This is a genomic window from Pseudomonas sp. 1928-m (assembly GCF_029269135.1).
Taxonomy (GTDB): Bacteria; Pseudomonadota; Gammaproteobacteria; order Pseudomonadales; family Pseudomonadaceae; genus Aquipseudomonas.
The window spans coordinates 113032-567978 of sequence record NZ_JARIXO010000001.1; the positions used below are offsets into that span (position 1 = coordinate 113032).

404 protein-coding genes, 1 tRNA gene, 1 pseudogene and 3 riboswitches (2 of these 409 cut by a window edge) are annotated in these 454947 nt (G+C 61.9%); of the genes and pseudogenes, 210 read left to right on the forward strand and 196 right to left on the reverse strand.

Translation table 11 applies throughout. The annotated features are described in order from the left end of the window. Positions 1 to 1147 carry the 5' portion of a cytochrome c oxidase subunit I gene (gene ctaD / locus P3C18_RS00520; protein WP_275959937.1) on the reverse strand. The gene continues 494 nt to the left of window position 1, outside the view, so the window shows 1147 of its 1641 coding nt (coding positions 1-1147); the start codon lies at positions 1145 to 1147; the stop codon falls past the left edge of the window. Between the two features lie 4 nt (positions 1148 to 1151). After that, complete coding sequence (gene coxB, locus P3C18_RS00525; RefSeq protein ID WP_275959938.1) at positions 1152 to 2276, reverse strand: cytochrome c oxidase subunit II; 1125 nt, start codon at positions 2274 to 2276, stop codon at positions 1152 to 1154. Positions 2277 to 2637: 361 nt separating this feature from the next. On the opposite strand from coxB, the gene P3C18_RS00530 reads away from it, so the two are divergent. Then, the gene (locus P3C18_RS00530; protein ID WP_275959939.1) at positions 2638 to 3294 is read left to right on the forward strand and encodes a hypothetical protein; all 657 of its coding nucleotides are present in this window, start codon (positions 2638 to 2640) and stop codon (positions 3292 to 3294) included. Positions 3295 to 3330: 36 nt separating this feature from the next. Here the strand turns inward: P3C18_RS00530 and P3C18_RS00535 are convergent, their stop codons facing one another. The 3 genes from P3C18_RS00535 to P3C18_RS00545 form a co-directional block, all read right to left on the reverse strand. After that, on the reverse strand, positions 3331 to 4059 hold the full coding sequence (locus tag P3C18_RS00535) for a carbonic anhydrase (RefSeq protein WP_275959940.1): 729 nt from the start codon (positions 4057 to 4059) through the stop codon (positions 3331 to 3333). A 121-nt stretch (positions 4060 to 4180) separates the two neighbouring features. Continuing rightward, entirely contained in the window at positions 4181 to 5239 is a 1059-nt protein-coding gene (locus tag P3C18_RS00540) for a PA0069 family radical SAM protein (protein WP_275959941.1), read from the reverse strand. A gap of 94 nt (positions 5240 to 5333) precedes the next feature. After that, on the reverse strand, positions 5334 to 6272 hold the full coding sequence (locus P3C18_RS00545) for an AEC family transporter (protein ID WP_275961553.1): 939 nt from the start codon (positions 6270 to 6272) through the stop codon (positions 5334 to 5336). A 224-nt stretch (positions 6273 to 6496) separates the two neighbouring features. Here P3C18_RS00545 and P3C18_RS00550 point away from each other — a divergent pair, with 224 nt between their 5' ends. Next, positions 6497 to 6901 (forward strand): GFA family protein, encoded by a 405-nt coding sequence (locus P3C18_RS00550; protein WP_275959943.1) that lies wholly within the window; start codon positions 6497 to 6499, stop codon positions 6899 to 6901. An 89-nt stretch (positions 6902 to 6990) separates the two neighbouring features. Here the strand turns inward: P3C18_RS00550 and P3C18_RS00555 are convergent, their stop codons facing one another. From P3C18_RS00555 to P3C18_RS00595, 9 genes are all read right to left on the reverse strand, one after another. Further along, complete coding sequence (locus P3C18_RS00555) at positions 6991 to 8943, reverse strand: DUF4105 domain-containing protein (protein WP_275959944.1); 1953 nt, start codon at positions 8941 to 8943, stop codon at positions 6991 to 6993. Continuing rightward, positions 8940 to 9260 (reverse strand): DUF2388 domain-containing protein, encoded by a 321-nt coding sequence (locus P3C18_RS00560; protein ID WP_275959945.1) that lies wholly within the window; start codon positions 9258 to 9260, stop codon positions 8940 to 8942. Before P3C18_RS00560 ends, P3C18_RS00555 begins: the two co-directional genes overlap by 4 nt. Positions 9261 to 9375: 115 nt before the next feature. Beyond that, a complete protein-coding gene (locus P3C18_RS00565) occupies positions 9376 to 9693 on the reverse strand; it encodes a DUF2388 domain-containing protein (protein WP_275959946.1) in 318 nt (105 codons plus the stop codon). Positions 9694 to 9772: 79 nt separating this feature from the next. After that, on the reverse strand, positions 9773 to 9979 hold the full coding sequence (locus tag P3C18_RS00570; protein WP_275959947.1) for a DUF1127 domain-containing protein: 207 nt from the start codon (positions 9977 to 9979) through the stop codon (positions 9773 to 9775). A gap of 265 nt (positions 9980 to 10244) precedes the next feature. Next, positions 10245 to 10460 carry a DUF1127 domain-containing protein gene (locus P3C18_RS00575; protein ID WP_275959948.1) on the reverse strand — a complete coding sequence of 72 codons (216 nt, stop codon included), beginning with the start codon at positions 10458 to 10460 and terminating at the stop codon, positions 10245 to 10247. Between the two features lie 381 nt (positions 10461 to 10841). Beyond that, on the reverse strand, positions 10842 to 12278 hold the full coding sequence (locus P3C18_RS00580; RefSeq protein WP_275959949.1) for an NAD(P)(+) transhydrogenase (Re/Si-specific) subunit beta: 1437 nt from the start codon (positions 12276 to 12278) through the stop codon (positions 10842 to 10844). Then, positions 12278 to 12592 carry an NAD(P) transhydrogenase subunit alpha gene (locus P3C18_RS00585; RefSeq protein WP_090254355.1) on the reverse strand — a complete coding sequence of 105 codons (315 nt, stop codon included), beginning with the start codon at positions 12590 to 12592 and terminating at the stop codon, positions 12278 to 12280. The genes P3C18_RS00580 and P3C18_RS00585 overlap by 1 nt, the downstream gene beginning before the upstream one ends. Before the next feature lie 14 nt (positions 12593 to 12606). Beyond that, entirely contained in the window at positions 12607 to 13728 is a 1122-nt protein-coding gene (locus tag P3C18_RS00590; RefSeq protein WP_090254353.1) for a Re/Si-specific NAD(P)(+) transhydrogenase subunit alpha, read from the reverse strand. A gap of 554 nt (positions 13729 to 14282) precedes the next feature. Next, the gene (locus tag P3C18_RS00595) at positions 14283 to 15191 is read right to left on the reverse strand and encodes a LysR family transcriptional regulator (RefSeq protein ID WP_275959950.1); all 909 of its coding nucleotides are present in this window, start codon (positions 15189 to 15191) and stop codon (positions 14283 to 14285) included. 196 nt (positions 15192 to 15387) lie between these two features. Here P3C18_RS00595 and P3C18_RS00600 point away from each other — a divergent pair, with 196 nt between their 5' ends. From P3C18_RS00600 to P3C18_RS00625, 6 genes are all read left to right on the forward strand, one after another. Further along, entirely contained in the window at positions 15388 to 16566 is a 1179-nt protein-coding gene (locus P3C18_RS00600; protein WP_275961554.1) for an acyl-CoA dehydrogenase, read from the forward strand. A 166-nt stretch (positions 16567 to 16732) separates the two neighbouring features. Next, the gene (locus P3C18_RS00605; RefSeq protein WP_275959951.1) at positions 16733 to 17956 is read left to right on the forward strand and encodes a CaiB/BaiF CoA-transferase family protein; all 1224 of its coding nucleotides are present in this window, start codon (positions 16733 to 16735) and stop codon (positions 17954 to 17956) included. 84 nt (positions 17957 to 18040) lie between these two features. Continuing rightward, the gene (locus P3C18_RS00610; RefSeq protein ID WP_275959952.1) at positions 18041 to 19930 is read left to right on the forward strand and encodes a sensor histidine kinase; all 1890 of its coding nucleotides are present in this window, start codon (positions 18041 to 18043) and stop codon (positions 19928 to 19930) included. Further along, entirely contained in the window at positions 19927 to 20607 is a 681-nt protein-coding gene (locus P3C18_RS00615; protein WP_275959953.1) for a response regulator transcription factor, read from the forward strand. Before P3C18_RS00610 ends, P3C18_RS00615 begins: the two co-directional genes overlap by 4 nt. Positions 20608 to 20717: 110 nt before the next feature. Next, entirely contained in the window at positions 20718 to 26243 is a 5526-nt protein-coding gene (locus P3C18_RS00620; RefSeq protein WP_275959954.1) for a filamentous hemagglutinin N-terminal domain-containing protein, read from the forward strand. A 53-nt stretch (positions 26244 to 26296) separates the two neighbouring features. Next, positions 26297 to 27949: a ShlB/FhaC/HecB family hemolysin secretion/activation protein gene (locus P3C18_RS00625; protein ID WP_275959955.1), complete on the forward strand. Its 1653-nt coding sequence runs from the start codon at positions 26297 to 26299 to the stop codon at positions 27947 to 27949. Between the two features lie 9 nt (positions 27950 to 27958). Here P3C18_RS00625 and P3C18_RS00630 read toward each other — a convergent pair whose 3' ends face one another. From P3C18_RS00630 to hmpA, 3 genes are read right to left on the reverse strand one after another with little or no spacing between them, the layout of a single operon-like run. Next, positions 27959 to 29149: an NnrS family protein gene (locus P3C18_RS00630; protein ID WP_275959956.1), complete on the reverse strand. Its 1191-nt coding sequence runs from the start codon at positions 29147 to 29149 to the stop codon at positions 27959 to 27961. Then, entirely contained in the window at positions 29136 to 29390 is a 255-nt protein-coding gene (locus tag P3C18_RS00635; protein WP_275959957.1) for a transmembrane sensor/regulator PpyR, read from the reverse strand. Before P3C18_RS00635 ends, P3C18_RS00630 begins: the two co-directional genes overlap by 14 nt. Before the next feature lie 30 nt (positions 29391 to 29420). Next, positions 29421 to 30602 (reverse strand): NO-inducible flavohemoprotein, encoded by a 1182-nt coding sequence (gene hmpA / locus P3C18_RS00640; RefSeq protein WP_275959958.1) that lies wholly within the window; start codon positions 30600 to 30602, stop codon positions 29421 to 29423. Between the two features lie 174 nt (positions 30603 to 30776). Here hmpA and norR point away from each other — a divergent pair, with 174 nt between their 5' ends. Both norR and P3C18_RS00650 read left to right on the forward strand, forming a co-directional pair. Further along, positions 30777 to 32330: a nitric oxide reductase transcriptional regulator NorR gene (norR, locus tag P3C18_RS00645; RefSeq protein ID WP_275959959.1), complete on the forward strand. Its 1554-nt coding sequence runs from the start codon at positions 30777 to 30779 to the stop codon at positions 32328 to 32330. Positions 32331 to 32510: 180 nt separating this feature from the next. Further along, positions 32511 to 33746: an HD-GYP domain-containing protein gene (locus P3C18_RS00650; protein WP_275959960.1), complete on the forward strand. Its 1236-nt coding sequence runs from the start codon at positions 32511 to 32513 to the stop codon at positions 33744 to 33746. A gap of 8 nt (positions 33747 to 33754) precedes the next feature. Here the strand turns inward: P3C18_RS00650 and P3C18_RS00655 are convergent, their stop codons facing one another. The 3 genes from P3C18_RS00655 to P3C18_RS00665 form a co-directional block, all read right to left on the reverse strand. Then, entirely contained in the window at positions 33755 to 34228 is a 474-nt protein-coding gene (locus P3C18_RS00655; RefSeq protein ID WP_275959961.1) for a hypothetical protein, read from the reverse strand. A 38-nt stretch (positions 34229 to 34266) separates the two neighbouring features. Next, the gene (locus P3C18_RS00660) at positions 34267 to 37074 is read right to left on the reverse strand and encodes a M66 family metalloprotease (protein ID WP_275959962.1); all 2808 of its coding nucleotides are present in this window, start codon (positions 37072 to 37074) and stop codon (positions 34267 to 34269) included. A 556-nt stretch (positions 37075 to 37630) separates the two neighbouring features. Continuing rightward, a tRNA-Arg gene (locus P3C18_RS00665) sits at positions 37631 to 37707 on the reverse strand. A gap of 348 nt (positions 37708 to 38055) precedes the next feature. Here P3C18_RS00665 and gabD point away from each other — a divergent pair. The 3 genes from gabD to P3C18_RS00680 all read left to right on the forward strand — a co-directional run bounded on the left by gabD (position 38056) and on the right by P3C18_RS00680 (position 42501). Continuing rightward, positions 38056 to 39504 carry an NADP-dependent succinate-semialdehyde dehydrogenase gene (gene gabD, locus P3C18_RS00670; protein ID WP_275959963.1) on the forward strand — a complete coding sequence of 483 codons (1449 nt, stop codon included), beginning with the start codon at positions 38056 to 38058 and terminating at the stop codon, positions 39502 to 39504. 176 nt (positions 39505 to 39680) lie between these two features. Further along, on the forward strand, positions 39681 to 40961 hold the full coding sequence (gene gabT / locus P3C18_RS00675) for a 4-aminobutyrate--2-oxoglutarate transaminase (protein ID WP_275959964.1): 1281 nt from the start codon (positions 39681 to 39683) through the stop codon (positions 40959 to 40961). A gap of 328 nt (positions 40962 to 41289) precedes the next feature. Further along, entirely contained in the window at positions 41290 to 42501 is a 1212-nt protein-coding gene (locus P3C18_RS00680) for an HDOD domain-containing protein (protein WP_275959965.1), read from the forward strand. 22 nt (positions 42502 to 42523) lie between these two features. On the opposite strand, the gene P3C18_RS00685 is transcribed toward P3C18_RS00680, so the two are convergent. Then, entirely contained in the window at positions 42524 to 43408 is an 885-nt protein-coding gene (locus P3C18_RS00685; protein WP_275959966.1) for a LysR family transcriptional regulator, read from the reverse strand. A 100-nt stretch (positions 43409 to 43508) separates the two neighbouring features. On the opposite strand from P3C18_RS00685, the gene P3C18_RS00690 reads away from it, so the two are divergent. The 3 genes from P3C18_RS00690 to P3C18_RS00700 all read left to right on the forward strand — a co-directional run bounded on the left by P3C18_RS00690 (position 43509) and on the right by P3C18_RS00700 (position 45286). Continuing rightward, positions 43509 to 44222 (forward strand): class I SAM-dependent methyltransferase, encoded by a 714-nt coding sequence (locus P3C18_RS00690; protein WP_275959967.1) that lies wholly within the window; start codon positions 43509 to 43511, stop codon positions 44220 to 44222. 97 nt (positions 44223 to 44319) lie between these two features. After that, positions 44320 to 44697, forward strand: coding sequence for a hypothetical protein (locus tag P3C18_RS00695; RefSeq protein WP_275959968.1), 378 nt, complete (start codon positions 44320 to 44322; stop codon positions 44695 to 44697). Positions 44698 to 44794: 97 nt separating this feature from the next. Beyond that, on the forward strand, positions 44795 to 45286 hold the full coding sequence (locus P3C18_RS00700; RefSeq protein ID WP_275959969.1) for a DUF4189 domain-containing protein: 492 nt from the start codon (positions 44795 to 44797) through the stop codon (positions 45284 to 45286). Positions 45287 to 45349: 63 nt separating this feature from the next. Here the strand turns inward: P3C18_RS00700 and P3C18_RS00705 are convergent, their stop codons facing one another. The 3 genes from P3C18_RS00705 to P3C18_RS00715 form a co-directional block, all read right to left on the reverse strand. Further along, positions 45350 to 46432 carry a methyl-accepting chemotaxis protein gene (locus tag P3C18_RS00705; RefSeq protein WP_275959970.1) on the reverse strand — a complete coding sequence of 361 codons (1083 nt, stop codon included), beginning with the start codon at positions 46430 to 46432 and terminating at the stop codon, positions 45350 to 45352. A 95-nt stretch (positions 46433 to 46527) separates the two neighbouring features. Beyond that, a complete protein-coding gene (locus P3C18_RS00710) occupies positions 46528 to 49419 on the reverse strand; it encodes an EAL domain-containing protein (RefSeq protein WP_275959971.1) in 2892 nt (963 codons plus the stop codon). A gap of 84 nt (positions 49420 to 49503) precedes the next feature. Continuing rightward, a complete protein-coding gene (locus P3C18_RS00715; RefSeq protein ID WP_275959972.1) occupies positions 49504 to 49938 on the reverse strand; it encodes a BLUF domain-containing protein in 435 nt (144 codons plus the stop codon). Positions 49939 to 50137: 199 nt separating this feature from the next. Here P3C18_RS00715 and arsS point away from each other — a divergent pair, with 199 nt between their 5' ends. From arsS to P3C18_RS00740, 5 genes are read left to right on the forward strand one after another with little or no spacing between them, the layout of a single operon-like run. After that, positions 50138 to 51103, forward strand: coding sequence for an arsenosugar biosynthesis radical SAM (seleno)protein ArsS (gene arsS, locus P3C18_RS00720; protein WP_275961555.1), 966 nt, complete (start codon positions 50138 to 50140; stop codon positions 51101 to 51103). A 10-nt stretch (positions 51104 to 51113) separates the two neighbouring features. Then, entirely contained in the window at positions 51114 to 52505 is a 1392-nt protein-coding gene (locus tag P3C18_RS00725; protein ID WP_275959973.1) for a sodium:solute symporter, read from the forward strand. Beyond that, complete coding sequence (locus tag P3C18_RS00730; protein WP_275959974.1) at positions 52505 to 53473, forward strand: hypothetical protein; 969 nt, start codon at positions 52505 to 52507, stop codon at positions 53471 to 53473. Before P3C18_RS00725 ends, P3C18_RS00730 begins: the two co-directional genes overlap by 1 nt. Next, positions 53466 to 55607, forward strand: a complete 2142-nt coding sequence (locus tag P3C18_RS00735) for a bifunctional TVP38/TMEM64 family protein/FAD-dependent oxidoreductase (RefSeq protein ID WP_275959975.1) — start codon at positions 53466 to 53468, stop codon at positions 55605 to 55607. The genes P3C18_RS00730 and P3C18_RS00735 overlap by 8 nt, the downstream gene beginning before the upstream one ends. After that, positions 55607 to 56320: a DUF3047 domain-containing protein gene (locus P3C18_RS00740; protein WP_275959976.1), complete on the forward strand. Its 714-nt coding sequence runs from the start codon at positions 55607 to 55609 to the stop codon at positions 56318 to 56320. Before P3C18_RS00735 ends, P3C18_RS00740 begins: the two co-directional genes overlap by 1 nt. A gap of 7 nt (positions 56321 to 56327) precedes the next feature. Here P3C18_RS00740 and P3C18_RS00745 read toward each other — a convergent pair whose 3' ends face one another. Then, the gene (locus tag P3C18_RS00745) at positions 56328 to 57221 is read right to left on the reverse strand and encodes a LysR family transcriptional regulator (RefSeq protein WP_275959977.1); all 894 of its coding nucleotides are present in this window, start codon (positions 57219 to 57221) and stop codon (positions 56328 to 56330) included. 314 nt (positions 57222 to 57535) lie between these two features. Between P3C18_RS00745 and speB the strand changes: the two genes are divergently transcribed. The 8 genes from speB to P3C18_RS00785 all read left to right on the forward strand — a co-directional run bounded on the left by speB (position 57536) and on the right by P3C18_RS00785 (position 68489). Continuing rightward, complete coding sequence (speB, locus tag P3C18_RS00750) at positions 57536 to 58495, forward strand: agmatinase (protein ID WP_275959978.1); 960 nt, start codon at positions 57536 to 57538, stop codon at positions 58493 to 58495. A 148-nt stretch (positions 58496 to 58643) separates the two neighbouring features. After that, positions 58644 to 60038: a YjiH family protein gene (locus tag P3C18_RS00755; protein WP_275959979.1), complete on the forward strand. Its 1395-nt coding sequence runs from the start codon at positions 58644 to 58646 to the stop codon at positions 60036 to 60038. A gap of 111 nt (positions 60039 to 60149) precedes the next feature. Further along, positions 60150 to 61751, forward strand: coding sequence for a 5-guanidino-2-oxopentanoate decarboxylase (locus P3C18_RS00760; protein ID WP_275959980.1), 1602 nt, complete (start codon positions 60150 to 60152; stop codon positions 61749 to 61751). Between the two features lie 141 nt (positions 61752 to 61892). Continuing rightward, entirely contained in the window at positions 61893 to 63233 is a 1341-nt protein-coding gene (locus P3C18_RS00765) for a cytosine permease (RefSeq protein WP_275959981.1), read from the forward strand. Positions 63234 to 63281: 48 nt separating this feature from the next. Then, a complete protein-coding gene (locus P3C18_RS00770; RefSeq protein WP_275959982.1) occupies positions 63282 to 64019 on the forward strand; it encodes an MBL fold metallo-hydrolase in 738 nt (245 codons plus the stop codon). 41 nt (positions 64020 to 64060) lie between these two features. Beyond that, entirely contained in the window at positions 64061 to 65515 is a 1455-nt protein-coding gene (locus tag P3C18_RS00775; protein ID WP_275959983.1) for an aldehyde dehydrogenase family protein, read from the forward strand. Between the two features lie 70 nt (positions 65516 to 65585). Further along, on the forward strand, positions 65586 to 66659 hold the full coding sequence (locus P3C18_RS00780; RefSeq protein ID WP_275959984.1) for an FAD-dependent oxidoreductase: 1074 nt from the start codon (positions 65586 to 65588) through the stop codon (positions 66657 to 66659). Between the two features lie 258 nt (positions 66660 to 66917). Next, positions 66918 to 68489, forward strand: a complete 1572-nt coding sequence (locus P3C18_RS00785; RefSeq protein ID WP_275959985.1) for a methyl-accepting chemotaxis protein — start codon at positions 66918 to 66920, stop codon at positions 68487 to 68489. A 12-nt stretch (positions 68490 to 68501) separates the two neighbouring features. Here the strand turns inward: P3C18_RS00785 and P3C18_RS00790 are convergent, their stop codons facing one another. Further along, entirely contained in the window at positions 68502 to 69728 is a 1227-nt protein-coding gene (locus P3C18_RS00790; RefSeq protein WP_275959986.1) for an NADH:flavin oxidoreductase/NADH oxidase family protein, read from the reverse strand. A 77-nt stretch (positions 69729 to 69805) separates the two neighbouring features. On the opposite strand from P3C18_RS00790, the gene P3C18_RS00795 reads away from it, so the two are divergent. The 4 genes from P3C18_RS00795 (at position 69806) to P3C18_RS00810 (ending at position 72983) form a co-directional block, all read left to right on the forward strand. Continuing rightward, complete coding sequence (locus tag P3C18_RS00795; RefSeq protein ID WP_275959987.1) at positions 69806 to 70222, forward strand: MerR family transcriptional regulator; 417 nt, start codon at positions 69806 to 69808, stop codon at positions 70220 to 70222. 124 nt (positions 70223 to 70346) lie between these two features. Next, positions 70347 to 71318, forward strand: a complete 972-nt coding sequence (locus P3C18_RS00800; RefSeq protein WP_275959988.1) for a hypothetical protein — start codon at positions 70347 to 70349, stop codon at positions 71316 to 71318. A 95-nt stretch (positions 71319 to 71413) separates the two neighbouring features. Next, entirely contained in the window at positions 71414 to 71587 is a 174-nt protein-coding gene (locus P3C18_RS00805; protein WP_275959989.1) for a hypothetical protein, read from the forward strand. 82 nt (positions 71588 to 71669) lie between these two features. Further along, positions 71670 to 72983, forward strand: a complete 1314-nt coding sequence (locus P3C18_RS00810) for an FAD-binding oxidoreductase (protein WP_275959990.1) — start codon at positions 71670 to 71672, stop codon at positions 72981 to 72983. A gap of 188 nt (positions 72984 to 73171) precedes the next feature. Here P3C18_RS00810 and P3C18_RS00815 read toward each other — a convergent pair whose 3' ends face one another. Next, positions 73172 to 75163 carry an alkaline phosphatase D family protein gene (locus tag P3C18_RS00815; protein WP_275959991.1) on the reverse strand — a complete coding sequence of 664 codons (1992 nt, stop codon included), beginning with the start codon at positions 75161 to 75163 and terminating at the stop codon, positions 73172 to 73174. A 93-nt stretch (positions 75164 to 75256) separates the two neighbouring features. Next, positions 75257 to 75940, reverse strand: a complete 684-nt coding sequence (locus P3C18_RS00820) for a Crp/Fnr family transcriptional regulator (protein WP_275959992.1) — start codon at positions 75938 to 75940, stop codon at positions 75257 to 75259. A 92-nt stretch (positions 75941 to 76032) separates the two neighbouring features. Here P3C18_RS00820 and P3C18_RS00825 point away from each other — a divergent pair, with 92 nt between their 5' ends. Then, positions 76033 to 76557 (forward strand): Mpo1-like protein, encoded by a 525-nt coding sequence (locus P3C18_RS00825; protein WP_275959993.1) that lies wholly within the window; start codon positions 76033 to 76035, stop codon positions 76555 to 76557. A gap of 148 nt (positions 76558 to 76705) precedes the next feature. Here the strand turns inward: P3C18_RS00825 and P3C18_RS00830 are convergent, their stop codons facing one another. Together P3C18_RS00830 and P3C18_RS00835 are read right to left on the reverse strand one after the other, a co-directional pair. Continuing rightward, positions 76706 to 77449, reverse strand: a complete 744-nt coding sequence (locus P3C18_RS00830; protein WP_275959994.1) for a hypothetical protein — start codon at positions 77447 to 77449, stop codon at positions 76706 to 76708. A 102-nt stretch (positions 77450 to 77551) separates the two neighbouring features. Then, positions 77552 to 78364 carry a helix-turn-helix transcriptional regulator gene (locus P3C18_RS00835; RefSeq protein WP_275959995.1) on the reverse strand — a complete coding sequence of 271 codons (813 nt, stop codon included), beginning with the start codon at positions 78362 to 78364 and terminating at the stop codon, positions 77552 to 77554. Positions 78365 to 78489: 125 nt separating this feature from the next. Here P3C18_RS00835 and P3C18_RS00840 point away from each other — a divergent pair, with 125 nt between their 5' ends. Further along, entirely contained in the window at positions 78490 to 78921 is a 432-nt protein-coding gene (locus tag P3C18_RS00840) for a hypothetical protein (RefSeq protein ID WP_275959996.1), read from the forward strand. On the opposite strand, the gene modC is transcribed toward P3C18_RS00840, so the two are convergent. From modC to nirB, 5 genes are all read right to left on the reverse strand, one after another. Further along, a complete protein-coding gene (gene modC, locus P3C18_RS00845; protein WP_275959997.1) occupies positions 78904 to 80046 on the reverse strand; it encodes a molybdenum ABC transporter ATP-binding protein in 1143 nt (380 codons plus the stop codon). The genes P3C18_RS00840 and modC overlap by 18 nt on opposite strands. Further along, a complete protein-coding gene (gene modB / locus P3C18_RS00850; RefSeq protein WP_275959998.1) occupies positions 80043 to 80735 on the reverse strand; it encodes a molybdate ABC transporter permease subunit in 693 nt (230 codons plus the stop codon). Before modB ends, modC begins: the two co-directional genes overlap by 4 nt. Positions 80736 to 80747: 12 nt before the next feature. Continuing rightward, the gene (gene modA, locus P3C18_RS00855; protein WP_275959999.1) at positions 80748 to 81494 is read right to left on the reverse strand and encodes a molybdate ABC transporter substrate-binding protein; all 747 of its coding nucleotides are present in this window, start codon (positions 81492 to 81494) and stop codon (positions 80748 to 80750) included. A 260-nt stretch (positions 81495 to 81754) separates the two neighbouring features. Beyond that, entirely contained in the window at positions 81755 to 82132 is a 378-nt protein-coding gene (gene nirD, locus P3C18_RS00860; protein WP_275960000.1) for a nitrite reductase small subunit NirD, read from the reverse strand. Next, on the reverse strand, positions 82132 to 84705 hold the full coding sequence (gene nirB, locus P3C18_RS00865; protein ID WP_275960001.1) for a nitrite reductase large subunit NirB: 2574 nt from the start codon (positions 84703 to 84705) through the stop codon (positions 82132 to 82134). Before nirB ends, nirD begins: the two co-directional genes overlap by 1 nt. A 544-nt stretch (positions 84706 to 85249) precedes the next feature. Here nirB and P3C18_RS00870 point away from each other — a divergent pair. Continuing rightward, entirely contained in the window at positions 85250 to 89320 is a 4071-nt protein-coding gene (locus P3C18_RS00870; protein ID WP_275960002.1) for a bifunctional nitrate reductase/sulfite reductase flavoprotein subunit alpha, read from the forward strand. Between the two features lie 190 nt (positions 89321 to 89510). Here P3C18_RS00870 and P3C18_RS00875 read toward each other — a convergent pair whose 3' ends face one another. The 3 genes from P3C18_RS00875 to hemF are packed head-to-tail and all read right to left on the reverse strand — an operon-like array spanning position 89511 to position 91888. Then, positions 89511 to 90137, reverse strand: coding sequence for a class I SAM-dependent methyltransferase (locus tag P3C18_RS00875; protein WP_275960003.1), 627 nt, complete (start codon positions 90135 to 90137; stop codon positions 89511 to 89513). A 6-nt stretch (positions 90138 to 90143) separates the two neighbouring features. Then, the gene (gene aroE, locus P3C18_RS00880) at positions 90144 to 90968 is read right to left on the reverse strand and encodes a shikimate dehydrogenase (protein WP_275960004.1); all 825 of its coding nucleotides are present in this window, start codon (positions 90966 to 90968) and stop codon (positions 90144 to 90146) included. Continuing rightward, entirely contained in the window at positions 90968 to 91888 is a 921-nt protein-coding gene (gene hemF / locus P3C18_RS00885; protein ID WP_275960006.1) for an oxygen-dependent coproporphyrinogen oxidase, read from the reverse strand. Before hemF ends, aroE begins: the two co-directional genes overlap by 1 nt. Before the next feature lie 182 nt (positions 91889 to 92070). Between hemF and P3C18_RS00890 the strand changes: the two genes are divergently transcribed. After that, positions 92071 to 93048, forward strand: coding sequence for an NADPH:quinone reductase (locus tag P3C18_RS00890; protein ID WP_275960007.1), 978 nt, complete (start codon positions 92071 to 92073; stop codon positions 93046 to 93048). A gap of 16 nt (positions 93049 to 93064) precedes the next feature. On the opposite strand, the gene P3C18_RS00895 is transcribed toward P3C18_RS00890, so the two are convergent. The 3 genes from P3C18_RS00895 to P3C18_RS00905 all read right to left on the reverse strand — a co-directional run bounded on the left by P3C18_RS00895 (position 93065) and on the right by P3C18_RS00905 (position 95916). Next, positions 93065 to 93622: an L-threonylcarbamoyladenylate synthase gene (locus P3C18_RS00895; protein ID WP_275960008.1), complete on the reverse strand. Its 558-nt coding sequence runs from the start codon at positions 93620 to 93622 to the stop codon at positions 93065 to 93067. 54 nt (positions 93623 to 93676) lie between these two features. Then, positions 93677 to 94792, reverse strand: a complete 1116-nt coding sequence (gene dprA, locus P3C18_RS00900; protein ID WP_275960009.1) for a DNA-processing protein DprA — start codon at positions 94790 to 94792, stop codon at positions 93677 to 93679. 98 nt (positions 94793 to 94890) lie between these two features. Next, positions 94891 to 95916 carry a LysM peptidoglycan-binding domain-containing protein gene (locus P3C18_RS00905; RefSeq protein WP_275960010.1) on the reverse strand — a complete coding sequence of 342 codons (1026 nt, stop codon included), beginning with the start codon at positions 95914 to 95916 and terminating at the stop codon, positions 94891 to 94893. A gap of 152 nt (positions 95917 to 96068) precedes the next feature. Here P3C18_RS00905 and def point away from each other — a divergent pair, with 152 nt between their 5' ends. Genes def through P3C18_RS00930 form a run of 5 tightly spaced genes read left to right on the forward strand, consistent with a single transcriptional unit; the run spans position 96069 to position 100596 of the window. Then, complete coding sequence (gene def / locus P3C18_RS00910; protein ID WP_090254233.1) at positions 96069 to 96575, forward strand: peptide deformylase; 507 nt, start codon at positions 96069 to 96071, stop codon at positions 96573 to 96575. 53 nt (positions 96576 to 96628) lie between these two features. Beyond that, complete coding sequence (gene fmt, locus P3C18_RS00915; RefSeq protein ID WP_275960011.1) at positions 96629 to 97573, forward strand: methionyl-tRNA formyltransferase; 945 nt, start codon at positions 96629 to 96631, stop codon at positions 97571 to 97573. Beyond that, complete coding sequence (gene rsmB / locus P3C18_RS00920) at positions 97570 to 98883, forward strand: 16S rRNA (cytosine(967)-C(5))-methyltransferase RsmB (RefSeq protein ID WP_275960012.1); 1314 nt, start codon at positions 97570 to 97572, stop codon at positions 98881 to 98883. The genes fmt and rsmB overlap by 4 nt, the downstream gene beginning before the upstream one ends. 12 nt (positions 98884 to 98895) lie before the next feature. Continuing rightward, positions 98896 to 100269 carry a Trk system potassium transporter TrkA gene (trkA, locus tag P3C18_RS00925; protein WP_090254226.1) on the forward strand — a complete coding sequence of 458 codons (1374 nt, stop codon included), beginning with the start codon at positions 98896 to 98898 and terminating at the stop codon, positions 100267 to 100269. 9 nt (positions 100270 to 100278) lie between these two features. Continuing rightward, on the forward strand, positions 100279 to 100596 hold the full coding sequence (locus tag P3C18_RS00930; RefSeq protein WP_275960013.1) for a hypothetical protein: 318 nt from the start codon (positions 100279 to 100281) through the stop codon (positions 100594 to 100596). An 18-nt stretch (positions 100597 to 100614) separates the two neighbouring features. On the opposite strand, the gene P3C18_RS00935 is transcribed toward P3C18_RS00930, so the two are convergent. From P3C18_RS00935 to P3C18_RS00945, 3 genes are all read right to left on the reverse strand, one after another. Next, a complete protein-coding gene (locus P3C18_RS00935) occupies positions 100615 to 100887 on the reverse strand; it encodes a PilZ domain-containing protein (protein WP_275960014.1) in 273 nt (90 codons plus the stop codon). A 68-nt stretch (positions 100888 to 100955) separates the two neighbouring features. Continuing rightward, positions 100956 to 101843 carry a lysophospholipid acyltransferase gene (locus P3C18_RS00940; protein ID WP_275960015.1) on the reverse strand — a complete coding sequence of 296 codons (888 nt, stop codon included), beginning with the start codon at positions 101841 to 101843 and terminating at the stop codon, positions 100956 to 100958. A gap of 45 nt (positions 101844 to 101888) precedes the next feature. After that, positions 101889 to 102446: a DNA-3-methyladenine glycosylase I gene (locus P3C18_RS00945; RefSeq protein WP_275960016.1), complete on the reverse strand. Its 558-nt coding sequence runs from the start codon at positions 102444 to 102446 to the stop codon at positions 101889 to 101891. Positions 102447 to 102779: 333 nt separating this feature from the next. Between P3C18_RS00945 and glyQ the strand changes: the two genes are divergently transcribed. The 4 genes from glyQ (at position 102780) to P3C18_RS00965 (ending at position 107208) form a co-directional block, all read left to right on the forward strand. Continuing rightward, the gene (glyQ, locus tag P3C18_RS00950) at positions 102780 to 103727 is read left to right on the forward strand and encodes a glycine--tRNA ligase subunit alpha (protein WP_275960017.1); all 948 of its coding nucleotides are present in this window, start codon (positions 102780 to 102782) and stop codon (positions 103725 to 103727) included. Continuing rightward, positions 103724 to 105778, forward strand: a complete 2055-nt coding sequence (glyS, locus tag P3C18_RS00955) for a glycine--tRNA ligase subunit beta (protein ID WP_275960018.1) — start codon at positions 103724 to 103726, stop codon at positions 105776 to 105778. Before glyQ ends, glyS begins: the two co-directional genes overlap by 4 nt. A gap of 90 nt (positions 105779 to 105868) precedes the next feature. Beyond that, entirely contained in the window at positions 105869 to 106402 is a 534-nt protein-coding gene (gene gmhB, locus P3C18_RS00960; RefSeq protein ID WP_275960019.1) for a D-glycero-beta-D-manno-heptose 1,7-bisphosphate 7-phosphatase, read from the forward strand. Positions 106403 to 106434: 32 nt separating this feature from the next. After that, complete coding sequence (locus P3C18_RS00965; protein WP_275960020.1) at positions 106435 to 107208, forward strand: lysophospholipid acyltransferase family protein; 774 nt, start codon at positions 106435 to 106437, stop codon at positions 107206 to 107208. A gap of 290 nt (positions 107209 to 107498) precedes the next feature. On the opposite strand, the gene gyrB is transcribed toward P3C18_RS00965, so the two are convergent. Genes gyrB through dnaA form a run of 4 tightly spaced genes read right to left on the reverse strand, consistent with a single transcriptional unit; the run spans position 107499 to position 113635 of the window. Then, on the reverse strand, positions 107499 to 109916 hold the full coding sequence (gyrB, locus tag P3C18_RS00970) for a DNA topoisomerase (ATP-hydrolyzing) subunit B (RefSeq protein ID WP_275960021.1): 2418 nt from the start codon (positions 109914 to 109916) through the stop codon (positions 107499 to 107501). Positions 109917 to 109920: 4 nt separating this feature from the next. Continuing rightward, positions 109921 to 111024, reverse strand: a complete 1104-nt coding sequence (gene recF, locus P3C18_RS00975; RefSeq protein WP_275960022.1) for a DNA replication/repair protein RecF — start codon at positions 111022 to 111024, stop codon at positions 109921 to 109923. Between the two features lie 7 nt (positions 111025 to 111031). Further along, positions 111032 to 112135 carry a DNA polymerase III subunit beta gene (dnaN, locus tag P3C18_RS00980; RefSeq protein ID WP_275960023.1) on the reverse strand — a complete coding sequence of 368 codons (1104 nt, stop codon included), beginning with the start codon at positions 112133 to 112135 and terminating at the stop codon, positions 111032 to 111034. A gap of 30 nt (positions 112136 to 112165) precedes the next feature. After that, positions 112166 to 113635 (reverse strand): chromosomal replication initiator protein DnaA, encoded by a 1470-nt coding sequence (dnaA, locus tag P3C18_RS00985; protein ID WP_275960024.1) that lies wholly within the window; start codon positions 113633 to 113635, stop codon positions 112166 to 112168. A 523-nt stretch (positions 113636 to 114158) separates the two neighbouring features. Here dnaA and rpmH point away from each other — a divergent pair. The 22 genes from rpmH (at position 114159) to P3C18_RS01095 (ending at position 134829) form a co-directional block, all read left to right on the forward strand. Then, entirely contained in the window at positions 114159 to 114293 is a 135-nt protein-coding gene (rpmH, locus tag P3C18_RS00990; RefSeq protein ID WP_002551315.1) for a 50S ribosomal protein L34, read from the forward strand. A gap of 14 nt (positions 114294 to 114307) precedes the next feature. Further along, entirely contained in the window at positions 114308 to 114709 is a 402-nt protein-coding gene (rnpA, locus tag P3C18_RS00995) for a ribonuclease P protein component (RefSeq protein WP_275960025.1), read from the forward strand. Continuing rightward, the gene (gene yidD, locus P3C18_RS01000; RefSeq protein ID WP_275960026.1) at positions 114702 to 114947 is read left to right on the forward strand and encodes a membrane protein insertion efficiency factor YidD; all 246 of its coding nucleotides are present in this window, start codon (positions 114702 to 114704) and stop codon (positions 114945 to 114947) included. The genes rnpA and yidD overlap by 8 nt, the downstream gene beginning before the upstream one ends. Before the next feature lie 2 nt (positions 114948 to 114949). Beyond that, positions 114950 to 116701, forward strand: coding sequence for a membrane protein insertase YidC (yidC, locus tag P3C18_RS01005; protein WP_275960027.1), 1752 nt, complete (start codon positions 114950 to 114952; stop codon positions 116699 to 116701). Positions 116702 to 116776: 75 nt separating this feature from the next. After that, positions 116777 to 118144 carry a tRNA uridine-5-carboxymethylaminomethyl(34) synthesis GTPase MnmE gene (gene mnmE / locus P3C18_RS01010; RefSeq protein WP_275960028.1) on the forward strand — a complete coding sequence of 456 codons (1368 nt, stop codon included), beginning with the start codon at positions 116777 to 116779 and terminating at the stop codon, positions 118142 to 118144. Between the two features lie 659 nt (positions 118145 to 118803). Further along, positions 118804 to 120696, forward strand: a complete 1893-nt coding sequence (gene mnmG, locus P3C18_RS01015; RefSeq protein ID WP_275960029.1) for a tRNA uridine-5-carboxymethylaminomethyl(34) synthesis enzyme MnmG — start codon at positions 118804 to 118806, stop codon at positions 120694 to 120696. After that, positions 120696 to 121343 carry a 16S rRNA (guanine(527)-N(7))-methyltransferase RsmG gene (gene rsmG / locus P3C18_RS01020; RefSeq protein ID WP_275960030.1) on the forward strand — a complete coding sequence of 216 codons (648 nt, stop codon included), beginning with the start codon at positions 120696 to 120698 and terminating at the stop codon, positions 121341 to 121343. The genes mnmG and rsmG overlap by 1 nt, the downstream gene beginning before the upstream one ends. A 12-nt stretch (positions 121344 to 121355) precedes the next feature. Then, positions 121356 to 122144 carry a ParA family protein gene (locus tag P3C18_RS01025; RefSeq protein ID WP_090254191.1) on the forward strand — a complete coding sequence of 263 codons (789 nt, stop codon included), beginning with the start codon at positions 121356 to 121358 and terminating at the stop codon, positions 122142 to 122144. Between the two features lie 10 nt (positions 122145 to 122154). Continuing rightward, the gene (locus P3C18_RS01030) at positions 122155 to 123027 is read left to right on the forward strand and encodes a ParB/RepB/Spo0J family partition protein (RefSeq protein WP_090378678.1); all 873 of its coding nucleotides are present in this window, start codon (positions 122155 to 122157) and stop codon (positions 123025 to 123027) included. A gap of 157 nt (positions 123028 to 123184) precedes the next feature. Beyond that, a complete protein-coding gene (locus P3C18_RS01035; RefSeq protein WP_275960031.1) occupies positions 123185 to 123592 on the forward strand; it encodes a F0F1 ATP synthase subunit I in 408 nt (135 codons plus the stop codon). 14 nt (positions 123593 to 123606) lie between these two features. Next, positions 123607 to 124476: a F0F1 ATP synthase subunit A gene (gene atpB / locus P3C18_RS01040; RefSeq protein ID WP_275960032.1), complete on the forward strand. Its 870-nt coding sequence runs from the start codon at positions 123607 to 123609 to the stop codon at positions 124474 to 124476. 116 nt (positions 124477 to 124592) lie between these two features. Beyond that, on the forward strand, positions 124593 to 124850 hold the full coding sequence (gene atpE / locus P3C18_RS01045; protein ID WP_003097235.1) for a F0F1 ATP synthase subunit C: 258 nt from the start codon (positions 124593 to 124595) through the stop codon (positions 124848 to 124850). A 57-nt stretch (positions 124851 to 124907) separates the two neighbouring features. Then, positions 124908 to 125378 carry a F0F1 ATP synthase subunit B gene (locus P3C18_RS01050; RefSeq protein WP_275960033.1) on the forward strand — a complete coding sequence of 157 codons (471 nt, stop codon included), beginning with the start codon at positions 124908 to 124910 and terminating at the stop codon, positions 125376 to 125378. 15 nt (positions 125379 to 125393) lie between these two features. Next, a complete protein-coding gene (locus P3C18_RS01055) occupies positions 125394 to 125930 on the forward strand; it encodes a F0F1 ATP synthase subunit delta (RefSeq protein ID WP_090378664.1) in 537 nt (178 codons plus the stop codon). 21 nt (positions 125931 to 125951) lie between these two features. Further along, on the forward strand, positions 125952 to 127496 hold the full coding sequence (atpA, locus tag P3C18_RS01060) for a F0F1 ATP synthase subunit alpha (protein WP_275960034.1): 1545 nt from the start codon (positions 125952 to 125954) through the stop codon (positions 127494 to 127496). A gap of 50 nt (positions 127497 to 127546) precedes the next feature. Then, a complete protein-coding gene (gene atpG / locus P3C18_RS01065) occupies positions 127547 to 128407 on the forward strand; it encodes a F0F1 ATP synthase subunit gamma (protein WP_090378658.1) in 861 nt (286 codons plus the stop codon). Between the two features lie 30 nt (positions 128408 to 128437). Next, positions 128438 to 129814 carry a F0F1 ATP synthase subunit beta gene (gene atpD / locus P3C18_RS01070; RefSeq protein WP_090378655.1) on the forward strand — a complete coding sequence of 459 codons (1377 nt, stop codon included), beginning with the start codon at positions 128438 to 128440 and terminating at the stop codon, positions 129812 to 129814. An 80-nt stretch (positions 129815 to 129894) separates the two neighbouring features. After that, complete coding sequence (locus tag P3C18_RS01075) at positions 129895 to 130320, forward strand: F0F1 ATP synthase subunit epsilon (protein ID WP_090254171.1); 426 nt, start codon at positions 129895 to 129897, stop codon at positions 130318 to 130320. Positions 130321 to 130461: 141 nt separating this feature from the next. After that, positions 130462 to 131826 carry a bifunctional UDP-N-acetylglucosamine diphosphorylase/glucosamine-1-phosphate N-acetyltransferase GlmU gene (glmU, locus tag P3C18_RS01080; RefSeq protein ID WP_275960036.1) on the forward strand — a complete coding sequence of 455 codons (1365 nt, stop codon included), beginning with the start codon at positions 130462 to 130464 and terminating at the stop codon, positions 131824 to 131826. Positions 131827 to 131955: 129 nt separating this feature from the next. Further along, positions 131956 to 132723: a DeoR family transcriptional regulator gene (locus P3C18_RS01085; protein ID WP_275960037.1), complete on the forward strand. Its 768-nt coding sequence runs from the start codon at positions 131956 to 131958 to the stop codon at positions 132721 to 132723. Between the two features lie 10 nt (positions 132724 to 132733). Next, the gene (gene glmS, locus P3C18_RS01090; protein WP_275960038.1) at positions 132734 to 134584 is read left to right on the forward strand and encodes a glutamine--fructose-6-phosphate transaminase (isomerizing); all 1851 of its coding nucleotides are present in this window, start codon (positions 132734 to 132736) and stop codon (positions 134582 to 134584) included. Positions 134585 to 134598: 14 nt separating this feature from the next. After that, positions 134599 to 134829 carry a hypothetical protein gene (locus tag P3C18_RS01095; protein ID WP_275960039.1) on the forward strand — a complete coding sequence of 77 codons (231 nt, stop codon included), beginning with the start codon at positions 134599 to 134601 and terminating at the stop codon, positions 134827 to 134829. A 1-nt stretch (position 134830) separates the two neighbouring features. On the opposite strand, the gene cobM is transcribed toward P3C18_RS01095, so the two are convergent. Further along, positions 134831 to 135586 (reverse strand): precorrin-4 C(11)-methyltransferase, encoded by a 756-nt coding sequence (gene cobM / locus P3C18_RS01100; RefSeq protein WP_275960041.1) that lies wholly within the window; start codon positions 135584 to 135586, stop codon positions 134831 to 134833. Continuing rightward, positions 135583 to 136026: a cobalamin biosynthesis protein gene (locus tag P3C18_RS01105; protein WP_275960042.1), complete on the reverse strand. Its 444-nt coding sequence runs from the start codon at positions 136024 to 136026 to the stop codon at positions 135583 to 135585. Before P3C18_RS01105 ends, cobM begins: the two co-directional genes overlap by 4 nt. Before the next feature lie 87 nt (positions 136027 to 136113). Then, positions 136114 to 136350, forward strand: a riboswitch (cobalamin riboswitch). A 99-nt stretch (positions 136351 to 136449) separates the two neighbouring features. Here P3C18_RS01105 and cobW point away from each other — a divergent pair. The 6 genes from cobW (at position 136450) to cobF (ending at position 144245) form a co-directional block, all read left to right on the forward strand. After that, on the forward strand, positions 136450 to 137502 hold the full coding sequence (cobW, locus tag P3C18_RS01110; protein ID WP_275960044.1) for a cobalamin biosynthesis protein CobW: 1053 nt from the start codon (positions 136450 to 136452) through the stop codon (positions 137500 to 137502). A gap of 91 nt (positions 137503 to 137593) precedes the next feature. Beyond that, a complete protein-coding gene (gene cobN, locus P3C18_RS01115; RefSeq protein WP_275960045.1) occupies positions 137594 to 141331 on the forward strand; it encodes a cobaltochelatase subunit CobN in 3738 nt (1245 codons plus the stop codon). Beyond that, the gene (locus P3C18_RS01120) at positions 141328 to 141597 is read left to right on the forward strand and encodes a hypothetical protein (protein ID WP_275960046.1); all 270 of its coding nucleotides are present in this window, start codon (positions 141328 to 141330) and stop codon (positions 141595 to 141597) included. Before cobN ends, P3C18_RS01120 begins: the two co-directional genes overlap by 4 nt. A gap of 172 nt (positions 141598 to 141769) precedes the next feature. Then, the gene (locus tag P3C18_RS01125; RefSeq protein WP_275960047.1) at positions 141770 to 142783 is read left to right on the forward strand and encodes an AAA family ATPase; all 1014 of its coding nucleotides are present in this window, start codon (positions 141770 to 141772) and stop codon (positions 142781 to 142783) included. 2 nt (positions 142784 to 142785) lie between these two features. Continuing rightward, a complete protein-coding gene (locus P3C18_RS01130; protein WP_275961556.1) occupies positions 142786 to 143472 on the forward strand; it encodes a VWA domain-containing protein in 687 nt (228 codons plus the stop codon). After that, a complete protein-coding gene (gene cobF, locus P3C18_RS01135; protein WP_275960048.1) occupies positions 143469 to 144245 on the forward strand; it encodes a precorrin-6A synthase (deacetylating) in 777 nt (258 codons plus the stop codon). The genes P3C18_RS01130 and cobF overlap by 4 nt, the downstream gene beginning before the upstream one ends. On the opposite strand, the gene P3C18_RS01140 is transcribed toward cobF, so the two are convergent. After that, positions 144235 to 145131: a nucleotidyl transferase AbiEii/AbiGii toxin family protein gene (locus P3C18_RS01140; protein ID WP_275960049.1), complete on the reverse strand. Its 897-nt coding sequence runs from the start codon at positions 145129 to 145131 to the stop codon at positions 144235 to 144237. The genes cobF and P3C18_RS01140 overlap by 11 nt on opposite strands. Then, positions 145118 to 145687: a type IV toxin-antitoxin system AbiEi family antitoxin domain-containing protein gene (locus P3C18_RS01145; protein ID WP_275960050.1), complete on the reverse strand. Its 570-nt coding sequence runs from the start codon at positions 145685 to 145687 to the stop codon at positions 145118 to 145120. Before P3C18_RS01145 ends, P3C18_RS01140 begins: the two co-directional genes overlap by 14 nt. A 207-nt stretch (positions 145688 to 145894) precedes the next feature. Between P3C18_RS01145 and P3C18_RS01150 the strand changes: the two genes are divergently transcribed. Beyond that, positions 145895 to 147058, forward strand: a complete 1164-nt coding sequence (locus P3C18_RS01150; RefSeq protein ID WP_275960051.1) for an ATP-binding protein — start codon at positions 145895 to 145897, stop codon at positions 147056 to 147058. An 82-nt stretch (positions 147059 to 147140) separates the two neighbouring features. On the opposite strand, the gene cobJ is transcribed toward P3C18_RS01150, so the two are convergent. The 4 genes from cobJ to cobG all read right to left on the reverse strand — a co-directional run bounded on the left by cobJ (position 147141) and on the right by cobG (position 151676). Then, positions 147141 to 148802 carry a precorrin-3B C(17)-methyltransferase gene (gene cobJ / locus P3C18_RS01155; RefSeq protein ID WP_275960052.1) on the reverse strand — a complete coding sequence of 554 codons (1662 nt, stop codon included), beginning with the start codon at positions 148800 to 148802 and terminating at the stop codon, positions 147141 to 147143. A 150-nt stretch (positions 148803 to 148952) separates the two neighbouring features. Next, the gene (locus tag P3C18_RS01160) at positions 148953 to 149705 is read right to left on the reverse strand and encodes a precorrin-2 C(20)-methyltransferase (RefSeq protein ID WP_275960053.1); all 753 of its coding nucleotides are present in this window, start codon (positions 149703 to 149705) and stop codon (positions 148953 to 148955) included. Beyond that, entirely contained in the window at positions 149702 to 150328 is a 627-nt protein-coding gene (locus P3C18_RS01165; RefSeq protein ID WP_275960054.1) for a precorrin-8X methylmutase, read from the reverse strand. The genes P3C18_RS01160 and P3C18_RS01165 overlap by 4 nt, the downstream gene beginning before the upstream one ends. Further along, positions 150321 to 151676, reverse strand: coding sequence for a precorrin-3B synthase (gene cobG / locus P3C18_RS01170; protein WP_275960055.1), 1356 nt, complete (start codon positions 151674 to 151676; stop codon positions 150321 to 150323). Before cobG ends, P3C18_RS01165 begins: the two co-directional genes overlap by 8 nt. 94 nt (positions 151677 to 151770) lie before the next feature. Further along, a riboswitch (cobalamin riboswitch) is annotated at positions 151771 to 151972 on the reverse strand. Positions 151973 to 152041: 69 nt separating this feature from the next. Here cobG and cbiE point away from each other — a divergent pair. From cbiE to P3C18_RS01255, 17 genes are all read left to right on the forward strand, one after another. Next, complete coding sequence (gene cbiE / locus P3C18_RS01175) at positions 152042 to 153244, forward strand: precorrin-6y C5,15-methyltransferase (decarboxylating) subunit CbiE (RefSeq protein WP_275960056.1); 1203 nt, start codon at positions 152042 to 152044, stop codon at positions 153242 to 153244. Beyond that, positions 153241 to 153969 carry a cobalt-precorrin-6A reductase gene (locus tag P3C18_RS01180; protein WP_275960057.1) on the forward strand — a complete coding sequence of 243 codons (729 nt, stop codon included), beginning with the start codon at positions 153241 to 153243 and terminating at the stop codon, positions 153967 to 153969. Before cbiE ends, P3C18_RS01180 begins: the two co-directional genes overlap by 4 nt. 313 nt (positions 153970 to 154282) lie before the next feature. Next, positions 154283 to 154999, forward strand: a complete 717-nt coding sequence (locus P3C18_RS01185; RefSeq protein WP_275960059.1) for a (2Fe-2S) ferredoxin domain-containing protein — start codon at positions 154283 to 154285, stop codon at positions 154997 to 154999. Positions 155000 to 155131: 132 nt separating this feature from the next. After that, positions 155132 to 155337, forward strand: a riboswitch (cobalamin riboswitch). Between the two features lie 154 nt (positions 155338 to 155491). After that, the gene (locus P3C18_RS01190) at positions 155492 to 157603 is read left to right on the forward strand and encodes a TonB-dependent receptor (RefSeq protein WP_275960060.1); all 2112 of its coding nucleotides are present in this window, start codon (positions 155492 to 155494) and stop codon (positions 157601 to 157603) included. Beyond that, complete coding sequence (locus P3C18_RS01195) at positions 157603 to 158373, forward strand: ABC transporter ATP-binding protein (protein ID WP_275960061.1); 771 nt, start codon at positions 157603 to 157605, stop codon at positions 158371 to 158373. Before P3C18_RS01190 ends, P3C18_RS01195 begins: the two co-directional genes overlap by 1 nt. After that, positions 158370 to 159323, forward strand: a complete 954-nt coding sequence (locus tag P3C18_RS01200; RefSeq protein ID WP_275960062.1) for an ABC transporter substrate-binding protein — start codon at positions 158370 to 158372, stop codon at positions 159321 to 159323. The genes P3C18_RS01195 and P3C18_RS01200 overlap by 4 nt, the downstream gene beginning before the upstream one ends. Then, positions 159320 to 160339, forward strand: coding sequence for an iron ABC transporter permease (locus P3C18_RS01205; protein WP_275960063.1), 1020 nt, complete (start codon positions 159320 to 159322; stop codon positions 160337 to 160339). The genes P3C18_RS01200 and P3C18_RS01205 overlap by 4 nt, the downstream gene beginning before the upstream one ends. Positions 160340 to 160456: 117 nt before the next feature. Continuing rightward, the gene (locus tag P3C18_RS01210; RefSeq protein ID WP_160013906.1) at positions 160457 to 160714 is read left to right on the forward strand and encodes a hypothetical protein; all 258 of its coding nucleotides are present in this window, start codon (positions 160457 to 160459) and stop codon (positions 160712 to 160714) included. Between the two features lie 56 nt (positions 160715 to 160770). Further along, complete coding sequence (locus P3C18_RS01215) at positions 160771 to 161616, forward strand: DUF692 domain-containing protein (protein ID WP_275960065.1); 846 nt, start codon at positions 160771 to 160773, stop codon at positions 161614 to 161616. Further along, positions 161607 to 162395 carry a DNA-binding domain-containing protein gene (locus P3C18_RS01220; RefSeq protein WP_275960066.1) on the forward strand — a complete coding sequence of 263 codons (789 nt, stop codon included), beginning with the start codon at positions 161607 to 161609 and terminating at the stop codon, positions 162393 to 162395. The genes P3C18_RS01215 and P3C18_RS01220 overlap by 10 nt, the downstream gene beginning before the upstream one ends. 54 nt (positions 162396 to 162449) lie before the next feature. Further along, positions 162450 to 164204: an ATP-binding protein gene (locus P3C18_RS01225; protein ID WP_275960067.1), complete on the forward strand. Its 1755-nt coding sequence runs from the start codon at positions 162450 to 162452 to the stop codon at positions 164202 to 164204. 60 nt (positions 164205 to 164264) lie between these two features. Then, on the forward strand, positions 164265 to 165617 hold the full coding sequence (locus P3C18_RS01230; RefSeq protein ID WP_275960068.1) for a sigma-54 dependent transcriptional regulator: 1353 nt from the start codon (positions 164265 to 164267) through the stop codon (positions 165615 to 165617). Positions 165618 to 166263: 646 nt separating this feature from the next. Continuing rightward, positions 166264 to 167217: a TAXI family TRAP transporter solute-binding subunit gene (locus P3C18_RS01235; protein ID WP_275960069.1), complete on the forward strand. Its 954-nt coding sequence runs from the start codon at positions 166264 to 166266 to the stop codon at positions 167215 to 167217. 256 nt (positions 167218 to 167473) lie between these two features. Next, positions 167474 to 169501 (forward strand): TRAP transporter permease, encoded by a 2028-nt coding sequence (locus P3C18_RS01240; protein ID WP_275960070.1) that lies wholly within the window; start codon positions 167474 to 167476, stop codon positions 169499 to 169501. Beyond that, positions 169498 to 169920: a DUF1850 domain-containing protein gene (locus P3C18_RS01245; RefSeq protein ID WP_275960071.1), complete on the forward strand. Its 423-nt coding sequence runs from the start codon at positions 169498 to 169500 to the stop codon at positions 169918 to 169920. The genes P3C18_RS01240 and P3C18_RS01245 overlap by 4 nt, the downstream gene beginning before the upstream one ends. Positions 169921 to 170195: 275 nt before the next feature. Next, a complete protein-coding gene (locus P3C18_RS01250) occupies positions 170196 to 170699 on the forward strand; it encodes a GNAT family N-acetyltransferase (protein ID WP_275960072.1) in 504 nt (167 codons plus the stop codon). Between the two features lie 293 nt (positions 170700 to 170992). Next, on the forward strand, positions 170993 to 171508 hold the full coding sequence (locus P3C18_RS01255) for a DUF3617 domain-containing protein (protein ID WP_275960073.1): 516 nt from the start codon (positions 170993 to 170995) through the stop codon (positions 171506 to 171508). A gap of 10 nt (positions 171509 to 171518) precedes the next feature. On the opposite strand, the gene P3C18_RS01260 is transcribed toward P3C18_RS01255, so the two are convergent. After that, positions 171519 to 172265 carry a transporter substrate-binding domain-containing protein gene (locus P3C18_RS01260; protein ID WP_275960074.1) on the reverse strand — a complete coding sequence of 249 codons (747 nt, stop codon included), beginning with the start codon at positions 172263 to 172265 and terminating at the stop codon, positions 171519 to 171521. Between the two features lie 277 nt (positions 172266 to 172542). Here P3C18_RS01260 and P3C18_RS01265 point away from each other — a divergent pair, with 277 nt between their 5' ends. Beyond that, a complete protein-coding gene (locus tag P3C18_RS01265; RefSeq protein WP_275960075.1) occupies positions 172543 to 174210 on the forward strand; it encodes a BCCT family transporter in 1668 nt (555 codons plus the stop codon). Positions 174211 to 174768: 558 nt separating this feature from the next. On the opposite strand, the gene P3C18_RS01270 is transcribed toward P3C18_RS01265, so the two are convergent. The 6 genes from P3C18_RS01270 to P3C18_RS01295 all read right to left on the reverse strand — a co-directional run bounded on the left by P3C18_RS01270 (position 174769) and on the right by P3C18_RS01295 (position 181023). After that, the gene (locus P3C18_RS01270) at positions 174769 to 175017 is read right to left on the reverse strand and encodes a pentapeptide repeat-containing protein (protein WP_275960076.1); all 249 of its coding nucleotides are present in this window, start codon (positions 175015 to 175017) and stop codon (positions 174769 to 174771) included. A 79-nt stretch (positions 175018 to 175096) separates the two neighbouring features. Next, entirely contained in the window at positions 175097 to 175585 is a 489-nt protein-coding gene (locus P3C18_RS01275) for a hypothetical protein (protein WP_275960077.1), read from the reverse strand. A gap of 114 nt (positions 175586 to 175699) precedes the next feature. Continuing rightward, positions 175700 to 176800 carry a DUF2971 domain-containing protein gene (locus tag P3C18_RS01280; protein WP_275960079.1) on the reverse strand — a complete coding sequence of 367 codons (1101 nt, stop codon included), beginning with the start codon at positions 176798 to 176800 and terminating at the stop codon, positions 175700 to 175702. Positions 176801 to 176895: 95 nt separating this feature from the next. Continuing rightward, on the reverse strand, positions 176896 to 177711 hold the full coding sequence (locus P3C18_RS01285) for an HNH endonuclease (protein WP_275960080.1): 816 nt from the start codon (positions 177709 to 177711) through the stop codon (positions 176896 to 176898). A gap of 730 nt (positions 177712 to 178441) precedes the next feature. Next, positions 178442 to 179152: a 3'-5' exonuclease gene (locus P3C18_RS01290; RefSeq protein ID WP_275960081.1), complete on the reverse strand. Its 711-nt coding sequence runs from the start codon at positions 179150 to 179152 to the stop codon at positions 178442 to 178444. Next, a complete protein-coding gene (locus tag P3C18_RS01295; RefSeq protein WP_275960082.1) occupies positions 179149 to 181023 on the reverse strand; it encodes a DUF294 nucleotidyltransferase-like domain-containing protein in 1875 nt (624 codons plus the stop codon). The genes P3C18_RS01290 and P3C18_RS01295 overlap by 4 nt, the downstream gene beginning before the upstream one ends. A 165-nt stretch (positions 181024 to 181188) precedes the next feature. On the opposite strand from P3C18_RS01295, the gene P3C18_RS01300 reads away from it, so the two are divergent. Next, complete coding sequence (locus tag P3C18_RS01300; protein ID WP_275960083.1) at positions 181189 to 181755, forward strand: LemA family protein; 567 nt, start codon at positions 181189 to 181191, stop codon at positions 181753 to 181755. 1 nt (position 181756) lies between these two features. Next, positions 181757 to 183685, forward strand: coding sequence for a DUF2207 domain-containing protein (locus tag P3C18_RS01305; protein ID WP_275960085.1), 1929 nt, complete (start codon positions 181757 to 181759; stop codon positions 183683 to 183685). A 186-nt stretch (positions 183686 to 183871) separates the two neighbouring features. Here P3C18_RS01305 and P3C18_RS01310 read toward each other — a convergent pair whose 3' ends face one another. The 3 genes from P3C18_RS01310 to folE2 all read right to left on the reverse strand — a co-directional run bounded on the left by P3C18_RS01310 (position 183872) and on the right by folE2 (position 185552). After that, the gene (locus P3C18_RS01310) at positions 183872 to 184108 is read right to left on the reverse strand and encodes a hypothetical protein (protein ID WP_275960086.1); all 237 of its coding nucleotides are present in this window, start codon (positions 184106 to 184108) and stop codon (positions 183872 to 183874) included. Next, a complete protein-coding gene (locus tag P3C18_RS01315; RefSeq protein WP_275960088.1) occupies positions 184105 to 184599 on the reverse strand; it encodes a GNAT family N-acetyltransferase in 495 nt (164 codons plus the stop codon). The genes P3C18_RS01310 and P3C18_RS01315 overlap by 4 nt, the downstream gene beginning before the upstream one ends. 62 nt (positions 184600 to 184661) lie before the next feature. Further along, a complete protein-coding gene (folE2, locus tag P3C18_RS01320) occupies positions 184662 to 185552 on the reverse strand; it encodes a GTP cyclohydrolase FolE2 (RefSeq protein WP_275960089.1) in 891 nt (296 codons plus the stop codon). Between the two features lie 75 nt (positions 185553 to 185627). Here folE2 and dksA point away from each other — a divergent pair, with 75 nt between their 5' ends. From dksA to P3C18_RS01335, 3 genes are read left to right on the forward strand one after another with little or no spacing between them, the layout of a single operon-like run. Beyond that, positions 185628 to 186053 (forward strand): RNA polymerase-binding protein DksA, encoded by a 426-nt coding sequence (dksA, locus tag P3C18_RS01325; protein WP_167144160.1) that lies wholly within the window; start codon positions 185628 to 185630, stop codon positions 186051 to 186053. A 14-nt stretch (positions 186054 to 186067) separates the two neighbouring features. Further along, the gene (gene zigA / locus P3C18_RS01330; RefSeq protein WP_275960090.1) at positions 186068 to 187273 is read left to right on the forward strand and encodes a zinc metallochaperone GTPase ZigA; all 1206 of its coding nucleotides are present in this window, start codon (positions 186068 to 186070) and stop codon (positions 187271 to 187273) included. After that, positions 187273 to 187917 carry a DUF1826 domain-containing protein gene (locus P3C18_RS01335; RefSeq protein ID WP_275960091.1) on the forward strand — a complete coding sequence of 215 codons (645 nt, stop codon included), beginning with the start codon at positions 187273 to 187275 and terminating at the stop codon, positions 187915 to 187917. The genes zigA and P3C18_RS01335 overlap by 1 nt, the downstream gene beginning before the upstream one ends. A gap of 133 nt (positions 187918 to 188050) precedes the next feature. Here P3C18_RS01335 and P3C18_RS01340 read toward each other — a convergent pair whose 3' ends face one another. Continuing rightward, on the reverse strand, positions 188051 to 188404 hold the full coding sequence (locus P3C18_RS01340; RefSeq protein WP_090250956.1) for an NADH:ubiquinone oxidoreductase: 354 nt from the start codon (positions 188402 to 188404) through the stop codon (positions 188051 to 188053). Between the two features lie 108 nt (positions 188405 to 188512). On the opposite strand from P3C18_RS01340, the gene P3C18_RS01345 reads away from it, so the two are divergent. Then, complete coding sequence (locus tag P3C18_RS01345) at positions 188513 to 189550, forward strand: CobW-like GTP-binding protein (protein WP_275960092.1); 1038 nt, start codon at positions 188513 to 188515, stop codon at positions 189548 to 189550. Here the strand turns inward: P3C18_RS01345 and P3C18_RS01350 are convergent. After that, positions 189470 to 189829, reverse strand: coding sequence for a hypothetical protein (locus tag P3C18_RS01350; protein ID WP_275960093.1), 360 nt, complete (start codon positions 189827 to 189829; stop codon positions 189470 to 189472). The genes P3C18_RS01345 and P3C18_RS01350 overlap by 81 nt on opposite strands. A 114-nt stretch (positions 189830 to 189943) precedes the next feature. On the opposite strand from P3C18_RS01350, the gene P3C18_RS01355 reads away from it, so the two are divergent. Together P3C18_RS01355 and P3C18_RS01360 are read left to right on the forward strand one after the other, a co-directional pair. Beyond that, entirely contained in the window at positions 189944 to 190822 is an 879-nt protein-coding gene (locus P3C18_RS01355; RefSeq protein WP_275960094.1) for an alpha/beta hydrolase, read from the forward strand. Positions 190823 to 190857: 35 nt separating this feature from the next. After that, complete coding sequence (locus tag P3C18_RS01360; RefSeq protein ID WP_275960096.1) at positions 190858 to 191199, forward strand: hypothetical protein; 342 nt, start codon at positions 190858 to 190860, stop codon at positions 191197 to 191199. A 40-nt stretch (positions 191200 to 191239) separates the two neighbouring features. On the opposite strand, the gene P3C18_RS01365 is transcribed toward P3C18_RS01360, so the two are convergent. After that, the gene (locus P3C18_RS01365) at positions 191240 to 191644 is read right to left on the reverse strand and encodes a DUF3301 domain-containing protein (protein ID WP_275960097.1); all 405 of its coding nucleotides are present in this window, start codon (positions 191642 to 191644) and stop codon (positions 191240 to 191242) included. Positions 191645 to 191765: 121 nt separating this feature from the next. Here P3C18_RS01365 and P3C18_RS01370 point away from each other — a divergent pair, with 121 nt between their 5' ends. Next, entirely contained in the window at positions 191766 to 192299 is a 534-nt protein-coding gene (locus P3C18_RS01370) for a zf-TFIIB domain-containing protein (protein ID WP_275960098.1), read from the forward strand. A gap of 33 nt (positions 192300 to 192332) precedes the next feature. Next, the gene (locus P3C18_RS01375; protein ID WP_275960099.1) at positions 192333 to 193571 is read left to right on the forward strand and encodes a hypothetical protein; all 1239 of its coding nucleotides are present in this window, start codon (positions 192333 to 192335) and stop codon (positions 193569 to 193571) included. A 4-nt stretch (positions 193572 to 193575) separates the two neighbouring features. Here the strand turns inward: P3C18_RS01375 and P3C18_RS01380 are convergent, their stop codons facing one another. The 5 genes from P3C18_RS01380 to P3C18_RS01400 all read right to left on the reverse strand — a co-directional run bounded on the left by P3C18_RS01380 (position 193576) and on the right by P3C18_RS01400 (position 199361). Continuing rightward, entirely contained in the window at positions 193576 to 195114 is a 1539-nt protein-coding gene (locus P3C18_RS01380) for a sensor domain-containing diguanylate cyclase (RefSeq protein ID WP_275960100.1), read from the reverse strand. 64 nt (positions 195115 to 195178) lie between these two features. Next, entirely contained in the window at positions 195179 to 195664 is a 486-nt protein-coding gene (locus P3C18_RS01385; protein ID WP_275960101.1) for an acyl-CoA thioesterase, read from the reverse strand. A gap of 60 nt (positions 195665 to 195724) precedes the next feature. After that, positions 195725 to 196456: a transporter substrate-binding domain-containing protein gene (locus tag P3C18_RS01390; protein WP_275960102.1), complete on the reverse strand. Its 732-nt coding sequence runs from the start codon at positions 196454 to 196456 to the stop codon at positions 195725 to 195727. Between the two features lie 55 nt (positions 196457 to 196511). Continuing rightward, positions 196512 to 197879, reverse strand: coding sequence for a glutamine synthetase family protein (locus tag P3C18_RS01395; protein WP_275960103.1), 1368 nt, complete (start codon positions 197877 to 197879; stop codon positions 196512 to 196514). A gap of 90 nt (positions 197880 to 197969) precedes the next feature. After that, positions 197970 to 199361, reverse strand: coding sequence for an aspartate aminotransferase family protein (locus P3C18_RS01400; protein ID WP_275960104.1), 1392 nt, complete (start codon positions 199359 to 199361; stop codon positions 197970 to 197972). Between the two features lie 122 nt (positions 199362 to 199483). Here P3C18_RS01400 and P3C18_RS01405 point away from each other — a divergent pair, with 122 nt between their 5' ends. From P3C18_RS01405 to P3C18_RS01420, 4 genes are all read left to right on the forward strand, one after another. Continuing rightward, a complete protein-coding gene (locus tag P3C18_RS01405) occupies positions 199484 to 200254 on the forward strand; it encodes an SDR family NAD(P)-dependent oxidoreductase (RefSeq protein ID WP_275960105.1) in 771 nt (256 codons plus the stop codon). Between the two features lie 207 nt (positions 200255 to 200461). Continuing rightward, positions 200462 to 201115: a GntR family transcriptional regulator gene (locus P3C18_RS01410; RefSeq protein ID WP_275960106.1), complete on the forward strand. Its 654-nt coding sequence runs from the start codon at positions 200462 to 200464 to the stop codon at positions 201113 to 201115. 70 nt (positions 201116 to 201185) lie between these two features. Continuing rightward, a complete protein-coding gene (locus P3C18_RS01415; protein ID WP_275960107.1) occupies positions 201186 to 202790 on the forward strand; it encodes a tetratricopeptide repeat-containing response regulator in 1605 nt (534 codons plus the stop codon). Further along, positions 202787 to 203479: a HAMP domain-containing sensor histidine kinase gene (locus P3C18_RS01420; RefSeq protein ID WP_275960108.1), complete on the forward strand. Its 693-nt coding sequence runs from the start codon at positions 202787 to 202789 to the stop codon at positions 203477 to 203479. The genes P3C18_RS01415 and P3C18_RS01420 overlap by 4 nt, the downstream gene beginning before the upstream one ends. 63 nt (positions 203480 to 203542) lie before the next feature. Here P3C18_RS01420 and P3C18_RS01425 read toward each other — a convergent pair whose 3' ends face one another. Further along, a complete protein-coding gene (locus P3C18_RS01425) occupies positions 203543 to 203953 on the reverse strand; it encodes an SMI1/KNR4 family protein (protein WP_090250916.1) in 411 nt (136 codons plus the stop codon). Between the two features lie 134 nt (positions 203954 to 204087). Here P3C18_RS01425 and P3C18_RS01430 point away from each other — a divergent pair, with 134 nt between their 5' ends. Beyond that, positions 204088 to 204681 (forward strand): hypothetical protein, encoded by a 594-nt coding sequence (locus P3C18_RS01430; protein WP_275960109.1) that lies wholly within the window; start codon positions 204088 to 204090, stop codon positions 204679 to 204681. Between the two features lie 3 nt (positions 204682 to 204684). Here the strand turns inward: P3C18_RS01430 and P3C18_RS01435 are convergent, their stop codons facing one another. The 5 genes from P3C18_RS01435 to uvrD all read right to left on the reverse strand — a co-directional run bounded on the left by P3C18_RS01435 (position 204685) and on the right by uvrD (position 210167). Next, positions 204685 to 205053 (reverse strand): VOC family protein, encoded by a 369-nt coding sequence (locus P3C18_RS01435; RefSeq protein ID WP_275960111.1) that lies wholly within the window; start codon positions 205051 to 205053, stop codon positions 204685 to 204687. Between the two features lie 133 nt (positions 205054 to 205186). Continuing rightward, entirely contained in the window at positions 205187 to 206038 is an 852-nt protein-coding gene (locus P3C18_RS01440; RefSeq protein WP_275960112.1) for a TIM44-like domain-containing protein, read from the reverse strand. A 104-nt stretch (positions 206039 to 206142) separates the two neighbouring features. After that, a complete protein-coding gene (locus P3C18_RS01445) occupies positions 206143 to 206721 on the reverse strand; it encodes a TetR/AcrR family transcriptional regulator (protein ID WP_275960114.1) in 579 nt (192 codons plus the stop codon). Between the two features lie 102 nt (positions 206722 to 206823). Further along, positions 206824 to 207930 carry a TRAP transporter substrate-binding protein gene (locus tag P3C18_RS01450; RefSeq protein WP_275960115.1) on the reverse strand — a complete coding sequence of 369 codons (1107 nt, stop codon included), beginning with the start codon at positions 207928 to 207930 and terminating at the stop codon, positions 206824 to 206826. 32 nt (positions 207931 to 207962) lie between these two features. After that, on the reverse strand, positions 207963 to 210167 hold the full coding sequence (uvrD, locus tag P3C18_RS01455) for a DNA helicase II (RefSeq protein ID WP_275960116.1): 2205 nt from the start codon (positions 210165 to 210167) through the stop codon (positions 207963 to 207965). A gap of 235 nt (positions 210168 to 210402) precedes the next feature. Here uvrD and P3C18_RS01460 point away from each other — a divergent pair, with 235 nt between their 5' ends. The 3 genes from P3C18_RS01460 to P3C18_RS01470 all read left to right on the forward strand — a co-directional run bounded on the left by P3C18_RS01460 (position 210403) and on the right by P3C18_RS01470 (position 215454). After that, the gene (locus P3C18_RS01460) at positions 210403 to 213285 is read left to right on the forward strand and encodes an EAL domain-containing protein (protein WP_275960117.1); all 2883 of its coding nucleotides are present in this window, start codon (positions 210403 to 210405) and stop codon (positions 213283 to 213285) included. Positions 213286 to 213359: 74 nt separating this feature from the next. After that, positions 213360 to 214628 carry an MFS transporter gene (locus P3C18_RS01465; protein ID WP_275960118.1) on the forward strand — a complete coding sequence of 423 codons (1269 nt, stop codon included), beginning with the start codon at positions 213360 to 213362 and terminating at the stop codon, positions 214626 to 214628. Between the two features lie 151 nt (positions 214629 to 214779). Beyond that, positions 214780 to 215454: a hypothetical protein gene (locus P3C18_RS01470; protein ID WP_275960119.1), complete on the forward strand. Its 675-nt coding sequence runs from the start codon at positions 214780 to 214782 to the stop codon at positions 215452 to 215454. 10 nt (positions 215455 to 215464) lie between these two features. Here P3C18_RS01470 and zwf read toward each other — a convergent pair whose 3' ends face one another. Beyond that, positions 215465 to 216952: a glucose-6-phosphate dehydrogenase gene (gene zwf / locus P3C18_RS01475; protein ID WP_275960120.1), complete on the reverse strand. Its 1488-nt coding sequence runs from the start codon at positions 216950 to 216952 to the stop codon at positions 215465 to 215467. A 111-nt stretch (positions 216953 to 217063) separates the two neighbouring features. On the opposite strand from zwf, the gene hexR reads away from it, so the two are divergent. Together hexR and P3C18_RS01485 are read left to right on the forward strand one after the other, a co-directional pair. Continuing rightward, complete coding sequence (gene hexR / locus P3C18_RS01480; RefSeq protein ID WP_275960121.1) at positions 217064 to 217930, forward strand: transcriptional regulator HexR; 867 nt, start codon at positions 217064 to 217066, stop codon at positions 217928 to 217930. Positions 217931 to 218171: 241 nt separating this feature from the next. Beyond that, entirely contained in the window at positions 218172 to 218399 is a 228-nt protein-coding gene (locus P3C18_RS01485) for a transcriptional regulator (protein ID WP_275960122.1), read from the forward strand. Between the two features lie 58 nt (positions 218400 to 218457). On the opposite strand, the gene P3C18_RS01490 is transcribed toward P3C18_RS01485, so the two are convergent. Beyond that, on the reverse strand, positions 218458 to 220647 hold the full coding sequence (locus P3C18_RS01490; RefSeq protein WP_275960123.1) for a M14 family zinc carboxypeptidase: 2190 nt from the start codon (positions 220645 to 220647) through the stop codon (positions 218458 to 218460). A 329-nt stretch (positions 220648 to 220976) separates the two neighbouring features. Here P3C18_RS01490 and P3C18_RS01495 point away from each other — a divergent pair, with 329 nt between their 5' ends. Further along, positions 220977 to 221447 (forward strand): hypothetical protein, encoded by a 471-nt coding sequence (locus tag P3C18_RS01495; RefSeq protein ID WP_275960124.1) that lies wholly within the window; start codon positions 220977 to 220979, stop codon positions 221445 to 221447. On the opposite strand, the gene P3C18_RS01500 is transcribed toward P3C18_RS01495, so the two are convergent. Continuing rightward, the gene (locus P3C18_RS01500; protein WP_275960125.1) at positions 221413 to 222393 is read right to left on the reverse strand and encodes a LysR family transcriptional regulator; all 981 of its coding nucleotides are present in this window, start codon (positions 222391 to 222393) and stop codon (positions 221413 to 221415) included. The two genes, P3C18_RS01495 and P3C18_RS01500, sit on opposite strands and share 35 nt — an antisense overlap. Before the next feature lie 189 nt (positions 222394 to 222582). On the opposite strand from P3C18_RS01500, the gene P3C18_RS01505 reads away from it, so the two are divergent. The 5 genes from P3C18_RS01505 (at position 222583) to glsB (ending at position 228542) form a co-directional block, all read left to right on the forward strand. Continuing rightward, a complete protein-coding gene (locus P3C18_RS01505) occupies positions 222583 to 223998 on the forward strand; it encodes an acetyl-CoA carboxylase biotin carboxylase subunit (RefSeq protein ID WP_275960126.1) in 1416 nt (471 codons plus the stop codon). Between the two features lie 72 nt (positions 223999 to 224070). Beyond that, complete coding sequence (gene oadA / locus P3C18_RS01510) at positions 224071 to 225879, forward strand: sodium-extruding oxaloacetate decarboxylase subunit alpha (RefSeq protein ID WP_275960127.1); 1809 nt, start codon at positions 224071 to 224073, stop codon at positions 225877 to 225879. 305 nt (positions 225880 to 226184) lie between these two features. Further along, the gene (locus P3C18_RS01515) at positions 226185 to 227126 is read left to right on the forward strand and encodes a sodium-dependent bicarbonate transport family permease (RefSeq protein ID WP_275960128.1); all 942 of its coding nucleotides are present in this window, start codon (positions 226185 to 226187) and stop codon (positions 227124 to 227126) included. Then, a complete protein-coding gene (locus P3C18_RS01520) occupies positions 227127 to 227429 on the forward strand; it encodes a DUF3240 family protein (RefSeq protein WP_090377816.1) in 303 nt (100 codons plus the stop codon). It begins immediately after the preceding gene. A 204-nt stretch (positions 227430 to 227633) separates the two neighbouring features. Further along, positions 227634 to 228542 carry a glutaminase B gene (gene glsB, locus P3C18_RS01525; protein WP_275960129.1) on the forward strand — a complete coding sequence of 303 codons (909 nt, stop codon included), beginning with the start codon at positions 227634 to 227636 and terminating at the stop codon, positions 228540 to 228542. A 30-nt stretch (positions 228543 to 228572) separates the two neighbouring features. On the opposite strand, the gene P3C18_RS01530 is transcribed toward glsB, so the two are convergent. Next, positions 228573 to 228923, reverse strand: a complete 351-nt coding sequence (locus P3C18_RS01530) for a hypothetical protein (RefSeq protein WP_275960130.1) — start codon at positions 228921 to 228923, stop codon at positions 228573 to 228575. A gap of 60 nt (positions 228924 to 228983) precedes the next feature. Next, entirely contained in the window at positions 228984 to 229487 is a 504-nt protein-coding gene (locus tag P3C18_RS01535; RefSeq protein ID WP_275960131.1) for a LuxR C-terminal-related transcriptional regulator, read from the reverse strand. Positions 229488 to 229739: 252 nt separating this feature from the next. On the opposite strand from P3C18_RS01535, the gene P3C18_RS01540 reads away from it, so the two are divergent. After that, positions 229740 to 230801: a hypothetical protein gene (locus P3C18_RS01540; protein ID WP_275960132.1), complete on the forward strand. Its 1062-nt coding sequence runs from the start codon at positions 229740 to 229742 to the stop codon at positions 230799 to 230801. Between the two features lie 74 nt (positions 230802 to 230875). Next, on the forward strand, positions 230876 to 231280 hold the full coding sequence (locus tag P3C18_RS01545) for a hypothetical protein (protein WP_275960133.1): 405 nt from the start codon (positions 230876 to 230878) through the stop codon (positions 231278 to 231280). A gap of 87 nt (positions 231281 to 231367) precedes the next feature. On the opposite strand, the gene P3C18_RS01550 is transcribed toward P3C18_RS01545, so the two are convergent. From P3C18_RS01550 to P3C18_RS01570, 5 genes are all read right to left on the reverse strand, one after another. After that, the gene (locus P3C18_RS01550; protein WP_275960134.1) at positions 231368 to 232723 is read right to left on the reverse strand and encodes an 8-oxoguanine deaminase; all 1356 of its coding nucleotides are present in this window, start codon (positions 232721 to 232723) and stop codon (positions 231368 to 231370) included. Positions 232724 to 232892: 169 nt separating this feature from the next. After that, complete coding sequence (locus tag P3C18_RS01555) at positions 232893 to 233348, reverse strand: GNAT family N-acetyltransferase (protein WP_275960135.1); 456 nt, start codon at positions 233346 to 233348, stop codon at positions 232893 to 232895. An 88-nt stretch (positions 233349 to 233436) separates the two neighbouring features. After that, on the reverse strand, positions 233437 to 233832 hold the full coding sequence (locus tag P3C18_RS01560; protein ID WP_275960136.1) for a hypothetical protein: 396 nt from the start codon (positions 233830 to 233832) through the stop codon (positions 233437 to 233439). A 102-nt stretch (positions 233833 to 233934) separates the two neighbouring features. Further along, positions 233935 to 234924 carry an asparaginase gene (locus P3C18_RS01565; RefSeq protein WP_275961557.1) on the reverse strand — a complete coding sequence of 330 codons (990 nt, stop codon included), beginning with the start codon at positions 234922 to 234924 and terminating at the stop codon, positions 233935 to 233937. 85 nt (positions 234925 to 235009) lie between these two features. Continuing rightward, a complete protein-coding gene (locus P3C18_RS01570) occupies positions 235010 to 236452 on the reverse strand; it encodes an alanine/glycine:cation symporter family protein (RefSeq protein WP_275960137.1) in 1443 nt (480 codons plus the stop codon). Positions 236453 to 236603: 151 nt separating this feature from the next. Between P3C18_RS01570 and P3C18_RS01575 the strand changes: the two genes are divergently transcribed. Then, positions 236604 to 237422, forward strand: a complete 819-nt coding sequence (locus tag P3C18_RS01575; protein WP_275960138.1) for a helix-turn-helix domain-containing protein — start codon at positions 236604 to 236606, stop codon at positions 237420 to 237422. A 12-nt stretch (positions 237423 to 237434) separates the two neighbouring features. On the opposite strand, the gene P3C18_RS01580 is transcribed toward P3C18_RS01575, so the two are convergent. Genes P3C18_RS01580 through P3C18_RS01590 form a run of 3 tightly spaced genes read right to left on the reverse strand, consistent with a single transcriptional unit; the run spans position 237435 to position 239214 of the window. Continuing rightward, complete coding sequence (locus P3C18_RS01580) at positions 237435 to 238109, reverse strand: GNAT family protein (protein ID WP_275960139.1); 675 nt, start codon at positions 238107 to 238109, stop codon at positions 237435 to 237437. Positions 238110 to 238123: 14 nt separating this feature from the next. Beyond that, positions 238124 to 238567, reverse strand: a complete 444-nt coding sequence (locus P3C18_RS01585) for a GNAT family N-acetyltransferase (RefSeq protein ID WP_275960140.1) — start codon at positions 238565 to 238567, stop codon at positions 238124 to 238126. Then, on the reverse strand, positions 238564 to 239214 hold the full coding sequence (locus P3C18_RS01590; protein ID WP_275960141.1) for an FMN-binding negative transcriptional regulator: 651 nt from the start codon (positions 239212 to 239214) through the stop codon (positions 238564 to 238566). Before P3C18_RS01590 ends, P3C18_RS01585 begins: the two co-directional genes overlap by 4 nt. A 91-nt stretch (positions 239215 to 239305) precedes the next feature. Here P3C18_RS01590 and P3C18_RS01595 point away from each other — a divergent pair, with 91 nt between their 5' ends. Beyond that, entirely contained in the window at positions 239306 to 240787 is a 1482-nt protein-coding gene (locus P3C18_RS01595) for a PLP-dependent aminotransferase family protein (protein WP_275960142.1), read from the forward strand. A gap of 149 nt (positions 240788 to 240936) precedes the next feature. Here the strand turns inward: P3C18_RS01595 and P3C18_RS01600 are convergent, their stop codons facing one another. The 3 genes from P3C18_RS01600 to P3C18_RS01610 all read right to left on the reverse strand — a co-directional run bounded on the left by P3C18_RS01600 (position 240937) and on the right by P3C18_RS01610 (position 244845). Then, a complete protein-coding gene (locus P3C18_RS01600; RefSeq protein ID WP_275960143.1) occupies positions 240937 to 241722 on the reverse strand; it encodes a transporter substrate-binding domain-containing protein in 786 nt (261 codons plus the stop codon). Between the two features lie 283 nt (positions 241723 to 242005). Next, complete coding sequence (locus tag P3C18_RS01605; protein ID WP_275960144.1) at positions 242006 to 243259, reverse strand: dicarboxylate/amino acid:cation symporter; 1254 nt, start codon at positions 243257 to 243259, stop codon at positions 242006 to 242008. Positions 243260 to 243417: 158 nt separating this feature from the next. Beyond that, positions 243418 to 244845 (reverse strand): aspartate ammonia-lyase, encoded by a 1428-nt coding sequence (locus tag P3C18_RS01610; RefSeq protein ID WP_275960145.1) that lies wholly within the window; start codon positions 244843 to 244845, stop codon positions 243418 to 243420. Between the two features lie 246 nt (positions 244846 to 245091). Between P3C18_RS01610 and P3C18_RS01615 the strand changes: the two genes are divergently transcribed. Next, positions 245092 to 245997 (forward strand): LysR substrate-binding domain-containing protein, encoded by a 906-nt coding sequence (locus P3C18_RS01615; RefSeq protein ID WP_275960146.1) that lies wholly within the window; start codon positions 245092 to 245094, stop codon positions 245995 to 245997. 21 nt (positions 245998 to 246018) lie between these two features. Here P3C18_RS01615 and ggt read toward each other — a convergent pair whose 3' ends face one another. The 5 genes from ggt to P3C18_RS01640 all read right to left on the reverse strand — a co-directional run bounded on the left by ggt (position 246019) and on the right by P3C18_RS01640 (position 252248). Beyond that, a complete protein-coding gene (gene ggt / locus P3C18_RS01620) occupies positions 246019 to 247692 on the reverse strand; it encodes a gamma-glutamyltransferase (RefSeq protein ID WP_275960147.1) in 1674 nt (557 codons plus the stop codon). Between the two features lie 107 nt (positions 247693 to 247799). Then, the gene (locus P3C18_RS01625) at positions 247800 to 248912 is read right to left on the reverse strand and encodes a polyamine ABC transporter substrate-binding protein (protein WP_275960148.1); all 1113 of its coding nucleotides are present in this window, start codon (positions 248910 to 248912) and stop codon (positions 247800 to 247802) included. A 128-nt stretch (positions 248913 to 249040) separates the two neighbouring features. Continuing rightward, the gene (locus P3C18_RS01630; RefSeq protein ID WP_275960149.1) at positions 249041 to 250069 is read right to left on the reverse strand and encodes a histone deacetylase family protein; all 1029 of its coding nucleotides are present in this window, start codon (positions 250067 to 250069) and stop codon (positions 249041 to 249043) included. A 290-nt stretch (positions 250070 to 250359) separates the two neighbouring features. Next, entirely contained in the window at positions 250360 to 251352 is a 993-nt protein-coding gene (locus P3C18_RS01635) for an AraC family transcriptional regulator (protein ID WP_275960150.1), read from the reverse strand. Between the two features lie 101 nt (positions 251353 to 251453). Then, positions 251454 to 252248, reverse strand: coding sequence for a hypothetical protein (locus P3C18_RS01640; protein WP_275960151.1), 795 nt, complete (start codon positions 252246 to 252248; stop codon positions 251454 to 251456). Between the two features lie 293 nt (positions 252249 to 252541). On the opposite strand from P3C18_RS01640, the gene purE reads away from it, so the two are divergent. From purE to P3C18_RS01670, 6 genes are all read left to right on the forward strand, one after another. After that, positions 252542 to 253033: a 5-(carboxyamino)imidazole ribonucleotide mutase gene (purE, locus tag P3C18_RS01645; protein WP_275960152.1), complete on the forward strand. Its 492-nt coding sequence runs from the start codon at positions 252542 to 252544 to the stop codon at positions 253031 to 253033. Between the two features lie 146 nt (positions 253034 to 253179). Continuing rightward, positions 253180 to 254265, forward strand: coding sequence for a 5-(carboxyamino)imidazole ribonucleotide synthase (locus P3C18_RS01650; RefSeq protein WP_275960153.1), 1086 nt, complete (start codon positions 253180 to 253182; stop codon positions 254263 to 254265). A gap of 51 nt (positions 254266 to 254316) precedes the next feature. Further along, the gene (locus P3C18_RS01655; protein ID WP_275960154.1) at positions 254317 to 255075 is read left to right on the forward strand and encodes a transporter substrate-binding domain-containing protein; all 759 of its coding nucleotides are present in this window, start codon (positions 254317 to 254319) and stop codon (positions 255073 to 255075) included. A 68-nt stretch (positions 255076 to 255143) separates the two neighbouring features. Next, the gene (locus tag P3C18_RS01660; protein ID WP_275960155.1) at positions 255144 to 255389 is read left to right on the forward strand and encodes a GlsB/YeaQ/YmgE family stress response membrane protein; all 246 of its coding nucleotides are present in this window, start codon (positions 255144 to 255146) and stop codon (positions 255387 to 255389) included. 34 nt (positions 255390 to 255423) lie between these two features. After that, positions 255424 to 255957 (forward strand): DUF3299 domain-containing protein, encoded by a 534-nt coding sequence (locus P3C18_RS01665; RefSeq protein ID WP_275960156.1) that lies wholly within the window; start codon positions 255424 to 255426, stop codon positions 255955 to 255957. Positions 255958 to 255973: 16 nt separating this feature from the next. Beyond that, complete coding sequence (locus tag P3C18_RS01670; protein ID WP_275960157.1) at positions 255974 to 256417, forward strand: FAD/FMN-containing dehydrogenase; 444 nt, start codon at positions 255974 to 255976, stop codon at positions 256415 to 256417. Positions 256418 to 256485: 68 nt separating this feature from the next. Here P3C18_RS01670 and P3C18_RS01675 read toward each other — a convergent pair whose 3' ends face one another. The 32 genes and pseudogenes from P3C18_RS01675 to P3C18_RS01825 form a co-directional block, all read right to left on the reverse strand. Continuing rightward, positions 256486 to 257247 (reverse strand): hypothetical protein, encoded by a 762-nt coding sequence (locus P3C18_RS01675; protein WP_275960158.1) that lies wholly within the window; start codon positions 257245 to 257247, stop codon positions 256486 to 256488. A gap of 36 nt (positions 257248 to 257283) precedes the next feature. Further along, complete coding sequence (locus P3C18_RS01680; RefSeq protein WP_275960159.1) at positions 257284 to 257481, reverse strand: hypothetical protein; 198 nt, start codon at positions 257479 to 257481, stop codon at positions 257284 to 257286. Between the two features lie 827 nt (positions 257482 to 258308). Next, a complete protein-coding gene (locus tag P3C18_RS01685) occupies positions 258309 to 258773 on the reverse strand; it encodes a hypothetical protein (protein ID WP_275960160.1) in 465 nt (154 codons plus the stop codon). A gap of 414 nt (positions 258774 to 259187) precedes the next feature. Beyond that, complete coding sequence (locus P3C18_RS01690) at positions 259188 to 259694, reverse strand: hypothetical protein (protein WP_275960161.1); 507 nt, start codon at positions 259692 to 259694, stop codon at positions 259188 to 259190. A 2-nt stretch (positions 259695 to 259696) separates the two neighbouring features. Beyond that, a complete protein-coding gene (locus P3C18_RS01695; protein ID WP_275960162.1) occupies positions 259697 to 261454 on the reverse strand; it encodes a peptidoglycan-binding domain-containing protein in 1758 nt (585 codons plus the stop codon). Positions 261455 to 261465: 11 nt separating this feature from the next. Next, complete coding sequence (gene tssI / locus P3C18_RS01700; protein ID WP_275960163.1) at positions 261466 to 263910, reverse strand: type VI secretion system tip protein TssI/VgrG; 2445 nt, start codon at positions 263908 to 263910, stop codon at positions 261466 to 261468. A gap of 57 nt (positions 263911 to 263967) precedes the next feature. Further along, positions 263968 to 264963, reverse strand: coding sequence for a serine/threonine-protein kinase (locus P3C18_RS01705; RefSeq protein WP_275960164.1), 996 nt, complete (start codon positions 264961 to 264963; stop codon positions 263968 to 263970). Between the two features lie 10 nt (positions 264964 to 264973). Then, positions 264974 to 265702, reverse strand: coding sequence for a PP2C family serine/threonine-protein phosphatase (locus P3C18_RS01710; protein ID WP_275960165.1), 729 nt, complete (start codon positions 265700 to 265702; stop codon positions 264974 to 264976). Next, the gene (tssM, locus tag P3C18_RS01715; RefSeq protein ID WP_275960166.1) at positions 265702 to 269241 is read right to left on the reverse strand and encodes a type VI secretion system membrane subunit TssM; all 3540 of its coding nucleotides are present in this window, start codon (positions 269239 to 269241) and stop codon (positions 265702 to 265704) included. The genes P3C18_RS01710 and tssM overlap by 1 nt, the downstream gene beginning before the upstream one ends. Beyond that, positions 269238 to 270119, reverse strand: coding sequence for a type IVB secretion system protein IcmH/DotU (gene icmH, locus P3C18_RS01720; RefSeq protein ID WP_160086102.1), 882 nt, complete (start codon positions 270117 to 270119; stop codon positions 269238 to 269240). The genes tssM and icmH overlap by 4 nt, the downstream gene beginning before the upstream one ends. A gap of 2 nt (positions 270120 to 270121) precedes the next feature. After that, on the reverse strand, positions 270122 to 271453 hold the full coding sequence (gene tssK, locus P3C18_RS01725; RefSeq protein ID WP_275960167.1) for a type VI secretion system baseplate subunit TssK: 1332 nt from the start codon (positions 271451 to 271453) through the stop codon (positions 270122 to 270124). Positions 271454 to 271456: 3 nt separating this feature from the next. Then, positions 271457 to 271939 carry a type VI secretion system lipoprotein TssJ gene (gene tssJ / locus P3C18_RS01730; RefSeq protein ID WP_275960168.1) on the reverse strand — a complete coding sequence of 161 codons (483 nt, stop codon included), beginning with the start codon at positions 271937 to 271939 and terminating at the stop codon, positions 271457 to 271459. A 5-nt stretch (positions 271940 to 271944) separates the two neighbouring features. Further along, the gene (gene tagH, locus P3C18_RS01735) at positions 271945 to 273141 is read right to left on the reverse strand and encodes a type VI secretion system-associated FHA domain protein TagH (RefSeq protein ID WP_275960169.1); all 1197 of its coding nucleotides are present in this window, start codon (positions 273139 to 273141) and stop codon (positions 271945 to 271947) included. 19 nt (positions 273142 to 273160) lie between these two features. Next, positions 273161 to 273292 carry a type VI secretion protein gene (locus tag P3C18_RS01740; RefSeq protein WP_275960170.1) on the reverse strand — a complete coding sequence of 44 codons (132 nt, stop codon included), beginning with the start codon at positions 273290 to 273292 and terminating at the stop codon, positions 273161 to 273163. 434 nt (positions 273293 to 273726) lie between these two features. Beyond that, positions 273727 to 274683 (reverse strand): hypothetical protein, encoded by a 957-nt coding sequence (locus tag P3C18_RS01745; protein ID WP_275960171.1) that lies wholly within the window; start codon positions 274681 to 274683, stop codon positions 273727 to 273729. A 20-nt stretch (positions 274684 to 274703) separates the two neighbouring features. After that, complete coding sequence (locus tag P3C18_RS01750) at positions 274704 to 275660, reverse strand: hypothetical protein (RefSeq protein WP_275960172.1); 957 nt, start codon at positions 275658 to 275660, stop codon at positions 274704 to 274706. Between the two features lie 7 nt (positions 275661 to 275667). Then, a complete protein-coding gene (locus P3C18_RS01755) occupies positions 275668 to 278826 on the reverse strand; it encodes a hypothetical protein (protein ID WP_275960173.1) in 3159 nt (1052 codons plus the stop codon). Next, complete coding sequence (locus P3C18_RS01760) at positions 278823 to 279665, reverse strand: DUF4123 domain-containing protein (protein WP_275960174.1); 843 nt, start codon at positions 279663 to 279665, stop codon at positions 278823 to 278825. The genes P3C18_RS01755 and P3C18_RS01760 overlap by 4 nt, the downstream gene beginning before the upstream one ends. Beyond that, on the reverse strand, positions 279650 to 281716 hold the full coding sequence (locus P3C18_RS01765) for a type VI secretion system tip protein VgrG (RefSeq protein ID WP_275961558.1): 2067 nt from the start codon (positions 281714 to 281716) through the stop codon (positions 279650 to 279652). The genes P3C18_RS01760 and P3C18_RS01765 overlap by 16 nt, the downstream gene beginning before the upstream one ends. Before the next feature lie 168 nt (positions 281717 to 281884). Beyond that, positions 281885 to 282343, reverse strand: a pseudogene (locus P3C18_RS20640) (putative adhesin); the annotation flags it as partial. A gap of 103 nt (positions 282344 to 282446) precedes the next feature. Then, positions 282447 to 283958, reverse strand: coding sequence for a sigma 54-interacting transcriptional regulator (locus tag P3C18_RS01770; RefSeq protein WP_275961559.1), 1512 nt, complete (start codon positions 283956 to 283958; stop codon positions 282447 to 282449). Between the two features lie 10 nt (positions 283959 to 283968). After that, positions 283969 to 286578, reverse strand: a complete 2610-nt coding sequence (gene tssH, locus P3C18_RS01775; protein WP_275960175.1) for a type VI secretion system ATPase TssH — start codon at positions 286576 to 286578, stop codon at positions 283969 to 283971. A gap of 5 nt (positions 286579 to 286583) precedes the next feature. After that, positions 286584 to 287591 (reverse strand): type VI secretion system baseplate subunit TssG, encoded by a 1008-nt coding sequence (gene tssG / locus P3C18_RS01780; RefSeq protein ID WP_275960176.1) that lies wholly within the window; start codon positions 287589 to 287591, stop codon positions 286584 to 286586. Beyond that, positions 287555 to 289345 carry a type VI secretion system baseplate subunit TssF gene (gene tssF / locus P3C18_RS01785; protein WP_275960177.1) on the reverse strand — a complete coding sequence of 597 codons (1791 nt, stop codon included), beginning with the start codon at positions 289343 to 289345 and terminating at the stop codon, positions 287555 to 287557. The genes tssG and tssF overlap by 37 nt, the downstream gene beginning before the upstream one ends. A gap of 30 nt (positions 289346 to 289375) precedes the next feature. Then, positions 289376 to 289651, reverse strand: a complete 276-nt coding sequence (locus P3C18_RS01790) for a PAAR domain-containing protein (protein ID WP_275960178.1) — start codon at positions 289649 to 289651, stop codon at positions 289376 to 289378. A gap of 9 nt (positions 289652 to 289660) precedes the next feature. Beyond that, entirely contained in the window at positions 289661 to 290068 is a 408-nt protein-coding gene (tssE, locus tag P3C18_RS01795; RefSeq protein WP_269379562.1) for a type VI secretion system baseplate subunit TssE, read from the reverse strand. A gap of 8 nt (positions 290069 to 290076) precedes the next feature. Next, entirely contained in the window at positions 290077 to 291552 is a 1476-nt protein-coding gene (gene tssC / locus P3C18_RS01800) for a type VI secretion system contractile sheath large subunit (RefSeq protein WP_108489172.1), read from the reverse strand. Between the two features lie 24 nt (positions 291553 to 291576). Continuing rightward, a complete protein-coding gene (tssB, locus tag P3C18_RS01805) occupies positions 291577 to 292083 on the reverse strand; it encodes a type VI secretion system contractile sheath small subunit (protein WP_090379617.1) in 507 nt (168 codons plus the stop codon). A gap of 33 nt (positions 292084 to 292116) precedes the next feature. After that, positions 292117 to 293679, reverse strand: coding sequence for a type VI secretion system protein TssA (tssA, locus tag P3C18_RS01810; RefSeq protein ID WP_275960179.1), 1563 nt, complete (start codon positions 293677 to 293679; stop codon positions 292117 to 292119). Between the two features lie 467 nt (positions 293680 to 294146). Next, entirely contained in the window at positions 294147 to 295052 is a 906-nt protein-coding gene (locus P3C18_RS01815; RefSeq protein WP_275960180.1) for a D-hexose-6-phosphate mutarotase, read from the reverse strand. A gap of 105 nt (positions 295053 to 295157) precedes the next feature. Beyond that, a complete protein-coding gene (locus P3C18_RS01820; protein ID WP_275960181.1) occupies positions 295158 to 296534 on the reverse strand; it encodes a TRAP transporter large permease subunit in 1377 nt (458 codons plus the stop codon). After that, positions 296527 to 297072, reverse strand: coding sequence for a TRAP transporter small permease subunit (locus P3C18_RS01825; protein ID WP_275960182.1), 546 nt, complete (start codon positions 297070 to 297072; stop codon positions 296527 to 296529). Before P3C18_RS01825 ends, P3C18_RS01820 begins: the two co-directional genes overlap by 8 nt. A gap of 196 nt (positions 297073 to 297268) precedes the next feature. Here P3C18_RS01825 and P3C18_RS01830 point away from each other — a divergent pair, with 196 nt between their 5' ends. Then, positions 297269 to 298369 carry a TRAP transporter substrate-binding protein gene (locus tag P3C18_RS01830; RefSeq protein WP_275960183.1) on the forward strand — a complete coding sequence of 367 codons (1101 nt, stop codon included), beginning with the start codon at positions 297269 to 297271 and terminating at the stop codon, positions 298367 to 298369. Between the two features lie 284 nt (positions 298370 to 298653). On the opposite strand, the gene P3C18_RS01835 is transcribed toward P3C18_RS01830, so the two are convergent. Continuing rightward, positions 298654 to 298926 carry a hypothetical protein gene (locus P3C18_RS01835; protein WP_275960184.1) on the reverse strand — a complete coding sequence of 91 codons (273 nt, stop codon included), beginning with the start codon at positions 298924 to 298926 and terminating at the stop codon, positions 298654 to 298656. Between the two features lie 218 nt (positions 298927 to 299144). Next, positions 299145 to 299546 (reverse strand): acyl-CoA thioesterase, encoded by a 402-nt coding sequence (locus P3C18_RS01840; RefSeq protein WP_160342913.1) that lies wholly within the window; start codon positions 299544 to 299546, stop codon positions 299145 to 299147. A gap of 311 nt (positions 299547 to 299857) precedes the next feature. Between P3C18_RS01840 and P3C18_RS01845 the strand changes: the two genes are divergently transcribed. The 7 genes from P3C18_RS01845 (at position 299858) to P3C18_RS01875 (ending at position 308914) form a co-directional block, all read left to right on the forward strand. Continuing rightward, the gene (locus P3C18_RS01845; RefSeq protein ID WP_160013773.1) at positions 299858 to 300829 is read left to right on the forward strand and encodes a phosphate ABC transporter substrate-binding protein PstS family protein; all 972 of its coding nucleotides are present in this window, start codon (positions 299858 to 299860) and stop codon (positions 300827 to 300829) included. Between the two features lie 180 nt (positions 300830 to 301009). Beyond that, positions 301010 to 303295, forward strand: a complete 2286-nt coding sequence (locus tag P3C18_RS01850) for an ABC transporter permease subunit (protein ID WP_275960185.1) — start codon at positions 301010 to 301012, stop codon at positions 303293 to 303295. A 15-nt stretch (positions 303296 to 303310) separates the two neighbouring features. After that, entirely contained in the window at positions 303311 to 304987 is a 1677-nt protein-coding gene (pstA, locus tag P3C18_RS01855; RefSeq protein ID WP_275960186.1) for a phosphate ABC transporter permease PstA, read from the forward strand. Positions 304988 to 305050: 63 nt separating this feature from the next. Then, on the forward strand, positions 305051 to 305884 hold the full coding sequence (gene pstB, locus P3C18_RS01860) for a phosphate ABC transporter ATP-binding protein PstB (protein ID WP_275960187.1): 834 nt from the start codon (positions 305051 to 305053) through the stop codon (positions 305882 to 305884). Positions 305885 to 306026: 142 nt separating this feature from the next. After that, a complete protein-coding gene (phoU, locus tag P3C18_RS01865; RefSeq protein ID WP_090379653.1) occupies positions 306027 to 306758 on the forward strand; it encodes a phosphate signaling complex protein PhoU in 732 nt (243 codons plus the stop codon). 145 nt (positions 306759 to 306903) lie between these two features. After that, complete coding sequence (locus P3C18_RS01870; protein ID WP_275960188.1) at positions 306904 to 307815, forward strand: response regulator; 912 nt, start codon at positions 306904 to 306906, stop codon at positions 307813 to 307815. Positions 307816 to 308017: 202 nt separating this feature from the next. Then, positions 308018 to 308914: a peptidoglycan DD-metalloendopeptidase family protein gene (locus P3C18_RS01875; RefSeq protein ID WP_275960189.1), complete on the forward strand. Its 897-nt coding sequence runs from the start codon at positions 308018 to 308020 to the stop codon at positions 308912 to 308914. A 94-nt stretch (positions 308915 to 309008) separates the two neighbouring features. On the opposite strand, the gene P3C18_RS01880 is transcribed toward P3C18_RS01875, so the two are convergent. The 5 genes from P3C18_RS01880 to P3C18_RS01900 form a co-directional block, all read right to left on the reverse strand. After that, a complete protein-coding gene (locus P3C18_RS01880) occupies positions 309009 to 310349 on the reverse strand; it encodes a hemolysin family protein (RefSeq protein WP_275960190.1) in 1341 nt (446 codons plus the stop codon). A 69-nt stretch (positions 310350 to 310418) separates the two neighbouring features. Next, a complete protein-coding gene (gene phoR / locus P3C18_RS01885; protein WP_275960191.1) occupies positions 310419 to 311726 on the reverse strand; it encodes a phosphate regulon sensor histidine kinase PhoR in 1308 nt (435 codons plus the stop codon). A gap of 56 nt (positions 311727 to 311782) precedes the next feature. Further along, the gene (gene phoB, locus P3C18_RS01890; RefSeq protein ID WP_160013767.1) at positions 311783 to 312472 is read right to left on the reverse strand and encodes a phosphate regulon transcriptional regulator PhoB; all 690 of its coding nucleotides are present in this window, start codon (positions 312470 to 312472) and stop codon (positions 311783 to 311785) included. 91 nt (positions 312473 to 312563) lie between these two features. Continuing rightward, positions 312564 to 313457, reverse strand: coding sequence for a 4-hydroxybenzoate octaprenyltransferase (ubiA, locus tag P3C18_RS01895; RefSeq protein WP_275960192.1), 894 nt, complete (start codon positions 313455 to 313457; stop codon positions 312564 to 312566). 111 nt (positions 313458 to 313568) lie between these two features. Then, the gene (locus P3C18_RS01900; RefSeq protein WP_275960193.1) at positions 313569 to 314123 is read right to left on the reverse strand and encodes a chorismate lyase; all 555 of its coding nucleotides are present in this window, start codon (positions 314121 to 314123) and stop codon (positions 313569 to 313571) included. Between the two features lie 215 nt (positions 314124 to 314338). On the opposite strand from P3C18_RS01900, the gene P3C18_RS01905 reads away from it, so the two are divergent. The 7 genes from P3C18_RS01905 to P3C18_RS01935 all read left to right on the forward strand — a co-directional run bounded on the left by P3C18_RS01905 (position 314339) and on the right by P3C18_RS01935 (position 318606). After that, positions 314339 to 314506: a rubredoxin gene (locus tag P3C18_RS01905; protein ID WP_090240746.1), complete on the forward strand. Its 168-nt coding sequence runs from the start codon at positions 314339 to 314341 to the stop codon at positions 314504 to 314506. A 254-nt stretch (positions 314507 to 314760) separates the two neighbouring features. After that, positions 314761 to 314928 carry a rubredoxin gene (locus P3C18_RS01910; protein ID WP_275960194.1) on the forward strand — a complete coding sequence of 56 codons (168 nt, stop codon included), beginning with the start codon at positions 314761 to 314763 and terminating at the stop codon, positions 314926 to 314928. Between the two features lie 63 nt (positions 314929 to 314991). Further along, entirely contained in the window at positions 314992 to 316140 is a 1149-nt protein-coding gene (locus tag P3C18_RS01915) for an FAD-dependent oxidoreductase (protein WP_275960195.1), read from the forward strand. 186 nt (positions 316141 to 316326) lie between these two features. Further along, positions 316327 to 316599: an HU family DNA-binding protein gene (locus P3C18_RS01920; RefSeq protein ID WP_090250753.1), complete on the forward strand. Its 273-nt coding sequence runs from the start codon at positions 316327 to 316329 to the stop codon at positions 316597 to 316599. Positions 316600 to 316740: 141 nt separating this feature from the next. After that, the gene (locus P3C18_RS01925; protein ID WP_275960196.1) at positions 316741 to 317133 is read left to right on the forward strand and encodes a helicase; all 393 of its coding nucleotides are present in this window, start codon (positions 316741 to 316743) and stop codon (positions 317131 to 317133) included. Positions 317134 to 317212: 79 nt separating this feature from the next. Further along, positions 317213 to 317950 (forward strand): hypothetical protein, encoded by a 738-nt coding sequence (locus P3C18_RS01930; RefSeq protein ID WP_275960197.1) that lies wholly within the window; start codon positions 317213 to 317215, stop codon positions 317948 to 317950. A gap of 29 nt (positions 317951 to 317979) precedes the next feature. Continuing rightward, complete coding sequence (locus P3C18_RS01935; protein WP_275960198.1) at positions 317980 to 318606, forward strand: hypothetical protein; 627 nt, start codon at positions 317980 to 317982, stop codon at positions 318604 to 318606. Between the two features lie 60 nt (positions 318607 to 318666). On the opposite strand, the gene P3C18_RS01940 is transcribed toward P3C18_RS01935, so the two are convergent. The 3 genes from P3C18_RS01940 to P3C18_RS01950 all read right to left on the reverse strand — a co-directional run bounded on the left by P3C18_RS01940 (position 318667) and on the right by P3C18_RS01950 (position 323174). Continuing rightward, the gene (locus P3C18_RS01940) at positions 318667 to 320073 is read right to left on the reverse strand and encodes an aminoacyl-tRNA deacylase and HDOD domain-containing protein (protein WP_275960199.1); all 1407 of its coding nucleotides are present in this window, start codon (positions 320071 to 320073) and stop codon (positions 318667 to 318669) included. Between the two features lie 90 nt (positions 320074 to 320163). Continuing rightward, entirely contained in the window at positions 320164 to 322239 is a 2076-nt protein-coding gene (gene recG, locus P3C18_RS01945) for an ATP-dependent DNA helicase RecG (protein WP_275960200.1), read from the reverse strand. Between the two features lie 8 nt (positions 322240 to 322247). Beyond that, positions 322248 to 323174: a hydrogen peroxide-inducible genes activator gene (locus P3C18_RS01950; protein WP_275960201.1), complete on the reverse strand. Its 927-nt coding sequence runs from the start codon at positions 323172 to 323174 to the stop codon at positions 322248 to 322250. Between the two features lie 268 nt (positions 323175 to 323442). Here P3C18_RS01950 and P3C18_RS01955 point away from each other — a divergent pair, with 268 nt between their 5' ends. The 14 genes from P3C18_RS01955 (at position 323443) to P3C18_RS02020 (ending at position 339200) form a co-directional block, all read left to right on the forward strand. Beyond that, the gene (locus tag P3C18_RS01955) at positions 323443 to 323856 is read left to right on the forward strand and encodes an NADH-quinone oxidoreductase subunit A (protein WP_090250607.1); all 414 of its coding nucleotides are present in this window, start codon (positions 323443 to 323445) and stop codon (positions 323854 to 323856) included. Positions 323857 to 323866: 10 nt separating this feature from the next. Further along, positions 323867 to 324544, forward strand: coding sequence for an NADH-quinone oxidoreductase subunit B (locus tag P3C18_RS01960; protein ID WP_108489146.1), 678 nt, complete (start codon positions 323867 to 323869; stop codon positions 324542 to 324544). A 56-nt stretch (positions 324545 to 324600) separates the two neighbouring features. After that, positions 324601 to 326382: an NADH-quinone oxidoreductase subunit C/D gene (gene nuoC, locus P3C18_RS01965; RefSeq protein WP_275960202.1), complete on the forward strand. Its 1782-nt coding sequence runs from the start codon at positions 324601 to 324603 to the stop codon at positions 326380 to 326382. Position 326383: 1 nt separating this feature from the next. Further along, complete coding sequence (gene nuoE, locus P3C18_RS01970) at positions 326384 to 326884, forward strand: NADH-quinone oxidoreductase subunit NuoE (protein ID WP_275960203.1); 501 nt, start codon at positions 326384 to 326386, stop codon at positions 326882 to 326884. Further along, on the forward strand, positions 326881 to 328236 hold the full coding sequence (gene nuoF / locus P3C18_RS01975; protein WP_275960204.1) for an NADH-quinone oxidoreductase subunit NuoF: 1356 nt from the start codon (positions 326881 to 326883) through the stop codon (positions 328234 to 328236). The genes nuoE and nuoF overlap by 4 nt, the downstream gene beginning before the upstream one ends. 96 nt (positions 328237 to 328332) lie before the next feature. Next, a complete protein-coding gene (gene nuoG / locus P3C18_RS01980) occupies positions 328333 to 331068 on the forward strand; it encodes an NADH-quinone oxidoreductase subunit NuoG (RefSeq protein WP_275960206.1) in 2736 nt (911 codons plus the stop codon). Next, positions 331065 to 332057 carry an NADH-quinone oxidoreductase subunit NuoH gene (gene nuoH / locus P3C18_RS01985; RefSeq protein WP_275960207.1) on the forward strand — a complete coding sequence of 331 codons (993 nt, stop codon included), beginning with the start codon at positions 331065 to 331067 and terminating at the stop codon, positions 332055 to 332057. The genes nuoG and nuoH overlap by 4 nt, the downstream gene beginning before the upstream one ends. Positions 332058 to 332070: 13 nt before the next feature. Then, positions 332071 to 332619 (forward strand): NADH-quinone oxidoreductase subunit NuoI, encoded by a 549-nt coding sequence (gene nuoI / locus P3C18_RS01990; protein WP_160086025.1) that lies wholly within the window; start codon positions 332071 to 332073, stop codon positions 332617 to 332619. 9 nt (positions 332620 to 332628) lie between these two features. Beyond that, a complete protein-coding gene (gene nuoJ, locus P3C18_RS01995) occupies positions 332629 to 333138 on the forward strand; it encodes an NADH-quinone oxidoreductase subunit J (protein ID WP_090250589.1) in 510 nt (169 codons plus the stop codon). Then, positions 333135 to 333443, forward strand: coding sequence for an NADH-quinone oxidoreductase subunit NuoK (gene nuoK / locus P3C18_RS02000; protein ID WP_090250586.1), 309 nt, complete (start codon positions 333135 to 333137; stop codon positions 333441 to 333443). Before nuoJ ends, nuoK begins: the two co-directional genes overlap by 4 nt. After that, positions 333440 to 335290, forward strand: a complete 1851-nt coding sequence (gene nuoL, locus P3C18_RS02005) for an NADH-quinone oxidoreductase subunit L (RefSeq protein ID WP_275960209.1) — start codon at positions 333440 to 333442, stop codon at positions 335288 to 335290. Before nuoK ends, nuoL begins: the two co-directional genes overlap by 4 nt. Before the next feature lie 15 nt (positions 335291 to 335305). Continuing rightward, the gene (gene nuoM / locus P3C18_RS02010; protein ID WP_275960210.1) at positions 335306 to 336835 is read left to right on the forward strand and encodes an NADH-quinone oxidoreductase subunit M; all 1530 of its coding nucleotides are present in this window, start codon (positions 335306 to 335308) and stop codon (positions 336833 to 336835) included. Between the two features lie 7 nt (positions 336836 to 336842). Next, positions 336843 to 338318, forward strand: coding sequence for an NADH-quinone oxidoreductase subunit NuoN (gene nuoN / locus P3C18_RS02015; RefSeq protein ID WP_275960211.1), 1476 nt, complete (start codon positions 336843 to 336845; stop codon positions 338316 to 338318). 30 nt (positions 338319 to 338348) lie between these two features. Continuing rightward, on the forward strand, positions 338349 to 339200 hold the full coding sequence (locus P3C18_RS02020) for an SDR family oxidoreductase (protein WP_275960212.1): 852 nt from the start codon (positions 338349 to 338351) through the stop codon (positions 339198 to 339200). 13 nt (positions 339201 to 339213) lie between these two features. On the opposite strand, the gene P3C18_RS02025 is transcribed toward P3C18_RS02020, so the two are convergent. The 6 genes from P3C18_RS02025 to P3C18_RS02050 form a co-directional block, all read right to left on the reverse strand. Continuing rightward, positions 339214 to 339948: a hypothetical protein gene (locus P3C18_RS02025; RefSeq protein WP_275960213.1), complete on the reverse strand. Its 735-nt coding sequence runs from the start codon at positions 339946 to 339948 to the stop codon at positions 339214 to 339216. A 47-nt stretch (positions 339949 to 339995) separates the two neighbouring features. Then, positions 339996 to 340376 carry a RidA family protein gene (locus P3C18_RS02030; RefSeq protein ID WP_090250570.1) on the reverse strand — a complete coding sequence of 127 codons (381 nt, stop codon included), beginning with the start codon at positions 340374 to 340376 and terminating at the stop codon, positions 339996 to 339998. A 147-nt stretch (positions 340377 to 340523) separates the two neighbouring features. Next, entirely contained in the window at positions 340524 to 342632 is a 2109-nt protein-coding gene (spoT, locus tag P3C18_RS02035) for a bifunctional GTP diphosphokinase/guanosine-3',5'-bis pyrophosphate 3'-pyrophosphohydrolase (RefSeq protein WP_090250567.1), read from the reverse strand. 60 nt (positions 342633 to 342692) lie between these two features. Then, entirely contained in the window at positions 342693 to 342956 is a 264-nt protein-coding gene (rpoZ, locus tag P3C18_RS02040) for a DNA-directed RNA polymerase subunit omega (protein ID WP_090250565.1), read from the reverse strand. A 114-nt stretch (positions 342957 to 343070) separates the two neighbouring features. Beyond that, positions 343071 to 343691, reverse strand: coding sequence for a guanylate kinase (gene gmk / locus P3C18_RS02045; RefSeq protein WP_275960214.1), 621 nt, complete (start codon positions 343689 to 343691; stop codon positions 343071 to 343073). A 49-nt stretch (positions 343692 to 343740) separates the two neighbouring features. Then, the gene (locus P3C18_RS02050; RefSeq protein ID WP_275960215.1) at positions 343741 to 344604 is read right to left on the reverse strand and encodes a YicC/YloC family endoribonuclease; all 864 of its coding nucleotides are present in this window, start codon (positions 344602 to 344604) and stop codon (positions 343741 to 343743) included. Positions 344605 to 344746: 142 nt separating this feature from the next. Between P3C18_RS02050 and rph the strand changes: the two genes are divergently transcribed. Together rph and P3C18_RS02060 are read left to right on the forward strand one after the other, a co-directional pair. Continuing rightward, the gene (gene rph, locus P3C18_RS02055; RefSeq protein WP_275960216.1) at positions 344747 to 345469 is read left to right on the forward strand and encodes a ribonuclease PH; all 723 of its coding nucleotides are present in this window, start codon (positions 344747 to 344749) and stop codon (positions 345467 to 345469) included. 40 nt (positions 345470 to 345509) lie between these two features. Beyond that, entirely contained in the window at positions 345510 to 345881 is a 372-nt protein-coding gene (locus tag P3C18_RS02060) for a DUF4870 domain-containing protein (protein ID WP_275960217.1), read from the forward strand. Positions 345882 to 346016: 135 nt separating this feature from the next. Here P3C18_RS02060 and P3C18_RS02065 read toward each other — a convergent pair whose 3' ends face one another. Continuing rightward, entirely contained in the window at positions 346017 to 346796 is a 780-nt protein-coding gene (locus P3C18_RS02065) for an exodeoxyribonuclease III (protein ID WP_275960218.1), read from the reverse strand. A 93-nt stretch (positions 346797 to 346889) separates the two neighbouring features. Between P3C18_RS02065 and pyrE the strand changes: the two genes are divergently transcribed. Continuing rightward, positions 346890 to 347531, forward strand: a complete 642-nt coding sequence (gene pyrE / locus P3C18_RS02070) for an orotate phosphoribosyltransferase (protein ID WP_167143793.1) — start codon at positions 346890 to 346892, stop codon at positions 347529 to 347531. 23 nt (positions 347532 to 347554) lie between these two features. After that, the gene (locus tag P3C18_RS02075) at positions 347555 to 348148 is read left to right on the forward strand and encodes a DUF4124 domain-containing protein (RefSeq protein WP_275960219.1); all 594 of its coding nucleotides are present in this window, start codon (positions 347555 to 347557) and stop codon (positions 348146 to 348148) included. A gap of 2 nt (positions 348149 to 348150) precedes the next feature. Here P3C18_RS02075 and P3C18_RS02080 read toward each other — a convergent pair whose 3' ends face one another. The 5 genes from P3C18_RS02080 to coaBC all read right to left on the reverse strand — a co-directional run bounded on the left by P3C18_RS02080 (position 348151) and on the right by coaBC (position 354003). Beyond that, complete coding sequence (locus tag P3C18_RS02080) at positions 348151 to 348597, reverse strand: thioesterase family protein (RefSeq protein WP_275960220.1); 447 nt, start codon at positions 348595 to 348597, stop codon at positions 348151 to 348153. A 133-nt stretch (positions 348598 to 348730) separates the two neighbouring features. Beyond that, positions 348731 to 349636 (reverse strand): acetylglutamate kinase, encoded by a 906-nt coding sequence (argB, locus tag P3C18_RS02085; RefSeq protein ID WP_275960221.1) that lies wholly within the window; start codon positions 349634 to 349636, stop codon positions 348731 to 348733. A 31-nt stretch (positions 349637 to 349667) separates the two neighbouring features. After that, positions 349668 to 351056 carry a phosphomannomutase/phosphoglucomutase gene (algC, locus tag P3C18_RS02090; RefSeq protein ID WP_275961560.1) on the reverse strand — a complete coding sequence of 463 codons (1389 nt, stop codon included), beginning with the start codon at positions 351054 to 351056 and terminating at the stop codon, positions 349668 to 349670. 1253 nt (positions 351057 to 352309) lie between these two features. Beyond that, complete coding sequence (gene dut, locus P3C18_RS02095) at positions 352310 to 352765, reverse strand: dUTP diphosphatase (protein WP_275960222.1); 456 nt, start codon at positions 352763 to 352765, stop codon at positions 352310 to 352312. 29 nt (positions 352766 to 352794) lie between these two features. Beyond that, on the reverse strand, positions 352795 to 354003 hold the full coding sequence (coaBC, locus tag P3C18_RS02100) for a bifunctional phosphopantothenoylcysteine decarboxylase/phosphopantothenate--cysteine ligase CoaBC (RefSeq protein ID WP_275960223.1): 1209 nt from the start codon (positions 354001 to 354003) through the stop codon (positions 352795 to 352797). A gap of 191 nt (positions 354004 to 354194) precedes the next feature. On the opposite strand from coaBC, the gene radC reads away from it, so the two are divergent. Then, a complete protein-coding gene (gene radC / locus P3C18_RS02105; RefSeq protein WP_275960224.1) occupies positions 354195 to 354869 on the forward strand; it encodes a DNA repair protein RadC in 675 nt (224 codons plus the stop codon). Here radC and P3C18_RS02110 read toward each other — a convergent pair. Then, complete coding sequence (locus P3C18_RS02110) at positions 354866 to 356455, reverse strand: ABC transporter substrate-binding protein (protein WP_275960225.1); 1590 nt, start codon at positions 356453 to 356455, stop codon at positions 354866 to 354868. The two genes, radC and P3C18_RS02110, sit on opposite strands and share 4 nt — an antisense overlap. Before the next feature lie 348 nt (positions 356456 to 356803). Here P3C18_RS02110 and rpmB point away from each other — a divergent pair, with 348 nt between their 5' ends. Both rpmB and rpmG read left to right on the forward strand, forming a co-directional pair. Continuing rightward, positions 356804 to 357040 (forward strand): 50S ribosomal protein L28, encoded by a 237-nt coding sequence (gene rpmB, locus P3C18_RS02115; protein WP_090240685.1) that lies wholly within the window; start codon positions 356804 to 356806, stop codon positions 357038 to 357040. 10 nt (positions 357041 to 357050) lie between these two features. After that, positions 357051 to 357206 (forward strand): 50S ribosomal protein L33, encoded by a 156-nt coding sequence (gene rpmG / locus P3C18_RS02120; RefSeq protein ID WP_022960960.1) that lies wholly within the window; start codon positions 357051 to 357053, stop codon positions 357204 to 357206. Positions 357207 to 357410: 204 nt separating this feature from the next. Here the strand turns inward: rpmG and P3C18_RS02125 are convergent, their stop codons facing one another. Then, a complete protein-coding gene (locus P3C18_RS02125; protein ID WP_275960226.1) occupies positions 357411 to 357776 on the reverse strand; it encodes a cupin domain-containing protein in 366 nt (121 codons plus the stop codon). A gap of 260 nt (positions 357777 to 358036) precedes the next feature. Here P3C18_RS02125 and P3C18_RS02130 point away from each other — a divergent pair, with 260 nt between their 5' ends. The 3 genes from P3C18_RS02130 to P3C18_RS02140 all read left to right on the forward strand — a co-directional run bounded on the left by P3C18_RS02130 (position 358037) and on the right by P3C18_RS02140 (position 361977). Then, positions 358037 to 359530: an aldehyde dehydrogenase gene (locus P3C18_RS02130; protein ID WP_275960227.1), complete on the forward strand. Its 1494-nt coding sequence runs from the start codon at positions 358037 to 358039 to the stop codon at positions 359528 to 359530. 297 nt (positions 359531 to 359827) lie between these two features. Continuing rightward, entirely contained in the window at positions 359828 to 360985 is a 1158-nt protein-coding gene (locus P3C18_RS02135; RefSeq protein WP_275960228.1) for an MFS transporter, read from the forward strand. Positions 360986 to 361020: 35 nt separating this feature from the next. Then, positions 361021 to 361977 carry an OmpA family protein gene (locus P3C18_RS02140; RefSeq protein WP_275960229.1) on the forward strand — a complete coding sequence of 319 codons (957 nt, stop codon included), beginning with the start codon at positions 361021 to 361023 and terminating at the stop codon, positions 361975 to 361977. Between the two features lie 5 nt (positions 361978 to 361982). Here P3C18_RS02140 and P3C18_RS02145 read toward each other — a convergent pair whose 3' ends face one another. After that, positions 361983 to 363425: a PLP-dependent aminotransferase family protein gene (locus P3C18_RS02145; RefSeq protein ID WP_275960230.1), complete on the reverse strand. Its 1443-nt coding sequence runs from the start codon at positions 363423 to 363425 to the stop codon at positions 361983 to 361985. A 182-nt stretch (positions 363426 to 363607) separates the two neighbouring features. Between P3C18_RS02145 and P3C18_RS02150 the strand changes: the two genes are divergently transcribed. Beyond that, entirely contained in the window at positions 363608 to 363853 is a 246-nt protein-coding gene (locus P3C18_RS02150; RefSeq protein WP_275960231.1) for a DUF1127 domain-containing protein, read from the forward strand. A 43-nt stretch (positions 363854 to 363896) separates the two neighbouring features. On the opposite strand, the gene P3C18_RS02155 is transcribed toward P3C18_RS02150, so the two are convergent. Further along, the gene (locus tag P3C18_RS02155) at positions 363897 to 365210 is read right to left on the reverse strand and encodes an FAD-binding oxidoreductase (RefSeq protein WP_275960232.1); all 1314 of its coding nucleotides are present in this window, start codon (positions 365208 to 365210) and stop codon (positions 363897 to 363899) included. Positions 365211 to 365385: 175 nt separating this feature from the next. Between P3C18_RS02155 and P3C18_RS02160 the strand changes: the two genes are divergently transcribed. Beyond that, on the forward strand, positions 365386 to 365739 hold the full coding sequence (locus P3C18_RS02160) for a YkgJ family cysteine cluster protein (RefSeq protein WP_090250514.1): 354 nt from the start codon (positions 365386 to 365388) through the stop codon (positions 365737 to 365739). 3 nt (positions 365740 to 365742) lie between these two features. Here P3C18_RS02160 and dadR read toward each other — a convergent pair whose 3' ends face one another. Continuing rightward, positions 365743 to 366231 (reverse strand): transcriptional regulator DadR, encoded by a 489-nt coding sequence (gene dadR, locus P3C18_RS02165; protein ID WP_090250512.1) that lies wholly within the window; start codon positions 366229 to 366231, stop codon positions 365743 to 365745. Positions 366232 to 366386: 155 nt separating this feature from the next. Between dadR and dadA the strand changes: the two genes are divergently transcribed. The 5 genes from dadA (at position 366387) to P3C18_RS02190 (ending at position 370615) form a co-directional block, all read left to right on the forward strand. After that, positions 366387 to 367685: a D-amino acid dehydrogenase gene (gene dadA, locus P3C18_RS02170; RefSeq protein WP_275960233.1), complete on the forward strand. Its 1299-nt coding sequence runs from the start codon at positions 366387 to 366389 to the stop codon at positions 367683 to 367685. Next, positions 367660 to 368010 carry a RidA family protein gene (locus P3C18_RS02175; RefSeq protein ID WP_090250506.1) on the forward strand — a complete coding sequence of 117 codons (351 nt, stop codon included), beginning with the start codon at positions 367660 to 367662 and terminating at the stop codon, positions 368008 to 368010. The genes dadA and P3C18_RS02175 overlap by 26 nt, the downstream gene beginning before the upstream one ends. A 163-nt stretch (positions 368011 to 368173) precedes the next feature. Further along, positions 368174 to 369247, forward strand: coding sequence for an alanine racemase (alr, locus tag P3C18_RS02180; RefSeq protein WP_275960234.1), 1074 nt, complete (start codon positions 368174 to 368176; stop codon positions 369245 to 369247). A gap of 286 nt (positions 369248 to 369533) precedes the next feature. After that, positions 369534 to 370082: a cupin domain-containing protein gene (locus P3C18_RS02185; RefSeq protein ID WP_090250501.1), complete on the forward strand. Its 549-nt coding sequence runs from the start codon at positions 369534 to 369536 to the stop codon at positions 370080 to 370082. Between the two features lie 110 nt (positions 370083 to 370192). Next, positions 370193 to 370615 (forward strand): c-type cytochrome, encoded by a 423-nt coding sequence (locus tag P3C18_RS02190; protein ID WP_275960235.1) that lies wholly within the window; start codon positions 370193 to 370195, stop codon positions 370613 to 370615. Positions 370616 to 370648: 33 nt separating this feature from the next. On the opposite strand, the gene P3C18_RS02195 is transcribed toward P3C18_RS02190, so the two are convergent. The 3 genes from P3C18_RS02195 to rep form a co-directional block, all read right to left on the reverse strand. Beyond that, positions 370649 to 371068, reverse strand: a complete 420-nt coding sequence (locus P3C18_RS02195) for a hypothetical protein (protein ID WP_275960236.1) — start codon at positions 371066 to 371068, stop codon at positions 370649 to 370651. A gap of 13 nt (positions 371069 to 371081) precedes the next feature. After that, positions 371082 to 371654 (reverse strand): xanthine phosphoribosyltransferase, encoded by a 573-nt coding sequence (locus P3C18_RS02200; protein ID WP_275960237.1) that lies wholly within the window; start codon positions 371652 to 371654, stop codon positions 371082 to 371084. A gap of 245 nt (positions 371655 to 371899) precedes the next feature. Beyond that, positions 371900 to 373909, reverse strand: a complete 2010-nt coding sequence (rep, locus tag P3C18_RS02205; protein ID WP_275960238.1) for a DNA helicase Rep — start codon at positions 373907 to 373909, stop codon at positions 371900 to 371902. 266 nt (positions 373910 to 374175) lie between these two features. Between rep and P3C18_RS02210 the strand changes: the two genes are divergently transcribed. Together P3C18_RS02210 and P3C18_RS02215 are read left to right on the forward strand one after the other, a co-directional pair. Then, positions 374176 to 375846, forward strand: coding sequence for a bifunctional diguanylate cyclase/phosphodiesterase (locus tag P3C18_RS02210; protein ID WP_275960239.1), 1671 nt, complete (start codon positions 374176 to 374178; stop codon positions 375844 to 375846). A gap of 263 nt (positions 375847 to 376109) precedes the next feature. Then, complete coding sequence (locus P3C18_RS02215) at positions 376110 to 378086, forward strand: methyl-accepting chemotaxis protein (RefSeq protein ID WP_275960240.1); 1977 nt, start codon at positions 376110 to 376112, stop codon at positions 378084 to 378086. 85 nt (positions 378087 to 378171) lie between these two features. Here the strand turns inward: P3C18_RS02215 and pbpG are convergent, their stop codons facing one another. Continuing rightward, positions 378172 to 379077: a D-alanyl-D-alanine endopeptidase gene (pbpG, locus tag P3C18_RS02220; protein WP_275960241.1), complete on the reverse strand. Its 906-nt coding sequence runs from the start codon at positions 379075 to 379077 to the stop codon at positions 378172 to 378174. Between the two features lie 143 nt (positions 379078 to 379220). On the opposite strand from pbpG, the gene chrA reads away from it, so the two are divergent. Continuing rightward, complete coding sequence (gene chrA / locus P3C18_RS02225) at positions 379221 to 380564, forward strand: chromate efflux transporter (RefSeq protein WP_275960242.1); 1344 nt, start codon at positions 379221 to 379223, stop codon at positions 380562 to 380564. Positions 380565 to 380737: 173 nt separating this feature from the next. On the opposite strand, the gene P3C18_RS02230 is transcribed toward chrA, so the two are convergent. From P3C18_RS02230 to dibA, 9 genes are all read right to left on the reverse strand, one after another. After that, positions 380738 to 382084 carry a glutamine synthetase family protein gene (locus P3C18_RS02230; protein ID WP_275961561.1) on the reverse strand — a complete coding sequence of 449 codons (1347 nt, stop codon included), beginning with the start codon at positions 382082 to 382084 and terminating at the stop codon, positions 380738 to 380740. Between the two features lie 24 nt (positions 382085 to 382108). Continuing rightward, positions 382109 to 382666: an XRE family transcriptional regulator gene (locus tag P3C18_RS02235; RefSeq protein ID WP_160085955.1), complete on the reverse strand. Its 558-nt coding sequence runs from the start codon at positions 382664 to 382666 to the stop codon at positions 382109 to 382111. Positions 382667 to 382737: 71 nt separating this feature from the next. After that, on the reverse strand, positions 382738 to 384027 hold the full coding sequence (locus P3C18_RS02240) for an FAD-binding oxidoreductase (RefSeq protein ID WP_275960243.1): 1290 nt from the start codon (positions 384025 to 384027) through the stop codon (positions 382738 to 382740). An 85-nt stretch (positions 384028 to 384112) separates the two neighbouring features. Then, positions 384113 to 384568 (reverse strand): GNAT family N-acetyltransferase, encoded by a 456-nt coding sequence (locus P3C18_RS02245; protein ID WP_275960244.1) that lies wholly within the window; start codon positions 384566 to 384568, stop codon positions 384113 to 384115. Between the two features lie 8 nt (positions 384569 to 384576). Beyond that, positions 384577 to 386229 (reverse strand): diguanylate cyclase, encoded by a 1653-nt coding sequence (locus P3C18_RS02250; RefSeq protein ID WP_275960245.1) that lies wholly within the window; start codon positions 386227 to 386229, stop codon positions 384577 to 384579. Next, the gene (locus P3C18_RS02255; protein ID WP_275960246.1) at positions 386222 to 386608 is read right to left on the reverse strand and encodes a response regulator; all 387 of its coding nucleotides are present in this window, start codon (positions 386606 to 386608) and stop codon (positions 386222 to 386224) included. The genes P3C18_RS02250 and P3C18_RS02255 overlap by 8 nt, the downstream gene beginning before the upstream one ends. Next, positions 386601 to 391082 (reverse strand): PAS domain S-box protein, encoded by a 4482-nt coding sequence (locus P3C18_RS02260; protein WP_275960247.1) that lies wholly within the window; start codon positions 391080 to 391082, stop codon positions 386601 to 386603. The genes P3C18_RS02255 and P3C18_RS02260 overlap by 8 nt, the downstream gene beginning before the upstream one ends. A 40-nt stretch (positions 391083 to 391122) precedes the next feature. Next, complete coding sequence (locus tag P3C18_RS02265; protein WP_275960248.1) at positions 391123 to 392256, reverse strand: HDOD domain-containing protein; 1134 nt, start codon at positions 392254 to 392256, stop codon at positions 391123 to 391125. Positions 392257 to 392266: 10 nt separating this feature from the next. Then, entirely contained in the window at positions 392267 to 394186 is a 1920-nt protein-coding gene (gene dibA, locus P3C18_RS02270; protein ID WP_275960249.1) for a phosphodiesterase DibA, read from the reverse strand. Between the two features lie 169 nt (positions 394187 to 394355). Here dibA and desA point away from each other — a divergent pair, with 169 nt between their 5' ends. From desA to P3C18_RS02320, 10 genes are all read left to right on the forward strand, one after another. Further along, positions 394356 to 395540, forward strand: a complete 1185-nt coding sequence (desA, locus tag P3C18_RS02275; RefSeq protein ID WP_275960250.1) for a delta-9 fatty acid desaturase DesA — start codon at positions 394356 to 394358, stop codon at positions 395538 to 395540. A gap of 100 nt (positions 395541 to 395640) precedes the next feature. Then, the gene (locus P3C18_RS02280) at positions 395641 to 396612 is read left to right on the forward strand and encodes a sensor domain-containing diguanylate cyclase (RefSeq protein WP_275960251.1); all 972 of its coding nucleotides are present in this window, start codon (positions 395641 to 395643) and stop codon (positions 396610 to 396612) included. 476 nt (positions 396613 to 397088) lie between these two features. Further along, positions 397089 to 398372, forward strand: coding sequence for an OprD family porin (locus tag P3C18_RS02285; protein WP_275960252.1), 1284 nt, complete (start codon positions 397089 to 397091; stop codon positions 398370 to 398372). A gap of 178 nt (positions 398373 to 398550) precedes the next feature. After that, positions 398551 to 398874, forward strand: a complete 324-nt coding sequence (locus tag P3C18_RS02290) for a metalloregulator ArsR/SmtB family transcription factor (protein ID WP_275960253.1) — start codon at positions 398551 to 398553, stop codon at positions 398872 to 398874. Next, a complete protein-coding gene (locus P3C18_RS02295; RefSeq protein WP_275960254.1) occupies positions 398874 to 399305 on the forward strand; it encodes a YeeE/YedE family protein in 432 nt (143 codons plus the stop codon). Before P3C18_RS02290 ends, P3C18_RS02295 begins: the two co-directional genes overlap by 1 nt. Before the next feature lie 2 nt (positions 399306 to 399307). Further along, positions 399308 to 399724: a DUF6691 family protein gene (locus tag P3C18_RS02300; RefSeq protein WP_275960255.1), complete on the forward strand. Its 417-nt coding sequence runs from the start codon at positions 399308 to 399310 to the stop codon at positions 399722 to 399724. A 20-nt stretch (positions 399725 to 399744) separates the two neighbouring features. Continuing rightward, the gene (locus P3C18_RS02305) at positions 399745 to 399936 is read left to right on the forward strand and encodes a DUF2892 domain-containing protein (protein ID WP_275960256.1); all 192 of its coding nucleotides are present in this window, start codon (positions 399745 to 399747) and stop codon (positions 399934 to 399936) included. A 45-nt stretch (positions 399937 to 399981) separates the two neighbouring features. Next, positions 399982 to 400845 carry an MBL fold metallo-hydrolase gene (locus P3C18_RS02310; protein ID WP_275960257.1) on the forward strand — a complete coding sequence of 288 codons (864 nt, stop codon included), beginning with the start codon at positions 399982 to 399984 and terminating at the stop codon, positions 400843 to 400845. Beyond that, a complete protein-coding gene (gene sulP / locus P3C18_RS02315; protein ID WP_275960258.1) occupies positions 400835 to 402556 on the forward strand; it encodes a sulfate permease in 1722 nt (573 codons plus the stop codon). Before P3C18_RS02310 ends, sulP begins: the two co-directional genes overlap by 11 nt. A 105-nt stretch (positions 402557 to 402661) precedes the next feature. Beyond that, on the forward strand, positions 402662 to 403978 hold the full coding sequence (locus P3C18_RS02320) for a PAS domain-containing methyl-accepting chemotaxis protein (protein ID WP_275960259.1): 1317 nt from the start codon (positions 402662 to 402664) through the stop codon (positions 403976 to 403978). Between the two features lie 35 nt (positions 403979 to 404013). Here the strand turns inward: P3C18_RS02320 and aguA are convergent, their stop codons facing one another. From aguA to P3C18_RS02345, 5 genes are all read right to left on the reverse strand, one after another. Beyond that, positions 404014 to 405120 carry an agmatine deiminase gene (gene aguA / locus P3C18_RS02325; protein WP_275960260.1) on the reverse strand — a complete coding sequence of 369 codons (1107 nt, stop codon included), beginning with the start codon at positions 405118 to 405120 and terminating at the stop codon, positions 404014 to 404016. Positions 405121 to 405194: 74 nt separating this feature from the next. Further along, positions 405195 to 406076, reverse strand: a complete 882-nt coding sequence (gene aguB, locus P3C18_RS02330; RefSeq protein WP_275960261.1) for an N-carbamoylputrescine amidase — start codon at positions 406074 to 406076, stop codon at positions 405195 to 405197. 302 nt (positions 406077 to 406378) lie between these two features. Next, positions 406379 to 406588, reverse strand: coding sequence for a ribosome modulation factor (locus P3C18_RS02335; protein ID WP_275960262.1), 210 nt, complete (start codon positions 406586 to 406588; stop codon positions 406379 to 406381). A 149-nt stretch (positions 406589 to 406737) separates the two neighbouring features. Beyond that, positions 406738 to 408318: a glutamate--cysteine ligase gene (gene gshA / locus P3C18_RS02340; RefSeq protein WP_275960263.1), complete on the reverse strand. Its 1581-nt coding sequence runs from the start codon at positions 408316 to 408318 to the stop codon at positions 406738 to 406740. Between the two features lie 274 nt (positions 408319 to 408592). After that, entirely contained in the window at positions 408593 to 410917 is a 2325-nt protein-coding gene (locus P3C18_RS02345) for a Tex family protein (protein ID WP_275960264.1), read from the reverse strand. A 225-nt stretch (positions 410918 to 411142) separates the two neighbouring features. Here P3C18_RS02345 and ompR point away from each other — a divergent pair, with 225 nt between their 5' ends. From ompR to P3C18_RS02360, 3 genes are all read left to right on the forward strand, one after another. Beyond that, positions 411143 to 411877, forward strand: coding sequence for a two-component system response regulator OmpR (gene ompR / locus P3C18_RS02350; protein ID WP_275960265.1), 735 nt, complete (start codon positions 411143 to 411145; stop codon positions 411875 to 411877). A gap of 6 nt (positions 411878 to 411883) precedes the next feature. Next, positions 411884 to 413197, forward strand: coding sequence for an ATP-binding protein (locus tag P3C18_RS02355; protein WP_275960266.1), 1314 nt, complete (start codon positions 411884 to 411886; stop codon positions 413195 to 413197). A 67-nt stretch (positions 413198 to 413264) separates the two neighbouring features. After that, positions 413265 to 417050: an EAL domain-containing protein gene (locus tag P3C18_RS02360; protein ID WP_275960267.1), complete on the forward strand. Its 3786-nt coding sequence runs from the start codon at positions 413265 to 413267 to the stop codon at positions 417048 to 417050. Between the two features lie 3 nt (positions 417051 to 417053). Here P3C18_RS02360 and rimK read toward each other — a convergent pair whose 3' ends face one another. Together rimK and P3C18_RS02370 are read right to left on the reverse strand one after the other, a co-directional pair. Next, on the reverse strand, positions 417054 to 417959 hold the full coding sequence (rimK, locus tag P3C18_RS02365) for a 30S ribosomal protein S6--L-glutamate ligase (RefSeq protein WP_275960268.1): 906 nt from the start codon (positions 417957 to 417959) through the stop codon (positions 417054 to 417056). Continuing rightward, positions 417956 to 418390 carry an ATP-dependent zinc protease gene (locus tag P3C18_RS02370; RefSeq protein ID WP_275961562.1) on the reverse strand — a complete coding sequence of 145 codons (435 nt, stop codon included), beginning with the start codon at positions 418388 to 418390 and terminating at the stop codon, positions 417956 to 417958. Before P3C18_RS02370 ends, rimK begins: the two co-directional genes overlap by 4 nt. 131 nt (positions 418391 to 418521) lie before the next feature. Between P3C18_RS02370 and P3C18_RS02375 the strand changes: the two genes are divergently transcribed. After that, positions 418522 to 418953 (forward strand): S4 domain-containing protein, encoded by a 432-nt coding sequence (locus tag P3C18_RS02375; protein WP_275960269.1) that lies wholly within the window; start codon positions 418522 to 418524, stop codon positions 418951 to 418953. An 18-nt stretch (positions 418954 to 418971) separates the two neighbouring features. Here P3C18_RS02375 and P3C18_RS02380 read toward each other — a convergent pair whose 3' ends face one another. Next, entirely contained in the window at positions 418972 to 419766 is a 795-nt protein-coding gene (locus P3C18_RS02380; RefSeq protein ID WP_275960270.1) for a phosphatase PAP2 family protein, read from the reverse strand. A gap of 217 nt (positions 419767 to 419983) precedes the next feature. Between P3C18_RS02380 and hslO the strand changes: the two genes are divergently transcribed. From hslO to P3C18_RS02395, 3 genes are all read left to right on the forward strand, one after another. Beyond that, positions 419984 to 420871: an Hsp33 family molecular chaperone HslO gene (gene hslO / locus P3C18_RS02385; RefSeq protein ID WP_275960271.1), complete on the forward strand. Its 888-nt coding sequence runs from the start codon at positions 419984 to 419986 to the stop codon at positions 420869 to 420871. Between the two features lie 179 nt (positions 420872 to 421050). Further along, entirely contained in the window at positions 421051 to 422592 is a 1542-nt protein-coding gene (locus P3C18_RS02390; protein ID WP_275960272.1) for a phosphoenolpyruvate carboxykinase, read from the forward strand. A gap of 755 nt (positions 422593 to 423347) precedes the next feature. Then, positions 423348 to 425276, forward strand: coding sequence for a RecQ family ATP-dependent DNA helicase (locus P3C18_RS02395; protein ID WP_275960273.1), 1929 nt, complete (start codon positions 423348 to 423350; stop codon positions 425274 to 425276). Between the two features lie 3 nt (positions 425277 to 425279). On the opposite strand, the gene P3C18_RS02400 is transcribed toward P3C18_RS02395, so the two are convergent. The 6 genes from P3C18_RS02400 to P3C18_RS02425 are packed head-to-tail and all read right to left on the reverse strand — an operon-like array spanning position 425280 to position 430180. Then, a complete protein-coding gene (locus P3C18_RS02400) occupies positions 425280 to 425717 on the reverse strand; it encodes a nucleoside deaminase (RefSeq protein WP_275960274.1) in 438 nt (145 codons plus the stop codon). Positions 425718 to 425745: 28 nt separating this feature from the next. Then, complete coding sequence (locus P3C18_RS02405) at positions 425746 to 426357, reverse strand: ABC-type transport auxiliary lipoprotein family protein (RefSeq protein ID WP_275960275.1); 612 nt, start codon at positions 426355 to 426357, stop codon at positions 425746 to 425748. Next, complete coding sequence (locus tag P3C18_RS02410) at positions 426354 to 427271, reverse strand: MlaD family protein (protein ID WP_275960276.1); 918 nt, start codon at positions 427269 to 427271, stop codon at positions 426354 to 426356. The genes P3C18_RS02405 and P3C18_RS02410 overlap by 4 nt, the downstream gene beginning before the upstream one ends. Next, a complete protein-coding gene (locus P3C18_RS02415; RefSeq protein ID WP_275960277.1) occupies positions 427272 to 428057 on the reverse strand; it encodes an ABC transporter ATP-binding protein in 786 nt (261 codons plus the stop codon). Further along, complete coding sequence (locus P3C18_RS02420; RefSeq protein ID WP_275960278.1) at positions 428057 to 429202, reverse strand: ABC transporter permease; 1146 nt, start codon at positions 429200 to 429202, stop codon at positions 428057 to 428059. Before P3C18_RS02420 ends, P3C18_RS02415 begins: the two co-directional genes overlap by 1 nt. A 51-nt stretch (positions 429203 to 429253) precedes the next feature. Next, a complete protein-coding gene (locus P3C18_RS02425) occupies positions 429254 to 430180 on the reverse strand; it encodes an exopolyphosphatase (RefSeq protein ID WP_160013682.1) in 927 nt (308 codons plus the stop codon). Between the two features lie 191 nt (positions 430181 to 430371). Between P3C18_RS02425 and P3C18_RS02430 the strand changes: the two genes are divergently transcribed. Next, entirely contained in the window at positions 430372 to 430713 is a 342-nt protein-coding gene (locus P3C18_RS02430) for a cupin domain-containing protein (protein WP_090250378.1), read from the forward strand. Between the two features lie 11 nt (positions 430714 to 430724). Here the strand turns inward: P3C18_RS02430 and P3C18_RS02435 are convergent, their stop codons facing one another. Both P3C18_RS02435 and P3C18_RS02440 read right to left on the reverse strand, forming a co-directional pair. After that, on the reverse strand, positions 430725 to 431378 hold the full coding sequence (locus P3C18_RS02435) for a DUF3313 domain-containing protein (RefSeq protein ID WP_275960279.1): 654 nt from the start codon (positions 431376 to 431378) through the stop codon (positions 430725 to 430727). Positions 431379 to 431455: 77 nt separating this feature from the next. Continuing rightward, positions 431456 to 432415, reverse strand: a complete 960-nt coding sequence (locus tag P3C18_RS02440; RefSeq protein ID WP_275960280.1) for a class I SAM-dependent methyltransferase — start codon at positions 432413 to 432415, stop codon at positions 431456 to 431458. Between the two features lie 164 nt (positions 432416 to 432579). On the opposite strand from P3C18_RS02440, the gene P3C18_RS02445 reads away from it, so the two are divergent. The 4 genes from P3C18_RS02445 (at position 432580) to P3C18_RS02460 (ending at position 435919) form a co-directional block, all read left to right on the forward strand. Beyond that, on the forward strand, positions 432580 to 433182 hold the full coding sequence (locus P3C18_RS02445; protein WP_275960281.1) for a nitroreductase family protein: 603 nt from the start codon (positions 432580 to 432582) through the stop codon (positions 433180 to 433182). 175 nt (positions 433183 to 433357) lie between these two features. Then, a complete protein-coding gene (locus tag P3C18_RS02450) occupies positions 433358 to 434848 on the forward strand; it encodes an NAD(P)/FAD-dependent oxidoreductase (protein WP_275960283.1) in 1491 nt (496 codons plus the stop codon). Between the two features lie 181 nt (positions 434849 to 435029). Further along, complete coding sequence (locus P3C18_RS02455; RefSeq protein ID WP_167143638.1) at positions 435030 to 435200, forward strand: hypothetical protein; 171 nt, start codon at positions 435030 to 435032, stop codon at positions 435198 to 435200. A 287-nt stretch (positions 435201 to 435487) separates the two neighbouring features. Next, the gene (locus P3C18_RS02460; RefSeq protein WP_275960284.1) at positions 435488 to 435919 is read left to right on the forward strand and encodes a hypothetical protein; all 432 of its coding nucleotides are present in this window, start codon (positions 435488 to 435490) and stop codon (positions 435917 to 435919) included. Here the strand turns inward: P3C18_RS02460 and P3C18_RS02465 are convergent. Then, positions 435876 to 438269 (reverse strand): EAL domain-containing protein, encoded by a 2394-nt coding sequence (locus P3C18_RS02465; protein ID WP_275960285.1) that lies wholly within the window; start codon positions 438267 to 438269, stop codon positions 435876 to 435878. The two genes, P3C18_RS02460 and P3C18_RS02465, sit on opposite strands and share 44 nt — an antisense overlap. A gap of 146 nt (positions 438270 to 438415) precedes the next feature. Here P3C18_RS02465 and P3C18_RS02470 point away from each other — a divergent pair, with 146 nt between their 5' ends. From P3C18_RS02470 to P3C18_RS02490, 5 genes are read left to right on the forward strand one after another with little or no spacing between them, the layout of a single operon-like run. Further along, positions 438416 to 440323 carry an adenylate/guanylate cyclase domain-containing protein gene (locus P3C18_RS02470; RefSeq protein ID WP_275960286.1) on the forward strand — a complete coding sequence of 636 codons (1908 nt, stop codon included), beginning with the start codon at positions 438416 to 438418 and terminating at the stop codon, positions 440321 to 440323. Between the two features lie 28 nt (positions 440324 to 440351). Then, positions 440352 to 440969 carry a hypothetical protein gene (locus P3C18_RS02475; RefSeq protein WP_275960287.1) on the forward strand — a complete coding sequence of 206 codons (618 nt, stop codon included), beginning with the start codon at positions 440352 to 440354 and terminating at the stop codon, positions 440967 to 440969. 36 nt (positions 440970 to 441005) lie between these two features. Further along, positions 441006 to 442115: an autotransporter outer membrane beta-barrel domain-containing protein gene (locus P3C18_RS02480; protein ID WP_275960288.1), complete on the forward strand. Its 1110-nt coding sequence runs from the start codon at positions 441006 to 441008 to the stop codon at positions 442113 to 442115. Positions 442116 to 442132: 17 nt separating this feature from the next. Continuing rightward, complete coding sequence (locus P3C18_RS02485) at positions 442133 to 442954, forward strand: alpha/beta hydrolase (RefSeq protein WP_275960289.1); 822 nt, start codon at positions 442133 to 442135, stop codon at positions 442952 to 442954. Continuing rightward, positions 442951 to 443955 carry a caspase family protein gene (locus P3C18_RS02490; protein ID WP_275960290.1) on the forward strand — a complete coding sequence of 335 codons (1005 nt, stop codon included), beginning with the start codon at positions 442951 to 442953 and terminating at the stop codon, positions 443953 to 443955. The genes P3C18_RS02485 and P3C18_RS02490 overlap by 4 nt, the downstream gene beginning before the upstream one ends. A 42-nt stretch (positions 443956 to 443997) precedes the next feature. Here P3C18_RS02490 and P3C18_RS02495 read toward each other — a convergent pair whose 3' ends face one another. Continuing rightward, positions 443998 to 444642, reverse strand: coding sequence for a methylamine utilization protein (locus P3C18_RS02495; RefSeq protein WP_275960291.1), 645 nt, complete (start codon positions 444640 to 444642; stop codon positions 443998 to 444000). Between the two features lie 68 nt (positions 444643 to 444710). Continuing rightward, a complete protein-coding gene (locus P3C18_RS02500) occupies positions 444711 to 445610 on the reverse strand; it encodes a LysR family transcriptional regulator (RefSeq protein WP_275960292.1) in 900 nt (299 codons plus the stop codon). 100 nt (positions 445611 to 445710) lie between these two features. Here P3C18_RS02500 and P3C18_RS02505 point away from each other — a divergent pair, with 100 nt between their 5' ends. From P3C18_RS02505 to P3C18_RS02520, 4 genes are all read left to right on the forward strand, one after another. Next, positions 445711 to 446949 (forward strand): 3-hydroxyacyl-CoA dehydrogenase, encoded by a 1239-nt coding sequence (locus P3C18_RS02505; protein ID WP_275960293.1) that lies wholly within the window; start codon positions 445711 to 445713, stop codon positions 446947 to 446949. Continuing rightward, positions 446946 to 448736: an acyl-CoA dehydrogenase C-terminal domain-containing protein gene (locus P3C18_RS02510; RefSeq protein WP_275960294.1), complete on the forward strand. Its 1791-nt coding sequence runs from the start codon at positions 446946 to 446948 to the stop codon at positions 448734 to 448736. The genes P3C18_RS02505 and P3C18_RS02510 overlap by 4 nt, the downstream gene beginning before the upstream one ends. A 70-nt stretch (positions 448737 to 448806) precedes the next feature. Beyond that, complete coding sequence (locus P3C18_RS02515) at positions 448807 to 449970, forward strand: iron-containing alcohol dehydrogenase (protein WP_275960295.1); 1164 nt, start codon at positions 448807 to 448809, stop codon at positions 449968 to 449970. Positions 449971 to 449998: 28 nt separating this feature from the next. Further along, positions 449999 to 450442 (forward strand): thioesterase family protein, encoded by a 444-nt coding sequence (locus P3C18_RS02520; RefSeq protein ID WP_275960296.1) that lies wholly within the window; start codon positions 449999 to 450001, stop codon positions 450440 to 450442. 68 nt (positions 450443 to 450510) lie between these two features. Here P3C18_RS02520 and P3C18_RS02525 read toward each other — a convergent pair whose 3' ends face one another. The 4 genes from P3C18_RS02525 to P3C18_RS02540 form a co-directional block, all read right to left on the reverse strand. Further along, positions 450511 to 450936, reverse strand: coding sequence for a glycine zipper domain-containing protein (locus P3C18_RS02525; protein ID WP_275960297.1), 426 nt, complete (start codon positions 450934 to 450936; stop codon positions 450511 to 450513). Between the two features lie 144 nt (positions 450937 to 451080). Next, entirely contained in the window at positions 451081 to 453402 is a 2322-nt protein-coding gene (locus P3C18_RS02530) for an FdhF/YdeP family oxidoreductase (protein ID WP_275960298.1), read from the reverse strand. Further along, positions 453399 to 454241, reverse strand: a complete 843-nt coding sequence (fdhD, locus tag P3C18_RS02535) for a formate dehydrogenase accessory sulfurtransferase FdhD (protein WP_275960301.1) — start codon at positions 454239 to 454241, stop codon at positions 453399 to 453401. Before fdhD ends, P3C18_RS02530 begins: the two co-directional genes overlap by 4 nt. A 120-nt stretch (positions 454242 to 454361) precedes the next feature. Continuing rightward, positions 454362 to 454947, reverse strand: the 3' portion of a protein-coding gene (locus P3C18_RS02540; RefSeq protein WP_275960303.1) for a LysR family transcriptional regulator. Its footprint extends 308 nt past the window's final position; only the last 586 of its 894 coding nucleotides appear in the window; the start codon falls outside the window, past its right edge; the stop codon is at positions 454362 to 454364.

Here is a 454947-nt window from a genome sequence, read left to right on the forward strand (position 1 = left end):
GAGCGATGGCCAGCATCAGGCCGGAGAAACCGCCGATGGTGAACAGGATGACGAAGGCCACCGAGAACAGCATCGGCGTTTCGAAGGTCATCGAGCCGCGCCACATGGTGCTGGCCCAGTTGAACACCTTCACCCCGGTCGGCACGGCGATCAGCATGGTCGCGTACATAAAGAACAGCTCACCGGTCAGCGGGATGCCGACGGTAAACATGTGGTGCGCCCAGACGATAAACGACAGAAAGGCGATCGACGCGGTGGCGTAGACCATCGAGGTGTAGCCAAACAGCGGCTTACGGGCGAAGGCCGGAATAATCGCACTGACCGCGCCGAACGCCGGCAGGATCATGATGTACACCTCGGGGTGACCGAAGAACCAGAACACGTGCTGGAACAGCACCGGGTCACCGCCACCGGCGGCACTGAAGAAGCTGGTGCCGAAGTGGATGTCCATCAGCATCATGGTTACGCAACCGGCCAGTACCGGCATCACCGCGATCAGCAGGAAGGCAGTGATCAGCCAGGTCCAGACGAACAGCGGCATCTTCATCAGGGTCATGCCGGGGGCGCGCAGGTTGAGGATGGTAGCGACCACGTTGATCGCCCCCATGATCGAACTGATACCCATCAGATGCACGGCGAAGATAAAGAAGGTCACCGATTCCGGCGCGTAGGTGGTCGACAGCGGCGCATAGAAGGTCCAACCGAAGTTGGGTCCGCCGCCCTCCATAAACAATGTGCTGATCAACATGCCAAACGCCGCTGGCAGCAGCCAGAAGCTGAAGTTGTTCATCCGCGGCAGGGCCATATCCGGCGCGCCGATCATCAGCGGAATCATCCAGTTGGCCAGGCCGACGAAGGCCGGCATCACCGCGCCAAACACCATGATCAGGCCGTGCATGGTGGTCATCTGGTTGAAGAACTCCGGCTGCACAATCTGCAGGCCCGGCTGGAACAGCTCGGCACGAATCACCATGGCCATGCTGCCGCCAAGCAGGAACATGGCGAAGCTGAACCACAGGTACATGGTGCCAATGTCTTTGTGGTTGGTGGTCAACACCCAGCGCATCAGGCCTTTGGCCGGGCCGTGGTGATGGTCATGTCCGGCATGACCGTGGCCTGCGTGGCCCGGATCGATCACTGCACTCATGTCCTTACTCCTGAGCCTGTTTGAACGCGAGGATGTCTTTCGGCGTGACCATGTCGCCTACCGCATTGCCCCAGGCATTGCGTTCATAGGTGATGATCGCGGCGATATCGACTTCCGAAAGTTGCTTGCCAAAGGCGGCCATCGAAGTGCCCGGCTTGCCGTTGACCACGATGTCGATATGCCCTTTGGCCTCACCCTTGGCGATGGCCGAACCTTTCAACGCCGGGAACATCGGCGGCAGCCCTTCACCGTTGGCCTGGTGACAAGCCACGCAGGCGGTGTTGTAGGCCTTCTCGCCACGCGTAATCAGCTCTTCCATGGTCCACTCTTTAGTGGTCAGCTCCTTCTCGGCGGCAGCCAATTGCTTGCGCTCGGCGAGCCAGGCGGCGTAGTCCTCTTTCGACTTGGCCTCGACCACCACGGGCATAAAGCCGTGATCCTTGCCGCACAGCTCGGTGCACTGGCCACGGTAGATGCCGGGCTCGTCGATGCGCGTCCAGGATTCGTTGATAAAGCCGGGGATGGCGTCCTTCTTCACCGCCAAGGCCGGCACCCACCAGGAGTGGATTACATCGGCGGCGGTGATCAGAAAACGCACCTTGGTGCCGACCGGCACCACCAGCGGCTCATCGACCTCCAACAGGTAATGCTCACCCTTGGTGGCCTTGTTGTTGATCTGATCTTGGGGGGTGGTCAGGTTGCTGAAGAACTCGACGTCTTCACCCAGGTATTTGTAGTGCCATTTCCATTGATAACCGGTGACCTGGATATCCAGCTCCGACTCGCTGGAGTCGTAGATCTCGATCAGGGTCTTGGTCGCCGGTATCGCCATCAGCACCAAAATCACTAACGGCACGACCGTCCAGAGAATCTCGACCGTGGTGCTTTCATGGAAGTGCGCGGGCTGCTGGCCGGTGGAGCGGCGGTGGACGAGCATCGACCAGAACATCGCGCCGAACACGATCACGCCGATCACGACGCAGATCCAGAAGATGGTCATGTGCAAGTCAAATACTGAGCGGCTGACCTCGGTGGCACCCGGCGTCATATTGACGCCCCAGCTGGCGTGCGCCGTGCTGAATACCAACCACAACAGGAGGCCCATCCAGACTCGTGGATGTCGCATCATTGCGGGTTCCCCTTAATTTTTCTTGTTATCCCGCCGAATCGCTCAGTGGCTAAGCCTTCGCACATTTCACGGTGAAAATGCCTGCGAAGACTGTCCATGCCGCAGTCGATTCGGAGTTATCAGGTACTGCCTTTCGAATTCGAGTATAGACACGGACTTGCACCTGGCAATGCGAAAGCCGAAATGAGCAACAGACTGCAAGGCACGCGCTAGAGACCGCGGCTGGCGCGGGATAGGCAGGGGCGGCGAGTGCGGCATATAGCCGACTCGCATAACTGTTTAATAATTATGACAATCGGGTCTTAGCCGATGCGCTCAGCCAGCTAAGGTTCTCGCCCATGTCCTCATTTCAGGAGCAGTCATGAACATCGCCGCTTTGCACGCATTGATCCAGCGTGCGCACCAACACGAAGCCAGCACGGGTCACCTGGCCAGCCAGATGCAAGCCCACCTGGGGCAACTGCACCCGTCCATCCGCCTACCCAACGAAGACACCCAAGGCGTGCTGCAGCGTTTTGTCAGCGCCTATATCGAGCAGGTGCCGGAGCTGCTGCAAGCCGCCCATCAGGTTTCTCAGGAAGCGGGTATCGAGGCGCAGATAAAACCGGTGCTCAAGGTTGCCGAACAGTTTTTTCTACAACCGCCAGCGCTGATGGCCGGCCATGAAGGGCTGGAGGGATTACTCGACGAGGCCTATCTGGCTCATCGCCTGGTCGAAGAAGTGAATGATCGCTACATCACCCATCTGGGCGCGCCGTTGATCCCACTGGATACCACGGTGGCCAATCTGATCGCCCACCAGCTGATCGGCGAAGCCTTTGCCAACCAACTGGATGAGGCCGTACACCATGCAGTCGACGGCATGCTCGACGATGCCAGCTTTGCCCTGGACTCGGTGCAGGCCTATCGCGAACAGCTGCACAACCCACAGACCGACGCCGCCTGGCAGCGCTGGCCGTGCCTGTCACGGCAGCTCGGGGTTGAGCTGCAGCTGGATGAAACCCGCGCGGCGGGTTAGCAGGCTCTCACCTCGCGCGCGGTTTTTGGTTACTGACTAGCTGCTTGGCAGATAGCGTGCGCGCGGGGTGGCCATCGGCAGCGGGCCCTCGCCGATCAGACGGAACTCGCCCTTCTCCGCGTCGTACGCTTTGATCTCGCTGGTTTCGATGTCATACACCCAGCCGTGGATAAACAACTGGCCGCTGGCCACCCGTGCCGCCACCGACGGGTGGGTGCACAGGTGATTAAGCTGGGCGACCACGTTCTCCTCGGTGAGAATGCCCAGCCGGTCATGGCCTTCACAGCCGCAGTTCGCCTCGACCACCTTGAGCGCCACTTCGCTGTGGCGCAGCCAGGCCTTCACCGTCGGCATGCTCTCCAGGGTCTCGGGGGCCAGCACGGCCTTCATCGCACCGCAGTCAGAGTGGCCGCAAACGATGATGTGTTGCACTCCCAGAGCCATCACCGCGTACTCGATGGCGGTGGATACCCCACCCATCATCTGCCCGTAGGCCGGCACCACGTTGCCGACGTTGCGGTTGACGAACAGGTCGCCCGGCGAGCTCTGGGTGATCAGCTCCGGCACCACCCGCGAGTCGGCGCAGGTGATAAACATCGCGCGCGGGTTCTGTGCGGTGGCGAGCTTCTTAAACAGCTCTTCCTGCTGCGGAAATATCTCGCTGCGAAAGCGCTTGAAGCCATCGACGATGCTTTGTAGCGCTTCCTCGGCACTCTCAGTGCCTGTGCGCCCCTGCAGCGGAATCAACTGATGCTTGTATGGCATGTTTGCGACCTCTGTGAACCTGAATAAACGCTGCTAAAACGACAGCCAAGGCCGCTAGCGAGTCACATGCCAAGTGTTACTGCCCCAGGCCCTGACGGCAACCGTCAACCTTGCGAGACTGCTAGAGCAGCGCCAGCTGACCACCCGGCGGACAGAAGCGCGTGCAGTCGAGGTTGAACGCTTCACGCCGATTCAGGCCCAGGCGCTTACTCGCCAGGGCAAAGCGTTGTGCGAGCAGTTCGGCAAACGCCCCCTCACCGCGAAAACGCTGACCGAAGCGGCTGTCATACAGCGCGCCACCTCGGCTCTGGCGGATCAGGCTGAGCACATGCTCGGCGCGCTGCGGATAGTGCGCCTGCAACCACTCCTCGAATAACGGCGCCACTTCGCGCGGCAGGCGCAGCAGCATGTAATTGGCACTCTGCGCGCCGGCCTCCTTGGCCGCTGCCAGCAAGTGCTCCAGCTCCATGTCGTTGATCATCGGGATCATCGGCGAACACAGCACCCCGACCGGAATACGCTTGTCGCGCAGCACACGAATCGCCCGCAGGCGCGCCGCCGGTGCCGCTGCACGCGGTGCCATGATGCGTTTGAGTTCATCATCCAAGGTGGTCAGGCTGATCATCACCGCCACCAGACGCTGCTGCGCCAACTCAGTGAGCAGGTCGAGGTCACGCAGAATCAACGAACCCTTGGTGACGATGGTCACCGGGTGGCGGTAGTCGAGCAGCACCTTGAGGCTGTTGCGCGTCAGCAGGTGCTGGCGCTCGATCGGTTGATAAGGATCGGTGTTGGAACCCAGGTTGATCGGCGCGCAGACATAACCAGGCTTGCTCAGCTGCTGTTCGAGCAGCGCCACGGCATTGGTCTTGGCGATCAGCTTGGTTTCAAAATCCAGCCCGGGCGACAGATCCCAATACGCGTGGCTGGGCCGCGCATAGCAGTAGATGCAACCGTGTTCGCAGCCACGATAGGGGTTAAGCGAGCGATCAAACGGCAAGTCCGGCGACTGGTTGCGGGTGATGATGCTTTTCGCGGTTTCGCTGCGCACCTCGGTCGCCCGGCTGGGCGGCACTTCCTGAAACCAGCCGTCATCGCTGGCGATGATGCGCTGCGGGGCAAAGCGGTTATGCGGGTTACTGGCGGTACCGCGACCGCGCGGCGGCAGAGAAACGGACATGGGCTGACTCCACAAATTACTGTATATAAATACAGTAATTTGTTTACATCACCAAGCGCCAGTCGTCAGCCGACCACCTCACGTGGCGCCTTAATCAGCCCGCCACCAGCAGCAATAACAGCGGCAAACTGGCGGCCGCCAGCAGGGTTTGCAGGGTGATGATGCCGGCCATCAACTGGCTGTCGCCGCCCAGCTGACGGGTCAGCACGTAAGCCGTTGGCGCGGTTGGCAGGGCAAAAAACAGCACCAGCACCGTGCTTTCCATCGCCGGTAAGTGCAGACCATAGGCCACCGCCCAAGCCAACATCGGCATGGCCAACAGGCGCAGCAGACTGTTCCAAGCCAGTGCCGGAATCTCACCGCCCAACTGTTCAGGCTTCAACGCCGCACCAACGCAAAGCAGACCCAACGGCAGGCTGGCGGCGGCCAGCAGGCTAAGCAGCCGATCACTGCCGCCCGGCAGACCAAGGCCACTGAGGTTAACCAGCGCACCGCCGAGGCAGGCAAGAATCAGCGGGTTTTTCAGAATCGGCAGCAACAGGCTGCGCGCATTGACGCCACGCTCAGCGGTCAGCGACCAGACCGACAGCACATTTACCGTCGGCACCATCAGGGCGAGCATGATGGCCGCCAGGGTCAGACCTTCCTGGCCAAACAGGCTGCCCACCGCCGCCAGACCGAGGTAGGTGTTGAAGCGCAGAATGCCTTGGCTGAATGCGCCGAAGCGCCCCGCCGGCCAACCCCGCACGCGCCGCACCAGCAACAGCGCCAGCCAGGCGATGCCCAGCGCCAGCAACACGGCCAACCCCAGACGCGGTAACGCCGGGTTATCCAGTGGCGCAGTGGCCAGGCTGCTGAACAGCAGTGCGGGGAACAACATGAAGTAGTTGAGCCGCTCGGCACCCGGCCAGAACGCCTCATTGGGGAACGCCAAGCGGCGCAGGTAATACCCGGCGACAATCAAAGCGAACAATGGCCACAAGGCCAACAACAACTCCAGCACGGCAACCTCCAGCCACAGGCAAGCCGCCATCTTGAGCAGCCGCATGGGGTGACGCAAGGTCGATGTCGGTATTAGCAGGCCGTTGAAAAACTACCTACGTTGCTGATACTGCGTTGAAAACAGGCTCGGAATGCTCATTTACAGCCAGTAAACTCCGCTTCCTCGCCTGTTTTCGCCTTGTCTCAGCTGCCTCGCCTACGTTTTTCAACGGCCTGCTAGGCTGCTTTACCTGACGATCACGACGAGGATGCCCAATGCCCGATATTCATCAAGGCGGTTGCCACTGCGGGGCCTTGCGCTATGAGTTTGTGGCGCCGCTGCGCGACATCGCGCACTGCCATTGTTCGGTGTGCCGGCGCAGCACGGGCGGCATTGTCACCACCTGGATCAGCGTGCCGCTGGCGAGCTTTCGCTGGCTAGCCGGCACCGCGCGCGAATACGCCTCGTCGTCCAGTTGTACGCGCAGTTTCTGCCCCACCTGCGGCGCGCACCTGACGCTGTTCACCACACTCAGCCCGCACAGCCTGGATATCACCATCGCCACCCTCGACCAGCCTGAACTGGCCCCCGCGGATCGGCATATCTGGGTGCAAAGCCGCCTGCCTTGGCTGCACCTGGACGAGCATTTGCCGCAAGAGCAGCAGGAACATATCCCGTAGGGCGCGCAAGGCTTCGTGCTCCGGTAGCCCGAATGCAATCCGGGAGGCGATGGTGGCGGCGCAATATTTGCCCCCGGATTTTATGCGGGTTACGGCAACATCAAGCCACCACCCGCCTTGTGCAGCGCGCGCAGATGTTTACCCAGTTGCGTCAGGTTGGCTTCAGTGGCTTGCAATTCGACCAGGCGTGTCGGCTCCAGCAGGGTGCGTACTTCCTGGTCGAGGTTGTCGCTGAGCTGGCGCAGTTGCTGTTGCCGCGCCTGGCTTTCGCTTTCCAGACGCTGCCATTCGGCGCGCTGTGGCAGGCCATAACCGCCCTCAAGCAATTCAGCCGGGCGACTGAGAAAACCGCTGTTGGCGAGGATCTGCTGCAGCGCGCCGCCCGCCTTGTTTACCGTGGGATCAATGCCATCACGGCCGCTTAGATAACGACGCTTAAGTTCATCCTGAGCCAGTAACAGTTGCCGACGCAGTGCCGCCTGTTCGAGCAACAGCAAGGCCGCACTGGTGCGCAGATCGGCCCGTGCGAACCAGGGCTGGCGCTTCTCGGCGGGCTGCATCAGCCAGTCCTCGACCTGCGTCTGCTCAATCGGCAGCTGCGCCTGCAACACGCTGAACATGGCCTGGTAACGGTCACGAAACGAATCAAAGCGATAACCCAGGCGCAGGGCTTCGGCGGAATCGTCCAGCACGCTGCGGTCGGCCAGGTCGCGCGCCACTAGGGTGTCGAGCAAACCGTTGGGCATGATGCTGTCGAGCGCATGCAGGCGCGGGTGCTGGCTGCCGCTGCGCAGCAGTTTGAGGGTTTCCACGGCGCAGTTGTTGGAGATAAACCAGTAGTCGCCGTCGTAGCTCCAGTGCTGCTCGGCGGCGCGGGTCACCAGTTGTTCCAGCTGCGTGCGGTCCAGCTTGAGCGGCACCGAGGCCAGGCTGCGCAGCTCAACCTTGGTGTACTCCTCGATCACCTGGGCCAGCGGCAGAACGAACAACCGCGACGGATAAACCCCGGTCAGACCATCCCAGCTGGACAGCTGCACGTCACCAACAAAGGCGCGGTAGGACAGCACCAGATGCTCCTGCAGATCCAGCCGGCAATCCGGCCCCAGCGGCCGCCCAGGCGCGCAGATGACTAAACGCAGCATGCTGTGGCCCCAGCGGCTGGCCAGCGCGTCGTTGGCTTCGGCCAACAGGTAATCCACCTGATAGACGCGCTGCGGGTCGATGCTACCCAGCGGCTGGCGGGCGAAGTCGCGCCCAGCATTCAGGTAGGCCAAGCCTTCGGCGCAGGGCTGCTGATTCGCTGGCGTCCAGGCGAAATGCGCACTCAGGTAACGCGCCAACGAGGGCCGACGACAGGCGTAGCTGGGGTCGAGAAGGAAGTACTCCATGTTCACGGCGAGAAACTCGCGTGGATTGCTCAGCTCATAGCTATCCGGGCTGCGCGCGACCTGATGATTGTCCTGCTCACGCGCGCCACGCCGGCCGACCTGCTGCGGCCAGCCAGCCAGATCGAGCAGCAGCGGATCATCGCTCAGGGTAAAGCGCCGCGCCGTCTGGCCACGGCAGTGATCCGGCAGGCCAACGACTCCTGAGCTTTGTTCACGCTGGCGACACTGGCGTTGCAGCTGCCTGTCCGCCTGCGGCCAGAGCTGGGCACGGTCATATAGATGGGTAATTTCATGCAGCACAGTCGCCAGCAGTTCACGGCGCACAGTGCCATGGGGGCGATTGGTTAGGGTGGTGGCGCTGCTGCCGTCGCTCAAACCTGGCAGCAACGCGGCATTCAGTTCGATACCGCTAAAGCGCCCGGCGCGGCCATACACCTGCGCGGGCAGATTGCGCCAGCGCACGCTGACGCGGCGGTCGAGTTGCTGGTTAAGCTGTGGCGGCAAGGCGGCCAGCGCGTCTTGCAACAGTTGCTGGCTGGCCTGACGTTCAGCAGGGCTGAGTTCGGCATCCGCTAGCTGCAGGCGCAACTCGGCCTGGCTGCAGGTGCTGGCCAGTAACGCCAGCCCGAACAGCCAGGCACGCGGCCAACTCACAGTGCCAGGATGGCTTCGGCCAATACCAGGTCGGAGGCGCCCTGCGCTTCAGGCACCTGGCTGCGGATGGTGCCAATAGCGGCTTCCAGTTGCGCGCCACGGATCTGCCCTTGGCTGGCGACGAAGCTGGCCGCATCGTCACGCGCCGCGAGTACGACTTTCGAATCGCGCACCGAGGTGGTGGTATCCGAGGTGAAATCGAAGGTGCGATCCAACGCACGCACGATGATATTGCTGGTCGCCACCAGGGTTTGCGCCTGTGCGGTGGCACTAAGCAGAACAACTGCAACTACGGCACTGAGCAAGATAGGGCGCATATGCATCTCCAATAATCAGCCATCACATCGGTTGGACTGGCTTAGACGGGCAGTGTGCCACACAGTTCCGCCAGCGCTTCTGGCCAAGCGCTGGCGGAGCGCTGGCGGAGCGCGCTCAAAGGCTAAGGATCGCCGTCGCCAGCTGCATATCGTCGCCCTGCAGCGTCGGCACCTGCTGACGAATATGCTGCAGAGCGGCCTCCAGGCGCACCCCACGGATGTCGCCCTGGCTGGCAACAAAGGCGGCAGCGTCATCGCGCGCGGCCAGCACGATCTTGTCATCGGTAAAGGACGAGGACACATCGGAACTCGCTTCCGAGGTCGCCCCGACGGCCCCGACCACCGCATCGGTGGTGACCACAAAGCTGGTGGCGCTTGCCGTGCTGGCCAGCGCCAGTAATGCCGCAAGGCTCAAGGTCTTTATCGCATTCATATCCACACTCCTGAAAAGGCCCAACAGACAGGCTGGGTTCAGTGTAGACCCTGACTGTACGGGTTGGTTGCCAGGCGGCTCAGCGCCAGAACGGCTTGGCCAGTTCAGCCTGCCGCTGCGCCTCGGTGATGCCTGCGTCCGCCAGCTGGCGGCAATCGAGGCGCGCCAGTTGGCTGCGGGTACGCACATTGCGCTGCCAGCTACACAGCGCTGCATAGGCGCGTAACCAGAGTGGGGGCTTTACCTGAGTGTCTTGCGAGGGCTGGTGTTTGAGCGTGCGTTCCATGGCGCAATTCCTTGTCAAAGACAGAAGAGGGCAGCCTATGGTGCGCGGACGGGAGCAGCAGATGCAGAGACAGCGCACAGGAATTGTTATGGCGCAGTTAGCTTTTTAAAAGAACTGTACTGCTTAACAGCGTAGCAGACTGTTACAGCCAAGCCATTGCCTGGGCACTTTTCCCGCCACATAAAAAGAAAGCCCCAGCACGCAGGGCGCTGGAGCTTTCAAAAATCCCATAAAGGGAGGAGCAGAAATCGGTGTCTGGCGGCAGTTAACGCCAGAAAGGCTTGCTCAGTTCAGCTTGACGCTGTGCTTCGCTGATACCGGCGTCTGCGAGCAGACGGGAGTCCAGACGAGCAAGCTGGCGGCGGCTAACAACGCGGCGCTGCCATTGCAGAACAGAAGCCAGCATGCGCAGCGGCAGAGCGCTGGAGCCGGTGGATTGGCTGTGATCGAAAAACAGGTCGGAACTGAGGGTACGTTCCATGATGGTCATCCTTCCGCTTGTGGCGGGTCAGTGGTGTGTTGCGATGGGAGAATTATTGCCATTGCCCCCGCTTCGCTGTAGCCACAGCTGGATGAAATTGCAGCACAAATAGATAGTTTGCTTTGTAACTGTTTAGCCTGTTTTGCACTCAACTGTACTGGCCATAAGTGCTTTAGCCTAAAAAGCTTTTATAAGCAGATAAAAACCCTACATATATAGCTAAAACTCAGTGAATCTATATAGGTACAGTTGCAAATTGCACTTATGTGACAGCTGACCTGTTTTTCAGATTTTTCCCTGGCAAAACCACTTTCCTGATCGAGCAGACAGAAAAAAGCCCGGCTAGCGAGCCGGGCTTTTTCTACAACGCAGCGGTGAGGTTTAGTCGACCGCTTTAACCATGTCTTCAATGACTTTCTTGGCGTCGCCGAAGACCATCATGGTCTTGTCCAGGTAGAACAGTTCGTTGTCCAGGCCGGCGTAGCCGCTGGCCATCGAGCGCTTGTTGACGATCACGGTCTTGGCTTTATAAGCCTCGAGGATCGGCATGCCGGCGATTGGCGACTTCGGATCGTTCTTCGCCGCCGGGTTGACCACGTCGTTGGCACCCAGCACCAGCACCACGTCGGCCTGGCCGAACTCGGAGTTGATGTCGTCCATCTCGAACACCTGCTCGTAAGGCACTTCGGCCTCGGCCAGCAGGACGTTCATGTGGCCAGGCATACGACCGGCAACCGGGTGGATCGCGTACTTCACGGTCACGCCACGGTGGGTCAGCTTCTCCGCCAGTTCCATCAACGCGTGCTGGGCACGGGCTACCGCCAGGCCGTAGCCCGGCACGATGATCACGGTGTCGGCGTTGGTCAGCAGGAAGGCCGCATCGTCGCTCGAACCGGACTTAACCGGGCGCGCTTCCTGAGCACCGGCAGGACCTGCTGCTTCAGCCGCGCCACCGAAACCACCGAGGATCACGTTGAAGAACGAACGGTTCATCGCCTTGCACATGATGTACGAGAGGATCGCACCTGATGAGCCCACCAGCGAACCCGCAATGATCAGCATCGAGTTGTTCAGCGAGAAGCCGATACCGGCCGCTGCCCAGCCCGAGTAGCTGTTGAGCATCGACACGACTACCGGCATGTCCGCGCCGCCAATCGGGATGATGATCAGCACGCCGATCACGAACGCCAGGGCCAGCAGGATGGCGAAGGCAGTGATGTCACCGGTGAAGGTGTACACCAGGCCCAGGCCGAGAATCGCCAGGCCGATGGCCAGGTTGACCCAGTGTTGGCCCTTGAACTGTACCGGTGCGCCCTGGAACAGACGGAACTTGTACTTGCCCGAGAGCTTGCCGAAGGCGATCACCGAACCGGAGAAGGTGATGGCACCGATGGCCGCACCGAGGAACAGCTCCAGACGGTTACCGGCCGGAATCGCGTCGCCCAATGCGGCAACGATACCCAGCGACTGCGGCTCAACCACTGCAGCAATGGCAATAAACACCGCGGCCAGGCCGATCATGCTGTGCATGAAGGCGACCAGTTCCGGCATCTTGGTCATTTCCACGCGCTTGGCCATGATCGAACCGGCAGTACCGCCTACCAGCAGGCCAACCAGCACGTAACCGATGCCGGCAGTGGCGATTTCAGCACCGAGCTTGTAGATCAGGCCAACGGTGGTGAGCACGGCGATGCCCATACCGATCATGCCGAACAGATTGCCGCGACGCGACGTGGTCGGGTGTGACAGACCTTTAAGCGCCTGGATAAAGCAGATCGAGGCGACGAGGTAGAGAACAGTGATCAGATTCATGCTCATCAGTGCTTCTCCACCTGCGCCTTAGGCGCTTTCTTCTTGAACATTTCCAGCATGCGCCGGGTTACCAGGAAGCCACCGAACACGTTAACCGCAGCCAGAGCTACCGCCAGGGTGCCCATGGTCTTGCCCAGCGGGGTCACGGTCAGCGCGGCAGCCAACATGGCGCCGACGATAACGATGGCGGAAATTGCGTTGGTCACCGCCATCAACGGGGTGTGCAGGGCTGGTGTCACGTTCCATACCACGTGGTAGCCCACGTAAATGGCCAGCACAAAGATGATCAGGTTGTAGATGCCGTCGGAAATCATATCCATGAGCGTTGCTCCCCTTAGCCGTTAGTGCGCACGACGTTGCCGTCACGGCACATCAGGCACGCGGCGACGATGTCGTCTTCAAGGTTGAGGTGGAACTTGCCTTCGCCGTCGATAACCAGCTTGAGGAAGTCCAGCAGATTGCGTGCGTACAGCGCCGAAGCATCGGCCGGCACCAGGGCCGCCAGGTTGCTGTGGCCGACGATGGTCACGCCATGCTGCACCACCACTTGCTCGGCGACGGTCAGCGGGCAGTTGCCGCCTTGCGCTGCAGCCAGGTCGATGATCACCGAGCCAGGCTTCATTTCCGCCACGGTGGCGGCATGCAGCAGGGTCGGAGCCTTGCGGCCTGGGATCAGCGCGGTGGTGATAACGATATCGGCCTGCTTGGCACGTTCGTGCACCGCCTTGGCCTGCCGCTCCATCCACGAAGCCGGCATCGGACGGGCATAGCCGCCAACGCCCTGGGCGCATTCGCGCTCTTCATCGGTCTCGAACGGCACGTCGACGAACTTGGCACCGAGCGACTCAATCTGCTCCTTCACCGCCGGACGCACGTCCGAGGCCTCGATCACCGCACCCAGGCGCTTGGCCGTGGCGATAGCCTGCAGACCGGCCACACCGGCACCGAGGATCAGAATACGCGCGGCCTTCACGGTACCGGCAGCAGTCATCAGCATCGGCATAAAGCGCGGATAGTGATGCGCGGCCAGCAGCACGGCCTTATAGCCGGCGATGTTGGCTTGCGAGCTGAGCACGTCCAGGCTCTGTGCGCGGGAAGTACGCGGGGCAGCTTCCAGGGCAAAGGCGGTGACGCCGCGAGCATTGATGCGCGCGATGGTCTCGTTGCTGAACGGGTTGAGCATGCCCACCAATACGGCACCGGCTTTCATATGCGCCAGTTCAGCGTCGGTCGGTGCGACCACTTTCAGCACCAGATCGGCGCCAAAGGCAGCAGCATCGTTACCGATAGCCGCGCCAACCGCTTCATAGGCGCTGTCCGGAATGCTTGCGCTCACGCCAGCACCGGTCTGTACAGTCACCTGATGGCCTTGGCCGATCAGCTTCTTGATGGTTTCGGGAGTTGCGGCAACGCGCGTCTCACCAGCATGGGTTTCGAGAGGAACACCGATGTGCACTTCAATTCTCCTGCGTGATCTTTTTGGTGAACCGGCGCACTGCGGATGGCACGCGGGCATTGGGGAGGATCAGCACAAACCCGCTCAGGCTACAGTTGCACAATGGCGGGGCGCGGCATTTTGCAGGCGATAGCCATAGCCTTCAAGGCGTTATGAAGTAAAACCTTGTGATAACTACAAGTCACTGCATGACCTTACAGGCAGCTAATTCATGGCAGCCCTTTTGGGGCAAGGCCTGTAGCGCATTCAGCGGGGTAAAACAGCGCTTATCCATTCCCGAGACAAATACAGCGCCATCAGATCAACGGCGGCGCCAGCTATTACGGGATAAAGCGCCGTTTCATTGGGCTGCAGCAGCGTTTGTGTGCAAAAAATGCAACACCCAATACCGACCAAGCGCAGAGCAAGTGTAGCCACCCAGATAGCTGACTACGGGGTCAACATAACTCCGGCGCGCACTCTAGGCGGCCTGTCTCGCGAGGTAAAGTAATTTCCGACAAATTGCCGCCGAAGCTTTGACGGCCTTTTGCGCCAACAACCCGACAGGCTGTTGTCTATTTCAAGCCATGGGCCAGGGCATAGGCATGGGCCTCGCACACCAGCCAGTCGCGCAGCAGCAACAATGCCGCCGACTCCAGCTTGCGCTCGGGGATCATCAGGTAATACGCCTTGTCCGTCGGCAGGCTGAGCGGCGCGGCAATCACCAGGCGACCTTCATCCAGCTCACGGCGAATCAGAAACGGCGGGATCAGCGCCACGCCCATCTCGTGCATGGCCGCCTGGGCCAGCATGGAAAACAGCTCATAACGCGGCCCGGCCATATCCCGCGCGGTATTCAGCCCCTGAGCGTTGAACCACTGACGCCAGGCATAGGGCCGTGTGGTCTGCTGCAGCAGCGGCAGGCTGGCGATCTGCTCGGCGCTTAGCTGCGTCTGTTCAGCCAGCAGCACCGGGCTGCACACCGGCATCGGATTTTCGCCCATCAGCAGATGGGCCTGGGTACCGGACCAATCGCCATCGCCGAAGTACACCGCCGCGTCGAACTCGGTATCGGCGAACAGAAAGGGCCGCGTGCGGTTGGTCAGGTTGACCGTGATCTGCGGGTGCAGGCGCTGAAAATCCTTCAAGCGCGGCAGCAACCATTGCGTGCCGAAGGTCGGCACCACCGCCAGCTCGATGCTCATTGCGCCCTGCTGCCCCATCACCGCCAAGGTGTCGCGCTCCACGGCATCGAGCTGGCCGGCTACTCGCCGCGCGTAGGACTGCCCGGCCTCGGTGAGCAGCACGCCACGCCGCGAACGGCGGAACAGCTCGATGTTAAGGAAGGCCTCCAGCGCGGCAATCTGCCGGCACACCGCGCCCTGAGTCAGGCTCAGTTCCTGCGCCGCCTTGGTAAAACTCTGGTGCCGCGCAGCGGACTCGAAAGCGATCAGGGCGGCGGTACTGGGGATTTTGCGGCGCATCTGTGCGTCACTCTCACTTAGAGTTATCAAATAGGCAGATTAAAGCTATCTCGAAGTGAGCGATTTGCACAACTGCGTGCGCAATACTCGTTTGCCTGCCTGCCACAAGCCGCCTAGGATCAATCCACTCACCGGCGAACGCAGCGCGGCTGCGCAGATACCCGCCCTACCACTGTCTGATTTCGAGGTTTTCGCGATGGCCAAGGCAAGCTTCAACTGGATCGACCCGCTGCTGCTCGACCAGCAACTGACCGAAGAAGAACACATGGTGCGTGACAGCGCCCAGCAGTTCGCCGCCGACAAGCTGGCCCCGCGCGTGCTCGAAGCCTTCCGCCACGAGCAGACCGACCCGAAAATCTTCCGCGAGATGGGCGACACCGGCCTGCTCGGCGCGACCATTCCCGCCGAATACGGCGGCAGCGGCCTGAACTACGTGTGCTACGGCCTGATCGCCCGCGAAGTCGAGCGCATCGACTCCGGCTACCGCTCGATGATGAGCGTGCAGTCCTCCTTGGTGATGGTGCCGATCTTCGAATTCGGCAACGAAGCGACCAAGCAGAAGTACCTGCCCAAGCTGGCCAGCGGCGAATATATCGGCTGCTTCGGCCTCACCGAGCCGGATCACGGCTCCGACCCAGGCTCAATGATCACCCGCGCGAAGAAGGTCGACGGCGGCTACCGCCTGACCGGCGCGAAGATGTGGATCACCAACTCGCCAATCGCCGATGTATTTGTGGTCTGGGCCAAAGATGATGCGGGCGAAATCCGCGGCTTTGTGCTGGAAAAAGGCTGGCAGGGCCTGAGCACCCCGGCGATTCACGGCAAGGTTGGCCTGCGTGCGTCGATCACCGGTGAAATCGTCATGGACAACGTGTTCTGCCCGGAAGAAAACGCCTTCCCCGACGTGCGCGGCCTGAAAGGCCCGTTCACCTGCCTCAACTCCGCCCGCTACGGCATCAGCTGGGGCGCGCTGGGGGCGGCCGAGTTCTGCTGGCACACCGCGCGTCAGTACACCCTCGACCGCAAACAGTTCGGCCGTCCGCTGGCGCAAACCCAGCTGATCCAGAAGAAACTCGCCGATATGCAGACCGAGATCACCATGGCCCTGCAAGGCTGCCTGCGCCTCGGCCGGATGAAGGACGAAGGCACCGCCGCGGTGGAAATCACCTCGATGATGAAGCGCAACAGCTGCGGCAAGTCCCTGGATATCGCCCGCATGGCCCGCGACATGCTCGGCGGCAACGGTATCAGCGACGAATACGGCGTGGCCCGCCACCTGGTCAACCTGGAAGTGGTCAACACCTATGAAGGCACCCAAGACGTCCACGCGCTGATCCTCGGCCGCGCGCAGACCGGCCTGCAGGCGTTCTTCTAGAATCGGTTGAAGATCTGCTGCGCTTGGTAATGCTGCGTTGAAAACAGGTTCGGAATGCTCATTGACTACAGTCAACTCCGCTTCCTCACCTGTTTTCGCCTTGCCTGACCTGCGCTCGCGACGATCTTAAACCGATTCACCCCCTTCATTTTTTACGAGGCTCACCATGCCCGGCGCCCTCTCGCATATCCGCGTACTCGACCTGTCCCGCGTATTGGCTGGGCCTTGGGCCGGGCAGATTCTCGGTGACCTCGGTGCCGAGGTAATCAAGGTCGAGCGCCCCGGCTCAGGTGACGACACCCGCCACTGGGGCCCGCCTTATGTGAAAGATGCCGACGGCAACGACTCGCGCGAAGCAGCCTATTTCCAGAGTGCCAACCGCAACAAACAGTCGGTAACCCTGGATTTCACCCAGCCCGAAGGCCAGCGCCTGGTGCGCGAGCTGGTACAGAACTGCGACGTGCTGCTGGAGAACTTCAAGGTCGGCGGCCTGGCGGCCTATGGCCTCAATTACGCCTCACTGAAGACGATCAACCCACGGCTGATCTACTGCTCAATCACCGGCTTCGGCCAGGACGGCCCGTACGCCAAGCGCGCCGGTTATGACTTTATGATCCAGGGCCTCGGCGGCCTGATGAGCCTGACCGGCAAACCCGACGGCGAGGAGGGCGCCGGCCCCATCAAGGTCGGCGTCGCCCTTACCGATATTCTCACCGGCCTGTACGCCACGGTCGGTGTGTTGGCGGCGCTCAACCAGCGTGAACAGTCCGGCATCGGCCAGCATATCGACGTGGCACTGCTCGACGTGCAGGTTGCCTGCCTGGCCAACCAGGCAATGAACTACCTCAACACCGGCGTATCACCCAAACGCCTGGGCAACGCCCACCCGAATATCGTGCCCTACCAGGATTTCCCCTCGGCCGACGGCAACTTCATTATTGCCGTGGGTAACGACGGGCAGTTCCGCAAGCTTTGCGAGGTTGCCGGCCTTACGGCTTTGGCCGACGACCCGCGTTTTTCTTCGAACCAGGCCCGCGTCGCCCATCGCGCCGAGCTGATTCCGCTGCTGCGTCAGGCCACGGTGTTCAAAACCACCGCCGAATGGGTGACGCTGCTGGAAGCCGCCGGCGTACCGTGCGGGCCGATCAACGACCTGGCCCAGGTCTTCAACGACCCACAGGTCAAAGCACGCGGCCTGCGTATCGACCTGCCCAACAGCCTGGGCAGCACAACACCCCAGGTCGCCAGCCCACTGCGCCTGTCCGAAACCCCGGTGCAATACCGCAACGCACCGCCGCTGCTCGGCGAACACACCGAGCAGGTACTCACCCGCCACCTGGGTCTAAGCACCGAGCAGATCACTGCATTGCGCGAAGCGGGGGTGCTCTGAGTGGTTATCTAGCCAACAGGCTTTGCGTTCTCGGGTAATCTCTGCCGGCAAAACCATCCCGCAAAAACGGCGAGGACGCCCCACGTGCGACGCTACCTATGGCTGCTGCTGATGCTGGGCCTGCAATCGGCACTGGCGGCGCCACCCGCAGTGCTGCAGATGGCCGTGTTGGAAGATGCCCAGCACCGCGAAACCCTGACAAGTGTTCAACAGCCAGACCGCCAGGCTTTGTTCAGGCCATTCGACAAGGGCTTTTCCGGTGGTTATAGCCGCAGCGTTTTCTGGTTTCGGCTAAGCCTGGCGCAGACGGATACGTTGCGTGCCCGTGACGAACACTGGCTGCTGGAAATTCAGCCGCCGTATCTCGACGATCTGCGCCTCTACCTCCCAGACCCACTGGCGCCCGGTGGCTACAAGGAAGTACGCGGCGGTGACTTACTGCCCCTGAATGAGCGCCCTTACGCCTACCGCAGCACGGTATTTCGCCTGCCACCTGAAGCGTTACAGGGCAACATGCTGTATCTGCGCCTGCACACCAGCAGCAGCTCACTGTTGATCGCCAGGCTCTGGAACCAAACAGAGTTCCAGAGTGCCAAGGTCAGTGAATATGGCGCTCTCGGCCTGTACTACGGCCTGCTCCTGACCCTGATTCTGGTCATGCTGTGGCAGGGATTGTGGCGCAAAGATCGGCTATTCCTGGCGTTCCTGCTGTATGCCAGCGGGATCTTGCTGTTTATGCTCGGGGTCAACGGTCTGGCTTCGCAGTTCATACTCCCTGAGCATCCCTGGATCGGACATTACTGGACGCAGTACAGCAGCTTTCTGATGTACGCCAGTGGCGCCTACTTCTACCGCCTGGTGCTGCAGATCGATGCCCGCACCCCCTGGCTGAATCGCTGCTACAAGCTGATTCAGTACAGCCATCTGCTGTTACTGCCAACCCCGGCCCTGGGCCTGTATGTGGAGGCGGCAGGGCTCGCCGTCAGCCTGACGCTGCTGATGATTGCCCTCGGCACGTTGCGCAGCATCAGCCTGTGGCGCGCCGGCAACCGGGCCGCAGGCTTACTGATCCTGGCCCACTTCACTAGCCTGATGGGCGCGTTGTCGGCAGGCTTGGCCCTGCTCGGCTGGTTACCCGGCGACCTGTGGCTGGTACATGGCTTCCAGATCGGCAGCCTGGCCAGCATTCTGGCCTGTGCCCAGGTGATGGTCTGGCGAGTGCGCGCCATGGAACAGCAATGGCACGAAGAACAACTACGCGCCCTTGGTTTCGAGCGGCAATCGCGAATCGAACAGCAGGCACGACGCGCTCAAGCCGACTTTATCAGCCTGCTCTCGCACGAAGTCAGAACGCCTCTGGCAATGATCGATGGCGCAGCGCAGTCGCTGCAGCTGATGGCGGATGCAAACAAGCCCGAGGTACAACAGCGCCATTCGCGCATACGTCGCGGCGTGCGCCGAATCAATGACCTGCTAGAGCATTTTCTGCACAGCGAACGACTGGATGCCGCAGACCTGCAAGTGGTGCCGCAATGGTTGGAGTGTCAGGCGTTCTGCAGCCAACTTATCCAGGATCAGAACCTTGCACAGCGCGTGCAACTGCATATCGGCACTCCCAGGTTCTACGCCGACCCACAGCTCGCGGCCATTGCCCTGGGCAACCTGCTGAGTAACGCCAGCAAATACTCTGCCCCTGAGCTGCCTATCGAGCTAAGCCTGACGCGCCAGGGCGACTGGTTCTGCTGCGAGGTCAATGACCAGGGGGGCGGCATTGAGGATGCGCATTTGCCGCATATCTTCCAGCGCTTCTATCGAGTACCGGGGGGCGGCGATGTCGACGGCTCCGGTCTGGGCCTGTACATGCTGCAACGCATTGCCGAGCTGCATGGCGGCAGCGTCACAGCCGAGCGCCGTGACAGCGGCGGCATGCGCTTCAGGCTGCAGCTGCCTTACCCTGAGGAGGCCACCCCGTGACCCGCATACTGGTCATCGAAGACCATCCGGACCTGTTGGAAGAGCTGTGCTTCCAGCTACGCCATCACCAACATGAAGTGCTCGGTCTGCCTGACGGCGATTCGCTGGAAACGGCGCTGGCGAACTTTGCCCCGCAATTGCTACTGCTGGACCTGGGCCTGCCCGGCGAAGACGGCCTGAGCATCGCTGCACGCTTGCGCCAGCAGCAACCACAGCTGGGCATCATCATGCTTACCGCGCGCACCCAGCTGCATGAACGTTTGCTCGGGCATGACCAGGGGGCCGACCATTACCTGTGCAAGCCTGTGGAGCTTGCCGAGCTGCTGGCGGTCATCACCAGCCTGAGTCGGCGCCTGCCGGATCTGGCAGCGCCATTCTGGCAATTGCGTCGGGCGGACAGCAGCCTGTTGTGTCCGCAGGGCGCGGTCATCAGCCTCAGCCATAACGAAAGCCTGCTGCTGCACTGCCTGCAACAGGCAGCAGAGCATCAGGCCAGCCGCGAAGAATTGATCCGCGCCCTCGGCGAAGACCCCTATCTGTATGACGAGCGCCGCCTGGAGGCCATGATCAGCCGGCTACGCCGCAAGATCAGTCAGGCCAGCGGCACTGGCTGCCCGCTGAAAGCCTGGCGCAACAAGGGTTATAGCTTCTCGGCTCGGCTGCATAACGGCGCCTGAGATGTCAGCTTTGGTCAGGTTCGCCGCCTGGCAAATGGCTAGCATGGATTAAAGGCTGTCTTGCGCGTTGTGCCTCCTGCCGACAGTCCTGTCTGCAGAGAGGAATACCGATGAAACGTGCCACCCTCAATCACAGTTATCGCCTGGTCTGGAATAAGGCACTGGGGGCCTTTGTCGCGGTTGCCGAACTGGCCCGCACGCAGCGCAAAGGCGGCACAGCTGGCGCCACCGCGCTGCTATTGAGCTGCCTGCCGTTGCCAGCCCTGGCGACATTGCCCACCGGCGGTACGGTGGAGGCAGGAGCGGGCAGCATCAGCCAAAGCGGCAATGCCATGACCATCAATCAGGGCAGCGACAAGCTGGCGATCAACTGGCAGAGCTTCTCCATCGGTGCCGGCAACAGCGTTACGTTCAATCAGCCGGGCAGCGGCTCGGTGGCGCTCAACCGGGTGCTGGGTAGCGATGTCTCGGTGATTCAGGGCGCACTTAATGCCAACGGCCAAGTGTTTCTGGTCAACCCGAATGGCGTGCTGTTCAGCCCAACAGCTCAGGTCAATGTTGGCAGCATTGTGGCTTCTACCCTGAATATCAGCACTGCCGACTTTATGGCCGGCAACTACCGCTTTGATGGCAATTCCAGCAACGCCATCATCAACCAGGGCAATATCCAGTCCGCAAACGGTGGCACCATCGCCCTGATCGCCGCCACGATCAGCAACACCGGTAGCCTGACTGCCAACGGTGGCAATGTCCTGCTCGGCGCCGGTAGCCGCGTGACCCTCGACCTGGGAGGCCCGGTAAAACTGGAGGTGGAGCAATCCGCCATTGATGCACTGATCGAACAGGGCGGCGCCATCAAAGCCGATGGCGGCCGCGTCTACCTGACGGCCAAGGCCGCTGGCGATCTGGCCAGCACCGTGATCAACCACACCGGGATTACCGAAGCACACACCCTCAGCACCGGCGAGAAGGGCGAGATTGTGCTGCTGGGGGATATGCACAATGACCGCATTCAGGTCGCCGGAACGCTGGATGCCAGCGCGCCGAAGGGTGGCGATGGCGGGTTTATCGAAACATCGGCGGCACATGTGGCCATCGACAACGCGGTAAAGATCACCACGGCTGCAAGCACGGGCAAGACGGGCAAGTGGCTGATTGATCCGACTGACTTCACCGTCAGTGCGGGCTCGGCCGTACAAAGTACCTCGGGTATTGGCGCCTCGACCCTGCAAAGCGCCCTGGCCAACAACAACGTGGAGATACAAACCAGCAGTGCCGGCGCTGAAGCGGGCGACATTCATGTCAATGCCGACCTCAGCTGGCAGGCCAACACCCTGACCCTGACCGCCCATGGTGATCTGCTGCTCAACTCAACCCTGCGGGCCAGCGGCAACGCCGGCTTGGCACTCAATCACGGTTGGGATGGCGCGCAGCTTAATCCGAGTTATGCCAACAACGGCAGCCGACTCGTGGTGCACGGCCGGGTGGACCTGGCAGACAGCAGCGTCAACAGCCTCAGTATCAACGACCAGAGCTACAGCATCCTGCGCTCGCAGGCCGACATGGCCGCCATCAGTGGCAACCTCGGCGGCAAGTATGTGTTGGGTGGCAACCTGAATTTCAGCGGCAACTGGACACCGATCAGCGCTTTTAGCGGCGCCCTCGATGGTTTGGGCAATGCCATCTCCGGGCTTTCGGTCAACCACAGTGCATCCGGATCTGGGTTATTTGGCAGCAGCAACGGTGCCAGCCTGGCCAATATTCGTCTGGTTGATGTCGATGTGCGCAACTCGGCAGGCGGTGTCGGCGCACTTGTCGGTAATGCCACCAATACCCACATTTTCAATGCTCACAGCAGCGGCCAGATCACCTCGACCCGAGCCAGCGGTTCAGCCGCAGACGCTGGTGGACTGGTGGGGTATTCAGTGGGCAGTCAGATCGCCTGGAGCAGCTCATCAGCCGCGGTTACAACCATCGGCCGCAATGCCGGCGGACTGGTCGGTGATGTAACGTCAAGCAGCAGCATCAACAACGCGTTCGCCACCGGTAATGTCACCACCAGTGGCAGCGAGGGCAACGTAGGCGGGCTGGTCGGTGCCCTGCGCAGTAACAGCCACATCAACAACAGCTACGCCTGGGGCAATGTCAGTGCTCAGGCCAACACTGGAGGTGTTACAGGGGTCGGGGGGCTGGTTGGTGAAATACGTACAGCTGAGGCCAGCGTTGCCAATAGCTATGCGCGCGGCAGTGTCAGCACCAGCGGCGTTGCCGACCCCAAAGGCGGCCTGATCGGCAAAAACGCCCAAGTCGACGGCAGCAACGTCACCACCAGTTACTGGCTCGATGGCCTTGCGACCAGCGCTGGCGGCACACGCATCAGCGCCAACCAGACGCAGCAAGCCAGCTACGGCTTTACGGCGTTCAGCGATCACTGGACGATCCTGGAAGGGCTGGCTACGCCCATGCTCAAGGCCAAAGGCAGCGATGCTTTTATGCTCAACGGCAACCTGAGCCTGGAGAACAATCCGTCACTGGTACTCAACCAAAATATCGACAGCGTTTCAGTGCTGGGCCGCTCAGCCCTGACCCTGAAATCGTCAGGCGATATCGTCCTCGGCCAAGGCCGCAGCATCATCTCTCGCGGTGGCGTGCTGGACACCATCTTCTGGGCAGACAGCAACGGCGATAACAGCGGCGGTGTACTGCTGGATGGCGGTTCAGCCAACCGCAACATCCTCACCACCAACGGTGGCCATCTGTGGATCGGCGGTGGCAGTGGCTCAACAACCTGGAATGCGCTCACCGTTGGCAATGCGGCCGCTATTGGCCTGAGTGCGACAGCCACGGGGGTGACGCAAACCTACGCCGGGATCAACGCACTCTTTACCGATATCGACACTGGCAGCGGCGATATCTACCTGAACGGCACCAGCACACAGACCGGCTATCGCTTCGGCATCGGCCTGCGCCTGAGCGGTATGGGTATCGCGGGCAACAGCATGACCTTGCTTGGCCATGGCTCGCAGAACCTGCGTAATGCTGACGTCAATCTGGATCGTGGTAACTGGGGCGTGGGCCTGGAAAACAGCACGCTGAATGCCACTGCGGGGCTCAATATCACCGGCACCGGTGGCGGGCAGAATGCCAACGGCGGCGGCAACCATGGCGTATTCATCAATAACTCCACGCTCGCCGCTACCGGCAGCGCTGATCTGACTATCACAGGCACAGGTGGCGGTAGCAGTACGGAAGCAAACAACCTGGATAACGACGGCATTCGCATCAACAGCGGCGACATTCGAACAGAATCCGGCACCCTGATGCTTAACGGCACTACTGGGTTGAATAGCAACTCCCAAGGCATCCATGCCGCTGGCGGCACGCTGCGCAGCACCAACGCCGGCGATATAACCCTCGTCAGCGATACCTTGCAACTGGATGCCAACCCAAGACTCAGCGGCACGGGCACCTTGACCATCAAACCGGGGACGGCTGGCACCACCCTGGGTGTTGGCTCTGGCAGCGGCATGCTGCAGATCAGCGACTCGCATCTGGCGAGCAATATCGTCGATGGCTTTGCCAGCATCATCCTCGGCAGTGCCACGGCAGGCGATATCAATGTCGCCGGCAGCACCAGCTATTCCGACAACCTGACGCTGAAAAGCGCGGGCGACATCACCCTGAATGCCGGAGCCAGCCTGACTGGCAGCAGTGGGCAGAATGCCGCGCTGGTGCTCTGGGCCGACAGCGATGGCAGCGGCGCTGGCTCGATCTACCTGATGGACGGCTCGGCGATCACTAGCAACGGCGGCCATCTGTGGCTGGGTGGTGGTAGCGGCAGCACAACCTGGAACGGGCTAACGGTTGGTGATGGCTATGCCATGGGCGGTACTGCACAGGCAATCGGTGCGCAGAATTTCAAAAATGGTATTTCACTTTATCGCAGCAGCCTGAACAGCGCGGGAGGCGATATTGCGCTGTATGGCAAGTCGGCCAACCAGAGCGGCGCCTACGGCTACATGGGGATCTACCAGGAGCAGTCGAGCATCAGCTCGGGCGCGGGTGATATTGATATTTCCGCAATTTCTACCGGCTCCAACAACGATGGCTCCTGGCACTATGGCCTGCTGATGGGCACCCTGGACAATGGCACGACATCAAGCATCAGCTCCACCAGCGGGGCGATTCGCATCAACGCTGAAACCGACTTCAGTGAAAACACCTTTGGCTCCGGCCTGGGCCTGTATTCCTTCAGTAACCTCTTGAGCACCGTCAGTATCGGTTCGCACAGCGGCGCGATCGAGATCGTCGGCAAACTCAACAGCAGCGGTTATGACGGCCAATATGGCGGCATTTATGCCTTTGGCTCGGGCCAGGAAATGATTGTCTCGCGCAGCGGCAATATCTCGCTGGAGGGTACCTCCGCCAACAGCAATGTGGCCGGTATCAATGTCTCACCCGGCAACAGCAGCAGCCGCCTCGGTTATGACGGTATCAACGCCTACACCGGCAATATCACCCTGAATTCCAACACCTTTATCAGCTATGAAGGCTCGATCAATGCCAATCAGCTGGAATTGCTGGGCAGTGGCGTGAGCTACACGCTGACCAATACCGCCAACAATGTCAGCCGTCTGATCGGCAATACCGGCAGCATCACCTATGTGGATGCCAATGCGCTGGAGTTGGGCGCGATCACCAGCAGTGGCACGCTAAATATCGCCACGCTGACTGGCAACCTGACGCTCAACGGCAATCTGCAATCGGCCTCCACAGCAGCAGACGCCATCGTCCTGAACGCTGGTAAAAATGCGGCGGCCGGCAGCAGTACTGGCGGCAACATCATCCACAGCAGCGGTACGCTCAGCACCGGTGCTAATGGCCGTGCCACGTTGTTCACCGGCAGTGTTGCCGGCAGCAGCGGCCTGGCTGCATTGGTCGGTTCAGGTTCCGGGCGCTTCCGCTATAACAGTGATGAAGCCAGCAGCGGTTACGACACCTTGAACGCCGCACTGGGCAGCGGGCTGTATGCGGTTTACCGGGAGCAACCCATGCTGCTGGTGACACCAGGCTCTGCCAGCAGCGCCCTGGGCGCTACCGTCAGCCTCGATGGCATCAGCACAACAATCAGTGGGTATGCCAATGGCGACGACGCCACCCTTGCCGGCCTCAGCGGCACTGCCAGTTACAGCACTGATGCGACGGACAGCAGCAATGCCGGTAGCTACCAGATCAGTTATACCGGCGGGCTAAGCAACATCCTGGGTTATGGCATTGCCGACAACAGCGCATCCACCGGTGAGTACTCGATCATCGGCGATGCAGCCCCTACCAGTGAGCAGCCCGTTGTACAGCCCCCCTTGTTGGCGGCCGTCACCACCGCCCAGGCCTCAGTCACCTTGCCCAACTCGCCGACCAGTGGCAGCCGCGTAATAGCCAATGCGGACGGTCTCGCCGCCAGTGCGCAAAGTGGCCTGGAATTCGTGGAAACCGATGCGACCGCTGCAACGGGCTCATCCACTCAGGGTGGCGTGCAGCCTTCAGGCTTTATGCAGGTCTTTGTGGTTAATGGCGGTATCAATATGCCGAGTAGCCCCGAAGTCAGCACCGACGATGAAAGCCTGGAGGGCATCTGATGTCCGGCTCAGCCGACTACCGCCCTGTTCAGCCATCAGGAAGCGTTCGATCCATGACTAAATCTGTACCCTTCGGCCCGACGCTGATCGCCCTCGCCGCACTGCTGGCCACTCCGCTACAGGCCCAAACGCCCCCTGACGCCGGGCGCATTCTGCAAGAACAAGCGCCAGCGCTGGAGCTGCCCAAAGCCTCGCCCAATTTCAACTTTTCCGCCCCTTCCAGCAGCACACCCCAGAGCGGTGGTCCACAGGTGCAGCTGCAAGGCATCCAACTCAGTGGCAACAGCCTGTTCAGCGAGGCCGAGCTGCTCGCCGTACTCGGCGAACCCGCCGGCCAGTCCTATGACCTGGGCGGCCTGCGCAGCCTGGCCAACCAACTCACCGAGCACTACCGCGCTGCGGGATACCCCTTCGCCCGGGTCTTCATCCCGGCGCAGAACCTGGCCGACGGCGTGCTGCAATTACAGGTGGTTGAAGGCCGCTATGGTCAGGTCAGTGCGCAGGGTGAAGGGCGCTTGGCTGAACAGGCCGATGCCTTCCTCGGTGACCTGCGGCCGGGTACGGTGATTGCCAATGACAAGCTGGAGCGCGCCACCCTGATTCTCGATGACCAGCCCGGCATCAAGGCCACGCCGATCATGCGCCCCGGCCAGGAGGTCGGTAGCGGTGACCTGCAAGTGCTGGTCGAACGTGAGCCGTTGCTCAGTGGTGAGGTGGGCCTGGATAACCATGGCAACCGCTATACCGGCGAACAGCGCGGCTTCTTCAACTTACGCGCCAGCAGCCCATTTATGCTGGGCGATCAGTTCAATCTGCGCAGCCTCTACACCGAGGAAGGCATGTGGTACGGCAGCCTCGATTACAGCCTGCCGCTGGGCGGTTCCGGCCTGCGCGGCAAAGTGGGTTATGCCCATACCTACTACGAACTGGGCAAGGAGTTCGCCGACCTCGATGCCCGTGGCACGGCCAAGGTCAGCAGTGCTGGTCTGAGCTACCCGCTGCTACGCTCGCAACGTGCCAACCTGCTGCTGAGCGCCACCTACCAACACAAGCAATTGCGCGACGAATACCAAAGCACTTATACCCGTCTGGACAAGTCCAGCGACAGCCTGCCAGTCAGTCTGCAGTTCGATCTACGCGACAGCCTGGGCGGGGGTGGCATCACGTTCGGCGCACTGACCTGGACCCCCGGTGAACTGCACCTCGACAGTGGTTTGCGTGCCGCCGACCGGCTCAGTGCGAAGAGCGCCGGGCGCTTCGACAAACTCAATCTGGACGTTGCCCGCCTGCAATTGCTGCCGGCCGGTTTCAGCCTTTACGGGCGATTCAGCGGCCAACTGGCCAACGACAACCTCGACTCCTCGGAAGACTTCGGCCTGGGCGGCCCCACGGGCGTGCGCGCTTATCCATCAGGCGAAGGCTATGGCGATGAAGGCTGGCTGAGCCAGTTGGAGCTGCGTTATGCCATGGGCGCATTCAGCCCGTTCGTCTTCCATGACAGTGGCCGGGTCAGCATTGCCCATGACACCTGGCAGGCGGGCGACAACCATCGCAGCCTGTCCGGCGCAGGTGCCGGGCTGCGCTTTAGCCAAGGGCCTTGGCAAGCCGAAGCCACAGTGGCCTGGCGCACCGCAGGTGGCAAGCCGGAGTCCGACAGCCGTGACCGGGTGCCCACCAGTTGGCTGAGTGCGCAGTACCAGTTCTGAGGTGACCGGCTAACCCGGCTGCCCATCCACCCGCGCCGTGCAAAACATCACCGCGTAATGGCGCACAAACAGGGCAAAGGCCACGATCCACAGCAAGCTGGATAGGCCCAGCCCTGCAGCTGGGGCGAACGGCACCAACAGCACCCGTGCCATAGCCGCCAATTGCAAAGCGGCAAACGCCCAGCCCATTGCCGTAGGCGGCTGCAACGGCCGCCCGGTATGCCCAAGGCTGACCCGCGCCAGCATCGCCAGAATCGCCCCACCGACCGTGCCCAACGCCAGGGCGTGGTAGGCCAGGCTGACGTTATGCAGCCAGCCGACATGCCAGGCCGCCAGGGCCAGTAACGCCAACGGCAACCAGGCGTAGGCCAGGTGCAATGACCAGAGCAACGGTACACGCCAGATTCCGCTGTCATACCAGTGCCACAGACGCAAAGCGTGCAGTGCAGTCAGGGCCAGCAACAGCGGCAACATCCATAGCGATGGCTGCAAGGCCAAACCACCGGCAAATAGCAGCGCCAGGCTTAGCGACAACACGAGCACCAGCACATCCAACCGTGGTCTTGGGCTAGCAGGCGCACGCTGGTTGAGGCCGCGCTGGGTAAAGAACGGAATCACCCGCCCGCCGATGATGCTCACCAACGCCGCGATCAGCCATAACCCAGCCAATGCACCGCGCCGCTGCAATGCGTCATCACCCAGCGCCAGGCCATACAGCAGCAGCCACTCGCAGCCGGCCATCAGCAACACCACGACCACCAGCGGGTAGTTGCGCCACTGGCGCACCGCCCATAGCTGCCGTCCCAGCAACAACGCCAGCAGCGGTAGAAAGGGCAGTTGCAGCGCCAGCAAGAGTGGCAACGGTGCGCCGAGCAACCAGGCGAGGCGCGCCACTAACCAGAGACTGAACAGTGCCGCCAGCGGCCAGCCACTCAGCCCCGGCCGCCCCGTCCAGTTCTGCACAGCGGTAAGCAGAAAGCCGGCAATAATCGCCCCGGCAAAACCGAACGGCAGCTCATGCCGGTGCCAGGCCAAGCTGCCGCCCACCGGCTGCCAACCCGGCAGATAGCGCAGCAGCGTCGCCGCCCACAGGCCAATCGCCAATACGGCAAACAACGCGCCACCGAGAAAGAACGGGCGAAAGCCCAGCCGCCACAGTGGCGCAATGGCCAGCTCCTGCTGGCGATCACGCAATTGCACAGCAAGGCTCCTGTTGCTTGCGCAAATGCTCCTGCGCGGCCAGGCGCAGCACATAACCGAGCTTGAGCAGACCCGGGCCGATGATCGTCAGCGAGTGCGCCGTGACCAGGCTGCCCATGCTCAGCTGCGCCTCCAGGCCATAGGCGCCCAGCAGGCCGCTGAGCAACAGCAGCACGCCGGCCAGCAGCATGCGGTTCGCCAGTTGCAGTGCCCGCGATGGGCAGGACAGATACGCCAACATAATCACCTCCCAGGCTGTTAAGCCTCTGTTTTAGCTATCCAGCGCGCTGGCCGGACCAAAGAATTCGTAATGGCTCTGCGCCGCCGGTACGCCGAGGCTGTGCAGATGCCGTTTGACCTGCGCCATAAACGGCTTGGGGCCGAGGAAGTAGGCATCCAGATCACGCTGCTCGGGCAACCACTCAGCCAGCTGCCCCAGACTGAGCAGGCCTTCGGCATCGCCCGCATCACCCTCACGCGGCTCGCTGTAGCACACGTAGTGACGCAGCTGCGGACGCTCAGCACGCTGCGCATCGACCCAGTCACGGAAGGCATGTACACCGGCGTGACGCGCGCAGTGGATAAAGTGAATATCGCGGCCGCTGTCGCGCGCCGCCTCCAGCATGCTCAGCGCCGGGGTGATGCCGACGCCAGCGGTGATCAGTACCAGCGGCTTGGCCGACTCGCGCAGGACGAAATCCCCCGCCGGGGCGAACAGCTCCAGGCTGTCGCCGACCTGCAGCTGGTCATGCAGGTAATTGGACACCTTGCCGCCCACCTCACGCTTGACGCTGATGCGGTACTCGCGGCCATTGCTCAGGGCCGACAGCGAGTAGTTGCGGCGCTGTTCGCCACCGTCCAGCAACAGGCGCAGGCCGATGTACTGGCCCGGCTGAAAGGCCGCCAAAGCGCCGCCATCGGCCGGCACTAGGTACAACGAGACGATCTCCTCGCTCTCCTGCACCTTGCGGCTCAGGCGGAAACTGCGCGCGCCGCGCCAGCCACCCTCAGCATTGGCGTTGGCGTTGTAGGCGGCCTCTTCGGCACCCATCAGGATGTCCGCCAACTGCCCATAGGCCACAGCCCAGGCCTCGATCACTGCATCGGTGGCGATCTCTTCACCGAGCACTTCACGAATCGCCCGCAGCAGGCAGCTGCCGACAATCGGGTAATGTTCGGGCAGGATCTGCAGCGACACATGCTTGTTGACGATCTGTCCTACTAGAGGCCCCAGCGCCTCCAGCCGGTCGATATGCCGGGCATACATCAGCACCGCATTGGCCAGCGCACGCTGTTGGCCACCGCTGGCCTGGTGCGCCTGATTGAACAGCGCGCGCACCTCGGGGTACTCGCTCAGCATCATCTGGTAGAAGTGCCGAGTCAGTGCTTCACCGCCGCTTTCCAGCAGCGGTACGGTGGCTTTGATCAGGGCGTTTTGGGCAGGGGTCAACATTTTGCTTCCTCGTCAGGGCGACACGCTGCACTTGCGCAGCGCTTCGGTTCATATCACCCTGACTACTACAGGAAGCGTGCCAAATATTTTGTTTATATAAATCATAGACTTATAAATACTTGTGTCTTTATGACAGCAAGCATTACGAGTCTTAATGACAACTAACGTGTCCTTATGACAGCAAATCCACTGCTTACCGCCCTGATTCCCCTGGTCGCCGATCTGTCCCGCGAGCTGCCGGAAGCCGAGCGCTATCGCCGCCTGCTCCAGGCGCTGCGGCAGCTGCTGCCGTGCGATGCCGTGGCGCTGCTCAAGCTCGATGGCGATGTACTGATTCCGCTGGCCGTTGAAGGGCTGAGCGCCGACACCCTCGGCCGGCGCTTCAAACTCGACGAACAGCCACGCCTGCAGGCGCTATTGGCGCAACGTGGGCCGACCCGCTTTGCCACCGACTGCGAGATGCCCGACCCCTATGACGGCCTGGTCGACGGTCATCGCGGCCACCTGCCCGTGCATGACTGCCTCGGCTGCCCACTGTATGTACAGGACCAGCCCTGGGGCCTGCTGACCCTCGACTCGCTGGACCCTGCGAGCTTCGGCCGGGTCGATCTGGATAACCTGCAGGCCTTCGCCAGCCTGGCCGCTGCCACGGTGATGGCCAGTGAACGGATCAACGCGCTGCTGCAACGCGCCGAGGATCAGCACCAGTTGGCCGAGGCTTATAAGCAGGCCGCCGGCCAGCAACGCCCGCGTGAGCTGATCGGCCAGAGCGCCGTGCACAAACGCCTGGCAGCGGAGATTGCGCTGGTCGGCAACAGTGAACTGAGCGTGCTGATCAGCGGTGAAACCGGGGTCGGTAAAGAGCTGGTTGCCGAAGCCCTGCATGCCGCATCCCCACGCGCAGCAAAGCCGCTGATCAGCCTCAACTGCGCGGCACTGCCCGACAACCTGGTGGAAAGCGAACTGTTCGGCCATGTGCGCGGCGCCTTTACCGGCGCGCACAACGAACGCCGCGGCAAGTTCGAACTGGCCGATGGCGGCAGCCTGTTTCTCGATGAAATCGGCGAGCTGCCGCTGGCCGCGCAAGCCAAGCTGTTGCGCGTGCTGCAGAGCGGCCAGCTGCAACGGGTCGGTGCCGATCAGGAACAGCGGGTCAACGTGCGCGTGCTGGCCGCCAGCAACCGCGACCTGGCCGAGGAAGTACGCGCCGGGCGTTTTCGCGCCGACCTGTATCACCGCCTCAGCGTCTACCCGCTGAAAGTCCCGGCACTGCGCGAACGCGGCCGCGATGTCCTGCTGCTGGCCGGCTACTTCCTCGAAGAAAACCGCGCCCGCCTGGGCCTACGCAGCCTGCGCCTGACTGCCGACACTCAGGCCAGCCTGCTGGCCTACAGCTGGCCCGGCAACGTACGCGAACTCGAGCACCTGATCGGCCGCGCAGCCCTCAAGGCCCTGGCCGGCTGCAGCGAGCGCCCACGCATCCTCAGCGTCGACAGCGCGCACTTGGACCTGCCGACCAGCCAAGCCATTGCAGCGCCTGTAACTCAAGGCGCAGCAGAACCGCACAACGAACTGCCGCTGCGCGAAGCCCTCGACGCCTACCAGAAACAGCTGATCAGCCAGGCCCTCAACCGCCATCAAAACAAATGGGCCGCCGCCGCCCGCGAACTGGGCATCGACCGCGCCAACTTGATCCGCCTGGCCAAGCGCCTGGGTCTGCAAAATTAATCCGCCATTAGCCCGCGCCGCACCACACAACGGCGGTTCCGTGGCTAATCTTCAAGGCGGGTGCGGCACTTGCTCAACGCGCGCGGAAAACCCACACCACCAATAGGCAAATGCAATTTGCTGCCCGCACGGCATGGGTAGCTAATGGCCATCACCCAGCTACTCCCCTGGAGAGCCTCCATGGCCGACGAAGCCAAAGCGGACCGTATCAAAGTCGACGCAGCCAACCTGACCATCGGTATGTACGTGGTCGAACTGGACCGACCATGGACGGACACCACCTTTCTCTTTCAAGGCTTTCGCATTCGTCAGCAACAGGACATTCGCCTGCTGCAGGAAGTCTGCAGTTACGTCTGGGTGGATGCTCGGCAATCCGTCGCCGTGCATGATCAGGTCGCGGCCAATATCGCCCAGCCGGAAGCACTGCATCCGGTCATCGCCAAGGTCGATTTCAACCTGGAAATGCTCCAGGCCGCCCCCACCTGGAACGCCGCGCGCGAAGAGTCGTTGCGGATTCTGCGGGCGGTCAAATTGGGCCAGGAGCTGGATGTCGAGGCGGTTAAATCCGTCATCAAGGACTGTGTCGAAAGCATCCTGCGCAACCCGGCCGCCATGCTCTGGCTGGCGCGCATTAAGAACAGCGACGCCTATACCGCCGAACATTCGCTGCGCGTCTCCATTCTCTCGATTGCCCTGGCCAAGGAGCTGGGCCTGCCGGCTTATCAGCTCGAACAGATTGGCGTGTGCGGCATGCTCCACGATGTCGGCAAGATCAAGGTGCCCAACGAGATCCTCAACAAACCCGGTGCGCTGACCGCCGAAGAGCTGTGCATCATGCAGAGCCACGCTGCCGAAGGGCGCAAACTGCTGATGAGCAACCAGCAGGTCACCGCCGCCACGGTCGACGTCGCCTACTCGCACCATGAGCGCCTGGATGGCCAGGGTTATCCGCGCGGCCTGAATGCCAGCAAGATCCCTTACTTCGCCAAGATCATCGCCGTGGCAGATAGCTATGACGCGATCAACAGCGACCGCGTGTACAGCAAGGGCAAATCCAGCCTGGAGTCGCTGCGCATCTTGCTGGAGGCGGTCAACAGCCATTTCGACGAAGAGATTGTTAGCAGTTTTATCCGCATGGTCGGCATCTACCCGCCAGGGGAAATCGTCGAGCTGACCAATGGCGAAGTCGCCATCATCATCGGCTGCCCACCTGGCAACAAGCTCAAACCCCGGGTGCTGCGCGTGCTCGATGCGCAGAAGCAGCCCTGCAAGGAAAGCATCATCGACCTGGGCAAAACCGCCAACGACCCCAGCGGCAAACCCTACCGCATCCACGAAGTGCACAGCAGCGGCGCCTTTGGCATTCATATAGATGATTACCGCAGCAAGGGGCTGGTTGTCCCGATGCATTTATAGCGCAGCAGTTACAAACCCGTGCTGCCCGGCGGGCACACTCCCAGGGCTGCCAGCTCCTCCAACGGCACCCCGCCGGACAGGTACTGCTGGCAGGTTGCTGAAGGCGTAGCAGACGGCGGAGACGCATCCGTGACAACCTCGCTGACCACACCCGCTTGCAGCGTGCCGCCGAGTCGCAGAAAGGCTCGTGCCTGACCGCGCTGCAGCCAGATGCCTTCATTCTCGATGGCCGCCAGGCGTATGCCACCCGGCAATACCGCGTCGAACTCAACCCGCTGCGCGTCCGCCTGACCGATGCTGAGCAGTGCCCAGCCGCCGCCACTGCTCTGGCGAAACAGACCATGCAGCTGCCAATGCTCGAGGCCCGTCAGGGGCTTTGACGAAGGCAGTATCCACAGCGAATCGTCAGGCAGCAGATCACTCGGCAGCTGCACCGCGCCCACCGGAAATGTCAGGCACAAACCCAGCACCACTCGGCTCATAGCAACCCTGATGCGCCGGGTGATTACGCTGCACTCGGTCATAGGCTCGGCACGGGATCTCGCCGTTGTGCGTAGTCGATAAAGCTCACCAGATTGCGGCTCTTCAGCAGCGGCAGCAAGGCATGGTCATTCAGCGACAAGCCAAACCACTTCTGATTAACCCCGCCGGTGCAGCCGTACATGATCAGCTTGCCACGGCCATTGGTGAGGAAGCCCTGGGACAGGTCCACACAGCGCCCGGCGTACTTCAACTGGGGCAGAGCAGCAAAGTCCCAGGCTTGTGTATCGCGCTGCGCATCGCAGTCGCTGAGGCTGATGTCGTTGGTTGCCGTCAGGCATTTGCTCGGCTGTGCAACGCTGCGAATACGCCCGCTGGCATCGACCAGCCACTGTTCATCAACTCCGCCCGTGCACTGCGCCTTGGCCGCTACGTAGGGGCTCCACACCCCCTCCTTCAGCTCTGCGCGCACACAGTTGCCATTGTTCATGGCGAAGCTTTGCGGCGCTGGGAGCAGAGGGCGCTGATCAAACTGCAGGGTTAGCAATAGCGCGTCGAGTGCCGCGCGCGCGGCATCACTGCTCGCCAGTCGAGAACCATGGGCATCCAGCCAGCGGTTCAGGCGCAGTGCACGCTCCTCCTGACTTTTCAGCCGCTGCATCACCTGCTGAGCAGTCGCCGACAGCCCCTCCGTTTGCTCGGCATAGCTGTCATAGAGCAGACGAGCCTCGCCGGTTAAGGCCAGCACCGGCTGGTTGGCAATCGCCTCCAACGCCGCTTGCAGCTTCGGCCGCTCTTCGTTGAACAGCGCCTTGAAACGCTCCTCGCGACCCACCACTACGGGAGCCGGCATCGCGGGTAAGCCCTGAGCAATGGCCAGGCTGGCCAGATCAACCGGGGTGTCGCCCGGCGCTTCGCGGCACTGCAGGGTAGCCGCCAGCGGCCGCTCGGCCTGCGCCAGGTTGATATGCAGCTTGTTGGCGTTGCTGCCCATGCGCAGCGGAGCAATGGCGATGCGCTGGCTGGCGCCGCCGACAAAATCTACTTTCAACCAGCACTGCTTGCTGGCCGCAGCGTCATTGGGGGCAGGCAGCTCATACACCTGGCCCCAGTTACCACGCAGCGCCGGGTAGAGCACACCGCTGTTGGCCACCGGGTCATAGCCGCCGAGGAGAGTGAAAACCGGCACCCCGAACAGACGTGGCTTGCGGTAGTTGCCATCGGCGCTGTTGTACCAGACCTGATTCGAGCTCGGCACCTTGGGCTGGTTGACCTCCATCTTGCGCGTGCTCGCATCCCACTTGCGGTAGCCCGTGGGCGAATCGGTTGCCCAGACTGCACGGTTATTCAGGTTCGGCTGAATCCAGTTCTTGGTGCTGTAGCCGGTGTAATGGGTATAGCTGGACAACGCACTGGTGAAATCGCCGCCCGACATGGCATCAGGCGCAAACGCGTAGGCATCGGCAAACAGCGGCGTACCGCTCATGGCTGCGCTCTTGTTACGCGCCCACAGCAGGTTGGCGCGCATGCGCTTGCGGTAGGCGATATAACCCCAGCCACTGTCGTGGTGATGCACGGCCAGAAAATAGTTGCCGTCTTTCTCGCCCGGATAATGGCCTATGCCGTAGTGGTGACCGATTTCATGGCTGAATTCATTCCCCACCGAGCTGTAAAGCGTGAGGATGCCATTGCCACCGCTCAATCCATGGCTCTGTACGCCATTGGTGTAATTGCCGGCAGCATGGTGCGCCACCGCGCTCTGCGTCAGTTGCGGCTGCTGCTGGCTGACCATTCCCGCACTGGTGATACCCCAATTGGCCAGATTGATCCCGGTGCTGAAGGTCGATTTAGCGGTGTTCTCACGCATATCGCCGCTGTAAACATCGCCGTTCACCGCACTCGCCGTGTCATAGATAACCCCGCTGCCGACCATCACCCGATCCAGCTTTACGTCTTCGTAATAGCTTGCCAGCAGACGGGCCACAGGCACGGTCTGGAAGTACTCGGTAGCGGCCTGGGCAGTGCGTGCGCGAAACCAGTGACCATTACCGGTAGGCGGCTCGGTCAGCATACCCAAGCGAATCGACTGCACCACCAACTCGGCCGGCGCGGCAAAATCGAAGGCCGCAGCGCTGCGCTCGCCACGCCGGCCGCGCTCATCGATAACCTGCAGGCTCATCCCCGGCCGGACCCAATCCCAAGGCAACACCGCAGACCAGGCGCGCCGTGAATAAACCACATCAGGGCGGCTATCCGCCCCGGTGCGGTCCGCCCTGGGCAGCCGGTCCGGCTCGCTCAATACCAGTTCACCTTTGAGATCACCGTCCACCGTCACCTGCACACGCAGCTGTTGCGGCAGCGGCTCTGTCGGCAGCGGGGTTACCAGCAACAGCGCCTCACGCTCGCTGGTTAGGCGCGGCATGTTCTTCGCCTCGTTGCCCTGCGGATCGACCGAATGGCTCTGCACGAACTGCAGCATGGCCGCCAGATCACCGCTCAGATCATTGCGCACCGCGCGCGGCTGGCCGTCTGCCGCAACATCGTAAAAGCCCTGCGCATTGACCTCATCAACCACCGCAGCGGGCGGCTCGGGGAAGGTCTCACCAGGCGGTGGTGCAACCACCGGCGGCTCTACTGGAGGTATCACTGGCGGCGTGACGGGCGGCTCCACGACCGGGGGTTCAACCGGCGGCGCGACCGGCGGCGTAACCACGGGCGGCTCAGTCGCCGGCGGGCGACTGCCAGTGTTATTACCGCCGCCACTGCTGCTTCCACCACCGCCGCCACCCAGATCCAGACAACCTGTCAGATTAACCAGCGCCAGCAACAACAGGCTTACACGAAGCATGATTTCTCAACCTTATTCTGGAAAATCGTAATAGCGGCCGCACAGTCACCCAGGCCGCGCAGAGGCAGCTCGACATATGGGTAAACGTCATGGGATAGGCAGGAGTAGCGGGCAAGAACACGCGGGAGCGGTAACCCCTGAAAAACTCGAAACATGCGAGCGGCTCGATATGGTTTCGCGCATCCATGCACTCGATGATTTTTCTATGCGCCGTCACCTTGAATGGAAACCGGCATAAGAGAGCGCGCGAGCATAATTAAAGCTGCTAAGCCGGTCAGTTTTCTGACTGATCGCTGTGATAGTTCTCACACATTCAACCCGGCCAGCGGGTGTTCGGGGAGCACCTGAAGTCTCAAGAAGCTGAGCAGCTATTGAGCCGGACATCGGGGAGCCGAAACGTCCTTTTCTCGGAGGACGGCGTAGCGAGGATCTAAGGGGATGGGCCTTGTTGAAGTCAGCCCGCAAAGGCGCGATACCGACTAAGGCTTATGCAGGGCGCAGGGCGAACAGCAAACAAAAAAGCCCCAAGTTTTCACCTGGGGCTTTCGTTTATATATGGCGCACCAGGCGGGATTCGAACCCACGACCCCTGCCTTCGGAGGGCAGTACTCTATCCAGCTGAGCTACTGGTGCAGCGCGGGCGCAATCATACGCATCTCGCTGGCGGGCGTCCATGCTGCTGCCTTGTTCGCAATTCTGCACGGTGACGGCTGGCTAGCTGTCTAACCATATAAAGCGGGTGAATACGTGCAATATTCCGTTAATTTTTTCGAACAGGCTATTGCCCTTTAACCCTCTTGACCCTAGGATTCGTTTGAGATTTCAAACGCTCTTGCTAAAACTGTGTGCAATTCCGGCTGATTGGTCATCCGCGAGGCATACATCTGCAGCAAGGGTGCACACACCGAACCTACACGCGCCGCTTGGCGGCGCACCCAGCGCAAGTGCCGATACCAGGGTGTCGGAATTTAGGAGACTGCCATGCAACTGAAAGACACCCAGCTGTTCCGTCAGCAGGCTTATATCGACGGCACTTGGCTGGACGCCGACAGCGGCCAGACCATCAAGGTCAACAACCCGGCAACCGGCGAAATCATCGGCAGCGTGCCGAAGATGGGCGCAGCGGAAACCCGTCGCGCCATCGAAGCCGCCGACCGTGCGCTGCCGGCCTGGCGTGCCCTGACCGCCAAGGAGCGCTCGAACAAGCTGCGCCGCTGGTTTGAACTGCTGATCGAAAACCAGGACGACCTCGGCCGCCTGATGACCCTGGAGCAGGGCAAGCCGCTGGCCGAAGCCAAGGGCGAAATTGCTTACGCCGCCTCCTTTATCGAGTGGTTTGCCGAAGAGGCCAAGCGCGTTTACGGCGATGTAATCCCTGGTCACCAGCCAGACAAGCGGCTTATCGTCATTAAACAACCCATTGGTGTAACAGCGGCCATCACCCCGTGGAACTTCCCGGCGGCGATGATCACCCGTAAAGCCGGCCCGGCCCTGGCCGCCGGTTGCACCATGGTGATCAAGCCGGCTTCGCAGACGCCGTTCTCCGCCCTGGCCCTGGTGGCCCTGGCAGAGCGCGCCGGCATTCCGAAAGGCGTACTGAGCGTGGTTACCGGCAGCGCCGGCGAAGTTGGCGGTGAGCTGACCAGCAACCCGATCGTGCGCAAGCTGAGCTTCACCGGCTCGACCGAAATCGGTCGCCAGCTGATGGCCGAATGCGCCAAGGACATCAAGAAGGTCTCGCTGGAACTGGGCGGCAACGCGCCGTTTATCGTGTTCGACGATGCCGATCTGGATAAAGCCGTCGAAGGCGCGCTGATCTCCAAATACCGCAACAACGGCCAGACCTGCGTCTGCGCCAACCGCCTGTATATTCAGGACGGCGTGTACGACGCCTTCGCCGAAAAACTGGCCGCCGCCGTGGCCAAGCTGCAGATCGGCAACGGTCTGGATGAAGGCACCACCACTGGCCCACTGATCGACGACAAGGCTGTGGCCAAGGTCCAGGAACACATCGCCGACGCGCTGAGCAAAGGCGCACGCCTGCTCGCCGGTGGCAAGCCGCACGCCCTGGGAGGCAGCTTCTTCGAGCCGACCATTCTGGTCGACGTGCCGAAGAACGCCGCCGTGGCCAAGGAAGAAACGTTCGGCCCACTGGCGCCGCTGTTCCGCTTCAAGGACGAGGCCGAAGTGATCGCCATGTCCAACGACACCGAGTTCGGCCTGGCCTCGTATTTCTATGCCCGTGACCTGGGTCGCGTGTTCCGTGTGGCGGAAGCCCTGGAATACGGTATGGTCGGCGTTAACACCGGGTTGATCTCCAATGAAGTCGCACCGTTCGGCGGCGTGAAAGCCTCAGGCCTCGGCCGTGAAGGCTCGAAGTACGGCATTGAGGATTACCTGGAAATCAAATACCTCTGCCTGGGTATCTAACCCTGGCGAAGTAGCAGTAACCCCGCCGAAGACGCACGAGAGCGCTGCGCCTTCGGCTTTATATGGACATAGCTGTGGCCGGGCGTGCTGTGACAGTCGATCATCGAATACTGCCAAGCCGCCGCCGGTGACACATCCTTGAACCACGCCGAGATTAACCGGCGAATGAGGACATCATGAGCAAGACCAACGAATCCTTGATGCAACGCCGCACCGCTGCCGTTCCGCGCGGCGTGGGCCAGATCCACCCGATCTTCGCCGAATCGGCGAAGAACGCCACCGTCACTGACGTTGAAGGTCGCGAATTTATCGACTTCGCCGGCGGCATCGCGGTGCTCAACACCGGCCACCTGCACCCGAAAGTGATTGCTGCGGTGCAGGAACAGCTGACCAAGCTGACCCACACCTGCTTCCAGGTGCTGGCGTACGAGCCCTACGTCGAGCTGTGCGAGAAGGTCAACGCCAAGGTGCCGGGCGACTTCGCCAAGAAGACCCTGCTGGTCACCACTGGCTCTGAAGCGGTGGAAAACTCGATCAAGATCGCCCGCGCTGCCACTGGCCGTGCTGGCGTGATTGCCTTCACCGGCGGTTACCACGGTCGTACCATGATGACCCTGGGCCTGACTGGCAAGGTCGTGCCGTACTCGGCCGGTATGGGCCTTATGCCCGGCGGCATCTTCCGCGCCCAGTACCCCTGTGAACTGCACGGCGTGAGCACGGATGACGCCATCGCCAGTATCGAGCGCATCTTCAAGAACGACGCCGAGCCGCGCGATATTGCCGCGATCATCATCGAGCCGGTGCAGGGCGAGGGCGGTTTCTACGTCGCGCCGAAAGACTTCATGCTGCGCCTGCGCGCGCTGTGTGATCAGCACGGCATCCTGCTGATCGCCGACGAAGTGCAGACCGGCGCCGGCCGTACCGGCACCTTCTTCGCCATGGAACAGATGGGCGTCGCTGCCGACCTGACCACCTTCGCCAAATCCATCGCCGGCGGTTTCCCGGTAGCGGGTGTGTGCGGCAAGGCCGAGTACATGGACGCCATCGCCCCAGGCGGTTTGGGCGGCACCTATGCTGGCAGCCCGATTGCCTGCGCTGCGGCCCTGGCGGTGATGCAAGTATTTGAGGAAGAGCAACTGCTGGATCGCTGCAAGGCGGTTGGCGAGCGTCTGGTCACAGGCCTCAAGGCCATCCAGGCCAAGCACAAGGCCATCGGTGATGTGCGCGCCCTCGGTGCGATGATCGCCGTCGAGCTGTTCGAAGGCGGCGACCTGCACAAGCCAAACGCCGCACTGACCGCCGCTGTGGTGGCCAAGGCGCGCGACAAGGGCCTGATCCTGCTCTCGTGCGGCACCTACGGCAACGTGTTGCGTGTACTGGTACCGCTGACCGCCGAAGACGCCCTGCTCGACAAGGGCCTGGCGATTATCGCCGAGTGCTTCGCCGAACTGGCGTAAGCCCGCAGCGCTGATACAAAAGACCCGCTTCGGCGGGTCTTTTGCGTTCTGCGCCGGCACAGGCCATCAAACTGATAGCCAGGTGCTATTAGCCGGCGGGCAAGCACCCTAGGCATCATCCCGCCAGCGCTGCGCCTACAGCGCCTCAATGGTGCTTTGTAGGACAACCCGACCGCTCTATTGCGGTATTTTCAGGCAGAATTGCAAAGCTGACGAAACGCTCAGCATTTCGTCGGCCGACGCTGGTTTTAAAGCAACCAACCCTTACACTGCGCCGCCATATCGATGGCGCCATTATTTTGCCATCACGCTTTCCCCTGAGGTTTTCATGACTGCCCTGGCCAAGGCTCCGGAGATTTTGATCGCCGAAGCAGACCCCTGGACTGCCGATCTGCTCGTGCAACTGGTACTCGATGTGCGCGCCGACGCGCGAATTATCCGAGTCAGCGATGGCGAAGCCGCACTGGCCAAATGCAAACGCCGCCTGCCGGCCCTGGTGATTGCCGATGGCGACCTGCCGGGCCTGGATGGCCTGGAGCTGTTGCGTCAGCTGCGCCGCCATCCACGCACCCCGGCGTTGCCGTTTATCCTGATCAGCAGCCGTCTGGACGCCAGCAGCGTACGCGCCGCGCGACCGCTGGCACCAGCGGCCTATCTGGCCAAACCGTTCAATGCCGAACAACTGCGCCAGCGCCTGCTCGGCATTCTCGGTAATGCCGCCGCCAGCGAGACAGCGGTAGCGGCACCCTTGCTGGTCGACAGCCTGGATGATTACCTCAATGCGGTGCGCGAAGAAGGTCAGGGCGCGCCGTTGCTGGCCTCGGTACGCGATTCAGTGAGCCAGTGTCTCAACGGTGACGACAGCGACCTGCGCGAGCTGGAAGAGGTGTTCGCCCGCGACCCGCAGATCACCGCAAGGCTGATCGCCGCCGCCAATAGCGCCGCGCAGCACCAGGGCGCGCCCTGCCAGACCTTGAGCCAGGCGCTGCCGCGCCTGGGCCTGGCGCGCACGCTGAATCTGGTATTGGGCATGGCCGTGCAACGCAATGCGCTACTCAGCGACCCACGCCTGGCCGAGCTGGCCAGCAGTGCCTGGGACAGCGCCCAGCGCAGCGCCGAACTGGCGCGCTGGTTGGCGGGCGAGCTGCAACTGGATGCCGAGCTGTGCTTTACCGCCGCACTGCTGCACAACATCGGCGAGCTGGCCCTGCTGCGCAGCCTGCAGGACTGGCAGGACGCCGGCGGCACCTTGCGTGATGAGGATATTCACCAAAGCTTCCAGCAACGCGCCGCCAGCTTCGGCTCGGCGCTGCGCATCCGCTGGCGCCTGCCGTTCGGCCTGCGTGAGCTGATCGCGGCGTTCTACAACCTCGGCAGTGGCGTATTTAGCCGCGAGGCGCTGGTGCTCAACCTGGTCTGCCAGGTGCTGCGCCTGCGCAGTAACCAGTCGCCCAAAGAGCTGCGCGAGGAGCGCTGTGTACGCATGCTGCGCCTGGACCTCAGCCTGCTGGAGCGCATGCCTCTGGCTGCCGCGGCCTGACAACAGCAGCCGCGAACACGGATCAGGCGAGGATCTCGGCCAGCAGATCGAAGACGATACGGATACGCCGCGCCGTGCGCAGCTCGCGGTGGGTGACCAGCCAGATCGGCAGTTGAAAGGGCGCGACATCCTCCAGCACGCGCACCATACCCGGAGTTTCCCGCGCGATCTCCTCCATGATTGCGCCGATGCCCAGGCCCTGGCGGACCATTTCCCAGTAGGTGACGGAGTTGTCTGCGTAGCTGCGAAAATTCGTGTTACTCAGCAGCAGGCCCACGGCGCGCAAGTGATGCAGGTAATGGCCGGCGCGGTCCAGGCCGATAAAGTCGTGCTGCAAAGCCTCTTCGGCAGTACGCGGCAGGCCATGTACGCGCACCCAGCTTTCGGATGCATAAAAACAGGCGGAACTCTGCCGCACCAAGCGGCCAATCAGCTCCGGTTGTTCGGGGCGCACATGGCGGATGGCAATGTCGGCCTCGCGGCGCAGCAGGTCGCTGAAACCGTCCGAAGCGACCACCTCGACCTGGATTCCGGGTGCCGCCTGGCGGATATGCAGGAGGATCTTCGGCATCAGGTACGCCGCCACCGCGTCGCTGGTGGCCACAGACACCACGCCCGCCACCTCTTCCGAGCGCCCGGTCGCGGCCAGGCCCAGTTCATGCGCCGCCGCGCCCATCACCCGAGCATGGCCCAACAACTCCTGCCCGGTGGTGGTCAGCGCCATGGCTTTGCCAACCCGCTCAAACAGCGTCACGCCCAACGCCAGCTCCAGGGCTGCGACCTGGCGACTGAGTGTCGGTTGCGACTGCCCGAGCTTACGCGCGGCCGCCGACAACGAACCGGTCTCTGCCGTCTCGAGAAAGGCGCGCAACTGGTTCCAGTCGACCTTATCCATACGTAAATGCATATGTTGTCTGCAATTTATCGCAATACCCCGTGGTGATTCGCAAGGATAGCATCCGCACTGTGTTGGCTTTCGCCTTACCTCCATGCACAGGACGCGCACCATGCACTCACCCATCACCACAGCCGTCGACCCTTGCTCTGCAGCTGCAGCACAGGTTGCCATGGCCGACAAGGCACGCTTCTGGAACCGCATTGCGCGTAAATACGCGAATGATCCGATTGCGGATCAGGCCGGTTACGAGCGGACGCTAGAGCGCGTGAAAGCCTTGCTGTCTACCGAGCATGAGGTGCTGGAAGTCGGTTGTGGCACGGGCACTACCGCCCTGCGTCTGGCGCCCGCTACGCGGCGGCTGGTGGCCACCGATGTAGCCGAGCAGATGATTGCCATCGCAAACGCGAAGCTCGCCAGCCAACCCATGCCACAGCTGCACTTCAAAGTGGCCGACGCCGACGCACCCGTGGCCGAACAGGGCACCTACGATGCCGTGCTGGCGTTCAACCTGTTGCACCTCGTAGTAGACCTGCCGCAGGCGTTGAGCTCGGCCATCAACGCCTTGAAACCAAGCGGTTTGCTGATCTCGAAGACGCCCTGCCTGAATGAGATGAACCCACTGATCCCCAAGCTGGCCCTACCGCTGATGCGCGCCATCGGCAAAGCGCCGCCGGTGCTGTGCTTCGACGCCCGCCAGCTACAGGCGGCCATGACCGCGCAAGGTCTGCAAATCCTGGCTGTCGAGCGCCATGGCAGCAAGGGCAAAGATAGTCGGGTGTTTATCGTGGCGCGTAAGCCCGATAGCCCGCCGCTGAAGGTCTGATCAACGCCTGCATAACCCACCGTAACTGACGATTTTCACCACCCGGACCTGCTGGTCCGTCCCTCTGTTGCACCCATAAAAAACATTGGAGCTTGCCATGTACCTTCGCCCAATCACCGCACTGACTACCGCCGCACTGCTGCTGTCCGGCTGCGCCGCCACCATCAACCAAAGTGGCTTGGAACAACGCACCGCCCAGGCCATCGGCAAACCCGTCGGGCAGTTCAGCATCACCGAGCGCACCGAGGAAACCGGCGGGCGCATCAACTACAACGTCAACACCCAGGACGGCGGCACCTACCGCTGCTACATGTACTCGGCCACCGGCTTCCAGAAGGCCATGAGCTTTGGCATGACGCCGCATTCGGATGCCATCTGCACCGCCATGGCCGGTACGCCAGCCGCTAGCGGGCAACGCAGCAATAATTCCGGCAGCAGCTGCAATGCCCTGCTGCAGGCGGCCGGACGCTGCTGATTGCCAGGGTTTCCCGGTCAGCCCTGGCCGGGAATTGCGCTCACTACACTCGACCGCGCTGATGATTTGCGCGGTCACTCATCGGGGTGTTGATGCCATGAAAAAACTGCCCCCTCACCTCCCTCTGCTATTGGTTCTGCTGATGCATGCAGGTGCCCGCGCTGAAGGGCGCTGTCCGGATGGCTATTTTCCAATTGGTGGCGGTAGCGCCGGCTGGGAAGGCTGTGCGCCGATGGGACCCGGAGCCGATGGCGCGCAAGAACCGGAACCCCAGCTGGAAACCCGCTGGGGCGCGGTGGCGACAGCTAATGGTGCCCTTGGTGTTTCAGAGGGGATGGATTCGCAAGACAGTGCAGAGCAACACGCGATGGCCGACTGCCAGGCCCAGTCCCGCGACAAGACCTGCAAGCTCCAAGTCGCTTACTACAACCAGTGCGTCGCAGTCGCCTGGGGCGACGGAGGCAGTCTCTGGGCACGCTCACCCGACGTATATGATGCGGAAGCGACGGCGCTGAGTAATTGCCAGCAGAAAACCACTAACTGCGATATCTACTACTCCGCCTGCAGTTATGCCGAACGCGTGCAGTGATGCGAAGCGCCCAGCGTCAAAGACATTGGCCGTCGCCTGCAAACCTTATCTCACCCACGCAAATCAGCTACCCGCCAGCTCCGAAATCAGCGAGTTGACCTCCATGCTGGCCTTCTCCATATCACTGACCGCGCGCAGCACCTTGCTCCACTCCTTCGCCTGGGCGGCATGCAAGGCCTCATGCGCGCTCTCGTGGACCACCCGATGCGGCTGCTCCAGCTGCTGGAAGCTGCGCTGCTTGCCGTAGCGCGCGGTGGTGTCGCTGCTCTGATACCACTGCCCCAGGCGGCAGCTGGTGTGGCTGCTTAGCTGGGTGTTGCCGTCATGCAGGAACAAGCGCTGGTAGACCGTGAGCTTGAACAGCAGGTGATCGAGCTTGACCGCCTCACAGAATGAGCCGAGGGCGATACCTTCGATCAGCTGGCTCATGTGCTCACCCAGCACCACCATCTCATCCAGGGTTTGCGCCGAGCGCGATACATCGCCGGACAAGCGCGTGGCCTCGCTGGACAGGCTGCCAATGGAGCGGCTGGCACTGTCGGTTTCCTGGTTGATACTGCCGACCAGGGTGCTGATTTCCTGAGTGGCCTGGCTGGTGCGCTGCGCCAGCGCACGCACTTCGTCAGCCACCACGGCAAAGCCCCGGCCCTGTTCGCCGGCTCGCGCGGCTTCGATGGCTGCGTTCAAGGCCAGCAGGTTGGTCTGATCGGAAATCGCCTTGATCAGTTCGACGATCCGGCTGATCTCACCCACCCGCTGTTGCAGCAAGTCGACACTCTGCACGCTGCTGACGCCCTGCACCGCCATGCTGCTGAGCGAGTCCGCAAAGCCGCCGAGCAACGTCGAGGTCTGCTGAAAAATCCCGCTGTGCTGCTCGAGGTTGGCAACTTCACGGCTCAACTTTTCAGCCTGAGCCACCACGCCATCGCGGGTCTGCGAGAGGGAGTCTTCAAAACGGCTTAGCTTGCCGTGCAGCTCATGCTGATAGCGGGTTACGCCATTGAACTCGTTGCGCTCCTGCTGGCTCTGCTGATGCAGGCTGCGCAGCTCGTCCAGCTCGCGCTGCATGGCGGATTTTTCCTGACCTAGACGACTGACCTCCTGCTCCAGACTCTCACAACGCAAACGCCATTTACGGTCGAACATGGTGCACGCAACTCCAAAAAGACGGCAGGAGACAACAGCCGATACTATCGACGATACAGCTTATTCCGGCCGCCGCAGATAAAGGTTGAGCTGGATCAACGACGCTCGAGGGCGAGCTGCATCTGCACTTCCGCATCGGCCGCATCGCTTAGCTGAGTCAGTGGCTGCGGATGACCAATACAGTAACCCTGGGCATAGTCGAGCCCGAGCGCGCGTACGCAGTCGAGGGTGGCCTGGGTTTCGACAAACTCGGCCACGGTGCTCAGGCCCAGCTGGTTGGCAATCTGTTGCATTGAGCCAACCATGGCCTGGTTGATCGGGTCGCTCTCCAGGCCACGGATAAAGCTACCGTCGATCTTGACGATATCCAGCGGCAGGTGGCGCAGGTAGGCGTAAGAGGCGAAGCCGCTGCCGAAGTCGTCCAGCGCCACTTTCAGGCCCAGGCTGCGCAGCTGTTTGATCCACTGCGATGACACCCCCAGCTCACCCAGGGCGACCATTTCGGTTACCTCGATGCACAGCTTGTGCGCGGGCAGGTTGTGCCGCAGCAATTCGCTGTGGAGCATCTCGTGGAAGTGCGCGTTAAGCAGTGAGCTGGCAGTCAGGTTGAAGTTCACCTGGGCCAGTTGCTGCACATGCCGCGGGTTGTCCGCCAGCCACTGCAGCAGGCGCATAACCACCCAGCGGTCGATGGCGCCGAGAAAGCCGTAGCGTTCTGCCGCACCGAGAAACTGCCCGGGGCTGACCCACTCGCCACTGTGCGGGTCGTGATAGCGCAACAACACTTCATAGCGCAGGCCGTCGCTGGCGCCCTGCAACGCCACCACCGGCTGATAGAACAGCTCGAAGTGGCCCAACTCGATGGCCTCGCGCAAACGGGTGATCCATTGCAGCTGGCGTTGATGCTCCAGCAGCACGCCATCGGCCGGGTTGAACTGCTGTACGCGATTACGGCCCAGGTGCTTGGCCAACTGGCTGGCACTGTCGGCCCAGTTCAGCGCGGTTTCCCAGTCGCTGACGCCGCTGTCCAGCTCCAGCATGCCGATGCTGGCCTGCACGCGGAACGGCCGCCCCTGCCAGCTGAAGACAAATTGCTCGACGCAATGACGCAGACTTTCCGCATGCTCCAGAGCCGCTTCGTTGTTGATTTCACGCAGCAGCACAGCGAATTCATCGCCACCGATACGCGCCAGTTCGGCATGCCGTGGCAGCTGGTGCAACAGATGGCTGGACAGCTGGCGCAGCAGCTGATCGCCGGCAGAATGCCCGCAGAGGTCGTTGACCTGCTTGAACTGATCCAGGTCCAGACACAGCATATGGCTGTAGCGCGGTTTACCCTGACCCTTGAGACTTTCGCGCAACAGGCGCTCCAGTTCGCGGCGGTTGAGCAGGCCGGTCAGCGAGTCATGTGCGGCCAGGTACTGCAGGCGCTCTTCCAGGGCGCGACGCTCGCTGAGGTCGACCACGATGCCTTCGATGCAGTCCTGGGTCGGGCGCAGATGCAGCGACAGGTAGACCCAATGGCTCTGTCCATCGAGCCCATGGATCTCGCACTCCTGACTGATCGCCGGCTGCTCGTTGTGCAGCTGCGCCACCTGCTCGGCCCATTGCTCGGCGCCCAATAGCTGCTGCATGGACAGCTCGCGGCTGTCTTGCGCCAGCCCCAGCAGCGCAGCAAAACTCGGGTTGGCTTCGATCAACGCACCGCTGCGGGTGCAGCGGAAAATCCCCTCACCGCTGCTGCTGAACAGCGCCTGGTACTGCTCCAGATTGCCCAGGGCCTGGGCCTTGCTGTGCAGCAGGGCACGGCGGATCTGCTCCAGCTTTTTATCGAGAATGCCGCCAAACAGCAGCATGCTCAGCACCGGCAGGTAGGCGTGCATGTAGTTGAAGCCCGGCGGCAGCGGAATCACCCCGCTGCGCCCCAGCGGCACCAGCAGCATCAGCAGCAGTGCCGAGCTCCAGCACAGCAGGTAACCGATGGCGTAAGGCCGGCGCTGGCGCACACCGAGGATCAGCAGCAACAGCTGGAACAGCCCGTTAAGCAGGATCAGCACGTTCAGCGTCTGGTAGGAGCGGAAGTGCCCATAGCTGACGATGGTCCAGCCGCACACCAGCAGGGTCACGGCAAACAGCGCGTTGCGCAGATGGCGCACGCGGCCCAGTTCAAGCTTCAGTGAGCTGGCGAGAAACAGGCTGCTGAAAATCAGCATGCCGGGGTTGGCCAGGTTGGCCAGCTGGGTCGACAACCACACCCACTGCGGCCCCAACAGACTGGTGACGCCATGCAGGCTGGCGTTGTACAGCGCCACGCTGGCCACCGTCAGGCAGAACCACACCAACTGCGTTTCGCGCAGGGCGCTGAATTTCACCAGGAAGAACAGGGTCAGGCTGAGCAATGCACCCAGCAGCAGGCCGCTGCGCATCCAGTGCTCGGCCAGCAATAGCGGGCTTTGCTCGGCCGCCACCAGCTGCATTGGCACACTCACCGCCGAGCCGCTTTGCACCCGCAGCAGCAGGGTGTGCGGGCCTTCGCCAAGGCGCGGCAGGTTGAGCAGAAAGTGCGGCGAGGGCGCGCCGCGCTGAAGAAAATCGCGGTGATCGCCACTGTAAAAGGGCGCGATCAGCCGTTCGCGGTCATACAGCCAGACTTCGATGTCGTCGAGAAAGGGCCGGTCGATGATCAGATCGAGGCGCTCGGCCACCGGCGCATCGAGGCGAAACGCCAGCCACCAGGCGCTGGCCGAATACCCCAGGCGCGGCACACCATCGATCCGCTTGCCCTCGCTGGCAATCCGCTGCTGCACCTCGCCGGCGGTCAGGTTGCCGCTGGGGTCTTCCAGCACCAGGCTGGCGGGCACCTCCACCGGTTGCTTGAGCTGCTCGCTGCTGAGCACCAGCAATGGCAGTTCGGCATGCGCCGAGACGCTGCCCAATGCAAAGCAGAGCAGCGCAGCCAGCAGGGGAAGGTTGAGCAGACGGAGCATCCTGGCGCCTCAATAAACTGCGAGGTGCGCCAAGGCTCAGGGTGAACACAGCTCGCCTGCGAGGCGAGTTGACGCTCGGGAATTCTAGCTGAGAACTGGCGATTTGATTGCGCTGACGGTCTCACTCAGCTCCAGCAGCAGGCCAGTAATCTGCTCGGCGCTCATGTTGAACGGATCAAAGCGGTCGCTGGCCGAATATTTCAGAAATAACTCGCGATTGGCCTGCTTGGCCCCAGCCCAGCCCATGCTCCAGTTGCTGTAGCGGCGCATGTTGATTTCGGCGTAATCGAGGATGGTCAGGTCCTTGTGCCTGCTGTCATCGGCCAGGCGGTTGTACAAAGCGTTCACCTCTGCACGCGGCCCTTCAAGTGCCTGCAGAAAGATATCGGCGTTGCAGCACAGTATCCCGGTCAGCCCTTTGCCTGGGTTGTTGCGCTGTGAACTGTCGAGAATTTCGCGGATCAGCTCGGCTGAAACCGAATGGCTGGCACGGCTGGCATAGGTAAGGCGGACTAACATAAACAGATCCTCGCAAGCAGCGGGCAGGGTAACAGCTGCAGATTCTGCATTATCTGTATAAGATTTGTATAACTAATTGCGCAACATTCTTCTGGCCACACGCGTAACAAAAGCCCTCGGCCACTCTCTATAGTGGCTACTTAGCGGCTGACACAATCAGCCGGCGGCCAGCATCAAGGAACCCAACACCGTGCATGCAATGTTGCCCTTGCTCGACCAATTGGCCTTTCCGGCAATCCGCCGTGGCCAGCTGGAAGCGCTGCAGATCAACCTGACCTACCGCTGCAATCAGCGCTGCCTGCATTGCCACGTCAATGCCGGGCCGACCCGCACCGAGGCCATGACCGACGAGAGTCTGGCCTTGCTGCATCAGGTGATCGACGCCCATCCAGTGCACACCCTCGACCTCACCGGCGGCGCGCCGGAGATGCACCCGCGTTTTCGTGAGATCGTGGTGCATGCGCGCCGCGAAGGCCTGCGGGTGATCGACCGCTGCAACCTGACCATCCTCAGTGAGCCGGGTTATGCAGACCTGGCGCAGTTTCTCGCCGACCAGGGTGTGGAAATCAGTGCGTCCTTGCCCTGCTACTCGCGCGACAACGTCGACAAGCAGCGCGGTGATGGCGTGTTCGATGCCAGCATCAAAGGCCTGCAACAACTTAATGCCCTGGGCTATGGCCAGCCCGGCAGCGGCCTGATCCTCAACCTGGTGTACAACCCGCAAGGCCCGAGCCTGCCGCCGCCACAAGTGGCGCTGGAAGCCGACTACAAACGTCATCTGGTCGAGGACTTCGGCATCGTCTTCAACCACCTGCTGACCATCACCAACCAGCCGATTGCGCGCTTTGGCAGCACGCTGGTCAGCAAGGGCCAGTTCAACGGCTATATGCAGCTTTTGCGCGACAGCTACCGCGCGGAAAACCTCGACCCACTGATGTGCCGCAGCCTGGTCAGCGTCGACTGGCAGGGCTACCTGTACGACTGCGACTTCAACCAGATGCTCGATTTGCCGCTGCAGTTGCCTGAACTGATCGGCCGTGATCGGCCGCATCTGCGTGACCTGCTTAATGCATCGCTTAGCGGCAACCCTATCGTGACCCGTGATCATTGCTACGCCTGCACCGCCGGCCAGGGCTCCAGCTGCGGCGGCAGCCTCACTTCTTAAGGATCGAAGCATGCAACCCACCAGTCTTACCGGGCTGTTTTTCTGGGGCTTTCTGCTGGTCTACGGCGCGCTGATGCTGGCCTTGTCGCCACGCGCAGTAACCCTCGGCGGCTTCTTCAATGGCGAGGACAGCCGCGGCCGCAGCGCCAGCCCCTGGCTGATCACCTCCAGCATCTTTATCAGCTGGATCTTCGCCAAATCGGTGACCAACGCCGCCAATCTTGGGGCGACATACGGCCTGGTCGGCGGCTTGGCCTATGCCATGTACTGGCTGTCGATTCCGCTGACTGGCTTTGTTATCTACCGCCTGCGTCGACGTTTTGCCGCCACCGGCCTGGTCAGCTTCCTGAGCAGCCATTACGGCCGGGGCGCGGCATTGGCATTCTCGGCGGCCATCCTGATTCGCCTGTTTAACGAGGTGTGGAGCAACACCGCCGTGGTCGGCGGCTATTACGGCGACTCCGGCAGCTTCGAGTTTATTGCCTCGGCGCTGCTATTTACCGCCGTGACCCTGGCCTACAGCCTGCGCGGTGGGCTGCGCAGCTCGATCCTTACCGATGCGGCGCAGGCGGCGATCTTTGTTATCGCCCTGGTCTGGGTGCTCGGCCTGGTGTTGCCGCAGCATTCGCCGACTGAGCTGGCCAGCACCAGCAACTGGGCGCTGAATGCCGGCGTCGACCTGCTGCTGGTCGCCGGTCTGCAGGCCTTCAGCTACGGCTTCCATGACCCGGTGCTGACAGACCGTGGCTTTATCAGCGAGGAGAAGGCCATGCGCCGCTCCTTTCTGATTGCCGGCATTCTCGGCTTTATCGCCATTCTGGCTTTTAGCCTGATCGGCGTGCACGCGCAGCTGGTCGGTGTTGCCGCCTCGGATAACGTGCCCGCTGCCCTGGCCAAGAGCCTGGGCATCGGCGCGCTGCTGATCATGACCGTGGTGATGGTCTCCGCCGCCGGCTCGACCCTGGATTCGACCTTCTCCAGCCTGGCCAAACTGGCCGGGCGCGAGCTGCCGAAACTGGCCGGCCGCGACCTCGGGCAGAAAGCCATTGGCGTCGGCATGGCGGTGATGGTGGTGTTCGCCCTGCTCGGCAACCTGCCGATGATCGCCGGTACTGACATTCTCAAGGCCACCACCATCAGCGGCACCATGGTCATCGGTCTGGCGCCGGTGTTTGTTCTGCACGGCCTGACCACGCCAACTCGCCTGGGCTTTCACTTGAGCTTCTGGACCGGCCTGGGCCTCGGTGTGGCCCTGACCCTGAACTGGATTCCGCAGAGCTGGGCCATCGGCGACGGCAAATATGCGCTGCTGCTCGGCACCAATCTGTATGGCCTGGGCCTCTGTGTGCTGGGCTATCTGCTGCCCGGCTGGTTGCTGCGCCGCAAAGCAGGTGATGCCTGATGCGCGCCGGTCGCGACTGCCCGCTGGACTACCGCCTGACGCGGGATGCCTTTAGCGGCGAGCCCGCGTTTGAGTGTGAAACCCTCTATGTGGTCGGCGGCCTGTATGGCAATCGCCAGGCCCTGGCGGCGCTGCAACGGCGCTTGGCCGCCGAGCCCAATGCGCGGGTGGTATTTAACGGCGACGCGCACTGGTTTGACCGCGACCCCGAGATTTTCCAGCAGATCGAGCAAGGCATCAGCGCCCATCTGGCCTTGCGCGGCAATGTCGAAACCGAACTCGGTCGTGCCGACGACAGCGGTGCCGGCTGCGGCTGCGCTTATCCAATGACGGTAGATGAGGCAGTGGTCGAACGCTCCAATGCCATCCAACTGGAGTTGAACCGAACCGTGCAGGCTTTGCCCGGTATGACCGCACACCTCGCGGCGCGCCCGAGCACAGCACTGGTCAGCGTGGCCGGCCAGCGCGTAGCGATCAGCCATGGTGACGAGCAGTCCCTGGCTGGCTGGAGCTGCTCGCGGGAATCACTCAGCGAGCCTGAGCGTCAGGAGCAACTGGATGCCTGGTTTACCGCGAACAGCGTACAGGTGCTCGCCACCAGCCATACCTGCTCGGCGGTGGCCTTGAACCTTGAGCACGGCGCGCTGATCAATAACGGCGCGGCCGGGCTGCCAAACTTTGCCGGCGGCCGCTACGGCCTGCTTAGCCGCATCGCCACGACGCCGCACCCGGCAGCGTTGTACCGCTGCCAGCGTGATGGTCTGTTTATCGAAGCGCTGCCATTGAATTACGACCACACTGCTTTTCTCGCCGACTTCGACCGCCAGTGGCCTGCCCCTAGCCCGGCGGCGTTGTCCTATCGTGCACGGGTACTCGGCCAGCTGAGCGAGCGCCCCGAGCACGCCCTGCTGGCCGGGTTCAGCCTGTGCCAAAGCCTGTGCGCCCTGGAGACGCTGACTGATGAATAGCCGCAAACTGGCCCTGATGGGCCTGATCCTCGCGCTGCTGGGCAGCTTCTTTGTCTTCGACATCGGCCAGTACCTCAATCTGGACGCGCTTAAGGCGCAGCAAGCGGCGCTGAATGCCCAAGTGGCCGCGCAGCCCTGGCTCGCCGCTGGCGTGTTCTTCCTCGCCTATGTGGCAGTTACGGCGCTGTCGCTACCCGGCGCGGCACTGATGACCTTGCTGGCCGGCGCGCTGTTCGGCCTGCTCGAAGGCTTTGTGCTGGTGTCCTTCGCCTCGACCCTCGGCGCGACCCTGGCCATGCTCAGCAGCCGCTTTCTGCTGCGCGATTGGGTGCAGAGTCGCTTTGGCCAACGCCTGGCTGGCATCGACAAGGGCGTCGAGCGGGAAGGGGCGTTCTACCTGTTTGCCCTGCGCCTGGTGCCGCTGTTCCCGTTCTTTCTGATCAACCTGGCCATGGGCCTGACCCGCCTGCCGGCGCGCACCTATTGGTGGGTCAGCCAACTGGGCATGCTGCCGGGCACCCTGGTGTATGTGAACGCCGGGCGCGAGCTGGGCCAGTTGGATTCGCTGGCCGGCATCCTCTCGCCGGGACTGCTGGGTGCTTTTGTGCTGCTCGGGGTGTTCCCGCTGATTGCGCGCAAGCTGCTCGGCCTGATCCAGGCGCGGCGGGTGTATGCCGGCTGGCACAAACCGAAAACCTTCGACCGCAACCTGCTGGTGATCGGCGCCGGTGCCGGCGGCCTGGTCAGTGCCTATATCGCCGCGGCGGTGAAGGCCAAGGTCAGCCTGATCGAAAAACACCAGATGGGCGGCGACTGCCTGAACACCGGCTGCGTGCCGTCCAAGGCGCTGCTGCGTTCGGCCAAGTTGGCCAATGAACTGAAAAAGGGCCCGGCGCTGGGCTTTACCGGCGTGCAGGGTACGGTGGATTTCTCGGCGGTGATGCAGCGCATCCAGCGGGTGATCGCCGATATCGAACCGCATGATTCGGTGGAGCGTTACAGCGGCCTGGGCGTGGAGGTGATTCAGGGCGAAGCGAAGATCCTTTCGCCCTGGAGCGTCGAGGTCAACGGCCAGACCCTGACCAGCCGCAACCTGGTTATCGCTGCCGGCGCGCGGCCGCTGGTGCCAAAGATTCCCGGCCTGGAGCAGGTGCAGAGTTACACATCGGACAGCATCTGGAACCTGCGTGAACAACCACGCTGGCTGCTGGTGCTGGGCGGCGGGCCGATTGGCTGCGAGCTGGCCCAGGCCTTCCAGCGCCTCGGCAGCCAGGTGATTCAGGTGGAATTGGCCGAGCGCCTGCTGCCGCGCGAGGATGCCGATGCCAGCGAGTTGGTCTTGAACAGCCTGCGCAGCGACGGCGTGGATGTACGACTGCAACACAAGGCCGAACGCTTTGAAGTGGTCGACGGCGAGCAGCGCATGGTCGCCCGCCGCCTGGACACCGGCGAGGAAGTGACCATCGCCTTCGACGGCCTGCTGCTGGCCCTCGGCCGAGTGGCCAATGTCACCGGTTACGGCGTCGAGGAGTTGGGCCTCACCGTGCGGCCCAACGGCACCCTGGAAACCGACGAATACCTGGCCACGCGCTTTCCCAATATCTACGCGGTGGGCGATGTCACCGGGCCGTACCAGTTCACCCATGTCGCCGCGCACCAGGCCTGGTATGCCGCGGTGAATGCGCTGTTCAGCGGCTTTAAGCGTTTCAAGGTGGATTACCGGGTGATTCCCGCCTGCACCTTTACCGATCCCGAGGTCGCCCGCGTCGGCCTGAGTGAAGGCGAGGCCAAGGCACAGAACATCGCCTATGAGGTGACCCGCTACGGCATCGACGACCTGGACCGGGCGATTGCTGACGAAGCCGCCCACGGCTTTGTCAAAGTGCTGACCGTACCGGGCAAGGACCAGATTTTCGGTGTGACCATCGTCGGCGAACACGCCGGGGAGCTGCTCGCCGAATACGTGCTGGCGATGAAACATGGCCTGGGCCTGAACAAGATTCTCGGCACCATCCACACCTACCCGACCATGGCCGAGGCCAACAAATACGCGGCCGGCGAATGGAAACGCGCCCATGCGCCGCAGGGGCTGCTGCGGTTAGTGGAGCGTTTCCATAGCTGGCGCCGCAGCTGATGCGCGGGTTACTGCTGGCCCTGCTGATGCTGTCGCCGCTGACTCAGGCCGAAAACCAACTGACGCCCTGGACGGCCGGCCCGCCCAACGGCGAATGGTCAGTGCCCTGGCGCCTGGCGGATATCCCCAAACTCAAACCATCCGCGCGTACGCTGGTCGAGCAGGACGGCAAGCAGGTGCTACGGATCAAGGCCAGTGCCGCCGCTGGCGGTCTGCTGCATCCGCTGGACCTGCCCGGCGATCAGCCCTGGCAACTGAGCTGGCAGTGGCGCAGCGAGCAGAGACTGGACAAGGCACGCTTCGCCACCCGCGAAGGCGACGACTACGCCGCGCGGGTCTATGTACTGCTGGATTACCCGCTGGACTCGCTGAGTTTCGTCACCCGGCAGAAGTTGCGTCTGGCGCGCACTTTCTTTGATCCGGATCTGCCGGCGGCAACCCTCAGCTACGTCTGGGACAACCGCAAACCGCCGGGCAGCCACGCGCGCAGCGCCTACACAGAGACGGTGGAAATGCACGTGCTGCGCGGCCCGGAGGCGCCACTGGGGCAATGGCTCAGCGAGAACCGCGATCTGCACGCAGACGCCATCGCCGCCTTTGGCAGCGCGCCACACAAGATCCTCGGCGTAGTCTTCGCCGCCGACAGCGACAACACCGGGGAATCGGCAGAAAGCTATTTCGCTGCGCCACAATTGCGCAGTACGACGCCCTAAACAGGCTCTACCCCTGATTAAGTTGAGCCTTAAGCAGGTCGCGGAAGGTCTGGATCAACGGTTCCCGCGAGCGGCCGCGACGCAGGATCAACGAGAACGGCGCCTGATAGCCGAAGGTCGCTGGCAACAGCACCTTGAGCCGGCCCTGTTCGACCCAAGGCTGCGCGTAATGCTCTGGCAGGTAGCCGATATAGGCGCCGGACAGCACCAGAATCAGCTGCGCCTCCATTGATTCCACCGTCGCCGCGCTGTGCTTGAAGCCGTGCCGAGCCAACTCGGCCTGGCTCCAGTAACCACGGCCAACCATGCGTTGCTGGGCGATCACTTCCTCGGGGATGCGCCGCTCGGTGAATAGCGAATGGCGCTCGCTGCAATACAGCCAATGCTGCTCGCGGTACAGCGGCTGATAGACCAGGCCATTCATCCGCGTGGAGAACGCGCCGATGGCCAGGTCCAGGCGGTTATCCAGCACCGCCAGTTGCAGCTCGTAAGGGCTGACCACCGACAGATGCAGGTGCACAGCCGGGTGCTCCTGGCTGTAAGCGCCGATTACCTCGGCCAGGGGTAGGGCCGGGTCGCTCACCGTGGAATCCAGTACGCCGAGGTTGAGGGTGCCGCGCAGCTCGCCCTTGAGCGCCGCCGAGTAACGCTCGAAACCTTCCAGCTCACCGAGCAGGCGCAGGGTTTCCTGGTGGAACAGCTCGCCCTTGCTGGTCAGGCTAAAGCCGCCACGACCACGGTGGCAAAGACTCAAACCCAGCTGGCTTTCCAGCTGACTCATATAGGTGCTGATCGCCGAGGTCGACAGGTTCAGCTCCTGCTGCGCGGCGGCAAACCCCTGATGACGCACCACCGAGATGAAGATGCGCAGCAGTTTTAGATCGGGCAGGGATTGGCTCATCGGCGCGGGCTCCTCGTAGGATGGGTTAGCCGGAGGCGTAACCCATCACAGCGGTGTCATGGATAGCGCTGGGCTCCACCCATCATCGGTATGCACCGGCATCCGCCTTGATGGGTTACGCGGCGCGGCAAGCTCGCGGCGGCCGTAACGACGCGGTCCAGCGCCGCTAACCTGCGCGGCCCGACCCATCCTACAGAGGCGCGTATTAGTTTAGAAATTTCTGAACTAAGTTTTTGCCTGCAGCGATTTGTCGCAAGCGTAGCCTGACCAAGAATCGGCCTCACTAATAACCACAACAATGCTGAGGCCTAGCCGTGGACAAGATTCTGCACCAGCCCCTGGGCGGCAACGAGATGCCGCGCTTCGGTGGCATCGCCACCATGATGCGCCTGCCGCATATCCAGAAACCCGAAGAGAAACGCGAGCTGGATGTCGGCTTCGTCGGCGTGCCGCTGGATATCGGCACCTCGCTGCGCTCCGGCACCCGCTTCGGCCCGCGCGAGATCCGCGCCCAGTCGGTGATGATCCGCCCCTACAACATGGCCACCGGCGCCGCACCCTTCGACTCGTTGAACATTGCCGATATCGGCGATGTGCCGATCAACACCTTCAACATGGCCGAGGCCATCCGCATCATCGAAGAGGCCTACGACGAGATCCTCGAACTGGGCATCATCCCACTGACCCTGGGCGGAGATCACACCATCACCCTGCCGATTCTCCGCGCGATCAAGAAGAAGCACGGCAAGGTCGGCCTGGTGCATATCGATGCGCATGCCGATGTGAATGACCATATGTTCGGCGAGAAGATTGCCCACGGCACGACCTTCCGCCGCGCAGTGGAGGAAGACCTGCTCGACTGCGACCGCGTGGTGCAAATCGGCCTGCGCGCCCAGGGCTACACCGCCGAGGACTTCAACTGGAGCCGCAGACAGGGCTTTCGCGTAGTCCAGGCCGAAGAGTGCTGGCACCAGTCCCTGACCCCGCTGATGGAAGAAGTGCGCGCCAAGGTCGGCGGCGGCCCGGTGTACCTCTCCTTCGATATCGACGGCATCGACCCGGCCTGGGCGCCCGGCACCGGCACCCCGGAAATCGGCGGTCTGACCACCATCCAGGCCATGGAAATCATCCGTGGTTGCCAGGGCCTGCAGCTGGTCGGTGGCGATCTGGTCGAGGTCTCGCCGCCCTACGACACCACCGGCAACACCTCGTTGCTGGGGGCCAACCTGCTCTACGAAATGCTCTGCGTATTGCCAGGTGTTCAGCACCGCTGAAGCGGGTCCGGCTTTTTATGGCCTGCCATCCATGGCGGCCCCCTTCGGGCCGTCGCAAGCTACGTTAAAAATCGCTCCCGGCAATTTTTATACTGATCGGGCACCTCGTACGGTGCCCGTGCACTACAACAATAAATAGGGTGCCACGATGAACCACGAACAAAGCATGCCGCTGCTGGACGACCAGCCGCCCGCTCAAAGCTCCTATAACCTGCGCCAGCTGCTGATCTTTCTGATCCCCTCGCTGCTCGGTGTGCTGCTGTTTCTCACCCCCATCGTCTATGAAGACAAGGTGACCATCGGCCTGGGCGTGATGGCCGATGCCTTGAAGGTCGGGCTAAGCGCCTGGCTGCCGGCTATCGCCACCGGCCTGCTGCTGTTCTCCGCCGCCTTCGGTCTGTTCGCCAGCCTGCTCAAGCCCAAGTGGATCACCGAGCGCCATACGCTTAACGAGATGTTCAACCTGAGCCCGCTGTGGCTTGGCCTGCGGGTGCTCGGCGCGGTGTTTGCCGCCATGACCTTCTGGCAGTTCGGCCCGGAGTGGGTGTGGAACGCCAACACCGGCGGCGTGGTACTGAAAGACCTGGCCCCGGTGCTGATCACTTTCTTCCTGGTGGCCGGGTTGATCCTGCCGCTGCTCACCGATTTCGGCCTGATGGAGTTCTGCGGCACCCTGGTGCGCAACGTATTCCGCAAGGTCTTCGGCCTGCCGGGGCGCTCGGCCATCGACGCCATCGCCAGCTGGCTTGGTTCCGGCACGGTCGGCGTATTGATCACCGCCCAGCAGTACCAGAAAGGCTTCTACAGCGCCCGCGAAGCGGCGGTAATCGCCACCAATTTCTCGGTCGCCTCGATCGCCTTCAGCCTGCTGATCACCAGCTTTATGAAGCTCGACCACCTGTTCGTGCCCTTCTACCTCACCGTAGTAGTGGCGGGCCTGGCGGCGGCGATCATCACCCCGCGCATTCCGCCGCTGTCGTGGAAGAAGGACGACTACGTCGCCGGCGTCGGCAAGCAGATCAAGGAAGACGTACCGGCCGGCACCTCGCTGCTGCGCTGGGGCGTGCTGCAGGCGGTGAAACGCGCCAACAGCAACCCCTCGCCGGCACAGATGGTCAAGGTTGGCGTGCACAACGTGGTGGATATCTGGCTCGGCCTGCTGCCGCTGGTAATGGCCATTGGCACCCTGTCCCTGGCGATTGCCGAGTACACGCCGATCTTCAACTGGCTGTCCGCACCCATCGTGCCGCTTCTGGAACTGCTGCAACTGCCGGAAGCAGCCAAGGCCGCGCCGGCGATGCTGGTGGGCTTTGCCGATATGTTCCTGCCGGCGGTGCTGGGCAAGGGCATCGAGAGTGAACTGACCCGCTTCGTGGTGGCCTGCGTATCGCTGACCCAGCTGATCTATATGTCGGAAGTCGGCGTGCTGATCATCAAGGCCAAGCTGCCACTGAACATCCTCGAACTGTTCGCCATCTTTATCATCCGCACCCTGATCACCCTGCCGATCATCGCGCTGATGGCGCACTGGATCGTCGGTTAAAACCTCTGACGTAGGAGCGGGCCATGCCCGCGATGCGCTTAGCACAGCTGCTCGCGGGCATGGGACTCGGCGTCCCCCCGCTCCTACAACGACAGCACAGGATTAGATGACATGACCACCTGCGGCGAATTTCTCGTCAAACAACTCGAAGCCTGGGGCGTCGACACCGTATTCGGCATCCCCGGCGTGCACACCATCGAGCTGTACCGCGGCCTGCCGCACAGCGGCATTCGCCATATCACCCCGCGTCACGAACAGGGCGCCGGCTTTATGGCCGATGGCTATGCCCGGGTCTCGGGCAAGCCGGGGGTGTGCTTTATCATCACCGGCCCGGGCATGACCAATATCCTTACCGCCATGGGCCAAGCCTACGCCGATTCGATCCCCATGCTGGTGATCTCCAGCGTCAACGAGCGCGACCGCCTCGGCCTGGGCAAAGGCTATCTGCATGAGCTGCCCAACCAGCGCGCGATGAGCGCCGGGGTGACTGCCTTCAGCCATACCCTGATGAGCGTGGAGGAGCTGCCCGGCGTGCTGGCCCGTGCCTTCGCCGTGTTCGAAGGCGAGCGACCACGGCCGGTGCATATCGAGCTGCCGCTGGACATCATCACCGCCGATGCCACGCATATGCAGCTGGCCGCCAAGCCGAGCATCCAGCGCCCGGCCCCCAATCGCGCACTGATCCGCGAAGCAGCAGCCATGCTGAAAAACGCCAAACGCCCGCTGCTGTTGCTCGGCGGCGGTTGCGTCAGCGCGCAAGCCGAAGCCCGCGCGCTCGCAACAGCCCTGGATGCGCCGACGGCGCAGACCATCAATGCCAAGGGCCTGCTGCCGCCGGGCCATCCGTTGCTATTAGGTAGCAACCAGGCGTTGGTCCCGGTACGCGAACTGGCACTGGCCGCCGATGTGGTGCTGGCGATTGGCACCGAACTGGGCGAAACCGACTACGACGTGGTGTTCGACGGCAACTTCAAGCTCGGTGGCGCGCTGATCCGCATAGATATCGACGCTCAGCAACTGCAGCGCAATTTCAGCCCAACCCTGGCCATCCAGGGCGATGCACGCCTGGCCATGCGCATGCTGCTGGCCGAGTTCAACCCCGGCGAACCTTGTGACAACAGCCCCGGTTCCATGCGCACCGCCGCCGTGCAAGCGCAACTGGCCGAGGACTTCAGCGGCTGGGCGCATTACCGCCAGCTGTTCGACACAGTGCTTGAGGTGCTGCCCGAGGCGCGCTTTGTCGGCGACTCGACGCAGACCGTGTACAGCGGCAACCATCTGGTGGAACTGGACGGCGCGCGGCGCTGGTTCAACGCCTCCACCGGCTACGGCACCCTGGGTTACGGCCTGCCGGCGGCCATCGGCGCCAAGCTGGCGGAACCCTCGCGCCCGGTGATCTGCCTGATGGGCGACGGCGGTATCCAGTTCACCCTGCCAGAGCTGGCCAGCGCGGTGGAGGCCGGCGTCGGCATCATCGTGCTGCTGTGGAATAACGCCGGCTACGGCGAGATCAAGCGCTATATGGAAAAGCGCGATATCACCCCGATTGGCGTGGATATCTACACCCCGGACCTGCTCGCCATCGCCCGTGGCTTTGGCTGCCTAGCCGAACGCGCCCGCGACCACGCGCATCTGAGTGAGCTGCTGCGCGGCGCACCGAGCGACCGGCCGCTGATTATCGAAGTGCTGGAACAAGCGCCCTTTCATCCCTGAATCAATCCCCGTAGCCCGGATGCAATCCGGGACAGCGTTTCCCGGATTGCATCCGGGCTACGGCCATAACCACAAGAAGCATTACAAACACTGACTGCCGCGTTACCCAGACCAATAATCAAACACCGGGAAGTCGACACCATGTTCAAGAACCTAAGCAGCTACTTCGGGCAGGACGGCCTTGCGCCCACCGCCCACGACCACCGCAGCCTCGGTCTCGGCGGCACCACCGCCCTGTGGCTGGGGGCCAACGTGGTGGTGACCACCATCCTCACCGGCATGCTGCTGGTGCCCGACCTGCCGTTTGTGCAGGCCATGCTGATTGTCCTGATTGGTTCAGCCGTCGGCATTCTGCCGCTGGTGCTGGTCGGCCTGATGGGCCAGCGTTCGGGGCTGACTACCATGGTGCTGGCGCGCGGCAGCTATGGCCCGCAGGGGGCGAAATTGCCGTCGCTGGTCAACCTGCTGACCCTGTTGGCCTGGAGCTGGATTCAGGCACTGCTGGCCGGCATGAGCCTGAACTATGCGGTCGAGCATCTGACCGGCTACTCCAACCTGCCGCTGTTCACCATCCTCTGTGAAACCCTGGTGCTGCTGATTGCCCTGCGCGGCCATCTGGGCATTGAGCGGGTCGAGCGCTGGGCCGCCGTCGGCATGCTCATTCTGGCCGGCGCGGTGTTCTATGTAATGGGGCAGAAGTTCGAATTCAGCAATTTGCTGAGCATGCCGGTGGAGCCACGCAACGAGATCAGCCCCGGCATCGCCTTCGATATCGTGATTGCCACGGCGTTTTCCTGGATTCCCCTGGCCGCCGACTACAACCGCAACTGCCGCAGCCAGGGCGTGGCCGCAGTCGGCACCTGGGTCGGCTATGTCGCCGCCACGCTGCTGGCCATGGGCCTGGGCGCCACGGTATCAGGCTTCTCGGTACTCGGCGGCATGGAGCAAACCTACGATCCGGCGGTACTGCTGGCCGGTTTCGGCTTCGGCTTGCCAGCCGCCATAGTCGTATTCCTCTCGGTGATGACCACCAACGTGATGTGCGTGTACAGCGCCTCGCTGTCGTACCTGAATATCAGCCCGAAGACGCGCTTCTGGAAACCGGCGCTGTGCATCGGCGTGCTGTCGATTCTCGGCTCGCAGATCCCCGGCATCCTCGACAACTTCCAGAACTTTCTGCTGATCATCGGCAGCGTATTTATCCCGGCCTTTGCCGTGCTGATCGCCGACTACTACCTGATCCATCGCGGCCACTACAACGTCGGTGACCTGCTCAGCGAGGACGGCGGGCGTTATCGCTATGTCAGTGGCTTTAACCCGGCCGCCTTCGCCGCCTATGGGCTGGGTGCCGTGCTGGCCTACTACTGGGGCTGGGTCGCGCCACTGGCCTTCGGTGCCTCCCTGCCGGTGTTTCTGATCACCGCCGCCAGCTACGCCGTACTGCGCCGCTGGGTGCTGGTGCCCAAAGCGCAGCTGGCCTAGGTTGAATAAGCGTGGCGGGCTGCCCCGCCAGCGTGTTGAGGGCCCGAGATGAAAATCGTCACCCGCGAACAATGGTTTGAAGTGCGCCGTCTGGATGACGGCGTACAGCTGATTCACGAGCCCTTTGTGCGGCCCTTCTACCGCTGCAATATGTGGCATGTGCAGGGCCGCGCGCGCGATGTGCTGATCGACTCTGGCTCCGGTCTGGTCAGCCTGCGCGAGCAATTGCCCTGGCTCACCGATAAACCGCTGCTGGCGGTGGCCAGCCATTGCCACTTCGACCATATCGCCGGCCACCACGAATTCCCCGAACGCCTGGTGCACCCGGCCGAGGCCGAGATTCTCGCCGCACCGACCGGGGCCAACACCCTGGCCACGGCCTTTGTCGGCGATGAGATGTTCGAGGCCCACCCGGATTGCCCGCTGTGCTATGCCGAATACCGCGTGCGCGCCGCACCGGCGACCCGGCTGATCGAGGAAGGCGATGTGCTCGACCTGGGCGACCGGGTGCTGCAAGTGCTGCACACCCCCGGCCATTCGCCGGGCGGCATCAGCCTGTGGGAAGCGGCAACGCAGACGCTGTTTTCCGGCGACATCCTCTACGACGGCCCGCTGATCGAGGATGCCTACCACTCCAATCTGCAGCACTACGCCCATAGCCTGGCGCGCCTGCGCGAGTTGCCGGTACGCGTAGTGCATGGCGGCCACTTCCCGAGTTTTTCCGGTGAGCGTATGCGTCTGCTGATCGACACCTGGTTTGCCGAGCACCCGCACTTACACACCTAAAACCAACCCCCTTCGTCCTTAGAAGCTGTTCAAGGTGACGCATGACCGCACAACTGTTTATCGACGGCAGCTGGCAGCCCGCCAGCTGCGCAAGCCGCCTGCCGGTGTTCAACCCCAGTAACGGCGAGCAGATCGCCAGCGTCGCGTGCGCCTCAGCAGCCGATGTCGAGCTGGCGGTGCAGGCCGCGCGCCGCGCCTTCCCGGCCTGGAGCCAGCGGCCGGCCAGTGAGCGTGCCGAGTACCTGCGCGCCTTCGCCGCAGAGATCGAGGCACGCAGCCCAGCGCTGATCGCGTTGCAGATGCGCAACAGCGGCAAGCCACGGCATGAGGCCGAGCTTGATATCAGCGACGCCATCGCTACCTTCGCCTACTACGCCGAACTGGCCGACGGCCTGGATGCCCGGCAGAACGCCGCAGTAGGCCTGCCGGACAACAGCTACCAGGCCTTTACCCGCCTGGAGCCGCTGGGCGTGGTCGGGCTGATCGTGCCGTGGAATTTCCCGCTGGTGACCAGCGCCTGGAAGCTTGCGCCGGCGCTCGCCTCAGGCTGCTGTGTGCTGCTTAAACCCTCGGAACTGACCCCGCTGATCGAGCTGCAACTGGGCGAAATCGCCGCCGCCATTGGCCTGCCGGCGGGGGTGTTCAATCTGCTGCCAGGCGATGCCACTACCGGCGCGGCGCTGGTTAACCACCCGCAGATCGCCAAGCTGTCGTTTACCGGCAGTAATGCGGTGGGGCGCAAGGTGATGCAGACAGCTAGCGCACGCACAATGCCCGTGGCGCTGGAGCTGGGCGGCAAGTCGCCGATCCTGGTATTCGCCGATTGCGATCTGGATCAGGCGGTGCAGTGGATTATCGCCGGCATCTGCTGGAACGCCGGGCAGATGTGCTCAGCCACCTCGCGCCTGCTGGTCGAGGACAGCATCGCCGATGCGCTGCTGGATCGGTTAGCCAGCGCCATGGCCGCACTCAAGGTCAGCGACCCGCACAGCGAAGGTTGCGAAATGGGCCCGATGACCAGCCAGGCGCAACTGCACAAGGTGCGGGAATATTTCGCCATCGCCGAGCAGGAAGGCCTGCACTGCCTCGGTGGCGCCCAGCAACTGCCGGGGCCGGGCTGGTTTGTCGCGCCCACGCTGTACGCCGATGTGCCGCAAGACAGCCGCCTGTGGCGCGAGGAAATCTTCGGCCCGGTGCTCTGCAGTCGGCGCTTTAGCGATGAGGCCGACGCCCTGCGCCAGGCCAACGACTGCGACTTCGCCCTGGCCGCCAGCGTGGTCAGCGCCGAGCGCCAGCGCGCCTTGCGCGTGGCCGCGGCCCTGGAAGCCGGGCATGTGTGGATCAACTCGGCGCAGGTGATTTACCCGCACACCTCCTGGGGCGGCGGCAAGGCCAGCGGTATCGGCCGCGAGCTGGGACCCTGGGGGCTGTCAGCCTTTCAGCAGGTCAAGCACATCACGGTGCCCGGCGCGGATAGCTATATCGCAACAACCTGATGGGCGACAACCGCGCGCTTAAGTCTTTACCATGCGGGCTCTGTCTCAGCGCAACCCATGGAAGCCCTGCGTGACTCATCACTATGACCTGCTGTTGATCGGCGCCGGCCATGCCCACCTCGGCGTGCTGCGGCGCTGGGCGTTGATCGAACGGCCGCCGGGGCGTATCGCCTTGCTCAGTGCCGGGCCGGTGGCCTGGTATTCCGGCATGCTGCCGGGGTTGCTGGCCGGGCGGCATCGGCCGGAGGATTGCCAGGTCGAGCTGCAGGCGTTGTGCCGCGCGGCCAAGGTCGAGCTGATCATCAGTCCGGTGGAGAGCCTGTCCGCCGCCCAGCAGCAGGTGCAGTTGGCCGATGGGCAAACCCTCAACGCCAGCTGGCTGTCGCTAAATGTCGGCGCGCAAGTTGCTGCACCAGCGCAGCAGGGCGATGCCATGCAGTTGCTGGCGGTCAAACCCTTCGCAGAATTTCTCGACGGCTGGCAACAGTGGCAGGCAGCGCCGCAACCCCTGGCGATTCTCGGCGGCGGCGCGGCGGGAGTTGAACTGGCGCTGGCCTTGGCCGGAAAAGTGCCGCAACTGGCGCTGTTCTGCGCAGGTCATCTGCTCGATGGTTTGTCCGCTGGCGTGCGTCTGCGTGCCCTCGGCCATCTGCGCCAGCGCGGCGTCTGGGTGCGCGAGGATTGCCCGATCAGCCGTATCGAGGACGACTGCCTGTTCAGCGGCGACGAGCCGGTCTGGCGTGGTCAACGGCTGTTGCTGGCCAGCGGCGCCAAGGCCTTTGCCTGGCCGGCGCACAGTGGTCTGGGCTGCGATGAGCAGGGCTTTGTCTTGATCGCCCCGACGCTGCAGAGCTACACCCACCCGACGATTTTCGCCGTGGGTGACTGCGCCAGCCTGCCCGGCGCACGCAAGAGCGGGGTGTACGCGGTACGTCAGGGCCCGGTGCTGGCCGCCAATCTCAACGCCGCGCTACGCGGCCTGGCGCTCAAGCGCTATCGCCCGCAACGCCAGAGCCTGGCCCTGCTCGCCACTGGCGACGGCGGCGCGCTGCTGGACTGGCACGGACACAGTGCCGGCGGGCGCTTCTACGGGCGTTGGAAGGATTTCCTCGACAAGGGCTTTATCCAGCGTCACCGGCTCTAAACACGAATCACCTGCGACCAAAGTGCCATGGCTCTCAACCGCCATGGGTGCTCGAATCAACCTCCCACCAAAGGTTGGCCGCAGGGAGCGTCACCCGCTATGGTCTATAGATTCGCCGACAGCGGCCGATTGCCTACCCAGGCATATCCAGCTGCACGCACTCCAGTTCCAGCAGGCATGGCCCGCCCACTCCACGGCGGCGCGCCACAGGCAGTTTCTGGTCGTGGTTCGACCAGAATAAAAATAATGAGGTTTGTCATGCGCTCTGCGTTTATTACCTATCCCAAGGCCTGCCTGCTGCATGCCATTGGGCTGGCTGGATTGATGGTGACGTACCAGCAGATCCAGCTGCCCTGGTTTATCAGCATTCCGTCCTTTCTGCTGCTGGCCCTGTGGCCGTGGCTCGGGCCCTGGCAGCGCCAGCATGAAGACCAGCCGGCGCCCGCCAATGCGCCGCACGACACCTTCAGCAACCTGAGCCAAAGCCTGTCTCGGCACACCTGTCACAACGCCCTGGCCGCCGCCGAAGTGGCGCATGCAGCGCAGCAGCTGGCCGGCAAACTGCAATCGCAGCTCAGCGCCACCGAGCAGATCAACCAGGCCGCCGAGGCCATCACCCACACCGAACAGGACAACGCCCAGCGCGCCGAGCAAACCCTGCTGGCGGCGCAGAGCGTGCGGCAGAACAGCAGCAGCGGGCAGCAGGAACTGCGTCAGGCCATTGATGCCATGCAGCACCTGAGCGCGCAGACCGCCACCAGCCGCGAACTGATCGACGGCCTCAGCGCCCGCACCGAGCAGATCGAGAAAGTCACTCAGGTGATCCAGTCGATCGCCAGTCAGACCAATCTGCTCGCGCTCAACGCGGCCATCGAAGCAGCCCGCGCCGGTGAACTCGGCCGGGGCTTTGCCGTGGTCGCCGATGAGGTGCGCAACCTCGCCGGGCGCACCAGCAGTGCCACCGAGGAAGTCGGGCAGATCGTCAGCGATATCCGCCAGCAGAGCGCAGCGGTGGTCAGCCATATGCAGCAGCAGGCCGAGCAGCTGACCCTCGCCGCGCAGCAGGTCGAGCACACCGGCGCACAGCTGCAGGGAATTGCCGAACTGGCGGTGGATGTGGAAAGCCAGGTCAGCCAGATCGACACTGGCACCCGACAGAACCACGAACGCCTGGCCGAACTCTCGGTAGCGGTCGGCCAGCTACGCGGCGATGTCGGCGACAGCGAAGGGCAGACCCGCCAGCTCAGCAGCGCCGCCGAACGTTTAGTTGGCCAGGCGGAAAGCGTCAGCGAACAGCTCGCCGAAGTCGGCCTGGATGACTACCACCAGCGCATCTATGACCTCGCCCGCAGCGCTGCGGCGCAGATTGCCGCGCAGTTCGAAGTAGACCTGCAGAGCGGCCGGATCAGCGCCAGCGATCTGTTTGACCGTCACTACCAGCCGATTGCCGGCAGCTTCCCGGCCAAGTACAAGACGCGCTTCGACAGCTACGCCGATCAGGTGCTGCCGGCCATTCAGGAGCCGCTGCTCAGCCAGCACGAAGGCCTGGTCTTCGCCATCGCCTGCACCGCCGAAGGCTATGTGCCGACGCACAACAACGCCTTCAACCACCCACCCTGCGGCGACCGCGCCGTGGACACCCTGAAGAGCCGCAGCAAGCGCCTGTTCAACGACCGCACCGGCATCCGCTGCGGCAGCCATCAACAGCCGTTGCTGCTGCAGACCTATATGCGCGACACCGGCGAACTGATGCACGACCTGTCGGTGCCGATCATGCTCCAGGGTCGGCATTGGGGTGGGTTGCGCCTGGGTTACAAGCCGGAGCCCTAAACCCGAACTAAGTTAACCAGCCGCCATCAGCCGTTTGTACTGACGGATGCGCCGCGCGGTTTTCAGTTGCTCCAGCAGCAGTGCCCGTAGCGGCGAAACCCCGGCGTGGGTGTGCTTACCCAGGCTCAGCTGGCGCAGCTGGAATTTCACTACGGCCATATAGGCCAGCGAGGCCAGCGCCTTGTGCTTCCAGCGGATTGGCGCCAGCTCGGCGCTGCTTTGCTGCCCGGCCTGCCACTGCTTGGGCAGCGCCGGGTTGATCGCCAACGCGGTGGCGATCCCGGCCATGGCCACTCCGCTGGCCAATACCTGTTCGACCACTGGCAAACGCCGGATACCGCCGGTAACCATCACCGGCATGGTTGCCGCAGCGGCAATCTCGCCGGCAAATTCAAGAAAGTACGCCTCACGCGCCAGTGTGCGGCCATCGCGGGCATCGCCCTGCATGGCCGGGGCTTCGTAGCTGCCGCCGGACAGTTCGACCAGATCAACATCCAACTCATTGAGCAGCTGCACCACGCGCTTGGCGTCGGCCGCATCGAAGCCGCCGCGCTGGAAGTCCGCGGAGTTGAGTTTCACCGCCACGCAGAAGCTCGGCGCCACCAACGCGCGTACCGCTTTGACCACCTCCAGCAACAGGCGCGCACGGTTTTCCAGCGTGCCGCCCCAACTGTCCGTACGCTTGTTGCTGATCGGCGAGAGAAACTGGCTCAGCAGATAACCGTGCGCCGCGTGGATCTGCACACCGCTAAAGCCGGCCTGTTCGGCCAGTTGCGCGGTACGCGCGAAACGCTGAATCAGTTCGTGGATTTGCGCCTCATCCAGCGCCTTGGGCACGGGGAACATCTTCGACAGGCCGCCCAACTCCAAGGCCACGGCCGAGGGCGCGACGGTCTGCTGGCCGAGGTTGGCCTGCATCTGTCGGCCGGGGTGGTTGATCTGCATCCAGAACTGCGCGCCCTGGGCACGACCGATGCGCGCCCACTCGCGGAATTTGTCCAGCTGTCGTTCATCCTCCAGCACCACGCCGCCGGGGCCGGTCATGGCGCGGCGGTCGACCATCACGTTACCGGTGAGCAACAACCCAGCACCACCCTCGGCCCAGGCCTGGTACAGGCGCAGCAATTCAGCGGATGGGCCTTGGCTGGCGTCGGCGAGGTTCTCTTCCATCGCCGCTTTAGCGATGCGATTGAAGACGGTGGTGCCGTTGGGCAGTTGCAACGGTTGGAAGGCAGTCATGGCGTACTCCGGGGTAGCAGGTGAAGCAAGCCTAAGGTTAAAGTCAACTTTAAGGTCAATAGCCCGGAGCACAGATGATGAAAATTGGTGAACTAGCCACCCGCAGCGGTCTGGCCGCCTCACGTATTCGCTTCTACGAGGCCAGCGGGCTGATCAACGCCCAGCGTCAGGCCAACGGTTATCGCAGCTATACGGAGCAGACACTGCAGACCCTCGGCATTATCAGCTGCGCGCAGCAGGCCGGTTTCAGCCTGGAGGAAATTCGCCGCCTGCTGCCCGATGCCAACCCGCAGGGTTGGGCGCATGAGCAGATGCTCGGCAGCCTGCAACGCAAGGTCGGCGAGATCGAGGCGATGCAGCAGCGTCTGTCGCAGAACAAGGCGCAGCTGCTGACCATCATCGCCACCATCGAGAGCAAACCAGAAGGCATGCCCTGCACGGAAAACGCCGAGCGGGTACTGGCCAATCTGCGTGACACGCATACCAGTCAGTAGGTCCATACCTGCCGTCTGCTGCCAGCGGAAGCTGCTAGCCGCGCGCCTATACTCAAACCACAGGGGGAATTACTTCAGCACTCCATTGGAGTAGGGGCTGGCACCCAGCAGGCGGAGGCTTGCCATGTCGAGTCCGCGCGTCATTCTGCTCGCCCTGCTGCTGGCAGTGGCGAGTTGCGCCAGCGATCCGCCGGTGCCGGTTACTGCGAGCACCTGGCAGCAGGTCGATCGTGAGATCACCACTCTTTCACGCAGCGCCGCGCAACAGGCACGCGAGCATGCCCTGCTGTCGATGGAGCAGTGGATGGACCTGGTGTACCAACAGACCGACGAGGAATTTATCCCCTGGTTTTCCGGCTACTGGACCCAGCAGTGGATGAGCGTCAAGGTTTCCTGGTACCGCCTCAGCAGCGGTGGCGCGAAGGACCCCAGCGTCAAACGCCTGGCCCTGTACCTGCAGGAACAGTACCGCGAGCGCGTGCTGGAACCGGTCGCCGAGACCGACGATCCGCAGCAGATCATGGCGCGTAGCACCTGGATCTACCTCCAACACCTCGATGAAAACCTGCCGCGAATTGCCCAACAATATGACGTGCCGCGCGAGCAGTTCCACCAGCGCCTGCAGGCCATTCCAGCCATCACCCAGGCACCCGGCGCATCGCTGTATGAGCTGCTGCACGCCGAACCGCTCACCGAGTTGCCGGCCTATAGCGCCTTTATCGAGCGCATTCGCAATGCCCCGCGCGGCCTCGGTGACTGGTCGGCGGACCCGGGCATCTCCGCCGTCGCACAACATACCAGCGAGCGCCTGGTGGACGACCTCGCCGTCAGCGGTGCGGCCGGCGCCTTATCGGCGCTGATCGGCGGCCCGGCCGGGACCACGGTGTCCCTCGGCGTGGCGCTGTTTACCGCCGTCTCGCGGGAAAATGCGCGGCCCGCCAGCGAGGCGCAGCTGCGCAAGAACCTCAACGCCGCCTTCGATGATGAGTGGCTGGGGCTGATGCGCAGCACCGAGCATGGTGTGCTGGCCGGCGTGCATCAGCTGTCCGGGCAGATCGAAAGCGGCCTCAGGGTGCCGTTTCGCTATCAACCATAAGCCTGGTCCGAGCCCCTGATTGTTTAGCCAGAAGCAATCTGAATATGTGAAAAACACGATTTAACCAACAGTCGTCAGCGTGCGAGTCTGCCGGTATGAGTGAACCGATAGCCGATCTGCGCCGCGTCTTCCGCTTCTGCCTGTGCAAGGCCGAGAGGCGTTTTGGTATTGATCGGCTCAGTCCACTGTTACCGGAAATCCTCGCCTTCTGGGCCCTGTGGCATTGCCGCCACGCGCGCCCGCCGGATGCCCTGGCCGCACGCCACTGATCGCCCCGCAGCCAGCAGCCCTGGCTGCCGTCGCTGAGCCAGCCTGGCTCATGCCCTGCCAGCCGCACCCAGGAACTGCCTTATGAACGCCGCCATCAAACCCGTAACGCCCGCCGCCGAGCGCTGCCCGTCCTACTACAGCGCCACCCTCAATGAAGAAACCGACTACCCGACCCTGCAGGGCGAGGTCAGCGTCGATGTGGTGATCATCGGCGGCGGCTTTACCGGCGTGGCGTCTGCGGTGGAGCTGGCCGAGCGCGGCCTCAAGGTGGCGATTGTCGAGGCCAACAAGATTGGCTGGGGCGCCACCGGGCGCAACGGCGGCCAGGTCACCGGCAGCCTGTCAGGCGATGCGGCGATGACCAAGCAGATGCGCAACACCCTCGGCGAAGAGGTGGAAGACTTTATCTGGCACCTGCGCTGGCGCGGCCACGAGATCATCAAGAACCGTGTGGAGAAGTACGCCATCCAGTGCGACCTCAAACACGGCCACCTGCACGCGGCGATGAAGCCCGTGCATATGCAGGAACTAGAAGCCACCTACGCCGAAGCGCAGCGCCGGGGCATGGGCGCTGACGTGACCCTGCTCGACCGCGCCGGCGTACGCAGCCACCTGGCCAGCGACCTGTACAACGGCGCGCTGAAGAACACCCGCAATATGCACCTGCACCCGTTGAACCTGTGCATCGGTGAAGCCAAGGCCGCCGCCAGCCTGGGCGCGCTGATTTTCGAACACTCCGAAGTGCTGGAGATCATCCACGGCGCCAAGCCAGCGGTGGTCACTGCCAAAGGCCGGATCAATGCCAAGCAGTTGCTGCTAGCCGGCGACGTGTACCACAAGCTGGAGCCGAAAAAGCTCAAGGGCATGATCTTCCCAGCCATGGGCGGCATCGTCACCACCGCGCCGCTGGGCGAGCTGGCCAAGCAGATCAACCCGCAGGACCTGGCCGTGTACGACTGCCGCTTCGTCCTCGACTACTACCGCATGACCGCCGACGGCCGCCTGCTGTTCGGCGGTGGCTGCAACTACTCCGGGCGCGACTCGCGGGATATCGCCGGTGAACTACGCCCCGGTATCGAACAGACCTTCCCGCAGCTCAAGGGCGTCGCCATTGATTTTCAGTGGAGCTGCGCCATGGGCATTGTGATCAACCGCATCCCACAACTGGGCAAGCTCTCGGACAACGTCTGGTACTGCCAGGGCTACTCCGGCCACGGCATCGCCACCACCCACATCATGGGCGAGATTATGGCCAACGCCCTGACCGGCACCCTGGGCCACTACGACACCTTCGCCGCCTGCAAGCACATCAAGGTGCCGCTGGGCGACGTGTTCGGCAACCCGATGCTGGCCGCCGGCATGTGGTACTACCAGATGCTGGAAAAGCTGCGTTAAGACTCCCGCGGATCTGCTGCGCGTCGGCGATACGGCGTTAGAAATGGCCTCGGAAAGCCCTTGAGGCTAACGCGCTTTAGCGCGACCCGAAGGGCGAGTGAAACGAGTACTGCTCATTTACAACCCGTAAACTCCGCGTCCTCGGCTATTTCTGCCTTGTCTCGCTCTAGCTCGCGAGATCCGAAATACTAGTCCGCTCGATTGCAACTGAGTACGGCTTGGCTGGCCGGCGCCTCGTCACGATCATCAACAAAGGCCACCGCCGGCGAGCCATCGGCATTTAGCTGGTAGATCGCACTCGGCTGGCCTTGCTCGTTGAAGAACACCTGACCCAACCCCGCGCCATTCCACAGGCGCTCGCCGGCCTTGCTGCGCGAGGGGATGCGCGGTTTGACCTGCATGCGCCGGCGCGTGGTCAGCCAGTTGAGCGGCGACCAGGGCGCGTAGAGCCAGCGGTTAAGGCGGTCAAACCAGTCGAGCAGGCGCGGCGGAAATTCGTTTTTCAGGCCGCTGCTGGTGATCTGCCAGAGCTGCGGGCCGCGCTTGCGCTGGCGGATCAGCACCTCGTAGACGAACGAGTAATGCACATCGCCGGAGAGAATCACGTAGTTACCTGGCGTGCGTGAGTGGCGGAAGATATTCAGCATCACCTGCGCCGCGCCACGGTGGGCCATCCAGTTTTCCGCATCGACCAGCAGCGGATGGCCGGCCCAGCTGAAAACCTTCTGGATGGTCTCGATCAGCTTGACGCCAAACATCGGCGCGGGGGAGACGATGATCGCCGACGGATGATCGAGCAGCGCCTGCTGCAACTCGCACAGCGCTTCCCAATCCAGCAGGCCGGACGGCCGCTTGAGGTTGCGCTCGCTGCGCCAGCGTCGCGTACGGGTGTCGAGCACCACCAGCGCCGGGCTGCTCGGCAGGACGAATTGCCACTGATGAAAACTCAGCAGGCTGTCGATCAGCGCATCCTGCGGCTGACTGTCCATATGGTTGGCAGCATCGCGGCCCTCGGTCATCGCGCGGATCATCTGCAGCGGCTCAGCAAACACATTGGGGTTGTTGCCCCAGCCCTGGCACAGCAGGTAGGCGATCAATGCATTGCCGATGATGCGTTTGGAAAACGGGTGGCCGTAGGCGGTCTCTTCCCACTGCGCGGAGAGGTTCCAGTCATCGGTGATGTCGTGATCATCGAAGATCATCAGCGTCGGCAAATGGGCGAGGGCGCGAGCGACCTGGCCCAGACCGCCGCGAAAGGCTTCGATGCGCCCACGTTCGGCCTGATAACGCGGCACTTCCTCGGCGCTGAGCGCCGGCATTTCCGCATCCAGCAAGGTCCAGGGCACCGGCGACCAGACCAGCAGGTACATGGCCAACACTTCGGCGCAGGTCACCAGGTGGTTGTCGGCGCTGCTGGTGGTGAACACCGGTTTTTCCACACCGCCGAAAAACCGCTCGCGCAGGGTTTCGTTGCTCTTTAGCGCCGGCAGCAGCTCGGCGCGCTGGTAGTAGCTGGCGGGGTGCTGGTACAGCGCCGTGCTGTCATCGACCACTGCGCCTTCCAGGTGCTCGCCAAACAAACCAAGGCGCTCGATCACCTGATGAATCGCCCGCAGCATCGGCCCGCTGACATCATCGGCGTAGATCTGATCGCCACTCATCAGCAGCAAGGCCGGGCGCTGCTCGGCGGCAGGCGCTTCGGCCAGCAGACGGTCGGCGCAAAGCAAGCCGTCGGCAGCCGGGTGATGCGGCTTGCGACAAGAGCCGTGCAGGAGGTGGTCGAGCTGTGCGCGCAGCACGAAGTTGGCCTGGGTCGCGCCCTCGTACAGCAAGTGCGGCGCCCAATCGGCGATACCCAGCGCGGCCTGATCCGGCTGCTCGATCAGCAGGTCGTAGTCGATTTGCACATCGCAGGGCAGTGGCGCATCCAGTTTCAGATCAAGCAGATGGATAAACGCCTGCTCACCGATCTGGATAACCTGGCAGCTGTCGCCAGTCAGCGGCAAGCGCTGTGGCTCTGGCGCCTCGCCATGACTCAGCTGCAGGGTAAGGGTCAGCGGCCGGCTGCCGACCAGCCACAACACCAAGCGCTGCGGCTCCATGCGGCGCAGCAGCGGGCCGGCCAACACCAGGGGCAGGTCAGCGTGGGCGACAGTGGGGGTAACAGCGGTTATCGGCATCAGGACATCGGGCTCTGGTGGCATGCAGGTCGGCAATAGAGCGCCATTCTGCGCCACAGGTTCAGTCTTTGCAGCCTGCCCGGCCGGTTTGCCTCACTGCGCCGCCTGGCGCAGGCGCGGCAGATCGAGGATTTCGATCTCGCCATAGGTCAGGCGCAGAATGCCCTGGCCTTCCAGTTCCTTAAGGATCTGGTTGGTGGTCTGCCGGGAGATCGCCAGCATCAGCGCCAGCTGTTCCTGGGGCAGATGCAGAACCCGGCGCGGCTCGCCTTCACCGTAGTTTTCGGCGATCAGCAGCAGCCGCCGGGCCAGGCGCGGGGCGGCGGGCAACAGGCTCATCTCTTCCAGGGCGATAAACGCCAGACGCAGCTTGTGGCTCATCAGCAGGGCGAAGTCGCGCCAATACTGCGGCTGCTGTTCGAGCAGCGCCAGCAGCCGCGCCTGCGGCACCAGCAGCAGGGTGGTGGCACCTTCAGCAAAGGCATCGTGGGTGCGCGGCTGACCGTCAAACAGGGAAATCTCGCCAAACCAGTAGGGTGGCTCGACCAGGGTCAGCAGCGCTTCCTTGCCGCTGGCGCTGACCGCGCCGATGCGCATGCCACCCTCGACCACCGCATACAGGCCGCAGGGCTTATCGCCCCGGCGGAACAGCACCTGACCGGGCGCCAGTTGCTGCACTTGGGCGGCGGCCAGCAGCGCTTCCTGCAATGCAGCGGGCAGGGCGCTGAACCAGTGGCCCTGACGCAGGCGCGCCTGATAGCTGTGGCCGCTGTTCATCGACGGCGCCATGAGGTTTGTCGGCTAGCTGACAGAGCACTACGTGGGCGTGGGTTCATGCTGGCCACCTGTCTTGCATAAGGAAAATAATAATGAAAACCCTGGTTGATCATCTGGCTCAATACGCGGCCTATCACCGCGACCAACGCAATATTCTCAGCCACTTTATCGGTATTCCACTGATCGTTGTGGCGGTGGCCGTGCTGCTATCGCGCCCCGGCTTCGAGCTGCTCGGTCTGTGGCTGTCCCCAGCCCTGCTGGTGGCTCTGGCGGCAGGGGTGTTTTACCTGCGCCTGGACCTGCGCTTTGGCATGCTGATGGCGCTGCTGCTGGTACTTAGCCTGTGGGCGGCAGCGGGCCTGGCCGTGCAGTCGACGGCGGTGTGGCTAAGCAGCGGCATCGGCCTGTTCGTGATCGGCTGGATCATCCAGTTTGTCGGCCATTACTACGAAGGGCGCAAACCGGCGTTTGTCGATGACGTCATGGGCCTGGTGATCGGCCCCCTGTTCGTCGCCGCCGAAGCGGCCTTCCTGCTGGGCCTGCGCAAAGAGGTCGAGCACGCCATCGTCGAGCGCGCCGGGCCGACCTGTATTCGTGAGAAGAAAGCCACTGCCTGAGACTGCCAAGACCGTTAAGCCGTAGCCCGGATGTAATCCGGGAGCGGTGATGCGGCTCGCCCAAACGTCCCGGATTGCATCCGGGCTACAAAGCAGCCGCTCACCTGCTTAACCCCGATCACCAACGCGCAGCAGATCGAAGACGGACTTAGTACATCGCCATCCATTGCGTGGTCAGCGACCGCGTTTGCCGATGCACGGTGATTGGCGCAAATGGCCGGCCCGAGGCGCTCTGCAAGGCGCTGCTCTGGCTGTTTAGGTCGACCAGCGCGGCCTTGAGGTATTCCCAGCGGGTTTTCAGCTTGCCGACCTGCGGGTCGGCCTTGCCATCCAGCGCGGCAAGCTGCGCATCCACTGAGGGCACGATCTTGCGTTCATCCTGACCGAGGTAGGTGTCGGGCTGTTCGCGGGCGGTTTCGAAATTGCCGAAGTAGGCGCGGCTGAGGTACTGCACCGAGAGGTATTCGAGTTTGGCGGACAGTTCGCTGTCATCTGGGCCGGCCAGCTTGCGGGTTTGCTCAAGCACGCCGAGCAGGGCTTTGCTGAGGTCCTCGGGGTAGCGCCAGGGCATGTCATCTTCGCTCGGGCCGAAGGCCACGCCGCGGCGAATCTGCACCACCAGTTCCTGATGGGCGCTGCGCAGGGCATCGCTGTTTTGCGGCAGGCTCTGCACCGCTGCGGCCAGGGCCTGCAGATCGGTTTCCAGGGCGTCCTGGTGTTTCTTTTGGAAACCCTCACCGCGTAACAGCATCAGGCTGCTGGTAACCCGGCTGGCCTGCACCTGAACTTGTTCCTGGGGGGTAACGGCCTGGGCAAAAGTCAGCGGCGAGAGGCCGGCCAACAGCCCGATAACCGCGAGCAATAGCGAGCGAGACAGCGTTGTAGAACGCATACGTGGAGTGCTCCTTATTATTTTTGTGAGCAGTGCTGAACCAAGTCAGCTTATACAATCGCGCGCCACAGGGTACTGCACTGAATACTGGAGAAAAGCAGCCTAAAGAGTGATTTCGTCGGAAAGATGCGCCGATTCGGCCAAGTCACGCAGGTACTGCGCGCTGAAGGCATCGGCCGGGAAGAAGGTTTCCAGGGCCAGCTCCGCCAGGGTGATGTCGTTGGCAGTACCAAACACCGTGGTGGTGCCGATCAGGCTGACCACGCCCTGCTCGCTGGCAAACTGCAATGGCATCAGCACCGTGTCGCTGTCGAACTGCGCGGGCGCCGCCGGCCCCGGATAAGCATTCAGCTCATCCCACAGCGCCTGCAGCTGGGCATCACCGCTGGCCTGAAAATCGCGCTGCAACCGCGCCAACAGATAGGCGCGCCACGGCCCAAGGTTGACGATACGCGGGGCCAGCCCGCCCGGATGCAGACTCAGGCGCATCACATTGATCGGCGGCTCCAGCAACTCTGGAGCGATACCAATCAGAAACGGCGCGACAGCGCTGTTGGCCGCCAGCAGGTTCCAGTGGCGGTCGATGGTCAACGCCGGATAGGGCTCGTGAGCCTTAAGCAGCAGCTCAATGGCGGTTCGCGCGGCCGCCATGGCCGGCTCGGACAACGCGTGCTGAGTAAACAGCGGCGCATAGCCGGCGGCGCTGAGCAGACGATTGCGCTCGCGCAGCGGAATATCCAGCTGCTCAGCGAGCAACAGCAGCATCTCGCGGCTGGGCTGGGCGCGCCCGGTTTCGACGAAACTCAGGTGGCGGGTGGAGATGTCGGCCTCGCAAGCGAGGTCGAGCTGGCTAAGACGACGGTGCTGGCGCCATTGGCGCAGCAGAGCCCCGACGGGCTGGATTGGACTGTTCATGAGCATCGACGATAGATCAGCGAGGTCATTGCAGCCATTACCTGCGAGGTAATCGACGCGGCGCGCGGATCGGCGAAATCTAAGGGTAAGCCGCCATTTCGGCGGTCCTTTGTGGAGACTTCGCCATGACCACCTTGCAACCTTCGCTGTTACTGCGCCGCGCCCTGCTCGCCGATGGGCTGGTCGGTGTTATCACTGCCGCGCAACTTCTGCTGCTGGCTGATTGGCTCAGCGGCCTACTGGCCCTGCCGCGTGAATTACTACTCGGCGCCGCCCTGGTGCTGCTGCCGTTGGCGGCCTTTCTGCTCTGGCTGTCGCGCCGTGAAAGCATGTCGCGGGCGGCGGTCTACGCGGTAATTGGCCTGAACGCACTGTGGGTGGTGCACAGCGTGCTGTTGCTGCTCAGCGGTTGGGTCACACCGAACCTGCTCGGCTACGCCTTCGTGATCGTCCAGGCCGTGGCCGTGCTGGTGTTTATCGAGCTGGAGCTGATCGGCCTGAAGCGCTCGCAGGTCGTCCCCGGGTCGTTTGCCCAGGCATCAGTGAGTGCTCAGTAATGACACCGACTTGACCTGCGCCCACAGCGATTGCCCCCGCTGGATCTGCAGACGGTCGAAGGAGTAGCGGGTGATGCGGGCGATCAATTGCTCGCCACCCACTTGCACGCGCACCAGTACATGGGCCTGCTCGGCGACATTGATCCAGTCCAGTACCCGCGCGGGCAACAGGTTGAGCACGCTGCTGTCCTCAGCCTGCTGCAGGCTCAGGCTGACATCCCGCGCCTTAACCTTGATCCGCACCGACTGGCCCAGCGGCAGCGGCCCGTGGGGCAAGCGCAGGTTAATCTGGCTGTCCGGCAATTGCAGATAGAGCAGCCCGTAGGCATGGTCATGGGCGGTAACTACGCCATCAACCACCGCCTCGGCATCGTCCTCGAAGACAAACGGCAGGTCGGCGCGCAGCAGGGTTTCCTTCAAGGGACCGCTGGCGCTGACCTTGCCGTCTTCCAGCAACACCAGATGATCGGCCAGGCGCGCCACCTCATCCGGCGAGTGGCTGACGTAAACAATCGGAATCTCCAGCTCCTGATGCAGGCGCTCCAGATAGGGCAGCACCTCCTGTTTGCGCTTGAGGTCGAGGGACGCCAGCGGCTCGTCCAACAGCAGCAGGCGCGGGCTGGTCAGCAGGGCGCGGGCAATGCCAACGCGCTGCTGCTCGCCGCCGGACAGCTTGCCCGGCAAGCGCTCCAGCAGATGCTCAATGCCAAGCAACTCGACCGCCTGCTCCAGGGCAATCCGCCGCTGCGCGGCCGGGATGCGCTTCAACCCGTACTGCAGATTGCGCCGCACCGTGAGGTGGGCAAACAGGTTGGCATCCTGAAACACGTAACCCACGGCTCGTTGATGCGCCGGGACGAAAATGCCCTGGGCGCTGTCCTGCCACAGCTCGCCGTTGACCTGCAGGTAGCCTTGGCTCGGCTGATCCAGCCCGGCAAAGCAGCGCAGGCAGCTGGTCTTGCCCGAGCCGGAATGACCGAACAGGGCGCTGACGCCGCGACCGGGCAGGTTGAGCTCAACATCCAGGCTGAAACCGGCATGTTCAACCTTGAAACGCGCGTGGATTTCACCCGCCCCGGCGACTGTGCGAATTGCCGGATTGCGCCGCGCCAATGGCCAGATCATTGCCACACCCGTGTGCTGCTGCGCCCGCTGCTTCGACCAGAGTAGAGCGCCAGCAGCACGATAAAGGAGAACAGCACCATGCCGCCCGCCAGCCAGTGGGCCTGGGCGTACTGCATGGTTTCCACATGGTTATAGATCTGCACCGACGCCACCTGGGTCTTGCCGGGAATATTGCCGCCAATCATCAGCACCACACCGAACTCGCCCACGGTATGCGCGAAACCGAGAATCGCCGCCGTGATAAAGCCCGGTTTGGCCAGCGGCAGCACCACCGTGAAGAACGCATCCCAAGGCCCGGCGCGCAGCGTCGCCGCAGCCTCCAGCGGGGCACGGCCAATCGCCTCGAAAGCGTTCTGCAGCGGCTGCACGACAAAGGGCAGGGAATAGAACACCGAGCCGATCACCAGCCCGGTAAAGGTAAACGTCAGGGTGCCGAGGCCGAGGCTCTGGGTCAGTTGGCCGATAACACCGTGCGGCCCCATGCTCACCAGCAGGTAGAAGCCGATCACCGTCGGCGGCAGCACCAGCGGCAGGGCGACGATGGCGCCAATCGGCTGCTTCCAGCGCGAATCAGTGCGCGCCAACCACCAGGCAATCGGCGTACCGATCAGCAGCAGCAACAGGGTGGTCAGCGATGCCAGCTCCAGGGTCAGCAGTACGGCGGCGAGATCGGCTTTAGTCAGTGGCATCACAACCGCCTTTTAGAGTTGGTAGCCGTAGGACTTGATAATTGCGGCCGCTTTTTCACCCTTCAGGTACGCGGTGAAAGCCGCAGCGGCGGGATTGTGTTCGCCCTTCTTGAGGATCAGCGCATCCTGCCGGATCGGCGAATGCAGCTCGGCCGGTAGGATCCAGGCAGAACCGCTGCTGAGCTGACCGTCCTGATACACCTGCGACAGCGCGACAAAGCCCAGCTCGGCATTGCCGGTGGCGATAAAGTGCAATGCCTTGGCAATGCTTTGCCCCGTTACCAGCTTGCCCTGCACCGCTTCGGTCAGGCCGAGCTTGGCCAGCACCTGGGTTGCCGCCAGGCCATAGGGTGCGGTTTTTGGATCGGCAATCGCCAAGTGCCGGTACTGGTTGGCCTTGAGCGCCGCGTCGCTGCCATCCAGATAACCCGGCGTGGCCGACCACAGCACCAGGCTGCCAATTGCGTAGGTAAAGCGCGAACCGCTAACGCCCAGGCCTTGGCTGTCGAGCCTGGCCGGGGTGCTTGCATCGGCGCTGAGCAACACCTCGAACGGCGCGCCATGCTGAATCTGCGCATACAGCTGCCCGGTGGCGCCGAAGGAGGCAACCACGCTGTGCCCGCTGTCTTTCTCGAACTCGGCGGCAATCGCCTGCAGCGGCGCGGTGAAGTTGGCGGCCACCGCCACCTGGACCTGCTCGGCCAGGGCGTTGCTGCTGATAGCAAAAACGGCGAATAACGCCGCGATACGCGCGTGCATGGATACCTCCTGGGTGTGCGGCCAAGGGCCAACGGCTGTTCTGTCGGCGCTGATTCGCCTGGCTACTCTACCTTCGCTATATCTCACGAGATATAGCGATTTGCGTACCAAGACACTCTGTAGAGCAACAAAAACAGGGTTGCCGAGATAATCGACAACCCTGTTACACAGGCATCAGCGCTGCGGGCTGAGGCGCATAAAGCCAATTACTGACTCAATAGTCAAGTAGCGCCCTATTCAGCCCGGTGTGCCCTGTGGCTTTAGCTCAGACCAATTTCCACCCGGTCACCCTGCAAGCGTACCGACCAGGTGCGCAGCTGCTGCTCGGGATACTCCAGGCAGCTGCCGTCTTCCAGGCGGTAGTGCTGTTTGTACAGCGGCGCGGCGATCACCAGGTCGCCAGCCAGGCTGCCGACAATGCCGCGACCGATAACGTTGGCGCCGGACTTGGGGTCGCGGTTGTCCACGGCATACAGCTGCTTGTCGCTGGCCTCGCCTGGGAGATAGAACAGCGCCACCTGGGCGCCGTCGACCCAGGCGACCACGCCGGAGTTGGCAACTAGGTCGGCACGGCTACACAGGGCGCGCCATTGCACGCTGGTTTGTTCGACTGTTGCGGTTGCGCTCGGCTGGCTCATCAGACGACCTCCTCGAATAGCGGAATAAGGGCAAGCTCGTCAGCGCGCACCGGGCGGCGCTGGCCACGCTCTTCGACAAACTGGATATCCGGGTCGCCGCCCTGCTGGTTGACGAAGGTGCGGAAGCGCTTGAGCTTCTCCGGGTCCTTCAGGGCGTTGGCCCATTCGCACTCGTAGCGGTCGATCACCAGCTGCATCTGCGCTTCCAGTTCGGCGGCGAGATTGAGGCTGTCGTCGATGATCACTGCCTTCAGGTAATCCAGGCCGCCTTCCAGCGACTCGCGCCACACCGAGGTGCGTTGCAGGCGGTCGGCGGTGCGCACGTAGAACATCAGGAAGCGGTCGATGTAGCGGATCAGGGTGGCGTCATCCAGATCGGTGGCGAACAGCTCGGCGTGGCGCGGACGCATGCCGCCGTTGCCAGCGACATAGAGGTTCCAGCCGTTCTCGGTGGCGATCACGCCGACGTCCTTGCTCTGCGCCTCGGCGCATTCGCGGGTGCAGCCGGAGACGGCGAACTTGATCTTGTGCGGCGAGCGCAGGCCCTTGTAGCGGTCCTCCAGCAGCAGCGCCATGGCCACGCTGTCCTGCACGCCGTAGCGGCACCAGGTGCTGCCCACGCAGGACTTAACCGTACGCAGCGACTTGCCGTAGGCGTGGCCGGTCTCGAAGCCGGCGGCGATCAGTTCGGCCCAGATATCCGGCAGTTCGTGTAGCTGCGCGCCGAACAGGTCGATGCGCTGGCCGCCGGTGATCTTGGTGTAGAGGTCGTACTTCTTCGCCACCGCGCCGATGGCCAGCAGGCCGTCCGGGGTGATTTCGCCACCAGGAATACGCGGCACCACCGAGTAGGTACCGTTCTTCTGCATGTTGGCCATAAAGGTGTCGTTGGTGTCCTGCAGCGGCACCAGCGCCGGATCGGTGATCGAGCGGTTCCAGCAGGAGGCGAGAATCGAACCCACCGCTGGCTTGCAGATATCGCAGCCGACATGGCCGCGGCCGTGTTTGGCCAGCAGCGCCTCGAAACTCTCGATGCCTTCGACGCGGACGATGCCGTACAGCTCCTGGCGGGTGTAGGCGAAGTGTTCACAGAGGCTCTTGTCCACCACCACGCCGCGCGCAGTCAGCTCGTGCTCGAACACCTGCTTGAGCAGCGCCGAGCAGCCGCCGCAGCCGGTGGCCGCCTTGGTGCAGGCTTTGAGCCCGGCCAGATCACCGCAACCGCCATCGATGGCGGCGCAGATCGCGCCTTTGCTGACGTTGTGGCAGGAGCAGATGGTCGCGGTGTCCGGCAGCGCATCGGCACCCAGCGCCGGGGCGCCTTCGCCCTGCGGCAGGATCAGGCAGGACGGATCGGCCGGCAGCTTGATGCCGTTCTGCACATACTGCAGCAGCGTGTCGTAGTAGCTGTTGTCGCCGACCAGCACGGCACCGATGGCCTGCTTGCCGTCGGCGGATACCACCAGACGGCGGTAGCTGGCGTTGGCTTCATCGATAAAGCGGTAGCTGCGCGAGCCGGCGGTAGCGCCGTGGGCATCACCGATGGAGCCGACGTCGACGCCGAGCAGCTTGAGCTTGGTCGACATGTCCGCGCCCATAAACGGCTCGCTGTCTTCGCCGCACAGCTGGGTGGCGACGCTGCGGGCCATCTGGTAGCCCGGCGCAACCAGGCCGAAGATGCCGCCATTCCACGCCGCGCACTCGCCGATGGCGTAGATGGCAGGGTCGCTGGTGCGGCACTGGCTGTCGATGGCCACACCGCCGCGCGGGCCGAGTTCCAGGCCGCACTGCTTGGCGATGGCGTCCTGCGGGCGAATACCGGCGGAGAACACGATCAGGTCAGTCTCAAGCCACTCGTTTTTACCATCAGCGTCACCGGCGAAATTCATCCGGTAGCGGTACTCGCTGCCCGGGGTGATCGACTGGGTGCCGCGCGACAGGTGCACGCTAACGCCCAGGGCTTCGATCTGCGCCTTCAGCGCCAGGCCGCCGTGATCATCCAGCTGCACTGGCATCAGGCGCGGGGCGAATTCCACCACATGGGCTTCCAGGCCCAGGGATTTCAGCGCGTTGGCCGCTTCCAGGCCGAGCAGGCCGCCACCGACCACCACACCACGGCGCGCGCTCTTGGCGGCGGCCTGGATGGTGTCGAGATCGGCCAGGGTGCGGTAGACCAGGCGCGAATCGCCTTCGGCGCCTTCAATCGGCGGCACGAAGGGGTAGGAGCCGCTGGCCAGCACCAGCTGGTCATAGGGGAAGCTGCCTTCGGCGGTGATCACTTCGCGGCGTTCGCGGTCGATCTCCAGCACCGGCACGCCCAGGTGCAGGGTCACGCCCGGCGTCTGGTACAGCTCGGCACCGCTGAGGGCCAGAGATTCGGCATCGCGGCCGGTGAAATACTCGGAGAGGTGCACGCGGTCATAGGCGCGCAGCGGCTCTTCGCTGAAGACATGCACGCGGTACTGCGCCAGCGCGCCACGCTCGATCAGTTGCTCGACGCAGTGATGGCCGACCATGCCGTTGCCGATGATGATCAGCCGCTGCTGGTCTGTGGAGGTATCTGTGCTGTTCATGGCATTTCCCGGCCGAAGCTCATCAGGTTTTTCTGCGGCAATAAAAAAAGCGCCTGAAACCTTGCGGTTTCAGGCGCCTTTGCCTGTTCTGTGCGGTGCCAGCGAGTGGCACCTGATACCCATTGCCTATAGAGGCTGGCGATCGCCATTGATCGAATGGGCGGCCCGAATGTGGCGGGCTCGCTGGGGCTCATGCAGCGCCTGTGCCAGTTTCCCCGCAGCGGCCTGCGGCCCGCATTGCAGCGGGCTACAGGCACAGTTGAGGGCTGACCTGCCTGGCGCGATAAAGACCCAAAAAGAGGCGAGCAGAGCAGCCTGCGCCCCATTATGAGTCGCGCAAAACATGGCCAGCAGTCCCGCACACACCTCGCCAGGCCTTGCCGCGCGGGCATTCAAGCCACCCTGACGAACCCTGGCGCGTGCCTTGCTTTAGACCAACCCAGGTAATCAACGCTGATTGCCCATCCACGACAAAGACGCCGTGCCACTCCCGTTTCGACGGAGGGTTGCATGGCGTTTTGCGTTTCAGGTGCAGGAGAGGGGTGTGGCGAACAAAACCGTGCAAAGTGTCTGTCCCTATTGCGGCGTCGGCTGCGGCATCGTCATGCACGTGGAAAACGGCAAGATCGCCAAGGTCAGCGGTGACCAACAGCATCCGAGCAACTTCGGCCGCCTGTGCACCAAGGGCAGCACCTGCGCCCAGCCGCTGAACGAATCCGGCCGCATGCAGCACGCCTACCTGCGCAGCGAACGTAACCGTGACCCTGGGCAAATCGCCATGGATGCCGCCATCAGCGCCGCCGCCGCCCGCCTGCGCGCGGTCCTCGACGAACACGGCCCCGACGCCATCGCCCTGTATGTCTCCGGGCAGATGTCGCTGGAAGCGCAGTACCTGGCCAACAAGCTGGTCAAGGGTTACCTGGGCAGCAATCAGATCGAATCCAACTCGCGCCTGTGCATGGCCAGCGCCGGCAGCGGCTACAAGTTGTCGCTGGGTGCCGATGGCCCGCCCGGCTCGTACCAGGACTTCGACCGCGCGGATGTGCTGCTGGTGATCGGCGCGAATATGGCCGACTGTCATCCGATCCTGTTTCTGCGCCTGATGGCACGAGTCAAGGCCGGCGCCAAGCTGATCGTCGTCGACCCCCGGCGCAATGCCACAGCGGACAAGGCCGACCTGTTTCTGCAGATCAAACCGGGCAGCGACCTGCTGCTACTCAACGGATTGCTGCACCTGCTGCACAAGAACGGCCACACCGATCCAGCCTTTATTGCCGAGTTCACCGAAGGCTGGGAGGTCATGCCGGACTTCCTCGAAAGCTACACCCCCGAATACGTCGCCGCCCACACCGGGCTCAGCGAAGCGGCCATTCGCCAGGCCGCACGCTGGATCGGCGAAGCCGGCGAGTGGATGAGCTGCTGGACCATGGGCCTCAACCAGAGCACCCACGGCACCTGGAACACCAACGCCCTGTGCAACCTGCACCTGGCCACCGGCAAGATCTGCCGCCCCGGCAGCGGGCCGTTCTCCCTCACAGGCCAACCCAACGCCATGGGCGGCCGCGAGATGGGCTATATGGGCCCCGGCCTGCCGGGCCAGCGCAGTGTGCTGGTGGACGACGACCGCGCCTTTGTCGAGCAAGCCTGGGGCGTACCGGCTGGCACCCTGCATACACGCCTGGGCGGCGGCAGCGTGACGCTGTTCGAGGATCTGGCGGCCGGCAAGGTCAAGGCCTGCTGGATCATCTGCACCAATCCGGTGGCGAGCATGGCCAACCGCAGCAAGGTGATCGAAGGGCTGAAGGCCGCCGAACTGGTGATCGCCCAGGACGCCTTTCTCGACACCGAAACCAATCGCTACGCCGACATCCTCCTGCCCGGCGCACTGTGGGCCGAAGCCGAAGGCGTGATGATCAACTCCGAACGCAACCTGACGCTGATGCCGCAAGCCGTCGAGCCGCCCGGCGAGGCCATGGCCGACTGGCAGATCATCGCCGAGGTGGCATGCGCCATGGGCTTTGCCGACGGCTTCAGCTACAGCTCGGCCGAGCAGGTGTTCGAGGAAATCAAACGCTTCCACAATCCCAAAACCGGTTATGACCTGCGCGGCGCCAGCTACCCGCGCCTGCGCCAAACGCCGCTGCAATGGCCCTGCGCCAGCGAGGCGGGCGACGGGCGTATGCCGCTGCGCTACATCAACGACGGAATCAGCCAGCATCTGCACATTCGCGCAGACGGCAGCACGCCGCGCCTGGCGTTTGCCACGCCCAGCGGCAAGGCGCAGTTTTTCCCGCGCCCGCATCTGGACCCGGCGGAAATGCCCGATGACGACTTCCCTTTCGTACTCAACACCGGGCGCCTGCAGCACCAGTGGCACACCCTGACCAAGACCGGCAAGGTCGCCACACTGAACAAGCTCAACCCCGGCCCTTTTATCGAAGTGCACCCGCAGGACGCGGCCGCCCTCGGCGTGCGCGACCGCGACCAGCTGGAGGTCCGCTCGCGGCGTGGCCATGCCGTGCTGCCGGTGCAGATCAGCGACCGCGTGCTGCCCGGCGGCTGCTTTGCGCCGTTCCACTGGAACGATGTGTACGGCGACAACCTGGCGATCAACGCGGTGACCAGCGACGCCATCGACCCCATTTCGCAGCAGCCGGAATTCAAGTTCTGCGCAGTCAGCCTGCGGCGTATCGAGCTGATCGCCCATCAACACCTCGATACGCCCGCTGCCGAGGCAGTAGACAGCACTCGCCTATCTCACCAGCCCGAGGAACTCGCGATGTCGAGCATCGAAACCTTTGCGGCCCTGGTCGGCGTAGATTGCAGCGCACCGCCGCCCCTCAGCGAAAGCGAGCGCAGCTATATGGCTGGCTATATCAGCGGCTTGCGCAGCAACCCCGGCGGCGGTGTACCCAGCCTGCCAAGCCAGGCGCCCCTGGCCGAGCCGACCCGCCTGTGGCTCGACGGCATGCTCGCCGGAATATTCAGCCGCGTCGCACCCTCGGCGCTGGCAGCGAGCCCTGCAGTAACCCTGCTGTGGGCCTCGCAGACCGGCAATGCCGAGGCACTGGCCGAACGCCTGGCCGCGCACCTGAACGAAGCCGGGGTTGCCGTGGCGCTCAGCTGCATGGCCGATTACCCGCCGCAGCAACTGACCAGCGCCGGCTCGGTACTACTGCTCAGCAGCACCTTCGGCGACGGCGATGCACCGGACAACGGCCAAGCCTTCTGGAATGCCCTGCAGACCAGCGACCTGCGCCTGGAAAATCTGCGTTATGCGGTGCTGGCCCTTGGCGACCCCAACTACGAGCAGTTTTGCCAGCACGGCAAAAACCTCGACCGCCGCCTGGCAGAACTCGGCGCCACACCGCTAAGGCCCTGCCTGGATTGCGACAGCGACTTCGACGACGCAGCGGCGGCCTGGCTAAGCGAGCTGCTGCCGTTGCTGCGCCCGACCGCAGCAGCAGCTCCTGCACACAACACAGCCGCAACTGAGCCCGTCAGCACACAGTTAGTCAGCAAGAACCAGCCACTACCCGCGCGTCTGGCGCTTAACCTGCGCCTGAACGCTGCAGGCGCGAGCAAGGACACCCGCCAGTTCGCCTTCGCCCTGGGCGATTCCGGCCTGACCTACGAAGCCGGCGATGCCCTCGGCGTATGGCCGCGCAACTGCCCGGAGCTGGTCGAGGAAGTGCTCGAACTGGCGCACCTGGACGGCGAGCAACTGGTCAACGTGGCCAAGGTCGGCGAGCTGCCGCTGCGCGAGGCGCTGACCAGCCATTTCGAAATCGCCCGGCCGAGCAACGAGGCCCTCGCCCTGGTCGCCGAACGCAGCGCCAGCAACGAGCTGCGCAGCCTGCTTGGCGAGCGCAAGGCAGAATTGAAGGACTGGCTATGGGGCCGCCAACTGGCCGACGTGCTGCAGGCCTATCCGGCCGAACACACTGCAGGCGAGCTGCTAGGCAGCCTTAAACGTCTGCAACCGCGCCTGTATTCCATCTCCTCAAGCCCCAAGGCGCATGCCGGCGAAGTGCACCTGACCGTGTCCGCGGTGCGCTACGGCAAGCGCAAGGGCGTGGCCTCGACCTTTCTCGCCGACCGTGTGGGTAACGGCGAGGTGCCGCTGTTTGTGCAGAGCAACAAATACTTCCGCGTGCCGCAAGATGGCGACGTGCCGATGATCATGATCGGCCCCGGCACCGGCGTGGCGCCGTTTCGCGGCTTCCTCCACGAACGCCGCGCACGCGGCGATGCCGGCAAGAACTGGCTGTTCTTCGGCGAGCAGCATGCGGCCAGCGACTTCTACTACCGCGACGAGCTGACCGCGATGCAGCACGACAGCCTGTTGACCCACCTCAGCCTGGCCTTCTCCCGCGATCAGGCGCAGAAGATTTATGTGCAGGACCGTATTCGTGAACAGGGCGCCGAACTTTGGCGCTGGCTGGAGGAGGGTGCGCAGCTGTATGTCTGCGGCGACGCCAACCGCATGGCCAAGGATGTCGAACAGGCACTACGGGATGTGGCGCGCGAGCACGGTGGTTTGAGCGAGGAAAAAGCCGCCGAGCATATTCGCCGTTTGGCCGAACAGAAGCGTTATCTGCGTGATGTGTATTGAGTAGGGTGGATCACGCTTCATCGATCCACCATTGCGGTGGACGTGAAAAACAACGTCCACCCTACGGACTGAACCAGGCTCTGCGCCTGGTTCGTAGCCTGGATAAGCCGAAGGCGCAATCCGGGTATCACGGCATCACCGAGCCACCTTTCCCGGATTACGCTGCGCTAATCCAGGCTACAGCCGAGCGTTAGCTCCGCCGCCACACACTGGCCAGCCAGGGCTGTTGGTCACGCGGCAGGCCCGCCGGACGGTAGTAATGCTGCAGCTCGCTAAAGCCGGCGGAGGTGAGCAGCACGCGCCAGTTGGCCAGGTCGTGATAGGCGCCGTAGCGCTCGCCATTCCAGCCTTCCTGGTTCTCACCACGGGGGTTGGAACTGAACAGCACGCCGCCCGGCTTAAGGGCGGCATGCAGCTGCTTCAACACCCGTGGCAGTTCCTGACGGGGAATATGGAACAGCGAGGCATTGGCGAACACGCCGTCGAAGCGCTCAGGCGGCAGATCAAGGGCAAGAAAGTCCTGCTGCCAAGCTTCGCAGCCACTGTCGGCGCGGGCCATTTCGACAAAGCGCGAGCAGCCGTCCAAACCGACGGCGGTGTGGCCCATGGCGCTAAAGGTGCGCAGATCGCGCCCCGGGCCGCAGCCGAAATCGAGAATTTGGTAGGGCGCAGTGGCCTGGATATGTGCGAGCAGGGCAGCGATATTCTGGCTGACATCGTGATCGCGGGTGCCCTCGCGAAAGTCTTCGGCGCAGTCCTGATAATGGCGCAGGGTCAGCGCGCTGATCTGCGCCAGTTCAGTCGGGCTCAGCGGCATACGCGCTTAACCCTCGGCCAGCAGGCGGCGCAGTTCGGCCAACACCGGGGCGCTGGCAGGGCGTACGTCACGCCACAGGGCAAAGGCTTCGGCGGCCTGTTCGACCAGCATGCCCAAGCCATCCAGAGTGCGCGCTGCGCCGTGCTCGGCAGCCCAGCGGTTAAAGGCAGTCAATTCCTTGCCGTACATCATGTCGTAGCACAGGGTATGCCCCGGCTGGATCAGGCTCGGTGCAATCGGCGGCAACTCGCCGGCCAGGCTGGCCGAGGTGCCATTGATGATCAGGTCCACCGGCGCATCAATCCAGTCATAACCGCTGGCCACCACCGGGCCCAGGTCGGCAAATTCACGGGCCAGTTGCTCGGCCTTTTCCACCGTACGGTTGGCAATCACCAGCGCCGCCGGCTGCTCGGCCAACAATGGCTCCAGCACGCCGCGCACGGCACCGCCGGCACCGAGCAGGAGAATGCGTTTGCCCTTGAGGTTTACCCCGGCATTCACCGTCAGATCACGCACCAGGCCGGCGCCGTCGGTGTTATCGCCAAGCAGGCTGCCGTCGGCAAGCTTCTTCAGGGTATTTACCGCACCAGCGCGTTGAGCATGGGCGCTGAGCTGATCGGCGAGAGCAAACGCCTGTTCCTTGAACGGCACCGTGACATTGGCACCCAAACCCTCGGCAAAGAACGCGCGGGCAAATCCGGGGAAGTCGTCCAGCGGCGCGAGCAGGGCTTCATAACTCAGCTGCTCGCCGGTCTGCTGGGCAAACAGACGGTGGATCAGCGGCGACTTGCTGTGGCCGATGGGGTTGCCGAATACGCCGTAGCGGTCCATCAGCGGCCCGCCTCATTCAGCCAGTCACGATCTGTCAGGAAATACTCTGTCAGACGCGCTTCTTCGCTGCCCGGCTCCGGCTTCCAGTCGTAGCCCCAGCGCACATGCGGCGGCAGCGACATCAGGATCGATTCGGTACGTCCGCCGGACTGCAGGCCGAACAGCGTGCCACGGTCAAACACCAGGTTGAACTCGACATAGCGACCACGGCGGAAGGCCTGGAACTCACGCTCGCGCTCGCCATAGGGGGTCAGCTTGCGGCGCTGCACGATAGGTAGATAGGCCGCGATATAGGCATCGCCGATGGCGCGCATAAAGGCGAAGCTGGTGTCGAAATCCCACTGGTTCAGGTCATCGAAGAAAAGCCCGCCAATGCCGCGCGGCTCGCCACGATGCTTGAGGTGGAAGTAGCGATCACACCAGGCCTTGAACTTCGGATAGACCTCGGCACCGAAGGGCGCACAGGCGTCATGGGCGACCTGGTGCCAGTGCCGGCAGTCTTCTTCATTGCCGTAGTAAGGCGTCAGGTCGAAGCCGCCGCCGAACCACCAGACCGGCTCTTCACCTGCTTTCTCGGCGCTGAAGAAACGCACGTTGGCGTGGGAGGTTGGCACGTAGGGGTTTTCCGGGTGGATCACCAGAGACACGCCAAGGGCCTCGAAACCGCGTCCGGCCAGTTCCGGCCGATGCGCACTGGCCGAGGGCGGCAGGCTGTCGCCGAACACGTGGGAGAAGTTCACCCCGCCCTTTTCGATCAGCGCACCGTTCTCCATCACCCGCGTGCGCCCGCCACCACCGGCTGGCCGCTGCCAGGCATCCTCGAAGAATTCAGCACCACCATCTTCGGCTTGCAGGGCAGTGCAGATACGGTCTTGCAGATCCAGCAGGTAGGCTTTGACAGCCTCAGTACGGTCACTCACGGCGGCACCTTGAAAACGGGTAAGGCCAGGCGGCACGTGGCCGCGGGGGAAAATGGGCAGCCAGCATAACACCAGCCACCCCACGGCCGCAGTTGACGGCGGTCAATGCAGACGATTGGATAACGGCACGTTTCTGCCCGTGCGGGCATCATCCAGGCATTCAATCGCGGAAGACTCTGAAAATGGCCATGCGTATCCAGTTCAACCGTCACGGCGGCCCGGACGTTCTCGACTACACCGACTACACACCCGCAGCCCCAGGTCCGAATGAGGTACGGGTGCAGAACCAGGCGATCGGCCTGAATTTTATCGACACCTATTTCCGCAGCGGCCTGTATGCGCCGCCAGCGCTGCCGTCCAGCTTGGGCACCGAGGGTGCGGGCATCGTCGAGGCGGTGGGTGCTTCGGTCAGCGGTTTTCAGGTGGGCGACCGCGTGGCCTATGCCACCGGAGCGCTGGGCGCGTATAGCGAGCTGCATGTGCTGCCGGCCGAGAAGCTGGTGAAACTGCCGGATGCAATCAGCTTCGAGCAGGCCGCTGCGGTGATGCTCAAGGGCCTGACGGTGCAGTATCTGCTGCGCCAGACCTATCCGCTGCAGGGCGGCGAAACCATTCTGTTTCATGCCGCCGCCGGCGGGGTTGGTTCCTTCGCTTGCCAGTGGGCCAGGGCGCTTGGGGTCAAGCTGATCGGCACCGTCAGCTCGGCCGAAAAAGCCGCACGCGCCAAAGAGCAGGGCGCCTGGGCGACCATCGACTACAGCCATGAAAACGTTGCCCAGCGCGTGCTCGAACTGACTGACGGCAAGAAGTGCCCGGTGGTCTACGACGGCGTCGGCAAGGACACCTGGGAAACCTCGCTAGATTGCGTGGCGCCGCGCGGCCTGCTGGTCAGCTTCGGCAATGCGTCTGGCGCAGTCAGCGGGGTCAACCTAGGCATCCTCGCGCAAAAAGGCTCACTGTTCGTCACCCGCCCAACCCTGGCCGGTTACGCCGATACGCCTTCCCGGCTGCAGGCGATGGCTGACGAACTGTTCACCATGATCGCCAGCGGCCAGCTGCAGGTGGAGATCAGCAACCGCTATGCACTCAAGGATGCGGCGCTGGCACAAACCGCCCTGAGCGCGCGGCAGACCACCGGCTCAAGCATCCTGCTGCCCTAGCCGGGTTAGGCTGTGATCAGGACGCCCTGACCACGTCACCGCTGATCAGATCACGGATCAGGCTGGGGTTCTTGCGGCCGCCCAAAGCCCCGCCAAGCACAGCATCCAGCTGACCGGGAAAGTACTGCTCGACACGCAGGCGTGAACGCGCGGACGGACGGCCTGCCGGATTGGCCGAAGTTGACACCAACGGGCCGGTCAGCCGGCACAGCGCCCGCACCTGCGGATGATCGCTGACGCGCAGGGCAACGCTGTCGTGCTGGCCGCTGATCCATTCGGGCAAGCGGTTCTGATGCGGCACCAGCCAGGTATTCGGGCCCGGCCAGCTACCGGCCAAGCGCGCTAGCCAGATTTCCGGCAGGTCTTCGAGAAGAAAGTCGAACTGTTCGATATCGGCGGCCACCAGAATCAGCCCCTTGTGCACGGGGCGATCCTTCAGCGCCAGCAAACGCTCCACCGCTTCGTCATGCCAGGGATCACAGCCCAGCCCCCATACCGCTTCGGTCGGATAGGCAATCACCCCACCATTGCGCACCACCCGTGCAGCCTGCTGTATCTGCCAGTTGCTGACCATTCACTGCTCTCCGCTAAACACTTGACGGGCAGTGTATCCAAGCCAAGACCCTGTTCAAGGTGCGCGGCCCACCCAGCGGCCATTTTCGCAGGCCACTCGACCGTCCAGTTCCAGCTCAGTCAGCGCCGCCAACACCTCGGCCAACGGCAAACCACTGGCGGCCACCAGCGCCTCGCTGCTATGCGGCGCGGCATGCAACAGGGCCAGTAATGGATGGCTGAGCGGCTCTGGCTTACGCGAGCCACTTGCGGGTGGCTGCGCCTGCCAGCCGCGTAGGGCCTGGAGAATATCCTCAATGCTTTCCACCAGCGTCGCGCCTTCGCGGATCAACTGATGGCAACCACGGGCGCCGGGATGATGAATCGAACCGGGAATCGCATAGACCTCACGGCCCTGCTCGGCGGCCAGCCGCGCGGTGATCAGCGAACCGCTGGACGGACTGGCTTCCACCACCAGCACGCCAACTGATAGACCGCTGATGATGCGATTACGCCGGGGGAAATTGCTCGCCTGGGGCGGACAATCCAGCGGCAACTCGGAGACCAGCGCACCACCACAAGCGACGATATCTGCGGCGAGTTTCTTGTGCCGCGCCGGATACAGGCACTGCAAGCCGGTACCAAGCACCGCCACCGTCTTGCCGCCGGCATCCAGTGCGCCCTGATGGGCCGCCCCATCGATGCCCAGGGCCAAACCGCTGGTAATCACAAAACCGCCACCGGCCAGGCTGCGGGCAAAACTCTGCGCAGTGTCCAGCCCTGGCCGCGATGCACGCCGACTGCCGACCATGGCCAGTTGCGGCTGCTCCAGTAGCGTCGGATCACCTTCAATAAATAGCAGCGGCGGTGCATCCACCAGCTCGGCCAGTAAGCCCGGGTAGATCGCCTCATCCCACATCAGCAGGTTGTGCGTATCGGCGTCCAGCCAAGCCAGGCTTTGCGCGGCGCGCTCACGCACCTCAGCACTGCGTCGCGCGTCACTGCAGGCTTGCGGCAATCCCAGAGAGCGCCAGGCACTGGCCGGCGCGCTAAGCGCAGCAGAAGCATTGTCGAAGGCACTGAGAAGTTTGCGAAAACGCCGAGGGCCCAACTCCGGCAAGCAATGCAGGCGCAGACGGGCTTCCAGTTCAGCTGGAGAAATAGCAGGGGAAATGACAAAAGGTTGCGACATGCGGATCATCCTTGATCGGTCGCGCCACACAGGCGGCAGGGTGGCGGTCAGAGATGGCACGCCATAAAAAAGCCCCGCATTCGCGGGGCTTTTCGGTGTTACGGGTTACGCACTTTATCCATGATCGCCAGCGAGCGAGAAGCTCCCAGCACCAGGCCATAGCTGAGCTTGTCGTAGGTGCGGAACACCATCAGCAGGCCCGAACGCTCGTCCGGAATCTTCACCGATTCGCCGGTTACGCGGTCACGTACGGTTTCACCGGTCTTGTAGATCGCCAGCACGTTGCCTTCGCTCAGGCCGTCACGGGCGCCCTTGTTGATGGTTACCACATCGAACTGACCAATCTGGGTCACGCCGCGCGGCACATCGAGGATCACACCGCGGATCTCACCGGCCGGCTCACTCGGCATAAAGGTCGAATTGATCGCACGTTCTTCAGTGGCAAACAGACGGTCGCCAAGGCGTACTTCCTGAGTTGAGCGGGTCAGGGCCATGGTGCCAACATCACCTTCCTCGGCCACGATCTCACCCGAGCCGATGTCGTCGGCGTTGATCCCAAGGAATTCCTTGGTCTCCGGGTCGGTATAGGTTTTGCCCTGACGGAAGATGCCATAAGCCGGCGCCGACTCATCAAAGCTGCCACGGGCATACACACGATCACCGGCGCCGCTGACGACGCGCTCGGCGTTGCCGGCCACGATATAGGGCGCGCCCTGGAACTGCTCAGGGGTATCGACGATGCGGTTGCTCAGCAGGAAGCTGTTGATCGCCTCCAGCGGAATTGCCGGAATGGCTTCGGCCATCGGCGTGCTGCGTACCTGTGGCGATAGCTTGATGGTGCCGCGCGACTCACCACGATTGAGCATCAGGCGTGGCTGACCATCGATATACACCAGGCTAAGTTGGTCGCCCGGATAGATCAAATGGGGGTTGGCCACCTGTGGGTTGGCGTGCCAGATTTCTGGCCACTTCCACGGCTGGCTAAGAAATTTACCGGAGATATCCCAGAGGGTATCGCCCTTGACCACGGTATAACGGTCTGGGTGACCGTCCTTGAGTTGCACTTCGGCCTGGGCCAAGCCACTTGCCGCAAGCAGCAGCAGGGCGAGTAGTGATTTCCTCATGCGGTGAATCCCTTTATTATGTGCCTTCACGTGGAGCGCCCTAGCGCCGCGACAAAACCCAGTCGTGCTGCGGCGTGAAGCCGTTTTTCAATGCTGCTCATCATCTTAGCAGCGGATTTTGACTTTATTCCACAAGTGCATCACAAACGCATATGGCGATCCTGAATATCCTCGAATTTCCCGATCCGCGCCTGCGCACCATCGCCAAGCCGGTGGACGTAGTCGATGACGCCTTGCGTCAGCTGATCGATGACATGTTTGAAACCATGTACGACGCACCGGGCATCGGCCTGGCGGCGACGCAGGTCAACGTGCACAAGCGTCTGGTGGTGATGGACCTGTCCGAAGACAAGTCCGAGCCCCGGGTGTTTATCAACCCCGAGTTCGAGCCGCTGACCGAGGAAATGGATCAGTACCAGGAAGGCTGCCTGTCGGTGCCGGGCTTCTACGAAAACGTAGACCGCCCGCAGAAGGTCAAGATCAAGGCGCTGGACCGCGATGGTCAGCCCTATGAGTTGATCGCCGAAGGCCTCTTGGCCGTGTGCATCCAGCACGAATGCGACCACCTCAACGGCAAGCTGTTTGTCGATTACCTGTCTAATCTCAAACGCGACCGCATCAAGAAGAAGCTGGAAAAGCAACATCGCCAGCAGGCTTGAGCCACACCTTTCAAAGGCTTGCTGCGGCAAGCCTTTTTCTTTAGCGAGCCCCCATGACTGAAGCACTGCGTATTGTCTTTGCCGGCACTCCGGAATTTGCCGCCGAACACCTCAAGGCCTTGCTCGACACGCCACACCAGATCATCGCCGTGTACAGCCAACCGGATCGCCCGGCTGGACGCGGGCAGAAACTCACGCCCAGCCCGGTCAAGCAGCTCGCCCTGCAGCACGATATTCCGGTGTACCAGCCGCAGACCCTGCGCGACCCCGCTGCCCAGGCCGAACTGGCGGCGCTCAAACCCGACCTGATGGTGGTGGTGGCTTACGGCCTGATTCTGCCGCAGGTGGTGCTGGATACCCCGCGCTTGGGCTGCATCAACAGTCACGCCTCCTTGCTGCCACGCTGGCGCGGTGCCGCGCCGATCCAGCGTGCGGTCGAGGCCGGTGATGCTGAATCCGGCGTTACCGTGATGCAAATGGAAGCCGGCCTGGATACCGGGCCGATGCTGCTGAAAGTCAGCACGCCGATTTCTGCCGAAGACACCGGTGGCAGCCTGCACGACCGCCTCGCCAGCCTCGGCCCACAGGCGGTGATTCAGGCCATCAGCGGTCTGGCCGCCGGCAATCTGGTTGGCGAAGTGCAGGACGACAGCCTGGCCACCTACGCGCACAAACTGAACAAGGATGAAGCGCGCCTGGACTGGAGCCGCCCGGCCACTGAGCTGGAGCGCCTGGTACGCGCCTTTCATCCCTGGCCGATCTGCCATAGCACGCTAAATGGCGAAGCCATCAAGGTGCACGCCGCCGCACTGGGCGAAGGGCAGGGCCAATCCGGCAGCATCCTCGCCGCCGATAAATCAGGCCTGACCGTGGCCTGTGGCGCAGGTGCATTGCGCCTGACCCGCCTGCAGCTGCCCGGCGGCAAAGCACTGAACTTCAGTGATCTGTACAACAGCCGCCGCGAGCAGTTCACTCCAGGCCTGGTGCTCGGCCAATGAACCCACGTCTCGCCGCCGCCCGCGCCCTGGCCAGTGTGCTGGCTGGCAAGGCTTCGCTCGGCAGCAGCCTGCCGCCGTTGCTGGACAAGGTCGAGCAACGTGACCGTGGCCTGGCCCAGGACCTGGCCTTCGGCACCGCACGTTGGCAACCGCGCCTGGCGCTGATCGCCGAGAAGCTGCTGCAAAAATCCTTCAAAGCCGCCGACCGTGATGTCGAGGCGCTGCTGCTGATTGGCCTGTATCAGCTGTTCTATACGCGCATCCCGGCCCACGCCGCAATTGGCGAAACCGTGGCCTGCGTCGACAAGCTGAAAAAGCCCTCACTCAAGGGCCTGCTAAATGCCGTGCTGCGTAATGCCCAGCGCGACGGCGAAAGCATTATCGCCAGCCTGGAACGCGACCCTGTGCTGCACACCGCCCACCCGCGCTGGCTGCAGAAAGCCCTGAAAGCTCAGTGGCCGGAACAGTGGGAAGCCATCTGCGCGGCCAACAACGCCCATCCGCCGCTGATTCTGCGGGTCAACCGCCGCCTCGGCAGCCGTGATAACTACCTGGCCGAACTGCGCCGCATCGGCTTCGAGGCCGAACCCTGTGTATTCAGCCGCGATGGCATCCGTCTGCTGCAAGCCTGTGATGTCACCACCCTGCCTGGCTTCGGCGAAGGGCGCGTCAGCGTGCAGGACGAAGCGGCGCAACTGGCCGCTGAACTGCTCGATCTGGCCCCCGGCCAGCGCGTGCTGGATGCCTGCGCCGCACCGGGCGGCAAAACCTGTCACCTGCTGGAAGCCGAGCCCGAACTGGCTGGCGTAGTGGCGGTGGATCTGGAAGAAAAGCGTCTGGTGCGAGTGCGCGAAAACCTCAAGCGTCTGGGTCTGCACGCTGAGCTGTTTGCCGCCGATGGCCGCGACCTGGCGGCCTGGTGGGACGGCAAGCCGTTCCAGCGTATCCTGCTCGACGCCCCCTGCTCGGCCACCGGGGTGATTCGTCGTCACCCGGATATCAAACTGACGCGCCAAGCCGATGACATCCCCGCCCTGGCCAAACTGCAGGGCGAACTGCTGGATAGCCTGTGGCAGACCCTGGAGGTCGGCGGCATCCTGCTCTACGCCACCTGCTCGGTGATGCCGGCGGAGAACAGCGAGAATATTGCTGCCTTCCTCGCCCGCACGCCGGGTGCCCGCGAGTTGGATATTGCCGGTGCCTTCGGCCATAAAACCGCCCACGGTCGCCAGCTATTCCCGCAAGTCGACGGTCACGACGGCTTCTACTATGCCAAGCTGATGAAAATCGCTGCCGCCCCGCGCGGCTGAGGAACAGACTGCATGAAGATCATCATTCTCGGTGCAGGCCAGGTTGGCGGCACCCTGGCGGAACACCTGGCCAGCGAAGCCAACGACATCACCGTGGTCGACACCGACGGCGACCGCCTGCGTGATCTCGGCGACCGCCTGGATATCCGCACAGTTCAGGGCCGTGGTTCGTTCCCCACGGTGCTGCGCCAGGCCGGCGCGGACGATGCCGATATGCTGGTGGCAGTGACCAACAGCGATGAAATCAACATGATCGCCTGCCAGGTGGCCTACAGCCTGTTCCACACCCCGACCAAGATTGCCCGGGTGCGCGAAGCGGCCTACCTGACCCGCAGCGGCCTGTTCAGCAACGAATCGATCCCGGTCGACGTACTGATCAGTCCCGAGCAGGTGGTAACCAACTACATCAAGCGCCTGATCGAATACCCCGGCGCCCTGCAGGTGATCGACTTCGCCGAAGGCAAAGCCCAGCTGGTGGCGGTCAAGGCCTACTACGGCGGCCCACTGGTCGGCCAACAGCTGCGTCAGCTGCGAGAACATATGCCCAATGTTGACACCCGCGTGGCCGCGATCTTCCGCCGCAACCGGGCGATCATGCCGCAGGGCGACACGGTGATCGAAGCCGATGACGAGGTGTTCTTTATCGCCGCCAAGGCGCATATCCGTGCGGTGATGAGCGAAATGCGCCGCATGGAAGACAGCTACAAAAAAGTGGTAATCGCTGGCGGCGGGCACATCGGCGAGCGTCTGGCCGAGGCCATCGAGAGCCGCTACCAGGTGAAGATCATCGAGATGAACCCGGCGCGCTGCCGTTATCTCTCGGAAACCCTCGACAGCACCATCGTGCTGCAGGGCAGCGCCTCAGACCGCGACCTGCTGGTGGAAGAAAACATCAGCGACGCCGACATCTTCCTCGCGCTGACCAACGACGACGAAGCCAACATCATGTCGTCCTTGCTGGCCAAGCGCCTCGGCGCGCGCAAGGTGATGACCATCATCAACAACCCGGCCTACGTTGACCTGGTGCAGGGCGGCGAGATCGACATCGCCATCAGCCCGCAGCTGGCCACCATCGGCACCCTGCTGACCCACGTGCGCCGTGGCGATATCGAAAGCGTGCACTCCCTGCGCCGCGGTGCCGCCGAAGCCATCGAGGCGATTGCCCATGGTGACGCCAAATCGAGCAAGGTGGTCGGCCGCGCCATCGCCGATATCGCGTTGCCGCCGGGCACCACCATCGGCGCGATCATCCGCAACGAAGAGGTGTTGATCGCCCATGACAACACGGTGATCGAGACGGGCGACCATGTGATCCTGTTCCTGGTCGATAAAAAATACATCCGCGATGCCGAGCGCTTGTTCCAGGTCGGCCTGACCTTCTTTTAGGAATCGACCATGAGCACCGAAGCCCTGGAGAAAATGCTGACCAAAGGCATGGACAACGCCCTGCTGCGTTTCGGCCTGGGCAAGGGCTATCTGGATGCGGCGGAGTTCGCTCGGGCGGCAGAGCATTTGCAGCGCTGCGTTGAGTTCGATGCGCAGTACTCAGCGGCCTGGAAGCTGCTCGGCCAGGCGCTAAACAAGCAAGGGCTCAGTGCAGAGGCGCGGGCAGCCTGGACGCAAGGCTTGCGGGTAGCAGAAGAGAAGGGTGACAAGCAGGCGGGCAAGGAAATCAGCGTGTTTCTAAAGCGCCTGGATAAGCCGGCTCGGTAACTCAGGAAATAGCCTGGGCTACTCCTCGGTTTGCACAAAGCGCAGGCCAACGCCCAGGGCTTCGACGCGCACCACTTCGAGCGTGAGAATCGGCGCCTCCATCGGCAGACCCTGCACCTGGCCCTGCACCTGCTCTCCCATGCTGAGCATATTCTGCGCCTGGTCCATCAGCACATAGACGCCGCATTCGGAAATATCCCGAGTGGTGACCAGCAGCTCGCCGTGCACCGGGTGGTCGATACGCAGGCGTACCTTGAGGGGTGTGCGGACATTCTTTCGACTATTGCTCATGCGCCGTCCGTCAGAGTGAGTTCCCCCAGCCTAGTCGAGAGCAGGCTCCACCTGCAACTCAGACCTATTCAATACCACTTGGCCTCACCGGCAGGGCGCTTCTTGAAGCGCTTCATGCTCCACATGTATTGGCTCGGGTACGTACGCACATAACCCTCAATAACCCTGCTCATCGCCGCCACGGCGGTGGCCGTATCGGTGCTGTACATGTCTTCCGGTGCCGCTTCCAAGATGACCTTGAAGCCCGAGCCGTCCGGCAGACGCAGCGCGTGCAGAAACACTCCGCAGGCCTTGCCGCCACTGAGCATACCGGCCACAAACTTGCTGGTCAGCGCCTCGGTGCCGAGAAAGGGTACGAAGACTCCGGAAGACAGGCTCGGCTCGGGATCAGCCGGAATGCCCACCGCACCACCTTTGCGCACCTCCTTGATGACGCTGAGGATGCCTTCCTTGGTTGACGGCGCAACACGGTTGCCTAGCTGTACGCGCTGCTGGCGCAGCAGATCGTCGACGGCTTTCAGCTTCGGCGGGCGATAGAAAATGATCGGTTTGCACTGCGCGCAGTAGAAGTGGTTAAGCACTTCCCAGTTGCCCAGGTGGCTGGTGATGCCGACCACGCCTTTGCCGCTGGCCAAGGCGTCCCTGAGCACATCCAGACCTTCGACTTCACGCACCAGGCCGATGGATTTCTGCGCCGGCCAGATCCAGGCACAGGCGCTTTCGGTCAGGGTTCTGCCGATATCCATCAGCGATTGGCCCAGCAGACGCTGGTGCGCGGCCTCATCCAGTTCGGGAAAGCATTTACGCAGGTTGATGCTGGCCACTTCGCGTGAGCCATTCGGCAGCTTCCACATCAGCCAGCCAATCGCCGCGCCCACGCCCTGTACGGCGCGCCACGGCAGCAAGGCAAACAAACGCAGAAAGCCCACCACTAGGGCACCTTTGAGCTTTTCCACAGGCAACTCCAGCCGATCAAAAGGCGCTTATTGTAACCACCCGGGCTAGCGAGTGGTCAGTTGCGCGTAGCGGTCACAATCAACGGTGTGATCCATGACCATGCCGGTGGCCTGCATATAGGCGTAGCAGATGGTCGGGCCGACAAAGGTAAAGCCGGCCTTTTTCAGTGCCTTGCTCATCGCCTCGGCCTCGGCGGTTACCGCCGGCACCTGGCCGCGTTCGCTGAAGTGGTTGATCTTCGGCGCGCCGCCAACAAAGGACCAGAGCAGCGTCACCGGGTCTTCCAGCTTGAGCCAGGCCTGGGCGTTCTTGCGCACGGCCTTGAGCTTGAGGCGGTTGCGGATGATGCCAGGGTCCTGCATCAGGGTTTCTTCGATGTACTCGTCGGTAAGTTCCGCCAGGCGCTGCACATCGAAGCCGAACAGCACCTCGCGGTAACGCTCGCGCTTCTTCAGCACGGTGATCCACGACAGGCCGGCCTGAAAGGCTTCGAGCAGCAGCAACTCGAACAGCACCTGGGGGTCGCGTTGCGGCACGCCCCATTCCTGGTCGTGGTAGGTGATATACAGCGGGTCGTCGGAGCACCAAGAGCAGCGTGGCATGCGGGTTTTCCTAGGGTCTGTTGCCGTTTCGTTCGCGGCCGCGCCGGAGCCTGTTTTAGCGCGAGGCAAGGCACGAGACACGAAGTTTGGTTGTTCCAAATGAGTGTCGAGAAACGCAGTATCGCGCTAAAACAGGCCCGGCCCTGCGGGTTGCGCGCAAAATCTCGCCATGCGGTGTTGGAGGACTTGGCAAGGGAACAACCATTACCTGCGTCCTCCGCCTAGCCTGGCGAGATTTTTCGCAGCAACGCGGCTCGCGACGAAACGGCAACAGACCCTCAGCTTCGGTATAATCGCGGACTTTCTGAAGCCGCCAAAGTACGGGTGAAATTTGTGAGCCAGACTACGCCTGCCGTGCGCACCTTCCAAGACTTGATCCTCGCCCTGCAACAGTACTGGGCCGAGCAGGGCTGTGTGGTGTTGCAGCCCTACGATATGGAAGTTGGCGCGGGCACCTTCCACACCGCCACGTTTCTCCGTGCCATTGGCCCAGAGACCTGGAACGCCGCCTACGTGCAGCCTTCCCGTCGTCCGGCTGACGGCCGCTACGGCGAAAACCCCAACCGCCTGCAGCACTACTACCAATTTCAGGTGGTATTGAAGCCGAACCCGGAAAACTTCCAGGAGCTGTACTTAGGCTCGCTGAAAGCCATCGGCATTGATCCGCTGGTGCACGACATCCGCTTCGTCGAAGACAACTGGGAATCGCCAACCCTCGGCGCCTGGGGTCTGGGCTGGGAAATCTGGCTGAACGGCATGGAAGTCACCCAGTTCACCTACTTCCAGCAGGTTGGCGGTATCGAATGCTATCCGGTGACCGGCGAGATCACCTACGGCCTCGAGCGCCTGGCCATGTATATCCAGGGTGTCGACTCGGTGTACGACCTGGTGTGGACCGACGGCCAGTTCGGCAAGGTCACCTATGGCGATGTGTTCCACCAGAACGAGGTGGAGCAGTCGACCTACAACTTCGAACACGCCAACGTCGAGAAACTCTTCGAGCTGTTCGACTTCTATGAAAGCGAAGCCAACCGCCTGATCGAGCTGGAGCTGCCGCTGCCAACCTACGAGATGGTGCTCAAGGCCTCGCACACCTTCAACCTGCTGGATGCGCGCCGAGCCATCTCGGTGACCGCGCGTCAGCAGTACATCCTGCGCGTGCGCGCCCTGGCCCGTTCGGTGGCGCAAAGCTACCTGCAAGCGCGGCGCAAACTGGGCTTCCCGCTCGCCGCCCCCGACCTGCGTGATGAAGTACTGGCCAAGCTGGAGGCAGCAGAATGAGTGCGCGTGATTTCCTGGTAGAACTGGGCACCGAGGAGCTACCACCAAAAGCCCTGAAAACCCTCGGTGAGGCCTTCCTCGCCGGTATCGAGAAAGGCCTGAAGGCTGCCGGCCTGAACTATGGCCACGTGCGCTACTACGCTGCGCCACGCCGCCTGGCCGTGCTGATTGAGCAGCTTGAAGAGCAGCAAGCTGATCGCACCCAGAACCTCGACGGCCCACCCGTACAGGCGGCGTTCGACAAGGACGGCAACCCGACTCAGGCAGCACTGGGCTTCGCCAAGAAGTGTGGCGTTGAGCTGAGCCAGATCGACCAGAGCGGCCCCAAGCTGAAATTCAGCCAGAGCATTCCGGGCCAGGCTGCGGCTGGCTTGCTGCCGGCCATCGTCGAAACCTCGCTGAACGAGCTGCCGATTCCCAAGCGCATGCGCTGGGGCGCGCGCAAAACTGAATTCGTCCGCCCGAGCCAGTGGTTGGTGATGCTGTTCGGTGACGAGGTGATCGACTGCGAAATCCTCGCCCAGCAAGCCGGCCGGGTGTCCCGTGGCCATCGCTTCCACGCCAACCACGAGGTGCGTATCAGCGCGCCGGCCAACTACGCCGAAGACCTGCGCAGCGCCTATGTGATTGCCGACTTCGCCGAACGCCGCGCGCAGATCATCGCGCGGGTCAATGAACTGGCTGCAGCAGAGCAGGGCACTGCCATCGTGCCGCCAGCGCTGCTGGATGAAGTCAGCGCCCTGGTCGAATGGCCAGTGCCACTGGTCTGCTCCTTCGAGGAACGCTTCCTCGAAGTGCCGCAGGAAGCGCTGATCACCACCATGCAGGACAACCAGAAGTACTTCTGCCTGCTCGATGCCAACGGCAAGCTGCTGCCGCGCTTTATCACCGTGGCTAACGTCGAGAGCAAAGACCCGGCACAGATCATTTCCGGCAACGAGAAGGTGGTGCGTCCGCGCCTGACCGACGCTGAATTCTTCTTCAAGCAGGACAAGAAGCAGAAGCTGGAAAGCTTCAACCAGCGTCTGGCCAACGTGGTATTCCAGGCCCAGCTCGGCTCGGTCTACGACAAAGCCCAGCGTGTCTCGGCCCTGGCTGGTTTTATCGCCCAGCGCATCGGTGGCGACGCCACCCGCGCGGCGCGTGCCGGCATCCTCTGCAAGTGCGACCTGGCCAGCGAGATGGTCGGCGAGTTCCCGGAAATGCAGGGCATCGCCGGTTACTACTACGCCAAGCATGACGGCGAAGCTGAAGACGTGGCCCTGGCGCTGAACGAGCAGTACATGCCGCGCGGCGCCGGCGCTGAGCTGCCGAGTACCCTCACCGGTGCCGCCGTGGCCCTGGCCGACAAGCTGGATACCCTGGTTGGGATCTTCGGCATCGGCATGCTGCCCACCGGCAGCAAGGACCCTTATGCCCTGCGCCGTGCCGCCCTCGGTGTGCTGCGCATCCTGATCGAGAAGCAGCTGGATCTGGACCTGGTTGAAGCCGTCGGCTTCGCCATCGGCCAGTTCGGCGACAAGATCAAGGCCGATGGCCTGGCTCCTCAGGTGCAGGACTTTATCTTCGACCGACTACGCGCTCGCTACGAAGACGAAGGCGTCGACGTGGCCGTGTACCAGGCTGTGCGTGCGGTCAGCCCGACCTCGCCGCTGGACTTCGATCAGCGCGTGCAGGCCGTGCAGGCTTTCCGTGCATTGCCGCAGGCGGCCGCTCTGGCTGCAGCGAACAAGCGCGTGTCCAACCTGCTGAGCAAGGCCGAAGGCCAGGTCGCGGCCAGCGTCGAAGCCCATCACTTCGACAACCCCAGCGAGTTCGCCCTCAACGCCGCCATCCAGCAGGCCGAACATGCGGTACGGCCGCTGGCCGCAGCGCGCCAGTACAACCTGGCGCTGAGCCAACTGGCCAACCTGCGTGAGCCAGTGGATGCCTTCTTCGAGGCCGTACTGGTCAACGCCGAAGACGCCGCTGTGCGCGCCAACCGTTATGCGCTGCTGGCCAAGCTGCGTGGCCTGTTCCTCGGTGTGGCGGATATTTCGGTACTCGGCTAACGCCTGTTGATTGTCCGGTGGGCTGCGCGCAGCCCATCATCACCTTTACCGGCTGGCGGCCATCACCGCCAACCGGTTACGGATTCCCCCATGAAACTGCTGATTCTCGACCGCGACGGCGTGATCAATTACGACTCCGACGCCTATATCAAAAGCGTCGCCGAATGGATTCCATTGCCCGGCGCCATCGAAGCCATCGCGCGCCTGTCGCAAGCCGGCTGGACGGTCGCCGTGGCCACCAATCAATCCGGGGTTGCCCGGGGCTATTACGACCTGGCCACGCTGGAGGCCATGCACGCACGCCTGCGCGAACTGGTGGCGGCGCAGGGCGGTGAGCTGGGCCTGATCGTGCACTGCATCCATGGCCCAGATGAAGGCTGCACCTGCCGCAAACCGAAACCCGGCATGCTTGAGCAGATTGCTGCGTACTATGGCGTAGCACTCAAGGGCGTGTGGTTTGTCGGTGACAGCAGCGGTGACCTGACAGCGGCCGGCGCCGTCGACTGTCAGCCAGTTTTGGTAAAGACCGGCAAGGGCGAACGCACCCTGGCCAAAGGATTGCCAGCGGGCACCCTGGTATTCGATGATCTGGCGGCGGTTGCCGCTCAGCTTCTCCACTTATAAAGCAGGCTCTGCCTGCGACGGTAAAAGCTCCCATGTCGACAGTGCAGACCCTCAGAACCTTCCTCTTCTATCTGCTGCTGGCTTCCAGCTCGTTCTTCTGGTGCACCCTCAGCGTCTTCGTCGCACCCTTTCTGCCGTTTCGTGCACGCTACCGCTTTGTCGTGCAGAACTGGTGCCGCTGCGCCACCTGGCTGGCCAAGGTGGTGGTCGGCATCAACTACGAGATCAAGGGCCTGGAGAATATCCCCGATAAGCCCTGCGTGATTCTCGCCAAACACCAGAGCACCTGGGAAACCTTCTTCCTCTGCGGCTATTTCGAACCGCTGAGCCAGGTGGTCAAGCGCGAGCTGCTATATGTGCCGTTCTTCGGCTGGGCGATGGCCATGCTCAAGCCCATCGCCATTGACCGCAGTAACCCCAAAGCGGCGCTAAAACAGCTGGCCAAACTCGGCCACAAACGTCTGGGGCAGGGCGCCTGGGTGCTAGTATTCCCGGAAGGCACACGTATTCCACCGGGGCAGATCGGCAAGTTCAGCCGTGGCGGCGCCTCCCTGGCAGTGAATGCCAACCTGCCGGTGCTGCCAATCGCGCACAACGCCGGCGAGTTCTGGCCCAAGCAGGGCTGGCGTAAAACCCCCGGCACCGTGCAGGTGATTATCGGCCCACCGATGTACGCCGAAGGCACAGGCCCACGCGCCATCGCCGAACTTAACGACCGCGCCTTTGCCTGGGTCAGCCAGGCGCAACGCGATATCGGCTCACTGGATGCCCAGAGCCAACCGCTGGAAACCCAGGAGCCAGCCTAGGCCAATTGTGGATAACCTGTGCGCGAAATACCGGCAGAGTGCCATTAAGCCTTTCAAGGCAATGATTCATAAGCAGTTTTCATCAAGGTCTGGCTAACCGTGTTTCGTGCATAAGTTTTCCAGCGCAATCTCAAGCCGGCCTTAGTGCCGGCTTTTTTATCGATCAAATCTCCGTAGCCGTCGCATTGCAGCTGCATGTTCCATGTGGAACAAAAAAGCCCCTGCTGAGGTTAATCAGCAGGGGCTTCTTATGCAGAGGCCAGAAAGCGCTCTGGCCTCCTTCAGGCCGTTTAGAAGTCCAGGTTGGACACGGCCAAGGCGTTGGTCTCGATAAAGTCCCTACGCGGCTCTACAGCGTCCCCCATCAGGGTGTTGAAGATCTGATCGGCAGCGATCGCGTCTTCGATACGCACCTTGAGCATGCGGCGTACTTCTGGGTCCATGGTGGTTTCCCAGAGCTGATCCGGGTTCATTTCACCGAGACCCTTATAGCGCTGAATGCTGTGGCGCTTGGTGCTTTCCGCCATCAGCCAGGCCAGTGCATCCTTGAAGGTGCTGACGTGCTTCTTGCGCTCGCCGCGCTGCACGAAAGCACCTTCTTCCAGTAGGCTGTTGAGCTGATCGCCCAGGGTAGTAACGGTCTTGTAATCGTTACTGGCGAAGAAGTCGCGGTTGAAGATGATGTAGCTGGAGACCCCATGGGATACCAGTTCCACCTGCGGCAGCCAGAGGTGACGCTCCTGGTCTTCGTGCAGGCTGGTTTTGTAGATCAGACCGGACTTCTCCATCCCCTTGAGGCGCGCATCAAGCAGGCCCAGCCATTGCTCCATGGCTGCCTTGTCCGCCAGTTGCTCGGTTTCCACGCGCGGGATGTAGACGAAGTGCTCGGTGAGCTCCAGCGGGTACAGGCGCGACAAACGGTTGAGGGTCTTCATCACCAGGCGGTAATCGTTGACCAGACGCTCCAACGCCTCGCCAGACAGGCCGGGCGCGCTTTCGTTGACGTGCAGGCTGGCGTCTTCCAGGGCCGACTGGGTCATATATTCATCCATGGCCTCGTCGTCCTTGATGTACTGCTCCTGCTTGCCCTTCTTGACCTTGTACAGCGGCGGCTGAGCGATGTAGATGTAGCCACGCTCGACCAATTCCGGCAGCTGGCGGAAGAAGAAGGTCAGGAGCAGGGTACGGATGTGCGAACCGTCGACGTCGGCGTCGGTCATGATGATGATGTTGTGGTAGCGCAGCTTGTCGATGTTGTACTCATCGCGGCCGATACCACAGCCCAGGGCGGTGATCAGGGTGCCGACTTCCTGGGAGGAAATCATCTTGTCGAAACGCGCTTTCTCGACGTTGAGGATCTTGCCCTTGAGCGGCAGGATCGCCTGGGTCTTGCGGTTACGACCCTGTTTGGCAGAGCCGCCCGCGGAGTCCCCTTCCACGATATAGAGTTCGGAAAGGGCAGGGTCTTTTTCCTGGCAGTCGGCCAGTTTGCCCGGCAGCCCGGCGATATCCAGTGCGCCTTTACGACGGGTCATTTCACGAGCCTTACGCGCCGCTTCACGAGCGCGCGCAGCGTCGATCATCTTGCCGACCACTGCTTTGGCTTCGTTGGGGTTTTCCAGCAGGAAGTCGGAGAAGTACTTACCCATTTCCTGCTCGACCGCAGTTTTTACTTCGCTGGAAACCAGCTTGTCTTTGGTCTGCGAGCTGAACTTCGGGTCCGGTACTTTTACCGAAATAATTGCGGTCAGGCCTTCGCGGGCATCGTCACCGGTGGTGGCGATCTTGTGCTTCTTGGCCAGACCTTCCTGCTCGATATAGGTATTCAGGTTACGCGTCAGCGCCGAGCGGAAACCGGCCAGGTGAGTGCCGCCGTCGCGCTGTGGAATGTTGTTGGTGAAGCACAACAGGTTCTCGTTGAAGCTGTCGTTCCACTGCAGGGCGACTTCTACGCCGACACCGTCTTCACGCTGAACGGTGAAGTGGAACACCTGGTTGACCGGGGTTTTGTTGTGGTTGAGGTATTCAACGAAGGCACGCAGACCGCCTTCGTACTTGAACAGCTCTTCCTTGCCGCTGCGTTCATCCTTGAGCAGGATGCCTACGCCGGAGTTGAGGAACGACAGTTCGCGCAGACGCTTGGCCAGAATGTCCCAGCTGAAATGGATATTGGCGAAGGTGTCTTCGGACGGCTTGAAGTGGATCTGCGTACCGGTAACATCGCTGTCGCCGACCGCTGCAATCGGTGCCTGGGGCACGCCGTGCACGTAGGTCTGTTCCCAGATCTTTCCGCTACGGCGGATGGTCAGGATCAGTTCCTTGGACAGGGCGTTAACCACGGACACACCCACACCGTGCAGACCACCGGAAACCTTGTAGCTGTTGTCATCGAACTTACCGCCTGCGTGCAGCACGGTCATGATCACTTCAGCTGCGGAAACGCCTTCTTCCTTGTGCATATCGACCGGAATACCACGGCCGTTATCGCGCACGCTGATCGACTCATCCGGGTGGATGGTGATGGTGATTTCGCTGCAATGCCCAGCCAACGCCTCGTCAATCGAGTTGTCGACCACCTCGAACACCATGTGGTGCAGACCGCTGCCATCGTCGGTATCGCCGATGTACATACCAGGCCGCTTGCGTACGGCATCCAGGCCCTTGAGGACCTTAATGTTATTGGAGTCGTACGTTTGGTTTTCGCTCATGCCTTCACTCCCGGTGGTCGTGGGTCTGGGTAATGCCACCATGTTCCACGTGGAACATGGCAACTGGCGTATCCGTGCGCCAGCCTTCCCTCAACAATTCATGGTCTACACAGGTGATAAACACCTGGCAGTGCAAGTCTTCCAACAATCGGCACAACGCACGGCGGTGCTGTTCATCCAGTTCTGACGGCAGGTCATCCACCAGATAGATGCATTGGCCGTGCTTGGCCTGATTGACTAAATGGCCCTGCGCAATGCGCAGGGCACATACAACTAATTTCTGCTGGCCGCGCGAGAGTATCTCGGCAGCATTGTGTGCCCCTAAACGCAGCCTTAAATCGGCGCGCTGCGGACCTGCCTGGGTGTGACCCAGTTGCTGATCGCGGGCGAGGGTAGAGGCAAGCACCGTATTGAGCTCGCGCTCTTTATCCCAACCGCGGTAGTAACTGAGGGTCAAACCTTGCAGCTCAACCAGCTCATTCAGGGTGCGTTCGAAAACCGGTTTCAGGGCCTGGATATAGGCACGCCGATAACCGTCTATTTCGTCGCTGGCCAGGCACAACTCTCGGTCCCAGGCCGCCTGCGAAGCGGCGTCAAGTGTACCATGCCGCAGCCATGAGTTCCGCTGACGCAGGGCCTTCTGCAGGCGCTGCCAGGCCGGCAGAAACCGAGGTTCCACGTGGAACACTCCCCAATCGAGAAACTGCCTACGAATCTTCGGCGCACCTTCAAGTAGACGGAAGCTGTCCGGATTGATCAGTTGCAGCGGCAAGGTCTCGGCAAGTTGCGCAGCGCTGCGCGCATTCTGCCCGTCGATACGAATCTGAAACTCGCCCTGACGATCCCGCGAAACCCCCAGATTGCTTTGCCGACCATCAGACATCTGCACCTGACCGAAAATCGTGCAGGCGAGCTGATCGTATTGAATGACCGGAAGCAGGCGAGTGCTGCGAAAGGAGCGAGCCAGACCCAGCAGATGAATGGCTTCGAGCAGGCTAGTTTTGCCGCTGCCATTGTCGCCGGAGAGGATGTTGATGCGCGGGGAGGGAGAGAGGGTCACCGGGTGCAGATTACGCACCGCGGTGACGGTAAAGCGAGTAAGGGACATTCAGCGGTTACAGACGCATCGGCATAACGACATAGGAAGAGTCGTCGTTGTCTGCTTCCTGTACCAAGGCACTGCTGTTGGCATCGGAGAGAATCAGGCGCACCTGGTCGGTGGTCATCACGCTCAGCACGTCGAGCAGGTAGCTGACGTTGAAACCGATTTCCAATGCACTGCCGTTATAGTCCACGGCGATCTCTTCTTCGGCTTCTTCCTGCTCCGGGTTGTTGGCCTGAATTTTCAGCAAGCCAGATTCCAGTTGCAGGCGAATACCGCGGTACTTTTCGTTGGACAGAATCGCGGTACGGCTGAACGCTTCACGCAGACCCTGACGATCAGCAACCACCAGCTTGTCACCACCACGCGGCAACACACGCTCGTAGTCCGGGAACTTGCCGTCGACCAGTTTCGAGGTGAAGGTGAACTCGCCGGTGGTGGCGCGGATGTGGTGCTGGCCAAGAACGATGCTGACGCTGCCGTCCTGCTCGGTGAGCAGACGAGCCAGTTCGAGAATACCTTTGCGCGGCACGATGACCTGGTGGCGTTCAACCTGCTCAATCGCCGCTTCCATAGAGCACATGGCCAGACGGTGACCGTCGGTGGCCACCGCGCGGAGGATGCCGGTCTGTACTTCCAGCAGCATGCCGTTGAGGTAATAGCGCACGTCCTGCTGGGCCATGGCAAAGCTGGTGCGTTCGATCAGGCGGCGCAGGCGGCTTTGCACCAGGCTGAAGGTCAGCGAGCCTGGGCCTTCTTCAACAGTGGGGAAATCATTGGCGGGCAGGGTGGACAGGCTGAAGCGACTACGGCCGGCTTTGACCAGCAGCTTCTGCTCGTCGATACGGATATCGATCAGGGCGTCAGCCGGCAGGCTTTTGCAGATGTCCATCAGCTTGCGCGCCGGCACGGTGATCTCACCGGGTTGCGCAGGCTCTTCCAGAGTGACGCGACCAACCAGCTCGACTTCCAGGTCGGTACCGGTCAGCGACAGCTGCTGGCCTTCGACCACCAGCAGCACGTTAGAGAGAACCGGCAAGGTCTGACGGCGTTCCACGACGCCGGCGACCAGTTGCAGAGGTTTCAACAAGGCTTCGCGTTGAATGGTGAAATGCATGGTCTAGTCCCTTGCCTAGTGAGTTGCGTATTAGGTTGTCAGCGTACGCAGCAAATTCTTATAGTCCTCGCGGATGTCCGCGTCGGATTCCTTAAGTTCAGCAATCTTACGGCATGCATGCAATACCGTTGTGTGATCGCGGCCGCCGAAGGCATCACCAATTTCCGGCAGGCTGTGGTTGGTCAGCTCTTTCGACAAAGCCATGGCCACCTGACGCGGGCGCGCGACTGAACGCGAACGGCGCTTGGACAGCAGATCAGAAATCTTGATCTTGTAGTACTCGGCGACCGTGCGCTGGATATTGTCGATGCTGACCAGCTTGTCCTGTAGGGCCAACAGGTCCTTGAGCGACTCGCGGATCAACTCGATGGTAATGTCCCGGCCCATGAAGTGCGAGTGGGCGATAACGCGTTTCAATGCACCTTCCAGCTCACGTACGTTGGAGCGGATGCGCTGGGCAATAAAGAAGGCAGCATCGTGCGGCAGGTCGACTTTGGCCTGATCGGCCTTCTTCATCAGAATCGCCACGCGGGTTTCCAGTTCAGGTGGCTCGACGGCAACCGTCAGGCCCCAACCGAAACGCGACTTAAGACGTTCTTCCAGGCCTTCGATTTCTTTCGGGTAGCGGTCACTGGTGAGAATCACCTGCTGACCACCTTCGAGCAAGGCGTTGAAGGTGTGGAAAAACTCTTCCTGGGAACGCTCTTTCTTGGCGAAGAATTGAATGTCATCGATCAGCAGCGCATCCACCGAACGGTAGAAGCGCTTGAACTCGTTGATCGCATTCAGCTGCAAGGCCTTGACCATGTCCGCGACGAAACGCTCGGAATGCAGGTACACCACCTTGGCATTCGGATTCTTCGCCAGCAGGTGGTTACCCACCGCATGCATCAAGTGAGTCTTACCCAAGCCCACACCACCATAAAGGAACAGCGGGTTGTAACCGTGCTTGGGGTTGTCCGCCACCTGCCAGGCAGCCGCGCGGGCCAACTGGTTGGATTTACCTTCGACAAAGTTATCAAAGGTAAAGGTGCGGTTCAGGTAACTGGTGTGCTTCAACCCGCCTTCGACCTGTACCGTGCGCTCAGTACGGGCCGGCGCCTGCTGGCTAGCCGCACCAACCATGGGATCGAAGCTTGCGCGCGAAGGTTCTGCCTGGGCAGGGCCAGCTGCGGCTGTCACAACCGGACTGGATGCAGGCGCGCTCGGCGCAGCTGACGGCGTACTGACCGGCGCCGCACGAGGAGCCGAACTGCGTTTGCTGCCTATTAATAAGGAGAGCGCAGGAACCAGACCGTTGGTCCGTTCGCTGAGTAACTCAAGCAAACGGCTGAGGTACTTTTCATTGACCCAGTCGAGGACAAAACGGTTCGGCGCATAAACGCGAAGCTCGTCGCCTTCGGCTTCGACCTGCAGTGGACGGATCCAGGTGTTGAATTGCTGAGCAGGCAGCTCATCGCGCAGAAGCTCGACGCACTGCTGCCAAAGTTCCACAGACACGGATATCCCCTAAATCGCAAGGCGCGAGGCAAAAAACAGCCGTCATTGTAGCCGCCGAGGCTTGAGTTATCCACATGTAAGCTTGCTTATGCGCAAGGAAAATCAACGTGTTATTAGCGTTGGAGGCTTATAACGCAAGGCTCGAGAAAGGCTGTGGATAACCGCCCATAAGCTCGCTGGATAACCCGGGGTGAAACCCGGTGGAAAACCCTGCTGTGGGTAAAATGACATTCCATCCTCAGCTTATGGACGGCTTCCACACAGTTGCAGCACGCCTTTTCGACAGACTTACCCTTGGCTGAACAGCGCTAAGCTGTTGGCCTTCAAGCACTTATGCACAGATCGATGGCCAGCTAATAGCTACTAACATTACTAAACATCTTTAAATATTCTCTTCTTTATATTTCTTTATGCAGGAAAAGCCTGGTTGGAAATTGACCTGACCCTCGGGTTTCTCTAGAATTGCCGGTCTCTTAAAACGGGGGCCATTCCGGCCCGTAGTCGACCACCCAGGTACCGCACCATGAAACGTACTTTCCAACCCAGCACTATCAAACGCGCTCGCACCCACGGTTTCCGTGCTCGTATGGCCACCAAGAACGGCCGTGCTGTCCTGTCGCGTCGCCGCGCCAAGGGCCGTAAGCGTCTCGCCGTCTAAATTTCGGTCTTGTGGTGAGTCGAGACTTCAGTCGGGAAAAGCGTCTGCTAACCCCCCGGCAATTCAAGGCAGTCTTCGACTCCCCTAGCGGCAAAGCTCCGGGCAAAAATGTCCTGCTGCTGGCGCGCAACAACGAACTTGATCACCCCCGTCTGGGATTGGTGATCGGCAAGAAGAGCGTCAAGCTCTCTGTTGAGCGCAATCGTCTGAAACGCCAGATCCGCGAATCGTTCCGTCTCAATCAGGACAACCTGGTGGGATGGGACATCGTGGTGGTTGCGCGTAAAGGCCTTGGTGATTTGGAAAATGTCGAACTGGCTCGTCAGTTTGGCAAACTCTGGAAACGCCTCGAACGCAGTAAGCCAAGCCCGGAAGCCGTCGCAACACCTGGGGTGAACGACAGTCCCCATGCGTAAACTGGTATTGCTACCCATCCAGTTCTACCGCTACGCCATCAGCCCCTTGATGGCCAGCCACTGTCGTTTCTACCCAAGCTGTTCTTGCTACGCGCTTGAAGCCATTGAACATCATGGCGTCATGCGCGGTGGCTGGCTGACCCTGCGTCGGCTTGGCCGCTGTCACCCGTGGAATCCCGGTGGCTACGACCCGGTTCCCTGCGCAAAAACCTCCCGTTCCTCTTCGATGGCCGAATAATCATGGATATTCAACGCTCGATCCTGATCGTCGCCCTGGCAATCGTGTCCTATATGATGGTTCTCCAGTGGAACCAGGACTACGGTCAAGCTGCCCTGCCGACAGAAATTGCCGCGACCAGCAGCACTGTACCCGGCTTGCCGGATACCACTGCCAGCACTTCAACCCCAGCTGGCAGCGACGATATTCCGAGCGCCACCACGGCTGTTGAACCCAGCGCCATCAGTGCTGCACCGGCTGCAGCCAACGATGAGCTGATTCGGGTGAAGACCGATGTGCTGGATCTGGCCATCGACCCGCGTGGTGGTGATGTGGTGCAACTGCGTTTGCCGCAGTACCCGCGTCGTCAGGATCGTCCGGATGTACCGTTCCAGCTGTTCGACAACGGCGGCGAGCGTACCTACCTGGCGCAGAGCGGTTTGATCGGCAGCAACGCGCCGGATAAATCCAGCGGTCGTGCTCTGTGGAGCAGCGAGCAGAAGAGCTATGAACTGGCCGATGGTCAGGATCAGCTGCAGGTTGACCTCAAGCTCAGCGAAGACGGCGTCAACTACATCAAGCGCTTCACCTTCAAGCGTGGTCTGAACGCTGAATGTTCCGCCAAGGAACAGCAGCAGAAGAAACCTGGCTGCGTTGATCCTTCGTCCTATCAGGTGACGGTCAGCTACCTGATCGACAACCAGAGTGGTCAGGCCTGGAGCGGCAACATGTTTGCCCAGCTCAAGCGTGATGGCAGCGACGATCCGTCCTCCACCACTGCGACCGGCACTGCGACCTACCTCGGTGGTGCGCTGTGGACCAGCGAAGAGCCGTACAAAAAAGTGTCGATGAAAGACATCGACAAACAAGCCTTCAAAGAAACCGTTCAAGGAGGCTGGGTTGCCTGGCTACAGCATTACTTCGTCACTGCCTGGATTCCAAGCAAAGACAGCACTAACCAAGTACAGACCCGCAAAGACAGCCAAGGCAACTACATTGTCGGCTTTACCGGCCCGGCCATTCAGGTTGCTGCCGGCGCTCAGGGTGAAACCAGTGCAGTTCTGTATGCCGGCCCGAAGCTACAAGGCCATCTGAAGACTCTGTCGCCAGGTCTTGAGCTGACAGTCGACTACGGCATTCTGTGGTTCCTGGCTCAGCCGATCTTCTGGCTGCTGGAAGTTATCCACAACCTGCTCGGCAACTGGGGCTGGTCGATCATCATGTTGACCGTGATCATCAAGCTGATCTTCTTCCCTCTATCCGCCGCCAGCTACAAATCCATGGCGCGCATGCGTGCCGTTGCACCGAAACTCGCTCAGTTGAAAGAGCAGCACGGTGATGATCGCCAGAAGATGTCCCAGGCGATGATGGAGTTGTACAAGAAAGAGAAGATCAACCCGCTGGGCGGCTGCTTGCCGATCCTGGTGCAGATGCCGGTATTCCTCGCGCTCTACTGGGTGCTGCTGGAATCCGTGGAAATGCGTCAGGCCCCATGGCTGCTGTGGATAACTGACCTGGCGATTAAAGACCCGTTCTTTATCCTGCCGATCATCATGGGCGCGACCATGTTTATCCAGCAGCAGCTCAACCCGACGCCGCCGGACCCGATGCAAGCCAAGGTACTGAAGATGATGCCAATCATCTTCACCTTCTTCTTCCTCTGGTTCCCGGCTGGTCTGGTGCTGTACTGGGTGGTCAACAACGTCTTGTCCATCGCCCAGCAGTGGTACATTACCCGCAAGATCGAAGCCGCAGCCAAGGCCGCAGACGCCTAAGCAGTGATTGCTTCTAAGCTGTAACAAACGCCCCTTTTCAGGGGCGTTTTGCTATGTCGTATTCAGGAGAAGCGCATGCCACCCGTTGCTGAAACCATTGCCGCCGTCGCCACCGCCCAGGGCCGTGGCGGCGTGGGCATCGTGCGAGTTTCCGGGCCGCTGGCCAGTAAATTGGCGCAGGCGATCTGCCAACGCGAGTTGCAACCGCGCTACGCCCACTACGGGCCGTTCTTCGCCGACGCCCAGCAGGTACTGGATGAAGGCCTGGCGCTGTACTTCCCCGGCCCCAACTCCTTTACCGGTGAAGATGTGCTGGAACTGCAGGGCCACGGTGGGCCAGTGGTGCTCGATCTGCTGTTGCGCCGCTGTGTACAACTCGGCGCACGCCTGGCGCGCCCGGGTGAATTCAGCGAACGCGCCTTTCTCAATGACAAACTCGACCTGGCCCAGGCCGAAGCAATTGCCGACCTGATCGAAGCCAGCTCCGAGCAGGCCGCACGCAATGCCTTGCGCTCGCTGCAGGGTGAGTTCTCGCGGCGCGTGCATGGTCTGACCGAACGGTTGATCAGCCTGCGCATCTATGTCGAAGCGGCCATCGATTTTCCCGAAGAGGAAATCGATTTTCTCGCCGATGGCCACGTACTCAACCTGCTCGATGGCGTGCGTGCTGACCTCGCCGGCGTGCTGCGTGAGGCCGGCCAAGGTGCCCTGCTGCGCGATGGCATGACTGTAGTGATCGCCGGTCGCCCCAATGCCGGAAAATCCAGCCTGCTCAATGCCCTGGCCGGTCGCGAAGCGGCCATCGTTACCGAGATCGCCGGCACCACCCGCGATGTGCTGCGCGAACATATCCACATCGACGGCATGCCGTTGCACGTGGTGGACACCGCCGGCCTGCGTGACACCGAAGATCAGGTCGAGCGCATCGGCGTCGAGCGTGCCCTGAAAGCCATTGGCGAAGCCGACCGCATCCTGCTGGTGGTGGATGCCACGGCACCGGAAGCCGACGACCCCTTTGCCCTGTGGCCGGAGTTTCTCGACCAGCGGCCTGATCCAGCCAAGGTCACCCTGATTCGCAACAAGGCCGACCTGTCCGGCGAGTCGGTGGTGCTGGAAGTCTGCAATGACGGCCACGTCACCATCAGCCTGTCGGCCAAATCCACCGAGGGCCTGGACCTGCTCAGGGAACACCTCAAGGCCTGTATGGGTTATGAACAGACTTCAGAGAGCAGCTTTAGCGCACGCAGACGGCATCTGGAAGCATTGCGCCAGGCCTCCACACATCTGGAACACGGCCATGCTCAGCTGACCCTGGCCGGCGCTGGCGAACTGCTGGCTGAAGACCTGCGCATGGCCCAACAGGCCCTGGGCGAAATCACCGGCGCGTTCAGTTCCGATGACCTGCTGGGGCGGATCTTTTCCAGCTTCTGTATCGGCAAGTAGGATGGGTCGGGCCGCGTAGGTTAGCTACGCAGGACACCTAACCTACGAGCAACACAAGTCCTCCCGCGTCGCGTAACCCATCATGACGTGGTGCATTCTGATGGGTTACGGCGCATCGAATCATGCCCCGCATCCGCAATACCCTTCCTGCGCCTAACCCATCCTACGTCCTGAAATCCCAACTAATGTCGTTCGGGAAGGCCTTCGCCTGGACGAAATATGCATGCTCAGTCACTTATTTATCCACCTAAGCCCTGTGGAAAACCCGGCCTAAGCCCTGCCTATAACCCGGTGATAAAACGGAGGATAACCGCCCCTGTGGATAACCATGCATTTAATCCACAGCTTGCATACGGCAACTGAACAGGCAGATGGCAGGATCAGCACAGACTTTTTAAACGCTGTAGACACTGAATCCATTGGTCTGTAGCAATCTATCCACAGAAAAGCCGTTGCTAAGTAATAAACATATAAACAAGGCTTTATAAAAATTCTCTCTTTTATTCTTTATTAACCGACACGGCCAAACAGCCCTCAAGCCAGCTGGCTATTTTTTGTGCAAAAGGCTTCTTTCACACCGGCTAAATCCCTATACTTGCCGCCTTTCCCGCTTTTCAACCCAAAAAGCCCCCCATTTCTCAACAGGCACGAGGTGCGTGGTGGATTTCCCTTCCCGTTTTCAGGTGATCGTCATCGGCGGCGGTCATGCCGGTACCGAAGCTGCGTTGGCAGCTGCACGCATGGGGGTAAAAACCCTGCTGCTGACCCACAACGTGGAAACACTCGGGCAGATGAGCTGCAACCCGGCTATTGGCGGGATAGGTAAAAGCCATCTGGTCAAGGAAATCGACGCCCTCGGCGGCGCCATGGCTGAAGCCACCGACAAAGGTGGTATCCAGTTCCGTGTACTGAACAGCCGCAAGGGCCCAGCGGTACGCGCCACTCGCGCCCAGGCTGATCGCGTGCTGTACAAAGCGGCGATTCGCGAAACCCTGGAAAACCAGGCCAACCTGTGGATATTTCAGCAGGCCGCCGATGACCTGATCGTCGAAAACGACGAAGTCAAAGGCGTAGTCACTCAGATGGGTCTGCGTTTCCTCGCAGATTCCGTGGTGTTGACCACGGGCACCTTCCTCGGTGGACTTATCCACATAGGCCTGCAGAACTACTCTGGCGGCCGCGCCGGTGATCCACCGTCGATTGCGCTGGCGCAACGTCTACGTGAATTGCCGCTGCGTGTCGGTCGCCTGAAAACTGGTACGCCGCCACGCATCGACGGCCGTTCGGTGGATTTCTCGGTGATGACCGAGCAGCCAGGCGATACGCCAACGCCGCTGATGTCTTTTCTCGGTCGCGCCGAGCAGCAACCGCGGCAGGTCAGCTGCTGGATTACCCATACCAACGCCCGCACCCACGAAATCATCGCAGCCAACCTCGATCGTTCACCGATGTATTCCGGGGTGATCGAAGGCGTCGGCCCGCGCTATTGCCCGTCGATCGAAGACAAGATCCACCGTTTCGCCGACAAGGACAGCCACCAGGTATTTATCGAGCCCGAAGGCCTGAATACCCATGAGCTGTATCCCAACGGCATCTCCACCTCGTTGCCGTTCGATGTGCAATTGCAGATCGTGCGCAGCATTCGCGGCATGGAGAACGCGCATATCGTCCGTCCGGGTTACGCCATCGAGTACGACTACTTCGACCCGCGTGATCTCAAGTACAGCCTGGAAACCAAGGTGATCGCCGGGCTGTTCTTCGCCGGGCAGATCAATGGCACCACCGGTTACGAAGAAGCCGGTGCGCAAGGTTTGCTCGCAGGTTGCAACGCCGCATTGCGCGCCCAGGGCAAGGACAGCTGGTGCCCGCGTCGTGATGAGGCCTACATCGGCGTGCTGGTCGACGACCTGATTACCCTGGGTACCCAGGAGCCATACCGCATGTTCACCTCGCGCGCCGAATACCGGCTGATCCTGCGCGAAGACAACGCCGACCTGCGCCTGACCGAGAAAGGCCGCGAGTTGGGTCTGGTCGATGACGTGCGTTGGGCCGCGTTCGAAACCAAGCGCGAAGCCATCGCTCTGGAAGAACAGCGCCTGAAAAGCACCTGGGTCCGCCCGGGTACGACTCAGGGCGATGCGATTGCCGCGCACTTCGGCACGCCGCTGACCCACGAATACAACCTGCTCAACCTGCTGGCTCGCCCGGAAATCGATTACACCGGGCTGGTAGCCATTACCGGCGGCGGCGCACAGGACCCACAGGTGGCTGAACAGGTCGAGATCAAGACCAAGTACGCCGGTTATATCGACCGCCAGCAGGATGAAATCGCCCGCCTGCGCGCCAGTGAAGACACTAAGCTGCCGCTCTATATCGACTACGCGGGAATTTCCGGGCTGTCCAAGGAAATCCAGCACAAGCTCGGTAACAGCCGCCCAGAAACACTGGGCCAGGCTTCGCGGATTCCGGGCGTTACCCCGGCAGCGATTTCCCTGCTGCTGATTCACTTGAAAAAGCGCACTGCCGGTCAGCAGTTGGAGCACAGCGCCTGATGTCGTTGGTTACTGCACGTCACGCCGAAGAACTGAGCCAGGGCGCGCTGGAGCTGGGTGTTGCACTCAGTGCGCAGCAGCACGAACAGCTGCTGGCCTACCTGGCCCTGCTGATCAAGTGGAACAAGGCCTACAACCTCACCGCAGTGCGCGACCCGAATGAAATGGTTTCGCGCCATCTGCTCGACAGTCTCTCCGTGGTGCCTTTCGTCACCGAGGCTGGGGATAACTGGCTGGACGTCGGCAGTGGCGGCGGTATGCCGGGCATTCCGTTGGCCATCTTGTTTCCTGAGCGGCAGTTCACCCTGCTGGATTCCAACGGCAAGAAGACCCGCTTCCTGACCCAGGTGAAGCTGGAGTTGAAACTGGCCAACCTGCAAGTTATCCACAGCCGTGTCGAAGAGTTCCGGCCTGAAGTGCCCTTTGCTGGTATTTGTTCGCGGGCGTTTAGTTCGCTGGAGGATTTCAGCAACTGGACCCGGCACCTAGGAAACGGCGATACGCGGTGGCTGGCGATGAAAGGCGTACACCCGGATGACGAGCTGCAGGCGCTGCCAGCGGACTTTCGTCTCACCGCCACCCATGTACTCAAGGTTCCCGGTTGCCAAGGTCAGCGCCATCTGTTGATACTGCGTCGCTCGGTTTAGGGGGAACGCAGCATGGCTAAGGTATTCGCAATCGCTAACCAGAAAGGCGGCGTGGGCAAAACCACCACCTGCATCAATCTGGCTGCCTCTCTGGTGGCAACCAAGCGCCGTGTGCTGCTGATCGACCTCGATCCCCAGGGCAACGCGACCATGGGCAGCGGTGTGGATAAGCACGGCCTGGAGCACTCGATCTACGACGTGCTGATCGGCGAATGCAACCTGGTCGATGCCATGCAGTTCTCCGAGCACGGTGGCTACCAGCTGCTGCCGGCAAACCGCGACCTGACAGCCGCCGAAGTCTCGCTGCTGGAAATGAAAATGAAGGAAAGCCGCCTGCGTTATGCGCTGGCGCCGATCCGCGAGAATTACGATTACATCCTCATCGACTGCCCGCCGGCGCTGTCGATGCTGACGATCAACGCCCTGGTGGCCGCCGATGGGGTGATTATCCCCATGCAGTGCGAGTACTACGCACTGGAAGGCTTGAGTGATCTGGTCAACAGCATTCAGCGCATCGCCGAGATACTCAATCCCAAGCTGAAGATCGAAGGCCTGCTGCGCACCATGTACGACCCGCGCATCAGCCTAACCAACGATGTGTCGGCGCAGCTCAAGCAACACTTCCCTGACCAGCTGTACGACGTGGTCATCCCGCGTAACGTGCGCCTGGCCGAGGCGCCAAGCTTTGGTATGCCGGCGCTGGTGTATGACAAGCAATCCCGTGGTGCCATTGCCTACCTGGCGCTGGCCGGCGAATTGGTACGCCGCCAGCGCGCAAGTGCCCACACCGCAACCGCATAAGGAAATACCCATGGCTGTGAAAAAACGAGGACTGGGACGCGGTCTGGATGCCCTGCTGGGCGGCACCAGTGTCAGCGCCTTGCAGGAAGAGGCCGCGCAGGTCGACAGCCGTGAACTGCAATACGTGCCCCTGGACCTGATCCAGCGCGGCAAATACCAGCCGCGCCGCGACATGGACGCCACTGCCCTGGAAGAACTGGCGCAGTCGATCAAGGCCCACGGCGTGATGCAGCCGATCGTGGTGCGGCCGATTGGCGAAGGACGTTTTGAGATCGTCGCCGGTGAACGCCGCTGGCGTGCCAGTCAGCAAGCCGGCCTGGACAAGATTCCGGCCATGGTCCGCGAGCTGCCGGATGAAGCCGCCATCGCCATGGCGCTGATCGAGAACATCCAGCGCGAAGACCTCAACCCCATCGAAGAAGCCATGGCCTTGCAGCGGCTGCAGCAGGAGTTCCAGCTGACCCAGCAGCAGGTCGCCGATGCGGTGGGTAAGTCGCGGGTGACCATCAGCAACCTGCTGCGCCTGATTGCCCTGCCGGAAGAGATCAAAACCCTGCTGTCCCATGGCGATCTGGAAATGGGTCATGCCCGCGCCTTGCTCGGTTTGCCGGCCGAACAGCAGACCGAAGGTGCGCGACATGTTGTCGCACGCGGCCTTACTGTGCGCCAAACCGAAGCACTGGTGCGCCAGTGGTTGAACAGCAAAGAGAAGCCGGCGGCGGTGGTCAAAGCAGACCCGGACATCACCCGCCTGGAACAGCGCCTGGCTGAGCGCCTGGGCTCGCCGGTGCAGATCAAGCATGGGCAGAAAGGCAAAGGTCAGCTGGTGATCAGCTACAGCTCGCTGGATGAACTGCAGGGTGTGCTCGCCCACATTCGTTGAAACAATTGAGCGTGTAGCGACTAGTCGGAAATCACTACCCGGCAGTTGAATGGGGGGGGAAGCGCCCCTATACTCTGCGCGCATTTCGTCGGCACAAAGTATGCCAAGTTATTGATTTCAGGTGCCGACGCCCGAGTTCAGCTTTCAGGAAAACAAGATGGACGTTCGCACGCCGAATCGCCTGCCCTTCCATCGTCTGGCTGTTTTCCCGGTACTGCTGGTGCAACTGCTGGTATTGCTGTTGCTGGCCCTGGTGTTGTGGCAGTGGCAAGGTGCAGTAGCCGGTTACTCCGGGTTGTGTGGTGGCCTGATTGCCTGGCTACCGAACGTGTACTTCGCCCACAAGGCGTTCCGTTTCAGTGGAGCGCGGGCTGCTCAAGCCATCGTCCGGTCTTTTTATGCCGGTGAGGCGGGCAAACTGGTTTTAACGGCAGTGTTGTTTGCACTGACCTTTGCAGGTGTTAAGCCTCTGGAACCGCTGGCGGTATTTGGCGTGTTCTTCCTGACCCAGTTGGTCAATTGGTTTTCACCCCTGCTGATGAAAACAAGACTTTTAAGACCTTAGCGCTCGAGGGATATATGGCAGCAGCACAAACCGCTTCGGGTTATATCCAGCACCACTTGACCAACCTGACCTACGGTCAGCACCCGGTCAACGGCTGGAGTTTCGCCCACAACGCAAAAGAAGCTCAGGAAATGGGCTTCTGGGCATTTCACGTTGACACCCTGGCGGTGTCTGTCGTGTTGGGCCTGTTCTTTATCCTGCTGTTCCGTGCCGCTGCTAAACGCGCCACTTCCGGGCAACCGGGCAAGCTGCAGAACTTCGTTGAAGTCCTGGTTGAGTTCGTTGACGGCAGCGTCAAAGACACCTTCCATGGCCGCAACGCGCTGATCGCACCGCTGGGTCTGACCATCTTCGTCTGGGTCTTCCTGATGAACTTTATGGACCTGATCCCAGTAGATTGGCTGCCAATGCTGGCGGCAAAAATCTCCGGCGACCCGCACCTGTACTTCCGTGTGGTACCGACCACCGATCCAAACGCTACCCTGGGCCTGGCCCTGTCGGTCTTCGCGTTGATCCTGTACTACAGCATCAAAGTCAAAGGCCTCGGTGGTTTCATCGGCGAGCTGACCCTGCACCCGTTCGGCAGCAAGAACATCGTGGTTCAGGCGCTGCTGATTCCGGTCAACTTCCTGCTTGAATTCGTCACCCTGATCGCTAAGCCAATTTCCCTGGCGCTGCGTCTGTTCGGCAACCTGTATGCCGGCGAACTGATCTTTATCCTCATCGCGATCATGTTTGGCGGCGGTCTGCTGCTGGGCGCGCTGGGTATTGCCCTGCAGTGGGCGTGGGCTGTGTTCCACATCCTGATCATCGTGCTGCAGGCGTTCATCTTCATGATGCTGACCATCGTCTACCTGTCGATGGCGCACGAAGACAACCACTAAGAGCGTTTAGGCGCTCGCAGTGGACGCCCGCAAGGGCAACCAGAAGTACCGATTTTGCTTTACCGCTTTACCTTAGAAAACCTTAACCAATACGACATAAAAAGTCGGGAGGAAAGATGGAAACTGTAGTTGGTCTGACCGCTATCGCTGTAGCACTGCTGATTGGCCTGGGTGCCCTGGGTACCGCCATTGGTTTCGGCCTGCTGGGCGGCAAGTTCCTGGAAGGCGCTGCGCGTCAGCCGGAAATGGTTCCGATGCTGCAAGTGAAAATGTTCATCGTCGCCGGTCTGCTCGACGCCGTGACCATGATCGGTGTTGGTATCGCACTGTTCTTCACCTTCGCGAACCCCTTCGTTGGTCAAATCGCAGGCTAATTCACTCGATTTACGAGTGAATTGGTTTGATGGACAACGAACGAGCGAGGTGTTGGCGTGAACATTAATGCAACCCTGATTGGCCAGTCCGTTGCCTTCTTCATCTTCGTGCTGTTCTGCATGAAGTACGTGTGGCCTCCGGTCATTACGGCTTTGCAAGAACGTCAGAAGAAGATCGCAGACGGCCTGGACGCTGCTAGCCGTGCGGCTCGTGACCTGGAGTTGGCCCAAGAGAAAGCGGGTCAGCAACTGCGCGAAGCCAAAGGCCAAGCAGCTGAGATCATTGAGCAAGCCAAGAAACGCGGTACCCAGATCGTCGACGAAGCCCGTGAACAGGCCCGCGTCGAAGCTGACCGTGTGAAGGCCCAGGCTCTGGCCGAGATCGAGCAGGAACTGAATGGTGTCAAAGACGCGCTGCGTGCCCAACTGGGTAGCCTGGCCGTTAGCGGTGCCGAGAAGATCCTGGGCGCATCTATCGACCAAAACGCGCATGCGGAGCTGGTTTCCAAACTGGCAGCCGAAATTTAAGCGAGGGGCGCGATCATGGCAGAACTGACCACGCTGGCCCGACCTTACGCTAAGGCTGCCTTTGAGTATGCCCAGGCCCACCAGCAGCTGGCCAATTGGTCAGCCATGCTTGGCCTGGCTGCAGCGGTGTCGCAAGACGGCACCATGCAGAGCATGCTCAAGGCTCCGCGTTTGACGAGTACAGACAAGGCCACCACGTTTATTGACGTGTGTGGTGACAAGTTCGACGCCCAGGTACGCAATTTCATTCACATCGTCGCTGAAAACGATCGCCTGGCCCTGTTGCCACAGATCGTTGAACTGTTCGAGCTGTACAAGGCCGAGCAGGAAAAGTCGATCGACGTGGACGTTACCAGTGCCTTCGCATTGAGCGATGAACAGCAAGACAAACTCGCCAAGGTTCTCAGTGCACGGCTCGGCCGAGAAGTGCGTCTGCACGCCGCGGAGGATGCCACCCTGATCGGTGGTGTCGTGATCCGCGCCGGCGACCTGGTTATCGATGGCTCAGTTCGTGGCAAACTCGCGAAGCTGGCCGAAGCATTGAAATCTTGAGTTTGAAGGGGCAGCAGAGCTATGCAGCAACTCAATCCTTCCGAAATTAGTGAAATCATCAAGGGGCGTATCGAGAAACTCGATGTCGCCTCTCAAGCCCGTAACGAAGGCACCATCGTGTCCGTCTCCGACGGTATCGTGCGCATTCACGGTCTCGCCGATGTGATGTACGGCGAAATGATCGAGTTCCCGGGCGGTGTCTACGGTATGGCACTGAACCTGGAGCAAGACTCCGTCGGTGCAGTTGTCCTGGGTGCCTATACCACCCTGGCCGAAGGCATGAGCGCCAAGTGTACCGGTCGCATCCTTGAAGTTCCGGTTGGTCCGGAACTGCTGGGTCGCGTTGTCGACGCACTGGGTAACCCAATTGACGGCAAAGGCCCGCTGAACAACGTCGCTACCGACGCTGTTGAGAAGGTTGCGCCGGGCGTGATCTGGCGTAAGTCGGTCGACCAGCCGGTGCAAACCGGTTACAAGTCGGTCGATGCCATGATCCCGGTTGGCCGTGGCCAGCGTGAGCTGATCATCGGTGACCGTCAGATCGGTAAAACCGCTCTGGCCATCGACGCCATCATCAACCAGAAGAACAGCGGCATTAAGTGCGTCTACGTAGCCATTGGTCAGAAGCAATCGACCATCGCCAACGTGGTACGCAAGCTGGAAGAAAACGGCGCGTTGGCTAACACCATCGTGGTCGCGGCTTCCGCTTCCGAATCCGCTGCACTGCAGTTCATTGCACCGTACGCCGGTTGCACCATGGGCGAATTCTTCCGCGACCGCGGTGAAGACGCGCTGATCGTGTATGACGATCTGTCCAAGCAAGCAGTGGCTTACCGCCAGATTTCCCTGCTGCTGCGCCGTCCGCCAGGCCGTGAAGCCTACCCAGGCGACGTGTTCTATCTCCACAGCCGTCTGCTGGAGCGCGCTTCCCGCGTTTCCGAAGAGTACGTTGAGAAGTTCACCAATGGCGCCGTGACTGGCAAGACCGGTTCCCTGACCGCTCTGCCGATCATCGAAACCCAGGCTGGCGACGTTTCCGCGTTCGTTCCGACCAACGTGATCTCGATCACCGACGGTCAGATCTTCCTGGAATCGGCCATGTTCAACTCGGGCATCCGTCCTGCGGTCAACGCCGGTATTTCGGTATCCCGCGTGGGTGGTGCTGCACAGACCAAGATCATCAAGAAGCTCTCCGGTGGTATCCGTACCGCTCTGGCTCAGTACCGTGAACTGGCAGCATTCGCCCAGTTCGCTTCTGACCTGGACGAAGCCACCCGTAAGCAACTTGAGCACGGTCAGCGCGTTACTGAGCTGATGAAGCAGAAGCAATATGCGCCAATGTCGATTGCTGACATGTCGCTGTCGCTGTATGCCGCCGAGCGTGGTTTCCTGGTCGATATCGAAGTCGCCAAGATTGGTGCATTCGAGCAGGCCCTGATTGCTTACTTCAACCGGGATCACGCCGCACTGCTGGCGAAGATCAACGAGAAGGGTGACTTTAATGACGAAATCGACGCTGGCCTGAAAGCTGGTATCGAGAAGTTCAAGGCCACCCAAACCTGGTAAGCCGCAGCGGGGGCCGCGAGGTCCCCGCTTGCTAACCCGATAGGTGTCAAATGGCAGGCGCAAAAGAGATTCGCAGCAAGATTGCGAGCATCAAAAGCACGCAGAAGATCACCAGCGCCATGGAAAAGGTGGCGGTCAGCAAAATGCGCAGAGCACAAATGCGTATGGCTGCTAGCCGTCCCTACGCGGAGCGTATCCGCCAGGTGATTGGTCATCTGGCCAACGCCAACCCGGAATACCGTCACCCGTTCATGATCGAGCGCGAAGTAAAGCGCGTTGGTTATGTTGTGGTGAGCTCGGACCGTGGTCTGTGTGGTGGTCTGAACACCAACCTGTTCAAGGCTCTGGTCAAAGACATGGCGAGCAATCGCGAGCAAGGCGTAGAGATTGATCTCTGCGTAGTTGGCAGCAAAGGCGCGGCGTTCTTCCGCAACTTTGGTGGCAACATCGTTGCTGCGATCAGCCACCTGGGCGAAGAACCGTCGATCAATGATCTGATCGGTAGCGTCAAGGTAATGCTCGATGCCTACCTCGATGGTCGCATCGATCGTTTGTCCGTGGTCTCGAACAAGTTCATCAATACCATGACGCAAAAGCCGACAGTGGAGCAGTTGATTCCGCTGGTGGCTGATCCGGATAAAGAACTCAAGCACCACTGGGACTACCTGTACGAACCCGACGCCAAAGAGCTGCTCGACGGCTTGATGGTGCGTTACGTGGAGTCGCAGGTGTACCAGGCAGTGGTTGAGAACAACGCGGCTGAACAAGCGGCCCGGATGATCGCGATGAAGAACGCCACCGACAACGCTGGCGATATCATCAAAGACCTGCAGTTGGTTTACAACAAGGCACGTCAGGCAGCGATCACCCAGGAAATTTCGGAAATCGTCGGCGGCGCTGCCGCGGTTTAAGCACGGTTCAAATATTCAGAGGAACCAAAGATGAGTAGCGGACGTATCGTTCAAATCATCGGCGCCGTTATCGACGTGGAATTCCCGCGTGATCAAGTGCCGAGTGTTTATGAAGCGCTGAAAGTAGTCGGCGCCGAAACCACCCTGGAAGTTCAGCAGCAGCTGGGCGACGGCGTGGTACGTACCATTGCAATGGGTTCGACCGAGGGCCTCAAGCGTGGCCTGAGCGTTGGCAGCACTGGCGCAGGTATCCAGGTACCGGTTGGGGTGAAAACCCTGGGCCGTATCATGGACGTGCTGGGCAACCCAATCGACGAAGCTGGCCCGATTGGTGAAGAAGAGCGTTGGGGCATTCACCGTGCCGCGCCTTCCTACGCTGAACAAGCTGGCTCCAACGAGCTGCTGGAAACCGGCATCAAGGTTATCGACCTGGTTTGCCCGTTCGCCAAGGGCGGTAAAGTCGGTCTGTTCGGTGGTGCCGGTGTAGGCAAAACCGTAAACATGATGGAACTGATCCGTAACATCGCCATCGAGCACAGCGGTTATTCCGTGTTCGCCGGTGTGGGTGAGCGTACTCGTGAGGGTAACGACTTCTACCACGAGATGAAGGATTCCAACGTTCTCGACAAGGTAGCCCTGGTTTACGGTCAGATGAACGAGCCGCCAGGCAACCGTCTGCGCGTAGCACTGACCGGTCTGACCATGGCCGAGAAGTTCCGTGACGAAGGCCGTGATGTGCTGTTCTTCGTGGACAACATCTACCGCTACACCCTGGCCGGTACTGAAGTATCCGCACTGCTCGGCCGTATGCCGTCGGCAGTGGGTTATCAGCCGACCCTGGCCGAAGAAATGGGCGTTCTGCAAGAGCGTATTACTTCGACCAAGACCGGTTCGATCACCTCGATCCAGGCCGTATACGTACCTGCGGACGACCTGACCGACCCAAGCCCGGCGACCACCTTCGCCCACTTGGACGCCACCGTTGTACTGTCCCGTGACATCGCTTCCCTGGGTATCTACCCAGCGGTCGATCCACTCGACTCGACGTCGCGCCAGCTGGACCCGATGGTTATCGGCCAGGAGCACTACGACACCGCTCGCGGCGTGCAGTACGTACTGCAGCGCTACAAAGAGCTGAAGGACATCATCGCGATTCTGGGTATGGACGAACTGTCCGAAGCAGATAAGCAGCTGGTATCCCGTGCTCGTAAGATCCAGCGCTTCCTGTCCCAGCCGTTCTTCGTGGCCGAAGTCTTCACCGGTTCGCCAGGCAAGTACGTTTCCCTGAAGGACACCATTGCCGGCTTCAGCGGCATTCTGAAAGGTGACTACGATCACCTGCCAGAGCAGGCGTTCTACATGGTTGGCAGCATCGAAGAAGCTGTTGAGAAAGCGAAGAAACTGTAATCACCCGTGCGCCCGGCAATGGGCGCTTACGGTCTGTTTACCGCAGTAGTGTGTAAGCAGATCGATACGTGAGGTTAGACATGGCTATGACAGTCCATTGCGACATCGTCAGCGCAGAAGGCGAGATCTTCTCCGGTCTGGTCGAGATGGTGATTGCGCACGGCAACCTGGGTGATATCGGTATCGCTCCAGGCCACGCGCCGCTGATCACCGACCTCAAACCGGGTCCGATTCGTCTGGTCAAGCTGGGTGGCGAAACCGAGGTGTTTTACATCTCCGGTGGCTTCCTCGAAGTTCAGCCGAGTGTGGTGAAAGTTCTCGCCGATACCGTGCAGCGTGCTGCCGATATCGATGAAGCTGCTGCTCAGGAAGCCCTTCGGGCTGCCGAGAATGCCTTGAATGAGAAGGGCGCGGAGTTCGATTACGGTTCCGCAGCCGCTCACCTGGCTGAGGTCGCGGCTCAGCTGCGTACCGTTCAGCAGTTGCGCAAGAAGTTCGGCGGTTAATTCCGGCGCTTCATCGCAAACGAGTAAAAGGGTAGCCTTGGCTACCCTTTTTCTTTGCCTGTCATTTAGCAGGTAGCCCGGATGCAATCCGGGACGATCACCCCGGATTGCATCCGGGCTACTCAATAGGATTTGCCCTCCATGTCGCTCGATATCGTTATCCTCGCCGCCGGCCAAGGCACCCGCATGCGTTCTGCCTTGCCGAAAGTTCTGCACCCGGTTGCCGGCAAAGCCATGCTTGGCCATGTGATCGACACCGCCCGCCTGCTGAAACCGCAAGGCATTCATGTGGTAATCGGCCATGGCGCGGAACGGGTGCGCGAGCGACTGGCGGCGGATGACCTGAATTTCGTGCTGCAGAGCGAGCAGCTCGGCACTGGCCATGCCGTGGCTCAAGCGCTGCCGGCATTGAGCGCCGAGCGCGTGCTGATTCTCTACGGTGATGTGCCGCTGATTGAAGTGGAAACCTTGCAGCGCCTGCTGCAACAAGTCAGCGAGCAGCAGCTGGGGTTGCTCACGGTCAATCTGAAAGACCCGACCGGTTACGGTCGCATCGTTCGCGATGACAGCGGCGTGGTGAAAGCCATCGTCGAGCACAAGGACGCCAGCACCGAGCAGCGCCTGATCAGTGAAGGCAATACCGGCATCCTCGCCGTACCGGGAAAAAAACTGGGCGACTGGCTCGGTCGTCTATCCAACAGCAACGCCCAGGGCGAGTACTACCTCACCGACGTGATCGCCATGGCCGTGGCCGACGGCCTGGTAGTCGCCACCGAGCAGGCGACTGACGAGATGGAAGTGCTGGGCGCCAACGACCGTATCCAGCTTTCGCAGCTGGAGCGCCACTACCAGTACCGCGCCGCCCGCCGCCTGATGCTGCAGGGCGTGACCCTGATCGACCCGGCGCGTTTTGACCTGCGTGGTGAAGTCACGGTAGGCCGTGATGTGTCTATCGATATCAACGTGATACTCGAAGGCCAGGTTGTTATCGAGGAAGGTGTGCAGATCGGGCCGAACTGCGTGATCAAAAACTCGATCCTGCGCAAAGGTGCCATCGTCAAAGCCAACAGCCATCTGGAAGGTGCCGAAGTGGGTGAGGGTGCCGATTGCGGTCCGTTCGCTCGCCTGCGTCCGGGTTCGGTGCTGGGCGCCAAAGCCCATGTGGGTAACTTCGTCGAACTGAAGAACGCCAAGCTGGGCGAGGGTGCTAAAGCCGGACACCTGTCTTACCTAGGCGATGCCGAGATCGGCGCGCGCAGCAATATCGGCGCCGGCACCATCACCTGCAATTACGACGGTGCCAACAAGTTCAAGACCGTAATGGGTGAGGACGTGTTTATCGGCTCCAACAGCGCCCTGGTCGCCCCCGTGACGCTGGGTGATCGCGCCACCACTGGCGCCGGTTCGGTGATTACCGGCGACGTGCCGGATAACACCCTGGCCGTTGGGCGCGCGAAGCAGCGCAATATCGAAGGCTGGAAGCGTCCAGTGAAAATCACCAAGTAAGCTGCTGTGACGGCTGCTTGAGCAGCAGCATAAGAGGCGGCCTTGGCCGCCTTTTATCGTTTTCAGGCTTGACGAAAAAGCTTCATTAGGTTTTGATTCGCGCAATTATCTTTCGAATCGAAACTTAGCATGTCGAAACGCAACACTCCGCAACGTCGTCACACCATTCTTGCCCTGCTCGCCGAGCAGGGTGAAGTGAGCGTGGATGAGTTGTCGAAAGCCTTCGCCACCTCCGAAGTGACCATTCGCAAAGACCTCGCCGCCCTGGAAAAAAGCGGCCTGCTGCTGCGCCGTTACGGCGGTGCGGTGCCCATGCCGCAGGAGCTGATCAGCGATATCCAGCCGATCTCCCAGTACAAGCAGGCCATCGCCCGCGCCGGTGTGGCGCGCATTCGCGAACATGCGCGGATCATTATCGACAGCGGCACCACCACCGCGGCGATGATCCCGCAGCTCGGCCACAAGCCTGGCCTGGTGGTGATGACCAACTCGCTGAACGTGGCCCGCGCCATCAGTGAGCTGGAGCATGAGCCGGTGCTGCTGATGACCGGCGGCACCTGGGACCCGCATTCCGAGTCGTTCCAGGGCCAGGTCGCCGAACAGGTGCTGCGCTCTTACGACTTCGACCAGCTGTTTATTGGCGCCGATGGCATCGACCTTAACCGTGGCACCACCACCTTTAATGAATTGCTCGGGCTTAGCCGGGTGATGGCGGATGTGGCGCGTGAAGTGGTGGTGATGGTCGAGAGCGACAAGATTGGCCGCAAGATTCCTAACCTGGAGCTGCCCTGGAGCGGCATCCATACCCTGATAACCGACGAGCGCCTCAGCCCTGAGGCCCGTGAACAATTGACCCAGCGCGGCATCAAGCTGATCTGCGCGGCTGTTGAAGCTTAAGGAGAAGATTATGTGTGGAATCGTAGGTGCAGTCGCCGAACGCAATATCACCGCTGTGCTGGTTGAAGGCCTCAAGCGCCTGGAATACCGCGGTTACGACAGCGCCGGTGTGGCGTTGCTGACGGATAAAGGCGACCTCGACCGTCGCCGCCGCGTGGGCAAGGTCAGTGAGCTGGAAAGCGCGCTGAGCGCCGAACCGCTGGCCGGCCGCCTGGGTATCGCGCACACCCGTTGGGCCACCCACGGCGCACCTAGCGAGCGCAATGCCCACCCGCATTTCTCCAGCCATGATCTGGCGGTGGTGCACAACGGCATTATCGAGAACCACGAAGAACTGCGCGCCCAGCTCAAGGGTCTGGGTTACGTGTTCAGCTCCGATACTGACACCGAAGTGATCGTGCACCTGCTCGACCACAAGCTGAAAACTCAGCCGGACCTGACCGCAGCACTCAAAGAAGCGGTCAAGGAACTGCATGGAGCCTACGGCCTGGCGGTGATCAGCGCCAAGCAGCCGGATCGCCTGCTCGCCGCCCGCAGCGGCAGCCCGCTGGTGATCGGCCTGGGCCTGGGTGAGAACTTCCTCGCCTCCGACCAGCTGGCTCTGCGTCAGGTCACCGACCGCTTTATGTACCTGGAAGAAGGCGATATCGCCGAGATCCAGCGCGACAGCGTGCAGATCTGGAGCGTCGACGGGCAGCCGGTGACGCGCGAGAGCGTGCAATACCACGAAGGTGCGGAAGCCGCCGACAAGGGCGAGTACCGCCACTTTATGCTCAAGGAAATCCATGAGCAGCCCAAGGTGGTGCAGCGCACCCTGGAAAGCCGCCTGGGTTCCGACCACGTACTGGTTCAGGCCTTCGGCCCGCAGGCCGCCGAGTTGTTCGCCAAGGTGCGCAACGTGCAGATCGTTGCCTGCGGCACCAGTTATCACGCCGGTATGGTCGCCCGTTATTGGCTGGAAGGCCTGGCCGGTATCCCCTGCCAGATCGAAGTGGCCAGCGAGTTCCGCTACCGCAAGGTGGTGGTGCAGCCGGACACCCTGTTTGTAAGCATCTCCCAGTCCGGCGAAACCGCCGACACCCTGGCAGCCCTGCGTAATGCCAAGGAGCATGCGCCTGGCCAGGGCGGTTACCTGGCCAGCCTGGCGATCTGCAACGTCGGCATCAGCTCCCTGGTGCGCGAATCTGACCTGACCCTGCTGACCCAGGCCGGCCCGGAAATCGGCGTGGCGTCGACCAAGGCCTTCACCACCCAGCTGGTCGCGCTGATGCTGCTGACCCTGTCCCTCGGTCAGGTGCGTGGCACCCTGGATAAAGGTCTGGAAGCCGAGCTGGTGGATGAACTGCGTTGCCTGCCAACGCGTCTGGGCGAAGCCCTGGCCATGGACAGCGTGGTGGAGAAGGTCTCCGAGTTGTTCGCCGAAAAGCACCACAGCCTGTTCCTCGGCCGTGGCGCGCAGTACCCGGTTGCAATGGAAGGCGCGCTCAAACTCAAGGAAATTTCCTATATCCACGCCGAAGCCTACCCGGCTGGCGAGCTTAAGCACGGCCCGCTGGCGTTGGTCGACAGCGATATGCCGGTGGTCACCGTGGCACCGAACAACGAGCTGCTGGAAAAGCTCAAATCCAACCTGCAGGAAGTGCGCGCCCGTGGTGGCGAGCTGGTGGTGTTTGCCGACGAGCAGGCCGGTATGAGCAATGGCGAGGGCACCCACGTGGTGAACATGCCGCATATCCACGACGCCCTGGCGCCGATCCTCTACACCATTCCGCTGCAACTGCTGTCGTACTACGTCGCCGTGCTCAAGGGCACCGACGTCGACCAGCCGCGCAATTTGGCCAAGAGCGTCACGGTTGAGTAAGCAGGAGCCAGCTGATGCGGCGTGAAGATATAAAGAGCAAGCAGGCGCAAGGCGTGCTCTTTGATACCCATATCATCGCCAACCCGGCCAATACCCGGGAATGGATCGTGCTGTTGAAGAAAGGCGCAGGCACCAGCTTCTTTCTGGTCGATGACCAGGAGCAGGTGGAGTCCTTCGCCGACCTCAATGGCCTGATCGAAGAGCTGCGCCTACTCGGCATCAAGGGTGCGGAAATTCATCTCTAAGCTAGTCGTCCGCTGACCTGAACAGGTGCCGATGCTCGGCGTTGTACAGCGCCGAGTCGGCGAACTGTTCGGCGTGCAGCACGCGGCCGACGAGGATCAGCGCGGTGCGGCGAAAGCCTTTGGCGCGCACCTGTTCTTCGATGGTGGCCAGGGTGCCGCTGACCCAATCCTGATCCGGCCAGCTGGCGCGATGGACCACGGCAATCGGGCAATCCGCGCCGTAATGCGGCAGTAGCTCAGTGACGATCTTGCTCAGATGCATCACGCCCAGGTGGATGGCCATGGTCGCGCCGTGGCGGGCCAGGTCGCCCAATGCCTCGCCCGCTGGCATATTCGACTTGCTCGCGTAGCGCGTGAGAATCAGCGTCTGCGACACCTCGGGCAAGGTCAGCTCGCTTTCCAGCAGGGCAGCGCAGGCCGCAGTGGCGGTCACCCCGGGGATGATCTCGAAGGCAATGCCCAGCCGGCGTAGGTGGCGGATCTGCTCGCCAATCGCGCCGTACAGCGAGGGGTCGCCGGAGTGCACGCGGGCCACATCCTGGCCTTTGTCATCGGCTTGGCTAATCAGCTCGATGATTTCATCCAGATGCAGCTCGGCGGTGTTGATCACCTGCTCGGCGTTATGGCCTTCGAGCACTGCTGCTGGCACCAGCGAACCGGCATAGAGAATCACCGGGCAGCTGCGTAGCAGGCGCTGGCCTTTGACGGTGATCAGCTCGGGGTCGCCGGGGCCGGCGCCGATAAAGTAAACGGTCATGACAGATCCTTGGGTGCAATCGACGCCAGCGCACAGGTGGCGCTGGCGTTGCGGGTTTTCTCGCCGAGCAGACGGGCCGGTTGGCCGCTCAGGCGTTCCGCCAGGGCCAGGGCGCAGGGTTCGGCGACGGCAGGACTGCCGGTGGCGGTCAGGGTGAGCGACGAACCTTGCACTAGGAGCTGATAGGGCAGCAGTTCTTCCGCACTAAAACAGCTCAACCGCAAACCGAGGCGCTGAGCCAGTGCCAGCAGGCCCGGCTCGGCACGTTTATGCGCGATGCTGGCCAGCCCGGCCAGGTTATCCACAGTCAGGCCGTGCGCCTGCAGGCTGTGAACCAGCAATGTGGATAAATCTTCAACGCTGCAGCCGCTGCGGCAGCCAAGCCCGGCGACCACTTGAATAGTGGCCGCGGGACGAGTATCGGCAGGGCTGGGCATCATCTAAGAGCGCTCGGTGTGTGCAGCGGCGTAGCTCAACATGGCGGCCGGCAGTGGTCAACCGTGATTGACCGGCCGCCATGGCCTGCGTAGCCTTGTCGCGTTCGAGGTTCTTCGTGGGCATGCCCACGAAGCTAAGAGGGAACAAGGTTGATGCCTTGGCTGCCCCCGCAACTGTAAACGACTCGTACCCTTGCGTTGTTCTGCCGCCCAAGCGCTGCAGCACAACAGCCACTGCGTCAGCGCGGGAAGGCGAAGGGAGTAGCCGGTGTACCTACGCCAGCCCGGTCGTGAGCCAGGAGACCTGCCTCGTCACGTTTTCGACAACCGGGCGGGGTGATCCGGTGGTGTTGGCTGACGCCCCGTGGCTGTCATGTCTGTGCCGCCTCCTGCTCGTCTTTCTTTCGACGTCACGCAGGACTCGCCATGCAAACCCTCGCCAAACTTCCCGTCACCATCGTTACCGGCTTTCTCGGCGCCGGCAAAACCACTCTGCTGCGGCACATGCTCGGCCACGCCGACGGGCGGCGCATTGCGGTGATCGTCAACGAATTCGGCGAGCTGGGCATCGACGGCGAAATCCTCAAGCAGTGCTCCATTGGTTGCAGCGAAGAAGAAGCCAACGGGCGCATCTTCGAACTGGCCAACGGCTGCCTGTGCTGCACCGTGCAGGAAGAATTTTTCCCGGTGATGCGCGAGCTGGTGGCGCGTCGCGGTGAGCTGGATCATATCCTTATTGAAACCTCCGGCCTGGCACTGCCCAAGCCGCTGGTACAGGCCTTTAACTGGCCGGAAATCCGCAACTCCTGCACCGTGGATGCGGTGATCACCGTGGTCGACAGCCCGGCCGTGGCAGCCGGCACCTTCGCCGCCTTCCCCGATCAGGTTGATGCGCAGCGCAAGCTCGACCCGAATCTGGACCACGAATCGCCGTTGCACGAGCTGTTCGCCGACCAACTGGCCAGCGCCGACCTGGTGATCCTCAACAAGGCCGACCTGCTCGACGCCGCCGCCCTGGCTGCGGTGCGTGCGGAAGTGGCCGAGGAGCTGCCACCGGCGGTGAAAATCATCGAAGCCCATGGCGGCGAGCTGCCGCTGGACGTGCTGCTGGGCCTGAACTGCGAGACCGAGCTGCATATCGAGGGCCGAAAGACCCACCATGATCTGGAAGGCCATGAAGACCACGATCACGACGAGTTCGCCTCGTTCCACGTGGAACTGCCTGAAGCCGAGGAAGCCCGTCTGCTGCAAGCGCTGAAGGATGCGGTCAGCAAACACGGCATTCTGCGTATCAAGGGTTTTGCGGCGATTCCCGGCAAGCCGATGCGTCTGCTGCTGCAAGGCGTTGGCCAGCGTTTCGATAAACACTTCGACCGCGCCTGGCAGGCCGATGAGCCGCGCATCACCCGCCTGGTGGTGATTGGCCAGACACTGGATCAGGCCGTCATCGAAGCCGAGCTGCAAGCAGCGCTGGCCTAAATATGTGGGAGGGGCTTTAGCCGCGAGCCTTATAGGGCCTGTCGCGGCTAAAGCGGTTCGCCGCCCGACCCCTCCCACAGGTGAATTGCCCATGCATCTATTACGCACCCAGCCCGGCAGCCAGCTGCCGGTCGACAGCATCGCCGACCTCGGCCAGACCCCGGCCGAGCTGGTGATTCTGTGCACCGGCGATTCGCACCTGTCGTTGCTGGCCGAAGTGGCGCGGCAGCTGCCGGCGGATTACCCCAGCCTGCGCCTGGCCAGCCCGGCGCAGCTGAGCAATCACGCCTCGGTGGATCTCTACGTTGAGCAGGTGCTGCAGCACGCCAAGGTCATCCTGATTTCCGTGCACGGCGGCGTCAGCTATTGGCGCTACGGCATCGAGCGGTTGGTCGAACTGGCCGAGCGCGGTGCGCAGGTGATTATGGTGCCGGGTTGCGACAACCCTGATCCGGAGCTGATGGCCTTGAGCACTGTGTCAGTGACCGAGGCTGAGCGGCTTTGGCAGTTCCTACGCCAGGGCGGTGCGGGCAATGCGCTGCAGCTGTTTAACTGCATCGCCAGCCAGTGGCTGCAGCGCGATTATTCTTGGGCAGAACCGCAGCCGCTGCCACGCGTTGGCCTGTATCACCCGCACTTGGCCAATCCGAGCTTGGCCGATTGGCAAGCCAATTGGCAGGTTGATGCGCCGGTGGCGGCGCTGCTGTTCTACCGCACTCAGGTGCAGGCGGCGAATACCGGGTTTATCGACGTGTTCTGCCAGCGGCTGCAGGCCCAGGGCCTTAATCCGCTGCCGATTGCCGTGGCCAGCCTTAAGGAGGCGGCCTGTCTTACCCAAGTCGAGGACTGGCTGGACGAAGCCGATGCCCGCTTGATTATCAACACCACGGCCTTCGCCCTGTCCAACCCGGAAGCGCCGAGCGCAAGGCCCTTCCGCCGCGATATCCTGGTGCTGCAAGCCATTTGTTCGTTGGATAACCATGCACAGTGGCAAGCCAATGCCCAGGGCCTGGGTTCGCGTGACTTGGCCATGCATATCGTGCTGCCAGAGCTGGACGGCCGCCTGATCACCCAGCCGATCAGCTTTAAGGGCCTGGCCTGGCGCAGCGAGCGCAGCCAGAGCGATGTGGTCTGTTACCAGCCGCATCTGCCGGGGATGGACTTCGTCGCCGAGCTGGCGCGCAACTGGGTCGTCTTGGCGCACAAAAACAACGCCGACAAGCGCATCGCCCTGATCCTCGCCAACTACCCGACCCGCGATGGGCGTATCGGCAATGGCGTTGGCCTGGACACCCCGGCGGCGGCGCTAAATATTCTCAAGGCGCTGCAACAGCAGGGCTATCCGGTGGAAGGATTGCCCGAGAGCGGCACCGCACTGATCCACCAACTGCTCGGCGGTGTGACTAATGATCTGGACAGCCTCGACGCGCGGCCCTGCGCGCAGAGCCTGGCGCTGGATGAGTACCTGGCGTTCTTCCACAGCCTGCCGGCGGCCAGCCAGCAGGCGGTGCGCGAACGTTGGGGCGAGCCGCAAAGCGACCCGGTGTTCCGCAGCGGCCGGCTGATGATCGCCGGCCTGCGCTTCGGTTTGACCTTTGTCGGCATCCAGCCGGCGCGCGGATATCAGCTGGATGCGGCGGCGGTGTATCACGACCCGGATCTGGTTCCGCCGCACGGTTACCTGGCGTTTTACTGCTGGATTCGTAGGGCATTTGCGGCGAACGCCGTCATTCATGTAGGCAAGCACGGCAATCTGGAATGGCTGCCGGGCAAGAGCGTCGGGCTGTCCGCGCAGTGCTGGCCGAGCGCGATTCTCGGCCCGCTGCCGAATATCTACCCGTTTATCGTCAACGATCCGGGCGAGGGCGCGCAGGCCAAGCGGCGCACCCAGGCGGTGATTATCGACCACCTGATGCCGCCGCTGACCCGCGCCGAAAGCTATGGCCCGTTGCGCGATCTGGAGCGCCTGGCCGACGAATATTACGAAGCTAGCCAGCTCGACCTGCGGCGCGCCGCCGAGCTGCGCGGGGAGATTCTGCTCAAGGTGCGCGAGGCCAGCCTCGACCGCGAGCTGGGCCTGCAACTGAATGCAGACCCCAACAGCTGGCTGCCGCAGCTGGACGCCTATCTGTGCGACCTCAAGGAATCGCAAATCCGCGATGGCCTGCATGTATTTGGCGAATCGCCCGTCGGCAGCCTACGCCGCGACACCCTGCTGGCGCTGCTGCGCATTCCCCGTGGCGATGGCCAGAACGGCAACGCCAGCCTGTTGCGCGCCATGGCTCGCGACCTGGAACTGGACTTCGATCCGCTCGATTGTGAGATGGCCGCGCCTTGGTTGGGGCCGCGCCCGGCCGTGCTGGCAGAGCTGAGCAGCGATGCCTGGCGCAGTGCCGGCGATACCCGCGAGCGCCTTGAGCTGCTGGCCTTGCAGCTGATCGATACAACGAGTTTCGAATCTGTTGGTGCGGAAAGCACTCAGGTGCTGCAACGCCTGCGTGAGCAGATAGCACCGCTGCTGGATGCCTGCGGCGATGCCGAAATGCACGGCCTGCTCGCGGCGCTAAGCGGGCGTTTCGTTCCCGCCGGGCCGAGTGGCGCACCGAGTCGCGGGCGGCTGGATGTGCTGCCCACCGGGCGCAACTTCTACAGCGTCGATGTGCGCAACCTGCCCACACCGACTGCCTGGCGCATCGGCGTGCAGGCGGCGGATCGCTTGCTGGAACGGCATCTGCAGGATCACGGCGACCACCTGCGTCAGCTCGGCCTGTCGATGTGGGGCACGGCGACCATGCGCACCGGCGGCGACGATATGGCCCAGGCTCTGGCGCTGATGGGCGTGCGCCCGGTGTGGCAGGCGGGCAGCCAGCGCGTCGAGCGCTTCGAGGTGCTGCCGCTGGCGCAGCTCGGCCGCCCACGGGTGGACGTGACCCTGCGCGTGTCCGGGTTTTTTCGCGATGCCTTTAGCAACCTGATCCGCTTGTTTGATGACGCAGTGCAGGCGGTGGTTGATCTCGATGAGCCGGAAGATATGAATCCGCTGTCGGCGCGGGTCTGGCGTGAGTCGCTGACCCTGCAGGACAGCGGCCTGGATGAAGCCGAGGCGCGCAAACAGGCCGGCTGGCGGGTGTTCGGCTCCAAACCGGGGGCCTATGGCGCGGGCGTGCAGAACGCCATCGAAGAACGTCTGTGGCAAACCCGCGAGGACCTCGCCGAGGTCTACCTGAATTGGGGCGGCTATGCCTACGGCAGCCACAGCGAAGGCACCCCGGCACGCGCGCAGTTCGCCGAGCGCCTAGAGCAGATGCAAGCGGTGCTGCACAACCAGGACAACCGCGAGCACGACATCCTCGATTCCAATGACTACTACCAGTTCCAGGGTGGCATGCTCGCCGCCGTGGAAACCCTGCGCGGGGCCAAGGTGGCCAGCTATCACGGCGACAATAGCCAGCCCGACACCCCGCGCATCCGCACCTTGAAGGAAGAACTCAACCGTGTGGTGCGCGCCCGCGCGGCCAACCCCAAGTGGATCGACGGCATGAAGCGCCACGGCTACAAGGGCGCGTTCGAGCTGGCAGCAACCATCGACTACCTGTTCGCTTTCGATGCCACCAGTGAGCTGGTCGACGACCATCAGTACGCGCTGCTCACCGATGCCTATTTGCTCGACAAAAGTACCCGCGACTTTATCCAGCAGCACAACCCCGGCGCCCTACAGGACATCCTCGAACGCCTGCTCGAAGCCCAGCAACGCGGCCTCTGGCAGGAACCGGGCGAGTATCGCGAGGCCCTGGAAAATCTGTTGATTGATAGCGAGGAGGGTGTGTGAAAGAAACACTGGCCCGAATACGAGTCTGGTGGCAACGTCCGATTACCCGACGTGATCGGGTTCGTTCAGCCTGCATCGGTGCCATGGCTGGCATATGGATCGGCTTGCTGGCGTTCATTCTGTTTGACGGTGGTCAGGCGAGCCTCACAGAGCTCGGCATCTGGGCTTTGTTTGGTGCAATAAACTGCGCCGGGTTGGCTGCCTTGTTTCCCCGGGTTCTCGGGATCGTCCTGTTTCCACTGAGCATATTTGGTATCGGCAACTGAGCATGGCGCACAACGGATCGGCTGTGGGAGGGGCTTTAGCCGCGAGCTTGTCGCCGCTGAAGCGCCTCCCACGGCACATGCATGAGCCCGCAGCCCGGATGCCATCCAGGGACTACGCCATAAACGGCCCCGGATTTCATCCGGGCTACGTTCAACTCCACGGATCACGTCCATGACCGAACACCACTTCCCCCTCGCCGCCGTGGTCGCCGCCGATGACCTGAAACTGGCGCTGTGCCTGGCGGCCATTGATCCGGCGATTGGCGGCGTGCTGATCGAAGGGCCGCGCGGCATGGCTAAGTCGACCCTGGCCCGTGGCCTGGCCGATCTGCTAGCCAGCGGCACCTTTGTCACCCTGCCGCTGGGCGCCAGCGAGGAGCGCATCGTCGGCACCCTCGATCTGGACGCCGCGCTGGGCGAGGGTCGCGCGCAGTTCTCCCCCGGTCTGTTGGCCAAGGCCAATGGCGGTGTGCTGTACGTGGACGAGGTCAATCTGCTGCCCGATCATCTGGTCGACCTGCTGCTGGATGCCGCTGCCAGTGGGGTCAACCATATCGAGCGCGACGGCATTTCCCATCGGCATGCCGCGCGCTTTGTGCTGATCGGCACCATGAATGGCGAGGAGGGTGAGCTACGGCCGCAACTGCTCGATCGCTTCGGCCTTAACCTGGCCCTGGACGCCCAGCCGCAACCGGCCCAGCGCGCCGAGATCGTCCGTCGCCGGCTGGCTTTTGATGCCGACCCGCAGGCCTTTCTGCAGCGCTGGCAGGTGCAGCAAGACGAGCTGCGCGAACGCTGCCAGAGCGCCCGTGCTCGGCTGGCGGCGATTCCATTAGATGACGCCGCCCTGGAGCAGATCAGCCAGCGCTGCTTCGCCGCCGCCGTCGATGGCCTGCGCGCCGATCTGGTTTGGCTACGCGCCGCCCGCGCCCATGCCGCCTGGCGTGGCGCAGAACATATCGAGGCAGTGGATATCGATGCGGTGGCGGAGTTCGTTCTGCGTCACCGTCGCCGGCATAACCCGCCGCCTGCCGCGCAGCCGCCACAACCCCAGTCGCAATCTCAGCCCAGCAACGATAAGCCCAGCGAGCAGCCGCAAGGCGAAGGCCAATGGGGCGAGTTACCCGCTCAGGTACAGAGCCTTGGCGAACGGCGTGAACCGCCGCGCTGGGCAAAAAAGCCCTAGGCATCCGCCCGCGCACAGCCCCAGGCGCGGATGCCCGGGCCGCTCCCGGCACATTAGGCAATGGTCGCAACGGTGCCAGTCGCAGTGGTGCCGCGGGGCGTATCGACTGGCCGGCGAGCCTGCTTAAAGGCCGCCCGCGAACTCGGCAGGATCTGCTGTTGCGTCCACGCAGCGCCAAGCCAGTTGAACTCTGGCTGGTAATTGTCGATGCCTCGGCCTCGACTCGCCGGCATGGCGCACTGAGCAAAGCCAAAGGCCTGCTCAGTGAGGTGTTCGAGCAGGCGCGCCGGCAACGCGCGCGCTTGGCATTGCTACACGCCACCGGTCGCCAGGCGCAATGGCTCTGGCAGGGGCAGAAAGCCTCCCAGGCCTTGCAGCACTGGTTGGCCGAGCTGGGCGCAGGCGGCGGCACGCCGTTGCTGGCGGCCATACAGCAGGCCGCCGACTGGCAGGCGCGGCGTCAGCGGCTGCATCCGGCCGAGCGGCAGCGTGTGTTGATCATCACCGATGGCCGCCTGCGTGACTGGCCGGCGTTAACCCCGAACGCCTGCCCGGCGCTGCTGGTGGATATCGAAAGCGCGCCAATCCGCCTCGGCCGCGCGCGCCAATTGGCTGCTGAGCTGGGCGCCGACTACCGACATATCGATTCGCTGCCGACACTGGCCGGCAGCCTGGAGACAGCCTTATGAAAACCCTGTTGATAATCGGCATCGGCGCCGGCGATCCGGACTACTTGACCGTGCAGGCGATCAACGCGCTAAACCGCACGGACGTGTTCTTCCTGATGGACAAAGGCAGCGCCAAAGACAGCCTGATCGGCCTGCGCAAGACCATCTGCGAGCGCTTTATCCAGGGCCGCGACTACCGCTTTGCCAGCGCCGACTGCCCGGAGCGTGTGCGCGATGTGCCGGACTATCGCGGCAGCGTGGTCGACCTGAATCAGGACAAGCAGCAGGTGTTCGAAGGCATGATCCGCGAGCAGATGCGCGATGGCGAAACCGGCGCCTTTCTGGTCTGGGGCGACCCGGCGCTGTACGACAGCACCCTACGCATCGTCGAACAGATAGTCAGCAACAGCAGCGAGCAGATTGAGTACGAAGTCATCCCCGGCATCACCAGCCTGCAAGCCCTGGCGGCCAAGCATAAGGTCTGCTTTAACAGCATCGGCCAGGCCTTCCAGATCACCCCGGCCCGCCGCCTGGCCGAAGGCGGTTTTCCTGAGGGCTTGGATAGCGTGCTGGTGATGCTCGACGCCCAGGACACCTACCAACGCTTTGTCGACCAGCCCATGCAGATCTATTGGGGCGCTTATATCGGCACGCCGGATGAAGTGCTGATCGCTGGGCCGCTAAGCGAGGTCGCCGAGACCATCCGCAGCCGCCGCGCCGAGCTGCGCGAGCAGCATGGCTGGATTATGGATAGCTATTTGCTGCGCAGAAGCGACAAGGGGCTTACATCATAAAGTCGTTCGAATCGGCCTGTGGCTTTAGGCTGGCTTCGGCGCGGCGCATTAACGATGGAATTTCGTCTGTTAGGTAAGCCCAGAACTTATCGTTGTTCAGCGTTTGCGCGACGAGTTGCGCCGGCAAGAAACGCTGCATTTCATTGCGAAAATCCTGCTTCACCTGCGGGTCGTCAGTTAACGCGGCTGAGCGTTGCGCGGCCGTTTGCAGAAAGTCCGGTAGCTCTACCTTGTGATCCCTGAGCTTGTTGGGGATCAACTGCAACGCTGGCTCGATTTTCTGCTGCTTTAGCCACAGCAAGTCCCAGAGATCACGACTTTTGATCCGCCCGCGTCTCAGGGCAAATGCCAAAATCTTGTCCACATAGATCTCCTCAAGCGCCTCCGCGTTGAGGATCAGACCCTGGGTGCCCATATCCACGCCATAGGGGTTGAGCAGCGTTTTCGGTACGCCCATATAGCTTGGGATGGCGCAGACATCGATATGAATGCGCTGAGCCGGTAGGTGCTGCGCATCAGGGCGGGTCTGTACCCGCAGCTTCCAGGTGTCGACATTGCCCGACTCTTTGCTCGGCTCGCTGACTTCCACATGCAGGCCGTATTTCGCCTGCAACTTGCCAATCAGGGTCGCTTTCAACTGGGCCAGGTCGTCCCGGTTAAAGTCAGCGCCGCCGGTAAAGTCGAGGTCTTCGCTCAGGCGGTTGGAGCCGTAGCACGCCCGCAGGCAGGTGCCGCCGATAAAGCACAGTTTTTCCAGCAGGCCGGCTTCGCTCAGCGCCAGCATGATGTCGTGGTGCAGCAGCTCCTTTTCCACCACCACGCGCAAGTTGGCCAGGTCGGTATTGTTGCCGATGGCCTGGTTTACCAGCTGGTCAAACAAACTCATTGGCGATGCTCCAATCGATCAGGTCGAGATTTCTTTTTGCGGCCTTCATATCGCGAATGGCCAGCGCTGGCTTGGCTCGCCACATTCGGCATCTGCTGTCGTAGCTGAGCTGATCGGCCAGCGCCTCGGCTTTTTGCGTGGTGTGGACAAACTCCAGGGTGCCCCATTGGCCGCAGTTGATCTGGCTGCTGCGCCCCGATGACATCAGGGTGATCCAGTTCATCGGCACCTGCGAGATGATGCCGGCGTCGCTTAACGCGGTTTCCAGGCTGATGTAATTGAACTCATGCGCCCGCAGCCGCGCCGCAGCATGAAACAGCAGCAAACCGGAGCTTGGTTTTGCGGGTTTGTAGAAGTAGAGCCCACGGCAAATGCGCTCCAGCTTGCCTTCCTTGGCGGCGCGGCTAAGCAGCGCACGGTAGGCCTGCGCAGAAATATCGGGCACCAGGGCGCGCATATCTGAAGGAGTAAACAGATAGCGCTCAGGGCTCGCCAGCGCGTCGAGGCCATGATAAAGGCGGCGTATGGGTTGCGCGGCTTCGCGGGGCTGGCTCATCGGGATCACTCAACAGAAAGTGACGGTAAGTGTAACTTAGTGTTGAGTAAGTGCCAGATTTAGCTGAGCAGGCTGGAGCAGGGGTGAGATTGGGGGTGGCCACTCACCACGCGCTTGCAACTCGTGTAAGTAGCAAAATATATGCGTGTATAGCCAAATTAACTATATTTGCCTATGCTTTGCTAGAGATCAGTGGAGGCAAGAAATATGGATCCGTACCGTAACCCTTTTGCGCCAGGTGCAGGAAGTAGGCCGCCTGAACTTGCGGGGCGCGATGCAACCCTTGAGGCCGCAAGGATCTCATGTGGCCGCGCCATTAAAGGGCGGAGCGCCCGATCCATCATGCTCCTTGGGTTGAGGGGGACCGGCAAGACAGTCCTGCTTAATGAAATAGGGAAAATCGCTCAGGAAGAAGGCCTTCTGGTTTCTAAGGTCGAGTCTCCAGAACGTGAGAGTCTTGCACGCCTTCTCTATCCTGAAATGCGAAAGGTCATGCGCTCTCTTTCGGGTATCGAAGCAGCTAAGCAAATCGCTAGCCGTGGATTAAAGGGCCTTCGCAGTTTTGCGGCAATCTTCAAGATTGATATTGCTGGTGTTGAGGTCGGCGTTGAGCCAGAGCCCGGTCTCGCTGATAGTGGAGATCTTCAGTACGACCTTCCGGACCTTTTTGATGTAATTGGTCGAGCAGCACAAGCCGCAGGTAAGGGATGGATTCTTCTAATTGATGAAGTGCAGTACCTTTCCGAGGCAGATCTATCAGCACTAATCGTTTCCATCCATCGTATGTCTCAGGAAGGCCTCCCGGTACTTCTTGTCGGTGCTGGTCTTCCACAAGTCGCGCGGCTCGCAGGCGAAGCAAAGTCCTATGCAGAGCGGCTTTTTCTTTATCCGGAAGTTGGTGCTCTCGATCAACCGTCTGCTATTCAAGCTGTTGAAAAGCCGATAGTGGATGAGGAAGCCACTATCGAACCGACTGCACTCGGCGAAATCGTCGAACGGACACGCGGCTATCCCTTCTTCCTTCAAGAGTGGGCCTCCACAGCTTGGAACAATGCAGAGGGACCAGAAATTACCCTTGATGACGTGAGCCAATCCTATGCCGAGACTTTAGCTTCGCTTGATGCGGGTTTCTTCAGGGTACGCATTGATAGGCTGACAAAGTCAGAGGTTCAGTTTGTTAAAACTATGTCGGAATTGGGCGATGGTCCTTATGCGATGGCTGATATTGCCAAAGCAATGGCGCGAACCCAGTCATCGCTTGGCCCCACTCGGGCTAACATTATTTCTAAGGGCATGATCTACAGTACGGATCATGGCTATTTGAACTTTACGGTTCCACTTTTCGCGGAATATATGCGGCGGCAAGGGTGAGCTTGTAGGGTGGGTTGAGCTTGCGATACCCAGGCTGTGTCCATCGAAACTCCTGATGGGTATCGCAAGCTCAACCACACTCCTACGAGAGTGGATAACTCCGCGGCGTATACACCCATTCCCCACCCTCAGCCCGCGCAAAGCGGCAGGTCTGGCTGGAGCCGATAATTACCAAGGTGCGCATATCGACCATCTCTGGTGTTAGTTCGCCCAGGGTGAGGGTGCGTAGGGTTTCGCCGGGGCGGCCGATATCGCGGCCGAGTACCGCCAGGGTTTCCGGGATGCGTTGCTGGCGGACGATATCCAGCGCAGAGCCGAGCTGCCAGGGGCGGGCTTTGGAGATGGGGTTGTAGAAGGCCATCACCAGGTCGGCGGCGGCGGCGTGGGCCAGGCGCTTTTCGATAATCGCCCAGGGTTTGAGGTTGTCCGACAGGGAGATCAGGCAGAAGTCGTGGCCCAGCGGTGCGCCGGCTTTGGCGGCGGTGGCCAGCGCAGCGGAAACGCCGGGGAATACCTGTAGGTCGACGCGCTGCCATTCGGCGTCGGTCGATTCATGCAGGGCTTCCAGCACGGCGGCGGCCATGGCGAATACGCCAGGGTCGCCGGACGACACCACCACCACGCGCCGCCCACTGGCGGCCAGCTCAAAGGCATGGCGGGCGCGCTGCATTTCCTCGCGGTTATCGGTGCAGTGGCGCACCTGCTCCGGGCGCAGCGGGCCGGCCATATTGATATAGGTTTCGTAGCCGAGCAGGTCCTGCGCTTCATCCAGCGCCTGGCGCGCGGCGGGCACCATAAATTCGGCGGCACCGGGGCCGAGGCCAATCACCGTCAGGCGGCCACGGGGGCGGCCGAGTTGGTTGGCGTCGATAGGCGCTGCGGCCAGCAGCAGGCGCAGATTGGCGTGTTGGCTGTGCAGTGGTGGCAGTTGCTGCGCGTCATCGATAAAGCGCAGCGGCAGTTTGAGCTGTGCGGCGGCGTGGTGCAGCTCGGCGTTGGCCATTAGTTCTGGCGCGGCCAGCAGGCAGGCCAGGCTTTGCGCGGCCAGGTTGCTGGTTTGCAGCGCCTGCTGCAGTTCGCTAAGTAATTCAGGACTGACGCGTTCGACCCATACGGCGACCTGCTGCGGGTGGATCAGCAGTTCATCGGCATTGGCCGCGCGGCTATGTGGGCTGATATGGATCACCCGGTTGGCGCTGTTATCCACCGGCAGTTTGGCCTGGGCCAGCCAGGGCGCGTCGCCTTCGATACGCACGGCCTGGCCGCCGAGCAGGTCGCTGACAAAGCCTTTGCCTTGCTCAAGATCAGCCAGCACATAGCCGGCCGGCGGTTCCAGCAGGCAGGTGCCAAAGCGCAGTTCACCGCTGGTGGTGATCGCCGCGCTGACCTCCAGGTGCGCGGCAAGCTCCCGCGCCATGCGGTTGACCCCGCCCAGGCCGCCGAGCAGCGGTACTACGGCGCTGCCGTCTTCGGCCACGGCCAACACTGGCGGCTCGCTGTCTTTCTCACCCAGTACAGCGGCCAGGCTGCGAATCACGATACCGGCGGCGCACAGCACGATCAGCGGCGTACCGGCGCGGTAGAGCGTGCGTAGGGTGTCGCCGAAGTCGTCATAAGTCCGCTCGACGTCCACCACCCGGCTGTGCAGGCCGTGGATTTCGGCCTGGGGATAAAGCGCCTGGATGCGCCGTGCGCAAGGCAGGGCAGAGGGGCCGAGGATGATGATGGCGGGGGCGATACTCATGTTTGAATCCTGTAGCCCGGATGCAATTCGGGGCGTGCGGTTTCCCGGATTGCATCCGGGCTACGTTCAGTTGGGTAGGGTGGATGACGTTTCACCCATCCACCAACCGCGATGGTGGATGAAAAAAGCATCATCCGCCCTACGGTCGCGTTACCCGCGCCATTTTTCGCCGGGAATCACGATCATCGAGAAATACGGCGAGGACATCGGTTCAACCTCATCCAGCGGCACGATGCGCTGGTTGCCCATGGTGGCGCGCTCAACGTAGTGGGCGCGGTCGTCGATGCCCAGCTCCTGCAACACGCGGCGGACTTTCTCGAAATTACGCCCCAGTTTCATGATCACGGCGGCTTCGGCGCTGTGCAGGCGCTGCTTGAGTTCGTCTTCTGGCAACACGCCGGAGAGCACGCTCAAACTCTGGTTGCGGTACACCAGCGGGGTGCCGAGCACCGAGGCGCAGCCGAGCATGGAGCACACGCCGGGCACCACTTCCACGTCGTAACGGTCGGCCAGGCGGTCGTGCAAATACATATAGGAGCCGTAGAAAAACGGGTCGCCTTCGCAGATCACCGCCACATCAAAGCCGGCGTCAAGCCGGGCGGCGATCTGCACCGCGCAGGTGTCGTAGAAATCGCTGATCACATCTTCATAGCTCAGCGGCGCGGCGAGTTTTTCCGTGGTCACCGGGTACACCAGCGGCAGGCGCTGCTGTGTGTCGCTCAGGTGCTGTTCGATAATGCCGAAGGCGTTGCCGCCCTGGCCCTTGTTGGCTTTGGCCTTGGCCACAAAGTAGCCGACCACCGCTGCCGATTGCAGCAGGCGCAGGGCTTTGAGGGTGATCAGCTCCGGGTCGCCGGGGCCGACGCCGATGCCGAGCAGGCGGCCTTTTTGCATACTCATCACTCCACCTCCGTGGCCAGGGCGTTGACCGCTGCCACCGCCATGGCGCTGCCGCCGCGACGGCCGCGCACAATCACATAGGGCACGCCACGGCTGTCGGCGGCGAGGGCGTCCTTGGATTCCGCCGCGCCGATAAAGCCCACCGGCATGCCGATAATCAACGCTGGTTTCGGCGCGCCAGCGTCGAGCATTTCCAGCAGGTAAAACAGCGCGGTGGGGGCGTTGCCGATCACCACCACGCTGCCTTCCAGATGCTCGCGCCAATGTTCCAATGCGACTGCCGAACGGGTATTGCCGAGTGCGCGGGCCTGCTCAATTACGCCGTCGTTATGCAGGGTGCAGATCACCGGGTTGTTGGCGGCCAGGCGCGGGCGGGTGATGCCTTCGGCGACCATCCGCGCATCGCAGAGAAGCGGCGCGCCCTTGGCCAACGCAGCGCGGCCAGCAGCGCCGGCACCGGGGGAGAAGCGCAGGTCCTGCACCACATCGACCATGCCGCAGGCGTGGATAACCCGCACCGCGAGCTTTTCCAGGTCTACCGGGATCGCCGACAGGTCAGCCTCGGCGCGAATGGTGGCGAAGGATTGGCGGTAGATTTCCTGGCCGTCGCGGATGTACTCAAGCATCGCTGTTTCCTGTTGCGCAGTGGGCGGCGAACCAGTCGCCGGCCTCGTCGATAGTCATGGCGCTGGCCTGCAGCTGACCGAAACCGGCCGCCTCGGGCGTGCGTTGATAAAGCTGGTAATGCCCGGCGCTGCTGGCCAGCAGGGTGAAGGGCGCGGTATGCGCGGCGGCGCAGGAGCGCGGGCAGGCGCTGAGATGTACCTGCGGGCGCGCCGTGCTAGCTCGCAGGCGTTCGGCCAGGCGCAAGGCATCAGCTTTGCTGTCGGCCAGGCCTTTGCCGCAGGCGGCTGAGCCGGTGCAGGCGATCAGATGGCTTAACGGTTCCTGCGCATCGGTGAGCAGGCCCAGTTCGGTCAGCTTGTGCAGCAGCTTGTCTGCCGATTGCTCGGGGATATTGGGCAGCAGCAGACCCTGCCAGGGCGTCAGGCGCAGGCTGGCATCGCCATATTGCTCAGCCAGATCGGCCAGTGCTTTGAGTTGCGCAGCGTCGATCCGGCCCAGACGTGAAGCGGCGGCAACCATGCAAAGGGCGTTTTGCTGCTGTGGATAAATGCCCATCGGCGCGCGTGGGCTGACTGGTTTGTGTTGCCAATCGGTCGGTGGCGCCTGCACGGCAAAGGGCAGGCGCGTTTGCAGCTGTTGCAGCAGTTGGCTGGGCGATATTGCGGCGAGCAGCTGGCGCATCCGGCTATGTTCATTACCCGCTAGCTGGAGAAACAGCCTGAGCAGTTGTTCCACCAGCGGTACGGCTTGCTCAACGTCGACCACGCCCAGCGGCTGATCACCCGGGCAACCGGCCAAGCCAAAGGCCAAGCGAGCCGGCGTGCCGGGCAGGGCGCTCAGCCAGATATCGTGGGGGTGTTCGAGCATGGCCAGGGCTTCGCCGCCGTCCAGCTGAATAGCGAACTTGGCCGATAGCCCATGCAGCGCAGGGGTGGCTTGCAGCAGCTCAAGCAACGCGGCGGCCAGCGGGCGGGTGTCGAGCAGGGCGTGCGGATCAAGGCCGGCGGCGGGGCTGAGCAGCAGGTTGCGCACATCGTCGGCGGCCGGGTTACTTGGGCCGAGGCCGGCGGCCAGCAGGCGCTCGATCAGTTCGGCCTGCTGGCCTGGCAGCACGCCGCGAATTTGCAGATTGCTGCGGTTGGTCAGTTCCAGCACGCCGCTGGCGCAGCGCTCTGCTGCCTCGGCAATAGCCCGTGCCTGCTGGCTGCTGAGCACGCCGCCAGCCAGCTTGACCCGGCAGATGCCACCGTCCAGTGCCGGAACGATACGCAGCAGGCCGGGGCACGCCGATCCCGGTTTTTCGGGGCGTGGGGCAGGCAGATCGGCGGAGGTTAGACAGTCGCGCAAACGGTTCACCAGCTACTACGACGCGGCGACCGAACCAGCGAAACCCGCCCACAGGGGGTTTCATGGCATCGGTACACCCCGCCCGATGTTGGCACTCGCGACTAGCGTCGTCGGCAGGTCTCCTGGCTGACAGGTCATCATCTGGCGCGGCCTTCCCGGTTACCCAGTGGCACAGTTGCGGCAGACTCGCTGTTTACAGTTGCGGGGGCAGCTCGGTCACGATCAGCGGATCGCTCCGGATTCCCTCTTAGGCCCTATGCACAATGGCGGTGGGCACCGACGAAGGCGCTATTATGCCCGCTTTGCGCGCGGGCACGACAGCCAGCTGGTCGGGCGACGCGCTGATGACGGTTTGAGGAAAGCGCATGACGGCCTGGTTAACCCTGGTGGGTATCGGTGAAGACGGCTATGCCGGCCTGGGTGAGGCGGCGCGGCTGGCGTTGGGCGAGGCGCAGTGGATCGTCGGCAGCCCACGGCAGCTGGCGCTGTTGCCTAGCGATCTGCCGGGGCAGCACGAACTCTGGCCGAGCCCATTCAGCCTGGAGCAGGTCCTGGCGCGGCGCGGTACGCCGGTCTGCGTGTTGGCCAGCGGTGATCCGCTGTTCTACGGCGTTGGCGCGAGCCTGGCGCGGCAACTGCCGGCCGAGGAATTGCGGGTGTTCTCTGCGCCCTCATCCGTCTCACTGGCTGCTGCTCGGCTGGGTTGGCCGTTGCAGGAGGTGACGGTGCTGTCGCTGGTGGCGCGGCCGTTGGCGGCGCTGCAGGCGCAGATTTTCCCCGGCGCGCGGCTGTTAGTTTTGAGTAATGACGGCGACAGCCCGGCGGCCGTGGCCGAGTTGCTACGTGAACGCGGTTTTGGTCCCAGCCGTTTGACCGTGCTGGAGCACCTGGGCGGCGATCAGGAACGGCGCATCGATGGTCTGGCCAGCGATTGGGCCGTATCACGCGTCGCCGATCTCAATCTGCTGGCAATCGACTGTGTGGCTGGTGCCGATGTGCGCCTGCTGCCGCTCACTCCGGGGTTGCCGGACGACGCCTATCAGCACGACGGCCAGCTGACCAAGCGCGATGTGCGCGCCATCACCCTGGCGCGCCTGGCGCCGCAACCGGGTGAGCTGCTCTGGGATGTCGGCGCGGGTTGCGGCTCCATTGGCATCGAATGGATGCGCGCGCATACAAGTTGCCGAGCGCTGGCCATCGAGGCCGATGCCGGTCGTCAGGCGCATATCCAACACAACCGCGATGCTCTCGGCGTGCCGGGCCTGCAACTGGTCGCCGGCCGCGCGCCCGAAGCCTTGGCCGGATTGGCGGCGCCGGATGCGATCTTTATTGGCGGCGGGGTGACCATCCCCGGTGTGCTGGAGCAGTGCTGGGCCAGCCTGAAACCGGGCGGGCGTTTGCTGGCCAATGCCGTGACCCTGCAAAGCGAAGCGGCGCTGGTGGCTTGGCGTGAGCAGGTCGGCGGCGAACTGACCCGCATCAGCGTGGCCCAGGCGCAGCCGTTGGGCGGCTTCGACACCTGGCGCAGCGCCTTGCCAATCACCCTGCTGGCGGTGCGCAAGCTGTGAGCCCGCGCATTCTGCTATTGGGCGGCACCACCGAGGCGTTGTGTTTGGCGCGGCGGCTGAGTCCCGAAGCCATCTACAGCCTGGCCGGGTTGGGCCGGGTGCCGGATGACTTGCCCTGCCAGGTACGCGTCGGCGGTTTTGGCGGGGCTGAAGGCTTAGCGCGATTTATCCGCGAACAGGGCATCGAACTGCTGCTCGATCTGACCCACCCCTATGCCGCGCAGATCAGCGCCAACGCAGCGCGCGCTTGCGAGTTTAGCGGAATTGCTTGCTGGGCGCTGCGCCGCCCTGGTTGGCAGGCCGGCGAGGGTGATGACTGGCGTGAAGTGGACGACTGGGCCGGTTTGGTTGCGGCGCTGCGGGATTTTCAGCGCCCGCTGTTTACCCTTGGCCGCGAGCCACTGGAGCATCTGCATGAGATTCCCCTGCATCAGCACTGGACCGTGCGCTGCCTGACGGCCCAGACAGCCGTGCCGCGTGCGGAAATTATCGGGGCGCGCGGGCCGTTCGCGCTGGATGAGGAACGCGCGTTATTCGCCCGCCTGGGCACCGATGTGCTGATCAGCAAGAACAGCGGCAGCCAGTCCACCGAGCCGAAATTGCAGGTGGCGCGGGAGTTGGGTCTGCCGGTGCTGCTGCTGCGCCGGCCCGAGTTACCAGCGGTGGAGCGCGAGTTTGCCAGCCTCGAAGCGCTGGCCGAGGCGCTGCAGATTCTCGGGATATAGCTGAGTAGGATGGGTGCTAACCCATCAGCGGATTGATGGGTTAGCACCTAGGCGGCCCCACCCATCCTACGGTCTTCAGCAGGCCGGAATGTAGCCCGGATAAGCGCAGCGCAATCCGGGGGACCGCGTCCCGGATTGCGCCAAGGCTTATCCGGGCTACAGGGGGGGTAGGTGCAAGGTAGGGTGGATGACGCTGTTTTCATCCACCATCGCAGTTGGTGGATGGGTGAAGCGTCATCCACCCTACGTGCTACGTGCTGCCACTCAAGCAAAAAATCCCCTGTTAGACTGCCGCCCCGCTTTGGAGGCCGCCATGACCACGCCCGTTTCCCCATACGCCCGCATTCTGTTTGTCGGCCCCGACCTGGCCGAGGGCTCGTTTGCCGAGCTATTTCGCCGGCGTCTGGTTGAGCTGCGCGGTGAAGCGGCGCTGGCCGATATCGTCGACACCAGCGCAGGCTATGCGCCGCTCTGGCAGCGCGTGGCCGAGGGTGAGCGGCCGCTATTGGTGGTCGATCTGGAGCCGCAGAGCAGCAGCCCGCACCTCGATTGGCTGCGCAGCAAGCTAGGCCAGCAGGCCAACCCTGAGCAGCTGTTTGTCGCCAGTGCCATTGGCCAGGCTGAAGGCTTGCCGGTGGAGGCCGCTTGCGCGCTGATCGAGCGCCCTGAGCTGCACCTGCCCTGTGTCGGTGTGGCCGCCGTGCCGGGGCATCACGCCTGGTCGCAGATTCCGCCGCACGCCCAGCGCCTGCTGCTGTGTAATGGCCCGCGCTGCACCCGGCGTGGTGCGCTGGAGTTGTGGAAAACCCTGCGCCTACGCCTCAAGGCCGCCGGCAAACTGGAGTGCGAGGGTGGGGTGCATATCACCCGCACGCAGTGCCAGTTCCCCTGCGACCTGGGCCCGACGGCCAGCCTCTACCCGGCCGGCGAGTGGTTTCGCGTGCGCGATGAGGCCGAGCTGATCCGCCTGGTCGATGAGCGGCTGGTGGCTGGCCGCGCCGTGCCTGAGCTGCGGATTGATCAGGGTTGAGTCGCTGTGCCACGCCTGGTGGACAAGCTTCGCGTTGTCCACCCTACGCTTACGCCTTGATCAAGGCTGAAAAGACCGCTGTAGAGCCATTCGGCAACAGCTAAAAACTTGACGCGGATCGGCCTGAATGGTCATATCCGCGCCGTTTCAGGTGTCTTACGCCGCCGTGCGTAAGGTTAAACGGGAAGTCGGTGCGCCCTTTGGGCTAGTCCGACGCTGCCCCCGCAACGGTAAGCGAGCGACGTCATCACGATGCCACTGTGCAGTTTCTGCATGGGAAGGCGATGGCTTCATGACCCTCGCGAGCCCGGAGACCGGCCTGATTCTTAGGGATGTTGCACGCTGCCCGTTATGCAGCGGCAACTCCCAACTGTTTGGCAACCCGCGGTGGGCGGGCGTTGACGCCGATCGTGGGTGCCTGCGCGCCCGTGTTTTGCTGTTGCGCGTTTCCATCGGGATTGCCGTGCCTATCCCTTTTGCGATGGAAGCATCATGGCGCGCTATCCCCTGTCTCAACTCTCTGTTTCCCTTGCCCTGTGCCTGGCCGGTACGGCTGTGGCGGGCGAGTCCCCGGTCAATCTGCCGGCCACTACCGTGCAGGCCAAGGCTGCTGCGGAGGGCGCAAGCGATCTGCATACGCCCACCAGCAGCGGCTCGCGCCTGGGCCTGAGCGCCCTGCAAACCCCGGCCAGTACCAGCAGCCTGAGCGGCGCGCAGGTGCGCGGGCGCAACAACCTCAGCGTGCAGGAGGCAGTCACCCGCACCCCCGGTATCAGCAGCATCGGTAGCCCTGGCAATGGCGGCACCGCGCTGTCGGCGCGCGGCTTTACCGGGCACAGCGCGACCATGCAGCTCTACGACGGCACCCGCCAGTATGTCGGGGCCGGTACGGTGACCTTCCCGGTCGACACCTGGTCGGTGGAGCGCGTCGACGTGCTGCGCGGCCCGGCCTCGGTGCTCTATGGCGAAGGCGCAACCGGCGCGGTGATCAACGTGGTGCCGAAAAAGCCCTTTACCGGCGCCATCAGCAACCAGCTGCGCCTCGGCTACGGCAGCGATGACCGCCGCCAGGCCGCGCTGGACAGCGGCGGCTCGCTCAGCGATGCACTGAGCTACCGCCTCAACCTCAATCAGCAGGCCGGCAATGGCTGGGTCGATGATGGCGAGTCGCAGAGCCAGGCGATAAGCGCAGCACTGCGCTGGGATGCCAGTGATGCGCTGAGCTTTACCCTGTCCCATGATCAGGGCGATCAGGACCCGCAGCGCTACCTGGGCACACCGCTGGTCGCTGGCAAGTACCGCGAGAGCCTGCGCGAGCGCAATTACAACGTCGAGAACGCCGAGGTTCGCTACAACGACCAGATCACCCGACTGGTCAGCGACTGGCGCATCAACGACGCCCTGACTGCCAGCAACCAGCTGTACTACATCAAGACCCAGCGCTACTGGCGCAATGCCGAGTCCTACCGCTGGCAGCCGGGTGATCAGGTCAAACGCAGCGATTTCTACGAGATCAAGCACACCCAGGAGCAGGTCGGCGACCGTCAGACCTTCACTCTGGAGCACGCCCTGTTCGGTCTGGATAGCCGCACCGTGGTGGGCGTGGACTACAACCGCATCCACTTCGCCCGCCAGCATGATTTCGGCAGCAGCTTCACTGACACAGTGCCGCTCGCCGGCAGCGGTGGCGGTCAGTATCAGAGCACCGATCCGCTCGGCTACGGCCCGCGCGAACGCAACCTGGCGCGGCAGTTCTCGCTGTTCGCCGAGAACCGCACCCAGCTGACCGAACGCCTGTCGCTGGTCAGCGGCGTGCGCCGCGATCAGGTGCATATCCAGCGCGACAACCTGCTGACCGACAGCAGCGCCGACCGCAGCCTGACGGGCGATAACTGGCGCGCCGGGCTGGTATTCGAGGTCACGCCGGAGCTGTCACTATACGGCCAGTACGCCACCAGCACCGAGGGCGTCAGCAACCTGCTGACGCTCAATCCGACCCAGCAGCAGTTCGACCTGAGCGAAGCCAAGCAAACCGAAATCGGCCTTAAGCAGGCGTTCTGGAATGGCCAGGGCGAATGGACGCTGGCCGCTTACCATATCGTCAAGGAGAAGCTGCTCAGTCGCGCCACCCCGACTGCGCCGACCGAACAGATTGGCCAGCAGTCTTCCGATGGTCTGGAAGCCACATTGGAGCTGGCGCTGGGCCAGGGTTGGCAGGTGTCGGCCAACGCCGCGTGGGTGCGCGCCGAGTACGACGACTTCCGCGAGGCCAGTGGTGACCGCAGCGGCAATCGGCCGACTAACGTGCCACGGCGCACCGCCAACCTGTGGTTGAGCAAGGCGCTGAGCGAGCAGGTGCAGGCCGGTGTCGGCGCGCGTTATGTCGATTCGCGCTACGCCGACACGGCGAACAATGTGACGCTGCCGAGCTACACCGTGGTCGATGCCAACATCGGCTGGCAGGTGCAGGCGGACGTACGTCTGGGCCTGGAGTTGAACAACCTGTTCGACCGCCAGTACGCCACCACCGGCAGCAGCGATGGCCAGCAGTGGTACCTGGGTGCGCCGCGTTCGTTGTTCGTCACTGCCGATTACCGTTTCTGATGCCGCGCTTGCAGATCAGCGAGCTAGCCTGGTCGCCCAATGGCGAGCAGGCCTTGCTCGATGGCATCGAACTGGCGGTCGGCGATGGCCAGCTGGTCGGCCTGATTGGCCCCAATGGCAGCGGCAAGACCAGCCTGCTGCGCTGCGCCTACCGCTTTCAGCGGCCCGATCAGGGCTCGGTGGAGCTGGACGGCGCAGCGCTGTGGAGCCGTTCGCCGCGCTGGTGCGCGCAGCGGGTGGCGGTGGTGCTGCAGGAGTTTCCCCAGGACTTCGGCCTCACTGTGGCCGAAGTCGCCGCCATGGGCCGCACGCCGCACAAGGGCCTGTTTGATGGCGATGATCAGACCGATCTCGCTCTGGTCGAGCAGGCGCTGGCGCGGGTCGGTTTGACTGAGCACAAGCGCCAGGCCTTCGCTCATCTCTCCGGCGGCGAGAAGCAGCGTGTGCTGCTGGCCCGCGCGCTGGTGCAGCAACCGACGCTGCTGATCCTCGACGAGCCGACCAACCACCTCGACCCGCGCTACCAGCTGGAGCTGCTGCGGCTGATCAAGACCCTTGGCCTGGCGACCCTGGCCAGCTTCCATGACCTCAACCTGGCAGCGGCTTTCTGCGACCGCCTGTATGTGCTCGACCATGGCCGCGTGGTGGCCAGCGGCACCCCAACCGAAGTGCTGACTGAAACACTGCTGGCCGAGGTGTATGGCGTGCAGGCGCTGGTCGACCGTCATCCCCTCGCGGGGCATCCGCGTATTACCTGGATCAATCCATGAAGCGTTTTCTGCCTTACGCCCTGTGCCTGCCGCTACTGGGCCCCGCCCTGTCCGCCCAGGCGGTTACCGTCACCAGCTGCGACCGCCAGCTGACCATCGAGCAACCGCCGCAGCGCGCGGTGAGTCAGGACATCAACCTGACCGGCATGCTGCTGGCCCTCGGGCTGAAGTCGCGGATGGTCGGTTACAGCGGCATCAGTGCCTGGAAAACCCCCAACCCCGAGTTGATGGCGCAGCTGGCCGATTTGCCGGAGCTGGCCGCGCGGCACCCGTCACTGGAAAACCTGCTCAACGCCGAGGTGGATTTCTTCTTCGCCGGCTGGAACTACGGCATGCGCGTCGGTGGTGAGGTTACCCCGGCCAGCCTCGCGCGTTTCGGCATCCCGGTGTACGAGCTGAGCGAGTCCTGCGCCCATGTCATGCCACGCCGGGTGGCCAGTCTGGAGGATGTCTACAACGATCTGCATAACCTCGGCCGCATCTTCGCGGTTGAGTCGCGCGCCGAGGCGCTGGTGCTGGGCATGCAGCAACGGGTGGCGGCGGTGCGTGAGCGCCTGGCCGACAGCGGCCGGGCGCCACGGGTGTTTCTCTACGACAGCGGCGAGGAAAGCCCGTTTACCGCCGGCCGCCTGGCCATGCCACAGGCGCTGATCGAAGCCGCTGGCGGGCGCAATGTGATGGATGAGCTGGCCGCGAGCTGGGTGCGCGTTGGTTGGGAAGCGGTGATCAGCAGCGACCCCGAGGTGATTCTGATCGTCGATTACGGCGAGCGCAGTGCGGCGCAGAAGCGTGATTTCCTGCTGCAGCACCCGGCCTTGCAGGGGCTGACGGCGATCCGTGAACAGCGCTTTGTGGTGCTGCCGTATCTGGCGGTGACGCCAAGCCTGGATAACGCCGCTGCCATCGAGACCCTGGCCGCCGCGCTGCACCCGCAGGCCTTTGCCCAATGATTCGTAGTCCGCGCGCTTACCGCCTGTTGCTGCTGGTGCTGGCCTTGGCGTTGGCGCTGTCCTGCGCCGCCTCGCTGGGCTTTGGCGCAGCGCCAGTGCCCTTGATGCGCGTGCTGGAGATTCTTGGCCAGCGCCTGTTTGATCTGCAGCCGGCGCAGGCCGTGAGCAGTGCCCAGGACAGCATCGTCTGGCTGATTCGCGCGCCACGGGTGGTGCTCGGTGCGCTGGTCGGGGCCGGGCTGGCGCTGGTCGGCACGGCGCTGCAGGCAGTCACCCGCAACCCGCTGGCTGATCCACATCTACTCGGCGTCAGTTCCGGCGCGGCGCTCGGTGCGGTGATTGTGGTGCTGTATCTGGGGGAATTTATCGGCCTGCTCAGCCTGCCGCTGGCGGCCTTTGTAGGTGCGCTGGTGAGCATGCTGCTGGTGCTGGCGATTGCCAGTCGCGGCGGTCGGCTGGAGAGCGACCGCCTGCTGCTGGCCGGGGTGGCGGTGTCGTTTGTGATGATGGCGGCGAGCAACCTGCTGCTGTTTCTCGGCGATCACCATGCCGCCAGTTCGGTGATTTTCTGGATGCTCGGCGGCCTCGGTCTGGCGCGCTGGGAACTGCTCTGGCTGCCGGCGCTGTGCCTGGTCCTGGCCTTGCTGCTGTTGCTCGGTTTGGCGCGGGCGCTGAATGCGCTGATGGCAGGCGAACACAGCGCGGTCAGCCTGGGTCTTGAGCCACGTCGGGTGCGTCTGCTGGTGTTTGTTTGCGCTTCGCTGCTGACTGGGGTGCTGGTGTCGCTCAGTGGCGCCATCGGTTTTGTCGGGCTGATCCTGCCGCATGTCGCGCGCTTTCTGGTGGGTGCCGAGCATCGGCGTCTGCTGCCGGTCAGTGCGCTGCTTGGCGCGCTGTTTCTGGTCTGGGTGGATGTCGCCGCGCGCACCCTGCTGGCGCCGCAGGACCTGCCCATCGGCATCGCCACGGCGGCGATTGGCGGGGTGTTTTTCGTGCTTTTACTGCGTCGGCGCTGAATCGCTAAAGTTTTTTTCAGCGCTGCTGTAACGCCTGTTCGTCTCGTCGCTCTAGTTGAATGCCGGCACACAAACCCCTTTTCGTCCGGCTCACCCAGATCACCCGAGGATACGCACATGACCATGAAATCTACCGCTGCTACTGGTGCTGCCATCGCCTTCGCTGCTGCTGCCATGTTCGCCGGCATGTCCGGCACTGTCGTCGCGGCTGAAGAAGCCAAGGTTCACTGCTACGGCGTCACGTCCTGCAAAGGCCAGAATGACTGCAAGACTGCCGAAAACAGCTGCAAGGGTCAGGCTGTCTGCAAAGGCCACGGCTTCAAGGCTATGACCCAGGCCGAGTGCGATGCGGCAGGCGGTACTGTCGGCGAGTAAGTGAGCCGGGGCGGCCGCCGCGCGGTTGCCCCGCATCACCTGGCAAGGAGTCAGCGATGAACGCTCAACGCGGCAATCTGGGTTTCGGCCTGGGCCTGCGCAGCACCTATTACCAAGCCATTCTCGAACAACAGCCGGCGATCGACTGGTTCGAGATCGTCTCGGAAAATTACTTGGTAGCGGGCGGCAAGGCCCTCTACTTTCTCGATGCCATCGGCGAGCAGTACCCGCTGGTGATGCATGGCGTGTCGCTGTCGATTGGCGGCCCGCATGAGCTGGACCGCGACTACCTGCGCCAGCTCAAACACCTCGCCGCGCGCGTGCAGCCGGCATGGATCTCCGATCACCTGTGCTGGAGCCGGGGCAATGCCCACCAGCTGCACGACCTGCTGCCGCTGCCTTATACCGAGGAGAGCCTGCAGCATGTGGCCGCGCGCGTGCGCCAGGTGCAGGACGTGATCGAACGGCCGCTGGTGCTGGAAAACGTCTCCAGCTACCTGCGCTGCGCCGATGATCAGTTCAGCGAATGGCAGTTCCTCGCCGCACTCAGCGAGTTGAGCGGCTGCGAGCTGTTGCTGGACGTCAACAATGTCTACGTCAGTGCGCGCAACCATGGCTTCGATGCCTGGACTTTTATCAGCAGCCTGCCCAAGTCGCGTATCCGTCAGCTGCACCTGGCCGGCCACAGCGATTACGGCAGCTACCTGATCGACACCCATGATCAGCGGGTCAGTGGTCCGGTCTGGCAGCTTTATCAACGCACCCTGCAGCACCTCGGCCCAGTGTCCACACTGCTGGAGCGCGACGATCATTTTCCCGACCTGGATGTGCTGCTCGACGAGCTGAACACCGCGCGCCGGTTCGCCGCCCAAGCGTTGCAAGGCTCACCGCAATGCGCCTGAGTGACTGGCAGGCGCAGGTGCAGGCCTACCTGCTCAACCCCGATGCCCAGCCCAATCCGGCGCTGCAGGCCAGTCTGCTGGGTAGTGCGGCGCTGAGTGCCGAACAGGGCCTGGCGATTTACCACAACGCCTACCGCGCGCGCCTGCTGGAAGCCTTGCGCGGTGACTATCCGGCGGTGCATGGCTGGCTGGGCGACGAGGAGTTCGATGCCTTGGCCCTGGCTTATCTGAATGTGCACCCTTCGCAGCATTTCAGCCTGCGTTGGCTCGGCGCGCAGCTGGCGGACTTTATCGACGGCTACCTGATTCCCGCACAGGCAGCGCCGCTCAGCGAACTGGCGCGGCTGGAATGGGCCTTTACCCTGGCCTTTGATGCACCTGAAGGTCAGCCCCTGAGCCTGACGCAGATGGCCGAACTGCCCGCCGAAGACTGGCCGACCCTGCAGGTGCGTTTGCTACCGAGCGTGCAGTGGCTGGCGTGCCGGCATAACAGCCTGGCGATCTGGCGTGCGTGCAAGGAGCAGGGTGACTTTCCTGGCAGCCAGCCACTGGTTACGACAGAGACCTGTGTGGTCTGGCGCGATCAGCTGATTACCCGCTACCGCAGCCTGGCGGCCGATGAAGCGACGGCACTGCAGGGCATGGTCGTGCACGGCTGGAGCTTCGCTGAGCTGTGCGGCGAGCTGGCACACCTGGGTGAACAGGCGCCGGCGCAAGCGGTGAGCTGGTTGCGCCAGTGGCTGGCGGACGGGCTGTTGCAGCGCGTCTATCCGGCCTGATCGCGGCAGGCGTTTTGCCTTACCATGCCGGCTCCGCCCCGTTGCGAGCCGCGCATGTCTGCCTTTCTGCTGCGTTACCGCGTTGCCCTGATCGTCCTGCTGATTATGCTCGGCCTGCTGGCGAGCATCTGGCTGGCCGGGCGTTATGCCGAGCAGCGTGCCTGGCAGGAGCGCAGTGTGGAGGCGCGTGGGCAGTTGCAGCTGTATGCGCAGTCGATTCATACCCTGGTTGAACGCTTCCGTTCGGTGCCCGAGGTGCTGGCGCTGGACAGCGATATCAAGTCGCTGCTGCGTGCGCCGACGGACAGCCTGTTGCGCAGCAAGCTCAATGAGCGGTTGGAGCAGCTCAATACTGCTGCCGGCTCCAACGTGCTGTACCTGCTCAACGATCAAGGCGAAACCCTGGTGGCCAGTAACTGGCGCGACTGGAGCAGTTTTGTCGGCAACAACTACGCCTTCCGCCCGTATTTTCAGGATGCCGTGCGCCAGTCCTCCGGGCGCTATTTTGCCGTGGGCGTGACCACCGGCATCCCTGGTTATTTCCTCTCCCATGCGGTGCGCGACGACAACGGCGCGGTGCTCGGCGTGCTGGTGGTCAAGCTGGAGCTGGAAGAGCTGCAGCGCGAGTGGGCAAGCCAGCCCGGCGTGCTGCTGGTGGCGGACAGCTACTCGGTGGTGATCCTCAGCAATCGCCCGGCCTGGCGTTTTCTTGCCCTCGACAGTTTGAGCGAGCAGGCCCGCGCCGAGCTGGTGGAGGTGCGCAAATACGCCGAACAGGCGCTACAACCGCTGGCCAGCACGCTGCGCCGGCAGATCGACAGCGATAGCCAGTGGCGCCGTGTCGATGGCCCGGATGGCCCGCGTGACTACCTCTGGCAACGCCAGGCCCTGGGCGATGAAGGCTGGACCCTGCACCTGCTGCACGAGCCAAAAACCCTGGTCGACAGCGTGCGCAGCTATCGCCTGGCCGCCGCCGGGGTGTGGATGACCCTGGCCTTTCTGCTGCTCTACCTGGCCCAGCGGCGTAAGACTCAGCGTCTGCAGGCCGGCATTCGTGAACGCCTGGAGCGTGAAGTGGCGCTGCGCACCGCCGAGTTGCGCGAGGCTCAGGAAGGCCTGGTGCACGCGGCGAAGATGGCGGCGCTGGGGCAGATGTCGGCGGCCATGGCCCATGAAATCAATCAGCCGCTGACTGCCATGCAAATGCAGTTGGGCAGCTTGCGCCTGTTGCTCGATAGCGGTCGCCAGGACGATGTCCGCGAGGGGCTGCAGCGCATTGATGGCCTGCTGCAACGCATCGCCGGGCTCACTGGCCACCTGAAAACCTTTGCCCGCAAAAGCCCGGCAGGCCTGAGCGAGCGTCTGCGTTTGAGCGATGTGCTGGAGCAGGCGCTGCAATTGCTGGCGCCGCGTCTGCGCAGCGAACAGGTGCAGCTGCACAGTGAGATCGACACCGAGGCGCGGGTGCTGGGCGATGCGATTCGCCTGGAGCAGGTGTTGCTTAACCTGCTGAACAACGCCCTGGATGCCATGGCCTCCAGCGAGTCGCGGCAGTTGCAGATCCGCATCGAGCGCCAGGCCGAACAGTGCCTGCTGAGCATCGCCGACAGCGGTGGCGGAATCGCCAGCGAGGCGCTGGGTCATGTGTTCGAGCCGTTCTTTACCACCAAGCCGGTGGGTGCCGGGCTGGGCCTCGGCTTGGCGGTGTCCTACGGTATCGTCCGCGAACTGGGCGGCAGCCTGGAGGCGGCCAATGGCGAGCAGGGTGCGGTGTTTACCCTGCGCCTGCCGGCAGCGCCGAATGCGTAGTGCGGGTTATTTCCCGGATTTTATCCGGGCTACACTGCCGCCGATTGATCAGGAGGTGATATGACCGGGCACGTAATAGTCGTCGACGATGAAGCAGCCATCCGCGAGGCGGTGCAGCAGTGGCTGGAGCTGTCCGGCTTTCGCGTGCACAGCTGCGCCACGGCGCAGGCCGCGCTGGCGCTGGTCGACCGTGATTACCCCGGCATCATCATCAGCGATGTGCGCATGCCTGGCATCGATGGCCTGCAACTGCTCGACAGCGTGCTGGAACGCGACCGCGACCTGCCGGTGATTCTGATCACTGGGCATGGCGATGTGCCGATGGCGGTGCAGGCGCTGCGCCAGGGCGCCTATGACTTTATCGAAAAGCCCTTTACCCCCGAACGCCTGCTCGACAGCGTGCGCCGCGCCTTGGACAAGCGCCGGCTGGTCTGTGAGAACCGCCAGCTGCGTCAGCAGTTCGCCCTCAAGGACCATATCGAGGCGCAGCTGCTTGGCGTATCAAAGCCGATGGAAACCCTGCGCCGGCAGATCCTTGAACTGGCCGGCACTTCGGTAAACATTCTCCTGCGCGGCGACACCGGCAGCGGCAAGGAGCGTGTTGCCCGCTGCCTGCATGATTTCAGCAACCGCGCCGGCAAGCCGTTTGTCGCGCTGAACTGCGCGGCGATTCCCGAGCACCTGTTCGAGAGCGAGCTGTTCGGCCATGAAAGCGGCGCCTTTACCGGCGCCCAGGGCAAGCGCATCGGCCGCATCGAGCATGCAGACGGCGGCACGCTGTTTCTCGATGAGGTGGAAAGCCTGCCGCTGGCCCAGCAGGTCAAATTGCTGCGTGTGCTGCAGGAGAAAACCCTCGAACGCCTGGGCTCCAACCGCAGCATTCAGGTCGACCTGCGGGTGATCAGCGCGGTCAAGCCGGACCTGCTCGATGAGGTCAAGGCCGGGCGTTTCCGTGAAGACCTCTACTACCGGCTGAATGTCGCCACCCTGCGTATTCCGCCACTGCGTGAACGCCGTGAGGACATTCCGCTGCTGTTCGAACACTTCGCCAACCAGGCCGCGCAACGCCATGGCCGCGAGACGCCGAGCCTGCCACCCAGCGAGCTGACCCGGCTGCTCGGGCATGACTGGCCGGGCAACGTGCGCGAGCTGATCAACGCCGCCGAACGCCATGCCCTGGGCTTGAGTGGTGGGGTGGAGAGTGGCGATGGTCTGTCGCAGCAATCGCTGGCCGAGCAGATGGAGGCTTTCGAGGCGCAATGCCTGCACCGCGCCTTGCAGCACTGCCAGGGCAATATCGCCGAGGTGATGGCGCTGCTGCAGCTGCCACGTCGCACCCTTAACGAGAAGATGCAGCGCCACGGCCTGCAACGCAGCAGCTATCGGCCGGCCGGCAGCAGCGACGAGGATTAAAGTCGTAGCCCGGATGCAATCCGGGACGCCTATGGCCGCCATCAATGCCCCGGATTGCATCCGGGCTACAACAGCTGTGTAGGGTGGATCGGGGCGCGTAGCTGACGCTGTTTTCATCCACCATGGCAGTTGGTGGATGGGTGAAGCGTCATCCACCCTACGCTCAACGCTCGTAGCCCGAATAAGCCTTGGCGCAATCCGGGTCGCGGCCCCGGATTGCGCTGCGCTTATACGGGCTACGGTGCCGGCCTCGGCGGAATTTCGCTTATCCCGGTTTTTGCACTGGCGGATTTCCGCTTGTTACGGTGGGTAGGATGGCCGTATAGCTCAACACAAAGGCTCTAGCACGGGCTTTTCTTTCGCTGGCACGGCATCTGCTATAGCTCTTGTCAGCCAGGCACTCGATTGCCTCGCCATCGATAAGAAAGACAAGAGGTGAATCCCATGCACTGCCCCGCAGCATCTGCGCGCTCGTCGCGTCCGGCATCAACCGCCCATCTCTTGTGCGCTCGGCTCAGGCCGCGCGTGAGCCTCTGCTCCTTTTCGCCATTGCGTTAGTCCCGGCGCTGCACCGCCGCCTGGGTGGCGCGCAGCGTCTACAGTGAAAACCTCTGCATAAAGCCATAACAACGACGGAGATTCTTCCATGCGAATGACCAAACGTTTCAGCCTGTTTGCTGCTGCCGCAGCCTTTACCGCAAGCACCGCGGTACTCGCCGCTCCGACCTTTATTAACGTGCTGACCGGGGGCACCAGCGGGGTGTACTACCCAATCGGCGTGGGCCTGTCGCAGCTGTACAGCAACGGCATCGAGGGCGCGAAGACCTCGGTGCAGGCCACCAAGGCCTCGGTGGAAAACCTCAACCTGCTCGAAGCCGGTCGCGGCGAGCTGGCTTTCGCCCTTGGTGACTCGGTTGCCGATGCCTGGAATGGCGTGGAAGACGCCGGCTTCAAGGCCCCGCTGAAAAAACTGCGGGCGATTGCCGGCACCTATCCGAACTACATCCAGATCGTTGCCAGCAAGGAATCCGGCATCACTACCCTGGCCGACCTGAAAGGCAAGCGCATCTCCGTTGGCGCGCCGAAATCCGGCACCGAGCTGAACGCCCGCGCGATCTTCAAGGCTGCCGGCCTGAGCTATGAAGACATGGGCAAGGTCGAGTTTCTGCCCTACGCCGAGTCGGTTGAGCTGATCAAGAACCGTCAGCTGGATGCCACCCTGCAGTCCTCGGGCCTGGGTATGGCGGCGATTCGCGACCTGGCCGCAACCCTGCCGATCACCTTCGTGGCCATCCCGGCCGACGTTACCGCGAAGATCGACAACGCCGCCTACCAGGCTGCCTCGATTCCAGCCGGCACCTACGACGGTCAGGACAGCGATGTCGCGACCGTGGCCATCAACAACATCCTGGTCAGCCACGAAGGCGTGTCCGATGAAGTGGCCTACCAGATGACCAAGCTGATGTTCGACAACCTCGAGCGCCTGGGCAACGCCCACTCGGCGGCCAAGGACATCAAGCTGGAAGGCGCCGCCAAGGATCTGCCGATCCCGCTGCATCCGGGTGCCGAGCGCTTCTACAAAGAAGCCGGCGCACTGTAAGGCTGCTGAAGGTTTGGCTGGGTAGCATGGGTGGAGCATCGCGATACCTGCGCGGTCCGACCCATGCTGCACGGTTTGAGTTCGTAGGATGGGTCGGGCCGCGTAGGTGATAACCCATCAAGCGATGATGGGTTATCACCCATCCTACGGGCCAGCATCAACCGACATAGAGCTACGAATAAAACCGGCGTGCATGCACGGCAGGTTTTGTTGGCGACTCTTGTGCTATCGACGTTGTAACGAGGGTGTGACCTTCATGAGTGAGCAAAACCAAGGCCTCGCCGGCAGTCCCAGTGATTGGCCAAAAGCGCTGTTTTATGTCGCGCTGCTGTTCTCCATCTTCCAGATCATCACCGCGGCCTTCCATCCGGTATCCAGCCAAATTCTGCGTGCCGTGCATGTGGGCTTTCTGCTGCTGGTGGTGTTTCTCTGTTTTCCCGCCCGTGGCAAGGAGCAGCCATGGCAGCCGCTGGCCTGGCTACTGGGCCTGGCCGGCATGGCCACGGCGTTTTACCAGTGGTATTTCGAAGCCGATCTGATTCAGCGCTCCGGTGATCTGACCCAGAGCGATATGGTCGTCGGTCTGCTGCTGATCGTCCTGGTGTTCGAGGCTGCGCGGCGGGTGATGGGCATTGCCCTGCCGTTGATCTGCGCGCTGTTTCTGGTCTACGGCTTGTTCGGCCAGTACCTGCCGGGCGACCTGATGCACCGTGGCTACGCCATCGACCAGATCGTCAACCAGCTGGCCTTCGGCACCGAGGGCCTGTACGGCACGCCGACCTACGTATCGGCCACCTATATCTTCCTGTTTATCCTGTTCGGCGCGTTCCTCGAACAGGCCGGGATGATCAAGCTGTTCACCGATTTCGCCATGGGCCTGTTCGGCCACAAGCTCGGCGGCCCGGCCAAGGTTTCCGTAGTGTCGTCGGCGCTGATGGGCACCATCACCGGTTCGGGTGTGGCCAACGTGGTCACCACCGGCCAGTTCACCATCCCGTTGATGAAGCGTTTCGGCTACAAGCCGGCGTTTGCTGGCGGCGTGGAAGCGACCTCGTCGATGGGCAGCCAGATCATGCCGCCGATCATGGGCGCGGTGGCCTTTATCATGGCCGAAACGATCAACGTGCCGTTCTTCGAGGTGGCCAAGGCCGCGTTGATCCCGGCGCTGCTGTACTTCGGCTCGGTGTTCTGGATGGTCCATCTGGAAGCCAAGCGCGCCAACCTGCGCGGCCTGCCGAAAGACCAGTGCCCGAATCCCTGGGCGGCGGTGAAGCAGCGTTGGTACCTGCTGATTCCGCTGTTCATCCTGATCTACCTGCTGTTCTCCGGGCGCACGCCGCTGTTCTCCGGGATGGTTGGTCTGGCCCTGACGGCCATCGTGATTCTTGGCTCGGCGATCATCCTGCGGGTGTCGTCCAAGGTCATGCGCTTTGCCTTCTGGATTGCCCTGGGCGTGCTCTGCGCCGGCTTCTTCCAGCTCGGCATCGGTGTGGTGTTCGGTGTGGTCGCGCTGCTGGTGGCGGTGTGCTGGTTTATCAAAGGTGGCCGCGACACGTTGCGGATCTGCCTGCACGCACTGGTGGAAGGTGCACGGCATGCCGTGCCGGTGGGCATCGCCTGCGCCCTGGTCGGGGTGATTATCGGCGTGGTCTCGCTGACCGGGGTGGCGTCGACCTTCGCCGGCTATATCCTCGCCATCGGCCAGGACAACCTGTTCCTTTCGCTGATCCTTACCATGCTCACCTGCCTGGTGCTGGGCATGGGCATTCCGACCATTCCCAACTACATCATCACCAGCTCGATTGCCGCGCCGGCGTTGCTGGAGCTGGGCGTGCCGCTGATCGTGTCACATATGTTCGTGTTCTATTTCGGCATCATGGCCGACCTTACGCCGCCGGTGGCGCTGGCCTGTTTCGCAGCCGCACCGATTGCCAAGGAAAGCGGCCTGAAGATCAGCCTGTGGGCCATTCGTATCGCCGTGGCCGGGTTTATCGTGCCCTTTATGGCGGTGTACGAACCGGCGCTGATGCTGCAGGGCGATAGCCTGCTGGCCACGCTGTATGTGGTGGCCAAGGCGGCGTTGGCGATTGGTATCTGGGGCGCAATCTTTACCGGCTATCTGCAGGCCAAGATGCCTTGGTGGGAGCGCGCGCTGGGCTTTGCCGCCGGTGCCAGCCTGATTCTGGCTACGCCCATGAGTGACGAGATCGGCTTCGCCCTGGCGGCGCTGTTTATCGCCCAGCACTTTTGGCGTGCCCATCGTGCTCAGGTGGCCACTGCATGATTGGTCTGTGCCTGGGTTTGGCCGGTGCGGTGTGGGCAGAAGTGCCCACACCCAGCTTTACCCTGGCCTGGACACACACCATCGAGAAGATTCGTTGGGAAGAGGATTACCGCGTCACGCCTGAGGGGTTGCTCCTCGGCGAGGCGCGGGTCAAGGGTTCCGGGGCCGGTATGGAGATTCCAGACGGCGCCGAACTGCGCGAGGGCAGCTGGCATTACCAGCGTCAGCTACCACCCTTGCAACCACTGCGTTTGGGGCGAACCCCCGAGGCAGGGGATTACCAACTGTGTTTCAACCAGCGTTGCCACTTGATGAGTGAATGGCTCGGCCCGCCACAAGCGACCCAGCCGGCGTTGGAACTCTGGAGCTGTGAGCAAAGCTCCCCGGCCGCCTCGGCGGCAGGCCAGGACGACGGCTAAGGCTGCGTCTGCTCCCGGGCCACAAGCCTTGGTTGTTGTAGAGGAGAACCCCCATTTGGCGTAGCCGGTGGGGGTTTTGTTCATGTGTAGGTTGGTGTTGAGCGCAGCGAAGCCCAACATGGGTGGCTGGACGTGTTGGGCTTCGTCGCTGCGCTCCTCTGGCTACGCGCCCCGCCCCAACCTACCTTGCTAACAGGATTGCCGAACCCATCGCGGGTCATTAGCCTGCGTTTTTTCATGGGCTAGATGGCCTTAACAGAGCGGCGGAAGACGGCATGAGCGAGCAGGGCGGCACCATCACCTATTACCTGGATATGCAGCACCCCGAGCAGATCCGCGCCAAGCCGCTGCCGGCCGACCTGAGTGTGGTGGAATGCCAGCTCAAGCAGTTTCAGCTCAACCGCTTTCTCTACCAGCTGGTCGGCGAGCCCTGGCAGTGGACCGACAAACTCAGCTGGACCGACGCGCAGTGGCGCGAGCTGATCGAACAGGCCAATCACCGCACCTGGGTGGCCTATCACCAGGGCGCCATCGCCGGCTATTACGAGCTGCTGCGCGATGCCGACGGCGCGGTGGAGATTCTCTATTTCGGCCTGGCCGAGGCCTTCTTCGGTCAGGGTTTTGGCGGCCCATTGCTCACTCACGCCCTGCAATCCGCCTGGGCCTGGCCAGGCACCACCAAGGTCTGGGTGCATACCTGCAGCCTGGATCACCCCAGCGCATTGGCCAACTACCAGGCGCGTGGCCTGCGTATCTATCAAGAGGAAGTCACCCCGTAGAGGGGGGGCTGACCCGTCAGCCAATTGATGGGTTAGCACCTGGACGCCTCCACTGCTGCTACGACGAACCTATGTAGCCCGGATAAGCCTTGGCGCAATCCGGGATCGCGGTGCCCCGGATTACGCTGCGCTTATCCGGGCTACATTCCGGCCTTCGAAGGCCGGGTGGGCTTAACCGCGCGGCAGCGGCAGATGCTCTGTCGCATGCTCCGGCGCGGCATAACCCATCAGGCGCACGGGCGGGTGCAGCGGTCTACGCTTGCAGGGTCGCCCACTTATTTCAGGAGCCGCTTATGCGCCGCGTTCTTAGCAAACCTCTGTTGCTCAGCCTCTGCCTGCTGCCCGCCCTGGCCAGCGCGGTGGATATCCAGCCCGGCCTCTGGGAAATCAGCTCGAACAATATGCAGGTCGGCGGCCAGGCAGTGCCGGGTATGGAGCAAATGCTCGAACAGATGAAAAACCTGCCGCCCGAACAACGCCAGATGATGGAGCAGATGCTGGCCCAGCAAGGCGTGCAATTGGGCGACAAGGGCGTGCGCATCTGCATGAGCGAGGCACAGATCAAGGCTCAGCAGATCCCCATGCAAGACCCCGAATCCGGCTGCAGCAATGAAGTCACCGAACGCAGCGCCGAGTTGTGGAAATTCCGCTTCAGCTGCCCCAACGGCGAGGGCGAAGGCGAGACGCGCTTTGTCAGCGACAAGGAGTTCATGTCAACGGTCAACGGCATCTTCGATGGCCAGAGCAGCAGCATGCAAAGCCATGCGCGCTGGGTGGCAGCGGATTGCGGCAGCTTGCAGCCGCAATAAGCATCCGAGGTCACTGCCCGTTCAGCGGATCACTGATGCCGTGGCGTTCCTTTAGCGTTTGCACCAGCTCGGCCTGGCTGGTGAGGAAGGCGTCGAACTGTTCGATCACTTCGGGGTGGTTGATGCTCGAAAGGAAGTAGTGGTCATCCTGATAGGGCAGTTTGGGGTCGAAGACCAGGCCGCTTTCCGCGTTGTTGTAGAGCTGGTGGCGCACCACTTGCGGGTTGAGGTAAACGCCGTCGACCCGGTCGTTCATGGCCATGGCCAGCAGCGAGTCGATCTGGTTGGCCTGGATCAGCAGAATCTTGCCGGCCTCGATCTCATCCAGATACGGCCAGGGGGTAAAGCCGCGCTGGGTGCCGAGGCGCAGTAGGCGCTGTTTGCCCTTGCCGAGAAACTCGGGCTTGACCAGCACACCATCGATGGCCGGCGCGGCCGCCTGGCTGAAATGCACCTTGTAGCCTTGTTTCAGGTCGGCGTTCCAGCGCGGGTTGTCCGGGTATTTGAAATCCACCCGGCCGCTGAGAAAGTCGCTGAGCAGGCGCCGCACCGGCAGCGGCTGGTAGATAAATTCATGGCCCTGGTGCGCCGCAAAGGCGTCGAGCAGGTCGCGGCCGTAGCCCAGGTATTGGCCATCCTGCACGTTGGAGTAAGGCAAGTAGGGCTGCAGCTCGACCCCAACCTTGAAGGTCTCGGCCTGTGTCAGCGAGGCCAGGGTAAAAGGCAGGCAGGCCAGCAGTGTCAGCAATGCTCTCATCAGCGACATCTCGAACAGCGACCCCGAGCAGGCCATAGGCCAACCATAGCTAATCGCCTCGCCCTGCGGGAGGTAAGTGCCGAGAAAAACTGACCAGGCAGAGCAAATAACCACCCCGCAACGGGCTGCAATGGCCGCCAATACTGGCTTTGCGCCTGCACGCATGGGCTATGGCTGTTACCCTGTACCCCGCAGCTGCCGGTTGGGCGGCTGTACGAGTAGGGCAATCCCGTCCTCGTGCGCGTAATGCGTGCCACACGCCAAAGGAGCATTCCATATGGAAAAAGACCCTTCGTCTGACACGACCCCGCAACCAGAAGCGGCAATTCTGGACGGCATCCCCGCCCCCTCGGGCGAGGCTAATCTGATCGACACCGACTACGTCATCGGTCAGGACAACATCAAAGGGCAGTTCTCCTTCGCCCTCGACATCCACGGCAAAGTTTTCAGCATTTCGGCACTGACCATCGTGCTGTTTGTGGTGCTGACCCTGGCCCTGCAAAACCATGTAGAGCCGTTGTTCAGCGCCATGCGCGGCTGGCTCACCCATCACCTGGCCTGGTTCTTCCTCGGTTCGGCCAACATCTTCGTACTGCTCTGCTTCGGCCTGATCGTCTCGCCGCTGGGCAAGGTGCGCCTTGGCGGTATGGATGCCACGGCGGACTACAGCTACGTTGGCTGGTTCTCCATGCTGTTCGCCGCCGGTATGGGCATCGGCCTGATGTTCTACGGCGTGGCTGAACCGATGTCGCACTTCTCGGCGGCCATGGGCGGGGTCAGCGTCGGTGAAGACGGCATACGCACCGACTGGGCACCCCTGGCCGGCGCTGCCGGTGATGCTGAAGCCGCTGCGCGCTTGGGCATGGCTGCGACCATCTTCCACTGGGGCCTGCACCCCTGGGCGATCTACGCCATCGTCGCCCTGGCGCTGGCGCTGTTCTCCTTCAATAAGGGCCTGCCGCTGTCGATCCGCTCGATCTTCTACCCGATTCTCGGTGAGCGCGTATGGGGCTGGCCGGGGCATATCATCGACATCCTCGCGGTGTTCGCCACCCTGTTCGGCCTGGCCACCTCCCTGGGCCTGGGTGCGGAACAGGCAGCCGCTGGCCTGGACAAACTGTTCGGCATCGCCGCCACGGACGCGAGCAAGGTGCTGCTGATTATCGGCATCACCGCCATCGCCCTGGTGTCGGTGCTGGCGGGGTTGGACAAGGGCGTCAAACGCCTGTCCGAGCTGAACATGGGCCTGGCCATTCTGTTGCTGCTGTTCGTGATCATCGCCGGGCCGACCCTGGCCATCCTCACTGGCTTCTTCGACAACCTCGGCGCATACCTGCAACACCTGCCGGCGCTGGCCAACCCGGTCGGCCGTGAAGACGCCAACTTCAGCCAAGGCTGGACGGCCTTCTACTGGGCCTGGTGGATCAGCTGGTCGCCGTTCGTGGGCATGTTTATCGCCCGCGTCAGCCGTGGCCGCACCGTGCGCGAATTTCTGATTGCCGTGCTGCTGGTGCCGTCGCTGGTGTCGGTGCTGTGGATGACCGCTTTCGGTGGCACCGGCATCAGTCAGCTGGTCGGCGATGGCTTTACCGGCGTGCAGGACGCGGCGCTGGAGCTGAAGCTGTTTGCCATGCTGGCGGAATTGCCGTTGGCGGAGATCAGTTCGTTTATCGGCATCGTGCTGGTGATCGTGTTCTTCGTCACCTCGTCGGACTCCGGCTCATTGGTGATCGACACCATCACTGCCGGCGGCAAGGTCAACGCGCCCGTGCCGCAGCGGGTGTTCTGGGTGATTATCGAGGGCATCATCGCCATCGCCCTGCTGCTCGGTGGCGGCCTGGTGGCCTTGCAGGCCATGGCGGTGTCGACCGGCTTGCCGTTTACCATCGTGTTGTTGGTGGGTTGTATTTCGATCGTCAAAGGCTTGATGAGCGAACCGCGCTGACCGCTGTTGGTAGGTAGTACAAGAGCGCGCCTTTGGGCGCGCTTTTTTATGCCCGGGGTTTGGGTGGGCTGGCGCCTGTAGGAGCGGGCTTGCCCGCGATGCTTTGTTTTTCACGCCTCTCCCGTGAAGCGGGAGAGGGGCTGGGGGAGAGGGCGCTTTTGCTGTTCGGCACATCTGTGGGAGGGGCTTTAGCCGCGACGCTTTGCCATCGGTGTTCGGCATTACACCGCGTGCGCTGATGGCTCGTGTTGCGCCCCCTCGGGCGCCTCACTTTTCTTTGCTCGTGCAAAGAAAAGTAAGCAAAAGAAACACGCCCCGGCATCCGGCCCTGCCTGCGGCAGGGTACGTTCACGCCATCATTGCTCCAGAGGCCCGCTGCGAAGGGCCATCCCTGGCCCATCGCAGCTCTCGCGGCATCCATGCCGCTCAACCCCTTCCGCAATGATTCTGTTCACCCTCCTGACGGGGGATTTGGTGCGCGTCTGCACGTTTGGAGTTAATAAACTGGAAAACTAAAAGCGAACGGCAAAAGTCGCGCTCGCTCTCATATTTAGTTTGTTATGCGCCATATACGCGAAGCAATTCAGTCACAAGAATACCGTTGATCACCATGCCATCTAGATTTGCGTCAGTGATTGCGACGTTGCTTAAGTCGACATTATGGAATTTTGCTCCGGTTAACGAAACGTCGGAGAACGACGAGCCGGCAAGGTTAACGTCAGTGAAGTTAGCAAGTGTCAGGTTGACGTCTTTAAAGCTCGCCTCGGCTAATGAGACGTCTTCAAATTTCGATGAATTTATAGTCACTATTAGCTCTCCATGCTGTTTGCTTAACGTTTGGTTAAGGGGCGGCTTTAGCCGGTCCCAGTGAGCACATTGTTATATTTCACTCCGCCCAGACCTGTAGGTTACCGCTTCGCCACAACTCACCGTCCCAGGAAATTACATCGTCAAGATCTTTGCACATCGTGTGTTGTCTGTGGCGTGGCGAGCCATCTTTCTTGAACCATTTATTAACCAACGTAATTGGTTTTGGTGCGTATACCTTTTTTCTGTTGTTAAGAGTTGGCTTCCAGAAATAAATTATTATTGATTCTGCAATTTCTAGAAAGTGTCGTGAGGCTTCTGCAGGGTATTGTATGGTGCCCAACCAAAATTCTTGGTCTCTGTTAATTTCGTGCACTTTATGGTGGGTTTTAAGTCTTCCAATGAAGCTTCCTTCAGTGATGCCGCAATACTGAATAGAGGGTTCTCTTTCGTATTTTAGCTTTCCTGTTGCGAGATAAAGGCCATTTTTCCATTCTGAGTTTTCTTTAATATCGGTGTAGCTGTAAGGCCCGCGCCAATCAACTATTACGGTTGTATGAGATAGCACGATTTACTCCTGTGATATACAACGCCTTGCTAAACGGTAAAATAGTTGACCAAAATTAGCGAGGAGCCAGCAAAAGCCAACTGTGTTTGTCCGCTTTGAGCGACTTGTTAACTATCAATTAAATTGAGGAATACCTAACTCTTTTAGCATTGTATTTAAACGTTCGTTTTCCAATATTTCCTTTATCACTTGACTTGAGCGAACTTCACGTATAATACACTTCGCCCCATAATTTATTTCTACCTTACCTTGACTAGTCAATCTAGAGTCAAAAGTTAGGAATGCAGGCACCCCTGCGGGAAGTAAAAAAGAATACTTTTCAGCCAACATGGAAGTTATTTTTTCCTTGTAACTTTCTGAGCAATTTGAGCCAAAAATAACCCCTTCTATAGCATCGGGGGCATGATGGAAAATCTGAGTTTTAGTGCTCTTAGGCATTCCGGATGCAATAGAAACTCTAATAGAGCCAAAACTTTCACTTAGCAAAAGGCGCATCTCTTTTTCATGCGACCAAAATGAGCTTTTGTTTAACAGGTTCTGCTCGATAATATTAACCCTTGAGTTTAAGTCTAATATATCAACCAATTTATCTTTGTCTTGATAATTAACATCCGCAAATTTAAAATTTTGAGAGTCACTTATATAAATATTATTACGAAGGTTGATTGAACCATCGCTTAATCCTCTATAGATTAAAACACACCCTCTAAATCCTCCACCATAATGAGCCCACATCTGGGGCTCCAAAGGATTTTTAGAAAATGAACAACTGTAGTATCGTTTATCCCAACCGCGAGCGAGTTTTTCTTTTAGAAATTGTACGCATGCCGCGCTTGCAGCCTCAGGCTTTTTAAACATGGCATTACATTGAGGTGTTAAATATTTTTCAAATATCTGTGCTAAAGAAGCACTTTGATTATCTAGCACAGAGCTAATGCTAGAGCTATCATCTACCACCACCCCCTCGAACTCGTCATTCAATTCTCGAGTTAGGTTGTCATTATCTATATCAACAATTTTAGATAGGCACCATGTATCAAAAGGCGCATTACTTTTTAAGATGCTCTTCCACGCCTCCTTATTGTTACCAAAATATGGTTTTATCACTAGATCATGTGGGTCATTCAGCTGTTCATTTGATGCAAAAAATATTTCATCATATCTAAGTGATTTTTCGAAGTAAAAATCTGGTCTGTAGTATTTATATAATCGCATAGATTTATTTATTGAAACCAAATAAAGTTAACGTTTGGATAAGGGGCGTGCTTTAGCCTGTAACAGTGAACGAAGCGAACCATTTGAACAAATTGCTATGCGGCGGCCAACAGCTTTTTCTTGATTAACAGAATTTTCTCTGGATCAGATTGGCTGCCGGCGACTACATGATAGGTTGGCGAGCCTGTATTTGCATACAGCCTAATTTCTACGACTAGTAGCATAGGGTTTGTGTTTTCTGTATACATAGTGGTTAGTCTATAACCATTTTCTGCTTCTGGCTCTCCATCCTTACTTCCTACTATATAAGAGACATTTTTCTTGGCTCCAGTAATATATTGAAGTGCGATTGGATGGAAGTCCTCTAAGTCCAGCGAAGTTAAAAGCTGGCAATATCCAATTTTTGTCAGTAGGCGACCAAACTCGTACGGCACATTCCTAAATTTTATTGGGGGATAATGCCCATAGTTGTGGAAGTACATATTTCTCCTTTCTTCATCATCAATGACAACCAGTTGCCACGCTGTAGACATGTCATTTTCTTCATGAAGGCCTTGAAGTAAGCCACACAACCCCATTTTGTAGAAAACAAAGCCGGCTGGATATTCCGAAGCAGGGATGCGCATCATTGAGTTTCGGCTTCCAGTGCCTAATTCTATATGGCTTTTACGCTGTTTTTTTCTACGAGTCGGCGCATTGAAGCTAGTTCTAGCATCTCCCCAAAGATCTCTTGCTACTTTTTGTTCAAATTTTTTCGTCATGTCTTCACAAATCGCGCAACTGGCGTTGCGTAAAACATGCAACCCTCCAAGAGAGTAAGGGATTATATGTTCGTCTTTTAACTGGCTATCACTTGACCTGCAGTAAATACATACGCCCTTCGATGGATAGTATTTTGGGCCGCGCGACATTTATTTAACCTTCATGTGATGCCTGTGTTAACGACAATGCTTAAGGGGTTCGTCCGAATGTTTCCGCACAACTATTATTTATGCCGCAGGTATGTCGCTATATATTTCGCATAAACTTCCTGGTCGTCGGCTAAGGCCATGCCTGCCTTGCAGGTGTTCGCAGCAACGCGACAGCACCTAGAGGAAAGCACGACATGGTGGACGGTAAATACGAGCTACTGGCGAAATGCTGGCAGGCTTGAACCAGAAGCTAATTCATTCGAGACGAAACTGTCCATGGCGGAAATGCGGCCAGGCTTTGCCTTGGCTTTTCTTCCGCCAGCCACCGAAGCATCAGCCGCGCGCCAAATACCCGTCAGGAGGCCGAGTGGAGGTGTTGCGTAGGGGGGCGAGCCGCATGGATGCGGCGACGACTGCATGGATGCAGGAGGTAGAGCGAAGCAGGATGCCCGAGCCGAGAGGCGTAATGGGCCAGGGATGGCCCATGTACGCCGGCCCCCGGAGCAGCACCGGAGGGAGGGAAGTTGAGCGCAGCGAAACCCGGATGCAGGGGCGCATTCTCTTTGGTTACTTTCTCTTGTGCGCAGCAATAGCAACGAAGCGAAGCGTAGTAACAGCCGCAGGCTGGCCCGAAGGGTGAGCGCAGCGAATCAAGTGACGCGCCCGAGGGGGCGCAACCAGAAACATCAGCACACGCGATGTAATGTCGAACACCAGCAGAGATAACGCTTCAACTCCACAATTCCCCCACCGGCGTATCCCCCGAATACCGCGTCGCCACCTGCGCCTGCAGCAACTCAGCCGTTGCCAGCGCATCAGTCAATGCATGGTGCGCCTGGTACATCGGCAGGTTGTAACGCAGGCGACTGTCAGCCAAACGAATCGACACTGGCTGCCGCCCCAACAACCGCCCCACCCAGCCCGGCTGGCGCTTGGGATACAGGCGCGCTTCCAGCTGCATGGTGTCGATCACCGGGAACTGCAAACCCTCACCCAACTGCTGACGCAGCGCCTGGTCGAGAAAGCTGCGTTCGATGTTGCGGTAGTGCACCACCATCACCTTGCCGGCCATGGCGGTCAGCAGCTCGTCGAGGATCTGCCCCAGGCGCGGCGCATGGCGGATGTCCGAGTGGGTGATGTGGTGGAAGGTCACCGATTCGCCGCTCAACTCGCTGGCCGGCTTCACCACCCAGTAGCGCGCCGCGCCGCAGCGGATGCGTTGCAGGCTGAAGGGCAGCAGGCCGAGGCTGACGATGGCGTGTTGGCTGGCGTCCAGGCCAGTGGTTTCCACATCCAGGGCCAGCAGCGGTACCTGTTGCAGCGGGGTGTCGGCGGTTACGCAGCCGGCCTGATAGAAGGCTTGCAGGCGTGGGTCGCGGGCGTTGGCGGCGAGTTCGGTAAAGCGCGCGGCCCAGTCCAGTGCTGTGGCGGGTGTTGTCACAGGCTTTTGCCCGGTTGCGCGGGGTAGCGAAAGCGCAGGAATTTCTGCGCGTTGCTAATCACCTGAAAGGCTTCCTTGAGGTTGTGCCGATCACTGGCGGAGACTTTTTCCGGTTCGATGTAGTTGTTCGGCTGTGCGCCGTCGGCCGCTGCCATGGCCTGGTGGCGGGCGCGTACCAGGCTGAGAAATTCCAGGGCGTAGCGCAGCTGGCTTAGGGCTTCTGGCTGCAGCAGTTTGGTTTTGCCGATGGCGTCGAGGCGCTCCAGGGAGTTCTGCGCCTTGCTGCCGCAGGCCAGGGCGTGCACGCGGATCAGGTCGGTGAGTGGGGCGGTGCCACGGCCCTTGAGGTTGATGATGTTCTTCTGCTGGCCGTCGGTTTCCATCACAAAGGTGCGGAAGAAGCCCAGCGGCGGCGTGCGGTTGAGGGCGTTGCGCGCCAGGGCGGCGAGGAAGGCCGGGTTGCTGCTGGCCTTCTGCGCGAGCAGGTCCTTGAGGTTTTCCACCAGTTCGATCTCGCCATACACGCCGTCGAGGTCGAAGAAGATGCAGCTGTGCAGCAGGGTTTGCGGCTTGGGTTTGTCGATCCACTGGTTGAAGTAGCCGCGCCAGACGCTCAGCGGCTGCCGCCACTGGGCGTTGCTGGCCATGATGCCGCCCTTGCAGTAGCTGTAGCCGCAGGCGGCCAGGCCATCGCTGACAAACTGGGCGAGGGCGGCGAAGTAGGCGTCGTGCTGCGCTGGGTCGAAGCGGTCATCGAGCACTAGGGCGTTGTCCTGATCGGTGACCAGCAGCTGTTCGTCGCGGGCCATGGAGCCGGCGACCATAAAGCAGTAGGGCACTGGCGGCGGGCCGAGTTTCTGCTCGGCCAGTTCCAGCAGGCGCTGGGTAAAGGCGCGGCCGATGCCGGCCATGGCGCTGCCAACCATATGCGCGGTGGCGTGTTCGTTGACCATGCGCACAAAGGTCCCGCGCAGGTCCGCCAGCAGGCTCTGCAGGCCGGCGACATTCGGCTGGTTGAAGATCGAGTTGACCAGGTACAGGCTGCTTTGCGACTCGTAGCGGATGATGTCGCTCAGGCTGATCAGGCCGATGGGGCGGCGTCGCTGCATCACCGGCAAGTGGTGGATGTTGTGGCGCAGCATGCACAGCATGGCGTCGAACACGCTGTCATCGGCCTGCACGGTGAAGGGCTCGGGGGTCATTACCTGGCTGATCGGCGCGCTGCTTGCCAGCCCCACGGCGAGTACGCGGGTGCGCAGGTCGCGGTCGGTGAGGATGCCGACCATCGCCGCGCCGGGCGCATCGCCCTCGACAATCACCAAGGAGGACACGCTTTGCTCGGTCATCAACTGGGCGGCCTGTTGCACCGGTGTGTCCAGGCTGACGCAGACCGGCTGGCGCGAGATCAGTTTGCGCACCTTGAGCTGAACCAGTTCGCTGGCCTGGCCCTGGCTTTCCACCGCCGATTTCAGCCGCGACTGGCCTTCGGCTTCGACGAATTCGGCAAAGCCGTCGTGCTCTTCACACAGCTGGGCGAACAGCGTGGCGGGGATAAAGTAGATCAGACTGTCTTCAATCGCCCGCGCCGGGAAGCGCACTTTGTTGCTGCGCAGCAGGCCGGCCTGGCCGAAGATGTCGCCCTCGCTCAGGCGGTTGTACAGCTCGCCGCTGCGCCGGTAGATTTCCACCGCGCCGCTGCGCACATAGTGCAGCTCGTGAATCGCCGCGCCGTACAGGAGGATGTCCGTGCCGGCCTTGAAGTAGGCCACCTCGACCTGCCGGGCGATGGCGTCGAGGCTGTCGTCGGGCAGCGCATCGAAGGGCGGGAAGCGCTGCAGGTGGTCGCGGATCTCCAGTAACTCGATCTGCATGGGTGGCCTCGCAGTAACAGGCACTAGAGGATACGGCGATTGCCGGGTGCTGTCCGCCTTGCTGGCGTTACCGGGTGTGCCGGCAGGCGCGGTCGGTGGCGGCTATGGTGTGAGGTGGTAGGCGGATAGCGCAGGCAATCAGCGGGTTTTTATCAAGGAGTAGCTATGCAAGGGGCGGGATTCTGGGTGGTGCTGGCGCTGCTGGTGGCGCTCGCTGGTTTGACGATTTATTACTACAACCGCCTGGTGTTCAACCGCGCGCGGGTGGCCGAGGCGTGGAGCGGTATCGACGTGCAGCTCAAGCGTCGCGCCAGCCTGATTCCGGCGTTGGTCGAGTGCGTGCGCCAGTACATGAGTTACGAGCAGGGCACCCTGCAGGCCCTGGTGCAGGAGCGCATGCGCGCGGTGCAACTGGCCGATTCACCGCTGGGCCAGCGGGCGCCGGTGGAGGCGCATCTGGGTACTCAGTTGCGCCAGTTGTTTGCCCTGGTCGAGGATTACCCGGCGCTCAAGGCCGACGGTCAGTTTCTCGATCTGCAGCGCAACATCAGCGAGGTCGAGGAGCATATCCAGATGGCCCGGCGTTACTACAACGGCGCGGTGCGCGAGCTGAATGTGCTGGTCGAGTCGGTGCCGAGCAACCTGGTGGCGCGGCCCTTTGCCTTTACCCAGGCCGAGTATTTCAGCCTGGATGACCCGCGTGACGCCCAGTCGCCAAAAATGGAGTTTTGACATGCTGCGAGTGCTGCGTTTTGCCCTGTTGAGCCTGTGCCTGCTGCCGTTGTGGGCCGCAGCAGCCGAGGTGATCGAGGACTTTGCCGTGACCCTGCAGGTGCAGGCCGACGGCAACCTGCTGGTGACCGAGCGGATTACCGTGCAGGCCGAAGGTGAGCAGATCAAGCGCGGTATCTACCGCGATCTTCCGGTCAGCTACAGCTTGCCCCTGGGGCTGTTGCAGAGCAGCCCGATCACCCTGCTTGGCGTGAGCCGCGATGGCCAGGCGGAGCGGGCGCGGGTCGAACAGAACGGCAGCTGGGTGCGCTATTACCTCGGCTCGGCCGACCATCTGCTGCAGCCGGGGCGTTATCAGTACGAGCTGCGTTACCGGGTTGAGCGCCAGCTGTTGCACCACTTCAATAGCGACGAGCTGTACTGGAACGTCACCGGTAATCAGTGGGTGTTCCCGATTCTCCATGCCTCGGTCGAGGTCAAGCTGCCGCCGGGTGCGCGGATGGGTGATCTGGCCGCCTATACCGGCGCTGATGGTGAGCAGGGCCAGGCCTACGAGGTGCTTGAGCAGCGCGACGACTACCTGCGCCTGGCCACCACCGAAGCCTTGCCGGCCTACCACGGCCTGACGGTGGCCGTGGATTGGCCGGCGGGCCTGGTGGCGCGGCCGGGTGTAGCGCAGCGCCTGGGCTCTCTGCTGCTGGATAACCTCGGTCTGTGCCTGGGCGCGCTGCTGCTGGTCGGCCTGGTGATTTTTTATCTGCGGGCCTGGGATCGGGTCGGCCGTGACCCTGAAAAGGGCCTGATCATTCCGCTGTTCGAGGCCCCACGGGGCATGAGCGCGGTGCAGGCCGGCTACCTCTGGCATCGCGGGTTGAAGGGCCGCTATCAGGAGGCGCGGGCGTTCAGTGTGTGGCTCACCGATATGGCCATCCGCAAGCACCTGCATATTGAAGACAAGCCGCGCGGCGGCGGTTTTACCTTGGCCCGTGGCAAGGGTGAACGGGCTGACTTCAGCGAGTCTGACCGCGAGCTGCGCAAGCGCCTGTTTCCGGCCAACAAGGAAGGCATCGCCCTGGCGATTGGCAGCGACTACGAGCCGCGCCTGGCCGATGCTGTGGCCGGGCTGAAAACCCAGCTGCACACCCAGGGCAAGGCCTGGTTCAGCAATAACCGCGGCATCTGGACCTGGGGCCTGGTGTGGACGCTGGTCGCTTGCCTGGTGATGGTGCTGACCGGCGCGCGTAGCGAGGACGATGTGGCCGTCGGCCTGGCCGGTGTGGTGTTCACCCTGGGCTTTGGCGTGCCGTCGCTGTTTGTGCTGTATATGGCCTGGCATCAGCCCAGTTTGGGCAAGCAGATCGGCCTGGGTCTGGCGGGGTTGATGTTTGTCTGGCCGGTGCCGGTTGGCCTGTGGATGCTCAGTGATGCGGCGTCGGTGCCGGCCTTGCTGCTGCTCTGTGTGTATGTGCTGGTGGTGGTGTTGTTCTATTACCTGTTGCCGGCGCCATCGATTGAAGGGCGGCGCCTGCTTGATCAGCTGGAAGGCTATCGCGACTACCTGCAACTGGCGGAAAGCGATGCCCTAGCCCTGGCCGGCAATGCCCCGGCGATGAGCATTGCGCTGTACGAAAAACACCTGCCCTACGCCATGGCCCTGGGCGTGGAAGACAAATGGAGCGCACGCTTTAGCGCAGCGCTGGCCAGCGGCCTGATCGACCCGGCGCAGCGTGACTATCAACCCGACTGGTACCACAGCCGCAGCAGCTTCAGCACCCCGCTGGCGATGAGCACCGCCCTGGCAGCCGGGTTAAGCAGCGCCACGGCGCTTGCCTCATCGCCACCGTCGAGCAGCTCGTCAGACGGTGGTGGTTCATCTGGCGGCGGTTCGTCAGGTGGCGGCGGTGGCGGAGGGGGAGGCGGCGGTTGGTAGGGCGCGGTTCAGCTTTTGTAGGAGCGGGGGGGACGCCCAGTTATTGCCCGCGATCACAGTCAATCCAATAACATCGCGGCCAAGGCTGCTCCGGCCATCGGCTTGTAGGAGCGGGCCATGCCCGCGATTCGCACGCATGGATTAGGCATCCCCGCGGTTCCTACAGGTTGCGGCAACTGTCGTGTGCTAAGGCTTACGAGTTTCCTGCAGCTTGGCCAGCAAGGCTTCGGTTTTCGCCAACTGCTCGGCTTCGCTGAGTTGCGGGTTTTCCAGCACGCTGTCGAGTTGTGCGATCAGCTCGCTCTGCCGGTTGATCCGTTCATCGAGTTTTTCCAGTTTGCGCTGGTTGTACCAGCTCCACAGTGCCAGGGCGCAGGCGGCCAGCACCACGGCGGTTAGCACGATAATCGTCAGGGTGTTCATCGCAGCTCCAGAGTTTTGCGCATCAGCATGCGCGGCAAGTTAACAGTGCCGCGCGTCACCGTCTGTGCCTGCTGCACAGAAAATCCCTGACCGGTAAAAAACGCCTGGGCCACTAGGCTGGCTTCGGTAAACAGCTCGCGCACCCCCGCCGCGCGCAAGCGTTGCTCGGCAGCGGCATACAAGGCGCTGGCCACACCCTGGCGAGCAAAGCCGGGTGCGGTGAATAGCAGATCGATATATCCATCCAGGCTAAAGCCGATAAAACCGGCTATAGCGCAGTCATCTTCGGCGATAAGCAACTCAAGTGACGCCAAACGTGTTTGCCAGACTGATAGGTCTGCAACCTCGGGAGACCAGGCCTGTCGCTGCGCTGCGTCGTAATGCTGAGTGGTCAACTGGCTGACCGATGCCTGAAACAGTGCGACCAGGGCGGGTAAATCCTGAGGTTGGTAGGCCCGTAAGTTGAATGCGGCGGACGGCTGGGTTGTCATCGGAGTGGTCAGCAAGGTTTTGCCCTGCAGGTTAGCGCCGCGTATGGGCCAGGTAAATCGCCTCAGCGCCAGTTCCACGTGCTGGCGGCAACAGCATCGTGGGCGTGCAGGCTTTCCGCATGCACCACGCGCAGGTGAAAGGCGCTGAAGGCCGGTTGTTCGCGCAGGGCGCTGTGCAGGCGGCGGGCGGCGTCTTCGCAGAACATCAGGTTTTGCCCGTTGGCCAGGGCAAAGGCCTGCTCATCGGCGCGCTTTACCGCCGTCTGCACGGCGGTGCCGAGGGCTTGTTCGGCGGCGTCGATCAGCGCAACCAGCGGCAACTTCGCGCTGTCGCCGTGCAGGCGCACTTGCAAAGTGGCGGTACTGCGTTGGCTATGTGGTGTAGCGACGATGCCCTGGGTTGAGCCGAGCCAGGCCAGCAATTGTGCGTGGTCCAGCGGCTGGTTGGCAAAGTCCTCGACAAAGCGCTGCTGAATCAGCTGGCGCGCCAGGGCGGCGGAGCACGGGCAGGTCGAGGAATAGGTCACTTCTACCTGTAGTTCCACGTGAAACCCCCATGAATCCTGGCGTGCACGCACTTCGAAGGGGTAGGCCTTCCAACCTGAGAGGGGGCTGACCAGCGCTGGGCGGCTGAGCAACGCCTCACCGCGCAAGGTAATCGACGCCTGCAGCGACAAACCCTGATGGCTGTCGAGAAACTCGCCCAGCAACTCTCGCAGCGTCGTCGGGTTCAGTTCGCGCTGTTCCAGCGCATGCAGCGCCAGGTAGAGGCGCGACATATGGATGCCGCGGGCATTGTCATCATCCAGGCTAACCCCGACATCGGCTCTGGCATGAATGCGTTGCCCGGTCAGGTTCACCGGCAACGCGATGCCCTGCATGCCAACCCAGTCCAGGGCTTGTTCATGGGCGGGCGTTTGCGCGGCTATGTCCGGCAGTGTCAGTGCGTTCATCAGAAATCGGCGCTCGGCTGTGGGTTTAAATGTTATGTTATAACAAGTAAATTACAAAGCCAGCGAATCCTGACGATGACCGAAACGCCGCTTACCCACGCCGAACTGCTCGCCCAGCCGGCAGATGACTACATGAATGCCGCGCAGCAGCAGTTCTTCCGCGCGCTGCTGCTCACCCAGCGCGGCGAGCTGCAAACGCGCATTGCCGAAGAGTTCGAAGGCCTGCGCGAGCGCGAAACCAGCAGCGATCCCGCTGACATTGGCAGCGCCGAAGAACAGCGTCAGTGGCAACTGCGCTTGCTGGAGCGGGAAAAAAAGCTGCTCGACAAAATCGACGAAGCCCTTGAGCGGCTGGCTCGTGGTGAATACGGCTGGTGCGTCGAGACCGGTGAGCCAATCGGCCTCAAGCGCCTGTTGCTAAGGCCCACCGCCAGCCTGTGCATCGAAGCCAAAGAGCGTCAGGAACAACGCGAAAAACACCTGCGCCACGCAGAATTCTGATGGAGCCTGCAACCATGACCAATCGCCTTCCCGTAACCGTGTTGTCCGGCTTTCTCGGCGCCGGTAAAAGCACCCTGCTTAACGCCATTCTGAAAAACCGCCAGGGTTTAAAGGTGGCGGTGATCGTCAACGATATGAGCGAGATCAACATCGATGGCAGCGAAGTTCAGCGCGATGTCAGCCTGAACCGTGCCGAAGAAAAGCTCGTGGAAATGAGCAACGGCTGCATTTGCTGCACCCTGCGCGAAGACCTGCTGGAAGAAGTCGGCCGCCTGGCCCGCGATGGGCGTTTCGATTACTTGCTGATCGAATCCACTGGGATCAGCGAACCGCTGCCGGTGGCGGAAACCTTTACCTTCCGCGGTGAAGACGGCCAGAGCCTGGCCGATGTGGCGCGCCTGGACTGCATGGTGACGGTGGTCGACGGGGTGAACTTTCTGCGCGATTTCCATGAGGCCGAAAGCCTGGCCAGCCGCGGCGAAACCCTCGGTGAGGAGGACGAGCGCTCGATCACCGACCTGCTGATCGAACAGGTGGAATTCGCCGATGTGCTGCTGATCAGCAAGATCGACCTGATTAGCAGCCACGAGCGTGAAGAGCTGATGGCCATCCTCAAGGGCCTTAATACCCACGCCGAAATCGTGCCGATGGCCATGGGCGCGGTGCCGCTGGAGAAGATCCTCAACACCGGCCGTTTCGACTTCGAGCGCGCCGCCCAGGCACCCGGCTGGCTCAAGGAGCTGCGCGGCGAACACGTCCCGGAAACCGAGGAATACGGCATTGCTTCCACGGCTTACCGGGCGCGCAAGCCGCTGCATCCAGAGCGCTTCTTCAATTTCATCAACCGCGAATGGACCAATGGCCGCTTGCTGCGCAGCAAGGGCTTCTTCTGGCTGGCGAGCAAGTACCAGGAGGCCGGCAGCTGGTCCCAGGCTGGCGGTTTGATGCGCCACGGTTTTGCCGGGCGCTGGTGGCGCTTCGTACCCAAGGCGCAATGGCCGACCGACGAAGAAGGGCTACAGGCAATTATGAAAAACTGGCAGGCGCAAACCGGCGACTGCCGTCAGGAGCTGGTGTTTATCGGCCAAAACATCGACTTCGCCCTGCTGACCGCCGAACTGGATGCCTGCCTGCTGACCGATGCGGAAATGGCCCTGGGCGTGGATGCCTGGCAGGCGCTGCTCGACCCGTTTGGCCCCTGGCATGAGGAAGCCGCCTGATGCTCGCGCCTGTGCTGCGTCATCCGCTGCAGCAGGTCAGCAGCCAACAGATTGATGTGCTTGGCGATGTACTGCGTGACGAGGTCAACTTGGCCGTCTGGCAACGCCAGTTGCCGGCACAGATCAGTGATTTCGCCAGCGCTTTGCTGGCTCAGGGCGAACCGCTGGGCCACTCCATGGTGCTGGAGTTGGCCAGCCCGGAGAGCGAGCCGAACCTCAGTGGCCTGGTCGATACCTACAGCGATCTGCCGGGGCAGGCGGCCTTTTTGCAGGACGTTAGTTGGCTGATCAGTGCTTTTGCCTGCCTGTTCGATGCCAAACGCATCGGCCTGCGCCTGCGTATTCTCGACAAGGCCATGTGCCCGCGCTTTCACGTTGACCACGTGCCGGTGCGGCTGATTACCAGCTACGCCGGGGTTGGCAGTGAGTGGCTGCAGGAGCGCGTAATGGCGCGTCGTCGCCTCGGCGACCCGGCAGCCGAACCCAGCGATGCCGCGTTGATCGAGCGCGCCGAGGCGGGCCATGTGCTGCTGGCCAAGGGCGAGAAGTGGATTGGCAACGAGGGTGGCGGCTTGATCCACCGCTCGCCGCAACCGCCGGCCGGTGAGCGTCGATTGCTCTTGACCCTGGACTGGCTGGCTTAAATTTCAGGCAAAAAAATAGGCTGCGAGAAAGCAGCCTTAAGCACCAGAAAGGCACACCGGCGCGTGACCCGGTATGCAGGGGTGAGGTACCCAAGGCCACTAAAACATAGACAGGATTACGTTTTGATGACGGTTAGCGCGCCATCCATACACCCTTGCTCTGCTGCTCGCAGAAGGGCTTGAGGTAGGTGGCGTCGCTGGCCACGCCATAATAATGCACATCCTGCTTATAGGGCGTGCCGCCCACCGTTGAATTGCGGCATACGCCGAAGGAGCCCATCGGGCACTGTTCGACAAACTCTACTTCGACCTTCTGCCCCTGCAGCTGCGGCTGGCAGAAACCGGTGCGGAACAGGTTGGGCGGGATGCTGCGGTTCTGCTGGCAGACCTTCACATCCAGGCGCTCGGCCTGGCTATGCACCACACAGGCTTCACCCCAGGCCAGGCCGGACAATGTGAACAGGCTCAGTAACAGAAAAACACGCATCGACCGATCCCCCAAAAAATATGCCGGCGACTCTAGCATGCTGCTTTTATTCAGTCTGCGCCCCGTGCCGGGGTTCTCCCCAGGCCGGCAAACCCGCACCATAGGCCCATGCTGAAAAATATCCCTACTCACGTAATTGCCGGGCCGCTCGGCGCGGGCAAGACCAGCCTGATCCGTAATCTGCTGGCGCAGCGTCCGGCGCACGAACGTTGGGCAGTACTGATCAATGAATTCGGCCTGGTTGGTTTGGACGCCGCGTTGCTGACCACCGATGACGATGGCGTGGCCCTGGGCGAAGTGGCGGGCGGTTGCCTGTGTTGCGTCAACGGGGTGCCGTTTCAGGTTGGCCTCGGCCGGCTGTTGCGCAAAGCCAAACCGCATCGCCTACTGATCGAACCGTCCGGCCTCGGCCATCCTCTGGTACTGCTTGAGCAACTGCGTGAAATGCCCTGGGCTGGGGTTTTGGCGGTGCAGGCACCGTTGCTGGTGCTGGACGCTCAGGCCCTTGCTGCGGGTGAAGCGCTGCCGGAGAGCCAGAAGGCGACGCTTAGCCGCGCCGGGCTGCTGCTGTTGAACAAGGCCGAAGACCTAGATGAAGCCACCAAGGCGCGCATCCAGGCGCAACTGCCCGCGCGCCCGATTTACTGGACCAGTCAGGGTGCATTGCCGCTCGCAGCGCTGCCCGGCTTTAGCGCCCAGGCCGATGGCGACGCTACGCCGGATAACCTGCCCACAGCAGCTGCGCCATTGCCGCAAGCGTGGCGCAGTCCAAGCGAGCCGATCTGCCAGGCTCAGCAGCAGGCCGATGGCTGGAGCATCGGTTGGCGCTGGCACCCCAGCCAGCAGTTCGAGCTGCTGAGCGTGCAACAGTGGCTGAGCAGCTTGCCCTGGCGCCGCGCCAAGCTGGTGCTGCACACCAACGCCGGCTGGCTGTCCGCCAACGCCCTAAACGGTGATGCCCTGCATTGGCAAAACAGCGAATGGCGCAAGGACTCGCGGCTGGAGCTGATCTTCAGCGAGGCGCAGGAGGTGTCGGCGTTGCAGGCCGGGTTCGCGGCCTGTGCATTAGCGCCAGAGCATTTCGGCCAGGCTGCCGAACAGCAGAATCAGCACAGCCAGGGCACTGATACGCAGAGCCAGGGGTGAGGTGATCCACTGCAGCGCCTGCTGTTTGGGTGCTTCACGCAGTGCATGCCACTCTTGGCGGAACGCAGGGTCGATGCGCAGGGCAAATAGCCTGTCGCGGTACAGCAGGTGCCGAGCGTGGCTCATCTGACTGTAAAGCGGCAGGCGAATAGCAAAGTGCAGTTCGCCATCTGCGGCGCGTCCCATGTCCAGTACATGGCAGTCGATGCCGGCGCTGCTGAGTTGTTCTTGCAGGTGCTCGATAAAGCCTGCATGGCTGGATTCCAGTAAAACAAACACCCTGACGTCCTCCCTGATAGGTCTGCGGCCAGGATGCCGGAGTCAGATAGAACTGACGAGTCCTCTGGCGATGCGGATAATCCCCACCTGAATACGATCACGCAAGGCACGCTCATGCATCTCCACCCCTGGTCACACGACAGCAGCGCCGGCTTTACCTTGCGCGGTTGGCATTCACCGCCTTCGGGCAAGCCCGTGCTGCATTTTCTGCATGGCAACGGCTACTGCGGGAGGGTCTACACACCACTGCTGGCGCTGTTAGCCGAGGATTTCGACCTGTGGTTATGCGATGTACAGGGGCATGGTGAGAGTGATCACGGTGGCCGCTTCCACGGTTGGAACCGCAGCGCCGAACTGGCGGTAGAAGCTTTTAACGCCGGGCGTGAGCGGTTTGGCGGTGCGCCGGCTTATGCCTTGGGCCACAGCTTTGGCGGGGTGTTGACCAGCCTGATCCTGGCCCAGCAACCGCAACTGTTTCAGCGTGCGGTGTTGCTTGATCCGGTGCTGTTCAGCCCAGCGATGATCGGCGTTATGGCGCTGTCCGATGTAGTTGGCCTGAGCCGGCGCACAACCTTGGCCAGCAAGGCGCTCAAGCGCCGCAGCAGCTGGCCAGATCGCGCCGCTGCGTATGACGCGTTGCATGGCCGTGGGATGTTCCGTGGCTGGACCGAAGAAGCGTTTGCCGCGTATATCCAGCATGCCTTGAAAGATAGCGACAAGGGCGCCGAGCTGCGTTGCCGGCCGAGTCGCGAGGCGGATATTTTCAGCTCATTCCCCAAGCGCCTGTGGCCGTCGCTGGGCAAAGTCACCACCCCGACCCAGGTGCTTTATGGCGAGCGCAGCTACCCCTTTGTGGCCAAGTCGGTGGCCCGTTGGTGCGCCAGCAATGGGCATGTCAGTGGCCATGTGGTGCCCGGCGGGCACTGCTTTATGCAGGAGCAGCCGGAGGCCGCTGCAGCGCGCGTTAGCGACTTTTTGCTGCAGCGTGGCTGAGCATGCAGGCCGCGACTCGGGAGGACGTCTGGTTGATGTTGTCCGACCTGTGGCTGGATACCGAGCTGGATCAGCGCTGGCTGGCAGGGATTGCTGATGTCTTGCGGCGTAGCGGCCTGAGCAGGGTGCAGCTGGAGGCAATCTTGTTGTATGAAGTGGCTCCCGTGGTCTGGCTCAATCACTGGAACTTTACCGGTGTGTGGGGCGGTTTCGATTCGCAGTGGTTGCTCGCCGGTTGCCGGCGCAACCAGCAGCGTGGGCGTTGGCATCGCTGCAAATGCCGGCTGTTGCGCTGGCCGATGACCTACGGCTGCCAGAGTGAATGGCAGCAGATTCTCGGATACTTGGCCGAGCCACCTGCGGGCGGTTCGACTTAGTGCTTTGGCAGTGCCGCCTAGGGTGAGTGAGGCGGTGTTTTCACTGACGCGGGCTGCTGTCGTCGGGCAAATGGTGCTGGTTGCGCCACTTTGCCATTTCAATCACCTGGGCACTGTCTGCCGGCGGTTCGCGGAAGGGGTGGGCCGCCAGTTCGATACGCCCCACCTGCTTGCCGAACATGACGATGCTGCCGGCGTGGCGCTGCTCACCCGTGACCGTGAATTCGAAGCCATACACCCGCGCCAGGCGCTTGCGCCCGCGTGCATCGGGCAGCAGGGCGAGCCGACGCAGGGCGACATTCTCATCCAGCAACTCGATGTCGGATTTGGCGCAGTGCTGTTTCACCAACCCCAATGCGTGTTCACGCAGGCCATGGGCATGCCACAGCCAGGCGCAGGCGGTGGCGAACAGCATCAGCAGAAAAACATCGAAGAGGTCGATCATGGCGGCTCCGGCGGCAGAGTGCAGAGCTTAACCGATTGCCGCACAGTTCTTGCTGCTGGGCTTGTCGCCGTTAAGCAGTTGCTTTAGCGTCCGCGCACGCCAACCCGAAAAGGAATTTCCCATGCAGTGTCCTGCCTGCCGTACCACCAGATTGCAACCCACTAAGCTGGATGGCGGCCTGCTGGCCCACGGCTGCCCGCAGTGTTCCGGCGCCCTGGTGGCCTTGCTGTACTACCGCGACTGGGCTGAGCGTCAGCCGCAGAATGATGAGCCGCAGGCGCAGGTTGCCGCTGAGGCCGCCAGCGAAAGCCAGCAGGTCCTGAGCTGCCCAAAATGCGCCAAGCTGATGAGCAAATTCCAGATCAGCGGCACCCACGGTAACCGTCTGGATCTGTGCGGCAGCTGTGATGAAGCCTGGCTGGATAACGGCGAGTGGCAGCTGCTCAAGGCGCTGGAGCTCAGCCACAAGATGCCGAGCATCTTCACCGAAGCCTGGCAGCGCAAGGTACGCCAGCAAGCTTCAGAGGAGGCGCGTCGCCAACGCTTCACCCGCCTGGTCGGCGATGAAGCCATTGCCCGCGCGGACGATATTCGCAGCTGGCTGAAAGATCACCCGCAGCGCCGTGAGCTGCTGTTCTATATCGGTCACGAGTGACCCTGAGGCTGTTCGTGGAGCAGGACGCTGCATATGAATAAGTGGGCTGTTTCGGCGCTGTCGGGCCTGACGTTGTTGGTTACCGTTGGTTGGTTGTGGTCGCGCGATGAAGCGTTAAGCCCAAAGGCCAAGGATTGGCTTGAGCAGGCGGCTGCCGATGCGGGTGAAAGTCCCGCCTATTACCAGCTTATGGGGATAGATGCGCCTGCTGGTCGCGACCCGCAGATTGAAGGTCGTAAGCGTGTGGCGCTCTATAACCAGCGTTTGCTTAGCCAGGAACCACAACTTGGTGCAGACATAGCGCCACTGGCGATGCCGGGGCAGGCGTTGTGCGTGCTCGGTGCGCAGGGTTGCTTGCAAGGGTTGAGGCAGGAGCCTGCAGAACGTCAAGCGTTGCTCAGCCAGCACCGTGAACTGCTGCAGCGCTATCAGCAGTTGTTGATGCTTGATACGCCGCATACCGTGGCACGGCCTGGTCTGGATGAGCCCATACCCAACTATGCAGCGGTACTGTGGGGTAATCGATTACGTGCGTTGCAGGCGTTGCAACTGGCTGAAGAGGGCCGGGGTGAAGATGCTCTGGCGTTGCTTCAGGAGGATATTCGCCTGCTGCGTATCTGGCTGTCGGATGCCGATAACCTGATCATGAAAATGACCACCGTAACGCTTGTAGCGCAGAGCTTGGATGCGTTAGCGGTGCTGTATCAGGTCGGTCTGATTCCTCAGCCGGACATTCAACAGCCTTTGAGCGGTGAGGAGCGCTCGTTGTTGAGCTCCATGCAGCGTGAGTTCGCCATGGTGGCTACTGGTCTAATGGAGCTTAGATATCAGGCAAATCTCGAGCAGGAGTTGGGTGTCAGTGCTTGGCGCCTGCAGTGGGTCTACAAGCCACAGATGAGTATCAACGACAGCTTACCTGCCTATGCTCGCTCGGCCAGCGAGTCTCTTTTGGATGCAGAGGCTTTTGTCGGAGTTTTGAGTGAGCCGGCGTCCTCTGTCGTTTCGACTTGGCGGCGCGTGCGCAACCCTGTTGGACGGATTCTGGTTGGTGTGGCGATCCCTGATTTCAGGCCTTATCTGGCCCGGCTGCATGACTTAGACGCCAAGCTTGTATTGTTCAATCGCCTAGGGCGGCCTGCACGGGAGAGCGGTAATCCCTACCAGCCCAACGAGCAGCCGGTTTGGGATGATAAGCACCAACGTATGTGCTTTAACGGCCCGCTGCCGGATGCCAAGCAGGTACGTTGTCTGCCCGCTAACCAGCCACTTTAGCGCCTCAACTATCCAGGCAGATACGGTTTCGCCCCTGCGCTTTAGCGTTGTATAGCTGGGCGTCCGCCCGCTGCAGCAGCTGTTGCAGGGTGTCGCCGGGCTGGGCGCAGCTCAGGCCGATGCTGACGGTGACGTGCAGTGGGCCCTGGGCGGTGGTGAGCGGTTGCGCCTGCAGGTCATTGCGTAGGCGTTCCAGGCGCTGTTGCGCGGCGTTGAGGTCGCTGTCGGGCAGGAGGATGACGAACTCCTCACCGCCGAAGCGGGCGAACAGGTCGGTGCTACGCGCCTGCTGCCGGCACAGTTCGCTGAAGGCCACCAGCACCTGATCGCCGACGGCATGGCCGTACTGGTCGTTGACCCGCTTGAAATGGTCGAGGTCGAGCATCGCCAGGCACAGCGGCGTGCCCTGGCGCTGGCTGCGCACCAATTCATGCTCTCCACGCTGCTGGAAGGCGCGGCGGTTCAGGGCGTTGGTCAGCGGGTCGGTGGTGGCGAGTTGGCGCAGCTGTTCTTCCAGAGCCTTGCGCTGGCTGACATCGCGGATTTCGGCAACCTGCTGCTGCGCTTCGGCCAGGCGTGCGATGCTCAGCTCGGCGGCGAACGGCTGGCCGTCCGCACGCTGGGCGAGCAGGTCGTGGGGGCGGCCATCGGCTTGTTGCAGCAGTTCGCTAAGTGGCTGTTGGCTACTGCTGTCGAATAGCCGCGATAGCGGTTGGCCGAGCAGTTGTTCGCGGGTTTGCGCAAACAGCTGTTCCAGCTTGGGGTTGCTGTCGATGATGCGTTCGCCGTCGAGCACCATCACCCCGGCGTTGCTCACGCTCATCAGGCGTTCGAAACGCTCGGCGTTGGCAGCCGCCTGTTGGGCGTTGCGCTGGCTGTCGGCGAGGATGCGACGCATGGTCAGTAGCACCAGGCCGACCAGGGCCACAAGCCACAGCGGAATGCCGAAGTTATAGGGCAGCAGGTAGCTCACCGAGCGCGTTACGTCATCGTGGACGATGCCTTGCAGGCCATCGTGAATGCCGATCACACCGCGCAGCAGGGTGACCAGGGCATAACCGAGCAAGGCGATGGCGACAAACTGGCAGACGCCGCGCAGCTCCACCTCGCTGGGCGTACGCCATAGCGCCCAGCAGGCTTGCAGGGGCAGTAGACCGCCAATTGCGGCGTACAGCGCGACGAGGTATTCCGAGTTGATGGGGCTTAGCCACCAGTGCCAACTCAGGGCCAGGCTCATCAATCCGGCGCTGGCGGGCACCGTCCACCAGGGCAGCGGCAGGCCGAGAAAGCGGAACACGCCGAGCAGGATGATCGCCTCGCCGGCCAGTTGCAGGGCATTGCCAAGAATATTCAGCAGTTTGCTGCCACTGGCCATAAAACCCATGAACAGCAGGATGCCGATGATCAGGGTCCAGCTGCCCAGCATCCACAAACCGGGGCCACGGTAGGGGCGTGAGAAATACCAGAGCCCGCTGCAGGCAATGGCGCTCGCCAGCATCAGGTTCAGGCCCAGCAGCATGGGGGAAAAATACAGGCTTTCCATGGCCTTACTCGGTGTTATGCGCAGGGCGCGATTGTGCCGGGGACGCGTGTGGTTGTCTGCTCGCTCAGCTTTTTTCTTCGTTCAGCGCCTGGTAGCGCTGCTGCAGTTCGTGGCGGATCTGCCGGCGCTGCAGGGCCTGGCGCTGGCGGCGTTCGGCGTCGGCGGTGGTCGGCTCCAGCGCGGGAATGGGTGCGGGTTTGCCCAGTTCATCCACAGCGACCATGGTGAAGAAGCAGCTGTTGGTGTGGCGCACCGAGCGTTCGCGGATGTTTTCCGTTACCACCTTGATGCCAACTTCCATTGAGGTGCGCCCGGAGTAGTTGACCGAGGCGAGAAAGGTCACCAGTTCGCCGACGTGGATCGGCTCGCGGAAGATCACCTGGTCCACCGACAGGGTCACCACGTAACAGCCGGCATAGCGGCTGGCGCAGGCGTAGGCGACTTCATCTAGGTATTTGAGCAGGGTGCCGCCGTGCACATTGCCGGAGAAGTTGGCCATGTCTGGGGTCATCAGTACGGTCATCGTCAGCTGGGCGTTTCCGGGTTCCATAACAGGCTCTGTGCAGGGATTTGCCCAACCATAGCAGCTGACGCTGGCGGTTGGCTGCGTTTAAGGCAGGTTGAACTGCTGGCGCAGCTGGCTCAACTGTGCGGTGTCCTCAAGCAGAAAACGGTCAAAGCGCTTGATCAGGTCGGGGTGTTGGTAGCTGCTCAGGTGAAAGTGGGTGTTGACCTGCGGCAGTTGCGGGTCGAGCCGCACGTGGCCTGGGTCGAGGCCCAGTTGGCGCAGCTGGTGCTGCACCACCTGCGGGTTGGCGTAGATGGCATCCAGGCGGCCGCGCTCGAGCATGCGGATCAGGCTGTGAATATCCTGCACTTCCACCAGCTCAACACCGCCCTTGGCCAGCACAGATTGCCAGGCCTCGGCAGTAAAGCCACGGACGATGCCCAGGCGTTTAACCGCAGCCAGGCCCTTACCCAGTCGCTCCGGGCGCACCAATGTGGCGTCGACAACCTGCACCACTGGCTGGCTGTAATACAGCGTCTGGCCATCGCGGGCTTCGCGTGCCCAGGCCGGGTTGTCGGGGAACAGCAGGTCGAGGTTCTGTTCGCTGAGCATATTGCGGTACAGGCGGTTGACCGGTTGCGGGCGCAGTTCCAGCTCCAGGCCTTCGCGCTTGGCAAAGGCTTGCAGCAGGGCGATGCAGTAGCCATCGAAGCCCTGACCCTCTACCGCGCTGTAATAGGGGTAGTAGTCGTGATTCTCCAGGCCCACGCGCAACGGTTCGGCCGTTGCAAATGCGCTGTACAGCCAGCAGGCCAGGATAATGCAGAGGCGCATGGGCCACTCCAGGGTGCTCAGAATCTGTACAGCGTAGCTGGTAGCGCCCCAGGCGTCAGGCGTGGGTCAGGTACCAGCGCCAGTCCTGCTCGCCGACCTCGCCCATAAACTGGCGGAACTCATTCCACTTGATCGCCAGGAACACCTTGAGGAAGTCCTCGCCCAGTGCTTGTTTGGCCCAGCTGGAGTTTTCCAGCGCGCGCAGGGCGGTCAGCCAATCGGTCGGCAGGGTTTCGCGGGCCTGTTCGTAGCCGTTGCCGATGATTTCCTCACCCGGGTCGATCTGGTTCTGGATGCCGTGATGGATGCCGGAGAGGATTGCCGCCGCTGCGAGATAAGGGTTGGCGTCGGCGCCGCAGATGCGGTGCTCGACATGCCGGCTGTTAGCCGGGCCACCCGGTACGCGGAACGACACGGTGCGGTTGTTCACCCCCCAGCTTTTGGCCAGCGGCGCGTAGCTGTTGGCCTGGAAGCGGCGGAACGAGTTGGCGTTGGGGCAGAAGATCGCCAGGGCATCATTCAGTGTGGCCATCATGCCGCCGATGGCGTGTTTGAGCAGCGGCGTGCCATGTGGATCTTCGGATGCCATCAGGTTGTTGCCGTTTTCATCCGCCAGACTGACGTGCATATGCAGGCCGCTGCCGGCCTGGTCGCCGAACGGCTTGGCCATAAAGCAGGCCTGCAGCCCGTGCTTGTTCGCTACGCCCTTGACCAGGCGTTTATAGCGCACGCCTTCGTCGATGGCCTGCAGGGCGTCGAAGCGGTGCTCCAGAGTCAGTTCGACCTGGCCGGGCGCGTACTCGGAAATCGCCGTGCGCACCGGCAGGCCCTGCACTTCGCAGGCGGCGTAAAGGTCGTCGAGGAACGGCTGCAGCTGCTCCAGCTCGTACACGCCGTACACCTGCGGCGCCTGCGGGCGCACGCCGTTCATCTGCAGCGCCGGCTGCGGACGACCGTTGGCGTCGCGGGTCTTGTCCAGCAGGTAGAACTCCAGTTCCACCGCCATTACCGGGTGGTAGCCGTCGGCCTTCAGCCGGTCGATGGCGCGCACCAGCACATGCCGAGGGTCGGCCGGGGCGGCTGGCAGGCCCTGGGTCGGGTGCATGCTCACCTGCAGCTGGCCAGTAGGCGTGGTGCGCCAGGGTTGCAGGGTCAGGCTGCCGGGCAGCGGATAGGTCCAGCAGTCGGCATCGGCGACTTCCCAGACCAGGCCGCTTTCTTCCACGTCCTCGCCCTGGATGGTCAGCGCCAAAATCGAACTGGGCAGCGGCCGGCCGTTCTCGTAGATGGCCAGCAGCTCGTCGCGGTGCAGCAACTTGCCGCGCGGGATGCCGTTGGCGTCGATCAGCATCAGCTCGATGCTGCGCACTTCGGGGTGGGCGGCGAGGAAGTCACGGGCTTCCTGGGGATTGGCGAATTGCATGGCGCTTCTCACTGTGTGTCGTTATCTCGTGGGAGGCGCTTTAGCGGCGATTGTCGCGGCTGAGGCCCCTCCCACAGGCTGATCGATGAATTACTCGCGGGCGCCGGGGATGGCCAGCAGCTCGGTCAGGGCCTGGTCGAGCATGCTGATCAGCTTATCCACATCGTCCGCCGTGGTGCTGGGGCAGCACAGGGTCATATTGTGGAACGGGGTGATCAGGATGCCGCGGTTGATCAGGTACAGGTGCAGGGCCATCTGCAGCTCGTCGTGGAACGCGGCTTCGGCCTCGGCGCCGGTCTTCGGCGAAACCGGGCAGAACTGGAACTCGCTGCGCGCACCCAGCTCGGTCACTGACCACTTGAGCTCATGCTTGCCGATCAGCGAACGGAAGCCATCGGCCAGGCGCTTGGCCAACGGCAGCATGTGGTCATAGGCGGCCTGCGTCATCACCTGCTCCAGGTTGGCGCGCATGCAGTGCATGGCCAGGGCGTTGGCCGACAATGTGGTGCCCATGCCGCTGTGACCGTGGCCGTGGCTGCCCTCGCTGGCGCGTTTGCGCGCTGCGGTCATGGCCTCTGCCATCGCCGCGCTGCAGCCGAAGATGCCGCACGGCACGCCGCCGGCAATCGGCTTGCCGACCACGAAGAAGTCCGGGTCGAGGTTCCACAATTTGGTGCAGCCACCCATATCGGTGGAGATGGTGTGGGTCTCGTCGATGATCAGCAGTGCGCCGTATTTACGGGTCAGCTCGCGGCATTTCTGCATAAAGCCCGGCTCGGGCAGAACCATGCCGATATTGGTCATCGCCGGCTCGCAGAGTAGGGCGCAAATATCACCCTGCGCCAGCGCCGCTTCCAGCGCCGCCACGTCGTTGAACGGAATCGAGCGGCTGTACTCGGTCAGGTCGTAGGCCTGGCCGACCAGGCCGGAGCGCGGCACGGTTTCGCCATCGATGCAGCGCACCATCACGTCGTCCACGGTGCCGTGGTAGCAGCCGTCGAACACCAGCAATGTCTTGCGTTGGGTAATCGCGCGGGCCCAGCGCAGCACGTAGCGGTTCGAATCCGTGGCGGTGGCGGTGACCTGCCAGAACGGCAGACCGAAGCGCGCGGCCAGCAGCTCGCCGCAGACCACCGCGTCCTCGCCCGGCAGCATGGTGGTCAGGCCGTTGTTGCCCTGCTCACTGATGGCCTTGGCGATTGGGTCCGGCGAGTGGCCGAACATGGTGCCGGTGTCGCCCAGGCAGAAGTCGATGTATTCGTGGCCGTCGACATCATAGAAGCGCGCGCCCTTGGCCCGTTCGACAAACAGCGGCACCGGGGTCGACCAGTCGGCCATCCAGTGCATCGGCACGCCGCCGTACAGCGAGTTGCGCGCGCGTTCGGCCAGGGCCACGGATTTCGGGTTGCGCGCGATAAAACGCTCGCGCTCACGCTGGGCGAAGGCTTCTACGGCGGATGGGCTGATACCACTGGCAGTCATGTTGAACACCTCGTTCGAATATCTGCACATGCTATTTTGTGATCACAGAAAACTCAAGCATTGGTTTGATCAGGCTTTATTGCTAGATTACTGCCATATTTGTGATCACAGGATATTGTGAAATGGTCTTTCAACAGCACGTTGCATTGATCAGCGGCGCGGGCAGTGAATCGGGCATCGGCTTGGCCATCGCTCGCCGTCTGGGCCGTGCCGGGGCGCGGGTGTTGCTGACTGCCAGCAGTGCGCGGGTTGAGCAACGGGTCGCCGAGTTGTGTGCTGAAGGTATTCAAGCACGTGGCCGCGCGGCCGACCTGACCGATGAGCTTCAAGTCGCTGAATTGCTCGACTGGGCGCAGGCGCAGTGGGGGCAGATCGACATTCTGGTGAACAATGCCGGCATGGCCATGCAAGGCAGCCCCGAGCCGTTCGCCGAACTGGCGGATATGGACCTGGCGACCTGGAGCCTGTCCATCGCGCGCAACCTGGGCACTGCCTTCCTGCTCACCCGTGCCGTACTTCCAGGCATGCGGGCGCGCGGCTACGGGCGCATCGTCAATATCAGCTCGACCACCGGCACCCGTGGCAGCAACCCTGGCGAGGCGGCCTACAGCGCAGCGAAGGCCGGCATGCTGGGGATGAGCATGGGTCTGGCGCTGGAAGTGGCCAAGCAGGGTATTACGGTCAACAGTGTGGCACCGGGTTGGATCGCTACGGGTTCGAGTACCGAAGAAGAGCGTCATGCGGCGCAATACACGCCAATGCGCCGCGCCGGCCGGCCAGAAGAAGTCGCGGCCGCCGTGGCCTTTCTCGCGTCGCCCGAGGCCAGCTATATCACCGGCGAAGTATTGGTAGTCGACGGTGGTAACTGCCTGATCGAGAACAAAGCTCCCTGAGTGCCTCTGCGTCGGTCAGGCGTTGTTGCAGGGATACTCGAAAATGCTCATTGACTGCAGTCAACTCCGCTTTTCAAGCACCCCTGCGCCTAGCCTGCCTCTAGCAGAACCACTCAGACCATTTTCTAAACATAGGAGAACTTCATGCATAACTGCTCGCTAACCCTCGCTCAACTCCCCGCGCCACCGCTACAGGGCTGAACGAATATGGCCGATAACCTGCAGGACCAGCTCTACCAACGTATTCGGGAAGGCCTACTGGCTGGGCGTTTCCAGCCCGGTGAGCGCTTGAAAATTCGTGACCTGGCCGCCGAGTGGGGCACCAGTCCGATGCCGGTACGCGCCGCCCTGCAGCGCCTGGTCGCCGAGGGCGCGCTGGAAGGCGAGCCGCAGCGCTCGGTGCGCGTGCCGCCGATGACCCGCGAGCGTTATCAGAATATCTTTCAGGTGCGCTTGGGCCTTGAAGGCCTGGCCGTGGAATTGGCCACGCCGCGCCTGACCCCGGCCGACCTGGCTGAGTTGCGCGATTGCGTGGTGCGGATGGATCAGGCCATCGAGCAGCGGCAGATCCAGGCCTATCTGGACGCCAACAGCCAGTTCCACCTGCACCTCTACAGCGCCTGCGGTAATCCGGTGTTGCTGCGCTCAATCGAATCGCTGTGGTTGCAGGTTGGGCCGTTTTTCAACCGATTGTTCACCGGCGCCGATCTGTCGCTGCGCCTCAATGATTTTCACGAGGAGGCCTTTGCCGCCATCGAAGCCGGTGACGCCAAGGCCGCGCGCCAGGCCATGGAACAGGACCTGACCTACTTCGCGCGCTTTCTGCTCAACCTGCTCGACCTGGAGCCGGGCCAGCGTTGACGCACTGGCAGCGCGATGGCCGACAACTACACTGATGCGACTCTGAGACTGCAGTACAAGGACTTCTTCAATGCTGGATTACGGCAGCAAGCGCATCCTGATCGTCGATGACTTCACCGACTTTCGCAGCTCGTTGAAGGCCATGCTGCGCGATATGGGCGCGCGTGATGTGGACACCGCCGACCGCGGCGAAGAAGCCCTGAGCATGTGCCGCAACAAGCGCTACGACATCATCCTGCATGACTACAACCTGGGCGGCGGCAAGAATGGTCAGCAGGTATTGGAAGAGTTGATCGCCGGCAAGCTGATCAGCCACCAGTGCATCTTCGTTATGGTCACCGCCGAAAGCAGTCAGGCCATGGTGCTCAGTGCCCTCGAACACGAGCCTGATGCCTACCTGACCAAGCCGTTCAACCGCGCCAGCCTCGATCAGCGCCTGGACAAGCTGGTGGAGCGCAAGACCGCGCTTAAAGGCATTCTCCAGGGCCTCGACAAACAGGACCCGGCCGCGGTGCTGGATGCCTGCAAGACCCTCAGCCAGCAGGACAAGCGCTACCTGCCGTTGTGCCAGCGCTACCAGGCCACGGCGCTGCGCGAGTTGGGCCGGCTGGATGAGCTGGAGCAGCTGCTCAATGGCGTACTGGCCGAGCGACCGTTGCCCTGGGCGCAGGTGGCGCTGGCCAGCCTGATGCACAAACGCGGTGAGCTGAGCCGCGCGCAGAGCCTCTACGAGAAGGGTTTGCAGCTGTTCCCGATGATGCCGGCGCTGTACGACGGCCTGGCCGCCGTGCTGCTGGCTCAGGGCGAGAGCCAACGCGCTCAGCAGGTCCTGGAAGATGCAGTCAAATTGGCTCCGCTGGCGATTCGCCGGCAGATGCAGCTGGGCAAGCTGGCGATGGATAACCAGGATTTTGACAGCGCCGGCAAAGCCTATCGGCAAGCCATGGAGCAGGGCCGTACCTCCAAGTTCAAGAGCCCGGAAAACTACCTCGGGCTGGCCCAGGCGATCACTGCCCAGGCCGGCGATGGCACGCTGGACAAGCGCCTGCAGATCGAAGTCAGCCAGGCTCTCGGTGAGCTGGATAAGACCTACGCCAATGACCCCAATGTGCAGGTGCGTTCACGCCTGGCCCTGGCCAGTAGCCTGAATAAATCCGGGGAACCCAAGCGCGCCGCACAACTGGCCGCCGAAGCCGCTGCGGCGATGGAAAAACTGCCGCAGTTGTTTGCCGCCGATACCGCTCTACGCGTCGCCAGTCAGCTGCGCGCGCTGGGCCAGACGGCAGCCAGTGATGCCCTGCTGAAAAGCTGTGTCGAGGTTTACGGCGACGACCCACAGGTGATGCAGGGCGTGGCCCGGCAGACTGACAACGCCGAGATTCTCTCCGGCGGCAAAGAGGCCGTGGAGCTCAACCGCCAGGGCGTACGCTGCTACCAGCAAAAGCAGTACGACGAGGCGCTCCGGCTATTCCGTCAGGCCTTTGCTCTGCAACCAAAGAACATCAGCATCGCCCTCAATACCGCGCAATCGTTGCTGCAATCGGCGGGTGGTGAAATGTCGCCGGCTCTACTGGAGGAATGCCAGCGCTGTCTGGAGGTGGTCAGCCAGATGCCCGAGACCGATGCCCGGCATGCGCGCTACCTGCAGCTGCAGCGGCGGGCGTGCGGCCAATGAGTGATTCCCCCGGCGGGCTGGATTTTTCCACGGTGATCGCCTCCACCGTGCACGACATGAAAAACTCCCTGGCCATGCTCACCCGCGCCCATGCGCAGTGGCAGGCGCAGCTGCCGCCGGAGCAGCAACAGGCCAGCGAGCAGGGGGTGATCGAATACGAGTTTGCCCGCCTCAACGGCATGCTGGTGCAGCTGCTCGGCCTGTATAAGCTCGGCGTCAACCAGCTGCCGATGCGCCCCGGCTATCACGAGGTCGAGGATTTTCTCCAGGCGCAGCTGGCGCGGCATTTTGAAGTGCTGCAAAGCCGGCAGATCAGCGCGCGATGCGAGGTGGAAAGCTTCGACCTGATGGGTTTCTTCGATGAAGAACTGCTTGGCTCGGTGGTCGCCAATATCGTCACCAACTCCATCCGCTACGCCCACAGCGCCTTGCTGATTCGGGCCTGGGAGGAAGGCGGCAAACTGGTGCTGGCGATCTGCGACGACGGCCAGGGCTATCCGCAAGAGATGCTCAGCCAGCAATCCAACTACGTCCTTGGCCTCAAGCACAGCACCGGCAGCACCGGCCTGGGCCTGTACTTCGCTGGGCGCATCGCCGAACTGCACGAACGCAATGGCGTGCGCGGCCATATCGAACTGGCCAACGGCGCGCCACTGGGTGGCGGGGTGTTTCGGATTTATCTGCCCTGAAACGACTGCGGCCCTGCGTCGTGGTTAACGCCGCAGGGCCGCATTGCAGGTCGTAAAAAGTTCTTAGCTTTCAAGCCAGACGTCACGCACCCAATGCCAGACCGACTCCCAGGTTTCGTCTTCGTTGATTTCGCCGGTTTCCGCTTCCCACAGCAGCACGGTGCCGTCTTCTTCCACCACGTAGTAGTTGCCGTGGTCTTCGCACAGCGGCACGAATTCGCGCGGCACGCCCAGGGACCAAGCGGTAGCGGCGACTTCCGGCAGGTAGGTGTGCGATTGCGGGTCGCTGGCGGTCACCGGCTCCAGGCGGCCGTAAACCACGTCGCTGACCTGCAGCAGGTACTCGCGCAGGGCGAAGGGCAGGTGGATCAGGATCTGCTCCTGAATCTCCACCAGGGTTTCTTCTTCTGGCAATTCCAGCGGGACGGGCACCGGCTCGTTGAGTTCGCGCAACTGTTCGATGACTTCTTCCACGGTGTTTGCCTCATTTATTACGGGGTATACGGGAGCGTCTTATACCCTAGACGGGTCTAAGCAAAAAGCTGGCACAGTGCTATTGTGCAGATGAACAGTGCGTCAATTTTTGAACGTCATAAATTGGTCGGGTCATGAAAAGTCAAACGCAAGAGTCCGAAGACGGTGCACTCAGCGAGGAAGAGCGGTTACAGCTGCTGACTACCGCTGGCAAGCGCAACCGCCTGTTTATCCTGGCGCTGGCCGGGGTACTGGGTAGCCTGCTGCTGGTTTCGGTCGGGCTGAATATCCACAGCGCGTTCAGTGCCGGCGACGAGCCGCGTATTCAGGCGCTGGAACAGCAGATCCTGCGGCTTGAGCAGCAACTGGCGGTGCAGCAGACCGCGCTGAGCAACCAGGAAGAACTGCTGGCCAGTCAGCAGGCATCGCAGCTGACGGGAATGTTCGAGCGCGTGGAGAACCCGGACAGCATCGCCGAAGTAAGCAAGGTGCTGCAGGCCCAGGAGCGCGATTATCAGCAGGTGATGCAGGGTTTGAAGGCCGGTATGCGTGACCTGGCCAATATGCTGCCGGGCTCGCGCAGCTGGCTGGCGCATTACGAGGAAGCGATTGATCGCGCCCAGCTCAACAGCCGGCAGCGCAGCGAAGATATTCAGGCCTGGAGCGACAAGGCCCAGCAGCCTGCCCCGGCGGCCAAGCCGCCGGGTACCAGCGTCGATCCGGGCTAGTTCTTAACCCATTTGGTAGAAGGCCAGCTTATTCCCATCCAGATCGCGGAAATAGGCACCGTAGAACCCCGGTATGCGTTCGCCAGGTTTGCCTTCGCAGCTTGCACCGAGCTCGATGGCCTTGGCGTAGAGCTTGTCCACACCTTCGCGTGAGCCGCCGGGCAGGGCGATCATCTGGCCGTTGCCTGGGGTAGGCGCTTGCTTGTCATAGGGCAGGCAGACGGCAAACATCGGCTGACCTTTGGCGATGCCGTAGAAGGCGATGCGGCCCAAATCCATGACCACTCTTGCACCCATTTCAGCCAGCAATGGGGTGTAGAAAGCCTTGGCCTTTTCCATGTCAGTGGTGCCAACCGTGGTGTATCCGATCATTGCTCAGTCCTCATGGTGGTTAAGCTAGGGGCAGATTGCACCTTGAGTGGATCGGGCGCCAGCCCATGCGTTTGCTGAATGATGGACAAAGAAAACCCGGGGCTTGCCCGGGTTTTCTTTATTGCAGCAGGTATTAACCGTTCTGGCGGATACCGGCGACCAGCCACGGCTGGTTGTCGCCGACGGCACGCTCCAGGCGCCAGCTTTCGCTGAACACTTCGCCCTGGTCGAACCGCGAGGTTTTGGCCACGCCGCTAAAGGTCAGGGTGGCGACGGTCTTGTCGCTGAGGTCATCGACGCCGTCCAGCTGCACGTCGAGGTTGTCGACGTATGTGGACTGGAAGCCGTCACCCAGGTCGGCACGTTCGCGGCTGAGGAATTCCAGCAGCTGCGGAGTAACGAACTCGCCGATCTTGTCCATCTCGTTGGCATCCCAGTGCTGTTGCAGACTGAGGAAGTGCTCACGACCGGCGTTGATAAAGCTCTGCTCGTTGAACCAGGCTGGGGCGTTGATCACCGGCTTGATAACGGCTGCGGCGCTGCGGCCACCGAAAATCGAGCTAGGTGCAGCCTGGGTCGGCATTTCGCGCTGATACGGCACACCACCGGCGGCAGCCGGCTGGGCCTGGCGACGACGGGCAGCGAGGAAGCGGAACAGCAGGAAGGCGATCAGGCCGAAGATCAGCATGTCCATGATCTGCAGGCCTTCGAAGCCGTCACCCATAAACATCGAGGCCAGCAGACCACCCGCGGCCAAACCGGCCAACGGGCCCAACCAGCGCGAGGCGCCGCTAGCCGCAGCAGGTTGACGACCGGCGGTCGCCGGTGCAGCGGTTTGCTGGGCCGGTGCCTGGCGAGCCTGGTGGCTTGGCGCAGAACCGAAGGATTTGCCGCCGCCCAGACGTTTGGCTTCGGCGTCGAAACTCATGGTGGTCAGTCCCAGGCTGAGGAACATGGCCAGGGCGATGCTAAGGAAACGCTGCATGGTTAGCTGTCTCTTGGTGATTGGATCTACGCGCGGCATCTTGCCCGGCATGAGCGACGCTGGCTAGGCCTAGAATGTTTCCGGCTTTTGCCCATGCGACTGAGTCAGCGGCGCAGTAGCACCAGCAGCGGCCCGCAGCGTAACTGTCTGCGTAGCAGGGCGCGGAAGTCGGCGGGGTCTTCCTCGGGGTGGCGCAACCAGTGGATAAAGCAGCGCAGGTACACGCCGGTCAGCAGGCTTTCCTCGGCGATACGGCACAGGTGCAGGGTTTCCCGCCGCGCCGCCTCGCGCCACCATTGTACGGTGCGGCTGATGCGCAGCAGGCCGCCAATCTGCAGGTGGATATGCCCCGGTTCCAGCTTGTACAGCAGCATCTGCCCGCTGACCGCGCGATGTGCGGCCAGGCTGTCGAGCCAGGCGATCAGCAGTTCTTCCAGGCGTTTGGCCGGCTCCAGCGTTAGCAGGTCTGCGCCAGTGCCGCGCGCCAGCAGGGCCTGGTCGGCACGGTCGAACCAGGCTTCCACCAGCTGATCCTTCTCGCGGTAATGCACAGCGATGGCATCCAGCCCCACACCCAGGTCGGCAGCCACATCGAACAGATGCAGGCGCTCCCAGCCGCAGACATCGGCCAGTTGCAAGGCGCTATCGAGTATTTGTGCTGCGGAAACAGTTGCGCGTTTCATCGGCTCACCTCGCCAAGCAGTATGGGCGGCGAGCGCGGTAGGGCAGGCCTGAAACGACAAACGGAACCCGAAGGTTCCGTTTGTGCTGATTGCAGTCGGCTGTCAGCGCCAGTTGTACAACTCTTTCTCCGACAGCTGGTGCATTTGGCTGACCTGGGCCTGGAAGGCCTGCATCGAGGCCCAGATACGACCGTTCAGCTCGCTCTGCGCGGCCAGTTCGCCGAGTACCACTTCGGACTCGCGCTGCATGGCGGCCAGCACTTCGTCGGGGAAGCGCTTGAGCAGAGTGCCCTGCTGCGTCAGCTCATCCAGGGCCATGGCGTTGTGGTAGACGTAGTCGTCGAGCATGTCCTGGCTGGCGGCGCGGGCGGCTTCGCTGAGGATCGCCTGAAGATCGGCCGGCAGGCTGTCGAGGGCCTTCTGGTTGATCAGCAGTTCGAGCACTGCCTGCGGCTCCTGCCAGCCTGGGTAGTAGTAGAACTTGGCGGCTTTGTGCAGGCCGAAGGCAAGGTCGTTGTAAGGGCTAACCCAGTCGGTGGCGTCGATGGCGTTGGTCTGCAGGGCGGTAAACACTTCGCCGCCGGGCAGGTTGACGGTGGTGGCGCCGAGTTTGCTCAGCACTTCGCCGCCCAGGCCCGGCATGCGGATCTTCAGGCCCTTGAGGTCAGCCAGCGAGTTGATTTCTTTGTTGTACCAGCCGCCCATCTGCATGCCGGTGTTGCCCACCACCATGGGTTTTACGCCATAGGGGGCATAGGCTTCGTCCCACAATGCCTGGCCGCCGCCCTTGCTCAGCCAGGCGTTCATCTCGCTGGTGGACAGGCCGAACGGCACGGCAGTAAAGAATTGCGCCGCCGGTACCTTGCCCTTCCAGTAATAGGCCGCACCGTGACCCAGCTCAGCGGTGCCGCGCGACACGGCGTCGAACACTTCCAGCGGCGGCACCAGTTCGCCACCGGCATACACCTTGATGGTCAGGCGGCCGTTGCTCATGGTCTTGACCCGCTCGGCCAGGCGCTCGGCGGCGGTGCCCAGGCCTGGGTAGTTCTTCGGCCAGGCGGTGACCATCTTCCAGTGGAAGCTTTCTGCGGCAGGCGTCCCTGCGGCAGGCGTGGCGGTTGTCTGCGGCGCGGCAGGTTCTTCCTTGCAACCGCTCAGGCCGATGGCGGCGAGCAGGGCGCTGGCGAGCAGCAGAGGGCGGCGGATCATGGAGGCTCCTTATTATTTGAGTAGACGGTCGATCACAGCGCCTGCAGCTTGGCGTAACTCAGCATCAGCCACTTGCTACCTTCGCTTTCGAAATTCACCTGCACCCGCGCCTGGGCGCCGGAGCCTTCGAAGTTGAGGATGGTGCCTTCGCCGAACAGCGAATGCTGCACACGCTGGCCGAGGTTGAAGCCGGTGTCCGGTACGGCGCTGCCGGCGAACATACTGTCGCCGCTCATGCTATTGCCGCCCATATTGCGGCTGACCGCACCAAACGGCCGGCTGACGCTATTGGACAGGCGCACTTCCTGAATCAGCTGCGGCGGGATCTCGCGGACGAAGCGCGACACCTTGTTGTAGGTCTCGCTGCCGTACAGACGGCGCGTTTCGGCGTAGGTGATCACCAGCTTGCTCATGGCGCGGGTGATGCCTACGTAGGCCAGGCGGCGCTCTTCTTCCAGACGGCCGGGCTCTTCCAGACTCATCTTGTGCGGGAACAGGCCTTCTTCCATGCCCACCAGAAACACCTGGGGGAACTCCAGGCCCTTGGCGCTGTGCAGGGTCATCAGCTGCACGCTGTCTTCGTTTTCCGCGGCCTGAGTGTCGCCGGCTTCCAGCGAGGCGTGGCTGAGGAAGGCCTGCAGCGGGCTGAGTTCGTCGTCTTCGTTATTCTCGAAGGTGCGCGCGGCACTGACCAGCTCTTCCAAGTTTTCGATGCGCGCCTGGGCTTTTTCGCCTTTCTCGGCCTTGTGGTAGGCGATCAGTCCGCTTTGCTCGATCACCGTCTGGGTCATCAGGTGCAGCGACATCCTCAGCGCCTTGGCGGCGAGGTTTTCGATCAGCTCGATAAACCCAGCCAGCGCGCTCGAAGCACGGCCAGGCAGGGTCTTGGCGGCGACCATCAGGCGAATCGCTTCCCACATCGACACATCATGGGCGCGAGCGTACTCGCGGATGGTCTCGACGCTCTTCTCGCCGATGCCACGCGCCGGCACGTTGATCACTCGCTCCAGCGCGGCGTCGTTGCCGCGGCCGTCGAGCAGGCGCAGGTAGGCCATGGCGTTCTTGATCTCGGCGCGTTCGAAGAAGCGCTGGCCGCCGTAGATGCGGTACGGAATCTTCTCGCGCAGCAGGGCTTCTTCAAGCACCCGCGACTGGGCGTTGGAGCGGTAGAGGATGGCGATTTCGCTGCGCTTGAGGCCGTCCTTGCGCAGGGCGTCCTCGATCGTCTCGACCACGTAACGCGCTTCGTCGTGCTCGTTGAACGCCGAATACAGGTTGATCGGCTCGCCGTCGCCATCTTCGGTCCACAGTTCCTTGCCCAGACGGCCCTGGTTATTGGCGATCAGCGCGTTGGCGGCCTTGAGGATGCCGGCGGTGGAGCGGTAGTTCTGCTCCAGGCGGATCACTTCGGCGTCGGCAAAGTCATCGGAGAACTGCTGGATGTTCTCGATCTTCGCCCCGCGCCAGCCGTAGATCGACTGATCGTCGTCGCCCACCACCATCAGGCTGTCGCCGCCCTTGGCGAGCATGCGCAGCCAGGCGTATTGCACGGCGTTGGTGTCCTGGAACTCGTCGACCAGGATATGCCGGAAGCGCCGCTGGTAGTGCTCCAGCAGGCCCGGCTTGTCACGCCACAAGTCGAGGGCGCGCAGCAGCAGCTCGGAGAAGTCGATAACCCCGGCGCGGGCGCAGGCGGCCTCGTAGGCTTCGTAGATCTTCAGCATGGTGGCGAGGAACAGGTCGCCGCCGGGCTGGATATTCTTCGGCCGCAGGCCTTCGTCTTTCTGCCCGTTGATAAACCACTGCGCCTGTTTCGGCGGCCAGCGCTGTTCATCCAGGCCGAGGTCGCGGATCACCCGTTTGACGATGCGCTGCTGGTCGTCGGAATCGAGAATCTGGAAGTTCTCGGCCAGGCCGGCCTCCTGCCAGTGCGCGCGCAACAGGCGATGGGCCAGGCCGTGGAAGGTGCCGACCCACATGCCGGCCGGGCTCTGCCCGAGCATCTGCTCGATGCGGTGGCGCATTTCGGCAGCGGCCTTGTTGGTAAAGGTCACCGACAGAATGCTGTGCGGCGAGGCATTCTCGATCTGGATCAACCAGGCGATGCGGTGCACCAGCACGCGGGTTTTACCGGAGCCAGCACCGGCCAGCACCAGTTGGCGGCCCACGCGCGCGGCTACAGCCTGGCGTTGGGCATCATTAAGAGAGGCAATCAGGAGTTCGGGGTCATTTTGCATCGCGGCATTCTAGGGGGCTGCGCCAGGCAGGGCAAACCAGGGTATGACCTGGATCGGCGCCGGGGTTTTAGTGAACGACTGGTGAGTCAGCTCTGCGGGCGCAGACAGGCCGCGCCTGCACTCGCCGAAAGTTAGGTATTTGTACTGTGAATTAGCGCACATCTGGCTTGGGCGATGCGTCTAGCTCGCGTATGCTGCGCCGACGTTTAGGCAACCACTTATAAGAAAATCGCCTATGACCGCATCGACTTCATCCGCTGGCGCCAATGGCTTCAGGCCGACTCCCGGGCGGGAAGTGGCTCAGCTGTTTGCCACAGACATCGCCGCCGAACGCACCCGCATGCTCTATCAGGGCTCGCAGGTGCCGACCCTGTTTATGCTGCTCAGCGGCGTGGTGTGTGCCTTCCTGTTGTGGGGCGTGCTGCCACCAGTGCTGCTGGTCAGCTGGTCGGTCTGGCTGGTGATCCTTGCCGTGCTGCGCCTGGTGCAGGTGCGCGCCTTCAATAACGCCTTGCCCAGCCGTCAGGCCGAACGTCATTGGCGCCGTCTATTTCTGCTTGGTGCGAGCGCTTCCGGGCTGACCCTGGCGTTTGCCGCCATCGCCCTGGTGCCGGCGGATGTGTTCTACCTGCAGGCAGTGGTCTATGGCCTGATTGCTGCGGCGATTCTCTCGGCCAGCGTGGCTTATGCCATCAGTTTTACCGCCTTCCTCAGTTTTGCCTTGCCCTGCCTGCTGCCTTCGGTGGGCTATCTGCTGCTCAGTGATAACCCGCTGCAGCGCGGCTGGGGCCTGCTCGGCAGCATTCTGCTGCTGGCCCTGCTGGTGGTGGCCTGGCAGGTCAACCGCCTGGTGCAGCGCAGCTTGCTGCAGCGTTTTCACAACCAGGCGCTGATCAGCAACCTGGAGCACGCCAAGATGCAGGCCGAAGGGCTCAACGGCGAGCTGGCCCATGAGGTGGAACAGCGCCGCCGCGCCGAGCGCGAGTTGCGTCTGGCCCATGGTGAGCTGGAAATGCGCGTGGCCGAGCGCACCCTGGAGCTGGATGAAACCACCTACGCCCTGAGCAAGAGCCGCGCGCGCCTGACCCTGGCCATCGAAGCCAGTGAGCTGGGCCTGTGGGACTGGGACCTGCAGAGCGATGAAGTGCACCACTCGCGCCTCAAGGAAATTTTCGGCCTGGAGCCGCAGGCCGTGCAGGTGATGCTGCGCGACCTCAAGCCGCGCCTGCACCCGGATGATCTGCCGGTGCTGCGCCGCGCGCTGGTCGAGCATATGAAGGGGCGCAGCGACGACTATCAGGTCGAATACCGCATCAAGCACGCAGCCGGCCACTGGGTGTGGATCGAAGACCGCGGCCGTGCGGTCGAGCGCGACGCCGAGGGCCGCGTGCTGCGCATGCTCGGCACCCGTCGCGATATCAGCGCGCGCAAGGTGCAGGAACAGCAGCAACAGCTGGCCGCCACGGTGTTCGAGGCCGCCAGCGAAGGCATCGTGATTCTCGACCCGGATTACCGCCTGCTGTCGGTCAACCAGGCCTTCAGCGACGTGACCGGTTATCGCCAGGACGAAGTGGTCGGCAAAAGCGTGATCAGCCTGATCAGCAGTGGCGACAGCCGTCGGCAGTATCAGATGATCCGCCTGGAGCTGGAAAACAGTGGCACCTGGCGCGGCGAGTTGATCGAAACGCGCAAGAACGGCGAGCTGTATCCGCAGTGGCTGCAGCTCAACGTGGTGCGCGATGCGCGGGGCAGCGTCAGCCATATCGTCGGCTTCTTCGCCGATCTGTCGTCGCGGCGCGAGGCCGAAGAGCGTTTGCGCTACCTGTCGCACTACGACGAGCTCACCGGCCTGGCCAACCGCAGCCTGTTCAAGGAGCGTTTGCACGAGGCCAGCCAGCGCGCACGGCAGGGCGGACGCAGCATTGCCCTGCTGCATGTCGACCTGGACCGCTTCAAACTGCTTAACGACAGTCTCGGCCATGAAGTGGCCGATCAACTGCTGCGCCAGGTCAGCCGCCGTCTGACCCAGGCGGTGCCGGAAGCCGACACTCTGGCGCGCCTGTCCGGTGACGAATTCGCCATCCTGATCGATTCCTACGGCAGCCTCTCCAGCCTGGCGCGCCTGGCCAGCCGCCTGCTGAGCAAACTGCGCGTGCCGATGACCGTGGGCGGCCATGAGCTGGTGGTCAGCGCCTCCCTGGGTATCAGCCTGCTGCCCGACAACGCGCGGGAAATTTCCGCCTTGGTCAGCCAGGCCAATATGGCCATGCAACATGCCAAGCACCTGGGTGGCAACACCTTCCAGTTCTTCACTGACAACCTGCAGGCCTGCACCCTGGAGCGCCTGCAACTGGAAAACCAGCTGCGCAAAGGCATCAACGAAGGCCAGCTGGAAGTCTTCTATCAGCCCAAGCTGTGCCTGGCCTCCGACAGCCTGAATGCCGCCGAGGCGCTGGTGCGCTGGCGCCACCCGGAGCTGGGCCTGGTGCCGCCGAGCGACTTTATCGGCCTGGCCGAAGAAACCGGGCTGATCGGCGCCATTGGCGAATTCGTCCTGCGTCAGGCCTGCCTGCAGGCGCGTGCCTGGCAGGTGCAGGGGCTGGCGCAGATTCGCGTATCGGTGAATCTCTCGGTGCATCAGCTGCGCCAGGGCAACCTGCTCAGCCTGGTGCGCCAGGTGCTCGATGAAACCGGCCTGGCCGCGCAGTTCCTCGAACTAGAGCTGACTGAAAGCCAGCTGCTGGATAACGTCGAAAGCGTGATCAGCACCTTCCAGCAATTGCGCGAACTGGGCGTAAAACTGGCGATCGATGATTTCGGCACTGGCTATTCCTCGCTCAGCTACCTCAAGCGCTTCCCGGTGGATTACGTGAAGATCGACCAGACCTTTATCCGCGACCTGACCCCTGGCAGCGAAGACGCCGCGATCACCCGCGCGATCATCGCCATGGCCCACAGCCTGGAGCTCAAGGTGGTCGCCGAGGGCGTGGAAACCCAGGCGCAGATGGACTTCCTCAAGAGTCAGCGCTGCGACGAGATCCAGGGTTACCTGATCAGCAAACCGGTGCCGGCCGAGCAGTTCGCCCAACTGCTGCGCGAGCAGGCCAGCAAGTTCTGATTGGCCGGCCGGCGGCTTGTCTGCCGCCGGCCTGGCCGCTACTGTCGCGCTTTCGCTGATTTGCAGGATGCTCCATGCAGCCCACTTCTTCCGCCGCCGCGGCTCGCCCGGCCAATGCCACTCTGATCCTGCTGGCCTCGCTGTATTGCGCCCAGGGCTTGCCCTCGGGTCTGCTGGCCCATTCGCTGCCGGTGCTGTTACGTCAGCACGGCGTCGATCTGGCGTTGATCGGCCTGCTCAAGTTGCTGGCCTTGCCCTGGTTGCTCAAGGTGCTCTGGGCGCCGTGGGTGGATCGGCTGGCTTCGCCGCGTCTGGGCCATCACCGCGGCTGGATTCTGCCGTTGCAGCTCGGTGTTATCACCGTAGTGGCGGCCTTGGCGCTGATGAATCCCGAGCGGTTGTTCGACAGTCACTTCCTCTTGCTGATCGGCCTGTTGCTGCTGGTCAACCTGGCTGCCTCGACCCAGGACATTGCCACCGATGGCCTTGCCGTGCGGCTGTTGCCGGAGCGCTGGCGCGGGCTGGGCAACAGCTTGCAGGTGGGAGGCTACAAGGTCGGCATGCTGGTCAGCGGCAGTGGTCTGCTGCTGGCGATGGATGCGCTGGGCTGGAACCTGAGTCTGGCGCTGGTGGCGCTGCTGCTGGTGCTGATGACGCTGCCGATCTGGCGCTTTAACGAGCGACGCGAGCTGCCGTTTCAGCCCGCGCAGGCGGAGCCGGCCGGGCCTGGGCTGCTGCTGCGGCATTACCGCGGCTTGCTGCTGCAGCCCGGCATGCTGTTCTGGCTGGCGGTGCTGCTGAGTTTCAAGCTGGGCGATGCGCTGGGCTCGCCGATGATCAAACCGATGCTGGTGGACCAGGGCTGGAGCAACGCCGAGCTGGGCCAGCTGACCCTGATCAGCAGCCTGGCCGGCATCGCCGGGGCGTTTCTCGGCGGTCTGTTGTATGCGCGCATCGGCGCGTTGCGCGCGCTGCTGTTGTTCGGTCTGTTGCAGGCCTGCGGGATCGCGGCGATGGCTTTGCTGGTGAATGCCGGCGGCAGCATCGGTCTGGTCTATCTGGTGGCGTTGTTCGAGCAGACCGCCGATGGCATGTCCACGGTGGCGCTGTTCGCGGTGATGATGCGCCAGTGCCGGCCCGAGCATGAGGGCGCGGACTTTACCCTGCAGGCCAGTGTGCAGCTGTTGCTGGCCGGGCTGGTAGGCGCCACCAGCGGTTGGCTGGCCGAGCAGCTGGGCTTTGCCAGTCTGTTTATCAGTGCCGGCGTGTTGGGGCTGCTGGGACTGCCCATCGTGCTGCTGTACTTCTGGCGTAGCGCACGGCCGGCGGCCAACGCGGCATAAGTCGCCGGCTTTTCGCCGGGGGTGTTTCCTCTATTCCCACCTGCGCCGGGCGGTGGTTGCCCGGCAGGCGTTCAACCGGATCAAAGATGGCTGCCTTTGTGCCGCGCGCGGACAATCCTGCGGGCCTGTCCGGATTGAATTAGAGGTGCGTATGCGCAAACCCGCGAGCCTGAGTGTCGGCCTGCGCCTGCTGTTGGCGTCCCAGGCCATGGCCCCGTTGAGCGTCAAGCTGGGGCTGGTGCAGCAACTGGGGGCCGAGAAGGCCGCGCTGCTGGCACCGCATATGCCACCCGGGCAGTTGCGTGAGCTGATCATGGCCATGCCCATCGAGTTTGCCGCAGCGGTGACCACGCATCTCGACCCGCGCTTGATCCTCGACACCTACCTGAGCTTGCCGGACAGCCTGCACCTGGAGGTGGCGCGCCAGCTCTGCGCCGATGGCGCCTTTGCCACCGCTGCGCTGTATGCCGAGTGCCTGTCGGCCAAGCAGATCAAGGTGCTGATCTACGGCATCAACGATGTCGACCATGTGCTGCAGATTGCCCGGCATATCGTCGATATGCCGCTGATCAGCGAGAGTCTGCGCAGTTTCTCCACCGGCTACCTGTGCAAACTCACCGAAGCGGCAGTGGTGGATCGCAATCTGCCGGTAGCCGCTCAGGTGCTGGGCGGCTTGTCACTGGCGCGGCAGGCGGATGTCTGCGCTGGGCTGGCCCCCGTAACCCTGCGCAAACTGTTGCCGCTGCTGCTGTTGATCAGCGGCGATGGCTTGCGCAAGCAGCTACCGGAGGCGGTGCTGCAGGTTTTTGAGCAGCAGTGGGCCTAGACCGCGCCCGCTATTCCATCCACTGCCGTTCATGGCGTTCCAGCAGATTGCTGGCCTGTTCCGGGCCATCGCTGCCGGCCGCGTAGGGGCGCGGGCTCTGGTAGTGCTGGTGCCAGCCCTTGATGATCGGGTCGACCCAGTTCCAGGCCGCTTCGACTTCGTCGCGGCGCATAAACAGCGTGGAATCGCCTTCGATCACGTCGAGCAGCAGGCGCTCGTAGGCGTCCCAGCGCCGCTGTTTGTGGAAGGCATCGGCCAGGTTTAGGTCGAGTTCCACCGGTTGCAGGTGCATGCCCTTGCCTGGGCTCTTGCCCATCAATTGCAAGCTGATGCGCTCTTCCGGCTGCAGGCGGATCAGCAGGCGATTGGCTTCGCCGCCGCCAAACAGCTGGTGCGGCACCGGCTTGAACTGGATCAGAATTTCCGAGGTCTTGTGCCCCAGGCGTTTGCCAGTGCGCAGGTAGAACGGCACACCTGCCCAGCGCCAGTTGTCGATCTCGGCCTGCACGGCGACAAAGGTTTCGGTGTCGCTGTCGTTGTCGACGTTTTTCTCGAAGTAGTAGGCCGGCACTTCCTGGCCGCCGATCTTGCCGGCGGTGTACTGGCCGCGCACGGTCTTGTCCTGAACGTCGAGACCGGTGATGGGTTTTAGCGCCTCGAGGATTTTCACCTTCTCGTTGCGCACCGCCTCGGCGTCGAAACGCACCGGCGCCTCCATGGCCACCAGGCAGAGCAGCTGCAGCAGGTGGTTCTGGATCATGTCGCGCATCGCACCGGCTTTTTCGTAGTAGGCACCCCGGTTTTCCACGCCGAGGGTTTCGCACACGCTGATCTGCACGTGATCGATATGCCCGGCGCGCCAGATCGGCTCGAACAGCGCGTTAGCAAAGCGCAGCGCCATCAGGTTCTGCACCGTCTCCTTGCCGAGGTAATGGTCGATGCGGAACACCCGCGACTCATCGAACACCGCGCCGATGGCGGCGTTGATCGCTTGCGCCGATTGCAGCGAATGGCCGATGGGTTTTTCCAGCACGATGCGCGCCTTGGGGCCGGCCAGACTGGCGACCTTCAGGTGCGAGGCGATGTCTTCGAACAGATCCGGCGCGGTGGCCAGGTAGTAGATGCGCACCCGTTCATGGTCTTCCCCCAGGCGCTTACCCAGGCGGCCGAAGTCTGCGCTCTGGCTGGCGTCCATGGCGAAGTAGTCGAGGCGCGCGGCGAAGTTGGCCCAAGTGTCGTTGTCGAAATCCTTGCGCGCCACTTGAGCGCGGCAGTGTCGCTCGGCCAGGGCCTGAAAGGCTGTGCGGCTATGGGCGCTGCGCGCCAGGGCAAGAATGCGTGTGTCGCCATGCAGACGACCGGCGCGATGCAGGTGATAGAGCGCTGGCAGCAGCTTATGCAAGGCCAGGTCGCCGGTGCCGCCAAACACCAGCATGTCGCAGGGAATGCTCAAGGTGGGAACTCCGACTCGGTTTAGCAGTGCGGCGGCGGCGGCCATGTAGTATAACTACAAGACCACTACAACCTGTCTTTCGCCGATCATAACCGAGTCATGACTCCTATGCGGCGTGCTAGATGGATTCGTTAGCCAAATGTCGAGCCTAAACCTGTGAACCTGTTGCAGCACATTGCCCAGTCGCGTCATCTACTCCGCAAATCGGAACTCAAGGTTGCCGACCATGTTCTGCTCGACCCGGCCTCGGTCATGCACAGCTCCATGGCTGAGCTGGCGCACAGCGTTGGCATCAGCGAGCCGACCATCGTGCGCTTCTGCCGGGCGATTGGTTGCACCGGCTTTCAGGACCTCAAACTCAAGCTGGCGCAGAGCCTGGCTGCCGGCGCCAGTTTCGGCCAGTTCGCCATCCATGAAGACGATTCGGTGGCGGACTTCAGCCTGAAGATCTTCGACACCACCCTGCACACCCTGATCGAGGTGCGCGAGAAGCTCGACACCCAGGCGCTGCAGCAGGCCATTGCCGCCATCGCCAACGCCCAGCGCGTGGAGTTTTATGGCTTTGGCGCATCCGGCGCGGTGGCGGCGGATGCCCAGCACAAGTTCTTCCGCCTGCTGCTTACCGCTGCGGCCTATTCCGACCCGCATATGCAGGCAATGAGTGCGGTGACCTTGAAGCCTACCGACGTGGCCATCTGCATCTCCCAGTCCGGGCGCTCCAAGGATTTGCTGATCACCGCCAACCTGGTGCGTGAAACCGGCGCGACGCTGATCACCCTGTGCCCGAGCCAGACGCCGCTGGCTGATCTGGCCACCGTCAACCTGGCCATCGACGTGCAGGAAGACACTGAAATCTACACTCCGCTGACTTCGCGCATCGCCCATCTGGTGGTGATCGACGTGCTCGCCATGGGCGTGGCCATGGCCCGCGGCCCAGGCCTGGTTAACCACCTGAAAAGCGTCAAGCGCAGTCTGCGTAGCCTGCGGCTGTCGCCCAAGGCGCATAAGAGCGTCGAAGACTGAAACCTGTTCAGGATCTGCTGCGCGTCCGCGATCCTGCGTTAAAACCGGCCTCGGCCTGCTCATTTACAACAGTAAACTCCGCGTCCTCGGCCGTTTTTGCCTTGTCTCGCTCTAGCTCGCGAGACCTTGAATCAGGTTTCTGCGCCGCTAATTTCATCGCCACGTTATCGCGTGGCCATCAAAGCGTCATATCCAGGGTCGATGCTGGTACTCCCCTTATTCAGCTTGGGAGTTGCACCCTATGTCTGGCTATCTGGATAAACCGCAGTCTCACGAAAGCAGCGACGCCAAGGCCCGGCGCAAGCTGCTGGATCAGCGCCGCATGGAATACCGCCGCGCGATTGAAAGCTATGCCGAGCAGCGTCAGCTGCAGCATGAGTTGATCGATTTTCCGGAGTTGATCGCGACCAGCTACCTGCACAGTCTGCAGGCGGGGTCTAAGAAAGACGCGGCAGCAACGGCGCGCTGAAACGTGCCGGTGAGTAGCAAGCCTGGAGCCGCATACGACGGCCCCAGGCTGCCAGGCCTTACTCGATATTGACGGTGTAATCCTCCACTTCACCGTAATTGAAGGTGCCACACGGCACGGGTGCGGTGTTGTAGCGCATGGCTACGCGCATGCGGGTTTTCCCGGTGGCGGCGCCTGCGGGGATCACCAGGTTGCCATTCATCACCGTGCTGAGCGCGCGTGCGGAGGTGAACAGTTCTTCACCCGCATCGGTGAAGTCGCCGTCCTTGTTCAGGTCGACCCATACCTTCCAGTACTCGTTATAAGCCGAGCCGGCAAACTGCGGCGTCAGGCGCAGGCTGTTGCTGCCCCGCTGCAGGTTAACCACCTGGCCAATGCGCGGTTCCGTGAAGTCGCTGTAGGTGCTGGCGCCTGAGCTGCGGGTGAAGCTGCCGAAGCTGACCTGGCTGATCCACTCATCGTTGGCGTTACCGCTGGCTGCGCTGCAGTAGTTCGGCTGCGGCGTACCGGTGCCGATCACCAGAAATGCCGCCGAGACCGCACCCCAGGTGCCGGACGCATCCCGCGCGCGGACATACACGGTGTGCTTGCCAGGCTGCAGCCCGGTGGTGGCGATGCTGCCGGTCAGGCCTTCGGTCTTGCCGTTGAAGCTGCCGTCCAGGGGTTGCAGAGGCATGGCCTGAGCGCCTGATTCCCAGGGCGCCTTGTCGATGTAGTACTCGGCAGCGGTGACGTTCTGCGTGGGCTCGGTGCCATTGCGGGTGCTGAAACCAAGGTCACTCGCGGTGGCGCTCAACGTCACCAGGGTGCCGGCAGGCACACCGCTGGAGGCATTGCCACTCAGTGCCAGGCTGCTGATGTCCGGGCCGCCTGGGGTGATGTAAGGCGTGCGGACAACCTTGGCCGCGTAGATCAGGGCAGGCAGGTTCTTCGGCTTGATGGTGTTCTGGTAGACCGTGCAGGTCTGGAAGAACTGTGTGCCCAGCTCGAAGGTGTAGGCAGCAACACCCAGTTCGCCATAGCTGATGCCATCACTGGTGCCGTCGGTTGGATAAAGGCCAATGGACTGCTGCGGCGTATAGCCATTAAACAGGGCGAATTTGCGCCCCAGGGTCTGCAGCGCGCTGCCATTGGGTGCGGCCTGGCTGGTATCGCCCCACGGCCACAGCACCAGTTCGCTGTAACTGTGGATATCCAGGTGGATGCCACTGGTGTCGCTTGGCGCTGCATCGTTTTTTCCGGGCCCGCGACGATCCGGCCAGAGGTTGCGCACATAAGCTTCCAGGGTCTGGATTTCCGGTTCGGAGCCGGCGCTGGGGCCGCGGTAGGTGTCATTGCAGGCACTGCCGCTGGAACCTTGGCCGTTGGTGCTGTTCCAGCCGAAGGTGAAGTTGCGGTTGAGGTCGGCGCCGCGGCTGTTGCTGTTGGCGCCGCAGTAGTTCTGGTTGGCATTCTTGCGCCAGGACAGGCCGGTTTCGGCTTTCTTGCGACCGTCCGGGTTGGTCTGCAGCATCAAGTGGACCTCGTGGTGATCGAGAATCCAGGTGGCGTCGGCATCGGTGCCGTAGCCGTTGACCAGCCAGCGGGCGAAATCCAGCACCAGCGGCGCGGTGGTGTACTCGCGGGCATGGATGGCGCTGTTGATAAACAGCTTGGGCTTATTGCCGGTAATGGCTTTGTTGGTCAGCTTGAGCACGCCGATGTCGTGCCCGCCCTGGCCATTAAGTTTTTCCCAGGACTGGCCAACCAGTAACCACTGGGCGATACCGGGAAACTGACTGGCCATGCCGCTGGCCACACTGTAGGTACTCTCCAGGGTTTCATAGCAGGCGTAGCCAGGGATGCTGGCCAGGCTTGCATCACTCATCGCCGTTGCGCTTTGCAGGCTGCGCTGTTGCAGGCGATTCTGGATGAGCGTGAGGACTTCATTGCGCTTGGCAATAAACTCGTTGGCCGGTTCGAAGGTGAAGCCGAAGACCGCTAGTTTTTCCTGCTCTTCCTCGGTCAGCTCCATGATCAGGTAGCCCTGCTCATAGTGCGATTCCAGCAACTGGCCGTGGAAGCTGATGGCCGCTTTGCGGGCAAGGTCTTCGTTGGGGAAAAACGCCTTGTACACCTGGTTGGCGGCTTTTTCCTGCTCCAGCAGCATAAAGTCTTCTTGGGGGTGGGCCTGTGCCTGAACCGTGTTGAGCATGCAAAGCGCGGTGATGCTGGCACTGATGGCGAGGGTTAACTTCCGCTTTCTCATTCTTGAGATTCCTATCCTTCACTTATTGTTTATCCGTCCCCGGTAAGGAACGGTGTGTTTTTTGCCCCCTTGTGGAGGGCGAGGGATGTTTGGCAGTGGAAGCTCTTGATGCCGAATGCGTTGGCGCTACTGCATGCCCCTGAACATCTTGTTATGGGAGGCAGGCCGATCTGGTACAAGAGTGCAAAGGAACTTAGAAGGCGCTTTGCAGGCTGTCAATTTCTTCGTAGATCGCTGTCGTTTTTCGTATTTTCACGACATATAGCCGACACGATGCCCGTGAAAATGATGGCTACTGGCTATGTATGGCAACCGCGTAGGAGGGATGTATGCAAAGGATCAACGGATTGCGCATGGGTGTGTTGTTGCTAGCTTTGGGGCTGGCTGTGGGCTGTGCTTCAGGCGGAACCGAGCAGCAGGTTGGTGCAGATAAGGCGCACGCGATGGCGGCCGAGTGGACGCAGCTGCGGCAGGCCAAGGGGCATTTTGCCGGGGGCGAGTGGCGCCAGGATCTGGATGCCTGGCAGGGCCGTAAGCACCAACTGATGCAGGCGTTGGTCGCCGAGGTGCTGGCTGCGCGCAGCGATACACCGGCTGTGCTGGCGCTGCTGGGCGAGCCTGATGCCAGGGTAACGATCGATCAGGCGGACTACGCCGACTGGCAACGCCGCACTGAATGGCAAGGCAGCCCGGGGCCGCTGCTGTGGAGCTATCACTGGCGTGGCCAGCATGATCAACTGCTGGTGGCCTTCAGTGAAGGGCGGGTCAGTGCGGTGGGCTGGTTATATGCCTGGGAGTAACGTCGCCGATTGGCGCGGCAAACCGCTCAGCCAGGGCGTTGATCAGGCTGCGTTGATCGCGCACGAAGGCGAAAAACGCCTGGGCCACCGGTGACAGGTATTTGCTGCGCGGGTGCACCAGGCACCAACTGCGCAGCAGTGGCAGTTCGGCCACCGGCAGCTCGCGCAGGGCGCCGCATTCCAGCTCACGGCGCACCGCGTGGCGTGGCAGTAAAGCCAGGCCAAGGCCGGCGATCACCCCTTCGCACTGGCCTTCCATGGAGCCGACTTCCAGCGTTTGGGCGAAGTGCGCGCGCTTCTGGTGGCAATACTCCTCGCAGGCCTGGCGTGTGCCGGAGCCGGCTTCGCGGATCAACAGCGGAAAGGCGGTGAGGTCCTGCAGGCTCAGAGGGCCCTGCGTGCACAGCGGGTGATCGGGCGGCGCCACAGCGATGATCGGGTTATTAAGGAAGGGCAGAAACTCCAGATTCATGTCCGTAGGCACCCGAGACATGATCAGCAGGTCATCGCGGTTGGCGTTCAGGCGCCTGAGTGCCTGGCTGTGGTTGGTGACCACCAGCTGTAAGTTGACTTCCGGGTATTGTTGGCGAAAAGCGGCGAACAGGTGCGGAACGAAGTACTTGGCGCTGGATTCAATCGCCAGGCTCAGCTGCCCCTGCAGCGAGCCCTGCAGGTCGGCCAGCTGCATGTCGAGGCTCTCCAGTCGGCCGAAAATATCCGCGCTGGCGCGTTGCAGCGCTTCGGCAGCCTCGGTCAGGTAGAGCTTTTTGCCGACATAGTCGAACAGCGGCTGGCCGATCAACTCCTCCAGCTGGCGAATCTGCAGGCTGACCGCCGGCTGGGTCAGGGCCATTTCCTCTGCTGCGCGGCTGTAGGAGAGGTGGCTGCACACCGAGCGAAACACCTGAATCTGACGAAATGTCATACGCAGCAAAGACTTACGCATGATTAGCACCTGTGTGTCGGAGTCGATCAGGCTCAACTATAAGCTTTAACTAATGGCTAACCCAATAATTATTGATTTTGGTTAATCACCAAGCCGGCGTAGCGTGAGTGCCTGACCGCTACTGCTGCTGCGGTCACACGTCGACCGGATTTGTCGGTTGCCTGCTCACGTGATCGAGGATGCTGGCTCGTGATCAAGAAAATTCTGATAGCCAACCGCGGTGAGATTGCCGTGCGCATCGTGCGGGCCTGTGCCGAAATGGGCATTCGTTCGGTGGCGGTGTATTCCGATGCCGACCGCCAGGCGCTACACGTCAAACGTGCGGACGAGGCCCACGGCATTGGTGCCGACCCGCTGGCCGGTTATCTGAACCCGCGCAAACTGGTCAATCTGGCGGTGGAAACCGGCTGTGATGCGCTGCATCCTGGCTATGGTTTTCTTTCCGAAAACGCCGAACTGGCGGACATCTGCGCCGAACGTGGGATCAAGTTTATAGGCCCGAGTGCGGAAGTGATCCGCCGCATGGGCGACAAGACCGAAGCGCGGCGCAGCATGATCAAGGCTGGCGTGCCGGTCACCCCAGGCACTGAAGGCAACGTGGCGGATATCGCCGAGGCGCTGAGCGAGGGCGACCGCATCGGTTATCCGGTGATGCTCAAGGCCACTTCCGGTGGTGGTGGGCGCGGTATTCGCCGTTGCAACAGCCGTGAGGAGCTGGAGCAGGCGTTCCCACGGGTGATCTCCGAGGCGACCAAGGCCTTTGGTCGTGCCGAGGTGTTCCTGGAGAAATGCATCGTCAACCCCAAGCATATCGAGGCGCAGATCCTCGGTGACAGCTTCGGCAATGTGGTGCACCTGTTCGAGCGTGATTGCTCGATCCAGCGGCGTAACCAGAAACTGATCGAAATCGCCCCCAGCCCGCAGCTGACCCCCGAGCAGCGTGCCTATATCGGCGACCTGGCTGTGCGTGCGGCCAAGGCAGTGGGTTACGAGAATGCCGGCACCGTGGAGTTCCTGCTCGCCGAGGGCGAGGTGTACTTTATGGAGATGAACACCCGGGTGCAGGTGGAACACACCATCACCGAAGAAATCACCGGTATCGACATCGTCCGCGAGCAGATCCGCATCGCCTCCGGCCTGGAACTGTCGGTCAAGCAGGAAGACATCATCCACCGTGGTTATGCCCTGCAGTTCCGCATCAACGCCGAAGACCCGAAGAACAACTTCCTGCCCTCGTTCGGCAAGATCACCCGCTACTACGCCCCCGGCGGCCCCGGCGTGCGCACTGACACGGCGATCTATACCGGTTACACCATTCCGCCGTACTACGACTCCATGTGCCTGAAGCTGGTGGTCTGGGCGCTGACCTGGGAAGAAGCCCTGGCCCGTGGCCTGCGCGCCCTGGATGACATGCGCGTGCAGGGGGTGAAAACCACCGCCGCCTATTACCAGGAAATTCTGCGTAACCCGGAGTTTCGCAGCGGCCAGTTCAACACCAGTTTTGTCGAGGCGCACCCGGAGCTGACCGAGTACTCGATCAAGCGCAACCCGTCGCACCTGGCCATCGCCATTGCCACCGCCATTGCTGCCCACGCCGGCCTTTAACGAATCGTAGCCCGGATGTAATCCGGGAACTGCGGCCCCGGATTGCATCCGGGCTACAGGAGAGCAGAGAACATGAGCAAGAAGATCACTGTCACCGATACCATCCTGCGCGATGCCCACCAGTCGATCATCGCCACGCGCATGCGCCTGGACGACATGCTGCCGATCTGCGCCAAGCTTGATCAGGTCGGCTACTGGTCGCTGGAAGTCTGGGGCGGCGCGACCTTCGATGCCTGCGTGCGCTTCCTCAAGGAAGACCCCTGGGAGCGTCTGCGCAAACTCAAGGCCGGCTTGCCTAACACCCGCCTGCAGATGCTCCTGCGCGGGCAGAACCTGCTCGGTTATCGCCACTACAGCGATGACGTGGTGCGCGCCTTTGTGGCCAAGGCGGCGGTCAATGGTATCGACGTGTTCCGCATCTTCGATGCGATGAACGATGTGCGAAATCTGCGCGTGTCCATCGAGGCGGTGAAGGCCGCTGGCAAACATGCCCAGGGCACCATCGCCTACACCACCAGCCCGGTGCACACCGTTGAAGCGTTCGTGAAGCAGGCCAAGGCCATGCAGGCCATGGGCATCGACTCCATCGCGATCAAGGATATGGCCGGCCTGCTGACGCCCTATGCCACGGCTGATCTGGTCAAGGCCTTGAAGGCGGAAGTCGACCTGCCGGTGTTTATCCACAGCCACGACACCGCGGGCATGGGCTCGATGTGCCAGCTCAAGGCGATTGAAGCGGGCGCTGACCATATCGACACCGCCATCTCCAGCTTCGCCTGGGGCACCAGCCATCCGGGCACCGAGTCGATGGTCGCCGCGCTCAAGGGCAGCGAGTACGACACCGGCCTGGACCTGGCGCTGATCCAGGAGATCGGCCTGTACTTCCACGCGGTGCGCAAGAAGTACCACCAGTTCGAAAGCGAGTTCACCGCCGTCGACACCCGCGTGCAGGTCAATCAGGTGCCGGGCGGGATGATGTCTAACCTGGCCAACCAGTTGAAAGAGCAGGGCGCGCTGAGCCGTATCAACGAAGTGTTCGCGGAAATCCCGCGGGTGCGTGAAGACCTTGGCTTCCCGCCGCTGGTAACCCCGACCTCGCAGATCGTCGGCACCCAGGCGGTGTTCAACGTGCTCGCTGGCGAGCGCTACAAGACCATCACCAACGAGGTGAAGTTGTACCTGCAGGGCCGTTACGGCCTGGCACCGGGCAAGGTCAACGAGCAACTGCGCAAGCAGGCGATTGGCAGCGAAGACGTGATCGAAGTGCGCCCGGCCGATCTGCTCAAGCCGGAAATGGCCAAGCTGCGCGAAGAAATCGGCAGCCTGGCGCAATCCGAAGAAGACGTGCTGACCTACGCCATGTTCCCGGATATCGGGCGCAAGTTCCTTGAAGAACGCGCCGCCGGCACCCTGACCCCGGAAGTGCTGCTGCCAATCCCGGAAGCCGGCGGCGTGGCCCCGGCCGGTGGTGAGGGCGTGCCGACCGAGTTTGTGGTGGATGTGCACGGCGAAAGCTACCGCGTCGACATCACCGGCGTTGGCGTGAAGAGCGACGGCAAGCGCCACTTCTACCTGTCCATCGATGGCATGCCGGAAGAAGTGGTGTTCGAGCCGCTGAATGATTTCGTCGCGGGTGCCAGCGGTAAGCGCAAGCAAGCCAGCGCGCCGGGCGATGTCAGCACCAGCATGCCGGGCAATATCGTTGATGTGCTGGTCAAGGTCGGCGACACGGTCAAGGCCGGCCAGGCGGTACTGATCAGCGAAGCGATGAAGATGGAAACCGAAGTGCAGGCGCCGATTGCCGGTACTGTGAAGGCGGTGCATGTGGCCAAGGGCGACCGGGTCAACCCGGGCGACGTACTGGTGGAAATCGAAGGTTAACCTCGGAAGCCCCGGCTGTTTGAACAGGCATTTGAATGGTTTTTTTGGGGCTTCTTTTTATACCGCCGGCGCGGCTTATTCATCGCGCCGGCAAGGGTTTTGGGCCAAGTGCCTGAGTCCCCTGGGAGCCGCATGGCTCCTTTTTTTCGGTTATGCCCCGCTGTGCAGGGTTCTGCTGTTATCAGCAGGAGACTGGGCAAAACTGCGGGTATCAGCACAACGCGTGGTGGGGGCATGACCTTTTATTCGAGCAGGTGGTGACGCGGCAGGCGTCTGAATAGCAGTCAATACAGGAGCAATGCGCGGTGAGTCTGGACCCGGTGGTGCTGTTCTTTGTCTTCGGTCTGTTGGCCGGTCTGCTGAAAAGCGAGCTGAAACTGCCGCCTGCGCTGTATGAAACGCTGTCGATCATTCTGCTGCTGGCCATTGGTCTGCACGGCGGCGTGGAGCTGGCCGAGCAAGCCAGCCGGCAGTTGCTCGGTCAGGCGGCTTGGGTGTTGGGCCTGGGCGTGGCGTTGCCGCTGCTGGCTTTTGCGGTGCTGCGCGGCCTGGGCTTTGACCGGGTCAACGCTGCAGCGGTGGCGGCGCACTATGGCTCGGTCAGCGCCGGGACCTTTGCCGTGGTGGTGGCCTACATGCTGGCCAAGGGCATCGAGTTCGAAAGCTATATGCCGCTGTTTGTCGCCATTCTGGAGATCCCGGCGATTCTGGTCGGCATCCTGCTGGCCAAGGGCATTGCCCGTGACACCGACTGGGGCGAGCTGGGCCGGGAAATCTTTCTCGGCAAGAGCATCATGCTGCTGCTTGGCGGCCTGATCATCGGTGCGATTGCCGGCAAGGAAGCGATCAAGCCGCTGGAGCCGTTCTACACCAGCATGTTCAAACCGGTGCTGGCGCTGTTCCTGCTGGAGATGGGCCTGATCGCCTCCGGCCAGCTGGGATCGCTCAAACAGTTTGGCCTGCGCCTGCTCGGTTTTGCCTTGCTGATGCCCTTGCTGGGTGCGCTGATCGGCGCGCTGCTGGGCCGTTTTATGGGCCTGAGCCTGGGCGGCACCGCTGTGCTGGCCACGCTGGCGGCATCGGCTTCTTATATCGCCGTGCCTGCTGCGTTGCGCCTGGCCTTGCCCGAGGCCAACCCGTCGCTGTCGCTGACGGCGTCGCTGGGTATCACCTTTCCTTTCAATATCATCGTCGGCATCCCGTTGTACCTGATGCTGGCCGAACAGCTGATGGCCTGGGGGCTCTAGATGGACGCGCATATCCGCACTCTGCTCACCGTGATCTGCGAAGCGGCGCTGGAGAAAAAGCTGGTGGCTGACCTGGAACAGCTCGGCGCGCCGGGCTGGACCATCTCCGATGCCCGTGGCCGGGGTGGCCGTGGCGTGCGCAGCGCCGGCTGGGACACCGAAGGCAATATCCGCGTGGAGATCATCTGCACCCGCGATGTCGCCGAACGCATCGCCGGCCACTTACAGGCGCGCTACTACGCCAACTTTGCCATGGTCTGCTACCTGGCTCAGGTTGAAGTGCTGCGCGCGGAGAAATTTTAACAGGCGCCTTCTGGGGCGTAGGGTGGATGACGCTTTATCCATCCACCAAACTGCGACGGTGGATGAGAAAAGCGTCATCCACCCTACGGGGTCTCGACAGAGGATCTAGGCTGCGGGACGCCATTGCGGTGTGATCCGCTGCGCCGGGTGGGCGTCTATCTGCCATTGTCCGAGGCGCGCTCGGACCTTGTGGCGAGCCTGAGCATGCAAGCGCTGTTGAATGAAATTCTGGATCAAGTCCGCCCGCTGATCGGGCAAGGCAAGGTGGCCGATTACATCCCGGCGCTGGCCGATGTGCCGGCTAACCAGCTGGGCATTGCGGTGTACAGCAACGACGGCGAGCTGTACTGCGCCGGTGATGCGGACACGCCGTTCTCGGTGCAGAGCATTTCCAAGGTGTTCAGTCTGGTGCAGGCGATTGAGCATTCCGGTGAGGATATCTGGCAGCGCCTGGGCCACGAGCCGTCTGGCCAACCGTTCAATTCGCTGGTGCAGCTGGAGTTCGAGCGTGGCCGCCCGCGCAATCCGTTTATCAACGCCGGCGCCCTGGTGATTTGCGATATCAACCAGTCGCGCTTTGCCGCGCCGGTGTTGTCGATGCGCGACTTTGTGCGCCGTTTGGCCGGTAATCCCGAGGTGGTGGTAGACCGGCACGTGGCTGAGTCGGAATACCAGCACCGCGCGCGCAATGCGGCGGCGGCTTATCTGATGCAGTCCTTCGGCAATTTTCATAACGACGTGGAGGCGGTGCTGCGCAGCTACTTCAGTTACTGCGCGCTGCGTATGAGCTGCGTCGACCTAGCGCGGGCGTTCTGCTTTCTGGCCAACGACGGCTTCTGCAAGCACAGCGGGCAACAGATTCTCAGCGCGCGGCAGAGCAAGCAGGTCAACGCGATCATGGCCACCAGCGGCCTGTACGACGAGGCGGGCAACTTTGCCTACCGCGTCGGCCTGCCGGGCAAGAGCGGCGTCGGCGGCGGCATCGTCGCCGTGGTACCGGGGCGTTTCAGCGTGTGCGTGTGGTCGCCGGAACTGAACGCCGCCGGCAACTCTCTGGCCGGGATCAAGGCGCTGGAACTGCTCAGCGAGCGGATTGGCTGGTCGGTGTTCTGACGGCGCCGCGCCTATCGCGCCTATGACGGATCAGTCGGCCATTGGCTCCGCTGATTCGTCGGTTGCTGTTGCCTCTTCCTGCGGCGCTTTCTCGGTCTTTTCACAGATGCCGTTGGCACCCTGTTTACCGGTGTAGGAGACCGTCGGCGCGCCGGCAGCATTCAGGCTGATGGACAGGGTCACGCCTTCACCCTTGGCCTCGAAGAACTGCTCGCTGAGCTTGTGCAGAACGATCTGTTTGTCGTTGATATATACCGGGCCGCCGGCCTCGGCGCGCACGCTGAGGTCGGTCGGGCAAGTGACCTCGAATGCCGGCAGATTGGCGGCATGGGCCAGGCCGCTGGCCGTTAACAGGGCGATGAGGGTGGGCAGTCTGTTCATGCTGTGGCTCCAGGCAGGGCGACGGGCAAAGGCCGCCACCGTTAGCAGCGGCCCGAATAATCAACTAAGCAGCCGCCCGTGGCCTTGTCCAACTGTTGTGGGGTTGGCCCGATCAGCTGCGTTGTCCGCCTTCGTTGGTGCCCTCAGCGGTAGCACCAGCCAACCGCTTACCACTGCTTCATAGAGCAACTCGCAGATATTCGCGGCGGCCAGCTTGCCTTGCATATTGCTGCGGTGCTTGCGCACGGTCAGGTCGCTGATGCCAAGTCGGCGGGCAACTTCCTTATCGCTCAATCCTTGGGCAAACAGCTGCACGATCTGTAATTCGCGCTCACTTAATTTGCCGCTCTTTAGCGGTGTTTTATTAGTTGTTTCAAGTGTCGGGAAAGTTTCCAGATAATAAATAGCCAGCTGCGCTGATTTGTTCAGTGCAAGTTTGCTGTGCAAGTGTTCGCGATGTTTTCTGGCGGTACTTATGGACACGCATAATAGTGCGGATATATCCCGGTCAGTACAGCCGCGGGCGATAAGTGACAGGGCCTGAACCTCGCGCGGCGTAAGCACATTGTCAATCCTTTCTGATGCGCCAGAGAGGAACGGAAGTTAGCGTTTGCCAAGTAATAGACCGAGATGGAAATACTTCCCCAGATATACCGAATTTGCCCAATATCCAGTTATCCGGTTAGTCGCCAGAGTTTAATCGTCGACTAACTCCATGGGGCTCATCAGGGCTGCAAACGAGTTGCCTTATTCGGCGTACGTGCCGCGGCATGAGTTGCGGTGCACTCCATTTAGATAACTGCAAGGATTACAGTCATGAATTGGAATCGTACGTTTACCGATCTTCTGCGCGCCGGCCGTCCTGCTTACTGGGGCAATTGGACCCTCGACCCCAAGTTCAAGGTCGGTGCTGTCGGTATTGTTTCTCCGGATAGCGGGGATTTCACCCTGGTGCAGGAAGCCACGCCGGGCATCGCCATCAGCAGCCGTGGTGTGCCTAACCAGTGGAAGCTTTCTTCCAGCAACGTCAAACGCAGCCAGGCCAACGTCAACCTGGATGGTTCGGCCACTGATCCGGAGAGCGGCACCAAAATCACCGCCGGCACGGAAATCACCTGGGAGTTCGCCAATGTCGGCTCGATGGCCTCGGAGTTCGGCATTTCCAGCGAGAGCTTTATCAGTGACCTCACCGTGCTGAGCAAGCCGGAAACCCTGAGCTGGATGGCCCAGCAGGCGTCCGCAGTGAGCATGGGTAGCAGCGGCAATATCGCTCAGGGTTTCGGTGTGGTCACCAGCGTGATCTACGCCAACAGCGGCCTGAATATCGGCTCTCAGGACAACAGCTCGTCCTTTTCCATCAGCGGTTCGGCCGGTGCTGTGCAGGACATGCTGGCCGGCGCCAATGGCAAAGGCTCGTATGTCTCCTCCAAGGAGACCAAGCAGATCGACCAGCATCTTTGGCCCACCACCCCGAATAGCCTGGCCAATGGCTCGGTGCCGATTGCTTACACCTTCGCCTCTTACGACGGCAGCCTGCTGATCCCCAACTGGATTACCCGCCTGGGTGCGCTGCAGATCCTGTTCAACAACAAACCGGGCTGCACCTATATCACCGATATCAAGCTGAGCTACGACACCCCACAAGGGCCGCAGCACGAGTCGTTCTCGTTGAGCGGTGGCCTGTCCAAGACCATCGGCAATATCCCGCTGAGTGCCACCAACATCGCCGCCGAGATCAGCTTCAAAGGTGTGATCAACAGCGACAAGTACAGCTTCAAGTGGCCGAACCCGCTTGGCCAGTGGCTGACCGGCCAGCGCGAGATCGAGATGACCGGCGTCTGGCCGGGTCAGACCCACGCCAACGATATCGCGATGTGACATCGGCTGGGGCCAGGGCAGGCGTCCAGGTCCCAGCATTAATTGACTCGCTTAGCCCATGGAGGGCAGCAACCATGCAAAATTTCCTCAATAGCCACAAAAATATTGCCGCCTGCATCCTGCTTGCCGCGCTGTGCGCGGGCAGCGTATCGCCGGCGCAGGCCGAAGACGTTGCCAAGGGTGTGCTGATCGTGCGCGGCGGCGCCGCCAACACGAACGCTAACTACGACAAGGAAGACCAGGACAGTAATGGCCGGTTGCGTCAGGTCTCCGCCCTGTGTGCCAGCAGCGGCAGCCAGACAGCTGCCGCCCTGGTGGCCACGGATACCACCCGAGTCTGGGGCGTTTATATGAGCGGCAACACCACCACCGTGATCAACTTCGGTGGCCATGTGGTCAAGGACCCACTGCGCGGTAACCCCAACCACTGCCTGATCAATGGCCTGACGTTGAGTCAGATCAAGGGCATGTGGCACTGATCTGCGCGATAAAAAAGACCGGCTCTAGGGCCGGTCTTTTATTGCCTGGTATTAGGCACCTGGCAGCGCGGTGGAATAGTCGGCGTTTTAGCCGGCGATCAGCTCCTTGGCTGCTTGGCGGTGATCGGCGATCAGCTTGGCCACATCCAGGCCTTCGATCTGCCCGTCGATGACCCGCCACTGGCCGCCAATCATCATCCGGTCGGCCTTGTCGGCGCCGCACAGCAGCAGCGCGGAAATCGGGTCGTGGCTGCCGGAGAAGCGCAGCTCATCCAGCTTGAAGAAGGCCATGTCGGCTTGCTTGCCCACGGCCAGCTCGCCGATATCGCTGCGCCCCAACAGCTTGGCCGAGCCTTTGCTGGCCCAGCCCAGTACCAATTCCGGGGTGATTTTCTCGGCGCCGTAGCGCAGACGCTGGATATACAGGGCCTGGCGCGCTTCGAGGATCATGTTCGAGGCATCGTTGGAGGCCGAGCCATCCACGCCGAGGCCGATCGGTGCGCCCGCCGCTTCCAGCTCAAGGGTCGGACAGATGCCCGAGGCCAGGCGCATATTCGAGCTTGGGCAATGGCAGATCCCGGTGCCGGCCTGGCCCAGGCGGGCGATTTCATCCGGGTTGAAGTGGATGCCGTGGGCCAGCCAGGTGCGCGAGCTGAGCCAGCCGACGCTGTCCAGGTAATCCAAGGTACGCAGGCCGAAGCGCTGCAGGCAGAAGTCTTCTTCGTCGAGGGTTTCCGCCAGGTGGGTGTGCAGGCGCACGTCCAGCTCCTCGGCCAGCTCGGCGCTCTGGCGCATGATTTCCTGGGTGACCGAGAATGGCGAGCAGGGCGCCAGGGCGATCTGCACCTGGGCGCCATCGCCGCGCTGGTGGTAGTCATGGATCAGCCGTTGGCTGTCGGCCAGGATCACTTCACCCTGTTGTACGGTCTGCTGCGGCGGCAGGCCGCCGTCGGCTTCGCCCAGGCTCATCGAGCCACGGGTGAGCATGGCGCGCATGCCCAGTTCGCGCACGGCTTCGACCTGCACGTCGATGGCGTTTTCCAGGCCGCCGGGGAACAGGTAATGGTGATCCGCCGCGGTGCTGCAACCGGAGAGCAGCAGTTCGGCCAGGGCCACTTTACTGGCCAGGGCGAGTTTCTCGGGAGTTAGGCGTGCCCATACCGGGTACAGGGTTTTCAGCCAGGGAAACAACGGCTGATTGACCACCGGGCCCCAGGCGCGGGTAAGGGTTTGATAGAAGTGGTGGTGAGTGTTGATCAGCCCCGGCAGCACCACATGCTCGCGGGCATCGAAGGTGCGATTGCAGGGTTGGCTCGGCTGTTGGCCGGCCTTGAGCAGCTCGCTGATCACACCGTCTTCGATCACCAGCCCGCCGGCAGCGTCGAGGGTGTTGGCGGTGAAGATGGCGAGGGGGTTTTTGATCCAGATACGTGTAGCAGCCATTGAGTTGGCTCCTCTGAAGTTGGGTTCAGGTTAGCCAGCTCAGTGTTTACCCTGTCTGCTGATCCAGGTGCGCGGCCGGCGCAGGTGGCCGGGCGTGGCGCAAACGATAACGCCGGAATCTGCCTGCGGCAAGAGCGCAGGGTGGAATTTCTGACCAGAAGGTCAGCGCTTAGAACAGCTTGCGGTACTGGATAAAGCCCGAGCGTTCAGCGATGCGCTCATACAGCAGCATGGCCTTGCTGTTGCTCTCGTGGGTCAGCCAGTAGGTGCGCGAACAGCCTTGAGCCTGAGCCTCGCGGTAGACGTGTTCGATCAGCTGACGGCCGGCGCCGTTGCTGCGGATATCCTTGGCGATAAACAGGTCCTGCAGGTAGCAGTAGTCGCCAGGGGTCCAGGTCGAGCGGTGGTAGATCCAGTGCACCAGGCCAATCGCCTGGCCGTCATGCCAGGCTAGCGCCGCGTGCATCGGCTCGGCCGGGTCGAGAAAGCGCTGCCAGGTGATGTCGCTGGTCGCGGCGGCTATCTCGGTCATATAGAAGCGTTGATAGCCCTGCCACAGGGGCAGCCAGACGGCATGGTCGGCGCTGGTGACCGGACGGATCTCGACGGGAATGCGCACGGGCATGGCGGCAACCTCCTTGGCGTCAGTAGCTGGGTGATAGGCATTGCAAACAGGGTAGATGGTTTGACCCTGTTTGCCGCCATTCACTCCATTAGCGTGTGGCGCGGTAATCCTGGATCAGCATTCCCAGGTCTTCACGCGAGCATTCGGCCGGCAGATGGCTGCTTAGGTCGTAGCAACGCTGACCGAAGCCCATGGGCCAGTAAATGATGCTGTAGGGCGGCCAGAAGATCGACACCACGCGAAAGCGCGTGCGCAGCTTGCCTTCGGCCAGGGTTTCGCCGGTGACGCTGGTCAGCCGATACGGCACGCCCGCTGTGCGGTTCCAGAAGAACGGACGGGTTTTCACCAGGCCTTGCGGGTGTTGTTCGGTGCGCTGGTTGACGCTGATGGTGCTGTGCTCGGGCAGCTTGAAGTAGGCCTTGGTGGAGCAGCCGGTGATGGCCAGCGCGAGCAGCAGAAACGTGACGAGGCGAAGCGACGACATGCAGGTACGTCCTTGTAAGTCGGTGGTTGAGTGGTCTGTAGGTTGGCGAGCGGGCTCGCCGGGGGCGCGACTATAGCGACTTGTACGTCGGCAAGCAGCTACTTATTCGGCCCGTTCACCACACAGATCCAAGGCAAACCAGTGCTCCACCTCGGCCTGGCTCAGGCCGGCACCGAGCAGGGCAAACAGCTTGCCCAGCGCGGCTTCACGGGTCATGCCGCCAGCGGAAATCAGCCCGGCGCTGGCCAGTTGGCTGCCGGCGGCATACACGCCGAATTCGACATGGCCGTGCGGGCACTGGCTGATTGCGGCCATTACCACGCCGCGCTCATGGGCGGCTTTGAGCACGTCGAGCAGTTCGCCGTCGTCCGCCGGGCCCGTGCCGCTGCCGTAGCACTCCAGCAGCAGGCCTTGCACGCCGCTATCCAGCAGGGCGCGCAGATGGCTGGCCTGGATGCCCGGATAGAACGGCAGCACGGCCAGGTTGACCGGCTTGCGCGGCTGGCGGTAGTCGATGCTGACCGGGATGCTCTCGGCGCGGGCACTTTGGCGCTGGCGCGGCAGCACGTGGAAGGCATCGAAGGCATCACTGCGCAGCTTGCTGACCCGCGCGCCATGCAGCAGCGCGCCATTGAAATACAGGTGCACGCCTGGGGTGACGCCAGCCTGCAGCGCGCGCATGGCGCCGAACAGGTTGCTCCAGGCATCGCTGCCCTCGGCACCCGCCGGCAGCATCGAGCCGCTGAGGATTACCGGTACCGGCAAGCCCAGCAGCAGAAAGCTCAGGGCGGCGGCGCTGTAGGCCAGGGTGTCGGTGCCGTGCAGCAGCAGCACGCCATCGCAACCGTCCTGCTCGATGCCGGCGCGAATCGCCGCGACCATCGCCAGCCAATTGCTCTGGTTCATATTGGCGCTGTCGATGGGCGGCAGCAGCTCGCGGAAGGTCCATTGCGGCAACGGCTGGGCTTCCAGCACTTGCTGGCGGCGCAGGCGCTCATCGAAGCCGGACGCCGGGGCCAGGCCCGTGGCGCTCATTTGCATACCGATGGTGCCACCGGTGTAGAGCACCAGAAGTTTTTCACAACCCATCAGGGGTCTCCGTACTTTCATTGTTCTTATAAGAAAACAGGGGGCCAAGCCCCCTGTTTATTACAGCTAATGCAGCTTTAGCAGCGACTTAGCGCTGATGCACGCTGTTGCCGATTTCCGCATGGTTGGCCGGGGCGTTTTGCGCCGCGTTAGGCCAGGCAGCTGGGTCGAGGTCCAGATCGGCGAAGTTCTTCGCATCGAATACTGGCGACTCTATACCGGCCTTGATCTGGTTGTCGTAGTCGCGCATCAGGCGCAGGCCGACTTTGAACAGCAGCACCAGGGCAATAAGGTTGGCAATTGCCAGCAGGCCCATGGTCACGTCGGCGAAGGCGAACACGGTGCCCAGATCCTGTACCGAACCCCAGAGTACCAGAGCCACTACCAGCACGCGGTAGACCACTACCGGTGCGCGCTTCTTGCTGAAGAAGCCCAGGGCGTTTTCACCCAGGTAGTAGTTGTAGATCAGGGTGGTGAACACGAACAGCAGCAGTGCGACGGTGACGAACACCCGGCCCCACTCACCGACTACGCTGGCGACGGCGGTCTGGGTCAGCACAACGCCGGCCATTTCGGTGCCTGGCTGATACACGCCCGACAGCAGGATGATCAGTGCGGTGCTGCTGCACAGGATGATGGTGTCGATAAATACGCTGAGCGACTGCACGATGCCCTGGGCTACCGGGTGCTTGACCTCAGCAACGGCGGCGACGTTCGGTGCACTGCCGAGGCCCGCTTCGTTGGAGAACAGGCCGCGCTTCACGCCCATCAGGATGGCCGCGCCGATACCACCGGCAAACGCAGGCTCCAGGCCGAACGCGCTCTTGAAGATCAGTACCAGGGTCGCCGGGACGGCGTCGATGTTGCTGCCGATCACGAACAGCGCCATGGCGATGTAGGAGAAGGCCATCACTGGCACCAGCACGTCAGCGAACTTGGCGATGCGCTTGATGCCGCCGAAGATGATCAGACCGATCACCACGGTGAGGATCAGGCCGCTGACATAGGTCGGCAGACCGAAGGTGTCATGCATCGAACTGGCCACGGTGTAGGACTGCACGGCGTTGAAGCCGAAGCCGAAGGTCACCAGCAGCAGGATCGACACCACAATGCCCAACCAGCGCTGGCCGAGACCGTGCTGGATGTAGAAGGCCGGGCCACCGCGGTAGGTGCCGTCGTCTTCACGGCGCTTGTACAGCTGCGCCAGGGAACACTCGAAGTAGCTGGTGGCCATGCCGACCAACGCTACGACCCACATCCAGAAGATCGCGCCCGGGCCACCGAGCATGATTGCCACCGAGACACCGGCGATGTTGCCGGCACCGACGCGGCCGGCTACCGAGAGCATCAGCGCCTGGAACGAGCTGAGCTGGCCAGGCTGGCGCTGGAAGGCTTCGGCGAAGATGCGGAACATGCTGCCGAAGTAACGGAACTGGACGAAACGCGAGGCAATGGTGAAGTACAGACCAAGGCCGATCAGCATCACGATCAGGAGCTTGCTCCAGATCAGGTCGTTGAGAATATCGAGCATGGCAGTGAGGTCTCTCTTGTTGTTTTGTGAAGGAAATATGGGCGGGGCCGAATGGTTGAGCAGACGCGCTTGTCGTGCAATTTCGCGGATGGCGGCGAACTGACGCGAGTTGATGCTAGAATCGCGCCGCTCGCATCACCAGGAAACCGCCATGTCCGACCATCTAGGCCCCAATCTAAAGCTGTTGTGTGGCCATTACCGGTCAATCGCCGAGGTTTGCCGCAAGCTCGCGATCAATCGCGCCCAGTTCAATAAATACCTGAGCGGACAGAGCCGACCAACGGCCTACAACCTCAAGCGCATCTGCGACTTTTTCGGCGTTGAGGCCTACGAGCTGAGCCTGCCTGCCGAGCAGTTTGCCGACCTGATTGGCGCGCGCACGCCGGGCCAGGATGCCGGCGCGCGCAGCGATGCGCTGATGGAATTGCTCAAGCCGCTGCGTGCGCATGCCGGCAACCTGTCGCGCTATTGCGGCTACTACTTCGAATACTCCAACTGCATGTCGGTGCCGGGCACCGTGCTGTTGTCGCTGGTGCAGCTGTGGGAGGAAGACGGCGACTTTCTGTTCGAGCGCCAGGAGCGTCAGGAGCGTTCCGCCAGCGCCGACGTGCAGGGTGAGGATTGGGTGCGCTGCCGTTACCTGGGCGCCGCGTTCCAGCTGCAAGATCGGCTGTTTCTGATGGACTACGAATCGCTGACCCTCAACGAGATGAGCCAGACCATCCTCATCCCCAGCTACAAGAGCCGCATCACCCGCCTGAATGGCCTGAAAACCGGCGTCTCCAGCGGCGACCGGCGCAGCCCGGCCTGCACCCGTGTGGTCTGGGAATACCTGGGCACCGAAATCAACCGCATCAGCGCCTACCGCCAGGTGCGCCTGTACCGCCCGGATGATCCGCGCATCGACGACGATGTGCGCCAGCGCCTGTCGGTAACGCCGCTGAAGAATGGTTTGTTTGAGATCGAATAAGCAGCAGTGCTGTTATCGCAGGTCCTCTAAGCGCTGTTTCTGCTGACCGTCGACACTGAAGTTGTTCGCCGCCAGCCAGCGCCCGTAGCCGGCGGCAAGTGCCGGCCACTCGCTGTCGATAATCGAGTACCAGGCGGTGTCGCGGTTGCGGTTCTTGATCACCATATGCTGACGGAACAGCCCCTCGTAGCTGAAGCCGAAGCGTTCGGCCGCGCGCTTGGAACGCGCGTTGTCGTTGTTGCACTTCCATTCCAGGCGGCGGTAGCCGTTGGCAAAGGCGTGCTGGGCCAGCAGGTAGATCACCTCACTGGCCTGCACGCTGCGCTGCATCACGCGGCCGTAGCAGATATGGCCAATCTCGATGCTGCCGTGCTGCGCGGCGATATTCAGGTAGCTGAGCAGGCCTTGCGCGCGGCCGCTGTCTGGCTCGATCACAGTGAAGAACAGTGGGTCTGGACTGGCGGCGTTGCCGCTTAGCCAGGCATCGAACGCCGCGCGTTCGCTGAAGGGGCCGTAAGGCAGGTAGTCCCATAGCCGTGGGTCGCTTTCCGGGCCTTGCAGGGCCTGCCACAGGTCGTTGCCATGGCGCGTCGGGTCAAGGGGTTCGAGGCGCACATACTGGCCATTCAAGGACTGGCGGGCCGGGGTGGGCACGGGCTGCCAGTCGTGTAGCGGTTGCTGGGGCATGCGGCGGCTCCTGTTCAGAACTGTTTGCGGTATTGGATAAAGCCCGAGCGCTCGGCGATGCGGTCGTAGAGTTGGCGACCTGGGTAGTTGGTTTCCTGGGTCAGCCAATGCACGCGGCTGCTGCCGGCCGCCTGGACCTGAGCATAGACGTGCTCGATCAGCAGCCGGCCGATACCGCCGCCGCGCTGTGCACTGTCGACAAACAGATCCTGCAGATAGCAGCTGTGTTCCACCGACCAATTCGTGCGGTGGAAGATCCACTGCACCAGCCCCACAGCCTGGCCGTCGCGCCAGGCGAGGGCGGCATGGGTGGGTTCGCTTGGGTCGAGAAAGCGCTGCCAGGTCATGGCGCTGACCTCGGCGGGCAGCTCGCTCTGGTAGAAGTGCAGATAGCCCTGCCACAGCGGTAGCCAGGCGGCGTGATCAGCGGTGCTGACGGGGCGGATTGCAATGCTCATGGCGCTTCCTTGGCTAGGTGTTGGGTATTGATTTGTGCGGCCAGTGCGCGGTCGCGCGGGTCATGGCTGGCGTGCAGGCCCTCGCGCACGCCGGTTTGGTCGGCCTGGCTGCGGTTCTGTCCGAGCTTCCATTTGCCCTCCAGGCGTTCGATGGGGAGGGCGAAGCCGACGATGGCGCGCAGCATGCTGTCGATATAGTCGCGCGGTGCATCGCTGACCGCCCAGGGTTGCGGGCGCTCGGCTTCATGCAGCGCGCTGAGGCGGCTGACCAGCTGCAGCAGACGCTCGGCGTCATCGAACACCTCGGCGCGGCCATGGGCCTGCACGCTGATGTAGTTCCAGGTCGGCACCACCTTGCCGTGCTCGGCCTTGGCGGCGTACCAGGACGGGCTGATATAGGCCTCCGCGCCCTGGAAGATCACTAGCGCCGGGCTGCCCTCAGCCAAATCGCGCCACTGCGGGTTGGCCCGGGCGAAGTGACCGTACAGCGTGCCGTATTCACCTTCGTCAGGTGCTAACAACAGCGGTAGGTGACTGGCGAGCAAACCCTGACTGCCGTGGCTGACCAGCGTCGGCAGGCGCGTGGCGCGCATTTGCTGGTGCAGCGTGGCGAGGTCGTCCTGGCGAAAGGCGGTGGGCGTGTACATGGGCAGGCTCCTGAGCTGGTGAAGCCATACTAGGCAGCGTATTGGTCTGTTGTAAGATCCACTTTCTGCGACTTTTATGGAGCCAATCGCTATGCCAATTTCGTCCGCTCCGCCGCTGCCGGTCGATCTGTCCGGCATTCAGCTCGATGCGCAGCAGGGGCTGGCGCGTCAGCTGTATCAGGCGCTGCGTGAGCGCATCCTCGATGGTCGTCTGCAACGCCGCACGCGCTTGCCGGCCAGCCGCGACCTGGCCAGCCTGCTGGGCATCTCGCGCAATACCGTGACCCGCGCTTTCGATCAGCTGTACGCCGAGGGTTATATCGAGGGGCGCATCGGCGCGGGCACCTATGTGGCTGAGTTGAATGCGGTGGCGCGGCCTTCCGCGCCGCCCACGGTGCACGCGTCCGACAACCCGCAAAGCGCGGCGCTGCAGTTGTTGCAGACGCACCATCTGAACCCGCCCTTGAGCGGTGCGCCTCGGGCGTTTCGCGTCGGCGTGCCGGCTTTTGATCTGTTTCCCTTCGAGACCTGGGCGCGGTTGTCCGCGCGCTTCTGGCGCAAGCCCTCGCCCGCGCGGCTGGGCTATGGCGACCCGGCGGGCGACTGGCAGCTGCGCGAGTTGATCGCCGCCTACCTGCGCAACAGCCGTGGCCTGCACTGCGATCCGGCGCAGATCGTGGTCACCAATGGCGCGCAGCAGGCCATCAGCCTATGCGCGCAACTGCTGGTGACGCCTGGCGCGCGGGTGGCGCTGGAGAACCCCGGTTACCGCGCCGCCGGCCATGCGCTGGCGATAGCCGGGGCGCACCTGTGCGGCGTGGCGGTGGATGGCGAAGGCTTGGATGTTCCGGCGTTGGCGCAGCTTGAGGACTGTCGGCTGGTTTACCTGACGCCCTCGCACCAGTACCCGACCGGCGTCACCCTGTCGCTGGCGCGGCGTCTGCAGCTGTTGGAGTGGGCCGAGCGCCATAACGGCCTGATCATCGAGGACGACTACGACGGTGAGTACCGCTACAGCGGCACGCCGCTGGCGCCCTTGGCCGCTCTCGATAGGCAGGGCCGGGTGCTGTATGTCGGCACCTTCTGCAAGATTGCCTTTCCGGCGTTGCGTCTGGGTTATCTGGTATTGCCGCCAGCGCTGGCCGCAGCCTTCGCCCAACGCCGCGCCCTAGATATGCGCCATTCGGAAATTGGCACCCAGGCGGTGATGGCCGAATTTATCGCCGCCGGGCATTTTCAACGGCATATCCGCCGTATGCGCACGGCCGCCCGCAGTCGCCGCGATGCGCTGTTGGCCGGTTGGCCTGAGTCGGTGCCGGGCTGCGCGCCGTTGCCGGTGGTGGAGGCCGGGTTGCATCTGTGCGTGCGGGTCGACAGCTTGGCCCGCGAGCGCGAGCTGATCAGCGCCGCCGCACGGGTTGGGGTGGAGATAAGTGCGCTCAGTAGCTACTGGCTACCTGACAGCAGCACCGCGGAAGGTCAGCGCGCCGGGTTGGTGCTGGGGTTTGCTGCGGTGCCGGAGGCGCAAATCGCCGAGGCCCTGCAGGCATTGCGCAAGGCCTGGCAGCTTTAGCCGTGCGAGGTGCTCAGGCGTAGGATGGGTGGTAACCCATCAACTGGCTGCTGGCTGATGGGTTACCACCCATCCTACGGGCTCAAATCCCGAACCAATGCCGCTTGCCTGGCGAGGGCAGCGCAGCACTGATCTTAAGTGAACGGCATTCAACACAGCTCAGGATTTTTCGCGCAGCTGCCGTAGCCTTCGCTGCGCATCTGTTCCAGCGCGGCCTGCAGGCGCTCGACCACTTCGTCCGGGGTGTCCTTGTTTAGCGCCAGGTACAACTGCGAGGTTTCGAAGCTGAGCACGGTTTGCAGATCATCGGCGCCCTGCTCTTTGGCATACGCGCGCCACACCGGATCGGAGGTGGCCCATAGGTCGATCTGCCCGCGTTGCAGCTTGCGGATATTTTCCTGGTCGCGCAGGGCGTTTTGCGGGGTGAAGCCCAGGCGCTCCAGATGCTGGCTGACCGCCGCGCTCTGGTAGGCGCCGATGCGGTAGGCCTTGGCCTGTTCCAGGGTGCTCAGTTGCGGGTGGCTGCCTTTGCGGCCGACCAGCACGCTCTGGTACTGGGCGATAGGCCCGACCCACTTGAACAACGGCTTGCGCGCCTCGCTCATGGAGGTGGAGAACAGGCCGTGGTTGGCCTTGGTCATGGTCTGTTGGTAGATGCGGTCCCAGGGAAAGCGCAGGGTCAGGCTGTAGTTGATGTCGGCGCGCTTGAACATCTCGCGCACGGTATCGGCACTGACGCCCTGGATCTGCGCATCGCGGGCGAAGTTCTTGCCGTGCTCGGCCATGTTGAAGGGCGGGAAGTTTTCCGTCAGCAGCACCATCTTGTAATCGGGCGGCAAGGCGGCCTGACTCAGGGGGCTGAACAGCAGGCTCAGCAGCAGAACTGCCAGGCCGTTGCCAGGTTTGTTCCACAGGTGTTGAAGAAGCTGCAACATGGGGTTTCTCCCTTTTTATTGTTGTCTGAGGCGGCATCGCCGGCCGCCCGGGTAAGGCGAGCCGGCGATGCCGTGGGTGTTGCTATCAGAAAGCCCGCTTGGTCAGCGCGGTGGCGAAAGGGTGTGTGCCGACACAAAATGTCGCCACGGCGCTGACCAGGTGGGCTGTTCGGTGCCAGCGGCATAGGGCTTACCTGCTGCCGCCTGTTGTTGCGTGACTCCGCGGTGAGGTGGGTAAACGCTCAGCCGCGATAGCCACTGGCATGCGGTTGCTCGGTTGCTTTTACTGCGCGTTGTCGCTGTTGTAGATCTCGCGATCCAGCTCTTTCTCGCTGCTGCCGACCAGCGTTGTGGTCATCAGGTCGCCGGCGACGTTGACTGTGGTGCGTGCCATGTCGAGGATGCGGTCGATGCCGGCGATCAGCGCCACGCCTTCCAGCGGCAGGCCGACCGAGGTCAGTACCAGGCCGAGCATGATCAGCCCGGCGCCAGGTACACCGGCGGTGCCGATCGAAGCCAGGGTGGCGGTGAGGATGATCATCAGGTACTGGCCGGCATTCAGGTCGAAGCCGAAGGCCTGGGCGATAAATAGCGCCAGTACGCCCTGATAAATGGCGGTGCCGTCCATATTGATGGTCGCGCCCACCGGCAGCACGAAACCGGCCACGCCCTGGGACACGCCGAGGTTCTTGCGCGCACATTCAATCGACACCGGCAGGGTGCCGGCGCTGCTTGAAGTACTGAAGGCCACGGCCAATGCCGGCGCCACGCCCTTGAAGAAGCGCAGTGGGCTAAGCCGCGCGAGCAAGCCCAGCAGGCCGCCATACACCAGCAGCATATGGGTGATGCTGGCCAGGTAGATCACCCCGATCACGCCGGCCAGCGGCAGCAGCACTTCGATGCCGTGGGAGGCCACTACACCGGCGATCAGCGCGAATACGCCGATGGGTGCGCAGCGCATCACCAGGTCGGTGAGCTTGTAGAACACCTCGGCCAGGCTGTCGAACAGCTTGACTGCCGGTGCGGCCTTTTCGCCGATCAGGTTCATGCTCACGCCCAGGGCGATGGCGAAGACGATGATCTGCAGGATATTGCCTTCGGCAAAAGCGGCCACTGGATTGGTCGGTACCAGGCCCACCAGAATCTGCACCAGCGACGGCGCCTGCTTGGTTTCCTGCACGCCGCTGGCGACCATATTCATCCCTTCGCCCGGGGTGAACAGGGCGCCGAACAGCAGGCCGATACTCACCGCAAAGGCGGTGGTGATCAGGTAGATGGCGATGGTCTTGACGCTGATGCGGCCGAGCTTGGCGCTGTCACTCATGGCCGTGATACCGGCCACCAGGGAGACGAACACCAGTGGCACGATCAGCATTTTGATTGCGTTGAGGAACAGCGTGCCGATGGGCGCCAGCAGCAGGGCGTCGGCCTTGAATAGCACGCCAGTCAGTACGCCAAGGCCGAGGCCGATAAGGATTTGTTGCCACAGCGGCATGCGCCGCAAAAAGCTTAGGGAAGAAGTACTGCTCTGACTCATGGTTATCACCCGGATTATCGTTTTTGTGGGGCCGTCTGTGCGGCCTTGAGCGGTGCCGCCCGGCAGGCGAGGGCGGAAAACCAGTTACCCAGATGCTGGGCGCTGGTTACAAAAAACGCGCCGTTCCTGGCGGAGACGGCGCGTGTGGTGCTCTTGGATCAGCCCGGCATTAGCGGAACTAAGCGCGGGGCGATCATGTTCTCGGGACGCAGGATGTCGGCCAGTTCGGCGTCGCCCAGCAGCTTCTCTTCGCGCACCAGCTCCAGTACGCCGCGGCCCGTTTCCAGCGCCACCTTGGCGATGCGCGTGGCGTTCTCGTAGCCGATATAGGGGTTGAGTGCGGTGATCAGGCCGATGGAGTTTTCCATCAGTTCACGGCAGCGCGCTTCGTTGGCGGTGATGCCGTCGATGCACAACTCGCGCAGCATATCCATGGCGCGGGTGAGCAGGCGGATCGAGTCGAAAATCTTGTAGGCGATCAGCGGCTCCATCACGTTCAGCTGCAGCTGGCCGCCTTCTGCCGCCATGGTCAGCGCCAGGTCGTTGCCGATCACTTCGAAGGCCACCTGGTTGACCGCTTCCGGGATCACCGGGTTGACCTTGCCCGGCATGATCGAGCTGCCTGGCTGACGCGGCGGCAGGTTGATTTCATTGATCCCGGTGCGTGGGCCGCTGGACAGCAGGCGCAGGTCGTTGCACATCTTCGACAGCTTCACCGCAGTGCGCTTGAGCATGCCGGAGAACAGCACAAAGGCGCCCATGTCACTGGTGGCTTCGATCAGGTCGGCGGCCGGGGTCAGTGGGTGGCCGCTGATGATCGCCAGGCGTTTGACCGCCAGCAGCTGGTACTGCGGGTCGGCGTTGATGCCGGTGCCAATCGCGGTGCCGCCCAGGTTCACTTCGGTGAGCAGGGTCGGGGCGAGCAGCTTGAGGTGCTGCAGGTCTTCACCGAGGGTGGTGGCAAAGGCGCGGAATTCCTGGCCGAGGGTCATCGGCACGGCATCCTGCAGCTGGGTGCGGCCCATCTTCAGCACATGGCTGAATTCCAGCTGCTTTTTCGACAGCGACTGGATCAGCTTGTCCAGTGCAGTGAGCAGGCTGTCGTGGCCGAGCAGCAGGCCCAGGCGGATGGCGGTGGGGTAGGCGTCGTTGGTCGACTGCGCCATGTTCACGTCGTTGTTCGGGTGCAGCTGCTTGTAGTCACCTTTCTCGAAACCCATGGCTTCGAGGGCGATATTGGCGATGACTTCGTTGGCATTCATATTGGTCGAGGTGCCAGCTCCGCCTTGAATCATGTCGACCACAAACTGGTCGTGGAACTCGCCCTGAATGATGCGTGCGCAGGCGGTGCTGATCGCCGTGTGCTTGGCGGCGGACAGGTGGCCCAGCTCGCGGTTAGCGTCGGCGGCGGCCTGCTTGACCATGGCCAGGGCAACCACCAGTTTCGGGTAGTGCGACAGCGTCACGCCGGACAGGCGGAAGTTCTGCACGGCGCGCAGGGTCTGGATGCCGTAATAGGCGTCAGCAGGAACGTCGAGGGTGCCGAGCAGGTCTTTTTCGAGGCGAGTAGATGCAGCAGGGGACATGATCAAGGTCATCTCAGGATATACGGCATATGCCGCGATGGCCCGTAGGTTAGGGGCTGCAGCTTGATGCTGGCCAATGCTGTTAAGCGCTGGGTCATGCATAATCGGCATAACGTTGGCGTGACCGCGATGTGGTAGCAAACGTAGACGTAGGGTGGATGACGCTTTACCCATCCACCACAAGCGAATGCCGGCTGGGTGGTGGATGAAAAGAGCGTCATCCACCCTACAAAAACAGGAGTGACGATGAACCTTGAAAGCAAATGGCTGGAAGACTTTGTCACCCTGGCCGCCACTCGCAGTTTTTCCCAGGCGGCGCAAAAGCGCTTTGTCACCCAGCCGGCGTTTAGTCGACGCATCCGCAGCCTGGAGAACATGCTCGGCCTGACGCTGGTTAACCGCGCCTGCACGCCCATTGAGCTGACCGAATCCGGCCAGCTGTTTCTGGTCACGGCACGCAGCATGGTCGAGCAGCTCGGCGAGGTGGTGCGTCACCTGCATAACCTCGAAGGCCAGCAGGGCGAGGTGATGCAGATTGCTGCCGCGCACTCGCTGACCCTGGGATTTTTCCCCGAATGGATCGCCCGCCTGCGCCGTGAAGGTCTGCCGTTGACCACCCGCTTGGTGGCGACCAACGTCGGCGAAGCGGTGCATGCGCTGCGTGAAGGCGCCTGCGACCTGATCCTCGCTTACTACGACCCGGACGCTGCGCTGCAGATGGACCCGGAAATCTTCCCTTCGCTGCACCTGGGGCGCACGGAAATGCTCCCGGTGTGCGCGGTGGGCGAAGACGGCGCGCCGCTGTTCGACCTCAACAGTGGCCAGAGTGTGCCGCTACTGGCTTACAGCGCCGGGGCCTTTCTCGGTCGCTCGGTCAACCTGCTGCTGCGCCAACGCGCGCTGCGTTCGACCACGGTGTACGAAACGGCGATGGCCGACAGCCTGAAAAGCATGGCCTTGCAGGGTATGGGTGTGGCCTGGGTACCACGCCTGAGCGTGACCGCCGAACTGGCCCGTGGCGAGTTGGTGGTGTGCGGCGATGAACAGTGGCAAGCGCCGCTGGAAATCCGCCTGTACCGCTGCGCTCTGGTGCGCAAGGCCTCGGTACGTCTGCTCTGGCGCAAACTGGAAAGCGGCGAGGTCGGCCGCTAGACCGACCTCGGGTGCTGCCTGCTAACGCGGCACGACCTGGCCGACGCCGCGACCACGTGGATCTGACGCTGTTTCCAGGCGGCTGCCGGTTACCTTGATGGCTTGAATATCGCCCATGTTCCAGCCCTGGTCTTCAAGGGTGTAGCCCATGCTTTTCAGCTCATCGGCCACCTTGCCAGTAAGCGGCGCATAGGCGTCGTAGTAGATCGTGTCTTTGGGCAATAGCTGGTGGTGCACGCGCTGTGCATCGATGGCTTTTTGCAGTGGCAAGCCAAAGTCATACACGTTGTTCAGCACCTGAAAGATCGAGGTGAAGATGCGCGAGCCGCCCGGCGTACCCAGGATCAGGCTCACCTGACCGTCGCGGGTGACGATGCTCGGGCTCATCGAGGAGAGCATGCGCTTGCCCGGCTCGATGGCATTTGCGTCGCTGCCAACTACACCGAAGGCGTTAGCAATGCCGGGTTTGGCACTGAAGTCATCCATCTCGTCGTTGAGCAGGAAGCCTGCACCTTTAACCACTACGCCGCTGCCGTAATCCCAGTTGAGGGTGTAGGTGTTACTCACGGCATTGCCGTCAGCGTCGATGATCGAGAAGTGTGTGGTCTGGTGGGTTTCCAAACCCGGGCGAACTTTTTCAGTGGCTGAAATGGCCGTGGGGTTAACTTCTGCGGCCCGTTTGGCAATGTAACTGGCGTCCACTAATTGCTTGACCGGCACATCCGAGAACTTGGGGTCGCCCAGGTAATCGGCGCGGTCAGCGAACACGCGCTTTTCGATTTCCGCCAGCAAATGGATGTAACGCGAGGAATTGAGTTCAACGCCTTTGAAGTCAGCGGCGCGCTGCTCTTTGATACCGATCAGTTGGGCTAATGCGATGCCGCCAGAGCTGGGCAACGGTGCGGTGTACAGGGTGTTGCCTTGCCAGTCGATGCGCATCGGCTCGCGCCATTCTGCGCGATAGCTTTGCAGGTCTTTGGCGCTGATCAAACCACCGTCGCGCTGCATTTGCGCCACCAGCAATTCTGCGGTTTTACCCTGGTAAAACTCCGCAGCGCCATTGGCGGCGATCCGCTCCAGCGTTTGTGCCAGCTCCGGCTGCTTGAAGGTTTGTCCCGGGCGCATGCTGCCAAAATAGTCGGCAAAGTTGGTCTGGTCGTTGAACAGAGCCAGCGCGTCTTCGCGGTATTGGTATTGCTGCTCAGCAACCGTGAAACCGTTGCGGGCATAACCAATGGCCGGTGTCAGCAGTTCCCCCCAGGGCAACTTGCCAAAGCGCTGGTGCGCTTCCCATAAGCCCATCACCGTGCCGGGCACGCCGGCGGCTTTAGCGCCGACCATGGTGCTGTTCTCGATGACTTCACCCTTGTCATCCAGGTACATGGTCTTGGTGGCCGCGAGAGGGGCCACTTCACGGTAATCGATAAAGAAAGGTTTGCCGTCCATAAACAGGGTCATAAAGCCGCCGCCGCCGATGTTACCGGCTTCGGGATAGGTCACTGCCAGGGTAAAGGCCGTTGCTACGGCCGCATCCACTGCATTGCCGCCGGATTTCAGTACCTGCGCCGCGACCTTGGCGCCATATTCGTCTGGGGCAGCCACCGCGCCACCGTCGAGCGGCGCAGCCCATACGCAAGAACTTGTGGCCGCCATGATCGCGGCGGCCAGCAGGGTGGAGCGGGCAGTCAATTGCATACAGTTATCCTTTTTCTTATGGCCTGAATAAGCCCCGCTGGCATCTCGTAGTGAGTTGCCAGGGGGGCTCAAGGAGTTATCCAGCTTAGGTCATTCGTCCGTGGCCATCAGGTACCCGACTTGATGGTGTTCCACACCCGGGTACGCACGCGTTCGATCTTCTGCGGCAGCGGTTGCAGCACGTAGAGGGTTTTCTGCGCTTCGGCGGTTGGGGTCAGGCCGGGGTTGTCGCGGATTTCTGCGCCCACCAGCGGCATGCCGTCTTTGTTTGGGTTAGGGTAACCGAGAAAATCGCTGATCGGCGCCACCACTGCTGGTTCGAGCAGGTTGTTGAGGAACTCATGGGCTTCGGTGACGTTCTTCGCGCTTTTCGGGATGGCGAAGGAGTCGTACCACAGCGGCGCGCCTTCTTTCGGCAGGCGCCAGTCGACCACCACACCGTTACCGGCTTCTTTGGCGCGGTTGGCGAACTGGTAGAAGCTGCCCGAGTAGCCGATGGCCACGCAGATGTCGCCGTTGGCGATATCGGTCATGTATTTGGCGGAGTGGAAGTAGGCGACGTGGGGGCGAATTTTCAGCATCAGCGCGCTGGCTTTCTCGTAGTCCTCGGGTTTGGTGCTGTTGGGGTCGAGGCCCAGGTAGTGCAGGGCGATGGGCAGGATATCGCCGGGCGAATCAAGCATGGCCACGCCACACTGCTTGAGTTTGCTGATGTTCTCTTCCTTGAAGATCAGGTCCCAGCTGTCCACTGGCGCATCGGCGCCGAGCACGGCCTTGACCTTGTCCGGGTTGAAGCCGATCAGCACGGTGCCGTACATGTAGGGCACGGCGTACTGGTTGCCGGGGTCGTTGGCGGTCATCAGCTGCAGCAGGCCGGGGTCGAGGTGCTGCCAGTTGGGCAGCTTGCTCTTGTCCAGCTTCTGGAATACGCCGGCCTTGATCTGGGTGTCGAGGAAGGTGTTGGTCGGCACCACCAGGTCGTAGCCGGAGTTGCCGGTGAGCAGCTTGGCTTCCAGGGATTCGTTGGTGTCGAACACGTCCCAGGTCAGCTGGATGCCGCTCTTGGCCTGAAATTCCTTGGGCACCGAAGGCAGCATATAGTCGGCCCAGTTGTACACGCGCAGTTCGCGCGGCTTCTCTGGCGTTTGTGCCTGGGCCGCAGTGGCCAGCAGGGTTGCGCCGCAGATGGCGACGGCAAGTAGGTGTTTGATTGTTTTCATCGTTCTTCACCCTTTAGACAGTGTGAGATGTGTAGGGTGGATCGGGGAGCGCAGCTGGCGCTTTATCCATCCACCACGGGTATGTGGCACCTAACGGCGGACGAAAACAGCGTCGTCCACCCTACGCACTACGCGCCCTCGAAACCTTCCAGCACGTTGACTGCGTTGACCCCGATGGCTTCCACCGCATAACCGCCTTCCATCACAAACAGCGTCGGCTTGCCGAGGGCGGCGATGCGTTTGCCCATGGCCAGGTAATCCGGGCTGTCGAGCTTGAACTGGGAAATCGGGTCGTCCTTGAACGTGTCGACGCCCAGTGACACCACAATCACTTCAGCAGCGTATTCGGCGATGCGCTGGCAGGCTTCATCCAGTGCGGCGCTCCACACTGCCCAGGGGCTGCCCATGGCCAGCGGGTAGTTGAAGTTGCAGCCTTCGCCGGCGCCCTCGCCGCGTTCATCGGCATAGCCGAGAAAGAACGGGAACTCGTCGGCTGGGTCGCCGTGGATCGAGGCGAACAGCACGTCATTGCGAGCGTAGAAGATGTCCTGGGTGCCGTTACCGTGGTGGTAGTCGACATCGAGGATAGCGACCTTTTTGTGGCCCTGATCGAGGAAGGCCTGGGCGGCGATGGCGGCGTTGTTCAGGTAGCAGTAACCACCCATCAACTCGCCGGCGGCGTGATGGCCTGGCGGGCGGCACAGGGCGAAAGCGCTATGGGCGCCGCCCGCAATTGCTTGCTGGGCGCTTAGCGCCACCTGCGCAGCGCTGTAAGCGGCCTGCCAGGTGCCGGCGGTAATCGGTGCGCCGCCGTCGAAGCTGTAGTAACCGAGTTGGCCGTGCAAATCCCTGGGGATCATCTGCCGCAGGGTGCGCGCCGGCCAGGTGAAGGGCAGCAGATCGCCGCTGCCGTTCTGCGCCTGCCAGCGATCCCAGGCACCCTTGAAGAAGTTCAGGTACGCCGCGCTGTGGATGCGCTCAATCGGCGCCAGGCCGAAATCCTGCGGCGGACGCACCTCGCCGAGCTGGCGATCCTTGACCCGTTGCAGGATATGGTCGGCGCGTTGTGGCTTCTCGAAACAGGGCATCAGCTGGCCGTCGATCAGCTCGCAGCTGCCGTGGTGCAGGTGATGGTCGTCGCTGTAAAAGGTCAGCATGCAGGTGGCTCCCAGGCGTGTTGTTCTGGCAGCCATTGTTCGCCCGTATGGCGCTGCGAAAGAACGCTGACAACGGCCAAAAGGGGATCGAAATGGCCAAAAAAATCGCCGGGAGCGATTTTTAACGTCGCGCAGCGATGGCCCGCAGGGTGGCTGCCAGGGATGGCTGGGCCATAAATTGCGCGGCCGCCTTGGCATTTCGTGGGAGGCGCTTTAGCGGCGAGCTGTTTGATCGTGGTTGTCGCGGCTAAAGCCCCTCCCACAAATCCCTATCACCGCGCGGCGCAGGGTCACGCGCGAAAACGGCTTGGCGGCACGCCGCTCCAGCGTTGGAAGGCATGGCGAAAACTGGCTGTTTCGCTAAAGCCGAGGTATTCGGCAATCCGGCAGATCGGCCAGTCTTCCTGGCCGAGCAAGGTTTTCGCCCGCTCGAAACGCAGCTCGTCGAGCAGTTCTTGGTAGTGGGTGCCCAGTTCCTGCAGGTGGCGGCGCAGGGTGCGCGGCGAGCAGTGCATTTGCTGCGCCAGCTGTTCCAGGCCGGGTGGTGCGGTCAGCTGTTCGGCCAGGAGCTGGCGGATGCGCGCGAGCCAGGCCTGGCGGCTGTTGAACTCACTGTTCTGCTTGCGGCAGCGTTCAAGCATTTCCCGGTGGGTCACCGCATCGGCCAGCGGCAGTGGTTGCTGCAGCCAGCTGGCGGGAAAGGCAAAAGCATTGCGTGCGGCATCAAACTGCAGCGGGCAGGCGAAGCTGTGCGGGTAGCGCGCGCTGTAGTCCGGCTCGCTGTAGCGAAACTGCGCAGCGCTGAGCGGCAGGGGCTGGCCGAGCAGGTCATCGCTGATCAGCTTGAGCGAAGCCAGGCACATTTCCAGGTTGAATACCTCAAGCTCTGGGCGGTGCTGGTAGTCGCTGGCGCTGACCCAGGCCAGCTCGCCTTCGAGGTGCATATCCAGTTTGAAGTAGGTGCCGAGCAGCGCCGGGTACTGCAGCATCAGCCGCCAGGCGTCACCAAAGGTGGCACTGGAGAGTGCGGCGTAACCGACCATGCCATAGGCCGACACATGCATGCGTCGGCCCAGCTCCAGGCCCAGGTCATTGCGCAGCTGCAGGGCGTTGGCGCAGACCTGCAATTCCTGGGTGCGGGTGATGCGCGTGTCGGCGCAGGCCAGATCAGCCATAGCAATGCCGCTGCCGGCCAATAGCGGCTCGGTCAGTTCGGCTTGCGTGGCAAAGATTTCCAGGATCTGCGAAACCACATGCAGGGTGGTCAGGTGGGCGTGCAACATCGGGGCAACCGCAACAGTTCAGAATGCCTGAATGAGGCAAGAACTATGCCGCGGCACCGCAGCAGCCCGGGGCTATCCGGGCCGCTGCGGGCTAACCAGGTTTAGCGATTACGCAGGAACGCGTTGATAAAGTCGCCCTGATTGGGTGCTTTTTCATGGGTGGTGAACACCAGGCCTGCATCGCTTTCGCGCAATTTGAGCTCTGCGTCAAAGCTGCACTGCACGGTTTTCAGACCTTTGGCGGCAGCCTTTTGCTCATCACCGTTCTCGCACAGATTGGCCAGTTGGCTGACCACCTCACCGCAAAAGCTCGGCACGCTGAGGCGCTTGAGTTTGTCGTCGTCGATGGCGTTCCACTCAACCTCCGTGACCAGCGTGGTGCCGCAGGCCTTCGAGGCGTCCTGGTCGATCTGCTGCAGCTGTGCGCTGAAGTCAGCCACACGCTGCTCGCGGTCGAAGCGGCTCAGTTTGTCCTGAATGCCTTTTTTCTTCTGCTGCTCATACAAGGCCAGCAGGTTGGCGGGTTTGGCCTCTTTGCTCTTGGTTTCGTCGAAGCCCAGCTCAAAGCCGTCGGTATTGGGCAGGTACAGCTGGAAGCGCTCGCCACCCCAGCCCTGACGCTTGACCAGCATGTTGTAGGCGCTGCCATTGAGGGTGGTGGTGTAGTCGCGCTCATCGTTGCCGCGCTCGCTGATAGTGCTCAGTAGCACCACTTCATCCAGCGGGTGATTGATACCGCTGACCTGGATCAGCGCCTGCTTGCCATCGCTGCTCGGCGCGACGGTGACGCTGATGCCATTGCCGGCATTGAACACTTGCGGGTATTTGGCCAGTTCCAGGGCGCTGGCGTTGAGGGTGAACAGCGAAGCGGCGAGTAGCAGTGACAGCCTTGTCATGGGGGTGTCCTTGGTTGTGAAGAGAACGCGCAGTATAGCCAGGCCACCGGCCGCGATTTGTGCGCCAGGTCTGCTCGTGGCGTTCCCCCGGCGTTGCGTCTGACGTCGTGGCGGGCGGTGCGCGACAAACGGCGTGCCGAGGTGCACGCCAGCCCAGGCTTTACGGTATACTGCGCGGCCTTTGGCGGTCCGCACCGCCATAATTCATACACTAACAAGCCACGCCTGGTTTCCAGCGTGGCTTGTTAGTTTCTGCAGCGCCTACGGGCACTTGATGAAGAAGAGGCACGACGATGAGCGCACTGGTTGGCGTGATCATGGGCTCCAAGTCCGATTGGTCCACCCTTAGCCACACCGCCGAGATGCTGGACAAGCTGGGCATTCCGTACGAAGTGAAGGTGGTTTCTGCCCACCGCACCCCGGACCTGCTGTTCCAGTACGCCGAAGAAGCGGAAGGCCGCGGCATCCAGGTGATCATCGCCGGGGCTGGCGGTGCGGCGCACCTGCCGGGCATGTGTGCGGCCAAGACCCACCTGCCGGTACTCGGTGTGCCGGTACAGTCGGCCGTACTCTCGGGCGTCGATTCGCTGCTGTCGATCGTGCAGATGCCGGCCGGTATTCCGGTCGCCACCCTGGCCATCGGCAAGGCCGGTGCCGTCAACGCCGCGCTGCTCGCTGCGAGCATCCTCGGTCACCAGCACCCGCAGTTTCACGAGCGGTTGAAGGCGTTCCGCACCGAGCAGACCGAATCCGTGCTGGAGAATCCGGACCCGCGTGAGGCTTAAAGCCCATTCCATCAGGGGCTGCGACACGGCGCACTTGAACGCTGTCCGCTGCTCGGAATGCTCATTTACCGGCGTAAACTCCGCTTCCTGCGCTGCGGGCAACGTTCAACTGCTTGGTCTCGCCACCTGCTGAAAGGGGCTTTGTTATGAAAATTGGTGTAATCGGTGGCGGCCAGCTGGGCCGCATGTTGGCCCTGGCAGGCACGCCGCTGGGGATGAACTTCGCCTTCCTCGACCCCGCGCCGGATGCCTGCGCGCAAGCGCTGGGCGAGCATATCCGCGCCGATTACGGCGATCAGGATCACCTGCGTCAGCTGGCCGATGAAGTCGATCTGGTGACCTTCGAGTTCGAAAGCGTGCCGGCCGAGACTGTGGCCTTCCTCTCGCAGTTCGTCCCGGTGTACCCGAGCGCCGAAGCCCTGCGCATCGCCCGTGATCGCTGGTTCGAAAAATCCATGTTCAAGGACCTCGGCATTCCCACCCCGGATTTCGCCGATATCCAATCGCAGGCTGACCTCGACGCCGCCGTGGCCAGCATCGGCCTGCCGGCGGTGATGAAGACCCGCACCCTGGGCTACGACGGCAAGGGCCAGAAAGTCTTGCGCAAGTCCGAAGACGTAACCGGCGCTTTTGCCGAGCTGGGCAGCGTGCCGTGCATCCTCGAAGGCTTCGTGCCGTTTACCGGCGAAGTGTCGCTGGTGGCGGTGCGTGCCCGTGATGGCGAAACCCGCTTCTACCCACTGGTGCACAACCGCCACGACAGCGGCGTGCTGGCGCTGTCCATCGCCAGCACCGACCACCCGCTGCAGGCGCTGGCCGAAGATTACGTCAGCCGTGTGCTGACCAAGCTCGACTACGTCGGCGTGCTGGCCTTCGAGTTCTTCGAAGTCGATGGCGGCCTGAAAGCTAACGAAATCGCCCCACGCGTGCACAACTCCGGGCACTGGACCATCGAAGGCGCCGAGTGCAGCCAGTTCGAAAACCACCTGCGTGCCGTCGCCGGCCTGCCGCTGGGTTCGACTGCCAAGGTCGGTGAGAGCGCGATGCTCAACTTTATCGGTGTGGTTCCGCGGGTGGAGCAGGTGATCGCCATCGCCGACTGCCGCCTGCACCACTACGGCAAGGCCTTCAAGGCCGGGCGCAAGGTCGGCCACGCCACCCTGCGCTGCGCGGATCGCGCCACGCTGGACAAGCAGATCGCCGTGGTCGAGGCACTGATCGCCAAGGCCTGAAGCCTGCTTTATGACTAAGCTCTTGCGTAGGCCATACACAAGAGCCTCGTCATGAAGTATCTGTTGCTGCTGTCTTTGCTGTACCTGCCGCTTTGCCATGCCGAACAGGTGTTACGCGCCGATTACCGCGAGCGCCCGCCAGAGATGCAGGCCCTCGACTCGCTGCCCGTCGGCCCACTGATCGAGGTGCTGGATACGGCCGCGCAACGCGTCGGCGCGCGCATCGAATGGCGTTACGCGCCCTTTGTGCGCAGTCTGGAAGACCTCAAATCCGGGCGTATCGACCTGGTACCGCGCGTGCTGTTCACCGCCGAGCGCATGGACTACGTGCACTTTCTGCCGTCTATCGGTACCCAGCGCAAAAGCATCCGCTTTATCGTCAAGGCCGGGCAGCAGGCCAGCCTGCGCAGCTATGCCGACCTGCAGGGCAAGGTGATCGGGGTCAAACGCGGCACCGCCTACTTCGATCAGTTCGATGGCGACAACACCCTGCAAAAAAGCCTGGCCACCGACGACTACCTGCTGGCCGGGATGTTTCGCGCCGGGCGCCTGGATGTGATGGTGGTGCTGGACGCCGAAGCCATCGAAGCGCAGTTCCATAAGATCGGCTTCCGCGATTACAGCTATGCCGACTTCCAGTACGAGCAGTCCCTTGGTAATTATTACGGTGCATCGAAGCGCCATTACCTGGGCGACAAAGCGGCCCTCTACGAGCAACTGGGGCAGGCGCTGCGCGACATGCGCGAGAGTGGCGAGATTGCCCGCATCTACCACCGCTATGGCGTTGCGCCACCGGAGACCGAGGAATAGCGAACTGCCCGCTTTTCCCGTGGTCAGATCAACGGTCGTAAAACCCACCGTTCACTGAGGAGGCTCGCATGAGCATTATCGGCATCATCTTTATCGGCCTGATCGTCGGTCTGATCGCGCGCTTTATCAAACCCGGCAACGACAGCATGGGCTGGATCATGACCATCCTGCTGGGCGTCGGCGGCTCGATTGCCGCCACCTACGGCGGCCAGGCGCTGGGCATCTACAAGGTGGGCGAATCCGCCGGCTTTATTGGCGCAGTGATCGGCGCCGTGGTGCTGCTGGTAATCTACGCCGCTGTCAGAAAGGACTGATGCCCTTTCACTCCGCTGCTATGTGAGCCCGCCGATGCGCTATCTGCTGTTACCCCTGCTGCTTATCAGCCCCCTGGCCTGCGCCGAACTGCCGGAAACCGACTGGCTTGAGCTGATGCCGCCGGAAGACCGCCAGGCCCTGGAGGAGATGCCCGAGATCAGCCACCAAGGCCTCGAACAGGACAGCGGCTTCTACAACCCCGGCGGCCTTAAACAGCAGGACCAGAACCTGCCGGCGGTGATGTACTCGACGAAAACCGTCGCCGCCTTCGATGGTAAGGCGGTGGGCCTGGGTGGTTATCCGGTACCATTGGAAACCGACAGCAAGGGCCACAGCACGCTGTTCTTCCTGGTTCCTTACCCCGGCGCCTGCATCCACGTCCCGCCGCCGCCACCGAATCAGCTGGTGCTGGTGCGCTACCCCAAAGGTATTGAGCTGGAAGACATCTACGCCCCGCTCTGGGTCAGCGGCACGCTGAAGATTGAACAGGTCAACAACGAGCTGGCGGATGCGGCGTATGCCATGGAGGCGGATCTGGTTAGAGTGGTGACCGATGACGACCTATAAAACCGGAGTGCCCACCATGAAAGCCGCTATTGCTCTGCTGTTGTGCCTGTTCTCCGCCACCAGCATGGCCCTGGAAACCGGTGAGCGTTTGGCGCCCTGGACCCTGCTCGATCAGCATGACCAGGCCTACACCTTGGACGATCAACTGCAAGTACTGCTAGTAGCCCGTAGCATGGACGCCGCCAAACTCGTTGACGCCGCCCTGCAGGGCAAGCCCAAGGGCTATCTGGAGCAGCGCCACACGGTGTTTCTCGCCGATATCAGCCGCATGCCGAGCATCATCGGCAAACTCTTCGCCATCCCCAAAATGCGCGACTACAACTACCGCGTCCTCCTCGACCGCGACGCCCGCATTGCCCCCCGATACCCGGCGGACAATGCCAGCGTACTTTGGCTCGATCTGCGCCAGGGCCAGCTACAGGGGCAGCGCAGTTTTACTGATGCTACCGAGTTGGCGTAGGCGTTGAAGGCGGTGGGGCGCTAGTTAACCTTTCGCTCAGCGCGTTGGCGTAATCAGCTTGGAGCCACTCAGTTGGCTTCGATGCTGCGCAGCAGTTCTGCTGCTGTCAGGCGTTTGAGCGTGTGTGTGGCCGGTTCCGTCTCCACGTCCAGCGCCAGCGGCGTGATGCCATCAGCCTCATAAACGAAGTACGCATTGCCGTTGCTCACCTCATGGGTTTTCTTTCCCAACGTCGCGATGGTTTTCGGGGCAGCGGACATCAGCTCGTCGACCGTGCTGTAGCGCAATACGACATCAACCTCGCCTAGGCGGCCAAGAGGCGCATCGGCTGGCTGCGAGGGCTCCGCCATAACGGATTGCAGGGATACCGAATTAGAGGCTTCGATCCACTTGTCCGAGTAGGCGAAAATCAGATCCTGATACTCGCTCGACAGTGGTTTATCCAGGTTGCATACGGCCTTGCGAATGGATGCGCCATTCTGTCCATTGCGGATATTGCCGTATACGCAATTGATCACCGGGACGTTGTCCTTGATCGTGAGGGTATAGAACACCTCAAAAGATGTGTTTGCCCCGGCGTTTCTGTAAGTCAGCGTGGGAGCACCGTTGAACGAGACCAGGGCTCTGGACGCCTGGCCGGCGTAGCCAACGAGATCTGCGAATACCTTGGTTTCCGTTCCCCGACTGATCGTCAACTCGCCGGTGTCCATGTCCGCACGATAGGTTTCAGTGCTGCCGCCTCTATCGAATGTGAGGGGTGTCGCCTGTGCTTGTGCGGGGGTGGCCAGCACAAGCATTAGCAGTAAGGTCATTGGAATGACGTAGGGCAAAGCGACGGCTCCAACAATGAAAACTGAGATCGTATTTCAGCGGTTTATGCACGTTTCATATTCTGTAGCGAACGATGTATCGAAAGTTAGTTCTTCAGGCTCCTCTACGTCGCCTGAAATATTTAATAGTTGGCGTTGGGACACGTTGTACTGAACCCAGCCGATAGTGCCGGTGCCGTCTGTATCGAAAAACAACTGGGCCATCACGCTGTCGCCGGTGTCATTGTCGATCAATAAGTCAGTTTTCTCTTTGGTTACGTATTTGAACGGAAAATTACTGCTTCTCACCAGCTCGGTCAGATATCTATAGCAAGAGCCCTCTTCTAGATTTGACCTCGCCGTGAATGACTCTTCTACTGGTTGATTGGCGCATGCGGCGTTACCAAAAAATGCGAGAAGGAGTAGGGCTGAATACAGAGCTTTGTTAATTTCTTGTTGGCCTCGAACTCATTGACGTAACGGGATTTGATGTCTTTTAAATGTTTTTTGTATGTGGATTGAATCGTTGTGTTCGTCGAGTGCCAACACGTCCAGTTAAAGGCTAGAAAGGGGCATTGAAGTAGCAGGCTTTGCAGGTCCAGTTCGACGTTCTTGCTAATCAACGCCACCTCGAAACGATAGGGCTGACTGATGATTTCGCGTTTAACGTTAGGCGGTACCAGGCGAATTATTGGGCGGGCTTTAAAGGTAGAAGTTGTAGTGCGAGAAAGATTATACGATTTAATTATGCTAATTTAGCGGTTGTGTTATTTGTAAATTTTAATATTGAAAGTCGTCGCAAAAATATCCTGTTTTAATTACTTGGTAGACTACGGTGTCCCCCTAAAGATCAATTTCTTTCTGGAAGAATGGGTTTCTCTAGATTTTAATATGGATTGAACGATTAAATACCGTTCTCTTAACTTTCGAAATTTTTATAAATAACGATTAATTTCATGGTGGGCTAGCATGAATAGGTTGTTAGCTGGGGGGTAAGGTCACCCTGTAGCTTATATTGACTAGTGTGTTACTACTGATTTGAGTGGTCCGGTATTCCACAATAATAAATATCTATTGGGTTATTATATCCCGCAGCTTTTACCAAGTAGTTGCAGTGAATATCTGTTTTTCGGAGTGCTAACTTCGACCTCTACTGTGCGATCATGAGACTCTTGATGCTCGCTAAAATTACTGATTTTTAGTAACTTTATACGTGCATTGATGGGTAGTGATGTATTGGTGTAGTATATTGTTTCGTTATCTTCTAGTGTTCGAATTAATTCGATGATGTTGTTGCTATTTTTTATATAAAGATATTTTTCGTCGATTTCTACCATTAGTGCTTCTTGGGTCACGGCGTTCTCCGATGTTTTATGTTTGCGGTAGCCGCAATACCATACGCCCGGAGTATCATGCTGCTGATCTCTGAATTTCCGAGTGGCATCCTTAAAATCAAATGGCTCTAGTTTGTTTGCTTGTGAAGTGCTGCAAGCGGATATTAAAAAGAATGTAAAAAGTGATGAGATAAGGCTTAGGTCTTTTTTCATGAAAATAGTGGTTTTGTTCAAAGATAATTTATAGAGTGTTCTTGCATAGTGTGCTCTAGAATTACTTAACCTGTGTGGCAGTTAGGCATTGGCACCGCTATTCAGAACGCAGGAAAAATTTCTGCTGCTGGTTATCAGTATTGAGCAGAAAATTCACTAGCGCCTCATCCAACCGTTAATTTAGCAGGCTTTGTAAATCTAACTCGGCGTTCTTGCTGATCAGTTCCATCTAAAGACGATAAGGCTCTCTCAAAGTTAATGATGCTGACACATTATTTCCTTGTTCGGTAGCTTCTACCAGCTATAGAAAATAAGTCCGTGCCTATTTAATTCCGGCCTAAAAAACAGGAAATCTATTTTCCAATTTAGCTAAAAATACCCGCCAATTTCCTGTTAAACGTTTCTTTCGCTTAACTATTCTGATTTTCCTTCATATTTTTTGGTTTCCGGGTTAAATATCCATGTATGAGGCGTGGTTAATGCTTCTTTCCCTTTATAGCGAATATTCCCTTCACCATCTCTTTTATAGGAATGAATCTGAATTTCCTTGAATCCGCTAACAGTTTCAGGGGATCTATCCAAGACCTCAATTCGAGCAAAATAATCGCCCCCAATAAATTTCAAATAACCCTTGCACTGAATTAGAAAACCATAAGTTCTGTCCTTGCTAGATCCTTCACTAGCATAGGAGGAAAATATAAAGTCTTTAACCCCATCACCATTGAGGTCGTTGTTATAAACGACCTTCCCTTCTTGGACAGAAAATTTTTCGCCACTAACTCTCGATAACGTATCTACCTGTTCCCCACCTTCGGACCATTTTGAAATAAAGTGTCTCACACCCACAGAAGAGTCACATACATCTACAGTGGCTGCGCTGACCATAGGGGAAAACATCAGAGAAGCAAATATGTATTTCATAGTTACACTTCCAATACGAAGGTATTTCTACCTGTTCTAACAGCGCCCTGAGGCTGATTTTCACCAAAGGCAATACTTGCGGTGATCGTAGAGTTAATAGCAGCTGCCGCAGATAGCAGCTTCCCTGTTAACGCCGTCTCATGAGCATCTCCCCAGGCTGCCACCGCCAATGACCAGTTGACACCGGCAGTTCCACTAACTGCCTGCTGTATTACCGGAGTAATTTTTTCATAGTCATCATTTACAACATGAGATGGTCGATACACATGCCATCGAAGAAGAATGGCCACGGACTTTTCTGAAGTAAATACTTTACCTAAGGTACTGGTAACGGTAACGGTTCCTACATGGAAAGTGACTTCTTTTTCCAAGATATCTGTCAATCGGACCTTAGCCATCGACCACATAGCTGTCTTGTAATCTTGCAATGTTCTACCAGCCATACTCATTCTGTAAAACCAATGCCAAGTCTTTAAATAATGTGCTTCTTCTTTTGTTTTCGCCAGCTCATCAAACTCAGTATCCGCATGAGTTTGTTGGCCTTGAACAAAGGTATCATTCGTCAGCTTGACCCAGCCGGAATAGGTCTTCAAATCATCCGCATATAAGCTTGGGGCACCCCAATCATGTATAGGGTACAAGCCAAAGCCCCCAAAAACCTTATTGAAGGTTTCGTTACTCCTATTCTTGAGGTAAGCAATAAATCCGACAAATTCTCCTTTCCCATATTTCCCATCTTTGAAGAGCCCCATGGTCCAGTGGCAAGGTCCGGCGGAGATCAACGCATTATCCCAAGCATTCAATACATCAAAACATCCAAAACACTCTGCTTCTGCTACCACGCGGATGGTGCGATATGTTGATAAAGCAGGTGTATTAAGCTGGGTAGCATTCACTTCAGAGCCTGTTATGTTCTTAACCGACATATCTGCTTCAGGAGACCAGCTGTGTGCTTTTGTTGCATTTGGCCCACCAAAGCTACCCGACTGGTAATACCCCACAGATTGATAGTCTACTTGAGCTCGACCAGTTGGAAACTCAAAATAATCCGAGAAGTCTCTAACCAATACTCTCGGTGCTCCGGTGGTAAATCCATTTTCTGCCCATATATTACAGCCTGATTCGGCCAAGTTACTTCTGATACCTTGACTAATCGTCCAGGCTTCAAATATAACCGGACACCTGTAATCGTTATCCAGCCAATATTCTATAGCAGCTCTTGTCTTCTCATTCACGACTCCGCTTATTGGCCCATCGTATTTCGCTGCATTATCTACAGACTGAAGACTATCAACATAGTAACTTGCAGGAGCAGTTGTAGAGCCACTTACGGTCGGCGCCTTTCCCGCTTGAGCGACAATCGCAGCTGAGCTGTCAAAATAGACATCTAAATTATTTATTTTTACCGGAGATCCTGAGTGATCTAGTAAAAGCTGGCCCTGCTTTTCTGGCCTCACACATGCAATTTTATTCATAGATGCATATATTTGAAACTCTCTGACAGCCCATCCCGTGCGAATACCAAATCCGCCATCCGGCTTACCAACTATTGAAAACCCTAGTGCTACCAGATCTTCCTGAAGTTTTCTAACGTGTTCAGGAACAGTGAGTGCTGCGCTACTGCCTAAAAATGCTGCTGCTGTTTCGGCATTAATTACAGTTAAAACTGGATTATCACTCCCCGCCCATCGTGGAGGTTTATTCTGCGCAGGTTTTCCATCGTGATCGCCACGGCGGAGGTCAAAATTTCCATAGATCATTACTTCCGTCCTTACGCAATGTGCTGTTCTTGTAGCCGTTTTATATCAGCAGCAGATAGATAATCTTTATCTGTTAGTTCGCAAGAGCGATGGAAGCAGCGAGTGGCGTATTTAGTTTTCGGACCATTTTCACCATCAATCCTCCCATTATAAAAACCAAGGTTCTTTAATCGAGATTGAAGACCTTTAATGTCCGAAGCGTCAGATTGCACGCTTAAATCAAGTTCCCAAATCCACGGTTGTGAATTAGATCCAAACGGGAAGAACGTAAGCTTCCCCTTTTTTGCAGCTGGCGGAACTGGTTGATCTACAAAGCCATCAGCAGATGTCATGCCTTCATAGGTCACTCCATCGACCTCCAGTACATACGGTTGGCCTCCGATCCCCTTTTTCTCGTAGGGACGTTTCATCTGAATACGGAAACTCTTTTTCGTGGATTCTGGCGGGGGTAATGGCTCCGCATTCACCAACGCCTCATCCAACAAACTCCCCGCTTTATCGCTATCCGCCGCACCCGGCAGTGCCGGTGGTTTGATCTTGATCCCCGTACCTTTGCCCGGTGCGCCGCCGGCGTTGATTTTGGCCAGGGGGCCGAGCAGGGTAATGCCGCCGGGGTCGAGTTTGATAAAGCTGCCGCCGGCTTTGAGGGTCAGCTCGGTGCCGGCTTCGATGACCATTTTCTGCCCGGCTTTGAGGTGGATTTCGCGGCCGGCTTTGGTCAGTTGGGAGGTGCCGATTTTGATGTGCTGGTTTTGCCCGACGGTGAGGTGGTCGTCGGGTTTGACCTCGACCTTGCGCTCGGTTTTGACCGTGAGGTTTTCTTCGGCTTTGAGCTCGGTGTAGCTGTTGGCTTCGACGGTGTCGTGGCGTTCGTTGCCGACGCGGATCTTCTGGTCGTGTTCGATGTTTTCATCCCAGTCGCGCTGGGCATGCAGGTAGATCTGCTCGGCGCCTTTCTTGTCTTCGATGCGCAGCTCGTTGTAGCCGCCACCGCCTGGCGTGCTGAGGGTTTTGAATACGGTGCGGGTCTTGTTCGCCGGCAGGTCGTAAGGCACCACGTGTTCGGCGTGGTACAGGCAGCCGGTTACCAGCGGCTGGTCGGGGTCGCCTTCGAGGAAGGTCACCAGTACTTCCATGCCGATGCGTGGAATAGCGATGCCACCGTAGCCATCACCGGCCCAGCTGGAGGCCACGCGCAGCCAGCAGCTGGTCTTATCGTCTGCCTGGCCTTCGCGGTCCCAGAAGAATTGCACTTTGATCCGGCCGTATTCGTCGCAGTGGATTTCCTCACCCGCGGGGCCGGTGACCACGGCGGTTTGGCTGCCCAGGACTTTGGGTTTTGGATGGGCCAATGGCGGGCGGAAGGGCACATCCCAGGGCGTGGCGATGAAGTGATTGCGGTAACCCTGCTGGAAACCGTCGCTGGCGGCGGTATGGCTGGTGACTGACTCTTCCAGCACCTGGGGTTGTTTGCCCTGGTGAATCACCTCGTGCAGCAGCCAGAGGTCGTTGTAGTCCTGGCGCGGGTGGTCGGAGAGTTCGAGAAAGTGCCCGCTGAGCAGTTTCGGCTGATCGCCACGGCCTTCGGCCAGACGGTAGTCGGCGCGGTGGCGTTCGAGGTGGCGTTGGCTGAGGTGCTTGCCGCGCGCACGGTCGACAAAGCGACCGGGGTAGTCGTAATCCTCAAGGTCCGGCAGCGGCTTGGCCTCGGGGTCGCGATCTTCCTTGAAAGCGGCTTCCATCAGCAGGCGCGGTTGTTCGAAGTCGTAATCGCGGCGGGTGATGCGGCTGGTGCGGGTTTCCAGGCGTACGGCAAAGCGCTTGATCACCGGCTCATCGGCGGTCATGCCGTTGTCCTGCAGGTAGGCAGTGGGCTGGCCGAGCTTGCCGAAGGCGCTCTGGTCATCGCCGAAGATCAGCACGTGGCCCTGCGCGCTGTGCTGGAAGTGGTAGTGAATCCCTTCCTCCCCGCACAGGCGCTGGACGAAGTGCAGATCGCTCTCGTCGTACTGCACGCAGTAGTCGCGCTTGGGGTAAACCGTTGGACCGAGCTGGAATTGGTAACCGCCCAGGGCGATGCCGTGCTCCTGCAGCACCTGGGCGACTATCTGCGGCACTGTCAGGTGCTGGAAGATGCGCTGGTTGGTGCGCAAGGCCAGGTAGCTCAGCTGCGGCACGATGCTCAGTTTGTAGCGGGTCAGACGCTTGCCGGATTCGGCTTGGGCGACCTGGTAGATCAGCCCGTGAATGCCCAGGCCATCGGGGGTAAAAGCAAGATAGGCGCGCTGATGCAGCAGGCTTTGCAGATCCAGCTCGGCGTTTTCGCTGATCAGTTCCACCTCGAAACGATAGGGCTGACTGATGGCTTCGCGGCCGCTGAACTCGAGCACTTGCAGGTCGTGCTCAAGGCCTTCGATGCTCAGGCTGAAGTGGGTTTCATTGGCCGGGTTGAACATAGTCATTTCCTTGTTAAAAGATCATCCATTGATGCTGCTGATACGCGCATGCTGCGTTCAACTGCGCCGTAGCCAGCGCCGCCAGCCGCTGTGTGTGGGTTGGCGAAATACCTCAAGCAGCTGCGCGCAACTGATGCTGCGCTGCGCTTCATCGAACGCCAGCGCAGTGCGCAGGGCGGGCCAGCAATGTGCCGGTAACTGCTCAGGGCGCTGCAGCTGTTTATCCAGCTCCATGGCCTTGGCCTGTTTGGCGCTCTGCCGGCTGAACGGGTGGCGACCACTGGCCAGTTCATACAGCACGCAGGCCAGGGCATAGACATCGGCTGCGGCGGTCAGCGGCGCGCCGTCGAGCAACTCGAGGGCGGCGTAGCGCGGCGTCCAGGCGGTAAAGCGGTTGCGGCACAGGCGCGGCAGGCCAGGCAGCAGACCTTCCACGGGCTGGCCGAGACCATAATCGAACAGGCGCAGGCCGTCTTCGGCGAGCATCACATTGCTGGGCTTCAGGTCGCCATGCAGCACGCCGAGGCTGTGCGAATAGCTCAGGGCGTCGAGCAGGGCGATGGCGATTTCCTGCAGCTCGCTCCAGGGCAGGCCCTCGGGGCGTTCGCTAAGCAGCTGATCAAGCGTCAGGCCCTTGAGCAGCTCCAGGGTGAGGAAGGCACGTTGGCTTGGCACATCCACCTCGAAGCCGAACAGGCGCACCACATGCGGATGATTAAGCCGTGCGGTCAGGGCGAACTCGCTGTACAGCAACGCGTTGGCGTCCGGGTATTCGGCGAAGTCATCGCTGAGGGTTTTCAGCGCCACATAGGGCTCGGGGTCACCGAACTGTTCGCGCAGCAGGTCACGGGCGCGATACACCGCACCCATGCCGCCGACGCCGAGCAGGCGCTCGATCTTGTAGCGGCCGCCGAGCACTTCCGGCAGTTCGCTGAGTACTTCGCGCGGGGCTTGCGCGGCCGGTTTGGCGGCCGTCGCGGCCAGGGCGAAGTAGGTCAGGTCGCTGGCCGGGCTGCTGGCCAGCGGCAGGTCGTCGAGCAGCTGTTCACTCATCCGTGAGTCCTCATCGGCGAATCACTACCGCACTCAGGTTGTCCCGCGCCGGGCCGTCGAGGGCCTGCTGGAACAAACGATTCAGCGTCAGCTGCGGTGACGGCAGGTTCAGCGCCGCGCCCAAAGCATCGGCCGACAGGCCCTGGTAGAGGCCATCGCTGCACAGCAGAAAGGCATCGCCGGGCAGCACATCGAGTTCGAGAATTTCCAGCTTCAGCTCGTCACTGGCACCGATAGCGCGAGTCAAGGCGTGCGCGGCCGGATGCCGAGCAGCTTCGCTTGGGCTCAGTTGCTGCTCATCGATCAGCTGCTGCAGCAGCGAGTGATCGCGGCTGAGCTGATACAGCCGACTGCCGCGCCACAGGTAGCAGCGGCTGTCGCCGGCCCACACGCAGGCGGCGCGGTCGCCTTCGATCAGCAGCGCCACCACGGTACTGCCTATCACCGGGTCCGGATGGGCGGCGGTGACGGTCAGTTCCTGGCCTAGGCGGCGGTTGAGCGTGTGCAGGCGTTTGCGCAGCTCATCCAGACGCTGCGGCAAATCACCTGCGCTCGGCTCGGCCAGCTGCTCGACAATCAGGCGGCTGGCCAGGGCACCGTTCTGGTGCCCGCCCATGCCGTCGGCAACCACCCACAGGCCCTGTTCTGGCAGGGCCAGAAAGGCATCCTCGTTGCGCGCCCGCACCTTGCCGGTGTCGGTACGCGCAGCGCTGCGCCAGAGGTTGGCAACCTCCTGCATCAGAGCGTGGCCGGCAGTTTGAAGCTGCGCAGCTGGTCCAGGTCAAACGGGTTCGGCGAGCGCTGGCTGTGCAACAGGTAGTTGGCGCGCAGGCCGCCGAGGTCGGCCTTGAGCATCAGCACGTCGCGGCCGCTGTGGTAGTCCACGCTCATCAGGTCGAGCAGGCGGAACAGCGACCAGGGGCCGGTGTTCTTCTCGATACCCACTTTGCGTCCACCGAGCTCTTCGACCACCAGGCTGGTGCGCCCTTCATTGGCTTCGGCCGGCCAGCTGAAGGCGGTCTGCACGATTGGCCCGTGGCGGTATTCCATCTGCTGGTTGCCAAAGCGGAAGTCGGCGCGACCCAGGCTGGAATCCAGCGAGTAGGGTTCGAGCTTGAACAGCACTTTCGGCTCGTTGGGGTTCTCGGCGAAGAAGCTGCGGCGGATGGTTTGGGTGTGGCTCATCTGCAGCAAGAACTCGCGCGACAGCGGCAGGCCACGGCCATCCACGCGGCGCAGTTGGTACTGGCCGGCGGTGCCGCTGACGAATGGCTTGAGGTAGTTGTCGAAGAAGCGCTCGGCAATCCCCTGAGCCTTGAAGAACTCGCGGAAGTCGGCAATCGCCACATCACTTTCGCTGTGTGCGCTGAACGGATAACGCTGCTTCAACGAGCCGTCGTAAGCGGCGTACAGCTCGCTCTTATAACGCTGATTGAGGTAGTGGTAGGCATCGTTGAGCACCAGCATCCAGCTGTCTTCGGCGAGCAGGCCGAGCCAGTTGCCGACCGGTTGCGGCAGGCGCGCGGCACTGCTGCGCACCTGGTTGATCGAATCACGCTGGCCGGCCATACGCGCCTTGGCCAGTTCGAACGCAGCCTGCTCCGGAGCGCTGGCATGCGCCAGGCTGGCCAGTTGCAGTTGCAGGGCATCCAGTGCCTGCAGGGTGTTGGCCAGTTCCGGGCCGGCACCGCCGTTTTCGTCGAGCAAACGGTGCAGCGGTTCGAAGCGGCGCTCCAGGGTTTTCCGCGCGGTGTCCGGCAGGTTTTTCACCAGTGCCGCTTGCGCCTGTTCGGCGGCAGCGGTGGCCAGTTTGGCGGCCTTGCCCAGTTTGCCCTTGGCGCCTTGCAGCGCTTCGGCGGCAGCACCGGCATCATCGGCGGCTTCGGCCAAGCCTTTGAAGCGGGTGTTGTCGCGCACTTCCACCAGCAGCTGCAGCAGTGGCGAGTTGGCGGAAGTCAGGCCAGCCAGCTGCAGGGCGCCCTGACCAGCGCTGCCGATTGGGTCCAGCGACAGCTGAGCGAGGGCTTCGCCCCAGTAGTTGGCGTAATCGCGGAAGTACAGCTGCTCCATTTCCACCAGCAGACGGCTGAGGTCGTTGCTGCTGAGGGTGTCACCTTCACCCAGTACCCAGTTGTCGCGCAGCAGGTCGCGCACCAGGTCGGCGCCTTTGGCGGTGAAGGTTTTCTGGTAGCCAACCTGGGTGTAGAAACCCGGAATGGCGTAGTCGCTGCCGGCGAACAGCGCGGCTTGCGGGCCGAGCTTCTGGCTTAGGCGATAGTCCGGCAGGCTGCGCGCTTCTTCGCGAAGCATGCGGTAGACCACGTTGGCCAGCGATTCGCTGCGCAGAATCTGCCGAGCCTGGGCCACCAGGGGCTCGTTCAGCGAGTAGGGCGCGAACGACTCGGACAGCAGGCGTTCGAAGTGCTCGTTCAGGCCGCGTTGACCGACGCTGTTGCCGGCGTAACGCAGTGACCAGTCGGCCGCCAGCCACTCCTGCAGGAAAGCCTTGTCGCGGCGCTCCTCCAGATTGAGCATCAAATAAGCACGCAGGCTGTTGAGCAGGCGTTCACGATCACCCAGGTTGGCGCGTACTTGCGCTTCCAGCTGGCGCCCGACGCGGCTGAGCAGCAGGTTTTCCAGCTCGGCGCGGTAGGCCTGTTGCAGCGTCGGGTCGACTTTCTCGCCCTGGTACAGACCGCCGCGTTGCAGGTAGGACACATCACCCTTCGGCGGGAATACCTGGGTGGCGGCGTAGCTGTGATCCAGCGCCTTGAGGGTGCGCAGGGCATCGTCCTGAACGCCGAGGCTGTTGTGTTGCTGAGTCAGTTGCTGAGCTAGGTCGCGCAATTGTTCCAGGCGGCCGTGGTTACCGGAGAAGCCGCTAGCCCAGACCACACCGAATACCCCGAGTACCACCAGAGCGGTGGCGTACATGGCGCGCTGGCCCCAGTCGATACGGCGCACTTCCTTCTGATCGAGGCCAGCCAGGTCGGCTTCGGGGAAGATCACTCGGCTGAGCAGGTGATTGATAAAACGTGCACGGCCGGTGCGGAAGGTCGGCAGGGCGCTGCTGGACAGACCCAGGTTGCGGCCGATGCTGCTGGTGCTCGGGTCGAGCTGGTCGTTCAGTTCTGGCGCGCTGGTCAGGTAGAACCCACGCAGCTGGCTGGCGCGCTGATAGCGGTTGCCACTGAAGGCCAGTTCGCTGAACAGGCACAGACGTTCACCGAGCAGGCCCAGCTGGTGCGGGAAATCGAGAATGCGGCCACGGCGCTGGGTGTCGCGCTCCTGGTGCATGCGCAGGATTACCTGGCTGTTGAGGCGGCGCAGCAGCTCTTCGAACTCCTGGCGGATCACCTGTACGTCGGTGGCGTTCTGCTCCTTGCGGAAGCTGGCGCCGAGCACCTGGTCGCTTTCTTCGCGCGACAGCTGATCGAAGAATTCATCGAAGCCCAACACCTTGTCGGCCTTGCTCAGCACCAGGTACACCGGGACATCGGCGCCCAGGCGCTGGTGAATATCCTGCAGGCGCTGACGGGTTTGGCGGGCGAGATTTTCCAGTTCGATTTCGCTGCCACCTTGCAGCTGCTCCACCGGGATGTTGACCAGCACGCCATTCAGCGGGCGCGCGCGGCGTTTGCGCAGCAGGCCCAGCAGGGTGTCCCAGGCGCGGCTGTCGATGGCCGGGTCGGGCTGGGTCAGGTAGCGCCCGGCGGTGTCGATCAGCACCGCGTGGTCGGCGAAATACCAGTCGGCATAGCGGGTGCCGGAAACGTCCTTGGTCAGGCGTTGCTGGTCACCGCGATTGAGCGGGAAATCCAGGCCGGAGAAATCCAGCAGGCTGGTCTTGCCGCTGCTCTGTGGGCCGAGCAGCAGGTACCAGGGCAGCTCGTTACGCCATTTTTCACTGCGGCCGCGATACAGGCTGGAGCGCTTGAGGGTGTGCAGGGCCTGCTTGAAACGATTGCGCAGCTCACTCTGCTCTTCGTTGATCAGGCCTTCGCGGCGCAGGCGTTCCTGGGCGTCGGCGTCGTCTTCCTCGGCCTTCTTGCGCGCGGTGGCCTTCCAGCTGGCAAACACCATGGCCAGGCCCCAGATCAGGAACAGCAGGCTGATGCTCAGCAGGCGGCTGGTGGCCGACTCCCAGAACTTGTAATCGTTGACCGCGAGCAACGGGCCGACAAACCACACCAGCAGCGCCAGAACCAATACCAGACACAGGCTCCATACCCAGGTCTTGCGGAAAAATGCGGCTAACTTGCCGAAAAAACTCTTCATTTCAGATCATCCATGCTTACACCCGCAGACGGGTCGAGTTGCTCGTACGGCTGCAAAATAGTCTCGCGCTGCTCGCCCAATACCCAGGCGAAACCGCCATACATCACCACCAGGCACACCAGGGTAAACAGCGCCACCAGCCACCACGGCACGATGCGCACCAGGCGCCGGCGGGTGTCTTTCAGGCCCTGCCAGTGCGGCGAAACCTCGCGGGGTACGTCGCCACGCATCTGCCGGATCTGCCGGTACAGGCTGTCGCGCACGGCTTCCAGCTCAAGCATGCCGCGCGGCAGTACGCGGTACTTGCCCTCGAAGCCGAGCGACAGGCACAGGTACATCAGTTCGAGCATCGGCAGGTGTTTGACCGGGTTGCGCGACAGGCGCTCGAGCAGCTGGAAGAACTTCTCGCCGCCGAAGGTCTCGTTGTGGAACGAGGACAGCAGGCTCATCTGCGACCATTCGCTCTCGTTGCCCCAGGGCGTGGTCACCACAGCTTCATCGACCACGGTGCAGAGCACGTAGCGCGCGGCCATTACCTGGCTGCTTTCCGCGCCTTCATGCAGGGCGCGGTGTTCGAACAACTTGATTGCGCTGGACAGGCGCTGGTTCAGCGCATGCATGTCTTCGCTGTCGAAGCTGTGCTTGAGGCGCACCACTTCCGAGAGCAGGGTGGCGGCGGCTGCGACCAGCGGGTTGAGGCTGATATTGAAGCTCTCCGCCGGGCGCAGGCGCGCGGCGTAGATCATCCGCTCTTCCAGCTGCTCGAATTTCGGCGGCGCGGCGAAGTCAGTCAGCGGGCTGTGCGCGGGGGCATCACCTTTGCGGTTGAGGATGACGGTTTTGTCGTCCTGGCCGTATTCCATTTCCTTGGTGGTCATAATCAGTTCCTGATCGCCCAGAATTTCATCTCAAGCCCGGAGAACTCGCCGGACACGTGGAAAGCGAAGCCGCCGGAGCGTTCCAGCTGCGCCAGTTCCTCGGAGCCCAGTTCCAGGGCGAAGTAGGTTTTCCCCGAATGGAAGGGGATCTGCCGTGGCGCCACGGGCATCGGTTTGACCTTGATCCCGGGCAGGTGCAGGTTGACCAGTTGACGAATCTGCTCCACCGGGCCGACCTTGAGGTGCGCCGGCAGGCGCTGGCGCAGCTCTTCGGAATCGCACTGGGCGCTGGCGGCGAGGACAAAGGTAGAGGTGGCGAGCAGCTTGTGGTCGTGCAGCGGCGATACCTGAATGCCGTACTGACGCTGCTGCAGAAGCATTTCGATGGCGTGCTGTTCCAGCACCATCGACAGCACCTGGCGGATTGCATCCATCAGTTTGCGGAAGCTGGTGCCTTGGTCGCTGTGCAGGTAACGGCCTTCCAGGCGCGGGCGTTTGATCTCGCTGGAGAAGGTCGCCAGCTCACCGAGCAGGCCGAGTAATTCGCGGTAGATCTGCTCCGGATGCACCTGCTCAATACCGAGGTAATGGCGCAGCACCGGCTCGAAGCGGTTGATCAGCTGCAGCATCATAAAGTCGCCAACTTCCGCACCACCGACCTTGCCGGTGGCGCGAATACGTTCAGCCAGAATGTCGCCCCGGTGGGCGAGCATGCTGATCACTTCCTTGAGGCAGCTCAGCAGATAGCCCGAAGCCTGGAAGTTGACGTAGGTCGGAATAAATTCCGGGTCGATGCTGATCACCCCGTCCGGGGTGGTGTCGAGCACGTCGCACAGCTGCAGTTTGACGTAGGCCTGGTCGCTCTGCTGCTCGCCGAGCAGCAGACGGAAATCCGGGCGGCCGCAGCTGACCTGGCTCGATGCGCTGTCGCCGGCGTTGGAGTCGGTGACTTCTTCATCGAAAGCGGTGAAGCGCGCCAGTACGTCCTGCTGCTCCGGGCGGCGGCTCTCGATATGGTTACCGGTGACCAGGGGCAGGGCCAGATACACCGGAGTGTTGCCGGTGTTCGGCGGCACGTCGAGGGCCAGCGGCTCGCGTTCGGCGCCGATGTCGAACAGGGTGCCGTCGGGCAGAATGCCGCTGGCCTTGCTCACCACCAGCTTGCCCATATTGAGGAACTGGCGGTCGATCTCCAGCTCGAAAAAGCCCCAGGCGTAGCTGTCGAGTTTCTGCGTGCGGGTCTTCAGCTGGTAGTCGTAGTAACGGTCGTTCTGCTGGAAGTGCTGCGGGCGCAGCAGCATGCCTTCCTGCCAGACCACTTTATGCATGGCCATGGCTTATTTCCCTTCCTTGTTGATGTCGTCCTGGGTCTTGATGCCCAGGGCATCAAGGGTCAGCACGCTGCTGTTGCGTTCCTGTTCCTGCAGCGGGATGACCACGCGCCAGTTGCTTTCCGGCAGGTCGCGGTAGGCCGCCAGCACGCCGACATAGCGGCTGCCGGGTTGTACCGAGAGCTTCATTTCGCGTTGCTCGCCCGGGCGCAGTTCCAGCTCTTCGAGCACCACCATATCCGGCGACAGGGCTTCTTTCGGGCGCTGATAGAGCGAGAAGAAATCGGCGGTTTCAAAGGCCACCGGGTGTTTCAGCTCGATCAGGCGCAGGACGATCGGCGAAGGTCGGCCATTGAGGTCCGGGTTGAGCTGGTCGCTGCCGTTGAGGGTCAGGTCGAGCTTGGTCATATCCGAATAGGGCGAAAGTGCCGCGCAGCCGGTCAGGCTGAGCAGGGCGGCCAACAGGGCCAGGCAGGTGAAACGGTGCATGGAGATCATCCTTGAACGTCGGTGTTGAGGGTGGCGATCAGGCGAACCTGTTCTTCGTAGGTGTTGGCGAAGTCGCGGGCGAACAGGCGGTCGCTCCAGTCGTCGTTCTGCGTAAGGAGCGTGTGCAGGCGACGGTAGGCGCGCCAGCGGCTGCCGGCGGTGGCGATCAGTGGCTTGCGGCCTTCGCGCTCGAAACGCAGGCTCAGCTGCTCCGGCGACAGTTGCTCGAACATACCCTTGACCGCTGCACGGCTGGCGGCGAGCAGCGCGACCTGGTGCGCTTGCAGATCACGGAAGCTGCGGCTGATGGTCTGCTCGGCGCTCAGTTGCCCGGCCTTGCCACCACGCAGCAGGGCGCTCAGCGCTTCACTGCTGTCGGCGGTGTGCTTGAGCGGGTTGTTGCCGGCGCTCTGTACAGTGGTAAGAGCCAGGCGCAGTTCGTTCTTCAGCTCGCTGCGCGTGCGCAGGCTTTGCTGCAGGCTGCCGATGCTCTGCTTGAGCAGCTTGGCGCTGTGAATGGCCAGGGCTTCGCGGGCATCGTCATCGAGGTCATCGAGTTTGACCCCAAGGGCTTCGCCGAATTTTTCCCAGAAGGTCGGCGGTAGACGCACCGGTTCCGGCGCACGCTTGGGTTGCGGCTCAGGCGTTGGCATCACCAGCGCGGGCACCAGCAGGTTTTCTTCATCAATCTGCGCGTAGTCGCGCTGCTGTGCCTGCACGTTATGCGGACGCAGAATCGCCGTCAGGTCATCGACCTCGGCGTATACGCGCTCTTGCTGGTCGATGGCGGTCAGCGGGTCGAGGTCGAGAAAGGCATCGTCCGGAATGATGCTGCCGGCCGGCTGCGCACGGCCGATATCACCGGCGAACATGGCCGGGTCCTGAATCAGCCGCGCACGCAACTCGAAATCGCCGAAGCAATACACGCTGCCATGCTCGATACGCTGGGCCTCGCCCTTGCGCAGGCTGGCGCCGCTGTCTTTGAGCTGGATGCCATTGCTGCTGGTGTCGGTCAGGTAGAAGGAGCCATTGCGATAGCTCACCTCGGCATGCCGGCTGGACAGCACACGCTTGCGATCCGGAATCACCCAGTCGCACTCCTCCGCCCGGCCAATAATGCCGCCGGCCTGCTTGAAGGTTTTGGTGGTCAATAGACCTGGCACGAACTGCTGTGCACTGACCACATCGAAGACCAGTTCCATGGTTGTTAACTCCTTGCGGTCAGTTGCCGCGTTTCACTGCTTGCGGTTCGCCCAGCGGGCGATATTCGTCATCGTTGAACTTGTAATTGCCGCTGCAGGCGGTGAGGCATAGAGCTGCGAGAAGAACGAGGGCGTAATAGCGTTTAGGCACGCGGATTTCCTCCTTGAAAGCGTGAATGGCAACGGTAGTCACCGTTGTAGTGGCAAAGTGCTGCTGGTGGGCGGGCATTGAAATGCAAGACAGAGCCTTGTCAGGTGACCTGGTTCATAAAAATGGCGGATAAACGCCCGAAACTGGGAGCTGTGACCGCAGTGCTTGTGTTGATCTTCACCGCTGCACCTCCTGTGTTTGCAGGCTTACCAACCCGGTGAGCGAGATCAGTGGTAAACCAATGGCTATTTGTCATTTGAGCGTCGTGCTCCATTCTTTGATCCCGCTGTTTAAGCCTCAGTTTTGCTTGTCGGCTTAAAATTGATCAGATTTTAAGTGGCCAAATTTCCGTTGTTTGTTGCTGGTAGTCCGTTATTAATAAAAACATGCATTAATGCTTCATTAATATTGCCTTCCCATAAACAGGTTAGATATTAAAAGCCAAGCTTGGGGGCGTGGAGTGAAAGTGGTGGATGAGTTTTCTTCCATTCATGGAAGAGTTTTTCGCCCTCAGCCTTTTGCTCGGCAGTTAGTTCGTCTTCGAATGTGTCGAGTATCCAGCTAGTCTTTGCTTTACCTAGCGCATCTCGCCTGAAAAGTAGTAAGCCATACGCCATAGCCTTATTGGGCGTGTACTCGGGGTTTTGATATATGTCAGTTCGACCTTTGTGAATTGTTTCTAGTGCCAACACACAATCGGCATGACTGGTTAATAAACACTTCTCTAACCATTTTTTCGATTCAATATAGTTTTCTGCTCTATTTAGTCTTAACGAAAGAAGCGACATAGCTTTGGGGTTGCCTTCCTCTGCTGACTTTCTGAGAATTTTTTCGCCCTCACGGGTTAATTTCGTTTTTCCTGTTTCTTGTGTCCTCGTTTCGCTCAGTATTAAGTCAGCGAGAAAATATCCAGCTTCATGATTGCCGGCGTCTGCAGCCTTTTTTAACCAGTCTCTGTCGCCCGTTAGATAGTAGAGGGCATGCATAGCTACATTATTTCCGCTCTGTGCCTGTTCCTGTGCTAGGTCTTTGGCCCTACTCTTCCAATAGGCTCGATCTTTTTTACAGCTGACTTGTAGTGCCCCGCAGAGATCATCGCTCTTTGAAAGGCGTATCATCGCAAAGAGGTCGTTCTGTTCGGCTGCAGCTTCATACCATTGCTGAGACTCTTCCGTCATATAGCGATTGGAAAGTCGTAGCGCCTCGGCTAAATAATATTGCGCTTCACAGTTACCGGCTTTGGCTGCTGTGCGAAGGGGTTCTTGTGAGTTAATCCAATCGTTCTGGTTGTACAGAATAAATCCTTTTGCGAACTGTTTTTTTGCCAATGCGTCGGCGTTCGACATATTGGCGAATAGAAGTGCGCTAAGTAAAAGGATTCGCGACAACATAAGTATTTGTGCCTTTTTACCTAGAAGCCAAGCTTGGGAACATGATAGGAAAGCGGAGGGTGAGTTTTCTTCCATTCATGGAAAAACTTTTCACCCTCAGCCTTTTGCTCGGCAGTTAGTTCGTCTTCAAAGGTGTCAAACATACTGCTGGTTTTAGCTTTGCCTAGGGCGTCGCGCCTAAAAAGTAATAGTCCATAAGCTATGGACTTATCAGGTTGATAACCAAGATTTGTATATCTTTTTGTCAGCTGTCTATGAATGCTTTCTAGTCTTAATACGCAATTGTCGTGGCTAGTTAATAGGCATTTCTCTAGCCACTCTTTGGACTCGTTGAATTTACCGTCTCTATCTAGTCTCGATGAAAGAAGTGACATAGCCTTGGGGTTACCCTCCTCTGCTGACTTCCTGAGATAGAGTTCGGCCTCAGGTGTTAATGTTGTCTTCCCTGTTCCCTGTTCCATGGTGTCACTCAGCATTAAGTCCGCTAGGAAATACCCTGCTTCATGATTGCCTGCGTCGGCCGCTTTTTTTAGCCAGTCCCTATTGCCGGTCAAGTAATACAAAGCATGCATCGCGATATTGTTTCCGCTGTCGGCTTGTTCTTGGGCTAGGGTTTTGGCTATTTTTTTCCAATACGTACGATCTTTCTTGCAGTTTTCTTGCAAGGTCTCACAAAGGTCATCGCTGTCCGAAAGCCGTATCATTGCAAATAGATCATTCTGCTCGGCTGCGGCTGTATACCAATGCTGTGATTCTTCGGTCATATAGCGATTGGAAAGCCTTAGCGCTTCGGCTAGATAGTATTGGGCTTCGCTATTGCCTGCCTCTGCCGCTATTTTTAGATGTTTTTGTGAGTCAATCCAGTTGTGCTGGTTATATAGATCAAACCCCGATTTAAATTCTTGGTCTTTGGGCGCTGCATGCACTGCAAAGCTAAGAAGGGCTATCAGTTGGAGAACTATTATTCTGTATGGCATTGTCACCTCAATAATTGGTAAGTATTTTGAAAGAGGATTGTAAATGCATGGTTAATGCGGTTTTTACTTGTATGAATTTTGTTTGGCTGATTTCTGTTGCGTCATTTTCAGTGAGCCTTTGCATAAATCTATCTAGATGGGCTAGATTGTTTTTAGTGTTTCGAAGTTTGTCATCAGTGTGGCTTGCATCAATACTCATCCGCTCAAGCGCTTTTTGAAAAAGTATTTGCGCTGGGTTTGGATCTAGCTCGCTAAAGCGCTTTCCGCTAGCATTACCGGCTGTCCATTCCAAGCAGCGAGCGATGGCGATTTGCTGGAAGTCACTTGCTTGCTGGGCTGAATACTTATCCGGTTTTGCTTGCTCATCGTTTTGTATAACGAACTCACAAGGTTCACTGCTCAATGTATAAAGCAATGGCCCCAGCGTTTCTGGTGGCATACCTAGGAACCACTTCCCTAGGGCCTCTTGCTTAATATCGTTGACTAGGGTGTAGGCGATTTGCCCAGCGCGTTTACTAGGGTTGCCGACCACTTCATCAATCAGTGAGTCGAGTTTGGTTAACAATAACGCACTAAATTCGGAGACGTTGGCCAGGGTGAGGGTGCCGAACAAGGTTATTTTGCTGAGGTAGGTGAAGGCGTTTTCATCGATCCAGTCGATGCGGCGGAAGTTGTTACGCATCAGCACACGGCGATACAGCATCAGCAGTTGTTTAATGCCTTGATAGTCGAGCTCGAAGCTATAGGCACCTTTGGCACCCGGGCCGAAGAACACTGAGGCCTTAATGCTGAACATCAGCTTGCCGCCAATAAGCCCCACTCGGAAGTCGAACTCACGGCCAATACCGACACCTAAGGAGCCCTCTGCCATAAAGGCGCTAAGTGTTTGCCAGCTGGCTTCTTTCTTGTCTTCCAAGTTTGGACTGAGGATTAACGCATCCATTGGCGGTTTCCAGTGCAGGCCACCTTTGATGGTGCAACCGACCTGCGCGCCGGCAAACAGTTTGAGACTGGCGGCTTGCCCTTGGCGCTGGGCGAAATCCACCCCGCTGATGCTAGGGCGACCATTGTTATCAACCTCTAATACGACCTCGCGGGCGAGCATCAGGCTGACCCCGGCAAAACCCCAGGCGACCACGCTATAGCTCAGGTAGAAATGCCCGATGGGTTGGCTGGCTTCGGTGCCCTCTGGTGTGTTGAAGCGCAACGTGATGGCAGAGGCTTCTGCTTTTTTAGGTATTTCGATGTTCACCAAGTCGACTTCACCGCGGCCAATATCGACGGTCATGCCGAGGGCCGCGGATGCCAGGGTGCGCTCCTTGAGAATCTTCGGGGAGTCGTCGGGGCCGGATGCCTCTGCGGTGGTGGTGGTTTCCATCCACTCCGTGCGGGTGGTCAGAGCATCCAGTTCGGCGGCGGGTATTACTTGGGGAGATGCCGTGCGGACAACCGCGTTAACGTTGACTTCGCTGGCATCCATCCCTAACAGGCGGACAAACTGGGCTTGATAGGAGGTGTCGAACAGCCGCAATTGTTGCCGGGTCGAGTCCTCGAAAATCATTTGTAAGAGCTTCTTGCCCCAGGGTTCTGCCTGGCTTTCCAGGCTTTTTACCTGCCAGCCACTTTCTTGCAGGTAGTTAAAGAAATCATCGGCGATAAACAGGCCGTTCTTGTCGAACCATCTTGGGTCTTGTTCTTCAAGAGGGATCGCGCCCTGGCGTTCAAGAAACGCAGAAAAGATGGCGTCTGGGTCGGCTCGATAGAGTGAGGCGAAGCGTGCGGTGCGTGCGTGATCCTTTTTCAGGGTCGCGGCCAGTTCAGGGTCACTTTTGTTGGCCAGGTCATACAGGCTGAGGTGGGCCAGTGGACGCGTTACTGAGGCAAGAGAGAACTCGCGCAGGGGGATGTCGTCATTACAGACACTGTCCTGATGGCGCATTTCGTAGCTGTGGGTGTCCCACAGCAACTGACGCGTTGGCCGCATGCGCTGCATGTTGGCGTCCGCCTGCTGGCGTAGCCGGTCGAGAATGGGTTGTAGCTCGGCAATTTTTGCCCGCTGTTTACTTAATAGTTCGGAGGGGGGCGGTGAGTAGCCACCTGTGGCTTTGACGAATTTATCGAAGCGTTCTTCGGCGTCGTTGATGGCCTCTTGCTTCTTCTTGTAGGCCTCAAGGTAATCCTTGTATTCCTTCAGGCCGCTGGCCATATCGCTATTGCTACACAGGGCGAACTCTGGTGTCGCGATACCTAGGTTCGCAAGGGCGATGATGGGCTCGATATAGCCACCTAGGCGGTAGTCAACGAGGTAGTCGTAGCGCGCGCGAAACTCTTCCAGCGCCTGGCAATCCAGTGCGCCGCTCTGGCACGACTCAATCACCTTGCGGTAGGCGTTGAGTACGTCCCAGACAGGCTGATATTCATTGGTGAGGCGGTTGTATTCGGTGAAGTCGATACCCCTGACTTTCGCCATAAAGCTGTTGTAGGCCTGCAAGGCTTCGCGCACTTGAACTTCACGCAGGCCGTACATTTTTTCGTTTTCGATATGAAAACCGATGCCCTTGGCAATGCCGTAGCCTTTGCTGCGCAGCTGGCTTCGTTGGAGGTGCAGCTTGCGCAGACGTTCACGACGATCGCGTAGGGCGCTGTGTAGTTCGGCGCGCGCGTCTCTGAGTTCTGCCAGGTAAGGCTTCTGGGCATTAATGCCGCGTTGGCTCAGGACTTTTTGCTCGGCCGCATCATAACGCTGCAATACGTGCGGTTCATCGGCGGCGATCTGTTCTTTTAGGCTGCGTATTTCTTCTTCGATGGCGTCATAGCGCTGCTGGTCTTCTGGGCTGAGGAATACATACGCATCGATTGGGATAAAAGGTTCGTGCAGACCATGCTGGGCGAGAGCTTGGTTGCGTGCATCGCGATCCTTCAGCACGGCTGAGGCACTCAGCTCGTTGGAGCACTCGATCAGTAGCGTTTGCAAGCGTTCAGGTAGCAACCAGAATTTGCGTTGGCCGGTGACATAGGCGATATCAGCAAAGGCTTTCGGCGAGCATGCTGGGGCTGCGTCGTCGGAGAACACACTTTGGTCGGCCGTTATTCCGCGGGCGATCTGCGGCAAGGGAATTGGGTTGGCTTTGCAGCTGTTCGCTGGGGAAGTGGACGTTCCTGTCATGTCAGCGTTTCCAATTTTTCGAGTTTCTGGAGTAGGGGCAGGTCACTGCGCAGAATCGACATAGTTGTGTCTTGCTCCTGCAGCGGCTGTTTATTCAGCAGCAGTAGCAAGCGTTGTAAGTGCCTAGCCTCATCGACTCCGTGAGTGCTCAGCAGTTGCAGGTTATCGATAACTCTGCGGATTTCCGCTTGGCTAAGCGGGTTTGCAAATGCTGTTGTGTGGTGTGACAACCAATAGAGCCAACGGACTTCCTGGTGTAGCTGCAGTTCATAGCTCCCCAGCGTCAGTTGTTGAGTGGTGGCAGCTTGCGTTGTTTGTGGGCGTTGCCATTGCAGCCAAGAGTTCTCTGAACCGATAAGCGTGTTGCCGGGTGTAAACACGCGACTCCATGGGCCGAAGAGATCTGCTTGGTTATTTTCGTCAAACGATAAAGCCAGTGCGCTCCACAGCCGAGGGTCGTAAAACCGGCAGAGGCTTTCGCCGTGGGTCGTGCTGTTTACAGTCAGCAGCGATTGCGCATGACTGAAGGCATCCTCTGCCGTTTGGTTGGACTGGATGGCTATGCCAGACAGTCGGTCATGGCAAAGCTGAGCGGCCAGACTCTCGGCCTGGCTATTGGCTTGGGCCGAAATCCAGACAGGGCTGCTATCGATTAAGGCCGCATAATCGCTGCTCTGGAAGAGCATGCGAGTTTCGATAGCGCCTTCTGCCTGATAGAGCTTTTCCAGCGCCTGGGGGTGGAGCACCCGATCTAGGATGAAGTACACCTGACCCTCTGCGTGCCACTCTTCAGGTGTGGACTGGGGCAGGTCTTCAAGCGTTGTTAGCCACGTATGCATGGGCAATCCTTACGGCTACAGGCGCCGTTACTTTGCTTGCCACAACGTGAAATGAGCGGCTGATTGCGGTGGGTACTGAGGGTAAAGGCCCCTGGGGCTATCGGTTGCAGTAGCTCCCCAGCTTTATCCGCATCCGCCGCCCCCGGAATAACCGGCAGCACAATGCCGATCCCAGTCCCCACGCTCGGTGCACCACCAGAGTTCATTTTGATCGTCGCGCCGCTGAGCGTGACGCCGCCCGGATCAAGCTTGAGAAAGCTGCCACCGCCCGATGCAGTGAGTTCCATGCCGGCGTCGATGACCACTTTGTTGCCGGCGTAGTAGTGGATTTCGTTGCCGGCCTCGACGAACTGGCCGACGCCGACTTTCACATGTTGTTTCTGCCCGACCGTGAGGTGGTCGTTGCTGCGGGTTTCCACTTTGCGGTCGGCGTGGGTGGTGCGGTGTTCTTCGGCGAGAAACTGGCTGTAGCTGTTGGCTTCGACCGTGTCGTGGCGTTCGTGGCCGATGCGGATTTTCTGGTCGTGCTCGATGTTTTCGTCCCAGTCGCGCTGGGCGTGCAGGTAGATCTGTTCGGCGCCTTTTTTGTCTTCGATGCGCAGCTCGTTGTAGCCGCCACCGCCTGGGCTGCTCAGGGTTTTGAACAGGCTGCGGGTTTTGTTCGCTGGCAGCGCGTAGGGCACGACGTGGGCGGCGTGGTACAGGCAACCGGTGACCAGCGGCTGGTCGGGATCACCTTCGAGGAAGGTCACCAGCACTTCCATGCCGATGCGCGGGATGGCGATAGCGCCGTAGCCATCGCCGGCCCAGCTGGAGGAAACGCGCAACCAGCAGCTGGTCTTATCGTCTGCCTGGCCTTCGCGGTCCCAGTGAAATTGCACTTTGACCCGGCCGTACTGATCGCAGTGGATCTCTTCACCCGCTGGCCCGGTGACCACGGCCGTCTGGCTGCCGAGCACCTTGGGTTTCGGGTGCTTCAGTGCTGGGCGATGCAGCACATCCCAGGGTGTGGCGCTAAAGCGGTTGCGGTAACCCTGCTGAAAGCCGTCACTGACCTGGGTGTGGCTGGTGACGGACTCTTCCAGCACCTGCGGCTGTTTGCCTTCATGGCTGATTTCCGTCAGCAGCCAGAGCTGGTTCCAGTCATCACGCGGATGCGCGCTGAGGTTGAGGAAGTGGCCGCTGACCAGCAGTGGCTGATCGCTTTCACCGCTGGCCAGTTCATAGTCGCTGCGGTGGCGTTCCAGGTGGCGTTTGGCCAGGTGTTTGCCGCGCTCGCGTTCGACAAAACTACCGGGGTAGTCGTAGTCCTCGAGGTCGGGTTGGAACTCGCTGTTGAAGGCCGCTTCCATCAGCAGCTTGGGCTTTTCGAAGTTGTAGTCGCGGCGGGTTACGCGGTTGCTGCGGGTTTCCAGGCGCAGGGCGAAGCGCTTGATCACTGGCTCGTCGGCAACCAGGCCGCTGTCCTGCTGGTACGCGGTGGGCGCCAGCTTGGGGAACACCGTCTGATCATCGCCGAAGACCAGCACATGGCCTTGTTCGCTGTGCTGGAAGTGGTAGTGAATGCCTTCTTCCTCGCACAGGCGCTGAATAAAGTGCAGGTCGCTTTCGTCGTACTGCACGCAGTATTCGCGCGTCGGGTAGACGCTGGGGCCGAACTGAAATTTGTAGGCATTGCTCTGAATGCCGTGCTCTTCGAGCACCTGGCTGATGATTTTTTCCACGCTCAGGTGCTGGAAAATCCGCTGATTGAAGCGGTGCGCCAGGTACGCCAGTTGCGGGCGCAGGGTGATGTGGTAACGGGTCATGCGCTTGCCGGAATCACCCTGGGCGACGCGGTAGACCAGGCCATGTACTCCTCCGCCGTCTTGGGTAAAGGCAAGAAATGCCGGTTGGTGCAGCAGGCTTTCCAGATCGAGATCGGGGCGCTCGCTGATCAGCTCCAACTCGAACACGAACGGCTGGCTGATGGCTTCACGGCCGGTAAATTCCAACACCTGCAGATCGTGGCTGAGGCCATCAATCGCCAGGGTAAAGCGGTTAGGCGCCAGGCTTGTGGCAAGGTTGGCGGCGTTGCCAGTCAAGGCGCGAACGACTGCAGAGGCTGATACCGCACTGCTTCTGGAGTTGGAGGCGACCGCTGCAACCGATGTTGGCGGCGTCACGGCCGGAGCAATATGCGTTTCGGGCTTGGGATGAAAGAGAAAATTACGGCAAAACACACAGTGGATTTCGTCGTACTGCAGGCCGTTCTTGCTCAATTCATTGAAAACATCGCTCAGGGCAATGGTGCTGTTCTGCAGTAGCAGGGTTGGGGTTTTGCGGTTGCGCACGGTGAGGATGTCGACCCCTTCGAGCTTGGCACCATAGGCAATGCTCGAGTACTGGTCGTCGCTATATTTGGAAACCAAATAGTTGCGGGTGGTCGTACCCGGCCCCTTGCGCTCGTGCACCTCAACTTCGCCGCGCATCACATTGCCCAGCCCAGGGTCTTGCAGGGTCTTGCCATCCGGTCCATAGAACACCAGCGAGCTGTTAGCGGGCACGGACAGGTGCATGCCTGGCACATAGGCACCGTGGCTGGTGATGATCAATTTCTTGCTCGGTTGTCCTGGCGCTTTTTGGAACAGGTAGAAGTGTTCGCCAAGCGCAGTTGCATTCGCTGGAGTAGGTTTCACGCGAAGACTCCTACATGGCCACGTTGCGGCTGGACAAGCACAGCGCTGGCGGGATTGACGTAACTCTGATTGGCGGCGTTGAACATGCTCTTCTCCTTAAGCCTTACACGTCAGCCGGGCTGATATTCAGCCGCTGCATGCGATACAGCAGGGTGCGGCGCGGCAGGCCGAGTTCGCAGGCGGCGCTGGTCTGGTTGCCACGGTTCTTGCGCAGGCAGTCGAGCAGCAGGCTGCGTTCGACGCGCTCCATGCGCTCGCGCAGGTTCATGCCTGGGTCATCGTTGCTGCCGGCCTGGCGCAGGTCGAAATGTTCCGGCAGCAGCTCGCCGCCTTCGCACAGCAGCACGGCACGTTCGACCAGGCCTTTCAGCTCGCGCACATTGCCCGGGAAGGGGTAGCGGGCCAGGTGATCGAGGGTGCTATCGGCCCAGCGGCATGGGTTGCGCTGCAGAAAGCTGCTGGCCTTGTCGGCGAAATAGCGCGCCAGGGTGAGGATGTCCTGATCGCGTTCACGCAGGGCCGGCAGTTCGATGGGGAACTGCGCCAAGCGATAGAACAGGTCTTCGCGGAAACGGCCTTCTTCCACCAGGTTGCGCAGGTTGTGGTGGGTGGCGGCGACGATGCGTACATCGACCTTGTGCGTGGCGGTGGAGCCCAGCGGGCGCACTTCGCCTTCCTGCAAGACGCGCAGCAGTTTGGCTTGCAGGCTCAGCGGCATATCACCGATTTCATCGAGAAACAGCGTGCCGCCATTGGCTGCATCGAACAGGCCCTGATGATCGCGGTCGGCGCCGCTGAAGGCGCCTTTGCGGTAGCCGAACAGTTCGCTTTCCAGCAGGTTTTCCGGCAGCGAGGCGCAGTTCTGCACGACAAAGGCCTTGCTGCGGCGGAAACCACAATCGTGGATGGCACGGGCCACCAGCTCCTTGCCGGTGCCGGTTTCGCCCGCTAGCAAAACGCTGACCGGGTTGTGCAGCACTTTGCTGATCAGCTGGTAAACGCTGCGCATTGCCGGGCTGTCGCCAATCAGGCCATAGCCGCTGGAGCAGGGCGTGCTGACCACGGCAACCGGTTGCTCGCTGCGCGGTGAACGCAGGCGCTGCAGCAAATGCAGTTGGGCGACAACAAAGCTGCCCAGGTGGCCGAGTGAGTCGGCAAAACCCTGCAGCTCCCGCGCGCGCTGGCTGGCAATCAGCAGCAGGCCGGTGACGCCTTTCTGCTCATCCAGCATCGGCTGGCACAGCAGGCTGCGCCAGGGCTGTTGCGCCTCGGGGAGGAAGCCGGTCTGGTGCAGGCTGCTGTCCAGTTCATTGAGGCTGAGCGTCTGGTTCTGGCACAGGCAGTACTGCAGCAGCTGTTCACCGTCGTAGTCGCTGGATAGGCTGGCGTCCGCGCGTGGCTGCAGCAGGCCGTCCTGCCATTCGGCGGATAGGGTCAGGCGGGTGTGGGTGTCGTCGAGCAGGTACAGCTGGCTAAGTTCGCTGCCCGACAGCTGCGCGGCGCTTTCCACCAGGCCGCCGAGCAGGGCGTCGCTATTGGCCGCGCGCGCCAGCGTGGCGAAGCGTTGCAACAGCGCTTCGGCATAGCGCAGCGGCTGCGGCACCTGGCTGAACATCAGCGACACGTTAAGCGAACTCACAGACCACCGTCCCTTCGCCGTCCAGGGTGGCGTGTACGCGTTGCAGGCTTTCGCCGCTGGCCATGGCGTCGAGCAGGCGGTCGACCACCAGCGGTTGCAGGTGCTGGTCGATCAGGTGATCGATCAGGCGCGCGCCGCTGTCGCTGTGGCTGCAACGTTCGGCGAGGTTCTCCAGCAGCGCCGGGCAATGGCTGAACTGCAGCTGACGGCGCTGTAGGCGCTCACCGAAACGCGCGAGTTTGAGGCCGACCAGCTCGTTGAGCACCTCGCCATTGATCGGGTAGTACGGCACCACACGCATACGGCCGAGCAGCGCCGGTTTGAAGTGCTGAGTCAGAGTCGGGCGAATCGCCTGTTCCAGGGCTTCCGCATCCGGGCGCTGGCCGCCCTGGCAGAGGCTGGCGATACGCTCGCTGGCGAGGTTGCTGGTCATCAGGATCAGCGTATTGCGGAAGTTGATCTCGCGCCCTTCGCCGTCGTTGGCCACGCCCTTGTCGAAGATTTGATAGAAGACGTTCATCACGTCTGGATCGGCTTTTTCTACTTCATCGAGCAGCACCACCGAGTAGGGCTTCTGCCGCACGGCTTCGGTGAGCATGCCGCCTTCGCCATAGCCGACGTAGCCGGGCGGTGCGCCGATCAGGCGGGAAACGCTGTGCTTCTCCTGGAATTCGGACATGTTGATGGTGGTGAGGAAGCGCTCACCGCCGTACAGCAGATCCGCCAGGGCCAGTGCGGTTTCGGTTTTACCGACGCCGCTGGGGCCGACCAGCAGAAACACGCCGACCGGCGCATCGGCGCGATTGAGGCCAGCGGCGGTGGCGCGCATCGAGCGGTCCAGCGCGGCGATGGCTTGCTGCTGGCCACGTACGCGCAGGCCTAGGTCGTGGGCGAATGTCAGCACCTTGCTGTTGTGTTCGCGGGCCAGCTGGCTCAGCGGCACGCCGGTCCAGTGACTGATCACTTCAGCCACCAGGCGCGGGCAGACTTCGAAACTGACCAGGCGCTCATTCACCTGAGCGCTGGCCAGCTCGGCTTGCACGGCGCGTAGTTCGCCTTCCAGTTGCTCCAGCTGTACGGCCTGGCCGTCACTGTTCTCGGCTTCGGTAGGGTTTTGGCGCAGGCTGGCGCACTGCTTGCGCAATTCCAGCAGACGTTCGGCCAGCTCGCGCTGCACCGCCCAACGGGTTTCGATCTGCTCCAGCTCGGCGCGGGCCTGGCCCAGGCGTGCTTCGAGTTGTTCGAGGATTTCGCTGTCGATTTTCAGGCCGGCTTGCATATCCCGGCCCATGGCCTCGCTCTGCCGTTCACCTTCGGCGATCTCGCCACGCAGGCGCTCTAGCGCTTCTGGCGCAGCGGCCAGGCTGATGCGCACGCGGGCGCAGGCGGTGTCGAGGACATCGACGGCTTTGTCCGGCAGCTGGCGGCCCGCCAGGTAGCGTGCGGATAGCTCGGCAGCAGCGACCACGGCGTCGTCACGCAGGTAGATGCCGTGGCTTTTTTCGTAAACAGGCGCCAGGCCGCGCAGGATGGTTACGGCTTCATCGACGGTTGGCTCATGCAGCTGCACCGGCTGGAAGCGGCGGGCCAGGGCCGGGTCCTTCTCGAAGTACTTCTTGTATTCGCTCCAGGTGGTGGCGGCGATGGTGCGCAGCTCGCCACGCGCCAGGGCGGGTTTGAGCAGGTTGGCCGCGTCGCCGCTGCCGGCCTGGCCACCGGCACCGATCAGGGTATGGGCTTCATCGATAAACAGGATGATCGGCTTGGGCGAACCCTTCACTTCATCAATCACGCCCTGCAGGCGGCGTTCGAATTCACCTTTGACACTGGCGCCGGCTTGCAGCAGGCCGAGGTCCAGGCATAGCAGTTCGACACCCTTGAGTGCGGCCGGCACTTCACCGGCGGCGATGCGCAGGGCCAGGCCTTCGACGATGGCGGTTTTGCCGACACCGGCTTCGCCGACCACGATCGGGTTGCTTTTACGCCGGCGGGCGAGGATGTCGATCATCTGGCGGATCGCGCCATCGCGGCACAGCACCGGGTCGAGCTTGCCGTCACGGGCTTGCTGGGTGAAGTTGTGGGTGAAGCGCGAGAGGTTCGATTCGCCACCGGCTGCAGGTTTGCCAGCGGCGGTTTGCGGCTGCTGGGCCATGGCGAATTCGCGCAGGCGCTCGGCATTCAGCTTGGCCAGCAGTGGTTGATAGTGGCTGCCGGCGTAGCGCATCGGATTGCGCAGCAGGGCGAGGATCAGCGCGGCTTCATCAATCTGGCTCTGGCCGAGCTCCAGGCTGGCGACCAGCAGAGCGTCCTGCAGCCATTGCACCAGTTCGGTGGCAAATACCGGGTTGCGTGATTCGCTATGTTCGCCACGCGGTTGTAGGGCGCGGGCCAGCTCGCCGGCGTCCACTTCGGCATCCTGCAGGGCGCGGGGCAGCAAGCCTTCCGGGCGCTCAAGCAGGCCGAGCAGCAGGTCTTCCACGAGAATCTTGCTGCCACCGCGGACTACGCAGCGCTCGGCGGCGCATTCCAGGTCATGTTTGCTGGCAGCGTCGAGGGCTTGAACCAGTTGCTGTAAATCGACGTTGATCATTTCCATCTTCCTTAATGAGCTTTGCTGCCGAGGGTGACCAGGCCGTCTGCGTTTTCACGCCCCAGCCAGGTGGTCCAGCCCAGCAGGCAGGGGTTGTCCGCGCCGAGGCGCAATTCGCGTATTTCGTCCTGGCGCAGTTCCAGGCGGATGTCGTAATCCAGCGGGTCGCGCAGGGTGAAGCGCACCAGCGCGCAGAGCGGTTGATAGCCGCTGCCGATGGGCAGAAATTCGTGGAAGCGATCCCAGTTCAGCTGGCGTACATGGATGCGGAACTTGCCGCCGCGGTCACGCACGAACTCGCCGAGCACCAGGCTTTCACCCAGCTGGCTGTTGGCCAGACCGAGGCGGTTGCGCTGCTCGCCGAGGATTTCCACCTGACGCTCCAGGCACTGCTCGATATGCAGGTCGGCGTGCTTGAAGTAGTAGCGCAGCACCGACTCGATCAGCGCCGCCGAGTGGGCGCGCAGGCTGAGCAGGCCGAGGTAGGGCAGCAGGCGTTTCCAGTTCAGCTCGGAGGCGCTGCGAATGGTTTCGCCGCCCAGGCCGATCAGGGCAAACAGGTGCGCGGAGAACGGGTCGACCGCGCCGCTCTGGAAGCGTGTGTGGTAGCGGTATTTCTGCCAGGTGGGCAGCAGCAGACGCTGCAGGCGGTTGTTGAACAGGTCGAGGAAGTCCCGGGTCGGGTTGCCATCTTCGCTGTCGCCCAGCGCCTGCTCGCCATAGAACGCCGGCAGCGGCGAGCCGGCACCGAACAGGCTGACCAGGTTGATGCGCAGGCGTGCACGCAGTTCGCCGTGCTCTTCGAAGAATTGCACGCGATCAATATCGCTACCGGGGAACCCCATGCTCGGGTTGGCCTGCAGTTCCAGTCGCTGATACAGCGCCTCCTCATCCAGTTCAGGATGGGCGGCGTGCAAGCGTTCCAGCACCAGCTGCACACCCTGAAACAGGCTGTACTCGCGGATGCCCCGGCTAAGCCGGTTTAGAGCAGGGGCTGTAGCCCCATGCGCGGCGTCCATTGGTACACCTCTCCCTGTGTGCTCTGTACGCGCAGCTCGTGGTACGAGTTCAAGCTGGCATACAGGGCGAAAAATTCATTGAGTACGCTGGCGAAGAGGAACAGGTCACCCTCGCCGACATAACCCTCGGGGTTGATCGTCAATTGCGTGCGTACACCGCGCACCGGCAGGCCACGATGCAGGCGGTCGACGTGCTGGTGGCTGATGCTTTTCAGGCCGTCGAGCAGGCGCTTGCTGACCTTCTCAGCGTGCTGGTCGTAGTAGCGCGGCAGGTCGTAGGTTTCGAGGATCACCTTGAGCGCGTCGACGTTGGCCAGCGACAGGTAGTTCAGCGACATATTGCTGATCAGCTTCCAGAGGAAGTCGCGGTGCAGCGGCGGCGCGTAGCTCGGCGTAACCGCGCTGATATTGCGGAAGGTGAGGAACTCCGGGGTGTCCTCGCAGGGCATGCAGATATCACCGAGACCCAGCTGCCGTGGCAGGTTCTGGTTGGTGCAGGTCAGTTCGATGGACAGCGTTTCGTGCTGATCGAGGTTGCGCAGGCCGAAACTCAGGTAGGTTTCCAGGCCGTCGCCGAGCAGCGAAGGTTGCTGACGCACGCTGTAGTGCGGGCGGGCCAGCGGCACATCGAAGCTGGCGTCGTGCTCGAAGGATTCAAACGGCACGTATTCTTCGTAACCCTTGCCGCCGGGCTTCCAGCCGGTGACGCGATCCACCGAAAACACCCCGCAATGCTCGGAGTCGAGCTCCGAGGGCAGCAGCAGGTACTGGTCCTGTTTGCCGTCCAGGCGAATCGGGATGGCGTCATGGGCGAACAGGTTGACCACCGGCGTGCAGTACAGGCGCACGTTATCCAGGGTCGGGCGGATACGTTGCACGCCGGCCTTGTGGATATCGAAACGCAGCTCGATGCCGCGCGCCTGCTTGAGCACGTCTTCGGGCACGCGCTTGAGCACATCCAGGCCGAGCAGGTCGACAAACAGGAACTTGTCCTGGAAGGCGAAGTATTCCTGCAGGTAGCGGTACCCGCGGAAAGTGTTCAGCGGGTAGGGAATCAGCGCCTGATCTTCGGCAAAACCCACCGGCTGAACGCTGCTGGCCGGCAGCTGCAGCGGTATCAATGGACGCTCATCAGGCCCTTGCAGCGGCTTGCCAGCCGCATTCAGCAGCACCAGCTGCACGCCGCCGAGGTGGCGCAACAGGCTCAGGTACAGCAACTGGCTGATATAACGCTCGCCGGACAGGTGCAGGCGCAACTGCTTGAGGTCGAGATCGCCCAGATGACCATCGGCACTCATCGCCAGGCGCAGGCTGAGCAGCGCACCGTCACCCTTTACCGAGTAGTCCAGGCCATTCAGCGCCAGTGGCAGCACCTCGGTGGCAAAGGCGGTGCGAAAGCGGCAGGTCACGCCCTGGATCGGCTTGGATTCCACCGGCGTATGGCGTGGCACCAGCAAGGCACCGCCCGGGCGCTTGAGCGGGTCGAACTGCAACATGCTGAATGCCGGCAGCGGGCGCATATAGTTCGGCCACAGCAGATGCATCAGCGAGTGAGTCAGCTCCGGTAGCTCGTCATCGAGCTTCTGCCGCAGACGACCGGTAAGAAAGGCGAAGCCTTCCAGCAGTCGCTCGACATCCGGGTCGCGCCCGCTCTGCCCAAGAAACGGCGCCAACGCCGGGCTGCGCTCGGCAAAGCGCTTGCCGAGTTGGCGCAGGGCGGTGAGTTCGCTCTGGTAGTAGTGGTTAAAAGACATTCAGCAGTTCGTCCTTGTGGCTGTGTCGGCTCAGCCGCCAATCAGCACGGTGCCGGAACCGGCGATCACCGGATTGCCATGGCTGCCCACGGTGCCGAGCACGGTGGCGGGCTTGTTGTTGATCAGCACGGTGGGAATGACCGCGCTGGCCAGGGCGCTGCCGCAGCCGGTGGGGTCGCCCATGCGGGCGGCGGGCAGGCTGTCGAACAGCACGTCGGGGGAGCCGGCGACAATCGGGTTGGTGCCGTGGCCGGGAATCGGGCAGGCGGTTGGGTCGCTGACGCGGGCTGCGGGTTTACCGGACATGGGCTCTCCTTAATTGACCTTGACCTGTCCGCTGCCATCCAGGCGCGCGGAGAAACTGACTTGGCGTTTAAAGCCGTCCACTTCCAGCAGGCCTTCGATGGCAAAGGCCAGGCTTAGCGGGTTGTTGTCGCGGGGCAGGGAAATCACCCGCACGTCGCTTAAACGCGGTTCGTACGCTTCGATAAAGCGTTCGATGGCGATACGCGCCTGCTGCAGCGAATCGTGCAGCGACAGGCGCATATCGTTGAGATCGGGCAACCCGTAGTCGGGCAGCGTTTGCACGCTGCCCGCCCGGGTGCTGAGCATTTTCGCCAGGTGGGTAGCCACCGACGCCATGGCGGCGACCTCGCGGCTCCAGCCAGCGCGCTGGCTGGCTTCACCGCCGAGGCGTTCGAATAGGCTTCCGTAACCTGACATAAGGATGCTTATTCCTTGTCCAGCTTGCCGACGAGCGACAGGGTGAAATCGGCACCCATGTACTTGAAGTGCGGGCGCACGTTGAGGCTGACGCGGTACCAGCCCGGCTCACCATCAACATCACTGACGATCACCTGAGCGGCGCGCAGCGGACGGCGGCTACGCACTTCGGAGCTCGGGTTTTCCTGGTCGGCAACGAACTGGCGGATCCACTTGTTGAGTTCCAGCTCCAGGTCGGTGCGCTCTTTCCAGGCGCCGATCTGCTCGCGCTGCAGCACTTTCAGGTAGTGGGCCAGACGGTTGATGATGAACATGTACGGCAGCTGGGTGCCGAGCTTGTAGTTCAGTTCAGCGGTCTTGCCTTCTTCGCTGATGCCGAAGAACTTTGGCTTCTGCGCCGAGTTGGCGGAGAAGAACGCGGCGTTGTCGCTGCCTTTGCGCATGGTCAGGGCGATAAAGCCTTCTTCGGCCAGCTCGTATTCACGACGGTCGGAGACCAGCACTTCGGTCGGGATCTTGGTTTCGATTTCGCCCATGCTTTCGAAGTGGTGCAGCGGCAGGTCTTCTACCGCGCCACCGCTCTGCGGGCCGATGATGTTCGGGCACCAGCGGAACTTGGCGAAGCTGTCGGTCAGCTTGGAAGCAAAGGTGTAGGCGGTGTTGCCCCACAGGTAATGCTCGTGGCTGTTGGCGACGTTCTCTTTGTAGACGAAGGTCTTCACCGGGTTGTCTTCCGGATCGTACGGGTTGCGCAGCAGGAAGCGCGGTACGGTCAGGCCGACATAGCGAGCATCTTCCTGCTCGCGGAAGCTCTGCCATTTGGCGAATTGTGGGCCTTCGAAGTGATCTTTCAGATCCTTCAGGTCCGGCAGGCCGGTGAAGCTTTCCAGGCCGAAGAATTTCGGACCGGCAGCGGCGATAAACGGCGCGTGGGACATGCTGGCGACACTGGCAACGTATTGCAGGGTCTTGACGTCCGGTGCGCTCGGGTCGAAGAAGTAGTTGGCGATCAGCGCGCCGACCGGCTGGCCACCGAACTGGCCGTATTCGGCGGTGTAGATGTGCTTGTACAGGCCGGACTGGGTGATTTCCGGGCTGTCTTCGAAGTCATCGAGCAGATCCTGCTTGGAGGCGTTGATGATCTCCAGCTTGATGTTTTCGCGGAAGTTGGTGCGATCCACCAGCAGCTTGAGGCCGCGCCAGGAGGATTCCAGCGCCTGGAATTCAGCGTTGTGGAGGATTTCGTCCATCTGCCGGCTGAGCTTGGCGTCGATCTCCGCGATCATGCGATCGACCATGGCCTTTTTCACGGGCTCATTTTCGTTCTGCGGCTTCAGCAACTCTTCGATAAAGGCCGACACGCCACGCTTGGCGATGTCATAGGCCTCGTCGTCCGGAGTCAGTTTGGTCTCGGCAATGATGCGGTCGAGGATGCCGAGGTCGGCGGCGCTGCGACCGCTTTCTACTGCTGCACTAGTGCTCATGAATTAGCTTCCTTGTTAATTGAATCAGGAGTCCAGCTTGCCTTGGGCAGCCAGGCCGAGTTCGCCGAGTACGCGGTCACGCGAGTCGTCGTCAGCCAGCACGCTTTCGATTGCCTTGCGGAAGGCCGGGGCGTTGCCCAGTGGACCTTTCAGAGCAACCAGGGCGTCGCGCAGTTCCATTAGTTTTTTCAGCTCAGGGACCTGATCGACCACATTGGCCGGGTTGAAGTCCTTCATCGAGTTGATGCGCAGCTGCACCGCCATGTCGTCGCCTTCGGCGTCGTCTTGCAGGCGATTAGGCACGGCGAAGGTCAGGTTGAGTTCCTGCTTGGCCAGCACTTCGTCGAAGCTGTTTTTGTCGATGCTGATCGGCTTGCGGTCTTCGATCTTGCGATCGTCGGCGCGTTGGGTGAAGTCACCCAGAACCATCAGTTTCAGTGGCAGTTCGATCTCTTCCTGAGCACCGCCGGTGGCGGGTTTGAAAGTGACGTTGATGCGTTCCTTGGGGGCTACCGAGCCTTCTTTGGCCATGGTCATTCTCCGTTACGGTTATGGCCCGAGGGCCTAGTCCAGTACCACTTCAAGATCGAGGTGGCACAACCTGCGGTAGATCTCTTCCTTGCTTTCACGTACCGCGTGGTTCTGCGGCAACAGCTCACAACAGCTGTGCAGCATGCGCAGTACGTCCAGGGCGAGATCGGGTTCCCAGTCGCCGAGGCCGGTGGCCTGTAGCGTCTGGTCGAGCGATTCGAGTTGGGTTTTGGCCAGTTCGTATTTCTTTGCGCTGTAGCACAGGCGCGCCAGGGTCAGCTGCCAGAAGAAGCGTTCGCGGCCGCCGCGCGCCTTGGCCAGGCCAAGCTTGAGTTGCTGCACGGCGGATTTCAGGCCGTCCTTGCGCAGCTTGGGCAGGGTTTCCTGCAGGGCAATATCCCAGGCCGGCAGTGCGTTGCCGTCGTTGGCTACGGGGGTGTTGTCGCTGACCGGGGCCTGCACATGCGGCATCACGTGGGAGCTGAGCCAGGCGCGGGTCTGTGCATCGGCGAAGGCGCTGCCGTCGTGGAAGCGCAGTTCTTCCAGGCCGCTCATGCGCTGCATAAACAGTGCGAGCTGGATTTCTACTTCACGCATCGCCTGCTCGGCGTCCAGCTCATGCAGGCACTGCCAGACCAGATGCTGGCCGTCGAGCCAGAACGGCGCGCGGGCGATGCTGGCTTCCAGGTCGACCAGCAGATCGGCGTATTGGCCGTTTTGGTAGCGCTCCTGATAGCTGGCCAGCTTGTCCGCCGGCAGACCGCGCAGCGCGGTGATCTGTTCGGCATTGCGTTCCGGCAGGCTGTCGATGGGTAGCCAGAGCAGGGTGCGCGCCAGGCGCAGGGCGCGCAGGTCGCTGGCTTTCTGCTTGAGCCAATAAGCGCAGAGCGGGCGGGCCTGGTCTTGCAGGCTACGCAGGCTCTTGTGCGCTTCCTTTTCGCTTTCCACCGGCGCACCGGGGGTGAGCATCTGGCTGGCAGCCTGCTTGACCTGGGCAATCGCCGCGCCGACCGAGCCGGGCTCTGGCTGACCCTGGCTGGCGCGCTTGACCAGCTCATCCAGGCGTCGGCACAGCGGCAGCAGCAGTGGCGCATCTTCACCCAGATGTTCGGCCAGGCAGGCTTCCAGGGCGCGCAGTTGTTCGGCCAGACTGCGGAACAGCGCCAGCTGCTCGCCAATCGGTACGTGCTCGGCCAGCGCCTGCTCCAGGCGTGGAATCAGCCAGCTGATGGCGGCGGCGCGGGTGCGCGGTTTGCGGGGGTGCAGCTCGACCCAGTGATTGAGGCACAGGTAGTGCAACAGGCTGAAACCGGCTTGCAGGCCGGGGAAGGATTCGCGCTGGTAAAGCCCCCAGATCAGCCAGGCGGCGACGCGCAAATCCTTGGAGTGGCCGCTAAGCAGTATCTCGCTGTTTTCGCGGACTTTTTGCCAGTCAATCGCCGCCGTTTCGTGCAGCGCCGTGGCCTTGCCCAGCTCATTTTCGAGAACTTCGTATTCGCTGGAATAACGCACGTCATTACCGGCAAAGTTCCCTTCATTAATAGGAAGTTTGGCCAGCTCTAAATAATGAGCAGTGAGTTTGTTTGAATAGGTCATTCCATGACTCGATTATCGCTGCGGGTAACTTCGAAGAAGCAGGTGTGCTTCCGAATACCATCTTGCCGCGCTGTGGGTGCGCAAGAAGTTGCGCACTTAAATGTGCAACAAGTTGCGCACGTCCTAGTGAGGTGGGCATCCTAGCCCCATGAAGAGTGTCGGACAACCGTTGAAAGTGTGAAATATGTAACAGTGAGCGATATTCGACGATTAATAACTGGAACGATAGTTCCTAAAAATTGTGAGTATTTCGTCACAATAAGACGGGTCTGAAAAGTTATGTAGGGATATGGCTCTATATATGTAAGTAATTGCTTACTAGCAAATTAGTGGCACGTCACAAAAGTTGTCTGGTTGCTGCAAGTTAGTGTGATGCAGTGCAGGTTTTGCCGGATTGATCTGTGACGGCTGCGCTGCGGCCGAGCCCGAATGGGCTCGGCGCGGGGAAGGGATGAACCGTTGGTCGGTTAAGCGCTGCTGGGTTCAGCCCAGAGGCTCACATCGAGCTGGTGCTGCTCACCCGCCGCCAGCACGCGGATGTCGTCCAGCACATTGGCGTGTTCGATACACAGCATGCCGGGCCAGGCGTCGGCGGCGAATTGTGAGAGGCGTTGCGCCTTGTCGGTCCAGGGGTTCCACAGCACGGCCGAATTCGAGCCACTGCTGTGCAGCTGGATGCGCCGCCGCCAGGCACGGTCGAGGATGCTCAGCTGCGCCGGGGTATCGAGGTAGATACGGTCGGTCTCGCCGCTGAACTGCAGCAGGCCGTCCTGCTGGCGTTGCTGCCAGTCTTCCAGGGTTTCGATATAGCGGCAGCCGTGCAGGCCTTCGACCGCAACCTTGCGGACATCGCTGACGGCAAAATAGCTGTGCAGCGCCTGGCTGATCGCCAGCGGCGTGTCGCCCAGGTTGCGGCTGCTTAGCTGGATATGCAGGCGCTCATCCAGGCGAATGGATAAGCGCAGTTCGGCGGCGTGGGGCCAGTCGGTCAGGGGCTGGGTGGCGCTGTTGTAGATGAACTCCAGGTGGATGCCGTCATCGCGGCTGTCGATGCCTTGCAGCTGCCAGTCGAGGTTGCGTACCAGGCCATGGGCAGGCGCAGTTTCTGGCTGTAGATGCATGGCCTGCACTGCCGGCGGGTTGCGTTGCAGGCTGCCGAACCAGGGCCAGCACACCGGCACGCCGCCGCGCACGCCCTGGCCGCGCTTGTAGGCCGCTTGCTCGCTGAGCCAGATCAGCGGCGGTTGATCATCCGCCTGGTAGCTGAGGATTTGCGCGCCTTGCTGGCTGATCAGTAGTTCATAGGCGCCATAGCGCGCGCGCCAGCAGGTCAGCTCGTCCAGTTCAAGGCGTTCAACATGGGATCTGGCCATCGGCGTACTCGTAGAAGGAAGAATAAAGAAGGCTATTGGAGCCCAGCTTGCGCGCAGAAAGCAAAACGCCCGTCAGTGACGGGCGTTTTTTGGCTGGAGTCAGGCCTACTTGCCGTAGACCTGTTCCGGCAGCCAGGTGATCAGCCCCGGGAACTGGTAGGCAATCACCAGCAGCAGGATCTGGATCATGATAAACGGCAGCACACCCTTATAGATGGTGCTGGTGGGCACCGATGCCGGGGTGACGCCGCGCAGGTAGAACAGCGCAAAGCCAAACGGCGGGGTGAGGAAGGAGGTCTGCAGGTTCAGCGCGATCATCACGCCCAGCCACACCGGGTCCAAGCCCATGGCCAGCAATACCGGGCCGACAATCGGCACCACCACGAAGGTGATTTCGATAAAGTCGAGGATAAAGCCGAGCAGGAAGATCACCACCATCACCAGGAAGAACGCGCCAAGCACGCCGCCGGGCAACTGGGCAAAGATGTCCTCGATCATCGCTTCGCCGCCGAAGCCGCGGAACACCAGGGAGAACAGCGAGGCGCCGATCAGGATGAGGAATACCATGGCGCTGATTTCGGTGGTGCCGTAGGCCACTTGACGCAGTTGGCCGAAGTTCAGTTTGCCCTTGTAGAAGGCCAGCAGCATCGCGCCGAGGGCGCCGAGTGCAGCGGCTTCGGTCGGGGTGGCGTAGCCGGCGAGGATCGAGCCGAGTACCGCGCCGATCAACAGCAGCGGCGGTACCAGGGCGTTGATCAGCTTGCCCCACTCGATCGGGCCCAGCTCTTCCTGCGGCAGGGCCGGCAGCTTCTTCGGTTGCAGGATCGCCACGCCGATGATGTAGAGGATGTACATGCCCACCAGCATCAAGCCGGGGATCAGCGCACCGACGAACAGGTCACCGACCGAGACGGTCTTCGGCGAGAAGATGCCCATCTTCAGCTGCGCCTGTTGGTAGGCGCTGGACATCACGTCGCCCAGCAGCACCAGCACAATGGACGGCGGGATGATCTGCCCCAAGGTGCCGGTGGCGGCCAGGGTGCCGGTGGCAATCGCCGGGTCATAACCGCGGCGCAGCATGGTTGGCAGAGCCAGCAGGCCCATGGTCACCACGGTGGCGCCGACAATACCGGTGGAGGCTGCCAGCAGCGCGCCGACCACACACACGGAAATCGCCAGGCCGCCGCGCAGGGTGCCGAACAGCCGCGACATGGATTCCAGCAAGTCTTCGGCAACCCTGGACTTCTCCAGCATCACCCCCATAAACACGAACAGCGGCACCGCCAGCATGGTCTGGTTGTTCATGATGCCAAACAGGCGGTTGGGCAGGGCGCTCAGGTAGCCGCCATCGAAGGTGCCGGTGAGGATGCCAATGCCGGCAAACAGCAGCGATACACCGCCCAGGGTAAAGGCCACCGGGTAGCCGGCCATCAGGGCCGCGCAGATGCTGATAAACAGCAGAATCGCCATCAACTCAGCCATGCTTCACCTCCACGGCTGGCATGCGGCCGGTGAGGATATTGGCGAATTTGATCAAGTCGGAGATTCCTTGTAATACCAGGCTGACCACCAGCACCAGGATGATGCTCTTCTGCAGGTAGACGAATTTCAGCCCGCCGGACTCGCTGGAACCTTCCAGGGTCGACCAGGAATTGCTGACGTAATCCCAGCTGGCCCAACCGAGGAACAGGCACACCGGCAGCAGAAATAGCAGGGTGCCGAGGCTGTCGACCAGGGCTTTACGTTTGGCGCTGAACTTCTGGTAGAAGATGTCGACGCGTACATGGCCGTTGCATTGCAACACCCAGGCGGCGGCGCCCATGAATACCAGTGCGTGGGCGTACAGCACAGCTTCCTGCAGGGCGGTAGCGCCGATGCCGAAACCGTAACGCAGGACCACCACGATGGCAGTGCCCAGCACCAGAAACAGGGTCAGCCAGGCACAGGCCTTGCCGAAACGGGCGTTGAATGAATCGATCAGACGGGCAAGGCCGAGCAGCAGAGGAGGTTTATCGGACATTATGAGTCCTTATGGTTATGGGCTTTGTGGGCAGGCAGGCCGGCGATTCTAGGCAGGCCTGTACGCGTGCGGCAATGGCACTACAACTTTAGTCGTATCCGCTAGGCTTGAGAGTCACTTACCCCTATGTTACTCAGGCGCGGTGGGTCCGCAGTGATCCTGTGGTCAGACCACTACAACAATAAAGGAGCTTTGCATGAAACGTCGTCAAATTCTCGCAGCAGCAGGCGTAGGCCTTGCAGCCACGGCACTGGCCGGTTGCAAACAAGAAGCTGAAACCGCTGGTAAGCCCCAAGAAGGCGCGAGCAGCCAAACCTTCAACTGGAAAATGGTCACCTCCTGGCCGAAGAACTTCCCCGGCGTAGGCGTCGGTGCCGAGCGCTTCGCCAAGCTGGTTGAGGAAATGAGTAACGGCCGCTTGAAGGTCAAGGTCTACGCCGCTGGCGAGCTGGTGCCGGCGCTGGAAGTATTCGATGCAGTGAGCCGCGGTACCGCCGAAATGGGCCACGGTGCGCCTTACTACTGGAAGGGCAAAGTGCCGGCCGCGCAGTTCTTCTGCGCCCTGCCGTTTGGCCCCAACGCCCAGGAAATGAATGCCTGGCTGCACAAAGGCGGCGGCATGCAGCTGTGGGAAGAAACCTACAAACCGTTCGGCGTACTGCCGATGGCCTGCGGCGCGACTGGCGTGCAGACCGCCGGTTGGTTCAACAAGGAAATCAACGGCGTTGATGACTTCAAGGGCCTGAAGATGCGTACCCCAGGCCTGGGCGGCGAAGTGCTGACCAAAATGGGCGGCACCGTGGTCAACATGCCGGCTGGTGAAATCTTCACCGCGCTGCAAACTGGCGCCATCGACGCCACCGAGTGGATCGGCCCATACAACGACCAGGCCCTGGGCCTGCACAAAGCCGCCAAGTACTACTACACCCCGGGCTGGCAAGAGCCGAACGTGACCTTCGAACTGGACGTCAACATCAAGGCCTGGGAAACCCTGCCGGCCGATCTGCAGGCCATCGTCCGCGCTGCCGCGCGTGATGTGAACGGCGACATGCTCGACGACTACAACGCGAAGAACATGGAAGCTCTGGAGCAGCTCAAAGGCGAGGGCGTGGAAGTACGCCGTCTGCCGGACGAAGTGCTGGCCAAGCTTAAGGAAGTGGCCGCCGAAGTGGTCGACGCCAGCGCCGCAGCCGATCCGGTAGCGAGCAAGGTGTGGGCGCAGCAGAAGGCTTATCTGCAGCGTCTGTACGAGTACGCCGAGCTGAACGAGAAGGACATCTACAACATCCGCGGCTAATTTCTATCGCACAGCAAAACGCCGGCTCATAGCCGTAATGCTGTTCACATAAGAAAAATGCCGCTTCGCCCTTGCCAGGGAAGCGGCATTTCTTTGTGCTCACCACCGTAGGATGGGTGCTAACCCATCAATTGGCTGATGGGTTAGCACCCATCCTACGGCCTGAACCACTGCCAAAGACTTAGAGCGAGGAAGATTTCAAAGCCCGCCGCTCTATAGGGCGTAAAGCGACCCCACTTAACTGAACAGCATTGGCTAATAGCCGGCGTTTTTGTTGCTGTAGCTTACTTCTTCAGCAGTTGCAGGTAGTCCTTGAGTGACTGCTCGTCGGCGGCTTTGACGGTCATGCCGTTCGGGCCGGTACCGATTTCGGTGAACTGCTTGGCCGGTTCGCCATGCTCTTTGAAGTCTTTCAGCTCTTGTGAGTCCTCACGGAATACCCACAGACGGCCGTCTTCAACTTCAGTGACGAAGCCCGGCTTGTTGAATTCAGATGCAGCAACGGAACCTGCGAACAGGCTGGCGAGCAGCATGGCGCTCAGGGTTATTTTCTTCATGGCTATATCCTGCGTAGTGGGTTGAGAACAACGCAGAAACTAAAAGCCCGGTATGACGGAAAAGTTACAGATTTGAATATACGCTTTGGCAAATGTATCGGGATTTTTCCGGGCCAAGTGCCAGGGTGCCATCAGCTCGCAGGATGGGTCGGGCCGCGCAGGTGCTAACCCATCAGCGCAATTGTCATGGGACCACGACTGATGGGCTGCCGCCCATCCTACCGCCGTGCCGGCACCGGGCGGGTGCGGCCGCTGCCGTCGATGGCGACAAACACGAACACCGCTTCGGTGACCTTGCGCCATTCGCTGGACAGCGGATCGTCGCTCCACACTTCAACCAGCATCTGGATCGAGCTGCGGCCCACTTCCACGGTTTGCGTATAGAAGGACAGTTGCGCGCCTACCGCTACCGGCACCAGAAAGGCCATGCGGTCGATGGCCACGGTGGCTACACGGCCACCGGCGACTTTGCTGGCCATGGCGGTGCCGGCCAGGTCCATCTGCGATACCAGCCAGCCGCCGTAGATATCGCCAAAACCGTTGGTTTCACGCGGCAGCGCGGTGATCTGCAAAGCCAGGTCGCCTTGCGGGATGGGGTCTTCCTGTTCGAAATCGTGCATCGGATAGGCTCGCGGCGCGGTTGTTGTTATTGGCGCGGTGCGGGGCTTCGCGGTGGCGGCGAGTCAGGCTCTGCGGCTATCGCGGGTCGGCCCAGCAGGCCCGCGGGAGTGCGGGCGCAGCGAGTATAGCGACTCGGCAGTCGCAGGGCGACCATGGCACTTGGCCGCCTGGGCTTTGCACGCCAGTGCATCGACTGCGGCAAAATTTCAGCAGCGTTCATCTAACTGTCACATTGCATACATACAGTCGTCATGCGGCCTACAGATACTTGGCCCCGTTCAATCCAACACTAGTCTGCTAGGAGTAAGGCATGAAACTTAAGCGTTTGATGGCGGCCATGACTTTTGTCGCCGCTGGCGTGGCTACCGCCACTGCGGTTGCTGCTGTCGATCCGGCTCTGCCGAGCTACACCAAAACTTCCGGCGTATCGGGCAACCTGTCCAGCGTTGGTTCCGACTCCCTGGCCAACCTGATGACTCTGTGGGCTGAAGAGTTCAAAAAGGAATACCCGAACGTCAACATCCAGATCCAGGCCGCCGGCTCGAGCACTGCGCCGCCCGCTCTGACTGAAGGCACCGCCAGCATGGGCCCAATGAGCCGCCCAATGAAGGATGCCGAGATCCAGGCGTTCGAAGAGAAATACGGCTACAAGCCGACTGCCGTACCGGTGGCCATCGACGCCCTGGCGGTATTCGTGCACAAAGACAACCCAATCAAGAGCCTGGACATGGCTCAGGTTGACGCGATCTTCTCCAGCACCCGCCTGTGCGGTGGCGCTACCGATATCAAAACCTGGGGTGACCTGGGCATGACCGGCGAGTGGGCTGCCAAGCCGATCCAGCTGTTCGGTCGTAACTCGGTATCCGGCACTTACGGTTACTTCAAAGAAGAAGCCCTGTGCAAAGGCGACTACAAGGCTAACGTCAACGAGCAGCCAGGTTCGGCTTCCGTGGTGCAGTCGATCTCCAGCACCATCAACGCCATCGGTTACTCGGGTATCGGCTACAAGACTTCCAGCGTGAAGACTGTGCCTCTGTCGAAGAAAGGCGGCGAAGCTTTTGACGCCAACGAAGAAAACGCTCTGGCTGGCAAGTTCCCGCTGGCTCGCTTCTTCTACGTTTACGTCAACAAGGCGCCGAACAAGCCGCTGAGCCCGCTGGACGCCGAGTTCGTCAAGCTGGTGCTGTCCAAGCAAGGCCAGGAAGTTGTCGTGAAAGACGGCTACATCCCGCTGCCAAGCAAAGTGGCTGCGAAAACCCTGAAGGAACTGGGCCTGGAGTAATCCTGGTACAGGCAAGGACGCCTAAGTAAGTCGCACGCCCGCCTCCGTTTACGACAGGTGGGCGTTGCTTTGTCAAAGCGCTGTAACTTTTCTGTCACATAGGGCGGCTAGAGTTAGCGCCTCGTATAGCGACAGAAATCACTATGGCGCGCTCATGGCTGCGCAGAGACGCTCTTCCCTATGAATGACTTGGCTAGTGAAACCATGACCGCCACATCGAAATCCCTCGGGCTGGACTTCAACACCCCGGCCCTGCAGCGCAAGCGGCGTATCCGCGCGCTGAAAGATCGTTTCGCCCGCTGGGCGGTATCCGTCGGTGGTATGGCCGTACTCGGCGCCATCACTCTGATCTTCTTCTATCTGGCTTATGTGGTTATGCCGATGTTCCAGGGCGCCAGCATGGACAGCCGCAAACCGGTGCAGGTTGCCTGGCTGAATGAAGCCGCCGCGCCGCTGCTGCTGACCCTGGAAGAACAGAACCAGATGGGCATGCGCCTGGATCAGAGCGGTAAGGTGCAGTTCTTCGATGCGAAGAAGATGCAGCCGCTGAGCAGCGTGCAGCTGCCGATTCCGGCCAATGCACGGATTGTTGCAGTTGGCACAGATGAGCCGGGTAGCAACCGCGTTGCCCTGGGGCTGTCCAACGGCCAGGTGCTGGTGTTCCAGCATGTCTACAAGATCACCTACCCGAATGATGTAAAGACCATCGCGCCAAGCATCGACTACCCCTTCGGCGATGCGCCGATTGAGCTCGATGCCCAAGGCCGTGAGCTTGACCACGTCGGCCTTAGTCTGAACCGCGGCACGCTGATGCTGGCGGGCTCCACCGGCACCGAGCTGCATGTGGTGAGCCTGGGCCGCGAAGAGAACATGATGACCGGCGAGGTGAGCCTTAGCGAAGAGCGTATCGTTCTGCCGCAGATCGCCGAGCCGATCAAGGCGCTGATTATCGACCCGCGCCACCTGTGGCTGTATGTGGTCAATGGCCGTGCGACTGCCGATGTCTTTGATATGCGCAGCAAAAGCCTGAATGGTCGCTACAAGCTGCTGGAAGACGGCAAGCTGGAAGTCAGCAACGCCACCTCGCTGCTCGGTGGTATCTCGCTGATGATCGGCGACACCAGCGGCGGCATTAGCCAGTGGTTTATGGTGCGTCAGGAAGACGGCAAGGCCTCGCTGACCTCGATCCGCAGCTTCCAGCTGGCTGATAGCCCAATTGTGCAAATTCTCCCGGAAGAGCGCCGCAAGGGCTTCTTCGCCATGGATGCCAAGGGCAACCTGGGTATCTTCCACAGCACTGCGCACCGCACCCTGCTGGTTGAACCTGTTGCTGAAGGCCAGGCCCTGGCTGCTCTGTCGCCGCGCGCCAACCGCGTGCTGGTGGAGAGCGACGGCCAGCTGCAGCGTTTCCTGGTCGACAACCCGCACCCGGAAATTTCCTGGAGTTCGCTGTGGGGCAAGGTCTGGTACGAGAACTATGACGCGCCGGGCCACGTCTGGCAGTCCACCTCTGCCAGCACTGACAACGAACCCAAACTGAGCCTCGCGCCGCTGGCCTTCGGTACCCTGAAAGCGGCGTTCTACGCCATGCTTCTGGCTGCGCCGCTGGCTATCGCTGCCGCCCTCTACACCGCCTACTTTATGGCCCCGGCGCTGCGCCGCAAGGTCAAGCCGGTGATTGAGCTGATGGAAGCGCTGCCAACGGTGATCCTCGGCTTCTTCGCCGGCCTGTTCCTCGCGCCTTATGTGGAAGGTCACCTGCCGGGCATCTTCAGCCTGCTGCTGTTTACCCCAATCGGCATTCTGCTGGCCGGTTACCTGTGGAGCCGCCTGCCAGAGTCGATCCGCCTGAGCGTGCCGGACGGCTGGGAGTCGGCGCTGCTGATCCCGGTGATTCTGCTGGTCGGCTATGTGTCGCTGGCCATGAGCGGCCATGTCGAGAACTGGCTGTTCGACGGCAATATGCGCATGTGGCTGAGCAATGATCTGGGCATTCCGTTCGACCAGCGCAACGCCCTGGTGGTCGGCCTGGCCATGGGCTTTGCGGTGATCCCGACCATCTACTCGATTGCCGAAGACGCCGTGTTCAGCGTGCCGAAGAGCCTGACCTTCGGTTCCCTGGCCCTCGGTGCTACGCCGTGGCAGACCCTGACCCGCGTGGTGATTCTTACCGCCAGCCCAGGCATCTTCTCGGCGGTGATGATCGGCATGGGTCGCGCCGTTGGCGAAACCATGATCGTGCTGATGGCTACCGGCAACACCGCGATTATGGACATGAACATCTTCGAAGGCTTGCGCACCCTGGCCGCCAACGTGGCGGTGGAAATGCCCGAATCGGAAGTCGGTGGTACCCACTACCGCGTGCTGTTCCTCTCGGCGCTGGTGCTGCTCGGCTTCACCTTTGTCATGAACACCCTGGCGGAGCTGGTGCGCCAGCGTCTGCGCGTCAAGTACGCCTCGCTCTAAGGCTTGGGAAGGTATATGTCCGTGAAACAGAACAACCTGAAAACCTGGTTCAAGAGCGGTACCCCGTGGATCTGGATGAATGCCGGCGCGGTGTCGATCGCGGTGATCATGACCCTGGGTCTGATGATGGTGATCGCCGTGCGCGGCCTCGGCCACTTCTGGCCGGCGGATATCGTTGAGGCCCACTACCAGATCCCTGGCCAGTCCGCCCGCGTGATGGCCGGCGAGATCACCCAGATCGAAGAAGTGCCGCGTGCCCGTCTGGCGGCTTCCGGCTTGCCGGTGGACGTCAACGGCGGCGAGTTTATGACCCGCGAGCTGTTCAAGGTGGGTAACCGCGACGTGTATGGCGCGGACTTCACCTGGGTGGTCGGCGAATGGCTGAGCGACCTGCGCACCCCGGAAAACCTCACGGCGTTGGAGCGTCGCGAGTGGGGCAACTTCTACGGCTACCTGGTTAACGTCAAGGAAGCCGGTGAACTGGTTGCCGAGGGCGATGCCAGCTGGCCGGTGCTGCTGGAACGCATCGAGCGTGTCGAGCAGCTGCACAAGCAACTGGTGCGCCTGGAGAAGAAGGACATCGGCCGGATCAACGCCGGGCTTGAGCGCATTCGTTTGAAAACCCGCAAGCTGGAGCTGCAGGGCAAACTGGACGAAGTCGCCCAGGCCGAGCTGGACGCCGAGCGCGCGCAGTGGGATGCCGAGTACAAGGTGCTGGAGACCGAGCTGATCGCCCTCAACCAGGCGTTCAACCGCGACAGCGCCACGCTGAAGACCGCCGATGGCCGCGAAGTGACCATCAGCCTGGGCAAGGTGGTACGGGCCTTCCAGCCGAATGCCATGGGCATGGGTGACAAGCTCGGCTTCTACTTCGCCAAGCTGTGGGAGTTCGTCAGCGACGACCCGCGTGAAGCCAACACCGAAGGCGGTATTTTCCCGGCGATTTTCGGCACCGTGATGATGACCCTGATCATGGCCGTGATCGTTACCCCGTTCGGCGTGGTCGCAGCCATCTACCTGCGCGAATACGCCAAGCAGGGCCCGCTGACCCGGGTGATCCGCATCGCGGTAAACAACCTGGCGGGCGTCCCGGCCATCGTTTACGGGGTATTCGGCCTGGGCTTCTTCGTCTATGTGCTGGGTGGCTCGCTCGACCGCATGTTCTTCCCGGAAGCTGCGCCGGCGCCGACCTTCGGTACGCCGGGCCTGCTCTGGGCCTCGCTGACCCTGGCGATCCTTACCCTGCCGGTGGTGATCGTGGCCACCGAAGAAGGTCTGGCACGGATTCCCCGCGCCGTGCGTGAAGGCTCTCTGGCCCTCGGCGCGACCAAGGTGGAAACCCTCTGGCGCGTGGTGCTGCCAATGGCCAGCCCGGCGATGATGACCGGCCTGATTCTCGCCGTGGCCCGCGCCGCTGGTGAAGTGGCGCCGCTGATGCTGGTGGGCGTGGTCAAGCTGGCGCCGAGTCTGCCGGTGGATGGCAACTACCCGTATCTGCATCTTGATCAGAAGATCATGCACCTGGGCTTCCACATCTACGACGTCGGCTTCCAGAGCCCCAACGTCGAGGCCGCGCGGCCGCTGGTATATGCCACTGCGCTGCTGCTGGTGCTGGTCATCGTGGTGCTGAATATGGCGGCGGTCTATATCCGCAACCACCTGCGCGAGAAGTACAAGGCGCTGGATCACTAATCATTGCGCCGCGGCCTGCTGGCCGCGGCGGCTTAACGAATTTGTTAGCGTAGGGAGCATCCCATGCAGCACGAAGCACATACACACGGTATCGACATGGCGGCCCTCGGCCGCGACCGCCAGGGCCTGAGCATGGCCAACGAGCGCGTGGCCATCGACGTGCCGGGTCTGAACCTGTACTACGGCGAGAAGCAGGCGCTGTTCGACGTCAAGATGAGCATTCCCAACCAGCGCGTAACGGCCTTTATCGGCCCGTCTGGTTGCGGCAAGTCGACCCTGCTGCGCACCTTCAACCGGATGAATGATCTGGTCGACGGTTGCCGCGTAGAAGGCGAAATCAACCTCGACGGCACCAACATCTACCGCAAAGGCGAGGATGTCGCCGAGCTGCGTCGTCGCGTCGGCATGGTGTTCCAGAAGCCCAACCCGTTCCCCAAGAGCATCTACGAGAACGTGGTGTACGGCCTGCGCATCCAGGGCATCAACCAGAAGCGCGTGCTCGATGAAGCCGTGGAATGGGCACTGAAAAGCGCGGCGCTGTGGGATGAGGTCAAAGACCGTCTGCACGACTCGGCACTCGGCCTCTCCGGTGGTCAGCAACAGCGTCTGGTGATCGCCCGTACCGTGGCGGTACAGCCAGAAGTGCTGCTGCTCGACGAACCCTGCTCGGCGCTCGACCCGATCTCCACGCTGAAAGTCGAAGAGCTGATCTACGAACTGAAATCCAAGTACACCATCGTCATCGTTACCCACAATATGCAGCAGGCGGCGCGGGTCTCGGATTACACGGCGTTTATGTACATGGGCAAACTGATCGAGTTCGGTGATACCGATACGCTGTTCACCAACCCGGACAAGAAACAGACTGAGGACTACATCACCGGTCGTTACGGTTGATGGCCACGCCATAACGCGCCGGGCGGCGTTGGCGAAGCTTGCCGTACAAATCGTATTGTCTGCGCTTCGCCGCCTTGCCCGACACGTTCTGGAAAATCCCATTCGCTGTCGACACGTATCCGGTTAAACCAAGGGTTTGCATATGATCAACAAAGAAAACCTTACCCAGCATATCTCCCAGCAATTCAACGTCGAGCTGGAGGAGGTGCGCAGCCACCTGCTGGCGATGGGCGGCCTGGTCGAGAAGCAGGTCAACGACGCGGTGACCGCACTGATCGATGCCGACTCCGGTCTGGCTCAGCAAGTGCGCGAGATCGATGACCAGATCAACCAGATGGAACGCAATATCGACGAAGAGTGCGTGCGCATTCTTGCTCGTCGTCAGCCGGCGGCCTCCGACCTGCGTTTGATCATCAGCATCTCCAAGTCGGTAATCGACCTCGAGCGCATCGGCGACGAAGCCACCAAGATCGCTAAGCGCGCGATCCTGCTGTGCGAAGAAGGCGAAGCGCCGCGCGGTTATGTGGAAGTGCGGCATATCGGTGATCAGGTACGCCGGATGGTGCAGGAGGCGCTGGACGCTTTCGCCCGTTTCGACGCCGACCTGGCGCTGTCGGTGGCGCAGTACGACAAGACCGTCGACCGCGAATACAAGACCGCACTGCGTGAGCTGGTGACCTTTATGATGGAAGACCCGCGCTCGATCTCGCGCGTGCTCAACATCATCTGGGCTCTGCGTTCGCTGGAGCGCATCGGCGATCACGCGCGCAATATTGCTGAACTGGTGATCTACCTGGTACGCGGCACCGACGTCAAACACATCGGCCTGACCCGTATGCAGGAAGAAGTGCAGGGCACCAACAAGGGCAACTGAGTCGGCTGTTGCGGGCGGCGTTGACGCGCTGCCCGTGCGACCCTGCATGGCCAAGATGCACCTGATCGCGACATATGGTGCATTTCGGTTGGCCTTTGGCCAGTAGCCGTGACTATGCTTAAGGCCATCAGAACAGGAGTGGCCGATGAGCAAAGTCAGCGTGCTGGTAGTGGACGACGCAACCTTTATCCGCGATTTGGTGAAGAAGGGTTTGCGCGACCACTTTCCAGGCATCCAGATCGAGGAAGCCGTCAACGGGCGCAAAGCCCTGCAGATGCTGACGCGCCAGCCGGTTGACCTGATTCTCTGTGACTGGGAAATGCCGGAAATGTCTGGCCTGGAACTGCTCACCTGGTGCCGCGAACAAGAAGCCCTGAAGATCGTGCCGTTTATCATGGTCACCAGCCGCGGTGACAAAGAGAACGTGGTGCAGGCGATCCAGGCCGGCGTTTCCGACTTTATCGGCAAGCCCTTTTCCAACGAGCAACTGATCACTAAGGTGAAAAAGGCCCTCAGCCGTGCCGGCAAATTGCAGGCGCTGATGTCCAGCGCACCGCCAAAAATGCTCAGCAGCGGCGCCTTCGCCAACGATTCGCTGTCCGCCTTGACCGGCGGCAAGGCCGATGTAGTCAAACCCGCAGCAGGGCCGGCCGTGCAGGCTGCGGCGGCCTTTGCCGGTAAACCTGCCGCCAAAGCCCCTGCCGCCAGCGCGCCTAGCGGTCGCGGGCAAGGCCAGTTGCGGTTGCCTGGCGGCGCCACCATGTCCTGCGTGATCAAGGCGCTGAGCCTCAAGGAAGCGCTGCTGGTGGTCAAACGCACCGAGGTACTGCCGCAGGTGCTGGAAAGCGCGGTGCTCGATCTGGAACAGGGCGAGGCGGCGGAAACCGCACGGCTCAACGGCTATCTGCATGCCGTCGCGGCGTTCGAGCCAAAGCCCGACAGCGAGTGGCTGCAACTGACCTTCAGATTCGTCGACCGCGACCCGCAGAAGCTCGACTACATCTCCCGTCTAATCGCCCGGGGGACTGCGCAGAAGCACTTCAGCCCTGGCGCGTAGGGTGCCGCTGCGCTTAGCGCCAACCTCCCCGCAATGTGTTGCACGCAGGCGAAGTCTGGACGCCATCCGGGAAAACTGGCGGCTTATACCGACCGGTGGCGGTGAGCCGGTTCACAGCCTGACCCTTGGTGCCTCGCACGGTGGCGGTAGCGCTGCTAATCTCAATGGTCCGGACACAGCACATCATAAGATCCGAGTCGTTATGCTAGGGCGTTTGATACTTCTCTGCAGTTTGTTGACCCTTGCCGGCCAGGCAGCGGCGTTGACTATTTATAAGTACACCGATGCCAACGGCGTGGTCACCTATACCGACCAGGCCGCGCCCGGTGCGCAGGTGTTCGTGTTTCGCGACCGCATGGTTGAGCGCCTGGACAACCAGGTAAAGCTGGAAACCAAGAAGCACGAAGCCGGTGAAACCCTGTTGGTACGCAACGACCTGCACGCCCCGGTGCAGATCGAACTGCGCCTGGAAGGCACTGACAACGTCACGGGTGTGCCGAACAAACCGATCAGCTGGGTGCTGCCGCCGCGCAGCAATATCCGTCTGGCCACCCTGGCCCCGCGCGATGCCAGCAAACCCATGCGTTACACCCCCAAGCTGCGTTATGCCATGGGCGATCCGCGCCTGCTGCCGACGCAGAAGAGCTACCCGCTGCCGTGGCGCGGCGGCCCGTTCCGCCTGACCCAGGGCGCCAACGGTAAGTACAGCCACTTCACCCCGAAAGGTCGTTACGCGATGGATATCGCCATGCCCGAAGGCACGCCGATTGTCGCGGCCCGCAGCGGCATTGTGGTGAAAACCGAGAATCAGCAGAGTGGCCGCGGCAACAACCCGGCGGGCAACTATGTGCGCATCCTGCATGACGACGGCACCATGGGCGTCTACCTGCACTTGATGAAGGGCTCGGTGGCGGTCAGCGAAGGCAGTCGTGTGCGCGCTGGCAGCCTGCTTGCACGCTCTGGCAATACCGGCAACAGCACCGGCCCACACCTGCACTTTGTGGTGCAACGCAATGTCGGCCTGGCGCTGGAATCGATCCCCTTCAACTTCGCCCAGCCGGTCAACAGCCTGCCTAACTTCGCCGTTGGCGGCGAGTAACCAAGCCGTAGGATGGGTTGAGCTTGCGATACCCATCGCTCCGAAATGATGGGTATCGCTCCGCTCAACCCATCCTACAAGGCGGCGAGGATACTCAATCGAGCTTCAGCACCTTGGCCAGCACGATCTTCGGGCCTTTCATCTTCTTGACGATGATGCGTAGGCCGTCGACTTCCAGCACTTCCTCTTCCTCGGGCATGCGCTTGAGGGTTTCGTAGATCAGCCCGGCGAGGGTTTCCGCCTCGACATGGTCGAGGTCGACGCCGAGCAGGCGCTCGACCTTGGCCAATGGCGTGTCGCCGCGTACCAGCAGCTTGCCTGGCTGATAGGCGAGGATGCCGCGTTCGGCCTTGCGGTGTTCGTCCTGAATATCGCCGACCAGGGCTTCCAGCACGTCTTCCATGGTCAGGTAGCCGATCACCTTGCCGTCGGCCTCTTCGACCAGGGCGAAGTGCGAGCCGCCGATGCGGAACTGTTCCAGCAGGCTGGACAGCGGCATATGCCGACCGACGCGCTCAATCGGGTGCATCAGCTCGGCCAGTTTCAGCGCCGAGGGCAGCATCTCCAGCAAGGAGAGGTGCAGCAGCAGGTCCTTGATATGCAGTACGCCGACATACTCACCACTGGTGTCGTCGTAGATCGGGTAGCGGCTGTACTTGTGCCGGCGGAACACGCTGAACACTTCATCCAGCGCCGCCGCCAGCGGCAGGGACACCAGGTCCTCGCGGGAGTTGGCCCAGTCGACCACTTCCAGTTCGCCCAGCTCCACGGCCGAGGCCAGCACGCGCATGTCCTGATCGCTGGGGTCGCTGGCGCGGCTGGAATGCAGGATCAGTTTGAGTTCGTCGCGGCTGTAGTGGTGCTCATGGTGCGGCCCCGGTTCGCCCTGGCCAGCCACGCGCAGAATGGCGTTGGCACTGGCGTTAAGCAGAAAAATCGCCGGGTACATGGCCCAGTAGAACAGGTACAGCGGCGCGGCCGTCCACAGCGACAGCAGCTCGGGTTTGCGGATGGCCCAGGACTTGGGTGCCAGCTCGCCGACCACGATATGCAGGTAGGAAATGATCGCGAAGGCGGTAAAGAAGGCGATGCCGTGTATCAGCTTCGGCGATTCGATGCCGATAGCCGCCAGCAGCGGTTCGAGCAGGTGGGCAAAGGCCGGTTCGCCGACCCAGCCGAGGCCGAGCGAAGCTAGGGTGATACCCAGTTGACAGGCCGACAGGTAGGCGTCGAGCTGGTTGTGTACGGTGCGCAGGATATGCCCGCGCCAGCCATTTTTTTCCGCCAGGGCATCGACCTTGGTGGCGCGCAGTTTGACGATGGCGAACTCGGCGGCAACGAAAAAGCCGTTGAGCAGCACTAGAAACAGAGCGAATAAAACGAGGCCGAAATCGGCGAAATAGTTGCTGGCGACGTAACTCGTGGAGGGGTCCATAAAGGGTTCGGGTAGTGAATGACCGCTAAAGGGTGGGGGCTGATAGCCGGCTTTGCAAGTAGAGCGCGGTTACTGGCCGCGCCGTACTACCTGCAGCGCGGGGAAGTGGCAGGTGAAGGTACTGCCCTTGCCCAGTTTGCTGACGATGTCCAGCCGCGCGCGGTGGCGCAGCAGCACGTGTTTGACGATGGCCAGGCCCAGGCCGGTGCCGCCGGTGTTGCTGGCGCGGCTGGAGTCGACCCGGTAGAAGCGCTCGGTCAGGCGCGGCAGATGTTTGGCCTCAATGCCTAGGCCGCTGTCCTGCACGCTGAGGTGCGCGCCCTGCTCATCGCCCCACCAGCGCACATGAATCTCGCCTTCGTCCGGGGTGTATTTCACCGCATTGAACACCAGATTGGAGAAGGCGCTGCGCAGCTCGGTTTCGCTGCCCTTGAGCTTGAGATGCGGATCGGCTTCCAGGCTGATGCGGTGATGACGCTCGCCAGACAGCGCCTGGGCATCGTTCTTGATGCTCAGCAGCAGCAGATCGACGGCCACCGGTTGGTTGTCCGAGGGGTAGTCGGTGGCCTCCAGCTTGGCTAGCAAAAGCAGGTCATTCAGCAGGTTCTGCATGCGTCCGCCTTGCTGCTGCATTTGCTGCAGAGCACGCAGCCAGCGTGGATTAACGTCCTCGACGTTATCCAGCAGGGTTTCCAGGTAGCCGGCGATCACCGTCAGCGGGGTGCGCAGCTCGTGGGAGACGTTGGCGACGAAGTCCTTGCGCATCTGTTCCAGCTGATACAGGCGGGTGATGTCGCGCACCAGCATCAGGTGCTCACGGTTGCCGTACTGGGTGATATGAAATTGCAGGCGCAGGCGGTCGCTGATCGGTGAGGGCAGCTCCAGCGGCTCGTTGTAATTATGGTTCTCGAAATATTCGATAAAGCGCGGGTCGCGCACCAGGTTGGTGATCTGCTGGCCGCTGTCCTGCGGGGTTTTCAGCCCCAGGAGTTTCTCGGCGGCGATGTTCCACCACTCCAGGTTGCCGTCGCGGTCGAGCATGATCACCGCATCTTTCAGCGCGGCGGTGGACTCCTGCACGCGGTCGATCACGGCCTGCAGGCGGCCGCGGACTTTCTGGTCGCGGCGCTGCAGGTGGTAGATGCTGTCGAATACTTCGCCCCACAGGCCGTAGCCATCGGGCGGCGCTTCGTCACCCTGGCGGGTGCGCAGCCATTTGTGCAGACGCAGCAGTTGTTGCAAGTGCCAGCCGAGGTAGCCGGCCAGGCCGAGGAGTAAGGTCCAGGCGTATTCGCCGGTGATCAGCCCGAGCAGCAGGCAGACACCGACCAGCAGCAACAAGCGACGTATCAGGGGGCCGCGCCAGTCTTGATTCAATTCAAACTCATCCGCCAATCAATCCTTGTTTGCCGGGCATCATGACGATGCGCGGCCTAGCTCTTGGTGGAGAAACGGTAACCCGTGCCGCGTACAGTCTGCACCAGATTCTCGTAGACCTCGCCAAGGGCTTTGCGCAGGCGGCGGATATGTACGTCGACGGTACGCTCTTCGACATACACGTTGCCGCCCCAGACCTGATCCAGCAACTGGCCACGGGTGTAGGCGCGCTCCTGGTGAGTCATAAAGAACTGCAGCAGGCGGTATTCGGTGGGGCCCATCTCGGCCGGTTTGCCGTCGATGGTCACGCGGTGACTGATCGGGTCGAGCAGCAGGCCGCCGACTTCGATCGGCCCTTCGCTGTCGGTCGGGCCTGCGCGGCGTAGCACGGCCTTCAGGCGGGCAACCAGTTCGCGCGGCGAGAACGGCTTGGTGATGTAGTCGTCGGCGCCGACTTCCAGGCCCTGGATCTTGTTGTCCTCTTCGCCTTTGGCGGTGAGCATGATGATCGGGATGTCGCCGGTCAGCTCATCGCGCTTGAGGCGCCGCGCCAGTTCGATGCCGCTGGTGCCGGGGAGCATCCAGTCGAGCAGGATCAGATCGGGTTTGCGGTCGACGATGATGGCGTGCGCCTGCTGGGTATTCTCCGCTTCCAGGCACTCGTAGCCGGCCATTTCCAGGGCCACGGCGATCATTTCACGGATCGGTGCTTCGTCATCGACGATCAGGATGTTCTTGCCAACCATGGGTCAAGCCTCGGGTCATCTCGCTGTAATGGGCTGCATTAGATAACGGAATTATTGCAGCGATATGACAAGCGCGCGGCAAAGCTTCTTTCTAGCCGCGCAGAGCGTAGTCCAGCACCAGGCCGATAAAGATCGCCAAGCCCGCCCAGTGGTTGTGCAGAAAGGCATTGAAGCAGGCCATCGGCTTGCGGTTGCGCGTCTTGTGAAACTCCCAGGCAAAGCAGCCGGCGGCCACCAGCAGGCCGAGGTGGAAGTACAGGCCCAGCTCGAAGCGCGCTGCCGCCAGCAGCAGGCAGAGCAGCGCCAGCCCCTGGAGGGTGACGATAATCAGGCGGTCGGCATCGCCAAACAGAATGGCAGTAGAGCGCACGCCGATCTTCAGGTCGTCCTCGCGGTCGGCCATGGCGTAGTAGGTGTCGTAGGCCACCGTCCACAGCAGGTTGGCGATATACAGCAGCCAGGCTTCCGGCGGCAGATTGCCGGTTTCGGCGGTAAACGCCATCGGCATGCCCCAGGAGAATGCCGCGCCCAGTACTACCTGCGGATAGAAGGTGTAGCGCTTCATAAAGGGGTAGCAGGCGGCCAGAGCCAGGCCGCCGAATGACAGCCAGATGGTGGTGGCGTTGGTAAACAGCACCAGCACGAAGCTGGCGGCCACCAGTACGGCGAACAGAATCAGCGCTTCACGCGGCTGGATCTTGCCGCTGGCCAGTGGGCGGGCTTTGGTGCGGCTGACGTGGCCGTCGAAGTTGCGGTCGGCGTAATCGTTGATCACACAGCCGGCGGCGCGCATCAGCAACACGCCGACCACGAAGATAAACAGGTTTTTCGCGCTCGGTACGCCCTCGGCCGCCACCCACAAGGCCCACAGCGTTGGCCACAGCAGCAGGTAGATGCCGATGGGCTTGTCCAGGCGCATCAGCTGAATAAAGTCCCAGGCGCGCGGGTGCAGGCGGTTGAGTGAATGCAGCAGGCGGGTATACATCGAGCGCGTCTCCATGCGAGGTGCGACTGATTATACGGACGGCGTAGGGTGGATCACGCTTTATCGATCCACCAGGGTGGCTGCAAGGTGGAAGTAAAAACGACATCCACCCTACGGCGTGTCGAGCTCGGCGGCCTGCCAGAATTCGGGTAAGAACACCTCGGCCACCAGCACCCCCAGCGCACCACGGCTAAAGCACGAGCGGCGTGCCCACAGGCGCTCGCTGCAGGCTTCCGCTGGCAGCCACTGCGCTGGGTAGCGGCACACCTGCAATTCGCCGCGATCAAAGGCGCGGTCGCTGAACAGCAACTCACCTAGCGAGCGGCTGCCGAGTTGGTCCAGCGCCAGGCCCGAGCCTTCCAGTACGCTGCGCGCTGCCACGCTGCGGGCGAATACCCAGGGCTGGCCGTGGCCGCGCAGGTACACCTCGCGCACCCAGCCCTGGCTGCCGCTGACCACGCCCAGCGCGCTGCATTCATCACTGCGCAGGCGCTGCCAGCCTTCCTGCAACGGGGTGACGCTGAAGCCATCAGCCGACAGGGCGGTCAGCCGTCGCGTCAGCGAATCTTCATTGAATAGCCAATCGCGCACCGCAGCAGTGGGCGCAGGGTGCAGTTGGCTGGCAGTCAGCCAGCGCGGCGGATGAGCGAGAGCGGCGTGGGGCACGGGCAGGTTTCACCGTAAGCAGAGGCGCGCGAGTCTAGCATGGCCCTTGCGCCCGGACAGGTAGCAGCAGGCGCGGCGATTGGCCGCGACATCGGGCAGAACCCGACTTTGGTTGGCCCCGATGACGGGCTATTCATCGCCCGGCGGCTTGGCGCACCTGCACATATGCGGTAGTTTCCCCGGCGCAATAGCCGTGTGATCCGCCTGAGGTAGTTATGAAGAAGTGGCAATGTGTGGTCTGTGGACTGATTTACGATGAGAGCCAAGGCTGGCCTGATGAAGGCATCGCCGCTGGCACGCTCTGGCAGGATGTCCCGGAAGACTGGCTGTGTCCTGACTGTGGCGTGGGTAAGCTTGATTTCGAAATGATCGAAATCGGCTAAGAACCGTCTCCGATCTGCTGCGCGTCGGCGCTGCTGCGTTAAAAACAGGCCGGGACGCGGCGTCTCGAAATGCTCATTTACAGCCGTAAACTCCGCTTTCTCGCCTGTTTTTGCCTTGCATCGCTCTAGCTCGCGAGATCTGAAACCGGTTCTGAGTCCAGGCTGTGACAAGCGGCGACCCAAGGGTCGCCGTTTTGTTTAGTGAGTGCGCATACTTAACACCTCGAACGAGCTGAATAAGCGCCGAGGTGGCTATGCGCAAGTGGCAGTGTGTGGTGTGCGGTTTTATCTATGACGAAGCCCTCGGCCTGCCCGATGAAGGCATCGCCCCTAGCACGGCCTGGGAAGATATCCCCGCCGATTGGCTGTGCCCCGATTGCGGCGTCGGCAAGATGGATTTCGAGATGATCGAGATCGCCTGAGCCGCGTCAGCCCTGAAATCTATTACGGCCGCCGCAGTGCGCGGCCTGTGTGAGGAATGCAGCATGAGCGCACCTGTCGTCATCGTCGGCACCGGCCTGGCCGGCTACAACCTGGCCCGTGAGTTTCGCAAGCTGGACAGCGAAACCCCGCTGCTACTGATCACCGCCGACGACGGTCGCTCGTACTCCAAACCCATGCTGTCCACCGGCTTTGCCAAGAACAAGGACGCCGATGGCCTGAGCATGGCCGAGCCGGGCGCCATGGCCGAACAGCTCAAGGCGGAAGTGCGCACCCATACCCGCATCAGCGGCATCGATGCGGGCCACAAGCAGCTGTGGATCGGCGAAGAAGCCGTGCCCTATCGCGACCTGGTACTGGCCTGGGGCGCCGAGGTGATTCGTGTGCCGGTGGAAGGTGATGCCGACGATGCGATCTTCTCGATCAATGATCTGGAGGACTACGCACGCTTTCGCACGGCGGCTGCCGGCAAGCAGCGCGTCCTGCTGCTGGGCGCCGGACTGATCGGTTGTGAGTTTGCCAACGACCTGAGCCTGGGTGGCTATCAGGTCGAGCTGGTCGCACCCTGCGAACAGGTGATGCCAGGCTTGCTGCATCCGGCTGCCGCCGCTGCAGTTCAAGCGGGTCTGGAAGGGTTGGGTGCGCGTTTTCACCTCGGCCCGGTGTTGGCCAGCCTGAATCACCAAGGCGATGCGTTGGAAGCCCACTTGTCCGACGGCACGCTGATCGAGTGTGACCTGGTGCTGTCTGCCGTGGGGCTGCGTCCGCGTATCGAGCTGGCGGCTGCGGCCGGGCTGGCGGTTAATCGTGGGGTGGTGGTGGATCGCCAGCTACGTACTTCGCACGCCAATATCTACGCCCTGGGCGACTGCGCCGAGGTCGATGGGATCAACCTGCTCTACGTCATGCCGCTGATGACCAGCGCGCGCGCCCTGGCGCAAACCCTGGCCGGCACGCCGACGGCGGTGAGCTACGGGCCGATGCCGGTCACGGTAAAAACCCCGGTCTGCCCGCTGGTGGTCTCGCCGCCACCACGCGGCCTGCAAGGCGAGTGGCGCGTGGAGGGCAGCGGCGCCGATATCAAGGCGCTGTGCCATGACAGCAGTGGCGCGCTGCTCGGTTATGCCCTCACCGGTACGGCCGTGCAGGATAAATTGGCCCTGAATAAGCTGCTGCCTGCGCTTTTGGCCTGAATGGCGGACGTTCTGTCGGATATGCCACAAAATTGCCTGGTTTAACTGTCGGACAAGACTGGCGCAGGGCCCAATGGCATGCCATCCTCCCTCAGTCTGCCGCAGCCTAGAGCTGTTGCGGCGCCTTGGTATCTGCTCGCGCAGAGCAGCCCGGACACAACAACAAAAAACCGTAAAGAGGCATTTATGCGTAAACCGGAACTCGCCGCCGCTATCGCCGATAAGGCGGATCTGACTAAAGATCAGGCAAACCGTGTACTTAACGCGGTACTCGAAGAAATCACCAACGCACTGAACCGCAAGGACAGCGTCACTCTGGTGGGCTTCGGTACTTTCGTGCAACGCCATCGCGGTGCTCGCACCGGTAAAAACCCGCAAACCGGCGAGCCGGTAAAGATCAAGGCCAGCAACACCGTCGCCTTCAAACCGGGCAAGTCCCTGAAAGACGCGGTCAACTGAGTCCTCAGGCCCGGGGCCTTTGGCTCCGGGCTGCACCACCCCCGGCCAGCGTGTTCACGCCCTTCTTTCAGCCGGATGTAGTCCCCGCCGCAAACCGCTACAATGCGCCGCCTTTTCCCTACCCTTTGCGAGGCCTCGCGCATGAAATTCCGTTTTCTTCTGTGGATGCTGGGCCGTCTGATGGCCAAGGCCAGCCGTGAAAACCCGGCATTCCAGCAACAACTGGTCGACCGCGATATGGTCTTTCAGCTGCACACCCTGGACGGCAAAGTTGCCCGTCACTTCATCGTCAAAGACCAGCGCATCACCAGCAAGCGCGGCCCGGCTACTGAGCCTGCCTTCGCCCTTGGCTTCAAGGATGCCGCCTACGGTTTCGCCACCATGAGCGCGAAGAACAAGCAGCTGGCGTTTATGCAGGGCATCCAGAACAAGGACATCCAGATCCAGGGCAACCCGGCATTGGTGATCTGGTTCCAGGGTCTGACCAAATACCTGATGCCGAAAAAGAAAGACGCCGCCAAAAAGGCCGCCTGAGCCTCACCGCCGCGCGCCAGGGCTGGCCGGCGCGCGCTGCTTTCGCTAGGCTGGGCATAGCCCTAGTGAGAGTTTGCCCATGCGTCTGCTGCTAAGTGTCCTGCTGTTTACCACCGCCCTTGCCCATGCTGCACCTCCCAAAGCCGAAGCCTTTGCGCCGTTATTCGAGCTGGCCGGTATCCGTTTGCTCTGCGAACAGAGTGCGCCGCTTGTGCAGCGCGGGTTGAGCGATAAACAGCAAGCGCAGTTGGCCAAGGTGTTTGCCGCCGATGGCCTGTGCCTGGACTTGGCCAAGAAGCTGACCGGCAAGCTCGATCAAGCCCAGTTGGAACAGGCCAAGAGCCTGCTGGAAAGCCCCCTGGCGCAGAGCTTTACTGCCGCCGAGCGTTCGGTCGGTGAGGGCGGCGCAGAAGGCTTGGCGGCCTATCGCAAACAACTGGGCGAGCGCCCGCCGCGTGAGGAGCGACTGGCTCTGGTGCGGCGCCTGGATGCCGCCGCACACACCACTACGCTAGCCACCTTGTTGCGTTATGAAGTCGGCAAGACCCAGGCGTTTCTGGCCTTGCAGGGCCGTGGCGAAAGCATCGACGAGAAAGCCCTGAGCACTCAGACCAAGGCGCAGGAAGACGCGCTGCGGGCCTCCAGTTCCGAGGCGGTGGAGTCTTTTATGCTCTACGCCTACCGGCAGATGCCCAGTGAAAAACTGGCCGAATATGCCGCCTTGTATGAGCAGCCAGCCGTGGCCCAGTTGCTCGATGGCAGCGTGCAGGTGCTGCCGGAGTTGTTCGCTGCACGGCGTGCGCAGCTGAAGAAGTAGTCAGGACATATTCGATGGGCACCCGATCAATGGACGAAGTACGTGCCGATTACATTTCCTCAATGGGGCAAGAGCTCGGTGTTGGTTTCTATGTTCTCCACATAGAACTCATAGAACTTCATGTCCTCTGGCAGCAATATCGGCAGCTTTTCGGAGATACAGCGGACACGGTTCAGTTGCTCAATCGAACGGCGGGGTTATTTTTTAAGATCGTGCAAGACGAGCTATGGGATAGCGTGCTCCTTGGTGTATCACGGATGACGGACCCACCAGCTACAGGCAAAAACAAGAACCTAACCGTACAGTCGCTTCCATTACTTATTACAGATCCCGTGCTAAGGGTAGAAGCTCAGTTACTCTGCGCTAAGGCTGTAGCGGAGGCAGCATTTGCCCGCGAGCATCGCAACAAGCGTATTGCACACCAAGATCACAACTACCTCAGCAACCGGAACTCCAGCGCTCTAAGTGGGATCAGCAGGGCTGCAGTCGAGAGCATGTTAGCTGCGCTACGCGGCGTTCTGAATCATCTCGAGAATCACTTTCGTGACAGCACTGTCATGTATGAGAACTTCGTCGATGATAGCGGAGCGAGGTTGCTAGTTAACAAGCTGAGTAAGCTAGAGCGGCTTCAAAGCGTAACTGGAAGCGCCTCTTAGCTAATCGTATTCGACTGCAACAACAAAGGGGCCCGTAGGCCCCTTTGTGTTTTCTGCGTTTTAGTGTGCCGGGTGGAATTGCGCCGCCAGTTCGCGCAGCGCGACTTCGGCGGCTAGCACTTTGCTTACGGCTTCTTCGGCCTTGTCCCGGCTGATGCCGAGGTTGTCGAACAGGCTTTGCGGAATCTCGCTCTGCGGGCCGGCGCCGATGCCGCGATTGCGCAGCAGGCTGACCGACAGGCACACCAGGTTCGGGTAGGTGGCGTGGGGGCCGGTGTATTCAGGGTCGTGCTGGAAGCGCAGGGCGCTGGCCAGTTCTTCCGGCATATCCCAGTAGCGCATCAGCCAGGCACCGATCTGTTCGCGGCTGATGCCGAGCAGATGCTGCTCGATATAGCTGTGCGATAGGTGCGGGTTGACCTCCAGATGCCGGCAGATCAGCGAGAAGTGCGGCGGAAACACGTGCGCCAGCACCAGGTAGCCGAAGTTGTGCAGCAGGCCAGCCAGGTAGGTCAGGCCGGCTTCCGGGCGCTGTGCGCGCGGGATGGCGCGGGTCAGACCCTCGATCACCGCAGCGCTGTAGATCGCCTGTTGCCAGTAGGGCGTGGCCTGTTGCGGATGGTCCTTGGGCAGGCTCAGGGTTTTACCCAGGGCCAGGCCAAGGGCCAGATTGATCACCAGATCAAAGCCGAGCACGCGGACGATGGCGTCTTCCACCGAACGGATCTTGCCCGGCGCGGCGTAGTAGGGCGAGGCGGCCCAGCTGACCACCTGAGCGGCCAGCGCCGGGTCGGTTTCGACCACGCCGGTGATGTCATCCACCGTGGCATCCGGGTCGACGCGTAGCTTGATGATCTTCTGCGCGGTTTCCGGTAGTGGCGGAATCTCGATGGTTTCTTCCAGGCGTTGCTGGATGCGCCGCGCGGTAAAGGCCTGCACCGCCAGGGTGATCTCGGCGCGGTCGTCGTCCGGGCGATCCAGGTTCAGGCGGATATTGCTCAGTGGCTCGCCGAAACGTGCAGCACTGGCCTTGCTTAGCAGGCTTTTGAAGGCCTCGGTGCTCAGCTCCAGCAGCACACCGCGCTGGCCGGACTCGATATACAGACTGGGCACTTGCAGCAGACGTTCGTCATACAGGCAGGGCGAGCTGGTCAGCGGCGGCAGGCCGGGCAGCACTTTCAGGCTGTGCTTGCCGAGCATGCGCTCCAGGCGCTCTGGTTTGACCGCAGTCAGCTGGCGGCCAGTCAGTTCGGTCAGGCGATTGAGGTCGAGCAGCTGGCTCTGTGGATAGAGCACCAGCAGCGCGCCGACGGCGTCATCCAGCAAAACCGCCTGTAGACGTTGTGCGACCGGCAGACCGGGCACATCACGGCAGATTTGGTAGGGCAGGCCGAGCTTTTCCAGTAGTTGCAGAATCACCGCTGGCGGGCGCGGAGCGGTGTCGGTAGCTAGGGCAAGTTCGGTCATGACGGTATCCAGCAGAAGTAGCAATACCCCGAGTATAAACAGCGGGATGAGTAAAATGCGGCGCAGGCGACGGTTGTCCTGTGCGCGGGTTCACACTTGCCCGTATTGTTGGCCATGCCGCAGCCAGCGTTCAAGTAGCGGGCTGACATGCTGTGGCCAATGTTCCAGCAGTGCCTGCGCGGCGTCGCGTACCGCCGGCAGCAGGTCGGCATCGCGCATCAGGTCGGCCACCTTGAACTGCAGCAGGCCAGTCTGGCGGGTGCCAAGCATCTCGCCGGGGCCGCGCAGTTCCAGGTCTTTTTCAGCAATCACGAAACCATCGCAGGTCTCGCGCATGATGCCAAGGCGCTCGCGGCCCAGCTGCGACAAGGGCGGGTGATAGAGCAGCAGGCAATGGCTGGCGGCGCTGCCACGGCCGACCCGACCGCGCAGCTGGTGCAGCTGGGCCAGGCCCAGGCGTTCCGGGTTCTCGATGATCATCAGGCTGGCATTGGGCACGTCGACGCCGACTTCGATCACCGTGGTGGCCACCAGCAGTTGCAGCTGGCCCTGTTTGAATTGGTCCATCACCGCAGCTTTTTCTGCAGGCTTCATGCGCCCGTGGATCAGCCCCACATTCAGCCCGCCGAGCGCTGCGGATAAATCCTCGAAGGTGGTTTCCGCGGCCTGGCAGGTCAGCTCTTCGGACTCTTCGATCAGCGTGCACACCCAGTAGGCCTGGCGCCCTTCATTACAGGCCAGGCGCACGCGCTCGACCACTTCCAGGCGGCGGCTGTCGGCGATCACCAGGGTATTCACTGGGGTGCGGCCCGGCGGCAGCTCGTCGAGGATCGAGGTGTCGAGGTCGGCGTAGGCGCTCATCGCCAGGGTTCGCGGGATTGGCGTGGCGGTCATGATCAACTGGTGTGGGCACATACGCCCGCCGATGCCTTTCTGTCGTAGGGCCAGGCGCTGCTGCACGCCGAAGCGGTGCTGTTCATCGATGATCACCAGGGCCAGCTTGGCAAAGCGCACTTCCTCCTGAAACAACGCGTGGGTGCCGACCACCATGGGCGCGCCGGCGGCGATCTGTTCCAGGGCACTGGTGCGGGCCTTGCCCTTGAGCTTGCCAGCCAGCCAGGCGACCTCCAGACCCAGCGGCGCCAGCCATTTGCTGAAGTTGATGAAATGCTGCTCGGCAAGAATCTCGGTCGGCGCCATCAGTGCGACCTGATAACCGGCTTCCAGCGCTTGCAGTGCGGCAAAGGCGGCGACCACGGTCTTGCCAGCGCCGACATCGCCTTGCACCAGGCGCAGCATCGGCTCGCTCTGGCTGAGGTCATAGGCGATTTCCGCGCCGACCCGCTGTTGCGCGCCGGTGGGGGTAAAACCCAGGTTGGCCAGGTATTGCTGCGGCAGGCGTTTCGCCAGCGGCAGCGCTGGAGCCTGCTGCGCGCGCACGCTTTCGCGCAGACGCTGCAGCGACAGTTGATGGGTGAGCAACTCCTCGAAGGCCAGGCGGTGCTGGGCCCAGTGACGGCCTTCGGCGAGTTCTTCCAGATCGGCATCCGGCGGTGGCCGGTGCAGGTAGCGAATCGCCTGGTCGAGCGGGCTGAGCTGGTAGTCGTCAGCCAGTTCACGCGGCAACCAATCCGGCAGGCTATGCGGGCCCAGGCGCGCCAGGGCCTGTTCGCTGAGCTGGCGCAGGCGTTGCTGGGTCAGGCCTTCGGTGGTCGGGTAGATCGGCGTCAGGGTCTGTTCCACGGCAATCGGCTCGCTGCCGCACAGCGCGCGGTATTCCGGGTGATAGATTTCCAGCCCCGATGAACCAGGGCGCACTTCGCCGTAGCAGCGCACCTGGGTGCCGCGTTTGAGACCTTCTTTCTGCGCCTGGCTGAAGTGGTAGAAGCGCAAGGAGAGGGTGCCGCTGCCGTCCTGCAGGCGTACCAGCAGGCTGCGCCTGCGACCCATGACTACATCGGCGCCGGCGACTATGCCTTCAACTACTGCGTCCTGACCGGGACGCAGCGCGCCAATCGGCACGATGCGGGTACGGTCCTGATAACGCAGCGGCAGGTGGAACAGCACGTCCTGCAGGGTTTCCAGGCCGACCTTGGCGAGTTTTTCGGCCAGAGCCGCACCCACGCCTTTCAGCGCGGTGACAGAAACCGCGGCCAGCTCGGTCATGGCCTGTCTTAGCTGCTCTTAGGCAGTGGTTTGGCCACCGAGCACAGGCGGATCGAGTCGGTCAGCACTTCGATGGCATTCGGCCGTGGGAAGCTGGCGCGCCAGGCGATGGCCACGGTGCGGAACGGCGCGGGCGGGCTGAGTGGGCGCACTTCAATCACGCCGGGAGCGTAGTGGTGGCTGTCGACCGCGGAGAACGGCAGGATCGACACGCCGAGGCCCGAGGCGACCATGTGGCGGATGGTTTCCAGCGAGCTGGACTCCACAGTGGTGTGCTTGGCGCTGTCTTCGCCGCCCTTGCGCAGGGTTGGGCAGGCTTCCAGCACCTGATCGCGGAAGCAGTGGCCTTCACCGAGCAGCAGCAGGCTCTTGTCGTTCAGCAGCTTGCTGTCGATGGTTTTCATCGCGGCCCAGGGGTGGCCGGCGGGCAGCAGGGCGTAGAACGGCTCGTCATACAGCGGCTTGGTCAGCACATCGGCTTCATGGAACGGCAGGGCGATGATGATCGCGTCCAGCTCGCCATTGCGCAGTTTGTCGCGCAGCACGTGGGTGAAGTTCTCTTCGATATACAGCGGCATCTGCGGGGCGACGCGGTGCAGTTGCGGAATCAGATGGGGGAACAGGTAGGGGCCTACGGTGTAGATCGCGCCGATTTTCAGTGGCGCGGCCATCTGGTTCTTGCCGGCCTGAGCCAGCTCGCGGATGCCCTGGGCTTGCTCCAGCACCTTCTGCGCCTGGGTGACGATGCCTTCACCGACCGGGGTCAGACGCACTGCGCTCTTGCTGCGTTCGAAGATCAGCACACCCAGCTCATCTTCGAGCTTCTTTACCCCCACCGACAGCGTCGGCTGGCTGACGTGACAACGCTCGGCGGCGCGGCCGAAGTGCTGTTCCTGAGCGAGGGTGACTATGTAGCGCAGTTCGGTGAGGGTCATAGTCTTTATCCATTGAGATGCAGCCAAGCATAGCGGCTGTATTCAATGGAACCAACTGCTGATGCGCTTCAGCGCCCGTGCTTGATGTGTTGGACGGGTTTTGGCGATTGGCTACGCGTTTATGTCGCTTTGTGAACAGAAAATAATTAGTTACTAAAACGTTGTGCGAATAGAATTGCGACCATACTTTGCGGGCGACCCAGCTTGGGGTTCGCACTCGCCACAATAAAATTATACAAGCCGTTCCTTTTACCCAAGGAGTACCGGCATGCCTGATGCGGTAACGACCATGTCCCATAACTGGGCTTTTGCTGTGTTTCTGCTCGGAGTTTTCGGGCTTATCGGCTTTATGCTCGGGCTGTCCAGCCTGCTGGGGAGCAAGGCCTGGGGTCGCAGCAAGAATGAGCCCTTTGAGTCCGGCATGTTGCCCGTCGGCAGCGCGCGTCTGCGCCTGTCAGCCAAATTCTATCTGGTCGCGATGCTCTTCGTGATCTTCGACGTTGAAGCCCTCTTTCTCTTCGCTTGGGCAGTTTCGGTGCGCGAAAGCGGCTGGGCTGGGCTGATCGAAGCTACAGTCTTTATAGCAATTCTGTTGGCAGGTCTTGTCTACCTTTGGCGGATTGGGGCGCTCGATTGGGCACCTCAGGGCCGTCGCGAGCGGCAGGCGAAGCTAAAACAATGAGGCTTTGGCGATGCACTACAAACTTACTCGGATCGATCCGGATGCGCCTAATGAGCGCTATCCGGTCGGCGAGCGGGAGACTGTTTCCGACCCGCTGCTAGATGATCAAGTCCACAAGAACATCTACATGGGCAAACTTGCCGATGTGCTGAATGGTGCAGTGAACTGGGGGCGCAAGAACTCCCTATGGCCGTATAACTTCGGCCTGTCCTGCTGCTATGTGGAAATGACCACCGCCTTTACCGCGCCGCACGACGTAGCCCGGTTTGGTGCGGAAGTGATTCGAGCCTCCCCACGCCAGGCGGACTTCATGGTCATCGCCGGCACCTGCTTTATCAAGATGGCCCCGGTCATCCAGCGCTTGTACGAGCAGATGCTGGAGCCCAAGTGGGTGATCTCTATGGGCTCCTGCGCCAACTCTGGCGGCATGTACGACATCTACTCCGTGGTCCAGGGGGTCGATAAGTTCCTGCCGGTCGACGTCTATATTCCCGGTTGCCCGCCCCGTCCCGAGGCATTTCTGCAAGGCTTGATGCTGCTGCAGGAGTCCATCGGTCAGGAGCGCCGGCCGTTGTCCTGGGTAGTCGGTGATCAGGGTGTTTACCGTGCCGACATGCCTTCGCAGAAAGAACAGCGTCGCGAGCAGCGAATCGCCGTGACCAATCTGCGCAGCCCCGACGAAGTGTGAGCCTGGGCTCGCTTGAGCCCGCCTACTGACGCCGTTGACCGATAGCGACCGAGACCATGACTGCAGACAGCATTCTGTCCATACCGCCGTACAAGGCTGACGACCAAGATGTGGTCGTCGAACTGAATTCCCGTTTTGGCGCCGAGGCCTTTACCGCACAGAGCACCCGTACCGGCATGCCGGTGCTGTGGGTGGCCCGCGAGCGGCTGGTCGAGATCCTGACCTTCCTGCGCAATCTGCCGCGCCCCTACGTCATGTTGTATGACCTGCATGGCGTCGACGAGCGCCTGCGTACCCAGCGTCGCGGTCTGCCGGGTGCGGATTTCACCGTGTTCTATCACCTGATGTCGCTGGAGCGGAACAGCGACATCATGCTCAAGGTTGCCTTGAACGAGCGCGACCTCAATGTGCCCAGCGTCACCAGCATCTGGCCCAATGCCAACTGGTATGAACGCGAAGTATGGGACCTCTACGGCATTCACTTCAGCGGCCACCCGCACCTGACGCGGATCATGATGCCGCCGACCTGGGAAGGTCACCCGCTGCGCAAGGACTACCCGGCGCGCGCCACCGAGTTCGATCCGTTCAGCCTGACTCTGGCCAAACAGCAGCTGGAAGAAGAGGCCGCGCGCTTCAAGCCGGAAGACTGGGGCATGAAGCGCGGCAGCGAGCATGAGGACTATATGTTCCTCAACCTCGGCCCCAATCACCCGTCGGCCCATGGTGCGTTCCGCATTATTCTGCAGCTGGACGGTGAAGAGATCGTCGATTGCGTGCCCGAGGTTGGTTACCACCACCGCGGCGCCGAGAAGATGGCCGAGCGGCAGAGCTGGCACAGCTTTATTCCCTACACCGACCGCATCGACTACCTCGGCGGGGTAATGAACAACCTGCCGTACGTGCTGGCCGTGGAAAAACTCGCGGGCATTACCGTGCCGCAGCGGGTCGACGTGATCCGCATCATGCTGGCCGAGTTCTTCCGCATCACCAGCCATCTGTTGTTTCTCGGTACCTATATCCAGGACGTCGGCGCGATGACCCCGGTGTTCTTTACCTTCACCGACCGTCAGCGCGCCTACAAAGTGATCGAAGCCATCACCGGCTTCCGTCTACACCCGGCCTGGTACCGTATCGGTGGCGTCGCTCACGACCTGCCGCGTGGCTGGGATCGTCTGGTTAAGGAGTTCGTTGACTGGCTGCCCAAGCGCCTCGACGAGTACGAAAAGGCCGCGCTGCAGAACAGCATTCTCAAGGCGCGGACCATCGGTGTGGCGCAGTACAACACCAAGGAAGCGCTGGAGTGGGGCACCACCGGTGCTGGCCTGCGCGCTACGGGCTGCGACTTCGACCTGCGCAAGGCGCGGCCGTATTCCGGCTACGAGAACTTCGAATTCGAAGTGCCGCTGGCGGCCAATGGCGATGCCTATGACCGCTGCATGGTGCGTGTGGAAGAGATGCGTCAGAGCATCAAGATCATCGATCAGTGCCTGCGCAATATGCCGGAAGGCCCATACAAGGCCGATCATCCGCTGACCACGCCGCCGCCGAAAGAGCGCACGCTGCAGCACATCGAAACCCTGATCACTCACTTCCTGCAGGTTTCCTGGGGCCCGGTGATGCCGGCCAACGAGTCCTTCCAGATGATCGAGGCGACCAAGGGCATCAACAGCTACTACCTGACCAGCGACGGCAGCACCATGAGCTACCGCACGCGCATTCGTACGCCGAGCTTCCCGCACCTGCAGCAGATCCCTTCGGTGATTCGCGGCAGCATGGTCGCCGACCTGATCGCGTACCTGGGCAGTATCGACTTCGTTATGGCTGACGTGGACCGCTGATATGAGCCAGACAACCCTGATTCAAACCGACCGTTTTGCTCTGAGCGAAACCGAGCGTGCGGCCATCGAGCATGAGATGCGCCACTACGAAGATCCGCGCGCGGCGTCGATCGAAGCCCTGAAGATCGTGCAGAAAGTCCGTGGCTGGGTGCCGGATGGCGCCGCCGATGCGATTGGCGAGATCCTCGGCATTCCCGCCAGCGACGTCGAAGGCGTGGCCACCTTCTATAGTCAGATTTTCCGTCAGCCGGTGGGCCGCCACATTATCCGCGTGTGCGACAGCATGACCTGCTATGTCGGTGGCCATGAGTCGGTCGTCGCCGAAATGCAGAAACAGCTCGGTATCGGCCTCGGCGAGACCACCCACGACAGCCGCTTTACCTTGCTGCCGGTGTGCTGCCTGGGCAACTGCGACAAGGCCCCGGCGCTGATGATCGACGACGACACCTTTGGCGACGTGCAACCTGATGGCGTTGCCAAACTGCTAGAGGCCTACGTATGAGTATCAAGACGCTGACCTCCATCGGCCCGGCCAACAAGATTGCCCGCAGTGAGGAAAGCCATCCGCTGACCTGGCGCCTGCGTGACGACGCCCAGCCGGTGTGGCTGGAGGAATACCAGGCCAAAAACGGCTACGCCGCCGCGCGCAAAGCCCTGAGCGAAATGGCCCAGGCCGACATCGTGCAAACCGTCAAAGACTCCGGCCTCAAGGGCCGCGGCGGTGCTGGCTTCCCCACCGGGGTGAAGTGGGGGCTGATGCCCGCCGACGAATCCATGAACATCCGCTACCTGCTGTGCAACGCGGACGAGATGGAACCGAATACTTGGAAGGACCGCATGCTGATGGAGCAGCTGCCGCACCTGCTGGTGGAAGGCATGCTGATTTCCGCACGGGCGCTCAAGGCCTATCGCGGCTATATCTTCCTGCGTGGCGAGTACGTCGATGCGGCGGCGAATCTGAACCGCGCCATTGAGGAAGCCAAGGCTGCCGGCCTGCTTGGCAAGAACATTCTCGGCAGCGGTTTCGATTTCGAGCTGTTTGTGCACACCGGTGCCGGCCGTTATATCTGCGGTGAAGAAACCGCGCTGATCAACTCCCTCGAAGGCCGTCGCGCCAACCCGCGCGCCAAGCCGCCGTTCCCGGCCGCCGTAGGCGTGTGGGGCAAGCCGACTTGTGTAAACAACGTCGAGACCCTGTGCAACGTGCCGGCCATCGTTGGTAACGGCGTGGATTGGTACAAGAGCCTGGCCCGCCCTGAGAGTGAAGACCACGGCACCAAGCTGATGGGCTTCTCCGGCAAGGTGAAGAACCCCGGCCTGTGGGAGCTACCCTTCGGCGTTAGCGCCCGCGAGCTGTTCGAGGACTACGCCGGCGGCATGCGCGATGGCTATACCCTCAAGTGCTGGCAACCCGGCGGTGCCGGCACCGGCTTTCTGCTACCCGAGCACCTGGATGCGCTGATGTATGCCGGCGGTATCGGCAAAGTCGGCACGCGCATGGGCACCGGCCTGGCACTGGCGGTGGACGACAGCATCAGCATGGTCTCGCTGCTGCGCAATATGGAAGAGTTCTTCGCCCGCGAGTCCTGCGGCTGGTGTACGCCGTGCCGCGATGGCCTGCCCTGGAGCGTGAAGATTCTCCGCGCCCTGGAGCGCAAGCAAGGCACTCAGCAGGACATCGACACGCTGCTCGGTCTGGTCAATTTCCTTGGCCCGGGCAAAACCTTCTGCGCCCATGCACCGGGTGCGGTTGAGCCGTTGGGCAGTGCGATCAAGTATTTCCGCTCGGAGTTCGAGGCTGGTGTTGCCAGCTCGGCGGCTCCGGCGACGACGGGGCAATTCGTCCCCGCGTAAAACAATGGCGCTCTGGCGGCCACTGACCTGGCCCCGCAGCACAACGTGATTCCATTAGCCAAGCCCGCTTCGGTGGGCAAAGAAGAAACCTGAACCATGGCCACTATCCACGTAGACGGCAAAGATTTCGAAGTCGATGGGGCGGACAACCTGCTGCAGGCCTGCCTGTCCCTAGGTCTCGATATCCCTTACTTCTGCTGGCACCCGGCGCTCGGTAGCGTCGGCGCCTGCCGCCAGTGCGCGGTCAAGCAGTACACCGATGAAAACGATATGCGCGGGCGCATCGTCATGTCGTGCATGACGCCTGCCACCGACAACACCTGGATCAGCATCGACGATGAAGAATCCAAGGCGTTCCGCGCCAGCGTCGTCGAGTGGCTGATGACCAACCACCCGCACGACTGCCCGGTGTGCGAGGAGGGCGGCCATTGCCACCTGCAGGACATGACGGTGATGACTGGCCACAACCAGCGCCGTTATCGCTTCACCAAACGCACCCACCAGAACCAGCAGCTCGGCCCGTTCATCTCCCACGAAATGAACCGCTGCATCGCCTGCTACCGCTGCGTGCGCTACTACAAGGATTACGCCGGCGGCACTGACCTGGGTGTGTACGGCGCGCATGACAACGTGTACTTCGGCCGGGTCGAAGACGGCGTGCTGGAGAGCGAGTTCTCCGGCAACCTGGTCGAGGTCTGCCCGACCGGTGTGTTCACCGACAAGACCCACTCCGAGCGCTACAACCGCAAGTGGGACATGCAGTTCGCCCCGAGCATCTGCCATGGCTGCGCCAGCGGCTGCAACACCAGTCCCGGCGAGCGCTACGGCGAACTCCGACGCATCGAAAACCGCTTCAATGGCGATGTAAACCAGTACTTCCTCTGCGACCGTGGCCGTTTCGGTTATGGCTACGTCAACCGCAGCGACCGTCCGCGCCAGCCGCTGCTGGTGAATAAAGACGGTGGCGAAAAGCTCGGCATCGACGCGGCGCTGGACAAGGCCGCCGAGCTGCTCAAAGGCAAACGCGTAATCGGCATCGGCTCGCCGCGCGCCAGCCTGGAAAGCAACTTCGCCCTGCGCGAGCTGGTCGGCGAGGCCAACTACTACTCCGGTATCGCCGCTGGCGAGCTGGACAATATCCGCTTGATCCGCGACATCCTGCAGAACGGTCCGCTGCCAGTGCCGACCCTGCGTGAAGTCGAGCTGCACGACGCGGTGTTTATCCTCGGTGAAGACCTGACTCAGACAGCCGCACGCATGGCCCTGGCCCTGCGTCAGGCGGTCAAGGGCAAGGCCACTGAAATCGCCGCCTCGATGAAAATTCAGGACTGGCACATGGCCGCCGTGCAGAACGTCGCCCAGGACGCGCTGCATCCGCTGTTTATCGCCAGCGTCACCGCCACCCGCCTGGATGATGTGGCCGAAGCCTGCGTGCACGCGGCCCCGGCCGATCTGGCGCGTATCGGCTTCGCTGTGGCCCATGCCATCGATCCAAGCGCACCAGCAGTTAACGGTCTGGATGCAGATGTCGGCGAGTTGGTGGAGTTGATTGCCGAAGCGCTGCTTGAAGCCAAGCGTCCGCTGATCGTTGCCGGCGCATCCCTGGGCGAGAAGAGCCTGATCGAAGCCGCTGCGAATATCGCCAGTGCGCTGAAGAATCGCGAAAAGAACGCCTCCATCAGCCTGGTAGTGCCGGAAGCCAACAGCATGGGCCTGGCCCTGCTGCTGGGTGAAAACGTCGCCGGCAAGTCGGTCGATGATGCGTTGCAAGCGCTGACGACGGGTCAGGCCGATGCCGTGATCGTGTTGGAAAACGACCTGTACCGTCGCGCTGATGCAGCCAAGGTCGATGCCGCATTGGCGGCCGCCAAACTGGTAATCGTCGCCGACCATCAGCACACCGCCACCAGCGAAAAAGCCCACCTGCTGCTGCCGGTGGCCAGCTTCGCCGAAGGCGATGGCACCCTGGTCAGCTTTGAAGGCCGCGCCCAGCGCTTCTTCCAGGTGTTCGAGCCGAGCTACTACGACGCCAATATCCTGATTCGCGAGGGCTGGCGCTGGCTGCATGCCCTGCACAGCACGCTACAGGGCAAGCCGCTCGACTGGACTCAGCTGGATGCGGTGACCGCAGCAGTCGCGGCTAGCAACAACCTGCTGGCGCGCATCGGCGAAGCGGCACCCAACGCCACCTTCCGCATCAAGGGCCTCAAGCTGGCCCGTGAGCCGCACCGTTACAGCGGTCGCACCGCCATGCGCGCCAATATCAGCGTGCACGAGCCGCGTCAGCCGCAGGATCAGGATTCGGCTTTTTCCTTCTCCATGGAAGGCTATTCCGGCAGCAAGGAAGACCGCCAGCAGATTCCATTCGCTTGGTCGCCGGGCTGGAACTCGCCGCAGGCCTGGAACAAGTTTCAGGACGAAGTCGGCGGCCATCTGCGCGCTGGTGACCCCGGTGTGCGTCTGCTGGAAGCCAAAGGCACGGTGCTGCCGTGGTTCAGCGTACCGGCCGCCTTTAACCCGGCTCCGGGCACCTTGCAGGCTGTGCCGCTGCATCACCTGTTCGGCAGTGAAGAAACCTCGGCCGGCGCCGCGCCGCTGCAGGAGCGCATTCCCGCACCTTACGCGCTGCTGGCCAAGGCCGAAGCGGATCGCCTGGGCGTAAATGACGGCGCGCTGCTGAGCCTGACGGTCGCTGGGCAGACCCTGCGCCTGCCGTTGCAGATCACCGAAGAGCTGGCCATCGGTGTGGTCGGCCTGCCAGTCGGTTTGGTGGGCATGCCGGCGCTGATCGCAGGTAGCGTGGTCACCCGCATTGAGGAGGCCGCGCAATGAGTTGGCTGACCCCCGAAGTGCTGGACGTGCTGATCGCCGTACTCAAGGCCATCGTGATTCTGCTGGTGGTGGTGGTCTGCGGTGCGCTGCTGAGCTTTGTCGAGCGGCGCCTGCTGGGCTGGTGGCAGGACCGCTACGGCCCTAATCGGGTCGGGCCGTTCGGCATGTTTCAGATCGCAGCGGACATGATCAAGATGTTCTTCAAGGAGGACTGGACGCCGCCGTTCGCCGACAAGTTCATCTTTATCCTCGCGCCGATGATCGCCTTCGCCGCCATGTTGATGGCCTTTGCGATTATCCCGATCACCCCGAACTGGGGCGTGGCGGACCTGAATATCGGCATCCTGTTCTTCTTCGCTATGGCAGGGCTATCGGTGTATGCCGTGCTGTTCGCCGGTTGGGCGAGTAACAACAAATTTGCCCTGCTTGGAGCGCTACGCGCCTCGGCGCAGACGGTGTCCTACGAGGTGTTCCTGGCGCTGGCGCTGATGGGCATCGTCGCCCAGGTTGGCTCGTTCAACATGCGCGACATCGTCGATTACCAAGCGGAAAACCTCTGGTTTATCATTCCGCAGTTCTTCGGCTTCTGTACCTTCTTTATCGCCGGCGTGGCGGTGACTCACCGTCACCCCTTCGACCAGCCGGAAGCTGAGCAGGAGCTGGCCGACGGTTACCACATCGAATATGCCGGGATGAAATGGGGCATGTTCTTCGTCGGCGAATACATCGGCATCATCACCATCTCGGCGCTGCTGGTAACCCTGTTCTTCGGTGGTTGGCACGGGCCGTTTGGCATCCTGCCGCAGATTCCGTTTTTCTGGTTTGCCCTGAAAACCTGCTTCTTCATCATGATCTTCATCCTGCTGCGCGCCTCGATTCCGCGGCCACGGTATGACCAGGTCATGGCCTTCAGCTGGAAGTTCTGCCTGCCGCTGACCCTGATCAACCTGCTGGTGACCGGCGCATTCGTGCTGGCCGCGGCCCAGTAAGGAGAACCACAGAATGTTCAAATACATACGGGATGTGGTGCACGGCACCTACACCCAACTGCGCAGCATGGTCATGGTCTTCAGCCATGGCTTTCGCAAGCGCGACACCCTGCAATACCCGGAAGAGGCGGTGTACCTGCCGCCACGCTATCGCGGACGCATCGTCCTGACCCGCGACCCCGACGGCGAAGAGCGCTGCGTGGCCTGCAACCTGTGTGCGGTGGCCTGCCCGGTGGGCTGCATTTCGCTGCAGAAGGCGGAAACCCCGGATGGCCGCTGGTACCCGGATTTTTTCCGCATCAACTTCTCGCGCTGCATCTTCTGCGGCTTGTGCGAAGAGGCCTGCCCGACCACGGCGATCCAGCTCACTCCGGATTTCGAGATGGGTGAGTTCAAGCGGCAGGACCTGGTGTACGAGAAGGAAGACCTGCTGATCAGCGGCCCGGGCAAGAATCCGGACTACAACTTCTACCGCGTCGCCGGTATGGCCATTGCCGGCAAGCCGAAAGGCGCCGCGCAAAACGAAGCCGAACCGATCAACGTCAAAGGCCTATTGCCCTAAGGAGGGGACATGGAATTCGCTTTCTACCTCGCCGCCGGCGTTGCTGTGGCGGCCACGTTCAGGGTGATCACCGCGAGCAATCCGGTGCATGCCCTGCTGTATCTGATTCTCTCGCTGCTGGCCGTGGCGATGACCTTCTTCGCCCTCGGCGCGCCCTTTGCCGGCGCGCTGGAGATCATCGTTTACGCTGGCGCGATCATGGTGCTGTTCGTGTTTGTGGTGATGATGCTCAACCTCGGTCCGGCGGCGGTCGAGCAGGAGCGCCAGTGGCTGACGCCGGGTATCTGGACCGGCCCGGCGATTCTCTCGGCGTTGTTGCTGGGGCAATTGCTCTATGTGCTGTTTCAGTCGCCCAGTGGCGCGGCCCTCGGTTTGCAGACCATTGATGCCAAAGCCGTCGGTATCGCCCTGTACGGGCCTTACCTGCTGGCGGTGGAGTTGGCTTCGATGCTGCTGCTCGCTGCGCTGGTCGCGGCCTATCACCTCGGCCGTCACGATGCCAAGGAGCCAACGGCATGAATGCGATTCCCCTGGAGCACGGCCTGGCACTGGCCGGCGTGCTGTTCAGCCTCGGCCTGATCGGCCTGATGGTGCGGCGCAATATCCTGTTTGTGCTGATGAGCCTGGAAGTGATGATGAATGCCACCGCCCTGGCCTTTGTGGTGGCGGGCAGTCGTTGGGCCCAGCCTGACGGCCAGGTGATGTTTATCCTGGTGATCACCCTGGCAGCCGCCGAAGCCAGTATCGGCCTGGCGATCCTGTTGCAGCTGTATCGCCGCTTCAACACCCTCGATGTCGACGCTGCCAGCGAGATGCGCGGATGAACCTTCTATTCCTGACCTGTGTATTTCCGCTGCTGGGCTGGTTTCTTCTGGCCTTTTCGCGCGGGCGTTTCTCCGAAAATCTGTCTGCGCTGATTGGCGTCGGTTCGGTGGGCTTGTCCGCGCTGATGGCGGCCTGGGTGATCGTGCAGTTCAACCTTAATCCGCCGGAAAACGGCGTGTTTACCCAGGTGCTGTGGCAGTGGATGAGCGTGGCCGGTTTTGCGCCAAGCTTCACCCTGTACCTGGATGGTTTGTCGCTGACCATGCTTGGCGTGGTTACCGGCGTGGGTTTCCTGATTCACCTGTTTGCCAGCTGGTACATGCGCGGTGAAGAGGGCTACTCGCGCTTCTTCGCCTACACCAACCTGTTTATCTTCAGCATGTTGCTGCTGGTGTTGGGCGATAACCTGCTGGTGCTGTACTTCGGCTGGGAAGGCGTGGGGCTGTGCTCCTATCTGCTGATCGGTTTCTACTTCAAGCACACCGCCAACGGTAACGCGGCGCTCAAGGCCTTTATCGTCACCCGTATCGGCGACGTGTTTATGGCCATCGGTCTGTTTATCCTGTTCCTCCATCTGGGCACCCTGAATATTCAGGAGCTGATGGCGCTGGCGCCGCAGAAGTATGTGGAAGGCGACAGCTGGCTGTGGATCGCCACGCTGATGCTGCTCGGCGGCGCAGTGGGTAAATCTGCGCAGCTGCCGCTGCAAACCTGGCTGGCCGATGCCATGGCCGGCCCGACCCCGGTTTCGGCGCTGATCCACGCGGCGACCATGGTCACCGCCGGCGTTTACCTGATCGCGCGGATTCACGGCCTGTTCCTGCTGACCCCGGAGATTCTCGAACTGGTCGGCATCGTTGGCGGCGTGACCCTAGTGCTGGCCGGTTTCGCTGCATTGGTGCAGACCGACATCAAACGCATCCTCGCCTACTCGACCATGAGTCAGATCGGCTACATGTTCCTCGCCCTGGGCGTTGGCGCCTGGGATGCGGCAATCTTCCACCTGATGACCCACGCCTTCTTCAAGGCTCTGCTGTTCCTCGCTTCCGGTGCGGTGATCAACGCCTGCCACCATGAGCAAAACATCTTCAAGATGGGCGGTCTGTGGAAGAAACTGCCGTTGGCCTACGCCAGCTTTATCGTCGGCGGTGCTGCCCTGGCGGCGTTGCCGCTGATTACGGCGGGTTTCTACTCGAAGGATGAAATCCTCTGGGAAGCCTTTGCCAGTGGTCATCAGTGGTTGTTGTATGCCGGGCTGGCCGGGGCCTTCCTGACCTCGCTCTACACCTTCCGCCTGATCTTTATCGCCTTCCATGGCGAGCAGAAGACCGAGGCCCATGCCGGCCATGGCGTGGCCCACTGGCTGCCGCTGGTAACCCTGATTGTGCTGTCGACCTTTATTGGCGCGCTGATCAGCCCGCCACTGGCGGGCGTATTGCCGCAGAGCGTCGGTCATGCCGGCGGTGACGCCAAGCACAGCCTGGAAATCGCCTCCGGGGCCATCGCCATCATTGGCATCGTCCTGGCGGCGTTGCTGTTTCTCGGCAAGCGCAGCTTTGCCACAGCGGTGGCGCAGAGCGCACCAGGGCGCTTCCTCTCGGCCTGGTGGTTCGCCGCCTGGGGCTTCGACTGGCTCTACGACAAGCTGTTTGTGCAGCCGTACCTGCTGGTCTGCCGCCTGCTCGGGCATGACCCGATCGACCGCAGCATCCGCCTGATTCCGCGTCTGGCGCGGGGCGGCCACGCCTTGCTGGCCCGCAGTGAGACCGGCCAGGTGCGCTGGTATGCCACTTCGATAGCCGGGGGCGCCGTGCTGGTGCTCGCCGTTCTCCTGTTTCTGAATTAAGGAAAATAGCCCGTCATGATTCTGCCCTGGCTAATCCTGATCCCCTTTATCGGCGGCCTGCTGTGCTGGCAGCTCGAACGTTTCGGCAACACCCTGCCGCGCTGGATCGCCCTGCTGACCATGGCCCTGCTGTTCGGTCTGGGCCTGTGGCTATGGGCCACTGGCGACTTCAGCTTGGCGCCTGCCCCAGGTGCTGCGCCGCAGTGGGCGGCCGAGTTCCAGGTGCCGTGGATCGAGCGCTTCGGCATCAGCGTGCACCTGGCGCTGGATGGCCTGTCGGTGCTGATGATCAGCCTCACCGGCCTGCTCGGTGTGCTTTCGGTGCTCTGCTCGTGGAACGAGATCCAGAACCGCGTCGGCTTCTTCCACCTCAACCTGATGTGGATTCTCGGCGGCGTGGTCGGCGTGTTCCTCGCTGTCGATCTGTTCCTGTTCTTCTTCTTCTGGGAAATGATGCTGGTGCCGATGTATTTCCTCATCGCGCTCTGGGGTCATAGTGGCAGTGACGGCAAGACCCGCATCACCGCCGCCACCAAGTTCTTTATCTTCACCCAGGCCAGCGGTCTGATCATGTTGCTGGCGATTCTCGGCCTGGTGTTTGTGCACTTCGACCAGACGGGCGTGCTGACCTTCAACTACGCCGATCTGCTCAACACCAAGATGGCGGCCGGCACCGAGTACATCCTGATGCTCGGCTTCTTTATCGCCTTCGCGGTGAAGTTTCCGGTGGTGCCGTTCCACTCCTGGCTGCCGGACGCCCACGCCCAGGCGCCGACAGCCGGTTCGGTAGACCTGGCCGGTATCCTGCTGAAAACCGCTGCCTACGGCCTGATGCGTTTTGCCCTGCCGCTGTTCCCCAATGCCTCAGCAGAGTTTGCGCCGATTGCCCAGTGGCTTGGCGTGTTCGCCATCATCTACGGCGCGCTGCTGTCGTTCGCGCAGACCGATATCAAGCGCCTGGTGGCTTATTCCAGTGTTTCGCACATGGGCTTTGTGCTGATCGCCATCTACTCGGCCAGCGAGATCGCCCTGCAGGGCGCGGTGGTGCAGATGCTCGCCCACGGCCTGTCCGCTGCGGCGCTGTTTATCCTCTGCGGCCAGCTCTACGAGCGCCTGCACACCCGCGATATGCGCGAAATGGGCGGCATCTGGGCGCGCATGCCCTGGCTGCCGGCGCTGAGCCTGTTCTTTGCCGCTGCGGCGCTGGGCCTGCCGGGCACTGGTAACTTTGTCGGCGAGTTCCTGATCCTGCTAGGCAGCTTCCAGAGTGCGCCTTGGGTCACCGTGGTGGCTGCCACCGGTCTGGTGTTCGGCTCGGTCTACGCGCTGATCATGATTCACCGCGCCTACTTCGGCCCGGCCAAGGCGGAAACCGCTTTGCCTGGCCTGCAGCTGCGTGAACTGAGCATGGTGCTCGGCCTGGCCGTGCTGCTGATCCTGCTTGGTGTTTACCCGCAGCCGGTGCTCGACACCTCCGCCGCCAGCATGCAAGGCGTGCAGCAGTGGCTGGGTAGTGCCCTCAATCAACCTGTTCCGGCCCGGTAAGTAGCGTATGGAATTCACGACTCAACACTTTATCGCGCTGCTGCCGCTGCTGATCACCAGTGCCACGGTGGTGCTGGTGATGCTGGCCATCGCCTGGAAGCGCAACCACACGATGACCTTCGGCCTCTCGGTGCTGGGCCTCAACCTGGCGCTGCTGTCACTGCTACCGGCCCTGGGTGTAACGCCCATCGAGGTCACCCCACTGCTGCTGGTGGATAAATTCGCCTGCTATTACATGGCTCTGGTGCTGGCCGCGACCCTGGCCTGTGTGACGCTGACCCACGCCTATCTGGGTGGCGAGTCCGGCAAGGGTTATCCGGGTAACCGTGAAGAGTTGTACCTGCTGATGCTGCTGTCTGCCGCTGGCGGTCTGGTGCTGGTCAGCGCGCAGCATCTGGCGGGCCTGTTTATCGGCCTGGAACTGCTCTCGGTGCCGACCTACGGCATGATCGCCTACGCCTTCTTCAACAAGCGTTCGCTGGAAGCCGGCATCAAGTACATGGTGCTGTCCGCCGCAGGCAGCGCGTTCCTGCTGTTCGGCATGGCGCTGCTGTATGCCGAGTCGGGCAACCTGACCTTCGCCGGCATCGGCGCCAAGCTGGCCGCCGATGGCCTGCCGAGCATGCTGGCGCAGTTGGGCGTGGGCATGATGCTGATCGGCCTATCCTTCAAGCTGTCGCTGGTGCCATTCCACTTGTGGACGCCAGACGTGTACGAAGGCGCGCCGGCGCCGGTGGCCGCTTTCCTCGCCACCGCCAGCAAGGTCGCGGTGTTTGCCGTGCTGCTGCGTCTGTATCAGATGTCGCCGGCCACCGCAGGCGGCTGGTTGAATGACTTGCTGACGCTGATCGCCATCGCCTCGATCATCTTCGGCAACCTGCTGGCGCTGTTGCAGAACAACCTCAAACGTCTGCTCGGTTATTCCTCCATTGCCCACTTTGGCTACCTGCTGGTGGCGCTGATCGCCAGTAAGGGCCTGGCCGTGGAAGCGGTTGGCGTGTACCTGGCCACCTACGTGCTGACCAGCCTGGGTGCGTTCGGCGTGATCACCCTGATGTCGACGCCTTACAACGGCCGTGATGCCGATGCCCTGTACGAATACCGCGGGCTGTTCTGGCGCCGTCCGTACCTGACCGCAGTGCTCACCGTGATGATGCTGTCACTGGCCGGTATTCCGCTGACGGCTGGCTTTATCGGCAAGTTCTATGTGGTCGCCGCCGGTGTGCAATCGCAGCAATGGTGGCTGCTCGGCGCCCTGGTAATCGGCAGCGCCATCGGCGTGTTCTATTACCTGCGGGTAATGGTCACCCTGTTTATGCTCGAGCCGAACCTGCGTCGTCACGATGCGCCGTTCAACTGGGCGCAGCGCGCCGGCGGCATGATGCTGCTGTTCGTCGCCGTGCTGGCGTTCTTCCTCGGTGTGTATCCACAGCCGCTGTTGGAGCTGGTGCAACAGGCCGGCTTGGTGGCACTGTTGCCCTGATAAGCAACAGACCCTAAGGAATACGCAACGATGAGTAAGACACTGATGATCGCCGGCTGTGGTGATGTTGGCAGCCGTTTGGGTCAGCAGCTGAACACTGCGGGCTGGACGGTGTATGGCTTGCGCCGCAGCGTGGCGCTGTTGCCGCAGGGTATTCGCCCGGTTGCCGGTGATCTACATGCCGACGCCTGCCCGGCCGCCTGGCCGAGCGAACCGCTGGACTACCTGGTGTATTGCGCGGCCGCCACCGAGCATGACGAGGCCGGCTACCGCGCCGCCTATGTCGACGGCCTGCGCCGCGTGCTGGGTTGGCTGGCGCAGCAGGGCCAGCGGCCAAAACGCCTGCTGTTTGTCTCCAGTAGTGGCGTGTATGGCCAGCAGCTCGGCGAGTGGGTGGATGAAAACTCGCCTGCAGAGGCTGATAGCTACTCCGGGCGAATCATGCGTGAGGCCGAGCAGCTGGCTTTGCATAGCGGGCTGCCCGCCAGCCTGGTACGCCTCACCGGCATCTACGGTCCAGGCCGCGAGTGGTTGCTCAAGCAGGTGCGCCAGGGTTATCGGGTGGTCAGTGAGCCGCCGCTGTATGGCAACCGCATCCATGTCGATGACGCGGCTGGGCTACTGGCCTATTTGCTACAGGCCGATGCCCGTGGTGTGGCGCTGGATGACTGCTATATCGGCGTCGACGATCAGCCTGCGCCGCTGCATGAAGTGGTGGCCTGGTTGCGCGAGCAGCTGGATGTCAGTCATTGGTCCGAGCAGTCGACGGTGCGCCGCTCAGGTAGCAAGCGTTGCAGCAACGCCCGAGCGCGCGCCCTGGGTTGGACGCCGCAGTACCCGAGCTTCCGCGAGGGTTACCGGGCGATTCTGCAGCAGTTGTAGCGTTCGGGTCGGCCTAGCGTTTGACCAGCAGCCAGCGCTGCTGGCCTTTGTAGTAGTTGGGCATTTCATCGATCTGCGAGCGATTGAGCGCTTCGAAGACGCGCAACTGATCGCCTTCACGCTCGAATAGCCAGCTTTGCCCCTGGTCGCCCAGTTGCAGCCAGAGGCTGTCGAACTCGCCACTCATGGTCGCGCAGTCACCCGCCAGGCACAGTGCATAACGCTCGGCGCCTGGCAGACCCTGCAGGCTGCCATCGGCCTGGAACAGCACCAGGCCGCCTTCGCCCAGGCCTTCCTTGATCAGCCAGGTGCCGCCCAGGTAAGCGCTGTACAACGCCTGTTCGAAGCTGCTTCCCGGCGGCGCAAGCGGGCCGGGCGCGGCAGGGGCGCGGACAAAGCGTTGTTCCGGCCAGGTGTCGCTCTGCGCCTGAACCAGCTCATCGTTGTTGAGCCTCAGGCTTTCCTGAAAGTCGCCGTAGAAGTGCACGCGCAGCTGGCCGTCGGCCTGGCGTTCGAAGCTGCCTTCACCGCGTTCGAAACCATTGCTGAAGCTGGCCAGCTGACGCGGGTTGTCGAGCTGCCATTCCAGATTGGGGCCGTAGGCCAGCAGGGCTTCACGCAGGTTGCCGCCTTCGACGGCAGCTTCAATGGCGGCTTGGTTGATCCAGGTACCGCTGGGGTCGGGCGAAGGGCTGGCGCAACCGCTGAGCAGGACGCCGGTGAGCAAAGCAACAAACAGGCAGCGCATGCGGCGTCCTCAAGAGGGAAGGGCGGGGCAGCGCCCCGCCGAGAGACTTATTCGAGAACCAGAATAGCGTCCATTTCTACCTGCGAGCCACGCGGCAGGGCGGCTACGCCGATGGCGGCGCGGGCTGGGTAGGGCTGCTCGAAGTAACGGCCCATGACTTCATTGACCTTGGCGAAATGCGACAGGTCGGTGAGGAAGATGTTCAGCTTGACGATGTCCTTGAACGAACCGCCGGCGGCTTCGGCCACGGCTTTGAGGTTCTCGAATACCTGCACGGTCTGGGCTTCGAAGCCTTCCACCAGCTCCATGGTTTTCGGGTCCAGCGGGATCTGCCCGGACATGTACACGGTGTTGCCCGCCTTGATCGCCTGGGAGTAGGTGCCGATTGCGGCTGGGGCCTTGTCGCTGGTGATAACGCTCTTGCTCATGGGAACTCCTGTAAAGCTGATGTGGAGGAACACTGCAGCGCACATGGGCGCGCTGCCAGTTAGATTGCCTAGGTTGGGTGAAAGCCACAGCGGCTGTCAAAGTACAGCTGGCGGCTGATTGCGCTGTTCAATTTTGAAGTTGGCCGATCAGGCGCGCGCGCGGGTGATGCGAATTACCCCGGTCAGGGCGCGCAGCTTCTTGATCACTCGCGCCAGGTGCACACGGTCATGCACGCTGACCACCAGTTGCACGACGCTGATGCGGCCATCGCGCTCGTCCATGCTGATCTTCTCGATATTGCCGTCGGCGGCATTCACGCTGCCGGCCAGCAGGGCGATCAGGCCGCGCTGGTGCTCAAGCTCGACGCGCAGCTCGACATTGAACTCGCCGGTAACGTCCTTGGCCCAGGACAGCTGGATGCATTTCTCCGGGTTGTGGCGGATTTCGCCGATGTTCTTGCAGCTGTCCAGGTGCACCACCATGCCTTTGCCGGCGGACAGGTGGCCGACAATCGGGTCGCCCGGAATCGGCGTGCAGCATTTGGCGTAGCTCAGCACCAGGCCCTCGGTGCCACGGATCGCCAGCGGCCCTTCGCTGCTCGGCAGCGCTTCGTTGCTGTCGCTGAGCAGGCGACGCGCCACCACATAGGCCATGCGGTTGCCCAGACCGATGTCTTCCAGCAGGTCTTCGATGACGTCCTGATGGTATTCGGCGAGCACTGCCTGCACCCGTTCGGGCGAAAGCTTGTCGACGCGGCTGTCGAAGCCGGCGAGCACCTTGTTCAGCAGGCGTTCGCCGAGGCTGATGGACTCCGAGCGGCGCTGCAGTTTCAGAGCGTGACGAATATGCGTGCGGGCCTTGCCGGTAACCACGAAGCTCAGCCAGGCCGGGTTTGGTCGTGCACCGGGGGCGGTGACGATTTCCACCGTCGAACCGCTTTCCAGGGCTTGCGACAGCGGCGCCAGGCGGCGGTTGATGCGGCAGGCGATGCAGGTGTTGCCGACGTCGGTGTGTACGGCGTAGGCAAAGTCAACCGCCGTGGAGCCTTTCGGCAGCTCCATGATGCGGCCCTTGGGCGTGAACACGTAGACCTCGTCGGGGAACAGATCGATCTTCACGCTCTCGATAAATTCCAGCGAGTTGCCGGCGCGTTGCTGCATCTCCAGCACGCCCTTGACCCACTGCCGCGCACGGGCGTGGCTGCCCTTGGGCTGGTCTTCCTCGTTGGATTTGTACAGCCAGTGCGCGGCGATGCCGTTGTTGGCCAGCTCTTCCATCTCACGGGTGCGGATCTGGATTTCGATCGGTACGCCGTGCATGCCGAACAGCGTGGTGTGCAGCGACTGGTAGCCGTTGGCCTTGGGGATTGCGATGTAATCCTTGAAGCGGCCGGGCAGGGGCTTGTACAGGTTATGCACGGCGCCGAGCACGCGGTAACAGGTGTCGACCTTGTCGACGACGATACGGAAGGCGTAGACGTCCATGATTTCGTTGAACGCCCGGCGTTTGCCGCGCATCTTCTGGTAGATGCCGTAGAGGTGCTTCTCGCGGCCCATCACCTCGCCTTCCATGCCTTCGCGCGCCAGGCAGTGGGTGATCGACTCTTCGATCTTGTTGACGATTTCCTTGCGGTTGCCCCGAGCACGCTTGACCGCGGTGCGGATGCGCTCGGAGCGCATCGGGTGCATGGCCTTGAAGCCCAGGTCTTCGAACTCGATGCGCATGCTGTGCATGCCCAGGCGGTTGGCAATCGGTGCGTAGATTTCCAGGGTTTCCTTGGCGATGCGTCGGCGTTTTTCGCCGGACAGCACTTCCAGGGTGCGCATGTTGTGCAGACGGTCGGCCAGTTTGACCAGAATTACCCGGATATCACGGGCCATGGCCATGGCCATTTTCTGGAAGTTTTCAGCTTGCGCCTCGGCCTTGGTCTCGAAGTTCATCTGGGTCAGTTTGCTGACCCCATCAACCAGCTCCGCCACGGATTCACCGAACTGCGCGTCCAGAGCTTCTTTGGCGATACCGGTGTCTTCGATCACGTCATGCAGCATCGCGGCCATCAGGCTCTGATGGTCCATGTGCATGTCTGCCAGGATGCTCGCCACCGCCAGGGGATGGGTGACGTAAGCTTCGCCGCTGCGGCGGCGTTGGCCGTCGTGGGCTTGTTCGGCGTAGAAGTAAGCGCGGCGAACCAGATTGACCTGGTCGCCGTCGAGGTAGGTCGAAAGTCTGTCGGCGAGGGCGTCTATGCTCGGCATGGGCGTTCCCCTTGCCGATTCAGATGACCCTGCGCCTGACGACGTCGACCCGGCATAGGCTTACAGAGGCTCGTTAGCCTCTTCCTCGAATGCAGCAAACAGTGGTTCTTCTTCGACGATGTCGTCTTGGGCGATGACGTCGTAGCTCATCAGGCCAGCGGCGATTTCGCGCAGCGCGACTACGGTCGGCTTGTCATTTTCCCAAGCCAGCTTCGGCTCTTTGCCACCGGTAGCCAGTTGGCGCGAGCGCTTGGTAGCGAGCATGACCAGCTCGAAGCGGTTATCAACGTGATCCAGGCAATCTTCGACGGTAACGCGGGCCATGGTGTTCCTCGTAGCAAATGCGTAATAGAGCTGGGCCCAAATGGGCGAGCGGACTGGATAGTCTAAAAAATCACCAGCATTAAGGGAAGCTTTGATTTGTCGCAGCGTAATAAGTCAGGCCAGTAACTCGCTGAGTAAGCCGCTGTGGCGTTGCTGTTGCGGGCCTTGCAGCAGCTGATTGGCGCGGAAAATCGCCTTCAGATCGCTCAAGGCGTGGGCGAAGTCATCGTTGATCAGCAGGTAGTCGTATTCGACGTAGTGGCTCATCTCGCTGACGGCTTCACGCATACGTCGCTCGATGATCTCGCCGCTGTCCTGGCCGCGGTTGGTCAGGCGGTGGCGCAGCGCTTCCTGGGTCGGCGGCAGAATAAAGACCGATTTGGCTTCCGGCATCAGCCGGCGGACCTGCTGCGCGCCTTGCCAGTCGATTTCCAGAATCAGGTCGAAGCCGTCGCGCAGGGTTTGCTTGACCCATTCTTGCGAGGTGCCGTAGAGGTTGCCGAAGACTTCCGCGTGTTCAAGAAATTCGGTCTTGTCGAGCATGGCGTGGAACTGCTCGCGGCTGACGAAGTGGTAGTTCACCCCGTCCACTTCGCCTGGGCGCATGGCGCGGGTGGTGTGCGAGACCGACACGCGGATTTGCGCTTCGCTGTCGATCAGCGCCTTGACCAGGCTGGTTTTGCCCGCGCCGGAAGGGGCGGAAATGATATAGAGGGTGCCGGTGGTTATGCTCATGGATCAATCCTGGAACGCGTTGTTCAGAGAGTAGCAGTGGCGGTCGGGCTTATTCGATGTTCTGCACTTGTTCGCGCATCTGCTCGATCAGCACTTTCAGGTTTACCGCCGCCTGGGTGCTGCGGGTGTCGAAGGCCTTGGAGCCGAGGGTGTTGGCTTCGCGGTTGAGTTCCTGCATGAGGAAGTCCAGGCGTCGGCCGGCCTGGCCACCGGTTTTGAGCACGCGGCGCACTTCGCTGACGTGGGTGCTGAGGCGGTCCAGCTCTTCGGCCACATCACTTTTCTGCGCGAGGATCACCAACTCTTGCTCCAGGCGCTGCGGGTCCAGCTCGGCCTGCATTTCGCCGCAACGATCGAGAATTTTCTGCCGTTGTCCGGCGAGCATCTGCGGCACCAGTTCGCGCAGGGCGACGACTTGTTCGAGGATGCTGTCCAGGCGCTCATTGAGCAGTTTGGCCAGCTCGCTGCCTTCGCGTTCGCGGCTTTGTTTCAGCTCGCTCAGCGCTTGGCTGAACAGCGCCAGGGCGCTTTGATTGAGTGCCTGCGGGTTGGCGGCATCGGCCACCAGAACGCCGGGCCAGCCGAGCACTTCCAGTGGATTGAGCGCGGCGGGCTGCTTGATCAGACCGGCCACGCTTTCGGCGGCGGCAATCAGTTGCGCGGCGCGCTCCAGGTCGACTTGCAGGGCCTTGCCGGCATTGTCGTCGCTAAAGCGCAGGGTGCATTCGACTTTGCCGCGTGACAGGCCGTTGCGCAGCGCTTCACGCACCGCGCCTTCAAGGTCGCGGAAGCTTTCCGGCAGGCGCAGGTGAGGTTCCAGGTAGCGATGGTTGACCGAGCGCAGCTCCCAGCTCAGGGTGCCGTTGGCACCGGCCTGCTCGGCGCGGGCGAAGGCTGTCATGCTGTGGATCATGGGGCGAACCTCGCGAAAAGTCGGAACTAAAGGCGCAGGATTGTAGCGCAGTGCGTCGGCCGCTCCCAATTCGGCACACCCGCTACGGGCATACGGCCCTATAATGCCGAGCAGATTTTTTATTCAGAGCAGGAATTCCTAGATGAAACGTCCTAGTGGCCGCGCCGCCGATCAGTTGCGCTCGATTCGCATCACCCGCAACTACACCAAGCATGCCGAGGGTTCGGTGCTGGTGGAATTTGGCGATACCAAAGTGATTTGCACGGTCAGTGTCGAGTCGGGCGTACCGCGTTTCCTTAAAGGTCAGGGGCAGGGTTGGTTGACTGCCGAGTACGGCATGCTGCCGCGCGCCACTGGCGACCGTAACCAGCGTGAAGCCAGCCGTGGCAAGCAGGGCGGCCGTACCCTGGAAATCCAGCGTCTGATCGGCCGCTCGCTGCGCGCCGCATTGGATATGTCCAAGCTGGGCGAGAACACCCTGTACGTCGATTGCGATGTGATCCAGGCCGACGGCGGTACCCGCACCGCGTCCATCACCGGCGCCATGGTGGCCCTGGTCGATGCGCTGAAAGTGATCAAGAAGCGTGGCGGCCTGAAAGGCGGCGACCCGCTCAAGCAGATGATTGCCGCCGTATCGGTGGGCATGTATCAGGGGGAGCCGGTGCTGGATCTGGACTACCTGGAAGATTCCGCCGCGGAAACCGACCTTAACGTGGTGATGACCAGCACGGGCGGCTTTATCGAAGTGCAGGGCACTGCCGAAGGCGCACCGTTCCAGCCGGCTGAGCTGAACGCCATGTTGGCGTTGGCGCAGAAAGGCATGACTGAGCTGTTCGAGTTGCAACAAGCAGCACTGGCAGACTGATTGAGCTGTACGACAAGCCCATCACGCAAGGAGAAGCACCATGAGCGACGAGTCCCAAGCGCCACAACCGATTCCCGGTCCTGAAGCCCGTCAGTGGGCCATGTTTTGCCACTTCGCGGCCTTTCTCGGGCTGGTGATTCCCTTTGGCAACCTGCTTGGGCCGTTGATCGTCTGGCAGATCAAGAAGGACCTTGATCCGTTCGTCGATGCTCAGGGCAAGGAAGCGCTGAACTTCCAGATCAGCGTGGCCCTGGCCGCGCTGCTGTGTTTCCTGCTGATGGTGGTGGTGATCGGCTTTCCGCTGCTGGTGCTGGTCAGCATCGCGGCGCTGGTGCTGACCGTTATTGCCGGGGTCAAGGCCAATGAAGGCCAGGCTTACCGTTACCCCTTTGCCTGGCGCTTGGTGAAATAAGCGTTGTGCAGATAGCAAAAAATCGCCGGGAGCGATTTTTAACGTCGCATCGCGACGGCCCGTAAGGTGGTGGCCAGGGATGACGCAGCATAAAAAACCGGCGAATAGCCGGTTTTTTTGTATCTGCTGATCAGGCTAGATGCTGAGCATCCAGTCGTAATCAACGATCAGCGGCGCGTGCTGCGAGAAGCGTGGCTGACGCGGCAGGCGCGCACTGCGGATGCTGCGACGCATACCGGGGGTGAGCAGCTGATAGTCAAAGCGATAGCCGAGGTTGAGCAGTTCAGCCTGTTCGCTGTCCGGCCACCAGCTGAACTGGTCGCCTTCACGGCTGACTTCGCGCAGCGCATCGACATAGCCCATGGTGCCAATCACTTCATCCAGCCAGGCACGTTCTGGCGCTAGAAAACCGGGCGATTGCTGGCAGTCGCGCCAGTTCTTCACGTCGAGCTTCTGGTGCGCCACATAGAACGAGCCGCAATAGATGTATTCGCGGCGCTTGCGGCGCTGCTTGTCCAAATAATGGGTGAAGTCGTCCATAAACTTGAATTTCTGATTCAAGCTTTCATCACCCTGCTGCCCCGAAGGCATGAGCATGGTGGCAATACTTACTTTGTCGAAATCGGCCTGCAGGTAGCGCCCATAGCGATCGGCCATTTCAAAGCCGAGGCCGCTGATTACCGCCTTGGGTTGCAACCGCGAATACAGCGCCACGCCACCTTGGCTGGGCACTTCTGCATCGCAGGCATAGAGGAAATAGCCATCCAGTTGGAGGGCTTGGTCGTCCAGTTCAAAGGCGGAGGCGCGGGTGTCCTGCAGGCAGATGACGTCGGCATTCTGTGCTTGCAGCCAACTGAGCAAACCGCGCTCGACTGCCGCATGAATACCATTCACGTTCACACTGATGATCCGCATAAATGGCCCCCAAAATCACGTGCGTGTATGATACCCGAGCTCACCTCTATTAGCTAAATTACCTAGTAAATCCGTGCTGTCCGGGGCTTTTTAATGCAAGCGTATCAACGCGATTTCATCCGTTTTGCCATCGAGCGTGGGGTTCTGCGCTTTGGTCAGTTCACCCTCAAATCTGGACGTATCAGTCCTTATTTCTTCAATGCCGGGCTGTTTGACAGCGGTTTGGCCCTGGCTCAGCTCGGGCGTTTCTATGCTGCGGCCGTGGTGGACAGCGGTATCGACTTCGACGTGTTGTTCGGCCCGGCCTACAAAGGTATTCCCCTGGCGGCGACCACCGCAGTGGCGCTGGCCGAGCATCATCAGCGCGATATGCCCTGGTGTTTCAACCGCAAGGAAGCCAAGGATCATGGCGAAGGCGGCACGCTGGTAGGCGCTCCGCTGGCCGGTCGCGTGCTGATCATCGATGACGTGATCACCGCCGGTACGGCGATTCGCGAAGTGATGCAGATCATCCAGGCGCAGGGCGCACAAGCGGCCGGTGTGCTGATCGCGCTGAACCGCCAGGAGCGCGGTAAGGGCGAGCTGTCGGCGATTCAGGAGGTCGAGCGCGACTACGGCATGCCGGTGGTGAGCATTGTGTCACTCGAACAGGTACTGGAATATCTGGCAGAGGATGCTGAACTCAAGCAGTATCTGCCAGCGGTACAAGCTTACCGCGCCGAATACGGAATCTAACCTGCCGATAAGGTGCTGCATTGATGCATAAATCTGCCATAACCCGCTGTTCGCTGTTGCTCGGCCTACTGCTGCCGGTTGTGGCGGGTGCGGCTGAGTTGTATCGCTACGTCGATGACAAGGGCACCACGGTGCTCAGCCGTCAGGGTGTGCCGCCGGAGCACATCAGCAAGGGTTATGAAGTGCTGAATGACCAGGGGCGCGTGATTCAGGTGATTCCGCCTGCGCCGAGCCCTGAGGAGATGAAGCGCATCCTCGCCGAGAAGGCCCGCGCCAGCTCCGATGCGCAGTTACTGCGCCTGTACAGCACGCCAGACGACGTCGAGCGCGCCCGCGCGCGCAAGCTGGCCGAGCTGGATGGTCTGATTGGTGTGGCGCGTGGCAACCTGCAGTCGGTGCGTACGCAACAGGCCAATCTGCAGAGCCAGGCCGCCGAGCACGAGCGTGCCGGGCGTGCGGTGCCGGCGCATCTGTTGGCGCAGATCGATAACCAGAAGGCCGAACAGGCGCGCCTCAAGGGCGACATCCTGCGTTATCAGGCTGCGCGTAAAGAGGCGGACAGCAGCTTCAATGCTGACCGTGATCGACTCAAGGAACTGCTGGGGCGCAACCAGTAGCCTTATTGCTCGGGCGCGCAGCGCTCAAAGGCCAGAATTTTCGCTCTCAACCACGTCGGTAGCGGACTGCTGCTGCGGCTTGCGCTGTCTGCGTGCACGTAAATCACTTCGCCGGTGGTCAGCGCCTGTTCGCCGCACCAGATACCCATGGCAAAGCTCAGGCTGGAGCGGCCCAGGCGGGCGACGCGAATGCCGATGTGCAGTTGATCATCAAAACGCGCGGGTGCCAGGTATTCCAGTACGGTCTTGATCGCGAAGAAGTCGCCGCCGTCGCGGCTCAGATCATCCGGGTAGCGGATGTCCAGGGTGCGGAAGTATTCGGTGATGGCGACATCGGCGTAGGTCAGGTAATGACCGTTGAACACGATGCTTTGTGGGTCCACTTCGGCCCAGCGCACGCGCAGGGTGTGGAAAAAGCTGAAGGCGTCGCGGGAAGGCGCGGTTGGCATGCGGTACACCTCTGGCTGGCAGTGCGGATCACTGAGCTTCGGTGTTGCGGCGACCTGCTGCAAGGGGGGCAGCAGGCTATCAGGCGGCTGAATCAGCCAGGATTACCTAGCTGATTTGTGCGGCAGGGGGGACTTAATGGCGCTTGCGGTTGCAGATCAGGGTACCCACGCCGCTGTCGGTGAAGATTTCCAGCAGCACGGCATTCGGTACGCGACCGTCGATGATATGTGCGCTGGTCACCCCGCCTTGCACCGCTTCCAGGGCACAACGAATCTTCGGCAGCATGCCGCCGTAGATGGTGCCGTCGGCGATCAGGCCATCGACCTGCTCGGTGGTCAGGCCGGTGAGCACCTGGCCTTGCTTGTCCATCAGGCCGGCGATATTGGTCAGCAGCATCAGCTTCTCAGCCTTCAGTGCTTCGGCGACTTTGCCGGCGACCAGGTCGGCGTTGATGTTGTAGGACTCGCCATCCGGGCCGACGCCAATCGGCGCGATCACCGGGATAAAGTCGCCCTTGACCAGCATGTTCAGCAGGTCGATGTTGACCCCGGTGACTTCGCCGACATGGCCGATATCGATGATTTCCGGCTGGGTCATCTCCGGCGTTTGCCGGGTCACGGTAAGTTTCTTGGCGCGGATCAGCTGGGCATCCTTACCGGTCAGGCCGATGGCGCTGCCGCCGTGCTGGTTGATCAGATTGACGATGCTCTTGTTGACCTGGCCGCCGAGGACCATTTCCACCACGTCCATGGTCGCGGTATCGGTGACGCGCATGCCGTCGACAAAGTGGCTTTCGATGCTCAGGCGTTTGAGCAGATCACCGATCTGCGGACCACCGCCGTGGACGACTACCGGGTTGATGCCCACCGCTTTCATCAGCACGATGTCGCGGGCGAAGCCTTGCTTGAGCTCTTCGCTTTCCATGGCGTTGCCGCCGTATTTGATCACCAGCGTCTTGCCGACGAAGCGGCGGATATACGGCAGCGCTTCGGACAGTACCTTGGCGACGTTGGTGGCGGCATCACGTTCGAGGGTCATGCAGGGCTCCAGTAGAAAATTCGCTAATCAATCAGAACGGCAGGTCGAGGTCGGGCACCGTGCTGTACAGCTGGGCGCGGAAGACTTCCTTGATCCGTTCAAGTTCTTCTTCGGTTTCCGCCTCGAAGCGCAGTACCAGCACCGGCGTGGTGTTGGACGCGCGCACCAGGCCCCAGCCTTTGGGGTAGTCGACGCGGACGCCATCGAGGTTGGTGATATTGCCTTCACCCCATACGCCGTCGCGCTGCAGGCGTTCGATGATGCTGAACTTGCTCTGCTCGGTGACCTGGATATTGATTTCCGGGGTGGCAATGTCGTTGGGGAAGGCGCTGAACACGTGTTCAGCGTCGCGGCGATCCTGGCTGAGGATTTCCAGCAGGCGGGCGGCGGCATAGATGCCATCGTCAAAGCCGAACCAGCGCTCCTTGAAGAAGATATGCCCGCTCATTTCGCCGGCCAGCAGCGCGCCGGTTTCCTTCATTTTTTTCTTGATCAGCGAGTGGCCGGTTTTCCACATTACCGGGCGGCCACCGTAGCCGCTGATCAGCGGGGTCAGGCGGCGCGTGCATTTGACGTCGAAGATGATGTCGGCGCCGGGGTTGCGTGATACCACGTCCTTGGCGAACAGCATCAGCAGGCGGTCCGGGTAGACGACAGTACCGGTATTGGTCACCACGCCGACGCGGTCGCCGTCACCGTCGAAGGCCAGGCCGATGTCGGCTTTTTCGCTTTTTACCTTGGCAATCAGATCCACCAGATTTTCCGGCTTGCCGGGATCGGGGTGGTGGTTGGGGAAGTTGCCGTCGACTTCGCAGTACAGCGGAATCACCGAGCAGCCCAGCGCTTCGATCAATTGCGGGGCGATTACCCCGGCCACGCCATTGCCGCAATCGACCACCACGCGCATGGGCTTGGCCATGGCGATGTCGTCGCGGATCTGCTTGAAGTAGCGCTCCAGCACATCAACCTGTTCGACCGTACCGACACCGCTGGCCAGGTCGTTGTTGTCGATCCGTGCTTTCAGGGCCTGGATCTGTTCGTTGGCCAGGGTGTCGCCGGCGATGACGATCTTGAAGCCGTTGTAATCGCGCGGGTTGTGGCTACCAGTGAGCATCACCGCCGATTTGCCGGTGAGGATATGCCCGGCGTAATACACCACGGGCGTCGGCACCATGCCGACATCGCTGACGTTACAGCCGCAATCGAGCAGGCCTTGGATCAGCTGTTGCGCCAGCTCCGGGCCGGACAGGCGGCCGTCGCGGCCAACGGCGATGTTCGGCTCGCCCTGCGCCAGGCTTTGCGAGCCGATGGCGCGGCCGATCCAGTAGGCGGTTTCGGCATTCAGGGTGCGGCCGACTACGCCACGAATGTCATAGGCGCGGAAGATGTCGGCAGGCAGCTTGGGCGCTTTCGCCTGCACGGGGGCGGGGGCCGGCTCATCGAGGCCGAGCAGGTCCTGGTCTTCGTCGAGAATATCGATGTCGAGGATATCGGTGTCCTGAAACAGTGGGTCGACCATGGCGCTGGCGGGCGTCTGCATGGCGGCGACGCCTGGGTTGGCTGCGCCGGCATTGGCAGTCGGGGCGGCGGCCTGTTCAGTCGCGCGGCGCGGCATGCGTGCGAGGTTCTGCGCGAGGATATCCAGGGCTGGCAGGCTCAGGCTGAACGCCTTGACGGCCTTGCCGGCGGACAGCTCCTTGAGCATCTGCCCCAGTTGCAGCACATCGTCACGCAGGTGACGTTGCAGGCTGCTCTGCAGCAGGTAGAGGCCGACAATTGCACCAGCCAGGGCCAGCAGCCCGGCGATGGCCAGCAGCAACGGCGAGAACACCGGGTTGGTCAGTGACGGGCCGGGGGTAAAGCTGACCGTCCAGTTGGGGTTGCCGGTGCTGAATGCTTGCGCGGTGCCTTGCGCGTCGCCGCGCTGGGCGAGGACCTGGGCAGCGGTGTTGTTGAACTGCTGGATCAGCTGGATCTGGCCGATTTCGGCGGGCATTACCGGCAGGCTGGCGAGCAGGCGCTCCAGATCCACGGCCAGCAGCAGGGTGCCATGCAGCGGCTCACCTTCGCTCAGGCGCAGCGGCGCGGCGCTATACACCAGCCAGCGCTGGCCGACTTTGTAGGCCTCGGGTGCGGGCGTTTGGCCGTTTTCTGCGCGGCGCAGCATGTCCAGCGCGGCGAAGTTCATCGGCGCGCTGCGGCCCATGTCCTGCACGGCCTGGCCGCGGGCGTTGAGGTGCGCGTCGACCACCCCGTGCCAGTAAGTGAGGTTGCGTTCGGCGTCGCGGATCTGATTGATGTCCTGGCTTTGCAGGGCTTGCAGCAGTTGCGGGTTGCGCGCGGCTGCCTGGGTGTCGGCGCTCAGCTGCTGCAGGGCTTTCTGCAACACGGTCGCCTGACCGCCACCCCAGGCCTGGCTGAGTTGCTGCAGCTGTTGCTGGTAGGCGCTGTTGAGCGGGCCGAACCAGAGCAGCGCACCGGCCAGGATGATGCCGACTAACGCCGCCAGCACACCCGGCAACAGGGCGTTGGGGCTGTTCTTGGCCGCTTTGGCGGCGGGGGCACTGGTCAGTTGGGCGCTGGCGGTTACTCCGTCAGCGTCCTTGGCCGTGCGCTTGAAGAGTTTCATGCAGCGTCTCCTCGGCAATTCATCCTGGAATTAGATTAAGGCAATCAATGGCTACCGGAGTGGCCGAAGCCGCCTGCGCCGCGTTGGCTCTCATCGAACTGTTCAACCAGCTCGAAATGCGCCTGCACCACCGGTACCAGAATCAGCTGGGCGATACGGTCGCCGATGGCGATGGTGAAGGCGCTCTGCCCACGGTTCCAGCAGGACACCATCAATTCGCCCTGGTAGTCCGAGTCGATCAGGCCGACGAGGTTCCCCAGGACGATGCCATGTTTGTGACCCAGGCCCGAGCGCGGCAGGATCATCGCGGCCAGACCGGGGTCGCCGATGTAGATCGACAGGCCGGTGGGGATCAGCACAGTTTGCCCCGGCTCCAGCACCAGATCCTGCTTGAGCATGGCACGCAGGTCGAGGCCGGCGGAGCCCGGCGTGGCGTAATGCGGCAGGGGAAATTCGTTGCCCAGGCGCGGGTCGAGGATCTTGGCTTGTAAGGCGTGCATATCAGGCTCTGTGGTCGGTGAGTGCAGCGTCAGTTGCGGGCCAGGCGTTCGGCAATAAAACTCACCAATTGGCGGGCAATCTTGCTTTTGCTGGTCTGGGCGAAACTGCTCTGCTGAAGCTCACGGTCGATGATGGTGATGGCGTTTTCTTCGCTGTTGAAGCCGATGCTGGGGTTGGCCACGTCATTGGCGACGATCAGGTCGAGGTTCTTGTCGCGTAGCTTGCGCGAGGCGTACTCCAGCAGGTTCTCGGTCTCGGCGGCAAAGCCGACGCTGAACGGCCGGTCGCTGCGCCCCGCCAGGGTGGCGAGAATATCCGGGTTACGCACCATTTGCAGGAGTAGACCGTCGCCACTGCTCGGGTCTTTTTTCAATTTGTGCTGGGCGACCACTTCCGGGCGGTAATCGGCCACGGCGGCGGCGGCAATCAGCAGGTCGCAGGGCATCGCGGCTTCACAGGCGGCGAGCATGTCGCGGGCGCTGGTGACGTTGATGCGGGTGACGCGCTCGGGCGTCGGCAGATGCACCGGTCCGCTGATCAGGGTGACCTTGGCGCCGGCTTCGGCGGCCGCTTCGGCGAGGGCAAAGCCCATCTTGCCGGAGCTGTGGTTGGTGATATAGCGCACCGGGTCGATGTTTTCCTGGGTCGGGCCGGCGGTAATCAGCACATGCTTGCCAGTCAGGGCCTGGTGCTGGAAGCAGTCGGCGGCGCATTGCACCAGCTGCTCAGCTTCGAGCATGCGGCCCAGGCCAACATCGCCGCAGGCCTGGCTGCCGGCGGCGGGGCCGAATAGATGCAGGCCGCGTTGGGCTAGAAGCTGGGCATTGGCCTGGGTCGCCGGGTCGCGCCACATCGCCTGGTTCATGGCCGGAGCAAGGGCGACAGGCGCATCGGTGGCCAGCACTAGGGTGGTCAGCAGGTCATCGGCGACGCCCTGGGCCAGACGCGCCATCAGGTCGGCAGTGGCCGGGGCAATCAATACCAGATCGGCCCAGCGCGCCAGTTCGATATGGCCCATGGCGGCTTCGGCCTCGGGGTCGAGCAGTTCAAGGTGCACCGGATGCCCGGACAGAGCTTGCAGGGTCAGCGGGGTAATGAATTCGCGACCGCCTTTGGTCATGACCACGCGCACGTCGGCGTCCTGGTCCTTGAGTCGGCGAATCAGCTCGGCACTTTTATACGCGGCAATACCGCCGCCCACGCCAACAATGATGCGTTTCCGATACAGCCGCTGCATAGGCCTGCCTTTTATAAAGATGGATATACACCGCGACGCTGACACCTCCCCAGGCCAGGCGCCGCGCAAAAGTTGGGCTACGATAGCACAGAGCCTGCAGCGGAGTAGCGCTGCCAAGCGCTTGCCAGGCTTGGCTTTGCGGCACTCGGGCGCGGCGCTTTGCCGCGCCTGGCAACACACAAGGAGGTGTGATGAGTATTCGTGATTGGCCTGCGGCCGAGCGCCCGCGGGAAAAGCTGCTGGCCCAGGGCGCAAGCACCCTGACCGATGCGGAATTGCTGGCGATTTTCCTGCGCACAGGTGTGGCCGGGCAGAGTGCGGTGGACCTGGCGCGCCATCTATTGGGCGACTTCGGCAGCCTGCGCGCCTTGCTGCAGGCGGATCTGTCGTCGTTCAGCCAGCGACTGGGTCTGGGGCCGGCCAAGTTCGCCCAGTTGCAGGCAGTGCTGGAGATGGCGCGTCGTCATCTGGCCGAGCAATTGCGTCGCGATTCGGCACTGGAAAGCCCGCAAGCTGTGCGTGATTACCTGAAAGCGCTGTTACGCCATGAGCCGCATGAGGTGTTTGGCTGTTTGTTTCTCGATGCCAAGCACCGTGTGCTGGCGTTCGAAGCGCTGTTTCATGGCTCCATCGACAGCGCCAGTGTGTATCCCCGGCAGGTGGTCAAGCGCGCGCTTGCACATAACGCGGCGGCGCTGATCCTGACCCATAACCACCCGTCCGGTGTCGCCGAACCGAGCCAGGCCGATCGGGTGCTGACCCGTCGCCTGAAAGAGGCGTTGGAGCTGGTGGATGTGCGCGTACTCGACCATTTTATCGTCGGCGACGGCGAGCCGCTGTCGATGGCCGAGTACGGTTGGCTTTAAGGGTTTAAACGCACCTTGGCAAAGTCCTGGCGACCGAATGGGCTGACCTGATAACCCTCGACCTGCTTGCGCGTTAGCGCGTAGGCGGTTGGGTGGGCCAGCGGTAGCCACAGCGCCTGCTGCTGGATGATCTGCTGCGCTTCTTTATATATCTGGCTGCGCTGCGTCTGGTCGCTGGTGCTTTTGCCATCGGCGATCAGCTTGTCCAGTTGCGGGTCGCAATAGCGCGCGAAGTTCAGCCCGGATTCAAGTGAGGCGCAGGCAAATTGCGGGGTGAGGAAGTTGTCCGGGTCGCCGTTGTCGCCGGCCCAGCCCATAAACAGCAGGTCGTGCTCGCCGGCTTTGGCGCGGCGAATCAGCTCGCCCCATTCGATTACACGGATTTCCGCTTTGATGCCGACCTTGGCGAGGTCCGCCTGCAGCAACTGCGCGCCCAGGCTTGGGTTGGGGTTGAGTACGCTACCGGTGGGGCGGGTCCAGATGGTGGTGCTGAAGCCATCGGCCAGGCCGGCCTGTTTGAGCAATTCGCGGGCTTTCTGCGGGTTATGCGGGTAGCCGGGCAGTTCGCTGGCGTAGCTCCAGGTATTCGGCGGGTAGGGGCCATTGGCGGCTTCAGCGCTGTTTTCGAACACCGCCTTGAGGTAGCTGGCCTTGTCGAAAGCTAGGTTGATTGCCTGACGTACGGCGGGCTGATCCAGCGGCGGATGCTGGCTGTTGATGCCGACGAAGGCGGTCATAAAGGCAGCGGTGTGCGCGCTCTGTAGAGTGCTATCGCCGCTGATGGACTGCACATCCTGCGGTTTCGGTGACAGAGCAATATGGCACTCGCCGCGGCGCAGCTTCTGCAGGCGCACGTTGGCGTCTGGGGTGATGGCGAACACCAGGTTGTCCACCGCAGGTTTGCCCGCGAAGTAGCTTGGGTTGGCGCTGTAACGCACGCTGGCGTCCTTCTGGAAGCGTTTGAAGACAAACGGCCCGGTGCCGATTGGCTGGCTGTTGAGGGTCTCCGGCGTGCCCGCTGCCAGCAATTGCGCGGCGTACTCGGCGGAATAAATAGAGGCGAAGCCCATGCTCAGGGTGGCGAGGAAGGTCGCATCCGGACGGTTAAGGTTAAAGCGCAGGCTGTGTTCGCCGGTCTTGTCGATGCTTTTGATCAGGCTTGGCAGCTGCATTGATTGCGCATGCGGGTAACCACTGGGGGCGACCTTGTGCCAAGGATGCTTTGGGTCGAGCATGCGCTGAAAGCTGAACAGCACATCATCGGCATTCAGCGGGCGGCTGGGGATGAAATACTCGGTTTGGTGAAACTGCACGTTCGGATGCAGGGTGAAGCTGTAGCTCAGGCCGTCCGGGCTGACCTCCCAGGCCTGCGCCAGGCTCGGCTGCAGGGTGCCGCTGGTCGCGTCGAAATCCACCAGGCGGTTCATCAGCACGTCGGCCGAGGCGTTGGTGGTGGTCAGCGAGTTGTACTGCACTACGTCGAAGCCGTCTGGGCTGGCTTCTGTGCAGACACTGAGCGTGCTGGCCTGGGCCAGGGCGGGCGCAAGAAGCGGGGCGAGCAGCAGCGGTAGGGTAGCAAGACGCATGGCAAACTCCTGAATAGCGGTGGGCGCGCTGGCGCAGGTCTTACCCTAGGCCATTAACCGGCGGCAGGGCAATCAGTCTTGGCGACGAGCGGTCGATCTGCGCGGGTGCCCTTGCTGGCTAGCCTGGACGCAACAATCGCTGGTTGGCGTCTGCCGGGTAAAGTGCGTTTAACCTTGTTGCACTGGGGGCTTTCTGGTATAAAGCAGCGCTCTTTTGTAGGGGCCCGGTTCTTGCGCTTTCAGGTACGGCCGGTAAGACCCTCGAGATACGCGGCGCTGCGCGCCAAGATTGAATAATTAGCGGCCAACCCATGCCGGGTTGGGCATGTGGTTTTAGAGGGCTGAGGCATGTCGAGAGTCTGTCAAGTTACCGGTAAGGGTCCGGTAACCGGGAATAACATTTCCCACGCAAACAACAAAACCCGTCGTCGTTTCCTGCCGAACCTGCAGCATCACCGCTTCTGGGTCGAGTCTGAGAACCGTTTCGTGCGTCTGCGCGTTTCTGCCAAAGGCATGCGTTGCATCGACAAGCGTGGTATTGACGTCGTTCTGTCCGAGCTGCGCGCTCGCGGCGAAAAGGTTTAAGGAGAAAGTCATGCGTGAATTGATCCGTTTGATCTCGAGTGCCGGTACTGGTCACTTCTACACTACCGACAAAAACAAGCGCACCACTCCGGACAAAATCGAAATTAAAAAATTCGATCCGGTTGTGCGTAAGCACGTGATGTACAAGGAAGGCAAGATCAAGTAATTGGTCTGGCTCCTTGCCGAAAAAGCCCGCTTTTATAGCGGGCTTTTTCTTGCCTGCGATTTGGCGTGGTAAACCCTGGGCGATAAAAAATGGCCGGGAGCCATTTTTAACGGTGCGTAGCAACGGCCCGCAGGGTGGCCGCCAGGGATGGCAGGCAATAAAAAGCCCGCGCAAGGCGGGCGAAGGGTGACGCATGAAGAGCTATCAGTTGCTGGCTTGCTCGAAGATCACATAGACCTTGCGGCATGGCTCCAGCACTTCCCAGGTGCCGGAGAACCCAGCCGGGATGACGAAGCGGTCGCCCGCGCGCAGGGTTTTGGCGTTGCCGTCCTGGTCGCGCAGCACCGAGACGCCTTGCAGAATCTCGCAGTACTCGTGTTCGGTGTAATTGATGGTCCAGTGGCCGACGCCGCCTTCCCAGATCCCCGTATTGAATTGACCGCACGGGCTACCGTAGTGGTTGCGCACGCTTTGCTCGGGGTCGCCCTTGAGCACTTTTTCTGCAGCCGGACGGTAATGTTCGGGTGTGGTAGTGGCGGTGGCGAAGTCGACGATCTTTTCGATGTTCATAAGCATGTCCGGTAGGGATTGAGCGCCTGTTAAGGCCAGGCTTGTTGTCGGTCGGGGTGACGATTTCGGCAGTCTATGTTTAATAAAGCACACATAACAAGGCGGCTTTGCCAGTTTTTGTAAAAAATATTGGAAGTGTGCAAGCCTCTGGTTTAGTGTTGCCGGCAGGATTGGGTGAGCAGGTTCTTGCGGCCCCATGCAGAATAATTGACAGCGCAGCGACCACCAGCGGCGCTTTACTAGCGATAGAGGATGTAGCAATGACTAGCCTGACTCGTGCCGACTGGGAGCAGCGCGCCAACAACCTGAAGATCGAAGGCCGGGCCTTTGTTCATGGCGAGTACCGCGCTGCTGTCTCCGGGGCCACCTTCGAGTGCATCAGCCCGGTCGACGGTCGTCTGCTCGGCCTGGTGGCCAGCTGTGATCTGGCCGATGCCGAGTTGGCCGTGGCGGATGCCCGCGCCACCTTCGAATCTGGCGTCTGGTCGCGCATGGCCCCGGCGCAGCGCAAGCGCGTGATGATCCGCTTTGCTGATCTGATGGATCAGCATGCTGAAGAACTGGCGCTGCTGGAAACCCTCGACATGGGCAAACCAATCAGCGACGCCCTGGGTGTCGACGTGCCGGGTGCCTCGCGGGCGATTCGCTGGAGCGGCGAAGCGGTCGACAAGATCTACGACGAAGTGGCGGCTACTCCGCACGACGAGCTGGGCCTGGTTACCCGCGAGCCGGTTGGCGTCGTTGCGGCCATCGTGCCGTGGAACTTCCCGATGATCATGACCGCCTGGAAGCTCGGCCCGGCCCTGGCCACCGGTAACTCGGTAATCGTCAAACCCTCCGAAAAATCCCCGCTGACTGCCCTGCGTATGGCCCAGCTGGCGCTGGACGCCGGCATCCCGGCGGGCGTGCTCAACGTGCTGCCAGGTTACGGCCATACCGTTGGCAAGGCGCTGGCGCTGCATATGGATGTCGACACCCTGGTGTTCACCGGTTCGACCAAGATCGCCAAGCAGCTGATGATCTACGCTGGCGAATCGAACATGAAACGCGTCTGGTTGGAAGCCGGCGGCAAGAGCGCGAATATCGTCTTCGCCGATGCACCGGACCTCAAGGCGGCGGCCGAAGCTGCTGCTGCGGCGATCTGCTTCAACCAGGGCGAGATGTGCACCGCCGGCTCGCGCCTGCTGGTGGAGCGTTCGATCAAAGACACCTTCATGCCCATGGTTCTGGAAGCCATGCAGGACTGGAAAGCCGGTCACGCCCTGGACCCGGACACCAAAGTCGGCGCGCTGGTCGACGCTGGCCACCTGAATGCGGTGCTCGGCTACATCGACGCCGGCCACAAGGATCAGGCCAAGCTGCTTTGCGGCGGTAAGCGCACCCTGGAAGAAACCGGCGGCCAGTACGTTGAGCCGACCATCTTCGATGACGCGCACAACGCCATGCGCATCGCCCAGGAAGAAATCTTTGGCCCGGTGCTGACGGTGATCCCGTTCGACAGCACCGAGGAAGCTATCCAGATCGCCAACGACAGCATCTACGGTCTGGCTGCAGCCATCTGGACCAGCAACCTGTCCAAGGCGCACCTGGCAGCCAAGGCCCTGCGCGTTGGCAGCATGTGGGTCAACCAGTATGACGGCGGCGACATGACTGCGCCGTTCGGTGGCTTCAAGCAGTCCGGTAACGGTCGCGACAAGTCGCTGCATGCCTTTGACAAGTACACCGAGATCAAGGCGACCTGGATCAAGCTTTAACGATAGCGGGGCGATCTCCTGGTCGTCGGCCATACGGCGTTGCGTCCTCGCTTTTAATGCTCACGTACTGCAGTACGCTGCGCTTAAAAGCTGCGGGGCGCCTTGTCTGGCCTTAGCCCAGAAGATCTTTTCCGGGGCGCAATCCGGTCGAGGCAGGCTGGGTAGTATTGCGATAAAGGTCCGCCCTCTCTGGGGCCGGCTCGAAAAGGGCCACACCTGCGGCCGGGTTCCTATGGAGCCCGGCCGTTTTGCATCTGCGCTGCGGGTGCCGAGCGAGCCAGGGAATGGAGTGAAAAAATGAATTGGATGACCTATTTCGCCGTCAGCGCGGCAGTGGTGATCGTCGGCTTGGCGCTGGGCGTGACGCTGCCGCTGGTGTCGTTTCGCCTTGAGTCCTGGGGTTACGGCCCCTTTGCCATCGGTGTGATGGCCGGTATGCCGGCGATTGGCGTGCTGGTCGGGGCGCGTCTCACTGGGCACCTGGCCGGCTGGTTTGGTACGCCGCAGACCCTGCGCCTGTGCCTGCTGGCCAGTGCCGCCTCGGTGGCGCTGCTGAGCGTGATGCCGAGCTATCCGTTGTGGCTGTTGCTGCGTCTGCTGATTGGCATCTCCTTGACCGTGGTATTTGTGCTCGGCGAAAGCTGGATCAATCAGCTGGTCGAGGACCGTTTGCGTGGTCGTCTGGTGGCGCTGTACGGCACCGGTTTTGCGCTCAGTCAGCTGTGCGGGCCGCTGCTGTTGACCTTGCTGGGCACCGAGAGTGATCGCGGCTTCTGGTGCTCCGCTGTGCTGCTGGTAGGCGGTAGCCTGCTGCTGTTAGGTCGCGATGGCGCGCCCAAGGTCGATGCGCAGAGCGCGTCTGGGCGCGGCATTCTGGCGTTTTGCCGCACCTCGCCGGCGATTGCCTGGGCGGTGGTGTTGTTTGCCGCGTTCGAGGCGATGGTGCTAACGCTGTTGCCGGTGTACCTGGTGCGTGAGGGCTTTGCCCAGCAGCTGGCGTTGATCATGGTCAGTGCGGTGGTGGTCGGTGACGCCGCGCTGCAGTTGCCGATTGGCTGGATGGCCGACCGTGTGCCACGGCAGACGCTATTCCGCTGCTGCGGGGTGGTGCTGTTGCTGTCGAGCCTGAGCATTCCGTCATTGCTGCATACGCCGCTGATTTGGGTGGTGCTGGTGCTGTTCGGCGCCAGTGCGGGCGGCCTGTACACCCTGTCGCTGATTCTGGTCGGCCAGCGCTATCGTGACGATGCGCTGGTGCGTGCCAACTCGCATATCGCCTTGCTCTGGGGCGCCGGTTGCCTGCTCGGGCCGCTGTCGACCGGTGCCGCCAGTCAGTGGGTTAGCGGCCATGCGCTGCCGATCCTGATGGCGATTGGCGCGGCGCTGTTTGTCTGGCTGGCGTTTCAGCGTGGGGCCTTTGCCAGCCCGCTGGCGAGCACGGGGGGCAGCAGCTAGGGTTTCCTCCAGATCCATTCGCCGGGAAGCCGATCATGTTCAGCAGAATCCTTGCACTATTTTTGAGCCTGGTGGCGGGGGTGGCCGCTGCCGGCGATCTGCCCGGTAGTGCCGACCACCCGGCTATTGCCCGCTACGACGGGGCGGAAATTTATGCCTATGAGGTTCAGGCCTTTACTGACTGGCGCTTTATCAAGGGCGCAGCCACGGTCTATGGCGGCCTGCAGAAAAACCTTGATGCCAGCGAGGTGCTGGAGGGCAAGCTGACTCGGCTTGGCTACCGTGCGCCACCCGAGCGCACGCCGTTGGAGATATTCCGCAACTATCAGCAGGCCCTGGCCGACGCGGGCTTCGAGACGCTGTTCGCGTGTGCGCGTGAGGAGTGCGGCGGGCGCAATTTCAACCATGCGATCACCCTGGACATGCACTTGCGTGAGTACCACCAGGATCAGCGTTACCTGTATGCCCGGCTCAAACGGCCCGAGGGCGACCTGTATGTCGCGCTCTATGTCATCCTCAATCAGGCCGGGGGTGGGCCGAACAAGGGCCGCAGCCTGATTCGGCTGGATGTGCTGGAGCGCAAGGCCATGGAGCAGCGCATGGTGGTGGTTGAGGCGCCGGCCATGCAGGTGGATATCGATGCCAAGGGCAAAGTGGCGCTGTACGGGATCTTCTTCGACTTCGATCAGGCCAGCATGCGCGCCGACTCCGCCGCGCAGCTGGAGGAAATCACCAAACTGCTCAAGGCCAGCCCGGCGCTCAAGGTGCTGGTGGTCGGTCATAGCGACGGCAAGGGCGCGCTGGACTACAACCGCGAGCTGTCGCAACGGCGCGCCCAGTCCATCGTCAAGGCGCTGGTCGAGCAGCACGGCATTGCCGGCGAACGCCTGACGGCCGTGGGTGTAGGCATGGCGGCGCCGTTGGCCAGCAATCGCAGCGAGGAAGGCCGCGCGCTTAACCGTCGCGTCGAGCTGGTCGAGCGCTTCGAGTAGCGCGCTCAGTCTGACCCTGGTGCCAACTGCTGCTCGGCGAGTAGTGCGGCCACGCATTCGCCAACCTGACGAATCGCCTGTTCAAGCTCCGGGGTGGGTTTGCCGGCGTAGTTGATGCGCAGGCAATTGCGGTATTTGCCGGCGGCGGAAAAGATGCTGCCGGGGGCGATCTGGATGGCGTGTTGCAGCAATTCGCGGTTCAGGCGCTGGCTGTCGAAACCGGTCGGCAGTTCAAGCCACAGCATAAAACTGCCCTGCGGCCGGCTGACCCGCGTGCCGGTCGGGAAGTAGCGGCTGATCCAGTCGATCATCAGGTCCCGCCCGCGCTGATACTGGGCGCGCATGCGCCGCAGGTGCGGCTCGTAATGGCCGGCTTCCAGGTATTCGGTGATGGCCAGCTGGGGCAGCTGGGCGGTGCTGCCGGTGCCCATGTATTTCATGTGCAGCACGCGATCCAGGTAGCGCCCCGGGGCAATCCAGCCGATGCGCAGGCCGGGTGCCAGGGTCTTGGAAAACGAACTGCAGAGCAGCACGCGGCCATCTTCGTCATAGGATTTGATGCTGCGTGGGCGCGGGTAGCTGTAGGCTAGGTCGCCGTAGACGTCATCTTCGATGATCGCCACGTCATAGCGCTGCGCCAGGGCCAGCAGGGCGCGCTTGTTGGCCTCGGGCATGATGTAGCCCTGCGGATTGTTGCAGGTCGGGGTCAGCTGGATGGCCTTGATCGGCCATTGCTCCAGTGCCAGTTCGAGTGCTTCCAGGCTGATGCCGGTGATCGGGTCGGTGGGCAGCTCCAGGGCTTTCATGCCGAAGCCTTTGAGCGCCTGCATCACGCCGTGGAAGCTCGGCGAATCCACCGCAACGATATCCCCCGGCTCGCACACCGCACGAATCGCCGCCGACAGCGCCTCGTGGCAGCCGGTGGTGACGATGATTTCCTCGGGCGACAGACTGCAGCCGGAGTCGAGCATCAGCCGCGAGATCTGCTCACGCATGCCCAGGTGGCCGTATATGCAGCCATAGGTCAGGCTGGTTGCGTCCTGGCGGCGGCTCAGGCGCGACAGCGAACGCAGCAGCGGTTTCAGCGTCGGACTGTCGATATCCGGGCGGCCGCGACCGAGTTGCAGCAGGCCCTCCTGCCCTGGCGGTCGGCTGATCAGTTCCAGCACCTGATCCCACTGCGAGACATCCACCGGGCGCTGGGCCATGCGGCTGACCATCGGCAGCGCCGGCTGGTGGCGCGCCTGGGGCACAAAGTAGCCGGACTTGGGCTTGGGTGTTGCCAGGCCCTGATCTTCCAGGTGGCGATAGGCTTGCTGCACCGTGCTCAGGCTGACGCCATGTTCCAGGCTGAGGGCGCGCACGGAGGGCAGGCGATCACCGGGACGATACAGGCCCTGCTCGATGCGGGTGCCGAGCAGTTCGGCCAGATTGATATAGAGCGTCATAACAGTTGCCTCGCAATAGCTCTGTGTAGTACGCAAAGCCAGTACAGATCGACGATAAATCCACCATTCAGAGCTTGTTTGCGGGAATCTGTATGGATTTAAAATTACATTTTTGAATCTGTCATGCTTTTTCCGTCTCGCCCATCATGATCTCCCATCAGGCTTACGGGCAGGAGCAGGCGATGAACGGTTTAAGTGATGTCAGGCTGAGCATGAAAGCAGACGAGTTGCAGCAGGAGTCCGCTGGCGGGCATCTGTATGCTCGTCCGGGTGCGGTTAAACCAGCTGTACGCCGCTGGAACGCATTCTGGCTGCGCCTGACAACCCGCCGGGCGCTGCTGACGCTGACCGATGAGCAGCTCAAGGATATTGGCCTGAGCCGCGAACAGGCCCGGCGCGAGGTGTTTCTGCCGTTCTGGAAGCTGTGAGGGGCTTACGCAGCAGGCCTTTGCAGCCTGCTGCATGGGGCGATCAGACCAGCTCTTTCATCCGATGCCACAGCATGCCCAGGGCGAGCAGTGGTGAGCGCAGGTGTTTGCCACCGGGGAAGGTCATATGCGGCACCTTGGCGAACAGGTCGAAGCCGCTGCTGGCCTGGCCGGCGATGGCCTCGCCGAGCAGCTTGCCGGCCAGGTGCGTGGCGTTGACGCCGTGGCCCGAGTAGGCCTGGGCGTAATACACGTTGGGCTGCTCCTTGAGGCGGCCGATCTGCGGCAGGCGGTTGGCGCCGATGCCGATCATGCCGCCCCACTGGTAGTCGATCTTCACATCTTTCAAGTGCGGGAAGACTTCCAGCATTTTTGGCCGCATATAGCCGGCGATGTCTGCAGGATCGCGACCGGAATAGTGGCAGGCACCGCCGAACAGCAGGCGCCGATCGGCGGACAGGCGGTAATAATCCAGGGCCACACGCTGGTCGCACAGGGCCATATTCTGCGGAATGATTGCCCGCGCTTCGGCTTCGGACAGCGGTTCGGTGGCGATCACGTAGCTGCCGGCGGGCAGTACCTTGCCGCCCAGGTTGCTGTTCAGGCCATTCAGGTAGGCGTTGCAGCCGAGCACCAGGGTGGCGGCGCGCACCACGCCCTGAGCGGTGTGTACCTTGACCTCATTGCCATAGTCGATGCGCGTCACTGCCGATTTCTCGAACAGCTGCACGCCCAGGCTCTGCGCCGCGGCCGCCTCGCCGAGGGCCAGGTTGAGCGGGTGCAGGTGGCCGGAACCCATGTCGATCATGCCGCCGACGTAGCGGTTGGAACCGACCACTTCGTGCATCTGCTCCGGTTGCAGCAGGCGCATTTCATGGCGGTAACCCAGCTGCTTGAGCTCGGCCATGTCTTCGGCGAAGTCGGCGAGGTGGCTGGGTTTGTTGGCCAGGTCGCAGTAGCCCCAGGTCAGGTCGCAGTCGATGTTGAACTGCTCGATACGCTGGCGGACGATTTCCACCGCTTCCAGGCCCATCAGTTTCAGCTCGCGCACGCCTTGCGCACCAATCACCGATTCGAACTGCTCCACGCCATGGCCGACGCCGCGAATCAGTTGGCCGCCGTTGCGCCCGCTGGCGCCCCAGCCGATCTTGTGCGCCTCCAGCAGCACCACCGAAAGGCCTTTTTGCGCCAGTTCGATGGCCGTGTTAAGGCCGGAAAAGCCGCCGCCGACAATGCACACATCGGCGCGCAACTCACCACCCAGGGCGGGGTAGTCGAGCTGGCGATTGGCGCTGGCGGCGTAATAGGAGTTGGCGTGCTGGCTGTTGTGAACCGGCTGGTGAACGCGGGCGTTCATGTGTGGAATCCTGATTATTGTGTTTGGAAAATTTTACGAAGCATAAGCGTGGGATTTGCCAAACGCCAAGAGGCAATCGCGAAATAAGCGGATTTTCGTCGGCTGGCTCGCGCAACTGCCGCGATCCAGCCCGCTGCGCGGTTACTATGCCGGCCTGTGTTTCAGGATCACGCCCATGAGTTGCACCAGCCGCAAGATCGACCAGCTGCGTTTGCAGATTCCCAGTTTTGCCTGCGTGCCGGGCTGCCACGATTGCTGCGGCCCGGTTACGGCTTCATCCGAGGAGATGTCGCGGCTGCCGGTGAAAAGCGATGCCGAACATGACGCCGCGCTGGCCGAGTTCAATTGCGTGCACCTGGGTCCGCAAGGGTGCACGGTGTATGACCAGCGCCCGCTAATCTGCCGGCTGTTCGGCACCACGCCAAGCCTGCCCTGCCCGCGCGGCCAGGGACCGGAGCAGATGATTGAGCCGGCGGTGGCCAAGCAGGTACATCAGCTGATTGCGACTACCCGCCAAGTTCTGGTCTGACTGCTAGTCGGCAATCGGCAGGCTCAGGCTCTCTTTCACTTCTTCCATGACGATGTAGCTCTTCGACTCGCGCACGTGCGGCAGCTTGAGCAGGATGTCGCCGAGCAACTTGCGGTAGCTGGCCATCTCGTTGATCCGCGCCTTCACCAGGTAGTCGAAGTCGCCGGACACCAGGTGGCATTCGAGTACGTGCGGCAGCTTGAGTACCGCGCGGCGGAACTCCTCGAAGGTATCGCCGGACTTGTAGTCCAGGCTGATCTCGACAAACACCAACAGGCTGGCCTTGAGCTGCTGCGGATTGAGCCGCGCGTGGTAGCCCATGATGATGCCTTCGCGCTCCAGGCGGCGCACGCGCTCGGTGCAGGGTGTGGTCGACAGGCCGACTCGTTCGCCCAGCTCGGTAAAGCTGATACGGCCGTCTTCCTGCAGGATGCGCAGGATGTTGCGGTCGATCTTGTCCAGTTCGCGGCGGCTTTGATGCTGGGTGCGCATGGTGGATACCCCTCTACAGAAGGCGATATTGCCAAGAATTGTCGCCAAATATAGCTATTTATATAGTGAAAAGCACTGCTGATCTCTTCCTATACTGCGCTCAATTGTGATCTCAAGAATTATCCGTCGCGCATTGTCGCGGCGAGGAGAGCGGCATGCGGGTTCTGGTTCTCGGTAGCGGTGTGATTGGTACAGCCAGTGCGTATTACCTGGCACGTCAGGGTTTTGAAGTGGTGGTGGTCGACCGGCAGAATGCCCCGGCCATGGAAACCAGCTTCGCCAACGCCGGCCAGGTGTCGCCGGGCTACGCCTCGCCGTGGGCGGCGCCGGGTGTTCCGCTGAAAGCGATCAAGTGGCTGCTGCAAAAACACGCGCCGCTGGCGATCAAGGCCACCGCCGATATCGACCAATACCTGTGGATGGCGCAGATGCTGCGCAACTGCACCGCCAGCCGTTACGCGGTGAACAAGGAGCGCATGGTGCGTCTGTCCGAGTACAGCCGCGACTGCCTTGACGAACTGCGTGCGGAAACCGGCATCGCCTATGAAGGCCGCAGCCTGGGCACTACCCAGCTGTTCCGCACCCAGGCGCAACTGGACAACGCCGCCAAGGACATCGCCGTACTCAAACAGTCCGGCGTGCCTTACGAGCTGCTCGATCGCGCCGGCATTGCCCGCGTTGAGCCGGCCCTGGCCACTGTCACAGACAAACTGGCTGGCGCCTTGCGTCTGCCGAATGACCAGACCGGCGATTGCCAACTGTTCACCAGCAAACTGGCCGAAATGGCCAAGGCGCTGGGGGTGGAATTCCGCTTCGGCCAGAACATCCAGCGCATCGACGCCGTGGGCGACCGGGTCAATGGCGTGTGGATCGACGGCAAGCTGGAAACCGCTGACCGCTACGTGCTGGCGCTCGGCAGCTTCAGCCCGCAACTGCTCAAACCGCTGGGCATCAAGGCGCCGGTGTATCCGCTCAAGGGCTATTCGCTGACTGTGCCGATCACCAATGCCGCGATGGCGCCGACCTCAACCATCCTCGATGAAACCTACAAGGTGGCGATCACCCGTTTCGACAACCGCATCCGCGTGGGCGGCATGGCGGAAATCGCCGGCTTCGACCTGAGTCTCAACCCGCGTCGCCGCGCCACCCTGGAAATGATCACCGCCGATCTCTACCCGCAGGGCGGCGATCTGCGCCAGGCCGAGTTCTGGACCGGCCTGCGTCCGGCCACCCCGGACGGCACGCCGATTGTCGGTGCCACCGGCTTGCGTAATTTGTTCCTCAACACCGGCCACGGCACACTGGGCTGGACCATGGCCTGCGGCTCCGGTCGCTTGCTTGCCGATCTGATGGCGAAAAAGCGTCCGCAGATCAGCGCCGAAGGCCTGGATATTTCCCGTTACAGCCGTTCCCAGGAGAGTCACAAGCATGTCAGTACAGCGCCTGCACACTGAAAGTCGCTACAGCGAAATCGTTATCCACAACGGCACGGTCTACCTGGCCGGGCAACTGGCGGATGACTACAGCGGCGACATCGTGCAGCAAACCCGCGAAACCCTGGCCAACACCGACCGCATGCTGGCCGAGGCTGGCAGCGACAAGTCGAAGATCCTCTCCGTGACCATCTACTTGAAGGACATGGACCGTGATTACGCCGGTCTCAATCAGGTCTGGGACGCCTGGGTCGCGCCTGGTGCTGCGCCCGCGCGGGCCTGCGTCGAGGCGAAGATGTACAAGCCAGAAGTGCTGGTGGAAATGATGATCGTGGCTGCGTTGTAACGCGCCTCGCCCGTTTGCGATAAGAGTTTGCCCGGCCATCACACCGGGCTTTTTTATAGCCTGCCATCCCTGGCGGCTACCCTTCGGGTCATTGCTACGCAACGCTAAAACTAGCTCCCGACAATTTTTTATAACCTGAAAACTGCTGATAGCCGAGAACATCATGCGTCCTGCCCGTGCCCTGATCGACCTCAACGCCTTGCGTCACAACTATCAACTGGCCCGTGAAGTCAGCGGCGCGCGCGCCCTGGCGGTGATCAAGGCGGATGCCTACGGCCATGGCGCGGTGCGTTGTGCCCAGGCGTTGCAGGAGCAGGCCGATGGTTTTGCCGTGGCCTGCATCGAGGAAGCGCTGCAACTGCGCGAGGCCGGTATTCGCGGGCCGATCCTGTTGCTGGAGGGTTTTTTCGAGGCCGACGAATTGCCGCTGATCGAGCAGCACGAGCTGTGGTGCGTGGTGCATTCGCTGTGGCAGTTGGAGGCGATTGAGCGCAGCGCTGTGCGCGGCCCGCTGACCGTCTGGCTGAAGATGGACAGCGGCATGCACCGCGTCGGCCTGCATCCGGCCGACTACCAGGCGGCTTACCAGCGCCTGCTGGCCAGCGGCAAGGTGGCGAAGATTGTGCTGATGAGCCACTTCGCCCGTGCCGACGAGCTGGATTGCCCGCGCAGTGCTGAACAGTTAGCGGTTTTTCAGCAGGCGCGCCAGGGTATTGTCGCCGAGGTCAGCCTGCGCAATTCGCCAGCCGTATTGGGCTGGCCGAGCGTGCCGAGCGACTGGGTGCGCCCCGGCATTATGCTCTACGGCGCCACCCCCTTCGAACAGGCGCAGGCCGTGGCTGCGCGGCTGCAGCCGGTGATGACTCTGGAGTCGAAGATCATCAGCGTGCGCGAACTGCCGGCCGGCGAGCCGGTGGGCTATGGCGCGCGCTTTGTCAGCGAGCGGCCAACCCGTGTCGGCGTAGTTGCCATGGGCTATGCCGACGGTTACCCACGCCATGCGCCGACCGGCACACCCGTGTCGGTGGATGGCCAACTGACCCGCCTGATCGGCCGCGTGTCGATGGACATGCTCACCGTCGACCTGACCGATCTGCCGCAAGCGGGCCTGGGTAGCCGGGTCGAACTCTGGGGTAAACAGGTGCTGGCCAGCGATGTGGCCGCCCAGGCTGGCAGCATTCCCTATCAGCTTTTCTGTAACCTGCGCAGGGCGCCGCTGCTCTACCTCGGGGCTTAGAGCCTGTTCAAAGGCTGCTGCGCGTTGGCCCTGCTGCGTTAAAAACAGGCTCGGACTGCTCATTTACAACCCGTAAAGTCGCCCGCGACTCCGACCGTTCCTCGCCTGTTTTGATCAGCCGAAGGCTGTTACTGACGTAGCGCCTTGCATGACTCTAGCTCGCGAGCCCTTCAATAGGCTCTAACACGCACGCTGTAGACGAGTTTGAACGCGAGTGTTGTAAATTCCGAACGCTATGCCATGATACGGCGACTTTTCTGTATCTATCCCAAGGGGGACTCCAGCATTGGACGTCGGTGTACGCCTGCAATCCATTCGCAAACTCAAAGGCCTTTCCCAGCGTGAACTCGCCAAGCGGGCGGGCGTCACCAACAGCACCATTTCGATGATCGAGAAGAACAGCGTAAGTCCTTCGATCAGTTCGTTGAAAAAGGTGTTGGCGGGTATCCCCATGTCACTGGTGGAGTTCTTCTCCCTGGATGTGGAGCAGGATAGCCAGGCTCAGGTGGTCTATCGCGCCGCCGAACTCACCGATATCTGCAGCGGGGCCATTACCATGAAGCTGGTGGGCAAGGCGCATCCGAGCCGAGCCATTTCCTTCCTTGATGAAACTTACCCCAGCGGTACCGACACCGGCGACGAAATGTACGCCCACGAAGGTGAAGAGGCCGGCATGCTGGTTGAAGGCAAGCTGGAGCTGACCGTCGGTGATGAGGTGTTTATCCTCGAACCGGGCGACAGCTACTACTTCGAGAGCAGCAAACCGCACCGTTTCCGTAATCCGTTCGAGCAGCCAGCACGGCTGATTAGCGCAACTACGCCGGCCAATTTCTAAATAACCCTGCGACAATATGGGTTGTTTCGGCGGCAGCGGCTTGCCGTTATACTGTCGCCCGCTCGCGAAACCGTGGCCGCGAGCGTGACTAGCCACGAAGAGGGTGTACCGTGAACCTGATTAAAAAGCTCCTGGTAGCACCGGCTACCGTTTTGGCTCTGTGGGCAGTGACTGCTCAGGCCACGACCGACGATGCCATTGCCGAGCGACTGAAGCCGGTCGGCCAAGTCTGTGTGATGGGTGAAGAGTGCAAGGGCGTGGGTGCTGTAGCAGCCACAACTGGCGGCGGTGCGCGTACTGCCGATGACATCATTGCCAAGCACTGCAGTGCCTGCCACACCCCAGGCATCCTGGGTGCGCCGAAAATTGGCGACACTGCAGCCTGGAAAGAGCGCGCAGACCACCAGGGCGGCCTTGACGGCATCCTGGCTAAGGCGATTTCCGGTATCAACGCCATGCCGCCAAAAGGCACCTGCGCGGATTGCTCGGACGACGAGCTGCGTGAAGCGATCCAGAAGATGTCCGGCCTGTAATACGCCTGACTCTGCTGTAAAAAAGCCGCCTATTTAGGCGGCTTTTTTGTGCCGGCGTTTTATCGGTATTCCAGCCAGTTTGCGCAGATATGGGCGCATCAGCAGTGCCAGCAGGCTAAACGTAGCGAATAACGCCAGCGGCCCTTGCAGCAGATACCAGTCGCTGTAGCCGAGTTTCTCGCTGAGTATGACCGAGATAAGTGGCATGCATATTGGGACGAGCATGCCTGTCAGCCATTGCCACTCAGGGCGTTTCAGGCTGAAGGCATAGGCCGTCAGAAACAGACCGCCCAGCAGCGCATTGGCGGCTAGCAGAGGCAGGGAGGGCGGGGCCGTCAACAGGCTCACCGCCAGCAGGCCGAGCAAGGCGCCGGCGATCCAAGGCATCTTGTCGAGGGTCTTGGCAGCATGCTTGCGCACGTACTTGGCCGCCTTTTGGTAATCACGATCCATGTGTGTGCCTTATCTAATCAATAAAACTGACCTGACCATCCTTGAGCGAGTCGATGCGTGCCAGCGACTCGACCCGATAGCCCTGCGCATCCAGTTCGGCGCGGCCGCGCTGGAAGGATTTCTCGATCACCACGCCAATGCCGGCGATGCTCGCGCCGGCCTGGCCGATCAGGTCGATCAGCGCGCGGGCGGCATGGCCGTTGGCCAGGAAGTCGTCGATCAGCAGCACGTGATCCTTGGCGTTCAGGTGCTTGGCCGAAATGGCCAGGGTGCTTTCGGTCTGCTTGGTGAAGGAAAACACCTTGGAGATATACAGGTCGTCCTTGAGCGTCAGCGACTGGTACTTGCGCGCGAAGATCACCGGTACGCCCAGCTCCAGGCCGGCCATCACCGCCGGGGCAATGCCCGAGGCTTCGATGGTGACGATCTTGGTGATGTTCTGGCCGGCGAAGCGCTGGGCAAACTCATGGCCGATCTGCTGCATCAGCGCCGGGTCGATCTGGTGATTGAGAAAGGCATCAACCTTGAGCACCTGCTCCGAGAGCACGGTGCCTTCATCGCGAATCTTCTGTTTTAGCGCTTCCACGCGGTTACCCTCGTTGTTCTAGTGTTTTGCCTAGGATGGGTGATAACCCATCGCTGCGGTTGATGGGTTATCACCCATCCTACGGTCTGCGCTGTAGGTTGGGTTGAGACGCGCAGCGGCGAAGCCCAACATTGGCGGCCGCATGGCATGTCACTCGCCTTGTTGGGCTTCGTTCCTCAACCCAACCTACATCGTGATTGATCAATTATCCCTGGAGGCCACACCACGGGCGCGCCGCTACGCGGCTATTTCTTCAGCATGGCGCGCATATTGGCCAGGGCCGAGTTACCGGTGGCGGCCTTGACCTCGGGCGGTGCGTCGTCCAGGCCTTCCCAGACTAGATCCTCGGGCGGCAGTTCATCGAGAAAACGGCTCGGTGAGCAGTCGATAATTTCGCCGTACTGTTTGCGCTTGGCAGCGAAGGTCATGGTCAGGTTGCGTTTGGCGCGGGTGATGCCGACGTAGGCCAGGCGCCGCTCTTCTTCAACCGTATCGGCCTCGATGCTGGAGCGGTGCGGGAGGATTTCCTCCTCCACGCCGAGGATATACACCGACGGATACTCCAGGCCTTTGGAGGCGTGCAGGGTCATCATCTGCACGCCTTCGGCGCCTTCCTCTTCTTCCTGCTGGCGCTCGAGCATGTCGCGCAGCACCAGCTTGCCGATGGCGTCCTCGATGGTCATGTCGCCGTCTTCGTCGCGCTCCAGGGTGTTCTTCAGCGCTTCGACGAGGAACCAGACGTTGCCCATGCGCGCGTCGGCGACCTTGTCGTTGGAGGCGTTCTGCCGCAGCCAGTTCTCGTAGTCGATGTCCATGACCATGCTGCGGATCGCCGCAATCGGGTCGTTCTGCGCGCATTCCTGGCGCACCCGGTCCATCCACTTGGTAAAGCGTGCCAGGCGTTCGGTATAGCGCGCATCCAGTTGCTCGCCCAGGCCGATTTCGCCGGCGGCGGCGTACATGCTGATCTTGCGGCTGGTGGCGTAGTTGCCGAGCTTTTCCAGGGTGGTCGAGCCGATTTCCCGGCGCGGCACGTTGATCACTCGCAGAAAGGCGTTGTCGTCGTCCGGGTTGACCAGCAGGCGGAAGTAACTCATCAAATCCTTCACCTCCTGGCGGGCGAAGAAGCTGGTGCCGCCACTGAGGCGATAGGGAATCTGATGGTGCTGCAGTTTCAGCTCCATCAGCTTGGCCTGGTAGTTGCCGCGATAGAGGATGGCGTAGTCGCTGTAAGGGCGCTCGGTGCGCAGGTGCTCGGTAAGGATTTCCAGGGCCACCCGCTCGCATTCGGCGTCTTCGTTCTTGCAGCGGATTACGCGGATCTCGTCGCCCATGCCCATCTCGCTCCACAGCTGTTTCTCGAAGGCATGCGGGTTGTTGGCGATGAGGATGTTGGCGCACTTCAAGATGCGGCTGGTGGAGCGGTAGTTCTGCTCCAGCATCACCACCTTCAGCGAGGGGTAATCCTCTTTGAGCAGCATCAGGTTTTCCGGGCGCGCGCCGCGCCAGGCATAGATCGACTGGTCATCGTCGCCGACCACGGTGAACTGGTTGCGCATGCCCACCAAGAGCTTCACCAGCAGGTACTGGCTGGCGTTGGTGTCCTGGTATTCGTCGACCAGCAGGTAGCGGATGCGGTTCTGCCACTTTTCCAGAATGTCGGGGTTGTCCTGGAACAGCTTCACCGGCATCAGGATCAGGTCGTCGAAGTCCACCGCGTTGTACGCCTTGAGCGTGCGCTGGTAGTGCAGGTAGACGATGGCGGCGGTTTGTTCCTTGGGGTTGCGCGACTCGGCCAGGGCCTGCTCAGGCAGGATCAGATCGTTTTTCCAGCTGCCGATGTAGTTCTTGATCTCGTCCGCGCCGTCATCGCCGGAGTATTCCTTCTGCATGATGTCCGACAGCAGCGCCTTGATATCGCCCTCGTCGAAGATCGAGAAGCCCGGCTTGTAGCCCAGCGCCGCGTATTCCTTGCGGATGATGTTCATACCCAGGTTGTGGAAGGTCGACACCGTCAGGCCGCGGGCTTCGGGGCCCTTGAGCAGGGTGCCGACACGTTCTTTCATCTCGCGCGCGGCCTTGTTGGTAAAGGTCATGGCGACGATATGGCGGGCCTGGATACCGCAGTTCTGCACCAGGTGGGCGATCTTGCGCGTGATCACGCTGGTTTTGCCGGAGCCTGCGCCGGCGAGCACCAAAAGTGGGCCGCCGACATAGTTCACGGCTTCCTGCTGCCGGGGGTTCAGTCGGGACATGGAGTCAATCGTCAGGCGGAATGGGCGCGCATTTTAACAGGCCTGGCGCTTTCTGCCGTGACCATCTGGAAGTGTGTCGCAGCGCACATAATGGCAAACCGCCAGGCTTGGTTAATTTTCCTAATCCAGTACTCTGGTGCCACTTTCGGGTCCTTGCCATGCCGCAGGGCGCGCGCCACTGACACAAGGATGTGCGTGATTAGACGTCGATTACGACGCATCCGAGCGGGTTCAATGCTCTTTATTTGTGCAGTGGGGGAAGTTGTTTGTCCGCGTTCGTCGAACCATTACGGTTGCTTTTGCTGGCGGAAACGCCGGGCTGGGCGCAATTGCTGCGCGAGCGTCTGAGTGCGCTTGGCAGTGGTTATGCGCTGATCACCGCACCGTCCTGGGAGGCGGCCAGCGCGCTGTTCGATAAACCCAGCAACGCCCTGCTCCTGACCACCGCCAAATACCTGCCTGCCTCCGGGCGCTGCTCCCTGCCGATTGTCCTGCTGTTGGATGCCGAGCCCGAAGCCGAGCCTGAGGGCGTGTGCGACTGGCTGGTGCGCGACCAGCTCAGCGCCGAGGTGCTGCGCCGTTGCCTGCGCTATGCGCGTGAGCGCGGCAACCTCAACGACACCTTGCACCGCCTGGCCGAACAGGACGCGCTGACCGGGATTGCCAATCGCCAGGGCTTCCAGACCCTGCTGGCCGCGCGTCTGGCCGAGTACGAAGGCCGCGGCCTGACCCTCGGTCATCTCGACCTGGACAACTTCCGCCACGCCAACGATGCCCTCGGCTACCAGGGCGGCGACAGCCTGATTCTGCAGGTGGTGGCGCGGATCAAGGCGCAGCTGCAGGCCGGCGACCAGGTGGCGCGCCTGGGTAGCGATGAATTTGCCTTGCTGCTCGACAGCCGCCGTGACCCACAGCGCGCCGAGCGCCTGGCTGCACAGATTACCGAAGCTCTAGGTGAGCCCTACTGGATCGACGGCGAAAGCCTGCTGATCGGCTGCAGCCTGGGCCTGGCCCATTCCCGCGCCGAGGGCAGCGCCGACCCGCTGATGTGGCACGCGCATATCGCCATGCAACAGGCCAAGAGCCAGCAGGGCTGCACCTTTCATATCTATGACGAGCGGATCAACCGCAGCGCACGCAACCAGGCCGACCTGGAAAGCGAGCTGCGCCGCGCCCTGCGTCGCGACGAGCTGGAACTGCATTACCAGCCGCGCCTGTGCCTGCAGACCGGACGCATAGTCGGCCTGGAAGCACTGGTGCGCTGGCGCCACAGTGTACATGGCCTGCTGGCGCCGAATGAATTTGTACCGCTGGCCGAGGAAAGCGGGCTGATCGTGCCGCTCGGTTACTGGGTGATCAGCCGCGCGCTACGCGATATGCAGTGGCTACGCGGGCGGGGCCTGCCTGCGCTGCATATGGCGGTCAATCTGTCGTTCCGCCAGTTTCAGGACAGCCAGCTGCTGCCAACCCTCAGCCGTCTGATCGAAGAGCGCGGGGTGGATGCGCAGTGGCTGGAGTTCGAGCTGACCGAAACCGCAGTGATGCGCCGCAGTGATCAGGTGCAGCAGACCATGCTGGCCCTCGGTCGCCTCGGCGTGCGCTTCTCGCTGGACGACTTCGGCACCGGCTTCTCCTCCTTCGTGCACCTGAACAACCTGCCGATCACCCTGCTGAAAATCGACAAGAGCTTTGTCGGCGGCATGAGCGAGCGCGCGGAAAACCGCCAGCTGGTGCGGGCGATGATCAACCTGGCGCACAACCTCAACCTGCAGGTGGTGGGCGAGGGCGTGGAAAACGCCGAACAACTGGCGCTGCTGCGCCAGTACGGCTGCGATCAGGTGCAGGGCTACCTGATCAGCAAGGCCTTGCCGCTCCCCGAGCTGGCGCGCTTTCTGGTGTTTGGTATGCGTCAGCCGTTGCTCGGGCTGAGCAACTAGGCATCGCCTGGGTCAGGCCTGCGGGGTAGCCTGAAGCGCCTGTAGACCCTCACTCCGGCAATTTCAGACCGCCGCTAATCCTTAGTGGCGAAATAGGCATGTTTGCCTGGTGCAGCCCTCTATCGGCAAGCGAAAGCCGATCAATTTTGCTTGGCTATATTCTTAGTACTCCGCTCAAGTATTCTGTGCGGTCGCCGAGTAAATAAAGGCGATTACGCCTTTTATTACCCTATAACTGCCGCTTTATGCCTTTGGAGGCATGCATGACCTCCCCACGTTCTCGGATTGCTTGGCAGTTGGCCACTGCATTGGCCTTGGTGCTGGTTCTACTGATTAGTGCCAGCACCGTATTCGCCCTGCGCTCGTTGAACCAGGCCAACCTGGTTACGCGGCAGGAGCATCTGGGCAGCGAGGCGCGTCTGCTGGCCGATCAGCTGAGCACTTTTCATGACAGCCTGCGTGAGAGCACTCAGCGTCTTGCCGGTCTGTTTGAGCGGCGTTTCAGTGGCGGCTTGAGTGTGCAGGGGGCTGAGCGAGTAGCTGTGGCCGGCATGCAAACCCCGGCGCTGTACCTGGGCTCCAGCCTGTTGAACAACGATTTCACTGAAGTCGATGAGTTTCATCAGCTGACTGCAGGCGTGGCCACGGTGTTCGTACGCGATGGTGATGAGTTTGTGCGCATCAGCACCTCGCTGACCAAGCCTGATGGCACCCGCGCCATCGGCACGGTGCTCGACCATCTGCATCCCGCATATAAACGTCTGCTTGCTGGTGATGGCTATGTGGGGCGGGCGTTGCTGTTTGAGCGCTTCTACATGACTCAGTACACCCCGGTGCGTGACGCCAGCGGTCGGGTAATCGCGGTGCTGTTTGTCGGCTTCGACTACACCGATGGGCAGAACGCGCAGTTTGAGAATCTCAAGCGCTTCCGCATCGGCGCCACGGGATCGCTGGCGTTACTCGACGATCAGGGCAAGTGGCTGGTCGCCCCGGCCGGTGCACGGGAGCCTGAACAAATCGCCGGCAAGCTCGCTGATGTACTGGCTGAGCCAGGCCATGGAGCGTTCTGGAGTGACGGTGTCGAGGAGTTCTTCAGCGTAGCCATGCCGTTTTCCGGCGGGCCCTGGCAGGTGCTGGCGAGTATGCCGCGTGAAGAAATCCAGGCGGTGACCTGGCGCGTGGGTAGCCAGTTGGCAATCGGCAGCCTGGTGACATTGCTGCTGGCGGTCGCGGCAGTGATCTGGTTGTTGCGGCGCAAACTGCGCCCGCTGGGTGATCTGGTGCAACAGGCGCAGGCATTGGGCGCAGGCGATCTGAGCGCGCGTCTTAACGTCACCAGTCAGGATGAGATTGGTGAGCTGGCGCGCAACTTCAACCAGATGGGTGAAGCGTTGTCGACCATGGTGGCGCGCATTCGCGGCGCCGCACACAACGTCAGTAGCCGTGCTCAGGCCTTGTCCGGCTTGGCCAGCGGTGCTTATGAGGGTATCGAGCAGCAGTCCGGTGAGATCAGCAGCATGGCAGGTGCTGTGGAGGAGTTCAGCGCCACGTCGCTGAACATTGCCGACAACATGCGCAATACCGAACGCCTGGCCAGCGACAATGCTCAGCAGACGCGCATTGGCCGCAGTTCGATGACCGAGGCTTCGAGCGCTCTGGAGCAGATTGCCAGCTCACTGAATGACACGTCCGTAGTGGTCAATACCCTGGGCCAGCGCTCGCAGGAGATCGGTGGAATTGTCAGCGTGATCACCTCGATTGCTGATCAGACTAACCTGCTTGCGCTCAACGCGGCCATCGAGGCCGCCCGCGCTGGCGAGCAGGGCCGTGGTTTTGCCGTAGTCGCCGATGAGGTACGCAGCCTGGCTTCGCGCACCCGCGAGGCGACCAACGAAATATCCGCAATGATCGGCAGTATTCAGGGCGAGACCAACAGTGCGATCAGCACCATGGAGCAGGGCAAGCTGCTGATGCAGGATGGGCTGCAGCGTAACGCTAAGGTTGCTGCTGCACTGGGCCAGATTGCCGAGCAGAGCAATGCGGCGGGTGAGCAATTCACCGCCATTACTACCGCCACCAGCGAGCAGAGCAGTACCGCGACGTTGCTCAGCAGTAACCTGCAAAGCATTGCGCTGGCCAACAGCGAACAGCGCGAAGTGGTGGCCAATTTGGCACAAACTGCCCGCGAACTGGATCAGCTGGCCGAAGAGCTGCGTCAGGAGGTCGGACGCTTCCAGTAACGCCTCGGTTATTAGGTTGAGGCTTTTCTATCTGTGGAGCGCAGCACGACGGAGCGTCGTGCTGATCCGGCTGTTTATCTGTTCGCTACTGCGCCGCCTTGGCCTGACGCTGCGCCAGTTTCTGCTGGCGGTAGCTGATGGCCGCTGGCGGTACGGCGGTGACCTTGCCGGTTTCCAGCCAGCGCTTGAGGCGGTTGGCGTCGGCCATATGGGTGTATTTGCCGAAGGCATCCAGCACCACGAAGGCCACCGGGCGGTTATTCATCACGGTGTTCATCACCAGGCAGCGGCCGGCTTCGCCGGTGTAGCCGGTCTTGCTCAGCTGCACGCTCCAACCCGGTTTGCGCACCAGGTTGTTGGTGTTACGAAAACCCAGGGTGTAGTTGGGTTTGCGGAATGCCTGGGTCTTTTCCGAGGTGGTGCTGAACTGGCTGATCAGCGGGTACTGGCGCGCGGCTTTGAGCATCAGCACCAGGTCGCGGGCGCTGGAGACGTTGTGCTCCGACAGGCCGGTGGGCTCAACGAAACGCGAATGCTTCATGCCCAGGGCGCGGGCTTTGGCGTTCATCGCCGCGACAAAGGCCGCGTGACCGCCCGGGTAGTGATGCGCCAGGCTGGCTGCGGCGCGGTTTTCCGAGGCCATCAGGGCCAGCAGCAGCATGTCGCGGCGGCTCAGTTCGCTGCCCACGCGCACGCGGGAGAACACGCCGCGCATGTCATGGGTGTCGCGAATCATGATCGGCAGCTGCTGATCCAGCGGCAGCTTGGCGTCGAGGGTGACCATGGCGGTCATCAGCTTGGTCACCGAGGCAATCGGCACCACGCTGTCGGCGTTACGCTCGTAGAGCACCTGATTGGTCTGCAGGTCGACCAGCAGGGCGCTGCCGGCGGCCAGGTCCTGTTGTTTGGCGGGGGCGGCCTGGGTGTTCGATGCAACTACAACGCAGCTGCAGATCAGCAGCAGGCTTACTATCGAATGACGGATTTTCACAGAGAGCTTCACGGGCAGGTTGGAAGGAGGGCGCAGCGCTGCCAAGTATACGGAAATCCGTGCCTGGGCTTGAGCCGTGCCGGCTTAAATCGTCATGCGCTCGCGCTATAGTGCGACCGTTTTTATCACCGTGAGTTGCCCGCATGTCCGAATCATCTGCATCCACTGCGCCGCCAGCAGTGAGCCTGCGCGAAGCCTTCTGGTTCTGGCTCAAGCTTGGCCTGATCAGTTTCGGCGGGCCTGCCGGGCAGATCGCGATCATGCACCAGGAATTGGTGGAGAAACGCCGCTGGCTATCCGAGCGGCGTTTTCTGCATGCGCTGAACTACTGCATGCTGCTGCCGGGGCCGGAGGCGCAGCAACTGGCTACCTATATCGGCTGGCTGCTGCACCGCACCTGGGGCGGGGTGATTGCCGGGGTGCTGTTCGTGCTGCCGTCGCTGTTTATCCTAATCGGCCTGTCCTGGCTGTATATCGCCTATGGTGATGTGCCGCTGGTGGCGGGGATCTTCTACGGGATCAAACCGGCGGTGACCGCCATCGTGATGCAGGCGACTTGGCGCATCGGCTCACGGGCGCTGAAGAACAACTGGCTGTGGGGCATCGCCGGGGCGTCTTTTGTCGCCATCTTTGCCTTCAACCTGCCGTTTCCCTTGATCGTGCTTGGCGCCGCGCTGCTCGGCTACCTCGGTGGCCGCCTGTTGCCGCAACAGTTCAGCCTGGGCGGCGGGCATGCGGCGGCTGGTCATTCCTACGGTCCGGCGCTGATCGACGATGACAGCCCGCCGGTGGCGCATACGCGCTTTCGCGCGTCGCGCCTGGCGCTGTTGCTGGCGGTGGGCGCGCTGCTCTGGCTGCTGCCGATGGGCCTGCTGACCTGGCTGTATGGTTGGGACGGCACGCTGACGCAGATGGCCTGGTTCTTTACCAAGGCGGCGCTGCTGACCTTTGGCGGCGCCTATGCGGTGCTGCCCTATGTCTACCAGGGCGCCATCGGTCACTACGGCTGGCTGACTCCGACGCAGATGATCGACGGCCTGGCCCTGGGCGAAACCACGCCGGGGCCGCTGATCATGGTGGTGGCGTTTGTGGCGTTTGTCGGCGCTTATTTGCAGCCGGTATTCGGCGGCGATTCGGGCTTTGTCAGCGGCGCGCTGGCAGCGGCGCTGGTCACCTGGTTCACCTTTCTGCCGTCCTTCCTGTTTATTCTCGCCGGCGGGCCGCTGGTGGAGTCGACCCACGGCGAGCTGAAATTCACCGCACCGCTGACCGCGATTACTGCTGCGGTGGTCGGGGTGATCCTTAATCTGGCGCTGTTCTTTGCCTACCACGTGCTCTGGCCGCAGGGTTTTGCCGGCACCTTCGACTGGCCGTCGGCCGTGCTGGCCGTGGCGGCGGCGCTGGCGCTGCTGCGCTTTCAGCGTGGGGTGATGGAGGTGCTGCTGGTGTCGGCGCTGGCCGGGTTGGCGGTGCATCTGTTGCGTTGAGGCCGCAAGCTAGGTGGGGGCGTAGGATGGGTGATAACCCATCGCGGCAATTGATGGGTTATCACCCATCCTACGGGTTACAGCCCGTAGCCTGGATAAGCTCCAGCGCAATTCGGGGAGAGTTCCCGGATTGCGCCAGGGCTTATCCGGGCTACGCGATGGCCGTGTGGTGGCTAGAGAAACCAGCGGTACTCCCGCGCACTCACTTCCTGCATAAAAGCCAGATGGTCTTGGCGCTTGTTCTCGCAGTAGACCATGACGAACTCACTGCCCAGGCCCTGGTTGACTACCGGGTGGTCGCGCATGGCGCTGACTGCGCCGAGCATGTCCTGGGGGAAGTCGATGCCGCTCTGGCGGTTTTCGTTGAGCGGGGCAATCGGCTCTTTGCCGGCATCCAGGCCGTGCTCCATGCCGGTGAGAATCGCCGCCAGCACCAGATAAGGGTTGGCGTCGGCGCCGGCCAGGCGGTGTTCGATGCGCAGGTTCTTGCCGTCCGATTCGGGGATGCGGATGCACGCATCGCGGTCCTCATAACCCCAACTGGCGCGGCTGGCGGCGTTGACCATGGCGCCGTAGCGGCGGAAAGCGTTGTGGTTGGCGGCGAAGATCGGCATGCAATGCGGCAGCAGCTCCAGGCAGCCGGCCACTGCATAGCGCAGCGGGCGCTGCTCATCGGCCGCGAGCAGGTTGCCGCCGGCGGCGTCATACAGGCTGACGTGTACATGCATGCCGCTGCCCGGCGCGTGCAGGTAGGGCTTGCTCATAAAGCTGGCACGCTGGCCGTGCTTGAGCGCCACGCCACGGGTGCTGCGGCAGAACAAAGCAGCCCAGTCGGCGGCGCGCAGGCCGTCGTCGCAATGGCCGAAGTTGATCTCGAACTGGCCGGGGCCGAGTTCGGCGGTGATCACGTTGGCGTCTACGCCTTGTTCGTTGGCGGCGTCGACGATCTCGTGCAGCACATCGGCAAAGCGCGACAGGCGCTCTATATGCATATTCGGCTGATCATCCGCATCGTCGCACAGTGGGTCGCGGGGGAACTGCGGCAGGCCGTCCTGCAGCTTGCGATCAAACAGGTAGAACTCCAGTTCGAACGCCACCACCGGGCGGATACCGCGTGCTGCCAGGCGCTTGAGCACGCGAGCGAGTACTTCACGCGGTTCGAATTCGATGGGCGCAGCGGTGCCGTCGGAGCTGATCAGCATCTGCCCCAGCGGTTGGCTTTCCCAGCGTACCGGCTTGAGCGTGCCGGGGATCAGCCGGCGCGGTGCGTCCGGGTCGCCGTCGTTAAAGCAGTAATCGCCAATCGGGTGCAGGCCGCCCTGTACGCCAAGCAGCACGCAGTTCTGCGGGATTTTCAGCGGGCTGCCGGCGGCGACCTTCTCGAGCATGTCGATGGGGTAGCGCTTGCCGTAGAAGTGCCCGGGGATGTCCAGGCTGATTAGGTCGACATAGCGCACTTCGGGGTTGGCGCTACGGAAGGCGCGGACTTCGCTGAGCAGGTCGGGGAATGCTGTTGTTATTGTCATGGCGGCTATCTGCGCGGGTCAGGTGAAGACCCAGAGCACTCGTGTGGGGGAATCGGAAAGGTTGGCGTAGCGAAACTGTGCGTGCGGCGGCAGCTGGAAGCTGTCGTTCGGGCCGAGGGTGACCGGCTCGGCGGCGTCGCCGTACCAGATGGTCAGTTCGCCTTCGAGGACAAAACCGCCTTGCTCGGAGCTGTCGTTCAAATGTCCGTCGCCGCTGGTGGCGCCAGGGTCCAAACGGCTTTCGAGCATGGAGAAACCGCCGGCCATGGTCGGTGAAGCCAATACGTCCGTAATGCCGCCGGCGTAATACAGCGTGCGGCGCTCACCCGGACGGGTGACCCAGGGCACGTCGCGCGGCTTGCTCAGGCTGTAGAAATAGGTGGTCGGCACGCCCAGGGTTTCGCTGATCGCGGTGAGGTCAGCCACGGTTGGGCGCGACAGGCCGCGCTCGACCTGGGAGAGAAAGCCCACCGAACGGTCGATACGCGCGGCCAACTCACCCAGGGTGAGGTTCTTGTGCTTGCGCAGGTCGCGGATCAGGATCGCCAGACCTTCGACTTCTTCCTGCATATCCATGGGTTTTCCTTATGGCGTAGCCCGGATGAAATCCGGGGAGGGTGGTCCCGGATTACATCCGGGCTACGGGTTCAAATCACATCGCGCAGGCGATACCAGGCTTTGCCCACCGCCTCGATCGGCGCGGCGAGTAGGTCGCCGCCGGGGAAGCGCGGGTTGCTCAGGCCCTGGTACAGCTCAAGCAGCGCGGCGTCACCGAGGATCGCATCGCTGACCGCGCGGGCGGCCGCCAGGGTCGGCAGGATGCCGTGGCCGGAGAAGCCCTGCAGCCAGTACCTCTGCCCGCTGCGGCCGACATCCGGGGTGCGGTGCATGGTGCAGTCGATATGCCCGCCCCAGCCGTAGTCGATCTGCACGCCACGCAGTTGCGGGAACACCCGCTCCAGATAAGGCCGGGTGGCCGCCGGTACGTCCGCCGGGATGCCGCCCAGGTAGGTGCAGCCACCGCCGAACAGCAGGCGGTTGTCCGGGGTGACACGGAAGTAGTCCGGCACGAACTGGTTGTCGATGGCGCAGGTGCCGCGCGGGAACAGCGAGCGCGCCAGCTCCGGGTCCAGCGGCGCGGTGGCGACCTGGTAGGAGCCGACCGGCAGCAGGCGTTTCGACAGCTGTGCATCGAGCTTGTCGATATAGGCGTTGCAGGCCAGTACCAGCACATCGCTGCGCACCTCGCCCTGCTCGGTGCGCGCTATATAGCCCTCAGCCGTTTCGCGGTATTCGAGCGCCTTGCTCTGCTCGAAGATCTTGCCGCCAGCCTTCTCGATGGCATCGGCCAGGCCCTGGGCCAGTTTCAACGGGTTGAGGTGCGCGGCGCCGCTGTCATGCAGGGCCGCCAGGTAGCGTGGGCTGGCAATCCACTGCGGCAGTTCGTCCTTGGCGATAAAGCTCAGCTGCGAGTAGCCGTACTTCTGCTCGGCTTCTTCCAGGCTGTCCTGCAGTTGGCGCACGCGGCGCGGCAGTACGGCGGTGTAGATCGCGCCGGTGCGGTAATCGATATCGAAGTTGTGCCGCTCGGGCAGCTCGCGCATTTCCTCGGCGGCCCAGACCATGCTGTCCCACAGGCGGCGGGCGCGTTCCAGGCCGAGGGCCTTCTCGAACGGCGGCATGTCGCAGGACCAGCCCGGCAGCGCCTGACCACCGTTACGCCCGGAGGCGGCCCAGGCCAGGCGACTCGCTTCCAGCACGACCACTTTCTTGCCGGCCAGGGCCAAGCGCAGTGCGCTGTGCAGGCCGCTGAAACCACCGCCGATAATCAGCACATCACACTGCAACGCTTCCTGCAGGCGCGGGCGCAGGGGGATGGCGCCGGGGTAGGTGCCGGCGTAGTAAGTGCCGATATGTTGGGCGGATTGTTTGAACATGGCGCGCCTCATGAAATTCTATTTAAATAATTTCATGAAAATCTACGCGATAAATTTCATAAAGCCAAGCGCGAAGGCATTTGGCCTAGTTGAGGTCGATGGCCAGACGCAGGCGATCCTTATGCTGCAAACCCTGCTCGAATAGCGGCTCGGGGTAGTGCTGAAGGAAGTAATCCGGCTCGACGGCGTACACCCGCAGGCCGGCGCGCTGGTAGAAGGTCAGCTGGTGGCCGAAGCTGCCGGTGGCCACTTCCAGGCGCGTGGCGCCCAGCTGCTTAGCGCTGTACAGGGCATGTTGCAGCAGTTGTGTGCCGATACCCTGGGCCTGACAGCTTGGGTCGACGGCGATATTCATCAGCTCCAAGGTGGCGTGGCTACGCGCCTGCAGCACATAGACGCCGACGACCACGCCATCGCGCTCGGCGAGGTAGCAGTGCCCGTCCGCCAGGTAGGCTTGCACATATGGCAGATGCGGATCGGCTTCCAGCAGCAGGTCCATGGGCAGCTGCGCGGCGTTGCAGGCGCGAATATCCAGGCTCATGGTCAGCTTCAGCGCACCTGATTGCGGCCGTTGTGCTTGGCCGCGTACAGAGCGCGGTCGGCTTTATCCAGCAGGTCGTCGGCACTCGCCGGGGCGTCTTCGGTGGAGGCGATGCCGGCGCTCAGGGTGACTGAGAACTGCTGGCCACTGGCGATAAAGTGCAGTTCGGCAAAGCGCTGGCGGATCTCATCGAGAATCCGCAACGCCTGGTCTGACGGACAATCCGGCAGCACCACGAGGAACTCTTCGCCGCCATAACGGCCCAGGCTGTCGATGCGCCGCAGGCGTTGACGCAGCAGGTTGGCCAGGGCGCGAATAACGTTGTCGCCGGCGGCATGGCCGTAGCTGTCATTGACCTTCTTGAAAAAGTCGATATCCAGCATCGCTACGCTGGCCGGTTTGCCGCTGCGCAGCGCGCGCTCCAGCTCGACTGCCGCCTGCTCCTTGATGTCGGCGTGCTTGAGCAACCCGGTGAGGCTGTCGCGCGACAGCGCGTTGCTCAGCAGGCGCGCGCGCTGGGCGCGGGAGAACACGGCGGCAACCAGGGCGTTGTCGGAAATCGGTTTGGTGACGAAGTCATCGCCGGCCTTGATCAGCGCATTCATCTGCCGGTTGATGTCGGTTTCCGCCGACAGGTAGATGATCGGCACGCGCAGCCAGTCATCGTTCATGCGGATGATCTGTGCCAGTTCAGGGCCGGTGCAATCGGGCATGCTGACATCCAGCAGCACCACCTCGGGGTTGAAGCTGCGCATGCGGGCGAAGATTTCCGCCGGCTCATGAAGCATCTCCACCAGCATATTGGCGCCACGCAGAATCAGGCTGAAGCGGCTGGCCAGCTCGCGGTCGTCGTCGATGATCAGCACCCGGTACGGCTCGCCCTGTTGCTGGGCGAAGCAGCGCTCCAGGCGGTTTTCCAGTTGTGGGATGTCCACCGGTTTGGTGAAAAAGCCCATGGCGCCGACGCGCACGGCCTCCAAGTAGGTGGCGAAGTCGTTCTGGGTGGTGATCACCAGCAGCGGCAGCGGCTCATCCAGGCGTTGCTGCAGGCTGGCGGCATATTCCAGGCCGGTAAGGCTCTCGTCGGGCAGGTTGACGTCGACGATCAGCGCATCGGGCAGTTGCTGCTGCAAGGCGGCGTCGAGCTCGCTGATGCGGCTGAAGTGCTCGGCGTGGTAGCCGAAGTTATTCAGCGTCAGGCGCATGTTCTCGCCAATCGACAGCTGGTCTTCGAGGATATAAATGCGCCGCGCGCTGCTATTCGGCCGTGGCGGCTTGACCGCGCGTGTGGCGGGCTCCTGGCTACGTTCGGCCTGGAACTGCTGGCGCGCCAGTTGCTGCAGGCTGCGGCTGAAGTCTTGCAGGCTCTGCTGTTCCTTCTGCAGGGTTTCCAGCCATTGATCGGCTTCCTGCTCCAGCTCGCGGGCACGCTGGCCGAGGCTGCTGAAGCCGAAGGTGCCGGCGGCGCCAGCCAGCTTGTGCAGCTGGTCGCGCAGGCTGTGCAGGTGCTGCAGCTGCTCCTGCGGGTCGGCGGCGTGCAGCAGGCGTTCGGCGTTCTGCGCGAGGGCCGGCAGTTCCACCTGCAGGCGCACGGCGAAGGCATTGCTCAACTGCTGCAGGTGTTGCTGCAGCTCATCGGTGGCGCTCTTGCCGTTACTCATGGGCCAGGCTCCAGATCTTGCGCACCTGCGCGGCCAGCTGCATGGGGTCGAAGGGTTTGATGATCACATCGCGGGCGCCGAGGCTGCGGTAATGGGCGATTTCCGCCGGTTGCACCTTGGCGGTCATAAAGGCCACCGGCACCTGGCTGATGTCGATCAGCCGGGCGATCTGCGCCAGGGTTTGCGGGCCGTCCATGTCCGGCATCATCACATCCAGCAGGATAAAGTCCGGGGCAAAGCCCAGCAGTTGATCCAGGGCGTCGCGGCCGGATGAGCAGCTGAGCACCTGAAAGCCACCCACCGCTTCCAGCGCCAGCTTGGCCACGGCCTGGATCGATGGATCGTCTTCCACGTGCAGAATACGTTGCAGCTCAGACATGCCGGTTTTCCTCGGGGCTGGCGGGCGATTCTGGCGTCGCCTCTAGGGCCAGGGTAGTCAGTTCGAACCAGAAAGTCGCGCCGTGGCCGGGGCTGGAGTGGAAACCGATCTGCCCGCCCATGCGTTCGATGATTTCCTTGCTGATCGCCAGGCCCAGGCCGGTACCGCCTTTCTGCCGGGTGTCGGTGGCGTCGGCCTGGGAGAATTTGCTGAAAATCCGCGCCTGGAAGTTTTCCGGCACACCGGGGCCGTGGTCGGTCACGCTGACGCGGACAAGCGCGTTGTGCTGCTCTACACGCACTGCCACGGTCTGGCCCTGGGGTGAGAACTTCGCCGCGTTGGACAGCAGGTTGGCCAGTACCTGGGCCAGGCGCAGCTTGTCGACGCGCACCCGTGCTGGGGTCGCCGGGTCTTGCAGCTGCAGGTGCACCTGGTAGTGCTCGGCGTACGGCTGGTTTTCTTCGATGGCCTGTTCCAATAGTGGTTGCAGCGCTTCGTCGTGCAGCTCGAAGAGCATCTTGCCGGCCACCAGTTTGTCCATGTCGAGCAGGTCGTTGATCAGCAGGTTGAGGCGCTGGCTGTTGTCCTGAGCGATCTGCAGCATCTGTTGCATGCTCGCTGGCACCGCGCCGAGAGCGCCGCCATTGACCAGGCCGAGGGAGCCGGCAATCGCGGTCAGTGGGGTGCGCAGTTCATGACTGACGGTGGAAACGAATTCGTTCTTCATCCGCTCGATGCGTTTGCGCTCTTCGATATCGCGGATCACCGCAATAAAGCGCCGCTCGCCCTGGTGGCTGATCTGCGAGATGGCCAGCTCGATGGTGAAGGTCTCGCCGTTGCTGCGCATGGCGGTCAGCTCGATTTCCTTGCCGAGCATCTGCTGGATACCGGTTTTCAGGAAGTGGCTGAGGTAGCGTGCGCGCATCGAACGCTGTGGTTCGGGCAGCAGCAGGGTCGCGCGGTGCCCGGAAACCTCCAGGTGGCTGTAGCCGAAGATGCGCTCGGCGGCGTGGTTGAAGGTTTCGATATAGCCCTGCTGGTCGATGGTGATGATCGCGTCGAGCACGTTGTCGAGCAGGGCGCGCAGGTAATCCTCGCGCTCCCTGATGGCCATTTCTGAGGCGATACGCTCGTTGAAGTCCTGAATCTGCACCACAAAGTGCACCGGCTTATCGTCGCTGTCGCGCACCAGCGATACGCTCAGCAGCACCCAGATGATCCGCCCCTGGCTGTCCAGGTAGCGTTTCTCCATCTGGTAGGAGCTGATCTCGCCGGCCAGCAGCTCCTCGACGTTCTGCAGGTCGGTTTCCAGATCGTCGGGGTGGGTGATCTGCTGGAAGTTGCTGCGCAGCAGCTCTTCGCGGCTGTAGCCGAGCATCTCGCAGAGCACTTCGTTGACCTCCAACCACTGCCCTTGCAGCGACACCAGGGCCATGCCCTGCGGCGCGGTGCTGAAGGCGCTGCTGAAACGCTGCTGGCTGAGGCGCAGCTGGTCTTCCACGGCCTTGCGGTCGCTGATGTCCCAGATGAAACCGGAAATCCACTGCAGCTCGCCGTGGCTGTCGTATTCGCCGCGGCCTTTTTCCCGTACCCAGACGCTGTGGCCATCGGCGTGCTGCAGGCGGTAGGTCAGCTCGAAGGACTCCTGACGCTCGATGGCGGCCACTGCGCGGAAGGTGATCGGCAGATCGTCGGGGTGCACCACGCTGGAAAAGCTGCGTACGCGGTTGTTGATAAAGTCGCTGGCTGGGTAGCCGCTGAGTGCCTGGATTTCTTCACTGAGGTAGCTCATCGACCAGCTTTCATCGTTGCGGCAGCGGTACACCGCGCCCGGCAAACTGCTGACCAGGCCGCGGAAACGGCTTTCGCTTTTTTGCAGGGCACGTGTGGTCTGGTGCAGGTCGTTGATATCGCTGGCAATACCCAGGTAACCGGTGATCACCCCCTTGGTGTCACGCATAGCGCTGACCGTGAGGTTGACGATGCGCTGCTCGCCGTTTTTGCGCCGGTAGGTCCACTGGCGGGTTTCCGGCTCGCCCAGGTCGGGGAGGCGGGTAAACACCGCAAAACCGCTGACCTCACTGCCAAGTTGGCGGCTGAGCTGGCGGCCACGCGTCTCTATTTCTTCGCTCAGGTGGAACAGTGCGGGGCTGTGCTGGCCGATGACCTCTGCGCTGCGATAACCCAGCAGGCGTTCGGCGCCGGAGTTGAACAGGGTGATCAGGCCGTCGGTATTAGTGGTGATGATGCTGACCCCGGTGGCCGAGTCGAGCACCGCCTGCAGAAAGCGCCGTGCCTCGCGGGTCTGTTCTTCATGGCGCATGCGCTCCAGGGTGGCGCCGACCCAGCGGGCGAACAGGCGCATAAATTCTTCGTCGGCATCATCGAATGGCCTATCACGCGCCGCGCTTGAGGCGAAGCACAGGGTGCCGAAGCGCTGGCCGGCGACCCAGATGCTGGTGCCGATATAACTTTCCAGGGCGAACAAGGGGTAGCAGGGGTGCGCGGCATGTTCGCTCTGGCCCATGGCGGCAATGGCCAGCACATCGTTGCTGCGCAGGGTGATGCTGCAGTAGGTGTCGCCGAGGCTGAAGCACTGGCCGTCCTGCAGGGTGTCGGGCGGCGAAACCTGCACCCTGACCTGGTAGCTGTCTGCGTTGATCTGGCTGATGATGCCAATTGGCATGCCATAGAACTCGGCGCCCAGTTGCAGGGCCTGGCGCAGTTGTTCGTGGCTGCTCAGTTTAGGCAGTGCGGCAATCTCGTTGAGTGCGCGCAAGGCGGCTTGTTGGCGCTGCATGTGTTGCTGAGTCTGCGCGCGCTGGCTGTCGCGGCGCAGGGCTTCGAGCAGTTGGCCGAGGGTGGTCAGCAGTGGTTGCAGCAGGGCGGTGAACTGCTCGTCGTAGCCACCTGCACGGTTGGCCAGGCCAAGCATGCCGCGCAGCTCGCCGTTGGCGTGAATGGGCAAGCCGGCAAACGCCAGCAAGGGCGGATGCCCCGGCGGCAGGCCGGCGCTGTGTGGATGATTGCTCGGGTCGTTGCTGATCAGCGGCTGACCGCTGCGGATCACCTGGCCGAACAGGGTGTCGAGGTTGCGGAATTCCAGGCCCTGTGGCGCATGCTCGGCATAGAACGCGCGGCTTGGTGCATCCCAGGCGATATTGCTGATGGCGAAGGTGCGCAGAAAGGGCGCGCCGGCTTGGTCATGGCGGATTTCCCCAACAAAGCCGAACTGGCTGGCGCTGACCTCGAGAATCCGCCCGAGCAGGGTATCGAAGGCCTCGCGCTGGTTGTCCGCGTTGATATAGGCCGCCTGCGCCTGGGTAATCAGCGCCAGCAGTTGGCGCGATTCTTCGCTTTGTTGGTGTTTGCTCTGCAGCTCGGCGTGGTGACGACGCATAACCTGCTGGCTGCTGTGCCGGGTGGCCTGCAGCAGCAACAGCAAGAGCATTTCGGCGGCAAGCCAGGCCAGCAGCCATTTGATCACCAGCCAGCGTTTGTCGTGTTGGTGCAGGCTGTACAGCGCCGTGATATCGCGCCAGGTCAGTGCTAGTACCGGGCTGCCGGTGCTGGCCGGGTCGGCCTGGTAGCCGTTCAAATGCATTTGGTTGAGCAGGTAAGTGCGGCCTTGATCGTCGAGCAGCTTGAAGGTATTGCCCGCCTCGGGCGCGGGCAAACGATGTTGCGCCTGCCAGCGCTGCACCTGCACCTGGGAGAACCCGGCCAGATGCCAGTATTCGGGCTCTGTAGTCGGGGTGCGCAGCACTTCGCCGCTGCTGCCTGGCGTTTGTAGCTGGCGCTTGAGCAACAGGGCCACCCCGGCATCCAGTTCGCGGTCCAGCTGTTGCAGGTTGCTCAGCACATCCAGGCTGACCTCCAGTGCGCCGACATTAAGCAGACCCGCGGGGCTTTCCACCTGCAGCGGCACGATGGCGCGCATGCTCAGGCTATCGCCATTGGCCGCCAGGCCGGCGGTTGCCGAGCCCTGGCTCAGGCTGTCGAGCAGCATGGGCCGCTGTGCGGCTGGGAAGTCGGCAAACCACTGCGGCTCATGCACCCGCAGCAGCACTTGGGCACTAGGCGCCAGGTGGATATACAGGGCAAACGGGCGGATGCCTTGCAGGTTGCGCCAGCGCGGGACGAGGCGGGTGTACAGCTGGTTGCGGATGGCATTCAGGCTGTGTGTATCTGTTGGCTCATCGCTTTGCAGCGCATGGGCCTGGCGCACCAGCTCGACCAGCCAGGCGTCGGCAGCGATGGTTTCGGCCAGCAGCTGCGCCTGTTGTTGCAGTTCCTGCTGGCTGTTGCGCAGGGTCAGGCTTTGCAGCTCGTGCTGCTTGGCGATTTGCAGGTTCCACAGGGTTTCCCGCTCATTCAGGGCAAAACCGCCGAGCACGCTGAAGAAGATCGCCAGGCCCAGGCTGCCGAGGCCGACGATCCAGTGGATGGTGTTGGGTTTGAACGGCTTAAGCATCCATCCGCCTCATCACGCGTACATGCACAAAGAGTGTCATTCAGCTCAGTCCCGCCAGTCGGCGCAGGCGCGCCAGCTCAGGGTCATCAGCTGCGCTGGTGAGTTCGCAGGCGGCCAGGCGCATGAGGATATTCTCGCGTTTGACGTTGTTGGCCGGCAGGTTGTAGGACGCCCCTATCAGCTCGCGCAAGTGCATCGGCAAGTGCCACTGCGCCTTGATGCTGATGGCAAATGGGCTGCTGAACTGATCGAGTGCCTGCATCACCTGGGCTTCGCTGAAGCTTTGCCCGCTGTCCTGCCACGCCTGCGCCAGATACAGCACACAGAGCTCGCCCATGCGGTGCAACAGGGCGGCGGTATGAAAGGGGGCAGGGTCCATGGCGCACTGGCGCGCAAGGTAGGTGCTGCGTTCGATCAGTTGCTCGGTGCTGTCCAGGTGCGCCTGGGCAAACAGGTGCAGCAGGGCGTTATCCAGCGCGCTGCATTGGCGCAGGGCCAGGCCCAGCGCCAGGTTGAGGCTGTTGATCGCGCCGAGTTTGTGCAGCGCCTCAAGAAGATTGGTGCAGGATTTACCGGCCTGGGTGTAGGCACTGCTGTTGGCCACGGCGAGCAGGCGCGCGCTAAGTGCTGGGTCGTGTTGCCACTCGTTGGCCAGCTCGCGCAGGTCGATCTGCTCGCCCTTGAAGCTTTGCAGCAATCGATCACGCACATGCGCCTTGAGCGGTAATTGCAAGGCGCTGCTGGGCAGGCTACGCAGGTGGTCGAGCAGGTCGTGCTGGGTGTTGCGGGCCTGGTACGGCTGCTCGTCGTTGTCTGCGGGCAATAGGGTTGCCAGGCTGGCGGCGACATGCGCGGCCTGGAAGGGTTTGCTGATAAAGGCGTTGATTTTCAGGGCGCGCACGGCCAGTACGCTGGCGCGGTCGGAGCGGCCGGTGATCACCACCAGCGGCGTGCTGCTGTTGTCGCGGCGCACCTGCTCAAGCAGACGGGTGCCGGGGCCGTCCGGCAGGTTCCAGTCGCAGATGACCATCTGCGCCGGGCGCTGCTGCCATTCGCGCAGGGCCGCGCTGACGCTGTCCAGGCACACCACCTGGCTGCAGGGGCGCAGGCTGAGGACGATCTGCTTGAGTAGATCGGCGATCCAGCTGTCGTCTTCCAGAATCATGATCCGCATACGTGGTGCCTTAGTTCGTCGTTGCGGCGCTTGGCGCCAAGTGTTTGGCCAGCTGCTCTGCAGGTTGCGGACGGCCGAAATAATAGCCCTGGGCGTGGTCGCAGCCGAGTTGCTGGAGCAGTTCGACCTGTTCGGGCTGCTCAATCCCTTCTGCCAGCACCTTGAGCCCCATGCTGTGGCCGAGGGCGATCACCGCGCGGGTGATGGCTACATCATCCTGATCATGTGGCAGGCCGCTGACAAAGCTCTGGTCAAGTTTGAGTTTGTGTACCGGCAGACGCTTGAGGCGCGCCAGCGAGCTGTAGCCGGTGCCGAAGTCATCAATCGCCAGGCGAATGCCGAGGGCGCGCAGGCGTTCGAGCAAGGCCAGGGCTGCGTCGGGGTTTTCCATCACCGCACTTTCGGTGACTTCCAGCTCCAGGTGCGCCGGGGCGAGGCCGCTATCGCGCAGCACCTCGGCCACCCGCAGGTCGAGCTCGCCACGGCTGAACAGGCGACTGGAGACATTCACCGCGACAAACCTCAGCTTAGATCCGGCAATTTGCCAGGCAACCATCTGCCGGCAACTCTGTTCCAGCACCCAGGCGTCGATGGCGCCGATCAATCCGGTTTCTTCGGCAATCGGGATAAATTCGCCGGGCGCCACCAGCCCGCGTTGCGGATGCTGCCAGCGCACCAGGGCTTCGACGCCGATCATCTCCTGGCTGCGCAGGCAGATCAGCGGCTGGTAATAGACGCGCAGCTCCTGATGATCCAGGGCATGGCGCAGGGCGCTGGCCAGCTCGACGCGCTGGTGCGCATGTTCGGTCAGTTCCTGGCTGTAGAAGGCATAGTTCTCACGGCCGCTGTTCTTGGCCTTGAACAGCGCCGAGTCGGCGTTGCGCAGCACCTGGCCAACATCGCCGGCCTCGCTGGGATAGAGGCTGATGCCGATGCTGGCAGTGATAAACAGCTCCTGCTGATTGATGCTGAAGGCCTGGGTCAGGCACGCCTGCAGACGCTGCGCAATCACTGCCGCCTGTTCGGCGCTGCTGCAGCTTTCATCAAGCAGGCCGAACTCATCACCGCCCAGACGCGCCAGGGTCATGCGCTTACCGAGTTGTTGGCCGAGACGCTCGCCGACGTCCTTGAGCAGCAGGTCACCAATGTTGTGGCCGAGGCTTTCGTTGATGTTCTTGAAATGGTCGAGGTCGATCAACAGCACCGCGCCGCCTTGGCCATCGGTTTTTGCGCGTTCGAGGGCTCGCTCGACGCGTTCGGTAAACAGCAGGCGGTTGGGCAGGTTGCTCAGCGGGTCGTGGTGCGCCAGATAATCCAGCTCACGTTGCGAGCGTTTCAGTGCGCTGATATCGGAGAACACCGCGACGTAATGGCTGATCTCGCCCAGTTCATCGTGGATCACCCGGATGCATTGCCACTGCGGATAAATCTCGCCGCTCTTGCGCCGGTTCCACACCTCGCCGCTCCACGCGCCGCGGTTTTGCAGAGCACTCCAGAGGCTGTCATAGAAGCTTTTGTCGTGCCGTCCGGATTTCAGCATGCTCGGTGACTGGCCGAGGATTTCCGCCTGGCTGTAGCCGGTGATGCGGCTAAAGGCCGGGTTGCAGTGGACGATATGCTGCTGCGCATCGGTGACCAGCACGCCTTCCTGGGTGGCATCGAATACCGCCGCAGCCTGGCGCAGGCGCTTTTCGTTACGTTGCAGGGCCTGATGGGCCTGGCTGTGCTGCTGCCGATGAGTGCGGAGCACGGCATACAGAAAGCCTGCGGTGGCTAGCACAAACGCCAGGCCCTTGAGCAGTTGCGCACGTTCCAGTTGCACCAGCGATAGCCCTAGGGCGATCAGCAGACCGTCGCTGAACAGCACCCAAAGGGCGGCGGCGAGCATATAGCCGAGAGTCAGGCGCCAAGCGCCTTGTGGAGCATTCATGGGATAAAAGTCAGTCCTTTGCCTAAGACCGGCAGTATAGATGTTGATAAGGGCGCGGCATTCTTATGCAAAAGACCAACTGGTTTTCTGATCCGGGTCAGGGATAATGTGTACAGATGTGCGCTAAAAAAGCGGCCATGTCTTTCCTTTTTCATGAGGCACGTGATCCATGTGGTACAACGGTTTTCTTGACTTGTCGGTCTGGCAGTTGATCGCAGTCACCCTGCTGATGACGCATGTGACCATCGTCAGCGTCACGGTTTATCTGCATCGCTACTCGGCGCATCGCGCGCTCGAATTGCACCCGGTGCTGAAGCACTTCTTCCGTTTCTGGCTGTGGCTGACCACGGCGCAGAACACCCGCGAGTGGACCGCGATCCACCGTAAGCACCATGCCAAATGCGAAACCGTGGATGACCCGCACAGCCCGGTGATCAAGGGCCTGAGCACCGTGTTGCGTACCGGTGCCGAGCTGTACCGCGAAGAGGCGAAGAACCCGGAAACCCTGCGTATTTACGGCAAGAACTGCCCGGAAGACTGGATTGAGCGCAACCTCTATTCGCGCTTCCCGGTTGGCGGTGTGGCCTTGATGGGCGCCATCGACCTGGCGTTGTTTGGTGCTGCCGGTATCACCATCTGGGCGATCCAGATGATGTGGATTCCGGTCTGGGCGGCTGGCGTGATCAACGGCCTCGGCCATGCCGTTGGCTACCGCAACTTCGAATGCCGTGATGCGGCGACTAACCTGGTGCCCTGGGGCATCCTGATCGGCGGCGAAGAGCTGCATAACAATCACCACACCTACCCCAACAGCGCCAAGCTGTCGGTGAAGAAGTGGGAATTCGACATGGGCTGGTTCTGGATCAAGCTGTTCAGCCTGCTCGGCCTGGCCCAGGTGCAGCGCGTTGCGCCGATTGCCCACCGGGTGGAAGGCAAGCGCAGCCTGGACATGGATACCGCCATGGCCATTCTCAACAACCGTTTTCAGATCATGGCGCAGTACCGCAAGCTGGTAATCGCGCCGCTGGTGCAGCAGGAGCTGGCCAAGGCCGATGCTTCGGTTCGCCATCACTTCCACCGTGCCAAACGTCTGCTTTCGCGTGAGCCGAGCCTGCTTGATGAAACCCACCAGGCGCGTATCCAGCGCATGCTGGAGCAAAGCCAGGCGCTCAAGGTGATCTACGAAAAGCGCCTTGCCCTGCAGCAGATCTGGGTGAAAACCAGCGCCAATGGCCACGACATGCTTGAAGCCATCAAGCACTGGGTCAGTGATGCCGAAGCCAGCGGTATTCAGTCGCTGCGCGAGTTTGCCGAGCAGCTGAAGACCTATTCATTGCGGCCGGCAACCGCCTGACGGTCTGCAGCACCAAGGAAGCCCGCCTATTGGCGGGCTTTTTAATTTCTGGCGTATGCTGCTGTCATATCCCCGTTATCTGAGCGCAGCGGCGGTGTTTATGGATGAAGTCAGCAGACAGCAGCTCGAACAGGAAGAGTTGACCCTGGCGCTGTTGCACACCCGCGCCGAGGTGGCGCGCCTGCAGGAGCGTGAGCAGTTGTTCAGCACCCTGCTGGGCAGCGTCAATGCGGTGCTCTGGGCGTTTGACTGGGATGCCCAGCGGGTGATCTACGTCAGCCCCGCCTACGAGCGGATCTTCGGCCGCTCCGCCGCGCTGCTGTTGGCCGGCTACGAAGAGTGGCGCAACAACATCTACCCGGATGATCTGGATTACGCCGCCGAAAGCTTCGCCCAGGTGCTGGAAACTGGTGCGGTCGAGGCCCGCGAGTACCGCATTATTCGTGGTGATGGTCAGGTTCGCTGGCTCAGCGACAAGTGTTTTGTCAGCCGTGAAAGCTCGCCCGGCAAGCCACATATCATCGTCGGCATCGCCGAAGACATCACCGAGAAGAAGCAGCTGGAAGGCGAGTTGCACCGCCTGGCCACCACCGATGTGCTGACCCAGAGCAGCAACCGTCGGCACTTCTTCGAATGCGCTCAGCGCGAGTTCGAGCAGGCCCGTGAATATGGCAGCCCGCTGGCCTTTCTGCTGCTCGACCTCGACGACTTCAAACAGATCAACGACCGTTACGGCCACCAGATGGGCGATCAGGTGCTGCAGCGCCTGGCCTACAGCGGCGCCACCACGTTACGCCGGGGTGATCTGTTCGGGCGTATCGGCGGTGAAGAGTTTGCCGCGCTGTTTCCACGCTGCGAGCCGGAGTTGGCCGAGCAGATTGCAGAGCGCCTGCAGCGCGAGGTGCGCCGCTTAAGTTTTAACCACGAAGGCACAACCTTCGGTGTGACCCTGAGTCAGGGCCTGACCAGCCTGCGCCCTGACGATGCCAGCCTGGATGCCCTGTACGCGCGCGCCGATGCCGCGATGTACCGGGCCAAACGCCAGGGCAAGAATCAGATTGTGCTGGACTGACCAGGCGCACAGGCACGCCGTTAGCGTCGCCTGTTGGCGATAACCCGCCTTTTTGCTTTTTGCCATAGGCAAAAAACCGCTTATTACCTCTTCAGCAGGCCTGCAGAAAACCTCCTGTAAACCCGGAGAGCCTTGTAATAGAGGCTTTGGCGGGCTGTTTTTGGTAGCTGGCACAGTATCTGCGTAGGGCTCAGCACATAACGGCCAGGGTTATTGGCCGAGAATAAAAATGAAGAGACCTGCGCCATGATTTTTACCTGTCCGCTGCTATGTCCTCATTCCCCAGCTCGCGCTGACTGCCTTCACGCGCTCACCTGATTTCGCTTATTGCACGCTCGCCTCTGGCTGCGGCAGCTATTCGCCTGCCCGGCGCCCGGCCTTGCAATAACCCCCGAATTCGGTGCGCGCCTGCCGCTTCACTGGCTGAAGACAGTACCCGCGCCGATGTGCAACCACACACAACTGGAGAACACATAATGAGAAAGACCTCCCTGGCCCTGGCCGTCGCTGCCAGCACCCTGGGCTTGTCCCTGAGCCAAGTGGCATTTGCCGATTTTATTGGCGATAGCAAAGCTACCGTCGAAGCGCGTAACTTCTACTTCAACCGTGATTTCCGTCAGGAAGGCGCTGCTCAGCACAAGCAAGAAGAGTGGGCGCAGGGCTTTATCCTGCGCGCTGAGTCGGGCTTTACCGAAGGCACCGTAGGTTTTGGTGCTGACGCCATCGGCATGTTCGGCTTCAAGCTGGATTCCGGTGACGGTACCGCTGGTAGCGGCCTGCTGGTTCCGGATCGTTCGTCCGGCGGTTCCCAGGACAATTACTCCGGTCTGGCCGTTGCAGCCAAAGCCAAGATTTCCAAAAGCACCCTGCGTGTCGGCGGTATGCAGTTCAAGAACCAGGCCATTGCCTCCAGCGACAGCCGTTTGCTGCCGCAGGTTTTCCAGGCCGGTCATCTGGTCTCCCAGGAAATCGACGGTCTGACCCTGGACATGGGTCATGTACGTGAAGTCAACGGCCGTAACTCCAATGACTATGAAGATATCGCCCTGACCACTAGCATCAATAGCCGCACAGGGGCTCTTGGTACTCGCGGTATCGCCGTTACCGGTGGTGCAACGACCGATTCATTCAGCTTCTTCGGTGGCAACTACAAGATCACCAAGGATCTGACTGCCGGCTACTACCACTCCAAACTGGAGGACATGTACAAGCAGAACTCGTTCAGCCTGGTGCACGTACTGCCACTGGCGGACAAGCAGAGCCTGAAGACCGATCTGCGTTATGCCCGCTCCACCGACGGCAGCCGCAGCAACATCGATAACAAAGCCCTGGGCGCTATGGTTACCTACGGCATTGAAGGCCACAGCTTCGGTCTGGGCTACCAGAAGATGAGCGGCGACACCGGTTTTGCCTACATCAACGGCACCGACCCGTTCCTGGTCAACTATGTGCAGATCGGTGACTTTGCCAACAAGGACGAAAAATCCTGGCAGGCGCGTTATGACTTCAACTTCGCCAGCATCGGCATTCCAGGTCTGACCTTCATGACCCGTTACCTGACCGGTGACAACGTTGAACTGGGCGCCAACCGTTCCGAAGGTAAGGAATGGGAACGCAACAGCGAGCTGATGTACGTGTTCCAGGAAGGCGCACTGAAGAACCTGGGCGTGCGTCTGCGTAACGCCACCGTGCGTTCCAACTTCGCCAACGACATCGACGAAAACCGTCTGATCGTCAGCTACACCTTGCCACTGCTCTGATTGTGGCGGCTTCAGGCCGAGCTGTTGCATCCAGCTTGGCCTGAGTGACACAAGAAACCCGGACTCTGTTCCGGGTTTTTTATCGCCTGCGATTTACCTCTGTGTGGTGTCGCGGACAGGGCTTGCTATTCAATATATAAAAGAATAGATTGTTTTTATCTTAACTGAGTTGCTTACCATGACACCTGAACATCCGCCACTCGATATCCAGCAACTGCGCGCCAATGCCGATGCGGCGGGGCAGTTGCTCAAGGCCCTGGGCAACCCGGATCGCCTGCTGTTGCTGTGTCAGCTGTCTCAGGGCGAACGCAATGTCAGCGAGCTGGAAACCCTGCTGGGTATTCAGCAGCCGACCCTGTCGCAGCAACTGGCGGTGTTGCGCCGTGAAGGGCTGGTGGCGACCCGTCGTGAGGGCAAGCAGATCTATTACTGCATCAGCAGCCCGGCCGCGCTGGCGGTGATCAATACCCTGTATCAGCTGTTCTGCGCCGGTGAGCATTGATGAGTATCGATTGGTACAACTTCACGCCCTGGAGTGCCCTGGCCGGCGGCGCGCTGATCGGTCTGGCCGCCAGCTTGTTCGCCGTAATGAATGGCCGGGTGGCCGGCATCAGCGGCCTGCTTGGCAGTTTGCTGGAGCGTGGTGAAGGCTGGGGCGAGAAGGGCCTGTTTCTGCTCGGCGTGTTGCTCGCGCCGCTGTTCTGGCAGCTGTTTACTCGTCTGCCCGAGATTCACATCGACAGCGGCTGGCTGGCGCTGATCGTTGCCGGTCTGCTGGTCGGGGTCGGCACCCGCTATGGCGCGGGCTGCACCAGCGGGCATGGCGTCTGCGGTTTGTCGCGGCTGTCACCGCGCTCTCTGGCCGCCACCTTGAGCTTTATGGTCGCCGGTTTCGTCACGGTGTTTGTCCTGCGTCATCTGCTGGGGGCTTGAACATGCGCAAGCTGATGGCGTTTCTTGCCGGGCTGATTTTTGGCATCGGCCTGCTTAGCGCAGGCATGGCCAACCCGGCCAAGGTGCTGGCGTTTCTCGACCTGGCCGGCGCCTGGGACCCATCGCTGGCCCTGGTGATGGTGGCGGCGATTGGCGTGGCATTTCTGCCGTTCAGTTGGGCGCGCGCGCAGCGCAGCAGTCTGCTCGGTGCACCGATGCAGTTGCCGGGCAAGCGTGAGCTGGATCGCCGGTTGATCGGCGGCAGCCTGTTGTTCGGTATCGGCTGGGGGATTGCCGGTATTTGTCCGGGGCCAGCCGTGGCGATTCTGTTTACCGGGCGCTGGCAGGTGTTGCTGTTTGTGGCGGCCATGCTGGTGGGAATGGTGGTGTTTGCTGCGCTGGAACGCCGGCGCGGCTAATTGATGATCGGGAGATCACTATGCAAGCAAATGTTGGCACCCTCGACCGTAGCCTGCGCATTGCCGCGGGTCTGATTCTGATTGGCTTGAGCCTGAGCGGGGTGATCGGCCTATGGGGCCTGATTGGCATCGTGCCGTTGGCCACCGGCCTGTTTCGCTTCTGTCCGGTATACCCGCTGCTGGGTATCAGCACCTGCAAGACCAAGACCTAACGCTGGAGTGCCGAGCGGCCCTTTGGCCGGTCGGCTGGAGCTGCCATGTCCCCGCTAATTCAGGCTTTTTTCGACCCTGCCAGCTCGACCTACAGCTATGTGGTCAGCGACCCGGCCACCGCGCAGTGCGCCATTATCGATTCGGTGCTGGATTACGACGCGGCCGCCGGGCGCACCGCCCACGACAGTGCCGACCGCTTGATCGCCTATGTGCGCGAGCAGAGGCTGAGCGTGCAGTGGCTGCTGGAAACCCATGTACATGCTGATCACCTTTCCGCTGCGCCCTATCTCAAGGCTGCTCTAGGCGGGCAGCTGGCAATCGGCGAGCAGATTCGCGTGGTGCAAAACACCTTCGGCAAGCTGTTCAATGCCGGCAGCGAGTTTGCTGTCGATGGCCGCCAGTTCGATCAGCTGTTCCGCGATGAGCAGGGGTTTCAGATCGGTTCGCTCAACGCCCGTGCCCTGCACACGCCAGGGCATACCCCGGCCTGTATGACCTACCTGATTGGCGATGCGGCGTTTGTTGGCGACACCCTGTTTATGCCGGATTACGGCACCGCGCGCTGCGACTTTCCCGGTGGCGATGCGCGGGCGCTGTACCGTTCGATTGCCCGGCTGTTTGCCTTGCCAGACAGCACTCGGCTGTTTATGTGCCACGATTACCTGGCGCCGGGGCGCGAGCAGCATTGCTACCAGACCACAGTGGCCGAGCAGCGCGCGCATAACGTGCATGTGCATCAGGGCGTGGGTGAAGAGGCCTTTGTCGCCATGCGTCAGGCCCGTGATGCCAGCCTGGGCATGCCGGCGCTGATGCTGCCGGCGGTACAGGTGAATATGCGCGCCGGCCATCTGCCGCCCGCTGAAGACAATGGCGTGCGTTACCTCAAGGTGCCGTTGAATGTTCTCTAGATGGCCGCTGCTGAATACCTTGCGCAGTTACGACCGCGGCCAGGCCGGTCGCGATCTGCTGGCTGCGTGCCTGGTCTGCCTGCTGCTGGTGCCGCAGGCGTTGGCCTATGCGCAGCTGGCCGGTTTGCCGGCGGTGGTGGGGTTGTACGCGAGCATTCTGCCGCTGGTGGTTTATGCCTTGATCGGCGCCAGCCCCGGCGTGGCACTGTCGTTCGGCCCGGTGGCGGTGCTGTCGTTGATGACCGCAGCGGCCTTGGCCCCAGTGGCTGCCGCCGGCAGCGCGGCTTATCTGGCGGCGGCCACCAGCCTGACCCTGCTGGTCGGCGTATTACTGCTGTTGATGGGCCTGTTGCGCATGGGCTTTGTCGCCAATTTTCTTAGTCATCCGGTGATTTCCGGTTTTGTCAGCGGCTCGGCATTGCTGATTGCCGTCAGCCAGTTCAAGCATCTATTGGGCGTGCGCGCCGACGGGCTGACGCTGTTGCAGGTGCTGCCCGCGCTGTATGCGCAGGTGCCGGCGCTGCACCTGCCGACGCTGCTGCTGGGCCTGGGTAGCCTGGTGTTGCTGATGCTGCTGCGTAATCTCGGCCTGTTCGGCTTGCCTGAAACCCTGGCGCTGCGCATCAGGCAGTTGAGTGCATTGCTGTTAATGCTGTTGGCGATGGCCCTGGGCGCTGTGCTGCAGCTGGAAGCCTATGGCGTGCGCGTGGTCGGTACGGTGGCCGCGGGTTTGCCGCCATTGGCGCTACCGAGTCTGGAGTTGGGCTTGCTGCGCGAGCTGCTGCCGGCGGCCGTGCTGATTGCCCTGGTGGGCTTTGTCGAGTCGGTGTCCATCGCCCAGAGCCAGGCGATGCGCAAGCGTCAGTCGATCAATCCTGATCAGGAACTACTCGGCCAGGGTGCGGCCAATATCGCTGCTGCTTGCAGTGGCGGTATGCCGGTCGCGGCGAGCTTTTCCCGCTCGGCGTTGGCGCTGCAAAGCAATGTCGCCACGCCGCTGGTTGGCGTGTTTGCTGCGGGGCTGATGCTGGCAGCGGTGCTCGGCCTGGCGCCGTTGCTGCAGCACCTGCCGCAGGCGGTGCTGGCCGCGAGCATTATCGTCGCCGTAGTCGGGCTGATCGATTTCGCTGGTCTGCGGCGTACCTGGCGCTACTCGCCGCAGGAAGGAATGGCGCAGCTGGCAACGCTGCTCGGCGTGCTGCTGTACGGTGTCGAGGCCGGCATTCTGCTTGGGGTAAGTCTGTCGATACTGTTGTTTCTCTGGCGTACCAGCCGGCCGCATATGGCGGTGGTCGGCCAACTGCCCGGCAGCGAGCACTTTCGCAATGTCGAGCGCTACCAGGTGGTGGAAAGCCCCAGCGTGCTGTCGCTGCGCGTCGATGAAAGCCTGTACTTCCCCAATGCGCGCTACCTGGAAGAGCGCATTGCTGCGTTGATCGCCAAGCGTGCTGGCGTGCGTCATCTGGTGCTGATGTGCTCCGGGGTTAATCAGATCGACGCCAGTGCCCTGGATAGCCTGGAGGCCATCAGCGAGCGTCTGCAGAGCGCCGGCGTGCAGTTGCACCTGGCGGAAGTGAAGGGCCCGGTGATGGATCGGCTGCTGCGCGCGGATTTTCTGCAACGCTTCGGTGGGCAGGTATTTGTCAGCCAGTACCAGGCTTTGCATACCCTTGATGCAGAAAGTACAGCGCGGGCCATGCGCTCGCAGTGAAACTGGACTAAATGTTAACCACCGCGTGTCGATACGTGGTTGAGTCAGGGATGAATTGATTGCGGTGTGCCCTGAGCAAATATTGCCCTTTCTGAGGCGCTTCATATGTTCGGATCACAGCTTCGCAGTGAGTTGCAGCAGTGCCTGGTGCAACTGGCAACCAGTCAACAGGTTATCGGGGCCATCCGACAAACCTTCGCCATGATCGAGTTCACCGCCCAGGGCGAGATTCTCGATGCCAACCCGCCATTTCTCGCCACCATGGGCTATCGCCTGGAGGAGATTCGCGGCCAGCACCACCGTATGTTCTGCAGCAAAGAGCAGGTGGCGAGTCCGGCTTATGCGCAATTCTGGCGGCGCCTGGCCGATGGCGAGAGCTTCAGTGACCGCTATATGCGCATTGCCAAGGGCGGCCGCGAGATCTGGCTGGAGGCCAGCTACCTGCCGGTGCGTGATGCCCAGGGCAAGGTCATCACGGTCATCAAGCTGGCCGCTGACATCACCGAGCGTATGCATGCCGAGCATCAGCACGGCAGCTACCTGCAGGCGATCAACCGCTCCACGGCGGTGATCGAATTCAACCTGGCCGGCGAGGTGCAGGAGGCCAATGAAAATTTCCTCAGCACCATGGGCTATCGCATTGAGGAGGTGCGTGGCGTGCATCACCGCCAGTTTTGCACCCATGAGGATGCCGCCAGTGATGAGTACCGACGTTTCTGGCAGCGCCTGAACCAGGGCGAGTTTATTGCCGACCGCTTCAAGCGCGTGGCCAAAGGCGGCCGCCTGGTGTGGCTGCGCGCTACTTATAACCCGCTGTATGACGCTGCCGGCCGCCTGTATGGGGTGGTCAAATTTGCCAGTGATATCACCAACCAGGTGGAGCACCGCGAGGCCGAATCCGCTGCCGCCCAGCTGGCTTTTGATATCGCTCGGGAAACCGATGAAAGCGCGATCAAGGGCGCTGAAACGGTCGAGGAGACTGTGCAGGTGGTGCGCGGCATCGCCGCTGAGCTGGCGCATGTTTCCGAAAATATTGGCGCTTTGAGCACCCAGTCCGAGCGTATTAGCAGCATTGTCCAAGTTATTCGCGGTATCGCCGAGCAGACCAATTTGCTGGCCCTTAATGCGGCCATTGAAGCGGCGCGTGCCGGCGAGCAAGGGCGCGGTTTTGCCGTGGTAGCGGACGAGGTGCGCAATCTGGCCGCGCGTACCAGCCAGGCGACGGTCGAGATTAACGACGTTGTGCGTCTTAACCATGACCTGGCGCTGAAGGCGGTCAGTGGCATGGATGGCAGCAAGCAGAAAACAGAACAGGGCGTACTGTTGGCCAACAAGGCGGGTGAGGTGATGCTGGAAATCCGCGATGAGGCGCAGCGCGTGGTGGATGCCATTGGGCAATTTACCCAGGCCATGCAGGACTAAGAACGCCTGACCAGTCTCTGACCAGGCGTTCGTTATCAGCGCTGTTGCGGCGCAGGTTGCTGCTGGGTGATGCAGTGGATATTGCCGCCGCCCAGCAGAATTTCGCGGCCCGGCACCATTACCACGCGGTGCTCGGGGAACAGGCGACGCAGGATTGCTTCGGCTTCGGCATCCTTGGGATCGTCGAACTTGGGCGCGATGATGCCGCCATTGACGATCAGGAAGTTGACGTAGGAGCCGGCCAGGCGGATTGATGGATCGCGCTCCTGAGTACCGGCCACCAGATCCACCCCCGCACACTCTTCATCGCTGGCATACAGCGGGCCGGGAATCGGCATCTTGTGCACGATCAGCTGACGGCCCTTGGCATCCCGTACGCTTTCCAGCACGCGCATGGCGGCCTGGCAGCGTGGGTAGTTGGGGTCAGTGGCATCGTCGGTCCAGGCCAACAGCACTTCACCGGGGCGCACGTAGCAGCAGAAGTTATCGACGTGGCCGTCAGTTTCATCATTGAACAGGCCGTCCGGCAGCCAGATCACGCTATCGATGGCCAGGTGCTCGGCCAGGTACTGCTCGATCTGCTCGCGGCTTAGGTGCGGGTTGCGGTTGGGGTTGAGCAGGCATTCCTCGGTGGTGATCAGGGTGCCTTCGCCGTCGACATGGATCGAGCCGCCTTCGAGGATCAGCTCATCGGTGCGATAACGCGCGCAGCCTTCGATCTGCAGAATCTTGCGGGCTACCTGGTCATCACGCACCCAGTTGGCGTACAGACCACCATTTAGCCCGCCCCAGGCATTGAACGCCCAGTCCACGCCGCGCACTTCGCCGCTGTTGTTGGTGACGAAGGTCGGCCCGGTGTCGCGTACCCAGGCGTCGTCGGTGGTGATTTCCACCACGCGGATATTGGCGTGGGCCAGGCGTTCGCAGGCGTTTTCATACTGGCCGGCGGACACGCACACGGTCACTGGTTCGAACTCGGCAATCGCCCTGGCCACGGCGGTGAACGCGGCTTGCGCGGGCTTGCCGCCCAGGCGCCAGTTGTCCGGGCGCTCGGGCCAGACCATCCAGGTTTGGCTGTGGCTTTCCCACTCGGCGGGCATGCGGAAACCGTCGGCGCGTGGGGTAGTCGTCAGGGTTGTCATAAATTCACCAAAACATTGAGCGGGGACGGATGGGTATCAACGCTGCGCGTCGCAACCCATCCTACGAGGCGTTTTTACTCGGAGGCCAGATGGCCGTCGAGGGTTTTTAGCGGGCCGTAGAGGTTCGGGCGGCGGTCACGGAAGCTGCCCCAGGCGCTGCGGATATGCTCCAGCTGATCCAGATCGAAGCTGTGCATCAGTACTGCCTCGTCGGTTTCGTTGGCTTCCTGCACCTTGGCGCCGAACTGGTCGGCGATAAACGACGAGCCATAGAAATTGATGTGGTAATCGCCCTGGTCTTCACGGCCGATGCGGTTGCTGGCGATCAGCGGCATCAGGTTGGCGCCGGCGTGGCCCTGCTGCACGCGCTGCCAATGGTCGCGCGAGCTGATGCTCGGGTCATGTGGCTCGCTGCCGATGGCGGTCGGGTAGAACAGAATTTCGGCACCGAGCAGCGCCATGCTGCGCGCGCACTCGGGGAACCACTGGTCCCAGCAGATGCCTACGCCGATCTTGGCGTAGCGGGTATCCCACACCTTGAAGCCGGTATCGCCAGGGTTGAAGTAGTACTTCTCGTGGTAGCCCGGGCCGTCCGGGATATGGCTTTTCCGATAAATCCCGAGGTTGCTGCCGTCGGCGTCGATGATCGCGATGCTGTTGAAGCGCGCGCGGCCGGCCAGTTCGTAGAAGCTGATCGGCAGCACCACCTGCAGCTCCTTGGCGATTTTCTGGAAGTGCAGGATCGCCGGGTTGCTCTCGGTCGGGGTGGCCAGTTGCAGATAGTCCGGGTTGGGCTTCTGGCAGAAGTACGGCGCCTCGAACAGCTCTTGCAGCAGGATGATCTGCGCGCCCTTGCCGGCGGCCTGACGCACCAAGCGCTCGGCGTTGGCGAGATTCGCAGCGGTGTCCCAGGAGCAGGCCATCTGGGTGGCGGCGACGGTAACGATACGGGGCATGGTTTGGCACCTCAAGAGCAGTTGGGGCGGTCATCTGACACTAGCAGAGGCCGGCGACTGTGCCATGCCTCGCGGGTGAGTCATGGCAGTGGACGGGCTATTTATATACGATAAAAATCGGCTTTAAAAGCAGAATATAAAGCGTTTGTCGGGTTTTTATCGATTTATATCGAATAAAAATCGAATTAATGCGCTGCGATAAAGCGAGTGCCGATCAAAGGCAAGGCGATACGCCGCCGCGCAGATTGAAGTGCTGCGGGCGTTAACGGGGTGTGCAGATGAGGGTTGGGTAGAGCGAGGGGTCAGGCGCTGTAGCGTTTGTGCAGCTCGAATTGCTCGTGGCCGTCGTCCCAGCCGGCTTCCCAGGCGGCGATCAGCACATCGGCGGCGAGCCCGCGCGGGGTGTTGGTTTGCCCAGTCAGCCCTGCCATGTAGCCCTGTTGGTAAGCTTTGTTAAGGCTTTCCAGGCTCCAGTGCTGGTCATCTTCCGTGTTGAGGTCGGCGCAGGCCATGGCGGCAGCTCGCAGTGGATTTACCCGTGCAATGCTAGCCGCATCGTCTGGGCAGGGCTGCGCCGCTGATCCCGCTTTTGCCACCGCTGGCGGTTTATGTGATGCAGTTGGCGAAATGCCGGCTGCGCGCGAGCCGGCATGCTTCGCAGTTAAACAGCTAACGCCAGAATACTGGCCTGATAGGCCGCAGCAAAGCTGTCGAAGTCGCCTTCTTCCTGGGCTTCCAGTTCGGCCTGCTCCTGCAGCGACTGGGCCGCGCTGGCCTCAAAGGCTGCCTGCTGCTCGGCGCTTAACGGTTGGCTGCGGAAGTATTCGGCGTGCAGCTTGCTCTGGCGCAGGGCGAACTCGGTAAAGCTCAGGCCCTGTTGCAGTTGCGCCAGGACCTGGGCGGACGGCGTCAGGCTGGTATCGGCGACCTTGGCCTGTTGCGCCTGCAAGGCCAGGCTGTGGGCATTGTCGCCGCAGTTCTGGTCGAGCAGCTCGGCCAGCGGGCGGATTTGTTCGAGCAACTCATCGGCCCAGGTTTGCAGCGCTACCGCTTGGCCATTGCGTTGCAGCTGCAGGCCCGGCCGGCGACCTTCCTTGACCACGGTCAGGAAGTTGTCGGTGCAGGCATGGCATTCGCGGTTTTCCAGCAGCGGGCTGTCGGCCAGCGCGCAGAACAGCAGGAAGGCGTCGAGGAAGCGCGACTCGGTCAGATCAATACCCAGCGGCAGGAAGGGGTTGATGTCCAGGCAGCGCACTTCAACGTACTGCACGCCACGGGCCATCAGCGCCTGGATCGGCCGCTCGCCGCTGTAGGTCACGCGTTTCGGGCGGATATTCGAGTAGTACTCGTTCTCGATCTGCAGGATGTTGGTGTTCAGCTGCAGCCACTCGCCATCCTTCTTCGCGCCAATGTCCACATAGGGCGGGTAGGGCGTGCCGACCGCTTGGCGCAGGCTGTCGGTGTAGCTGGCCAGGTCGTTGTAGCAGGGCGTCAGACCGGATTGGGCGGTGCTCTGGTAACCCAGGTCGCTCATGCGCAGGCTGGTGGCGTAGGGCAGGTAAAGGGTTTCTGCGTCCAGCTCCTGCAACTGGTGCGGGCGGCCGCGCATAAAGCCCTTGTGCAGCGCCGGCGAGGCACCGAACAGGTACATCAGCAGCCAGCTGTAACGGCGGAAGTTGCGGATCAGCGCGATATAGCGCGCCGACTGATAGTCCCGCGCGCTGCGCGTATCGCCTTCGGCCTGCTGCTGCAGTTGCCACAGCGCTTCCGGCAGGGAGAAGTTGTAGTGGATGCCGGCAATGCACTGCATGGTTTTGCCGTAACGCAGGGCCAGGCCCTTGCGGTAGACGTACTTGAGTTCGCCGATATGTGAGCTGCCGTAACGGGCGATCGGGATCGTCTCTTCGTCCGGCAGGGCGCAGGGCATCGACGGGCTCCACAGGTATTCGCCGTCCAGCTTGCTGTAAGCGAAGCGGTGGATCTGCTCCAGGTCGGCCAGGGTCGCTGCCGGGTCCGGTTCGGCCGGGGTGATAAATTCCAGCAGCGATTCGGAGTAGTCGGTGGTGATCTGCGTGTGGGTCAGCGCCGAGCCGAGGGCGGCCGGGTGCGGGGTCAGCGCCAGCTGGCCGTCGCCATCGACGCGCAGGCATTCGCGCTCGATACCGTGCAGGCATTGGGAAAGCAGGGAGAGGTTGGCGCGCTCGCCAAGCTGGGCCAGGCGGCGGGGTAACAGGTCGCTCAAGATTGCATTCCTTCACGCATCGGTCGCCTCAATATGGGGACGACACGCATGCTCTACAAGGGGGCGAGAAAACCGCGCTCAGCGGTCGATAGCGCTTTATAACCCGAGGCGGGTGAAGAAGGTTATAGCTGGGCGCTGTGCTTTTGCGTCAGGGCGACGCGGCAGGGCAAGGCGGGTGAGCCCGTAGGATGGGTTGAGCAACGCGATACCCATCAAGGCTGCGATGGGTATCGGTGCTGCGCCCCTCAACCCATCCTACGGGATTGGCGTTGGCCTATTTCTTCAGCTGCTTGGCATTGGCAAACAGCGCCGCCATGCCGCCGCTGGCCGGAGCCGGTTTGTCTTGGCTGGAGTGGCGTTCGCTGCGCGGTGCATTGCCGGCCGGCTTGCCGCCACGTGCACCGCCACGCGTTCCTTCGATCTTCTCGCCGGGCGTGTCGCCCATGCGCATCGACAGGGCGATGCGGTTGCGCGGGATATCGACTTCCATGACCTTGACCTTGACCACGTCGCCGGCCTTGACCGCCTCGTGCGGGTCCTTGATGAACTTCTCCGACAGCGCCGAGATATGCACCAGACCGTCCTGGTGCACGCCGATATCGACGAAGGCGCCGAAGTTGGTCACGTTGGTCACCACGCCTTCGAGCATCATGCCCAGCTTGAGGTCGTTGAGGGTTTCCACGCCTTCCTGGAACTCGGCGGTCTTGAACTCCGGGCGCGGGTCGCGGCCGGGTTTTTCCAGCTCGCTCAAGATATCGCCGATGGTTACCAGGCCGAATTTATCGTCGGTGAACTGCTTCGGGTCGAGGCGCTTGAGGAAGCCCGAATCGCCGATCAGCGAGCGGATATCACGACCGGTATCGGCGGCGATGCGCTGCACCAGCGGGTAGGTTTCCGGGTGCACGGCGGAGGCGTCCAGCGGGTTGCTGCCGTTCATCACGCGCAGAAAGCCAGCCGCCTGTTCGAAGGTCTTGTCGCCCAGGCGTGGCACCTTGAGCAGGTCGGCGCGGCTGTTGAACGCGCCGTTGGCGTCACGGAAGGCGACGATGTTCTGCGCCAGGGTGGTGTTCAGCCCGGAGATGCGCGCCAGCAGCGCGGCGGAGGCGGTGTTCACGTCCACGCCGACGGCGTTTACGCAGTCCTCGACCACCGCATCCAGCGAGCGCGCCAGCTTGAGCTGCGACACGTCGTGCTGGTACTGGCCAACACCGATGGATTTCGGGTCGATCTTCACCAGCTCGGCCAGCGGGTCCTGCAGGCGTCGGGCGATGGACACAGCGCCGCGCAGCGACACGTCCATATCGGGGAATTCCTTGGCGGCCAGTTCTGAGGCGGAATACACCGAGGCGCCGGCCTCGGACACCATGACCTTGGTCAGATTCAGGCCCGGCAACTTCTTGATCAGGTCAGCGGCCAGCTTGTCGGTCTCGCGGCTGGCGGTGCCGTTGCCTATGGAGATCAGGTCGACTGCGTGCTTGGCGCATAGCTTGGCGAGGATCGCCAGGGTGCCGTCCCAGTCGTTGCGCGGCGCATGCGGATAAACCGTGGAGGTTTCCAGCACCTTGCCGGTGGCATCCACCACTGCCACCTTGCAGCCGGTGCGCAGGCCCGGGTCCAGCGCCAGAGTGGCGCGCGGGCCGGCCGGGGCGGCCAGCAGCAGGTCGTGCAGGTTGCGGGCGAACACGTTGATCGCCTCGTCCTCGGCGGCTTCACGCAGCTCGCCGAACAGGTCGGTTTCCAGATGGGTGTAGAGCTTGACCTTCCAGGTCCAGCGCACCACTTCACCCAGCCATTTATCGGCGGCGCGGCCACGGGCACTGATGCCGAAGCGCTCGCCGATCATGCCTTCGCACGGATGCATGGCTCCTGGGATTTCCTCGCCGACTTTCAGGCTGGCGCTGAGGATGCCCTCATTACGCCCGCGGAAAATCGCCAGGGCACGGTGCGAAGGTGCGCCCTTGAGCTTTTCGTCGTGTTCGAAGTAATCACGGAACTTGGCGCCTTCGTTCTCTTTGCCGGCGACTACGCGGGCGCTGAGGATGGCGTTGTCCTTGAGGTGGCTGCGCAGGCTGGCCAGCAGGTTGGCGTCTTCGGCGAAGCGCTCCATCAGGATGTATTTGGCGCCTTCAAGCACGGCCTTGACGTCGGCAAAGCCTTTTTCGGCGTCGATAAAACGCTCGGCCTCACTTTCGGGATTCAGGGTTGGGTCGTTGAACAGTGCGTCGGCCAGCTCGCCGAGGCCGGCTTCCAGGGCGATTTGGCCCTTGGTGCGGCGCTTCTGTTTGAACGGCAGGTACAAGTCTTCCAGGCGGGTCTTGGTTTCAGCCAAGTTGATCTCGCGGGTCAGCTCCGGGGTCAGCTTGCCCTGCTCCTCGATGCTGGCGAGGATGCTGGCGCGACGCTCGTCGAGTTCGCGCAGGTAACGCAGGCGCTCTTCCAGGTTGCGCAGCTGGGTGTCATCCAGGCTTCCGGTGACCTCTTTACGGTAGCGCGCGATAAACGGCACGGTGGAGCCTTCATCGAGCAGCGCCACGGCGGCGGCGACCTGTTGCGGGCGTACGCCCAGTTCTTCGGCGATGCGGTTGTTGATGCTGAGCATATAAAAAGCTACCCACACTGAAACGAAAAACCGGCCACGCAGACCACGGGCCAGACACGAAAGCCGCGCATTATAAACACTGCCCGGCAGCGCACCGGGAACCAGTCGGGGAAAAATCTGCTAACAATGGGCTGCACGTCGGTTGCGGCTCCTGAGCCATAATGCCGGCCATTGCACACTGCCAGCGCGTCCGCGCCCGGCGGATGCCCGGACAAGGAGCCCTGAATGAGCAGCACTGCACTTCCCGCTGAAGGCGAAAAAATCCTTATCGTTGACGACGACGCCCGCCTGCGTCGCCTGCTTGAGCGCTTTTTTGACGAGCAGGGCTACCGCGTGCGTGCGGTGGAAAACGTCGAGCAGATGGACCGTCTGCTGGCCCGCGAGCTGTTCAATCTGGTGGTGCTCGACCTGATGCTGCCGGGCGAGGACGGCCTGTCCGCCTGCCGCCGCCTGCGCGAGGCGAACAACCAGGTGCCGATCATCATGCTCACCGCCAAGGGCGATGAGGCCAGCCGCATTCAGGGTCTGGAGCTGGGCGCCGACGATTACCTGGCCAAGCCGTTCAACCCGCGCGAGCTGCTGGCGCGGATCAAGGCCGTACTGCGCCGCCAGGCCCCGGTAGTACCGGGCGCGCCGGGTAGCGAGGACGAAAGCGTGAGCTTTGGCGAGTACGAGCTGAGCCTGGCCACCCGCGAGCTGAAGAAGGGTGATGAGGTGCATATGCTCACCACCGGCGAGTTCGCCGTGCTCAAGGCGCTGGTGCAACACGCCCGCGAGCCGCTGACCCGCGACAAGCTGATGAACCTGGCCCGTGGCCGCGAGTGGGACGCCCTGGAGCGCTCTATCGACGTACAGATTTCCCGCCTGCGCCGGCTGATCGAGCCGGACCCGTCCAAGCCGCGCTATATCCAGACGGTCTGGGGCGTGGGTTATGTGTTTGTGCCGGACGGTAATAAATAGATCTTGATGAAAACCCCTCTCTGGTTCCCGCAAAGTTTCTTCGCCCGCACGCTGTGGCTGGTGCTGATCGTGGTGCTGTTCTCCAAGGCGCTGACCCTGGTTTATCTGATGATGAACGAGGATGTGCTGGTCGACCGTCAGTACAGCCATGGCGCGGCGCTGACCCTGCGCGCCTATTGGGCGGCGGACCCGGAAGACCGCGCCACCATCGCCGAAGCCGCCGGGCTCAAGCGCGTGCCGCACGAGCAGGTGCCGGCCACCGAGCAACACTGGCCGTATAGCGAGATTTTCGCTCGGCAGATGCAGACCGAACTGGGCCCGGACACCGAAGTGCGGGTACGCGCCAAGAGCCCGCCGGCGCTCTGGGTGCATGCGCCGGCGCTGGGTGAGGACTGGCTGCGGGTGCCGCTGTATCCGCATCCACTGCGTGGGCAGAAGATCTGGAGTGTGCTGGGCTGGTTCCTGGCGATTGGTCTGCTGTCGACGGCGGCGGCGTGGATTTTCGTTCGTCAGCTCAGCGCGCCCTTGAATCGCCTGGTGTTTGCCGCCCGGCAGATCGGTAAGGGCCGCAGCGTGCGCCTGCCAGTGGGCGATACACCGAACGAGATGGCCGAGGTGTACCGCGCCTTCAACCAGATGGCCGAAGACGTCGAACAAGCAGCGCGTGAGCGTGAACTGATGCTCGCCGGGGTGTCGCACGACCTGCGTACGCCACTGACTCGCCTGCGCCTGTCCATGGAGTTTCTCCACACCGACTCGGAGCTGACCGAGGACATGGTCCGTGATATCGAGGACATGGATGCAATCCTTGACCAGTTCCTCGCCTTTATCCGCGACGGCCGTGACGAGCCGTTGGAGCAGCTCGACCTGCGCGAGCTGATCAGCGAAGTGGTCGCGCCCTACAACCAGAAGCAGGAAATGGTGCGCCTGTGCATGGAGCCGGTGCCCGCTTTCCCGTTGCGCCGGGTGTCGCTCAAGCGGCTCCTGGTCAACCTGATCGAAAATGCCCTGCGTTACGGCGGCAATGCGGTGGAAGTGGCGGTGTCCCTGTCTGGCGACCACAGCGCGCCTTATGTGGTGCTGAGTGTGCTGGACCGTGGCGCGGGCATTGATCCGGCCGAGTTGGGCAGCATCTTCAACCCCTTTATCCGTGGCGACCGCGCCCGTGGCGGCCAGGGCGCCGGGTTGGGCTTGGCCATCGTCAAGCGCATCGCCGCCTTGCACGGCGGCAGCGTCGAATTGCGTAACCGCTCCGGCGGTGGCCTGGAAGCTCGGGTTTGCCTGCCGTTGGGGCTGCTGTTGCCGCGCGACGCGGTCTAGAGGGCACTGGCATACTGTCATCACTGCGCTGAACTATGCTTTATCAGCGCGATGACATGAGGTCAGCATGCCTGCAGTTCCCCACCGCCTCTCACCATGGACCTGGTTGCTGCCGCTGCCATTGCTCCATCTGGCCACCTGGCTTTCCCTGGCGACCCAGTTCACCGATGGGGCGGCGCTGTGGTACCCACCGTTTGCCCTGGCGCTGGTGTTTGCCCTGTGGTGGGGGCCGCGCGTATTGCTTGCGGTGTACCTCAATGCCGCGTTGTCGATTCCGTTGTGGGGCCTGGAATGGCAGTGGGCGCCGCTCTATGCCCTGCCGGAAACCCTCGGTGTAGCACTGGCCTGGCTGTTGCTGCGGCAGCGGCCGTTTGATCCGGCGTTGCCCGACCTCAGTCATTTGCTGCGTTTTATGCTGCTTGGCGTGCTGCTGCCGATTGTGCCCATGTCGCTGGGGGTGCAGGGCAATCTCTGGTTGTTTGGTCATGCGCCGCTGGAGGAGCTGCCCTCGGGCAGCATGACCCTGTGGCTGGCCGATAGCCTTACCGCCCTGGCCATCGCCATCCCCTTGCTGGTGTATCTGACCCCATTACTGCGGCGCCACGGCTGGTTGGCTGGGCCCGTACACAGCGGCTGCGAGCAGGTGCCCGAGGTGCTGCGCCAGTTGCCGCCCTGGCCACTGCTGGTGCTGCTGTTGATCGGCATGCCATGGCTCCTTGGGGTGTTGCCACTGACCCTCAATCTGCCGCTGATTGGCGTGATGATGCTGGGTCTGGCGTTGGTCTGGGGTTTTGCCGGCGGCCTCTGTGGTGCGGTGCTCAGCGTATTGATGGTGTTGATCCTGCCGCTGCTGCGCGGCCTGGTTAATAGTGCGGCCTGGCTCGACCCGCAACGCATGGAGCTGCACTTCAGCGTGCTGCTATTTATGCTCGCCACCCTGCTGGTGGGGCGCAGCCTGAGCGACTTGCGCCAGGCGCTGGCGCGCAGTGCGCAAATGCAGCAGCAACTGGCCCTGGCCAATCTGGCGCTGGAGGCCAGCCCTCTGGGGGTGATCATTGCTGATGCGCGCCAGCCGGCGTTGCCGCTGATCTACTGCAACCCGGCCTTCGAGCAGATTACCGGCTACAGCCGCGAGGAGGCCCTGGGCAACAACTGGAATTTCCTGCTGCGCGATGACCAGCAGCAACAGGGCTTGAGCCGCTTGCAGCAGGCCGTGCGCGAGGGCATAGGCTGCGATGTGGTGCTGCGTAACTACCGCAAGAACGGCCAGCAATTCTGGAACGAATTTACCCTGGCGCCGATGCGCGATGACCAGGGCATCAGCCATTTTGTCGCCCTGCAGAGCGATGTCACCGCCCGCGAGCAACTGGCCACCCAGGTGCGCTCACAGAGCGACGAGTTGCTCAAACAGAGCTATCTGTTCAGCCAGACCGAGCACATCGCCAACCTCGGCGGCTGGGTGCTAAACCTGCCAGAGCAGGATATGGACTGGAGCGCCGGCTGCTTTCGTATCTATGAGCTGGACCCGAAAAACGGCACGCCTAACCTCAATGGCGCACTGAGTTACCTGGATGCCAGCGGCCGCGTGCTGGCCGAACAGGTGTTGCAGCAGCTGATCGATGGGCTGGAGCAATTCGATATCGAGGTGCGCCTGCTTACCGCCAAGGGCAAGACGCGTTGGCTGCGTATCCGCGGCATCACCGAGCGCGACGGCGCCGAGTTGGTGCGCGTATATGGCGCGTTGCAGGATGTCAGCGCGCGTAAATACGCCGAACAGCAACTGCGCGAACGGGATGAGCGCCTGCGTCTGTTCTTCGAGGCGCCGCTGATCGGTATGGCCCTGACCAGCCCGAACTTTGCCTGGGAGGAGGTCAACCACAAGCTCTGCAGCATTCTCGGGCGTTCGCGCGAACAGCTGCTGGCGTCGAGCTGGGAAGAGCTGTCGCTGGAGGACGACCTGCACAACGAGCTGCCGCTGCTCGACCAGGTGCTCAGCGGCCGCCGTGAAGGTTTTGAGCTGGAAAAACGCTTTCGCCGCGCCGACGACAGCCTGGTGCATACCCGCGTCAGCCTGCGCGCGGTGCGTCACAGCACCGGCCGGGTGCGCATGTTCCTGCTGCTGGTGGAAGACATCAGCGAGCGCCTGCAGGCCGAGGCGCGCTACCGCACCATTGTCGAGAATGCGCCCGAGGCGATCATGCTGTTCGATCTGCACGGCACGCTGGTCGAGTGCAATGACAACGCCTTGCGCCTGCTGCGTTACAGCCGTGAAGAAATCGCCAGCAAGCGCGTGTTTGATCTAAGCCCGAGCAAGCAGGCGGACGGCCAGCTGACCGCCGAGCTGGGCCAGGTCTATCTGCAACGGGCGATGTCCGGCGAGGCGCCAGTATTCGACTGGCTGCACCGCGACAGCAAGGGCCGGCAGATTCCTTGCGAGGTGCGCCTGGTGCGCATGCCCGGTGAACCCGTACTGATTCGCGGCAGCGTCACCGATATTTCCGAGCGTCAGCGTTATCAGCGCGAAATCGAGCGGCTGGCCTTCAGTGATGAACTCACCGGCCTGCCCAATCGGCGTTTGCTGCTCGACCGTCTGCAGCACGCGATGGACCGCGAGCAGCGCGAAAATACCCTGGGCGCGCTGCTGTTTATCGACCTCGATCACTTCAAAACGGTCAACGACAGCCTCGGTCATCTGGTCGGCGATGGCCTCCTGCGTGAGGTTACGGCGCGCCTGGCCAGCGGCTTGCGCGCCGAAGACACCCTGGCGCGAATGGGTGGCGACGAGTTTGTGGTGCTGCTCGAAGGGCTCGACAGCAACCCGCAACTGGCGGCGGAGGCGGCAGCAGTCACTGCAGAAAAACTGCTGAAAAGCCTGGTCGGCACCTGCTGGATTGACGGTCATGAGCTGTCGATCAGCGCCAGCATCGGCATCGCCCTGCACCCTTTCGGCAGTCAGGTGGCCGCCGACGTGCTGAAACAGGCGGACACCGCCATGTACCGGGCCAAGCAGGGCGGGCGCAACGCCTTGCACTTCTTCGCCCCGGAGATGCAGGCGGCCATCGATCAGCGCTTGCAGATGCAGAGCGAGCTGCGCCAGGCGGTGCAGCGCAACCAGCTGTATCTGGTGTTTCAGCCGCAATTGGCGCTGGCCACCGAGCGCATTGCCGGCGCGGAAGTGCTGCTGCGCTGGGTGCATCCGGAGCGCGGCGAAGTGATGCCCGGCGACTTTATCCCGCTGGCTGAAGAGACCGGCTTGATCGAGGAGCTCGGTGCCTGGGTGCTGGAACAGGCCTGCGCGGCATTAGCGCGCTGGTTACCGCAGTGGCCGCAGCTGGTGCTGGCGGTCAACCTGAGCCCGCGCGAGCTGCGCCAACGCAGTTGTGTGGCGCGCATCAGCGAGTGCCTGCAGCGCCATCAGGTGCCAGCCACGGCGCTGGAGCTGGAAATCACCGAAGGCGTGCTGCTTGAGGAGGTTGAGCAGTGCATCAGCAATATGCAGGCGCTCAAGGCGCTGGGCGTGCGTTTCGCCATCGATGATTTCGGCACCGGCTACTCCTCGCTGACTTACCTCAAGCGTCTGCCGCTGGATCGTCTGAAGATCGACCGCAGCTTTACCTGGGACATGGACGGTGAAGACGGCAGCGGCCTGATGCTGGTGCAGACCATTCTGGTGATTGCCCGCAACCTGGGCCTGGAATGCGTGGCCGAAGGTATCGAAAGCCAGTGGCAACTCGATTGTCTGCGTCAGCATGGCTGTTCGCTGGGGCAGGGCTATCACTTCAGTCGGCCGCTGAAGGAAGCGGATTTTCAGGCCTGGATGCAGCAGCATCAGGACCCTCCGCCACTTTTGTGAGGCTTAGCCCTTACCCTTGGTACGCGTCAGGTTCGGGCCGCTGTTCTTCTCCAGGTGCTGAATCACCAGGCTGGCGACGTCCTTGCCGGTGGTGGTTTCGATACCTTCCAGGCCGGGGGAGGAGTTCACTTCCATCACCAGCGGGCCGTGGTTGGAGCGCAGGATATCCACCCCCGCCACGCTCAAACCCATGACCTTGGCCGCACGGATTGCGGTCATGCGTTCTTCCGGGGTGATCTTGATCAGGCTGGCGCTGCCGCCACGGTGCAGGTTGGAGCGGAATTCGCCGGGCTTGGCCTGACGTTTCATCGCGGCGATCACCTTATCGCCGACCACGAAGCAGCGGATATCCGCGCCGCCGGCTTCCTTGATGTATTCCTGCACCATGATGTCTTGCTTGAGGCCCATAAAGGCCTCGATCACCGACTCGGCGGCGGTTGCCGTTTCACACAGCACTACGCCGATGCCCTGGGTGCCCTCCAGCACCTTGATCACCAGCGGTGCGCCATTGACCATGTCGATCAGGTCGGCGATGTCATCCGGGGAGTGGGCGAAGCCGGTCACCGGCAGGCCGATGCCGCGGCGTGACAGCAGCTGCAGCGAGCGCAGTTTGTCCCGCGAGCGGGCAATGGCCACCGACTCGTTAAGCGGGAACACGCCCATCATCTCGAACTGGCGCAGCACCGCGCAGCCATAGAAGGTCACGGACGCGCCAATGCGTGGGATCACCGCATCGAAGCCTTCCAGCGGCTTGCCGCGGTAGTGGATCTGCGGCTTGTGGCTGGCGATGTTCATATAGGCGCGCAGGGTGTCGATCACCACCATCTCGTGGCCCCGCAGCTGCCCGGCTTCAACCAGGCGACGGGTGGAATACAGGCGCGGGTTGCGCGACAGCACGGCGATCTTCATTGGGCACCAGGGGAGTCAGCGAGGGTGGGTTTGTTCTGTACGTAGGTCAGTGCCGGGTTGACCAGCAATTGCCCGTCAATCAGCGCCTTGGAGCCAAGCAACACGCGGTAGCGCATGGTTTTGCGGCAGGTCAGGGTGAACTCCACCGGCCATTCGCGCTCGCCCAGGGTCAGGTTGGTGCGAATCACATAGCGCGATTGTGCCTGGCCGTTGGAGCTTTTGATGGTCTTCAGCGAAACCAGCTGCGCCTCGCAGCGATGTCGACGTTGCACCAGCGTGCCGAGGTGCGCGGTAAAGCGTACCCAGGGCTCGCCATCGCGGTCGAACGGCTGTATCTCGCTGGCGTGCAGGCTGGAGGTGCTGGCGCCGGTGTCAATCTTGGCACGCAGGCCGACCATGCCCAGTTCCGGCAGGTTGATCCATTCACGCAGGCCGATTACGCCAAGTTGGTCGAAAGTCTTCAAAGGGCGATCCGTCATATTTGCGGGCATTCTAGTTGGCCCTTATGACAACTGCATCAGGCAAAATGTCCGCCTGCACAGCGGGCATCAGAGGGGATCAGATGAGCGATAAAGACGACGGCAAGATCCGCCTGGATAAATGGCTATGGGCGGCGAGGTTCTTCAAGACCCGTGCCCTGGCCAAGGCCGCTATCGAGGGCGGCAAGGTTCACCATCGCGGTGAGCGCTGCAAACCGGGTAAGGAGCCGAGAGTCGGTGATGTCTACGTGATCCGCACCGGCTTTGAGGAGCGCAGTGTGGTGGTGCAGGCGCTTTCAGTAGTGCGCCGTGGCGCGCCTGAGGCGCAGGCGTTGTATGCCGAAACGGCAGAAAGCATCGAGCGCCGCGAGCAAGCGGCGGCGCAGCGCAAGGCGGGGGCGTTGGGTATGCAGACCGATGGCCGGCCGAGCAAGAAACAGCGTCGGCAGATGCACGACTTCAATGATCGGCAAGACGGCGGCCTGCGCCATCCCTGGGCTGACGAAGAAGCCTAGGGGCATGGCGCCTTATATCTAGCGCCCGCTGATAACGCTCAGGCGGCCCAGCAGTGGCAGCTTGGCCAGGCTCTTGAGCAGCGGCTGGGTGACGTATTCCAGCCACTCACTGGTTTTGTAGGCAAACGGCGTAAAGCAGCCCCAGGCCAGCGCCAGCAGGGCGAGGAACAGGCCGCCCACCAGGGCATCCGAGCCCCAATGTGCACCGGCTACCAGGCGCGGCAGCATAAAAATCACCGCCATCGTCCAGACCAGCAGCAGGCGCCAGTTGCGCGCGAAGAAGCTCATAAACATCGCCCAGATCAGCAGCACCGAGGCGTGATCACCGGGGAAACTGCGGGTGGCGCTGTCTTTCATATCCCAGCGCTCTTCCCAGGTCGGGAACAGTTCGGTCAGTCGCGCGGCGCCTTCCACCACCAGCGATGCACTTGGTCGCTGCCAGTCCATCAGCTTGACCAGCTCGGCGAAGCCGACGCGAAACAGCAGCATTACTATCAGCGCCGCGAGAAAGGCATACAGCGCTTTGCGCACCTGAGGGCCGCTGAACACCAGGTCAGCCTTGAGCATCACGGCCAGCATCAGCACGCCAACACCCATGTCCACCGGGCGCATGCTGCCGATTGCCCAGGTCTGCGCCCACAAGCCGGCGCTGTGCACGGGTTCGTTAAGCAGGGCAAACAGCTGCAGATCGAACTGGTCCCACAGCGCGCGGCTGGGCGCCCACAACCAGCTGGCGAGCAGCAGGAGGGCGACGATATGGCAGGCAACCAGCGGGCGGATACGCCATTGCGGGTTAATAAATGAAGGGTTCATGCAGTGGCATCCTTGTCATCTGTAAGGGCTTTAAGGCGGCGCGCATGCTAGGGAGTTGGTCACAAGAATGCAAAGTTTCGCCCTGCCTTTTGTCGCTAACTGTGATGTTGGTGGCTATCGATAGCTTCCGCCCGCAGCGCTGATAGATAAGAGGCGCTTGGTCGGACGGGCGTTTGCGCCTAAAATCGCGGGCCGAGTCACACTCAGTGAAGTTGGCATGCCTGATTTTTCCCAACGCTTCTTGTTCGACGACAGCGATATCCGTGGCGAACTGGTCGGCCTGGCCGACAGTTATAGCCATGTGCTGGCCAAGCACACCTACCCGCAACCGGTCGCCCAACTGCTGGGTGAACTGCTGGCCGCCGCCTCCTTGCTGATTGGCACGCTGAAATTTGAAGGCCTGCTGATTCTCCAGGCACGCTCTTCCGGTGCAGTGCCATTGCTGATGGTCGAATGCTCCAGCGAAGGCGAGCTGCGCGGTATCGCCCGTTATCACGCCGAGCAGATCACTGCCGATGCCAACCTGCGTGAACTGATGCCCGATGGCGTGCTGGCCATGACCGTCGACCCGAAATCCGGGCAGCGTTATCAGGGCATTGTCGATCTGGAAGGGGAAACCCTGGCCGATTGCCTGACCAATTACTTCGCCACCTCCGAGCAGTTGCCGACGCGTTTCTGGCTCAGTGCCGATGGCCAACGTGCCCGCGGCCTGCTGTTGCAGCAGCTGCCGGCCGACCGTTTGAAGGAAGCCGATGAGCGTGAAGCCAGCTGGCAGCACGCCATGGCCCTGGCCGATACGCTGAAGGCCGAGGAGCTGCTGGGTTTGGATAACGAAACCCTGCTGCACCGTCTGTATCACCAGGAAGCGCTGCGCCTGTTTGACCCGCGCGCCCTGCAGTTCCGTTGCAGCTGCTCGCGTGAGCGCTCCAGCCGCGCGCTGATCAGCCTCGGCCAGGCCGACGCCGAGGCGCTGGTGCAGGAGCATGGCGGCAGCGTGGAAATCGATTGCCAGTTCTGCAACGAGCGCTACCTGTTCGATGCGGCGGATGTACTGCAACTGTTTATCGATGGCAGCATCGAAGCACCATCGGATACGCGCCACTAAATCCTAAGCAGGTTCTGTGGCAAATAGCCGCAAATCGCACCGGCATGATCTGATCAGAGGCTGCACCCGCAGCTGGCTTTTTCTGGCATAATCCGGCGCACTTTTTTCGCTGTAGTAGTGCTTGATTTTCTACTACAAAACGTTCGGAAGACTCGGCCACGTGGCCGACGGGGACCCACATGACGCAAGCCAACAACGCCGTGTACACCGACATCAGCGCTGCCCAACTGGTCGAAGAAGCCCTTCGTCGCGGTGAAGGCGAGCTGGCCGCCAACGGCTCCCTGGTTGTACGCACAGGCCATCGCACGGGTCGTTCGCCGGCTGATCGCTTCATCGTGCAAGAGCCGAGCACCGAGGCGAAAATCGCCTGGGGCGCGATCAACCGTCCGTTCCCGGCTGACAAGTTCGATGCCCTGTGGGACCGCGTGCAGGCGTTCTCCGACGCCCAGGACAGCTTCGTTTCCTACGTTCATGTAGGTTCTGCCGACGCGCACTACCTGCCGGTCAAGATGACCACTGCCACCGCCTGGCAGAACCTGTTCGGCCGTTGCCTGTTTATCAACCCGGAGCAGTACAACCCGGCTGGCAAAGGCGAGTGGCAAGTGCTCAACGTCGCCAACTTCGAGTGCGTACCGGAGCGTGACGGCACCAATTCCGATGGCTGCGTGATCCTCAACTTCGCCGCCAAGAAAGTCCTGATCGCCGGCATGCGTTACGCCGGTGAAATGAAGAAAGCCATGTTCAGCGTGCAGAATTTCCTGCTGCCGGACGCCGACGTGCTGCCGATGCACTGCGCGGCCAACATCGGTGAAGAAGGCGACGTGACCCTGTTCTTCGGCCTGTCCGGCACCGGCAAGACCACCCTGTCGGCCGACGAAAGCCGCTACCTGATCGGCGACGACGAGCACGGCTGGGGCGTGGGTGTGGTGTTCAACATCGAAGGCGGTTGCTATGCCAAGTGCATCGACCTGTCCGAGAAGAACGAGCCTGTCATCTGGAAAGCCATCCAGTTCCGCGCCGTGCTGGAAAACGTGGTGCTCGACGAAAATCGCGTACCGAACTACGCCGACGACAGTCTGACCCAGAACAGCCGTGCGGCCTACCCGCTGGAGCTGGTTGAGAAGCGCAGCGAGAAGAACCTCGGCGGCGAGCCGAACGCCGTGATCTTCCTGACCTGCGACCTGACTGGCGTACTGCCACCGGTGTCGATCCTCAACGAAGAGCAAGCGGCTTACCACTTCCTCTCCGGCTACACCGCGCTGGTTGGTTCCACCGAAATGGGCAGCGGCGGCGGCATCAAGTCGACCTTCTCCACCTGCTTCGGCGCGCCGTTCTTCCCGCGTCCGGCTGGCGAGTACGCTGAACTGCTGATCAAGCGTATCCGCGGCTTCGGTTCCAAGGTCTACCTGGTCAACACCGGCTGGACCGGCGGCGGCTACGGCGTTGGCAAGCGCTTCAATATCCCGACCACCCGTGGCGTGATTGCAGCGATCCAGAGCGGCGCGCTGATCGGTACCGAAACCGAGCTGCTGCCGATCATCAACCTGAGCGTGCCGAAGTCGGTACCAGGCGTTGAAACCAACCTGCTCAACCCACGTAACACCTGGGAAGACAAAAACGCCTACGACGAAGCCGCCAAAGGCCTGGCCGGTCTGTTCATTGAGAACTTCAAGAAGTTCGATGTCAGCGATGCCATCAAGAATGCCGGCCCGCAACTCTAAGCTGTAACTGCCGCGCTGAAAAAACCGCCTTAATCGGCGGTTTTTTTATGCACGGGAAATCACAGCGATAACCGGTGGGAGGCGCTTTAGCGGCGAGCTTTTAATAAGTTATCGCGGCTAAACCCCTCCCACGGTGCTTTGCATGTGCGATAAGAAACGGAAAAGCCGCCCGGAGGCGGCTTTGGGTGCGTATCTGCTAACAGATCAGGCACGTTTGCGAGTGTTGCGCGTTGCACTCTTGCTCAGGTGGCCGCTCTGCACGGCCCTAGATGTTGCTATATGGCTGTCTCGGGCCACAGCGCTAACGGGGTTGGCAACTCAGGCGATTTCCAGAGCCATTGTCTGCGGCTGTCGACTTCAGCATGACTGGCAAGTGCCAGGTAGGTGTCGATATGTCGCGGGTGGCCGCTGGCGCTTTCGAGTTGTGTGGCGGCGTTAGGTCTATGGTTTGGCATAACTCACGGCGAACCTGAGTTGTCCCGCCAGACTGCGCATCGGCCTGTGGTTCGCATCAGCTACTCCGGTTCTTCCGGGGTCTATGCTGCGCGGCCATCTGGCCTGGGTGGTGAGCGATCTAGTGGGTAACCGGCAAGCTGCCGCTGAAACCAGATACCTGCATACTCATCTCCTTTTTTATTTGCATGGTTTGAATGTACGCCTGTGTGGCCCGTGGTGTTAGTTGGATTGGCAATAGCAGCGCGGTTTGTAGGAATTAATCATTGTTTGCCGCCAGTGCGGTCAATGGAGTGACAGCTATGAGTACCCTTGAGCGTGTGTTTGGTTTTCAGCAACTGCGTCCCGGCCAGGAGCGGGTGGTGACGGCCGTGCTGGCGGGCCGTTCGGCGGCGGCGATCTTTCCTACAGGTTCGGGCAAGTCCTTGTGCTACCAGCTGCCGGCGCTGCATCTGCCGCACCTGACGTTGGTGGTCTCGCCCTTGCTGGCGCTGATGCAGGATCAGCTGGCGTTTCTGCATAGCCGTGGCATCAGCGCCGCGAGTATCGATTCGGCGCAAAGCCGCGAGGAGGCCAGCGCGGTGATGACGCGGGCGAAATCCGGCGAGCTGAAGATTCTGATGATCTCGGTCGAACGCCTGAAAAATGAGCGTTTTCGCAACTTTATTGCCCAGGTGCCGATCTCGTTGCTGGTGATCGACGAGGCCCACTGCATCTCCGAGTGGGGGCATAACTTCCGTCCGGATTACCTCAAGCTGCCGGACTACCAGCGCCAGTTCGGCATCCCGCAGGTGCTGCTGCTCACCGCCACGGCCACGCCGCCGGTGATTGCCGATATGCAGCAGAAGTTTGCCATCGCCGCCGGTGACGTGGTCACTACCGGTTTCTACCGCGCCAACCTCAATCTGCTGGTCGAGCCGGTCAGTGGTGCTGACAAACAGCGCCGTCTGGAGCAGTGGTTAGGAGCCAAGGCCGGGCAGCCAAGCATCGTCTACGTGACCCAGCAGAAGACCGCCGAGCAGGTGGCTGCGCGCCTGAGCCAGCGCGGCATTGCTGCCAGTGCCTACCACGCCGGTATGCCGCATGAGGCCCGCGAGGCGATTCAGCGCCAGTTTATGGCGGGGCAGATCAACTGCATCGTCGCCACTATCGCCTTTGGCATGGGCATCGATAAGGCCGATATCCGCAATGTGCTGCACTTCGACCTGCCGAAATCCATCGAGAATTACAGCCAGGAAATCGGCCGCGCCGGCCGCGATGGCCAGCCCTCGGACTGCCTGGTGCTGGCCAACCGCGACAGCCTCAACGTGCTGGAAAACTTCGTCTATGGCGATACGCCGGAGCTGGACGGCATTCGCTGTGTGCTCGACGAACTGCTGAATAGCAGCCAGAGCGGCGAATGGGAGCTGATGCTTAACCAGCTCTCCGAGCAGAGCAATATCCGTCAGCTGCCGCTGAAAACCCTGCTGGTGCAGTTGGAGCTACGCGGCATCATCGCCCCGCGTTACGCTTATTTCGCCGAATATCGCTTCAAATTCCTCTTGGAGCCCGAAGCGCTGCTGGAGAAGTTCGAGGGTGAGCGGCGGCAGTTTGTTGAGGCGCTGATCAGCACCTCGCAGCGCGCACGCACCTGGTGCACGGTGGACTTCGATCAGCTCTACCAGCAGCACCAGGCCGAGCGCGGCCGGGTGATCAAGGCGCTGGATTACTTCCAGGAAAAGGGCTGGATTGAGCTGGAAAGCAAGCAGATGACCGAGGTCTACGCGCTGCTCGACCCGGGTTTCGATCCGGCGGCCTTGGGCGCGGAATTACACGGCTATTTCAGCCAGCAGGAAGCCAGCGAAATCCGCCGGATTCACGCCATGCTCGCGCTGTTTGCCAGCGAGCTGTGCCTGAGCCAGCGCTTGGCCGCCTATTTCGGCGACGCCAACGCGCCGCAGCAGTGTGGGCATTGTTCGGTATGCCGTGGGCAGGTGGCTCAGTTACCTGCGCCACCGGCCTTGCCGCCGCTGGCGGAGCAGGATGTGCACGGGCTATGCGACGGCTTTGTGCGCAAGCATCAGGAGCTCAAAGGCAGCGCGCCAAGCGCCGAGTGCCTGACGCGCTTTCTCTGCGGTATCAGCGTGCCGCTGTTTACCAAGCTCAAGGCGCGCCAGCTCGGTGGGTTTGCCGCGCTGGAAGATTATCCCTACGCCGAGGTGCGCAGTTGGTTGGCGGGGCAGCAGGGATAGCAGCTACTCGCCGATATCCTCGTTCCACAGCGTCGGCTGGGCGGCGATAAAGGCCTGCATCAGGTGCAGGCATTCGCTGTTGTGCAGCACATCGAGCTGCACGCCACGCTCGCGCAGCAGCGCTTCTTCGCCGAGGAAGGTCTGGTTCTCGCCGATGATCACCTTGGGGATGCCATACAGCAGGATCGCCCCGCTGCACATCGCGCAGGGTGAGAGGGTGGTGTAGAGCACCGACTCGCGGTAGGTCTGCGCGGTCTGCCGGCCGGCATTTTCCAGGGCGTCCATTTCACCATGACGGATGGCGCTGCCCTGTTGTACGCGGCGGTTGTGGCCGCGACCAATAATCTGGCCGTTGTGCACCAGTACCGAGCCGATCGGGATGCCGCCTTCGGCCAGGCCCTGGCGGGCTTCATCGATGGCCGCTTGCATAAATTTGTCCATGGTTCGCCCCTTGCTGGAACAACTCAGTTTATTTTTGCTGCGCGCTCTGTCCTTGGTTCAGGGTCCATTCCAGCACCTCGCGGGCCAGTTGGTCGCCGGCTTGGCCGAAGGCGTTGACCACCGCTGGCACCGAGGTGTCGCTGGCCGCCTGGCTGACTTCGAAACGCCGGCTGGCGAGGATGCGCAGGCTGCCGCTCTGCACCAGGCGCGCCTCGAACAGGATGCGCGCGGCCGGTCGGCCGTTCTGGTATTCGCTGTGGAAGGCGCGTAGGTCGCCGTCTAGTTCGAGATCGGCTTGCAGGCGGCTTTCATCGCTGCTCACCGCCTTGAGGCGGCCGTCATCGAGGAAGGCATCGATCAGTCGGTCGCGCAGCAGCAGCGGCGCGCGGTCGCTCCAGCGCACGCCCTGGTAGGCGCTGATCTGGTCGCCTGGCGGCAATACGGCAATCCGCGTGCTGTCGAGCAGCTGGCTGCTGTAGGGCTTGTTCACCCGCAGCGCCCAATCGGCGCTGGCGTCATGGCTGGGCAGGCTACTGGCGGGCAGGCGGTAGATGCTCAGCACCTGGCTTTTCGGCAAGACCGAGCAGGCGGCCAGGCTGCCGATCAGCAAGAGGGCGGCGAGCAGGCGAAGACGACTCATGGTTGAAACTCCTTGATGGTGTCGCTGCGCAGCAGGTAGCCGGCCGGGTCTTCCTCCAGGCGGCGGGCGAAGGAGCGCAGGGCGCTGAGGGTTTCGCGCAGTTCGATAATGGTCGGGCCCAGCTCGCCGATGCCCTGCATGCCGCCGTCGAGGGCGGCGCGGTTGTCACTGAGCAGGCGCTCGACGTTAGTGCTGCTGCGCTCCAGCGAGGCCATCAGGCGGCTGGCGCTGTCCAGCGCTTCGCGGCCCTGGCCGCTGAGCAGCTGGTTGGCGTTGCGCATCAGGTCGGCGGCTTCCTGGCTGGCCGTGCTCATCTGTTGCAGGGCGGTACGCAGCTCGTCGCGCTGCTCGGCGACGCTGGCGCTGGTCTGTTCGATGTTTTCCAGGGTGCGCGAGATGCGCCCGATATTGTCGCGGGAGAACAGCTGATTGGCCCGGTTGAGCAGGCGCGTGACGCTGAGCACCAGGTCTTCGCCATTGGACATCAGGCGTGATAGCGGCGAGGGATCGGCGATGATTTCCGCTCGTTGATCGCCCTTGCTGACCAGCATGGGGCTTTCCGGCGAGCCGCTGTGCAGCTGGATCAGCGAGGCGCCGGTGATCCCGGTGATCGACAGGCGGGCGCGGGTGTCTTCTTTGATCGGCGTGTTGGCGTTGACGCGGATATGCGCGCGCACTTTGCGTGGGTCATTTGGGTCGAGGCGCAGGCTGATCACATCGCCGACCTTGATTCCGCTGTATTGCACGGCACTGCCCTGGGACAGGCCGCTGACGGCCTCGGTGAAGATCACATCGTAGTCGTTGATTTCCTGGTCCGAGCTGGCTTTGCTCAGCCACAGGGCAAAGCCCAGTGCGGCGGCGACCATCAGCACGGTAAACAGGCCGATCAATACGTGGTGGGCGCGTGGTTCCATTCAATTTCTCCCTGGCGCGCTGTTAGCGGCCTGTTCGGCTGCGCGTCCGCGCGGGCCGTGAAAATACTCGTGAATCCAAGGGTTGTCGGTGGCGGTCACGACGTCCAGGCGGTCGGCCACCAGCACGCGTTTTTCTGCGAGCACGGCCACTCGGTCGCAGATGGTGTAGAGGGTGTCCAGGTCATGGGTGACCAGAAACACGCTGAGGCCCAGGGCATCGCGCAGGGTCAGGATCAGTTGATCGAAGGCCGCTGCGCCAATCGGGTCGAGCCCGGCGGTGGGTTCGTCGAGAAACAGGATGTCCGGCTCCAGGGCCAGTGCCCGCCCCAGCGCTGCGCGTTTGATCATGCCGCCGGACAACTCGGTCGGGTATTTGTCGCCGGCTTCACGCGGCAGACCGACCAGCGCCAGTTTGACCTGGGCCAGGCGTTCGGCGGCAGCGCGAGTGAGGCCGGCATGTTCGAGCAGCGGCAGGGCGATGTTTTCGGTCACCGTCAGTGAAGAAAACAGCGCGCCGCGTTGATACAGCACGCCGAAACGCCGCTCCAGTTGCGAGCGCTGCTCGGGCGGCAGGCTCAGTAACTCCTCGCCAAATACCCGCACGGTGCCGGCGTTGGCGCGGCGCAGGCCGAGAATACTGCGCAGCAGCACCGATTTACCGGTGCCCGAGCCGCCGACCACGCCCAGCACTTCGCCGCGGTACAGGTCCAGTGCCAGGTCCTGGTGCACGGTCTGCGCGCCGAAGCGGTTGACTAGGTTGCGTACCTCGATAATCGCTTCGCCCATCACCAGCCCATCTCCATCAGAAACAGCGCGGCCAGGGCATCGAGCACGATTACCACGAAAATCGACTGCACCACGCTGGAGGTGGTGCGCTCGCCCACCGATTGCGCGCTGCCGGTGACCTTGAAGCCTTCCAGGCAGCCGATCACGGCGATCAGGAAGGCAAACAGCGGCGCCTTGGCCATGCCCACGACAAAGTGCTTGAGGGCGATATTTTCCTGCAGCATGGCCAGGTACATGGTCGGCGAGATGTCCAGACTCAGGGCGCAGACCACCGCGCCGCCGAGGATGCCGCTGAGCATGGCGATAAAGGTGAGGATCGGCAGGGCGATCAGCAGGGCGAACACCCGTGGCAGCACCAGCAGCTCCATGGGGCTCAGGCCCAGGGTGCGGATGGCGTCGATTTCCTCGTTGGCCTTCATCGAGCCGATCTGCGCGGTAAAGGCGCTGGCGGTGCGTCCGGCCATCAGAATGGCGGTGAGCAGCACGCCGAACTCACGCAAGAAGGAGAACGCCACCAGGTCGACCGTATAGATACTCGCGCCAAAATCGGCGAGCACCGTGGCGCCGAGAAAGGCCACCACCGCGCCGACCAGAAAGGTCAGCAGGGCGACGATGGGCACGGCGTTCAAGCCGCTTTGTTGCAGATGGGCGATCAGCGAGGTGATGCGCCAACGGCCGGGGCGCAGGAGGATGGCGAACATCGCCGCCAGGGTCATGCCGATAAAGCCGAGCAGCGCCACACCTTGCTGCCAGAGTTCTTCCACGGCCTGGCCAATTTGCCCGAAAAACTCGCGCCAGGCGGGGATACGCTTGGTTGGCAGCGCGTCACCGGCATCGGCGATGGCGTTACCTACCGCCTGCAACAACGCGCGGCGCTCGCTGGCCAGGCCCGGGGCATCGCTGGCCAGTTGCGCCAGGCGCTGGCTGCCGAGCAATTCCACCAACAGCGCGGCGCCGGCGGTGTCCAGCGCGCCAAGGTCTTGCAGGTCAATACTGGCGGCACTGTTCAGCGTGCCGCGCAGTGCCAGTACCTCGGTTTCCAGGCTGGCGTAGTGAGGCAGCGTCCAGTCGCCGCCGATGCGCAAGCCAGAAGGCGCATCCGTGCGGCTGGATTCAAGCGGCGTAATAAAGGGGGCTGTGCTCATGCGCCACAGCTTAACCTTCTAGCCGAGGCTACGCCCAGCCTACTGCGGGGTTTAACCGTCAGCAGTGATTTCAGCGATCAGCTCACGCAGCGCCGCCTCGGCATCCTCGTTGGCCACCTGGCAGGTGCCGGCGTTGGCGTGGCCGCCGCCGTTGTAGCTCAGGCACAGTTCGCCGACATTGGTATTGGAGCTGCGGTCGAGGATCGATTTGCCAATGGCGAACACGGTGTTCTGCTGTTTAACGCCCCACATCACGTGGATGGAGATATTGCACTGCGGGTAGAGGGCGTAGATGACGAAACGGTTGACCGCATAGATCGTCTCCTCGTTGCGCAGGTCGAGCACCACCAGGTTGTGGTAGACCGTTGCGCAGCGCTGGATCTGCGCCTTGGCTTCGCGTTGGTGCTCCAGATACAGCGCCACGCGCTCATCGACATCCGGCAGTTCGAGGATTTCCGCGATGCCGTGGGTCTGGCAGAAGTCGATCAGCTGCATCATCAGTTGGTAGTTGGAGATGCGGAAATCGCGGAAGCGCCCGAGGCCGGTGCGTGCATCCATGATAAAGCTCAGCAGTTCCCAGCCCTGCGGGTCGAGGATGTCGTCGCGGCTGAATTGTGCGGCATCGGCCTTGTCCACGGCCTCCATCATTTCGTCCCAGTCCCGTGGGAAGGCGTCGTGGCCGCCGTAGTGCTTCCACACCACCCTGGCTGCAGACGGCGCATCGGCATCAATCAGGTGATTGCTCGCCGGCTGGTTGCGGATGGTCTCGCTGAGGTGGTGGTCAAAGGCCAGGTGGCAGCCGGGCACGTAGGGCAGGTTGGTGGTGATGTCGTTGCTGGTGATCGCCACTTTGCCGTCCTGCATGTCCTTGGGGTGGACGAAGAGGATGTCGTCGATCAGGTTGAGGTGTTTGAGCAGGGCGGCGCATACCAGGCCGTCAAAATCACTGCGGGTGACCAAGCGGTAAAGACTGGACATAAAGCATCTCCGGATCGGGCAAGCGGCGGGAATAAACCAACAGGCCCCCTTCAAGGTAGCACGCGGTTTGCGCATCAGCCTGGGCGAAGGGGCTGCGCTTCCAGGCAGTTGCAGGTCGACCTCAGGACAGTCGCGGGACGATGGCGGCCCTAGGCTGGCGTCTGATGTTCTACCGACCTCAGGAGCCACCCATGTCACCGATTACCGTACTGCGTGATACCCAGCCGATTCCGCTGCTGGATGCCTGCAAATGGACGCGGATTGCCGGCGAGCCGCACACCGTCAACCTCAACGCCTACACCTCGGCGGACGGCAGCAAGATCATGGGCACCTGGATTTGCACACCCGGCAAATGGCAGGTGGCCTATGAAAAATGGGAGTACTGCCACTTTCAGGAGGGCTACTGCATCATCACCCCAGAGGGCCAGGCGCCGATTCACCTGCGCGCCGGCGATATCTTTATCGTCGAGCCCGGTATGAAGGGCACCTGGGAAGTGGTCGAGACCGTGCGCAAATACTTTGTCTTTGCCTGAACGATCAGGCCCTAGGGCTTGAAGTTACGCGCATCCTTGGCCCATTCATCCAGCGCCGGCTTGATGTCCTTGAGGCGTAACTGGGCGCTGTCGTTCTCCAGTTGCAGGCCGTGGCCCTTGCGCACCACGCGGGTCATTGGCTGGCTGGTGCGGCCGTCGATGGCTTCCAGCTCGACATAAATACTGCTGTTGAGGTCGCGGGTGCCGGCGGCGGTGCTGGCGGCTGCGGCTACCAGGGCAATCGGCACCACTTCATAGACTTTCAGCCCTTCTGGCGACAGGTTGACCGCAGTGATCGCCGAGCGCAGCACCAGGGTGTCGCGATCGGCATATTCGACAACCTTTAGCCGTCCGGCCAGTTCCAGGCGCATGGCCTGCTGCAGATAGAGGGCGATTTCGTCCAGGGTCTGCTGGCTAACTTGCGCATTCGGGGTCGGCGCGGGGTAGAACACCGGTCTTTCCACCAACACCGAACGGTAGTTTTCCGGTTTGAAATCCGCTGATACCCAGCGCATTACCGGCGCGCCGCTGGCTGACTGCGCCGGCTGCAGCTGCGAGTAATCACTGAGGAAGCCGGAATACTGCGAGGGTTGCGTGGTGTTGCTGGCGCAGGCGGCCAGTAACAGGGTGGCGAGCAGGGCCAGACCAAGGGTTTTCAGCGTCATTGCGGTGATCTCGCGAGGGGTGGTCGCCTAACTGTAGACCAGTTTGCAATAGGCAATGCTCTGCCCTGGCGAGCCCTCTAAAACGGTATTTGCGGGCCTTGTTCGCGGCGAAACACCAGCGCCTTGAGGGCGCTGTCCGGCTGGCTGTCGGGGAATTCCGGCGGGTTGGCCAGGCGCTCGCTAAAGCGCAGGCTTGGTGCTGCATCGGCCATGGCCTGGATCAGGTAGTCCGGGCCGATTTCCGGCTCATTGCTGCAGGCCAGCACCACCCCGTCCGCGCTTAAGAGTTCGGGCAGGCGGCGCAGCACCTTGGGGTAGTCCTTGCTCAGCACAAAGCTGCCGCGCTGGAAGGACGGCGGGTCGATGATGATCAGGTCATAGGGGCCGTACTTGCCGACCTTGCCCCAGGACTTGAACAGGTCGTGGCCGAGAAATACCACCTGGCTGAGATCGTGCTGGTTCAGCCGATGATTATCGCGCCCCCGGCTGAGCGCGGCCCTGGCCATATCCAGATTGACCACCTGACGCGCGCCGCCGGCCAGCGCCGCCACCGAGAAGCCGCAGGTGTAGGCAAACAGGTTGAGCACGCGCTTGCCCGCCGCCTGCGCCTGCACCCATTGGCGGCCATAGCGCATGTCGAGGAACAGCCCGCTGTTCTGCTTTTTACCCAGGTCGAGGCGGTAGTGCAGAGCGTGCTCGCAGATATCCCAATGCTCCACCGGCTCGCCGAGCAGCCAGTGCGTTGGGCTTTCGGGCAGGTAGCGCTGCTGCAGCAACAGGCAGTGCGCGCCGCTCTGCTGCCAGGCAGCGGATTGGCCGAGATCGAGCAGCATCTGCTGCAGCGCGGCCAGTTCGGCATCGCTCACCGGCTTGAACAGCGCCACCAGCAGCACGCCTTGCAGCCAATCCACGGTGATCTGTTCCAGCCCCGGCCAGCAGCGGCCACGGCCGTGAAACAGGCGACGGGTTTCACTCGGCGCGCTAGTCAGGGCGGTGAGCAGGTGTTGCTGCAGGGTAGCGAGGGCGGTTGGGGTCATGGGCTGTGGTCGATTTGGCGAGGCGGCGATTTTAACAGGCGACCGCCTAGAATCGTCTGTGTCGATCATTGTTATCGGTAAAGGCGTTTGGCGTTACGCCCGGCAAGTGCCTAGCATTGCCCTCTTTCACACCCTGCTTTCACACCTAAATAGAAGGAATGCCCATGCACATCGACGAAGCCATCCGTAGCCGCCGCGCGGTCAAAGGTTATGACCCGGCATTTACCCTGAGTGATGCCGATAAGGATGAACTGCTGCAACTGGCGCTGCTCGCACCGTCGGCGTTCAACCTGCAGCATGTGCGCCTGGTCGAAGTCAGCGATCCGGCGCAGCGTCAGCAGCTGCGCGAAGTGGCTTGGGGTCAGGCGCAGGTGACCGATGCTTCGATGCTGGTGGTGGTGTGCGCCAAGCTCGACAGCTGGCAGGAGGATGTCGGCCGCGTTTGGGACGGTGCGCCCGCGGAAGTGCAGGCCTATATGGCCGGTGCCATCGACACCTATTACCGCGACAAACCACAGGTGCAGCGCGATGAAACCATGCGCAGCTGCGGCCTGATGGCGCAGACCCTGATGCTCGCCGCGCGCGGCAAGGGCCTGGATTCCTGCCCGATGGACGGCTTCGATTTCGATGCGGTGGCCAAGTTGATCAACCTGCCTGAAAACCATGTCATCGCCCTGATGGTCGCTGTCGGCAAGAAAACCATCGAGCCCAAGCCGCGCATCGGCAAACTGCCGTACAACGAAGTGGTGTTGCGTAATCGCTTCTGATCGCTGAGCAGGTTGCTGAGCGCTTTTGTCATTCTTCAGCCATAACTGTGGTCAGCCTGCGCCTGATCACACCACTAAAGGTTGGATGACAAACGCGTTGTTGGGGGTGAATCTGGCGGGCACACGGGCGCTACACATTGCCCTGCAGCCATAACAAGAAGCCTGAGGAGCCCCCATGTCTGCCGAACATCTGGATGTCTTGATCATTGGTGCCGGCCTGTCCGGCATCGGTGCGGCCTATCACCTGATGAAGCACTGCCCTGGCAAACGCTTCGCCATCCTCGAAGGCCGTGCGGCCCTCGGCGGCACCTGGGACCTATTCCGCTATCCGGGCATTCGCTCCGACTCGGATATGTTCACCCTTGGCTACAACTTCAAACCCTGGACCAACCCGCTGGCGATTGCCGACGGCCCGTCGATCCGCAGTTATATCGAAGAAACCGCGCAGGAAAACGGCATTCAGGAAACCATCCGCTTTCAGCACAAGGTGCTCAAGGCCGACTGGTGCAGCGAGCGCGCCACCTGGACCCTGCAGGTGCAGCGCGGCGATGAGCCCGAACCGATCAAGTTGAGCTGCCAGCACCTGCTGATGTGCACCGGCTATTACCGCTACGAAGCGGGCTACACCCCAGAATTCAAAGGCCGCGAACAGTTCCAGGGCGAGTTTATTCACCCGCAGTTGTGGCCGGAAAATTTCGATTACCGCGGCAAGAACGTGGTGGTGATCGGCAGCGGCGCCACGGCGGTCACCCTGGTGCCGGCGATGACCGACAAGGCCAAGCACGTGACCATGCTGCAACGCTCGCCGACCTATGTGGTGAGCCTGCCGCAGGGTGATCCGATTTCTGCCTTCCTGCGCCGTTTTCTGCCGGAAACCTGGGTCTATCGCCTGGCCCGCACCCGCCAGGTGGCCATACAGCTGGGCTTCTACAAGCTTGCCAAGGCGTTCCCCAACCTGGTGCGCAAGGCGTTGCTCGGTATGGCCCGGCATCAGTTGGGCAAGGACTTCGACATGCGTCACTTCAGCCCGCGCTACAAACCCTGGGATGAACGGGTGTGCGCGGTACCCAACGGCGATCTGTTCAAGGTGCTGCGCCAGGGCAAGGCCTCGGTGGTGACGGAGCATATCGATGGCTTTACCGCCAAGGGCATTCGCCTGAAGTCCGGTCAGGAGTTGCCGGCGGATGTGATCATCAGCGCCACTGGTCTGGAATTGCAGCTGTTTGGCGGCATGCAGGTGGCCGTGGATGGGGTGCCCTTCGATGCGGCCAAGAGCATGGGTTATCGCGGCATTATGCTGCGCGACCTGCCCAACGCGGCGGTGGTGCTGGGCTACACCAATGCCAGCTGGACGCTCAAGGCGGACCTTTCCAGCGAGTACTTCTGCCGGCTGATCAACCATATGGATGCCAACGGCATGCGCCAGTGCACCCCGCGCGACATGGCGCGGCAGGTCAAGGACGCACCCTTCCTCGATCTGGCTAGCGGCTATATCAAGCGCGCGGCCGACAAGATCCCCAGCCAGGGGGATCGTGCGCCGTGGAAGCTCTACCAGAACTACCTGCTGGACCTAGCGCTGCTGCGTTACGGCAAAGTTGAGGATGGCTATCTGGAGTTCAGTTCACCGCATGTCGGCGAATCCGCCGCCACGGCTACAGCGGTCTAAACTGCAAAACAATGTAAGCCAAACGCTATAGCCGCTTGGCGCGTTATGCCTACAGAGATGTGGCCATTTGCCGCTTTAGAAGCAGGCACAGGGCCACTATGCTTTTGTGACAGCTTTCACGGATGAACGGGCCGGTATACCTGGCTGCTGTCACAAAGGAGTCCTCTAGAGGATGAGCAGAATGGAATCGCTTCAGCAAGAGCAACGCTACCTGCCAGAACTGCGGGCGCACATCGACAAACTGCTGGCCAAAGGCTGGGTAATTGCCGAGCGTAGCCCGCTGACCCTGCAGTCCGGGCGCAAGACCTATATGGTTGTGCACGGCATGTTGATTGGCGATAACGCGTTTTAACCTACGTCCCACCGTTTTCCCGGGCCGCTGCTGATCAAGATGATCGGCAGCGGCCTTTTTTGTGCGTGTTGAGTTTTTCAGGCGCTTATTGGCGACAGCTATGCCTGTACCGCGAGCACCTTTAAAGGCGGGCTATGCCTGAATCTGTAATAACGCCGGACAATCAGACTCTACTGGCTTAACCACTAGGAACGTCTAAGGGAAATGTGCATGCGTGCTTTGCTTTGCTTGGTTTGTGGTTGTTAACCCTGTTGTTGAGTGGTTGTGGCAGTTCGCATTTCACTCATATGAGCCTGCCGGTGTTGCCGGGTTGGTACAACGGTGAGCAGGTTTACTACCTGACCACCGATATTTCGGATGCGCAGATGGCGACAGTCATGCAGGCCAACTACGTCCCGCGACTGGCCAATGCGTTGCCCGACATGCCTGGACCGCACCCGTTGGCTACTTATGATCGGGTCTACAAATTTGTTGATGACAGCCAGGCCAGTGTGTTCCCGTCTATCCCGCTGCCGTTAGGTGGGGATAACCAGGACCCGGCCTACAGCCCGTTGTGGCATGTCTATGAGGTGCGCTGGTTGAGTGGTACGCCAGGCAGCCCGTTGCGTTCGGCTGATGCCGTGTTGCAAGCGCAGGAGCAAGGTTTGGTCAGTGTGAGAGCCAGTGGGATTATTGTTAATTGCCCGGTGGTAGCGGTTGGCGAGCAGCGCCTTCAGTAGGTGTGGCGGGCAAGTGCCACTGGCAGTTCTCCAGCCAGCTGGCAAACGCAGCGGGTGGCAGCGGTTTGCTCAGCAGGTAGCCTTGGGCGATATCGCAGCCGAGCTGATCCAGGCGGTCGAGAATGGCTTCGGTTTCCACCCCTTCGGCGACGATCTTCAGGCCCATGTTGTGGCCCAACTCGATGGTCGAGCGGACGATGATGTCGTCATCAGGGTTGCTCAGCAGGTCCAGCACGAAGGACTTGTCGATCTTCAGCTCATGCACCGGCAGGCGTTTGAGCTGGGCCATGCTTGAGTAACCTGTGCCGTAGTCGTCGATCGACAGCTGCACGCCCAATTCGCACAGCTGCTGCAGTTGGCCCATGGCCAGTTCCGGGTCGGCCATCACCGCGCTTTCGGTGATTTCCACAATCAGGCCAGATGGCGGCACGCCATGCTCGGCCAGTTGCGCGGCGATAAAGCCGGCAAAGCCGGGGTCGGCCAGATCCAGTGCGGAGATATTGATCGCGGTCTTCAGCGCCAGGCCCTGTTCCTGCCAGGCGCGGCTCTGCGCCACGGCGGTGCGCACCACCCAGCGGGTCAGGGCGCAGACGTTGCCGGTCTGTTCGGCCAGGGGAATAAATTCGTCCGGCGGAATAAACCCGTGCACCGGGTGAATCCAGCGCACCAGGCACTCCACTCCATACAGGCTGCGCGCGCGAATATTCAGTTTGGGTTGAAAGTACAGGCTGAGCTGGCCGCCTTCCACTGCGCCTTTCAGTTCGCTCATCAATGCGAGACGCAGCAGGCTGTGGCGGTCCAGCTCCGGGCGGTAGAGGGCGTAGGGCGAGCGCTGCTGCTTGCCCAGGTACATCGCCACTTCGGCATGCTGCAGCAGGCTGCCGGCGCTTTCACCGTGATCCGGATACAGGGCGATGCCAATCGTGGCGTTGAGGGTCATGCTGATGCCGCGCACGGCAAACGGCTCGTGCAGGGCGGCGCGATAATGCTCGGCGGCGGGGATCAGCCAGCCCGGCTGGCAGGGGCTGATCAGCAGGGCAAATTCGTCACCGCCGAGGCGCGCCAGTTGCTCGCCGGGGCGTAGTAGAGCCTGCAGGCGGGCGGCGAGCTGGCAGAGCAAGTGGTCACCGGCGTCATGGCCGAGGGTGTCGTTAAGGTCCTTGAAGTTGTCCAGGTCCATCAGCAGCACTGCTACGCCTTCGCCCGGCGCGCAGTGCGCCAGGGCCTGTTGCAGCTCGGCGACAAAGCGGTTGCGGTTGGCCAGTTCGGTCAGCGGGTCGCGGTAAGCGAGAAAGCTGATGGTGGTTTCGCGCTCGGCAATGCCTTGCTGCATGGCGACGAATTCGCGGGCGAGCAGGCCGACTTCGCCGCTGGCCTGGGTGGACATCGGTACCTGATAGTCGCCGCTAGCGATACGCCGCACGTTATCGACCATCTGGCTTAGTGGCCGGCTGACGGTATTGGCGATCCACAGGGCGCCGAGGCCGGCCAGTAGCAGAGCGATGGCGAAGATGGCTGCCAGTTGCCATTGCAGCGGCTGGTAATCGGCCAGCTCGGCGGACAGCGAGCGCATCAGCAGCACCTGCAATTCGCTGCTGGTGCCGATCAGTGGTGCGCGCAGGGCCACCTGTTCCAGGCCTTGCAACTTGAAGCGGAAAACCCCCTCGGCATTCGGCAGCAACTGGCCGGCCAACTCGGCCCGTGGCAGTGCCTGCAGATTGCTGGCCAGCACCCGGTATTGGCCGGGGCTGCCGTCGAGCAGCGCCACGTCCGCGCCACTTAGGCGGGCCAGGTGCGCGGTGGCCTGGTCATCCAGTTCGAAGGCCATCAGCAGCCAACCCATCAGGTTGGGTCGCGGGGCGAAGATTGGCGTGGCATTGATATGCAGCACCCGCTCATCAAAAACCACCAGGCGGTCGGCGCTTTGCGGGTCGTCTTCATCCAGCAGGTCATCCCACGGCAGCGCGGCGCCGGGCAGTAGTTCGCCACTGGTGCCCGCCAGAATCAGCCCCTCGGGCGCGCTGACCAGGGCAAAGCTGGCCTGGCTGCGCGAGGCGAAGGATTCCAGCGCGGCAGACAGCGACTGCGCCTCCTGCTGCGGGCTGGCGATCAGGTCGGCGATTTCGCCGAGCAGGGTGAAGTCCTTGGCGATCAAGTCGGCCATGGCGCTCTGCGCCTGGCGGCGGCTTTGCAGCTCGTTACTCAGTACGGCATGTGCGAAGTTCAGCTGCCCGGCCACCTGGCTCAGGGTGTGCTGATAGGTGGAGCGATAGACCAGCGCCAGGAGCAGCAACATTACCGCCAGCAACAACAGCAGAAAGAAGCCGAGAATCTTGCCGCGCAGGGTCATGGCATGTGCCTATGCTTGTGGATAATCGGGCTTGTGGATAGTCGGCTCGCCGGTGGCGAAATGCCTTGAGTATAGAAAGACCTCTGGCGGGCGCAGCACCTGGTATGCACAAGGGGGCGTGGATGCGAATAGCGCGGGCATGGCGCATGCCCTTGAAGCTGCTGGCGCTGGTGTTGCTCAGTGTCGCGTTGGTCGAATGGCTGGCGCGCGCCGGCCTGCTCGACGGCAGCGAGCGGCGCTTGCTGGATCTGCAATTTCAGCTGCAGGGGCAGCATGATGCACCGCAGCAGGTGGCCATCGTGGCCATCGATGAAGACAGCCTGGCTCGCTACCCGGATGATCCCATGCTGTTCTGGACCGACCGGCTCGCCATGGCGGTCGAGCGCCTGCGTCAGGTCGGGGTGCCGCTGGTGGGGCTGGATATGCTCTACAGCATCAGCCCCGAACGCTGGCTGAGCACGCTGGGCGATGGTCAGTTTCCGGGTGCCAGGGACTATGACCGGGCCTTCCGCGAGCAACTGGCCAGCGGTCAATTGCTGCTGGTGGCCAGTCGTTCCGGCAGTGGGTCGGCGGTGAGCGACTACCTGCTGCCGAGCCCTGATTATCTGCTGGCGCTGCCTGATTATGACCTGCAGGCGCATGTTGGTCTGGCTGATCTGCTGGTCGAAGGCGATGGTCTGGTGCGGCGCTTTCGTCTGGCGCCAGTGGCGGCTGAGCAGCGGGCACAGCTGCAGGATGAATTGCCGCACCTGAGTCTACCTGCGCTGCTGGCAGTACGCGCTGCGGGGCAGGATGTGCGCGCAGCCGCCTGGCAATTGGGTGGGCGTGCCGTACAGCTCGATCAGCCGGCAGCGGTCATTCCTTACCTGGGGCCGCCTGGCACCTTTAACAGCCTGCCTCTGCACCAGCTGCTGGCGGACGACGCCCTGAATGATCCCGAAGTACAGGCCTTGCGCGGCAAACTGGTGCTGCTCGGCGCCACGGCTGCTGGGCTTAACGATGCCCATTTCACCCCGTTCAGCAGCGACTGGTTGGGTGGGCGCAGCCTGTTGATGAGTGGGGTTGAGGTGCATGCCAATGTGCTGCAGGCATTGCTCGACGGCCGTCAGTTGCGTAGCCCTGAAACTGTTTGGCGAGTCGTCGGCCTGCTGGCTCTGAGCTTGCTGGTGGTGTGTTGTGTGCTGCGTCTGCCGGTGTGGGCAACCCTGCTGGCCTGGTTACTGGGGCTGGCGCTGTTGCTGGCGCTGGGCCAGTGGTTGTTCCGCTTGGGCTGGTTGTTGCCGCAGAGTGCTGCGGGGCTGGCTCTGTCGCTGAGCTTTCTGGGTGTGCTGGGGCTGCGCCTGACTGGCGAAGAGCGGGAGCGCAATCGCCTGCGGCAGATGTTCGGCCGCTATGTCTCGGAGCAGGTGGTCGAAGCCCTGCTCAGTTCGGGTGAGCGACCGGAGCTGGGCGGTCAGGCGCAGCGGGTGACTGTGCTGTTTTCCGATATCCGCAACTTCACCAGTATCAGCGAGCGGCTCACGGCGAAAGAGGTGGTGGAGATGCTCAATGCCTATTTCGCCCGCGCCTGTGAACCCTTGCTGGCCGAGGGCGGCAGTATCGATAAATTTATTGGCGATGCAGTGATGGTCGAGTTTGGCTCCCCGGTACCGTTGGGCGACCACGCACAACGGGCCATTCGCGCTGCGCTAGCCTTGAAGAAAGTCTCCGAGGAATTCGCCTGCTGGATGCAGCAGCGTTTTCCCGGCCGCGACCTGCCGGCTTTTGCCGTAGGCATCGGGTTACACAGTGGTGAGGTGGTGCTGGGCAATATCGGCTCACCGGTGCGCATGGAGTTCACTGCCATTGGCGATACGGTGAACCTGGCTTCGCGCCTGGAAGGCATGACCAAGGAACTTGGCTGCGCCATTCTGGCCAGTGCCGAGTGTATTGCCGAAGCAGGCGAGCTTGTGAGTTGCGGGCGCAGCGAGGTGATTCGGGTCAAGGGCCGCGAAGCGCCGATTCGCGTCTTTGAGGTCATCGGGCTACATCAGGGAGACCATGAAAATGCTTAGACAGTGGTGTCGCTTGGGACTGTGTTCTTTGCTGTGGCTGCCCGGTCTGGCGTTGGCGCTTGAGGTCGGCTTGGTCACTGGTCTGAGCGGCACTGTTGCCTTGAATGTACCGGCGCAGGCGGAGAACAGGACGCTGCAGGTGTTCAGCAAACTGCATGAAGGCGATCGACTGATTTTGTCGGAGAAAACCAGTCTGCAACTGGTGCTTTTCAACAGTGGCGAAGAGCAGGTCTGGCAGGGGCCGGGCGAGTTGCAGGTGCACCGCAGCGGCATCTCCGCCCAGGATGCGGCATTACAGCCGCAGGTACGTCAGTTGCCGAAGTTGCTGGTCAAGCAACTGGCCAAGACCCCGGCCCCGGATGCCCAGGTCAAGGCCGGGATGGTGCGGCTACGCAGCATGCCGAGTGGCGGCACCCTAGAGTCGGTGGAAAAAAATTATGCGCAACTGCGTAAAGCCGCAATGGCGACAGATAGAAATCCAGAGCTATACCTGTTGGCAGGGTATTTCGAATTGCGTGAGTTTGAGTTGTTGCAGCAGGTGCTGACGCGGATGGAGAAGGAATCCCCTGGTGATAAGGAAGTGGCGCTGCTCCGCTCCCTTTATGCGCGCGCTGTGAATAACGCCAAGATGGCAGCCGAGCCGTAGCCAGAACAAGAAGACCGCACTTGTAGGAGATTCTGAATGAAAGCCACCTTCAGGCTGGCGCTGGCCGGCATGTGTCTACTATTTCCCTTCGTTTCTTCAGCCAACTGTTTAACTGCTTACTCGAACTATATTTCTGGCGGCATATTTGCTGCGGAGTCTTTATCTAACCATCCAGAGTGTTTTGGCGGTGGGGCAACGACCTCCCAAGTGCTGTTCAATGCCACCGCGGGCCAACAATCTCTTGCCATCTCGGACAACCTGGCGCGGCGCTGGATTGCCCCTGGCGCGCCTGCGATGGCGGGCAATGCAGCAGGCCGCGGGATGGCTGCAGGTGATGCTCTGCCGGGCTTGAATCTGTGGGCCAGTGCTGCGGATGAAGATACTGATCAGCGCTATGGCAATATTTCCGGTAATACCACGAAGAACGATTTTGATATTCAAAATTACATTATTGGCGCCGACTTTGGCCTTTCACCAGCATTAATCCTGGGCGTTTCCCTGGCGATTGATCACGGAGATATCTCCGGGATCAATACTGCTATTGGTGCAGAAGAAAACGAGCTGACTAGTCGCGGTTTTATGCTCGCGCCTTATCTCGGCTGGCAGTTGAATGAGCATTGGGCACTGGATGCCAGTGTGGGTATTGGTGAAGGCGAGTTGGATGCCAGTGGCAGCAGCCGACAGGAGGTTGACCGCTGGTATGCCGGACTAAACCTCAATTACCAGCGCTGGTTAGGCAGTTGGCAGTTCAGTGGGCGGGCCAGTTACCTGCATGCCGAAGAGTCGTATGACGATATTCGCCTGCGTGGTGAGACCCAGCAGCAGTTAGGCGGGCTGCAGAAACTGCAGAACTCTGATGCCACCAATGAACTTGACCGTATTCAGCTGGGTGGTCAGGTCGGTTACTGGTGGAATGGTTGGCTGCCGTACGCTGGGCTGCGTTATATGGACGATGTACATCGTTCGACCACGCAGAACTTTGCCCCTTCTGATCCTATAGGTCGGGAGGCCTGGGTCTGGGTCTTGGGGGTCAACTACCTCTCCCTGGCTCATGGTGTCAGCGCCGGGCTGGCCTATGAGCAAGAGGAAGGCCGTGGCAATCAGAATATGAATACCTGGATGGCCAACCTTAACCTGCGATTCTGATTGTTGTGGTAGGCGCAGTGCTCTGGCGTTTGGTGCTGCTGGGTGCATGCGTGTGCTGGCTGGGTGGCTGCACTCAGCCAGTTCAACTACAGGGTTCGCGGCTAAAGACTGAGGCCTGGGTGATGGAGCGGGGTTGGTCGCCGGTTGAGCTGGTGGCTCAGCCGTTCAACCTGTTGGGTTTGCTGCGGCAGACGGCTGCCTCGCAGACGCTCACCCTCTATATCGAGGGCGATGGCGCACCTTGGCCTTCCGTCTATAGGCCGCCGCAAGATCCCACGCCCATTCGTCCTTTGGCGATGCTGCTTGCCGAGCGCGATACAGCAGTGGCCGTCGCCTACCTGGGGCGCCCTTGCCAGTACCTGAGCACGAGCGAGTTGCGCCAGTGCTCTCCCTTGTATTGGAGCGAACGGCGTTTCTCCGCTGAGGTATTGCAGGCTATGGACCGGGCGGTAAGCGAACTCAAGCAACAAGCGGGAGCCGAGCGGCTGCGCTTGGTCGGTTATTCCGGCGGTGGCGTGTTGGCGACCCTGCTGGCGCAACAGCGTGATGATGTTGAGCTGTTGGTTACGCTGGCTGCCCCCCTGGCACTGAACGAGTGGACCAGGCGTCTGCAGCTGTCACCCTTGCATGGCTCGCTGGATCCACTGGATGGGCCACCTCAGCGTGCGCGGGCGCTGCATTTCAGTGGCGCGGCGGATCAGGTGGTACCCACTGCGGTAGCTGCGTATTTCGTCGCTCGCCATGGTGGGCGTCTGAAACAGCTGCCCGGCTTCGACCATGCATGTTGTTGGCTACAACGCTGGCCGGCGCTGTTGACGGGTTTGGAGGGCGAGCAATGAAACCAACTTCTTGGATAGCCTTGGTGCTATTGGTACTAGTCGAGCCAGTGCTGGCCGATTTTCGCCCTCCGGCTTTCGCCGGCGGTATACCCGGGCGTGCGCAGATGCAGGCCATTGATCTGCAGCGCCACCAGGCCCGCACCTTGCTCTACCGTGAAGCGCTGGAAGAGTTGCGACGCAATCCGCGGGTGGTGGATGTGCGTGAGTGCACCGCCGCCGATGACGATCAGGCTTATTGCTTGCCTAAGGCTGCGCTGGGCGGCGTGCCGGCAGCGATTGCCGGGCGGCCGATTGAGCGGCGCGTAGCACTGCTGATTGGCAATAACCAGTATCAGTCGCCAATCCCCGCGTTGCGCACCCCCATCCGTGATGTTGAGCGCGTTGCCGCCACTCTCAAGCAGGTGTTGGGGTTTGAGTTGCGCGTGCTGAACAACGCCAGCAAGGCCGATATTGTCCGTGCGGTGGCCGCCTTGGCGCGGGAAATGACGCCGGCCGATGCGGTATTTGTCTATTACGCCGGGCATGGCTACCTGATGGATGACACCGAGATGGGTTACTGGATACCCAGCGATGGCTCGGTAAAAACAGCGGCGCAATGGATTTCCAATCAGGACATCGCCACCTTGCTGCGGGCGATTCCCGCGCGTCAGGTATTGCTGGTTTCGGACAGTTGTTTTTCCGGCACCTTAGTGCGTGGCCAGGCCTACCAGGGTGGGCGGATTGCACCCGCTGAGGTGCTGCGCAAACGTAGCGTGCTGGTGTTGTCTTCCGGTGGAGAGGAGCCTGTGTCCGATGAGGGCAAGGAGGGCCACTCGATATTCGCCTGGCATTTTCTGCGTAGCTTGCAGGGGCTGGATGCCACAGTGCCTGGTTTCAATCTGTATCAGGTGGTGCGCCGTGGTGTCAGCCAGGACTACCCGCAACAGCCGCAGTACGGCGCTGTATCGGTAGCCGGGCATGAGGTAGGTGGCGAGTATCTATTCGAGCGTTTGCCGAATTAATTGCTGCATTGCGCAGATGCTCATCTGGCTATTGATCTGACATCAAGGCACGTAGCCGCCTTTACCCTGTGGGCGCATGGCGGGTGCTTTTGGCCGTGGGTCGCGTTTTAGTGCGCCGGTCAGTTGCCAGGTTAGCGCGCCGTCGTTTGGTACGGCGCGGCTCATGGCTTCCTGCGGGTCGGCGATGCGCGGGTGCCAGAGCTGCAGGGTTTGTCCTGCGGCAGCATCGAAGTCCAGGCGGGTTTTGCCCTGTTTGTCGGTTTGGGCGAACCAGGGCGTGTCGAGCACCAGGATAAAGCCGAGCATCCAGTCGTGGATATTGCAGCCCAGGGTCACCAGGCCGGGCTGGTCGAAACGCATCTCTTGCGGCGCGGCCTTCTGCTGGTGCAGGCGCAGTTCGAAGCGCTTGGCCGGCGAGAAGGAATAGACGTGGTGGTTGATCGGGTCGGAGTTGGGGAAGCTCACCGTGGTGCCGACCTGCACCGGCAGGATATAGGGGCTGAACTGGCGCTTCTGCTGGTCCATCAGCGCGGTGGCGGGTTGGCTTTGCGTCAGCCCCGGCTCGATCCACAGCACGGCGTCGCTGAGTGGCTTGCCCTGGTTGTCGAGTAGCACGATCTCCAGCGTTTGGGCTTGCGCCAGGGTGCCCAGTAGCGCCAGCAGCAGCGCCAAAGCCGATTTCAGCATGATCGATTCCCCAAGACTGCACGACAGTAGCCGTCAGTATAGGAAGGCTTTGCCCGACTGCCGGGTGATCAGCGCCGTGCGATCTGCTGGATCTGTTCAATCAGCCAGTGCAGCGCCGGGTCGCGCTGGCGCTGGGCCAGGCTGACGATTTCCAGGTGAAACGGGCCGAGGGCGAACGGCAGCTCGAACAGTTGCAATGGCAGCAGGCTGGCGAAGTAGCGCGCCAGTTGGGTCGGCAGCACGGCGGCCAGCTCGCTGCTGGCGACGATGTGCGCGGCCTGCAGGTAGTTGGGCGTGGTGTAGAGAATCTCCCGGCACAAGCCCTGTTCGCCCAGCCACTGGTCCACCATGCCGCGGGTTTGGCCGCCGTGTACCCAGAGATGGCGCAGCTGCAGAAAGGTCGGCAGATCCATGGGCCCGCTAACCAGTGGATGATCACGACGCAGCGCCAGCTGCAGGGTTTCGCTCATCCAGTGCTGGCGGGCGAAGCGCGCGGGGATTTCCTCGAAGCGCCCCAGCACCAGATCCAGCTCACCCTTGTCCAGCGCCTCGGCCGGCAGGCTGGGGCTTAGGTGGCGGATGTCGATACGCATGCCGGGGGCCTGCTGGCTGAGCTGCTTGAGCAGGCGCGGCATACAGATCAGCTCGACATAGTCGGTGACGGCGATGCTGAAGTGCTGACGGCTGCTGGCCGGGTCGAACACCTCACCAGCGCTAAGGCTTTGCTCGATCTGCTGCAGGGCGGCGCGGATCGGCGTTTCCAGCGCCTGGGCGCGTGGCGTCGGCTGCATGCTGCGACCCACCCGTACCAGCAGCGGATCGTCGAGCAGTTCGCGCAGGCGATTCAGGGCATTGCTCACTGCCGGCTGACTGAGCGACAGGCGTTCGGCAGCGCGGGAGACATTCTGCTCGCGCATCAGTGCGTCGAACACGCGCAGCAGGTTGAGGTCGAAGGTTGAGATATTCATTGGCTGAATACGACTTATCACAAGACTAAATTTCAAAAATAGTAATGCCTTGCTTATGGTGGTGGGCGAATTTTTTTAGGCAACTGGCAGAGGGGTGGGCATGAGCAAGGCATTCGAAGTTCAGCAGGCCGCCGTAATCGGCGCGGGCACCATGGGCCGCGGCATTGTGATGAGCCTGGCCAACGCCGGTATTCAGGTGCTGTGGCTGGACAACAATCCGCAGATGCTTGAGCAGGCCATGACTGTGGTGGCCGACACCAACGCGCATAACCTCAAACTGGGCCGCATCAGCGAAGAACAGTCGGCCGCGCGCCTGGCCTTCGTCACCCCGGTGGGCGAATACGCGGCGCTGGCCGATGCCGATCTGGTGATCGAGGCGGTGTACGAGAACCTCGAGCTCAAGCAGCAGATCTTCCGCACGCTCGACGCCACCCTGAAGCCAGGTGCGATTCTCGCCAGCAACACCTCGGCGCTGGACATCGACGCGATTGCCGCAGTGACCAAGCGCCCTGAGCAGGTGCTGGGCCTGCATTTTTTCAGCCCCGCGCACATCATGAAATTGCTGGAAATAGTCCGTGGCGCTAAGACTGCCCCTGCGGTGCTGGACGCGGCTGTGGCCCTGGGTCAGCGCATCGGCAAGGTCAGCGTGGTGGCGGGCAACTGCGACGGCTTTATCGGCAACCGCATGCTGCACACCTATGTGCGCGAGGCGCGCATGCTGCTGCTTGAAGGGGCTTATCCGCATCAGGTCGACGCCGCGTTGCAGGGTTTTGGCTTTGCCATGGGCCCGTTCCGCATGTACGACGTGGTCGGTATCGATCTGGAATGGCGCGCCCGCGAGCTGGCCGGCAAGGGGCAGGATGATCCGGCGGTGCAGGTGGATAACCGCCTGTGCGGCCTCGGTCGTTTCGGCCAGAAGACGCGCATGGGCTATTACCGCTACGCCGAAGGCAGCCGCCAGGCCGAGCACGATCCCGAGGTGGATGCCCTGGTGCTGCAGGTGTCCGAGCAGTTGGGCTTTGTTCGCCGCGATATTGGTCCCGAGGAAATCCTCGAACGCTGCCTGCTGGCACTGGTCAACGAGGGCGCGAAAATCCTCGAAGAGAATATCGCCGCCAATAGTCACGACATCGATCTGGTCTACCTCAACGGCTATGGCTTTCCGGCCGATAAAGGCGGGCCGATGAGCTGGGCCGATGGCCAGGGTGTGGCGGCGATTCATGACCGCTCGAAGGCGCTGCAGGCGACGTTCGGTGAGCACTGGTTGCCGGCACGCCTGATTGAAAAACTGGCCAGCAGCGGCCAGCGTTTTGCTGACGTACAGGAGGGCCGGGTATGAGCTACCAAGCCCCGCTGCGCGATATGCGCTTTGTGTTGCATGAGCTGTTCGATATCAGCGCCCACTGCCAGCTGCTCGGCAACGGCCTTGATCGTGAGCTGATCGACGGCGTGCTGGAAGAGGGCGCACGTTACGCCGCTGAGGTGGTGGCGCCGCTCAACCGCAACAGCGACGAGCAGGGTTGTCAGCTCTGCGATGGCCAGGTGAGCACGCCGGATGGCTTTGCCGAGGCGTATCAGCAATATGTCGATAATGGCTGGGCGAGCATGACCGGGCCGAGCGAGTACGGCGGTCAGGCGCTACCGCAGATGCTTGCCTGCAACTTTCACGAGATGCTGATGGGCGCTTCGCTGTCGTTCCGGGTGTATTCCGGGCTGACCGAGGGCGCGGTGCTGGCGCTGTACAAACATGGCAGCGAAACGCTGAAGGACATCTACCTGCACAAGCTGGTCAGTGGCCAATGGGCCGGCACCATGTGCCTGACCGAACCCCAGGCCGGCACCGATCTGGCGTTGCTGCGCACCAAGGCCGAGCCGCAAGCGGACGGCAGCTTCAAGGTCCGCGGCAGCAAGATCTTTATTAGCGGCGGCGAGCAGGACCTGTCGGAAAACATCATCCATCTGGTGCTTGCGCGCCTGCCGGATGCACCGGCCGGGGTGAAGGGCATCAGCCTGCTGCTGGTGCCGAAATTTATCGCCGCGGCCGATGGCACGCCGGGTGAGCGCAACGCGCTGTCCTGCGGCGCTATCGAGCACAAGATGGGCATCAAGGGCGCCTCCACCTGCGTGATGAACTTCGACGGCGCCACTGGCTGGCTGATCGGCGAGGCCAACCAGGGCCTGGCCTGCATGTTCACCATGATGAACGACGCGCGCTTCCAGGTCGGTCTGCAGGGCCTCGGTATCGGCGAAGCGGCCTTCCAGGGCGCGCTGCGTTATGCCCGCGAGCGTTTGCAGTCGCGTGCCCTCAGTGGGCCGGCTGAGCCGGGCAAGGCGGCCGATCCGATCATCAATCACCCGGATGTGCGGCGCATGCTGCTGACGCAGAAGAGCCTGGTCGAAGGCAGCCGCATGCTGGCGGCCTACTGCGCGCGCCAGCTCGACCTTGAGCATGGTCATCCGGATGCCACCGCGCGCAAGGCTGCCGGCAAGCGCGCGGCGCTGCTGATCCCGATCGTCAAAGCCTTCTTTACCGACATGGGCCAGGAAGTCGCCAGCCATGCTGTGCAGGTGTATGGCGGTCACGGTTTTATCCGCGAATGGGGTATCGAGCAATTGATGCGCGATAGCCGCATTACCCAGTTGTATGAAGGCACCAACGGCATTCAGGCGCTGGACTATATCCGCCGCAAGGTGCTCGGTGACGGCGGTGCGGAACTGTCGGCGCTGCAGGCCGAGTTCAGCGAGCTGTGTGATGCCCAGGTTGGCCGTCCGGCATTGGCCGAGTTGGCCAAAAGCGTGCAGGTGCGTCTGGGCGAGTGGCGCGAGCTGAGCAGCGCAGTGATTGCGGCCAGTCAGCGCGATGTGCAGGAGATCGGCGCGGTGTCGGTGGATTTTCTCCAGTATTCGGCCTATGTGCTGTTGGCCGGCTTCTGGCTGCAGGCGGCGGCACGGGCGCAGGATGCCCTGGAGGCGGGAGACGGTGAGGCGGCGTTTTATCAGGCCAAGCTGCAGTCCGCCGACTTCTACCTGCGCCGGGTGTTGCCACGGGCCAGTGCCCACCGCGAAGCCTTGCTTGGTGGCGCGGCGTGCCTGATGGCCATGGATGAGGCGAGTTTCGCCTTCTGACCGAAGCGCGTAGCGTGGGTGCTATCCACGTTGCTGCGCGAGCCATTTATTACAACAAGAGGATCACCCCATGCTGCCCTTTAGCTTTGCCACCACCGCGCAGATTCTCTGCGAGATCGGCGCGTCGCGGCGTCTGGCCGAGCTGTGCCGCGAGCGCGGCGCGCAGCGGGTGCTGATCGTCACTGACCCTGGCATCAGCAAGCTCGGCTTGTTGGTGGATGTGTTGCCAGGTTTTGCCCGCACGGATCTGACGGTTGAGGTATTCGATCAGGTGGTCGCCGACCCGCCCGAGGCCATTCTGCTGGCAGCGGTGGAGCAGGCCCGCGCACTCAGGGCGCAGCTGATCGTTGGCTTTGGCGGCGGCAGTTCGATGGATGTGGCCAAGCTGGTGGCGCTGCTGGCGCATCCCGATTGTGGCCAGGAACTGGCGCAGGTCTACGGCGTCGGTAATGCCCGGGGTCAGCGTCTGCCGCTGATTCTGGTGCCGACCACCGCCGGCACCGGCTCTGAAGTCACGCAGATTTCCATCATCACCACCGGCGAAACTACCAAGATGGGCGTGGTCTCGCCGCTGCTGCTGCCGGACCTGGCGCTGCTCGATGCCGAGCTGACCCTTGGCCTGCCGCCGGCGGTGACCGCCGCCACCGGAATCGACGCCATGGTGCATGCCATTGAGGCCTACACCAGCGCGCTGAAAAAGAACCCGCTGTCCGACCTGCTGGCCCGCGAAGCGTTGCGCCTGCTGGCGGCCAATCTGGATGAAGTGGTGCACAACGGCGGCAACCGCGAGGCGCGTCAGGCCATGCTGCTGGGCTCCTGCCTGGCCGGCCAGGCGTTTGCCAACGCGCCGGTGGCGGCGGTGCATGCGCTGGCTTATCCGTTGGGCGGGCATTTCCATATTCCCCATGGCCTGAGTAACGCCTTGGTGCTGCCACATGTGCTGGGTTTCAACGGCAATGCAGCCGCGCCGTTGTATGCCGAGCTGGCGCCGCTGGTGCTGGGCGATCAGCTGCGCGCCGGCAGCACGTTGCAACAGACCGAGCAGTTGATCGGCGCACTGGCCGACTTCAGCGTACGTAGCGGCCTGCCCACGCGCCTGCGTGATGCCGGTGTGCCGCAAGATATGCTGCCGACCCTGGCCCGCGACGCCATGCAGCAACAGCGCCTGCTGGTGAACAACCCGAGGGAAATGACCGAGGCCCATGCCCTGGCCATCTATCAGGTGGCGTATTAAGCCGCCTCGCTACTTTCAAGGACTTCCGATGAGCCAACCCCAACACCTGCGCAGCGCTTACCGGCACTTCCAGCCGATCACCACGCGCTGGCATGACAACGATGTCTACGGCCACGTCAACAATGTCACCTATTACAGCTTCTTCGACAGCGCGGTGAACAGCTACCTGATCGAGGTTGGTGGCCTGGATATCCATAACGGTGAGGTGGTGGGTTTTGTGGTCAGCTCCAGCTGCGATTACTTCGCCTCCATCGCCTTTCCCGAACGCATCGAGATCGGCCTGCGGGTCGGCAAGCTGGGCAATAGTTCGGTGCAGTATGAGTTGGCGGTATTCAAGGCGGATGAAGACGAGGCCTGCGCGGCCGGGCGCTTTGTGCATGTCTTCGTCGACCGCAACAGCAACCGCCCGGTCAGCATTCCCGAAAGCCTGCGCGCAGCGCTGACGGTGCTGCTGATGGAGCCAGCGACATAGCTGAGTAGGATGGGTGCCATACGCAAAAAGCCGCTGTTAGGCGGCTTTTTGCTGTCAGCACTCGGCACTTAGTGATGTTTGTGCTTTTTATGCTTCTTGTGTTTCTTGCCTTTGTCGTGGCCGCGATCACGTTCGCTGCCGCCGGCGTATTCATTGGCCAGCGCGCCACCGGCTGCACCGCCCAGGCCGGCACCGATGGTCGAACCGGTGCTACCGCCGACCTTGTTGCCCAGTACCGAGCCACCCGCCGCGCCCAGGCCACCGCCCAGTGCAGCTTCGATCTTGTTGCCGTCGCGTGCGGTAATCACACCGCCGGCTGCGCCCCCCAGGCCCGCGCCAATCGCCGCGCCGGTGCTGCCACCAACCTGTTGGCCGATCACATTGCCCAGGGCGCCACCCACACCGCCACCAATGGCAACCTTGGCGGTATCGCCCGCTAGGGCCAGGGGCGAAGCCAGGGCGCTGAATACCAGCGCAGAAAATAATGTACGCATACGGCAGACCTTCTCGACTAAATGGGTGTGCGGACATAGGCCTTTGTTTTTAAAGGATGATTATTCCGCGCACAGTCTTAGAGGGCGTTTCTCCGAAAAATTCCCTGCCGCTGGTCGTCATTGTGATCCCCGCCCCACATCGGCTCAAAGAATGCGCGCTTCGGCCTGATGCGCCTGCAGACGGATGGCTACGTACTTCGAGGTCGGGGTAAAGCTGCCCGTGCCGAAACTCTGCAGCGGCACCAGCGGGTTGGCCTCCGGGTAGTAGGCGGCTGCCTGGCCGGCGGGAATATCGAAGGCCAGCAGGGTAAAGCCCTCGACCTTGCGTTCGATGCCGTCATCCCAGATGGACTGGATATCGACCTGCTGCCCCGGTTGAAAGCCCAGGCGCAGGATGTCCGCTTCGTTGACGAACAGTACCTGACGCTGGCCCTTGACCCCACGGTAGCGGTCATCCAGGCCATAGATGGTGGTGTTGTACTGATCGTGGGAGCGCAGCGTCTGCAGGATCAGGTCCGGCGTTTGCCCGGTGCTGCGCACCTGGGTTGGCAGAAGGTCGGCGGGCAGCGGGTTGGCCTTGAAGTTGGCCTTGTGGCTGGCGGTGAGCCAGCGTCGTTCGGCGGCGGCGTTGCCCAGGTAGAAACCGCCGGGGTGTTGCAGACGCTGATTGAAGTCGCTGAAGCCGGGAATGGTTTCGGCAATCAATTCGCGGATGCGCCGGTAATCGGCAATCAGCGCATCCCAGTCCACCGGATGATTGCCCAGGGTGGCCTTGGCGATACCGGCAATGATCGCCGGCTCCGAACGCATCTGTGGCGACAGCGGTTCGAGCTGGCCGTAGGAGGCGTGGATCATGCTGAACGAGTCTTCAACTGTCACCGCCTGTGGGCCGTCGGCCTGGTGGTCGATGTCGGTCCGCCCGAGGCACGGCAGGATTAGCGCATCGCTGCCGGTGGTCAGGTGGCTGCGGTTGAGCTTGGTGCTGATCTGCACGGTCAGCGCGCAGCGGCTCAGCGCGGCGTGGCTGCGCGGGCTGTCCGGGGTGGCTTGGGCAAAGTTGCCACCCAGGCCGATAAACACCTTGGCCTGACCGTCGAGCATGGCGTTGATCGCCTCGACGGTATTGTGGCCCTGCGCGCGCGGCACCTGGAAGTTAAAGCGCTGCTCCAGCGCATCGAGAAAGGCCGCTGGTGGGCGCTCATTGATGCCCATGGTGCGATCGCCCTGCACGTTGCTGTGGCCGCGCACGGGGCACAGGCCGGCACCGGGGCGGCCAAGGTTGCCGCGCAGCAGCTGCAGGTTGACGATTTCCTGAATGGTCGCCACCGAGTTGTGGTGCTGGGTGATGCCCATGGCCCAGCAGATGATCACCCGCTCGGCATGGCGGTAGAGCAGGGCGGCATGCTTCAGTTCGTCCAGACTCAGGCCGGATTGCTCGACCAACGAATCCCAGCTGCTGGCATCCAGCAGCGCTAAATAGTCGTCCACGCCGTGGGTGTGTTCCGCGATAAACGCCAAGTCGAACACCGCCGGCTCGCCATTAGTCAGCGCTTCGCGGTGCCATCGCAGGAGGAACTTGGCCATGCCGCGCAGGGCGGCTAAATCGCCGCCCAAGGCCGGGCGGAAGAATGCGGTGTTGAGCGGTTCGGAGCCGTTGCTGAGCATTTCCAACGCATGTTGCGGATGCTGAAAACGCTCCAGGCCGCGCTCCTTCAGCGGGTTGAAACACACTACCTGCGCGCCGCGTTGGACCGCCTCACGCAGCGGTTCGAGCATGCGTGGGTGGTTGGTGCCGGGGTTCTGCCCGAGCACGAAGATCGCGTCGCTGTGCTCGAAGTCGGCGAAGGTCACGCTGCCCTTGCCGACGCCCACGCTTTGCCCGAGGGCCACGCCGCTGGCTTCGTGGCACATGTTCGAGCAGTCGGGAAAGTTGTTGCTGCCAAAGGCGCGGACGAACAGCTGATACAGGTAGGCGGCTTCGTTGCTGGCACGACCGGAGGTGTAGAACTCGGCCTGATTGGGGCTTTGCAGCGCATTCAGATGCTCGGCGATCAGGGCGAAAGCGGCGTCCCAGCTGATCGGTTGGTAATGATCGCTGGCGGCGTCGTAACGCATCGGTTCGGTCAGGCGGCCCTGGTATTCAAGCCAGTAATCGCTTTGCTCACGCAGTTGGCTGACGCTGTAGCGGGCGAAGAAAGCCGCGTCCACCCGGCGTTTGGTGGCTTCCCAGTTGACCGCCTTGGCACCGTTTTCGCAGAACTTGATGTGGCCGTCTTCCGGCGAATCACCCCAGGCGCAGCCGGGGCAGTCGAAGCCGCCGTGCTGGTTGGTCTTGAGCAGAGCGCGCAGGTTTTTGAACGGCTGCTTACTGTCCAGCCAGAAGTGCGTCACGCTGCGCAGCGCGCCCCAGCCGGCGGCTGCCCCGGTGTAGGGTTTATAGCGTGGCTTGATCGGTTGCAGGCTCATGGCTGGGCGACTCCGGGTGCGGCCGGGCTGTAGACCCGTGGCGCGCTGTGCTGGGGCAGGTGAATCAGGTTGAGGTTGTGCTGGCGCGCCCACTGCACGCTGAGGGTGGTCGGCGCGGACAGGCTGACCAAGGTACCGATGCCGGCGCGCAGGGCCTTGTGGATCAGCTCCAGGCTGCAACGGCTGGTGACCACGGCAAAGCCCTGGCGCGGGTCGTCATCTGCGCGATGCAAGGCGCCGAGCAGCTTGTCGAGGGCGTTATGCCGGCCGATGTCTTCGCGGCACAGGCGGATCTGCCCCTGGCCATCAACAAACAGCGCGGCATGTACCGCGCCGCTATGGCGAGCCATGGTCTGTACGGTTTGAATCCGCTGACGCAGGCCTTGCAGATGGGCGGCTGCTGGTAGCGGGCACTGCGTCAGGCTGGGTAATTGCGGTAGGGCTTGTTCCAGCGCTTCGACCCCGCACAGGCCGCAGCCGCTGTTACCGGCCAGGGTGCGGCGCTGCTGCTTGAGCGCCCAGAATGCGCGGTTGCTGACCTGCACCTCGGCGTTGATGGCGTCGGCATGTGGCTTGAGGCTGATGTCGTAGATCTCATCGAAGCTGTCGATCAGGCCTGCACTTAGGCTGAAACCGTAGATAAAGTCTTCAAGGTCGCTGGGCGAGACCATCATTACGCTGTGGCTGATGCCGTTGTAGCTGATCGCCAGGGCGGTTTCGCTGGCCAGCGCGGCGGCGCCATCCAGCTGCGCCTCTGCCAGCTCGACATAGCTATAAGTCGGTGCCGGCAGCAGCACTGGGGTGGCATCTTTGACGATTGCAGGGGCGTGGCGTGGCATGGGCAGGCTTCCCGGCGACGGAGTGACTTCGCCAGCCTAGGCCGCTGTGCCGGGTGCGTCTAATCGCTGTTACCGATCTTGTGATCGACGTTGTCTATCAAGGCTTCAAGTCTGGGCCTTTCAGCCCGCATCAGCGGCTAGCAGCTTGTGCGCTTCGGCAAAGCAGGCTTCGGCTAGGGCCGAGCGCGGTGCACTGCGGCGCAGGATCAGGCCCAGCGGGGCGAGGGTGTGGGCGTCTTCGATTGGCGTCAGCGCTAGGTGTTCGGTGAACTCGGCGAGGCCACCGTTGAGCGGCATGATCGCGCAACACAGCCCGGCGCTGACCGCTTGCAGCAGTTGATGCACGGCATCGGTTTCCAACCGTGGGCTGGGCGTCAGGCCACGGGAGCGAAAGCTGTGGTCGATCGATTGGCGAAAATGCATGCCGGCCGAGAGCAGGCCCAGCGGCAGGTCGATCAGGCTTTCCCAGCGCAGGGCCGGGCGGGTGAACTGAAAATGCCGGCGGTCATACAGCAGGCCCATGCGCGTTTCCGCCAGCTCCAGGCTGTCGAAATGCTCAGGGTTGAGGCGGTCGAGGTAGGACAGGCCGAGGTCGAGCTGGTTGCGCCCTAGGCGTTCGAGAATCTCCTCGCTGCTCAGGGCGAACAGCTGAAAGCGCAGCCCAGGATGCTGCTCGGCGAAGAACTGCACCAGGCGCATCGGATCG

What these genes read in the sequence shown, in the direction of transcription:
- rsmB (WP_275960012.1), top strand. Translation starts at nt 97,570, where the DNA reads ATGAACCCACGTCTCGCCGCCGCCCGCGCCCTGGCCAGTGTGCTGGCT.
- nuoE (WP_275960203.1), top strand. Translation starts at nt 326,384, where the DNA reads ATGAGCCAGACAACCCTGATTCAAACCGACCGTTTTGCTCTGAGCGAA.
- P3C18_RS01750 (WP_275960172.1), bottom strand. Translation starts at nt 275,660, where the DNA reads ATGCCATACAGAATAATAGTTCTCCAACTGATAGCCCTTCTTAGCTTT.
- P3C18_RS00570 (WP_275959947.1), bottom strand. Translation starts at nt 9,979, where the DNA reads ATGGAACGCACGCTCAAACACCAGCCCTCGCAAGACACTCAGGTAAAG.
- P3C18_RS02425 (WP_160013682.1), bottom strand. Translation starts at nt 430,180, where the DNA reads ATGTCCAGTCTTTACCGCTTGGTCACCCGCAGTGATTTTGACGGCCTG.
- yidC (WP_275960027.1), top strand. Translation starts at nt 114,950, where the DNA reads ATGGATATTCAACGCTCGATCCTGATCGTCGCCCTGGCAATCGTGTCC.
- P3C18_RS01955 (WP_090250607.1), top strand. Translation starts at nt 323,443, where the DNA reads ATGCCTGATGCGGTAACGACCATGTCCCATAACTGGGCTTTTGCTGTG.
- P3C18_RS01355 (WP_275960094.1), top strand. Translation starts at nt 189,944, where the DNA reads ATGCATCTCCACCCCTGGTCACACGACAGCAGCGCCGGCTTTACCTTG.
- P3C18_RS01790 (WP_275960178.1), bottom strand. Translation starts at nt 289,651, where the DNA reads ATGTCCGGTAAACCCGCAGCCCGCGTCAGCGACCCAACCGCCTGCCCG.
- P3C18_RS02025 (WP_275960213.1), bottom strand. Translation starts at nt 339,948, where the DNA reads ATGCGCTGCCTGTTTGTTGCTTTGCTCACCGGCGTCCTGCTCAGCGGT.
- P3C18_RS01555 (WP_275960135.1), bottom strand. Translation starts at nt 233,348, where the DNA reads ATGCCCGTGCGCATTCCCGTCGAGATCCGTCCGGTCACCAGCGCCGAC.
- P3C18_RS00625 (WP_275959955.1), top strand. Translation starts at nt 26,297, where the DNA reads ATGACTAAATCTGTACCCTTCGGCCCGACGCTGATCGCCCTCGCCGCA.
- oadA (WP_275960127.1), top strand. Translation starts at nt 224,071, where the DNA reads ATGAGCAAGAAGATCACTGTCACCGATACCATCCTGCGCGATGCCCAC.
- nirB (WP_275960001.1), bottom strand. Translation starts at nt 84,705, where the DNA reads ATGAACAGCACAGATACCTCCACAGACCAGCAGCGGCTGATCATCATC.
- P3C18_RS01745 (WP_275960171.1), bottom strand. Translation starts at nt 274,683, where the DNA reads ATGTTGTCGCGAATCCTTTTACTTAGCGCACTTCTATTCGCCAATATG.
- P3C18_RS00785 (WP_275959985.1), top strand. Translation starts at nt 66,918, where the DNA reads ATGCGCTCTGCGTTTATTACCTATCCCAAGGCCTGCCTGCTGCATGCC.
- P3C18_RS01835 (WP_275960184.1), bottom strand. Translation starts at nt 298,926, where the DNA reads ATGAAGAAAATAACCCTGAGCGCCATGCTGCTCGCCAGCCTGTTCGCA.
- P3C18_RS02140 (WP_275960229.1), top strand. Translation starts at nt 361,021, where the DNA reads ATGTTCAGCAGAATCCTTGCACTATTTTTGAGCCTGGTGGCGGGGGTG.
- ggt (WP_275960147.1), bottom strand. Translation starts at nt 247,692, where the DNA reads ATGCAATTGACTGCCCGCTCCACCCTGCTGGCCGCCGCGATCATGGCG.
- P3C18_RS01405 (WP_275960105.1), top strand. Translation starts at nt 199,484, where the DNA reads ATGGTCTTTCAACAGCACGTTGCATTGATCAGCGGCGCGGGCAGTGAA.
- P3C18_RS01925 (WP_275960196.1), top strand. Translation starts at nt 316,741, where the DNA reads ATGAAATTCCGTTTTCTTCTGTGGATGCTGGGCCGTCTGATGGCCAAG.
- P3C18_RS01950 (WP_275960201.1), bottom strand. Translation starts at nt 323,174, where the DNA reads ATGACCCTCACCGAACTGCGCTACATAGTCACCCTCGCTCAGGAACAG.
- P3C18_RS01195 (WP_275960061.1), top strand. Translation starts at nt 157,603, where the DNA reads ATGCCGCGCTTGCAGATCAGCGAGCTAGCCTGGTCGCCCAATGGCGAG.
- P3C18_RS02465 (WP_275960285.1), bottom strand. Translation starts at nt 438,269, where the DNA reads ATGACCCTGCGCGGCAAGATTCTCGGCTTCTTTCTGCTGTTGTTGCTG.
- atpB (WP_275960032.1), top strand. Translation starts at nt 123,607, where the DNA reads ATGGCAGCAGCACAAACCGCTTCGGGTTATATCCAGCACCACTTGACC.
- P3C18_RS02295 (WP_275960254.1), top strand. Translation starts at nt 398,874, where the DNA reads ATGAGTATCGATTGGTACAACTTCACGCCCTGGAGTGCCCTGGCCGGC.
- P3C18_RS02530 (WP_275960298.1), bottom strand. Translation starts at nt 453,402, where the DNA reads ATGAGCCTGCAACCGATCAAGCCACGCTATAAACCCTACACCGGGGCA.
- P3C18_RS02390 (WP_275960272.1), top strand. Translation starts at nt 421,051, where the DNA reads ATGACGCAAGCCAACAACGCCGTGTACACCGACATCAGCGCTGCCCAA.
- P3C18_RS00905 (WP_275960010.1), bottom strand. Translation starts at nt 95,916, where the DNA reads ATGAGGAAATCACTACTCGCCCTGCTGCTGCTTGCGGCAAGTGGCTTG.
- P3C18_RS00580 (WP_275959949.1), bottom strand. Translation starts at nt 12,278, where the DNA reads ATGAGCATGAATCTGATCACTGTTCTCTACCTCGTCGCCTCGATCTGC.
- phoB (WP_160013767.1), bottom strand. Translation starts at nt 312,472, where the DNA reads ATGGTTGGCAAGAACATCCTGATCGTCGATGACGAAGCACCGATCCGT.
- P3C18_RS01075 (WP_090254171.1), top strand. Translation starts at nt 129,895, where the DNA reads ATGGCTATGACAGTCCATTGCGACATCGTCAGCGCAGAAGGCGAGATC.
- P3C18_RS01695 (WP_275960162.1), bottom strand. Translation starts at nt 261,454, where the DNA reads ATGATCTATGGAAATTTTGACCTCCGCCGTGGCGATCACGATGGAAAA.
- mnmE (WP_275960028.1), top strand. Translation starts at nt 116,777, where the DNA reads ATGCCACCCGTTGCTGAAACCATTGCCGCCGTCGCCACCGCCCAGGGC.
- P3C18_RS01540 (WP_275960132.1), top strand. Translation starts at nt 229,740, where the DNA reads ATGAATTGGAATCGTACGTTTACCGATCTTCTGCGCGCCGGCCGTCCT.
- P3C18_RS00875 (WP_275960003.1), bottom strand. Translation starts at nt 90,137, where the DNA reads ATGCCGCTGAGCCCGACTGAACTGGCGCAGATCAGCGCGCTGACCCTG.
- pyrE (WP_167143793.1), top strand. Translation starts at nt 346,890, where the DNA reads ATGCAAGCGTATCAACGCGATTTCATCCGTTTTGCCATCGAGCGTGGG.
- P3C18_RS02075 (WP_275960219.1), top strand. Translation starts at nt 347,555, where the DNA reads ATGCATAAATCTGCCATAACCCGCTGTTCGCTGTTGCTCGGCCTACTG.
- nuoL (WP_275960209.1), top strand. Translation starts at nt 333,440, where the DNA reads ATGAACCTTCTATTCCTGACCTGTGTATTTCCGCTGCTGGGCTGGTTT.
- rep (WP_275960238.1), bottom strand. Translation starts at nt 373,909, where the DNA reads ATGTCCCGACTGAACCCCCGGCAGCAGGAAGCCGTGAACTATGTCGGC.
- P3C18_RS01435 (WP_275960111.1), bottom strand. Translation starts at nt 205,053, where the DNA reads ATGATCGGATACACCACGGTTGGCACCACTGACATGGAAAAGGCCAAG.
- purE (WP_275960152.1), top strand. Translation starts at nt 252,542, where the DNA reads ATGAGCGCACTGGTTGGCGTGATCATGGGCTCCAAGTCCGATTGGTCC.
- alr (WP_275960234.1), top strand. Translation starts at nt 368,174, where the DNA reads ATGCGTCCTGCCCGTGCCCTGATCGACCTCAACGCCTTGCGTCACAAC.
- P3C18_RS01530 (WP_275960130.1), bottom strand. Translation starts at nt 228,923, where the DNA reads ATGAACAGACTGCCCACCCTCATCGCCCTGTTAACGGCCAGCGGCCTG.
- modC (WP_275959997.1), bottom strand. Translation starts at nt 80,046, where the DNA reads ATGATCTGGCCATTGGCGCGGCGCAATCCGGCAATTCGCACAGTCGCC.
- argB (WP_275960221.1), bottom strand. Translation starts at nt 349,636, where the DNA reads ATGACCCTCGAACGTGATGCCGCCACCAACGTCGCCAAGGTACTGTCC.
- P3C18_RS01940 (WP_275960199.1), bottom strand. Translation starts at nt 320,073, where the DNA reads ATGACCGAACTTGCCCTAGCTACCGACACCGCTCCGCGCCCGCCAGCG.
- P3C18_RS01390 (WP_275960102.1), bottom strand. Translation starts at nt 196,456, where the DNA reads ATGCGCCTCTGCATTATCCTGGCCTGCTGGCTGTACAGCGCATTTGCA.
- nuoJ (WP_090250589.1), top strand. Translation starts at nt 332,629, where the DNA reads ATGGAATTCGCTTTCTACCTCGCCGCCGGCGTTGCTGTGGCGGCCACG.
- pstA (WP_275960186.1), top strand. Translation starts at nt 303,311, where the DNA reads ATGTCCGTGAAACAGAACAACCTGAAAACCTGGTTCAAGAGCGGTACC.
- P3C18_RS00660 (WP_275959962.1), bottom strand. Translation starts at nt 37,074, where the DNA reads ATGCTTCGTGTAAGCCTGTTGTTGCTGGCGCTGGTTAATCTGACAGGT.
- modA (WP_275959999.1), bottom strand. Translation starts at nt 81,494, where the DNA reads ATGCACGCGCGTATCGCGGCGTTATTCGCCGTTTTTGCTATCAGCAGC.
- gmk (WP_275960214.1), bottom strand. Translation starts at nt 343,691, where the DNA reads ATGAGCATAACCACCGGCACCCTCTATATCATTTCCGCCCCTTCCGGC.
- P3C18_RS02480 (WP_275960288.1), top strand. Translation starts at nt 441,006, where the DNA reads ATGAAAGCCACCTTCAGGCTGGCGCTGGCCGGCATGTGTCTACTATTT.
- P3C18_RS01380 (WP_275960100.1), bottom strand. Translation starts at nt 195,114, where the DNA reads ATGGAAAGCCTGTATTTTTCCCCCATGCTGCTGGGCCTGAACCTGATG.
- P3C18_RS01375 (WP_275960099.1), top strand. Translation starts at nt 192,333, where the DNA reads ATGAATAAGTGGGCTGTTTCGGCGCTGTCGGGCCTGACGTTGTTGGTT.
- P3C18_RS01670 (WP_275960157.1), top strand. Translation starts at nt 255,974, where the DNA reads ATGAAAGCCGCTATTGCTCTGCTGTTGTGCCTGTTCTCCGCCACCAGC.
- P3C18_RS01685 (WP_275960160.1), bottom strand. Translation starts at nt 258,773, where the DNA reads ATGAAAAAAGACCTAAGCCTTATCTCATCACTTTTTACATTCTTTTTA.
- dadR (WP_090250512.1), bottom strand. Translation starts at nt 366,231, where the DNA reads ATGCGCACCCAGCATCAAAGCCGCCGCGAACTGGACAAGATCGACCGC.
- P3C18_RS02345 (WP_275960264.1), bottom strand. Translation starts at nt 410,917, where the DNA reads ATGCTCAGCATCAACAACCGCATCGCCGAAGAACTGGGCGTACGCCCG.
- recF (WP_275960022.1), bottom strand. Translation starts at nt 111,024, where the DNA reads ATGTCCCTTACTCGCTTTACCGTCACCGCGGTGCGTAATCTGCACCCG.
- P3C18_RS02335 (WP_275960262.1), bottom strand. Translation starts at nt 406,588, where the DNA reads ATGGCCTGCGCCGACCTCAACACGGAAGATGACCAGCACTGGAGCCTG.
- P3C18_RS01140 (WP_275960049.1), bottom strand. Translation starts at nt 145,131, where the DNA reads ATGAGTTTGTTTGACCAGCTGGTAAACCAGGCCATCGGCAACAATACC.
- P3C18_RS01640 (WP_275960151.1), bottom strand. Translation starts at nt 252,248, where the DNA reads ATGACAAGGCTGTCACTGCTACTCGCCGCTTCGCTGTTCACCCTCAAC.
- P3C18_RS01335 (WP_275960091.1), top strand. Translation starts at nt 187,273, where the DNA reads ATGCTCGCGCCTGTGCTGCGTCATCCGCTGCAGCAGGTCAGCAGCCAA.
- P3C18_RS00575 (WP_275959948.1), bottom strand. Translation starts at nt 10,460, where the DNA reads ATGGAACGTACCCTCAGTTCCGACCTGTTTTTCGATCACAGCCAATCC.
- P3C18_RS02255 (WP_275960246.1), bottom strand. Translation starts at nt 386,608, where the DNA reads ATGTCTGAGCTGCAACGTATTCTGCACGTGGAAGACGATCCATCGATC.
- yidD (WP_275960026.1), top strand. Translation starts at nt 114,702, where the DNA reads ATGCGTAAACTGGTATTGCTACCCATCCAGTTCTACCGCTACGCCATC.
- P3C18_RS02125 (WP_275960226.1), bottom strand. Translation starts at nt 357,776, where the DNA reads ATGAACATCGAAAAGATCGTCGACTTCGCCACCGCCACTACCACACCC.
- P3C18_RS02490 (WP_275960290.1), top strand. Translation starts at nt 442,951, where the DNA reads ATGAAACCAACTTCTTGGATAGCCTTGGTGCTATTGGTACTAGTCGAG.
- P3C18_RS00790 (WP_275959986.1), bottom strand. Translation starts at nt 69,728, where the DNA reads ATGACTGCCTTCCAACCGTTGCAACTGCCCAACGGCACCACCGTCTTC.
- nuoF (WP_275960204.1), top strand. Translation starts at nt 326,881, where the DNA reads ATGAGTATCAAGACGCTGACCTCCATCGGCCCGGCCAACAAGATTGCC.
- gyrB (WP_275960021.1), bottom strand. Translation starts at nt 109,916, where the DNA reads ATGAGCGAAAACCAAACGTACGACTCCAATAACATTAAGGTCCTCAAG.
- P3C18_RS00725 (WP_275959973.1), top strand. Translation starts at nt 51,114, where the DNA reads ATGCAACCCACCAGTCTTACCGGGCTGTTTTTCTGGGGCTTTCTGCTG.
- P3C18_RS01365 (WP_275960097.1), bottom strand. Translation starts at nt 191,644, where the DNA reads ATGATCGACCTCTTCGATGTTTTTCTGCTGATGCTGTTCGCCACCGCC.
- P3C18_RS01250 (WP_275960072.1), top strand. Translation starts at nt 170,196, where the DNA reads ATGAGCGAGCAGGGCGGCACCATCACCTATTACCTGGATATGCAGCAC.
- P3C18_RS02470 (WP_275960286.1), top strand. Translation starts at nt 438,416, where the DNA reads ATGCCCTTGAAGCTGCTGGCGCTGGTGTTGCTCAGTGTCGCGTTGGTC.
- P3C18_RS00655 (WP_275959961.1), bottom strand. Translation starts at nt 34,228, where the DNA reads ATGAGCCGAGTGGTGCTGGGTTTGTGCCTGACATTTCCGGTGGGCGCG.
- P3C18_RS01315 (WP_275960088.1), bottom strand. Translation starts at nt 184,599, where the DNA reads ATGACAACCCAGCCGTCCGCCGCATTCAACTTACGGGCCTACCAACCT.
- P3C18_RS02375 (WP_275960269.1), top strand. Translation starts at nt 418,522, where the DNA reads ATGAGCGATAAAGACGACGGCAAGATCCGCCTGGATAAATGGCTATGG.
- P3C18_RS02260 (WP_275960247.1), bottom strand. Translation starts at nt 391,082, where the DNA reads ATGCTTAAGCCGTTCAAACCCAACACCATCCACTGGATCGTCGGCCTC.
- P3C18_RS02420 (WP_275960278.1), bottom strand. Translation starts at nt 429,202, where the DNA reads ATGAGCACAGCCCCCTTTATTACGCCGCTTGAATCCAGCCGCACGGAT.
- tssE (WP_269379562.1), bottom strand. Translation starts at nt 290,068, where the DNA reads ATGTCAGGTTACGGAAGCCTATTCGAACGCCTCGGCGGTGAAGCCAGC.
- P3C18_RS01665 (WP_275960156.1), top strand. Translation starts at nt 255,424, where the DNA reads ATGCGCTATCTGCTGTTACCCCTGCTGCTTATCAGCCCCCTGGCCTGC.
- P3C18_RS01430 (WP_275960109.1), top strand. Translation starts at nt 204,088, where the DNA reads ATGAAAAGTCAAACGCAAGAGTCCGAAGACGGTGCACTCAGCGAGGAA.
- dksA (WP_167144160.1), top strand. Translation starts at nt 185,628, where the DNA reads ATGACCGAAACGCCGCTTACCCACGCCGAACTGCTCGCCCAGCCGGCA.
- P3C18_RS02405 (WP_275960275.1), bottom strand. Translation starts at nt 426,357, where the DNA reads ATGAGTCGTCTTCGCCTGCTCGCCGCCCTCTTGCTGATCGGCAGCCTG.
- desA (WP_275960250.1), top strand. Translation starts at nt 394,356, where the DNA reads ATGTGGTACAACGGTTTTCTTGACTTGTCGGTCTGGCAGTTGATCGCA.
- P3C18_RS00560 (WP_275959945.1), bottom strand. Translation starts at nt 9,260, where the DNA reads ATGCGCCCTATCTTGCTCAGTGCCGTAGTTGCAGTTGTTCTGCTTAGT.
- rpmG (WP_022960960.1), top strand. Translation starts at nt 357,051, where the DNA reads ATGCGTGAATTGATCCGTTTGATCTCGAGTGCCGGTACTGGTCACTTC.
- P3C18_RS02450 (WP_275960283.1), top strand. Translation starts at nt 433,358, where the DNA reads ATGTCTGCCGAACATCTGGATGTCTTGATCATTGGTGCCGGCCTGTCC.
- spoT (WP_090250567.1), bottom strand. Translation starts at nt 342,632, where the DNA reads ATGCCGAGCATAGACGCCCTCGCCGACAGACTTTCGACCTACCTCGAC.
- P3C18_RS02500 (WP_275960292.1), bottom strand. Translation starts at nt 445,610, where the DNA reads ATGAATATCTCAACCTTCGACCTCAACCTGCTGCGCGTGTTCGACGCA.
- P3C18_RS02020 (WP_275960212.1), top strand. Translation starts at nt 338,349, where the DNA reads ATGAGTAAGACACTGATGATCGCCGGCTGTGGTGATGTTGGCAGCCGT.
- P3C18_RS01820 (WP_275960181.1), bottom strand. Translation starts at nt 296,534, where the DNA reads ATGGCTGAGTTGATGGCGATTCTGCTGTTTATCAGCATCTGCGCGGCC.
- P3C18_RS00775 (WP_275959983.1), top strand. Translation starts at nt 64,061, where the DNA reads ATGACCGCACAACTGTTTATCGACGGCAGCTGGCAGCCCGCCAGCTGC.
- P3C18_RS02440 (WP_275960280.1), bottom strand. Translation starts at nt 432,415, where the DNA reads ATGACCCCAACCGCCCTCGCTACCCTGCAGCAACACCTGCTCACCGCC.
- rsmG (WP_275960030.1), top strand. Translation starts at nt 120,696, where the DNA reads ATGTCGTTGGTTACTGCACGTCACGCCGAAGAACTGAGCCAGGGCGCG.
- P3C18_RS02410 (WP_275960276.1), bottom strand. Translation starts at nt 427,271, where the DNA reads ATGGAACCACGCGCCCACCACGTATTGATCGGCCTGTTTACCGTGCTG.
- P3C18_RS00770 (WP_275959982.1), top strand. Translation starts at nt 63,282, where the DNA reads ATGAAAATCGTCACCCGCGAACAATGGTTTGAAGTGCGCCGTCTGGAT.
- hmpA (WP_275959958.1), bottom strand. Translation starts at nt 30,602, where the DNA reads ATGTTGACCCCTGCCCAAAACGCCCTGATCAAAGCCACCGTACCGCTG.
- P3C18_RS01255 (WP_275960073.1), top strand. Translation starts at nt 170,993, where the DNA reads ATGCGCCGCGTTCTTAGCAAACCTCTGTTGCTCAGCCTCTGCCTGCTG.
- zwf (WP_275960120.1), bottom strand. Translation starts at nt 216,952, where the DNA reads ATGGCCGCCGCCGCCGCACTGCTAAACCGAGTCGGAGTTCCCACCTTG.
- P3C18_RS00890 (WP_275960007.1), top strand. Translation starts at nt 92,071, where the DNA reads ATGGCCATGCGTATCCAGTTCAACCGTCACGGCGGCCCGGACGTTCTC.
- P3C18_RS01705 (WP_275960164.1), bottom strand. Translation starts at nt 264,963, where the DNA reads ATGAGTGAACAGCTGCTCGACGACCTGCCGCTGGCCAGCAGCCCGGCC.
- ompR (WP_275960265.1), top strand. Translation starts at nt 411,143, where the DNA reads ATGAGCAGCACTGCACTTCCCGCTGAAGGCGAAAAAATCCTTATCGTT.
- chrA (WP_275960242.1), top strand. Translation starts at nt 379,221, where the DNA reads ATGTCCGAATCATCTGCATCCACTGCGCCGCCAGCAGTGAGCCTGCGC.
- dadA (WP_275960233.1), top strand. Translation starts at nt 366,387, where the DNA reads ATGCGGGTTCTGGTTCTCGGTAGCGGTGTGATTGGTACAGCCAGTGCG.
- P3C18_RS02290 (WP_275960253.1), top strand. Translation starts at nt 398,551, where the DNA reads ATGACACCTGAACATCCGCCACTCGATATCCAGCAACTGCGCGCCAAT.
- P3C18_RS00755 (WP_275959979.1), top strand. Translation starts at nt 58,644, where the DNA reads ATGAACCACGAACAAAGCATGCCGCTGCTGGACGACCAGCCGCCCGCT.
- cobW (WP_275960044.1), top strand. Translation starts at nt 136,450, where the DNA reads ATGCAAACCCTCGCCAAACTTCCCGTCACCATCGTTACCGGCTTTCTC.
- P3C18_RS01400 (WP_275960104.1), bottom strand. Translation starts at nt 199,361, where the DNA reads ATGACTGCCAGTGGTATCAGCCCATCCGCCGTAGAAGCCTTCGCCCAG.
- P3C18_RS00745 (WP_275959977.1), bottom strand. Translation starts at nt 57,221, where the DNA reads ATGAGCCAATCCCTGCCCGATCTAAAACTGCTGCGCATCTTCATCTCG.
- nuoK (WP_090250586.1), top strand. Translation starts at nt 333,135, where the DNA reads ATGAATGCGATTCCCCTGGAGCACGGCCTGGCACTGGCCGGCGTGCTG.
- P3C18_RS01145 (WP_275960050.1), bottom strand. Translation starts at nt 145,687, where the DNA reads ATGAGCCAGCCCCGCGAAGCCGCGCAACCCATACGCCGCCTTTATCAT.
- P3C18_RS02360 (WP_275960267.1), top strand. Translation starts at nt 413,265, where the DNA reads ATGCCTGCAGTTCCCCACCGCCTCTCACCATGGACCTGGTTGCTGCCG.
- P3C18_RS00715 (WP_275959972.1), bottom strand. Translation starts at nt 49,938, where the DNA reads ATGTTAGTCCGCCTTACCTATGCCAGCCGTGCCAGCCATTCGGTTTCA.
- P3C18_RS00565 (WP_275959946.1), bottom strand. Translation starts at nt 9,693, where the DNA reads ATGAATGCGATAAAGACCTTGAGCCTTGCGGCATTACTGGCGCTGGCC.
- atpD (WP_090378655.1), top strand. Translation starts at nt 128,438, where the DNA reads ATGAGTAGCGGACGTATCGTTCAAATCATCGGCGCCGTTATCGACGTG.
- pstB (WP_275960187.1), top strand. Translation starts at nt 305,051, where the DNA reads ATGCAGCACGAAGCACATACACACGGTATCGACATGGCGGCCCTCGGC.
- P3C18_RS01185 (WP_275960059.1), top strand. Translation starts at nt 154,283, where the DNA reads ATGACCACGCCCGTTTCCCCATACGCCCGCATTCTGTTTGTCGGCCCC.
- nirD (WP_275960000.1), bottom strand. Translation starts at nt 82,132, where the DNA reads ATGAGCCAGCCGAGCGCAACCGCAACAGTCGAACAAACCAGCGTGCAA.
- P3C18_RS01930 (WP_275960197.1), top strand. Translation starts at nt 317,213, where the DNA reads ATGCGTCTGCTGCTAAGTGTCCTGCTGTTTACCACCGCCCTTGCCCAT.
- P3C18_RS00585 (WP_090254355.1), bottom strand. Translation starts at nt 12,592, where the DNA reads ATGGATATGATTTCCGACGGCATCTACAACCTGATCATCTTTGTGCTG.
- P3C18_RS01560 (WP_275960136.1), bottom strand. Translation starts at nt 233,832, where the DNA reads ATGTCGTCGCTTCGCCTCGTCACGTTTCTGCTGCTCGCGCTGGCCATC.
- P3C18_RS02145 (WP_275960230.1), bottom strand. Translation starts at nt 363,425, where the DNA reads ATGACGCTCTATATCAATCTGGCCGAACTGCTCGGCACCCGCATCGAG.
- P3C18_RS02265 (WP_275960248.1), bottom strand. Translation starts at nt 392,256, where the DNA reads ATGCGGATCATGATTCTGGAAGACGACAGCTGGATCGCCGATCTACTC.
- rpoZ (WP_090250565.1), bottom strand. Translation starts at nt 342,956, where the DNA reads ATGGCCCGCGTTACCGTCGAAGATTGCCTGGATCACGTTGATAACCGC.
- arsS (WP_275961555.1), top strand. Translation starts at nt 50,138, where the DNA reads ATGTTGCCCTTGCTCGACCAATTGGCCTTTCCGGCAATCCGCCGTGGC.
- P3C18_RS02110 (WP_275960225.1), bottom strand. Translation starts at nt 356,455, where the DNA reads ATGCGTCTTGCTACCCTACCGCTGCTGCTCGCCCCGCTTCTTGCGCCC.
- P3C18_RS01575 (WP_275960138.1), top strand. Translation starts at nt 236,604, where the DNA reads ATGTCCGACCATCTAGGCCCCAATCTAAAGCTGTTGTGTGGCCATTAC.
- P3C18_RS00600 (WP_275961554.1), top strand. Translation starts at nt 15,388, where the DNA reads ATGGCCAAGGCAAGCTTCAACTGGATCGACCCGCTGCTGCTCGACCAG.
- aguA (WP_275960260.1), bottom strand. Translation starts at nt 405,120, where the DNA reads ATGACAACCCTGACGACTACCCCACGCGCCGACGGTTTCCGCATGCCC.
- glmS (WP_275960038.1), top strand. Translation starts at nt 132,734, where the DNA reads ATGTGTGGAATCGTAGGTGCAGTCGCCGAACGCAATATCACCGCTGTG.
- P3C18_RS00805 (WP_275959989.1), top strand. Translation starts at nt 71,414, where the DNA reads ATGAGTGAACCGATAGCCGATCTGCGCCGCGTCTTCCGCTTCTGCCTG.
- P3C18_RS01345 (WP_275960092.1), top strand. Translation starts at nt 188,513, where the DNA reads ATGCTGAAAAATATCCCTACTCACGTAATTGCCGGGCCGCTCGGCGCG.
- tssK (WP_275960167.1), bottom strand. Translation starts at nt 271,453, where the DNA reads ATGGCCATGCATAAAGTGGTCTGGCAGGAAGGCATGCTGCTGCGCCCG.
- coaBC (WP_275960223.1), bottom strand. Translation starts at nt 354,003, where the DNA reads ATGCAGCGGCTGTATCGGAAACGCATCATTGTTGGCGTGGGCGGCGGT.
- P3C18_RS00930 (WP_275960013.1), top strand. Translation starts at nt 100,279, where the DNA reads ATGAGCACCGAAGCCCTGGAGAAAATGCTGACCAAAGGCATGGACAAC.
- P3C18_RS01875 (WP_275960189.1), top strand. Translation starts at nt 308,018, where the DNA reads ATGCTAGGGCGTTTGATACTTCTCTGCAGTTTGTTGACCCTTGCCGGC.
- P3C18_RS01280 (WP_275960079.1), bottom strand. Translation starts at nt 176,800, where the DNA reads ATGCGATTATATAAATACTACAGACCAGATTTTTACTTCGAAAAATCA.
- dnaN (WP_275960023.1), bottom strand. Translation starts at nt 112,135, where the DNA reads ATGCATTTCACCATTCAACGCGAAGCCTTGTTGAAACCTCTGCAACTG.
- dibA (WP_275960249.1), bottom strand. Translation starts at nt 394,186, where the DNA reads ATGAATGCTCCACAAGGCGCTTGGCGCCTGACTCTCGGCTATATGCTC.
- P3C18_RS00740 (WP_275959976.1), top strand. Translation starts at nt 55,607, where the DNA reads ATGCGCGGGTTACTGCTGGCCCTGCTGATGCTGTCGCCGCTGACTCAG.
- P3C18_RS00730 (WP_275959974.1), top strand. Translation starts at nt 52,505, where the DNA reads ATGCGCGCCGGTCGCGACTGCCCGCTGGACTACCGCCTGACGCGGGAT.
- P3C18_RS01205 (WP_275960063.1), top strand. Translation starts at nt 159,320, where the DNA reads ATGATTCGTAGTCCGCGCGCTTACCGCCTGTTGCTGCTGGTGCTGGCC.
- P3C18_RS01830 (WP_275960183.1), top strand. Translation starts at nt 297,269, where the DNA reads ATGAAACGTCGTCAAATTCTCGCAGCAGCAGGCGTAGGCCTTGCAGCC.
- tssA (WP_275960179.1), bottom strand. Translation starts at nt 293,679, where the DNA reads ATGACCTATTCAAACAAACTCACTGCTCATTATTTAGAGCTGGCCAAA.
- P3C18_RS00840 (WP_275959996.1), top strand. Translation starts at nt 78,490, where the DNA reads ATGACCACCTTGCAACCTTCGCTGTTACTGCGCCGCGCCCTGCTCGCC.
- icmH (WP_160086102.1), bottom strand. Translation starts at nt 270,119, where the DNA reads ATGACCACCAAGGAAATGGAATACGGCCAGGACGACAAAACCGTCATC.
- P3C18_RS02455 (WP_167143638.1), top strand. Translation starts at nt 435,030, where the DNA reads ATGGAATCGCTTCAGCAAGAGCAACGCTACCTGCCAGAACTGCGGGCG.
- P3C18_RS02305 (WP_275960256.1), top strand. Translation starts at nt 399,745, where the DNA reads ATGCAAGCAAATGTTGGCACCCTCGACCGTAGCCTGCGCATTGCCGCG.
- P3C18_RS01125 (WP_275960047.1), top strand. Translation starts at nt 141,770, where the DNA reads ATGACCGAACACCACTTCCCCCTCGCCGCCGTGGTCGCCGCCGATGAC.
- P3C18_RS02130 (WP_275960227.1), top strand. Translation starts at nt 358,037, where the DNA reads ATGACTAGCCTGACTCGTGCCGACTGGGAGCAGCGCGCCAACAACCTG.
- cbiE (WP_275960056.1), top strand. Translation starts at nt 152,042, where the DNA reads ATGACGGCCTGGTTAACCCTGGTGGGTATCGGTGAAGACGGCTATGCC.
- P3C18_RS02050 (WP_275960215.1), bottom strand. Translation starts at nt 344,604, where the DNA reads ATGATCCACAGCATGACAGCCTTCGCCCGCGCCGAGCAGGCCGGTGCC.
- P3C18_RS00710 (WP_275959971.1), bottom strand. Translation starts at nt 49,419, where the DNA reads ATGCTCCGTCTGCTCAACCTTCCCCTGCTGGCTGCGCTGCTCTGCTTT.
- P3C18_RS02245 (WP_275960244.1), bottom strand. Translation starts at nt 384,568, where the DNA reads ATGAGCCTGGATATTCGCGCCTGCAACGCCGCGCAGCTGCCCATGGAC.
- nuoC (WP_275960202.1), top strand. Translation starts at nt 324,601, where the DNA reads ATGACTGCAGACAGCATTCTGTCCATACCGCCGTACAAGGCTGACGAC.
- P3C18_RS01310 (WP_275960086.1), bottom strand. Translation starts at nt 184,108, where the DNA reads ATGAACACCCTGACGATTATCGTGCTAACCGCCGTGGTGCTGGCCGCC.
- P3C18_RS01600 (WP_275960143.1), bottom strand. Translation starts at nt 241,722, where the DNA reads ATGTTGCAGCTTCTTCAACACCTGTGGAACAAACCTGGCAACGGCCTG.
- P3C18_RS00545 (WP_275961553.1), bottom strand. Translation starts at nt 6,272, where the DNA reads ATGGCGGCTTGCCTGTGGCTGGAGGTTGCCGTGCTGGAGTTGTTGTTG.
- P3C18_RS01605 (WP_275960144.1), bottom strand. Translation starts at nt 243,259, where the DNA reads ATGAGTCAGAGCAGTACTTCTTCCCTAAGCTTTTTGCGGCGCATGCCG.
- gabD (WP_275959963.1), top strand. Translation starts at nt 38,056, where the DNA reads ATGCAACTGAAAGACACCCAGCTGTTCCGTCAGCAGGCTTATATCGAC.
- dut (WP_275960222.1), bottom strand. Translation starts at nt 352,765, where the DNA reads ATGCACGCCTTACAAGCCAAGATCCTCGACCCGCGCCTGGGCAACGAA.
- P3C18_RS01055 (WP_090378664.1), top strand. Translation starts at nt 125,394, where the DNA reads ATGGCAGAACTGACCACGCTGGCCCGACCTTACGCTAAGGCTGCCTTT.
- P3C18_RS00550 (WP_275959943.1), top strand. Translation starts at nt 6,497, where the DNA reads ATGCCCGATATTCATCAAGGCGGTTGCCACTGCGGGGCCTTGCGCTAT.
- P3C18_RS02250 (WP_275960245.1), bottom strand. Translation starts at nt 386,229, where the DNA reads ATGAGTAACGGCAAGAGCGCCACCGATGAGCTGCAGCAACACCTGCAG.
- P3C18_RS01305 (WP_275960085.1), top strand. Translation starts at nt 181,757, where the DNA reads ATGCTGCGAGTGCTGCGTTTTGCCCTGTTGAGCCTGTGCCTGCTGCCG.
- P3C18_RS01240 (WP_275960070.1), top strand. Translation starts at nt 167,474, where the DNA reads ATGAGTGAGCAAAACCAAGGCCTCGCCGGCAGTCCCAGTGATTGGCCA.
- uvrD (WP_275960116.1), bottom strand. Translation starts at nt 210,167, where the DNA reads ATGCAAAATGACCCCGAACTCCTGATTGCCTCTCTTAATGATGCCCAA.
- glyS (WP_275960018.1), top strand. Translation starts at nt 103,724, where the DNA reads ATGAGTGCGCGTGATTTCCTGGTAGAACTGGGCACCGAGGAGCTACCA.
- P3C18_RS01550 (WP_275960134.1), bottom strand. Translation starts at nt 232,723, where the DNA reads ATGGCTGCTACACGTATCTGGATCAAAAACCCCCTCGCCATCTTCACC.
- P3C18_RS02430 (WP_090250378.1), top strand. Translation starts at nt 430,372, where the DNA reads ATGTCACCGATTACCGTACTGCGTGATACCCAGCCGATTCCGCTGCTG.
- P3C18_RS00635 (WP_275959957.1), bottom strand. Translation starts at nt 29,390, where the DNA reads ATGTTGGCGTATCTGTCCTGCCCATCGCGGGCACTGCAACTGGCGAAC.
- P3C18_RS01215 (WP_275960065.1), top strand. Translation starts at nt 160,771, where the DNA reads ATGAACGCTCAACGCGGCAATCTGGGTTTCGGCCTGGGCCTGCGCAGC.
- P3C18_RS02355 (WP_275960266.1), top strand. Translation starts at nt 411,884, where the DNA reads ATGAAAACCCCTCTCTGGTTCCCGCAAAGTTTCTTCGCCCGCACGCTG.
- P3C18_RS00680 (WP_275959965.1), top strand. Translation starts at nt 41,290, where the DNA reads ATGACTGCCCTGGCCAAGGCTCCGGAGATTTTGATCGCCGAAGCAGAC.
- P3C18_RS02380 (WP_275960270.1), bottom strand. Translation starts at nt 419,766, where the DNA reads ATGAACCCTTCATTTATTAACCCGCAATGGCGTATCCGCCCGCTGGTT.
- P3C18_RS00540 (WP_275959941.1), bottom strand. Translation starts at nt 5,239, where the DNA reads ATGTCCGTTTCTCTGCCGCCGCGCGGTCGCGGTACCGCCAGTAACCCG.
- P3C18_RS00895 (WP_275960008.1), bottom strand. Translation starts at nt 93,622, where the DNA reads ATGGTCAGCAACTGGCAGATACAGCAGGCTGCACGGGTGGTGCGCAAT.
- P3C18_RS01920 (WP_090250753.1), top strand. Translation starts at nt 316,327, where the DNA reads ATGCGTAAACCGGAACTCGCCGCCGCTATCGCCGATAAGGCGGATCTG.
- P3C18_RS01225 (WP_275960067.1), top strand. Translation starts at nt 162,450, where the DNA reads ATGTCTGCCTTTCTGCTGCGTTACCGCGTTGCCCTGATCGTCCTGCTG.
- P3C18_RS01770 (WP_275961559.1), bottom strand. Translation starts at nt 283,958, where the DNA reads ATGTTCAGCCAGGTGCCGCAGCCGCTGCGCTATGCCGAAGCGCTGTTG.
- tssH (WP_275960175.1), bottom strand. Translation starts at nt 286,578, where the DNA reads ATGGAAATGATCAACGTCGATTTACAGCAACTGGTTCAAGCCCTCGAC.
- nuoH (WP_275960207.1), top strand. Translation starts at nt 331,065, where the DNA reads ATGAGTTGGCTGACCCCCGAAGTGCTGGACGTGCTGATCGCCGTACTC.
- P3C18_RS01370 (WP_275960098.1), top strand. Translation starts at nt 191,766, where the DNA reads ATGCAGTGTCCTGCCTGCCGTACCACCAGATTGCAACCCACTAAGCTG.
- P3C18_RS00535 (WP_275959940.1), bottom strand. Translation starts at nt 4,059, where the DNA reads ATGCCATACAAGCATCAGTTGATTCCGCTGCAGGGGCGCACAGGCACT.
- P3C18_RS01630 (WP_275960149.1), bottom strand. Translation starts at nt 250,069, where the DNA reads ATGCTGACCTTTTACAGCGACGACCATCACCTGCACCACGGCAGCTGC.
- tssB (WP_090379617.1), bottom strand. Translation starts at nt 292,083, where the DNA reads ATGGCCAAAGAAGGCTCGGTAGCCCCCAAGGAACGCATCAACGTCACT.
- P3C18_RS01850 (WP_275960185.1), top strand. Translation starts at nt 301,010, where the DNA reads ATGAATGACTTGGCTAGTGAAACCATGACCGCCACATCGAAATCCCTC.
- P3C18_RS01095 (WP_275960039.1), top strand. Translation starts at nt 134,599, where the DNA reads ATGCGGCGTGAAGATATAAAGAGCAAGCAGGCGCAAGGCGTGCTCTTT.
- zigA (WP_275960090.1), top strand. Translation starts at nt 186,068, where the DNA reads ATGACCAATCGCCTTCCCGTAACCGTGTTGTCCGGCTTTCTCGGCGCC.
- gabT (WP_275959964.1), top strand. Translation starts at nt 39,681, where the DNA reads ATGAGCAAGACCAACGAATCCTTGATGCAACGCCGCACCGCTGCCGTT.
- trkA (WP_090254226.1), top strand. Translation starts at nt 98,896, where the DNA reads ATGAAGATCATCATTCTCGGTGCAGGCCAGGTTGGCGGCACCCTGGCG.
- P3C18_RS01360 (WP_275960096.1), top strand. Translation starts at nt 190,858, where the DNA reads ATGTTGTCCGACCTGTGGCTGGATACCGAGCTGGATCAGCGCTGGCTG.
- P3C18_RS01915 (WP_275960195.1), top strand. Translation starts at nt 314,992, where the DNA reads ATGAGCGCACCTGTCGTCATCGTCGGCACCGGCCTGGCCGGCTACAAC.
- P3C18_RS02285 (WP_275960252.1), top strand. Translation starts at nt 397,089, where the DNA reads ATGAGAAAGACCTCCCTGGCCCTGGCCGTCGCTGCCAGCACCCTGGGC.
- P3C18_RS02320 (WP_275960259.1), top strand. Translation starts at nt 402,662, where the DNA reads ATGTTCGGATCACAGCTTCGCAGTGAGTTGCAGCAGTGCCTGGTGCAA.
- P3C18_RS01880 (WP_275960190.1), bottom strand. Translation starts at nt 310,349, where the DNA reads ATGGACCCCTCCACGAGTTACGTCGCCAGCAACTATTTCGCCGATTTC.
- glmU (WP_275960036.1), top strand. Translation starts at nt 130,462, where the DNA reads ATGTCGCTCGATATCGTTATCCTCGCCGCCGGCCAAGGCACCCGCATG.
- P3C18_RS02400 (WP_275960274.1), bottom strand. Translation starts at nt 425,717, where the DNA reads ATGGACAAATTTATGCAAGCGGCCATCGATGAAGCCCGCCAGGGCCTG.
- atpG (WP_090378658.1), top strand. Translation starts at nt 127,547, where the DNA reads ATGGCAGGCGCAAAAGAGATTCGCAGCAAGATTGCGAGCATCAAAAGC.
- tssJ (WP_275960168.1), bottom strand. Translation starts at nt 271,939, where the DNA reads ATGCACCGTTTCACCTGCCTGGCCCTGTTGGCCGCCCTGCTCAGCCTG.
- P3C18_RS01415 (WP_275960107.1), top strand. Translation starts at nt 201,186, where the DNA reads ATGCTGGATTACGGCAGCAAGCGCATCCTGATCGTCGATGACTTCACC.
- P3C18_RS00830 (WP_275959994.1), bottom strand. Translation starts at nt 77,449, where the DNA reads ATGCGTTCTACAACGCTGTCTCGCTCGCTATTGCTCGCGGTTATCGGG.
- tssC (WP_108489172.1), bottom strand. Translation starts at nt 291,552, where the DNA reads ATGAGCACTAGTGCAGCAGTAGAAAGCGGTCGCAGCGCCGCCGACCTC.
- P3C18_RS00810 (WP_275959990.1), top strand. Translation starts at nt 71,670, where the DNA reads ATGAACGCCGCCATCAAACCCGTAACGCCCGCCGCCGAGCGCTGCCCG.
- tagH (WP_275960169.1), bottom strand. Translation starts at nt 273,141, where the DNA reads ATGGAACTGGTCTTCGATGTGGTCAGTGCACAGCAGTTCGTGCCAGGT.
- hslO (WP_275960271.1), top strand. Translation starts at nt 419,984, where the DNA reads ATGCCTGATTTTTCCCAACGCTTCTTGTTCGACGACAGCGATATCCGT.
- P3C18_RS01465 (WP_275960118.1), top strand. Translation starts at nt 213,360, where the DNA reads ATGCAGCCCACTTCTTCCGCCGCCGCGGCTCGCCCGGCCAATGCCACT.
- P3C18_RS01585 (WP_275960140.1), bottom strand. Translation starts at nt 238,567, where the DNA reads ATGAGCATTGCAATCCGCCCCGTCAGCACCGCTGATCACGCCGCCTGG.
- P3C18_RS00705 (WP_275959970.1), bottom strand. Translation starts at nt 46,432, where the DNA reads ATGTTCGACCGTAAATGGCGTTTGCGTTGTGAGAGTCTGGAGCAGGAG.
- P3C18_RS01165 (WP_275960054.1), bottom strand. Translation starts at nt 150,328, where the DNA reads ATGCTTGAGTACATCCGCGACGGCCAGGAAATCTACCGCCAATCCTTC.
- P3C18_RS01235 (WP_275960069.1), top strand. Translation starts at nt 166,264, where the DNA reads ATGCGAATGACCAAACGTTTCAGCCTGTTTGCTGCTGCCGCAGCCTTT.
- P3C18_RS01450 (WP_275960115.1), bottom strand. Translation starts at nt 207,930, where the DNA reads ATGATCCGCCGCCCTCTGCTGCTCGCCAGCGCCCTGCTCGCCGCCATC.
- P3C18_RS00530 (WP_275959939.1), top strand. Translation starts at nt 2,638, where the DNA reads ATGAACATCGCCGCTTTGCACGCATTGATCCAGCGTGCGCACCAACAC.
- P3C18_RS01655 (WP_275960154.1), top strand. Translation starts at nt 254,317, where the DNA reads ATGAAGTATCTGTTGCTGCTGTCTTTGCTGTACCTGCCGCTTTGCCAT.
- P3C18_RS02065 (WP_275960218.1), bottom strand. Translation starts at nt 346,796, where the DNA reads ATGCGGATCATCAGTGTGAACGTGAATGGTATTCATGCGGCAGTCGAG.
- P3C18_RS02460 (WP_275960284.1), top strand. Translation starts at nt 435,488, where the DNA reads ATGAGCCTGCCGGTGTTGCCGGGTTGGTACAACGGTGAGCAGGTTTAC.
- P3C18_RS01500 (WP_275960125.1), bottom strand. Translation starts at nt 222,393, where the DNA reads ATGCGTAAGTCTTTGCTGCGTATGACATTTCGTCAGATTCAGGTGTTT.
- P3C18_RS01230 (WP_275960068.1), top strand. Translation starts at nt 164,265, where the DNA reads ATGACCGGGCACGTAATAGTCGTCGACGATGAAGCAGCCATCCGCGAG.
- P3C18_RS00605 (WP_275959951.1), top strand. Translation starts at nt 16,733, where the DNA reads ATGCCCGGCGCCCTCTCGCATATCCGCGTACTCGACCTGTCCCGCGTA.
- P3C18_RS01245 (WP_275960071.1), top strand. Translation starts at nt 169,498, where the DNA reads ATGATTGGTCTGTGCCTGGGTTTGGCCGGTGCGGTGTGGGCAGAAGTG.
- P3C18_RS01025 (WP_090254191.1), top strand. Translation starts at nt 121,356, where the DNA reads ATGGCTAAGGTATTCGCAATCGCTAACCAGAAAGGCGGCGTGGGCAAA.
- P3C18_RS01460 (WP_275960117.1), top strand. Translation starts at nt 210,403, where the DNA reads ATGACCGCATCGACTTCATCCGCTGGCGCCAATGGCTTCAGGCCGACT.
- rpmH (WP_002551315.1), top strand. Translation starts at nt 114,159, where the DNA reads ATGAAACGTACTTTCCAACCCAGCACTATCAAACGCGCTCGCACCCAC.
- P3C18_RS02135 (WP_275960228.1), top strand. Translation starts at nt 359,828, where the DNA reads ATGAATTGGATGACCTATTTCGCCGTCAGCGCGGCAGTGGTGATCGTC.
- P3C18_RS02415 (WP_275960277.1), bottom strand. Translation starts at nt 428,057, where the DNA reads ATGGGCGAAGCGATTATCGAGGTACGCAACCTAGTCAACCGCTTCGGC.
- nuoG (WP_275960206.1), top strand. Translation starts at nt 328,333, where the DNA reads ATGGCCACTATCCACGTAGACGGCAAAGATTTCGAAGTCGATGGGGCG.
- tssI (WP_275960163.1), bottom strand. Translation starts at nt 263,910, where the DNA reads ATGTTCAACCCGGCCAATGAAACCCACTTCAGCCTGAGCATCGAAGGC.
- P3C18_RS01105 (WP_275960042.1), bottom strand. Translation starts at nt 136,026, where the DNA reads ATGATGCCCAGCCCTGCCGATACTCGTCCCGCGGCCACTATTCAAGTG.
- P3C18_RS01910 (WP_275960194.1), top strand. Translation starts at nt 314,761, where the DNA reads ATGCGCAAGTGGCAGTGTGTGGTGTGCGGTTTTATCTATGACGAAGCC.
- P3C18_RS01650 (WP_275960153.1), top strand. Translation starts at nt 253,180, where the DNA reads ATGAAAATTGGTGTAATCGGTGGCGGCCAGCTGGGCCGCATGTTGGCC.
- atpA (WP_275960034.1), top strand. Translation starts at nt 125,952, where the DNA reads ATGCAGCAACTCAATCCTTCCGAAATTAGTGAAATCATCAAGGGGCGT.
- P3C18_RS01595 (WP_275960142.1), top strand. Translation starts at nt 239,306, where the DNA reads ATGCCAATTTCGTCCGCTCCGCCGCTGCCGGTCGATCTGTCCGGCATT.
- P3C18_RS01660 (WP_275960155.1), top strand. Translation starts at nt 255,144, where the DNA reads ATGAGCATTATCGGCATCATCTTTATCGGCCTGATCGTCGGTCTGATC.
- P3C18_RS01395 (WP_275960103.1), bottom strand. Translation starts at nt 197,879, where the DNA reads ATGCAATTCGCCAATCCCCAGGAAGCCCGTGACTTCCTCGCCGCCCAC.
- P3C18_RS02150 (WP_275960231.1), top strand. Translation starts at nt 363,608, where the DNA reads ATGAACGGTTTAAGTGATGTCAGGCTGAGCATGAAAGCAGACGAGTTG.
- atpE (WP_003097235.1), top strand. Translation starts at nt 124,593, where the DNA reads ATGGAAACTGTAGTTGGTCTGACCGCTATCGCTGTAGCACTGCTGATT.
- P3C18_RS02525 (WP_275960297.1), bottom strand. Translation starts at nt 450,936, where the DNA reads ATGCGTACATTATTTTCTGCGCTGGTATTCAGCGCCCTGGCTTCGCCC.
- P3C18_RS02300 (WP_275960255.1), top strand. Translation starts at nt 399,308, where the DNA reads ATGCGCAAGCTGATGGCGTTTCTTGCCGGGCTGATTTTTGGCATCGGC.
- P3C18_RS01755 (WP_275960173.1), bottom strand. Translation starts at nt 278,826, where the DNA reads ATGACAGGAACGTCCACTTCCCCAGCGAACAGCTGCAAAGCCAACCCA.
- P3C18_RS00945 (WP_275960016.1), bottom strand. Translation starts at nt 102,446, where the DNA reads ATGCCACGCTGCTCTTGGTGCTCCGACGACCCGCTGTATATCACCTAC.
- P3C18_RS01085 (WP_275960037.1), top strand. Translation starts at nt 131,956, where the DNA reads ATGTCGAAACGCAACACTCCGCAACGTCGTCACACCATTCTTGCCCTG.
- P3C18_RS02030 (WP_090250570.1), bottom strand. Translation starts at nt 340,376, where the DNA reads ATGAGCAAGAGCGTTATCACCAGCGACAAGGCCCCAGCCGCAATCGGC.
- P3C18_RS00735 (WP_275959975.1), top strand. Translation starts at nt 53,466, where the DNA reads ATGAATAGCCGCAAACTGGCCCTGATGGGCCTGATCCTCGCGCTGCTG.
- tssM (WP_275960166.1), bottom strand. Translation starts at nt 269,241, where the DNA reads ATGAAGAGTTTTTTCGGCAAGTTAGCCGCATTTTTCCGCAAGACCTGG.
- P3C18_RS01825 (WP_275960182.1), bottom strand. Translation starts at nt 297,072, where the DNA reads ATGTCCGATAAACCTCCTCTGCTGCTCGGCCTTGCCCGTCTGATCGAT.
- P3C18_RS01340 (WP_090250956.1), bottom strand. Translation starts at nt 188,404, where the DNA reads ATGCGTGTTTTTCTGTTACTGAGCCTGTTCACATTGTCCGGCCTGGCC.
- tssF (WP_275960177.1), bottom strand. Translation starts at nt 289,345, where the DNA reads ATGTCTTTTAACCACTACTACCAGAGCGAACTCACCGCCCTGCGCCAA.
- P3C18_RS01295 (WP_275960082.1), bottom strand. Translation starts at nt 181,023, where the DNA reads ATGCAGATCGAGTTACTGGAGATCCGCGACCACCTGCAGCGCTTCCCG.
- P3C18_RS02160 (WP_090250514.1), top strand. Translation starts at nt 365,386, where the DNA reads ATGAGTTGCACCAGCCGCAAGATCGACCAGCTGCGTTTGCAGATTCCC.
- P3C18_RS01520 (WP_090377816.1), top strand. Translation starts at nt 227,127, where the DNA reads ATGGACGCGCATATCCGCACTCTGCTCACCGTGATCTGCGAAGCGGCG.
- P3C18_RS00765 (WP_275959981.1), top strand. Translation starts at nt 61,893, where the DNA reads ATGTTCAAGAACCTAAGCAGCTACTTCGGGCAGGACGGCCTTGCGCCC.
- cobF (WP_275960048.1), top strand. Translation starts at nt 143,469, where the DNA reads ATGAAAACCCTGTTGATAATCGGCATCGGCGCCGGCGATCCGGACTAC.
- P3C18_RS01960 (WP_108489146.1), top strand. Translation starts at nt 323,867, where the DNA reads ATGCACTACAAACTTACTCGGATCGATCCGGATGCGCCTAATGAGCGC.
- P3C18_RS01220 (WP_275960066.1), top strand. Translation starts at nt 161,607, where the DNA reads ATGCGCCTGAGTGACTGGCAGGCGCAGGTGCAGGCCTACCTGCTCAAC.
- P3C18_RS01760 (WP_275960174.1), bottom strand. Translation starts at nt 279,665, where the DNA reads ATGCATACGTGGCTAACAACGCTTGAAGACCTGCCCCAGTCCACACCT.
- P3C18_RS00700 (WP_275959969.1), top strand. Translation starts at nt 44,795, where the DNA reads ATGAAAAAACTGCCCCCTCACCTCCCTCTGCTATTGGTTCTGCTGATG.
- P3C18_RS01570 (WP_275960137.1), bottom strand. Translation starts at nt 236,452, where the DNA reads ATGCTCGATATTCTCAACGACCTGATCTGGAGCAAGCTCCTGATCGTG.
- P3C18_RS00685 (WP_275959966.1), bottom strand. Translation starts at nt 43,408, where the DNA reads ATGCATTTACGTATGGATAAGGTCGACTGGAACCAGTTGCGCGCCTTT.
- P3C18_RS01590 (WP_275960141.1), bottom strand. Translation starts at nt 239,214, where the DNA reads ATGTACACGCCCACCGCCTTTCGCCAGGACGACCTCGCCACGCTGCAC.
- P3C18_RS00815 (WP_275959991.1), bottom strand. Translation starts at nt 75,163, where the DNA reads ATGCCGATAACCGCTGTTACCCCCACTGTCGCCCACGCTGACCTGCCC.
- P3C18_RS01635 (WP_275960150.1), bottom strand. Translation starts at nt 251,352, where the DNA reads ATGTTGCACGCCCACCTGACCACCCTGCATGTGGTTTCGCAGATCCTG.
- P3C18_RS02395 (WP_275960273.1), top strand. Translation starts at nt 423,348, where the DNA reads ATGAGTACCCTTGAGCGTGTGTTTGGTTTTCAGCAACTGCGTCCCGGC.
- aguB (WP_275960261.1), bottom strand. Translation starts at nt 406,076, where the DNA reads ATGCCCCGTATCGTTACCGTCGCCGCCACCCAGATGGCCTGCTCCTGG.
- P3C18_RS00835 (WP_275959995.1), bottom strand. Translation starts at nt 78,364, where the DNA reads ATGAACAGTCCAATCCAGCCCGTCGGGGCTCTGCTGCGCCAATGGCGC.
- P3C18_RS00965 (WP_275960020.1), top strand. Translation starts at nt 106,435, where the DNA reads ATGTCGACAGTGCAGACCCTCAGAACCTTCCTCTTCTATCTGCTGCTG.
- P3C18_RS01615 (WP_275960146.1), top strand. Translation starts at nt 245,092, where the DNA reads ATGAACCTTGAAAGCAAATGGCTGGAAGACTTTGTCACCCTGGCCGCC.
- P3C18_RS01385 (WP_275960101.1), bottom strand. Translation starts at nt 195,664, where the DNA reads ATGGAACCCGGAAACGCCCAGCTGACGATGACCGTACTGATGACCCCA.
- fdhD (WP_275960301.1), bottom strand. Translation starts at nt 454,241, where the DNA reads ATGCCACGCCACGCCCCTGCAATCGTCAAAGATGCCACCCCAGTGCTG.
- P3C18_RS02175 (WP_090250506.1), top strand. Translation starts at nt 367,660, where the DNA reads ATGTCAGTACAGCGCCTGCACACTGAAAGTCGCTACAGCGAAATCGTT.
- P3C18_RS01420 (WP_275960108.1), top strand. Translation starts at nt 202,787, where the DNA reads ATGAGTGATTCCCCCGGCGGGCTGGATTTTTCCACGGTGATCGCCTCC.
- P3C18_RS01210 (WP_160013906.1), top strand. Translation starts at nt 160,457, where the DNA reads ATGACCATGAAATCTACCGCTGCTACTGGTGCTGCCATCGCCTTCGCT.
- P3C18_RS02495 (WP_275960291.1), bottom strand. Translation starts at nt 444,642, where the DNA reads ATGCTGAAATCGGCTTTGGCGCTGCTGCTGGCGCTACTGGGCACCCTG.
- P3C18_RS01445 (WP_275960114.1), bottom strand. Translation starts at nt 206,721, where the DNA reads ATGAAACGCGCAACTGTTTCCGCAGCACAAATACTCGATAGCGCCTTG.
- P3C18_RS00825 (WP_275959993.1), top strand. Translation starts at nt 76,033, where the DNA reads ATGAAAACCCTGGTTGATCATCTGGCTCAATACGCGGCCTATCACCGC.
- cobJ (WP_275960052.1), bottom strand. Translation starts at nt 148,802, where the DNA reads ATGAGTATCGCCCCCGCCATCATCATCCTCGGCCCCTCTGCCCTGCCT.
- P3C18_RS01690 (WP_275960161.1), bottom strand. Translation starts at nt 259,694, where the DNA reads ATGAAATACATATTTGCTTCTCTGATGTTTTCCCCTATGGTCAGCGCA.
- P3C18_RS02235 (WP_160085955.1), bottom strand. Translation starts at nt 382,666, where the DNA reads ATGGATATGCAGGAAGAAGTCGAAGGTCTGGCGATCCTGATCCGCGAC.
- ubiA (WP_275960192.1), bottom strand. Translation starts at nt 313,457, where the DNA reads ATGTATACCCGCCTGCTGCATTCACTCAACCGCCTGCACCCGCGCGCC.
- P3C18_RS01190 (WP_275960060.1), top strand. Translation starts at nt 155,492, where the DNA reads ATGGCGCGCTATCCCCTGTCTCAACTCTCTGTTTCCCTTGCCCTGTGC.
- rimK (WP_275960268.1), bottom strand. Translation starts at nt 417,959, where the DNA reads ATGAAGATCGCCGTGCTGTCGCGCAACCCGCGCCTGTATTCCACCCGT.
- P3C18_RS01710 (WP_275960165.1), bottom strand. Translation starts at nt 265,702, where the DNA reads ATGCAGGAGGTTGCCAACCTCTGGCGCAGCGCTGCGCGTACCGACACC.
- nuoN (WP_275960211.1), top strand. Translation starts at nt 336,843, where the DNA reads ATGGAATTCACGACTCAACACTTTATCGCGCTGCTGCCGCTGCTGATC.
- P3C18_RS01840 (WP_160342913.1), bottom strand. Translation starts at nt 299,546, where the DNA reads ATGCACGATTTCGAACAGGAAGACCCCATCCCGCAAGGCGACCTGGCT.
- glsB (WP_275960129.1), top strand. Translation starts at nt 227,634, where the DNA reads ATGCAAGCGCTGTTGAATGAAATTCTGGATCAAGTCCGCCCGCTGATC.
- P3C18_RS01490 (WP_275960123.1), bottom strand. Translation starts at nt 220,647, where the DNA reads ATGAGAAAGCGGAAGTTAACCCTCGCCATCAGTGCCAGCATCACCGCG.
- modB (WP_275959998.1), bottom strand. Translation starts at nt 80,735, where the DNA reads ATGCCACTGACTAAAGCCGATCTCGCCGCCGTACTGCTGACCCTGGAG.
- P3C18_RS02310 (WP_275960257.1), top strand. Translation starts at nt 399,982, where the DNA reads ATGTCCCCGCTAATTCAGGCTTTTTTCGACCCTGCCAGCTCGACCTAC.
- dprA (WP_275960009.1), bottom strand. Translation starts at nt 94,792, where the DNA reads ATGTCGCAACCTTTTGTCATTTCCCCTGCTATTTCTCCAGCTGAACTG.
- P3C18_RS01495 (WP_275960124.1), top strand. Translation starts at nt 220,977, where the DNA reads ATGCAAAGGATCAACGGATTGCGCATGGGTGTGTTGTTGCTAGCTTTG.
- P3C18_RS01410 (WP_275960106.1), top strand. Translation starts at nt 200,462, where the DNA reads ATGGCCGATAACCTGCAGGACCAGCTCTACCAACGTATTCGGGAAGGC.
- aroE (WP_275960004.1), bottom strand. Translation starts at nt 90,968, where the DNA reads ATGGACCGCTACGGCGTATTCGGCAACCCCATCGGCCACAGCAAGTCG.
- norR (WP_275959959.1), top strand. Translation starts at nt 30,777, where the DNA reads ATGACAGCAAATCCACTGCTTACCGCCCTGATTCCCCTGGTCGCCGAT.
- P3C18_RS02060 (WP_275960217.1), top strand. Translation starts at nt 345,510, where the DNA reads ATGAGCGACGAGTCCCAAGCGCCACAACCGATTCCCGGTCCTGAAGCC.
- P3C18_RS00820 (WP_275959992.1), bottom strand. Translation starts at nt 75,940, where the DNA reads ATGAACAGCGGCCACAGCTATCAGGCGCGCCTGCGTCAGGGCCACTGG.
- nuoM (WP_275960210.1), top strand. Translation starts at nt 335,306, where the DNA reads ATGATTCTGCCCTGGCTAATCCTGATCCCCTTTATCGGCGGCCTGCTG.
- sulP (WP_275960258.1), top strand. Translation starts at nt 400,835, where the DNA reads ATGTTCTCTAGATGGCCGCTGCTGAATACCTTGCGCAGTTACGACCGC.
- P3C18_RS02520 (WP_275960296.1), top strand. Translation starts at nt 449,999, where the DNA reads ATGAGCCAACCCCAACACCTGCGCAGCGCTTACCGGCACTTCCAGCCG.
- gmhB (WP_275960019.1), top strand. Translation starts at nt 105,869, where the DNA reads ATGAAACTGCTGATTCTCGACCGCGACGGCGTGATCAATTACGACTCC.
- P3C18_RS01625 (WP_275960148.1), bottom strand. Translation starts at nt 248,912, where the DNA reads ATGAAAACAATCAAACACCTACTTGCCGTCGCCATCTGCGGCGCAACC.
- P3C18_RS02435 (WP_275960279.1), bottom strand. Translation starts at nt 431,378, where the DNA reads ATGACGCTGAAAACCCTTGGTCTGGCCCTGCTCGCCACCCTGTTACTG.
- P3C18_RS02155 (WP_275960232.1), bottom strand. Translation starts at nt 365,210, where the DNA reads ATGAACGCCCGCGTTCACCAGCCGGTTCACAACAGCCAGCACGCCAAC.
- P3C18_RS02515 (WP_275960295.1), top strand. Translation starts at nt 448,807, where the DNA reads ATGCTGCCCTTTAGCTTTGCCACCACCGCGCAGATTCTCTGCGAGATC.
- P3C18_RS01545 (WP_275960133.1), top strand. Translation starts at nt 230,876, where the DNA reads ATGCAAAATTTCCTCAATAGCCACAAAAATATTGCCGCCTGCATCCTG.
- P3C18_RS01935 (WP_275960198.1), top strand. Translation starts at nt 317,980, where the DNA reads ATGGACGAAGTACGTGCCGATTACATTTCCTCAATGGGGCAAGAGCTC.
- P3C18_RS01260 (WP_275960074.1), bottom strand. Translation starts at nt 172,265, where the DNA reads ATGAGAGCATTGCTGACACTGCTGGCCTGCCTGCCTTTTACCCTGGCC.
- P3C18_RS01815 (WP_275960180.1), bottom strand. Translation starts at nt 295,052, where the DNA reads ATGGCCAGATCCCATGTTGAACGCCTTGAACTGGACGAGCTGACCTGC.
- P3C18_RS01285 (WP_275960080.1), bottom strand. Translation starts at nt 177,711, where the DNA reads ATGTCGCGCGGCCCAAAATACTATCCATCGAAGGGCGTATGTATTTAC.
- P3C18_RS01300 (WP_275960083.1), top strand. Translation starts at nt 181,189, where the DNA reads ATGCAAGGGGCGGGATTCTGGGTGGTGCTGGCGCTGCTGGTGGCGCTC.
- P3C18_RS02215 (WP_275960240.1), top strand. Translation starts at nt 376,110, where the DNA reads ATGACCTCCCCACGTTCTCGGATTGCTTGGCAGTTGGCCACTGCATTG.
- fmt (WP_275960011.1), top strand. Translation starts at nt 96,629, where the DNA reads ATGACTGAAGCACTGCGTATTGTCTTTGCCGGCACTCCGGAATTTGCC.
- P3C18_RS01580 (WP_275960139.1), bottom strand. Translation starts at nt 238,109, where the DNA reads ATGCCCCAGCAACCGCTACACGACTGGCAGCCCGTGCCCACCCCGGCC.
- P3C18_RS00595 (WP_275959950.1), bottom strand. Translation starts at nt 15,191, where the DNA reads ATGCGCCGCAAAATCCCCAGTACCGCCGCCCTGATCGCTTTCGAGTCC.
- def (WP_090254233.1), top strand. Translation starts at nt 96,069, where the DNA reads ATGGCGATCCTGAATATCCTCGAATTTCCCGATCCGCGCCTGCGCACC.
- P3C18_RS02505 (WP_275960293.1), top strand. Translation starts at nt 445,711, where the DNA reads ATGAGCAAGGCATTCGAAGTTCAGCAGGCCGCCGTAATCGGCGCGGGC.
- rpmB (WP_090240685.1), top strand. Translation starts at nt 356,804, where the DNA reads ATGTCGAGAGTCTGTCAAGTTACCGGTAAGGGTCCGGTAACCGGGAAT.
- P3C18_RS02195 (WP_275960236.1), bottom strand. Translation starts at nt 371,068, where the DNA reads ATGGATCGTGATTACCAAAAGGCGGCCAAGTACGTGCGCAAGCATGCT.
- folE2 (WP_275960089.1), bottom strand. Translation starts at nt 185,552, where the DNA reads ATGAACGCACTGACACTGCCGGACATAGCCGCGCAAACGCCCGCCCAT.
- P3C18_RS01150 (WP_275960051.1), top strand. Translation starts at nt 145,895, where the DNA reads ATGGATCCGTACCGTAACCCTTTTGCGCCAGGTGCAGGAAGTAGGCCG.
- phoU (WP_090379653.1), top strand. Translation starts at nt 306,027, where the DNA reads ATGATCAACAAAGAAAACCTTACCCAGCATATCTCCCAGCAATTCAAC.
- P3C18_RS01610 (WP_275960145.1), bottom strand. Translation starts at nt 244,845, where the DNA reads ATGTCCCCTGCTGCATCTACTCGCCTCGAAAAAGACCTGCTCGGCACC.
- P3C18_RS00795 (WP_275959987.1), top strand. Translation starts at nt 69,806, where the DNA reads ATGAAAATTGGTGAACTAGCCACCCGCAGCGGTCTGGCCGCCTCACGT.
- P3C18_RS01030 (WP_090378678.1), top strand. Translation starts at nt 122,155, where the DNA reads ATGGCTGTGAAAAAACGAGGACTGGGACGCGGTCTGGATGCCCTGCTG.
- P3C18_RS02280 (WP_275960251.1), top strand. Translation starts at nt 395,641, where the DNA reads ATGGATGAAGTCAGCAGACAGCAGCTCGAACAGGAAGAGTTGACCCTG.
- P3C18_RS02240 (WP_275960243.1), bottom strand. Translation starts at nt 384,027, where the DNA reads ATGTTCAAACAATCCGCCCAACATATCGGCACTTACTACGCCGGCACC.
- P3C18_RS01845 (WP_160013773.1), top strand. Translation starts at nt 299,858, where the DNA reads ATGAAACTTAAGCGTTTGATGGCGGCCATGACTTTTGTCGCCGCTGGC.
- cobN (WP_275960045.1), top strand. Translation starts at nt 137,594, where the DNA reads ATGCATCTATTACGCACCCAGCCCGGCAGCCAGCTGCCGGTCGACAGC.
- P3C18_RS01905 (WP_090240746.1), top strand. Translation starts at nt 314,339, where the DNA reads ATGAAGAAGTGGCAATGTGTGGTCTGTGGACTGATTTACGATGAGAGC.
- P3C18_RS02445 (WP_275960281.1), top strand. Translation starts at nt 432,580, where the DNA reads ATGCACATCGACGAAGCCATCCGTAGCCGCCGCGCGGTCAAAGGTTAT.
- tssG (WP_275960176.1), bottom strand. Translation starts at nt 287,591, where the DNA reads ATGGACGCCGCGCATGGGGCTACAGCCCCTGCTCTAAACCGGCTTAGC.
- P3C18_RS01035 (WP_275960031.1), top strand. Translation starts at nt 123,185, where the DNA reads ATGGACGTTCGCACGCCGAATCGCCTGCCCTTCCATCGTCTGGCTGTT.
- rph (WP_275960216.1), top strand. Translation starts at nt 344,747, where the DNA reads ATGAAACGTCCTAGTGGCCGCGCCGCCGATCAGTTGCGCTCGATTCGC.
- P3C18_RS02080 (WP_275960220.1), bottom strand. Translation starts at nt 348,597, where the DNA reads ATGCCAACCGCGCCTTCCCGCGACGCCTTCAGCTTTTTCCACACCCTG.
- P3C18_RS00650 (WP_275959960.1), top strand. Translation starts at nt 32,511, where the DNA reads ATGGCCGACGAAGCCAAAGCGGACCGTATCAAAGTCGACGCAGCCAAC.
- cobM (WP_275960041.1), bottom strand. Translation starts at nt 135,586, where the DNA reads ATGACCGTTTACTTTATCGGCGCCGGCCCCGGCGACCCCGAGCTGATC.
- P3C18_RS00760 (WP_275959980.1), top strand. Translation starts at nt 60,150, where the DNA reads ATGACCACCTGCGGCGAATTTCTCGTCAAACAACTCGAAGCCTGGGGC.
- radC (WP_275960224.1), top strand. Translation starts at nt 354,195, where the DNA reads ATGAGTATTCGTGATTGGCCTGCGGCCGAGCGCCCGCGGGAAAAGCTG.
- P3C18_RS01265 (WP_275960075.1), top strand. Translation starts at nt 172,543, where the DNA reads ATGGAAAAAGACCCTTCGTCTGACACGACCCCGCAACCAGAAGCGGCA.
- P3C18_RS01440 (WP_275960112.1), bottom strand. Translation starts at nt 206,038, where the DNA reads ATGCAGCGTTTCCTTAGCATCGCCCTGGCCATGTTCCTCAGCCTGGGA.
- recG (WP_275960200.1), bottom strand. Translation starts at nt 322,239, where the DNA reads ATGACCGAGCTGGCCGCGGTTTCTGTCACCGCGCTGAAAGGCGTGGGT.
- P3C18_RS01870 (WP_275960188.1), top strand. Translation starts at nt 306,904, where the DNA reads ATGAGCAAAGTCAGCGTGCTGGTAGTGGACGACGCAACCTTTATCCGC.
- P3C18_RS00620 (WP_275959954.1), top strand. Translation starts at nt 20,718, where the DNA reads ATGAAACGTGCCACCCTCAATCACAGTTATCGCCTGGTCTGGAATAAG.
- P3C18_RS00935 (WP_275960014.1), bottom strand. Translation starts at nt 100,887, where the DNA reads ATGAGCAATAGTCGAAAGAATGTCCGCACACCCCTCAAGGTACGCCTG.
- P3C18_RS00695 (WP_275959968.1), top strand. Translation starts at nt 44,320, where the DNA reads ATGTACCTTCGCCCAATCACCGCACTGACTACCGCCGCACTGCTGCTG.
- P3C18_RS01200 (WP_275960062.1), top strand. Translation starts at nt 158,370, where the DNA reads ATGAAGCGTTTTCTGCCTTACGCCCTGTGCCTGCCGCTACTGGGCCCC.
- P3C18_RS02510 (WP_275960294.1), top strand. Translation starts at nt 446,946, where the DNA reads ATGAGCTACCAAGCCCCGCTGCGCGATATGCGCTTTGTGTTGCATGAG.
- P3C18_RS00800 (WP_275959988.1), top strand. Translation starts at nt 70,347, where the DNA reads ATGTCGAGTCCGCGCGTCATTCTGCTCGCCCTGCTGCTGGCAGTGGCG.
- coxB (WP_275959938.1), bottom strand. Translation starts at nt 2,276, where the DNA reads ATGATGCGACATCCACGAGTCTGGATGGGCCTCCTGTTGTGGTTGGTA.
- P3C18_RS00690 (WP_275959967.1), top strand. Translation starts at nt 43,509, where the DNA reads ATGCACTCACCCATCACCACAGCCGTCGACCCTTGCTCTGCAGCTGCA.
- P3C18_RS01485 (WP_275960122.1), top strand. Translation starts at nt 218,172, where the DNA reads ATGTCTGGCTATCTGGATAAACCGCAGTCTCACGAAAGCAGCGACGCC.
- nuoI (WP_160086025.1), top strand. Translation starts at nt 332,071, where the DNA reads ATGTTCAAATACATACGGGATGTGGTGCACGGCACCTACACCCAACTG.
- P3C18_RS01470 (WP_275960119.1), top strand. Translation starts at nt 214,780, where the DNA reads ATGCGCAAACCCGCGAGCCTGAGTGTCGGCCTGCGCCTGCTGTTGGCG.